The 461,373-nt window shown below is 67.7% G+C and carries 400 protein-coding genes, 1 tRNA gene and 4 pseudogenes (2 of these 405 only partly in view); 164 read left to right on the plus strand and 241 right to left on the minus strand.

Features of this window, described 5'->3' with window-relative positions; genetic code table 11:
• From F1C10_RS09495 to F1C10_RS09525, 8 genes are all read left to right on the plus strand, one after another.
• Positions 1–756, plus strand: partial view of an acyl-CoA dehydrogenase gene (locus F1C10_RS09495; RefSeq protein ID WP_185205710.1) — the 3' portion only. It extends 234 nt beyond the left edge of the window; the window shows 756 of its 990 coding nt (coding positions 235–990); the start codon falls outside the window, past its left edge; the stop codon is at positions 754–756.
• Entirely contained in the window at positions 753–1,400 is a 648-nt protein-coding gene (locus F1C10_RS09500; RefSeq protein WP_185205711.1) for a PIG-L deacetylase family protein, read from the plus strand. The genes F1C10_RS09495 and F1C10_RS09500 overlap by 4 nt, the downstream gene beginning before the upstream one ends.
• The gene (locus F1C10_RS09505; protein ID WP_185205713.1) at positions 1,397–1,969 is read left to right on the plus strand and encodes a methyltransferase; all 573 of its coding nucleotides are present in this window, start codon (positions 1,397–1,399) and stop codon (positions 1,967–1,969) included. Before F1C10_RS09500 ends, F1C10_RS09505 begins: the two co-directional genes overlap by 4 nt.
• A gap of 79 nt (positions 1,970–2,048) precedes the next feature.
• Positions 2,049–3,017 carry a cytochrome c oxidase subunit II gene (gene coxB / locus F1C10_RS09510; RefSeq protein ID WP_258042820.1) on the plus strand — a complete coding sequence of 323 codons (969 nt, stop codon included), beginning with the start codon at positions 2,049–2,051 and terminating at the stop codon, positions 3,015–3,017.
• Positions 3,014–5,524, plus strand: a complete 2,511-nt coding sequence (gene ctaD, locus F1C10_RS09515) for a cytochrome c oxidase subunit I (RefSeq protein WP_185205714.1) — start codon at positions 3,014–3,016, stop codon at positions 5,522–5,524. Before coxB ends, ctaD begins: the two co-directional genes overlap by 4 nt.
• Positions 5,521–5,898: a hypothetical protein gene (locus tag F1C10_RS16700; RefSeq protein ID WP_256926587.1), complete on the plus strand. Its 378-nt coding sequence runs from the start codon at positions 5,521–5,523 to the stop codon at positions 5,896–5,898. The genes ctaD and F1C10_RS16700 overlap by 4 nt, the downstream gene beginning before the upstream one ends.
• Positions 5,895–6,488, plus strand: a complete 594-nt coding sequence (locus F1C10_RS09520; RefSeq protein ID WP_258042821.1) for a cytochrome c oxidase assembly protein — start codon at positions 5,895–5,897, stop codon at positions 6,486–6,488. Before F1C10_RS16700 ends, F1C10_RS09520 begins: the two co-directional genes overlap by 4 nt.
• Positions 6,485–7,531, plus strand: a complete 1,047-nt coding sequence (locus F1C10_RS09525) for a c-type cytochrome (RefSeq protein WP_185205716.1) — start codon at positions 6,485–6,487, stop codon at positions 7,529–7,531. Before F1C10_RS09520 ends, F1C10_RS09525 begins: the two co-directional genes overlap by 4 nt.
• An 86-nt stretch (positions 7,532–7,617) precedes the next feature.
• On the opposite strand, the gene F1C10_RS09530 is transcribed toward F1C10_RS09525, so the two are convergent.
• The gene (locus tag F1C10_RS09530; protein ID WP_258042822.1) at positions 7,618–10,134 is read right to left on the minus strand and encodes a TonB-dependent receptor; all 2,517 of its coding nucleotides are present in this window, start codon (positions 10,132–10,134) and stop codon (positions 7,618–7,620) included.
• A gap of 172 nt (positions 10,135–10,306) precedes the next feature.
• Here F1C10_RS09530 and F1C10_RS09535 point away from each other — a divergent pair, with 172 nt between their 5' ends.
• Complete coding sequence (locus F1C10_RS09535; protein ID WP_185205717.1) at positions 10,307–12,088, plus strand: ABC-F family ATP-binding cassette domain-containing protein; 1,782 nt, start codon at positions 10,307–10,309, stop codon at positions 12,086–12,088.
• Positions 12,089–12,092: 4 nt separating this feature from the next.
• Here the strand turns inward: F1C10_RS09535 and F1C10_RS09540 are convergent, their stop codons facing one another.
• From F1C10_RS09540 to F1C10_RS09560, 5 genes are read right to left on the minus strand one after another with little or no spacing between them, the layout of a single operon-like run.
• The gene (locus tag F1C10_RS09540; RefSeq protein WP_185205718.1) at positions 12,093–12,899 is read right to left on the minus strand and encodes an ATP-binding protein; all 807 of its coding nucleotides are present in this window, start codon (positions 12,897–12,899) and stop codon (positions 12,093–12,095) included.
• A gap of 43 nt (positions 12,900–12,942) precedes the next feature.
• Positions 12,943–15,051, minus strand: coding sequence for a tetratricopeptide repeat protein (locus tag F1C10_RS09545; RefSeq protein WP_185205719.1), 2,109 nt, complete (start codon positions 15,049–15,051; stop codon positions 12,943–12,945).
• Complete coding sequence (gene prsR / locus F1C10_RS09550; protein WP_185205720.1) at positions 15,044–16,390, minus strand: PEP-CTERM-box response regulator transcription factor; 1,347 nt, start codon at positions 16,388–16,390, stop codon at positions 15,044–15,046. The genes F1C10_RS09545 and prsR overlap by 8 nt, the downstream gene beginning before the upstream one ends.
• A complete protein-coding gene (gene prsK, locus F1C10_RS09555; RefSeq protein WP_185205721.1) occupies positions 16,387–18,456 on the minus strand; it encodes an XrtA/PEP-CTERM system histidine kinase PrsK in 2,070 nt (689 codons plus the stop codon). The genes prsR and prsK overlap by 4 nt, the downstream gene beginning before the upstream one ends.
• A gap of 1 nt (position 18,457) precedes the next feature.
• The gene (locus F1C10_RS09560; protein ID WP_185205723.1) at positions 18,458–19,846 is read right to left on the minus strand and encodes a TIGR03013 family XrtA/PEP-CTERM system glycosyltransferase; all 1,389 of its coding nucleotides are present in this window, start codon (positions 19,844–19,846) and stop codon (positions 18,458–18,460) included.
• Positions 19,847–20,115: 269 nt separating this feature from the next.
• Here F1C10_RS09560 and F1C10_RS09565 point away from each other — a divergent pair, with 269 nt between their 5' ends.
• The 3 genes from F1C10_RS09565 to F1C10_RS09575 all read left to right on the plus strand — a co-directional run bounded on the left by F1C10_RS09565 (position 20,116) and on the right by F1C10_RS09575 (position 22,223).
• Positions 20,116–21,102 carry a mannose-1-phosphate guanylyltransferase gene (locus F1C10_RS09565; protein ID WP_258043152.1) on the plus strand — a complete coding sequence of 329 codons (987 nt, stop codon included), beginning with the start codon at positions 20,116–20,118 and terminating at the stop codon, positions 21,100–21,102.
• A 101-nt stretch (positions 21,103–21,203) separates the two neighbouring features.
• A complete protein-coding gene (locus F1C10_RS09570; protein WP_085808865.1) occupies positions 21,204–21,500 on the plus strand; it encodes a hypothetical protein in 297 nt (98 codons plus the stop codon).
• Positions 21,501–21,560: 60 nt separating this feature from the next.
• Positions 21,561–22,223, plus strand: a complete 663-nt coding sequence (locus tag F1C10_RS09575) for a response regulator transcription factor (RefSeq protein ID WP_085808866.1) — start codon at positions 21,561–21,563, stop codon at positions 22,221–22,223.
• Here the strand turns inward: F1C10_RS09575 and F1C10_RS09580 are convergent.
• Positions 22,199–22,444, minus strand: coding sequence for a hypothetical protein (locus F1C10_RS09580; protein ID WP_185205727.1), 246 nt, complete (start codon positions 22,442–22,444; stop codon positions 22,199–22,201). The two genes, F1C10_RS09575 and F1C10_RS09580, sit on opposite strands and share 25 nt — an antisense overlap.
• 111 nt (positions 22,445–22,555) lie before the next feature.
• On the opposite strand from F1C10_RS09580, the gene F1C10_RS09585 reads away from it, so the two are divergent.
• Positions 22,556–23,863 carry an ATP-binding protein gene (locus tag F1C10_RS09585; protein ID WP_185210169.1) on the plus strand — a complete coding sequence of 436 codons (1,308 nt, stop codon included), beginning with the start codon at positions 22,556–22,558 and terminating at the stop codon, positions 23,861–23,863.
• Positions 23,864–23,885: 22 nt separating this feature from the next.
• Here the strand turns inward: F1C10_RS09585 and F1C10_RS09590 are convergent, their stop codons facing one another.
• Positions 23,886–24,881 carry an LLM class flavin-dependent oxidoreductase gene (locus F1C10_RS09590; protein ID WP_185205729.1) on the minus strand — a complete coding sequence of 332 codons (996 nt, stop codon included), beginning with the start codon at positions 24,879–24,881 and terminating at the stop codon, positions 23,886–23,888.
• A 171-nt stretch (positions 24,882–25,052) separates the two neighbouring features.
• Between F1C10_RS09590 and F1C10_RS09595 the strand changes: the two genes are divergently transcribed.
• From F1C10_RS09595 to F1C10_RS09620, 6 genes are all read left to right on the plus strand, one after another.
• Positions 25,053–25,718: a pyrimidine 5'-nucleotidase gene (locus tag F1C10_RS09595; protein ID WP_185205730.1), complete on the plus strand. Its 666-nt coding sequence runs from the start codon at positions 25,053–25,055 to the stop codon at positions 25,716–25,718.
• Complete coding sequence (gene dapD / locus F1C10_RS09600) at positions 25,715–26,530, plus strand: 2,3,4,5-tetrahydropyridine-2,6-dicarboxylate N-succinyltransferase (RefSeq protein ID WP_185205732.1); 816 nt, start codon at positions 25,715–25,717, stop codon at positions 26,528–26,530. Before F1C10_RS09595 ends, dapD begins: the two co-directional genes overlap by 4 nt.
• 153 nt (positions 26,531–26,683) lie before the next feature.
• Complete coding sequence (locus tag F1C10_RS09605; protein ID WP_144037112.1) at positions 26,684–26,992, plus strand: glycine zipper 2TM domain-containing protein; 309 nt, start codon at positions 26,684–26,686, stop codon at positions 26,990–26,992.
• A gap of 78 nt (positions 26,993–27,070) precedes the next feature.
• Positions 27,071–27,499, plus strand: coding sequence for an OsmC family protein (locus tag F1C10_RS09610; RefSeq protein ID WP_185205734.1), 429 nt, complete (start codon positions 27,071–27,073; stop codon positions 27,497–27,499).
• Between the two features lie 93 nt (positions 27,500–27,592).
• Positions 27,593–28,138 carry a glycine zipper 2TM domain-containing protein gene (locus F1C10_RS09615; protein WP_185205736.1) on the plus strand — a complete coding sequence of 182 codons (546 nt, stop codon included), beginning with the start codon at positions 27,593–27,595 and terminating at the stop codon, positions 28,136–28,138.
• Positions 28,139–28,389: 251 nt separating this feature from the next.
• Complete coding sequence (locus F1C10_RS09620) at positions 28,390–28,929, plus strand: molybdenum cofactor guanylyltransferase (RefSeq protein ID WP_185205737.1); 540 nt, start codon at positions 28,390–28,392, stop codon at positions 28,927–28,929.
• Positions 28,930–28,936: 7 nt separating this feature from the next.
• Here the strand turns inward: F1C10_RS09620 and F1C10_RS09625 are convergent, their stop codons facing one another.
• From F1C10_RS09625 to galE, 5 genes are all read right to left on the minus strand, one after another.
• Positions 28,937–29,617 carry an NnrU family protein gene (locus tag F1C10_RS09625; protein WP_185205739.1) on the minus strand — a complete coding sequence of 227 codons (681 nt, stop codon included), beginning with the start codon at positions 29,615–29,617 and terminating at the stop codon, positions 28,937–28,939.
• Positions 29,618–29,662: 45 nt separating this feature from the next.
• Complete coding sequence (locus F1C10_RS09630; RefSeq protein WP_185205741.1) at positions 29,663–31,291, minus strand: long-chain-fatty-acid--CoA ligase; 1,629 nt, start codon at positions 31,289–31,291, stop codon at positions 29,663–29,665.
• 118 nt (positions 31,292–31,409) lie between these two features.
• Positions 31,410–32,594 carry an acyl-CoA dehydrogenase family protein gene (locus F1C10_RS09635; protein ID WP_219729731.1) on the minus strand — a complete coding sequence of 395 codons (1,185 nt, stop codon included), beginning with the start codon at positions 32,592–32,594 and terminating at the stop codon, positions 31,410–31,412.
• Between the two features lie 88 nt (positions 32,595–32,682).
• On the minus strand, positions 32,683–33,522 hold the full coding sequence (locus tag F1C10_RS09640) for a CoA ester lyase (RefSeq protein ID WP_185205745.1): 840 nt from the start codon (positions 33,520–33,522) through the stop codon (positions 32,683–32,685).
• Positions 33,519–34,517, minus strand: a complete 999-nt coding sequence (gene galE, locus F1C10_RS09645; RefSeq protein ID WP_185205747.1) for a UDP-glucose 4-epimerase GalE — start codon at positions 34,515–34,517, stop codon at positions 33,519–33,521. Before galE ends, F1C10_RS09640 begins: the two co-directional genes overlap by 4 nt.
• 64 nt (positions 34,518–34,581) lie before the next feature.
• On the opposite strand from galE, the gene msrA reads away from it, so the two are divergent.
• The gene (gene msrA, locus F1C10_RS09650; protein WP_185205748.1) at positions 34,582–35,127 is read left to right on the plus strand and encodes a peptide-methionine (S)-S-oxide reductase MsrA; all 546 of its coding nucleotides are present in this window, start codon (positions 34,582–34,584) and stop codon (positions 35,125–35,127) included.
• A gap of 66 nt (positions 35,128–35,193) precedes the next feature.
• Here msrA and F1C10_RS09655 read toward each other — a convergent pair whose 3' ends face one another.
• On the minus strand, positions 35,194–36,123 hold the full coding sequence (locus F1C10_RS09655) for an L-threonylcarbamoyladenylate synthase (RefSeq protein WP_185205750.1): 930 nt from the start codon (positions 36,121–36,123) through the stop codon (positions 35,194–35,196).
• Between the two features lie 37 nt (positions 36,124–36,160).
• Here F1C10_RS09655 and F1C10_RS09660 point away from each other — a divergent pair, with 37 nt between their 5' ends.
• Both F1C10_RS09660 and F1C10_RS09665 read left to right on the plus strand, forming a co-directional pair.
• A complete protein-coding gene (locus F1C10_RS09660) occupies positions 36,161–37,843 on the plus strand; it encodes an acyl-CoA dehydrogenase (protein ID WP_185205752.1) in 1,683 nt (560 codons plus the stop codon).
• Positions 37,840–38,667, plus strand: coding sequence for an arylamine N-acetyltransferase (locus F1C10_RS09665; protein WP_258042825.1), 828 nt, complete (start codon positions 37,840–37,842; stop codon positions 38,665–38,667). The genes F1C10_RS09660 and F1C10_RS09665 overlap by 4 nt, the downstream gene beginning before the upstream one ends.
• Before the next feature lie 10 nt (positions 38,668–38,677).
• Here F1C10_RS09665 and F1C10_RS09670 read toward each other — a convergent pair whose 3' ends face one another.
• Positions 38,678–39,034, minus strand: a complete 357-nt coding sequence (locus tag F1C10_RS09670) for a GntR family transcriptional regulator (RefSeq protein WP_185205754.1) — start codon at positions 39,032–39,034, stop codon at positions 38,678–38,680.
• A gap of 37 nt (positions 39,035–39,071) precedes the next feature.
• Positions 39,072–39,650 carry a nitroreductase gene (locus F1C10_RS09675; protein ID WP_185205755.1) on the minus strand — a complete coding sequence of 193 codons (579 nt, stop codon included), beginning with the start codon at positions 39,648–39,650 and terminating at the stop codon, positions 39,072–39,074.
• A 285-nt stretch (positions 39,651–39,935) separates the two neighbouring features.
• Between F1C10_RS09675 and F1C10_RS09680 the strand changes: the two genes are divergently transcribed.
• Genes F1C10_RS09680 through F1C10_RS09690 form a run of 3 tightly spaced genes read left to right on the plus strand, consistent with a single transcriptional unit; the run spans position 39,936 to position 42,396 of the window.
• Entirely contained in the window at positions 39,936–41,450 is a 1,515-nt protein-coding gene (locus F1C10_RS09680; RefSeq protein WP_185210171.1) for a peptide MFS transporter, read from the plus strand.
• Positions 41,451–41,500: 50 nt separating this feature from the next.
• Positions 41,501–42,034, plus strand: coding sequence for a pseudouridine synthase (locus F1C10_RS09685; RefSeq protein ID WP_258042826.1), 534 nt, complete (start codon positions 41,501–41,503; stop codon positions 42,032–42,034).
• The gene (locus F1C10_RS09690; protein ID WP_308458054.1) at positions 42,031–42,396 is read left to right on the plus strand and encodes a hypothetical protein; all 366 of its coding nucleotides are present in this window, start codon (positions 42,031–42,033) and stop codon (positions 42,394–42,396) included. Before F1C10_RS09685 ends, F1C10_RS09690 begins: the two co-directional genes overlap by 4 nt.
• Before the next feature lie 9 nt (positions 42,397–42,405).
• Here the strand turns inward: F1C10_RS09690 and F1C10_RS09695 are convergent, their stop codons facing one another.
• Positions 42,406–42,759, minus strand: coding sequence for a hypothetical protein (locus F1C10_RS09695; protein WP_185205759.1), 354 nt, complete (start codon positions 42,757–42,759; stop codon positions 42,406–42,408).
• 118 nt (positions 42,760–42,877) lie between these two features.
• Between F1C10_RS09695 and F1C10_RS09700 the strand changes: the two genes are divergently transcribed.
• Positions 42,878–43,057 (plus strand): hypothetical protein, encoded by a 180-nt coding sequence (locus F1C10_RS09700; RefSeq protein WP_185205761.1) that lies wholly within the window; start codon positions 42,878–42,880, stop codon positions 43,055–43,057.
• A gap of 3 nt (positions 43,058–43,060) precedes the next feature.
• Here F1C10_RS09700 and F1C10_RS09705 read toward each other — a convergent pair whose 3' ends face one another.
• The 7 genes from F1C10_RS09705 to F1C10_RS09730 form a co-directional block, all read right to left on the minus strand.
• Positions 43,061–43,708, minus strand: coding sequence for a RadC family protein (locus F1C10_RS09705; RefSeq protein ID WP_258043153.1), 648 nt, complete (start codon positions 43,706–43,708; stop codon positions 43,061–43,063).
• The gene (locus F1C10_RS16705; RefSeq protein WP_258042828.1) at positions 43,624–44,052 is read right to left on the minus strand and encodes a hypothetical protein; all 429 of its coding nucleotides are present in this window, start codon (positions 44,050–44,052) and stop codon (positions 43,624–43,626) included. The genes F1C10_RS09705 and F1C10_RS16705 overlap by 85 nt, the downstream gene beginning before the upstream one ends.
• 36 nt (positions 44,053–44,088) lie before the next feature.
• A complete protein-coding gene (locus tag F1C10_RS09710; RefSeq protein ID WP_185205764.1) occupies positions 44,089–44,457 on the minus strand; it encodes a hypothetical protein in 369 nt (122 codons plus the stop codon).
• A 39-nt stretch (positions 44,458–44,496) separates the two neighbouring features.
• A complete protein-coding gene (locus F1C10_RS09715) occupies positions 44,497–45,072 on the minus strand; it encodes a helix-turn-helix transcriptional regulator (protein WP_185205766.1) in 576 nt (191 codons plus the stop codon).
• A gap of 62 nt (positions 45,073–45,134) precedes the next feature.
• Positions 45,135–45,602, minus strand: coding sequence for a YaiI/YqxD family protein (locus F1C10_RS09720; protein WP_185205768.1), 468 nt, complete (start codon positions 45,600–45,602; stop codon positions 45,135–45,137).
• Between the two features lie 58 nt (positions 45,603–45,660).
• Complete coding sequence (locus tag F1C10_RS09725; protein ID WP_185205770.1) at positions 45,661–48,441, minus strand: TonB-dependent siderophore receptor; 2,781 nt, start codon at positions 48,439–48,441, stop codon at positions 45,661–45,663.
• A 147-nt stretch (positions 48,442–48,588) separates the two neighbouring features.
• The gene (locus F1C10_RS09730) at positions 48,589–49,707 is read right to left on the minus strand and encodes an AI-2E family transporter (RefSeq protein ID WP_185205772.1); all 1,119 of its coding nucleotides are present in this window, start codon (positions 49,705–49,707) and stop codon (positions 48,589–48,591) included.
• A gap of 118 nt (positions 49,708–49,825) precedes the next feature.
• Between F1C10_RS09730 and F1C10_RS09735 the strand changes: the two genes are divergently transcribed.
• Positions 49,826–51,289: a YdiU family protein gene (locus tag F1C10_RS09735; RefSeq protein ID WP_185205773.1), complete on the plus strand. Its 1,464-nt coding sequence runs from the start codon at positions 49,826–49,828 to the stop codon at positions 51,287–51,289.
• 4 nt (positions 51,290–51,293) lie between these two features.
• Here the strand turns inward: F1C10_RS09735 and F1C10_RS09740 are convergent, their stop codons facing one another.
• A complete protein-coding gene (locus F1C10_RS09740) occupies positions 51,294–52,589 on the minus strand; it encodes an Hsp70 family protein (RefSeq protein ID WP_185205775.1) in 1,296 nt (431 codons plus the stop codon).
• Positions 52,590–52,719: 130 nt separating this feature from the next.
• Here F1C10_RS09740 and F1C10_RS09745 point away from each other — a divergent pair, with 130 nt between their 5' ends.
• The 5 genes from F1C10_RS09745 (at position 52,720) to F1C10_RS09765 (ending at position 56,865) form a co-directional block, all read left to right on the plus strand.
• Positions 52,720–53,142, plus strand: a complete 423-nt coding sequence (locus tag F1C10_RS09745; protein ID WP_185205777.1) for an organic hydroperoxide resistance protein — start codon at positions 52,720–52,722, stop codon at positions 53,140–53,142.
• 35 nt (positions 53,143–53,177) lie between these two features.
• Complete coding sequence (locus F1C10_RS09750; RefSeq protein ID WP_185205779.1) at positions 53,178–53,627, plus strand: MarR family winged helix-turn-helix transcriptional regulator; 450 nt, start codon at positions 53,178–53,180, stop codon at positions 53,625–53,627.
• Positions 53,628–54,177: 550 nt separating this feature from the next.
• A complete protein-coding gene (locus tag F1C10_RS09755) occupies positions 54,178–54,702 on the plus strand; it encodes a TspO/MBR family protein (RefSeq protein WP_185205781.1) in 525 nt (174 codons plus the stop codon).
• A 90-nt stretch (positions 54,703–54,792) separates the two neighbouring features.
• Positions 54,793–55,896, plus strand: a complete 1,104-nt coding sequence (locus F1C10_RS09760) for a YfiM family protein (RefSeq protein WP_258042829.1) — start codon at positions 54,793–54,795, stop codon at positions 55,894–55,896.
• Positions 55,897–55,917: 21 nt separating this feature from the next.
• Positions 55,918–56,865: an alpha/beta hydrolase gene (locus tag F1C10_RS09765; protein WP_185205782.1), complete on the plus strand. Its 948-nt coding sequence runs from the start codon at positions 55,918–55,920 to the stop codon at positions 56,863–56,865.
• A gap of 423 nt (positions 56,866–57,288) precedes the next feature.
• On the opposite strand, the gene F1C10_RS09770 is transcribed toward F1C10_RS09765, so the two are convergent.
• The 7 genes from F1C10_RS09770 to F1C10_RS09800 all read right to left on the minus strand — a co-directional run bounded on the left by F1C10_RS09770 (position 57,289) and on the right by F1C10_RS09800 (position 66,960).
• Positions 57,289–57,798 (minus strand): uracil-DNA glycosylase, encoded by a 510-nt coding sequence (locus F1C10_RS09770; protein WP_258042830.1) that lies wholly within the window; start codon positions 57,796–57,798, stop codon positions 57,289–57,291.
• A 74-nt stretch (positions 57,799–57,872) separates the two neighbouring features.
• The gene (locus F1C10_RS09775; RefSeq protein WP_185205784.1) at positions 57,873–59,693 is read right to left on the minus strand and encodes a DUF885 family protein; all 1,821 of its coding nucleotides are present in this window, start codon (positions 59,691–59,693) and stop codon (positions 57,873–57,875) included.
• 89 nt (positions 59,694–59,782) lie between these two features.
• Positions 59,783–61,438, minus strand: a complete 1,656-nt coding sequence (locus tag F1C10_RS09780) for a PAS domain-containing protein (protein ID WP_185210175.1) — start codon at positions 61,436–61,438, stop codon at positions 59,783–59,785.
• A 200-nt stretch (positions 61,439–61,638) separates the two neighbouring features.
• A complete protein-coding gene (locus tag F1C10_RS09785) occupies positions 61,639–62,352 on the minus strand; it encodes a tetratricopeptide repeat protein (protein WP_374939347.1) in 714 nt (237 codons plus the stop codon).
• 7 nt (positions 62,353–62,359) lie between these two features.
• Positions 62,360–64,825, minus strand: coding sequence for a TonB-dependent siderophore receptor (locus F1C10_RS09790; RefSeq protein ID WP_185205786.1), 2,466 nt, complete (start codon positions 64,823–64,825; stop codon positions 62,360–62,362).
• A gap of 91 nt (positions 64,826–64,916) precedes the next feature.
• Entirely contained in the window at positions 64,917–66,161 is a 1,245-nt protein-coding gene (locus tag F1C10_RS09795) for a multidrug effflux MFS transporter (protein ID WP_185205788.1), read from the minus strand.
• Positions 66,162–66,228: 67 nt separating this feature from the next.
• On the minus strand, positions 66,229–66,960 hold the full coding sequence (locus F1C10_RS09800) for an SDR family oxidoreductase (RefSeq protein WP_185205789.1): 732 nt from the start codon (positions 66,958–66,960) through the stop codon (positions 66,229–66,231).
• A gap of 129 nt (positions 66,961–67,089) precedes the next feature.
• Here F1C10_RS09800 and F1C10_RS09805 point away from each other — a divergent pair, with 129 nt between their 5' ends.
• Positions 67,090–69,513, plus strand: a complete 2,424-nt coding sequence (locus F1C10_RS09805) for a TonB-dependent siderophore receptor (RefSeq protein WP_185205791.1) — start codon at positions 67,090–67,092, stop codon at positions 69,511–69,513.
• A 12-nt stretch (positions 69,514–69,525) separates the two neighbouring features.
• Here the strand turns inward: F1C10_RS09805 and F1C10_RS09810 are convergent, their stop codons facing one another.
• On the minus strand, positions 69,526–70,812 hold the full coding sequence (locus F1C10_RS09810; protein ID WP_185205793.1) for a glycoside hydrolase family 130 protein: 1,287 nt from the start codon (positions 70,810–70,812) through the stop codon (positions 69,526–69,528).
• A 188-nt stretch (positions 70,813–71,000) separates the two neighbouring features.
• Here F1C10_RS09810 and F1C10_RS09815 point away from each other — a divergent pair, with 188 nt between their 5' ends.
• The 5 genes from F1C10_RS09815 to paoC all read left to right on the plus strand — a co-directional run bounded on the left by F1C10_RS09815 (position 71,001) and on the right by paoC (position 78,505).
• Complete coding sequence (locus F1C10_RS09815) at positions 71,001–72,485, plus strand: ATPase domain-containing protein (protein WP_185205795.1); 1,485 nt, start codon at positions 71,001–71,003, stop codon at positions 72,483–72,485.
• Positions 72,482–74,512 carry an ATP-binding protein gene (locus tag F1C10_RS09820; RefSeq protein ID WP_185205797.1) on the plus strand — a complete coding sequence of 677 codons (2,031 nt, stop codon included), beginning with the start codon at positions 72,482–72,484 and terminating at the stop codon, positions 74,510–74,512. Before F1C10_RS09815 ends, F1C10_RS09820 begins: the two co-directional genes overlap by 4 nt.
• Before the next feature lie 182 nt (positions 74,513–74,694).
• The gene (gene paoA / locus F1C10_RS09825; protein ID WP_185205799.1) at positions 74,695–75,330 is read left to right on the plus strand and encodes an aldehyde dehydrogenase iron-sulfur subunit PaoA; all 636 of its coding nucleotides are present in this window, start codon (positions 74,695–74,697) and stop codon (positions 75,328–75,330) included.
• A complete protein-coding gene (locus F1C10_RS09830) occupies positions 75,327–76,286 on the plus strand; it encodes a xanthine dehydrogenase family protein subunit M (protein ID WP_185205801.1) in 960 nt (319 codons plus the stop codon). The genes paoA and F1C10_RS09830 overlap by 4 nt, the downstream gene beginning before the upstream one ends.
• On the plus strand, positions 76,283–78,505 hold the full coding sequence (gene paoC / locus F1C10_RS09835; RefSeq protein WP_185205803.1) for an aldehyde oxidoreductase molybdenum-binding subunit PaoC: 2,223 nt from the start codon (positions 76,283–76,285) through the stop codon (positions 78,503–78,505). Before F1C10_RS09830 ends, paoC begins: the two co-directional genes overlap by 4 nt.
• A gap of 270 nt (positions 78,506–78,775) precedes the next feature.
• Here paoC and F1C10_RS09840 read toward each other — a convergent pair whose 3' ends face one another.
• The 3 genes from F1C10_RS09840 to F1C10_RS09850 all read right to left on the minus strand — a co-directional run bounded on the left by F1C10_RS09840 (position 78,776) and on the right by F1C10_RS09850 (position 84,009).
• Positions 78,776–81,568: a M14 metallopeptidase family protein gene (locus F1C10_RS09840; protein WP_185205805.1), complete on the minus strand. Its 2,793-nt coding sequence runs from the start codon at positions 81,566–81,568 to the stop codon at positions 78,776–78,778.
• A 13-nt stretch (positions 81,569–81,581) separates the two neighbouring features.
• Positions 81,582–82,859, minus strand: coding sequence for a M20/M25/M40 family metallo-hydrolase (locus F1C10_RS09845; protein ID WP_185205807.1), 1,278 nt, complete (start codon positions 82,857–82,859; stop codon positions 81,582–81,584).
• Between the two features lie 214 nt (positions 82,860–83,073).
• Positions 83,074–84,009 (minus strand): LysR family transcriptional regulator, encoded by a 936-nt coding sequence (locus tag F1C10_RS09850; protein ID WP_185205808.1) that lies wholly within the window; start codon positions 84,007–84,009, stop codon positions 83,074–83,076.
• A 326-nt stretch (positions 84,010–84,335) separates the two neighbouring features.
• Between F1C10_RS09850 and F1C10_RS09855 the strand changes: the two genes are divergently transcribed.
• Complete coding sequence (locus F1C10_RS09855) at positions 84,336–85,445, plus strand: efflux RND transporter periplasmic adaptor subunit (RefSeq protein WP_185205809.1); 1,110 nt, start codon at positions 84,336–84,338, stop codon at positions 85,443–85,445.
• Positions 85,442–88,543: an efflux RND transporter permease subunit gene (locus tag F1C10_RS09860; protein WP_185205810.1), complete on the plus strand. Its 3,102-nt coding sequence runs from the start codon at positions 85,442–85,444 to the stop codon at positions 88,541–88,543. Before F1C10_RS09855 ends, F1C10_RS09860 begins: the two co-directional genes overlap by 4 nt.
• 36 nt (positions 88,544–88,579) lie before the next feature.
• On the opposite strand, the gene F1C10_RS09865 is transcribed toward F1C10_RS09860, so the two are convergent.
• Positions 88,580–89,887 carry a lipopolysaccharide biosynthesis protein gene (locus F1C10_RS09865; RefSeq protein WP_185205811.1) on the minus strand — a complete coding sequence of 436 codons (1,308 nt, stop codon included), beginning with the start codon at positions 89,885–89,887 and terminating at the stop codon, positions 88,580–88,582.
• Between the two features lie 41 nt (positions 89,888–89,928).
• Here F1C10_RS09865 and F1C10_RS09870 point away from each other — a divergent pair, with 41 nt between their 5' ends.
• Together F1C10_RS09870 and F1C10_RS09875 are read left to right on the plus strand one after the other, a co-directional pair.
• The gene (locus F1C10_RS09870; RefSeq protein ID WP_185205812.1) at positions 89,929–91,056 is read left to right on the plus strand and encodes a hypothetical protein; all 1,128 of its coding nucleotides are present in this window, start codon (positions 89,929–89,931) and stop codon (positions 91,054–91,056) included.
• Complete coding sequence (locus F1C10_RS09875) at positions 91,053–92,195, plus strand: hypothetical protein (RefSeq protein ID WP_185205813.1); 1,143 nt, start codon at positions 91,053–91,055, stop codon at positions 92,193–92,195. The genes F1C10_RS09870 and F1C10_RS09875 overlap by 4 nt, the downstream gene beginning before the upstream one ends.
• Here F1C10_RS09875 and F1C10_RS09880 read toward each other — a convergent pair.
• The 5 genes from F1C10_RS09880 to F1C10_RS09900 all read right to left on the minus strand — a co-directional run bounded on the left by F1C10_RS09880 (position 92,192) and on the right by F1C10_RS09900 (position 96,421).
• Complete coding sequence (locus tag F1C10_RS09880; RefSeq protein WP_185205814.1) at positions 92,192–92,878, minus strand: HAD family phosphatase; 687 nt, start codon at positions 92,876–92,878, stop codon at positions 92,192–92,194. The genes F1C10_RS09875 and F1C10_RS09880 overlap by 4 nt on opposite strands.
• Positions 92,875–93,618, minus strand: a complete 744-nt coding sequence (locus tag F1C10_RS09885; protein ID WP_185205815.1) for an NTP transferase domain-containing protein — start codon at positions 93,616–93,618, stop codon at positions 92,875–92,877. The genes F1C10_RS09880 and F1C10_RS09885 overlap by 4 nt, the downstream gene beginning before the upstream one ends.
• The gene (locus tag F1C10_RS09890) at positions 93,615–94,529 is read right to left on the minus strand and encodes a hypothetical protein (RefSeq protein ID WP_185205817.1); all 915 of its coding nucleotides are present in this window, start codon (positions 94,527–94,529) and stop codon (positions 93,615–93,617) included. Before F1C10_RS09890 ends, F1C10_RS09885 begins: the two co-directional genes overlap by 4 nt.
• Positions 94,530–94,536: 7 nt before the next feature.
• Positions 94,537–95,577: a diacylglycerol kinase family protein gene (locus F1C10_RS09895; RefSeq protein WP_185205818.1), complete on the minus strand. Its 1,041-nt coding sequence runs from the start codon at positions 95,575–95,577 to the stop codon at positions 94,537–94,539.
• A gap of 142 nt (positions 95,578–95,719) precedes the next feature.
• A complete protein-coding gene (locus tag F1C10_RS09900) occupies positions 95,720–96,421 on the minus strand; it encodes a DUF2490 domain-containing protein (RefSeq protein ID WP_185205820.1) in 702 nt (233 codons plus the stop codon).
• A gap of 131 nt (positions 96,422–96,552) precedes the next feature.
• On the opposite strand from F1C10_RS09900, the gene F1C10_RS09905 reads away from it, so the two are divergent.
• On the plus strand, positions 96,553–96,747 hold the full coding sequence (locus F1C10_RS09905; protein WP_185205821.1) for a hypothetical protein: 195 nt from the start codon (positions 96,553–96,555) through the stop codon (positions 96,745–96,747).
• 22 nt (positions 96,748–96,769) lie between these two features.
• Here the strand turns inward: F1C10_RS09905 and F1C10_RS09910 are convergent, their stop codons facing one another.
• From F1C10_RS09910 to hisG, 6 genes are all read right to left on the minus strand, one after another.
• Positions 96,770–97,174, minus strand: a complete 405-nt coding sequence (locus F1C10_RS09910; protein WP_185205823.1) for a lipocalin-like domain-containing protein — start codon at positions 97,172–97,174, stop codon at positions 96,770–96,772.
• 66 nt (positions 97,175–97,240) lie between these two features.
• Complete coding sequence (locus F1C10_RS09915) at positions 97,241–98,677, minus strand: aldehyde dehydrogenase family protein (RefSeq protein ID WP_185205825.1); 1,437 nt, start codon at positions 98,675–98,677, stop codon at positions 97,241–97,243.
• Positions 98,678–98,734: 57 nt separating this feature from the next.
• On the minus strand, positions 98,735–98,923 hold the full coding sequence (locus tag F1C10_RS09920) for a DUF4169 family protein (RefSeq protein ID WP_185205827.1): 189 nt from the start codon (positions 98,921–98,923) through the stop codon (positions 98,735–98,737).
• Between the two features lie 17 nt (positions 98,924–98,940).
• Positions 98,941–99,396 carry a transcription antitermination factor NusB gene (gene nusB, locus F1C10_RS09925; protein ID WP_185205828.1) on the minus strand — a complete coding sequence of 152 codons (456 nt, stop codon included), beginning with the start codon at positions 99,394–99,396 and terminating at the stop codon, positions 98,941–98,943.
• Positions 99,397–99,451: 55 nt separating this feature from the next.
• Positions 99,452–100,747, minus strand: coding sequence for a histidinol dehydrogenase (gene hisD / locus F1C10_RS09930; RefSeq protein ID WP_185205830.1), 1,296 nt, complete (start codon positions 100,745–100,747; stop codon positions 99,452–99,454).
• Complete coding sequence (hisG, locus tag F1C10_RS09935) at positions 100,744–101,409, minus strand: ATP phosphoribosyltransferase (RefSeq protein WP_185205832.1); 666 nt, start codon at positions 101,407–101,409, stop codon at positions 100,744–100,746. The genes hisD and hisG overlap by 4 nt, the downstream gene beginning before the upstream one ends.
• A 60-nt stretch (positions 101,410–101,469) precedes the next feature.
• Here hisG and F1C10_RS09940 point away from each other — a divergent pair, with 60 nt between their 5' ends.
• On the plus strand, positions 101,470–102,603 hold the full coding sequence (locus F1C10_RS09940; protein ID WP_185205833.1) for a DUF2332 domain-containing protein: 1,134 nt from the start codon (positions 101,470–101,472) through the stop codon (positions 102,601–102,603).
• 30 nt (positions 102,604–102,633) lie between these two features.
• On the opposite strand, the gene F1C10_RS09945 is transcribed toward F1C10_RS09940, so the two are convergent.
• The 4 genes from F1C10_RS09945 to F1C10_RS09960 are packed head-to-tail and all read right to left on the minus strand — an operon-like array spanning position 102,634 to position 104,992.
• A complete protein-coding gene (locus tag F1C10_RS09945; protein WP_185205835.1) occupies positions 102,634–103,536 on the minus strand; it encodes a pirin family protein in 903 nt (300 codons plus the stop codon).
• Positions 103,526–104,002, minus strand: coding sequence for an NUDIX hydrolase (locus F1C10_RS09950; protein WP_185205837.1), 477 nt, complete (start codon positions 104,000–104,002; stop codon positions 103,526–103,528). Before F1C10_RS09950 ends, F1C10_RS09945 begins: the two co-directional genes overlap by 11 nt.
• Entirely contained in the window at positions 103,992–104,702 is a 711-nt protein-coding gene (locus tag F1C10_RS09955) for a glutathione S-transferase (RefSeq protein ID WP_185205838.1), read from the minus strand. Before F1C10_RS09955 ends, F1C10_RS09950 begins: the two co-directional genes overlap by 11 nt.
• A complete protein-coding gene (locus F1C10_RS09960; protein WP_185205840.1) occupies positions 104,699–104,992 on the minus strand; it encodes a BolA family transcriptional regulator in 294 nt (97 codons plus the stop codon). Before F1C10_RS09960 ends, F1C10_RS09955 begins: the two co-directional genes overlap by 4 nt.
• A 12-nt stretch (positions 104,993–105,004) precedes the next feature.
• On the opposite strand from F1C10_RS09960, the gene F1C10_RS09965 reads away from it, so the two are divergent.
• A complete protein-coding gene (locus tag F1C10_RS09965; RefSeq protein WP_185205842.1) occupies positions 105,005–105,619 on the plus strand; it encodes a J domain-containing protein in 615 nt (204 codons plus the stop codon).
• A gap of 329 nt (positions 105,620–105,948) precedes the next feature.
• Here F1C10_RS09965 and pnp read toward each other — a convergent pair whose 3' ends face one another.
• The 14 genes from pnp to F1C10_RS10035 form a co-directional block, all read right to left on the minus strand.
• Positions 105,949–108,300, minus strand: a complete 2,352-nt coding sequence (pnp, locus tag F1C10_RS09970; RefSeq protein ID WP_185205844.1) for a polyribonucleotide nucleotidyltransferase — start codon at positions 108,298–108,300, stop codon at positions 105,949–105,951.
• A gap of 156 nt (positions 108,301–108,456) precedes the next feature.
• On the minus strand, positions 108,457–108,726 hold the full coding sequence (gene rpsO / locus F1C10_RS09975) for a 30S ribosomal protein S15 (protein WP_185205846.1): 270 nt from the start codon (positions 108,724–108,726) through the stop codon (positions 108,457–108,459).
• Positions 108,727–108,746: 20 nt separating this feature from the next.
• Positions 108,747–109,649: a tRNA pseudouridine(55) synthase TruB gene (gene truB, locus F1C10_RS09980; RefSeq protein ID WP_219729732.1), complete on the minus strand. Its 903-nt coding sequence runs from the start codon at positions 109,647–109,649 to the stop codon at positions 108,747–108,749.
• 10 nt (positions 109,650–109,659) lie between these two features.
• Complete coding sequence (locus F1C10_RS09985; protein WP_185205848.1) at positions 109,660–110,346, minus strand: site-2 protease family protein; 687 nt, start codon at positions 110,344–110,346, stop codon at positions 109,660–109,662.
• A gap of 136 nt (positions 110,347–110,482) precedes the next feature.
• Positions 110,483–111,070, minus strand: coding sequence for a thymidine kinase (locus F1C10_RS09990; RefSeq protein WP_185205850.1), 588 nt, complete (start codon positions 111,068–111,070; stop codon positions 110,483–110,485).
• A 151-nt stretch (positions 111,071–111,221) separates the two neighbouring features.
• Positions 111,222–111,611, minus strand: a complete 390-nt coding sequence (gene rbfA / locus F1C10_RS09995) for a 30S ribosome-binding factor RbfA (protein WP_185205852.1) — start codon at positions 111,609–111,611, stop codon at positions 111,222–111,224.
• A 47-nt stretch (positions 111,612–111,658) separates the two neighbouring features.
• Entirely contained in the window at positions 111,659–114,427 is a 2,769-nt protein-coding gene (infB, locus tag F1C10_RS10000) for a translation initiation factor IF-2 (RefSeq protein WP_185205854.1), read from the minus strand.
• Positions 114,424–115,170 carry a DUF448 domain-containing protein gene (locus F1C10_RS10005; RefSeq protein ID WP_185205856.1) on the minus strand — a complete coding sequence of 249 codons (747 nt, stop codon included), beginning with the start codon at positions 115,168–115,170 and terminating at the stop codon, positions 114,424–114,426. Before F1C10_RS10005 ends, infB begins: the two co-directional genes overlap by 4 nt.
• A 102-nt stretch (positions 115,171–115,272) precedes the next feature.
• Complete coding sequence (locus F1C10_RS10010) at positions 115,273–115,512, minus strand: 4-oxalocrotonate tautomerase family protein (protein WP_185205858.1); 240 nt, start codon at positions 115,510–115,512, stop codon at positions 115,273–115,275.
• Positions 115,512–117,116 (minus strand): transcription termination factor NusA, encoded by a 1,605-nt coding sequence (gene nusA, locus F1C10_RS10015; RefSeq protein WP_185205860.1) that lies wholly within the window; start codon positions 117,114–117,116, stop codon positions 115,512–115,514. The genes F1C10_RS10010 and nusA overlap by 1 nt, the downstream gene beginning before the upstream one ends.
• 3 nt (positions 117,117–117,119) lie before the next feature.
• Entirely contained in the window at positions 117,120–117,668 is a 549-nt protein-coding gene (gene rimP / locus F1C10_RS10020; protein ID WP_185205862.1) for a ribosome maturation protein RimP, read from the minus strand.
• Between the two features lie 140 nt (positions 117,669–117,808).
• Positions 117,809–119,131: a dihydrolipoamide acetyltransferase family protein gene (locus F1C10_RS10025; RefSeq protein ID WP_185205864.1), complete on the minus strand. Its 1,323-nt coding sequence runs from the start codon at positions 119,129–119,131 to the stop codon at positions 117,809–117,811.
• Positions 119,132–119,138: 7 nt separating this feature from the next.
• The gene (locus tag F1C10_RS10030) at positions 119,139–120,143 is read right to left on the minus strand and encodes an alpha-ketoacid dehydrogenase subunit beta (protein WP_185210178.1); all 1,005 of its coding nucleotides are present in this window, start codon (positions 120,141–120,143) and stop codon (positions 119,139–119,141) included.
• A gap of 74 nt (positions 120,144–120,217) precedes the next feature.
• Positions 120,218–121,501: a 3-methyl-2-oxobutanoate dehydrogenase (2-methylpropanoyl-transferring) subunit alpha gene (locus tag F1C10_RS10035; protein ID WP_185205866.1), complete on the minus strand. Its 1,284-nt coding sequence runs from the start codon at positions 121,499–121,501 to the stop codon at positions 120,218–120,220.
• A 209-nt stretch (positions 121,502–121,710) separates the two neighbouring features.
• Between F1C10_RS10035 and F1C10_RS10040 the strand changes: the two genes are divergently transcribed.
• The 5 genes from F1C10_RS10040 (at position 121,711) to F1C10_RS10060 (ending at position 130,347) form a co-directional block, all read left to right on the plus strand.
• Complete coding sequence (locus tag F1C10_RS10040) at positions 121,711–122,463, plus strand: ImuA family protein (RefSeq protein WP_258042834.1); 753 nt, start codon at positions 121,711–121,713, stop codon at positions 122,461–122,463.
• Positions 122,375–124,759, plus strand: coding sequence for a DNA polymerase Y family protein (locus F1C10_RS10045; protein ID WP_258042835.1), 2,385 nt, complete (start codon positions 122,375–122,377; stop codon positions 124,757–124,759). The genes F1C10_RS10040 and F1C10_RS10045 overlap by 89 nt, the downstream gene beginning before the upstream one ends.
• A 33-nt stretch (positions 124,760–124,792) precedes the next feature.
• Complete coding sequence (locus F1C10_RS10050) at positions 124,793–128,092, plus strand: error-prone DNA polymerase (protein WP_185205868.1); 3,300 nt, start codon at positions 124,793–124,795, stop codon at positions 128,090–128,092.
• Between the two features lie 63 nt (positions 128,093–128,155).
• Positions 128,156–129,481, plus strand: a complete 1,326-nt coding sequence (locus F1C10_RS10055; protein ID WP_185205870.1) for a cytochrome P450 — start codon at positions 128,156–128,158, stop codon at positions 129,479–129,481.
• Complete coding sequence (locus tag F1C10_RS10060) at positions 129,478–130,347, plus strand: PaaI family thioesterase (protein WP_185205872.1); 870 nt, start codon at positions 129,478–129,480, stop codon at positions 130,345–130,347. The genes F1C10_RS10055 and F1C10_RS10060 overlap by 4 nt, the downstream gene beginning before the upstream one ends.
• A 35-nt stretch (positions 130,348–130,382) precedes the next feature.
• Here F1C10_RS10060 and F1C10_RS10065 read toward each other — a convergent pair whose 3' ends face one another.
• Positions 130,383–131,387, minus strand: coding sequence for a fumarylacetoacetate hydrolase family protein (locus F1C10_RS10065; protein WP_185205873.1), 1,005 nt, complete (start codon positions 131,385–131,387; stop codon positions 130,383–130,385).
• A 196-nt stretch (positions 131,388–131,583) separates the two neighbouring features.
• Here F1C10_RS10065 and F1C10_RS10070 point away from each other — a divergent pair, with 196 nt between their 5' ends.
• Positions 131,584–132,738, plus strand: coding sequence for an acyl-CoA dehydrogenase family protein (locus tag F1C10_RS10070; RefSeq protein WP_185205875.1), 1,155 nt, complete (start codon positions 131,584–131,586; stop codon positions 132,736–132,738).
• 312 nt (positions 132,739–133,050) lie between these two features.
• Positions 133,051–133,266: a YdeI/OmpD-associated family protein gene (locus F1C10_RS10075; RefSeq protein WP_185205877.1), complete on the plus strand. Its 216-nt coding sequence runs from the start codon at positions 133,051–133,053 to the stop codon at positions 133,264–133,266.
• On the opposite strand, the gene F1C10_RS10080 is transcribed toward F1C10_RS10075, so the two are convergent.
• Together F1C10_RS10080 and F1C10_RS16710 are read right to left on the minus strand one after the other, a co-directional pair.
• A complete protein-coding gene (locus tag F1C10_RS10080) occupies positions 133,236–134,771 on the minus strand; it encodes a methyl-accepting chemotaxis protein (RefSeq protein WP_185205879.1) in 1,536 nt (511 codons plus the stop codon). The two genes, F1C10_RS10075 and F1C10_RS10080, sit on opposite strands and share 31 nt — an antisense overlap.
• Positions 134,771–135,175 (minus strand): hypothetical protein, encoded by a 405-nt coding sequence (locus tag F1C10_RS16710; protein ID WP_258042836.1) that lies wholly within the window; start codon positions 135,173–135,175, stop codon positions 134,771–134,773. The genes F1C10_RS10080 and F1C10_RS16710 overlap by 1 nt, the downstream gene beginning before the upstream one ends.
• Before the next feature lie 162 nt (positions 135,176–135,337).
• Here F1C10_RS16710 and F1C10_RS10090 point away from each other — a divergent pair, with 162 nt between their 5' ends.
• Positions 135,338–136,711, plus strand: coding sequence for a DEAD/DEAH box helicase (locus tag F1C10_RS10090; protein WP_185205881.1), 1,374 nt, complete (start codon positions 135,338–135,340; stop codon positions 136,709–136,711).
• A 104-nt stretch (positions 136,712–136,815) separates the two neighbouring features.
• Positions 136,816–137,076: a hypothetical protein gene (locus F1C10_RS10095; RefSeq protein ID WP_085808958.1), complete on the plus strand. Its 261-nt coding sequence runs from the start codon at positions 136,816–136,818 to the stop codon at positions 137,074–137,076.
• Between the two features lie 46 nt (positions 137,077–137,122).
• Here F1C10_RS10095 and F1C10_RS10100 read toward each other — a convergent pair whose 3' ends face one another.
• A complete protein-coding gene (locus F1C10_RS10100; RefSeq protein WP_185205883.1) occupies positions 137,123–137,788 on the minus strand; it encodes a nitroreductase in 666 nt (221 codons plus the stop codon).
• 81 nt (positions 137,789–137,869) lie between these two features.
• Between F1C10_RS10100 and F1C10_RS10105 the strand changes: the two genes are divergently transcribed.
• The 3 genes from F1C10_RS10105 (at position 137,870) to F1C10_RS10115 (ending at position 140,687) form a co-directional block, all read left to right on the plus strand.
• The gene (locus tag F1C10_RS10105; protein ID WP_185205885.1) at positions 137,870–139,075 is read left to right on the plus strand and encodes an acetyl-CoA C-acetyltransferase; all 1,206 of its coding nucleotides are present in this window, start codon (positions 137,870–137,872) and stop codon (positions 139,073–139,075) included.
• Positions 139,076–139,226: 151 nt separating this feature from the next.
• Positions 139,227–140,009 carry an SDR family NAD(P)-dependent oxidoreductase gene (locus F1C10_RS10110; protein WP_085808960.1) on the plus strand — a complete coding sequence of 261 codons (783 nt, stop codon included), beginning with the start codon at positions 139,227–139,229 and terminating at the stop codon, positions 140,007–140,009.
• Between the two features lie 234 nt (positions 140,010–140,243).
• Complete coding sequence (locus F1C10_RS10115; RefSeq protein ID WP_185205887.1) at positions 140,244–140,687, plus strand: thioesterase family protein; 444 nt, start codon at positions 140,244–140,246, stop codon at positions 140,685–140,687.
• A gap of 40 nt (positions 140,688–140,727) precedes the next feature.
• Here the strand turns inward: F1C10_RS10115 and F1C10_RS10120 are convergent, their stop codons facing one another.
• Positions 140,728–141,000: a CsbD family protein gene (locus F1C10_RS10120; protein ID WP_185205889.1), complete on the minus strand. Its 273-nt coding sequence runs from the start codon at positions 140,998–141,000 to the stop codon at positions 140,728–140,730.
• A 69-nt stretch (positions 141,001–141,069) separates the two neighbouring features.
• Positions 141,070–141,852, minus strand: a complete 783-nt coding sequence (locus F1C10_RS10125) for a crotonase/enoyl-CoA hydratase family protein (RefSeq protein ID WP_185205891.1) — start codon at positions 141,850–141,852, stop codon at positions 141,070–141,072.
• A 114-nt stretch (positions 141,853–141,966) separates the two neighbouring features.
• On the opposite strand from F1C10_RS10125, the gene F1C10_RS10130 reads away from it, so the two are divergent.
• Both F1C10_RS10130 and F1C10_RS10135 read left to right on the plus strand, forming a co-directional pair.
• Positions 141,967–142,419 (plus strand): PaaI family thioesterase, encoded by a 453-nt coding sequence (locus F1C10_RS10130; RefSeq protein ID WP_185205893.1) that lies wholly within the window; start codon positions 141,967–141,969, stop codon positions 142,417–142,419.
• A complete protein-coding gene (locus tag F1C10_RS10135; protein WP_185205895.1) occupies positions 142,416–142,796 on the plus strand; it encodes a PaaI family thioesterase in 381 nt (126 codons plus the stop codon). Before F1C10_RS10130 ends, F1C10_RS10135 begins: the two co-directional genes overlap by 4 nt.
• On the opposite strand, the gene F1C10_RS10140 is transcribed toward F1C10_RS10135, so the two are convergent.
• The 15 genes and pseudogenes from F1C10_RS10140 to lpdA all read right to left on the minus strand — a co-directional run bounded on the left by F1C10_RS10140 (position 142,780) and on the right by lpdA (position 155,980).
• Positions 142,780–143,877 (minus strand): PQQ-dependent sugar dehydrogenase, encoded by a 1,098-nt coding sequence (locus F1C10_RS10140; RefSeq protein ID WP_219729811.1) that lies wholly within the window; start codon positions 143,875–143,877, stop codon positions 142,780–142,782. The two genes, F1C10_RS10135 and F1C10_RS10140, sit on opposite strands and share 17 nt — an antisense overlap.
• A gap of 338 nt (positions 143,878–144,215) precedes the next feature.
• Complete coding sequence (locus F1C10_RS10145) at positions 144,216–145,334, minus strand: OmpA family protein (RefSeq protein ID WP_185205899.1); 1,119 nt, start codon at positions 145,332–145,334, stop codon at positions 144,216–144,218.
• A 109-nt stretch (positions 145,335–145,443) separates the two neighbouring features.
• The gene (locus tag F1C10_RS10150; protein WP_185205901.1) at positions 145,444–145,944 is read right to left on the minus strand and encodes a DUF2793 domain-containing protein; all 501 of its coding nucleotides are present in this window, start codon (positions 145,942–145,944) and stop codon (positions 145,444–145,446) included.
• Positions 145,937–148,072 (minus strand): phage tail protein, encoded by a 2,136-nt coding sequence (locus F1C10_RS10155; protein ID WP_185205903.1) that lies wholly within the window; start codon positions 148,070–148,072, stop codon positions 145,937–145,939. The genes F1C10_RS10150 and F1C10_RS10155 overlap by 8 nt, the downstream gene beginning before the upstream one ends.
• A gap of 4 nt (positions 148,073–148,076) precedes the next feature.
• Positions 148,077–148,484, minus strand: coding sequence for a peptidoglycan endopeptidase (locus F1C10_RS10160; RefSeq protein WP_185205905.1), 408 nt, complete (start codon positions 148,482–148,484; stop codon positions 148,077–148,079).
• Positions 148,481–149,224, minus strand: a complete 744-nt coding sequence (locus F1C10_RS10165; RefSeq protein ID WP_258042837.1) for a DUF2163 domain-containing protein — start codon at positions 149,222–149,224, stop codon at positions 148,481–148,483. The genes F1C10_RS10160 and F1C10_RS10165 overlap by 4 nt, the downstream gene beginning before the upstream one ends.
• Before the next feature lie 52 nt (positions 149,225–149,276).
• Positions 149,277–151,543 (minus strand): annotated as a pseudogene (locus tag F1C10_RS10170) (TIGR02217 family protein).
• On the minus strand, positions 151,543–152,124 hold the full coding sequence (locus tag F1C10_RS10175) for a tail tape measure protein (RefSeq protein ID WP_185205906.1): 582 nt from the start codon (positions 152,122–152,124) through the stop codon (positions 151,543–151,545). Before F1C10_RS10175 ends, F1C10_RS10170 begins: the two are co-directional and overlap by 1 nt.
• A complete protein-coding gene (locus F1C10_RS10180; protein ID WP_185205908.1) occupies positions 152,114–152,341 on the minus strand; it encodes a phage tail assembly chaperone in 228 nt (75 codons plus the stop codon). Before F1C10_RS10180 ends, F1C10_RS10175 begins: the two co-directional genes overlap by 11 nt.
• The gene (locus F1C10_RS10185) at positions 152,338–152,664 is read right to left on the minus strand and encodes a gene transfer agent family protein (protein ID WP_185205910.1); all 327 of its coding nucleotides are present in this window, start codon (positions 152,662–152,664) and stop codon (positions 152,338–152,340) included. The genes F1C10_RS10180 and F1C10_RS10185 overlap by 4 nt, the downstream gene beginning before the upstream one ends.
• On the minus strand, positions 152,661–153,068 hold the full coding sequence (locus F1C10_RS10190; protein ID WP_185205912.1) for a phage major tail protein, TP901-1 family: 408 nt from the start codon (positions 153,066–153,068) through the stop codon (positions 152,661–152,663). The genes F1C10_RS10185 and F1C10_RS10190 overlap by 4 nt, the downstream gene beginning before the upstream one ends.
• Positions 153,069–153,070: 2 nt before the next feature.
• Complete coding sequence (locus F1C10_RS10195; RefSeq protein ID WP_185205913.1) at positions 153,071–153,448, minus strand: DUF3168 domain-containing protein; 378 nt, start codon at positions 153,446–153,448, stop codon at positions 153,071–153,073.
• A 16-nt stretch (positions 153,449–153,464) separates the two neighbouring features.
• Positions 153,465–153,794 (minus strand): hypothetical protein, encoded by a 330-nt coding sequence (locus F1C10_RS16915; protein ID WP_374939348.1) that lies wholly within the window; start codon positions 153,792–153,794, stop codon positions 153,465–153,467.
• Positions 153,791–154,294: a hypothetical protein gene (locus F1C10_RS10205; RefSeq protein ID WP_185205915.1), complete on the minus strand. Its 504-nt coding sequence runs from the start codon at positions 154,292–154,294 to the stop codon at positions 153,791–153,793. The genes F1C10_RS16915 and F1C10_RS10205 overlap by 4 nt, the downstream gene beginning before the upstream one ends.
• A 291-nt stretch (positions 154,295–154,585) precedes the next feature.
• Positions 154,586–155,980: a dihydrolipoyl dehydrogenase gene (gene lpdA / locus F1C10_RS10210; RefSeq protein ID WP_185205917.1), complete on the minus strand. Its 1,395-nt coding sequence runs from the start codon at positions 155,978–155,980 to the stop codon at positions 154,586–154,588.
• 91 nt (positions 155,981–156,071) lie between these two features.
• On the opposite strand from lpdA, the gene F1C10_RS10215 reads away from it, so the two are divergent.
• Together F1C10_RS10215 and F1C10_RS10220 are read left to right on the plus strand one after the other, a co-directional pair.
• Positions 156,072–157,304 carry an acyl-CoA dehydrogenase family protein gene (locus F1C10_RS10215; RefSeq protein ID WP_185205919.1) on the plus strand — a complete coding sequence of 411 codons (1,233 nt, stop codon included), beginning with the start codon at positions 156,072–156,074 and terminating at the stop codon, positions 157,302–157,304.
• Between the two features lie 255 nt (positions 157,305–157,559).
• Positions 157,560–158,111, plus strand: coding sequence for a hypothetical protein (locus F1C10_RS10220; protein ID WP_185205921.1), 552 nt, complete (start codon positions 157,560–157,562; stop codon positions 158,109–158,111).
• A 58-nt stretch (positions 158,112–158,169) separates the two neighbouring features.
• Here F1C10_RS10220 and F1C10_RS10225 read toward each other — a convergent pair whose 3' ends face one another.
• Positions 158,170–158,541, minus strand: a complete 372-nt coding sequence (locus F1C10_RS10225; protein WP_185205923.1) for a tRNA-binding protein — start codon at positions 158,539–158,541, stop codon at positions 158,170–158,172.
• A gap of 3 nt (positions 158,542–158,544) precedes the next feature.
• On the minus strand, positions 158,545–159,216 hold the full coding sequence (locus F1C10_RS10230; protein WP_185205925.1) for a glutathione S-transferase family protein: 672 nt from the start codon (positions 159,214–159,216) through the stop codon (positions 158,545–158,547).
• 138 nt (positions 159,217–159,354) lie between these two features.
• Here F1C10_RS10230 and F1C10_RS10235 point away from each other — a divergent pair, with 138 nt between their 5' ends.
• Positions 159,355–160,197, plus strand: a complete 843-nt coding sequence (locus F1C10_RS10235; protein WP_185205926.1) for an enoyl-CoA hydratase-related protein — start codon at positions 159,355–159,357, stop codon at positions 160,195–160,197.
• Between the two features lie 130 nt (positions 160,198–160,327).
• Positions 160,328–161,329, plus strand: coding sequence for a sensor histidine kinase (locus F1C10_RS10240; RefSeq protein WP_185205928.1), 1,002 nt, complete (start codon positions 160,328–160,330; stop codon positions 161,327–161,329).
• Positions 161,330–161,331: 2 nt separating this feature from the next.
• On the opposite strand, the gene F1C10_RS10245 is transcribed toward F1C10_RS10240, so the two are convergent.
• The 4 genes from F1C10_RS10245 to F1C10_RS10260 form a co-directional block, all read right to left on the minus strand.
• Complete coding sequence (locus F1C10_RS10245; RefSeq protein ID WP_185210183.1) at positions 161,332–161,907, minus strand: septal ring lytic transglycosylase RlpA family protein; 576 nt, start codon at positions 161,905–161,907, stop codon at positions 161,332–161,334.
• 60 nt (positions 161,908–161,967) lie between these two features.
• Complete coding sequence (locus F1C10_RS10250; RefSeq protein ID WP_185205930.1) at positions 161,968–162,741, minus strand: class II aldolase/adducin family protein; 774 nt, start codon at positions 162,739–162,741, stop codon at positions 161,968–161,970.
• A 69-nt stretch (positions 162,742–162,810) separates the two neighbouring features.
• Positions 162,811–163,608 carry an energy transducer TonB gene (locus tag F1C10_RS10255; protein ID WP_185205932.1) on the minus strand — a complete coding sequence of 266 codons (798 nt, stop codon included), beginning with the start codon at positions 163,606–163,608 and terminating at the stop codon, positions 162,811–162,813.
• 30 nt (positions 163,609–163,638) lie between these two features.
• Entirely contained in the window at positions 163,639–164,673 is a 1,035-nt protein-coding gene (locus F1C10_RS10260) for an alcohol dehydrogenase family protein (protein WP_185205934.1), read from the minus strand.
• A gap of 156 nt (positions 164,674–164,829) precedes the next feature.
• On the opposite strand from F1C10_RS10260, the gene clpB reads away from it, so the two are divergent.
• Positions 164,830–167,409 carry an ATP-dependent chaperone ClpB gene (gene clpB / locus F1C10_RS10265; protein ID WP_185205936.1) on the plus strand — a complete coding sequence of 860 codons (2,580 nt, stop codon included), beginning with the start codon at positions 164,830–164,832 and terminating at the stop codon, positions 167,407–167,409.
• A 31-nt stretch (positions 167,410–167,440) separates the two neighbouring features.
• Here the strand turns inward: clpB and F1C10_RS10270 are convergent, their stop codons facing one another.
• Positions 167,441–168,160 (minus strand): 2OG-Fe(II) oxygenase family protein, encoded by a 720-nt coding sequence (locus tag F1C10_RS10270; RefSeq protein ID WP_185205938.1) that lies wholly within the window; start codon positions 168,158–168,160, stop codon positions 167,441–167,443.
• A 61-nt stretch (positions 168,161–168,221) separates the two neighbouring features.
• Between F1C10_RS10270 and F1C10_RS10275 the strand changes: the two genes are divergently transcribed.
• Positions 168,222–168,953 carry a 2OG-Fe(II) oxygenase family protein gene (locus tag F1C10_RS10275; RefSeq protein WP_258042839.1) on the plus strand — a complete coding sequence of 244 codons (732 nt, stop codon included), beginning with the start codon at positions 168,222–168,224 and terminating at the stop codon, positions 168,951–168,953.
• Between the two features lie 2 nt (positions 168,954–168,955).
• The gene (locus tag F1C10_RS10280; protein ID WP_185205942.1) at positions 168,956–170,734 is read left to right on the plus strand and encodes a tetratricopeptide repeat protein; all 1,779 of its coding nucleotides are present in this window, start codon (positions 168,956–168,958) and stop codon (positions 170,732–170,734) included.
• Between the two features lie 171 nt (positions 170,735–170,905).
• Here the strand turns inward: F1C10_RS10280 and F1C10_RS10285 are convergent, their stop codons facing one another.
• Positions 170,906–173,860, minus strand: a complete 2,955-nt coding sequence (locus tag F1C10_RS10285) for a TonB-dependent receptor domain-containing protein (RefSeq protein WP_185205943.1) — start codon at positions 173,858–173,860, stop codon at positions 170,906–170,908.
• 109 nt (positions 173,861–173,969) lie between these two features.
• Here F1C10_RS10285 and F1C10_RS10290 point away from each other — a divergent pair, with 109 nt between their 5' ends.
• Positions 173,970–174,551: a hypothetical protein gene (locus F1C10_RS10290; protein ID WP_185205945.1), complete on the plus strand. Its 582-nt coding sequence runs from the start codon at positions 173,970–173,972 to the stop codon at positions 174,549–174,551.
• A gap of 156 nt (positions 174,552–174,707) precedes the next feature.
• On the opposite strand, the gene F1C10_RS10295 is transcribed toward F1C10_RS10290, so the two are convergent.
• The 3 genes from F1C10_RS10295 to xseA form a co-directional block, all read right to left on the minus strand.
• Positions 174,708–175,559: a M23 family metallopeptidase gene (locus F1C10_RS10295; protein WP_185205947.1), complete on the minus strand. Its 852-nt coding sequence runs from the start codon at positions 175,557–175,559 to the stop codon at positions 174,708–174,710.
• Positions 175,556–175,756: a DUF2093 domain-containing protein gene (locus F1C10_RS10300; RefSeq protein WP_185205949.1), complete on the minus strand. Its 201-nt coding sequence runs from the start codon at positions 175,754–175,756 to the stop codon at positions 175,556–175,558. Before F1C10_RS10300 ends, F1C10_RS10295 begins: the two co-directional genes overlap by 4 nt.
• A gap of 64 nt (positions 175,757–175,820) precedes the next feature.
• Positions 175,821–177,212: an exodeoxyribonuclease VII large subunit gene (gene xseA, locus F1C10_RS10305; RefSeq protein ID WP_185205951.1), complete on the minus strand. Its 1,392-nt coding sequence runs from the start codon at positions 177,210–177,212 to the stop codon at positions 175,821–175,823.
• On the opposite strand from xseA, the gene purD reads away from it, so the two are divergent.
• From purD to F1C10_RS10325, 4 genes are all read left to right on the plus strand, one after another.
• Positions 177,211–178,476 (plus strand): phosphoribosylamine--glycine ligase, encoded by a 1,266-nt coding sequence (gene purD, locus F1C10_RS10310; protein WP_185205953.1) that lies wholly within the window; start codon positions 177,211–177,213, stop codon positions 178,474–178,476. The genes xseA and purD overlap by 2 nt on opposite strands.
• An 82-nt stretch (positions 178,477–178,558) precedes the next feature.
• Positions 178,559–179,320 carry a hypothetical protein gene (locus F1C10_RS16565; protein ID WP_219729733.1) on the plus strand — a complete coding sequence of 254 codons (762 nt, stop codon included), beginning with the start codon at positions 178,559–178,561 and terminating at the stop codon, positions 179,318–179,320.
• A 96-nt stretch (positions 179,321–179,416) separates the two neighbouring features.
• On the plus strand, positions 179,417–180,421 hold the full coding sequence (locus F1C10_RS10320; RefSeq protein ID WP_185205955.1) for a low specificity L-threonine aldolase: 1,005 nt from the start codon (positions 179,417–179,419) through the stop codon (positions 180,419–180,421).
• A 64-nt stretch (positions 180,422–180,485) separates the two neighbouring features.
• Complete coding sequence (locus F1C10_RS10325) at positions 180,486–181,403, plus strand: DMT family transporter (RefSeq protein WP_185205957.1); 918 nt, start codon at positions 180,486–180,488, stop codon at positions 181,401–181,403.
• Here the strand turns inward: F1C10_RS10325 and F1C10_RS10330 are convergent.
• Both F1C10_RS10330 and F1C10_RS10335 read right to left on the minus strand, forming a co-directional pair.
• Positions 181,313–182,134 (minus strand): NAD(P)-dependent oxidoreductase, encoded by an 822-nt coding sequence (locus F1C10_RS10330; protein ID WP_185205959.1) that lies wholly within the window; start codon positions 182,132–182,134, stop codon positions 181,313–181,315. The genes F1C10_RS10325 and F1C10_RS10330 overlap by 91 nt on opposite strands.
• A 117-nt stretch (positions 182,135–182,251) precedes the next feature.
• Positions 182,252–183,775, minus strand: a complete 1,524-nt coding sequence (locus F1C10_RS10335) for a M28 family metallopeptidase (RefSeq protein ID WP_258042842.1) — start codon at positions 183,773–183,775, stop codon at positions 182,252–182,254.
• A gap of 305 nt (positions 183,776–184,080) precedes the next feature.
• Between F1C10_RS10335 and pepN the strand changes: the two genes are divergently transcribed.
• Entirely contained in the window at positions 184,081–186,675 is a 2,595-nt protein-coding gene (gene pepN, locus F1C10_RS10340) for an aminopeptidase N (RefSeq protein ID WP_185205963.1), read from the plus strand.
• Positions 186,676–186,904: 229 nt separating this feature from the next.
• On the opposite strand, the gene F1C10_RS10345 is transcribed toward pepN, so the two are convergent.
• Both F1C10_RS10345 and F1C10_RS10350 read right to left on the minus strand, forming a co-directional pair.
• Complete coding sequence (locus tag F1C10_RS10345; RefSeq protein ID WP_185205964.1) at positions 186,905–187,204, minus strand: hypothetical protein; 300 nt, start codon at positions 187,202–187,204, stop codon at positions 186,905–186,907.
• Positions 187,204–190,059: a pitrilysin family protein gene (locus F1C10_RS10350; RefSeq protein ID WP_185205966.1), complete on the minus strand. Its 2,856-nt coding sequence runs from the start codon at positions 190,057–190,059 to the stop codon at positions 187,204–187,206. Before F1C10_RS10350 ends, F1C10_RS10345 begins: the two co-directional genes overlap by 1 nt.
• 114 nt (positions 190,060–190,173) lie before the next feature.
• Here F1C10_RS10350 and F1C10_RS10355 point away from each other — a divergent pair, with 114 nt between their 5' ends.
• From F1C10_RS10355 to F1C10_RS10375, 5 genes are all read left to right on the plus strand, one after another.
• On the plus strand, positions 190,174–190,635 hold the full coding sequence (locus tag F1C10_RS10355; RefSeq protein WP_185205968.1) for a MarR family winged helix-turn-helix transcriptional regulator: 462 nt from the start codon (positions 190,174–190,176) through the stop codon (positions 190,633–190,635).
• Positions 190,623–192,146 carry an efflux transporter outer membrane subunit gene (locus F1C10_RS10360; RefSeq protein WP_258042843.1) on the plus strand — a complete coding sequence of 508 codons (1,524 nt, stop codon included), beginning with the start codon at positions 190,623–190,625 and terminating at the stop codon, positions 192,144–192,146. The genes F1C10_RS10355 and F1C10_RS10360 overlap by 13 nt, the downstream gene beginning before the upstream one ends.
• Positions 192,143–193,303, plus strand: coding sequence for an efflux RND transporter periplasmic adaptor subunit (locus F1C10_RS10365; protein WP_185205970.1), 1,161 nt, complete (start codon positions 192,143–192,145; stop codon positions 193,301–193,303). Before F1C10_RS10360 ends, F1C10_RS10365 begins: the two co-directional genes overlap by 4 nt.
• A 101-nt stretch (positions 193,304–193,404) precedes the next feature.
• A complete protein-coding gene (locus F1C10_RS10370) occupies positions 193,405–194,949 on the plus strand; it encodes a DHA2 family efflux MFS transporter permease subunit (RefSeq protein WP_185205972.1) in 1,545 nt (514 codons plus the stop codon).
• Positions 194,950–195,007: 58 nt separating this feature from the next.
• Positions 195,008–196,138, plus strand: coding sequence for an acyl-CoA dehydrogenase family protein (locus tag F1C10_RS10375; RefSeq protein ID WP_185205974.1), 1,131 nt, complete (start codon positions 195,008–195,010; stop codon positions 196,136–196,138).
• Here the strand turns inward: F1C10_RS10375 and F1C10_RS10380 are convergent.
• The 3 genes from F1C10_RS10380 to F1C10_RS10390 form a co-directional block, all read right to left on the minus strand.
• A complete protein-coding gene (locus F1C10_RS10380; RefSeq protein ID WP_185205976.1) occupies positions 196,135–197,202 on the minus strand; it encodes a 5-(carboxyamino)imidazole ribonucleotide synthase in 1,068 nt (355 codons plus the stop codon). The genes F1C10_RS10375 and F1C10_RS10380 overlap by 4 nt on opposite strands.
• Complete coding sequence (gene purE / locus F1C10_RS10385) at positions 197,199–197,675, minus strand: 5-(carboxyamino)imidazole ribonucleotide mutase (protein WP_185205978.1); 477 nt, start codon at positions 197,673–197,675, stop codon at positions 197,199–197,201. The genes F1C10_RS10380 and purE overlap by 4 nt, the downstream gene beginning before the upstream one ends.
• Positions 197,676–197,762: 87 nt before the next feature.
• Positions 197,763–198,338, minus strand: a complete 576-nt coding sequence (locus tag F1C10_RS10390; RefSeq protein WP_185205980.1) for an alpha/beta hydrolase — start codon at positions 198,336–198,338, stop codon at positions 197,763–197,765.
• A 133-nt stretch (positions 198,339–198,471) separates the two neighbouring features.
• On the opposite strand from F1C10_RS10390, the gene F1C10_RS10395 reads away from it, so the two are divergent.
• Positions 198,472–199,881, plus strand: a complete 1,410-nt coding sequence (locus tag F1C10_RS10395; protein ID WP_185205982.1) for an amino acid permease — start codon at positions 198,472–198,474, stop codon at positions 199,879–199,881.
• On the opposite strand, the gene F1C10_RS10400 is transcribed toward F1C10_RS10395, so the two are convergent.
• The 9 genes from F1C10_RS10400 to F1C10_RS10440 all read right to left on the minus strand — a co-directional run bounded on the left by F1C10_RS10400 (position 199,878) and on the right by F1C10_RS10440 (position 207,732).
• The gene (locus tag F1C10_RS10400; RefSeq protein ID WP_308458056.1) at positions 199,878–200,627 is read right to left on the minus strand and encodes an NRDE family protein; all 750 of its coding nucleotides are present in this window, start codon (positions 200,625–200,627) and stop codon (positions 199,878–199,880) included. The two genes, F1C10_RS10395 and F1C10_RS10400, sit on opposite strands and share 4 nt — an antisense overlap.
• A complete protein-coding gene (gene folP / locus F1C10_RS10405) occupies positions 200,620–201,666 on the minus strand; it encodes a dihydropteroate synthase (protein WP_185205984.1) in 1,047 nt (348 codons plus the stop codon). Before folP ends, F1C10_RS10400 begins: the two co-directional genes overlap by 8 nt.
• Positions 201,667–201,762: 96 nt before the next feature.
• A complete protein-coding gene (locus tag F1C10_RS10410) occupies positions 201,763–202,914 on the minus strand; it encodes a site-specific DNA-methyltransferase (RefSeq protein WP_185205986.1) in 1,152 nt (383 codons plus the stop codon).
• 177 nt (positions 202,915–203,091) lie between these two features.
• Entirely contained in the window at positions 203,092–203,700 is a 609-nt protein-coding gene (locus F1C10_RS10415; protein WP_185205987.1) for a ribonuclease HII, read from the minus strand.
• A complete protein-coding gene (gene thiD, locus F1C10_RS10420; RefSeq protein ID WP_185205989.1) occupies positions 203,688–204,830 on the minus strand; it encodes a bifunctional hydroxymethylpyrimidine kinase/phosphomethylpyrimidine kinase in 1,143 nt (380 codons plus the stop codon). Before thiD ends, F1C10_RS10415 begins: the two co-directional genes overlap by 13 nt.
• A gap of 58 nt (positions 204,831–204,888) precedes the next feature.
• Positions 204,889–205,113, minus strand: coding sequence for a DUF1272 domain-containing protein (locus F1C10_RS10425; protein ID WP_185205991.1), 225 nt, complete (start codon positions 205,111–205,113; stop codon positions 204,889–204,891).
• 10 nt (positions 205,114–205,123) lie between these two features.
• On the minus strand, positions 205,124–205,567 hold the full coding sequence (locus F1C10_RS10430) for a thioesterase family protein (RefSeq protein WP_185205992.1): 444 nt from the start codon (positions 205,565–205,567) through the stop codon (positions 205,124–205,126).
• 79 nt (positions 205,568–205,646) lie between these two features.
• Positions 205,647–206,444, minus strand: coding sequence for a sulfite exporter TauE/SafE family protein (locus F1C10_RS10435; RefSeq protein ID WP_185205994.1), 798 nt, complete (start codon positions 206,442–206,444; stop codon positions 205,647–205,649).
• 79 nt (positions 206,445–206,523) lie between these two features.
• Complete coding sequence (locus tag F1C10_RS10440; protein ID WP_185205996.1) at positions 206,524–207,732, minus strand: LL-diaminopimelate aminotransferase; 1,209 nt, start codon at positions 207,730–207,732, stop codon at positions 206,524–206,526.
• Between the two features lie 115 nt (positions 207,733–207,847).
• On the opposite strand from F1C10_RS10440, the gene F1C10_RS10445 reads away from it, so the two are divergent.
• The 4 genes from F1C10_RS10445 to F1C10_RS10460 all read left to right on the plus strand — a co-directional run bounded on the left by F1C10_RS10445 (position 207,848) and on the right by F1C10_RS10460 (position 211,194).
• Positions 207,848–209,611, plus strand: coding sequence for an alpha/beta hydrolase (locus tag F1C10_RS10445; RefSeq protein ID WP_185205998.1), 1,764 nt, complete (start codon positions 207,848–207,850; stop codon positions 209,609–209,611).
• A 95-nt stretch (positions 209,612–209,706) separates the two neighbouring features.
• Positions 209,707–210,378, plus strand: a complete 672-nt coding sequence (phaP, locus tag F1C10_RS10450; RefSeq protein ID WP_258042847.1) for a phasin family protein — start codon at positions 209,707–209,709, stop codon at positions 210,376–210,378.
• A gap of 158 nt (positions 210,379–210,536) precedes the next feature.
• Entirely contained in the window at positions 210,537–210,863 is a 327-nt protein-coding gene (gene clpS / locus F1C10_RS10455) for an ATP-dependent Clp protease adapter ClpS (RefSeq protein WP_085809018.1), read from the plus strand.
• Between the two features lie 34 nt (positions 210,864–210,897).
• Positions 210,898–211,194: a hypothetical protein gene (locus F1C10_RS10460; RefSeq protein ID WP_185206002.1), complete on the plus strand. Its 297-nt coding sequence runs from the start codon at positions 210,898–210,900 to the stop codon at positions 211,192–211,194.
• A 23-nt stretch (positions 211,195–211,217) separates the two neighbouring features.
• On the opposite strand, the gene F1C10_RS10465 is transcribed toward F1C10_RS10460, so the two are convergent.
• Entirely contained in the window at positions 211,218–211,952 is a 735-nt protein-coding gene (locus F1C10_RS10465; RefSeq protein WP_185206004.1) for a Crp/Fnr family transcriptional regulator, read from the minus strand.
• A 125-nt stretch (positions 211,953–212,077) separates the two neighbouring features.
• Here F1C10_RS10465 and murA point away from each other — a divergent pair, with 125 nt between their 5' ends.
• Positions 212,078–213,361 (plus strand): UDP-N-acetylglucosamine 1-carboxyvinyltransferase, encoded by a 1,284-nt coding sequence (gene murA, locus F1C10_RS10470; protein WP_185206006.1) that lies wholly within the window; start codon positions 212,078–212,080, stop codon positions 213,359–213,361.
• A 79-nt stretch (positions 213,362–213,440) separates the two neighbouring features.
• Here murA and F1C10_RS10475 read toward each other — a convergent pair whose 3' ends face one another.
• The 4 genes from F1C10_RS10475 to F1C10_RS10490 form a co-directional block, all read right to left on the minus strand.
• Positions 213,441–214,901 carry an NAD(P)/FAD-dependent oxidoreductase gene (locus tag F1C10_RS10475; protein ID WP_308458057.1) on the minus strand — a complete coding sequence of 487 codons (1,461 nt, stop codon included), beginning with the start codon at positions 214,899–214,901 and terminating at the stop codon, positions 213,441–213,443.
• A 137-nt stretch (positions 214,902–215,038) separates the two neighbouring features.
• Positions 215,039–215,452 (minus strand): glycine zipper 2TM domain-containing protein, encoded by a 414-nt coding sequence (locus F1C10_RS10480; protein WP_185206009.1) that lies wholly within the window; start codon positions 215,450–215,452, stop codon positions 215,039–215,041.
• Between the two features lie 107 nt (positions 215,453–215,559).
• The gene (locus F1C10_RS10485) at positions 215,560–217,824 is read right to left on the minus strand and encodes an NADP-dependent malic enzyme (RefSeq protein ID WP_185206011.1); all 2,265 of its coding nucleotides are present in this window, start codon (positions 217,822–217,824) and stop codon (positions 215,560–215,562) included.
• A gap of 48 nt (positions 217,825–217,872) precedes the next feature.
• Positions 217,873–218,409 (minus strand): methylated-DNA--[protein]-cysteine S-methyltransferase, encoded by a 537-nt coding sequence (locus tag F1C10_RS10490; protein ID WP_185206013.1) that lies wholly within the window; start codon positions 218,407–218,409, stop codon positions 217,873–217,875.
• 160 nt (positions 218,410–218,569) lie between these two features.
• On the opposite strand from F1C10_RS10490, the gene mutS reads away from it, so the two are divergent.
• Positions 218,570–221,164 (plus strand): DNA mismatch repair protein MutS, encoded by a 2,595-nt coding sequence (gene mutS / locus F1C10_RS10495; RefSeq protein ID WP_185210187.1) that lies wholly within the window; start codon positions 218,570–218,572, stop codon positions 221,162–221,164.
• Positions 221,165–221,241: 77 nt separating this feature from the next.
• Positions 221,242–222,537 (plus strand): ATP-dependent protease ATPase subunit HslU, encoded by a 1,296-nt coding sequence (gene hslU, locus F1C10_RS10500; protein ID WP_085809025.1) that lies wholly within the window; start codon positions 221,242–221,244, stop codon positions 222,535–222,537.
• A 64-nt stretch (positions 222,538–222,601) separates the two neighbouring features.
• Here the strand turns inward: hslU and F1C10_RS10505 are convergent.
• Positions 222,602–222,676 (minus strand) — tRNA-Thr (locus F1C10_RS10505).
• Between the two features lie 94 nt (positions 222,677–222,770).
• On the opposite strand from F1C10_RS10505, the gene F1C10_RS10510 reads away from it, so the two are divergent.
• Positions 222,771–222,950 carry a hypothetical protein gene (locus tag F1C10_RS10510; protein ID WP_185206015.1) on the plus strand — a complete coding sequence of 60 codons (180 nt, stop codon included), beginning with the start codon at positions 222,771–222,773 and terminating at the stop codon, positions 222,948–222,950.
• Between the two features lie 33 nt (positions 222,951–222,983).
• On the opposite strand, the gene F1C10_RS10515 is transcribed toward F1C10_RS10510, so the two are convergent.
• Positions 222,984–224,786 carry an aminopeptidase P family protein gene (locus F1C10_RS10515; RefSeq protein ID WP_185206017.1) on the minus strand — a complete coding sequence of 601 codons (1,803 nt, stop codon included), beginning with the start codon at positions 224,784–224,786 and terminating at the stop codon, positions 222,984–222,986.
• 131 nt (positions 224,787–224,917) lie between these two features.
• On the opposite strand from F1C10_RS10515, the gene nadB reads away from it, so the two are divergent.
• The 5 genes from nadB to F1C10_RS10540 all read left to right on the plus strand — a co-directional run bounded on the left by nadB (position 224,918) and on the right by F1C10_RS10540 (position 232,669).
• Complete coding sequence (nadB, locus tag F1C10_RS10520; RefSeq protein WP_185206019.1) at positions 224,918–226,495, plus strand: L-aspartate oxidase; 1,578 nt, start codon at positions 224,918–224,920, stop codon at positions 226,493–226,495.
• 121 nt (positions 226,496–226,616) lie between these two features.
• Entirely contained in the window at positions 226,617–227,756 is a 1,140-nt protein-coding gene (locus F1C10_RS10525; RefSeq protein WP_258042849.1) for a class A beta-lactamase-related serine hydrolase, read from the plus strand.
• A gap of 67 nt (positions 227,757–227,823) precedes the next feature.
• The gene (polA, locus tag F1C10_RS10530) at positions 227,824–230,604 is read left to right on the plus strand and encodes a DNA polymerase I (RefSeq protein WP_185206021.1); all 2,781 of its coding nucleotides are present in this window, start codon (positions 227,824–227,826) and stop codon (positions 230,602–230,604) included.
• Positions 230,605–230,659: 55 nt separating this feature from the next.
• On the plus strand, positions 230,660–232,177 hold the full coding sequence (locus F1C10_RS10535; RefSeq protein ID WP_185206023.1) for a lipopolysaccharide biosynthesis protein: 1,518 nt from the start codon (positions 230,660–230,662) through the stop codon (positions 232,175–232,177).
• A gap of 21 nt (positions 232,178–232,198) precedes the next feature.
• Positions 232,199–232,669 (plus strand): PaaI family thioesterase, encoded by a 471-nt coding sequence (locus F1C10_RS10540; RefSeq protein ID WP_185206025.1) that lies wholly within the window; start codon positions 232,199–232,201, stop codon positions 232,667–232,669.
• Positions 232,670–232,698: 29 nt separating this feature from the next.
• On the opposite strand, the gene F1C10_RS10545 is transcribed toward F1C10_RS10540, so the two are convergent.
• Positions 232,699–233,586, minus strand: coding sequence for a fatty acid desaturase family protein (locus F1C10_RS10545; protein WP_185206027.1), 888 nt, complete (start codon positions 233,584–233,586; stop codon positions 232,699–232,701).
• A 78-nt stretch (positions 233,587–233,664) separates the two neighbouring features.
• Between F1C10_RS10545 and F1C10_RS10550 the strand changes: the two genes are divergently transcribed.
• On the plus strand, positions 233,665–234,435 hold the full coding sequence (locus F1C10_RS10550; RefSeq protein ID WP_185206029.1) for a hypothetical protein: 771 nt from the start codon (positions 233,665–233,667) through the stop codon (positions 234,433–234,435).
• A 4-nt stretch (positions 234,436–234,439) separates the two neighbouring features.
• Here F1C10_RS10550 and F1C10_RS10555 read toward each other — a convergent pair whose 3' ends face one another.
• Complete coding sequence (locus F1C10_RS10555) at positions 234,440–234,760, minus strand: multidrug efflux SMR transporter (RefSeq protein ID WP_085809035.1); 321 nt, start codon at positions 234,758–234,760, stop codon at positions 234,440–234,442.
• A 139-nt stretch (positions 234,761–234,899) separates the two neighbouring features.
• Entirely contained in the window at positions 234,900–235,427 is a 528-nt protein-coding gene (locus F1C10_RS10560; protein WP_185206030.1) for a VOC family protein, read from the minus strand.
• Positions 235,428–235,520: 93 nt separating this feature from the next.
• Between F1C10_RS10560 and F1C10_RS16570 the strand changes: the two genes are divergently transcribed.
• Positions 235,521–235,688: a hypothetical protein gene (locus tag F1C10_RS16570; RefSeq protein ID WP_219729734.1), complete on the plus strand. Its 168-nt coding sequence runs from the start codon at positions 235,521–235,523 to the stop codon at positions 235,686–235,688.
• A gap of 116 nt (positions 235,689–235,804) precedes the next feature.
• Here the strand turns inward: F1C10_RS16570 and F1C10_RS10565 are convergent, their stop codons facing one another.
• Positions 235,805–236,065 carry a hypothetical protein gene (locus F1C10_RS10565; protein WP_185206032.1) on the minus strand — a complete coding sequence of 87 codons (261 nt, stop codon included), beginning with the start codon at positions 236,063–236,065 and terminating at the stop codon, positions 235,805–235,807.
• Positions 236,066–236,106: 41 nt separating this feature from the next.
• Between F1C10_RS10565 and F1C10_RS10570 the strand changes: the two genes are divergently transcribed.
• From F1C10_RS10570 to F1C10_RS10590, 5 genes are all read left to right on the plus strand, one after another.
• Complete coding sequence (locus tag F1C10_RS10570) at positions 236,107–236,994, plus strand: DMT family transporter (protein WP_185206034.1); 888 nt, start codon at positions 236,107–236,109, stop codon at positions 236,992–236,994.
• Positions 236,995–237,096: 102 nt separating this feature from the next.
• Positions 237,097–239,520 carry a zinc-dependent metalloprotease gene (locus F1C10_RS10575; RefSeq protein ID WP_185210189.1) on the plus strand — a complete coding sequence of 808 codons (2,424 nt, stop codon included), beginning with the start codon at positions 237,097–237,099 and terminating at the stop codon, positions 239,518–239,520.
• A gap of 379 nt (positions 239,521–239,899) precedes the next feature.
• A complete protein-coding gene (locus F1C10_RS10580) occupies positions 239,900–242,884 on the plus strand; it encodes a TonB-dependent receptor (RefSeq protein WP_185206036.1) in 2,985 nt (994 codons plus the stop codon).
• Positions 242,885–243,112: 228 nt separating this feature from the next.
• On the plus strand, positions 243,113–243,865 hold the full coding sequence (locus F1C10_RS10585; protein ID WP_185206038.1) for a TetR/AcrR family transcriptional regulator: 753 nt from the start codon (positions 243,113–243,115) through the stop codon (positions 243,863–243,865).
• A 62-nt stretch (positions 243,866–243,927) separates the two neighbouring features.
• Positions 243,928–244,539 carry a TetR/AcrR family transcriptional regulator gene (locus F1C10_RS10590; RefSeq protein WP_185206040.1) on the plus strand — a complete coding sequence of 204 codons (612 nt, stop codon included), beginning with the start codon at positions 243,928–243,930 and terminating at the stop codon, positions 244,537–244,539.
• A gap of 156 nt (positions 244,540–244,695) precedes the next feature.
• On the opposite strand, the gene F1C10_RS10595 is transcribed toward F1C10_RS10590, so the two are convergent.
• Entirely contained in the window at positions 244,696–244,872 is a 177-nt protein-coding gene (locus tag F1C10_RS10595) for a hypothetical protein (protein WP_185210302.1), read from the minus strand.
• A 24-nt stretch (positions 244,873–244,896) separates the two neighbouring features.
• Here F1C10_RS10595 and F1C10_RS10600 point away from each other — a divergent pair, with 24 nt between their 5' ends.
• Positions 244,897–245,229 carry a hypothetical protein gene (locus F1C10_RS10600; protein ID WP_258042851.1) on the plus strand — a complete coding sequence of 111 codons (333 nt, stop codon included), beginning with the start codon at positions 244,897–244,899 and terminating at the stop codon, positions 245,227–245,229.
• A 42-nt stretch (positions 245,230–245,271) separates the two neighbouring features.
• Here F1C10_RS10600 and F1C10_RS10605 read toward each other — a convergent pair whose 3' ends face one another.
• The 3 genes from F1C10_RS10605 to F1C10_RS10615 are packed head-to-tail and all read right to left on the minus strand — an operon-like array spanning position 245,272 to position 249,085.
• Complete coding sequence (locus tag F1C10_RS10605) at positions 245,272–246,399, minus strand: DSD1 family PLP-dependent enzyme (RefSeq protein ID WP_185206044.1); 1,128 nt, start codon at positions 246,397–246,399, stop codon at positions 245,272–245,274.
• Positions 246,400–246,401: 2 nt separating this feature from the next.
• Positions 246,402–247,664, minus strand: coding sequence for a D-arabinono-1,4-lactone oxidase (locus F1C10_RS10610; protein WP_185206045.1), 1,263 nt, complete (start codon positions 247,662–247,664; stop codon positions 246,402–246,404).
• Positions 247,661–249,085 carry an amidase gene (locus F1C10_RS10615; RefSeq protein WP_185206047.1) on the minus strand — a complete coding sequence of 475 codons (1,425 nt, stop codon included), beginning with the start codon at positions 249,083–249,085 and terminating at the stop codon, positions 247,661–247,663. Before F1C10_RS10615 ends, F1C10_RS10610 begins: the two co-directional genes overlap by 4 nt.
• Before the next feature lie 109 nt (positions 249,086–249,194).
• Between F1C10_RS10615 and F1C10_RS10620 the strand changes: the two genes are divergently transcribed.
• The 4 genes from F1C10_RS10620 to F1C10_RS10635 all read left to right on the plus strand — a co-directional run bounded on the left by F1C10_RS10620 (position 249,195) and on the right by F1C10_RS10635 (position 253,603).
• Entirely contained in the window at positions 249,195–249,404 is a 210-nt protein-coding gene (locus tag F1C10_RS10620) for a hypothetical protein (protein ID WP_185206049.1), read from the plus strand.
• Positions 249,405–249,436: 32 nt separating this feature from the next.
• Positions 249,437–249,739, plus strand: coding sequence for a YciI-like protein (locus F1C10_RS10625; protein WP_185206051.1), 303 nt, complete (start codon positions 249,437–249,439; stop codon positions 249,737–249,739).
• Positions 249,740–249,815: 76 nt separating this feature from the next.
• Positions 249,816–252,470 (plus strand): M1 family metallopeptidase, encoded by a 2,655-nt coding sequence (locus F1C10_RS10630; RefSeq protein ID WP_185206053.1) that lies wholly within the window; start codon positions 249,816–249,818, stop codon positions 252,468–252,470.
• Between the two features lie 44 nt (positions 252,471–252,514).
• Positions 252,515–253,603, plus strand: coding sequence for an NADH:flavin oxidoreductase (locus F1C10_RS10635; RefSeq protein WP_185206055.1), 1,089 nt, complete (start codon positions 252,515–252,517; stop codon positions 253,601–253,603).
• 7 nt (positions 253,604–253,610) lie between these two features.
• Here F1C10_RS10635 and F1C10_RS10640 read toward each other — a convergent pair whose 3' ends face one another.
• Positions 253,611–255,113: a GGDEF domain-containing protein gene (locus F1C10_RS10640; protein WP_185206062.1), complete on the minus strand. Its 1,503-nt coding sequence runs from the start codon at positions 255,111–255,113 to the stop codon at positions 253,611–253,613.
• 200 nt (positions 255,114–255,313) lie between these two features.
• Between F1C10_RS10640 and F1C10_RS10645 the strand changes: the two genes are divergently transcribed.
• The 6 genes from F1C10_RS10645 to F1C10_RS10670 all read left to right on the plus strand — a co-directional run bounded on the left by F1C10_RS10645 (position 255,314) and on the right by F1C10_RS10670 (position 260,892).
• Entirely contained in the window at positions 255,314–256,780 is a 1,467-nt protein-coding gene (locus F1C10_RS10645) for an MFS transporter (RefSeq protein ID WP_258042853.1), read from the plus strand.
• Between the two features lie 72 nt (positions 256,781–256,852).
• The gene (locus F1C10_RS10650; RefSeq protein ID WP_219729735.1) at positions 256,853–258,052 is read left to right on the plus strand and encodes an acyl-CoA dehydrogenase family protein; all 1,200 of its coding nucleotides are present in this window, start codon (positions 256,853–256,855) and stop codon (positions 258,050–258,052) included.
• Positions 258,053–258,074: 22 nt separating this feature from the next.
• Positions 258,075–258,443 carry an EthD domain-containing protein gene (locus F1C10_RS10655; protein ID WP_185206066.1) on the plus strand — a complete coding sequence of 123 codons (369 nt, stop codon included), beginning with the start codon at positions 258,075–258,077 and terminating at the stop codon, positions 258,441–258,443.
• Positions 258,444–258,499: 56 nt separating this feature from the next.
• Complete coding sequence (locus F1C10_RS10660) at positions 258,500–259,600, plus strand: acyl-CoA dehydrogenase family protein (protein WP_185206068.1); 1,101 nt, start codon at positions 258,500–258,502, stop codon at positions 259,598–259,600.
• Between the two features lie 17 nt (positions 259,601–259,617).
• A complete protein-coding gene (locus F1C10_RS10665) occupies positions 259,618–260,433 on the plus strand; it encodes a transporter (RefSeq protein ID WP_258042854.1) in 816 nt (271 codons plus the stop codon).
• 51 nt (positions 260,434–260,484) lie between these two features.
• Positions 260,485–260,892, plus strand: a complete 408-nt coding sequence (locus tag F1C10_RS10670) for a PilZ domain-containing protein (protein WP_185206070.1) — start codon at positions 260,485–260,487, stop codon at positions 260,890–260,892.
• Positions 260,893–260,996: 104 nt separating this feature from the next.
• Here F1C10_RS10670 and F1C10_RS10675 read toward each other — a convergent pair whose 3' ends face one another.
• Together F1C10_RS10675 and F1C10_RS10680 are read right to left on the minus strand one after the other, a co-directional pair.
• Positions 260,997–262,352 (minus strand): O-antigen ligase, encoded by a 1,356-nt coding sequence (locus F1C10_RS10675; protein WP_185206072.1) that lies wholly within the window; start codon positions 262,350–262,352, stop codon positions 260,997–260,999.
• 207 nt (positions 262,353–262,559) lie between these two features.
• Entirely contained in the window at positions 262,560–263,951 is a 1,392-nt protein-coding gene (locus F1C10_RS10680; RefSeq protein ID WP_185206074.1) for an RNB domain-containing ribonuclease, read from the minus strand.
• Between the two features lie 111 nt (positions 263,952–264,062).
• On the opposite strand from F1C10_RS10680, the gene F1C10_RS10685 reads away from it, so the two are divergent.
• The 3 genes from F1C10_RS10685 to F1C10_RS10695 all read left to right on the plus strand — a co-directional run bounded on the left by F1C10_RS10685 (position 264,063) and on the right by F1C10_RS10695 (position 267,219).
• Positions 264,063–264,401: a hypothetical protein gene (locus F1C10_RS10685; protein WP_308458058.1), complete on the plus strand. Its 339-nt coding sequence runs from the start codon at positions 264,063–264,065 to the stop codon at positions 264,399–264,401.
• Between the two features lie 105 nt (positions 264,402–264,506).
• Positions 264,507–266,099 carry an amidohydrolase gene (locus tag F1C10_RS10690; protein ID WP_185206076.1) on the plus strand — a complete coding sequence of 531 codons (1,593 nt, stop codon included), beginning with the start codon at positions 264,507–264,509 and terminating at the stop codon, positions 266,097–266,099.
• A gap of 7 nt (positions 266,100–266,106) precedes the next feature.
• Positions 266,107–267,219 (plus strand): glycosyltransferase, encoded by a 1,113-nt coding sequence (locus tag F1C10_RS10695; protein ID WP_258042855.1) that lies wholly within the window; start codon positions 266,107–266,109, stop codon positions 267,217–267,219.
• On the opposite strand, the gene F1C10_RS10700 is transcribed toward F1C10_RS10695, so the two are convergent.
• From F1C10_RS10700 to F1C10_RS10730, 7 genes are all read right to left on the minus strand, one after another.
• Positions 267,162–268,061 carry a galactosyltransferase-related protein gene (locus tag F1C10_RS10700; protein WP_185206078.1) on the minus strand — a complete coding sequence of 300 codons (900 nt, stop codon included), beginning with the start codon at positions 268,059–268,061 and terminating at the stop codon, positions 267,162–267,164. The two genes, F1C10_RS10695 and F1C10_RS10700, sit on opposite strands and share 58 nt — an antisense overlap.
• Positions 268,058–269,206 (minus strand): glycosyltransferase, encoded by a 1,149-nt coding sequence (locus tag F1C10_RS10705; RefSeq protein ID WP_185206080.1) that lies wholly within the window; start codon positions 269,204–269,206, stop codon positions 268,058–268,060. The genes F1C10_RS10700 and F1C10_RS10705 overlap by 4 nt, the downstream gene beginning before the upstream one ends.
• The gene (locus F1C10_RS10710) at positions 269,203–271,245 is read right to left on the minus strand and encodes an HAD-IIB family hydrolase (RefSeq protein ID WP_185206082.1); all 2,043 of its coding nucleotides are present in this window, start codon (positions 271,243–271,245) and stop codon (positions 269,203–269,205) included. Before F1C10_RS10710 ends, F1C10_RS10705 begins: the two co-directional genes overlap by 4 nt.
• 112 nt (positions 271,246–271,357) lie before the next feature.
• A complete protein-coding gene (locus tag F1C10_RS10715) occupies positions 271,358–272,287 on the minus strand; it encodes a hypothetical protein (protein ID WP_185206083.1) in 930 nt (309 codons plus the stop codon).
• 25 nt (positions 272,288–272,312) lie between these two features.
• Positions 272,313–272,900 (minus strand): TetR/AcrR family transcriptional regulator, encoded by a 588-nt coding sequence (locus F1C10_RS10720; RefSeq protein WP_185206085.1) that lies wholly within the window; start codon positions 272,898–272,900, stop codon positions 272,313–272,315.
• A 79-nt stretch (positions 272,901–272,979) separates the two neighbouring features.
• Positions 272,980–273,429: a DUF5991 domain-containing protein gene (locus F1C10_RS10725; protein WP_185206087.1), complete on the minus strand. Its 450-nt coding sequence runs from the start codon at positions 273,427–273,429 to the stop codon at positions 272,980–272,982.
• A 52-nt stretch (positions 273,430–273,481) separates the two neighbouring features.
• A complete protein-coding gene (locus tag F1C10_RS10730) occupies positions 273,482–273,847 on the minus strand; it encodes a hypothetical protein (RefSeq protein WP_185206088.1) in 366 nt (121 codons plus the stop codon).
• A 204-nt stretch (positions 273,848–274,051) separates the two neighbouring features.
• On the opposite strand from F1C10_RS10730, the gene F1C10_RS10735 reads away from it, so the two are divergent.
• Positions 274,052–274,828, plus strand: a complete 777-nt coding sequence (locus F1C10_RS10735; protein WP_185206090.1) for a zinc-ribbon domain-containing protein — start codon at positions 274,052–274,054, stop codon at positions 274,826–274,828.
• 3 nt (positions 274,829–274,831) lie between these two features.
• Here the strand turns inward: F1C10_RS10735 and F1C10_RS10740 are convergent, their stop codons facing one another.
• A complete protein-coding gene (locus tag F1C10_RS10740) occupies positions 274,832–275,113 on the minus strand; it encodes a hypothetical protein (protein ID WP_185206092.1) in 282 nt (93 codons plus the stop codon).
• Positions 275,114–275,185: 72 nt separating this feature from the next.
• Between F1C10_RS10740 and F1C10_RS10745 the strand changes: the two genes are divergently transcribed.
• The 3 genes from F1C10_RS10745 to F1C10_RS10755 are packed head-to-tail and all read left to right on the plus strand — an operon-like array spanning position 275,186 to position 276,955.
• The gene (locus tag F1C10_RS10745; protein ID WP_185206094.1) at positions 275,186–275,599 is read left to right on the plus strand and encodes a DUF4383 domain-containing protein; all 414 of its coding nucleotides are present in this window, start codon (positions 275,186–275,188) and stop codon (positions 275,597–275,599) included.
• On the plus strand, positions 275,596–276,660 hold the full coding sequence (locus F1C10_RS10750; protein WP_185206095.1) for a hypothetical protein: 1,065 nt from the start codon (positions 275,596–275,598) through the stop codon (positions 276,658–276,660). Before F1C10_RS10745 ends, F1C10_RS10750 begins: the two co-directional genes overlap by 4 nt.
• On the plus strand, positions 276,650–276,955 hold the full coding sequence (locus F1C10_RS10755) for a hypothetical protein (RefSeq protein WP_185206097.1): 306 nt from the start codon (positions 276,650–276,652) through the stop codon (positions 276,953–276,955). Before F1C10_RS10750 ends, F1C10_RS10755 begins: the two co-directional genes overlap by 11 nt.
• On the opposite strand, the gene F1C10_RS10760 is transcribed toward F1C10_RS10755, so the two are convergent.
• The 5 genes from F1C10_RS10760 to crtY all read right to left on the minus strand — a co-directional run bounded on the left by F1C10_RS10760 (position 276,883) and on the right by crtY (position 282,928).
• Positions 276,883–278,514 carry an FAD-binding oxidoreductase gene (locus tag F1C10_RS10760; RefSeq protein WP_185206099.1) on the minus strand — a complete coding sequence of 544 codons (1,632 nt, stop codon included), beginning with the start codon at positions 278,512–278,514 and terminating at the stop codon, positions 276,883–276,885. The two genes, F1C10_RS10755 and F1C10_RS10760, sit on opposite strands and share 73 nt — an antisense overlap.
• Before the next feature lie 78 nt (positions 278,515–278,592).
• Entirely contained in the window at positions 278,593–279,537 is a 945-nt protein-coding gene (locus F1C10_RS10765; RefSeq protein WP_258042859.1) for a phytoene/squalene synthase family protein, read from the minus strand.
• A 165-nt stretch (positions 279,538–279,702) separates the two neighbouring features.
• A complete protein-coding gene (locus F1C10_RS10770; RefSeq protein WP_185206103.1) occupies positions 279,703–280,284 on the minus strand; it encodes a TIGR00730 family Rossman fold protein in 582 nt (193 codons plus the stop codon).
• Positions 280,281–281,762: a phytoene desaturase gene (locus tag F1C10_RS10775; RefSeq protein ID WP_185206105.1), complete on the minus strand. Its 1,482-nt coding sequence runs from the start codon at positions 281,760–281,762 to the stop codon at positions 280,281–280,283. The genes F1C10_RS10770 and F1C10_RS10775 overlap by 4 nt, the downstream gene beginning before the upstream one ends.
• Positions 281,759–282,928 carry a lycopene beta-cyclase CrtY gene (gene crtY / locus F1C10_RS10780; RefSeq protein WP_185206106.1) on the minus strand — a complete coding sequence of 390 codons (1,170 nt, stop codon included), beginning with the start codon at positions 282,926–282,928 and terminating at the stop codon, positions 281,759–281,761. Before crtY ends, F1C10_RS10775 begins: the two co-directional genes overlap by 4 nt.
• A gap of 200 nt (positions 282,929–283,128) precedes the next feature.
• On the opposite strand from crtY, the gene F1C10_RS10785 reads away from it, so the two are divergent.
• From F1C10_RS10785 to F1C10_RS10795, 3 genes are all read left to right on the plus strand, one after another.
• Positions 283,129–283,902 carry a sterol desaturase family protein gene (locus F1C10_RS10785; protein ID WP_185210193.1) on the plus strand — a complete coding sequence of 258 codons (774 nt, stop codon included), beginning with the start codon at positions 283,129–283,131 and terminating at the stop codon, positions 283,900–283,902.
• Positions 283,871–284,257, plus strand: a complete 387-nt coding sequence (locus tag F1C10_RS10790) for a DUF2141 domain-containing protein (protein WP_185210194.1) — start codon at positions 283,871–283,873, stop codon at positions 284,255–284,257. The genes F1C10_RS10785 and F1C10_RS10790 overlap by 32 nt, the downstream gene beginning before the upstream one ends.
• Before the next feature lie 68 nt (positions 284,258–284,325).
• Positions 284,326–285,222 carry a MipA/OmpV family protein gene (locus F1C10_RS10795; RefSeq protein WP_258042862.1) on the plus strand — a complete coding sequence of 299 codons (897 nt, stop codon included), beginning with the start codon at positions 284,326–284,328 and terminating at the stop codon, positions 285,220–285,222.
• A gap of 45 nt (positions 285,223–285,267) precedes the next feature.
• Here F1C10_RS10795 and F1C10_RS10800 read toward each other — a convergent pair whose 3' ends face one another.
• The 7 genes from F1C10_RS10800 to F1C10_RS10830 all read right to left on the minus strand — a co-directional run bounded on the left by F1C10_RS10800 (position 285,268) and on the right by F1C10_RS10830 (position 294,693).
• Positions 285,268–285,849, minus strand: a complete 582-nt coding sequence (locus F1C10_RS10800; protein WP_085810915.1) for an ABC-type transport auxiliary lipoprotein family protein — start codon at positions 285,847–285,849, stop codon at positions 285,268–285,270.
• Position 285,850: 1 nt separating this feature from the next.
• Complete coding sequence (locus F1C10_RS10805; protein WP_185206107.1) at positions 285,851–286,813, minus strand: MlaD family protein; 963 nt, start codon at positions 286,811–286,813, stop codon at positions 285,851–285,853.
• A complete protein-coding gene (locus F1C10_RS10810; protein ID WP_185210196.1) occupies positions 286,813–287,703 on the minus strand; it encodes an ABC transporter ATP-binding protein in 891 nt (296 codons plus the stop codon). Before F1C10_RS10810 ends, F1C10_RS10805 begins: the two co-directional genes overlap by 1 nt.
• Positions 287,703–288,800: an ABC transporter permease gene (locus F1C10_RS10815; protein WP_185206108.1), complete on the minus strand. Its 1,098-nt coding sequence runs from the start codon at positions 288,798–288,800 to the stop codon at positions 287,703–287,705. The genes F1C10_RS10810 and F1C10_RS10815 overlap by 1 nt, the downstream gene beginning before the upstream one ends.
• A 99-nt stretch (positions 288,801–288,899) precedes the next feature.
• Complete coding sequence (locus tag F1C10_RS10820) at positions 288,900–290,105, minus strand: DUF445 domain-containing protein (protein ID WP_185206109.1); 1,206 nt, start codon at positions 290,103–290,105, stop codon at positions 288,900–288,902.
• A gap of 117 nt (positions 290,106–290,222) precedes the next feature.
• Positions 290,223–293,492, minus strand: a complete 3,270-nt coding sequence (locus tag F1C10_RS10825) for an efflux RND transporter permease subunit (RefSeq protein ID WP_185206110.1) — start codon at positions 293,490–293,492, stop codon at positions 290,223–290,225.
• 4 nt (positions 293,493–293,496) lie between these two features.
• Entirely contained in the window at positions 293,497–294,693 is a 1,197-nt protein-coding gene (locus F1C10_RS10830; RefSeq protein WP_185206111.1) for an efflux RND transporter periplasmic adaptor subunit, read from the minus strand.
• A 230-nt stretch (positions 294,694–294,923) separates the two neighbouring features.
• Between F1C10_RS10830 and F1C10_RS10835 the strand changes: the two genes are divergently transcribed.
• Entirely contained in the window at positions 294,924–295,655 is a 732-nt protein-coding gene (locus tag F1C10_RS10835) for an SIMPL domain-containing protein (protein WP_185206112.1), read from the plus strand.
• 62 nt (positions 295,656–295,717) lie between these two features.
• Here the strand turns inward: F1C10_RS10835 and F1C10_RS10840 are convergent, their stop codons facing one another.
• From F1C10_RS10840 to F1C10_RS10850, 3 genes are all read right to left on the minus strand, one after another.
• Positions 295,718–295,975 carry a GlsB/YeaQ/YmgE family stress response membrane protein gene (locus F1C10_RS10840; protein WP_185206114.1) on the minus strand — a complete coding sequence of 86 codons (258 nt, stop codon included), beginning with the start codon at positions 295,973–295,975 and terminating at the stop codon, positions 295,718–295,720.
• Between the two features lie 90 nt (positions 295,976–296,065).
• Entirely contained in the window at positions 296,066–296,365 is a 300-nt protein-coding gene (locus F1C10_RS10845; RefSeq protein WP_085810907.1) for a DUF1153 domain-containing protein, read from the minus strand.
• Positions 296,366–296,467: 102 nt separating this feature from the next.
• Entirely contained in the window at positions 296,468–296,695 is a 228-nt protein-coding gene (locus tag F1C10_RS10850; protein ID WP_085810906.1) for a hypothetical protein, read from the minus strand.
• A gap of 167 nt (positions 296,696–296,862) precedes the next feature.
• On the opposite strand from F1C10_RS10850, the gene mnmA reads away from it, so the two are divergent.
• Positions 296,863–297,966, plus strand: coding sequence for a tRNA 2-thiouridine(34) synthase MnmA (gene mnmA / locus F1C10_RS10855; RefSeq protein ID WP_374939381.1), 1,104 nt, complete (start codon positions 296,863–296,865; stop codon positions 297,964–297,966).
• Positions 297,963–298,226, plus strand: coding sequence for a UvrB/UvrC motif-containing protein (locus F1C10_RS10860; RefSeq protein WP_185206115.1), 264 nt, complete (start codon positions 297,963–297,965; stop codon positions 298,224–298,226). Before mnmA ends, F1C10_RS10860 begins: the two co-directional genes overlap by 4 nt.
• A gap of 37 nt (positions 298,227–298,263) precedes the next feature.
• On the opposite strand, the gene F1C10_RS10865 is transcribed toward F1C10_RS10860, so the two are convergent.
• The 3 genes from F1C10_RS10865 to pdxH all read right to left on the minus strand — a co-directional run bounded on the left by F1C10_RS10865 (position 298,264) and on the right by pdxH (position 300,703).
• Entirely contained in the window at positions 298,264–299,058 is a 795-nt protein-coding gene (locus tag F1C10_RS10865; protein ID WP_185206117.1) for a PhzF family phenazine biosynthesis protein, read from the minus strand.
• A gap of 113 nt (positions 299,059–299,171) precedes the next feature.
• Positions 299,172–300,119, minus strand: a complete 948-nt coding sequence (locus F1C10_RS10870; RefSeq protein ID WP_185206119.1) for a cation diffusion facilitator family transporter — start codon at positions 300,117–300,119, stop codon at positions 299,172–299,174.
• Positions 300,116–300,703 carry a pyridoxamine 5'-phosphate oxidase gene (gene pdxH, locus F1C10_RS10875; RefSeq protein WP_185206120.1) on the minus strand — a complete coding sequence of 196 codons (588 nt, stop codon included), beginning with the start codon at positions 300,701–300,703 and terminating at the stop codon, positions 300,116–300,118. The genes F1C10_RS10870 and pdxH overlap by 4 nt, the downstream gene beginning before the upstream one ends.
• An 86-nt stretch (positions 300,704–300,789) precedes the next feature.
• On the opposite strand from pdxH, the gene F1C10_RS10880 reads away from it, so the two are divergent.
• The 3 genes from F1C10_RS10880 (at position 300,790) to F1C10_RS10890 (ending at position 305,034) form a co-directional block, all read left to right on the plus strand.
• Positions 300,790–301,710, plus strand: coding sequence for a Ku protein (locus F1C10_RS10880; RefSeq protein WP_185206122.1), 921 nt, complete (start codon positions 300,790–300,792; stop codon positions 301,708–301,710).
• Between the two features lie 12 nt (positions 301,711–301,722).
• Positions 301,723–304,227 carry a DNA ligase D gene (ligD, locus tag F1C10_RS10885; RefSeq protein ID WP_185206124.1) on the plus strand — a complete coding sequence of 835 codons (2,505 nt, stop codon included), beginning with the start codon at positions 301,723–301,725 and terminating at the stop codon, positions 304,225–304,227.
• Between the two features lie 114 nt (positions 304,228–304,341).
• Complete coding sequence (locus tag F1C10_RS10890) at positions 304,342–305,034, plus strand: DUF4197 domain-containing protein (RefSeq protein WP_185206126.1); 693 nt, start codon at positions 304,342–304,344, stop codon at positions 305,032–305,034.
• Positions 305,035–305,055: 21 nt separating this feature from the next.
• Here F1C10_RS10890 and F1C10_RS10895 read toward each other — a convergent pair whose 3' ends face one another.
• Entirely contained in the window at positions 305,056–306,159 is a 1,104-nt protein-coding gene (locus F1C10_RS10895) for an NAD(P)-dependent alcohol dehydrogenase (protein WP_185206128.1), read from the minus strand.
• 140 nt (positions 306,160–306,299) lie between these two features.
• On the opposite strand from F1C10_RS10895, the gene F1C10_RS10900 reads away from it, so the two are divergent.
• A complete protein-coding gene (locus tag F1C10_RS10900; protein ID WP_179187229.1) occupies positions 306,300–306,443 on the plus strand; it encodes a hypothetical protein in 144 nt (47 codons plus the stop codon).
• Positions 306,444–306,462: 19 nt separating this feature from the next.
• Here F1C10_RS10900 and F1C10_RS10905 read toward each other — a convergent pair whose 3' ends face one another.
• Both F1C10_RS10905 and F1C10_RS10910 read right to left on the minus strand, forming a co-directional pair.
• On the minus strand, positions 306,463–307,650 hold the full coding sequence (locus F1C10_RS10905; protein WP_185206129.1) for a DUF1624 domain-containing protein: 1,188 nt from the start codon (positions 307,648–307,650) through the stop codon (positions 306,463–306,465).
• Positions 307,650–309,710 carry a TonB-dependent siderophore receptor gene (locus tag F1C10_RS10910; protein WP_258042865.1) on the minus strand — a complete coding sequence of 687 codons (2,061 nt, stop codon included), beginning with the start codon at positions 309,708–309,710 and terminating at the stop codon, positions 307,650–307,652. The genes F1C10_RS10905 and F1C10_RS10910 overlap by 1 nt, the downstream gene beginning before the upstream one ends.
• 209 nt (positions 309,711–309,919) lie before the next feature.
• Between F1C10_RS10910 and F1C10_RS10915 the strand changes: the two genes are divergently transcribed.
• Complete coding sequence (locus F1C10_RS10915) at positions 309,920–311,809, plus strand: DUF885 family protein (protein WP_185206133.1); 1,890 nt, start codon at positions 309,920–309,922, stop codon at positions 311,807–311,809.
• A gap of 73 nt (positions 311,810–311,882) precedes the next feature.
• Here F1C10_RS10915 and F1C10_RS10920 read toward each other — a convergent pair whose 3' ends face one another.
• From F1C10_RS10920 to F1C10_RS10935, 4 genes are all read right to left on the minus strand, one after another.
• Complete coding sequence (locus F1C10_RS10920; protein WP_185206134.1) at positions 311,883–314,708, minus strand: MHYT domain-containing protein; 2,826 nt, start codon at positions 314,706–314,708, stop codon at positions 311,883–311,885.
• 689 nt (positions 314,709–315,397) lie between these two features.
• Positions 315,398–315,715 (minus strand): hypothetical protein, encoded by a 318-nt coding sequence (locus tag F1C10_RS10925; protein ID WP_219729736.1) that lies wholly within the window; start codon positions 315,713–315,715, stop codon positions 315,398–315,400.
• 95 nt (positions 315,716–315,810) lie between these two features.
• Complete coding sequence (locus F1C10_RS10930; protein WP_185206136.1) at positions 315,811–317,253, minus strand: M48 family metalloprotease; 1,443 nt, start codon at positions 317,251–317,253, stop codon at positions 315,811–315,813.
• 312 nt (positions 317,254–317,565) lie between these two features.
• Positions 317,566–317,706 carry a hypothetical protein gene (locus tag F1C10_RS10935; RefSeq protein ID WP_185206138.1) on the minus strand — a complete coding sequence of 47 codons (141 nt, stop codon included), beginning with the start codon at positions 317,704–317,706 and terminating at the stop codon, positions 317,566–317,568.
• A gap of 102 nt (positions 317,707–317,808) precedes the next feature.
• Between F1C10_RS10935 and F1C10_RS10940 the strand changes: the two genes are divergently transcribed.
• Both F1C10_RS10940 and F1C10_RS16575 read left to right on the plus strand, forming a co-directional pair.
• Positions 317,809–318,621: a formate/nitrite transporter family protein gene (locus tag F1C10_RS10940; RefSeq protein ID WP_185206139.1), complete on the plus strand. Its 813-nt coding sequence runs from the start codon at positions 317,809–317,811 to the stop codon at positions 318,619–318,621.
• 81 nt (positions 318,622–318,702) lie between these two features.
• Positions 318,703–319,230 (plus strand): hypothetical protein, encoded by a 528-nt coding sequence (locus F1C10_RS16575; protein ID WP_219729737.1) that lies wholly within the window; start codon positions 318,703–318,705, stop codon positions 319,228–319,230.
• Between the two features lie 299 nt (positions 319,231–319,529).
• Here the strand turns inward: F1C10_RS16575 and F1C10_RS10950 are convergent, their stop codons facing one another.
• Positions 319,530–320,543 (minus strand): helix-turn-helix domain-containing protein, encoded by a 1,014-nt coding sequence (locus F1C10_RS10950; RefSeq protein ID WP_185206141.1) that lies wholly within the window; start codon positions 320,541–320,543, stop codon positions 319,530–319,532.
• Positions 320,544–320,708: 165 nt separating this feature from the next.
• Between F1C10_RS10950 and F1C10_RS16715 the strand changes: the two are divergent.
• A pseudogene (locus F1C10_RS16715) lies at positions 320,709–321,374 on the plus strand (nitroreductase).
• 66 nt (positions 321,375–321,440) lie between these two features.
• Here the strand turns inward: F1C10_RS16715 and F1C10_RS10965 are convergent.
• Positions 321,441–322,685, minus strand: coding sequence for a tetratricopeptide repeat protein (locus F1C10_RS10965; RefSeq protein WP_185206147.1), 1,245 nt, complete (start codon positions 322,683–322,685; stop codon positions 321,441–321,443).
• Positions 322,686–323,320: 635 nt separating this feature from the next.
• Here F1C10_RS10965 and F1C10_RS10970 point away from each other — a divergent pair.
• From F1C10_RS10970 to F1C10_RS10980, 3 genes are all read left to right on the plus strand, one after another.
• Positions 323,321–324,409, plus strand: coding sequence for a helix-turn-helix transcriptional regulator (locus tag F1C10_RS10970; RefSeq protein WP_185206149.1), 1,089 nt, complete (start codon positions 323,321–323,323; stop codon positions 324,407–324,409).
• A 235-nt stretch (positions 324,410–324,644) separates the two neighbouring features.
• Entirely contained in the window at positions 324,645–325,811 is a 1,167-nt protein-coding gene (locus F1C10_RS10975) for a nucleotide sugar dehydrogenase (protein ID WP_185206150.1), read from the plus strand.
• 259 nt (positions 325,812–326,070) lie between these two features.
• Positions 326,071–326,625, plus strand: coding sequence for a DUF1993 domain-containing protein (locus F1C10_RS10980; RefSeq protein WP_185206152.1), 555 nt, complete (start codon positions 326,071–326,073; stop codon positions 326,623–326,625).
• A gap of 156 nt (positions 326,626–326,781) precedes the next feature.
• Here the strand turns inward: F1C10_RS10980 and F1C10_RS10985 are convergent, their stop codons facing one another.
• Complete coding sequence (locus F1C10_RS10985) at positions 326,782–328,185, minus strand: HAMP domain-containing sensor histidine kinase (protein WP_185206154.1); 1,404 nt, start codon at positions 328,183–328,185, stop codon at positions 326,782–326,784.
• Complete coding sequence (locus F1C10_RS10990; protein WP_185206156.1) at positions 328,182–328,850, minus strand: response regulator transcription factor; 669 nt, start codon at positions 328,848–328,850, stop codon at positions 328,182–328,184. The genes F1C10_RS10985 and F1C10_RS10990 overlap by 4 nt, the downstream gene beginning before the upstream one ends.
• A 108-nt stretch (positions 328,851–328,958) precedes the next feature.
• Here F1C10_RS10990 and F1C10_RS10995 point away from each other — a divergent pair, with 108 nt between their 5' ends.
• Entirely contained in the window at positions 328,959–329,612 is a 654-nt protein-coding gene (locus F1C10_RS10995) for a hypothetical protein (RefSeq protein WP_185206158.1), read from the plus strand.
• Positions 329,613–329,757: 145 nt separating this feature from the next.
• Here the strand turns inward: F1C10_RS10995 and F1C10_RS11000 are convergent, their stop codons facing one another.
• The gene (locus F1C10_RS11000) at positions 329,758–330,471 is read right to left on the minus strand and encodes a Crp/Fnr family transcriptional regulator (RefSeq protein WP_185206160.1); all 714 of its coding nucleotides are present in this window, start codon (positions 330,469–330,471) and stop codon (positions 329,758–329,760) included.
• Positions 330,472–330,819: 348 nt separating this feature from the next.
• On the opposite strand from F1C10_RS11000, the gene F1C10_RS11005 reads away from it, so the two are divergent.
• Positions 330,820–332,898 (plus strand): PAS domain-containing sensor histidine kinase, encoded by a 2,079-nt coding sequence (locus tag F1C10_RS11005; protein WP_219729738.1) that lies wholly within the window; start codon positions 330,820–330,822, stop codon positions 332,896–332,898.
• Between the two features lie 91 nt (positions 332,899–332,989).
• Here F1C10_RS11005 and F1C10_RS11010 read toward each other — a convergent pair whose 3' ends face one another.
• The 3 genes from F1C10_RS11010 to F1C10_RS11020 all read right to left on the minus strand — a co-directional run bounded on the left by F1C10_RS11010 (position 332,990) and on the right by F1C10_RS11020 (position 333,931).
• Complete coding sequence (locus F1C10_RS11010; protein WP_185206162.1) at positions 332,990–333,196, minus strand: hypothetical protein; 207 nt, start codon at positions 333,194–333,196, stop codon at positions 332,990–332,992.
• Positions 333,197–333,262: 66 nt separating this feature from the next.
• Positions 333,263–333,442 (minus strand): cold-shock protein, encoded by a 180-nt coding sequence (locus F1C10_RS16720; protein ID WP_258043156.1) that lies wholly within the window; start codon positions 333,440–333,442, stop codon positions 333,263–333,265.
• A 240-nt stretch (positions 333,443–333,682) separates the two neighbouring features.
• Entirely contained in the window at positions 333,683–333,931 is a 249-nt protein-coding gene (locus F1C10_RS11020) for a hypothetical protein (RefSeq protein WP_185206166.1), read from the minus strand.
• A gap of 25 nt (positions 333,932–333,956) precedes the next feature.
• Between F1C10_RS11020 and F1C10_RS11025 the strand changes: the two genes are divergently transcribed.
• The 4 genes from F1C10_RS11025 to F1C10_RS11040 all read left to right on the plus strand — a co-directional run bounded on the left by F1C10_RS11025 (position 333,957) and on the right by F1C10_RS11040 (position 337,653).
• Positions 333,957–334,271 (plus strand): PadR family transcriptional regulator, encoded by a 315-nt coding sequence (locus tag F1C10_RS11025; protein WP_185206168.1) that lies wholly within the window; start codon positions 333,957–333,959, stop codon positions 334,269–334,271.
• Positions 334,268–335,461 (plus strand): hypothetical protein, encoded by a 1,194-nt coding sequence (locus tag F1C10_RS11030; protein ID WP_185206170.1) that lies wholly within the window; start codon positions 334,268–334,270, stop codon positions 335,459–335,461. Before F1C10_RS11025 ends, F1C10_RS11030 begins: the two co-directional genes overlap by 4 nt.
• 219 nt (positions 335,462–335,680) lie before the next feature.
• On the plus strand, positions 335,681–336,505 hold the full coding sequence (locus tag F1C10_RS11035) for a hypothetical protein (RefSeq protein WP_185206172.1): 825 nt from the start codon (positions 335,681–335,683) through the stop codon (positions 336,503–336,505).
• A gap of 50 nt (positions 336,506–336,555) precedes the next feature.
• Positions 336,556–337,653: an acyltransferase gene (locus F1C10_RS11040; protein ID WP_185206174.1), complete on the plus strand. Its 1,098-nt coding sequence runs from the start codon at positions 336,556–336,558 to the stop codon at positions 337,651–337,653.
• A gap of 132 nt (positions 337,654–337,785) precedes the next feature.
• Here the strand turns inward: F1C10_RS11040 and F1C10_RS11045 are convergent, their stop codons facing one another.
• The 7 genes from F1C10_RS11045 to F1C10_RS11075 all read right to left on the minus strand — a co-directional run bounded on the left by F1C10_RS11045 (position 337,786) and on the right by F1C10_RS11075 (position 346,632).
• Positions 337,786–338,472 carry a response regulator transcription factor gene (locus tag F1C10_RS11045; protein ID WP_185206176.1) on the minus strand — a complete coding sequence of 229 codons (687 nt, stop codon included), beginning with the start codon at positions 338,470–338,472 and terminating at the stop codon, positions 337,786–337,788.
• Between the two features lies 1 nt (position 338,473).
• Complete coding sequence (locus F1C10_RS11050) at positions 338,474–341,161, minus strand: sensor histidine kinase KdpD (protein WP_185206178.1); 2,688 nt, start codon at positions 341,159–341,161, stop codon at positions 338,474–338,476.
• Positions 341,161–341,760 carry a potassium-transporting ATPase subunit KdpC gene (kdpC, locus tag F1C10_RS11055; RefSeq protein ID WP_185206180.1) on the minus strand — a complete coding sequence of 200 codons (600 nt, stop codon included), beginning with the start codon at positions 341,758–341,760 and terminating at the stop codon, positions 341,161–341,163. The genes F1C10_RS11050 and kdpC overlap by 1 nt, the downstream gene beginning before the upstream one ends.
• A 12-nt stretch (positions 341,761–341,772) precedes the next feature.
• Entirely contained in the window at positions 341,773–343,806 is a 2,034-nt protein-coding gene (gene kdpB / locus F1C10_RS11060; protein WP_185206182.1) for a potassium-transporting ATPase subunit KdpB, read from the minus strand.
• Positions 343,807–343,818: 12 nt separating this feature from the next.
• Entirely contained in the window at positions 343,819–345,537 is a 1,719-nt protein-coding gene (gene kdpA, locus F1C10_RS11065) for a potassium-transporting ATPase subunit KdpA (protein ID WP_185206183.1), read from the minus strand.
• A 13-nt stretch (positions 345,538–345,550) separates the two neighbouring features.
• Complete coding sequence (gene kdpF / locus F1C10_RS11070; RefSeq protein WP_037488267.1) at positions 345,551–345,640, minus strand: K(+)-transporting ATPase subunit F; 90 nt, start codon at positions 345,638–345,640, stop codon at positions 345,551–345,553.
• Between the two features lie 113 nt (positions 345,641–345,753).
• Positions 345,754–346,632: a TorF family putative porin gene (locus tag F1C10_RS11075; protein WP_185206185.1), complete on the minus strand. Its 879-nt coding sequence runs from the start codon at positions 346,630–346,632 to the stop codon at positions 345,754–345,756.
• Between the two features lie 633 nt (positions 346,633–347,265).
• On the opposite strand from F1C10_RS11075, the gene F1C10_RS11080 reads away from it, so the two are divergent.
• Positions 347,266–348,609 carry a M24 family metallopeptidase gene (locus F1C10_RS11080; protein WP_185206187.1) on the plus strand — a complete coding sequence of 448 codons (1,344 nt, stop codon included), beginning with the start codon at positions 347,266–347,268 and terminating at the stop codon, positions 348,607–348,609.
• A 108-nt stretch (positions 348,610–348,717) separates the two neighbouring features.
• Here the strand turns inward: F1C10_RS11080 and F1C10_RS11085 are convergent, their stop codons facing one another.
• From F1C10_RS11085 to F1C10_RS11105, 5 genes are all read right to left on the minus strand, one after another.
• On the minus strand, positions 348,718–350,070 hold the full coding sequence (locus F1C10_RS11085) for an aminopeptidase P family protein (protein WP_258042869.1): 1,353 nt from the start codon (positions 350,068–350,070) through the stop codon (positions 348,718–348,720).
• Between the two features lie 15 nt (positions 350,071–350,085).
• Complete coding sequence (locus tag F1C10_RS11090; protein WP_258042870.1) at positions 350,086–351,333, minus strand: Xaa-Pro peptidase family protein; 1,248 nt, start codon at positions 351,331–351,333, stop codon at positions 350,086–350,088.
• Complete coding sequence (locus tag F1C10_RS11095) at positions 351,330–352,739, minus strand: M20/M25/M40 family metallo-hydrolase (protein WP_185206189.1); 1,410 nt, start codon at positions 352,737–352,739, stop codon at positions 351,330–351,332. The genes F1C10_RS11090 and F1C10_RS11095 overlap by 4 nt, the downstream gene beginning before the upstream one ends.
• Before the next feature lie 71 nt (positions 352,740–352,810).
• Entirely contained in the window at positions 352,811–355,810 is a 3,000-nt protein-coding gene (locus F1C10_RS11100; protein WP_219729739.1) for a TonB-dependent receptor domain-containing protein, read from the minus strand.
• 126 nt (positions 355,811–355,936) lie between these two features.
• Positions 355,937–357,664: a hypothetical protein gene (locus F1C10_RS11105; RefSeq protein ID WP_185206192.1), complete on the minus strand. Its 1,728-nt coding sequence runs from the start codon at positions 357,662–357,664 to the stop codon at positions 355,937–355,939.
• Between the two features lie 240 nt (positions 357,665–357,904).
• Here F1C10_RS11105 and F1C10_RS11110 point away from each other — a divergent pair, with 240 nt between their 5' ends.
• Positions 357,905–358,732, plus strand: coding sequence for an IclR family transcriptional regulator C-terminal domain-containing protein (locus F1C10_RS11110; protein ID WP_219729740.1), 828 nt, complete (start codon positions 357,905–357,907; stop codon positions 358,730–358,732).
• 427 nt (positions 358,733–359,159) lie between these two features.
• Here F1C10_RS11110 and F1C10_RS11120 read toward each other — a convergent pair whose 3' ends face one another.
• The 5 genes from F1C10_RS11120 to F1C10_RS11140 form a co-directional block, all read right to left on the minus strand.
• Positions 359,160–360,284, minus strand: a complete 1,125-nt coding sequence (locus F1C10_RS11120) for a PepSY domain-containing protein (RefSeq protein WP_185206196.1) — start codon at positions 360,282–360,284, stop codon at positions 359,160–359,162.
• The gene (locus F1C10_RS11125; protein ID WP_185206198.1) at positions 360,284–362,497 is read right to left on the minus strand and encodes a TonB-dependent siderophore receptor; all 2,214 of its coding nucleotides are present in this window, start codon (positions 362,495–362,497) and stop codon (positions 360,284–360,286) included. Before F1C10_RS11125 ends, F1C10_RS11120 begins: the two co-directional genes overlap by 1 nt.
• Positions 362,498–362,580: 83 nt before the next feature.
• Positions 362,581–363,039 (minus strand): hypothetical protein, encoded by a 459-nt coding sequence (locus tag F1C10_RS11130; RefSeq protein ID WP_185206200.1) that lies wholly within the window; start codon positions 363,037–363,039, stop codon positions 362,581–362,583.
• Positions 363,040–363,456: 417 nt separating this feature from the next.
• On the minus strand, positions 363,457–364,272 hold the full coding sequence (locus F1C10_RS11135; protein ID WP_219729741.1) for a hypothetical protein: 816 nt from the start codon (positions 364,270–364,272) through the stop codon (positions 363,457–363,459).
• 164 nt (positions 364,273–364,436) lie between these two features.
• A complete protein-coding gene (locus F1C10_RS11140) occupies positions 364,437–365,531 on the minus strand; it encodes an acyltransferase (RefSeq protein WP_185206204.1) in 1,095 nt (364 codons plus the stop codon).
• A gap of 545 nt (positions 365,532–366,076) precedes the next feature.
• Here F1C10_RS11140 and F1C10_RS11145 point away from each other — a divergent pair.
• The 8 genes from F1C10_RS11145 (at position 366,077) to F1C10_RS11180 (ending at position 374,753) form a co-directional block, all read left to right on the plus strand.
• A complete protein-coding gene (locus F1C10_RS11145; RefSeq protein ID WP_258042872.1) occupies positions 366,077–368,467 on the plus strand; it encodes a membrane-bound PQQ-dependent dehydrogenase, glucose/quinate/shikimate family in 2,391 nt (796 codons plus the stop codon).
• Between the two features lie 49 nt (positions 368,468–368,516).
• A complete protein-coding gene (locus tag F1C10_RS11150; protein WP_185206206.1) occupies positions 368,517–368,696 on the plus strand; it encodes a hypothetical protein in 180 nt (59 codons plus the stop codon).
• A 367-nt stretch (positions 368,697–369,063) separates the two neighbouring features.
• Positions 369,064–369,555 (plus strand): hypothetical protein, encoded by a 492-nt coding sequence (locus tag F1C10_RS11155; RefSeq protein ID WP_185206208.1) that lies wholly within the window; start codon positions 369,064–369,066, stop codon positions 369,553–369,555.
• A 78-nt stretch (positions 369,556–369,633) separates the two neighbouring features.
• Positions 369,634–370,119, plus strand: coding sequence for a hypothetical protein (locus F1C10_RS11160; RefSeq protein ID WP_185206209.1), 486 nt, complete (start codon positions 369,634–369,636; stop codon positions 370,117–370,119).
• A gap of 30 nt (positions 370,120–370,149) precedes the next feature.
• The gene (locus tag F1C10_RS11165) at positions 370,150–370,890 is read left to right on the plus strand and encodes a molecular chaperone (RefSeq protein WP_185206211.1); all 741 of its coding nucleotides are present in this window, start codon (positions 370,150–370,152) and stop codon (positions 370,888–370,890) included.
• A 27-nt stretch (positions 370,891–370,917) separates the two neighbouring features.
• Positions 370,918–373,371 (plus strand): fimbria/pilus outer membrane usher protein, encoded by a 2,454-nt coding sequence (locus F1C10_RS11170; protein WP_185206213.1) that lies wholly within the window; start codon positions 370,918–370,920, stop codon positions 373,369–373,371.
• Between the two features lie 4 nt (positions 373,372–373,375).
• Positions 373,376–374,269, plus strand: a complete 894-nt coding sequence (locus F1C10_RS11175) for a hypothetical protein (RefSeq protein WP_185206215.1) — start codon at positions 373,376–373,378, stop codon at positions 374,267–374,269.
• A 76-nt stretch (positions 374,270–374,345) separates the two neighbouring features.
• On the plus strand, positions 374,346–374,753 hold the full coding sequence (locus tag F1C10_RS11180) for a hypothetical protein (protein ID WP_185206217.1): 408 nt from the start codon (positions 374,346–374,348) through the stop codon (positions 374,751–374,753).
• A 251-nt stretch (positions 374,754–375,004) separates the two neighbouring features.
• On the opposite strand, the gene F1C10_RS11185 is transcribed toward F1C10_RS11180, so the two are convergent.
• From F1C10_RS11185 to F1C10_RS11230, 10 genes and pseudogenes are all read right to left on the minus strand, one after another.
• Complete coding sequence (locus F1C10_RS11185; protein WP_185206219.1) at positions 375,005–375,706, minus strand: hypothetical protein; 702 nt, start codon at positions 375,704–375,706, stop codon at positions 375,005–375,007.
• A gap of 104 nt (positions 375,707–375,810) precedes the next feature.
• Positions 375,811–376,026: a hypothetical protein gene (locus tag F1C10_RS11190; protein WP_185206220.1), complete on the minus strand. Its 216-nt coding sequence runs from the start codon at positions 376,024–376,026 to the stop codon at positions 375,811–375,813.
• A gap of 116 nt (positions 376,027–376,142) precedes the next feature.
• On the minus strand, positions 376,143–377,069 hold the full coding sequence (locus F1C10_RS11195; protein ID WP_185206222.1) for a hypothetical protein: 927 nt from the start codon (positions 377,067–377,069) through the stop codon (positions 376,143–376,145).
• 413 nt (positions 377,070–377,482) lie between these two features.
• Positions 377,483–379,165, minus strand: coding sequence for a recombinase family protein (locus F1C10_RS11200; RefSeq protein WP_185206224.1), 1,683 nt, complete (start codon positions 379,163–379,165; stop codon positions 377,483–377,485).
• A complete protein-coding gene (locus F1C10_RS11205; protein WP_185206226.1) occupies positions 379,162–379,572 on the minus strand; it encodes a DUF2924 domain-containing protein in 411 nt (136 codons plus the stop codon). Before F1C10_RS11205 ends, F1C10_RS11200 begins: the two co-directional genes overlap by 4 nt.
• Entirely contained in the window at positions 379,569–380,102 is a 534-nt protein-coding gene (locus tag F1C10_RS11210) for a DUF3489 domain-containing protein (protein ID WP_185206228.1), read from the minus strand. The genes F1C10_RS11205 and F1C10_RS11210 overlap by 4 nt, the downstream gene beginning before the upstream one ends.
• Before the next feature lie 179 nt (positions 380,103–380,281).
• On the minus strand, positions 380,282–381,427 hold the full coding sequence (locus F1C10_RS11215; protein WP_185206230.1) for a serine hydrolase: 1,146 nt from the start codon (positions 381,425–381,427) through the stop codon (positions 380,282–380,284).
• Positions 381,428–381,906: 479 nt separating this feature from the next.
• Positions 381,907–383,811, minus strand: coding sequence for a calcium-binding protein (locus F1C10_RS11220; protein ID WP_185206232.1), 1,905 nt, complete (start codon positions 383,809–383,811; stop codon positions 381,907–381,909).
• Positions 383,812–384,299: 488 nt separating this feature from the next.
• A complete protein-coding gene (locus tag F1C10_RS11225; protein ID WP_185206234.1) occupies positions 384,300–386,045 on the minus strand; it encodes a sulfotransferase in 1,746 nt (581 codons plus the stop codon).
• A gap of 194 nt (positions 386,046–386,239) precedes the next feature.
• Positions 386,240–387,403 (minus strand): annotated as a pseudogene (locus tag F1C10_RS11230) (IS3 family transposase).
• Positions 387,404–387,917: 514 nt separating this feature from the next.
• Here F1C10_RS11230 and F1C10_RS16725 point away from each other — a divergent pair.
• From F1C10_RS16725 to F1C10_RS11245, 3 genes are all read left to right on the plus strand, one after another.
• Positions 387,918–388,505, plus strand: coding sequence for a WecB/TagA/CpsF family glycosyltransferase (locus F1C10_RS16725; RefSeq protein ID WP_258043157.1), 588 nt, complete (start codon positions 387,918–387,920; stop codon positions 388,503–388,505).
• A gap of 62 nt (positions 388,506–388,567) precedes the next feature.
• Complete coding sequence (locus F1C10_RS11240; RefSeq protein ID WP_185206236.1) at positions 388,568–389,764, plus strand: glycosyltransferase; 1,197 nt, start codon at positions 388,568–388,570, stop codon at positions 389,762–389,764.
• Positions 389,745–390,914, plus strand: coding sequence for a glycosyltransferase family 4 protein (locus tag F1C10_RS11245; RefSeq protein ID WP_219729743.1), 1,170 nt, complete (start codon positions 389,745–389,747; stop codon positions 390,912–390,914). Before F1C10_RS11240 ends, F1C10_RS11245 begins: the two co-directional genes overlap by 20 nt.
• Here F1C10_RS11245 and F1C10_RS11250 read toward each other — a convergent pair.
• Positions 390,838–392,277: a hypothetical protein gene (locus tag F1C10_RS11250; RefSeq protein ID WP_219729744.1), complete on the minus strand. Its 1,440-nt coding sequence runs from the start codon at positions 392,275–392,277 to the stop codon at positions 390,838–390,840. The two genes, F1C10_RS11245 and F1C10_RS11250, sit on opposite strands and share 77 nt — an antisense overlap.
• Here F1C10_RS11250 and F1C10_RS11255 point away from each other — a divergent pair.
• The 3 genes from F1C10_RS11255 to F1C10_RS11265 all read left to right on the plus strand — a co-directional run bounded on the left by F1C10_RS11255 (position 392,252) and on the right by F1C10_RS11265 (position 395,032).
• The gene (locus F1C10_RS11255) at positions 392,252–393,244 is read left to right on the plus strand and encodes a glycosyltransferase family 2 protein (protein WP_185206242.1); all 993 of its coding nucleotides are present in this window, start codon (positions 392,252–392,254) and stop codon (positions 393,242–393,244) included. The two genes, F1C10_RS11250 and F1C10_RS11255, sit on opposite strands and share 26 nt — an antisense overlap.
• Before the next feature lie 109 nt (positions 393,245–393,353).
• Complete coding sequence (locus F1C10_RS11260; protein ID WP_185206244.1) at positions 393,354–393,863, plus strand: hypothetical protein; 510 nt, start codon at positions 393,354–393,356, stop codon at positions 393,861–393,863.
• A 14-nt stretch (positions 393,864–393,877) separates the two neighbouring features.
• Complete coding sequence (locus F1C10_RS11265; RefSeq protein ID WP_185206246.1) at positions 393,878–395,032, plus strand: glycosyltransferase family 4 protein; 1,155 nt, start codon at positions 393,878–393,880, stop codon at positions 395,030–395,032.
• Positions 395,033–395,034: 2 nt separating this feature from the next.
• Here the strand turns inward: F1C10_RS11265 and F1C10_RS11270 are convergent, their stop codons facing one another.
• From F1C10_RS11270 to gmd, 10 genes and pseudogenes are all read right to left on the minus strand, one after another.
• Positions 395,035–396,090 carry an alpha-1,2-fucosyltransferase gene (locus F1C10_RS11270; protein ID WP_185206248.1) on the minus strand — a complete coding sequence of 352 codons (1,056 nt, stop codon included), beginning with the start codon at positions 396,088–396,090 and terminating at the stop codon, positions 395,035–395,037.
• A gap of 28 nt (positions 396,091–396,118) precedes the next feature.
• A complete protein-coding gene (locus tag F1C10_RS11275) occupies positions 396,119–397,591 on the minus strand; it encodes an oligosaccharide flippase family protein (RefSeq protein ID WP_185206250.1) in 1,473 nt (490 codons plus the stop codon).
• Positions 397,592–397,852: 261 nt separating this feature from the next.
• Complete coding sequence (locus F1C10_RS11280; protein WP_185206252.1) at positions 397,853–399,061, minus strand: glycoside hydrolase family 5 protein; 1,209 nt, start codon at positions 399,059–399,061, stop codon at positions 397,853–397,855.
• 932 nt (positions 399,062–399,993) lie between these two features.
• Positions 399,994–401,217 carry a glycosyltransferase family 4 protein gene (locus F1C10_RS11285; RefSeq protein WP_185206254.1) on the minus strand — a complete coding sequence of 408 codons (1,224 nt, stop codon included), beginning with the start codon at positions 401,215–401,217 and terminating at the stop codon, positions 399,994–399,996.
• A gap of 31 nt (positions 401,218–401,248) precedes the next feature.
• Entirely contained in the window at positions 401,249–402,211 is a 963-nt protein-coding gene (locus F1C10_RS11290) for a GDP-L-fucose synthase (RefSeq protein WP_185206256.1), read from the minus strand.
• Between the two features lie 4 nt (positions 402,212–402,215).
• Complete coding sequence (locus tag F1C10_RS11295) at positions 402,216–403,166, minus strand: hypothetical protein (RefSeq protein WP_185206258.1); 951 nt, start codon at positions 403,164–403,166, stop codon at positions 402,216–402,218.
• Positions 403,166–404,167 carry an STELLO glycosyltransferase family protein gene (locus F1C10_RS11300; protein ID WP_185206259.1) on the minus strand — a complete coding sequence of 334 codons (1,002 nt, stop codon included), beginning with the start codon at positions 404,165–404,167 and terminating at the stop codon, positions 403,166–403,168. The genes F1C10_RS11295 and F1C10_RS11300 overlap by 1 nt, the downstream gene beginning before the upstream one ends.
• A 72-nt stretch (positions 404,168–404,239) precedes the next feature.
• Positions 404,240–405,223, minus strand: a complete 984-nt coding sequence (locus F1C10_RS11305) for a beta-1,6-N-acetylglucosaminyltransferase (protein WP_219729745.1) — start codon at positions 405,221–405,223, stop codon at positions 404,240–404,242.
• A 401-nt stretch (positions 405,224–405,624) separates the two neighbouring features.
• A pseudogene (locus tag F1C10_RS11310) lies at positions 405,625–406,621 on the minus strand (IS481 family transposase).
• A 119-nt stretch (positions 406,622–406,740) separates the two neighbouring features.
• Positions 406,741–407,862: a GDP-mannose 4,6-dehydratase gene (gene gmd, locus F1C10_RS11315; RefSeq protein WP_185206263.1), complete on the minus strand. Its 1,122-nt coding sequence runs from the start codon at positions 407,860–407,862 to the stop codon at positions 406,741–406,743.
• Positions 407,863–408,021: 159 nt separating this feature from the next.
• Here gmd and F1C10_RS11320 point away from each other — a divergent pair, with 159 nt between their 5' ends.
• On the plus strand, positions 408,022–408,171 hold the full coding sequence (locus tag F1C10_RS11320) for a hypothetical protein (protein ID WP_185206264.1): 150 nt from the start codon (positions 408,022–408,024) through the stop codon (positions 408,169–408,171).
• Positions 408,172–408,606: 435 nt separating this feature from the next.
• Here the strand turns inward: F1C10_RS11320 and F1C10_RS11325 are convergent, their stop codons facing one another.
• From F1C10_RS11325 to F1C10_RS11335, 3 genes are read right to left on the minus strand one after another with little or no spacing between them, the layout of a single operon-like run.
• A complete protein-coding gene (locus F1C10_RS11325; protein ID WP_258042874.1) occupies positions 408,607–409,227 on the minus strand; it encodes a S1/P1 nuclease in 621 nt (206 codons plus the stop codon).
• 38 nt (positions 409,228–409,265) lie between these two features.
• Positions 409,266–409,463, minus strand: a complete 198-nt coding sequence (locus F1C10_RS11330) for a hypothetical protein (protein ID WP_185206266.1) — start codon at positions 409,461–409,463, stop codon at positions 409,266–409,268.
• Between the two features lie 50 nt (positions 409,464–409,513).
• A complete protein-coding gene (locus tag F1C10_RS11335; RefSeq protein WP_185206268.1) occupies positions 409,514–409,717 on the minus strand; it encodes a helix-turn-helix domain-containing protein in 204 nt (67 codons plus the stop codon).
• A 123-nt stretch (positions 409,718–409,840) separates the two neighbouring features.
• Here F1C10_RS11335 and F1C10_RS11340 point away from each other — a divergent pair, with 123 nt between their 5' ends.
• Together F1C10_RS11340 and F1C10_RS11345 are read left to right on the plus strand one after the other, a co-directional pair.
• Positions 409,841–410,443, plus strand: a complete 603-nt coding sequence (locus F1C10_RS11340; protein ID WP_185206270.1) for a hypothetical protein — start codon at positions 409,841–409,843, stop codon at positions 410,441–410,443.
• Between the two features lie 182 nt (positions 410,444–410,625).
• Entirely contained in the window at positions 410,626–412,089 is a 1,464-nt protein-coding gene (locus tag F1C10_RS11345) for a DNA modification methylase (protein WP_185206272.1), read from the plus strand.
• 22 nt (positions 412,090–412,111) lie between these two features.
• Here the strand turns inward: F1C10_RS11345 and terL are convergent, their stop codons facing one another.
• Positions 412,112–413,578 carry a phage terminase large subunit gene (gene terL / locus F1C10_RS11350; protein WP_185206274.1) on the minus strand — a complete coding sequence of 489 codons (1,467 nt, stop codon included), beginning with the start codon at positions 413,576–413,578 and terminating at the stop codon, positions 412,112–412,114.
• A complete protein-coding gene (locus tag F1C10_RS11355) occupies positions 413,575–413,994 on the minus strand; it encodes a DUF5681 domain-containing protein (protein WP_185206276.1) in 420 nt (139 codons plus the stop codon). Before F1C10_RS11355 ends, terL begins: the two co-directional genes overlap by 4 nt.
• 760 nt (positions 413,995–414,754) lie before the next feature.
• On the opposite strand from F1C10_RS11355, the gene F1C10_RS11360 reads away from it, so the two are divergent.
• Positions 414,755–415,981, plus strand: coding sequence for an integrase arm-type DNA-binding domain-containing protein (locus F1C10_RS11360; protein WP_185206278.1), 1,227 nt, complete (start codon positions 414,755–414,757; stop codon positions 415,979–415,981).
• Between the two features lie 296 nt (positions 415,982–416,277).
• On the opposite strand, the gene F1C10_RS11365 is transcribed toward F1C10_RS11360, so the two are convergent.
• From F1C10_RS11365 to tssK, 7 genes are all read right to left on the minus strand, one after another.
• A complete protein-coding gene (locus F1C10_RS11365; RefSeq protein WP_185206280.1) occupies positions 416,278–417,117 on the minus strand; it encodes a hypothetical protein in 840 nt (279 codons plus the stop codon).
• A gap of 178 nt (positions 417,118–417,295) precedes the next feature.
• The gene (locus F1C10_RS11370; protein ID WP_185206282.1) at positions 417,296–419,122 is read right to left on the minus strand and encodes a serine/threonine-protein kinase; all 1,827 of its coding nucleotides are present in this window, start codon (positions 419,120–419,122) and stop codon (positions 417,296–417,298) included.
• Positions 419,116–419,871, minus strand: a complete 756-nt coding sequence (locus F1C10_RS11375) for a PP2C family serine/threonine-protein phosphatase (protein WP_185206284.1) — start codon at positions 419,869–419,871, stop codon at positions 419,116–419,118. Before F1C10_RS11375 ends, F1C10_RS11370 begins: the two co-directional genes overlap by 7 nt.
• Complete coding sequence (tagF, locus tag F1C10_RS11380; RefSeq protein WP_185206286.1) at positions 419,868–420,314, minus strand: type VI secretion system-associated protein TagF; 447 nt, start codon at positions 420,312–420,314, stop codon at positions 419,868–419,870. Before tagF ends, F1C10_RS11375 begins: the two co-directional genes overlap by 4 nt.
• On the minus strand, positions 420,311–423,841 hold the full coding sequence (gene tssM / locus F1C10_RS11385) for a type VI secretion system membrane subunit TssM (RefSeq protein WP_185206288.1): 3,531 nt from the start codon (positions 423,839–423,841) through the stop codon (positions 420,311–420,313). The genes tagF and tssM overlap by 4 nt, the downstream gene beginning before the upstream one ends.
• A complete protein-coding gene (gene icmH / locus F1C10_RS11390; RefSeq protein WP_185206290.1) occupies positions 423,841–425,229 on the minus strand; it encodes a type IVB secretion system protein IcmH/DotU in 1,389 nt (462 codons plus the stop codon). Before icmH ends, tssM begins: the two co-directional genes overlap by 1 nt.
• Positions 425,226–426,563 carry a type VI secretion system baseplate subunit TssK gene (gene tssK, locus F1C10_RS11395; protein ID WP_258042875.1) on the minus strand — a complete coding sequence of 446 codons (1,338 nt, stop codon included), beginning with the start codon at positions 426,561–426,563 and terminating at the stop codon, positions 425,226–425,228. Before tssK ends, icmH begins: the two co-directional genes overlap by 4 nt.
• Positions 426,564–426,704: 141 nt before the next feature.
• On the opposite strand from tssK, the gene F1C10_RS11400 reads away from it, so the two are divergent.
• Complete coding sequence (locus F1C10_RS11400; RefSeq protein WP_185206292.1) at positions 426,705–428,042, plus strand: M23 family metallopeptidase; 1,338 nt, start codon at positions 426,705–426,707, stop codon at positions 428,040–428,042.
• A gap of 22 nt (positions 428,043–428,064) precedes the next feature.
• Here the strand turns inward: F1C10_RS11400 and F1C10_RS11405 are convergent, their stop codons facing one another.
• The 18 genes from F1C10_RS11405 to F1C10_RS11490 form a co-directional block, all read right to left on the minus strand.
• The gene (locus F1C10_RS11405) at positions 428,065–428,904 is read right to left on the minus strand and encodes a type II CAAX prenyl endopeptidase Rce1 family protein (RefSeq protein ID WP_185206293.1); all 840 of its coding nucleotides are present in this window, start codon (positions 428,902–428,904) and stop codon (positions 428,065–428,067) included.
• 2 nt (positions 428,905–428,906) lie between these two features.
• On the minus strand, positions 428,907–432,002 hold the full coding sequence (locus F1C10_RS11410; RefSeq protein ID WP_185206295.1) for a CHAT domain-containing protein: 3,096 nt from the start codon (positions 432,000–432,002) through the stop codon (positions 428,907–428,909).
• Positions 431,999–440,377, minus strand: coding sequence for a filamentous hemagglutinin N-terminal domain-containing protein (locus F1C10_RS11415; protein ID WP_185206297.1), 8,379 nt, complete (start codon positions 440,375–440,377; stop codon positions 431,999–432,001). Before F1C10_RS11415 ends, F1C10_RS11410 begins: the two co-directional genes overlap by 4 nt.
• Positions 440,378–440,386: 9 nt before the next feature.
• Complete coding sequence (locus F1C10_RS11420; protein ID WP_185206299.1) at positions 440,387–442,123, minus strand: ShlB/FhaC/HecB family hemolysin secretion/activation protein; 1,737 nt, start codon at positions 442,121–442,123, stop codon at positions 440,387–440,389.
• Positions 442,124–442,175: 52 nt separating this feature from the next.
• A complete protein-coding gene (locus F1C10_RS11425; RefSeq protein ID WP_185206301.1) occupies positions 442,176–442,652 on the minus strand; it encodes a hypothetical protein in 477 nt (158 codons plus the stop codon).
• Entirely contained in the window at positions 442,640–443,509 is an 870-nt protein-coding gene (locus F1C10_RS11430) for a TIGR02594 family protein (RefSeq protein ID WP_185206302.1), read from the minus strand. Before F1C10_RS11430 ends, F1C10_RS11425 begins: the two co-directional genes overlap by 13 nt.
• Positions 443,510–443,620: 111 nt before the next feature.
• Positions 443,621–446,260 (minus strand): type VI secretion system ATPase TssH, encoded by a 2,640-nt coding sequence (gene tssH / locus F1C10_RS11435; RefSeq protein WP_185206304.1) that lies wholly within the window; start codon positions 446,258–446,260, stop codon positions 443,621–443,623.
• A gap of 37 nt (positions 446,261–446,297) precedes the next feature.
• Positions 446,298–446,777: a hypothetical protein gene (locus F1C10_RS11440; protein ID WP_185206305.1), complete on the minus strand. Its 480-nt coding sequence runs from the start codon at positions 446,775–446,777 to the stop codon at positions 446,298–446,300.
• A gap of 175 nt (positions 446,778–446,952) precedes the next feature.
• Complete coding sequence (locus F1C10_RS11445) at positions 446,953–447,891, minus strand: N-acetylmuramidase family protein (protein ID WP_185206307.1); 939 nt, start codon at positions 447,889–447,891, stop codon at positions 446,953–446,955.
• A 1-nt stretch (position 447,892) separates the two neighbouring features.
• Positions 447,893–448,930, minus strand: a complete 1,038-nt coding sequence (gene tssG / locus F1C10_RS11450) for a type VI secretion system baseplate subunit TssG (protein WP_185206309.1) — start codon at positions 448,928–448,930, stop codon at positions 447,893–447,895.
• Positions 448,894–450,771 carry a type VI secretion system baseplate subunit TssF gene (tssF, locus tag F1C10_RS11455; protein WP_258042876.1) on the minus strand — a complete coding sequence of 626 codons (1,878 nt, stop codon included), beginning with the start codon at positions 450,769–450,771 and terminating at the stop codon, positions 448,894–448,896. The genes tssG and tssF overlap by 37 nt, the downstream gene beginning before the upstream one ends.
• A gap of 5 nt (positions 450,772–450,776) precedes the next feature.
• Positions 450,777–451,310, minus strand: a complete 534-nt coding sequence (tssE, locus tag F1C10_RS11460) for a type VI secretion system baseplate subunit TssE (protein WP_185206311.1) — start codon at positions 451,308–451,310, stop codon at positions 450,777–450,779.
• 4 nt (positions 451,311–451,314) lie between these two features.
• The gene (locus F1C10_RS11465) at positions 451,315–452,085 is read right to left on the minus strand and encodes a type VI secretion system accessory protein TagJ (protein ID WP_185206313.1); all 771 of its coding nucleotides are present in this window, start codon (positions 452,083–452,085) and stop codon (positions 451,315–451,317) included.
• A gap of 32 nt (positions 452,086–452,117) precedes the next feature.
• The gene (locus tag F1C10_RS11470; protein WP_185206315.1) at positions 452,118–452,612 is read right to left on the minus strand and encodes a type VI secretion system tube protein Hcp; all 495 of its coding nucleotides are present in this window, start codon (positions 452,610–452,612) and stop codon (positions 452,118–452,120) included.
• Positions 452,613–452,659: 47 nt separating this feature from the next.
• The gene (gene tssC / locus F1C10_RS11475) at positions 452,660–454,153 is read right to left on the minus strand and encodes a type VI secretion system contractile sheath large subunit (protein ID WP_185206317.1); all 1,494 of its coding nucleotides are present in this window, start codon (positions 454,151–454,153) and stop codon (positions 452,660–452,662) included.
• A 25-nt stretch (positions 454,154–454,178) separates the two neighbouring features.
• Positions 454,179–454,718, minus strand: coding sequence for a type VI secretion system contractile sheath small subunit (gene tssB / locus F1C10_RS11480; RefSeq protein WP_185206319.1), 540 nt, complete (start codon positions 454,716–454,718; stop codon positions 454,179–454,181).
• 70 nt (positions 454,719–454,788) lie between these two features.
• Entirely contained in the window at positions 454,789–455,799 is a 1,011-nt protein-coding gene (locus F1C10_RS11485; RefSeq protein ID WP_185206321.1) for an ImpA family type VI secretion system protein, read from the minus strand.
• A 16-nt stretch (positions 455,800–455,815) separates the two neighbouring features.
• Positions 455,816–456,550 (minus strand): OmpA family protein, encoded by a 735-nt coding sequence (locus tag F1C10_RS11490; protein ID WP_185206323.1) that lies wholly within the window; start codon positions 456,548–456,550, stop codon positions 455,816–455,818.
• A 247-nt stretch (positions 456,551–456,797) separates the two neighbouring features.
• Here F1C10_RS11490 and F1C10_RS11495 point away from each other — a divergent pair, with 247 nt between their 5' ends.
• The 4 genes in view from F1C10_RS11495 to F1C10_RS11510 are tightly spaced (at most 36 nt apart) and all read left to right on the plus strand, a layout consistent with a single transcriptional unit that may run on beyond the window.
• Positions 456,798–458,804, plus strand: a complete 2,007-nt coding sequence (locus F1C10_RS11495) for a type VI secretion system Vgr family protein (RefSeq protein ID WP_185206325.1) — start codon at positions 456,798–456,800, stop codon at positions 458,802–458,804.
• A 21-nt stretch (positions 458,805–458,825) separates the two neighbouring features.
• Positions 458,826–460,340 (plus strand): type VI secretion system-associated FHA domain protein TagH, encoded by a 1,515-nt coding sequence (gene tagH, locus F1C10_RS11500; protein WP_185206327.1) that lies wholly within the window; start codon positions 458,826–458,828, stop codon positions 460,338–460,340.
• Positions 460,341–460,376: 36 nt separating this feature from the next.
• Entirely contained in the window at positions 460,377–460,712 is a 336-nt protein-coding gene (locus F1C10_RS11505; protein WP_185206329.1) for a PAAR domain-containing protein, read from the plus strand.
• Positions 460,684–461,373: the start of a DUF4123 domain-containing protein gene (locus tag F1C10_RS11510; protein WP_185206331.1), read on the plus strand. 2,838 nt of this gene lie beyond the right edge of the window; the window shows 690 of its 3,528 coding nt (coding positions 1–690); its start codon is at positions 460,684–460,686; its stop codon lies beyond the right edge, outside the window. The genes F1C10_RS11505 and F1C10_RS11510 overlap by 29 nt, the downstream gene beginning before the upstream one ends.

Below are 461,373 nucleotides of genomic sequence, written 5' to 3' on the forward strand. Positions count from 1 at the left end.
GCCGGCGGCGCGATGCTCGGCGTGTGGAATGCGGCGCTGCCGGGCGTGCCGCTGATGCTCGACGGCGGACGGCTGGAGGGCGGCAAGAGCTATGCCTCGGGCGCGGGCGTGCTGAGCCACGCGCTGGTTACCGCCGACACGCCAGCGGGCCAGCAACTGCTGCTGCTCGATCTCGCCAGCGTCGTACCGGCGATCGAGCGCGACTGGTGGCGCGTCACGGGGATGCAGCGATCGGAAACGCATCAGGCGCGGTGGCGCGGCGCGGCGGTGCCGGACGATGCGTTGATCGGCGCGCCGGGCTGCTACGCGACCGAGCCGCATTTCAGCGGCGGCGCGCTGCGCTTCGTCGCGGTGCATGCCGGCGGGATCGCCGCGCTTTTCGACCACACGCGCGACCATCTCGTCGCCGCGGCGCGCGCCGACGATCCGTTTCAGGCGGCGCGGCTCGCCGAGCTGTTCGCGCTCGCGGCGGGCGCGGCGGCGACGGTCCGCGATACCGCGTGCGGCTGGTTCGAGGATGAGGGCGAGGCGCGGCTCGCGCGCGTCGCCGCCGCCCGGCTGGCGGTCACCGAGGCAGCCGAGCGCGCGATCATCCTTGCGCAGCAGGCGGTGGGGCTGCTGGGGCAGTTTCTCGCGCATCCGCTCGCCGCGACGCTCGCCGACCTCTCGGTCTACGTGCGTCAGCCAGCGCCCGATGCGCAGCGGCTGCGCGTCGGGCGCGCAGTGCGCGACGGTCTGCTGTCACCCGACCTGTGAGGCTGGCGCTGGGCGGCATCCGATCGGCGCTGATCGTCGCGCCGCATCCGGACGACGAGATCATCGGCGGCGCGGGGTTGATCGCGGCGCTGCGCCTGCGCGGTGCAACGGTGCGCGTCGTGATCGTGTCCGATGGGGGCGCTTCGCATCCCGGCAGCACCGCCTGGCCGCGCGCGCGGCTCGTCGCCGAGCGCCGGCGCGAGAGCCGCCGCGCGCTGCTCCGTCTGGCAGTGCCGGCGGATGCGGTGACCTTTGTCGGCCTGCCGGACGGTGCGCTCGCCGCGCAGGGGGAGGCGTGCCGCCGGACGCTTCGCCGCCTCGTCGCGCAGACCGAACCGACGCTGATCGTCGCGCCCGCGGCGAGCGACGCGCACCCCGATCACCGTGCGGTGGCCGCCGCGCTGCGGGAGATCCGCACGCCGGCGCGGCGGCTCGACTATCAGGTGTGGCCGCCGCGCGGGCGGCATCCGCGCGCGATCACGCTCGTCGTCGCGCGGGGCGCGGCGGCGAAGCGTTCGCTGATCCGCGCGCACCGCACACAGCTGGGCGCGATCCGCGACGATCCCGCGGGCTTCGCGATCGCGCGGCACGAGCTCGCCGCCTTCGCGCATCCGCTCGAACGCTTCGTGGCGCAGCAACGGTGAGCGCGATCGGGCTGGACGGTTTCGCGGCCAAATTCGCCGGCGACGCCGATCCGTGGCGTACCTTTACCGACCGTGACGAGGCGGTGAAGCGCACCGCGATCCTCCACGCGCTGGGGCCGGGCCCGATCGGCCGCGTGCTCGAACTTGCCAGCGGCAACGGATCGAACAGCGTAGGCATCGCAACGCGCGCGCTGCGGCTCGACGCGACCGAGGGCACGGCGGAGGGCACGGCGCTGACGGCACGCGCCATCGCCTGCTATCCCCGCGCCGAAGCGACGCAGTTGCCGCTGCCTGGCGCGTTCCCGCATCTGCGCTACGACGCGATCGTCGTCGCAGAGCTACTTTATTACCTGTCCGTGCGTGAGATGGCGGCGGTGGCGCGCGACGCGCGTGCGGCCTTGCGTCCAGGCGGCAGGCTGGTTCTCGCGCACCACCGCATCGACTTCTACGATTTCGCGCAGCGTGCCGGCGCGATCAACGCGCGATTTCTGCGTGCGGCGGGCGGGCGGTGGCGTGTGCAGGCGGTACGCGCGACGCGGCGTTGGGAAGTCGTCGTCGCCAATCAGTGACTTGGCAGAAAAGTCGGTTGCGGACACGAAATGATACGCGTGCGGTAGAACCGTTTCGGCCGCGAAGCGTTTGTGTCCGGTGCGGGGGAAATTTCTACTGATCGCCGGGGCTGCCGGCGTGCTGTCGGCGTGCAATCGCCACCAGTCGACGCTGGCGCCGTTCGGTGCCGACGCCGCCGATATCCGGCATCTTTTCATCGTAATGCTGATCGGCGCCGTCGTGATCGCGATCGGCGTCGCGCTGCTGATGCGGCACGCGGTACGCGCGCCCGAAGGCGAACTGACCCACAAGGGCGGCATGCGGCTGGTGCTGTGGCTCGGCGGGATCATCCCGACCGTCGTCCTGCTCGGCCTCCTCGCCTATTCGCTGCCGTTCATGAAGCCGCGGCCGACCGCGCCCGCCGACCTCAGGATCGGCGTGGAGGGCGAACAATTCTGGTGGCGGGTGATCTATCGGCCCGCCGGCGCCCCGGCAGTGACGAGCGCCAACGAGGTGCGCATCCCCGTCGGGCGCACGGTCGCATTTGAGCTGGCGGCGGGCGATGTCGTCCACAGTTTCTGGATTCCCGGGCTCGCCGGCAAGATGGACATGATCCCCGGCCGCACCAACCGGCTGGTGGTGCGTGCCGACGCGCCCGGCCGGTACCGCGGGCAGTGCACCGAATTCTGCGGGCTGAGCCACGCGCTGATGGCGTTCGACGTCGTCGCGATGCCTGCGCCGGCATTCGACGCCTGGCTGGCGCGCGAGCGGCAGCCGGCGACCGCCGTGGCCGACGCGGCCGGCGCTCGCGCCTTCGCTGCCAACGGCTGCGCCGCATGTCACAGTGTCCGCGGCGCTGGCGCGACGTCTGCGATCGGGCCGGATCTGACGCACTTCGGCACGCGGCGTACGTTGGCGGCGGGGATCCTGCCGATGACGACCGCCAACGTCGCCGCGTTCATCCGCCATCCCGAGGCGGCCAAGCCCGGCGTGCGCATGCCCGCCTTTCCCCATATCTCGCAAGCGGAGGCGACTGAGATCGCGCGCTATTTGCAGGGCCTGAAATGAGCCTCTACGCCCAGGACGATACCGCGCTGCGCGCCGCGCAGGAAGAGCGGCTGCGCGCCGTGTGGAAGCCGCCGTCGGGCTGGTTCTTCCGCTGGACCGACGTCAACAACAACCGCGTCGGCGTGTGGTACACGCTGACGGCGTTCGGCTTCATGCTGTTCGCGGGCGTGCTGGCGCTGATCATGCGCACGCAGCTGGCGGTGCCCGAGAACAATCTCGTCTCGGCGAACACCTTTAACCAGTTGTTCACGCTGCACGGCTCGATGATGATGTTTCTGTTCGCCGTGCCGATGTTTGAGGCCGTGTCGATCATCCTCCTGCCGCAGCTCTTGGGCGCGCGCGACCTGCCCTTCCCGCGCCTTTCCGCCTTCGGTTACTGGAGCTTCCTGCTGGGCGGCGTGTTCGTCGGCGGATCGATCTTCTTCAACGCCGCGCCCGACGGCGGGTGGTTCATGTATCCGCCGTTGACGACGCGCACCGACCTCTCCGGCATCGGCGCCGATATCTGGATGCTCGGCCTCAGCTTCATCGAGGTATCGTCGGTCGCAGCGGCGGTGGAGCTGATCGTCGGCGTGCTGAAATGCCGCCCGCCGGGCATGCGGCTCAACCTGATGCCGCTCTACGCCTGGTACATCCTGGTCGTGGCGGTAATGATCCTGTTCGCCTTCCCGCCGCTGATCGCGGGCGACCTGCTGTTCGAAATGGAGCGGCTGCTCGGCTGGCCGTTCTTCGATGCGGCGAAGGGCGGCGATCCCTTGCTGTGGCAGCACCTGTTCTGGATCTTCGGCCATCCCGAAGTCTACATCGTCTTCCTGCCGTCGATCGCTTTGTTCGCGATGATGATCCCGACCTTCGCGCAGCGTCACCTGCTCGGCTATCCATGGATCGTGCTCGCCGCGGTCGGCACCGCCTTCCTGTCGTTCGGCCTGTGGGTGCACCACATGTTCGCGACCGGCCTGCCCAAGATCAGCCTCGCCTTCTTCTCCGCCGCGTCCGAAGCGGTGGCGATCCCCACGGGCGTGCAGATCTTCGCGTTCATCGCGACGCTGTGGGCGGGCAAGGTCAAATGGTCGACGCCGCTGCTTTACGCCAGCGGCAGCCTGGCGGTATTCGTGATCGGCGGGCTGACGGGGGTGATGGTGGCGATCGCGCCGTTCGACTGGCAGGCGCACGACACCTATTTCGTCGTCGCGCACCTCCATTACGTGCTGATCGGCGGGACGTTGCTGCCGCTGTTCGGCGGGCTCTATTATTACTGGCCGCTGATCACCGGAAAGAAGCTGAGCGACCGGCTGGGCCGCACCGCCTTCTGGATCATGTTCGTCGGCATCAACCTCACCTTCTTCCCGATGCATTTGTCGGGGCTGGAAGGGATGCCGCGGCGCGTCTTCACCTATCCCGCCGAGCTCAACATCGGCTGGCTCAACCTCGCCTCGACCGCGGGATCGTATCTCTTTGCGTCGGGCGTGCTGGTGCTGGTGATCGATCTGGCGCTGTCGCCGAGCCGCAAGAAGGCGCCGCGCAATCCGTGGAACGCGGGCACGCTCGAGTGGCTGGCGCATCCCGACGACGAGGATTGGGGCATACGATCGGTGCCGCTGATCGAGAGCCGCTATCCGATCTGGGACCAGAAGAACTTCGTCGCCAAGGTGGACGAGGGGCGCTTCTTCCTGCCCGATGCCGAGGAAGGCCGGCGTGAGACGATCATCACGTCGGTACTCGATGCGAAGCCGGTATCGGTGATCCGGCTGGGCACACCGAGCGTCAAGCCGATGATCACCGCGGTGGCGCTGGGATCGGTGTTCATCCTGACGACCTATCACCTGTACCTGGCGGCGGCGCTGTTCGGCGTCGTCACGCTCGGCTGCGTGCTGTGGTGGCTGTGGGATACCGCCGAGATCCCCGAGAAGCCGGAGAAGCCGATCGGCCACGGGATGACGATGCCGCTCTACCTGTCCGGCCCGGCGGCGCCCGGCTGGTGGGCGATGTTCATCACGATGATGGCGGATGCCACCGCCTTCTCCGGCCTCGTCTTCGGTTATTATTTCTACTGGACGATCCATCCCGATTTCGGTGCCGGGTTCGACGGGCCGGGAAGCGCCGGGCCGCTGCTCGCGCTGGCCTGCTCGCTCGGCAGCTGGGCGGCGACCGTGGCTGCGCGCGAGATGCACCGCCGCGGCGGCGTGACGGCGGCGCGCGGGCTGCTGATCGCGGGCGCAGGCGCGGCGGCGGCGAGCATCGCGGCGGGGCTCGGCAGCCTTGACGGGCTCGATCCGAAGGCGAACGTCTATCCGGCGATCGTCTGGGTGCTGGTGATCTGGACGGTGGCGCACGCCGCGGTCGGCATCGTGATGCAGCTCTACACGCTGGCGCGCAGCATCGCCGGCAAGATGGACCCGGCGCATGACGCCGATCTTCGCAACATCACCGTCTATCAGCACTTCTTCGCGCTGACCGCGATCGTCGCCTATCTCACCGTCGGGCTGTTCCCGGAGGCGGGGCTGTGAGGCGCTGGCTGAAACGCGCGCAGCGGCTGCGCGTCACCTTGTGGACGCTGATCGTGCCGCCGACGACGTGGGCGGTACATTTCCTGTTTTCGTACCTGTGGGCGGCGGTATCGTGTGCGAAGCTGGGCGAATGGGCGCGCTTTCCCACCGCCTTCGCGATCGGCACGGTTGCGGCGCTCGCCGTCATCGTCGTGTCCGGCATCATCGCGCTGCAACAGTCGCGCACCCCCGGCGACGTCGCGCCGCACGACGAGGGTACCGACGTCGATCGGCTGCGCTTCCTCGCCTATTCGACGCTGCTGCTCGCCGGATTGAGCTTCATCGGCGTGGTGTTCACCGCGCTTCCCGTCCTCGTGCTGAGCGATTGCCGGTGAGGCGCGGCGCTCTGGCGGCGGGGCTAGCGCTGTTCCCGCTCGGCTGGGCGGCGAGCAGCGTCACGGTCGGCGCGTGGGCGATGACCGGGCATATGGTGGCGCACATGATCGCGGTCGCGGTCGCGGCGCCGCTTGTCGCGTTCGGCGTGCAAGGCACGCGGGCCGATCCGGCAGGGCGCTGGCCGCGGGCAGCGACGCCGAGCGCCGCGGCGCTGATCGAGGCGATCGTCGTGTGGGGCTGGCACGTGCCCGCGCTGCGCCGGCTGGTTCACGATCACCCCGGCTGGCTGGTCGTCGAGCAGGCGAGCTTCCTTGCCGCGGGGCTGCTGCTGTGGGCCGCCGTGCTCGCGCCGCGGCATCGCATGGCTGGCGTCGGCGCGCTGCTTGTCACGTCGATGCACATGACGCTGCTCGGCGCGTTGATCGGCCTCGCACCGCGGCCGCTGTACGGCCATGGCGGCGTGGCGGCGCTGGCGGACCAGCAGGTCGCCGGCGTGGTGATGCTGCTGATCGGCGGGATCGCGTACCTCGTCGGCGGGCTGGTGATGCTAGGCCGGCTCCTCCAACACCGTGGCGAGGCGCCCGCATGACGATCCGCATCACTTGGGCGCGCGCGATCGCGACGCTCGTCGGCCTCGCGCTCGCCGGCCTGCTGTTCGCTTGGTCGGGCGTGTTCAACATCGCCGCATCGAGCGGGCATTGGGCGATTACCGACTGGTTCTTGCACTGGACGATGCGCAATTCGGTGCGCACGCACGCCGCCTTTTCCTCGCCCGACGATCCGATCGATCGCAGCGGGATGGTGAGCGCGGCGGGGCATTTCGCCAACGCCTGCTCGGTCTGCCACGGCGCGCCGGGCGTGAAGCCGGCGCCGGTGATGCAGGCGGCGACCCCGCCCGCGCCCAACCTCGCGATCAACGCGCGCGAGTGGACCGACAAGCAGCTGTTCTGGATCCTGCAGCACGGCGTCAAATACACCGGCATGCCCGCCTGGGCGGTGCAGGATCGTCCCGACGAGGTGCGCCGCATGGTCGCCTTCGTCCGCCAACTGCCCGAGATGCGTGCCGAGGAGTACAAGCAGCTCGTCGGCGAGGCGCAGCCGGGGCGCGACCTCGCCGCCTGCACCGGCTGCCACGGCGACGACGGGCGGGGGCGCGGCGCGGGAGACATTCCGATCCTCGGCGGGCAGCGGCCGGAGTATCTGCATGCCGCGCTGCGCGCCTATGCCGGCGGCCGCCGCTCGAGCGCGGTGATGCAGCAGGTGGCGATGCGGATGGAGCCCGCCGCGATGGCGAGCACCGCGCGGCAGTTCGCGGCGATGCCGGGGATCGGCGGCACGCTGCCCGCCCTGCCTGAGCAGTCCGCCGGCACCGCGCTGGCCGCGCGGATCGTCGCGCAGGGGCTGCCCGTCAAGCAGCTACCCGCCTGCGCTAGCTGCCACGCCGACGGTAAGCCCTATCCCGTCATAGCGGGGCAGCGTGCGGCTTATATCGCCGGGCGACTGCGTCAGTGGCGCGGCGACAAGAACGTCGTCGACGCGCGCAAGAGTCACGCGACGATGCCCGTCATCGCGCGCCGTATCCCTGAGGAGATGATCGACCCGCTCGCGCGCTACCTTGCCGCTGCGCGATAGGGCGGGCGTCGGTCGGTCCAGGGTGCGGCGGGGCAGCTTGCCGCCTAGCAAGAGTTCGCGGCGGGGCGGTCGCAACGGGGCGGCGCCTAGAAGGTCAGCCGCACCGTGCCGCCCCAGGTGCGCGGGTCGCCGAGTTGCGCCGAGATGAGGCCGGTGTTGCCCGGCGTGACGGCGAGCGATTCGAAGTAGTTGCGGTCGAACGCGTTGCGCACCCAGGCGAAGACGTCGAAGCGATCGTTGCGGATGCCGACGCGGAAGTTGTGGATCGAATAGCCATCGATATCGGTGTAGATCGAGCGCGACGCGTTGGACGAGAATTTCGAGCGGTAATTGGCGTCATAGCCGACATAGCCCTGCGCTTCCTGCCCGAAGACGATGCCCGGCACGTTATACTCGCCGCCCCATGAAAAGGCCCATTTCGACAGGCCCGGCAGCCACTGGCCCGAGACGTTGCAATTCGCCGGGCTGTTCGCCCCCGGGGTCGCTGCCGGACCCGGCGGGGTGCCGGTGCCGCCGCCGGCGAGCTCGGGCGGGCACGGCGCATCGACGAAGCGGACGAACTTGCCATCGGTGTACGCACCGCTGACATAGCCGCTGAACCGGTCGGTCGGGCGGACCGAGAAATCTGCCTCGACGCCGCGCACGCGCACCTTGTCGGCATTGGCAAGATAGCCGCGCAGGACGTTGCTGCCGCTGACGTTGCTGATCACGCTCGCCTGGAAATCCTTGATGTCGGTCCAGAAGCCGGTGACGTTGAGCGTCGCGCGGCGATCCCAGAACTGCGATTTGACGCCGACCTCGAAGTGGTCGACCTTCTCCGGATCGATCTGCGCGACGTCGAGCGCGGGAAGGCCGCTCGGCAGGCTGGGCACACCGTTGAGGTTGATCCCGCCGGTCTTGAACGATCGCGCATAGGTGGCGTAGCCGAGCACGTCGGGCGCGACCTTGTACGACAGGTTCAGATCGTAGGACAGATTCCAGTCGCTGAACTTGGGCTCGAAGAATTGCGAGGCCTGCGTGCCGCGCTGCGCCGCGATCCAGGGATCGTTGTAATAGGCGCTCGCCGGGTCGTTCGAGACAACGCGCCGCGTGCCGTCCGACGCGGTGCCGGTGACGATCGAGTTATACAGCCCGTCCTTCTTGTCGTAGTTGAGGCGGATGCCGGGAGAGATCGTCAGCGCCTCGGTCGGATGCCAGTTGAGCTTGCCGAACGCCGCGACGCTGAGATTGTCGAGCCGGATGTCGTTTTCCGCGAGCAGTCCGTTCAGCACCGCCGGGTTGCGCGACAGCGCGCTGCCGGGCGCGAGCAGCCACGCGCTGCCCGCCGGGCCCGTTTCCTGCACCCCGCTGGTGCGAATTTCCTGATAGAAGCCGAACGCGCCGACGACGAAATCGACCTTGCCCGCGTCGTAGGCGTAGCGCAGTTCCTGCGTATACTGGTTTTGCTTGGTCGGGTTGTTGACGCGCGTGTAGACCGGCAGGCCGGTGAAATCGCGGTCGTTCTTGGGTCCCCAATCCCAGTAGCGCCACGCGGTGACCGACGTCAGCGTGCCGTCGCCGACGTCCGCCTCGGCACGCAGCGACAGCCCGCCCATCTCGTTGCGCGCGGCCAGCGCCGCGTCGAGATCGGTCCGGCGATCGAACGGATCGGTGCTCGGCACGCGATAGCCGGGGAACAGCGCGGTCAGCGCGGCATATTGCCGGTTGGCGGCGCGCTGCGTCGTGCCGACGCGAGCGTAGATCTGGCCGCAGCAGATCGGATCCTGCAGGTTGTAATCGCCCGACAGCGTCAGCCGCAGCCCGTTCATCGGCTTCCACAGCAGCGATCCGCGCACCCCCAGATTATCCTGCGAGTTGATCCACTGGTTGCTGGTGACGTTGTAGATCGTACCGCGGCGATCGGTGGTGGACACGCTGATCCGCGCGGCTAGATCGTCGGTGATCGGGCCGGAGACCGACGCCTCGCCCTGTTTGAAGCTGTAGTTGCCGAGCGACACCTCGGCCTTGCCCTCGTAGTCGAAGCTCGGCGCGCGAGTGGTGATGTTGATCGCGCCGGCGGTGGTGTTCTTGCCGTAGAGCGTGCCCTGCGGCCCGCGCAGCACCTCGATCTGCTCGACGTCGACGAAGTCGAGCGTCGCGGCGGCGATGCGGTTGTAATACACCTGATCGATGTAGATTCCAACACCCTGTTCGAAGCCGTCGTTGGTAAGGCCGAACGGCGCGCCGATGCCGCGGATGTTGATGAACGTGTTGCGCGGATTGGTGGAGAAGAACTGCAGCGACGGCTGCAGCTGAGTCAGGCGGTTGACGTTGTAGGTGCCCTGCGATTCGAGCGTCCCGGCGTCGATCACGCTGATCGCGATCGGAACGTCCTGCACGTTCTCCGCCTTGCGCCGCGCGGTAACGAGGATGTCGCCGCCGTTGGTAGCGGCGGGCAGGGTCGTGGCGGTGGTCGCCACCTGAGGCTCCGCCGTCACCGTCGCGGGTGCCGTGACCGCTGCCAGCGTCACGGGCGCGTCGCTGGCTTGCGCCGCCGCATTGCCGGCGACGACCGATCCGAGCGCACTGCCTACTAATAGCACCGCGATCCGGTTGCGCACCATCGAGCATCTCCTTCGTCTTATTCCTATTCAATGGATAGGAATACACAACTGAGGGTCGGCGCCAATATTAGAAGCGCTTTGCCGCGTCCGAAGCGCAGCTTCTTTAGGCAGCGAACGGCGATCGTTGGCGGCGGCTTGGCGCATCGCGCGCGCGCGCCTATCTGCCGCCGCCATGGCTGCCCCAATTCTCGCGTACGAAGACCTCGGCCTCATCCAAGGCGCTGGCTGGCTGTTCCGCCACCTCAATTTCTACGTCGGGCCGCGCGACCGTCTGGCGCTGATCGGGCGCAACGGCGCGGGCAAGACGACGCTGCTGAAGCTGATCGCCGGCACCGTGGAGGGCGACGAGGGCCGCCGCACGATCGTGCCGGGCACGCGCGTCGTGCTGCTGGAGCAGGACCCGAACCTCGCCGGCTTCGCGACGCTCGCCGACTATGTCCTGTCGGGGAGCGATGCGCCCGAGCATTTCGAGGCGGCCGCGATCGCCGACCAGCTCGGCATCGATCTCGGCCGCGAGGCGGCGACCGCATCGGGCGGCGAGCGGCGCCGCGCCGCGATCGTCCGCGCGCTGGCGCAGGATCCCGACGTGCTGCTGCTCGACGAGCCGACCAACCACCTCGACATCGGCGCGATCGAGTGGCTCGAGGAATGGCTCGGCCGGTTTCGCGGCGCGTTCGTCGTCATCAGCCACGACCGCACGTTCCTGACGCGGCTGACCAAGCAGACGCTGTGGCTCGATCGCGGCAACCTGCGGCGCGCCGAAGTCGGCTTCGGCGGGTTCGACGCCTGGACCGACCAGGTCTATGCCGAGGAGCAGCGCGCGGCAGAGAAGCTCGACGCCAAGCTCAAGCTCGAGGAGCATTGGCTGCAGCGCGGGGTGACGGGACGACGGCGGCGCAACCAGGGCCGGCTGACCAAACTGAAGGAGATGCGTGCCGAGCGCGCGGCGATGATCGGGCCCCAGGGTGCGGCGGCGCTGTCGGTGGGCAGCGACGACAACAAGACCAAGATCGTGATCGACGCCGCGCATGTTTCCAAGGAATATGACGGCCGCACGATCATCCGCGACCTGACGTTCCGCGTCGCGCGCGGCGACCGCATCGGCATCGTCGGGCGCAACGGCGCGGGCAAGACGACGCTGCTGAAGCTGCTGACCGGCGAGATCGAGCCCGACAGCGGCGAGGTGAAGCTCGCCAAGACGCTCGACGGGATCGTGATCGACCAGCAGCGGCGACTGATGGCGCCCGACAAGACGGTGCGCGAGGTGCTGGCCGACGGCGGTGACTGGATCGAGGTGATGGGCGTCAAAAAGCACATCCACGGTTATCTCAAGGAATTCCTGTTCGATCCCAACCTGACCGAGGCGAAGATCGCGTCGCTATCGGGCGGCGAGCGGTCGCGCCTGCTGCTGGCGCGCGAGTTCGCGCGGCCGTCGAACCTCCTCGTCCTTGACGAGCCGACCAACGACCTTGATCTCGAGACGCTCGACCTGTTGCAGGAAGTGATCGGCGACTATGGCGGCACCGTGCTGATCGTCAGCCACGACCGCGACTTCCTCGACCGCACCGTCACCGTGACGCTCGGGCTCGACGGATCGGGCAAGGTCGACGTGGTGGCGGGCGGCTACGAGGATTGGGAACGGCAGCGCGCGCCGAGGATCGAGGCGAAGAAGGCCGCCGCCAAGCCGGCGGCCGCCGCGCCCGCCGCGGCACAGGCGAAGACCAAGTTCAGCTACAAGGACCAGCGGGACTATGATCAGCTTCCCAAGCGGATCGAGGCGCTCGACGCCGCTATCGCGCGCGACGAGGCGCTGCTCGCCGATCCCACGCTCTACGTCCGCGATCCGGCGGGGTTCGATCGGCTGATGAAGGCGATCGCCGTGGCGCGCGACGAGAAGGACGCGGCGGAGATGCGCTGGCTGAAGCTTGCCGAGCAGGCCGAAGCGCTCGGCTGAGCGGCTATAGCGCGGTGCCCGACCGTCCGGCGAGGTCGACGACGTACTGCCACGCCACGCGTCCCGAGCGGCTGCCGCGCCGCGTCGCCCACAGCAGCGCGTCGGCAGCATCGAACGTCAGCCCGTAACGCTCGGCATAGCCGCGCACGATCGCGAGATAGAGCGGCTGGTCGACGACATGGAAGCCGAGGCTGAGGCCAAAGCGATCGGCGAGCGCGAGCTGATCGTCGACTGCATCGCGCGCATTGATCGCGCTTTCCTGTTCGTGGATGTCGCGTGGAATCAGATGGCGGCGGTTCGACGTCACCACCAGCCGGGCGTTCGCCGGCCGCGCCTCCGCGCCGCCTTCAAGCAGCGAACGCAGCGTGCGCGCGTCGGACGCAGCGTCGAACCCGAGATCGTCGAGGAAGAGGACGAAGGCGCGCGGCGCGGCGGCGATCGTATCGAACAGGGCGGGCAGCCCATCGAGCTGGTCCGCCGCCACCTCGACCAGCGCAAGATCGCCGCCTTCGCGCTGCACCGCGCCGACGCACGCCTTGACCAGCGCCGACTTGCCCGTGCCGCGCGCACCCCACAGCAGCGCGTCCTGCGCCGCGTGCCCCGCCGCCAGCCGCTCGAGGTTGGCGAGCAGCGCGGCGCGCTGCGCCTCCACCCCGTGGAGCAGATCGAGCGGCAGCGGCGCGAAGGCGCGCGCGGGCGCGAGCGTGTTAGCGCGCCAGACATAGGCGGGATGCGCGCGCGGGTCGGCGGGCGGCGGCGGGGGCGGCGCGAGCCGTTCGAGCGCGGCGGCGATACGGGCGAGATCGTCCATGGTCGCGCGTGCTAGGATGCCGCCCCGCCCCGCGCAACGCCTGCTACAGCGCGGCGAGCAGCGCCAGCGCGGGCTTGCGATCGAGGAATGCGGGGTCGGCGAGCGCGCGCGATATCGCCTGCCGCGCCTCCGCCCCCCGGCCGAGTTCCGCGAGCGCCTGCGCGAAGTGCCAGCGGATGCCGGCGTGCTGCGGCGCGAGCGTCGCGGCCTTGGCGAGCAGCGGCAGCGCGGCGCGCGCGTCGCCCCCTTCGTACAACGCCCAGCCATAGGCATCGCACGCCGCCGGGTTCATCGGCACCAGCCGATGCGCCGCGCGGGCGTAGACCAGCCCGGTATCGGCGTCGCCCGCCCCGACATAGGCGTAGCCGAGTTGCGCTAGCACGACCGCGTCGCGCGTGCCGACGTCGGCGCGCAGCCCTTCCAGCGTGTCGATCGCGGCGTCCCAGTCGCGCACGCCGAGTTGCAGATTGGCGAGCGCGCGGCGGGCGACGATGCTCTGCGGGTTCTGCGAAAGGTACAGCGCGAGCGCCTCCACGCCGAGCCGCCGTTGCCCGGCCCGGTCCGCCGCGTCGGCGAGCCGCAGCAGCGTCGGCGCGTCGAAGCGCAGGTCCGCCGCGCGACGATAGGCGGCGAGCGCGGGCGCGAACTGCCCCTGCGTCGCATAGACGTCGCCGGCGAGCAGCTGCGCGTCGGGCACGCCGGGCGAGACGGCGGCGATGCCCTGCGCCTCGCGCAGCGCGGCCGCGCCGTCGCCGGCATCGAGCAGGCCGCGGATGAAGGCGACGGCCGCGCCGGGATCGCCCGGGGCCGCGGCGACGGCGTTGGCGAGCACTGCGACGCCATTGTCGCTGCCGAACGATGTCGGCCCGGCGAGCGCCGGCCGCGCGGCACGATCGAGGAAGCGCGCCGCCCAGTCGCGCGCGCCCTTCGCCTCGAACGCGCGCGCGACCAAGCCGAGCGTGTAGCTGTCCGCGTCGCGGCGGGTGGCGACCGGTTCGAGCACGTCGAGCGTGCCCTGCGCATCGCCCGAACGAAGCAGCGCGGCGCCGAGCAGCCGCCGCGCGACGAGGTTCATTGGCTGCCGCGCGACGACCTCGCGAAAGCTCGCCACCGCCTGTTCGTAGCCGCCGTCGGCATAGGCGAGCAGGCCGGTGAGCAGGACGGCACCCGTGTTCCCGCTCGCGCCGTTCATCCGGCCGAGCATCGCGCGGGCGAGATCGCGCTTGCCGGCGCGCGCCGCCATCACCGCCTGGAGATACAGCGCCTGCGGATCGCCGGGTCGCGCGGCGAGCGCGCGCCTAGTCGCGCCGAGCATGTCTGCGTAGCGCCCGGCGTCGCCCGCGGTCGCGGCATATTCGATCAGCGCTGGCTGATAGTAAGCATCCCGCGTCAGCGCCCGCTCGAACCACGGCAGCGCGGCGACGAGGCCGAAGCGGCTGCGCACCAACTGCCCGACGAGCACCGTCGCCGCGAGGTTCGCCGGATCGAGCGCGAGCGCGCGCTGCGCCGCGGCGCCGCCGGCGCGCACGTCGCCGGCGTCGAAGCGAATGCGGCCGAGATCGGCGAACGCCGCGGCGTCGCGCGGGTTGGCGGCGACGATCGCCTGCAGCGCCCGCGTTGCGCCCGGCACGTCGCCCTTCGCGGCGAGCGCGCGTGCGGTCACGCGTCGGGCGTAGCCGGCGTAGCGCGGCGCGGCGCGCGCGGCTTCGGCAATGGCACGATCGGGATCGTCCTGCGCTAAGAAGGAATCGGCGAACAATTGGTGCAGCCGTGCGGGCGCGACGCCGCCCTGCACCGCGCGATTGAGCGCGCCCTCGGCGGCGACACCCTCGCCGAGCAGGAGGTAGACGCGGCCGAGCACCGCGCTGGCGATCGCGCCATCGAGACCCTTGCTGGCGACCAGCGCGTGATTGCGTGCCGCGCTGTAGTTGCCGCGGTCGAGTGCGGCGAGGCTGGCCGATAGCGCGCCGCGCGGATCGGGCGCGGCGGCGCGGCGCGCGAGCAGCACGATCCCGCCGAGCAGCAGGCCGGCGAGCGCGAGCCCGGCAAGGAGTCGCAGCGCCGCCGCGGAAAGCCATGCCGGGCGCGCTAGGCGGCGCGGCGCACGGCGCCGGCCGCGCAGCATCGGGTAGCGGCGCGGTTCCTCAAGCATGAAGGTCGTAGCTCTTGAGCAGGTCGTACAGCGTCGGGCGGCTGACACCGAGCAGCCGCGCGGTCTGCGAGATATTGCCGTCCGCGCGCGACAGCGCGTGGCGGATCGCCTGGCGATCGGCGCGCTCGCGGATGGCGCGCAGGTTGATCGGCGTGTCGGCGACATCGTCGAGGTCGAGATCGGCCGCGGTCACGAGCTTGCCGTCGGCCATGATAACCGCGCGCTTCACGCGATTTTCAAGCTCACGCACATTGCCCGGCCAGCGGTGCGAATCGATTGCGGCGCGCGCATCGGGCGCGAGGCCAGCGACCGCGGGGTTCATCGCCTTGGCGTAGCGCCGCACGAAATGCTTCGCGAGCAGCGCGGCGTCCCCGGGTCGCTCGGCCAGCGTCGGAATACGCACGACGATCTCGGCAAGGCGATAATAGAGATCCTCCCGGAAGCTGCCATCGGCGACCATCGCGTCGATATCGCGGTGCGTCGCGCAAACGATACGCGTGTCGACCGCGATCGGCTTGCGCCCGCCGATCCGCTCGATCACGCGCTCCTGCAGGAAACGCAGCAGCTTTACCTGGAGCGGCAGCGGCACGTCGCCGATCTCGTCGAGGAACAGCGTGCCGCCGGCGGCCTGCTCGATCTTACCCTCGACGGTCTTCACCGCGCCGGTGAAGGCGCCCTTTTCGTGCCCGAACAGCTCGCTCTCGAGCAGCGTTTCGGGAATGGCAGCGCAGTTGATCGCGACGAACGCGCCGCCCGAACGGCGCGACGCGTCGTGCAGCCCGCGCGCTAGCAGTTCCTTGCCCGTGCCGCTCGCGCCGAGCAGCATCACCGACACGTCGGCCGGCGCGACGCGCTCGATCGTGCGCATCACCTTGGCCATCTCGGGCGCGGCGGTGACGAGGCCGCCGAGCGCGGGCGCGGCGCCGCTCGCCGCCAGCCGCCGGTTCTCCTGCTCGAGATCGCGGACGTGAAAGGCACGCGCGACGATCAACCCCAATGCATCGATATCGATCGGCTTCTGGTAGAAATCCCACGCGCCGTCGGCGATCGCGCGCAAGGCGCTCTCACGCGTGCCGTGTCCCGAGGCGACGATCACCTTGATATCGGGCTTGAGCGCAAGGATCTCGGCGAGCACCGCGAACCCCTCGCTGGTGCCATCGGGATCGGGCGGGAGGCCGAGATCGAGCGTCACAACCCCCGGCTCCTCCGCGCGCAACGCCTCAATCGCGCTGGTGCGATCGCCCGCGACGATCACCTCATAGCCCTCGTAGGCCCAGCGCAGCTGGCGCTGCAGTCCCAGATCGTCCTCGACGATCAACAGCTTGCGCGAACCCGTCATGCCGCCATTCCCATCATCGCACCGGCCGGCGGCGCGAGCGGCAAGGTGATGCAGAAACGCGTCCCCTCCCCCTCGCGGCTTGCCACGCCGATCGTGCCCCCCATCGCCTCCGCCAGCTGCCGCGCCTCGAACGCCCCCAATCCGAACCCGCCGGGCTTGCCGGAGACGAACGGGCGGAACAGCTCGTCGCGCACGAACGCCGGCGTCATGCCGCAGCCGCGATCGGCGACGGTGATCGTCGCCGCCCCATTTGCCGCCGCGATCGCGAGCGCGACGGGTGCGTCGGGCGCGCTCGCCTCGATCGCGTTCTGCACCAAGTGCGTCACCAGCGTCTCGAGCGCGACGGGATCGGCGATCGCCGCCACGCCGGCGTCGCCGCTCACCAACACCGGATGCTGCGCGCGGCGGCCGTCGGCGATGCGCTGCGCGATCCCCAGCAGCGGCACCGCGCGCGCCGGCTCGCCGCGGCTGCCGTGATGCTGCGACAGCTTGGCGAGCAGCGCGTTCATCCGCTGCGAGGAATCGGTGAGCGTCGCGACCATGTCGGCGCGGAACGCCGGATTGTCGGCGTGCCGCTCGGCATTGCGCGCGACCAGCGTCAGCTGGCTGACGAGATTCTTCAGGTCGTGCATGATGAAGGCAAAGCGGCGGTTGAATTCGTCGAAGCGCTGCGCGTCGGCGAGCGCGGCGTGGGCGCGCGCCTCGGCAAGATAGCTCGCCGCCTGCCGCCCGGCGACGCCGAACAGGTCGAAATCCTCCCAATCGAGCGCGCGATCGATCAGCGGGCGGTGCAGCACCACCGCGCCGGCGAGGCGGTCGAAATGCAGCAGCGGCACCACAGCCCATGCCGTCGTACTGTCGCGCAGCCAATTGCCCACCGCTGCCGCATCGGCGGGATCGGCGGTGCCGGCGCGTACCGCATCGATATCGATGATCCGCGCAGTCGCGGCGAGATGCGAGAACAGCGCGGCGTCCGGCTCGGGCGGCAGCGGGGCGTCGGGCCAAGCCCAGTCGGCGCCCGCGCCGAGTGCCGCGCCGTCAGGCGCCAGCAGCGCGCCGCCGGGCGACCCGGTGAGGTCGGCGATCGCCTTGATGATGCGCCGATCGAGCGAGGCGAGTTCGGTGCCGGGCGCTCCCAGCGTCTCGGTGAAGCGCAGCCATTCGCTGCGGTAATCGTAGCGGTGGCTGAACAGGTGCTTCGCCACCTGCACCTTGACCCAGGCGCGCACCCACGGCGTCGACACGATCGTCATCAGCGCCGCCGCGGTGCCGAGCACGAAGGCGGTCTGCACGACCCGCGCGTGATCGCCGCCGAACGCCGCGATCACCGCCATCGCGAGCCCGGTGACGACGACGTAGAGCCCCGCCGTCACGATCGACAGCGATTGCAGCGCGACGGTGCGCGACACCTGCAGCGTCCATTCGCCGTCGCGCTGCACGGCAAGACCGAACAGCGGGGCGAGCGCCACCATCACCGCGCCGCGCGCATCGACCAGACCGGCAGGCCATCGATCGGTGAGCCAGGCGCCGGCATAGACCGCAAGATCGACGCCCCACATCAGCGTCAGCGCGATGCCGACGATCCGCATGCCGCCGCGCGCGCGCCACGACGGCCCGGCGCGCAGCTGATGGACAAGGACGAGCGCCGCCGCCGCGACAAGCATCCGCAGCGCGACGCGAGTATAGCTGAGCGCGGACAGCGCCGCCCGGTCGGCAACGGTGGCCGAGGCGAGCGCCAGGATCGCGCAGAAGACCACGACGATCGCGACGGCAGCGTAGACGCCACTCACCCAGCGCAGCGGCGCGTGTCCGCCGCCGCGCCGCGCCAGCGCGTACATGAACGCCAGCCACGCGAGGTTGCGCACCGATTCAGCGACGCGGGCCGCGACGTCGCGGCTGTCGATCCCGGCGACGGCGAGCGCCCACAGGCCGGTCGCAATCAGCGCGGCGATGAAGGTCGCGCGCGGCAGCCCCCCGCCAACCGTACGAATCTGCGCCAGCGCGAGCATGCCGAACAGCAGCGCGGCAAGCGCGTGCGTCCACAAGGTCAGCGGCGCGGTGGTCACCTCAGCGCGCGCCCGCCGGCCACAGCACGACGCGCAGCGTCTGCAGCAGGATCAGCATATCGAGGAAGGGCGAGTAGTTCTTGGCGTAATAGAGGTCGTATTCGAGCTTGTGACGCGCATCCTCGATCGACGCGCCATAGGGATAGTTGATCTGCGCCCAGCCGGTGATGCCCGGCTTCACCATGTGGCGTTCGGCGTAATAGGGCAGCTGATCCTCGAGCTCGTGCACGAATTGCGGGCGTTCGGGGCGCGGACCGACGAAGCTCATCTCACCCTTCAACACGCTCCAGCACTGGGGCAGTTCGTCGATCCGCACCTTGCGGATGAAGCGGCCGATGCGGGTGACGCGCGGATCGTCCTGCGCCGCCCAGACGGCGCGGCCGGCGACTTCGGCATCCTGCCGCATCGAGCGCAGCTTCAGGATGTCGAACGCCTCGTTGTAGAGCCCGACACGGCGCTGGCGGTAGAAGGCGGGGCCGCGGCTTTCGAGCTTGATGGCGATCGCCGTCACGAGGATGACGGGCAGCGCGAGCGCGAGCAGCAGCGCGCTCGCCACGACGTCGAACGCGCGCTTCGCCATGCCGGATAGGACGCGCCCCGACGCGAACCCGTCGGAGAAGATCAGCCACGAGGGATTGACGCTGGCGAGATCGATCCGCCCCGTCTCGCGTTCGAGAAAGGTCGAGATCTCGTTGACATGGACGCCCGTCGTCTTGACGCGCAGCAGGTCCTTCAGCGGCAGCGCATTGCGGCGTTCCTCGATCGCCAGGACGACCTCGGTCGCGCCGCGCTCGACGACGAAGGCGGCAAGATTGGGGATGTCGGCGCGCGGCACGGCATCCTCGATCGCGAGCGCCGGCTCCCCCATCGCGACAAAGGCGGCGACGACGAAGCTCGATCCGGGCATCGGCTCCAGCGCCTTCAGCCGCGCCGCGCGGTTGCCTGCGCCCAGCACGACGATACGCCGCTTGAAACGCTCGCCGCCCAGCATCCGCCCGAACAGGATGCGCGCAGCGGCGAGCCCGCCGATCGCGAACAGCATCGCGTAGAACAGGCTCGATCGCCACAGCGTGACGGTCGGCAGGAAGAAGTAGAGCAGGCTGAGGAAGATGATGCCGAGCGATACCGCGACGATCAGCCGCATCACCGCCTGGCGCGTCGAAACCAGCACGTCGGCCTGATAGGCCCCCACCGCCACCATCGCGACGAACAGCGGGGCAGCGAATCCGAGCAGTTGCGGCGTGCGCGTCCATACTGGCTCGGGGATCATGTCGATCTGCCAGGCACGCAGCAGCCATCCGAGCTCGGCCGCCAGCAGCAGCAGCAGGACATCGATCAACCCCAGCAGCGCGACCGCGTTCGGGACATAGTGTTTGAAGATCCTGATCATTCGCGCAACGCCCGTCCGTCCGTTCGCCCGATCTGTAAGACAATCCGACAGGCACGGTGTCGCAGCAAATGGCAAAGAAAGGCTGAACGTCGATACGAACGGATCGAAATCCGCGGTCGCGTGTTAGGCGCTCGGGGCGCTTTTAGGATCACAAAGGCGAGTTACGCTGGTTCTAGCCGGAGCAGCGACCATTAAACGTGGGGAATATACCAATGTCGTTGATCGTTCCCGTCATCCTTTCCGGCGGGTCGGGAACCCGGCTGTGGCCGATGTCGACGCCCGAGCGGCCGAAGCAGATGCTCGCGCTTACGGCGGATCAGACGATGCTCCAGCTTACTGCCACGCGCGCCGCCGGCGAGCGGTATGACGCGCCGATCGTCGTCGCCAATGCGCGGCACACCGAATTGATCGAGGATCAGTTGGCGGCGATCGGCGTGCGGCCGCAGGTGCTGATCCTCGAGCCCGTCGGGCGCAATACCGCGCCCGCGATCGCGCTCGCAGCACTGGCAGCGCCCGATCCGGCGGCGCCGCTGCTCGTCATGCCGTCCGACCACGTCATCGGCGATGTCACCGCTTTCCAGCAGGCGATCGAGGCGGCGCTGCCGCTGGTCGAGGACGGCTGGCTCGTCACCTTCGGAATCACCCCCGACGCGCCCGAGACTGGCTACGGTTATATCAAGATCGGCGCGCCGATCGCGTCCGGTGTGCACCGCGTCGATCGCTTCGTCGAGAAGCCGCCGCGCGACGTCGCCGAGGCAATGCTGGCGAGCGGCGATCACGCGTGGAACGGCGGCATCTTCCTGTTCCGCGCCGACGCCTTCCTCAACGCGCTGGCGCAGCACGAGCCGACGATGCTCGACGCGGTACGCCGCTCGCTCGCGCAAGGCGATCGCTCGGGCGCGCGGCTGCACCCCGCCGCCGCCGCCTTTGCCGAGGCGCCGAGCGAATCGATCGACTATGCCGTGATGGAGAAGGCCGATCGCGTCGCGGTGGTGCCGGTGGCGATGGGCTGGAACGACGTCGGCAGCTGGGACGCGCTGCACGCGATCAGCCAGGCAGATGATGCCGGCAATGCGTTCGGCGGCGAGGTGATCGCGGTCGACACCGCCAACTGCCTCGCGCGCAGCGACGGCGCGCGGATCGCGATGGTCGGCGTCAGCGACCTGATCGTCGTCGCCTCGGGCAATGACATTTTGATCCTGCCGCGCGGCCGCAGCCAGGAGGTGAAGAAGCTGCTCGAGGCGATGAAGGGCTGATCGACGCGCGACGCGGGCTGTGACATTCCCGCCACGGCACGATGCGGCGCGGTGACGGCTATTCACAGGCTGTTCAATCGCTTGGGGCTATGCGAGCGGTGATGAGGATGTGGTTCGCCCTGCCCCTGTTGCTCGCCGTGTCACCGGCCGCCGCCCAGCCGGGCGACGGGCAGCGCGACGGCGTGGCGGCTTGGCGCGCGCTCCGCGAGGGCCGTATCCTCTCGATCCGCGAGATCGAGAAGCGCGTCGTACCGACGATGAAGGACGCGCAGTATATCGGCTTCGATTTCGAGATGCCGAGCGCGGTCTACACGCTGAAGTTCCTGCGCGACGGCACCGTCATCTGGGTCGATGTCGACGGCCGTTCGGGCCAGGTGATCGGTCGTACCGGCAAATGAACGTGACTGTCGCGGCGCGGCGGGGGATGCTAGTCCGCGCCATCGAACAAGGGAGTGAGCATGCGCGTCCTGATCGTCGAGGATGAGCCCAATCTGGGCCAGCAGTTGAAGAATACGCTCGAAGGCGCGGGCTATGCGATCGACCTCGCCACTGATGGCGAGGAAGGCCATTTCCTTGGATCGACCGAGAATTACGATGCGATCGTGCTCGACCTGGGGTTGCCCGAGATCGACGGGCTGACCGTGCTCGATCGCTGGCGCAAGGAGGGCAAGGTGACCCCCGTCCTCGTCCTCACCGCGCGTGACAGCTGGTCGGACAAGGTCGCCGGACTCGATGCCGGTGCCGACGATTACGTTGCCAAGCCGTTCCAGACCGAGGAACTGATCGCGCGGCTGCGCGCGCTGATCCGCCGCGCGTCGGGCAACGCCTCGTCGGAACTCACCGCGGGCGACATCCGTCTCGATACGCGCTCGGGCAAGGTCACGCGCGCCGGCGAGCCGGTGAAGCTCACCGCGCAGGAATACAAGCTGCTGTCATACTTGCTGCATCACAAGGGTAAGGTCGTCAGCCGTACCGAGCTGATCGAGCATATCTACGACCAGGACTTCGATCGCGATTCGAATACGATCGAGGTGTTCGTTACGCGCATTCGCAAGAAACTGGGGCAGGACGTGATCACCACGATCCGCGGGCTGGGTTACAGCCTCGAAGAGCCCGCGTAGAGATCCTCGGCTCGCGGTTCTTCCCACAGGCCGATGCGCTCATACCCCGCTCCGCGCCAGCCATCGTCGACGCCGGGTGCGGCCTGCACCAGCGATGGCGGCGCGGCATAAGCGGGGATGATGCCGGCGACGGTCCACGAGGCGAGCAGGAAGCCGCCGAGCAGGCTGACGAACAGGCCGCCGAGGAACAGGACGGCGAACAACGGAAAGGTACGCGACACGACTGGTCTCCCTTCGGTTGCGTCAAACAACAGTAAATCATGATGGTTCCGAAGGAAGACGAGAGCGCCGTGCGCGCGCCGATCACGCATTCAGGCTCGCTGACGCGGCGGATGATCGTCGTCGCCGCGCTGTGGATTTCGCTGCTGCTGGCCGGCGGCGGCTTCGCACTCGACCGCGTACTTACCTCCGCCGTCACGCAGAACTTCGACGACCAGCTCGAATACGTCCTGCGCTCCCTGCTCGTCTCGGCAGAGATCGGCCCGGAGGGCGAGGTGGTGTTCAACCGCGAGCCGGCCGACCAACGCTTCCTCGAGCCCTATTCGGGGCTCTACTGGCAGGTGTCGGCCAAGGGCCGCGAGGCGTTTCCGTCACGCTCACTGTGGGATCGCCAGCTCGCCTACGGCTTGGTTCACGACGATCGCGCGGTGCACACCTATGACAGCCGCCAGTTCGGCGCGGAGAAGCTGCGCGTCGTCGAACGCGACGTGAAGCTGCCGGGTTCGAACGTGCGCTGGCGGTTCCAGGTGGCGCAGAGCCGTGACGGGCTCGACGCGCAGATCGGCGCGCTGCGGCGGACGCTGGTGCGCAGCTTCCTGCTGCTCGGGCTCGGGCTGATGGTGCTCGCCGCGTTGCAGACCTTCTACGGCCTGCTGCCGCTGCGCCGCCTGCGGCTCGAGATCGCGCGGATGCGCGGCGGGCGGATCAACCGCGTCGCCGGCCCGCTGCCGCTCGAGGTCGCGCCGATGGTGGAGGAGCTCAACGCGCTCGTCGCGCACAACGAAACGCAGGCGGAGGAGGCGCGCCGCCACGCCGGTAACCTCGCGCACGCGCTGAAGACGCCGCTGACGGTCATCATGAACGCCGCCACCGCGCAGTCGGACGATCTGGCAGATACCGTGGTGCGCGAGGCGCGCACGATGCGCCGCCAAGTCGACCACCACCTCGCCCGTGCCCGCGCGGTCGGTCGCCGCGGATCGGCGCATAGCCGGGCGGAAGTGTGGCCAAGCGTCGAATCGGTCGAGCGCGCAGTGCAGCGGCTCTACCCGCACGTGCGCATCGACATGGACGGGCCGAAGGACCTCGTCGCACATATCGAGCGGCAGGATCTCGACGAGATCATGGGCAATCTGGTCGAGAATGCCGCGAAATATGGCGGCGGCAGCGTCTTCGTCACCGTCGGCGCCCAGGCCGGCTTCGTCGAGATCATGGTGGAGGATGACGGCATGGGCATCCCGGAAGAAGACCGCATCCGCATCTTCGATCGCGGCGTGCGTCTCGATACCGGCAAACCCGGTACCGGCCTCGGCCTCGCCATCGTGCGCGATGTCGCGGAAATCTACGAGGGCACCGTCAGCCTCGAGGAGAGCGAGGATCTGGGCGGGCTGCTCGTCCGGCTGCGGCTGCCGATGGCGGGCTGACGCGGCAGGGTTTGGGGCGCGCTCAGGCGAATTCGGGAACGCGCATCGCCTCGGCCGCAATCGCGATCGAGTGCTTGCGCGCATCATGGTCGTAGATGCTGCTCGTCAGCATTACCTCGTCGACCCCGGTGCGCTTGACGAACGCCGCGATCCCCGCCGCGATCTCGTCGCGCGTGCCGACCGCGCTGCACGACAGCACATGGTCGAGAATTGCTGAATGCGCGCGCGGCAGGCTCTCGCGATAGCCCTCGACCGGCGGCTTCATCTTGCCCGGGTTGCCGGTACGCAGCGCGACGAACGCCTGCTGCTGCGAGCTGGCGAGATATTCCGCCTCAGCATGCGTGTCGGCGGCGAAGACGTTGAACCCTGCCATCGCATAGGGTTTCTCGAGTTGCGCAGAGGGGCGGAAATCGCGGCGGTAGATCGCCATCGCCTGATCGAGCGCATCGGGCGCGAAGTGCGACGCGAAGGCATAAGGGAGGCCAAGGATCGCCGCGAGCTGCGCGCCATAGGTCGACGAGCCGAGGATCCATAGCTGCGGCGCCGCGCCCGCGCCGGGGGTCGCCTGAATGCCGGTGCGACCGTCATCGGCGAAATAGCTTTGCAGCTCGACGACGTCGTTGGGGAAGGCGTTGGGATCGGTATCGAGATTGCGCCGCATCGCGTGCGCAACGCGCTGGTCGCTGCCGGGCGCACGCCCCAGACCAAGGTCGATCCGGCCGGGAAACAGCGCGTCGAGCGTGCCGAACTGCTCGGCGATCTGCAGCGGTGCGTGGTTGGGCAGCATGATCCCGCCCGCGCCCACCCGGATCGTCTTCGTCGCCTGCGCGACGTGCGCGATCACCACCGACGTCGCCGCCGATGCGATCCCGGCCATGCCGTGATGCTCCGCTACCCAGTAGCGGTTGAACCCCACCGCCTCGGCATGCCGCGCGAGATCGGCGGCGTTGTGGAGCGCGTCGGCGACCGTGCGGCCTTCGACGACAGGGACGAGATCGAGCAGCGAATATCGGGTCATGGATTGAATGTGGGCCGAAGGGTTGCGGATCGCAACCATCCCCCGCTTCGCCTGGCCAAAGCTTCGCTATGCGGCTTCGGGAAGGCGCCTGGCACCGTGGCCGCGGCCGGCATGCGCGCAAAACAGTCGGGGTTGCCCGCGCGGGCGCGCGTCGCGTAGAGCCCGCAGCCGATGCCACCGGCCCTCGATCACGTCAGCGCCTGGATCTTCGATCTGGACAATACGCTCTATCCGTCGAGCGCCGATCTGTTCGCGCGCATCGACGCCAAGATGACCGACTATATCGCGCGGTTGCTCGATCTTGACCCGGTCGAGGCGCGGCGAATCCAGAAGGCGTATTTCCTCGGCCACGGCACGACGCTCGCCGGTCTGATGGCGGAGCATGACGTCGATCCGCACGATTTCCTCGACTACGTCCATGACATCGAGATGGATGTGCTCGAACGCAATTTGCCGCTCGTCGCCGCGGTCGCCAAGCTGCCCGGCCGCAAGGTCGTCTTCACCAATGGTGACGCGCCCTATGCGCGGCGTGTGCTCGATCGCCTCGGCCTCGGCGAGAGTTTCGAAGCGGTGCACGACATTCACGCGATGGAGCTCGCGCCCAAGCCCGCGCCGTCGGCCTATGCCGGGCTGTGCAAGGCGTTGGCGATCGATCCGGCGCGCGCGCTGTTCGCCGACGACATGGCGCGCAACCTCGCGCCCGCCAAGGCGATCGGCATGACGACGGTGTGGGTCGACAACGGATCTGAGCAGGCCGCCGACGCCGATCGCAGCTTCATCGATTACACCACGCCCGATCTGACGGCGTGGCTTCAGGGGATATTGGAACCGGCATGAGCGAACTCGCAACCACCATCGACGCCGCCTGGGAGAACCGCGCCGAGATCGGCCTTTCCACCAGCGGCGAGGTGCGTATCGCGGTCGACCGCGCGCTGGCGCTGCTCGACAGCGGCGCCGCGCGCGTCGCCGAGCCCGACGGCGCCGGCGGCTGGCGCGTCAATCAGTGGCTCAAGAAGGCGGTGCTGCTGTCGTTCCGCCTCAACGACAATGCGCTGATCGACAACGGGCCCGGCGCCGGTCACTGGTTCGACAAGGTGCCGTCGAAATTCTCCGGCTGGAGCGAAGGCGAGTTCCGCGCCGCCGGCTTCCGCGCGGTGCCCGGCAGTGTGGTGCGGCGCGGCGCCTTCGTCGGCAAGGGCGCGATCCTGATGCCGAGCTTCGTCAATATCGGCGCGCATGTCGGCGAAGGAACGATGGTCGATACCTGGGCGACAGTGGGCAGCTGCGCGCAGATCGGCAAGAACGTCCACCTGTCGGGCGGCGCTGGCATCGGCGGCGTGCTCGAGCCGTTACAGGCCGATCCCGTCATCATCGGCGATGGCGCGTTCATCGGCGCGCGCTCCGAAGTCGCCGAAGGCGTGCGCGTCGGCGAGGGCGCGGTGCTCTCGATGGGCGTGTATCTCGGCGCCTCGACCAAGATCATCGATCGTGCGACCGGCGAGACCTTCATCGGCGAAGTGCCGCCCTATGCCGTGGTGGTGCCGGGCACGACCGGCGGTAATCTGGGCCTTTACTGTGCGGTGATCGTCAAGCGCGTCGACGAGCGGACGCGGTCGAAGACGAGCATCAACGAGCTGCTGCGCGACTGACGCCGGACGCCTACTCTCCCCCGCGGTCGGCGAGCGGGGTAGTTTCGCACTATCTGAACGGGTCGTTGTTTCAGGTTCATGCAACCCGAGCCACAAGTGCACGTTACGATCGCGTCACTGCTTTTTTAGACCCGATCCGAAAGGGAGAGTATCATGCGTAAGATGTTGCTGGCGCTGGGCGCCTCCGCGATGGTTCTGCCAACGCTCGTCGCCACCACGACCGAGGCGGATGCCCAGCGCCGCTACAAGTATCGCGAATGGCGCGGCAATGACGGCCGCCTGCGCTGCCGCAAGCCGAACGGCACGACCGGCCTCGTCGTCGGCGGTGTCGCTGGCGCGCTGCTCGGCCGCACGATCGACACGCGCGGCGACCGGACGCTGGGCACGCTCGGCGGCGCCGCGGTCGGCGCGCTGGCCGGTCGCGAAGTGGAGCGCGGGACGAGCAGCCGTCGCTGCCGCTGAGCGATCTTCCTCTGTGAAGCCTTTCGGGGGCGCGATCGTTACGGTCGCGCCCCTTTTGGTTTGCAGGAGACGTTTTCCATGCCCGTTCACAGTGGTTCCGCCCGATACGAAGGCCTCGGCAAAGACGGCAAGGGCTGGGTATCGACCCAGTCGGGCGCGCTGGCCGACCAGTCCTACGGCTTTGCCACGCGCTTCGAAGACACGTCCGGAACCAACCCCGAGGAACTGATCGCCGTGGCACATGCCAGCTGCTTCACGATGGCACTGAGCTTCGCGCTCGCGCGTGCCGGGCACACCAAGGGCACGCTGGAAACGCACGCCAAGGTCAGCCTGGAAAAGGACGGTGACGGCTTCACCATCACCAAGTCCGAACTCGATCTGCGCGCGAGCGTGTCGGGGATCGCTGCCGACGACTTCGATCGCATCGCGGCGGAGGCAAAGGCCAATTGCCCGGTATCCAAGGTACTTAACGCGGAAATTACGTTGAAGCATTCGCTTGCCGAGTAACTGACGGTCGCATGAACGCGACGTAGTTTCTGGTTCACGCAACTACGTCGCCTTTTCGTTGTTCTACCCGCATCGTCATCAAGGAGTAACGTGATGCGTATCGTTCTTGCCGCGGCGCTCGCCGCGACCACTGTTGCCGCGATGCCCGCCACCGCCCAATCGGGTGCTGCGCGCGAGTATCGCCAGGATGTTCGTGAGGCACAGCGCGACTACCGTCGCGATCTGCACAACGCCGACTCACAGCGCGACGTGCGCCGCGCTAACCGTGAGTATCGCCGCGAAGTACGCGACGCCCGCCAAGATTATCGCCGCGACTATCGCCAGTGGCGCCAGTTCGACTATAATCGTCTGCCGCCGGGCCAGCGCTATTACTACGCCGACAGTTTCTATCGTGACGGCCGCTACTACCAGCCGCGTCGGCTGTCGCGCGCGGACCGCATCTATCGCGGCAATAACGGCCGCTACTATTGCCGCCGTGGCGACGGTACGACCGGGCTGATCATTGGCGGTCTGGGCGGCGGCGTGCTCGGCAGCCTGATCGCGAACGGCCGGTCGAACACGCTCGGCGCGCTGCTCGGCGCGGGCGCGGGGGCGGCGCTCGGCGCGTCGATCGATCGCGGCAACGTGGTCTGCCGTTGATTTAAAAGCTTTCTGCCGGAAGTAACGGCGCGTACCCGGGGGCTCGGCGAGTGATCGCCGGGCCCTTTCCGTTTTCGATCGGCCGACGGCGCTTCGGAAGCGATAGATCTATCGGCTGACCGGCGTTTGCTCGTTTCGTGTAGGACGCTGCTCGATCGATGAAGGGATCGCAGCTGCGCAGCAGGAGTCGGCGCCGTTGGGCGGACGATCGAACCTCGCCGCCGCAGGGCGCGTCTGCTAGCGCCCGATCGATGACCGGCCCCTCCCCCCGCATCCTCGGCGCGATTCTGGCAGGTGGGCAGTCTTCGCGCTTCGGCGCGGACAAGGCGCTGGCACTGCTTGGCGGCAAGACGCTGCTCGATCACGTCGCCGCGTCGCTCGCGCCGCAGGTCGACGCGCTTGCCGTCGTCGGGCGCGCGTACGCCGATATCAACAGCATCGCCGACGTGCCGCGACCGGGACTCGGCCCGCTCGGCGCACTCGCTGGCGCATTGCGCTACGCCGTGGAGGGTGGCTTCGGCGCGGTGCTCAGCGTGCCGTGCGATGCGCCCGTGCTACCCGGCGATCTGCGCCGGATCCTTTCAGGCGACGGCGCGGCGTATCTTCGCGACCTGCCGGTGATCGGCTGGTGGCCGGCGATGCTGGCGAGGCCGCTCGCGCGCTGGCTCGACGACGACAATCCGCGCAGCGTGCGGCGTTGGGCCGACACTGTCGGCGCGCGCGCGATCGCCGTCGATCGGCTGCCCCCCAACATCAACACGCCCGCCGATCTCGCGGCGCTCGGCGGCTGAGCGCGGCTTAGCCGATCCAGCGCCAGATGCCCGCGCGCCACCCGGCGAGCGGGATGTGCGCCCAGGTGGCAACCAGCCAGACGAGCAGCCCGCCGGCGAGCGCGTGCATCCCGATTTTCCCGATGCGTGCGCGCCCGGCAGCAATCGCAGCGAACGGCCAGTAGCTCGTCCGCGCCTGCCACGCGGCCCAGAAATCGGGCTGCAGCCGCGCCTTTTTACGATCCTGCAGGTGCGCGCCGACGAGCGCGAGGATAACGATCGCGAGCGAGAGGACGATGTTCGACGGATCGGGATAGACGAGGATGTGGACGATGCCCCATACGGCGAAGCCCCACATCATCGGGTGGCGCGTAATCGCGAAGACGCCGCGCGCCTCCGGCACCGTGTCGGTTCGCGCCTCGGGCAGCGCAGGATTGCGCACCAGCGACCCCATGAAGAGGATCGCGCCCGCCGCCATCGCCACGGTGCCGATCGCCCATAATGCGTCGCCGACAGGCCACAGCGGCGCGGCGGGCGGCGCGGCGCGATACGCCAGCGCGAGCCAGATCAGCGTAGCGAACGCGACGAGGCTGTAGGTCCCTAGGAACCCGCGCTCCCCCGCCGCGCGCACGATCGGCGCGCGCAGCGGATGCGACAGGAGAAAATGCGTCCCCACGAACGCGATCACCGCCAGCACCACGTTACCCATTACCGCCTCCTATAAGTAAGCGGCGTCAACATGGCGCAAGCCGCGCTATCCCGCAAACGGCAATTGATAGTCCGTCATACGCTGGCGGATCAGCTTCTTGTCGATCTTGCCCGTTGCGCCGAGCGGAATCTCGTCGACGAAAACGACGTCGTCGGGCATCCACCATTTGGCGATCTTGCCGTCGAGGAAGCCGGTCAGATCCTCCTTCGCCGCCGCTTCGCCGGGCTTGAGCTGACACAGCAGGATCGGCCGCTCGTCCCATTTGGGATGCGCGACGCCGATCACCGCGGCGAGCGCCACTGCCGGATGGCCGGCGGCGATATTCTCGATCTCGATCGAGCTGATCCACTCGCCGCCCGATTTCACCACGTCCTTGGCGCGATCGGTGATCGTCATGTAGCCGCGTCGATCGATTGTCGCGACGTCGCCGGTATCGAAATAGCCGTCCGCGTCGAGGATCTCACCGCCCTCGCCGCCGAAATAGGATTCGACGATCGTCGGCCCCTTGATCTTGAGCCGACCGAACGTCTCGCCATCGTGCGGCAGCGGCGTTCCCGCGTCGTCGGTCAGCTTGAACTTCAGCCCGCACATCAGCCGGCCCTGCTTGATCTTGTGCGCGACCTGCGCGTCCGCATCCATCGCCGCAACTTCGGCGTTCGGCGAGGAGAGTGTGGCCAGCGGCGACGTCTCGGTCATCCCCCAGCCCTGCACCACCTCGACGCCGAATTCGTCGCGGAAGGCGCGCACCAGCATCTCGGGCACCGCCGAACCGCCGATGGTCACGCGCTGCAGCGTCTCGAGCTTGCGGCCGGAACTGCGCAGATATTGCAGCAGCCCCTGCCACACCGTCGGCACCGCGGCGGAATAGGTGACGCCCTCCTGCTCGATCAGGTCGCAGATCGATTGGCCGTCCATCTGCGGCCCCGGCAGCACCAGCTTGGCGCCGACCGCGGGCGCGGAATAGACAACGCCCCACGCGTTGGCGTGGTACATCGGCACCACGAGCAGCACCGTGTCGCGCGCCGACAGCGCGAGTGCGTCGGCCTGCAGCGTCAGCATCGTGTGGAGGTAGTTCGAGCGGTGCGAGTAGAGCACACCCTTGGGATTGCCCGTCGTGCCGCTGGTGTAGCACAGCCCGCAGGCGAGGTTCTCGTCGAACCCGCCCCAGGCATATTCCGCCGGCTCGCCCGCGATCCAATCATCGAACGCGGTCGCGGCATAGTCGGTCTGCGGCATCGACGCGGCGTCGCACAGGAAAATCACGCGCTCGATCCCCGGCGCCTGCGGCAGCAGCTGCGCGATCGTTTCGGCGCAATTGGGATCGGCGAGCAGGATGCGATCGCCGGCGTGGTTGGCGATATAGGCGATCTGTTCGAGGAACAGCCGCGGGTTGAGCGTGTGGAGCACCGCGCCCATGTTCGTCGCGCCGTACCAGGCGGCGAGGTGGCGATGCGTGTTCCATCCCATCGTCGCGACGCGATCGCCCTGCCCGATGCCGGCACGCGCGAGCGCAGACGACACGCGCTTCGCCATTGCATGCACCGCCACGTAATCGCTGCGGGTGACAATGCCGGCGGCGTCGCGCGACACGATCTCGCGCGTGCCCGACCAGGTCGCGGCGTGATCGAGGAACGTGTCGACCGTCAATTGCCCCGACTGCATCAGGCCCAGCATTGATCTTCTCTCCGTCGTGAACGTGCAGGGTCCATCCCCGCACGCATCGTTATCGTGTTTTCCGACCCGACTGTGCTGCACGCGCCGTGCCTGCACAAGTCCGGCCACGGCGTACGCGTCACGCCGCCTGCGCCGCCTTCCAGTCGCGCTTCACCTTCTTCGCAAGGCTCCATTTGTGCACTTCCGTGGGACCGTCGTAGATGCGGAAAGCGCGGATCTCGCGGAACACCTGCTCGACGATCGTGTCGCCGCTGACGCCCGTCGCACCCATCACCTGGACGCAGCGATCGGCGATGCGCATCAGCGCCTCCGACACCGCAACCTTCGCCATCGAGCTTTCCACCGTGCCGAGCACGCCGGTGTCGAGCACGTCGGCGCACCAATCGATCATCAGCTCGGCCTGTTTCAGGTCAATCAGATTCTCCGCCAGCATGAAACCGACGCCCTCGTGATCGACCAGCGGCTTGCCGAAGGCGTGGCGGCGGTTGGCGTAATCGGTCGCGATCTCGTGCGCGCGGGCGCACGCGCCGTGCCAGCGCATGCAGTGCGTGAGACGCGCCGGCGCAAGGCGGACCTGCGCGAGCTTGAAGCCGTCGCCCGGATCGCCGAGCATCTGGTCCGCCGGCACGCGCAGATTGTCGATCGTGACCACCGAATGGCCGCCGGGCATCGAACTGTCGATCGTGTCGAGCACGCGCTCGATGCGGATTGCAGGATCGGGCAGGTCGACGAGGAACATCGACGCGCCTTCATCGGCCTTGGCCATGACGATGCCGACTTTCGCGCCGTCCGCGCCGGTGATGAAGGTCTTGCGGCCGTTGATCACCCAGTGATTGCCGTCGCGCACCGCGGTGGTGCGCATCATCGACGGGTCGGATCCGGCGCCGCCGCCGCCCCCGCCTTCACCCCCGCCGTCCATCGCCGGCTCGGTCATGAAGAAGGCGCTGCGCGCCTCGCCGCTGACGAGCGGCTTGAGGAAGCGTTCCTTCAGCTCAGGGCTCGCCTTCTTGCCGAGCAGGTACATGTTGCCCTCGTCGGGCGCCATCACGTTGACCGCCAGTGGCCCGAGTGGTGACAGGCCCGACGCGCGCAGCACGTCCGCCGTCTCGCGATGCGTCAGGTGGTCGCCATCGGGCAGGATGTGCGGCGTCAGCACGCCGGCGGCGCGCGCCAGCCCGCGCATTTCCTGCACCAACGCGTCCGACGGCCCGTGATCGCCGCAGCGCGGATCGCGTTCGTACGGCACGATCTGTTCGCGCACGAACGCTTCGACTTTGGCGGCGATCTCCTGGCCTCTCGTCATCGTCATTCCCGCATCATTGTTGCCCGAGCCTTAGGCTCTTGTCGTGTTTCATTTCGTGTCGCCAGCGTTATCGGCGCGGCGTCGTTGGTCAGTCGAGCAGCGCGAGCAGGCGCCGCGCGCTCTTGAGGTGCGGGGCGTCGATCATGCTGCCGTCGAGTTGCAGGGCGCCCGCGTGCGGGTTCGCATCGAATGCTGCGACGACGGCGCGGGCGTGCGCGATCTCGGCGTCGCTGGGGGTGAAGGTCTGGTTGATCACCGCGACCTGCGTCGGGTGGATCGCCATCATCCCGGTGAACCCGTCGCGCCGGCCGCGCGCGGCGTAGCCGGCGAGGCCATCGAGATTGCGGAAGTCGGGGAACACCGTCTCGATCGCGGGCACGGCGGCGGCGTGTGCGCCGAACAGCGTGAGCGCGCGGACGACGCGATAAGGATCGGTGTAGCTGCCGTCGTCCTCGCGCGCGGTCATCGCGCCGATCGCGGCGGGCAGATCCTCCGCCCCCCAGGTGACCCCGGCGAGGCGCCCTGCCACCTCGGCGAAGGTCCCGAGGCGGAACACCGCCGCGGGCGTCTCGCTCGCGACAGGCAGCACCAGGTAATCGCCCGGCAGCCGATCGACCAGCATCGCGACCGACTCGGCGCCCTCGGCCTTGGGCAGCACGATGCCGTCGAGCGCCAGGCCCGCCAGCGCGTCGAGATCGGCCGCAGCCTCGTCGCTGTCGATCGGATTGATCCGCACGAAGATCGCCGGGCCGTCTTCCTCACGCGGCGCGGCGATCCAGTCGCGCACCGCAGTGCGCGCTTCGGGCTTGCGATCGGGCACCACCGAATCCTCGAGATCGAGGATCAGCGCGTCGGCGCCGGTGGCGACCGCCTTGGGGAAACGCTCGGGCCGGTCGCCGGGCACGAACAGCAGCGAGCGCAGCCTCACTTGCCCATCTCCGCCAGCTTGCGTTCCCAGGCGAGCGCGTCGCGCACGATCCCGTCGAGATCGGCGCGCTTCGGTCGCCAGTCGAGCGCGGCGAGGATCGCGCTGTTGTCCGCCACCAGTTCCGCCGGATCGCCCGCGCGGCGGCCCTCGATGCGGCGCTCGATCGTCATGTTGGTGACCCGATCGACCGCGTCGAGCACCTCGAGCACCGAGAAGCCGCGGCCGTAGCCGCAGTTGAAGGTGAAGCTCCCGGTCGGTGCGGCGATGAGCTGCTCGAGTGCCGCGACATGCGCGTCGGCGAGGTCGGACACGTGGATGTAATCACGCACGCCGGTGCCGTCGCGGGTCGGGAAGTCGGTACCGAAAACGCCGACGGCGGCGCGCGCGCCCGTCGCCGCCTCGACCGCGATCTTGATGAGGTGAGTCGCACCCACTGTCGATTGCCCGCTGCGCGCCTGCGGATCGGCTCCGGCGACGTTGAAATAGCGAAGCGCGCCGTAGTTGATCGGGTGCGCCGCCGCGACATCGCGCAGCATCGCCTCGGTCATCAGCTTCGACATTCCATAGGGATTGATCGGCGCCTGCGGATCGCCCTCGGTGATCGGCGACTTGGCGGGATTGCCGTAGGTCGCGGCGGTCGAGGAAAAGATGAAGTGGGGGACGCCCTCCGCCACCGCGCTCTCGATCAGGCTGCGCGTCGCGGCGGTGTTGTTACGATAATATTTGAGCGGGTTCTCGACCGATTCGGGCACCACCACCGAACCGGCAAAATGCATGATCGCGCGGACGTTGTGATCGCGGATCACCTCGCGCACGCCCGGATCCTCGACCGCGATCTCGACAAAGGCGGCGCGGCGGTCGACCGCCCAGTCGAACCCGGTAACGAGATTGTCGATCACCACCACATCGTGGCCGGCATCGAGCAGCGCAAGCACCGCGTGGCTGCCGATATAGCCGGCCCCGCCCGTCACCATCACCTTGCCGCCCAGCTCCATCCCGATCTCCTCTTTGCGCGGGCCCTAGCGGCTTCCTACATTGGCGGCAAAGGAGACTGCATCCATGACCGAATATGCGACGCTGGCCGGCGGCTGCTTCTGGTGTACCGAGGCCGTGTTCAAGGACGTGATCGGCGTCGAGAGCGTCGAGAGCGGCTATATCGGCGGCACCGTCGACGATCCGACGTACAGGCAGGTGTGCAACGGCGATACCGGCCATGCCGAGGCGATCCGCGTCGGCTTCGATCCCGAAAAGGTGAGCTACGGCGACCTGCTCGACATCTTCTTCGCGACGCACGATCCGACGCAGCTCAACCGCCAGGGCAACGACGTCGGCACGCAATATCGCTCGGCGATCTTCCCGATGACGGTGATGCAGGAGGAGCAGGCCAATCAGGCTATCAAGCGCGCGCAGGAGGATCAGTCGAAGCCGATCGTCACGACGATCGAGCAGGCGGACAACTGGTTCCCGGCGGAGGATTATCACCAGGACTATTGGGATACCGAGGGCAAGCGGAACCCCTATTGCATGGCGGTGATCCCGCCCAAGCTGCAGAAGCTGCGCAAGAGCTTCGCCGCGCGCTCCAAGGCGGCGACGGTCGCGGCCTGACGCGATGGTGTTCGATCTCCGCTCAGCGCTGCTGCGCGGGGCGGAGATCGAGACGACGTCGCCGCGTCAGCGATGCGCGGCGCGGCGTAGACGGTCGTTGATCGCAGCGCCGATCCCGGTCGCCGGCACGGGTGCCATAGCGATCCGTTCGGCGGGCGCGGCATCGGCGCGGTGCAGCGCGTCGAACAGGCGCGCCGCCGCTTCGACAAGGTCGCCACTGGCCGACAGCGTGTCGTCACCAGTGACCGCGCCGAAGCCGATCAGCCATTCGCCCGCCTCGCGCGTGGTCGCATCGAGCCGCAGCGGCTTGCGCGGCGCGTAATGCGTTGCAAGCTGCCCCGGCGCGCTGATCCGCGCCCCGCTGGGCGCGAGCGGCAGGCCGAGATCCTCCGCGGTGATCGGCCCCGGCCGCAGGATCGCAGCCCCCGCCGCGCCCCAGCCGACGATCGTCGATTCGACGCCCGCGCTGGTCGGCCCGTCGTCGAGGATCAGCGGCACGCGCGCGCCGAGGCTGGCGGCGACGTGCGCCGCCCGCGTCGGGCTGATCGCGTTGCTCGCATTGGCCGAAGGCGCGGCAAGTGGCCCGCCGAAGCTGCGCAGCACCGCCTGCATCGCACGATGCGCCGGTACGCGGATCGCGATTGTCTCGAGCCCCGCGGTGACGAGCCCGGCGATCCCCGCTTCGGCGCGCAGCGGCAGCACCAGCGTCAGCGGACCCGGCCACCAGCGCACGGCCAGCGCACGCGCGTTCGCGTCGAACACCGCGATCCGCTCCGCCGCGGCGAGATCGGCGACGTGGATGATCAGCGGGTTGAAGCTCGGCCGGCCCTTGGCGCCATAGATGCTCGCCACCGCCGCACCGTGCGTCGCGTCCGCCGCGAGGCCGTAGACCGTCTCCGTCGGCAGTGCGACGATCGCGCCGACGCGCAGCACCGCCACCGCCGCGGCGACGGCATCGTCGCCGAACGGCACGATACGGGGGAGTTGAGCCGTCATCGCCGCACGGTATAGCGGACCCAGCCCGGAGAAGAACATGCCCTACGCCGCCCCCATCGCCGAACAGCGTTTCGTCCTCGACCAGATCGTCGCCATCGACGCGCTCGCCGGCACCGAACGCTTCGCCGCTGCCACCCCCGACGTGATCGACGCGGTGCTCGAGGGGATTGCGCAGCTCGCGGAGGGCGAGTGGGCGCCGCTCGCCCGCGCCGGCGACACCGTGGGCGCGAAGTGGACGCCCGACGGCGTCGTGATGCCCGATGGCTACAAGGCCGCCTATCGCGCCTATGTCGAGGGCGGCTGGGGGACGATCGGCGTGCCCGAGGCGTTCGGCGGCCAGGGCTTGCCCTTCGCGGTGCAGTGCGCGGTGCTCGAGACACTCGGCAGCGCCAACATGGGCTTCGCGCTCGCCCCGATCCTCTCGGTCGGCGCGATCGAGGCGCTGCAGCACCACGGCACGCCCGAGCAGCAGGCGACGTGGTTGCCCAAGCTCGCGACCGGCGAGTGGACCGGCACGATGAACCTCACCGAGCCGCAGGCGGGCAGCGACGTCGGCGCACTGCGCACGATGGCGACGCCGCGCGGCGACGGCACGTTCGCGATCAAGGGCACCAAGATCTACATCTCGTTCGGCGACCACGATCTGGCCGAGAATATCGTCCACCTCGTCCTCGCGCGCACCCCCGATGCGCCCACCGGCACGCGCGGCATCTCGCTGTTCCTCGTTCCCAAGGTGCGCAGCGACGGCACGCCGAACGACGTGCGCGTCGTCTCGATCGAGCACAAGATGGGGCTGCACGCCTCGCCCACCTGCGTGCTGGCGTTCGGCGATCACGACGATTGCGTCGGCGAGCTGATCGGCCCCGAATATGGCGGGATGCGCGCGATGTTCACGATGATGAACAACGCGCGGCTTAACGTCGGCCTGCAGGGCGTGCAGGTGGCCGAGGCGGCGACGCAGAAGGCGGTCGAATACGCCCGCGAGCGCGTTCAGGGCGCGCGCGAGGGCAAGCAGACCGCGATCATCGAGCATCCCGACGTGCGCCGCATGCTGATGCGGATGAAGGCGCAGACGCAGGCCGCGCGCGCGCTCGTCTATTACGCCGCAGGGCAGGTCGACCGCGCCGGGCTCGGCGATGCCGCCGCGCGCGACCGGCTGGAGATTGCGACCCCGCTCGCCAAGGCGCACGGCACCGATCTGGGCAATGAGGTCGCCAGCCTCGGTGTGCAGGTCCACGGCGGCATGGGCTATGTCGAGGAGACCGGCGCGGCGCAGTTCTTCCGCGATGCGCGCATCACCCCGATCTATGAAGGCACCAACGGCATCCAGGCCGCCGACCTCGTCGGGCGCAAGCTGTCGCTGTCGAACGGCGCGGCCTTTGCGACGCTGATCGACGATCTGCGCGGCGCGAAGCACGAGGGGCTGGGCGCGCTGGTCGCGGCGTGCGACGCGGTCGGCCGCCGTTTGCAGACGGCCGACGCCGACGATCGCAACGCGGCGAGCTACCCGTTCCTCACCATGCTGTCGGTCGCGACGTGCGGCTGGCTGCTTGAGCGCGAGGCGGCGGCCGCGAGCGACGACGCGTTCGGCCGCGCCAAGAAGGCGGTGGTCGCCTTCTACCTCGACCAGATCGTGCCCGAGGCGATGGGGCTGCGCGCCGCCGCCGAGGCACCCGCCGCGCCGCTCTACGCGCTGTCGGCGGAGGCGTTCGCCGCGTGAGCCTGCCGTTCAATCTGCCCGCCTATATCGATCGCATCCGCCTCCCCGCCCGCCCGACGCTCGATCATTTCGGGCTGGCGGCGGTGCAGCGCGCGCATCGTCTCGCGATCCCGTTCGAAAACCTAGACGTCGCATTTGGCCGCCCGATCGCGATCGATTCGCCCGCGGTCTTCTCGAAGCTCGTCGTCGCGCGCCGCGGCGGCTATTGCTTCGAGCAGAACCGGCTGTTCCTCGACGCGCTGGGCGCGATGGGGTTCGACGCGCGCGCGCTGCTCGCGCGCGTCTGGCTCAACGGCGACGGCGTGCCGCCCAAGACGCACACGCTCAGCCTCGTCACTGTCGATGGGCAACCGTGGATCGCCGATGCCGGATTCGGCGGCAGCTACGCCCCGCCGATGCCGCTCGTCGATGGGGCGGAGGCCGAGGCGCCGGACGGCTCGCGCTTCCGCCTGACGCAGGATGCGACGCACGGTTGGCTGCTCGCGCGCGGCGGCCACGCGGCGAACACCGACGGGCGCGGCACGGGCAACGGCTTCCAGCCGCAGTACAGCTTCACCACCGACACCGTCTGGCCGGCGGACCTCGCGCTGTCGAACCACTGGACGTCGACCGCGCCGGGCACGCGTTTCACGACACTCAAGATCGCCAGCATCGTGCTGCCGCATGGCTTCGCCAGCCTTACCGATCGCGCGTATCGCCGCCGCGCGGGTGAGGAGGAGAATGAGGCGACGATCGGCGATCCGCGCGTCTATCGCATGCGGCTGAGCATGATGTTCGGGATCGATCTCACCGCCGAGGAGGTCGCGGCCCTCGGGCTATTCTGATCGCCGCGGCTCAGGCGCGTTCGCGCGCGAGCAGGTCGGCAGCGTCGAGCCCGAGCAGATCGATGTAGCCGTGGATGCGCGGCCAGTGCTGCGTCACGAACGTCTCGCGCTCGGCAGTGCGCAGCCGCTCCGACGCGCCGGGAAGGACGAACATGCCGACCCCGCGCCGCACCTCGACATAGCCCTCGTCCTGGAACGACTGATACGCCTTGGCCACCGTCAGCGGATTGGCGCCGTGTTCGGCGGCGAGCGCGCGGACCGAGGGAAGCTGATCCCCGGCGCGATAGTCGCCGCGCAGGATCCCGGCCGCAATCGTTCCGCGCAGCCGGATATAGACCGGGCTGTCCTCGCTGCTCAGCGCTGTCATGCTGCCTTAATACAGCAATGGACGCGCACGTCGAGTCCTAGACTGTCCATTTCCGGACAGTCGTCGCGAGATCGGGCCGCGGCCGCTCCTCCAGCGTACGCGACGGGGTGCCGATGAACATGAAGCCGGCGATCCGCTCGGGCGCGGCACCGAACGCGTCGCGCACCGGCTCGGCGAACGCCGCCCAGGTCGTCAGCCACCCGGCGGCGAAGCCCATCGCGTGCGCCGCATGGAGCAGGTTCATGCAGGCGGCACCGGCCGACAGTTCCTGCTCCCACACCGGGATCGGGCTCTCGAGCCGCGGCGACGACAGCACCACGACCAATGCCGGCGCCTGCCGCGCGAACTGCACCTGCGCGTCGAACTCGTGCGGCTTCGCGTCGGGCTTCTCTGCGCGATAGGCATCGACCAGCAGCGCGGCGAGCGCGTCGCGCTGCTCGTCGCCGACGATCACGAAGCGCCACGGCGCGAGCTTGCCGTGATCGGGGGTGCGGCTGGCAATCGCGCACATTTCGGCAAGCTGCGCCTCGCTCGGCCCCGGTGCGACCAGATCGCGCGGCTTGCCCGAGCGGCGCGAGGCGAGCAGCGCGAGCGGGGTTGATGTGTCGTTGAACATATTTGCCCTCTTATCGCGAATCGTTCGCACGTCGAGCGCAATCGCGGGAACACAGCGTTGCGGCGTGCTCGGCAGCGATCGTCTCACCTGCAACAACCCGCTTGGCATCCGCGCGCGATGCGTTAGGTTCGCCGCCTTTGGGGGAGGCCTCTCCCGATCCGTAATTTGGCCCGGCTGTATCTTGGGAGCGTATCCTTGCCCATCATTCCATCGATCGCGCTCGGCTTCCTTGCGATCCTGATCGGCGGCGGTGCCGTCGCGGCGACCACCAAGGGCCCCGAGTTCATGGGTCATCCCAAGGGCCTGTACGTCCTGTTCTTCGCCGAGATGTGGGAGCGCTTCTCCTATTACGGCATGCGCGCGCTGCTGATCTTCTACCTCACCAAGCACTGGCTGTTCGACGACGGCAAGTCGAACCTGATCTACGGCGCCTATACCAGCCTCGTCTACATCACCCCCGTGCTCGGCGGCTATCTCGCCGATCGCTATCTCGGGCAGCGCAAGGCGGTGGTGTTCGGCGCGGTGCTGCTGACGCTCGGCCACCTGCTGATGGCGGTCGAGGGCGACGGCGGGCAGGGATCGGCGGCGATCAACGTCTTCTGGATGGCGCTCGCCTTCATCATCGTCGGCTCGGGCTTTCTGAAGGCGAACATTTCGGTGATCGTCGGCCAGCTCTATCCGCTGACCGACGTCCGCCGGGACGGCGCCTACACGATCTTTTACATCGGGATTAACACTGGCGCCGCGCTCGGCACGATCATGGCCGGCTGGCTCGGCGAGACCTATGGCTGGGCCTATGGCTTCGGCGCGGCAGGGATCGGCATGCTGCTCGGCCTCGTCGTGTTCGTCCTCGGCAAGCCGCTGCTGCTCGGCAAGGGCGAGGCGCCGCGCCCGCTCAGCAAAAAGCTCGAATGGTCGCTCTACGGCATCGGCCTCGCCGCGATCGTGGTGATCTGGGCGCTGGTCCAGTATCAGAGCGTCATCCAGACGCTGCTGATCATCTCGGGCGTCGCGCTGCTCGGCTACGTCCTGTTCGAGAGCTTCAAGCTCGAGCCGCATGCGCGTGACCGCATGTTCGCCGTCTTGTTCCTAATTGCGCTCAACCCCGTTTTCTGGGGCCTGTTCGAACAGGCGGGCGGCAGCCTCAACCTCTATACCGATCGCTACGTCGATCGTGGCGGGGTGCCTGCCTCGCTGTTCCAGTCGATCAACCCGATCTACATCGTGCTGCTCGGCCCGATCTTCGCTGGTCTATGGGTGTGGCTCGGCAAGCGCGGGCTCGAGCCCTCGGCCCCTGCCAAGTTCGGCCTCGCACTGGCGCAGGTCGGTCTGTCGTTCTTGGTGTTCGTGTGGGGCGCGCATACCGTCGGCGTCGAGGTCGCGACGCCGGTGTTCTTCGTCTTCGCCATCTACTTCCTGCAGACCACCGGCGAATTGTGCCTCAGCCCCGTTGGATTGAGCGCGATGAACCGGCTCGCGCCCAAGCACCTCGCAAGCCTCATCATGGGCGCGTGGTTCTACATGACGGCAGTGGGCAATTTCGTCGCCGGCAAGATCGGCGAGGCGACGGGCGGCGAGAGCGGCGAGATGACCAAGGAGGCGACGCTCGCGGTCTATTCGACGATCGGCTGGTGGACGATCGGCATCGCCGCGGTCGTGCTCGCGCTGAGCCCGTTCGTCCGTCGCCTGATGCACCTCGATACGCTGCGCAACGACGGCGACCATGCGATGGCGGGCGAGGCGGAACTCGCCGAGCCGCAGGCGGCGGGTGTCAACCCCGCCGCAGCGACGCGCCACTGACGCGCCGGCCTGCTGCAGGCAAGCCGGCGCGACCAGCGGGCGCGCGCCGGTTGGTCCTGTTCAACAAGCCGTTCGACGTCCTAAGCCAGTTCACCGATCGCGGCAGCCCGACGCCGCGGCGGACGCTGTCGGACTATATCGACCTGCCCGGCGTCTACCCCGCCGGCCGGCTCGATCGCGACAGCGAGGGGCTGCTGCTGCTGACCGATGACGGCCGACTTCAGGCACGGATCGCCGATCCCCGCTTCAAACTGCCCAAGACGTATCTCGTGCAGGTCGAGGGACTGCCCGACGACGCTGCGCTCGATCGGCTGCGCACGGGCATCACGCTGGCGGACGGCCCCACCCGCCCCGCCGCCGTTGAGGCGATCGAACCGCCGGCTTTGTGGCCGCGCGATCCGCCGATCCGCTATCGCGCGGCAATCCCCGACAGCTGGCTGCGGCTGACGATCCGCGAGGGACGCAATCGCCAGGTGCGCCGAATGACGGCGGCGGTCGGGCATCCGACACTGCGCCTGGTGCGCTGGCGGATCGGCGACTGGTCGCTCGACGATCTGGCACCGGGCGCGTGGCAGCTCGCGTGAAGATCTTCTTCGACGGCGGCTGTCGCCCGCTGCCTGCCGGGATGGAATATGCCCTGGTCGCGGCGGGCAAGCCGACGATCTGCCGCGATCTGGGTGCCGGCACCAGCATGGAGGCGGAGTGGCTCGCGCTCATCGCCGCGGCGCGGCTCGCGATCGCGCTGGAGCTGCGCGAGCCGACCCTGCTGGGCGATGCGGCCGCGGTGATCGCGCAGGCGAACGGCGCGGTGCGCTGCCCGCCGCGCCACGCCACGCAGCTCGCGACGCTGCGCGCGCTGCCGCTCCCGCCGCGTACGCGGATACGCTATCTGCGGCGCGCGCAGAATCTCGCCGGCATCGCGCTGGCGCGGCTCCACGATCGCTAGGCTGCCCGCTCAGTGCGCGCTGGTCGATGCACCGTATGCCGCAGCATCGCCGAGTAGCTGTTCCAGCTTGCGCCGCGCCGTATCGGTGATCGAGATGCGCCCCGTCGGCCCCGGCTCCGCGACCAGCAAGTCGCACGGCCCGAGCACCGCGATCCAGCGGTCGAGCAGCGATGCCGGGGCCTGGCACAGCCGCCCCGCCGCGCGCCGATCGACCGGGGCGCCCTTCTCCTCCTCGGCGATGAAGATCGCGAGCAGAAGGTCCCATGGCCCTTCGGTCGCGAGATCACTCCCCTGTAGCATCGCCCGCCGGCCGCGCCGGATTGCATGATGCCGCCGTGCCATTTCGAGTATCATCTTTTCCACTGTGGGACCTCGGACCTGAAAAGGAGGGTGCCGCCCGCGCCGGGGCGGGCTAAGAGCGCCGCCGGGCCACGGCGCGCGTTTCCGCGCGGATGCGCCTGGCTTGGCGTAAGGTGTGTGAATGAGCGTTGCGGGGAATGATCGGGAAGAGTTGCTCCGCGATCTCGAACACCTGCTGACATCCGCGCTCGACACGGCAGAGGCGGCGGGCGAACTGGTCGTTGCGCTGCATGTCGCGCACGCGCTGGAAACGCTGCGGCCGGGCGGGCTCGACGCTTATGATGCGGAGCGCCTGCACTGACGCTCACGCCAGATCGCCGCGCGCACGAAGGCTGACGTGCCCGGCGGCGGCGATGATCAGGTGGTCGTGCACCACGATGCCGATCTGCCGGCATACCGCCGCCAGCGCGTGGGTGATGGCGATGTCGGCCTTGCTCGGCTGCGGATCGCCCGATGGGTGATTGTGGACGAGGATCAGCGCCGCAGAGCCGAGTTCGAGACAGCTTGCCACCACCTCGCGCACCGGCACGGGCGCGCCGTCGACGGTGCCCTCGCTCAAGAGCTCGTCGCGGATCAGCCGGTTGCCGGCGTCGAGATGCAGCAGGCGTACCTGTTCGATCCGGCGGTGCGCCAGGTCGGCGCGGAGGTAATCGAGCAGTGCCACCCAGTCGCCGAGCAGCGGGCGTTCGGCGATCCGTTCGTGCAATATCTCGTGCACCGCCTGGCCCAGTGCATCGACCAGCGGCGCGACCCCGCTGCCGGCCAGCCGCTCGATCCGATTGCTGGACCCCGCCAGCAGCCCGCCGAGCGAGCCGAATTCCCCGATCAGCGCCGCCGCCGTGCGACGCGGCTCGTCGACAACCCCCGTCAGGATCCGGGCGAGGATCGCTGCGGCCGGCGCGGGTGCCGCCAGATCGCCGCCGCCAGCAGCACCAGCTGCGGAATGCTCGATGCGCTTTCCATGATGGCGTAGACGTCGAGGTCCATCGCCGGATCGATCACCCGCCCGAAATGCGCGAGCGTCGACACGATCTGAAACGCGGCTGCGATAATACACCATCGGCGCCCATATCGGATCGCCAGCACCACCAGTCCGGCCAGCACCGCAAGGTCGATCAGCAGCAGCCGGATCAGGACCTGCGGCGCATCCGCGCGGACGGTGGGCAGCGATAGGTATGACAGGAGCGCGGCTGCGGCGAACAACGCCACCGCCAGACGCTCCGGCACGGCCGCGCGCCACAGGGCAAGCGCGGCGAGCACGGCGAAGGCGAGATAGAAGGCGATGACGAAAGCCATCGCGCTATCCTGCCGATGCCGCGCGGCGGCATCAACTCACTGCATCTCGCACGGGCACCACGGCCCCCAGGCGGTGACGCCGATCTGCGGCGGCAGGCGATAGAGCTCGAGTTCGAGGCGTGCGACGTCGCGCCGCGCCTTGATCGAACTCGCCAGCGCTTCCGCCGCGACGTCGAGCGCGTCGAAGCCGAGCGCCAGCGGCATGCGACGGTTGCGCCGCTCCTCGACAAAGGTGGCAATGGTACGTGCGGTCGACGCGACCGTATTGTCCGCAGCGGTCATCGCGCTGACGATGTCGCTGCCGACCTGGTCGACGAAATGCTTGGCATCGTCGGCCGCGACCGGCGCGGCGCGGACGGAACGGGCGAGCAGCTTGCGCTCGAGGGCTTCGGCAGTGACGGCCATCGGTGCTCCCCGCCCGCGCGGAGGGTGCACCGCGCGAGGCTAGTAAAAGGTTCGGATGATCCACGCGGTGAAAGCCCGGAAGCTTTCGACGAGCATCGGCGTGGCGGCAAAGATCACGATGATCCCGATGGTCGTCGCGACGATCATCGCGACGGTCGAGATCCGGCCATCGAGCGATGCTGGCTGCTCGCGGACCGGTCGCGCCACCAGTGGTTCGGGAAGGAAGATCGCTCGCTCTTCCTGAACCATCGCCGGGCGACGGATCGTGTCATCACCGTTCCGGATGGTTTCGGGGATAGCGAATGGCTTGTTAGTGGGTGAACCACTAGCCGAATGCACGGGGTCCGACGGGCCAACACGCCGCGGTGCATCGTCGGTCAGTCCAGCATCATCAGCTGCGTCGAGCATTCGCGCCGCCTGCCGCCGCGTCACGCCACCCAGCTTGCGACGCGCGCTGGCGACCTGATTCTCGATCGTATTGGGCGAGCGGCCGAGCGCGCGCGCGATCTCATCGGTCTGGTAGCCGCCGTGCACCATGCGCAGCACGGTGCGTTCCCGCTCGCTCAGCGATGCGACGGCATCGAGCCCGCGCACGTCAGTCTCCATCATGCTCATGGCTGATCAGCCATAGATCAGCGCAACGCGCGATGGCGAGCGGATTTCCGAGGGGTCTTCGCTTACGCCGGATAGCGGCGGCGCAGCTGGACGAGCGCGGTGTCCAGCGCCGAAAGGAAGCGCGAACGATCTTCCTTGCCGAACGGCTTGGGTCCGCCGATTTGCTCGCCGCCCGCGCGAAGATCGCTCATGATCGCGCGCACCGCCACCGCATTGCCGATCGACGCGGCGGTGAACGGCTTGCCATTGGGGGCGAGCACGCTCGCACCTGCCTTGATGCAGCGGTCGGCAAGCAGAATGTCCGCCGTCACCACGACCGCGGCGGCGTCGGCATGGTCGGCGATCCAGTCGTCGGCGGCGTCAAACCCGTCGGACACGACGACGCGGCGGACCAGCGGGTGCGCGGGCACGCGCAGGTGCGCGTTACTGACGATGGTGACGGGCACCGCGAGGCGATAGGCGACGCGGTAGATCTCCTCCTTCACCGGGCAGGCATCGGCGTCAACGAGGATGGCAGGGCGCAGGCTCACGCCCGCGTCCCTGCCATCGATGCCGTCGTCCGGCTAGCCGCGGCAGGCGCGGCGCCGATCAGAAGCCGATCGCGAGCTTCGCGTACAGGAAGCGTCCGTTGAAACCGAACGGCGAGAAATTGCTGTACGGCAGGAACTGGTAGGTCGCCGGATAACTGCCGCCGACTGCCGCCGGACGCGGTCCGAACGGGCGGCGATCGGGGTAGACGTCGAACACATTGTCCGCCCCCACCGTCAGCTGCGCGCCGCGCACGTCGACGCTGAGCGACAGGTCGGTCACCCACTTGGGGCTCAGCCGCTGATCGTCGGGGCCGAGCGCGGTAAGGCTGAGCGCATCCGCGCCGAGCGGCGCGGTCGTCTCTGGCGAGATCACCGAGCCGTAGCGCGTGGTGCGCGCCGACAGGCCGATCCCGGCGATCTTGCCGTCGGTCGCCAACACCAGCTTGTCGCGCGGCTGGCCGCGTTCGAAGCGGATGCCCTCGACGCGCCCGAACAGGACGAGGCCGGGGATCTGCGACAGGCCGCTGAGGTTGTTCAGCCGCTCGTCGATCTTGTTCTGCGTGTAGTTATACGCCGCCGAGAAGTTCCACGCGCCGAGCCCGCGGAGGTTGGCGCGATAGGTCGCCACCGCGTCAACACCCTGCGTCGTCGTGTCGAGCCCGTTGAGGAAGAAGCGCGCCGCGCCGACGCTGGCGAAGCCGTTCGCATCGAGGATCGCCTTCACCGCGGCATTCTGCGCCGCGGTGCCGACGCCGGCCGCGCCGAGGTTCTCCGACAGCACGATGCGGTCTTTGATCTTGATATGGAAATAGTCGACCGTGAGGTTGAAGCCGGGGAACGGGTTGGCGGTGAAGCCCGCTGACAGGTTGAGCGACTTCTCGGGATCGAGCGGCTGCGAGCCGAGCGCGCGCGCCACCGGGCTGTTCACCGGCACCGTCGACACGTCCACCGGCACGCCGGCGAGGAAGTTGGTCGAGGTGGTGGTGAAGAACTGCTGGTGCAGCGACGGCGCGCGGAAGCCGTTCGACACCGAGCCGCGCACCGCAAAGCCCTGCGTGAACTCGTAACGCAGCGCGAGCTTGCCGTTCAGCGTATCGCCGAAATCGCTGAAATGCTCGTAGCGGCCCGCCGCCGTCGCGGTCAGCCCGTCGAACAAGTCGGCGTCGAACTCAAGGTAGCCGGCGAAGCTGTCACGGTCGACGTTGGTGCGCGCCGAGGCGGGCAACCCGCCGAAGCCCTGCGCGCCCGCCGCCGCGGTGCGGCCCGGGAAGGTGCACACGCCGGTCGCGGCGGTGAAGTTGCCGCCCTGCGCGTCGCAGTTCGCCCGCGTCGTCGTCTGCGTCGGCACGAAGAACGGGCCGGTGCGATAGGATTGCGGATCGCCCGGGCGAATCTCGAAGATCTCGTGGCGATATTCGCCGCCGAACGCGAAGGTCAGCGGGCCGGCGAGGCCGATGTCGAACTGGCGCGACAGATCGGCGTTGGCGAGGATCTGCGAGAAACGCAGCCCGCCGGCGTCAAAATTGCGCTGGCTGTCCGGCCCGAACGACACGTTGACGCTGTTGGTGGTGCGGTAGCTCAGCTCGTTGCGCCCGAAGCCGACCGAGAAGTCGCTCTTGAACCCGGCGATTTCGGTGCGAATGCCGCCGGTACCGGCGAGATCGTCGATGCGCGACTGGATGAAGGGCAGATAGCCGTCCGGCGTCAGCCCAACGAAATTGGCGTTGCTCAGCGTCGCGCCTGGCAGCACTGCGGAAAAGTCGCGGTTGGTCGCCGCCGACTGCTGGCGGAAGTTCGCCGCCGACTGGCCGTCGCGATGGCCATAGGTGAAGAAGGCGTAGAAATCGGCCGCGCCCAGCGGGACTTCCGAGTTGATCAGGAAGTTGAAGTCCTGCGTCTTCGCATCGCCGTAGCGGAAGTTGAGTCGATTGAACGATGCCTCGCGCGTGTCGAACGTCGTCGTCGAGGGGCGGATATAGTTCGGCCGCAGGTCATAGCCCTGGCGGTTGGTGAAGCCGCGGTCGCGATACTCGCCGGTGAAGTTGAAGAACCCGCCGTCACCCACCGGCAGGCCGACGTTGACGCCGTAGGTCAGCAGCTCGCCGTCGCGCGCCTTGCGCTGGCCGTCGCTGTTCGCCTGAAGGTAGCGCGTGTCGGCGGGATCGAGCACCGGCTGTCCGCCGTTCAGCACCAGCCCGCCGAAATTCGACACGTCATTGAGCGTGGTGACGTACTTGCCGAAGCTCACCTGCGCGCGGCCGCCGTCGCTCGCGCTCTTGAGCTGGACGTTGATCACGCCCGCGATCGCGTCCGAGCCATATTGCGACGAGGCGCCGTCGCGCAGCACTTCGATCCGCCCGATCGCCAGCGCCGGAATCTGGTTCATGTCGACCGCCGCCGAGCCGCGCCCGACGGTGCCGTTGATGTTGAGCAGCGCGGAGACGTGCCGGCGCTTGCCGTTGACCAGCACCAGCGTCTGATCGGGGCTGAGGCCGCGCAGCGTCGCGGGGCGCGTCACGTCAGACCCGTCGGCGATCGACGGCTGCGGGAAGTTGAACGAGGGCACCACTTGGTTGAGGATCTTGTTGACCTCTCCCAGCCCCGACGATTGCAGCGCGCTGTCGGAGATGACGTCGATCGGCACCGGGCTGTCGGCGACGGTACGATTGGCGACGCGGCTGCCGACGACGACGATCGTGTTCTCGGGCGTCGCATCGGTCTCACCGGCGGGTTCGGTCGAGATTTCCTGGCTCGGTGCGGTCTGCGCGGTCTGCGCCGCAGCCGGCATGGCCACGGCGGCGAAGGACACGCCGGCCAGAAGACGAACGTACTGACGCATGAAGAAAAGCCCCCTGTTAATACCGGGTGGCTTCCCCTCCACCCGTTTATGCGCAGACGCTGCGTCGTTCGGGGGCGGCGCGCAAGCGCGTCTTGATCGATCGGTTGCTTTGCGACAACAATGTTGCAGCGTGGCAACATTGTCGCGCTAGCCGGTCGTACCCGGCACCCCGTCCGTTGCTATGCCTTTCGCCGATTCAGTCGGCTCCGCGCGGGCTTCGCGCTGCTCGCGCAGGATTTGCCAGCCGGTCAGGAACAGCGCGCCGACGAGCGGGCCGACGACGATCCCGCTCAGGCCGACGAGGTCGATCCCGCCCAGCGTCGTCACCAGCACCAGCCAGTCCGGAATGCCCGTATCGCGGCCGACCAGGATCGGGCGCAGGATATTGTCCGCCAGCCCGATCACGACGACGCCCGACACGATCACGACCGCCGCCTGCCAGATCGCGCCCGTCGCGAGCAGGTAGATCGCGACCGGCCCCCAGATGATCGCCGGACCGATCGCCGGCAGCAGCGCGGCGATCGCCATCAGCACGCCCCACAACAGCGCGGCGGGCAATCCGACAATCCAGAAGGTGATCGCGCCCAGCGCGCCCTGCACCAGTGCGACGACGCCCGAGCCCTTGATCGTCGCGCGCACCACTGCGACGAACTTGTCGCTGAGCCGCTGCGCCACGTTCCGCTCGAGCGGCAGTGCGCGCACGACCGCCGGCCCGATCCGCTCGCCGTCGCGCAGCAGGAAGTAGGTGACGTAGAGGCCGACGCCGAACGCGAGCAGGAACGCCGCGGCATTCGCGCCGATCGACAGCGCGCGCTGCGCCAGCATGCTCGCGCTGCTGCCCACCGCCTGCGTGATCTGCGCCTGTGCGCGATCGAAGCTGCCGAATCCGGCATTGTCGAGCATACGTTGCAGCCGCGTCGGCAGCGCATCGTGGATCTGGTCGAAATAGGTCGCGAAATTGATCTGCCCGCTGCGCATCTGCGCGTAGACGCCGGCGGCCTGGTCGACGACCAGGCTGGCGACGATCAGCGCCGGGATGACGACCGCGACGGTGATGATCAGCAGCGTCAGCGCGGCCGCGCGATTGCGCTTGTCGGGCGCGCGGGCGAGCATGCGCTGGAACAGCGGCTGGAACAGCAGCGCTGCGAGCGCGGCCCACAGCAAGGCGCCGGCGAAGCTCGACACGATCAGCATCAGCGCGATCGTGATCAGCACCAGAAACGTGATCAACCCGCCGTTCTCGACGCGATGTCGCCGGATAGCCATGACCCTGCCGAAGCCCCCTTTTGGTATATCGAGCACGCTAAACGCAGTTTAGCGCAAAAAGTATGGGCTGCACGTCATCGCCGCTGAACGTGACCCGCGCACGGCGCGTTGGCATTGCATGACCTTCCGTTTCGACAACAGCTACGCCCGCCTGCCGGCCCACTTCCACGCCCCCGCCACCGCGGCGCCGGCGCGGGCACCGCGACTGATCCGCGTCAACCATCCGCTCGCGCGTGAGCTCGGGCTTGAGCCGGCAATGCTGGAAAGTGCCGACGGCGTCGCGATCCTTTCCGGCCAGACGGTGGCAGAAGGGTCGCAGCCGATCGCGCTCGCCTATGCCGGGCATCAGTTCGGCAATTTCGTGCCGCAGCTTGGCGACGGGCGCGCGATCCTGCTCGGCGAGGTGATCGACACGAAGGGGCGCCGGCGCGACATTCAGCTGAAGGGCGCCGGCCGCACCTTCTATTCGCGCAGCGGCGACGGCAACGCCGCGCTCGGCCCCGTGCTGCGCGAATATCTGGTCAGCGAAACGATGGTCGCGCTCGGCATTCCCACCACCCGCGCGCTCGCCGCGGTGCTGACGGGCGAGACGATCGTGCGCGACGCCGAGTTGCCCGGTGCGATCATCACGCGCGTCGCGGCGAGCCATATCCGCGTCGGGACCTTCCAGTTCTTCGCTGCGCGCGAGGACGTCGACGCGCTGCGCCTGGTCGCCGACCATGTCATCGAACGGCACTATCCCGATGCCGCATCGGCGGAGCGGCCGTATCGCGCGCTGCTCGACGCGGTGATCGCCGCGCAGGCGCGGCTTGTCGCGCAGTGGCTGCTGATCGGCTTCATTCACGGCGTGATGAACACCGACAACGTCTCCGTCGCGGGCGAGACGATCGACTACGGTCCGTGCGCCTTCATGGACGAGTACGACCCCGCCACCGTGTTCAGCTCGATCGACCGCGCAGGCCGATATGCCTATGGCAACCAGCCGCGTATCGCACACTGGAATCTGACGCGGCTGGCCGAGGCGATGCTGCCGCTCCTTGCCGAAGACAGCGACGCTGCGATCGTCGATGCGCAGGACGCGCTCGCCGCCTTCGGCCCCGCGTTCGAGCGCGCCTATCACGGCGGGCTGCGCCGCAAGCTCGGCCTCGCCGGTGAGGAAGCGGGCGACATCGATCTCATCAGCGAGCTGCTGACCAAGATGCAGCAGAACCAGGTCGACTTCACCTTGTTCTTCCGTGCGCTCGGCGATGCGGTTGCGGGCGACGAAGAGCCGGCGCGCGCATTGTTCGTCGATCCCACCGCTTATGACGAATGGGCGGCACGGTGGCGCGCGCGGCTGTCGGACACGGTGGGCGGCGAGGATCGCCGCGCGGCGATGAACGCGGTCAACCCAGCCTTTATCCCGCGCAACCACCATGTCGAAGCGATGATCGCCGCGGCGGTCGAGCGCGACGATTTCGGACCGTTCGAGGAGATGCTTGCCGTTCTGTCGCGCCCGTACGACGACCAGCCCGACTATGCGCGCTACGCGCAGCCGCCGCTGGCGCATGAGCGCGTCGCCGCCACCTTCTGCGGCACTTGATCGGTCAGGCGGTCCACTCCGCCAGATCGTCCTGCTCGCCGATCAGCGCGAGGCCGTGCGCGATCGACGTCAGCTCGCCTCCGGTCGCGATCCGCTCCGCGCCGAAGCGCCGGTCGAAGATCGCACGGATCGCCGGGATCAGCGACGATCCGCCGGTCAGGAACACGCGATCGATCGCGCCCGCCTCGGTCGCCGCCCGCGCCAGCGCGACGTCCATCGCCGCCTCGATCCGCGCGAGGTCGCCCGCGATCCACGTCTCGAATTCAGCCCTGCGCACTGGCGCGCTGATTGCCACCCCGCCGCCCTCGAAAGCGAAGCGCGCCTCCTCATCCACTGACAGGGCACGCTTCACCCGCCCGACCGCATCATAGAGCGGGAAGCCCTGCTCGTTCTCGATCAGCGCGATCATCCGCCCGATCGCCGCGGGATCGGCGGCGTCACGCTGCAGCTTGCGCAGTTCCTCCAGCGTGCGGCGGTTGCGCATCATCGCGAGCCGCGACCAATCGGCGAAATCGCTGAAATAGCCGCCGGGTATCTCGAGCAGCTTGCCGAACGAACGGTAGCTGCCGCCCTTGCCGAGCAACGGCAGCACCAGCTGGTTCATGATCCGCTGATCGAAGCGATCGCCCGCGATACCGACGCCGGCGGATGCGAGCGCCACGCAGCGGCGCGGCGCGCCCGGCGCGGCGACGCGCACGATCGAGAAGTCGGTCGTGCCGCCGCCGAAATCCGCCACCAGGATCGTCGCCGGCTCGGTCAACCGCGCGGCATAGCTGTAGGCCGCGCCAAGCGGCTCGTAGACATAGTGGATCTCGGTGCCGAACCCCTCGAGCATCAGGTCGTAGCGCGCCCGCGCCAGCGCCGGATCGGGCCGCGCCCCGGCATATTCGACCGGGCGGCCGACCACCACACGCCGTGGCCGATCGGCGAGCGCGCCACCGGTGTGCGCCACCAGCCGCTGCAGGAAGCGCCGCCCCAGATCCTCGAACCGGAACGGCTTGCCGAAAATCAGCGCCCGCTCGAACGACGCGCTCGCCGCGACGGTCTTGAACGATTGCACGAAGCGGCTGTCGAGCGGCGCGTCTAGATACTCGGCGATCGCCCACGGTCCCGCCTCGTGCGCGATCCCGTCCCAACCGCGATCGTCCTCCCAGAAGCACAACGCTGACCGGAACACCGCCCCCGTCGCCTCGTCGCCGGCAAGCTCGACCAGGCGCGACGTGCCACCGCCGTCGGCGAGCGCCGCGACGGTATTGGTCGTGCCGAAATCGAGGCCGAGCGCAGTCGCGGCGTGATCCATGGCGCTGCTCCTCAGGGCAATGCGGGGCGGCGCCTATTGCACGACGATCCAAGCGCCACAACCATACCAATATTGCTTGCAATTGTATTGCATACAATACATATTGGTGCAGCAATCAAGGAGATGCAGCATGAGCCATCTGTACACCACCAAGGTTACTGCGGTCGGCGGCCGTAGCGGCACGATCAAGAGCGAGGACGGCATCCTCGATCTGCCGCTCGCCATGCCCAAGGAACTCGGCGGCAAGGGCGGCGCGACCAATCCGGAGCAGTTGTTCGCGGCGGGCTATGCCGCGTGCTTCGAGAATGCCGTGATCCACGTCACACGCGCGCAGGCGGACAAGGTGCGCGACGACCAGATCGAGGTCGTCGGCGAGGTCGGGCTCGTCCCCGTGGGCGCCGGCTTCGGCCTCACCGTTACGCTCGATGTCGCGATCAGCGGCGTCGATCAGGCGAAGGCGGAGGAAATCGTTCAGGCTGCGCACGCCGTGTGCCCCTATTCCAACGCCATCAAGGGCAATGTAGACGTGCAACTCAACGTCACCGCGCGCTGAGCTACGCGCGCGGCCGAGTGTGAAGGCGGCGTGCGATGACGGATGACGATCCCCTGCTGCTTGATCGGCAGGTGTGCTTCCCGCTCTACGCCGCCTCCAACCTGCTGAACCGGCTGTACGGGCCGGTGCTCGGCGCGCTCGGCCTTACCTATCCGCAATATCTCGTGCTGCTCGTGCTGTGGGAAAAGGACGCGCAGACGGTGGGCGCGCTCGGCGCGCGGCTGCATCTCGACAGCGGGACGCTTACCCCGCTGCTCAAGCGGATGGAGCGCGCCGGGCTGGTCACGCGCGACCGCGATCCCGCCGACGAGCGCCGCGTCATCATCCGCCTCACCCCCGACGGCCGCGCGATGCGCTCACGCGCGCTGCACGTGCCCGAGACGATGGCGGGCGGGTACGATCCCAAAGGGGTAGAGGAACTCCGCGAGCGGGTGCGCGACCTTGTCAACGTTCTCGCGCGCCACGATGCGAAACGCGGGACCTGACGACGGCTAGGTCGCGTTATTCCGTCTCGTGCTGGGGTGCCGACTTCGCCATCAGGTGGCGACGGGCACCGCGTAGCTTCATGCGCCGATTAAGGTCGGCCAGACTGGCGGTGCGCCTGCGCAGGATCACGGGGACAGCCAACGGGATCACGAAGCCGAGTGGCACGCCGCTCACTAGGTAAGCACCACCCTACTCGCATCGCATCCGCCGCAGGAGCCACAGGCCGAACAGCAGGCTTGCCGTCAACAACACCGCCAACGCGATCGCGAACCGCAGCAAGGCGAGTTCGGCCGATCACGCGGTATCGCGCGCGGCGATCTGCCCGGCGGGGGCCACGCAATCGTAAGTCCCAGCGTGAATACCGTCGGCAGTCCGCCGCAACGAACGCGCGCAGGATGCAGTTACAGCGCCCGCGACCTGTCGTTGCAACGCCGGCCGATAAGCGCATCTCGCGGTGGTGGGCGGCAGCATCCGTAGCTTTAAACCAAGGCAGGACATCGACCGAGCACCGGCTCGGCAACCCAGCGCGGCATCGGCCGTTACCGGATCATGGCAACACTCACCATTCCGCGCTCCTCCCCACTCGTCGCCGGCACCATCGTCGCCGGGGTTCTCGGCGCCAGCGCGCTGCTCGGCCGGCGCAACGCCCCCGACGCATCGCACCCCGGCGTCGCGCGCTGGTATCGCCGGCTCAGCAAGCCGCCCTTCACCCCGCCCAAGCCGGTATTCGGCGCCGTGTGGCCGGTGCTCGAAGGTGCGATGGCGGTCGGCGGCTATCGCGTGCTGCGCGCCGCGCCATCGCCGCAGCGCACCACGGCGCTCGGCCTGTGGCTCGGCACCACCGCGATGATCGGCGGCTGGACCGAATTGTTCTTCCGCCGCCACGCGCTCGGCGCCAGCACCGCCGCTTCGGCTGCGATGACGGTGGCGAGCGCGGGCTACGTCGCCGCCGCCGCGCGCGTCGACCGGCCCGCCGCGCTCGCCGGCGCCCCACTGACCGGCTGGCTCGTCTTCGCCACCATCCTCGCCGACAGCGTACGCCGCCGCAACCATGGGTCCGCATCTACCACGTGACAGGTTGGTAAATCGCGCGGCAAGCAGTCGCTTGCGCAGGGACGATAAAGGGCGCAGCGCTACCATCCGGACAGGGGGGAGAAGCGCCGCGTGAACAATCGTCGATCCACGCGCCACCGGTACATGGCGAGCGTCGCGGCGTTGCTCGCGATCGGGCTCGCATCCAGCGCCAGCGCCGCCGCGGTTGATGCCCCCGCCCCACTTCCGGTCGTAAAGCCGGCGTTCGATACGTCGATCAGCGATCCCGGCCTGATCGAAACCGACTGGCAGCTTGGCCCGAAGGCCGTGGACACGGCTGACGATGTGCTCGCTTCATTCGACGCCGGGCGCGCAATGGAACCCTCGCTTACCGCCGCCTTGACTGCTCAAGCGACGCAATCACCGGCCCCGGGTACCAGCGCCGATACGCGCTATCACACGTTCGGCGCACGCGTCGGCGCGGTGAAATGGGAGACCTTAGGCATTTTCGCGTTGCTGACGGCCGGCAACATCGGAAAGGTCATCGACGAGCCGCAGTCGTTCCGCTTCCAGGACGAAGGACTGTTCGGGAAGAACACCGGCAGTCTCGGCATCGACAAGCTGGCGCATTCCTACAACACCTATCTAATCTCGGAAATCCTGTACCGCCGCATGGAGCGCAAGACCGGGGGCGGCGCGGCGAGCGCCGTCACCGCCGCCGTGCTCGGCTCCGGCCTTCAGATCTACGGCGAGATCTACGACGGCGTTCACGCGGGCAGCGGCTTCTCCGTTGCCGATGTCGGCTTCAACCTTGCCGGCGCGGCCTTTTCCGTGGCGCGCAATACGGTTCCCGGGCTGAAGGCGAAGCTCGACTTCCGGATCATGATCGTGCCGAACGACGATTTCTACACGCGATCGGGTAAGAAGCATTTCGAGCAGCAGCATTTCCTCCTCGCTCTGAAGCTCGCGGGGTTCGACGCGCTCCGGGCGACGCCACTGCGCTTCTTCGAACTTCACGCCGGCTACCACGCCAAGGATTTCACCATCCCCGATCGCCTCGCCGGCGTCACACCGAAACGACTGCCGTTCGTCGGCGTCGGCTTCAACTTCGCCGAACTGCTGTTCAAGGGCCGCGAAGGCTGGCTGTCGAAAGCGGCGCGCACCGGCCTGCAATATTATCAGATCCCCTATACGGCAGTTCATGTCGATCTGCCGACGGGTCGCCTGTCCCCCTGATTTTCGGAGAATGCAGCGATCATGGCCACGCTTGACACCCGCCATTTAGTCGATCCGGAACTCGCGCCGCTGCTCGATGCCTGGCCGGCGTTCGAGCTTTCGGCCGAAACGCTGCCCGCGGTTCGCGCACGGCAATTGCCGCGGCCGCCGATGCCGCCTGTCGACGTCGCGTACGATCGCGTCGAGGCACCGGGGCGCGACGGCGCGCCTGCCGTTCCGCTGCACGTCTATCGCGCGCGCAATGCGGACGGCGCGCTGCCGTGCATCCTGCACCTGCACGGTGGGGGCTACGTCGCGGGCAGCGCGGGCGAACTGGCCGATTTCCATCGGGTGCTGGCGGACGATCTGCGCTGCGCCATTGTTTCGGTCGACTATCGCCTTGCGCCGGAGACGAGCTTCCCCGGCAACGTCGAGGATTGTTACGCGGGGCTCGACTACGTGATGCGCGAAGCGGGTGCGCTGGGGCTCGACGCCGCGCGCGTCGGTGTGATGGGCGAGAGCGCGGGCGGCGGGCTCGCGGCGGCGCTGGCACTGCTCGCGCGCGACCGCGGCGAGCATCACTTGGCGTTCCAGCACCTCATCTATCCGATGCTCGACGATCGCACCTGCACCGCCGATCCGCACCCGACCGCCGGCGAGTTCATCTGGAACCGCGCCAAGAACGTCTTCGGGTGGACCGCGCTGCTCGGGCACGAACCGGGGCGCGATGACGTATCGCCGCACGCCGCCCCGGCGCGCGCGACCGATCTCGCCGGCCTGCCGCCCACGTTCATCTCCACCGGCGCACTCGATCTCTTCGTCGACGAGGACATCGATTATGCCCGCCGCCTGATCGCCGCCGGCGTGCCGACCGAGCTGCACGTCTATCCGGGTGCGTTCCACGCCTTCACCATCGTCCCCGGCGCGCGCGTGGCGCAGGCCGCGCAGCGCGACAGCCGCGAGGCGCTACGCCGCGCGTTGCACGGCTGAGGCGCTCCGGCTCCCTGCGATGGCGTGGCGGTAACGGCCTGCCGTCCGATCAAGTACCGTCGCAACGAAGGCGATACCCCCCGGCAGGATAGTGAGGTGATGAACCGCGTCACACGGCGCTTCGTAGCGGCGACGCATGATGCCCGCCGTGGAACGTCGACGCGTGAGGGCAGGAAGCCGTGCCGAAGAGCGCGAAGCATGGGCTTTGAGCTCGAGCGGTTGGCGCGTCCAGCGACGAAGCAGCGGCAGCTGCGACGAAGCAGCGGCAGCACCAAACTAGGGCGGCATCGAGCTTCCAAGGGCAAACTCATCCGGCGTCAGGGCTGGCGCGATGCGGCAGGTCCCCCACGCCACGACGGTTGCCGGCTGCTCGACCTAGTTACCGTTCATTACGGTACAGCCGCAGCATGCCGCGCTTCGCATTTATTCGTCGTCGAGCAGCCGCGCCGTGTCGGTGAGGACGCTGGTGATCCGCGCCGGCACGTTTGGACTGGTGCAAACATGGGTCGGCGAAGGATGCGGCATCGCCAGCACCATCACGTGAGGTCGCGTTTCGGCAACCAGGTCACGCGCCTCTCCCGCGACACGCCCCGCGAGAACGACGACGCGAAGTCGTGGCAGCAGGGCGAGAAACGGCGGCAGCAGCGCCTGCCCAGCGACGATCTCGCCACGCCGCAGTGCACGATTGCGTGCGCCGGGGGCGTGGACGATCCACGGCACGGCGTTCCACAGCAGCGTGTCGGCGCGCGCGATCCCAGCCGCGCCGAGGAAGCGGGCGAGATTGCGCGCGGTGCCCGTGGCGTTGTCACGCGAGACGATGCGCGGCGCACCGTCTCTCGGCGCACGGCCAGGACGCGGGTCCGGGCCGGGCGTCTCGAGCAACAACAGGACGCGCGCTGCGGCGCCGCCGTCCGCCGGGTCGAAGCCCGGCACGCGGCGGCCGTCAACGGCGAGCGATGCGCGCCACGCCTCCAGCCGGCGCTGCGCCCCCTCGGGTATCGCCGCCCCTATCCCTTCTTCGCCGCTATGTAGCGGTTGACCTGCTCTTCGAGCACGTCGAGCGGCAGTGCGCCCTGACTCAGCACCGCCTCGTGGAAATCGCGAATGTCGAAGCGCGGCCCCAACTGCTGCTCGGCGCGCTTGCGCAATTCGGCGATCTTGAGCTGGCCGACCATGTAGCTGGTCGCCTGCCCCGGCCAGTTGAAGTAGCGATCGACCTCGCGCGCGATATCGGTGTCCGAGACCGAGCTGTTCGCCTTGAAATACGCGATCGCCTGCTCGCGCGTCCACCGCTTGGAATGGATGCCGGTATCGAGCACGAGCCGGATCGCGCGCCATACCTGCAGCGAGAGCATGCCGAAGCGATCGTAGGGCGTCTTGTACACGCCCATCTCATTGGCCAGCCGCTCCGAGTAGAGCCCCCAGCCCTCCATGTACGCGCCGTAGCCGCCGAACCGGCGGAACTTGGGAATACCTTCCAACTCCTGCTGGCGGGCGATCTGGAAATGGTGCCCCGGCGCGCCCTCGTGCGCCGCGATCCCTGCCACCTGCACCTTCTGCGTCTGGTTCATGTCGACGAGGTTGACGTAGTAGATCCCCGGCCGCTTCCCGTCGGCGGACGGCGAATTGTAGAAGGCGGTCGACGCCGTCCCCTCGCGCCATTTCTCCACCGCGCGCACCTCGAGCGGCGCCTTGGGCAGCACACGGAAATAGCGCGGCGCGGCGGTCATCACCGAGGCGATCACCGCGCGCGCATCGGCAAGATATTGTTCGCGACCGGCCTCGGTATTGGGGTATTTGAACTGCGGATCGGTGCGGATCTTGTCGAAGAACTGCTCCAGCGTCCCGGTGAAGCCGACCTCCTTCTTGATTGCCTCCATTTCCTGCCGGATCGCGGCGACCTGCTGCAGCCCGGTCTGGTGGATCTGATCGGCGGTGAGCTTGGTCGTCGTCGAGCCTTCGAGCCGGTCGTTGTAGTAAGCCGCGCCGTCGGGCAGGCTCCACGCGCCGAAATTGCCCTTCGACTTGGGCTCGATCTCGTCGAGCGCGGCAAACAGCATGTCGTAGCCGCGCTTGAACGGGCCGGTCAGTGCGGCCTGCGCATCGGCGATCAGCTTCGCCTTGGTTGCCGCCGGCGCGTCGAGCGCGGTCACCTTCTTGCGGAAATCGGCAAGCACCGTCGAATCCGCGCCGCCGTCGAACGGCGCGCCCGTCACCACCTTTTTCGCGTCCGCGCGCGCCGGCGCGAAGTTGACCTTGTTAGGGATGATACCGGCGGCGGCCTGCTCGCGCATCGTCGCGGTCACTTCACGCATCACGCGCTCGGTCTCGCGCAGCCGCGCGATATACGCCTCGGCATCGGCGACAGTGTCGATCTTGTGCGTGTTGATCAGCAGCACGGGGATCTCGCCCGCCGGGCTGCCGTTGGTCGACACGGGGAAGCGCAGCTTGCGGAAGCGGAACGACGCACGGCCGCGCTCCACCTCATATTCGAACAATCGATAGCTGACGCGCGCGCTCTCCCCCAGTTTCGCCGGATCGAACTGCGCGCGCATCGCCTTCAGCTGCCGCTCGGCCAGATCGCGCGATCGCACCGCGGCGGCATCGGTATAATCGTCGAGCTTGTTGTAATCGGTCTTGAAGCCGAGCTGCGTCTGCGTCTCCGGGCTGAGCGCCACCTGCTCGTCATACGCCTTGTCGAGGAAGGCGAGCAGCGCGGCGTCCTGCGCGCCCGGCTGTGCCGCCGCGGGCGTGGGTGCCGGTGCGCTCGCCGTCGCCAGTGGCACGGCGGTCAGCAACAGCAGGGCAAGGGTCGCACGCATAATCATTCTCTCCTGATCGGTAGCGCGCGTTCTTGCCGCGAAAGCCGCGCGACGCAATCGCCGCGCGGCTACGTTAGTTGTGGAAAAGCCGCGCCTTATTCCTCGGCCGAGCCGAAATCGGACGGCCGCCGCCGCGGGGTGCGCGGCCCGCGCCGGTTGAGCGCCTGCGCCACGCGGTCGAGAAGGTCCGATCGGCGATACGGCTTGCCCAGCACGTCGAGCCCCGACTTTCGCGGCCCCTCGATCACCAGCTCCTCGTTATAACCCGTCGTCATCAGCACCGGCAGTTCAGGCGCGAGCGCGCCGATCCGATCGGCGAGCACGATGCCGTTGATCGAACCGGGCATGACGAGATCGGTGAAGAGGAGATCGAACGTGTCGGCTTCGGTCGCCTCGAACAGCTTCAGCGCGGCATCGCCCGTCTCGGCCGACGTCACGCGATAGCCCACCTCCTCCAGGATCTCGCGCGAAAGCGCGAGGACTTCGGGGCTGTCCTCCACCACAAGGATATGTGCCGAGCCGCGCCCGCGCGATCCCGCGTCCTGCGCGAGCTGCGGTACGTCCGGCGGCTCGGTGACGGGTTCGCGTGCGATCGGAAACAGCATCCGCACCTGCGTGCCCTGTCCGACGACGCTCTCGATCTCCAGCCGGCCGCGTGATTGCTGGACGAAGCCCGACGCCATCGCCAGCCCGAGCCCCGTTCCCTTGCCCGTCCCCTTGGTGGTGAAGAACGGCTCGGTCGCGCGGTCGATCACGTGCGGCGGCATGCCCTCGCCCTCGTCCTTCACCTCGACCGCGACATAGTCGCCCGGCGTCAGCCCGCGTGCCGCCGCGTCGCCGTTGAGGTGGATCTTGCGCGTCGATATCTCGACCAGCCCGCCGTCGGGCATCGCGTCGCGCGCGTTGATCGCGATGTTGAGCACCGCCATCTCGAACTGCTCGGGATCGATCACCGCCTTGGGCAGCCCACGCCGCAGGCTGAGGTGGACTTCGACGCGCTTGCCGAGCGAGCTTTCCATCACGTCGATGAAGCTCGTCAGGCACGCACTGACGTCGGTTGGTCGCGGATCGAGCCGGGTCTTGCGCGCGAAGGCGAGGAGCTGCCCCGTCAGCTTCGCGCCGCGCTCCGCCGCACCGCGCGCGGCGTGGAGGTAGCGCAGCACGCGTTCATCCTCGACCCGCCCGGTGGCGAGCTCGAGATTGCCGTTCACCACCTGCAGCAGGTTGTTGAAATCGTGTGCCAGCCCCGCGGTGAGCTGCCCCACCGCCTCCATCTTCTGCGCCTGAAGGAACGATTTCTCGCTCTCTCGCCGCCGCGTCACATCGAGCTGGCTAGCGAAGAAGTACAGAAGCTTGCCCGACGTGTCGTAAACCGGGCCGATGAACACCGCGTTCCAGAACGGCGAGCCGTCGCGGCGGTAGTTTAGGAGTTCAAGCGCGATCGAATCACGCTTCTCGACCGCGGTGCGTAACTCGTCGACCGCCGCGCGATCGGTCTGCGCGCCCTGCAGAAAGCGGCAGTTGCGCCCGAGCACCTCATCTTCCTCATATTGTGTGAGGTCGAGGAAGGCCTTGTTGGCGAAGACGATCGGATTGTCGTCCTGATGCGGATCGGTGAGGATCATCGGCATCCGCGTCATCTCAATCGCGGCGAAGAACACGTTGCCGCGATCTTGGAGGCCGGGTTCGGTGATCGTGGCCTCGCGCCAATGGTGCAGCCCTGGTCGACCGAGCGGCTCGAGCGCGCCCATGTCCGCCACACCCTCGGCCGGCACGCCGCTGCTCTGCCCGCCGCCCTCGACGTCGCTATGCTGGGACTGACGGCCCTCTAACTCTTCGTCACCACTCACACGCTGTCCCCCGCCGGATCGGGCCGCACCGGATTACGGCACGCCGATTTGCGTTGAACAGCCATAAGACGATTCCGCTCCGCCGCGAAAGCGCGCTGTTCTCAACGATCGAGCGCGTCGGCTAGCGTGCGCAGCTCGCCACCGTCGGCGGCGCGCAGCCAGTCGATCATTTTCGCGCGGAACGCCGGCGTTCCTTCCGCCGCTGCGCGCGCGAACCAGTCGCGCGCCGCCTTGGCGTCGCCTGCGGCGTGGAGCATTCGCGCATGGTTGAACGCACCGCGAAAGTCGCCGCCCGCCGCCGCCCGGGCGTAGCAATCCGCCGCGCGCGCCATGTCGCGCGGGCCCGCCCAGCCGTCTTCGGCGAAGCTACCGACGTAGTTGATGGCCTTGGCGTAGCCCATATCCGCCGCACGATCGAACCACGCGAGCGCCGCCGCACGGTCCTGCACCACGCCCTCGCCCAGCGTCAGACGGGTGGCGTAATTATACATGCCTTCCGCCAGCCCGCGCTCGGCGGCGAGGCGGAAGCACGTCGCCGCGCGGCCCATGTCGACCGCGACGCCCCACCCAAGTTCGTAGCAGCGTCCGACCATGTTGAGCGCCATCAGATGATGCTGCGCCGCCGCGCGCCGGAACCAGCCGAACGCAGCCGCCGGATCGGCCGCGACGCCCACGCCGTCGAGCAGCATCTGAGCGTAGACCGCCTGCGCCTCGGCATGCCCCTCCTCCGCCGCGGCGCGCAGAAACGCCGCGCGCGCGGCGGGCGGCCCCGCCAGCCGGGCGGCAATTTCCTCCGCGGTCAGCGTGTCGAGCAAGCGCAGCTCAATATTTCACCGTCACCGTGCCGAAGATCGTCCGGCCCGGCGCGATGCCGGCATAGTGGGTGGGGAACACCTGGTTGAAGTACGTCTCGTTCGTCAAATTCTGTGCGTTGACCGCGAGATCGAGGTGCTCGTTCAGCCTGATCGCGGCGCGCGCGTCGAACCGCCAATAGCCCGGCACGCTACGCTCGATGCTTCGCGTCGCCGGGTTCACCGTCACCACGCCAGCGGCAGTCTGCGTCGCCGAGCGATTGTCCTGGAACCCGCCGTAGACGCGGCTCTGGTAGAAGGCGCCGCCGCCGATCTCGACGCGGTCGAACAGCGTCGCGTTGGTCCAGATCGACAGATTGTGCTTCGCCGTTTGCGGTGCCGGCCGCCCCGTGCTCGCCGCCGGCACCAGCACAACTTGAGTCGGCCGGGCGCCTACGGCGGGCGCGGTCAGCGCGGTGAAGCCGCCGTCGACGATCTCGGCGTCGAGATAGGTATAGCCGCCGAAGATCGTCCAACCGGGCAGGATCGTCCCGCTCGCGGTGAATTCGCCGCCCTGGATGCGGCGCTTGCCGACGAATTCGATTATATTGCCCGGCCCGGTGACGCGGGCGTTCGCGGTCTCCGTGCGGAAGCCGGCGAGCCCGAGCGACAGCCGCCCGCCCATCAGATCGGCCTTGGCGCCGATCTCGTACGACTTCGACTTCTCGACCTTGAGCGAATCGAGCAGCAGCAGCGCGGCAGACGTGTTGGTGGTACCGAGCGAATTGCCCTCCTGCCCCTCGCCGACGAGGCTGTTCGGCGGCGTCGCCGACGTCGCGTACGAGGCGTAGATGCTGGTCGCCGGCGTTGGTTTGAAGACGAGTCCCGCCTGCCAGTTGAAGATATCGTCCTCGCGCGTCAGCTCGAACGTGCCCGTGCTGCTCGGCGGCGTAACGGTCGAACGGAAATTGTCGAGCCGCGCGCCGAGGTTGAGGATCAGCTGCGGCAGCAGCGTGATCGAATCGAATGCGTAAACGCCGCGCGTGCGCGATTCATTCTGTGTCTCGCCGGTGATCGGCGGGCGCGTGATCGGCGTCGCCACGGTCGAGCTGTCGGACGCGTAATTGACCCACGGATCGTTCGGGTTGGGTGCGAACAGACTGGTGCAGTTGAACCGCGCGATGCCCTCGGGCGTGCAACGCGGGCTGGTGGTGACGACATAGGTGCCGCGCCGTGCCTTCTCCCACAAAAGCTCCGCGCCGATCGCGATCGAGTGTTCGATCCCGCCGGTCATCACCTTGCCGAACAGGTCGGTCTGGTTCGCCAGCGTCTCGACATAGCCGTAGCGCGTGTTGGCGCGCCGCCACACCAGCCCCCCGCCCGGGGCGGGCGCAGTGGTTCCGACGCCGAAGACGTTGCCCTGGCTGTCGTCGGGCTGGGTAAAGATATATTGCTGGCTGTTGTGGCTGTAGCGCGACGAGTTGCGCACCGTCAGCGCGCCGAAATCATGCTCCACCCGCATCATCGCCTGATCGGTCTTCGTGTCGCGGAAATCGCGATTTCGCAGGCCGTAGAAGGTCGACCGGTCGACCCGCCCGACGGTGCCGTTCGCGGTCGTCACGCGGCCCACCGCGGGCTCGTTGCGCGTCGTGCCGAGTGGCGCGTTGGCGAGCGTGTAGAGATAGGGGATGCCGCTGTCGGGCAGCTCCTCCGTCGTCAGGTGATAATAGTTGATGCTGAGCCGCGTCGGCGTGCCGAGCCCGATCGCGATCGATGGCGCGATTCCCCAGCGCTTCTGCCAGATCGCGTCACGCCCGGCGACGTCCTGATCGTGCCATGCGCCCGCGACGCGCAGCGCCGCCATGTCGCCGAGCTGCACGTTCACGTCGGCGGTGAGGCGCTTGTAGTCCGCCTCGCCGTAGCTGCCGCTCGCCTGCGCGAACGTGTCGAGCTTGGGCATCTTGGTGATGATGTTGATCGATCCGCCCGCACTGCCGCGCCCGCCCAGCGTGCCGTCCGATCCGCGCACCACCTGGATCTGTTCCACCGCGAACACCTCGCGGCTCTGCGCGGCGGTGTCGCGCACGCCGTCGACGAAGGTCGATCCTTGGCTGTCGAAGCCGCGGATGAACGGGCGATCGCCGACTGGATTGCCGCCTTCGGCCGCGCCGAAGGTGATCCCCGGCACGGTGCGTAGCGCGTCGGTCAGCGTCGCTGATCCGGTCTGCTCGATCACGGCGGCGGGCAGCACCACGATCGAGCGCGGCGTATCAACCAGCGGCGCGACTGCCTTCGGATCGGCGCTGCGCCGCTCGCGCTCACCGTTGACGACGATATCGTCGGGGTTGCGATTGGCCTGCGCGTCGGCGTCGGTCGTCGCGGTTTCCGCCGCGACCGGCTCGCCCGCCGCGGGTGCGGCCAGCGCGGGCGACGTGGAGAGAACGCCTGCGAATGACAGCGCGAGGAAAGCGCCCGACTGCGGCACGGTGATGATCATGGAACCCCCTTTTCTTGAGGGTTCCCTATTGCGAATCATTCTCGCGAGTCAACGCTATTGCGAGGCGATCGCAATTTTGTCGCGAGAGCTGTCAGCTCGCGCGCATCCGGGCGTGGAACAGCTTGCCCTCTTCGACCACGAAGACGATCCCCAGCACGGCGACGCCGATGCACAGGTACCCCACCGCCAGCGGCAGCGTGGTGCCGGTGTAGGACTGACCGATCGCCGATCCCACGAACACCGCGCCGACGCTGGTGATGAAGCCCTGCACCGACGATGCCGTGCCCGCGATATGCCCCACCGGCTCCATCGCCATCGCGCCGAAGTTCGATCCGCACAGCCCGATGCATGTCATGCTGAGCGCCTGGAACACGATGTAGCTCGTCAGGCTCTCCTGCCCCGCGAGGATCAGCGCGACATGGGCGATCGACAGCACGATCAGCGCCAGTACCGCCGCCTGCGAGATCAGCCGCGTGCCGAGCCGCTCGACCAGCCGACTGTTGGCGAACGACGCGACACCCATCGCCGTCGCACAGACGCCGAACAGCAGGGTGAAGCGATCGCCCGCACCGAAGCCGTCGACGAAGATCTGCTGCGACAGCGAGACGAAGGCGATGATCCCGCCGAAGGTGAGCGCCGCGGCGAGTGCGTAGCCGATCGAGTAGCGGTTGGTGAGCGTCAGCGCGTAGCTCTCTCGCAGCCGCGTCAGCGAGATCGGTACGCGCCGCTTGACCGGCAGCGTCTCGACGAGGCGAAACGCGACCCAGGCGAGCACGAACGCCGCGAACCCGCCGAGCGCGTAGAAGATGAAGCGCCACGGCCCGATCAGCAGCAGTCCCTGCCCCAGGGTCGGCGCCATGATCGGAACGATGAAGAAGATCATCTGCGCGACCGACATGGTGCGCGCCATCTGCCGCCCGGACGACCCGTCGCGCACGATCGCCACCGCAAGCACGCGCGTCGACGCGGACATCAGCCCCTGGAGGACGCGCGCGCCGAGCAGCGCCGCGAACGTCGCCGAGCTCGCCGCGAAGACGCTCGCGCCGACGAACCCGGCGAGCGTCGCGATCAGCACCGGGCGTCGCCCGAAGCGGTCGGCTAGCGGGCCGTAGACGAGCTGCCCCATGCCGAAGCCGAGCATATAGGCGGTAATCACCCACTGCCGGTGATTGGCGGCGGCGATGGCGAGGTCATGGCCGATATCGGCGAGCGCGGGCAGCATCAGGTCGACGCCGAGCGCGTTGACCGCCATCACGGCGGCGATGAAGCACACGAATTCGCGCGGGTGCATGCCGGCGCTGGCCGGGCGGGTCTCGATCGGGGAGGCGGAAGTCATCGCGCGCCCTATCGGCGCGGGCGCCCGCCGCGACAAGCAAGCGATGCTTTAGCGCGCCGATCGCGCGTCAGAAATGCGCCAGATACCCGCCGTCGACCGCGAGCACCTGTCCGGTGACGTAGGACGCCGCCGGCGAGGCGAGGAACAGCACCGGCCCGACGATCTCCGCCGGCCGCCCCCATCGCCCGAGGCTGGTGCGGCGCGCGAGATGCGCGGCGACATCGGGATCGGCGACCATCGCATCGTTGGCGTCGGTCGCGAAATAGCCCGGCGCGACGGCGTTGACGGTGATGCCGCGCGGGCCGAGCTCGGCCGCCAGCGCGCGCGTCAGCGCGTCGAGCGCGCCCTTTGACGCCGTATAGGCCGCGTCGCCGCCGCGCGCGATCTGTCCCGCGATCGAGCTGACGTTGATGATCCGCCCGCCGGCCGGCATCCGCGCCGCGACCAGCCGGGCGAGATCGAACGGCGCGACGAGGTTCACCTCGAGCATCGCGCGCACCGCGTCGCGGTCGAGCGCGTCGATCGTGCGCCGATCGCGGCGCCCGGCGTTGTTGACGAGGATGTCGACCGGCGGGAGTCGCGCGACCAGTGCCGCCACGGCGGCGGCGTCATTCAGGTCGATCGCTGCCGCCTCTGCCCGCCCGCCCGCCGCGCGGATATGCGCCGCCACGTCCTCCAGCACCGCTGCGCGCCGACCGACCAGCACAACGTGCGCCCCCGCCCCGGCCAGCCCCTGCGCAATCTCGCGGCCGAGCCCGCCGCCCGCACCCGTCACGATCGCCCATTTGCCGTCCAGCATCGTTCTGTCTCCGAAGATCGCCGGACCTAGTCGGCTAGCTGCGTCATCGGCAACGGCAGCATGCCCGCGCTTCGAAGCTGAACGCTGCGTTCGCGCCCGGTTCATCGCGACAGACGTTATGACCGCCCGATGACACAGATCTGGCCGTTTCTCCTCCTCGCCGCCCCCACCGCACAGCAGGCGCCCCCCGCCATGCCGCCCAGCGAAACGCCCGCGGCGCCCGCCGAAAGCGCGTTGGACGAGATCGCGGACGAGGAAACCGACGGCGAGGATATCGTCGTCACCGGCAGCCGCACGCCGCGCGGCTCGGTAATCGGCGACATCAAGCCCGAGGTGACGCTCAACGCGCGCGATATCCGCGCCTATGGCGCGAGCAACATCGGCGAGCTGCTGCAGGAATTGAGCCCGCTGACCGGCAGCATCCAGGGCCGCGGCGAGGGCCAGCCCGTCGTGCTGCTCTCCGGCCGGCGGATCAGCGGCTTTCGCGAGGTGCGCGACCTGCCGCCCGAGGCGATCGCCCGCGTCGAGATCCTGCCAGAGGAGGTTGCGCTCAAATACGGCTACCGCCCCGATCAGAAGGTGGTGAACATCGTCCTGCGTCGCCGCTTCAACGCGATCACCGCGGAGGCCGAAACGACGCTTGCCACCGACGGCGGGCGGCAGGTGTACGAGGCCGACGTCAACTACCTGCGGCTCGCCGACAACAGCCGCTTCAGCATCGACGGCGAATATACCCGCAGCAATCCCTTGTTCGAGACGCAGCGCGCCTTTCCCGGCGCCGATCCCGATCGTACCCTGCTCGCCGCAAGCGACGCGGCGAAACTCGACGCGACGTACAACCGGACGATCTTGGGCAACATCTCCGCGACGCTTAGCGGCGGGCTGGAGGGACAGAACAGCCTCGCCGCACTCGGCCGGTCGAGCGACGGCACGCACCGGCTGCTGCGCGACGCTCGTACGCGCACCGGCACGCTCAATTACGCGCTGAACGGCGATCTCGCGCAGTGGCGCTGGACACTGAACGGCGGCTACACCCGCGACTGGTCGACAACGCTGACCGATCGCGACGCGGCGGCGGGTACCACGCGCGATCGCGCCCGATCGGTCGCCGAGACGATCACCAGCGAGGCAACGATCAACGGCCGCCTGTTCGATCTTCCCGCCGGCGCGGTGACGACGACGCTGAAGGCCGGCGTCACGCTGCGCGACATCACGGGCGAATCGGTTCGCGCAGGCGTGCTTCGCCCCGTCGACCTGTCGCGTGATCAGGGCAGCGGGCAGGCGAATATCGACGTGCCGATTTTGCGCAACAGCCCGGTCGGGGCGCTGTCGGCGACGATCAACGGCGGGATCGATCAGCTGTCGGATTTCGGCACGCTCGGCACCTTCGGCTACGGTTTCAACTGGCGCCCAAGCGGCGCGATCCGCCTGATCGGCTCCGTCACGCACGAGCAGGGCGCGCCCTCGATCCAGCAGCTCGGCAACCCGCAGATCGCGACGCCCAACGTGCGCGTGCTCGATCTCACGACCGGCCAGACGGTCGACGTGACGGTGGTGGAGGGCGGCAACGCCGGCTTGCGCGCCGATCGCCGCCGCGTTCTGAAGCTCGGCCTCACCGCCAAGCCGATCGCCGACACCAACCTGACGCTGATCGCGAACTATACCGACAGCCGGATCACTGATCCGATCGCAAGCTTCCCCACCGCTTCTCCCGAGATCGAGGCAGCGTTCCGCAACCGCTTCATCCGCGACGACGCGGGCACGCTGATTCAGATCGACAATCGCGCGGTCAATTTCACCAGCAGCCGCCAGCGCCAGATCCGCTGGGGCGTCAACTGGTCCGAGACGCTCGAAGCGCCACCGCCAACCGGCCCCGACGGCCAGCCGCTCACGCCCGAGCAGATCGAGGAGCGCCGCGCCGCCTTCCGCGAGGCACGCCGCGCCGGCAACGCGCCCGGCGCGAGCGCCAGCGGCGTCCGCGAGCCAGGCGCCGGCCGCGGCTTCGGGCGGGGCGGCTTCGGTGGCGGCGGGGGCGGCTTTGGCGGACGCGGCGCGCGACAGGGCCGCATCCAGCTCAGCGCGTTTCATACGTGGCGGCTGGAGGACACGATCCTCGTCCGCCCCGGCGTGCCCGAACTCGATCTGCTCGGCGGCTCGGCGATCGGCTCGCGCGGCGGGCGGCCGCGGCACGAGATCGAATTCAACGCCGGCTACAACCGCAACGGCCTCGGCGTGCGCCTCAGCGGCAATTGGGTCAGCGGCACGACGCTCAACGCCGATCCGTCGGGCGCGCCCTCCCCGCAGGATCTGGCGTTCGGCTCGCTGTTCACCAGCAACCTGCGCGTCTTCGCCGATCTCGGCCAGCAGCGCGCGTTGGTGCGCAAGGCACCGTTCTTTCGGGGTGCGCGCGTCACGCTGTCGGTCAACAATCTGTTCAATCAGCGGCTCGACGTGCGCGATACGCTCGGCATCACCCCGATCGGCTACAACCCCTCGCTGCTCGATCCGCTCGGGCGCTCGGTTCGGCTCAGCTTCCGCAAATTGTTCTTCTAAGGCGCGCCGGCATCACGCTGGCACCATGACGCTCAGGATATCGTCGACGTTCGCCACCGCGAACGCGCTATATTCGTCGCCGATCGCATAGGGCAGCAGGATGCGCCGCCCGTGCAGCAGCCCGCCGCAGCTGTAGGTGACATTTGGTACGTAGCCGCCGCGCTCTTCGGCGCTGGGGAACAGCAGCGGTGAGGGCGTCCGCATCAGCACCTGCGCCGGATCATCCTTGTCGAGCAGGCACGCGCCGATGCAATAGCCGCGCACCATGCCGACGCCGTGGGTAAACACCAGCCAGCCCTCATCTATCTCGATCGGCGAGCCGCAATTGCCGAGCTGGACGAACTCCCACGGATATTTGGGCGCCATGATCCGCTCGCCCGCGTCCCATTCGTGCAGCGAATCCGAGCGCAGCAGCCAGATATGCTCATTGTCCTGCCGGCCGAGCATCACGAACTTGCCGTCGATCCGCCGCGGGAACAGCGCCATGCCCTTGTAGCCCGTCATCGTGCCGCCGAGCTTGCGCATCTCGAAGGTGCGCAGGTCCACCCCGCGCAGCATTTCCTGGCGCGCACTTCGCCCGTCGAACGCGGTATAGGTGCCGATCACGCTCTCGGTCCCGTCGTCATCGGTGAAGTTGACCATGCGCAGATCCTCCACCCCCGACCGCTGGCTCGGCAGGACCGGAAAGATCACTGTCTCCGACACCTCGCTGCTGTCGTCGCACAGCAGCCGTACCCAGCCGTCGTCTTCCTTTACGATCCGCGGCGGCACGCCATGCTCGCTCGCCGGATCGATGACGACCCCCGTATCGCCGTCCCACATGCCGGTACGAAACGTCACCGAAGATACGTGCCCCTCGCCGATGCCGCGGAGCGACAGCAGGAACGGCATCTTGCCGTCCTCAAGATCGCTGTCGGGCATCCGCACCATGCTGGGGTTGAACAGGGCCGCCGATTCGAACGCATATTCCTGGCTGTAATAAGCGCCGATCAGATAGCGGTCGCACTCGTCGAGATCGTCCGCGATGCCGAGTTCGCCCTTCAGCCCATCGAACCGAGCGAGGAAGGTCGCCGCGGCATTGGGGTGGCGTTCGTCCATCGGCGCGGCGATCAGATCGCGCATCCGCCTTCGCATATCGGGCGCGAGCGCCAGCACACGCTCGGCCACCTGCTTCATGCGCGTCGGCTGCCCGTCGGCGAAGGCGGCGGGATATTCGAAGCTGAACGGCCGGATCACGGTGCGCGACGGATCGGGTTTGAGCTCGATCGGCAATTTGGTGAAGACTTCGGCAGCGTTCATCGACAGGCGTCCTACCCGATATTGGTCGCAACGGTCGCAGAACGACCCGAAGCGCCGGTGGGTCCGCCGGGCAACGAAGCCTTACAACGCGGCGCCGTTGCACCGGTGCGTAACACCGTTAGCTGCCTGTAGAGCACCGTGCTACGGATCGCACACGGGTCCGCCAGCACGGTGGACGGGGGTGATCGATGACGAGCCTTTCTGATCAGGCGATGACGCGGATCGCCGGGCTGGACGACGTTCTGGCCGGCGGGTTCGAGCGCGGCCGCGTCTTCCTGCTCGAAGGAACGCCGGGCACGGGAAAGACGACGGTCGCGCTGCAATTCTTGCTCGCCGGCGCCGCGGCAGAGGAGCGCTGCCTTTACATCACCCTGTCGGAGACGACCGACGAACTGCACGCCACCGCGCGCGCCCACGGCTGGTCGCTGGACGGCGTCGAAGTGTACGAACTGGTGCCGCCGGAAAGCCTGCTCGACGACGATCAGCAGCAGAGCCTGCTCTATTCTTCCGATCTCGAGCTCGGCGAGACGACGCGCCGCATCTTCGAGGCGTATGAGCGGGTGAAGCCCGATCGGGTGGTGATCGACAGCCTGTCGGAAATCCGGCTGCTCGCGCAGAGCTCGCTGCGTTATCGACGTCAGATCCTGGCGATGAAGCATTATTTCGCGCGCCAGCGCGCGACCGTCCTGATGCTCGACGACCTGACGAGCGACACCAACGACAAGACGGTCCACTCGGTCGCGCACGGCGTCGTCCGGCTGGAGGAAATGACGCCCGAATACGGCGCCGCGCGCCGCCGGATGCGCGTCGTCAAGTATCGCGGCCGGCGCTACCGCGGCGGATATCATGATTTCGCGATCCTGACGGGGGGCATCCGCGTCTTCCCGCGGCTCGTTTCGGCCGAGCACAAGGGCGAGGTCTCGCGCGCGATCGTGTCCACCGGATCACGCGAGTTCGACGGCCTGCTCGGCGGCGGGATCGATCGCGGCTCGGGCGTTTTGCTGCTCGGCCCGGCGGGATCGGGCAAGACGATTATCGCGCTGTCGATCGTCGCGCAGGCGGTGGCGCGCGGTGAGCGCGCGGCGATGTTCGTGTTCGACGAGGAAATCGGGCTGATGATCGCGCGCGCGCGCACGCTCGGTATCGATCTGCAGGCGATGATCGATGCGGGCGCGCTGCTGCTCGAACAGGTCGACGCGGCCGAACTGACGCCGGGAGAATTCAGCGACCGCGTACGCGAGAGCGTCCAGACGCTGAAGGCGCAGACGGTGGTGGTCGACAGCCTCAACGGCTACCGCGCGGCGATGCCGGGCGAGGAAGCGCTGGTGCTGCACATCCACGAATTGCTGCAATATCTCAATCGGCAAGGTGCGACGACCTTCCTTACCGTCGCGCAGCACGGACTGGTCGGCGACATGAATACGCCCGTCGACGTGACGTATCTTGCCGATACCGTGATCCTGCTGCGCTATTTCGAGGCGATGGGCCGCGTGCGCCGCGCGGTTTCGGTCCTGAAGAAGCGAATGGGCGCGCACGAGAATACGATCCGCGAGTATCAGATCGGCAGCCGCGGCGTGACGTTCGGCGATCCGCTTGATCGCTTCCAGGGCGTGCTGCGCGGTATTCCGACGCCGGTCGGCGATCAGGTGCTGATGGATCCGGCAAAGGCATGAAGCGCACCACCCTCTCCGAACGCGCGCTGGTGCTGGCACCGCGCGGGCGGGACGCGGCCGTGGCGACCGCCATGCTGCGAGAGGGACAGATCACCGCGACCGAATGTCACAACCTTCCCGCGCTGATCGCGGCGTTGAACGCTGGCGCCGCACTCGTCGTCGTGACGGAGGAAGCGATCGCCGATGCGGATCTTACGCCGCTCGCGGCCTGGCTTGGCGATCAGGAGGGGTGGTCCGACCTGCCGTTCGTCCTGCTGACGCGCCGTGGCGGCGGGCTAGAGCGCAACCCCGCCGCCACGCGCTATCTCGAACTGCTCGGCAACGTCACGTTCCTGGAAAGGCCGTTCCATCCCACGACGCTGATCAGTCTCGCGCGCGCCGCGCTGCGCGGGCGACGCCGGCAGTATGAGGCGCGCGCGCAACTCATCGCGCTTCGACAGAGCGAGACACGCTTTCGCACGTTGTTCGATACGATGGACGAAGGGTTCTGCGTCATCGAATTCATTCCGGGCCCGGGCGGCCCGCTTGACGATTACGTCCACGTCCAGGCCAATCCCGCCTATGAACGCCATGCCGGCATCCCGAACGTCGTCGGGCAAAAGGTACGCAGCATGGTGCCCGACGAGGCCGACGCGTGGGTCGAACTCTACCGCCGGGTGCTGTTGACCGGCGAACCGGTACGCTTCGAGCGCGAGCTCGTCGCGACGGGCCGCCACCTCGAACTCGCGGCGTTTCGCGTCGAGCCGGTCGCGCGCCGCGAAGTGGCGGTCATCTTCCAGGACATCACCGAGCGGCGCCGTGCCGAAATCGCGCTGCGCGATCTGAACGAGACGCTTGAGGGACGCGTCGAGGATGCCGTGGCGCAGCGTGAACAGGCGCAGGCGCAGCTGCACGAGGCGCAGAAACTCGAGACGCTCGGCCAGTTGACCGGCGGGGTCGCGCACGACATCAACAACCTGCTGACACCGATTACCGGCGCGCTCGACCTCCTCAATCGCCGCTACGCCGACAGCGATCCACGCGCTGCGCGGCTGCTCGACGGCGCGCTGCAATCGGCCGAACGCGCGAAGATCCTGGTCAGCCGCCTGCTCGGTTTCGCGCGGCGCCAGGCGCTGGAAACCCGCCCCGTCGACGTCGCCGCGCTGCTCGATGGGATGAGGGATCTGATTGCGAGCTCGGTCGGCGCCGGGGTCGAGATCAGCATGGCGCCGCCCGCCGATCTGCCCGCCGCGCTGGCCGATCCCAACCAGCTCGAACTCGCGTTGCTCAACCTGTGCGTCAATGCACGCGATGCGATGGAGGGCGGCGGGAAGCTGACGATCACGGCGGAGGCGACCACCGTGCGGCGCAAGGCCGCCGGCGCGCTCAAGCCCGGGGCCTATGTCAAGCTGTCGGTGATCGATACCGGCGCCGGCATGGATGCGGCGACGCTCGCGAAGGCGGTGGAGCCGTTCTTCTCCACCAAGGGCATCGGCCGCGGCACCGGGCTCGGCCTGTCGATGGTTCATGGTCTCGCCGCGCAGCTCGGTGGCGGCTTCACCCTCACCAGTGCGCCCGGTGTCGGCACGCAGGCCGACCTCTATCTTCCGGCCGCTGCGGCGCCGGCGCAAACGATCGAGCGCAGTGCCGCGACGATCGATCCCGCCGGGCGGCGGCTGTCGATCCTGCTCGTCGACGACGAGGATCTGGTGCGTGCCGGCACCGCGGAGATGCTCCGCTCGCTCGGTCATGAGGTGCACGAAGCGTCGGGCGGGGCGAAGGCGCTGGCGCTGGTCAATCGCGGGCTCGCGATCGACGCGGTGGTGACCGACTATCTCATGCCGCGCATGAACGGCGCGCAGCTAGCGGCACAGCTGCGCCAGAGGATCGCGGCGCTCCCCGTCCTCGTCGTCACCGGCTACGCCGGCGGCGATCTCGAATTGGGCTATCCCCATCTTGCCAAGCCCTTTCGTCAGGCGGAGCTCGACGAGGCGTTACAACGGCTGGTCGAACACGCACTATCGGAAGCCATGGCGGCTGCCAGCTGAACCGCACGTCGCGCGCCGGTACGCTGGCGTACCGCGGTTCGCCTTGGCGCCCGAAATCGACGGTCAGCCGGGAACCGCAGGCCCGATGCCGCGCTATCCACCGTATCGCGTATAGTACACCCACATCATCGATGCATGAAGCAGCCGGCCGCGACAGCGCGACCGCCACGGAAGGAAGACGGATGCCCCGATCCGAGGAACTCGAATTGTCGCGCCGCGGCGTGCTGGTCGGCGGGGCCGCATCCGCCGCGGCCGCCGCCGTGCCCACCGGTGCCGCCGCGCAGGCGCCCAAGGCTGCCGTACCGGCAATCGCCAAGGTGGGGATGACGGTGAACGGCAAACGCCACGATCTGTCGCTCGATGCGCGTACGACGCTGCTCGACATGCTGCGCGAGCATCTGCAGCTCACCGGCACCAAGAAGGGCTGCGACCATGGCCAGTGCGGCGCGTGCACGGTGCTGGTCAATGGCGAGCGGATCAATTCCTGCCTCAGCCTCGCGGTGATGCACGAGGGTGACAAGGTGACGACGATCGAGGGGCTCGGCACGCCCGACAAGCTGCATCCGATGCAGGCCGCGTTCATCCGCCACGACGGCTATCAGTGCGGCTATTGCACGCCGGGGCAGATCTGCTCGGCGGTCGGCGTGCTAGACGAGATCAAGCGCGGCGTGCCGAGCCACGCGCAAGGCGACGTTGCCACCGCACCGGCGCTGTCGAACGGCGAGATCCGCGAGCGGATGAGCGGCAACATCTGCCGCTGCGGCGCCTATTCCAACATCCTCGAGGCGATCGAGGACGTCGCAGGGGTGCGCGCATGAAACCCTTCTCCTATCAGCGCGCCAAGACACCGGCGGAGGCCGCGCGCGCCGTCGCGTCCAACCCCGGCGCGAAGTTCATCGCCGGCGGCACCAACCTCCTCGATCTGATGAAGCTGCAGATCGAGACGCCGACCCATCTCGTCGACGTGCAGGATCTGAAGCTCGACCGGATCGACACGACCGACGAGGGCGGGCTGCGGATCGGTGCGCTCGTCTCCAACACCGCGCTTGCGAGCGACGCGCGCGTGCGGCGCGACTATGGCGTACTGACGCGGGCGATCGTCGCGGGCGCGTCGGGCCAGTTACGCAACAAGGCAACCACCGCGGGCAACATCCTGCAGCGCACACGCTGCCCCTATTTCTACGACACCGATCAGCCGTGCAACAAGCGCAAGCCGGGCTCCGGCTGCGCGGCGATCGGCGGCTATTCGCGCCAGCTTGGCGTGATCGGCACGTCGGACGCGTGTATCGCGACCTTCCCCGGCGACATGGCGGTAGCACTGCGCGTGCTCGATGCGACCGTGGAAACGGTGAAGCCTGACGGCGCGACGCGCGCGATCCCCTTCGCCGATTTCCATCGCCTGTGGGGTGACACGCCACACATCGAAACCGCGCTCGAGCGCGGCGAGCTCATCACCTCGGTCACACTGCCGAAGCCGATCGGCGGGCAGCATTTCTACCAGAAAGTGCGTGATCGCGCGTCCTACGCCTATGCGCTCGTCTCGGTCGCCGCGGTGATCCAGGCCGACGGCACCGGCCGCGTCGCGTTCGGCGGGGTCGCGCCCAAACCCTGGCGCGTCGAGGCTGCGGAGGCGGCGATGCGGCAAGGCGCGCGCGCCGTGACGACACAGGCTTTCGCAGGCGCAAGGCCGACCGAGGACAATCGCTTCAAGCTGCCGCTGGCCGAGCGCACGCTCGCGTCGGTCATGGCCCAGGCAAAGGCGCAGGACGCATGAAATTCGAAACGCCCGCGGGGCAGAACCCGATCGATCAGCTGAAGGTCGTCGGCAAGCCAACCGATCGGATCGACGGCAAGTACAAGACCACCGGCACTGCGCCCTACGCCTATGAACGGCATGGCGTCGCGCCCAACCAGGCCTATGGCTACGTTGTCGGCGCGGCGATCGCGAAGGGCAGCATCACGCGGATGGATACCGCGGTGGCGAAGGCCGCGCCCGGCGTGCTGGCGGTGATCTCGACGCTCGATTACCCCAAGCCGCTGCCGCTCAGCCAGTCGAACACCGCGCACCTGTTCGGCGGCGCGGGGGTCGAGCATTATCACCAGGCGATCGCGCTGGTCGTCGCCGAGACGTTCGAACAGGCGCGTGCCGCCGCTGCGCTGATCCGCACCGATTACGCGCGCACCGCCGGCAAGTTCGATCTTGCCAAGGAAGCGCCCAACGCGCCGCTGAAGGGCGGCAGCAGCGACGAGGGATCGGCCGCACCGCCGATCGATCGTGTCGGCGATTTCGCCAAGGCGTTCGCCGCGGCGCCGGTGAAGATCGACCAGACCTATACGACGTCGGACGAGAGCCACGCGATGATGGAGCCGCACGCCTCGATCGCGGCGTGGAACGGCGACAAGCTCACCGTCTGGACGTCGAACCAGATGATCGCCTGGGGCAAGCGCGATCTCGCCAAGACGCTGTCGCTGCCCGAGGCCAACGTCCGGCTCGATTCGCCGTACGTTGGCGGCGGGTTCGGCGGCAAGCTGTTCATCCGCGCCGACGCCGTGCTGGCCGCGCTTGGCGCCAAGGCCGCCGGCCGGCCGGTCAAGGTCGCGCTCACCCGGCCGATGATGGCCAACAACACGACCCACCGACCGGCGACGATCCAGCACGTCCGGCTCGGCGCGACGAAGGACGGCAAGCTCACCGCGATCGCGCACAATTCGATCAGCGGCAACCTGCCCAAGGGCGATCCCGAGACCGCGGTGTCGCAGACCAAGCTGCTCTACGCCGCGCCGAACCGCGAGACCTATCTGAAGCTCGCTGTGCTCGACCTGCCCGAGGGCAATGCGATGCGCGCACCGGGCGAGGCACCGGGGCTGATGGTGCTCGAGATGGCGATGGACGAGCTTGCCGAGAAGCTCGGCATGGATCCCGTCCAGCTGCGCATCGTCAACGACACGATGGTCGATCCCGAGAAGCCCGAGCGGCCGTTCTCGCAGCGGCATCTCATCGAATGTCTGCGTACCGGTGCGGACCGCTTCGGCTGGTCGCGACGCAATGCCAAGCCGGCGCAGGTGCGCGACGGCCGCTGGCTCGTCGGCATGGGCATGGCGGTCGGCTTCCGCAATTCGATGGTGATGAAGTCGGCGGCGCGCATCCGGCTCGAACGTGACGGGCGCCTCACGGTCGAGACCGACATGACCGATATCGGTACCGGCACCTACACGATCCTGGCGCAGACCGCCGCCGAGATGATGGGCGTCGGCCTGGATCAGGTGACGGTAAAGCTGGGCGATTCGGACTTCCCCGCCTCGGCCGGCTCGGGCGGCCAGTGGGGCGCGAACAACTCGACCGCCGGGCTCTATGCCGCCTGCACCAAGCTTCGCGAGACGGTGGCGCAGAAGCTCGGCTTCAACGCCGCCGACGTCACCTTCGCCGACGGCAAGGTCAGCGCCGGCAACCGCTCGGTCGCGCTGCGCGACGCGGCGCGCGACGGCGCGGTCGTCGCGGAGGAGGCGATCGAGTTCGGCGATCTCGACAAGAAGTATCAGCAGTCGACCTTCGCCGCGCACTTCGTCGAGGCCGCGGTCGACGCCTATACGGGCGAGGCGCGCATCCGCCGCATGCTCGCGGTGTGCGATGCCGGCCGCATCCTCAATCCCAAGGCGGCGCGCAGCCAGGTGATCGGCGCGATGACGATGGGCGTCGGCTCCGCGCTGATCGAGGAGCTCGCGGTCGACAAGCGCTTCGGCTTTTTCGTCAACCATGATCTGGCGGGATACGAGGTGCCCGTTCACGCCGACATCCCGCACCAGGACGTGATCTTCCTCGACTATCCCGACGATAAATCCTCGCCGATGAAGGCCAAGGGCGTCGGCGAGCTCGGCTTGTGCGGGGTCGGCGCAGCGATCGCCAACGCGATCTACAACGCGACCGGCGTGCGCGTGCGCGACTATCCGATCACGCTCGACAAGCATCTCGCGGGCCTGCCGCAGGTAGCGTGACGCCGCGCGGCCGCTGGCGCCAACACGCCGGCGGCCTCCTAAGAAGATCGGCAGTCAGTGGCGTCCGCTGCCCGACATGATTCCTCGGCTTTCGGATCACGCGGGCAGGATGTCACGTCCTGTAAGCCACGCTCGACGCTCGTCAGGCAGTTGGAGCTACCAGTATCGGCGCGCTGCTGACGAAGCCGTCCGCGCCCGATCCCAGCGATCTGAAACCGTGCGCCGCCCGCGCCGCGGCGATGACCCCATGCCATCGCCGCGGTCGTCGGATCAGTCGGTGCTCGTGCCGACGCCCACCTGCGCCGGCCCGAACAGCGCGGCGTTGAACAGGAACTTGAACGAGGCGTAGGATTGGCCGCGCTGCGTCACCTCCGGCGCGAGCAGGTAGACGTGACCGCGCCCGAGCGTTCCGTCGATAACGGTCGCCGTATCGTTGAGCGCCTTCTGCCCCCACGCCCAGCCGGAGCGCAGCGGATCCTCGCTCGCGAACCACGAGACGCGGCGGACGCCCGGCTGGCCCGGCGTCAGCGCATAAGTCGGGTTGTTGTTGTAGAAGACGTCGAGCGTCTCGGGCACGCCATAGGCGAGCGGGTCGGTCGGATCGACCTTCGCCTGGAGCACCGATCCGGGCACGTAGAACTTGGTGCCCGGCAGCGGCGTGCGCTTGCCCGCCGCGTCGACGCTGCTCAGCGCATTGTACACCGGCAGCCCCATTTCAGGCCCGAGCCGCGTCGCATTGCCGACCGCGATCACCGTGCCCCCCGCCCGCGCGAACGAGGCGAGCTGCGGCACCGTCTTCTCCGACGTCACACTGCCGAGCGCAGTGCGCCATTCGGCCGGCAGATCAGCGGGATCGGGCTGCTTCTGCGGCGGCCGCCCCTCACGCCCGAGCACGTCGGACTGGACGACGATCACGTCGTACTTCCGCTCGAGCCCGCCCTTGTCGAGCTCCTGCGGAAACACCTTGGTGTAGGGGAATTCGTACTTCTCGAAGATCCAGCGGTTCCAGCCCGACGCCATCGACCCGCCATAGGTATCGACGAGCGCGATCCGCACCGGCTTCAGCTTAATCGTGTCGCCCGCGGGCTGCGCCGCGACGGCGTGCGCGTCGATGCCGAGCGACTGAACGGCGGTATCGACGATCCCCTTCGCCGCGCCGCCCGCCGGGATCCACAGCGCGCCAGGCGCGAGCGCATCGCCATCGACCGTTACGCCCTGCTTCAGCCAGTAGACCGGCGCGCCCGCCTTGAGCAGGCGATTGGTGAGGATGAAGCTGTTGTTGGTCGCATGGTCGACGACATAGCCAGCCGCACCGTTGCCGATCACCCGGCCGGCGGGCGGCGTGGTGATGACGTCGGGTACGACCGGGAAGTGCGCCGGTGCCCCATCGAGCAGCCGGTCGAACGTGACGTTCATCTGATAGGCGAGCGTGTAGCCGGTGACGTCGTACGGGCGGATCGGCGGGCCGCCGGGATAGGCGAAGTCCTGCGGGTGATCCTGCGGCTCGAACATGTCGAGCACGTGCGGGCGGAATGCCTGGTCCGAGCGCACGACGTACGACCCTGCGGCATAGCGCTTGCCGCCGTAGCTGAACGCCTGCGGCGCGCGTTCCACCTCGACGCCATTCTTGATCAGCGAATTGAGGAAGGCGACCGTCGTCGGCATGTCCGCCTGGCGATCCGCCGGGATGACGAAGGCGCGCGGTGCGCGATACTTCGGATCCTGCAGTACCGTCCTGTAGAGCGAGGAGGGCGCGATATCGCGGCTGTTGTAGCCGGTGAGATCGTCGAGCGGGCTGCCGCCGCCGTCCTTCTTCATGCTGTCGGCGGCGGCCTTGGCGGCGTCGATCCGCTTGGGCGTCACGATCCAGCTGTCCGCACTGCCCTTCTGGATCTGGTTGCGCCCCATGACGTAGCGGTTGAACAGCACGGTTTCGCGGTTGCGCGACGCATAATCGAGGATCGCGCGCGACATTTCCTTCACGTAATCGATCGACTGCTGGAAGTGCCACTGCTGCGGCGCGATCGGCATGTACGCGTCCTGCCCGGCGAGCTGCTTCGCGGGCACCAGCGGGATTTCCATCGGCGTCGGATTGCCGATGATCTCGGTCAGGATGCCGATCTGGTTGTGGAAATAGCCGACGGTGCGGATGCCGCCGTTGAACCACGTCGAATAAGGCGCGCCCGAGCGCGACACCGATCCGGCCTTGTTCTGCGACAGGAGCCGCTCGTGCATCGCGGTGCCCACGGCGTCGGTACCGGCGATCACGAGCGGTTCGTTGTTGAAATTGTACGGATCGCGAAACGGCGGAATGAAGACGACGGTGCCGACCGGCCCGGTCTGATGCTGGTTGTAGAGGATCTGCGGAAACCACTCGCGATAGGCGAGCCGGTTCATGTTGGTCGTCTCGGGCTGGTTCGAGGCGAAGCTGTCGCGGTTGTTATCGTGCCCAATATATTTCTGGTACAGGACCGGGATCGTGTTGCTGTTGCGCTTGGTCTTGTCGGCGGGGCGCATGTACCAGTCGGCGACGAGATCGAGCCCGTCGGGATTGGCGAAGACGTAGAGCGCGATCGTATCGTCGAGGATCCGCGTCGTCTCCGCATCGGTGCGCGTCAGCATTTCGTTGATCAGCTGGACGTGGCTCTGCGCGTTGACCACCTCGGTGGCGTGCAGCCCGGCGTCGATCAGCACCACCGCCTTGCCCTGCGCCGCCAGCGCCTTCGCCTGCCCGTCGCTCAAGCCCTTCGCCAGCGCGAGCTGCTGCGAGATGCCGCGGTACTTGTCGAGGTTGCGGATGTTCTCGGGCGAGGAGACGATCGCCATATATTGCTCGCGCCCCTCGGCGGTCTTGCCGATGCTGACGAGCTTCATCCGGTCGCTCTGCTGCGCCACCTGTTGCAGCCAGGCGGTGACCTGCTTGTAGTTGGCGAGGAAATAGTCGGAGCCGGGCTTCGCCTTGAACACCGTCGCCGGATCGGTGACGGTTCGGCTCTGCGCGACGCCGGTCGCCGCGCTCATCACCAGCGACAATCCGGTCGCCGTCAGCATCAATGCACGCATCGGATCTTCTCCCTTATTTCGCGTCGGCGAGCATCAGCACGGTGGCGAGGCCGACCGCCATGCTGGCCACGTCCTTGTCCTTGTCGATCACCATCGCCTCTTCCAGCGAGTGTGCCCGCATCGTCTCGAACCCCGATCTCAGCGTCACCGCCGGGATGCCGAGGCTCATCGGGATGTTCGAATCGCTCGATCCGGCGCCGTAGCTCGGCGTGAAGCCGCTCGCCTTGGTGACGGCGGTGGCGATCTGCATGATATCGACGCTGTGGGCGGTCGATCCGACCGGCCGGTCGCCGACCTTCTTCGCCTCGTAAGCGATCTTGCCCTTGGCCGTGGAGCGCGCCGCATTCTCAGCCGCGACCGCCGGCGGCAGCAGCGCGAGGAAGGCCTGCTCCTCGGCATCGAGCTCGGCCTTGCCGGGCGAGCGCATGTCGATCGTCATTGCGGTGGAGAAGGGGATCGAATTGACCGACGTGCCGCCCTCTAGCAGCCCGATATTGTACACTGTGCGCGGCTCGGCCGGCACCTTCATCTGGCCGAAGGCGACCATTGCATTGGCCATTGCATAGGCCGGGTTGACGATCCCGAAATCGCCGTTCGAATGGCCGCCCGGGCCGGTGAACGTCACCTTGTAGCGCTTCGATCCGATCCCGGCGTCGGTGATGTCACCCGCCCGGCCCGGCTCGAACGAGATGAAATACTTGATCCGGTCTTTGAGCGGGCTCTTGGTGAAGAGGTAGCGGACGCCGCGCAGGTCGCCCGGCCCCTCTTCTCCGACGTTGCCCATGAAAATGATGTCGGCCTTGGTGGTGTAGTTCGCCGCCTTCATCGCGCGAATGAAGGCAAGCAGCACCGGCAGGCTGCACGTATCATCGCCGACACCTGGCGCGTAGAGCATGTTACCCTCGCGCCGCACCTTCACGTTGGTGCCCGCGGGAAACACGGTGTCGAGGTGCGCGGTGACGACGATCAGCGGGCCGCCGCCGCTACCCTTGCGAATGCCGTAGACGTTGCCCTCGGCGTCGGTGGTAAGATCGCTCAGCCCCTCGGCGCGCAGCATCTCGAGGAACGCCGCGCCGCGCGCGGTTTCCTTGAACGGCGGGGCCTCGATCTCGGTCAGCTTGATGACGTCCGCCACGATCCGCTCGTGATCCGCGGCGAGCGACGCCTTGGCCGTTGCGAACTTTGGGCTGGCGAGCAGTGCCTTTGCCGCCGCGTCGCGGTTCTGTGCCGCGGCGATCGCCGGCATTCCCAGCGCTGCCAGCAGCGCCATCGTCATTCCCGTCTTCAACATCGCGACCCCCCTGATGTTCGTTTTTGGTTCGGCGCGTACGGCTCTCTCGACGGAGCACGATCCGCGGCCACCTCGGTGCCGCCCCTCCCCAGCCATGCTATCGCACCGCAGCGATTGCGCGAGTCCTTAAGTTGCCCTGAAGCCTGTTCAAATGTTCAGCGGGACATAACAATCGGTTATGCTCGTAACTTTCTTGCGCGGACTGGCGTCGGACTCAGTGCTGTTGCGACGCGATCATTCCGCCGCATTTGATAGGCTCGGCCCCAGCGCCTGCGCTTTCGAGCAGATCGCGCTTGAGCTCGATGAAGCTGCGCGCCAGGCGCGAGAGCGGGTGGGCGGCGAGGTGATGGACCGACAGGTCGAATGTCACAGCCGGGCTGATCGGACGGAAGTGGAGATCGTCGTCGACGAACGCCTGCGCAGTGAACTCGTCGACGATCGCGATGCCGGCGCAGCTGCGCGCTAGCGCCGCCGCGATATATACCGAGCGGACCGAGATGGCCGGGCGGCCGCCGGTTGCCGCCGACACGATCGGGCCGACGAGCTCGGCGATCGCGACGCTCGGCGCCAATCCGATTACCTCGTGTCGGCGGAGCTGATCAAGCGTGATCGCCGCCTGGTCGCTGGGCATCATGCCGTCGCAGAACAGCGCGCCGACACGGCCCGAGCCAAGCGGCACCGACGCGATCTCGGGATCCGCGGACGTGTGATGGCCGATCACGAAATCGCACTCCCGCCGCATCAGCGCCTCGCGCGCCGCGTCGTTGTGCACCGCCGCGACTTCGAAGGTAACGAGCGGCCACTGTCGCCGGAACCGGGCAATCGCCATCGGCGTCGTGCGCAGGGCGAGCGAAGGCAAAACGCCGAGGCGGATATGGCCTTCGGAGGTCGAGCGCAGATTGCGCGCCGCGCGTTGGAACGTGTCGATCCGGCTGTGCAGATCGTCGACCTCGCGAAACAGGATATGCGCCTCGTCGGTCGGTGTCAGCCGCCCGCGCACCAGCGTGAACAGCGAGAAGCCCAGCCGCGTCTCGGCATGTTTCACGATCTTGCTTACCGATGGCTGCGACACATTTAGCAGGCGCGAAGCGCCGCTGATCGAGCCGACCGAATAGACGGCGTGGAACACCTCGATATGGCGCAGATTCATTGGCGACCCCCCGGTTCTTGTCCCGTCCCTCCCCCAAGGGCGAATCTTTTTATGACGGAACGATAACACGCCAGCACGGTCTGCCAAGCGGCTTTGCGCCGCCCCTCGCGTGCGCGCGAGCGCGCGTATTTTCATTCTACGCGGGCGTGCGCCTGTTCTTTCCTAGCACCATCCCGTACCCCGCTTTCATTTACATGAGTTGCGCCAAAACTTTTTGCTGCGAAGGCGAAATCGTTCGAAAAATCGAGTTGCAGCCCGCGCGTCACCTGTGTTTACTTGGTGCCGCGGCCTGTGGTCGCCGAGCTTCCCCAGCGTTGGACAAGGCAATGGCCGCCCAATCCGTCACCTCGCGGCAGCGCGCTTCCCGGCGGCTGATTACTCTTTGCCTACCGGCGATCGCGCTCGCCGGCTGTGAGGGCGCGGCGCCGCCGAAGGCGAAGTCGCTGCCGCTGGTAACGGTGGCGCGCCCCGCGACGCGCCACTTCGTAGACCAGGTCGAGGCGGTGGGTACGGCGCGAGCCAACGAGCAGGTGACGCTGTCTTCCCCGGTGACCGAGCGGATCGAGCGCGTGAGCTTCACCGACGGCGGCTTCGTCCGCCGCGGCCAGGTGATCGCGGTCCTGGCGCAGGCGCAGGAACGCGCGGCACTTGCCGGGGCGCTCGCCGCCGAGCGGCAGGCGTCGGCGCAGTTCGGCCGCATGAGCGCGTTGAACGATCGCGGCTTCGTCACACCCGCGACGCTCGACCAGCAGCGCGCGCTGGCGCAGCGCGCACGCGCCGACGCCGATACGGCCCGCGCGCAGATCACCGATCGCATTGTTCGCGCGCCCTTTTCCGGCTTCGCCTCGCAACGGCTGATGTCGCAGGGGACGATCATTTCCGCCGGTGCGCCGATCGCGACGATCAGCGACGTGTCGCGGATCAAGCTCGATTTCACCGTGCCCGAGACGGCGATCGCCGCGCTGCGCATCGGCGAGCGCGTCACCGCGCGCGCTGCGGCCTATCCTGACGCCGACTTCACCGGCACGATTAGCTCGATCGATCCCGTGATCGATCCGACGACGCGCGCCGCCAGCGTCCGCGCGATCCTGCCCAATCCCGGCAACCGGCTGAAGCCCGGCATGCTGCTCACCGTCCGCGTCGTGACGGGGGAACGCGACGCGGCGGCGGTGCCAGAGCTCGCCGTGCTCGGCGATGGGGCGGACCGCTACGTCTTCACCATCGGCGCCGACAACGTGGCGAAGCGTACAAAGGTGACCACCGGGATGCGCGACGGTGGCTATATCGAGGTGACGGGCATCGCGATGAGCGCGCGCGTCATCACCGAGGGTGTCGTAAAGGTGAGTGACGGCGTCAAAGTCAAAATCGGCAGCGGTAAAGATAAGACCGAAGCGACAGCAAGTATTTCCGCTGCAGCACGCGTGCCGCGCGCATGATGCTGTCGGATCTGTCGGTCCGCCGGCCGGTGGTGGCGGCGGTCGGCGCGATCCTGATCGTCATCGTCGGCATCGTCGCCTTTCTCAACCTGTCGGTGCGCGAGTTTCCCGAAATCGATCCGCCCGTCGTGTCAGTGTCGACCAACTATATCGGCGCCGCCGCCGCGGTGGTGGAGAGCCGCGTCACCCAACCGCTCGAGGAGCGACTCGCCGGGGTCGAGGGGATCGAGACGATCTCGTCACGCTCGACCGACGGCCGCTCCGAGATCACGATCGAATTCCGCCCGACGCGCGACGTCGACGCCGCGGCGAACGACGTGCGCGATCGCGTGTCGGGCGCGCTCGCCGATCTGCCCGACGAGGCGCTGCCGCCCGAGGTGCGCAAGGTCGATGCCGACGCACAGGCGATCATGTACGTCGTGGTGCAAGCGCCGACGTGGAACAAGATCGACCTGTCCGACTATGTCGAGCGCTTCCTGGTCGATCGTTTTTCGACGATCGACGGCGTCGCGCAGGTGCAGTTCACCGGCCAGGCGCGCCCGTCGATGCGCGTGTGGCTCGATCTCGGGCGGCTCGCCGCCTATCGGCTGACACCGCGCGACGTGGAGGATGCACTGCGGCGGCAGAACGTCGAGCTGCCGGCGGGGCGGATCGAATCGCCGGCGCAGAACGTGTCGCTGCGCGTCGATCGCGCCTTCGCCAGCCCGGACGCGTTCCGCAGCCTGGTGATCGGCCGCGGCGGCGACGGCTATCTCGTCCGACTGGGGGATATCGCCAAGGTCGAGCGCGGGCCGGAAAACCCCTATACCGCCTTCCGTTTCCGCCAGCAGACCGCCTTGGGGCTCGGTATCGTCCGCCAGTCGGGCGCGAACACGCTGGAGGTCGCCAACAACGTCAAGGCGCTGGTCGCGGCGCTTCAGCCCGATCTGCCGGCGGGCGTGTCGCTGACGCTCGGCTCGGACAATTCATTGTTCATCGATCGCGCGATCAGCGAGGTGTGGCGCACGCCGGGCGAGGCGGTGATCCTCGTCGTCCTCGTGATCTTCCTGTTCCTGGGCAGCTGGCGCGCGACACTGATCCCGACGATCACCGTGCCGATCTGCCTGCTGGGCACGTTCGCGGTACTTTGGGGCTTCGGCTATTCGATCAACCTGCTGACTTTGCTCGCGCTGGTGCTGGCGATCGGCCTCGTCGTCGATGACGCGATCGTCGTGTTGGAGAACATCCATCACCGCATCGTCGGCGGGGAAAGCCCGCTCGTCGCCGCCTATCGCGGCACGCGCGAGGTCGGGTTCGCGGTGGTCGCGACGACCGCCGTCGTCTGCGCGGTGTTCGTGCCGGTCATGTTCATCACCGGCCAGACCGGGCTTCTGTTTCGCGAGCTGGCGGTGGCGATGATCGCGGCGATCGCGATCTCGGGCGTCCTCGCGCTCAGCCTGGTGCCGATGCTGTCGTCGAAGCTGCTGCGGCACGGCGAAAGCGGGCGGCTCGCCCGCACGATCGAGCGCGGCTTCGGTCGTCTCGAACGTGGCTATGGCGGCGCATTGGACCGTGCGCTGGCGCATCCCCTGCCGGTGCTCGGCGGCGTGGCGCTATTCCTCGTCGGCTGTGGCTTTCTCTTCACGCAATTGTCGGCCGAGCTGGTTCCGCCCGAGGACACTGGCGTGGTCGAGGTGCGCGTCAATGCGCCGGAGGGCACGAGCTTCGCCGAGCTCGACCGCTACGCCCTTCAGGTCGAGCAGAAGGTCGCCGTGCTGATGACCGACGACGGACCGATCCGCGGGTTCAACTCGCGCCTGCCGCTCGTCAACGGCCTGTCGGAGGATTTCAACGCGTCGAGCATGAGCGTCTTCCTCAAGCCATGGGAGCAGCGCGAGGCGACGTCGCAGGAGGTCGCGCGCAAGGTGACAGCAGCGCTGCAGGACGTGCCCGGCATCCGCGGCAACGCCAACGTCCGCTCGTCGCTGGGGCGTGGGCGCGGGCAGCCGGTGGCGTTCGTCATTGCCGGGGCGACCTACGCCGATCTCGCCCGCGCGCGCGACCGCATCCTCGCCGCCGCGCGCGACAATCCCGGCCTCGTCAACCTCGACGCCGACTATGTCGAATCGAAGCCGCAGCTGCTGATCGACGTCGAGGCCAATCGCGCCGGCGACCTTGGCGTCTCGGTCGACGACGTCAGCCAGGCGTTGCAGACGGTGATGGGATCGCGCCGCGTGTCGACCTACGTCGATCGCGGCGAGGAATATCGCGTCATGGTGCAGGCCGGTGTCGGCGATCGTGACAGCGAGGCGCGGCTGGCGAGCGTCTACGTCCGCTCGCGCTCCGGCGATCTCGTGCCCCTTTCGAACCTCGTCAACATGCGCGAGGCGGCGTCGGCGCGCGAGCTGGGCCGCTTCAACAAGATGCGCGCGATCACGCTGCAAGGCGGGCTCGCGCCCGGCTACTCACTCGGCGAAGCGCTCACCTTCCTTGAGGATCAGGCACGCCGATCGCCGGAGGTGCAGGCGATCGGCTATCGCGGCGAGAGCCAGTCGCTGAAGCAGACGGGTAACGCGATCTGGTTGGTGTTCGGGCTGACCGTGGTCATCATCTACCTCCTGCTCGCCGCGCAGTTCGAGAGCTTCGTCCATCCCGCGGTGATCATCGCCACCGTGCCACTGGCGGCAGGCGGCGGCGTAATCGGGCTGTGGCTCGCGGGCATGACGCTCAACCTGTTCAGCCAGATCGGCATCGTCATGCTCGTCGGGCTCGCGGCGAAGAACGGTATCCTGATCGTCGAATATGCCAATCAACTACGCGACGACGGGCAGGCGCTTGCCTCCGCGATCCGCGAGGCGGCGATCCGCCGGCTGCGCCCGATCTTGATGACGTCGATCGCCACCGTGTTCGGCGCGGTGCCGCTCGCGCTGAGCCATGGCGCGGGCGCCGGCGCGCGCGGGGCGATCGGAGTGGTGATCGTCGCCGGCGTGTCGATCGCCACCGCGATCACGCTGTTCCTGATCCCAGTACTCTATCGCCTGCTCGCGCGCCGCGCCGCCTCGCCGCACATCATCGCGCGCCGCCTCGCCGCGGAGATGACGCCGGTACCGTCGGCCTGATACCGGCGACGGGCGCTTCCCCGACCGCTTCCGCACTCAGCCCGCGCGATCGCGCCGCACCAGCCGCATCGCCGCGCGCGCGAGCAGGCCGAGGCTGAGCGCCGAACCGGCCAGCGAGGCGAGCCCGGCGCCGATCACCTCGAACGTCGGCATCAGCAGCACGACGCCCAGGAAAAGAACCACCACGCTCGCGGCGCGGATGCGCAGCGCCTGCGCCGCGTGCCCGGTACCGAGCAGCACCGGCTCGAACCCGACCGCCATGATATCGAGCCCCGCCGCGATGCCGAGCAGGACCAGGACGGGATAGGCGCCGAGATAGCTCTTGCCCGCGATCAGCAGCAGCGCCGGCTGGCCGAGCAACGGCACGAGCAGGCACGTGGCGAGGCCGACCGCCACCGCGAGCCGCGACGACTGGCGCACCAGCAATGCCAGCCCGCCGTCGGTCCTGCTCGTTCCCGCGCGCGTCATCTCGGGAAAGACGCCGCGCGCGAACATGTCGGACAGGCGCACCAGCGCCTGGCTCAACTGGTACGCCAGCCGATAATTGCCCGCCGCCGCGGCGCCGGTGAACAGCCCGACGAGTACCACCACGAACTGCCGGCTGGCAGCGTTCAGCGTCGAATTGAGATTGGTGACGAGCGCGAAATTCCACAGCCCCGCGTTCTCGCGGCCGGCATCGAGGGTGTCGCGCCAGCGCCGCAGCACGCCGGGGGCGGCGCGCGTCGCGCTGATCCAATAGGCCAGCGTCGTCAGCACCTCCGCCGCCGCCCAGGCGAGCAGGAAGCCGAGCAGATCCGCCCCCTGCCACGCCGCGATCGAGGCACCCAGGAAGCGCGCGATTGGCGTCACGGCATCCGCCCCCGCGCCGATCGCGAAACGATCGAACAGCCGCAGGATGCCGACCGCGGTCGATCGTACGGCGATCAGCAGGATGATCGAGAAGGCGAACGCCTCGTTTGTCAGCGTGTCCGACCATCCGAAATGGCGCTGCATCAGGACCAGCGCGACGAACGCGATGCCAATCCCGATCGCCGCTCCCGCAAGATCGAGCGCGAGGCAGAAGCGGATCAGCCGGGCGAGCGCGTCGGGCCGTTCCGCCTCGCGATGTGCCATGCCGTACCGGACGACGATCTGCCACGTCTGGAAGCCGACGAACGCCACTACCGCCTGCGCGGTGCTGAGGATCAGCGTGAACTGGCCGAAGCCCTCGACGCCGAGCGATCGCGTCGCCAGCGCAAGGTAGACGATGCTCAGCACCGCGCCCACGCCCTTGCCCGTCAGCAGCCAGCCGACGTTGCGCAGCGCGCGCCCAAACGGGGTCGTGGCCGCCGTCGGGGCCTTCAACGTCTTTCTTCCACCGGTAAGCGCCTTAGAGGGGGAGCCGTATGCGCATCGCCTTTCTCTATATCGCAGAAGCCTATCAGTGCTACCACGGCGCTGCGATCGCGCTGGAAATCACGCGGCGTACGGGCTGGCCCGTGGTCAGCTATCATAACGATCCCGAGACGCCGCATCACCTCGATCGCATCGCCGCTGCGTGGGGCGCGCCGCCGGGCGAGCAGCGCCGCCTGCGCCGCACGCCGCTGACGCGCGGGCTTCAGCGCTTGAAGCGGCTTGGCATGTTCAAGGATCTGGTGATGCGCGACAATCTCGCCGAGCTGGACGGGTATGACGCGATCTTCGCGGTCGAGAATACCGTCGCGGCGCTGCGCCGGCTCGGCGCGCATCGGCCCAAGCTGATCTACAGCCCGCACGGCTTCGGCGATCGGGCGCGCGGCTTCATCCCGCGGATCGCGACGTTCGACTATGTGCTGCTGGCGGGCGAGAAGACGGCGGCGCGGATGCTGTCGCTGGGGCTAATCCGAGAGGGGGACTATGCGCTGACCGGCTCGGTCAAGCTCGATACGGCCGAGCGAATCGCCGGGGCCACCACGCTGCCGTTCGACGCGCCCCGCCCCGTCGTGCTGTACAATGCGCACAAGGAACCCCGGCTGACGTCGTGGCATCGCTTCGTCGAGCCGATGCTCGCCGGCTTCGCAGCCGATCGATCGATGAACCTGCTTGTCGCTCCGCACGTCAAGCTGCTGCGGCGGCGCTCCGCCGCGTTCCGTGCGGCATGGGCGGCGCGTAGCACCGGCAACGTCTTGGTCGATCCCGGCTCCGATCGTTCGGTCGACATGAGCTACGCGGCGGCGGCCGACATCTACGTCGGCGACGTGAGCAGCCAGGTGTACGAATTCCTCGCCCGCCCGCGCCCGTGTGTCTTCCTCAACGCGCACGGCATCGACTGGCGAGACGATCCCAGCTTCTCGCACTGGCACCTCGGCGACGTCGTCGACAATCCGGCCGATCTGATGCGCGCGATCCACGCCGCGCCCGCACGCCACGCGCAGTATCGCGCGCGGCAGAAGGCGATGGTGGCGGCGAGCCTGGGCGATACCAGCCCCGGCGCCGCGGTGCGTGCGGCCGACGCGATCGTCGCGTTTCTCCGGCGTGATGGGCGCGCGGCATGAAGGTCGGATTCCTGTTCAATCACGACGCGCTGCACCAGATCCGCCACACCGCGCCGATCATCGCCGAGATCGTCCGTTACCCGCAGGTCGAGGCGGTCGTCCTCGCCTCGTCGCAGGTGCAGGAGGACCATGTCCGCGCGTTGATCGGCGATGCGGCGCGATCTGTCACGTTCGTCAGCCTTGTCGTCACGCCGCTGGTCGCCGCGCTCGATCGCGCACTGCGCTTCGTGGCGCCGTTCCGCCGCGTCGCGACGCTGCGCCAGAATGCCGCCGCCTTCGCTGACCTGGACGTGCTCGTCGTGCCCGAGACGACCTCGCTGCTGCTGCGCGAGCGGTACGGCGTGACGCGGCCGAAGTTGGTCTGGATCCCGCACGGCGCCGGCGACCGTTCGGTCGGCTTTCGCGACGTCGCGCGCGGCTTCGATCTCGTGCTGCTCTCTGGCGAGAAGGTGCGCGACCGCATGCTCGCGGCCGGCATCATTGCTCCGGACAATCACGCGATCGTCGGCTATCCCAAATTCGACACGATCGACGCCGCCGCGCCGCCGCGCCTCTTCGCCGACGCGCGGCCTACCGTGCTGTACAACCCGCACTTCGATCCGAAGCTCTCGTCGTGGTACACGATGGGGCGGCCGGTGCTCGACTGGTTCGCGGGGCAGGATCGCTTCAACCTCATCGTCGCGCCGCACGTCATGCTGGCGCAGCGCCGGCTGCACGCCTCGGTCGAGCATCGGCTGCTCCGCTGGCGGCGCGCGTTCGAAGTTCGCTATCGCGACCTGCCGCACATGCTGGTCGACATGGGCAGCGAGCGCTCGATCGACATGACCTACACGCGCGCGGCCGACATCTACCTCGGCGATGCGAGCAGCCAGATCTACGAGTGGATCGCCCGGCCGCGCCCGGCGGTGTTCCTCAACGCGAGCGGAGCCGACTGGCGCGGCGATGCGAACTTTGCCCACTGGCAATTGGGTGAGGTGATCGATGACGCGTCCGAGCTTGCCGGCACTCTCGACCGCGCATTGCACCGGCCAGACGCCTATCGTGCGGCGCAGGAGGCGGCGTTCGCGGCGACCTTCTCGCGCACCGACGAGCCGGCGTCACGGCGTGCAGCGGCGGCGATCGTCGCGCGGTTCGGCTAGCGCCAGTCGGAGATCTGCCACCCGCGTGCGTGCGCCAGCGTGCGGAGCGCGGGGTGCGGATTGACCGCCACCGCCTCGTCGATCCAGTCGAACGTCGCCGCGTCGATTACATGGTCCGAATAGAAGCGGATATGGGTCGTCTGCCGTTCGAAGCCATTTCGGTCGAGCCAGGCCGCGAGCATCGCCTGCTTCGCCGGCCCGTAGCAGTTCGGCCCGGCGAGCCATGGCTGAATGTTGCCGCTGTCATCGCGCCGTGCCTCGGTGGCAACAAGATCGCTGACGCCGAGCCGCCGGGCAATCGCCGCCGCGTAGAAGCGGTGCGCCGCCGTCGCGATGACGATCCGTTGCCCCTCTGCGCGGTCGGCGGCAAGCTGCGCCAATGCTCCCGGCCGAACATGCCGCGGAATGAGCCATGCCGCGAAGGCGTCTGCCAACGCTTCGGCGTCCCGCGGGGAGAGTGACGAGCCGAGCAGCAGGCGATGCATCGCCTCCTTCAACCGATCACGATCGATCGCGCCCAGCGCGCGCAGCAGGGCAGCGACGCTGACCGCCGGCAACAGCGCCAGCCGCCAGCGCGCCGATCGCCACGCGGCGAAAAGCAGGAACGGCGTCCACGTCGGCAGTGCGGTGATGGTCCGGTCGAGATCGTAGATCGCCAGCCGGACGGGAGCGGCGGCGCTCACCGGACGAGCGTGCGGACCAGGTCGAGGTCGGCAGGCTTGTCGACGTCGACCGCCGCCAGACCATAGGGCGATTCGACGATCGCCGCCTTGATCCCCGCCCGCGCCCCGATCCGCGCCACTGCCTCGGCCAGCGTCAGCCGCCGCAGCAGGTAGCGCAGCAGCATGCCGGGCCCGAGCCGGATGACGATCCGCCATGGCCGCTTGCGATCGCGCTCCACCTCCTGCCACAACGCGAGCGCCGCCGCGGCACGAGGGCTCGCCAGCAGGAACAGATTGCATCCCGACCAGTCGCCATCGGCGAAGCGCAGCCACGTCCGCTTGGTCGCGGGCGCATCGCGTTCGACGGCCTCGCGCCGTGCGAGCAGGATGCTGACGTCCGCGTCGCGCGGCGCGCGATCGAGGAATGCGGCGATCCATTCGGGCCGCAGCAGTGCGTGGTCGGCGGTGGTAACCAGCATCGGCGCGCCGCCTGCCGCAAAACCTGCTGCTGCGCTCGCGCTCGGTCCCGCCGCGGGCGCGAGTCGTTCGAGCCCGAGTTTATCCGCCTCGTCGGCTACCGCGCCCGCATCGGCGCTCGCCAACACGCGCTGCACCCCCGCCCCACGCAGCGCGGCTGCGACGCGTGCTAGCAGCGTTTCTCCTTCAAGGACGATCAGCGCCTTGTGTGGCACGCCGGCATAGGCGGCGACGGGATCGACCCCGCCGCGCGAACCCGCGAGGATCAGTGCCGACAGCGTCATCGCGAGGTTCGGCGAAACACGGTCCACAGCACGCCGGGGCCGGCCAACACCGGATGCTTCTCGCGCCACGGCGTCAACGCGACGCGTACGCCCGTGTGGCGCTCGATCTTCCACACGCCGTAGCGCGCCGCGCCGTCGAAGGTGAACGCCGCCTTCGCCAGTCGCGCGACGTTGAGCGGCCGCCCCCAGCGTGCGCGCGCGCGCCATGCCGCCAGCCACCGGCGGCGCTGCGCGTTCGCGATCGAGAGCGCCAACACGTCACCCTCGCGATCGAACGCGATACCGTCCGCGGCCCAGGCGAGCGGCAGCAGCGCGCGATACCGATCGGGCGCGTGGGCGATGATCTGCGTTTCACGGCCGGGCGCTTCCACCCGCAGTTCAGCACGATAGGTTTGCCGGAAGAGCGCTGTCCAGAAGTCGAGCGCTGCGCCGCGCCGGGGCCCGAGCGCCGCGGCGAACCGAGCGGCCGTCCGGATCGCAGCTGCGACCGATCGCTCGACGCGCCCCCTTATCGCCGTATCGGTCGCCCATAAGAGCGCACTAGGCTGTGCGAACCGGCCCCAAACGGTCGTGTCGATCAGGCCACCGCCCGCGGCACGTTCGAACGTATCGAGCGGCATTGTCGCGACCTTCGCGCGGATCGTCGCGCCATCGACGACGATTTCATGGTAGCTCACGTCGGGCCACAGGTACCGCATGCCCAATTGGCGCAGGACCGAGCCGCGCGGCGAACCGGTCAGCACGTAGAAATCGAGAATGTCGCCCAGCGCCTGCGTGCGGAGCACCGATCCGTAGAACAGCACCGCGACGCCATCGAGACGCGCGGCCAGCGTGCGCGCCACCTCGCACACCTGTGGCGGCACGTCGCGCGCAAGATCGCGGGCGACGAACGCAATCAGATCATCGGCCATCGATCGCTCAGGGAACGATAAAATCGATTGCCCGGCCGCGCGCGAGCGTCAGCCGTGAGCCGGGATATTGCTCGCCGTCGAGGATGAAGCCCGCTGACAGCGACAGCGTGAGCCGCGCGAAATCGCGTCGGTGGTAGCCGAGCCGCTCGAGCCACGCCGCCTCCGATCCGGCAAGCACCGCCGGAAAACTCGTCAGCAGCTGCCGCGGCGGTGCATCGACGCCAAGCACCTTCAGCCCGTCGCGCACCGCGCCGAACGGCTTGATGCCGAGCGGCAGCCGCTCGAGCGTCGAGGCGAGCAGCAGGTACAGGTCCTGCTCGAGCGTACGCCCGTCCTCGAGCTCGATGCCGACGGGCACGCCGCGGCGCCACGCATTGTCGCGTCCGGCGAACAGCGTCTGCGCGATCGCGCCGAGCAGCGACATGCCCACCGCCAGCCCCTTGAACGCACCGAGGCGATGCGTCTGCTGCGCCAGGGCGGTCGCCTTGACGAAGGCCCCTGCGCCGAAGATGAACCCGCTGAGCGAGGGCGCATCCTCACCTTCGCGGGTGATTTCGATCGGCGTTCGCCGCACGATCCGGCCCGTGTTCGCCGCGGCGATCGCATCGTGCACCGTCCAGTCGGACGGTACGCCGACATCGAGCGCAAGCGCGTTGGTCTTGCCCGATGGAACCAGCGCGATCGGCGGCAGTCCGGCGGGGAAATAGGCGTGCGCCGCGCTCAGCGTATCGCGGATCGTGCCGTCGCCGCCGTCGATCACCAGCAGGTCGATCCCATTGGTCGCGAAGCGGGCGAGCGCGCGCGAAAGGTCTCCCATCGTGTTAGGCGCGGCCCAGTCGAGCTGCGGCGACACCGCGGGCAGCATCCGCTCGCTCGCAAGGTTGCGGTGCGCGCGCTGATTGAGGATCACGCCGACCCGCAGGCTGTGCGGCGCAGCGAATCGCGTCCGCCGCTCCACCGCCTCGTCACGTACGCGCGATGACAGGGTGCCTGCATCGAAGCGCAGCGCACCCGCCAACGGCGATTCAACGAGGCTCGATGGCTTCAACGACGCGACCTTTCAGCAGCCGGCAACACCGGCATAATACACTTGTTCTCGCCACATGGGTGCTGATTGAGGCAAAATTGGGGGAGCGCGGCGATGGATGCGACGGATGCCCTGTTTCGGCGCACCCTGACGAGTGCTGCGATCAGTCGTCGAGCTTCGCGCCCGCCCAACCTGGCAGGCTGATCGTCAGTTGCAGTGTCAGCGCATGATCCATCTGCGCGCGCGACCTGCCGGCGGCGAACCGATATTGGTTGAGGTAGCCGATATCGGCGCTGACCCGCTTCCCGAACGGCACGACGACACCGACGATGTTACGCATCCGCTCGTATCCGCGGCGCTGCCCCCAGGCGGTCGAATTGGGCAGGATGAAACTCTCGTGGCTGACGAATATCGCCAGCCCCTTCCGGCCGAACCGGTGATTGTAGCGCACCAGCGGACGGATACGGAACCCGATCTCGCCGCCGCGCGGGTGGAAGCGCTCGTCGATGCGGAAGCGCGTGGTGAACGGGCCAAAGGTGCCGACAACGTGCTGGCGCAGGCGGTCCTCGTCGTCGGCAGTGTTGCCGTTGTGCGCACCGACCTTACGAAAACCGATGCCGAGCTCGATCTGATCGCTTGCGCGGTAGCCCACGATCCCGCCGAACTCGGTCTGGAACAGGCCGCCGGCGCGATCGCCGAAGCGCCCGATTTGCTCCAGCGTCACGCGCACGCGATCGGCGACGGGGACGTGGGTGTTGATCTGCAGCCATAATTGCTCGTCCTGCTGCTGCGCGGCGGCGGCGCCCGGAAGCAAAATAGCGAGCGCGAGAATCGGCAGCACGATCGATGGCGGGCGGGCGGACATCGCGTTCGCATAGGATGCCGTAAGTCAGCTGTCATGAACGGCGCGCGCGGATCGGTGGCCCTGCCCCGCCGGCGTTTTGATGCGCATTCGCAACAATGGGACACAATCGACGTCCGCCTTGTTCATGACGCATGTCGAGGAAACGAGAAGCTGGCGACCGCATCGTCGCCGTTGGGTTGCTGACCCAGGCGGACGTCGATTCGCTTGGCGGCCGGCTGTCGCGATTATATCCGGTATCCGACGACGACAGTTTCGACGATCTGCTGCGTGCGCTGGATCAGATCCCGCATCACGTGAAGGATACGCCCGCCGGCCGCGACCGGTGAGGGTGCGCGGGTAGCGCGTTGCTCAGCTGCTCGCGACGCGCTGCCACTTGAGGATCGTGACGTAGGTGCGGCCCGATCCTGACACTTCGGGCTCGGTTTCGAGAACGATCCGATCGGCGTCGACAACCTTCACGATTCGGGTGAAGCTGGTGCCGACGCGTGTGGGGATCGAGCTGAACGCGATGGCGTGATGGACGCGATCCCCCTCGCGTCGCCATGTGCCGGCGTAGGCGAAGAAGTCGGTGAAGCTGTCCGCGGCTGGATCGCCGCGAGCGGCCCAGGCGGGATCCATCAGAAACGCGGACATGCGGCCGTCGGCGGTATATTGTAGCTGGCCCGACGGCGGATCGCCGAAGGTGCGCGTTTCCTCGCCATCGCGCATGTTGACGCACGAAAGCAGCGACCAGGCGCCGATCAGATCGACCATCGATCGTCCTCCATACGATCGGGGCGGCGCCTGGCGCCGCCCCGGGGTTCGAAAATGCCCTCGCGATCAGGCGGGAACGGCTTCCTTGCGCTTCTTGCGCACGATCGTCTGCGCGTTGGTATATTCGAGCAGGCCCTCGATCCCGCCTTCGACGCCGACGCCCGACTGCTTCATGCCGCCGAACGCCGCCATCGGCGACAGGTGCTGCGTTTCGTTGACCCACACCGTGCCGCTGGCAATGCGCTGCGCAATCTCGAACGCCTTGTCCTCGTCATTGCCCCACACAGAACCGCCGAGGCCGTAATCGGTCGCATTGGCACGCGCGACGACGTCGTCCACGTCGTCGAACTTCAAGAGTGGCAGCACCGGGCCGAACTGCTCTTCCTGCACGATCCGCGCGTCCTCCGGCGGATTGTCGAGGATCGTCACCGGCACGAAATACCCGGGTACGTCGGCCTTCTCGCCGCCGACGAGGAACTTGTAGCCCTTGTCCTTGGCATCCTGGATCAGCTCGAGCACCCGGGCATATTGCTGCTTGTTGTTGATCGGGCCGATCTGCGTGCCCTGCTCCGACCCGTCGCCGACCTTCACCGTCTTGGCGTAAGCGACCAGCGCGTCGCGCAGCTGATCGTAGATGTCCTTGTGAACGTACATCCGCTTGGTCGCGATGCAGATCTGGCCGTTGTTGCGGAACGCCGCCCAGAACAGCTCCTCGGCGACCTTCTCCACGTCGACGTCGGGCATCACGATCGCGGCGTCGTTGCCGCCGAGCTCCAGTGTCACGCGCTTCAGCGTCGGCGCGGCGGACTGCATCACGCGTTTGCCGGTGGCGGTGGAACCGGTGAAGCTGATCTTGTCGAAGCCGGGGTGGCTCGTCATCCATGGCCCCAGATCGTCGCCGCCGGTGATGATGTTGAGCACGCCGGGCGGCAGTAGCTCGGCGGCCAGCTCGCCGAATTTTAGCGTCGACAGCGGCGTGAACGGCGACGGCTTCAGCACCATCGTATTGCCCGCCAGCAGCGCCGGACCGACCTTGAACATCGCCAGGATCATCGGGAAATTCCACGGCGCGATCGCGCCTACGACGCCCAGCGGCACATGGCGCGTCTCGCTGTAGCGATCGTCCGAATCCTCGTTCACCGTCACCGGCAGGTCGAGCTGCGACGCGGCCATCAGCCAGTAACCAGCGCCCATCACTTCGCCCTGCGACTCGGCGTGCGGCTTGCCCTGCTCGGTGGTCAACAGACGCATCAGCGGATCGGCATTGGCCATGATCGCCTGGCCGAGCGCCGCGAGCTTCGCCTTGCGCTCCGCGATCGGCGTCGCCGACCAGGCGGGGAACGCCTTGCGCGCCGCGTCGATCGCCTTGTCGAGATCGTCGCGCGTCGCGTCGGGGACGCGGGCGATCACTTCCTCGTTGGCGGGGTTGACGACGTCGAGCGTCGCCGAGCCGGCCACCAGCTCGCCGCCGATCAGCATCCGGTAATCGTTCTGAAAGTCCATCGGTCGCTCTCCAGGTCTGTTATCGCAGCCACCATAACAGCTGTTACGCGATCCGCGCTACTGGTCCGATGGCTCTTCGCGCTTCGCGCCGTCGAGCATGCGTGCCTGCCGCTCGGCGTCCTTCGTCGCAGCCTCGCGCTCGGCTTTGGTACGGCCGAAAGCGACGCGATTGACCGCCGCGGTCTCCGCCGCCGCCTGGCGCGTGCGGGCCTTGCGCGCGCGGCGCAGGTTGATCACCTCACCCATGCGCGCCGCGCTTCATGTCACGGGCGCACTTCGCGCGCGATGCCGTCGAGCAGGCCATTGACGAAGCCCGCCTCGCGCCGCTCGTAGAAGGCGTGCGCCACGTCGACATACTCGCTGATCACCGCGCCCTTGGGTACGTCGATTCGCGAGAGAAGCTCATAGGTGCCGGCGCGCAGGATCGCCTTCATCGGCTTGTCGAGCCGCTCGAGCGTCCAGCCGCTGGCGAGCCGGCCTTCGATCAATTTGTCGATCTCGCCCGCGCGGGCATGCGCGCCGGTGACGAGATCGTCGAAGAAGGCGACGTCCGCTTCGGCATATTCGACGTCTTCGATCGTCGCACCGATGCGATGGTGATGGAATTCGTGGAGCAGCGCGGTGATCGGCGTCCCCTCCATCTCATATTGGTAGAGTGCCTGGGTGGCGGCGAGACGCGCGGCGGCGCGCGCCTTGGTACGGGCAGCGGTACGGGACATGGGCGCGGGCTTTACGCCGCCGGCGCGGGTTGGGCCAGTCCCTGCGCGCGTCGTTTCAGCGGCGCCCCTGCAGACGCAGCGCGACCGACTGGGCGTGTGCGGGCAGGCCCTCCGCCGTCGCCAGCGCCACGGTGGCGGAGCCAAGCTTGTCGAGCGCGGCGGCATCGAGCTGGAGGAAGCTGGTGCGCTTCATGAAATCGGTGACGCCGAGCCCGCTGGCGAAGCGCGCGCGCCGCCCGGTCGGCAGCACATGGTTCGGCCCGGCAACGTAATCGCCGATCGCCTCGGGCGTATGGCGGCCGAGGAAGGCGGAGCCGGCGTGGCGCAGGCGGTCGAACAGCGGCTGCGGATCATCGACCGCAATCTCGACATGCTCGGGCGCCAGCGCATCGACCAGCGGCATCGCCTCGCCGAGGTCGCGCACCAGAATGATCGCCCCGCTGCGCTCCCACGCGATCCGCGCCGTTTCGCCCGTCGCCAGCGTATCGAGCTGCCGCTCGACCGCGGCGGCGACGGCGTCGGCGAAGCGAGCGTCGTCCGTGAACAGGATCGACTGCGTCGTTACGTCGTGCTCGGCTTGGCTGAGCAGATCGGCGGCGATCCATTCGGGATCGTTCGCGCCGTCCGCGACGACGACGATCTCGCTCGGCCCCGCAACCATGTCGATCCCGACGACGCCGTAGACCTGCCGCTTGGCTTCGGCGACCCAGGCGTTGCCCGGCCCCGTCACGACATCGACGCGCGCGATCCGATCTGTGCCCCAGGCAAGCGCACCGATCGCCTGCGCGCCGCCGATCCGCCACACCTCGTCCGCGCCGGCGAGATGCGCTGCGGCGAGGACGAGCGGATTGATGAAGCCCTTCGGCGTCGGCGTCACGACGACGAGCCGCTCGACCCCCGCCACCTTGGCGGGGATCGCGTTCATCAGCAGCGTCGATGGGTAAGCCGCACGCCCGCCGGGAACGTAGATGCCCGCGGCATCCACCGCGCGCCACCGCGCGCCCAGGCGCACACCGGCATCGTCGGTGAACGCCGTATCGTCCGGACGCTGCTTCTCGTGATAGGCGCGAATCCGCGACGCCGCGAGTTCGAGTGCGGAACGCAGCTCGGGATCCAGGCGATCGAACGCCGCGGCGCAATCGCTGAGCGGGACCGACCAACCACCGGCATCGAGGTCGTGGCCATCGAACCGCTGCGTATAGTCGCGCAGCGCCGCATCGCCCTCCGCGCGGACGCGGTCGAGGATCGCCGACACGTCGCGCGTCACGTCGCCGTCCGATTCGCGGCGCGCGTCGACCAGCGCGACAAAGTCAGTGGCGAAAGTCGCGTCGGTGGTGGATAGACGGATCATGCGGCGGCAGCCTCGGTCACCGCGCGGCGGAACGCCTCCACCAGCGGCACCACGCGGCCCGCGCGCATCTTCATCGCCGCGCGGTTGACGATCAGGCGTGAGGATACTTCGAGGATCCGTTCGACCTCGACCAGCCCGTTCTCCTTCAGCGTGCGGCCAGAGGAAACGAGATCGACGATCCGCGGTGCGAGGCCGAGCATCGGGGCGAGCTCCATCGCGCCGTTGAGCTTGATGCATTCCGCCTGGACGCCGCGCCGCGCGAAATGCTGCGCCGTCAGATGCGGATATTTGGTCGCCACGCGCACGTGGCTCCAGCCGCGCGGATCGTCCTGTGCGGCGAGATCGGCGGGCTCGGCGACGGACAGGCGGCAATGGCCGATGCCGAGATCGACCGGGGCGTAGAGTTCGGGATAGGCGAACTCGCCGAGCACGTCCGATCCGACGATGCCGAGTTGCGCCGCCCCATGCGCGACGAAGGTCGCCACGTCGAACGCGCGCACGCGGATCAGCGCGATGCCCGCGTCCTGCGTCGCGAAGCGCAGTGCCCGGCTGTCTTCGTCGAAGAAGGCCGGCTCGGGCACCACGCCGGCGGCGGCGAGCAGCGGCTGCACCTCAGCGAGAATGCGCCCCTTGGGGACGGCGATGACGAGCGGTTCGGCCATGGCGCGGGCTTTACGGGGCGGGGGATGGAGGCGCAACAAGGGGCAGGAACGGAGGTGCAGATGGCAGACGAGGCGACCAATCGCGGGGCGTTCATGATCCAGCACCATTATTGCACGGTGATGGCCGCACCGATTACCGCGCGCGTCTGTCAGGCGCTGTCGACGGCGGTGTCGCGCGACAGCCGGACGGGCGCACGCGTCCTCGACTGGCCGGGAGAGCCGACCGCGGACGCGCTGCCGCTGCGACTGGTCGGCGGGCTGCACGCACTGCATCGCGACGGCACTGCGCCGGACTTGAGCCAGGTGTTCCGCGGCGAGATCACCGATGAGGCGGCGGTCGCGCGGATCGTCGGCGAGACCCTGGTGGCGCATGACGACGCGCTGTTCGGCTGGCTCGATTCGCCGCCGCAGACGAACGAGCCGGGGCGATCGGCGGCGCTGATGGCGGGCCTGATCGATGTCGTGCGCCGCTTCGACCAGCCGATCGCGCTGCTCGAGATCGGATCGAGCGCGGGGCTTAACCTGATGATCGATCGGTTCGGCTTCGATCTCGGCGGCACGCGCTACGGCCCCGCGGATGCGGCGCTAACGATCCGTCCCGAGTGGCGCGGCGACGCGCCGCCGGCTGCGGACGTGCGCTTCGCCTCGATCCGCGGCGTCGACATCCAGCCAATCGACGCGCGCGATCCGGCGAACGCGCGACGGCTGGCCGCTTATGCCTGGATCGACACGCCAGAGCGGATCGCGCGGATCGAGCAGGTCATCGCGCTGATCAATACCGATCCGCCGCAGCTCGACGCGGGCGACGCCGCGCAATGGGTGGCGGAGCGACTGGCCGAGCCACAGCCGGCGGGCGAGACCCGGGTGCTCGTCCACTCGGTCGTGTGGCAGTATCTGGGCGAAGCGCGACAGGCGGCGATCCGCGCGGCGATGGCGGCGGCAGCAGCGCGCGCGACGTCCGAGCGGCCGCTTGCCTGGGTCCGGATGGAACCCAACAAGCAGAGCGCGGTGCAGGAAGTGTGGGTACAGGCATGGCCCGGCGCCGCCGCGCCGCGTCGCGTGGCGCAGAGCCACGCGCACGGGACGTGGGTTGCGCCGACCGATCCCGCGGATACGCCACCCGACGGCGATTTCGTCATCGGCGGCGCTGGCTATTGGGAGAATGCGGCGACACGCAAGCTTGCCGGCGCCTAGCGCGGTCCGGAACCGCTCAGGCAGGCAGGCTCAGGGATAACTGACCGTGTTGGGCTGGCCCGGGATCGGGATCCATTCGATCTCGTCACCCGGCACAACGGGGAACTCGCGCGCCATCCAAGCGCGCTTCGCCTCCTGGATGCGCTCGCGAGACGAACTAACAAAATTCCACCACACGTGGCGCGGCGTCTTGAACGCCTCGCCCCCCGCCAACATCGCGCGTGCACCGCTTGCGCTGCGCAGCGTCGCGGCGATCCCCGGCCGCACGACGTAGAGCCGCTGCGGTTCGAGCGGCAGCCCTTCGAGCGTCGCATCGCCTTCGACGAGGTAGATCGCGCGCTCGTCCGCCTCGGCATCGATCGGCACGCTGGCGCCTGCGGCAAGGCGGATGTCGGCGTAGATCGTGCCGGCATAGGTCGTCGTCGGCGCTGACTTGCCCCATAGATCGCCCATGATGATGCGCGCGGTGACCCCGGCGCCCTCGATTACGGGCAGATCGTCGGCAACGACGTGCTCGAAGGCGGGCGCGATCTCCTCGCGCCCGTCGGGCAGCGCAAGCCACGTCTGGATCCCCGACAGCGCGGGGCCGCCGGAGCGGACATCCTCGGGCGAGCGCTCCGAGTGGACGATGCCGCTGCCCGCCGTCATCAGGTTCACCGCGCCCGGCCGGATCGTGATGGCGGTGCCGAGCGAATCGCGGTGCCCCATCGCGCCGTCGAACAGATAAGTGACGGTCGACAGGTTGATGTGCGGATGCGGACGCACGTCGATCCCCTGCCCCGGTGGCAGCTGTGCCGGCCCCATCTGGTCGAAGAACAGGAACGGGCCGACCATCGTGCGCTCGCGGTGGGGCAGCGTGCGATGCACCTTGAATCCACCGATATCGTGGGTGGCGGGCAGCAGGGTCTGTTCGATCAGGTCTTCACGCGTCATCGGTCGCCTCCAGCATCGCCGGCAGATCGGCGGGGTAGATCGTCTCTGGCCAGTCAGCGAGTTCGTCGCGCGCGAACCAGCGCCAGGTCGTCATCACGCGCCGCTCGAGATCGGTGTGCCCGGCGGGATCGATCACCGGGGCATCGACGTCGACGCGGAACCAGCGTTCGTCCGCGGTGACGGCGACGCGCTCTAGGGTCAGGAACTCGACGTGGCGCTGCGCCACCTCAGGACCCGGATCGGCGACGATTCCGGTCTCTTCGTACAATTCCCGGCGCGCCGCGGCGGCATAGCTCTCGCCGGGATCGAGCGCGCCGCCCGGCGTGCACCAGAACGGCGGGCGATCGTCGGGCGTAAAGCGGAACAGCAGCGCACGGCCGGCGCGATCAACGAGCATGATCCGCGCCGCGGGCCGCTTCGCGCGCGCGACCGGCCGATCGCCGGGCGCCGCCGCGTCACGCGTCATCGTCGAGCTCGGGATAATGGCGGAAGATGCCGTCCTCGTTGAAGGCGATGCGGCGATCGCTGGCGAGATAGGCGGCGATCCCCGGCAGCGCCGCGACGCGATCGTGAAGCGCGATCAGCCGCGGATAATCCTGCTCGATCGCCGCCATCCGCCGCGGGAACATGTAGCGCAGCCCGGCGACGACCTGGAACAGCGAGGTATCGGCGTAGCTCCACCGATCGCCGGCCAGCCAGTCGCCCGTATTGGCGCCGGCCGCGGCCTCGAAATGCGCGAGGAATTTGGGCAGCCGCTCGGCACGAAACTGCGCCGCGGCGCGCGCCGCCTCGCTCGCCTGCTCGTCATAATAAGCCATCATGTCGACCGGATGGTGCACGTTGTGCACCTCAGCGACGAGATCGGCGATCGTCAGCTGAAGCTGGTTGATCCACAGGCGATCGGCAAGCGCGGACGGGGCGAGACCGTGCCGCTCGCCCAGATACAGGAGGATATTGGCGACCTGCGCGATAATGATGCCGTCCGCCTCCAGATAGGGCGGCGCGAACGGCACGCGGCCGGTGCGCGCCTCCATGTCCTCGACGAGCGCCTCCGCGCCCGCATCGCGCGCGCAATCCTCGTAAGCGATGCCGGCGGCCTCGAGCGGCAGACGGATGAACTCGCCGCGCCCCTGCAAATCGGGCCAGTACCACAAGCGATAGGTCACGCGGCCGCCTCCCCCGGCGCGAGCGTCTTCATCGCCAGCGCGTGGATCGAATCGCGCATGAGATCGCCGAGTGCCCGGTTGACGAGCCGCTGGCGCGCGACGCGCGTGAGCCCGACGAAGGCGGCGCTCTCGACAACGACGCGAAAGTGCGATTCGCCCGATCCGTCGTCGCCTGCATGGCCGCGATGCTGCGCGCTCTCGTTGATCACGGCGAGCCGCGTCGGGGCGAGCGCCTGGGTGAGACGGGCGGTGATCGCCTGTTCGATCGGGCCGGTGGAAGCGTCGGTCATGCTGCCTACATAATGCGTTTTGACGGGGATTGTCGGGTTTTGGCGAAGGAAAGGGCGAACACACGGTTTCACGGAAGGATCGAAGGCGATCGGCCCTGTGCCGTGCCCGGTTGCCCCGAACCGGGGGAGTTTCGGGCGCCGCCGCTCGAAGGGGCGAGCAGCGACGGACCGCCGGCGTTCCGCTGGTTCTGCCTGGAGCACGTCCGCGCGTTCAACGCCGGCTACAATTACTTCGACGGCATGACCGCGGAGGAGATCCACCATGCGCAGCGTCCACTGGCGGGGTGGGAGCGCGAGACGCGGGCGTTCGCGCGCGCGGGCGGCGGCGATCCCGGGCCGCGCTGGCACGATTTCGCCGACCCGCTCGACGCGATCAGCGCCCGCTTCCGCCGCGAGACCGCGCCCGAGCGCTCCGACGGCAAGCCGCTGTCGGGGCAGGACCGTGCTAGCCTCAAGGTGCTGGGCCTGGCGGCGGACGCCGACCGATCGGCGCTGCGCAAGCGCTACAGCGAATTGGTGCGGCGCTATCACCCCGATCGCAACGGCGGCGATCGCAGCCACGAGGCGCTGCTGCAAAAGGTGATCGCGGCGTATCAGCAGCTGCGCCAGGCGCCCGCGTTTGCGTGAAGGGCGGCGGGTTGCTGGCGCTAGCCCAGCGATGGCGACACCGCGTCCGACGCTCGCAGGGCACGACCGGTGACCTCGCACCTGTTTGACTCTGACCTTGCATGAAGCGGCCGTGCCGTCTGCTCGCCGCCCAACCTCGGTGGGTTTGCTCGCACCAACACGGCCGCTCCAGAGACAGACCACGGATAGGGGCCGTTAGACGGTCTGCCTTCAACCTATCTGAACGCTTGCGACACAGCGGCGCGGGCAGGCCACGGGTAGCGTGAAAACAAGAAGGGCCCCGGCATCGCTGCCGGGGCCCTCTTCCTGTTCGCGTCTGGCGCGATCGCTCAGTCGCGATTGCCCGTCAGGAACGCCGGGGCGAACTCGGGCGCACTGCCCTCGTCGCTGCCGCCTTCACGGCCACCCTCGGGGCGCGGGCCACGGTCGCGGCGCGGGCCGCGGTCACCGCCACGGTCGCCACCACCACGCGGGCCACGATCACCACCACGGCCGCCGCGATCGCCGCCGCCGTCACGGCGCGGACCACGGTCGCCGCGCGGCTCGCGCGGTTCACGTGCGGGACGCGTGTCCTCCAGCTCGGCGCCGGTCTCCTGGTCGACGACGCGCATCGACAGGCGAACCTTGCCGCGCGGATCGATCTCGAGGACCTTGACCTTCACTTCCTGGCCTTCGGACACGACGTCGCCCGGCTTCTCGACGCGCTCGTTCTTCATCTCGGAAACGTGGACGAGACCGTCCTTGCCGCCCATGAAATTCACGAACGCGCCGAAATCGACGATGTTGACGACCTTGCCGGTGTAGATCTTGCCGACCTCGGCCTCTTCCACGATGCCCTTGATCCAGGCGACCGCCGCCTCGATCTGGCTGTGGTCGGACGAGCTGATCTTGACCACACCCTCGTCGTCGATGTCGACCTTCGCGCCGGTGGTCGCGACGATCTCGCGGATCACCTTGCCGCCGGTGCCGATGATGTCGCGGATCTTCGACTTGTCGACCGTCAGCGTCTCGATGCGCGGCGCGTGCGCGCTGAGCTCGGTACGCGTCTCGCCGAGCGCCTTGTTCATCTCTTCCAGGATGTGCGCGCGGCCGTCATGCGCCTGCGCCAGCGCGACGCGCATGATCTCCTCGGTGATGCCAGCGATCTTGATGTCCATCTGAAGGCTGGTGATGCCTTCCGAGGTGCCGGCCACCTTGAAGTCCATGTCGCCGAGGTGATCCTCGTCGCCCAGGATGTCGGACAGGACGGCGAAGTCCTTGCCTTCGAGGATCAGGCCCATCGCGATGCCCGAGACGGGGCGCTTGATCGGCACGCCGGCGTCCATCAGGCTGAGCGAGCCGCCGCACACCGTCGCCATCGACGACGAGCCGTTCGACTCGGTGATGTCGCTGGTGACGCGGATCGTGTAAGGGAACTCCTCCTTCGACGGCAGCACGGCGTGCAGCGCGCGCCAGGCGAGCTTGCCGTGGCCGATGTCGCGGCGCGACGGCGCACCGAAGCGGCCGACTTCACCGACCGAATAGGGCGGGAAGTTATAGTGCAGCATGAAGTTCTGATAGCTGAGCCCGTTCAGCCCATCGATCATCTGCTCCGCGTCGCGCGTGCCAAGCGTCGTCGTCGCGATCGTCTGCGTCTCGCCGCGGGTGAACAGCGCCGAGCCGTGCGCGCGCGGCAGGAAGTGCACTTCGGCCGAGATCGGACGCACCGTCTTGGTGTCGCGACCGTCGATGCGGCGGCCGGTCTTGAGGATCGCGCCCCGGACGATTTCCGCCTCGACCTTCTTCACCAGCTTTAGCGTGCCGAGATATTCCGCCGGGTTCGCTTCCTTGAGGTCGGCGAACGCGTCGCGCGCCTTGGTGCGGGCCTCGTTGATCGCGGTCTGGCGGGCCTGCTTGTCGGTCAGCTTGTAGGCCGCCTCCATGTCCTTGCCGATCAGCTTCTTGAGCTTGGCCTTGTTGGCGGACAGGTCGGCGCTCTGCTTGAGCTCCCACGGATCCTTGGCGGCCTGTTCGGCGAGGTCGATGATCGCGTCGATCACCTGCTGCGAGGCCTTGTGCGCGAACATCACCGCGCCGAGCATCACGTCTTCCGACAGCTCCTTGGCCTCGGATTCGACCATCATCACCGCGTCGTGCGTCGCGGCGACCATCAGGTCGAGCTCGCCGGTCGCGACGTCGGCGTCCGACGGGTTGAGGACGTATTCACCGTCCTTGTAACCGACGCGCGCCGCGCCGATCGGGCCCATGAACGGCACGCCCGACAGCGTCATCGCGGCCGATGCGGCGATCATCGCCAGCAGATCGGGCTCGTTCTCGCCGTCATAGCTCATCACCTGCGCGATGCAGTTGATCTCGTTGTAGAAGCCTTCGGGGAACAGCGGGCGCAGCGGGCGATCGATCAGCCGGCTGACCAGCGTCTCGCGCTCGGTCGCGCCGCGCTCACGCTTGAAGAAGCCGCCGGGGATACGCCCCGCCGACGAGAATTTTTCCTGGTAGTGAACGGTCAGCGGGAAGAAATCCTGCCCCTCCTTCACCGACTTGGCGGCGGTCACGGCACACAGCACCACCGTCTCGCCGAGCGTCGCGAGCACCGCGCCGTCCGCCTGGCGTGCAACGCGGCCGGTCTCGAGCGTCAGCGTCTTGCCGCCCCACTCGATGCTTACCTTCTTGGTATCGAACATTTGATTTCCTTCACTCCGGCCGCCCTATGCAGCCGGGGCCTGCTTGAGCCAGTCTTGGCCCGTGCCGGCGGCGCCTTATTGCCCGCCGGCGGTGCGCATCGCATCAGCCGCGAAGCGCATATGCGAGAAGGGCGCCGCGAGGGCGCCCTTCGGTGATTACTTGCGAAGGCCGAGCTTCGCGATGAGGGCGAGGTAGCGATCCCCGTCCTTCTTGCGCAGATAGTCGAGCAGCGAGCGGCGCTTGTTGACCATCATCAGCAGGCCGCGGCGCGAATGGTTGTCCTTCGCGTGGCCCTTGAAATGCTCGGTCAGGTTGCGGATCCGCTCGGTCAGGATCGCGACCTGCACTTCGGGCGAACCGGTGTCGCCTTCGGCGCGCGAATGATCCTTGATGACTTCCTGGCGGCGTTCTGCGGTGATCGTCACGTATTTTCCTACGACATCTTCTAAAGGTTGAAGCCGCGGACGACACGACCCTCGCGGGCCTGGACCTCGATCAGCGCGACCGGCACGTCGTGCAGGCAGGCGAAATACTGGCCATCGTCGGCAGCGATCCCGCCCAGAACACGCCCCTGGCGGAGCGCCCCTGCCTGGTCGGGAGTGAGGGGAAGAGCCGGGATGTCGTCCAGCCCTGCCCTCAGCGGCAGAAGAACCTGTTCAAGGCTGCGCGCCTTAGCAACTTCGCCCAATTTGTCCAGCGATATCGCGTGGGCAAGATCGAACGGACCCGCCTTCGTGCGCCGCAGATAGGTGACATGGCCGACCGTGCCGAGCGCGAGCGCGATATCGCGCGCAAGGCTGCGGATATAGGTGCCCTTGGACACGTGCGCAGTGAACGTCGCCGTCACCGCCGCCGTTTCCCCCGCCGGCGGCGCCGCATCGACGAGTGACAGCGCGTAAATCGTCACGCGGCGGCTGGCGAGCACCACCGCTTCGCCGGCGCGCGCGAGATCATAGGCGCGGCGCCCGTCCACCTTGAGCGCGGAATAGGCGGGCGGCATCTGGTCTATCGCGCCGGTGAAGCGCGGAAGGATCGCGGATATGGCGGCGCGCGACGGGCGAACCTCGCTTGTCGCGATCACCGCGCCCTCCGTATCGAGCGTGTCGGTCTGCGTTCCGAACGACACGGTGAAGTCGTACACCTTGTCGCTGTCGAGCATCCGGCCGGCGAGCTTGGTCGCCTCGCCGAGCGCGATCGGCAGCACGCCCGATGCGAGCGGATCGAGCGTGCCGCCGTGACCGATCTTGGCGTTGGCATAGCCGCCGTCGCGCAGCGCGCGCTTGACCGCGCTGACGCCCTGCGTCGAGCCGAGCCCGAGCGGCTTGTCGAGGATCAGCCAGCCGTTCACGATCGCGCCATTACGAAAACGCCTGCGCGAACCCGAGATACTGGCGCACGAGCCAGTCCGCGGGCGGGCCGACGAGCTTGGCGACGATGCTCGCGCCCGGCCAGATCATCGGCACGACGACGAGCAGGATGATGACGAGCGGAAAACCGAACCGCGCAAGCTTCGCCCACTCCACCGCAAGGCGCCGCGGCAGGACGCCCTGCACCACATGCCCGCCGTCGAACGGCGGCAGCGGCAGCAGGTTGAACACCGCGAGGAAGATGTTGATCAGCAGGAAGTTGACGAGGTTGGCGAGGACGAAGCCCGCCAGTCCCTGCGGCGGCGCCTCCGCCCCGCCGAAGAGCACGCCGAGCGCCACCGCCGCCACCGCCGCCAGCGCGAAATTCATCCCCGGCCCGGCGAGCGCGACCGCGACCATCCCCCAGCGCGGATTGCGCAGCCGCGTGCCATCGACCGGCACCGGCTTCGCCCAGCCGAATACCGGCGCCTTGGCGAGCGCGAGCGCGAGCGGCAGGATCACCGTGCCGACCGGATCGACGTGGCGCAGCGGATTGAACGACAGGCGATTGAGCCGGGCGGCGGTGGGATCGCCCAACGCGCGCGCCATCAGCCCGTGCGCCACCTCGTGGAAGACGATCGCGATCACCAGCGGGATGATCCATACCGCGGCGGCGTAGACGACATTGTCGGGTGTCATGCAGCGCGAGATAGGCGCGGCGCGCGGGTTGCGCCAGCGGCGTGCCACCGTTGGCGTAGCGGCGCTATCGGCGGTAATGATCGCCGCTCACGCTGTCGGCGACTTGCAACGGACGGAAAAGTTGCCCGATCTCGCGTCAGCCGCCCTCGCCCGTCAAAGCAGCAGTGAAATGGCGGCGGCACAGCGCGACGTAGCGATCGTTGCCGCCGATTTCGGTCTGCGCGCCTGCCGCGACCGGCTTGCCGGCTGCATCGACGCGCAGGTTCATCGTCGCCTTGCGGCCACACGCGCAGACCGACTTGATCTCGACCAAAGCATCCGCGAGCGCGAGCAGCCGCGCCGATCCCTCGAACAGCGCGCCCTGAAAATCGGTGCGCAGCCCGTAGGCGAGCACGGGAATACGGTCGATGTCGGCGAGCCGCGCGAGCTGGTCGACCTGCGCGGCGGTGAGGAACTGCGCCTCGTCGACGAGCACGCAGGCGATACTCTCCTCGGCGTGGCGATCGAGCACGCAGGCGGCGATGTTGGTATCAGCTTCGAACATCGTCGCGGCGGCGGACAGGCCGATCCGCGAGGTGATCGTACCCGCGGCGAAGCGATCGTCGATCGCGGCGGTGAACAGCATCGTCGCCATGCCGCGCTCGCGATAGTTGAAATCGGCCTGGAGCAGGTTGGTGGATTTGCCCGCGTTCATGCTGGCATAGTAGAAATAGAGCTTGGCCATGCGTCGATCTTGCTGATCCGGCTACGTCGCGCCACCGTTTTCGCGTCGAAGACAGGCGCCCTTCGGCAAGGGGCTACCCGCATCGACGGGAAGCGCCGTAGCATTATTGCGCGAGATCACCGCGCAGTTGAATTGCAGTCGAGTGCTCCGCTCAGCCGCGGTCGCCGTCCAGATCGCGCGCCACCTTGGGATCGCGCAGGAGTTGGTCGATATGCGTGCCCTCGTCGAAGCTCTCGTCGGGCAGAAACTTGAGCCGCGCGGCATATTTCATCTTAACGCGGTGCGCGACTTCGCGCTGCAAATAGGCGGTGTTGGTGCGCAGCGCCTTCAGCACCTTCTCCTCGTCGCGGCCGAGCAGCGGCTTCACGAACACGGTCGCATGCCGCAGGTCTGGCGACATGCGCACTTCGGTGACGCTGACGAGATGGCTGACGAGCACGTCGTCGTGCACGTCGCCGCGCTGCAGGATCTCGGAAAGGATGTGGCGCACCTGCTCGCCGACGCGCAGCGTGCGGACGGATTTCTCTGGCTGTTCGGTCATTGTCCAAAACCTCCCCTCCGCCGCGCAGCGACGGAGGGGATCGTCCCTTAGAGCGTGCGCTCGCGCATCTCGACTTCGTACGTCTCGAGGAAGTCGCCCGACTTGATATCGGTGAAGTTCTGCGTGAACGTCACACCGCACTCGAGCCCGGCGCGAACCTCGGGCACGTCGTCCTTGAAACGGCGCAGCGACGCGATCTCACCCTGGTAGATGATGACGTCGTTGCGCGTGATGCGCGCTTTGAGCGCCTTGCGGATGACGCCTTCGACCACCAGCAGACCGGCGGCGCGGCCATGTTTGCCGGCCGAGAACACCTCGCGGATCTCCGCGCGGCCGACGACCGTCTCGAACGCTTCCGGCCCAAGCTGGCCGGCCATGCCCGCGCGAATCTCGTCGATCAGATCGTAGATGACGTCGTAATATTTCAGCGCCACCTTGTGCCGATCGGCGATCTCGCGCGCCTTGGCATTGGCACGGACATGGAAGCCGATGATCGGTGCACCCGATGCCGCCGCGGCGTTGACGTCGCTCTCGGTGATGCCGCCGACTGCCGAGTGCAGGATGCGCACGCGGATGTCGTCGGTCGACAGCTTGTTGAGCGACGCGACGATTGCCTCGACGGTGCCCTGCGTGTCCGCCTTCACGACGATCGGATATTCGATCGCCTTGTTCGCCGCGAGCGCGGAGAACATGCTCTCGAGGCTGGCCGGCGCCGACGTGGTGCGCTTCTGCGTCAGCACGCCCTGGCGATATTCGGCGACCTCGCGCGCACGCGCCTCACTCTCCACCACCTGCAGGCGATCGCCTGCCGACGGCGTGCCCGAGATGCCGAGCACCTCGACCGGCATCGACGGCTCGGCCTGCTTGAGCTGGCGTCCCTTGTCGTCGACCAGCGCGCGCACCTTGCCGCTCTCCGCCCCGACGACGAAGATGTCGCCGACCTTGAGCGTGCCGCGCGTGACGAGCATCGTCGCGACCGGACCGCGCCCCTTGTCGAGCTTCGCCTCGATCACGCTGCCCTCGGCATCGCGATTGGGGTTGGCCTTAAGCTCCATCAGTTCGGCCTGCAGCTGGATCTTCTCGATCAACTCGTCGAGGCCGGTCTTCTTGAGTGCCGACACTTCGACGTCCTGCGTCTCGCCGCCCATCGCCTCGACCTGCACGTCATGCTCAAGCAGCCGCTCGCGCACGCGCTGGGCATTGGCATCGTGCTTGTCGATCTTGTTGATCGCCACGATCATCGGCTTGCCCGCCGCCTTGGTGTGGTTGATCGCCTCGATCGTCTGCGGCATCAGCCCGTCGTCGGCGGCGACGACCAGCACCACGATGTCGGTGACGTCCGCGCCGCGCGCGCGCATCGCGGTAAACGCTTCGTGGCCCGGCGTGTCGAGGAAGGTGATCTTCGACTTGTCCTTCAGCGTTACCTGATAGGCGCCGATATGCTGCGTAATGCCGCCCGCCTCCCCGCGCACCACGTCGGTGCCGCGCAGCGCGTCAAGCAGGCTGGTCTTGCCGTGATCGACGTGGCCCATGATCGTAACGACCGGGGGACGCGGCAGCAGCTGCTCCTCGGTGTCCTCGGTGGTGTCGAGCACCAGATCGATGTCGCTGTCGCTGACGCGCACGACGTTGTGACCGAATTCGGTGACGAGCAGCTCGGCCGTATCCTGGTCGATCGTCTGCGTCATGGTGACGGGCGAACCCATCTTGAACAGCGCCTTGACGAGGTCAGCGCCACGCTCGGCCATGCGATTGGCGAGTTCCTGGACGGTGATCGCCTCGGGCACCTGCACGTCGCGCACCTGCTTCGCCTGCGGCTCGCGCGGGCCGGTCCAGCCGCGCTTCTCCTTCTCGCGCGCACGCTTCAGCGCGGCGAGCGAGCGGGCACGCGCGCCATCCTCGTTCAGGGCTCGGTTGACGGTCAGCTTGCCGCCGCGACGCTCGTCGCCCTTGCGATCACGCTGCTGCGGGCGCGCCGGCGGCGCGCTGCGCGGCGTGGCCTGCCCCGACGGGAGGCTGCGCGTGGGCTGGTTGCCGCTCGCGGTCGACGCCGCGGCGGGTGCCGGCTCGGGCTTGGGCTCGGGCTTCGGCTGCGGTTTGGGAATCTCGGGACGCGCCACCGGCGAGAAGCGGCGCGGCGCCGGCATCGCCGGATCGCGCGCCAGCTCAAGGATCGGCGGCGGCGCGGGCGGTGCGACCGGCGCAACAGGCGCAGCCGGTGCCGCTGGAGCAGTCGAGTCGGCTGGCTGCGGCGTAGCGGCAGAGACGGGCTCCGGCGTGGGCGCAACGGGCGCTTCGGTCGCCGGCGTCTCAGCTACCGGGGCAGGAGCAGGCGCGGGTGCCGGCTCGGGCGCAGCAGTCGGCTCAGGCGCCGGCGTAGCGGCGACCTTCGCCTGCGCGGCGTCCGCTGCCGCCTTTTCCTCGGCCCGGCGGCGCTCGTCTTCGGCCGCGCGCGCGCGCTCGGCTTCCTCGCGGTGACGCAGCTCCTCGAGCGTGCGCATCCGCTGGTCCTCGGCCTCGCGCAGCATGCGGGCCTGACGCTCCTGCGGCGTCTCGTTCGACGGCGGGCGCGGCGGCGTCGGCGCAGGGGCTGGTGCGGCCGGCGCTGCAACCGGTGCCGGCGCAGCAGGCGCTTCGGCAACCGGCGCGGGATCGCCCGGGCGGCGGATCGTGCGCGCCTTCTTCGTTTCCACGATCACCGTGTTCGAGCGGCCGTGGCTGAAGCTCTGCTTCACCTTGCCGGTCTCGACCGTGCGCCGGACGCCTAGCGGCGCGCGCATGCCAAGTTTCGGCTTTTCGTTGTCGGTCTCGCTCACTCAAAATCCTCGTGTGTCGTCACGGCCGGTTCATGCCCGGAAAGTCCGGGCGCCGATGCGCCTTGCGCGGCCGTTGCGCAAGGTGCGGCAATCGGGTTCGCCGTCGAGGCATCGCCTTGACGGAAACCCACAGGGTCGGGGCCGATGAAATGCCGCCAGCGATCGAGCGCCTCGCCCAACCTGCCGGCCGCCAAGCGGTCGGTGACGCCGATATGTACCACGTTTTCGCGGCCCAGCGCCATCGACAATATGGGGCGCGCAACCGGAAGAACCAAGCCCCGAAGATCGGAGCCCTCGCGATCCGATCCGACCCGCCATGCCTGCGCCAGCCGGCGACAGCCGTCATCGCTCGCATCGGCGGCGTGATAGAGCGCATGAAGACGTCCGGCCCGCGCCGCCTCCGCGATCCGTTCCGATCCGGTGAACAGCATGCCAGCGCGCGATTCGAGCCCCAGCCTGTCGAGCGCATTGCGTTCGAGCGCGTCGGCGATAAGCGCCGCAAGGTCGTCGGGGATGACGATCTCGCCCGTCTTGAACGCCCGCGCCAGCGCGCCGCGCAACTTGCCCTTGGCCTGCGCCGTCTCGAGCGCCGCGCGCGTCACGCCGATCCAGGCCCCGCGCCCCGGCGCTTTGGCGCGAACGTCGGGCAGGACGCGGCCGTCCGGCGCACGGACGAGCCGGACGAGGCCGTCACGGGGGGCCTCGTCACGCGAGAGAATGCAGGTCCGGATAGGATCACTCATGCGCCGCCTCCATCGCGGCGGCGGCGGGACAGGCGCATGACGCCACCGCCCGCCAAGGTGCGGGACGGTTGAAGCCGAGCCTGCCGGAGTGTCGCTAGCCGATCATTGCGAGGAACCCGCATGCGCGTCTCCCTCACTCGTCGCCACTTTGGGCGCGTCCCGATCGGCGATCAGCACGCCCCCGGCGCCATAATTTTCGGTCGACACCTCTTCGATCACGATCTGCACCGCGGCCGGGTTCTTGCCCAGCCGGGTAACGAGCGAGGACGTGACGTCAGCCACGATCCCGGCCTTCTGCTCCTTCGATGCGGAGCCCGATATCCTGATCGAGACGAACGGCATCAGGCCTCCGACCCCTCCGTCTGCGCCGCCGGTTCGTCCTCGAACCAGTGCGCGCGCGCGGCCATGATGATCTCGTTGCCCTGCTCCTCGTTGAGGCCGTACTGACCGAGCACCCCGCCCTTGTGCTCGGGACGCTTTGGCGCGTCCTCGTTGCGGCGGCGCGGCTCGGCCCGCTTCTTCTCGATCAGCTCGTCGGTGGCGAGATCGGCGACGTCATCGAGCGTTTTGATTCCGGCCTTGCCCAGCGTCACCAGCATCGCTTCGGTCAGATGCGGCAGCTCGGCCACCGCATCCTCGACGCCGAGCGCGCGGCGCTCGTCGCGGTTGGCCTGCTCGCGGCGCTCGATCGCCTCGGCAGCGCGGCTCTGCAACTCCTGCGCGAGATCCTCGTCGAAGCCTTCGATCGCGGCGAGCTCGTCGAGTTCGACGTAGGCGACCTCCTCCATCTCGGTGAAGCCTTCCGCCACCAGCAACTGCGCCAGCGTCTCGTCGACGTCGAGCTCGTTCTGGAACATCTCGGTCCGCGTGACGAAGTCCTGCTGGCGCTTCTCCGACGAATCGGTCTCGGTCATGATGTCGATCGCCTTGGCCGTCAGCTGGCTGGCGAGACGCACGTTCTGCCCGCGGCGGCCGATCGCGAGGCTCAGCATGTCGTCAGGCACGACGACCTCGATCCGCTCCTCTTCCTCGTCGATGATCACGCGGCTGACGTTGGCTGGCTGCAGCGCGTTGACGACGAAGGTCGCGATGTCGGGCGACCAAGGGATGATGTCGATCTTCTCGCCCTGCATTTCCTGCACGACGGCCTGGACGCGGCTGCCCTTCATGCCGACGCACGCGCCGACCGGATCGATCGAGCTGTCATGCGAGATGACGCCGATTTTGGCGCGCGAACCCGGATCGCGCGCAGCGGCCTTGATCTCGATAATGCCGTCGTAGATCTCGGGCACTTCCTGCGCGAACAGCTTCTTCATGAAGTCGGGATGCGCGCGGCTGAGGAAGATCTGCGGCCCGCGATTCTCGCGCACCACCTTCAGGATCAGCGACCGGATGCGGTCGTTGACGCGCACCACTTCACGCGGAATCTGCTGGTCGCGGCGGATAACGCCCTCGGCACGACCCAGATCGACGACGATGTGGCCGAACTCGACCCGCTTGACGACGCCAGTGATGATCTCGCCCGCGCGATCCTTGAATTCCTCATACTGGCGCTCGCGCTCTGCATCGCGAACCTTCTGGAAGATCGTCTGCTTGGCGGCCTGCGCTTGGATTCGCCCGAATTCGATCGGGGGCAGCGGATCGACCAGATAGTCGCCGACCTTGGCACCGGTCTGCAGCTTCTGCGCGCCGGCGACGTCAACCTGCTTGTAGAGATCGTCGACCTCCTCGACGACCTCGACGACGCGCCACAGCCGCAGATCCCCGTTGTTCGCGTCGAGCTTCGCGCGAATGTCCATCTCCTGGCCGTAGCGGGTACGCGCTGCGCGCTGGATCGCATCCTCCATCGCTTCGATGACGATCGCCTTGTCGATCATCTTCTCGCTGGCGACGCTGTTGGCGATCGCGATCAGTTCCGCGCGGTTCGCGGTGACGCCGGTGGCCATTGCTTAGGATTCCTCTGCTTCGATTTCTTCTTCGTCCGCGCCTTCGATCGAGAGCGGGACGGTTGCTGCAATCAACTTGTCGGTGAGCACCAGCTTGGCATCGACAATCCGGCCGAAGGGCACGCTCGCGACGCTGCCGGTGCGGTTGCGGATCGAGATGTCCTCGCCGTCCACTGCTGCAATCTCGCCGCGGAACTGCTTCTGCCCGTCGAGCGGCGCGTTGAGCGTCAGCTTCGCCTCATGCCCCTGCCAGTCGGCATAGTCGGCGAGGCGAGTCAGCGGACGATCGATCCCGGGGCTGGACACTTCGAGGCGGTACGCCCCGTCGATCGGATCACGCCCCGCCTCTTCCAGCGCGTCGAACACGTCGGAGATGCGGCGCGACAGATCGGCGCAGTCGTCGATCGTCAGCTGCCGCGTGTCGGGCCGCTCGGCCATCACCTGCAACGTGCGCTCGTCGCCCTTGCCGAACAACGCCACGCGCACGAGATCGAAGCCGAGCGCGGTCGCTTCGGGTTCGATCAATCGAATCAGCGCGGTAATGTCCGTCATCGAGGCTCCAAGCACGGGTCGTTGCCGCCGCGGAGCGAACCCCGCGACCCCTTGCATCTAACGATGTAAGAGAAAGCACGCGCGATATAGCGCAGGCGCCCGCCCGCGACAATCCCCGTACGCAATGATCAGTGGGCCGGTCAGTCGGCGAACAGCAGCACGGGCGTCTCGAGCAGCTTCTTCACCGCTTGGACGTAGCTCGCCGCGTCCCAGCCATCGACCACGCGGTGGTCGCAGCTGATCGACAGGTTCATCAGCTTGGCGCGAACGATGTCGTCGCCTCTAAAGACCGGGCGCTCGACGATCTTGTTCGGCCCGATGATCGCGACCTCGGGTCGATTGATGACCGGCGTCGTCGCGATGCCGCCGAGCGGCCCGAGCGAGGTGACGGTGATCGTCCCGCCGCCGAGTTCGTCGGGCTTTAGCTTCTGCGTGCGCGCGGCTTCCGCCAGCCGGCCGATCTCGCCCGCGAGTTGCCACACGTTCTTGTCCTGCGCGTCGCGGATCACCGGCACCGTCAGCCCGGCGTCGGTCTGCGCCGCGATCCCCATATGCACCCGCCCCGACCGCGTCACCACGCCCGCCTCGTCGTCGTAACGCGCGTTGAGCATCGGGAAGTCGGGCAACGTGCGACAGATCGCGACGATCAGGAACGGCAGCATGGTGAGCTTTGGCCGGCCACCGCGATTATCGTTAAGGTCTGCCCGCATCTCTTCCAGCGCGGTCACGTCGATCTCGTCGACATAGGTGAAGTGCGGAATGTGGCGCTTCGACGCTGCCATGTTCTCGGCAATGCGGCGACGCATCCCGATCACCTTGACCTGCTCGTCCGCCCGCGCGCGGCTGGCATGCGGCGCGTGATAGCCCTGCCCGCCGGCGTAGCGCAGATAGGCGTCGAGGTCGGCGTGGCGAATGCGGTCGCCCTCGGATACCTTCACCTGGGCGAGATCGACGCCGAGATCCTTCGCGCGCGCGCGCACCGTCGGGGAGGCGAGAACGGGCGCGGCCGGCGACGCGGCCGGCGCGCTCGGCGCGATATCCGCGGGCGATGCCTGCGGCGCAGATGGCGCGGGGGCAGCTGGTGCGGGAGCGACGGCGGGCGCGGTTTGCGCGACTTCTTCGACGCCCGGGTTCTCCGCCTCGAACGCCTCGGCCTCATCAGCACCGCCGAGCTTCTGCTCCACCGTCGCGGCAGGCGCGTCAGCGTCGTCGGCTGCGTCTGCCTCGGTCTCGATCACCACCAGCATGGCGCCGATCGCGACCTGGTCACCAACCTCGCCGGCAACCTCGACGACCGTCCCCGATACCGGCGATTCCATCTCGACGGTCGCCTTGTCGGTCATCATGTCGGCGATATTCTGGTCTTCCTCGACCCGGTCGCCGACCTTGACGTGCCAGCCGACGATCTCCGCCTCGGCGATGCCTTCGCCGATGTCGGGCAGCTTGAACGTGAAACGCGCCATGTGCCGATCAGTCCTTCAGAATCTTCTTGAGTGCCATGCCGATGCGCACGGGGCCCGGGAAATATGCCCATTCCAGGCTGTGTGGATACGGCGTGTCGAAACCCGTCACGCGTTCCACCGGCGCCTCGAGGTGGAAGAAGCAGCGTTCCTGCACCAGCGCCGACAGCTCCGCGCCGAACCCGCCGGTGCGCGTCGCCTCGTGCACGATCAGGCAGCGCCCGGTCTTCTTCACGCTTTCCTCGATCGTCTCGATGTCGAGCGGGACCAGCGTCCTGAGGTCGATGATCTCGGCGTCGACGCCCGTATCCTCGACGACCTGCGCGCAGACGTGCACCATCGTACCATAGGCGAGCATCGTCACCGCCTCGCCCTCGCGCACCACCGCCGCCTTGCCGAGCGGGATCTTGTAGTAACCGGTCGGTACCTCGCCGCCGGGATGCTTCGACCAGTTCGCCGCCGGGCGATCCCAATGGCCGTTGAACGGGCCGTTGTAGATGCGCTTGGGCTCGAAGAAGATCGTCGGATCATTGTCCTCGATCGCCGCGATCAATAGCCCCTTGGCATCATAGGGCGTCGATGGGATCACCGTTTTCAGCCCGGAAACGTGCGTGAAGATGCCCTCGGGGCTTTGCGAGTGCGTCTGCCCGCCGAAGATGCCGCCGCCGAACGGCGAGCGCACCGTGATGGGCGCAGTGAACTCGCCGTCCGAGCGGTAGCGCAGCCGCGCCGCCTCGCTGACGAGCTGGTCGAGCGCAGGATAGATATAATCGGCGAACTGGATCTCGGGCACCGGGCGAAGGCCGTAGGCGCCCATGCCGATCGACACGCCGATGATGCCGATCTCGGTGATCGGCGTGTCGAACACGCGCGTCTTGCCGTATTTCGCCTGCAGCCCCGCGGTGGCGCGGAACACGCCGCCGAAATAGCCCACATCCTCGCCCATCACCACGACGCCCGCGTCGCGTTCCATCATCACGTCCATAGCGGAATTGATCGCCTGGATCATGTTCATGCGGGTGGTGGCGTCCGTGGCGGCATCCGCCACAGCCGGCGTTGCCGGCGCATTGTTCGTATCAGCCACGTCGCTCACTTTCGATCCCACGGTCGGCCGCTCTCGGTCTCTTCGTCGATCATCTGCTGGCGCTGCTCGCACAGGTGCCAGGGCATTTCCTCGAACACGCCGTCGAACAGCGTATCGAGCGGCTGGTGCAGGCCGTGGCCGAGGATGCCGTTCTTCTCGGCTTCCTTCTGTGCCGCCTTCACCTCGTCGGCGACCTCGCGGTCCATCGCCGCGTGTCGCTCGTCGTCCCACTCGCCGATCGTGACGAGATGATCCTTGAGGCGTCGGATCGGGTCGCCGAGCGGCCATGCGGTCGGCTCACCGGCGGAACGATATTGCGTCGGATCGTCGGAAGTCGAATGGCCTTCGGCGCGATAGGTGAAATGCTCGATCAGCGTCGGTCCCTGGTTGGTCCGTGCGCGCTCCGCCGCCCATTGCGTCGCCGCATAGACCGCCAGCGCGTCGTTGCCGTCGACGCGCAGCCCGGCAATGCCGTAGCCGACCGCGCGCGCCGCGAACGTCGTCGCCTCCGCCCCGGCGAAGCCAGAGAAGCTCGAGATCGCCCACTGGTTGTTGACGACGTTGAAGATCACCGGCGCGCGGTAGACCGTCGCAAAGGTCAGCGCGGAGTGGAAGTCGCCTTCCGCGGTCGATCCTTCGCCGCACCAAGTCGCCGCGATCCGCGTATCGCCCTTCGACGCCGAGGCCATCGCCCAGCCCACCGCCTGCGGATATTGCGTCGTCAGATTGCCGGAGATCGAGAAGAAGCCGAAGCGCTTCTCCGAATACATGATCGGCAGCTGCTTGCCCTGCAGCTTGTCGCCGCGATTCGAGTAGATCTGGTTCATCATGTCGACCAGCGGGCAGCCACGCGCGATCAGCAGGCCTTGTTGGCGATACGAGGGGAAGCACATGTCCTCGGCATCGAGCGCATAGGCCTGCGGCACCGCCACCGCCTCCTCGCCAAGCGACTTCATGTAGAAGCTCGTCTTGCCCTGCCGCTGTGCGCGGAACATGCGCTCGTCGAATGCACGCACCATCGCCATGTGGCGCAGCATGCGGCGCAGCGTGTCGGCCGACAGCTTGGGATCCCACGGGCCGACCGCGCGGTTCTCTTCGTCCAGCACGCGCACCATCGTGTAGACGAGATCGGTGAAACCGCGCGCATCCTCGGCGGTGTCGGGCCGCCGGGCGGATCCCGCCGGTGGTACGTCGACGTCGGCGAAATCGACCGTGTCGCCGGGGCGGAACTTGGGCTCGGGCACGTGCAGCGCGAGCGGGGGCAGGTTGCTGCGGGCGGCGTCCGCCATGGTCTCTCCGGTTTCAAACGCGTCGGGCAAAACGCACCAACGCTTCGCTCGGCGCCTTGTTATAAAATTTCACCCGCTCGCGAAAGAGGTCGTTTCAGCTGAAACGATGTGGCTGGCTTTCTCGCCGGCCAGGCAAGCCGTGATGAACGATTGACTCTCAGCAGCATTGGAACAAAATAGGAACATTCGTAGCGAGCGAGTCGAGAAACGTGTCGTCCCCAGCCGTCATTGCCGAGCTTCGCGAGACGCTACGCGCGATCGAGGGCGATGGCTACCGGCGGCGGGAGACGCTGCCGTTCGGCATCCCCCCGATCGATACCAAACTGGCCGACGGCGGCCTCCGGCTCGATGCGCTGCACGAGGTGGCGGCGGACACCGCGGCGCTGGGCGACGATGCGGCGGCGACGCTATTCCTCGCCGGGATCGCGGCGCGTGCCTGGGGACCGGTATTGTGGGTGGTGCGGCGGCGCGACCTGTTCGCGCCGGGGCTCTACCAGGCGGGGCTCGCCCCCGAACGCGTCCTCTATGCCGAAGCGCGCGACGATGCCGAACTGCTCGCGCTGATGGAGGAAGGGCTCCGCCACCGCGGGCTTGGCGCGGTGATCGGCGAGGTGAAGCGTGCTGGGCTGGCGGCGACGCGTCGGCTGCAGCTCGCGGCCGAGGGCGGGCGGACGATCGCGCTGCTGATGCGCCGCCATGCGCGCGAGGGCGTCGACCCGCTCGGCATGCCGTCCGCCGCGCTCACCCGCTGGCGGATCGCCTCGGCCCCGTCGGTGCCCGATCGGTCGGGCAGCCTCGGCCGGGCGCGCTGGAACGTGGCGCTCGATCGCCAGCGCGGCGGCGAACCTTTCAACATGCTGATGGAGGCTTGCGATGACACGGGTCGTCTCGCTCTACCTGCCGCACTGGGCGATCGATCGCGTGCGTCGGGCCGAGCGTCGCCGCGCGCCGCCGCGGCCTGATGCCGTTCGCGATTCGGGCGTCCCGCTCGATCTCGCGCCGCTCGCCGCCGCCGTAGCGGAGGAGCAGGTGATGCAATGCGACGCGCCCAAGAACACCGGCTGGCGCCCTGGCGCGCGCTGGGCGCGATCGGACGCGGCGGCGCCGGCCGACAGGCTCCACGACAATCCCCAAGAGAAATCGTGGTCACAGTCGACGCGCGCGGATGTCGCGCGGCGTATCGAGGCGATGCCCGAACATCAGCGCCCGCCGATGCGCGAGATGGGTCGCCGCAGCGAGGCCGCCGATAATCCATTCAAGGCCATGCCGCCCGACGAGGGCGTACGCCCGGTGCGATCGACGCTGCCCGTGCGCCCCGATGCGGAGGATGTGCCGAGCCAGCGCTGGCGCGGTTTCGACGGGCTCGATCCCAATGCCGACGATCGCGCCGCCGCTGCCCTCGCGCGCTGGAACGCCCCGCCGGCCGGCGGCCGGCCGCAGCCGCTCAGGACGGGCGTGCCGGCGGTCCGCTACCCCGGCGAGGGTCCGCATCCCGACAAATACGCGCGTACCGGCTCGAACGACGCCGGCGCGCATGTCCCGGGCGTCGCTCCCTTCTTCGATACCGGCCGCAGCCTCGGCGGCATGGTGGCAAGGGTATGCGACGCCGCCGCTCCCGGTCCCGAGCGGGCCGAAAGGGACGGCTCCGATGCGCCGCCAACGCGCACTGCCGCGAGCCGAGCGCGCGTGCGCCAGCAGGACCGCGCGCGCCCTGCCCGGCCCCGCTACAAGGCCGCGGACGAAGTCTCCGGGCAGGACAGGCCCCGGCCGCTCGTTACCGTGCACAAGATAGGCAGCCGCATCGAGATCGCCGCCGCCTCGCGTGAGGCGCAGGCGCTCGGCCTCGTGCCCGGCACGGCGTTGACGCAGGCGCGCGCCGCCGTGCCCGATCTCGACGTGCGCGATGCCGATCCCGACGGCGATCGCGCCGATCTGCTGCGTCTCGCCATCGCGCTCGCCCGCCGCTGGTGCCCGGTCGTCGCGGTTTCGGGCAGCGACGGCCTGTTCCTCGACATCACCGGCACCGCGCATCTCCACGGCGGCGAGGCGGCACTGGCGCGGCGCCTGCTGCGTCTGCTCGCGCGGCTCGGCGTCGCCGCGCAGCTGGCGATCGCCGATACCGCCGGCGCGGCGTGGGGGCTGGCGCGGCAGAAGGCGACGGCGGCGATCGTTCCGCCCCGCGCGCACGGCGAGGCGATGACGACGCTGCACGTTGCGGCATTGCGTCTCGACGATGCCGCGCGCGAGCTGCTCGCCCGGCTCGGCGTCGACACGGTGGGCGAGCTCATGGCGATGCCGCGCGCGCCGCTGGTCCGCCGCTTCGGACGCGCGATCGCGCAGCGCCTCGACCAGGCGACCGGCGCCGCGCCTGAGCCGCTCGATCCCGTCGTCCCAGTGCAGCCGATCGCGGTCACCCGCCGCTTCGCCGAGCCGATCGCCACCGCCGAGGCGATCGGCCACTGGCTGGTGGGGCTGGTCGACGATCTGGCGGTTGAGCTCGCCGAGGCGGGCGTCGGCGCGCGCGCGCTCGCGTTCGTCGCGGCGCGCGTCGATTCGACCGATCAGGTGATCCGCGTCGGCTTGGCGCGCGCCAGCCGCGATCCCGCGCATCTGCTGCGGCTGATCGCGCGCCGGATCGAGGAGATCGATGTCGGCTACGGCCTCGACGCCCTGACGCTGCATCTCGTCCGCGCCGATCCGCTCGGGCCCGAAGCGCTTGGCGCGGCGCTGGCGGAGCAGCAGGTGCCCGATCTGGCGCCGCTGGTTGATACGCTCGCCAATCGTATCGGACCGGCGCGCTTGTGGCGTCAGCAGCCGGTCGAGAGCGACGTGCCCGAGCGCTCGGTGACGCCGCTCGACCCGCTCGGGCCGGCCGCTGCCGAAGGACTGCGGCTGAAATTGCACGACGTGCGCCAGCTCGACCGCCGCACGCCCGATCACCCCTGGCATCCGCGCTGGCCGCGCCCGGCGCGCCTGCTGCATCGCCCCGAACCGCTCGACAACGTTTTGGCCGAACTGCCCGATCGCGCGCCCTATCGCTTCACCTGGCGCGGCCGACAGCATCTGGTGCACCAGTCCGACGGGCCCGAGCGTATCACCGGCGAATGGTGGCGCCGGTCTGGCGAGCGCGACGCCGTGCGCGACTATTTCCGCGTCGAGGACAGCGATGGCCACCGCTTCTGGCTGTTCCGCCGCGGCGACGGTGAGCGCGCCGAGACGGGCGACCGCAGCTGGTACATCCATGGCACCTTTGCCTGATCGGTGGGGGCCTAACCGGCGCGGGAGCACGCCGTGACGTACAGCGAGCTTCAGGTCACCACGCATTTCTCCTTCCTGCGCGGTGCGTCGTCGTGCGAGGAACTGTTCTCCACCGCCGCGGTGATGGGGATGCCCGCGCTGGGCATCGTCGATCGCAACTCGGTCGCCGGCGTGGTGCGTGCGCTGTTCGCCTGCGAGCAGCTGGAAAAGAAGCACGGCCTCCATATCCGCTCGATCCCCGGCTGCCGGCTCGATCTCGTCACTGGCGACTCGCTGCTCGTCTGGCCCGAGGATCGCGCGGCTTGGAGCCGGCTGACGCGGCTGCTGACGCGCGGCAAGGCGCGGGCGGACGCGCAGCGCGGCGAGAAGGGCCAGTGCTTCCTGCACTGGGAGGATGTCGCCGCGCTGGCCGACGGCCTCGTCGCGGCGCTGGTGCCCGGGCGCGGCGGCGTGGCGCCGACCGCACTCGCCGCGACCGCCGACATCTTCGGCGCGCGCGGCCACGTCTGCCTCACCCCCTGGCGCCGGCCGGGCGAGCGCCGCCGCTGGCATGAAACCGCGCAGGCCGCCCATGCCCACGGCCTACGTCCGCTCGCCACCGGCGACGTGCTGTACCATGCGCCCGACCGGCGGATGCTGCACGACGTCGTCACCGCGATCCGCGAGAAGTGCACGATCGACGAGCTCGGCCACCGCCGCGAGCGCCACGCCGATCGCCACCTGCAGCCGCCCTCGGCGATGGCGCGGCGCTTCGCCGACCACCCCGATGCGCTCGCCGCGGTCGAGGCGATCGTCGAACGCTGCACCTTCTCGCTGAAGGACCTGGATTACCAATATCCCGACGAGATCATCATGACCGGCCGCAGCGCGCAGGAAGGGCTGGAGCGTCTGTCTCGCAACGCGCTGGCGCAGCGGTTCGGCGGCGCGCCACCGGCCGAGTACAGCGCCAAGCTCGAGCATGAGCTGACGCTGGTCGGCAAGATGGGGTATGCGCCCTATTTCCTGACGGTGAATTCGATCGTCAGCTACGCGCGGTCGATCGACATCCTGTGCCAGGGGCGCGGGAGCGCAGCGAATTCGGTGATCTGCTTCGTCCTCGGCATCACCTCGATCGACCCGGTCAAGCACCAGCTGCTGTTCGAGCGCTTCGTCTCGGAGGAACGCCGCGAGCCGCCCGATATCGACATCGATTTCGAGCATGAGCGGCGCGAGGAGGTGATCCAGTGGATCTACCGCACCTACGGGCGCGACCATGCCGCGCTGACCGCGGTGGTCAGCCGCTTCCGCACGCGCGGTGCGATCCGCGAAGTGGGCAAGGTGCTCGGGCTTCCCGAGGACATGACGGGGGCCTTGGCGGGGCAGGTGGGGGGCTGGTCGAACGAGGGCGTGCCCGACGCGCACGTCCAAGCGCTCAATCTCGACGCCGGCGAACCGCGCCTGGCGCTCGCGCTCGAACTCGCCAAGGAACTGATCGGCACGCCGCGCCACCTCTCGCAGCATCCCGGCGGTTTCGTGCTGACGCGCGATCCGCTGCACGATCTGGTGCCGATCGAGCCCGCCGCGATGGAAGCTCGCCACGTCATCGAATGGGAAAAGGAGGATATCGAGCATCTCGGCTTCATGAAGGTCGATATCCTCGGGCTCGGCATGCTCGGCTGCATGCGCCGCGCGTTCGACCTCCTGTCCGAGCACAAGCAGGTCGCGATGACGATGGCGAGCGAGCCCTTGCAAGACGACGATCCGGCGACCTTCAAGATGATCCGCCGCGCCGATACGCTGGGCGTGTTCCAGATCGAGAGCCGCGCGCAGATGAGCATGCTGCCGCGGATGAAACCGACCAATTTCTACGACATCGCGATCCAGGTTGCGATCGTCCGCCCCGGCCCGATCCAGGGCGACATGGTGCATCCATACCTGAAACGTCGGGCGCTATCCAAGGAGGAGCAAGCAAAGATCGAATATCCCAGCCCGCTACTCAAGGACGTGCTGAAAAAGACGCTGGGCGTGCCGCTGTTCCAGGAACAGGCGATGCAGGTCGCGATCCTCGGCGCCGGCTTCACCCCGGGAGAGGCGGACCTGCTGCGCCGCGCGATGGCGACGTTCAAGATGACCGGCGGCGTCGGCGAGTTCCGCGACAAGCTGATCGGCGGCATGCTGGCCAACGGCATCGCGCGCGAGTTCGCCGAGCGGCTGGTGAAGCAGATCGAGGGGTTCGGCAGCTACGGCTTTCCCGAGAGCCACGCAGCGAGCTTCGCCAAGATCGCCTATGCCTCGTCGTGGATGAAATGCCACCATCCCGATGTCTTCTGCGCCGCGCTGCTCAACGCGCAGCCGATGGGCTTCTACGCGCCCGCGCAGATCGTGCGCGACGCGCGCGAACATGGGGTGGAGGTCCTGCCGGTATGCGTGCTGGCGAGCGAGTGGGATACGTCGCTGCTGGCGCCGCGTGGCGGATTGCACCCACTGCGGCTCGGCCTGCGCATCGTCCACGGCCTGTCGGCGGTGGACGGCGGCAAGATCCTGGCGGCGCGCGGAGAGCGGCCATTCCGATCGGTCGAGGACGTGTGGCGGCGATCGGGCGTGCCGCTCGCCGCGCTGGAGAAGCTCGCCAAGGCGGATGCGTTCGCCGGCATGGGGCTCGACCGGCGGCAGGCCTTGTGGGCGATCCGTGGGCTGGGCGATACGCCGCTGCCGCTGCTCGCGGCGATCGAGACGCGTGAGGAGCCCGTCCACCTGCGCGCGCTGACCGCCGGCCGCGAGGTGGTGGAGGATTACCGCGCGACGCAGCTGACGTTGCGCCAGCATCCGCTGACCTTCCTGCGCGAGCGGCTGAAGCGCCAGCGCATGGTGTGCTGCGGCGACTTGAAGACGATCAAGGAGGGCAAGGCGATCGAGGTCGCCGGCATCATCCTCGTCCGCCAGCGGCCGGGCAGCGCCAAGGGCGTGCTGTTCATCACGATCGAGGACGAGACTGGGATCGCTAACGGCATCCTGTGGCCCGACCGGTTCGAGGCGCAGCGCCGCACGGTGATGTCCTCCGCGATGGTCAGCATCAAGGGCCGCGTGCAGAAGGAAGGAATCGTGATCCACGTCGTCGCGGATCTCATCACCGACCTCACCTGGATGCTGCGCGAGGTGGGCGAGATCGATCTGCCGCACCTGAAGCTGCCCAGCATGGTGTCGCGCGGCGACGGGGCGACGCACCCCGGCGCGCCCGATCGCGGCGATCCGGGCTGGAAGCACAAGGGGCGCACCGATTACCATTATCGCGAACGGCCGCACGAGGGCCCGCCGGGCGATCTGATCCCGATCCGCAGCCACGACTTCCATTGATAAAGCGAGCGGCTTAACAAGCCTGTCGAACCGGCACCGACCGGCGCATCGGAGAGATCGACCATGGCCACCGCCGCCCTCGCCCCCCAGCCCGCCCCGGAGCCGCGTATCGGCCTCACCCCGAACGTGCCCTCCCCCGCCGACAAGGCCGCGTTCGACGCCGCGATCGTCGATCCCGACAGCTACGCCAACGAGGATCGCTACCACGCGATCTTTAAGCATCTGCGCGAGGAAGCACCGGTCTACTGGTGTGAGCCCGAAGGCTATCGCCCGTTCTGGACGGTTGCGCGCCACGCCGACATCAAGCGCGTCGAGCTCGATACCGACACCTTTCTCAACGACCCGCGGCTGACGTTGTCGCCGATCGCCGACGAGGAGCGCGTAAAGGCGCTGACGGGGGGCAGTGACAAGCTGACGCGCAACCTCGTCAGCATGGACAATCCCGATCACCGCCACTTCCGCGCGATGACGCAAGGCTATTTCTCCGCCAAGCACATGCGCCAGCTGGAAGCCGACATCCGCGCGCTGGCGAAGGAGAGCGTCGAGCATATGGCGTCGCTCGGCGGGCGGTGCGATTTCGCGACCGAAGTCGCGATCTGGTTCCCATTGCGCGTCATCATGCTGACGCTGGGCGCGCCGCGCGAGGACGAGGCGTTCCTGATGAAGATCACGCAGGAAGTGTTCGGCGCGCAGGATTTCGACCACATGCGCTCCGAGGAGATGGGCGGACTGTTCGCCACCATCGCCGAGTTTAACGCCTGGTGCGATCGCATCACTGCCGATCGCAAGGCCAACCCGCGTGAGGACGTGTCGACGATCATCGCCAACGCGACGCTCACCGACGGGTCGCCGATGGGCAACATGGAGGCGATGAGCTACTACCTCATCATCGCCGCCGCGGGGCACGATACGACAAGTTCCTCCTCCTCCGCCGGCCTGCTCGAACTGATCCGCAACCCGGCCGAGATGAAGAAGCTGCGCGACGATCCGTCGCTTTTGCCCAATGCGATCGACGAGATGATCCGCTGGTCGAGCCCGGTGAAGCATTTCTTCCGCACCGCCGCGGTCGACGCCGAAGTAGCCGGGATGCCGATCAAGGCCGGCGACGGCCTCGTCATGGCCTATCCGTCCGCCAATCGCGACGCCGCGGTGTTCGACGATCCGTTCGCGTTCCGCGTCGATCGCGCCAATGCAAAGCAGCATCTCGCCTTCGGCTACGGCCCGCATCTGTGCCTGGGGCAGCATCTGGCGAAGATGGAGATGCGCATCCTGTTCGAGGAATTGCTTGCCCGCTTCGACGATTTCGCGCTCGACGGCGATCCGGCGTGGACGCGCGCCAGCTTCGTCAGCGGGATCAAGCGCCTGCCGATCCGGTATCGCGCCAAGTGAGCCTCAGCGATCCCGAGCGCCTCTATCCCGGCTTTCCGGGGCGCGACGCCAATCAGCATCTGCGCACCATCCCTGCCTGCGCCGCACTCGGCATGCAGCAGCGCGCCGCGCACGGCGGGCCGGTCGTCACCTCGCTCGACATCTCGCTGCCGTCGACGCGCGACGCCGAAGGCCGCGTTGCACGCGGCGCGGCACTGGTGCTCGCCGACCAGGCGACCGCGGGCGGCGTGTTCGCAACGCTGGCGCAGCCGACGCCGATGATGACGCTCGACCTGCGCGTCGACTGGTTCGCGCCGCTGCCCATGGGGCGGCTCGACTGCGTGATCGAGAATGTCGTGCGCGATGGCGACCTCGCACTCGCACGTGGGCTGCTGCTGGCGGACGGCGCGCCGGTCGGCGCTGCGACCGGGCGCTACCTGATCGGATCGATGCCGGGTGGCGGCGGCGGACGGATCGAGGACCGCACCGCGATTTTGCCCCCCTCGACCGACACCGATTTCGCGACTTATCTTGCCGCAACGAAGGAGAGCGATGGCTTGTCGGTCACGCCGCGGCCGGAGCACGTCGGCGCGCCGCTGCCGGCGTTCCACGGCGGGGTGATCGCGGCATTGCTCGAGGCCTCTGCCGTCGCGACGATCGATCCCGGCTTCCGCCCGCTCGACATCGAGATCCGCTATCTTGCCCCGGCGCGTGCCGACCGCCTGCTCGTCACCAGCGTCGTGCCGCGGCGGACCGGCCGGCGCGCGATCACGATCGACGTCGACGCGCATCAGGGCGATCCGGCCAAGCCCGTCGCGATCGCGCGCCTGCTGGCGATGACCGATGCGCCGGGCGAGGTGCGGCTGGTGACGCTACCGCGCGACTAGCCGCCTCGGGTCGGCTTGGCCGCGTGCGTCGGCGGTCAACCGCCGACGGTCTGCTCGATCACACCGAAGATCGGGTGGTGGCGATCGTCCTCGGCCCAGATGCGCACGGTGTCGCCGGCCTTGAGGAACGGCGTCACCGGCTGGCCGCCGGCAATCGCCTCGATCATGCGTACCTCGGCGATGCACGAATAGCCCACCCCGCCCTCGCCGATCGGCTTGCCCGGCCCGCCGTCCGCGTCGCGGTTCGACACGGTGCCGGAGCCGACGATCGTGCCTGCGCCGAGCGCGCGCGTCCTGGCGGCGTGGGCGACGAGCGTGCCGAAGTCGAACGTCATGTCCTCCCCCGCCTCGGCGCGGCCGAACGGCTGGCCGTTGAGATCGACCATTAGCTTGCGGTGCAGCTTGCCGTCCTGCCACCAGTCGCCCAGCGCGTCGGGGGTGACGAACACGGGTGAGAAGGCCGACGCCGGTTTCGACTGGAAGAAGCCGAACCCCTTGCCGAGCTCGCCGGGGATGAGATTGCGCAGCGACACGTCGTTGGTCAGCCCGACGAGGCGGATCGCCGCGAGGGCGTCCTCGCGGCTCGCCCCCATCGGAACGTCGCCGGTGACGACGACGACTTCGGCCTCGAGATCGCAGCCCCAGCTTTCGTCGGCAAGCGGGATCGGATCGCGCGGCGCGAGGAACCCGTCCGAGCCGCCCTGGTACATCAGCGGATCGTGCCAGAAGCTGTCGGGCATCTCCGCACCGCGCGCCTGCCGCACCAGCGCGACGTGATTGACGTAGGCCGAGCCGTCCGCCCACTGATAGGCGCGCGGCAGCGGCGAGGCGGCGTCATGCTCGTGGAAGCGATCGCGCGGGATCACCTCGTGCGCAAGATCGGTGGCGAGATTGCGCAGATCGGGCAGCAGCCGATCCCAATCGTCGAGCGCCGCCTGTAGCGTGGGCGCGATATGCGTCGCATCGGCGCACCAGGCGAGATCGTTCGATACGACGACGAGCTTGCCGTCCCGTCCGTGCTTCAGGCTCGCAAGTTTCATCGGTTACCTCTCCTTCACCCCCCGGCATAGGCGCGCGCGCCGGGCGAAGTCGAGAGCGGCGGCATAAGGCGCTTGACGGTTCGCGCGGCGCTTGCCGCCGTCGACAGGAGTGACGTACCGGCCATAACAAAAGTTACTTGACCGGTCGCAGCGTGCCCGCGACAATTGCGCATCAGCTTTCCGGAGGGGTTTTTCCATGTCGCTCGACCAGGTCGCGGGCCGTTTTGCGTATAACGAGGATCACGAGGCGTTCCGCCAGACGGTGCGCAGCTTCCTGGCCAAGGACGGCGTGCCGAACGCCGATCAGTGGGAGAAGGATCGGCTGGTGCCCAAGTCCTTCTGGCAGAAGGCCGGCGAGGTGGGCATGCTGTGCCCGACCGTGCCGGAGGAGTACGGCGGGCTCGGCCTCGATTTCGGCTACAATGCGATCGTCGACGAGGAAATGGCCTATTCGGGCGTGCCCGCGGGCTTCTCGCTTCAGTCGGACATCGTCGCCGGGTACATGGAAACCTACGGCTCCGAGGAGCAGAAGAAGGAGTGGCTGCCCAAGATGGTGTCGGGCGACGTGATCACCGCGATCGCGATGACCGAGCCGGGCACCGGCAGCGATCTCCAATCGATCCGCACCACCGCCAAGAAGGACGGCAACCACTACGTCATCAACGGATCGAAGACGTATATCACCAACGGCCAGAACACCGATCTGACGCTAGTCGTCGCCAAAACCGATCCCAATGCCTCGCCCGCCTACAAGGGCATGTCGATCATCCTGGTCGAAAGCGACCGCGAGGGGTTCAGCAAGGGGCGCAAGCTCGACAAGATCGGGCAGGATGCGGCGGACACGTCCGAATTGTTCTTTGAGGACGTGCGCGTGCCGATCACCAACTGCCTTGGTGAGGAAGGTATGGGCTTCATCTACCTGATGAGCCAGTTGCCGCAGGAGCGGCTGTCGATCGCGGTGTCGACGCATGCCTCGGCACAAAAGGCGTTCGACGATACCGTCGCGTTCGTGAAGGACCGCAAGGCGTTCAAGGGCACGGTGTTCGATTTCCAGAACACCAAGTTCGTCCTCGCCGACCTCAAGGCGAAGCTGCAGGTGGGCTGGGCGCACCTCGACTGGGCGATCGCGCGCCACCTGAAGGGCGAACTGACCAACGAGGAAGGCGCGGCAGCCAAGCTGTGGCACACCGACCTTCAGTGGGAAGTGATGGACAAGTGCCTCCAGCTGCACGGCGGCGCAGGCTATATGAACGAATATCCGATCGCCAAGATGTGGCGCGGCGCACGCGTCAGCCGGATCTATGGCGGCACGAATGAGATCATGAAGGAAGTGATCGGGCGCAAGCTGTAAGCACGCGCCGATCGCGCAACGATACGGCCGGCAGCTATGCTGTCGGCCGTTGTCGTTCCAGCGTGCGGCGATGTGTGACGTGCCGACGTAGCTTCACTACGCCGCTACGGCTGGACGGGGCGATGGCGGCCATTCCGATCGACGCCGATCCACGCGCCGTCTTCGGCCGCGCCAACCCGCCCACGTCGTTACGATCAACGGCTATTGCTATCGATCGACAATCGCGATCCGGGCGGGGTGCGCGTTCGTGCCGCTGCGACGCGCGCATCGCATCGCATCGCGGCCGGCCTTGTCGCTGGCAAATCCTATGCGGTGACGCTGGCGCTCGACACCGAGCCTCGCACCGTGGCGATCCCGGACGATCTTGCGCTCGAGCGCGGCGCGGCGATGAATGCCTGGTCGCGGCTGAGCGTGACCGTGCGGCGCGAGCGTGTCGACGCCACCCTCGCCGCCAAACGCAACGAGACACGCGCGCGGCGCATTGGCACCGCGGTATATCAGGCGGCGCGTTCGCCCGAGCGCAGCTGATCGACGAAGCCGTCGGCGGTCTGCCGCAGCTGCCGCGCCTGATCAGACAAAGCGACGGCCGCCTCGCGCACACCGCGCGACAAGGCATCGGCCTCGTTGACGGCGCTCGCCACGCGCTCGATCCGCTGCTCGATCATGTCGACGCCGCGTGCCGCATCCTGCGCGGTCCGTTCGATCTCCGCCGCCATGCCACGCTGATCCGACACCGCGCCGCGGATGTCGCCAGCCGCCGTGGCAACGCGGCTCACGGCGTCGGTCGCGCCGAGCATGTTCGCCTCGGCGACGTGGATCCCGTGCCGAACGCTCTCGATCAACGCGACGATTTTGTCGGTCGCCTGGGCGGTACCGCCGGCGAGCTGCTTCACCTCGCCCGCGACGACGGCGAAGCCGCGCCCCGCATCGCCCGCGCGTGCCGCCTCGATCGTCGCGTTCAACGCCAGCAGGTTGGTGCGCGCGGCGATCTCATGGATCTCCCCCACAAGGCCGCCGATGTCGCCGGTACGACGCGCGAGGTCTAGGACGGCACGATTGCCCTCCTCGGCATTGCGCTCCACCGTCGTCGTCAGCGCGGCCTGCGCGGCGGCGCTGCCCGCGATATCGCCGATCGACCCGGTCAAGCGATGAACGGCATCCGCCACGTCCTGCGTCGCGCCGGCCGCCTGGCACGCGCCGGCGGCAACCTCGCTCGCCTGCCGCCCCGCGTCCGCCGCGATCCGGGTGAGCGTGGTGGCCGAATCCTCCAGCGTCGCGGCGGCCTGCTCGATCGCGACGGCGACGCCGGACACCGAATGCTCGAACTCGTCGGCCAGCTGGTCAAACGCCTGCCGGCGTTCGCGCTCGAGCCGCGCTTCGGCATCCTCGCGCCGCATCCGCTCGTGACGCGAGCGCTCCTCGGCCGCCTCCGCCGCGGCGAGTGCCTCGCACGCACGGCCGCGTTCGGCCTCCGCCGTCGCTGCGAGCGCCTCGGCTTCACCCTGCGCGAAATCCTGCGCCAGGATCAGCGCGCGCAGCCGCGTCGTCAGATAGGTCAGCGCGGCGAACTGCAGGATCACCGCCAGCGCATGGAACAGCACACGCCCGAGCGTGCCGTCGGTCTCGAACACCCATTGCGGCAGGATGTACGACAGCAGCAGGTGATGGATCGCGATCAGCGCCGACGCGAGCGCCAGCGGCCGCCAGTCGCACAAGACCGCCAGCATCGACAGCGCGACGAAGAAATACATGTGCGCGTCCATCTGCCACGCATTGCCCGCCAACAGATAGACGTAGACCGCCGGCAGCAGCGCGGCGAGAATCGCGAAGCTCATGCGCGCGGATAGATCGTGCCGCCCGCGCACCGCCATCGTCGTCGGCACGATGTTGCCCAGCGACGCGACGAATACCGCCAGCGATGTATTGGGCGATTCCATCGCGAAGCCCCAGACGGCGATCAGCGGCAGGCACAGCCAGCCGATCACCGCCAGCGTACGGATCACGCGTACGCGCAGCGCATCGAGCGACGACATCACAGGCCCTTTCCGCAATAACTGGCGGGTGCGGCGATCGGCAGCACGCCGGCGCGCAGCATCCGCCAGAAGAGCAAGCCGCGTTCGCCGCGAACCACGACGCTGCCCGCCGGTCCGCTGCCCATCAGCAATGCGCCGCCGGCCCGTGCAATCCGCACCGTCGCCGGATCGCCGACCAGCGGCACAAGCAGCATGGCGCCGCTGACAGGTGGCGCCAGCGCCATCGCCGCGAGCCCCGAAAGGCAGATCCCGGCGTGAACCAGAACCATTGCGGCGGACTGTGGCAAACTGAAACGCATACGGGCGCTTTGCAGGCGATTGGTTATCGAGCGATGAAGGTTAACGCCGGCGTACGCCAGCGTACGTAAAACACGTAGCTTGACTTTTGCGCCCGTCGCGCGCATCTGGCGCGGTATCGAGGCGTATGCAGCGTGATCGGGCCATCGGCCCCGGCTCCGCCTCGGTTGATCTAACCGGCTTCCCAAGTCACGCGGGGTGTCATCTCTCCCCCGCTACCCGTGCGCCCGTATGGCGTGCGGGCCGCGACCATTTAGGTACGATTTTCCATGTCATTCGCCACTCTCGGCCTTGCCGAGCCGCTCGTCCGCGCGCTCGACACCAAGGGCTATACCACCCCGACCCCGATCCAGCGCGACGCGATCCCGATCGTGCTCACCGGGCGCGATCTGCTCGGCATCGCGCAGACCGGCACCGGCAAGACGGCCGCATTCGTCCTGCCGTCGATCCAGCGCCTGCTGGAAGGGCAGAAGCGCGTTCTGCCGACGCATGTGCGCATGCTGGTTCTCGCGCCGACGCGCGAGCTTGCGAGCCAGATCGCCGACAATGCGCGCGCCTATGCCGGTAATTCGCGGCTCAGCGTCGCGACCGTGTTCGGCGGCACGAGCATCAACAAGAACCGCCAGGATCTGTCGCGCGGCGTCGACATTCTCGTCGCGACGCCGGGCCGCTTGCTCGATCTCGTCGAGCAGGGCTTCTGCAACCTGACGATGGTCGAGATCCTGGTGCTCGACGAGGCCGACCAGATGATGGACCTCGGCTTCATTCATGCGCTCAAGAAGATCGTGCGCATCGTTCCGCGCCGCCGCCAGACGCTGTTCTTCTCGGCGACGATGCCGACGTCGATCCGCGATCTCGCCAGCCAGTTCCTTACCGATCCGCAGACCGTGTCGGTCGTGCCGGCGGCGACCACTGCGGAGCGCGTCGCGCAGCAGGTGATATTCGTCAATCAGGCGGAGAAGCAGGCGCTGCTGACGATGCTGATCCAGGAGGAGAAGATCGAGCGCGCGCTGGTGTTTACCCGCACCAAGCATGGCGCCGACCGCGTCGTGAAGCTCCTGGCCGGCAACGGGATCGGGTCCAACGCGATCCACGGTAACAAGAGCCAGCCGCAGCGCGAGCGTGCGCTCGCCGCGTTCAAGTCGGGCGAGACGCCGATCCTGGTCGCGACCGACATCGCGGCGCGCGGGATCGACGTTTCGGGCGTCAGCCACGTCTTCAATTTCGAGCTGCCCAACGTTCCCGAACAATACGTTCACCGCATCGGGCGCACGGCGCGTGCCGGGGCGAGCGGCGTCGCGATCGCCTTCTGCGCCGACGACGAGCGGCCGTATCTGAAGGACATCGAGAAGGTGACGCGGCAGAAGGTGCCGCAGCGTGCGCTGCCCGACGATTTCATGAAGCGCGCCGAGGCGCTCAAGGCTGCTCGCGTCAAGGCGATCGGCGCCGATCCCGCCCCGCGCGAAGATCGCCCGCGCGCTCAGCGTGGCCCGGCGCGGCCGCGCGCGACGCATGCGCCGACGGCGACGCGTGATTACGCGAACGCCAGCCGCCGCGGAATCGGGAGTGGCGGCGGCGGGGGCGGCGGTCGCGGTCGCGGCGGTCGTGGCCGGGGCGGATCGCGCCCGGCAGCGCAGGCCTGATCGGGTCACCTTCGGACCAAGCTGCTTGACCTCGATCAGCGCGGTGCCGTGAAACCCGGCATCGCGCTCATCGGTTCACTCTGTGGCCGAGGAGAAGCAGCACGATGGATACAGCAACGGGATCGGTGGTGGAGCGTATCGCACGCGTCCTCGCCGGACAGCGCATCAGCGCCAACGCCGATGGCGATCAGGAATCGGCCAGCGGCGCGATCGACGCGACGTGGCGGGATTATCGCAACGATGCGCTCGCCGTGCTCCACACCTTGCGCGCGCCGAGCGAGGCGATGGCGAGCGTCGGCGATACCGCCGCGTGGGAGCGCATGATCCTCGCCGCGATCGACGAGGGGCGGCCGGAAAACAATTGAGGCGCCGCGGCCCGGTTGGTCCCGGGCCGCGCGCCCCCCGATTGCGTCAGGCGAGAACGGTAAGCCATTCCTCTTCCGGCGCGCGCGGGCTGCGCGTGCGGTTGGCAGGCTCGGCGGCATCCTCATAGCCGATCGCGACGCCGCAGAAGAGCATGCGCTCCGACGGGGTGCCAAGGAACGCCTCGACCGTGTTGGGATAGACCGCCCAGCATTCCTGCGGGCAGGTCGCCAGCCCTTCCTCGACGGCGAGCAGCATTAGGGTCTGCAGGTACATGCCCAGATCGGACCATTGCGGCGGCCCCATCCGCCGGTCGACCGTGACGAAAAAGGCCGACGGAGCGCCGAAGAACTGGAAATTGCGCGCGAACCACTGCGCCCGCGCGCGCTTGTCGTCGCGCGGGATGCCGAGATGGCCGTACATGATCTCGCCGATCTGCTGCGTTCGCGCCTTGGTCGCGTCGGTCATTTCGCGTGGATAGATGTCGTAGCCGGGCGTTTCGGTCTCGCGCCGCTCGATCTTGCCGCGCATGATCTCCTTCAGCTCGTCCATCTTGGCACCAGTGACGATGTCGATATGCCACGGCTGGATATTGCCCCCGGTCGCCGCCCGCGCCGACTTGAGCGCCAGCGCCTTCAGCACGTCGAGCGGCACCTCCTTGTCGAGAAAACCGCGCACCGAGCGCCGTTCGGCCACTGCTTCGGAAACGTTCATTCGCCTCTCCACCCCTTGCCGTGCGCGTCAAATCGCGCCACATGAGCCGCTGGGATAACATCTGTTATGGAGAGTCGGAAGATGCCTGAGGCGTATATCGTCGAAGCGGTTCGGACGGCCGGGGGACGGCGCGGCGGCAAGCTCGCGGGCGTTCATCCGGTCGATCTGGCGGCCAGCGTGCTGGATGCCGTCATCGAGCGGTCGGGGCTGCCCGGCGATGCGGTCGACGACGTCGTGATGGGCTGCGTCAGCCAGGGCGGCGAGCAGGCCGGCCAGGTCGGGCGCAACGCCGTTCTCGCGTCGAAGAAACTCGCGCAGTCGACCCCGGCGGTGACGATCGATCGTCAGTGCGGTTCGTCGCAGCAGGCGATCCAGTTCGCGGCGCAGGCAGTGATGTCGGGCACGCAGGACGTGGTGATCGCGGCCGGCGTGGAAAGCATGACACGCGTGCCGATGGGCTCGACCTACAAGCTGTTCTACGACGCGGGTCTCGGCAAGAACAAGTCGCCGGGGCTCGAGGATAAGTTCCCGGGGATCAACTTCAACCAGTTCGCCGGCGCCGAGATGATCGCCAAGAAATACGGCTACACGCGCGAGCAGCTCGACGAATATTCGCTGAATTCGCACCGCAAGGCGGTTGCGGCCACGCAGGGCGGCAAGTTTAAGGACGAGATCGTCCCCGTCGACGTCGAGACGACCGAGGGCAAGGACCAGCATACCAGCGACGAGGGCATCCGCTACGATGCGTCGGCCGAGGGCATGGCGGGCGTCAAGAAGCTGTCGGAAGAGGGCGTGCTGACCGCGGCCTCGTCGAGCCAGATCTGCGACGGCGCGAGCGCGGTGCTGATCGTCAGCGAGGAAGCGCTGAAGAAGTACAACCTTAAGCCGCTGGCGAAGATCGTCAACCTCACCGTCACCGCGGGTGATCCGGTGATCATGCTCGAGGAGCCGCTGTTCGCGACCGACAAGGCACTGAAGAAGGCCGGCCTCTCGATCGACGATATCGACCTCTACGAGGTGAACGAGGCGTTCGCGTCGGTGCCGGTCGCGTGGCTGCAGCACACCAAGGCCGATCCCAACAAGCTCAACGTCAACGGCGGCGCGATCGCACTCGGCCACCCGCTCGGCGCGTCGGGAACGAAGCTGATGGCGACGCTGGTGCACGAACTGAAGCGTCGCGGCGGCCGCTACGGCCTGCAGACGATGTGCGAGGGCGGCGGCGTCGCCAATGTCACGATCATCGAGAATTGCGACTGGCAGGGCGACGTCGCGCAAGCGGCAGAATAAGCGCCCCGCTACCGTTCGCCGTCATCCCGCGATCTGGCCGGATGACGGCGGGCGGCTGCTCCACTCTTTCATTTTGGGCGCCGCGTCGCGCCGAACATCATCCGTGAACGCCGGACGAAGCTGGCGTTCCTATCGGGAGGGGATTTACCGCATGAAGCTCGACAATAATATTTCCGCCGTCGTCACTGGTGGCGCATCCGGCCTCGGTGCCGCCACCGCACGCCTGCTCGCCTCGAAGGGCGTCAAGGTCGCGATCTTTGACCTTCAGGAGGAGAAGGGCGAGGCGATGGCCAAGGAACTCGGCGGCGTGTTCTGCAAGGTCAACGTGACCGATGAGGCGTCGGTCGACGCCGGCTTCGCCAAGGCGCGCGAGGCGATCGGGCAGGAGCGTATTCTGGTCAATTGCGCGGGCACCGGCAATGCGGTGAAGACCGCCAGCCGCAGCAAGGAAGACGGCTCGATCAAGCACTTCCCGCTCGACGCGTTCAACTGGATCATCCAGATCAACCTCGTCGGCACGTTCCGCTGCATCGCCAAGTCGGCGGCGGGCATGATGACGCTCGATCCTCTCGAGGACGGTGATCGCGGCGCGATCGTCAACACTGCGAGCGTCGCGGCCGAGGACGGCCAGATCGGCCAGGCGGCCTATTCCGCGTCGAAGGGCGGTGTCGTCGGCATGACGCTGCCGATCGCGCGCGACCTGATGAGCGAGGGCATCCGCGTCAACACGATCCTGCCCGGCATCTTCAACACGCCGCTGCTCGCCGCCGCGCCGCAGAACGTGAAGGACGCGCTATCCGCGTCGGTGCCGTTCCCCAAGCGCCTCGGCAACCCGGAAGAATATGCCGCACTCGCCACGCTGATGATCGAGAATGGCTATTTCAACGGCGAGGACGTCCGCCTCGACGGTGCGATCCGCATGGCGCCGCGGTGAGCCGCTGGGCGGCAGCGCGCATGTTGCGCGCTGGCTCGCCCAAGGCCGGCCAGCGCGGCGCCAAGCGCCGCGTCTGACGTCACGGGACTCGCTCCCGTGACGGCCACGCCGCCGACACGTCGAATTACGTCACGCCGGGCTCGTCCCGGCGTCGACATTTCAGCGGTAATATATTCGCAGATACTATCGCCAGCGATCCCGTTCGGGGGTCCGGCCTAGCCAGGATGACAGCCGATGCCTCGCCCCGCGCCGTGGCGCCTCGATCCCGCGTCCTATCCGAAGCACGAAACGAAGCAGACGCGCTTCCAAGATCTCGACACGATGGGGCATCTCAACAACGTCGCCTACGCGTCGTTGTTCGAAGATGCGCGCGTTAGGATGAACCAGGCGCTCGGTCGCGTCTCGCGCGGCAAGATGGCGGAAGGATCATTCCGCGCGGTCGTCGCGCGTAACGAGATCAATTATCTTGCCGAGGGCAACTTTCCCGAAGACGTCGAGATCGCGCTGGGGATCGGGAAGATCGGCAACCGCAGCTTCGAGATGCTGTCGGCCGCGTTCCAGTCTGGAGCATGCATCGCCACATGCGACACCACGATCGTGATGACCGATCCGAAGGGTATCGGGCTTCCGGACGATTTCGTGACGCGCCTGAAAGCCGTTCAGGTCCGCGGCGTGTAGCCCCCGCGCCGGGCGCTTGCCCGGCGCAGAGTTCTATCGATCAACGCTGGCCGCGCAGCGTGCCGAGCGTGGCGAGGCCGAGTACGCCGACCAGCGCCGCCGTGGCCCACGGGCGCTCCTTGGCAAACGCCTTCGCCTTGCCGACGACCTGCGGCTGGCCGTCGACGCCCGGTGCGGTCGCCTTCTGGAACGCCCCCTTCACCTGATCCACGATCCCACTCGCCTGCAGCGAACGATCGCCGGTCGCCGCGCCCGCGGTCTCCTTCACCTTGCCGCTGACGTTGTTAAGATCACCGATTACCGCGTCGACCATGGTTCGAACTCCTAGTTGTTGAGACAGGTGCGCAAACCAATGACCGACGAAATAGTGCCGTATCGTGCCTCAATCGGCGAATACGGCCGCGCGCTTCTCCATGTTGGCGCGCACCGCCTCGACCTGATTGGGGGAACGCATCAGCTTGATCTGCTCGTCGCTCTCCGCCTGCAGCATCGTCGCGGTATCGCCATCCGCCATCAGGTTGATCAGCCGCTTCGACGCCTTGACCGCGTCGGGGTTACGCCCGGCGATCTCGCGCGCCAGCTCGAACGCCGCGGCACGCGGATCCTCCGCCAGCCGCGTGACGAAGCCGTAACGCTCGGCATCGACCGCGGTGAACTCGCGCGCGCTGTAGGTCAGGTCGCGCAGCACGTCGTCGCGCACCAGCGTCCGCCACAACGCCAGCCCGGCCATGTCGGGCACCAACCCCCAATAGGTCTCGCGGATCGACATCCGCGTCGCGGGATGGGCGATGCGCACACATGCGCCCGACATGATCTGGAAACCACCGCCAAGCGCTACGCCGTGGACCGCGGCGATCACCGGCATCGGCAGCGCGCGCCACCCCCACGCGACGTTCTGCGCAGTATTGGCGACACCGTGGCTGCGCGCGCCCAGATCGTTGCCCGAACCACCGCCCGCCATCGACGCCATGTCGAGCCCCGCGCAGAACGCGCGCCCGTCGCCTGAAAGGACGGCGACGCGCACGTCCTTCATGCCGGCCAGCTTCTCGATCGCGCCGTTGATCCCGGCGAACATCGCGGGATCCAAGGCATTCATCTTGTCGGTCCGGATCAGTCGCACATCGGCGATGCCGTTCTCCACCGTGATCGTAACGCGCTCGTCCATGTCCGCCTCTCGCTCGAAAGTGATACGATCGACTTAGATCAGGCAACGACAGGCATCAATGCCGCTGATGCTGCGGCGTTGCGCTGGCACGGGGCTGGTGTAGATCGCTCTGCCATGAATATCGACGCAGCATTGGCGGGGTTGCCGGGGCTCAAGGACGTGCGCTTCGGCGGCCACGGCTCGCGGCTCGGCATCGGCTACCATGCGCATGGTGACGATTGGGTCGAGCTCGCTTTGCCCTACGCCGCCGACATGATCGGGGACGAAGACAGCGGCGTCATCGCCTCGGGGCCGATCTTCGCCCTGATGGATATCGCCACCAGTTTGGCGACGATGCGCAAGCTCGGCGGCTTCGTGCCGCACGCCACGCTCGATCTGCGGCTCGACTATCTGCGCCCAGCGCGACCGGGCCACACCGTCATCGGTCACGGCGAAAGCTTCGCGATCAAGCGCTCGATCGCCTTCGTCCGCGGCTACGCACACGATGGCGATCCTGCCGACCCGATCGCGCACGTCAGCGGGACGTTCATGTTCCTCGATGGCGCCGGCGCGGGAGCGGGCGCATGAAGCTGCCGCCCTATGCCGAGCTCCTCGGCGCGACGCTCGAATGGGAGAACGGGCTGCCGGTTCTCGCCATGCCGTTCAGCCATGCCGTGCTCGGCCGCCCAGGCTTCGTCCAAGGCGGGGCGATCACCGGGCTGATCGAGGTCGCCGCGATCGCCGCATTGCGCCACCAGCTAGCCGGAGAGGGGGGTGGGCGCATCAAGCCGATCAACGTCACCGTCGACTTCATGCGCGGCGGTCGCGAGCGCGTCACACGCGCGGCCGGCACGGTGACGCGGCTCGGTACGCGGATCGCCAATGTCGAGGCGATCGCGTGGCAGGACGATCGCACCAAGCCGATCGCCGCTGCCCGCATGAACTACCTCATCGTGCGGGGGTAAGCTTGATCAGCCGCCCCTGCGATCCCTGCGCGCCGTCCTCGAGCACGTAGATCGCGCCCTCCGGCCCCTGCTCCACCTCGCGGATGCGCGCGCCCATGTCCCACTGATCGCCCTTGGTCGCCTGCGTGCCGTTCAAGTCCACGCGCACCAGCGCCTTGGACGACAGGCCACCGATGAACGCGTCGCCCTTCCACTGCGGGAACAGATTGCCCGAATAGATCATCAGCCCACCGGGCGAGATCACCGGGTTCCACGATACCTTCGGCGCTTCGAACCCGTCCCCCGGCGCGTGATCAGGGATCGGCCGGCCGTCATAGTGATCGCCGTTCGACACCTTGGGATAGCCGTAGTTTCTACCGGGCTGGATGAGGTTGACCTCGTCGCCGCCCTTTGGCCCCATCTCCTGCTCCCACAGATTGCCCGACGCGTCGAACGCGATTCCCAGCAGGTTACGATGCCCGTAGCTCCAGACTGCCGGGTGGAACCCCTGCGCGGCGAGCGGATTGCCCGGCGCCGGTTTGCCGTCAAGCGTCAGCCGTAGCACCTTGCCAAGCGTCGCTTTGGGATTCTGCGCGGGATCGAACTTCTGCCGCTCGCCATTGGTGAAGAACAGATATCTGCCGTCGGGCGAGAAGGCGATGCGGCCCGAGTAATGCCCGTTCCCCTCGACGAACGGCGTCGCCCGGAACAGCACCTCGATCTGCCGTAGTTTCTCGGCGCCGGCCGACGTGTCGAGAACACCGCGCGCCAGCACCACGCCTTTGCCGCCTTCGCCCGCGCTCGACCAGCTGAGGTAAACGTGCCTCGTCGTCGCAAAATCGGGCGCGAGCATGACGTCCATCAGTCCGCCCTGCCCCGCGCTGTCGACCGGTAGCGTCGCGACGGTCGTACGGCTTTTGCCGTCGACGCTCACCAGCAGCAGGCGACCGTCCTTTTCCGTTACCAACATCCGCTGATCGGGGAGGAAGGTCATCGCCCACGGCGAATCGAAGTCGGCGACCGGGGTGATTGTGAACGGCACGCCGGCGCTCGACTGAGGAGGCGATTGCGGCGCTGCGGAGCACGCCGTGGCGACGACCATGCTGGCGATGAAAATAGAACGGATCACGGTAGCTCCTGCAACGATCATGCAGGCTATACCGGCGGACTGTGAAGCGGTTCCGCTTCGCGGGGCGACACGGCAGTCAGCGACAATATGTAACAGTGTCAGTCGAGGTCTCTGGCGGCGTGCGGTTCTTCCGCCTCTCGCCCGATCAATGTCGCGCGCAATGACGACGCGACTACCCTGGCTACCTACCGCAACTTCCCAGCCTGAGCCCGCTCAGTAAGGCCAATCTCAAACACAAACGACAGCGCCCAAAAGAAAAGGGAGGCCGGCGAACCGACCTCCCCAATCCTTCAGCCGAAAGGCCGTCGACCTTACTGGCCCGAACCCGGACCGTAGGTGACTTCCACGCGACGGTTCTGCACTTCGCGCACACCGTCGGCCGTGTCGACACGCGGGCGGCTTTCGCCGAACGCCTCGGTCGAGATGACCCCGTCCGGGATCGCCTTCGACGTGAGGTAGCCCTTCACCGCGTCTGCACGACGCTGCGAGAGACCGACGTTGTACGAAGCGGCACCCGAACGGTCGGCGTGACCGGCCAGCATGACCTGCGCGTTGCCGCACGACTGGTACTGCGTGACGGCGTTGTCGAGGATCGACGCTGCTTCCGGCGTGATGTCCGACTTGTCCCACTCGAAGAACACGATGAACGGACCCGGCGAGCAGACCACTTCCGGCGCCGGCGGCGGCGGCGGGGGGGGAGGCGGCGGCGGCGGCGGCGGCGGCGGCGGCGGTGCAGCCGGCTCGCCGAAGTTGTAGGTCAGACCGCCCAGGATGCTGTGCGACCGGAAACGACCCTCGAACTGACGGTTCAGGAAGTCGACCGTCTTGACGTTGTCCGCGTTGAAGAAGCGATACTTCAGCGTCACGTCGACGTTGTCGGTCAACGGCGCACGGATGCCCGCAAGGCCCTGCCAAGCGAACACGGTGTCCGAATCGTCGAGGAAGCTGCCACGCTGGTTCAGCGCGATGCGCGTCTTGACGCGAGCGACACCGGCACCACCGCCGACGAAGCCCTGCAGGCCGTCGTCGTCACCGAAGTCGAGCAGGCCGTTGACCATGAAGCTGAGCGCGGTCGAGCGACCACCCGCCAGCGGATAGGTGCCGGCTGCGACGTTGCGCGTGCCGGTGGCGAAGTTCGCCGGGGTCACCAGGTTCGACGTGTAGCTGTCGACGTCGGCCGACTTGTAGGCAACTTCGGCCTCGAGGCGGAAGCCGCCGAAGTCGTAGCCCACGATGCCGTCGGCATCCCAGCCATAGTCGTGATCGACGGTCGCAGCACCGCCTGCAGCGCCATTGGCGATGTCATAATCGATGTCTTCGACGATCATGCCACCGAACTCGGCGCCAACATACCACGCGTTGTCGCGGGCGAGTGCTGGCGAGGCGAGTGCGGTGGAGGCGAGTGCCATAATTACGGCAAGCTTCCGCATCTTATTCCCCTTTCAAAAGTGTCACTACGGACAGTGCAAACCCACTATCGAAAGGGAGGTTTCCACGCAAGTTGACAAAAGCCGGAACTGTTGCCGAACTGACACAGTATCACGGGGCGACCAGCCCGTGACTGCGCAGCGCGGAAAGGATCGCGAGAACTGCCGCCCGCGCCTCGCGATCCACCGTTCCACCACCGGACGGATCGACAATCGCCGACCCCCGTGGACCGACAACCTGATGATTTCCGACGAAGAACGCCTCTGCGCAGATCCGTCCGATCTGCCAGACACCGGCGACGCGAGTGGCTGTCATCCCGTCCAGCTGTCGCACCGTCATGCCGTCGCATGCCGCCATGAAGCGCCAGCCGCCCGCCGTCCAAACGGCCAGGGCGTCTGGATGGCCGGACCATTCGCCGACGGGATCCATACCCGTTACCCAGCTGTCGCCCGCCGCCGACTCGCTTGGTGGGACATCCACGCCGATCCCGCGAACTACCGGCTGCGCGAGGATCTCGAGCAACGTGATCGCCTCATTGTGGTCGAGTTCCTTCTGCGCCTGGCTGGCGTGGAGCAACGGCAGGCCGAACCTTGCGGTGCGCTCTTCACTCATGTGTTTCTCCCTGAACGATGATCGTCGCGGCGGCCGACACGCCGTACGTTCCGATCTGGCTGACGTGGACCGGCGTGGCGCCGCTTACGAAGGCGGCGTTCGGCAGGTCGCACCACGGAACCGCCGTCTCGATCGCAGCGTCACTGTCGCCGATAATGATGCGATAGGCCTCGCGTTCTTCGCCGAGCGCCGCCTCCACGCCGTCACGCCAGCGCCAATCGGTTCGGCTGCGACGGCGCCATGTCAGCCGCACCGTTCCATTGTCGTGCCGCCCCGCCCTCAGGTGGACCGGCGGCAGCGGCAGCATCGCCGCACCGGCGATCACCAGATCGCGCTCGACGGCTATCACGTCGCCCACCCCACGCGCCGCGACGCGCAGCTGTGTCTCAGGCGCCGCATCGAGCGGCACGCGCAGCAGCCCGTCGCCGTCGACCGTGACGAAGCGCGCGCCGCTCGCCGCACCCGCGGCACGCGTGCCGCCGCGCCCGCGCCACAGCTCGTGTAGGCGCCACGTCCGCGCATCGATCTGCCGGGCCGCGCCGAATTGCAGCAGCTCGTCGCCGATCAGCGCGAGATTCGCGCCCTGGTCGAGCGCAGTCGCGTCGGCATTCAGCAGCGCCATGCCATCGTGCGCCAGCACGACGTCGATCACCGACGCGCGATCGACCAGAAGCGACGAGCCCGCGCTGAGCGGTGTCAGCAGCGATCCCATCGCCGCCCCACCGAACGCGGTGCCCGCCGCGATCCACGTTGCTCCCGTATCGCGGCTGTACTCGATCGCCGCCCGCCGCCACCCCGCCGCGCTGCCGCCCGCGACGATCGTCACGCTCGGCTGCGACGTGACCGTTCCATCGCCGACGCCGATCGTCTCGAACGCGTGGAGGATCGTCGTGCCGGCGGGATCGTCGGGCGCACGAACGATCCGTCCGCTGCTCGCCGGTATCGCGATCGGTGCGGGTTCGAGCGGGACGAACGACAGCGCCACCTCGTGCCGCTCGAGCGTTGCTGAAACGATCCGCCACGTTCCGCTCTCACCCGCGATCGTCACGATCCGGCCAGGCCCGAGGTGCAACGCCGACAGATCGGTACGCACCTCGCGCACCGTTCGCGTCGTCAGCGCCCGCGCCAGAATCCCCTCCGCCACCGCCCGCGCCGCACCGGCATCGAGCGCGAGCGGCGCCTCGACGCTCGACGTCGCGCCCCCGGCGCCGGATCGCACGGCATGCTGTACCCCGGTCTGCCAGTCGCGCGCCGGATCGTAATGCGCCACCGATACCGTTCGGGGAACCTGCCCGATCGGTACGATCCGCCGCTGCCCGCCCTCGGCGTCGATGACGTGATCCGCCGCCCCCGACGCGCGCATTTCCACACCATCTGCACGCGGCACGAACCAGCCGCCCGCCACATGGGCCAGCAGTTCGGCCACGCCGCGCGCGTCGTCGCCGTAGGCGGAAAAGCCGTCCACCGGCATCGTCGGTCCGGTTCCTACGATCGTATCGCCGCCGATCGCCCGCGCAATCGCGCCGATCGTCGGCGCGGAAGGATCGGCGACGACTTCGAACGTCAGCGACGGGATGCGATTACCGAAACTCTCGAGCGGCAAATCCTCGAACACGGCATAGGCGACGCCGCGATGCGCCGGCGTCGCCCCGATCCCTTCGGCGCTCGCGACCAGCGGATCGACCGGCTGATCCTCTCCGCCCTGGTGGAGGCGAAAGATCACCGGCACCTTCCAGTCCCCGGCTGCGCCGCGCAGCAGGTTGCCGTCGGCCCAGATCCGCCCGACCGCCGCGATCGGACGCGACGCTAGGGCAACGGCGAAGGACGCGGAATAGCTGTACGTCGTCGTGCTCGGCCGCCCTTTCCCGCCTCCCTGCCGCGTGCGATGCTCGACGAGGTCGGTCGACCAGATCACCTGCCCCGCAACACGCAGCCGGCCGAACAGCTGCGGGATCGGCCGGCCGTAGCTCGACGTCTGCACCGCGAGCTCGGTCAGCCGCGGCCCCTCTCGTCCCTTCGGCTTGAACAGCAGCGTTCGATCGAGAGACTGCCCGATCGCGCCACCCAGCGCCGCGCCGATGGGTCCGCCGACGATCCCGCCGACGGTCGTCAGTACAAGAGTCGCCATCGCTTCAGCCTCCCAACCCGTCCCCGCGCAGCCGCCACGCCGCGATCACCGGCCACGGCGGCGAGCCCGGCCGCTCCACCACGCGGTGCAGGGCGATGTCGGCGTGGACGAACCCCGCTGCGGTGCGCACCGCCAGATGCACTTGTCCCGCCGCCGTCCGCATCACGATCACGTCGCCCGGCACGGCGCCGTCCGCCGCTGCCAGTCCGTCCCAGCTCGCGGCGTACCGCGCCACGTCGCCCGTCCGCAGCGGATATCCCTCGGGCGACGGCCCGGCATGGCCCCCCGCACGCAGCGCCAGCAGCGCGACGCCGACGCAGTCGAGCCCGGTCGCCGGATCGCGCCCGTGCAACCGGAAGCGCGCGCCGATTGCCCTGCACGCCGCCGCCGCTGCGCGCTCGCCGGGCGTCATGCGCCGGGGTATCGCGTCAGCAGGTCGATCCCCGGCAGATACGGCTCGCCGCGGAAGTTCGCCGCATTGGCGAAACGCGCCGCGCACGTCGCGATCGTCTTGTCACACCCCTCGCGCAACTCGATCGGCGTACCGGCGGCGGCCGCGACGTGCGGCGGCAGGCGCAGCGCCAGCGTGCGGCCGCTCGACTGCGCGATGCCATCCTCCAATCCGCAGCCGGCACCGCCCAGCCAGCGCAGCGATCCGCCGCCATAGGCATCGGGCGACGGCTCGTCGCGATCGACCGTCACGGTGCGTCCCTCGACCGATACGACGCGCGCGTAGCGCCGGCGCCCCGCCATCGGCACGCGGCAGCGCGCGTCGCCAAGGCTTGCACGGCACCCTGCGCTCGTCGCCTCGCTCACCGGCCTATCGAGCGCCTCCGCCATGCCCAGCAACTCGGCGCCGAACCCCGCCTCGCCGATCTCGACCGCGCCGATGGTGCCGCTGCTGATCCACGTCAGCGCATCCTGCGCGTCCCAGTCGACCGCAGACACGGTCACCCGCGCGCCGTCCCACCGCCCGGCAAGAAGATCGCGCGCCGTCAGCCCGTCCGCGGTCAGCGCGCCGCGCGCCTCCATCGTCACCGCGTCGAGCCCGTCGCCGCGCTCGATCGCCGACGGTGTCATCCCCGGCGCCGCGCGATAGGTCTGCCCGGCGATGACGAGGTCGCGGTCGTGGTCGGTTACCCCGATCGTCACCCCGTCGCGCCGCGCGATCAGCCAAGCAGCGCGATCGTGCTCAGCCGGTCGCTCATGCCTCGCGCACCTCGATCAGCGGAACCGACGCCGCGCTCCCCGCCCGGAACGTCGCGCGCGCGACGGTCAGTCGATCCTCGGCGAAGCGCACCGGTACGTCGAACGCGAACGACGCCGCGATCGCCGCCCCGGCTGCCGGCGCAGCATCGAACACGATCATGCCGAGCGGCTGGAGCGTGAAGGCCTGAACCTCGACGCCATCGACGTACACGCGCACGCTGCCCGCCACCGGGCGCGTGATCCGCCGCGTCGCGGCGCCGTAATGTTTCACCAGCGCGAAGCTGCGCGTCACGCCGTCCCCGACGCCGATCGCCTGGTCCTCGCCCGCGGCGTCGAACGGATCGCGCAGACGAAACCCGCGCGCCGGCCCCATGCGCGCGCGAAAGAAAGCGAGCAGCGCCGCCACGTCGGTCTCGCTGCGCACGCCGGGCCCCGCATCGTAATGCGTGCGCGCGCCGGCCCAGCCCGCGTTGCGGCTCTCCCGTCCGCCAGCGCTCGTAACGATCGCGGTCGAAAATTCAGGTGCCACCTCGGCCTCGCGACCCAGGTCGAGCGGAAACAGCACGTCGTCGAAAGCGTCCACCTCATCCTCCCCGTCGGCGTCCCAGTGGACGAAGCCATCGCGCATCACCTGCGGCAGCGCCCATACATGCACGTGCCGCACCCCACGCGCGCGCGCCGTCATCGCCGCAGCGTCGATCGGCGCCCATTGCGCTTTCTCTTCGGGCCGCAGCACGAAGCCCGAGAAATAGTCCTGCCGCTCGGGCGGATAGCCGAGCCGCGCCTGCGCCAGCGCCACCCCGGTCACGGTCGACGCCGTGTCGCCTGCCGTCACCCAGTCGTAATCCTCGAGCTGGAGGATATCGAACGCCGGGCTCGCCCAGCCGAGCGGCATGTTCATCCGTTTCGCCTCGGGCGCCCGCGCATCGAGGATTGTCGGCAAATACGCGAGCAGCAACGTCTCGCACGCCGGATGGTCAATGCGCACCGCCGCACACAGCGCCGCCGTCGACGCCGCTAACATCGCGCCCGCGGCGTCCAGCGTGGCGCGCTGCGCCGCGGTCAGCGAACCGTGCACGCTCGGCAACGCCACCGGCGCGAAGGCGGCGCGCGCCGCCGCATCGTACACCACGGCCGCCCATCCGCTTTCACCCACCACCACGGCTCGCCGACCTGGAACCTCGGCGCGAGCCCCGCCGCCGCGCCGATGCCCACGAACGCGCGCGCCACGTCCTGGAGATACGCCATTGCCACACCGTTGGCGGGCGACAGCAGCGTCGACGGCGGCACCCAGCCGGTCAGCGCCGGCGCGCCATCGGCATCGCGCTGCTTCCAGTCTTCGGGGCAGTGCGCGTCGAACAGCTCGTACGACAGTGACCAGACGATCTCGTAGCCGACACTCCGCGCCTCGGCCGCGAAGCTGCGATGCCACGCCGCGCAGGCAACGTTGAGCGGATCGGCCCCCACCGTCACCAGCAGGTCGGTACCGAGCCGAAAATAGTGGCTCATCCCGACATAGTGGGCGATCGCCCCGCGATAGCCGAGGTGGAGCACATTGCGCATCAGGCGCGCCGGCGTCAGGTGATAGCTATCGTCATAACCGCCGGCGATCTTCAGCCCGTGCTCGGGCAGCATCGCGTCGCCGATCGCGATCACCGCGCCCGATCCCTCGCAGCGGATCACGCTCATCTCCGCCCAGCCCTCCGCCGGCGCGTCGAGCGGCGCGTCGCTCTCGTCGTAGCCGGTCGCGACGAGCGAGACGAACATCCGGTCGACATCGCCCGCCCACACCGGATCGGCCTCGCCCGGCAGCAGGAACCCGCCGGTCACGTCCGCAAAGTCGATCGTGACGACCGCGTCCTCGGGCGATCCCGCGGCGTAGTTCCACAACCGCACGTACCACGCGCGGGCCGCGCCGCTCGCGTCACGCCCCTCTATCGTCAGCACCGGGCCGTGGATCGCGTCGAGCGCGCGCACCCCCGCCGATCGCCAGCGGAACGACAGGCGGCAGCGGCGGAAATCGCGCGCCGTCGCGTAGGCGAGCAGTGGATGATCGTGGCGATCCTCCGCCTCCCAGATCAGGCCAGCGAGATCGTCGCGGCGATAGAAGACGCAGTCGACCCGCAGCGCGTCGGGCGCCGTCGTCGTGACTGCCGCCATCATCGGCCGCGGGAAGTTGACCGTCCAGAACCGCGGGTCGAACCGCTGGATGACGTCCGCCTGGTGATGCGGCTGGCGCTCGGCAACGAGGCAGTGGCCCATCACTCGATCCCCGCCAGCGCGGCCTTCACCGCGCGCGCCACCTGCCGGCTCGATCGCGCGAGCGCGGCCGGCGCGGCGTCGCTCGCCGCGTTGACGGTGATGCTCACGCGCACGTCGCGCCCGCCGCTTCCGCCCGCCGTGGTAGGCACGACCGTCCCGCTTGCCGTCGGCACGAACAACTCGGGGCCGCGCTCGCCGACCCAGAACGGCCGCCCCGGCGATACCGGCCCGCCCGTCGCCCGCCCCGGCGATCCCAGCATGCCGATCAGCGCGCCGAGCAATCCGCCCCCACCCGCCGACGCACCGGTGCGCGCGCCGCCCAGAAAGCTGTCGATCCCCGACCGCAGCGCGCTGGCGGCGATCTCGTTCATCGCAGCGAGCGCTACGCCCTTGAGATCGTCGAACCCCAGCTTGCCGGTGCGCACCGCGCGCGCCAGCGCCGTCTCGATCGCACGGCCGGCGCGGTCCGCCCCCGCCTCCAGCGGGCCTTCGAGCGCCGCGCGCATCGCGCCCACCTCGCGCGCGAAGCCCGTCGTATCGGCGCGCACGCGCACCAGCATCGCGTTCACCTCATCCTCCATCGGGATATGCCTCCTTCAGCCGCGCGATCGTCGCCGCATCGGGCGGCACGTGATCGTCGCTTCCTGAGCCGGTGATCGCTGTCACCACCGCGGCGAACTCCGCCGGCGTCGCCTGCCAGAAGGTGTCGGGCGACCAGCCGAACACTGCGCCTGCCGCCCCCGCCAGTCGCCCGGCGCGCGCCGCGAAGGTCGCGGGCGCCGTGCTCGCGATGCTCATCGCCCCGCCAATATCTGCCCCAGCAGCATCCGCAGCGCGGGCATCCCCGCCGTCAGCCCGCCGGTCGTCACCGCCTCGCCCAGCATCTCGCGCGTCAGCGCCGCCGGCCGCTCGCGCAGGCAGTGCCAGAACAGCGCCACCAGCTCGCTCAGCGCCAGCCGTCCCTCCGCCACGCGCTCGACCAGCGCGAACAGCGGCCCGAGCTCGCGCTCGGCCGCCACCAGCGCGGCGAAGCTCGGCCGCAGCACCAGCGTCTCGCCTGCGACGCGGATCGACGCCTCGCCCCGCACGGCGTTGGCGATCGCCTCGCTCGGCGCGCTCATGCCGCCACCACCGCGCCGGAACTCTCCAGGCTTACCGTGTAGTTGCGTTCGCCGTTGAAATCGCCGGCATAGTCGAGCCGCGTCACCAGGAAGCGCCCCGTCAGCATCTCGCCGCCCTCGAACGTCAGTCGGTAATCGTCGATCGTGCCGGCCAGCGCGTTGCTCTTCACCCGCGTCTCGGCGACCGATCCGGTGAAAACGCCCGCCGCCGATACGCTGACGCTGCGCACGCCGGCGCCCGACAACAGGTCGCGCCACCCGCCCGATCCCTTGTGGGTGACGACCACCGCCTCGCCGTTGATGCTGAGCTGCGTCGTGCGCATCCCCGCCACCGTCGCGAACGCCGGCGGGCTTGCGCCGTCGCCGATCTTGAGCAGGAACGCCGATCCCTTCTCCACCGCCATGCCTATTCCTCTCTGTAAATTTTCACCGCAAACTCGCGCGTCGCGGTCCAGCGCTCGCCGCCGCCGCTCTTCACCGTGCGTCCGCCGACGAAGCGCAGCGCAACGATCCGCCAGCCATCGGCGATCGGCCCGTCGAGCGCGCTCACCCCCGCCACCGCGGCATCGGCCAGCGCGCGCAGCCGCACCGGCCGCTCGCCCGCATCGTGCAGCACGATCCGCACCCGCCCCTCGCGACCGTCGATCCCCGCCCCGCCCCATCGGCCGAGCACCGGTTCCTCGACCACCGCATGCGGCACAGCGGCGCGCACCGGCGGCGCGTCGAACGTCGTCACGATCGGCTGAACCGCCGCGACGATCGCCGCCTGCAGCGCCGCGCTCATTGGCGCGCCTCCATCGTCAGCCGCATCCGCCGATAGGGCCGCCACAGCGCCGCCACCGCCGCGGGCGGCTGGCCTCGTCGGCGGTGGCGCCGACCAGCGCGATCCGCGCGCCCGGCACCGTCCGCGCAACGTGGTTGACCCATTCCGATCCCGCGCGCGTCTTGCCGAAGCCGCGCCCCGCGCGGATCAACCAGATGCGCCACGCCGCGTCGCTCCAATGCTGGCCGCGATGCGCATATTCGTCCCATCGCGTCAGCAGCTCGGCCGCCGTCCCGGCAGGCAGCGCCTCGATGATCGCGTCGCGCCGGCCGTGCGGCAGCGACGCGAGCTCCTGCAACGGCGTCACGCCGGCTTTACCCGCCGCGCCAGCCCGTCGAGCGCCCGGCGCAGCGCCGCATCGGCCTCGGCGCGTGTCACCACCCCCTTGCCCTTCGCCCCCGCCTTGCGCCCCTCGCCCGCCGCGCGATGCCGCGTCAGCATGCCCACCGCGAATTGCAGATCGGCATGACTGACGCAGCGCTGCGCCACCGCGAAGGCAATGCTGCCCTTCACCTCGTCGGGGCTGATCGCGGCGGGATCGCCCGCGCCATGGCCGATCCGCTCCAGCGCATAGTCGAGCAGCGCCGCCTCCAGCCGATCGTAGCCGATCCCCAACGCCGCATCCCACGACGCGGCGAAGCCGGCATCCTGCGCGCGCCAGCGGTAGCAGGTCGATGCCGCGACCCCCGCCGCCCGTGCCGCCGCGGATACGTTGCACGTCTCTGCCAGGATCGCCGCGAACTTCGCCTGCCGCGTGCCCGTACGCGCGAACACGCCCACCTCGGCCCCCGCCGCCGCCTTCCGCATCGCGCCCCCCCCTGCCATCGATCGCGGCCGCCCCAACGCAAAGCGGGCCGGGAGCAGCAGGGTCACCCCCGCGCTCACCAGCCCGCCACCGCAGCTACGATTTCTCTATGTTCCTGTTTTGTACTCAAACAGCGTCGCGCTGTCAAGCGCTTTGTGCTGCGTCCCCGCCGCACGCTTTTGAAAGTAACGGCGATACGTTCCGGAGCTCGCCAAACGACGAAGCCGGCCCCCCGGCCTCCGTAACCGAAGGCAGGGCGAGCCGGCTCGCCGTCGCATCAAACATGCGCGCGGTCAGACGTGGATCGGCTTGCCCCGCACCGCCATCGCCGCTTCCTTGATCGCTTCCGAATGCGTCGGGTGCGCGTGGCAGGTATAGGCGATATCCTCGCTCGTCGCGCCGAACTCCATCGCCTGCGCCGCCTGCGCGATCATCGTCCCCGCCGGCACCGCGATCGCCCACACGCCGACGACGCGGTCGGTCTTCGCGTCGGCGATGATCTTCACGAAGCCGTCGGGCTCGTGATTGGTCTTGGCGCGGCTGTTGCCCAGCATCGGGAACTTGCCGACCTTGACCTCGCCCTTCTCCTTCGCCGCCTCCTCGGTCAGCCCGACGCCCGCGATCTCCGGCCAGGTGTAGACGACCGACGGGATGATATCGTGGTTCACGATGCCGTGCTGCCCGGCGATGTTCTCCGCCACCGCGATGCCCTCGTCCTCGGCCTTGTGCGCCAGCATCGGGCCGGGGATGACGTCACCGATCGCCCACACGCCGGCAACCGACGTACGGAAATCGTGGTCGGTCTCGATCTGCCCGCGGTTGTTCGGCGCAAGACCGATCTTATCCAGCCCCAGCCCGTCGATATTGGGCCGCCGCCCGATCGACACCAGCACGCAGTCCGCCTCGATCGTCGCCGCTTCGCCGCCCGTCGCCGGCTCGACCGTCAGCGTCGCCTTGTCGCCGTTCACCGCGACATTGGTCACCTTGGTCGACAGCTTGAACTCGATCCCCTGCTTCTTGAAAATCTTGTTGGCTTCCTTGCGGATATCACCGTCGAAGCCCGGCAGGATCTGATCGAGGAACTCGACGCACGTCACCTTGGCGCCCAGCCGCCGCCACACCGAGCCGAGCTCGAGCCCGATCACGCCGCCGCCGATCACCACCATATGCTCGGGCACCTTGGCGAGCTCGAGCGCGCCGGTCGAATCGACCACCACCTGCTGGTCGATCGTCACGCCGGGCAGCGGCGTCACGCTCGAGCCCGTCGCGATGACGATGTTCTTGGCACGCACCGTTTCGCCGCCGACCGTCACGGTATTCGCGCTCTCGAACGCGGCCTTCCCCTTCAGCCACGTCACCTTGTTCTTCTTGAACAGATATTCGATTCCCCCGGTCAGCCCCTTCACCGCCTCGCGGCGCTGGCCGTGCATCGCGTCGAGATCGAGCTCCGGGGTAACCTTGATCCCCATCTTCGCCATCGCGCCGTTCGCCGCCGCGTCGAAATATTCGCTCGCGTGCAGCATCGCCTTCGACGGGATGCAGCCGACGTTGAGGCACGTGCCGCCCAGCGTCTCGCGGCTCTCCGCGCACGCCGTCTTCAGCCCCAGCTGCGCCGCCCGGATCGCCGCGACATAGCCGCCCGGACCGGCACCGATCACGAGAACGTCATAGTCGAATTCGTCAGCCATCGGGTACACTCGCCTCTGGATATAGGGAACCGGCTGCGACATAGACCCTCATGACGGGGGTGCAACCCCGCGAGGCATGAGGAGAGCGGCGATGGACCTGAACTGGAGCCCCGAGGAGCAAGCGTTCGAAACCGAGGTCCGCGATTTCCTCGCCACCAGCCTCACGCCCGATCTGAAGCGTGCGGGCCAGCTCTCGACCAGCGTCTACGCCGATCACCACGCCAGCATGAAATGGCAGGAAATCCTCGTCGCCAAGGGCTGGGCCGCGCCGCACTGGGCGCCCGAGCACGGCGGCACCGACTGGACCGTCGCGCAGCATTACATCTGGAACCGCGAGCGCATCGCCGCCGGCGCCCCCGGCCTCTCCCCGATGGGCATTTCGATGGTGGCGTACGTCATCATGAAATACGGCACGGTCGAACAGCAGCGCTTCTTCCTCCCGCTCATCCTCTCGGGCGAAATCTTCTTCTGCCAAGGCTATTCCGAGCCCGGCTCGGGCAGCGACCTCGCGAGCCTGCAAACCAGCGCGGTCGAGGACGGCGACGACCTCATCGTCAACGGCCAGAAGGTGTGGACCACCCACGCCAACGAGGCGAACTGGATCTTCGCGCTGGTGCGAACCTCGAAGGAAGGCCGCCCGCAGCAGGGCATCACCTTCCTTCTCATCGACATGACGACGCCCGGCGTCGAGGTCCGCCCCTTCACCATGTCGTCGGGCGAGCAGATCCAGAACGCCGTCTTCTTCACCGACGTGCGCGTGCCCAAGGCGAACGTGATGGGCGAGATCGACCGCGGCTGGAGCGTCGCCAAATATCTCCTCGAATTCGAACGCGGCGGTAACGCCTATGCCCCGGCACTGAAGGCACGCGCCGACGCCATCGCGCGTCATGCCGCCGAGACGATCGGCAGCGATGGCGAGCCGCTGCTCGACGATCCCGTCTTCGCCGCCAAGCTCGCCCGCGCGCGCATCCGCGCCGACGTGCTCGAGATCATGGAGCTTCGCCTGCTCTCCGCCGCTGACGGCGACGGCAGCGTCGGCGCACTGTCGTCGATGATGAAGATCATGGGCACCGAACTCGCCGGCACGCTCACTGAATTGTCGATGGAGGCCGCCGGCGACCGCGGCCTCGTCTATCAGCCGCACGCCACCATGCCCGGCGGCCCCGTCCCGCGCCACACGCCGCCCGCCGACGGCTACGTCTCGGGCGAAACCTGGCACGCGCTCGCCCCCCTGCGCTACATGAACGAGCGCGCCGGCCCGATCTACGCCGGCTCGAACGAGATCCAGCGCAACATCATCGCGAAACAGGTGCTGGGGCTGTAAGCCATACGCAAGGCTCGCTTACGCCACAGTGCCGACCCTTGGGCGGCGGCCAAGTATTTCGCCCCCCGGGAACGCAGGTTTGGCCTACGCTAGGGCGGGCGCGGCTGATGCCCGCCCGATCTCAAGCTCGACTACGTCTGTCACTTTGACGATCCGAATATCGGCTGACGACCGATCAGGAACAAAGAATAGATCTCGGATAGGCATCGGGCGGCGTATGCAACGCGTGCTACCCCAACCCAACAAGAGGGACGAATGACCGCCTTCGAAGCGCTGTTCGCTTTCTATGGATTGCTGCTCGGCTTGGCGATCGCGGCCGTAGTATCTGGTTTCGGCGAACAGTGGCGACGGCGGCACTTGCGACCGATCGGATGGCTCGCCCCATTACTTGGCGCGTACGTTTTATTGGCCGCAACGCGCCAGTGGCAGAATTTCTATGCCGCGCGCGACGCTCTTACCATGACGCCGGCGACGTTGTTCACATGCCTTGCGATGGCCTTGCCGTACACCTTCGTCGCACAGGTCATGTTTCCCGCGGCCGATGATGCAGTCGTCGATGGAGATACCCACTATCTGGCGGATCGCCGCATCCTTCTCGGCGTGCTGATGGTTCCGCCGGCGGTCAGCCTTGCTTTCAACCTGGTCACCAATCCATCGTTTCTCGCCAAGGATGCCGTGAGTGACATTCTCGCGCAGCCCGCACCCTTGATTATCCTCGCGGCCCTTATTCCATGGCGTCAGCGCGCGTGGCAGATCGCGGGTTTGCTAGCGCTTATCGTGAACCGCCTCGTGGTGATCATCATCTGAACGCGATCTGCTTCGCGACGAATGGCGTCTGACCTGCCGATCCCGGCCGAACCCTCCGCTAGAACAACCGCCCCCCATCCGGCACGCCCTTCATCGGCGCCGCCAGCAGCACCTTTCCCGCCGCGTCGGGAAAGCCGAGCGTCAGCACCTCGCTCATCACCGGGCCGATCTGCCGCGGCGGAAAGTTCACCACCGCCATCACCTGCTGCCCGACGAGATCCTCGCCCGCATGATTCTCGGTGATCTGCGCCGAGGACTTCTTGCGCCCGATCACCGGGCCGAAATCGATCAGCAGCTTGAGCGCCGGCTTGCGCGCCTCGGGAAAGGGCTCGGCCGACACGATCGTGCCGACGCGGATGTCGATCTTCAGGAAATCGTCGAAGCCGATCGTCTCGGCCGCCGCCGCACCGGCCTCATGGTTGACGTGCATCGCTCAGAAATCCGGGTTCTCGTAATAGGCCGGCGGCTCGATCCCGCTCATCCGCTCGCCGAGCAGCGGGCGGAAGCTGCGCCGGCTCTTGAACGCCGAATACCACGCCTTGGCATGGCCGTGCCCGGTCCAGTCGATCCCGCCGAGATAGTCCGCCACCGAGATGTGCGCCGCCGCGGCGAGATCGGCGAGGCTGATCGTCGCCCCGGCCATCCATTTGCGATGGTCGAGCAGGAAATCGATGTAATCGAGGTGGCCGATCGCCGATTTCATCGCCTCGCGCAGCCGCGCGGCGTTGGGCGACTGGCGGTGGATCAGCCGCTTCACCATCCGCTCCTCGAGCAGCGGGCCGCTCACATCGCGGTAGAATTGCGTGTCGAACCAGGTGACGAGCCGGCGGATCTCGGCACGATTCGCCGCCGATCCGTTGATCATCGCGTTACGGTCGACCGTCTCCTCGAAATACTCGCAGATCGCCATCGAATCGATCAGCGTCGTGCCGCGCTCGGCATCGACCATCACCGGCGTCTGCCCCGCCGGATTGAGGTCGACGAACTCGTCGCGCCGCGCCCAGGGCACCTCGCGGATCAGCTCGTAGCCGATGTCCTTCTCGCCCAGCAGGATGCGCACCTTGCGGGTGAACGGGCATAGCGGGAAGTGATAGAGCTGCCACATGGCGTCATCGTTAGGCGCGCGCGCGCCATCGCGAAAGCCGCTTTGGCGACTGCCGGGCTCGCCGTGGCGCTCACGCCCGGAATCGCGCTATGTCGCTGATCGAACAGGCGGACGCAGCGATCCGCCGCAGGAGAGCCGATGACCTACGAACAGATCCGCTACGAAACCGACGGCCCCGTCGCCACCATCACCCTGGCGCGGCCCGAGAAGCTCAACGCCTATACCGCGGTGATGGGGATCGAACTCGCCGCCGCGATCCGTGCCGCCGGCGCCGACGATGCGGTCCGCGCGATCGTCCTCACTGGCGAGGGTCGCGGCTTTTGCGCCGGCGCTGACATTTCGGGCGGCGCCGACAGCTTCGGCGGCAGCGGGCCGAACTTCGCTGCCGCCAATCGCCCGCGCGAGGAAGGCGGCGGCTTCGTCGGCGCTCTGTTCGACAGCATCAAGCCGACGATCGCCGCGATCAACGGCGCCGCGGTCGGCGTCGGCGCGACGCTGACGCTGCCGTGCGACATTCGCATCGCCGCCGACACCGCGCGCTTCGGCTTCGTCTTCGCGCGCCGCGGGCTGGTGCCAGAGGCAGGCAGCGCCTGGTTCCTGCCGCAGGTCGTCGGCCTCCCGCAAGCGCTGCGCTGGTGCCTGTCGGGCAGCGTGTTCGATGCGGCCGAGGCCCTGCGCGGCGGGCTCGTCAGCGAAGTCGTCGCGCCCGATGCGCTGCTCGCCCGTGCGCAGGCGATCGCGCGCGAGATCGCCGAGAACACCGCCCCCGTCTCGGTCGCGCTCACCCGCCAGATGCTGTGGCGCTTCGCCGGTGAGGCATCGCCCGCCGCAGCACTCAGGGTCGACGGCGGCTTCGCCATGGCGCTCGGCGCGGGCCCTGACGTCCGCGAAGGGGTCGCCGCCTTCCTTGAGAAGCGCACGCCCGCCTTCCCGGGCCGGATCGCATCGGACATGCCGCCGGGCTATCCATGGTGGGGATGATGCATCGGGCGTCGCCCGCTGCAGTCGGCAGCGGTCCTAGACGCCGAGTCGCATCCCTGCGTCAGTGTGATATGGAAGCAACGCCGCGCCTCTAGCGTCCGGCAGCGAAATCCGCTCCAGTGATCTCCGCATGAAGGCGTCCCTGCTTCTGATCGAGCGGCTTCCGCTCGTCGTCCGGCCGTCGGTCGCGGCGGCGGCGACGCTCGCGGCGGTCGGGGCGGCGCTGTGGCTGCGCTATCTGTTCGACGGCGCGCTGCCGTCGGGCTTCCCCTTCGTCAGCTTCTTCCCTGCCGTCATCCTGGTGTCTGTAGTGTTCGGCGCGCGCTATGGCACCGTCGCAGCGGTGCTCAGCGGGCTCGCCGCCTGGTATTTCTTCATCCCGCCGGCCCAGGCGTTCGACATCAGCCACGGCTCGCTGACCGCGATGACCTTTTACACCTTCGTCGTCGCGACCGACATCGCGATCATCCATTGGATGCAGCGCGCCAACGGCCATCTCGCGCTAGAGCGTGCGCGTAGCGCCGCGCTCGCCGATACGCGCGCGCTGCTGTTCGACGAATTGCAGCATCGCATCTCGAACAATCTGCAGGCGGTCGCGGGGCTGCTCGCGCTCCAGCGCCGGCGCCTTGCCGATCCGCAGGCCGCCGCCGCCCTATCCGAAGCCTCGCAGCGCGTCGCGCTGGTCGGCCGGATCAGCCGTCGCCTCTACGACGCCGACGAGACGGGCAAGGGGCTCGCCGCCTTCCTCACCGCGCTGCTCGACGACGTGGCGGAGGCCAACGGACGCACCGATGTCGTCCGCACCGTCACCTGCCCGGCGAACGTCCGCCTGTCGACCGAGCAGCTGCTGCCCGTCGCGCTGATCGTTGCCGAATCGATCGCCAACGCGATCGAGCACGGGCTGGCCGATCATCGCGCGCCGCAGATCGCGATCGAGGTGACGCAGGCGGACGGCGAACTGACGATCGCCATCGCCGACAACGGCGGTCGCCTTCCCGCAGATTTCTCGCTCGACGATACCGACAGCCTCGGCCTGTCGATCGCGACGATGCTCGCGCGCCAGGCCGGCGGCCGATACGACCTAACCGGCGGCGAGACGACCGTCGCCTGCCTCCGCCTGCCGCACGGCTGAGGCTAGCGCGGCGGCCGTGCCACGGTCCCCGCCGCAATGCCTGCTGCCAATTGTGCACGCAAGTTGGCGAGTACCGTGTCGCTTGCATTGAGCCGGCGCGCCGCCGGCTTGCCCTGTCGCAGCCGCGCGCGATCGGCCTCGGGCGGATCGACGCGCCGCACCCGCACCGGCGCTGTCCCCTGTGCGCGCATGCCCAGCGCATCGGCGGCGCCGCGCGACAGGTCGAGGATCCGGCCGCGCGCGAACGGCCCACGATCGTTGACGCGCACCAGGATCGTCCGCCCACTCTCCAGCGACGTCACCTCGACGTAGCTCGGCAGCGGCAGCGTGGTGTGCGCCGCGGTCAGCCACTTGGCGCGAAACCGCTCGCCCAGCGCGACCCGGTTGCCGCTCTCACTGCCGTACCAGCTCGCATAGCCGAGAACGTCGAACGATGCGTCGTCCGCAGGCACGTAGGTCGTCCCGCGCACGCTGTACGGCTTGCCGATCTTGACCGGCCAGTCGCTCACCGGGCGATAGTCGCGCGTACCGCAAGCGCCCAGCGTCAGCACCGCGGCCGAGCCGGCGAGCAGACCCATCGAACGGCCGATGCGCCGTCCACGGCCCGCCGCGCCGCGCTGCACTGCCACGATCGCCGCCTAGTTGCGGTAGCTCGGATCGATCCGGTCGAGCTTGCGCAGCAGCGCGGGCCAGGCGAGCTTCGCGGCGAGCTTGCTCATGCCCTCGGCCGGCGTCTGTCCGGCGACCTTCTCCTCCACGCCTTGCGGCGGGTTGTTGAGGTTCTCGCGTCCGGCGGACAGCATCAGCACCTGCGCCTCGCACGCCCGCTCGAGATAGTAGAGCCGCAGGAAGCAATCGCCGACGCTGCTGCCCACCGCGAGCGTGCCGTGGTTGCGCAGGATCATCGCATGCTTGTCGCCGATGTCCGCCACCAGCCGCTCGCGCTCGTCGAGGTCGGTCGCGACGCCCTCGTAATCGTGATAGGCGACGTTGTGCTTGGCGATCATCGCCGTCTGCGTGTGCGGCAGCAGCCCGAACTCCATCGCGCTCACCGCCTGGCCGTGCGGCGTGTGGAGGTGCATCACCGCGGCGGCATCCTCGCGCGCCATGTGGATCGCCGAGTGGATGGTGAAGCCCGCCGGGTTCACCGGATGGTCGCTGTGCCCCACCGGGTTACCCTCGACGTCGATCTTGACGAGGCTCGACGCGGTGATCTCTTCGAACATCATGTCGTACGGGTTGATCAGGAAGTGATGCTCGGCCCCCGGCACGCGCGCCGACAGGTGCGTGAAGATCAGATCGTCCCAGCCGTACAGCGCAACCAGGCGATAGGCGGCGGCGAGATCGACCCGTGCCTCCCACTCGCCGGGGGCATATTGGGCGGTGTCGTCGACCGATGCCAGCGTGGCCATGGCGTGCTCTCCTGATAGCGATTTGCGGCCGACAATACGGCCTCGACGACCGCGGGGCAATCGAGGGTCTTACCGCAGCGCCCATTTGATCCGCGCGGTGCGCCACGATCGCACCGGTCGCCCGTCGGCATCCTTCGCCGGCTCATAGCGCGCGTGCTGCGCGACGCCGGCGCAGGTCGCACGATCGAGTGCGGGGAAGCCGGCGCTGCGTACCACGCGGCAGTCGCTCACCGTCCCATCGGCGCCGATGGTCCACAACACGCGCGCCTCGCCCGTCGCGCTCGCGTCGAGCGCATCCCGCGGATAGTCGCGCGGCGGGACGAAGTCGGGCTTCATCAGCTCCTTCGCCGGCGTCGCGACCTTCGCCATTGCCGCCGGATCGATGCCCAGCCCCGCCGCGATCGATGTCTCGCAGTCACGCAGCGCGCGCAACGCGCGGTCGAGCCAGGTAACGCGCAGGCGCGGCACCGACGCTCCGCCGCCATCGACCCACAGCGCATCGGCCTTCTCGGCCGCCGCAAGCGTCGAGTCGCTGACGCGGAACCACAGCACCGCGCTGCGATTGCCCTTCATCGTGTTGCCGCGATAGCGCGCTGCCGCGCTTACCTGCGCCCCGCCGAAATAGACGTTCGTGTCGCCGAACCGCTCGCGCGTCACGTCACTGCCGACGAACGCCATCTCGACGTCACCTGCGACGGGCATCGACGACATCGCGAAACTCACCCCGTCATAATCGCGCGACAGCGTGCACATCGTCGGCTCGGACAGCACGTTCCACGGCCCGGTCGGCGCACGCACCGCTGCCGCGGGTGCCGCGCCGCCCGCCTGCACTGCCACGGCGAGCGCCAACGCCAAATTGATCGTCATCGTCCCCTCCCCCTTTTGTCCCCGGCACGTTCAATCCGGCGTCATCACCACCTTCAGCGCCTCGCGCCGATCGAGCACGGCATAGGCCTCTGCGCCCTGCGACAGCGGCAGGCGGTGCGAGATGTAGCGTTCCGGTCGCAGCCGCCCTTGCTGCACCATCGGCACCAGTTCGGGCCACCAATGCGGTACCGAACAGGTGCCGGTGCGGAACGTCAGGCCGCTCGCGAACGCGCGCTCCATCGGGAAGGGGAAGCGCCGCGTCTGATTGACGCCGAGGCACGAGACGGTGCCCCATTTCCCCACCAGCCGCAGCGCGAGATCGATCGTCGCATCGGCGCCCACCGCCTCGACGACGCTGCTGCACAGCCGCCCGCCGGTCTCCTCGCGGATCGTGTCGACCGCTGCCGACGGATCGACGCCGATCGCGCCCAGCCCCGCGGCGATCGCGCGCCGCTCGGGCACCAGATCGATCGCGTAGACGCGCCCCGCCCCCATCGCGAAACAGCCTTCCACCGCCATCAACCCGATCGGCCCGAGCCCGATCACCGCCACGGTGGCGCCGGGCTTGATGTCGGCGTTGCGCACCGCCATCCAGCTCGTCGGCAGCGCGTCGGTCAGCATCAGCGCCTGCTCGTCGCTGATCCCGTCGGGGATGCGCCGCGCGTTGACGTCGCCCGCCGGCACCCGCACCGCCTCTGCCTGGCTGCCCTGCAGCGCGGCGGAGAGGCCGTAGCAGCCGGCGCCGTTGTTCTCGCATTCGTGCACCCGCCCGGCGAGGCATCCCGGGCACGCGCCGCACCCGACTGCGGCCGAGATCATCACCCGGTCGCCCGAACGCAGCGTGCGCACCGCCCGCCCCGTTTCGATCACCTCACCGACCGCCTCGTGCCCGACGCAGAAGCCGGTGTCCTGCGAGAAGCCGTGGCCGTGATAGATGTGCAGGTCGCTGCCGCAGATCGCACAATGCTTGACGCGAACGAGGACGTCGCGGTCGTCGGTCAGCGCGGCGTCGTCGGTCGATCCGTACTGGATGTCGCGCTCCCCGAAATAGCGCAGTGCCTTCATGATCCGCTCCTAAGTGCTTTGGCTTAGCGGAGCCGAACGCGCGGCATGCGTCAAGGTCTGGACGGCGTCGAGGGGCATCGCCATCTTTCCTTCGACCATCCTCTTGTGTTGTATATCCGCAACACCACCTGATGCTCGAAGGAAACAGGGACACCCATGAACCTCGAGAAATTCACCGACCGCGCCAAGGGCTTCCTCCAATCGGCGCAAACCGTCGCGATCCGCATGAGCCACCAGCAGATCGCGCCCGAGCATCTGTTGAAGGCGCTGCTGGAGGACGAGCAGGGCATGGCCACGGGCCTCATCCAAGCCGCCGGTGGCGACGCCCGCCGCGCGGTGACCGAGACCGACGCCGCCCTCGCCCGCGTCCCCGCCGTCAGCGGCTCGGGCGCGCAGTCGACGCCCGGGCTCAACAACGACGCCGTCCGCGTGCTCGACCAGGCGGAGCAAATCGCGCAGAAGGCCGGCGACAGCTACGTCACCGTCGAACGCCTGCTGGTCGCGCTCGCGCTGTCGCTCAACACCCCTGCGGGCAAGGCGCTTCAGGCGGCTGGCGTGCGCGCCGACGCGCTCAACAGCGCGATCAACGACCTGCGCGGCGGCCGCACCGCCGATACCGCGACGGCCGAGGATCGCTACGACGCGCTGAAGAAGTTTGCCCGCGACCTCACCGAAGCGGCGCGCGCCGGCAAGCTCGACCCGGTGATCGGCCGCGACGAGGAAATCCGCCGCACGATCCAGGTGCTCGCGCGCCGCACCAAGAACAATCCCGTTCTGATCGGCGAACCCGGCGTCGGCAAGACCGCGATCGCCGAGGGCCTGGCGCTGCGCATCGCCAATGGCGACGTGCCCGACACGCTCAAGAACAAGACGCTGATGGCGCTCGACATGGGCGCGCTGATCGCGGGCGCGAAATATCGCGGCGAGTTCGAGGAGCGGCTGAAGGGCGTGATCGACGAGGTGAAGGCCGCCGAAGGCGACATCATCCTCTTCATCGACGAGATGCACCAGCTGATCGGCGCCGGCAAATCCGAAGGCGCGATGGACGCGGGCAACCTCTTGAAGCCGGCGCTCGCCCGCGGCGAGCTGCACTGCGTCGGCGCGACCACGCTCGACGAATATCGCAAGTACGTCGAGAAGGATCCCGCGCTCCAGCGGCGCTTCCAGCCCGTCTTCGTCGGCGAGCCGACGGTCGAGGATACGATCTCGATCCTGCGCGGGCTGAAGGAGAAGTACGAGCTTCACCACGGCGTGCGCATCACCGATGGCGCGCTGGTTTCCGCCGCGACGCTGTCGAACCGCTACATCACCGATCGCTTCCTGCCCGACAAGGCGATCGACCTGATGGACGAGGCCGCGAGCCGCATCCGCATGGAGGTGGAATCGAAGCCCGAGGAGATCGAGACGCTCGACCGCCGCATCCTTCGCCTCAAGATCGAGCGCGAGGGGCTGCGCCGCGAAACCGACGAAGCCTCACAGGACCGGCTCGACAAGATCGAGGAGGAACTCGCCAATCTCGAGCAGCAGTCCGCCGAGCTGACGCAGCGCTGGCAGTCCGAGAAGGACAAGCTGGCGGGCGAGGCGAAGCTCAAGGAACAGCTCGACGCCGCGCGGCTGGAGCTGGAGCAGGCGCAGCGCCAGGGCGATCTCGCCAAGGCGGGCGAACTTTCCTACGGCCGCATCCCCGCGCTCGAGAAGCAGCTCGCCGAGGCGGAAGGCGCCGCGGCGAACGCCATGCTGCGCGAGGAAGTTACCGCGGAAGATATCGCCGGCGTCGTCGCCCGCTGGACCGGCATCCCGGTCGAGCGGATGATGGAGGGCGAGCGCGACAAGCTCCTCAAGATGGAGGAAGTGATCGGCAAGCGCGTGATCGGCCAGGCCGATGCCGTGCGCGCCGTCTCCACCGCCGTCCGCCGCGCGCGTGCCGGGCTACAGGATCCGAACCGCCCGCTGGGCTCGTTCCTGTTCCTCGGCCCGACGGGTGTCGGTAAGACCGAGCTGACCAAGGCGCTCGCCGAATTCCTGTTCGACGATCCCAACGCGATGGTGCGCATCGACATGAGCGAGTTCATGGAGAAGCACGCGGTCGCGCGGCTGATCGGCGCCCCGCCCGGCTATGTCGGCTATGAGGAAGGCGGCGTGCTGACCGAGGCGGTGCGGCGCCGGCCCTATCAGGTCGTGCTGTTCGACGAGGTGGAGAAGGCGCATGGCGACGTGTTCAACGTCCTCCTCCAGGTGCTCGACGACGGCCGTCTCACCGACGGCCAGGGCCGCACAGTCGACTTCTCGAACACGCTGATCATCCTGACCAGCAATCTCGGCAGCCAGTATCTCGCCAATCTCGGCGAGGGCGAGGATGTCGAGACGGTCGAGCCGCAGGTGATGGAGATCGTCCGCGCACACTTCCGCCCGGAATTCCTCAACCGGCTGGACGAGATCATCCTCTTCCACCGTCTCGGCCAGGCGCACATGGGGCCGATCGTCGACATCCAGGTGGCGCGCGTCGGCAAGCTGCTCGCCGATCGCAAGGTGACGCTCGACCTCACCGACGCCGCGCGTGCGTGGCTCGGCCGTGTCGGCTACGATCCGGTGTACGGCGCCCGCCCGCTCAAGCGCGCGGTGCAGCGCTACCTGCAGGATCCGCTCGCCGATCTCATCCTGCGCGGCGAGGTGAAGGACGGCAGCACGATCGCGGTCGACGAGGGCGACGGCAAGCTCGCGCTCGCGGTGGCGTGAACGCCGCCGCGGCGACGCTGACCCTAAACGCTCAGCGTGACCGCAGCCAGCCGGTGACGGAATAGCGCCGATACGCAGCCGCACGCGTGACTTCGCTCACGCTGTGCGGCTGCGGCACGCGGAACAGGTTCAGCGTGTTGAGCGCGGGCACATAGCCGTCGCTCACCCGTGCATCGTCGTGGAACAGCAGCAGCCCGCCCCATTCCGCGCGCCATTTCGGCGTGAAGCCCAGTACGTAAGCGGCATGGCGCCGCTTGCCCGCCACCGCATCGTCGTGCCCGGTGAGGAAATCGCCCGGCGCAAAGGCGGTGGCCTGCGCGTCGGCGAAGTCGATCGCCGCCCCCGTCACCGTGCGCAGCAGGTCGCGCGCCGGGCCGGTGGATAGGAACGTCGCCAGCGTCGCCAGCGGATCGTCGCTCGCCGCGCGCGCCGCCTGCTCGTCCGGCACCCGTATGGCCTCGTAACGGAACTGGAATCCGTCGCGCGCGCCGGCATAGACGGCCTGCTCCAGCGCCTCGCGCTGCGCCGCGTCCATTTCCGCGCGGACCGGGCGCGACAGCTCGAACAGCTTGTCGCCCGAATTGATCATCTGCAACCAGTCCTGCCGCCCGCGCAGCATCGCATGCCACGCCTCGGCGACGCCCGCCGCCAGGAAATCGGCGATCTGCACGCGCCCGTTCACGGCGAAGCGGCGCGCCAGCTCGGTTGCATCGAGGGCGGGGTTGAGGGAAAGAGGCGGAAGCGTCGACATGGCCATCCTTTGCCACGCCGGATCGCCGCGAACCAGCCGCCGCCCGGCGAGGAAGGCCTCTGTGACGATCTCCCTGTTCGAACTCAATCCCGCGATCGATCGTGCGGCAATCGCTCGCCGCTTCGCCGCCGACGGCCGCGCGCAAATCCGCGACGTGCTGACCCCCGCCGCCGCCCGCGCGCTGCACGAGGTGATCGCGCGGCAGACACCATGGGGCCACGGTTGGCGCTCGGGCGAGGACGGGCCGAAGGCGCTTACCGCGCGCGAACTGGCCGCGCTCCCCCCGGCCGAGCGGCAGGAGATCAGCCATGGTATCTTCTCTGCCATGCAGGGGCAGGATTACGCCTTCTCCTACGCGCGCTACCCGATCCTCGACGCCTATCTCGCCAAGTGGAACCCGGACGGGCCGCACGACATCCTGCTGGAACATATCAACGACCGGCCCTTTCTCGATCTGATGCGCGACGTCACCGGCATCCGCGAGCTGTGCAAAGCGGATGCGCAGGCCACGTTGTTCGGCCCCGGCCAGTTCCTGGCGCTGCACAACGACAGCCACGTCGGCGAAGGCTGGCGCATCGCCTATGTGCTCAGCCTGTGTGCGGTGGAATGGCGCCCCGATTGGGGCGGGTATCTTCATTTCTTCGACGAGGAGGGTGACGTGATCGCCGGCTACCGCCCGCGCTTCAACACGCTCAGCTTCTTCGCCGTGCCGACCCCGCATGCGGTCAGCTTCGTGCCACCCTTCGCCCCGCCGCAGCGCTTCGCGATCACGGGCTGGCTGCGCGACCGGTAATCGTGGCGAGCGATCCCAACGCGCTGTTCCGCACCGCAGAGGCGCAGTTTGCCGCCGGCAATCACCCCGCGGCACTCGACGCGCTCGACCGCATCACCCGCGGTTTCGGGGCCCACGCGCCCGTGCTGCACCTCACTGCGCTGGTCCATCGGCGCATGGGCAATAACGACCGCGCCCGCACCGCCTTCGAGGCGACCCTGCGGCTGGCGCCCGGCAACGTCCAAGCGCGCAGCAATTATGCGAACCTGCTCGACGACATGGGCGATGCCGAGGGCGCCTTGGCGCAGCTCGACGCATCCATCGCCGCACGCCCCGATTTTGCCGACGCCCATATCAACAAGGCGCTGATCCTTCAGCGTATCGCCCGCCCCGCAGCGGCGCTCGCGGCGCTGGATCGGCTTCCTGCCAATCTCCAGGCAAGCCCGCGCGTCCTGACGATTCGCGCATCGCTCCTGCGCGACCTCAACCGGCTGGACGAGGCCGCTGCCACTTTCGACGCCGTCCTTGCGCAGGAGCCCGCTCGCGCCACCGCCCTTGTCGGCCGCGCGCGGGTGGCCCTCGAACGCGGCGAACCCGACGCCGCCGACCGCTATCGCCGCGGTCTTGCCGGCAATCCGGACAATCTGGAACTCCAGCTCGGCCTCGCCCAGGCGCTGGAGGCGGATGGCGACGAAGAGGCGATCGATCTGCTGGCGGGCGCGCTGGCGCAACGCCCGGCATGGATCGAGGGGCATGAGCAGCTCGCCCGTATGCAGTCCGAAGCGGGCCGGCCCGCGGCAATTGTCACCGCCTATCAGGCGGCGCTGCATCAGCTGCCGGACCATCTGCCGCTTCACCTGTCTTACTGGCACACGCTGATGCGCGCTCAGCGCTTCACCGAGGCGGCCGCCGCAATCGCCGCCGCACCGCCATCGGTGATGCAAACGCCCCACGCCGGCTTGATCCGCGCCATGTGCACCAGCGAGGCAGGCGATGTCTCCACCGCCGATCGGCTTTTCGCCGGCCTCACCGCCGATGACGAGGTCCGCATCGCTCGCGGTCGCCATGCCCTGCGCGCCGGGCGACCCGCGGAAGCTGCGCAACTGCTGGAGACCGTTACCGCGGTGCAGCCCGACAACGTCACCGCCTGGGCGCATTTGTCGCTCGCCTGGCGCTTGCTCGATCATCCGCGCACCGGATGGCTGTGCGGCCAAGCGGGATTGTGGGGCACCGCCGATCTGCCACTGTCATCCGCAGAGCTCGACGATCTTGCCGTATTGCTCCGCGCGCTGCACCGGACGCGCGCGCATCCGATCGGCCAGTCGCTACGTGGCGGCACGCAGACGCGCGGGCGTCTGCTGGCCCGCCAGGAGCCGCCGCTGCGCCATTTGCGCGATCTACTGCACGCGGCGGTGACGGCACATATGGATGCGCTGCCGCCCGCCGATCCGACACATCCGCTACTGCGTCATCGCGATAACGCCGTCGCACTTGCGGGCAGCTGGTCGGTGCGGCTCGCCGACAGCGGCTTCCACGTCAGTCACATTCACCCGCACGGCGTGCTGAGCTCCGCATGCTACATCGCCCTGCCCGACGGCGTTGCGAACTCCGCGACGCACGATGGCTGGCTGGAACTCGGCGCGCCGCCCGCGGAGCTTGGGCTCGATCTTCCGCCACTGGCGGTGGTCAAGCCGCAGCCGGGCCGGCTAGCCCTGTTCCCCAGCTACTTCTTTCACGGCACCCGCCCGTTCGCCGCCGGCGAGCGGCTGACCGTCGCCTTTGACGTCACCGTCGGCACGTAACGCCGCGCCGCCGCCGCCGCGGCGGCGATACCCCATCTTTCGTTCACGGCGCGACCACTCGCCGGCGACCGGTCGCGCGAGCCTTTGGCCGCATCGTCGCACGCCGCTTTGGCAGACGAAAAGGGGCAGCGGATCGCTCCGCTGCCCCCCTTGGTTACCCGTGATCGTCGATCAGAACGCGAAGCGCACTGCCACGAAGTAGTCACGGCCGAGCGGATCATAAACGCCCGGATAGGTGTTCGCCTGCTCCTGGTTGTCGCCGATCAGCTGCGGCTGGATGTCGAACAGGTTGTTGACGCCTGCGCTCAGCGTGAACTGATCCGTGACGTTCAGCGCGAAGGACAGGTCGATATAGTCCTTCGTGCCCAGACGCTCGACAATGTAATCCGTCGAGTCGTCGTCGTCACGCACCTTGCCCAGGTGACGCCAGCGGACGCTGGTGGTCATCGGGCCGTCGATGAACGACAGGCGGCTGGTCCACTTGTACTTCGGCTGCGGGTTGCCGCAGACCGACTGGCCGAAGCGACCGGCGCAATCGGTCCGGATATCCGGCTGATCGACCACCGGGGTGAACGTGTTCTCCTCCGTCCAGGTACCCAGGAAGAAGAAGTTCAGGTTCGACGTCTCATTGAGGAAGCCGAAGCCGAGCGGCACACCATAGTCGACCTGAACGTCGATACCCGAGGTCTTGATCGACGCGACGTTGGCGTTGAGGATCAGCGGCAGGAACTCGCCACCGATCTGACCCGTCGAAGGATCACGCACCACCGCCTGGCAATAGACCGAGTTGATGTTCTGGATCTGGTTGTAGCACAGGTTCAGCGTGTTGTTCAGGCCACCACCGAAGGTCGAGATGTAGTCGTCAACCTTGATCTTGAAATAGTCGACGGTGACATTCAGGCGCGGGATGAACGACGGCTGGATCACAGCGCCGACCGTCCACGAGTCCGACTTCTCTTCCTGCAGCGCAGGGTTGCCGCCGAACTGACCCTCGATCTGCGCGTTCGGCTGGATGCCGGTCGTGAAGACCAGGGCAGCCGGAACGCCCGTCTGCTCGCAGAGCGTGCGAACGGTAGCGGTCTGGTTGGTGGTGTTGCGCGACGAGCACGGATCGGTTGCACCCGGGAAGCCGTTCGACGCACCGCCGAAGAGCTCGCCCACGTTGGGTGCGCGGATCGCGCGCTGGTAGCTGCCGCGGATCGTCAGGTCGCGGACCGGAGCCCACTCGCCGCCCGCCTTCCAGGTGAACGCACCGCCGACCGCGCCGAGCGAATAGTCGGAGTAGCGCGCCGCGCCGTTGATGTTCAGGCGGTAGAAGAACGGCTGATCGGCAATGATCGGCAGGTCGAGCTCGCCGAACACTTCCTTCACGTTGTACGAACCCGACGTCGGCAGACCGCCGTTGAAGCCGATCACGTCGCCCGACGAGAGCGCCGTATCCGGGATGAACTGGCTGCTCACCTTGCGGTATTCGACACCGAGCGCAAGGCCGAGGTCACCCGCGCCCATGCCCAGGTTGCCGAGCGTGCCGGCTGCCGAGGCCACCTGCAGTACCGAAACGTCGCCGTTCTGCGCCAGGATCGAGATCTGGTCGACCATCGCCGGGGTCAGCGTGCCCGGGCCGAACACGTTGATCGCGGCATCCGTGCCGTCCAGCCCACGCTGGAAGGCCGAGCGCGAGATGTTGCCGGCCTGGACGTTGGCGTTCCGCGTACGGGCGTACGAATAGTAAGCGTCGTACGTGAAATCGCCGAACAGCGGGCCCTTGATGCCGGTCAGCAGGCGGAAGGCGCTACGCTCGTCGAGCGCGTTGCGCGAACCGGTCTCGTTGACGCGGCGGTTGATGCTGAGGTTGACGACGCCCGCGGCGTTCGACGCCGCGTTGGCGCCCGTGAACAGCGGGCCGAGGCCGCGTGCCGTGCGCGCTGCGTTGATCGCCGTCTCGTTGATGTCGATCTGCTGCAGAGCGGCAAAGTCGGCCGCCGACAGGAACTGCTGCTGCTGCGCGACATTGACGTTGAACGAGCCGGTAACCGGGGTCGGCGCCAGTTCGTTGGCGACGCGGTTGTTGGTGAAGGTCACCTCAGCATAGGCCGTAACCGCCGGGCTGATCTCGTACGAGCCATAACCACCCAGCAGGTAACGCTCCTGCGGCACCATCAGATAGTTGTCGACGGCGTAGTTATAGGCGTCGGTCGTGCTGTTGTACGCGGTCGACACGCCCGGGTTACCGAAGTTCGCACCCAGCGCCGTGCCGAAGTTGCCCGCGCCGCGCGGCAGCGTGATCTGGGCAAGGCCGTTGCCTGCCGGAATGACCTGCGAGCCGGCAGCCGCGATGCGGCCGCGATTGGTGGTCGCCGAACCGAGCGGGATCAGGCCGGTAGCGCCATCGCCCAGCGCCTGGTTCGAGAAGCCGCGTGCGCCCTGCAGAAGCGAATCGCGCTTGTAGTATTCGCCGAACACGGTGACGTGACCGCGGTTGTCGGCGAACTGCGTGCCGATCGCGACGTTCGCGCCATAACGGCGGCCGTCGCCACGCTCGGTGATGTTGTAGTTCGCGCCGGCGGTGATGCCGTTCAGATCGTCACGCAGACGGAAGTTGACGACGCCTGCAAGCGCGTCCGAACCGTACACGGCCGAGGCGCCGCCGGTGATCACGTCAACGCCCGACAGCAGGAACGTCGGGATGGTGTTGATGTCGACGACCTGGCTGGTGTCGTACGAAACGTAACGACGGCCGTTGACCAGCACCAGCGTGCGGGTCGCGCCGATGCCGCGCAGGTTGAGCGTCGAGACGCCGCCGCCCGGGTTGTTCGAGAACGCGGTGGAACCCGGCACGACCTGCGGCAGGGTGTTGATCACCTGCTCGGCGTTGACCGAACCCGAAAGCTGGAATTCCTCGTCGTCGACGACCGCGAGCGGGCTGGTGGACACCAGATCCGGACGGCGGATGCGGGTGCCGGTCACGACGATCGATTCGGTACCCTCCCCGGCGGTGGGATCTTGGACCGAGCTGACCGAGTTGGACTGCGGATCATCGTTCGTCTGGGCGAACGCCGGAGCCGCGACCGTCATGCCCGCGATCAGCGTCGATGCGAGCAGACGCATGCGCACGTTGGATTTCATTACAGGTGTCCCCTATTCGTATCGGACCCACCGCAGCCTATTGTGCTGTCAGGCGGGCATGACCGTCATTAAAATGTAGTTCGAACAAATCACAATCACGGAGAGTAGCTTGAGCAACGATCTTGCGCGGGGCGTGTCAAAAGAGCCACACATCGATCCCGCCGCTGTCCGGAACCGCGCACTGGGTTTCGTCGCCGCCGGAATGCTGACGATCGCGCTCGCGCCCTCGGCGAACGGCCAGACCGTGCCCGCGCCGCTCGCCGAGCTTGCGCGCTGCCGCGCGATCTCCGATGCCGGCGCGCGCCTCGCCTGCTTCGACAAGGCCGCCGACGCGATCGACGCCGCACAGACCGCCGGTACGCTGCTGCCGCGCACGGAACCGGAACGGCCGCGCCGACTCGGGCTCGGCGATCCGGTGCAGACCGGTCCGCTCCCGACCCGCGCCGAACGCGCCGATCAGGAACGCGACACGGTGCGCGAGATCAACGACACCGTCGCCTCCTATCGTCCGGCCAGCGGACGCGGGATGTGGTACATTCGCCTCGCGAACGGCCAGCTGTGGCGCACACTGGGCGGCTTGCAGGTAGAGCCGCGTGTCGGCGGCACGGTGCGCATCCGCACCACCGCTACCGGCGGCTTCCGCCTGTCGATCAACAACGGCACCCCGAGCTACGTGGAACGCGTGCTCTGACGTCGGATCGTTTCCCTCGGGACCGGTAGAGCCTTGCTAGCCGGGTAGGCGACGGGGAAGGCGGGAGCGACGCAATCACGGACCTTTCTGCTCCGGCGCTCCTTCGGCACTGACGCCCCCGCCGTGCGATCGGTGCCGAGCGATCGGCGCGTTCCGTCAGCCGGGGGGAATCGGCCCCGCGACCAGCAGCGGATCGATCCGCGCGTCCCGCCACTTCATCGCCCAGTGGAGGTGCGGGCCGGATGCGCGGCCCGTCGCGCCCACCGCGCCGATCTGTTCGCCCTGCCGCACGCGCGCACCGACGCGCACGTCGATCCGTGACAGGTGGAGGAAGGCGCTGTTCAGCCCCATGCCGTGATCGATCATCAGAAGGTTGCCCTCCAGCGTGAATGGCGCCGCCGCGGCGAGCACGACCACGCCGTCCGCCGGCGCGACGACAGGGGTGCCGGTGGGGCGCGCCACGTCGACGCCCGAATGATACGATCCGGGCTCGCCGCGATAGATGCGCTGCGCTCCGAAAAGCCCGGAGATGCGCCCCGTCGCGGGCCAGACGAAGCGCTGCCGCCACCCCGCGACGTCCGCGGTACCGGCACGCGCGGCGTTGATCTGCGCCAGCTCGCCCGGTCGGCGCGCCAGGAAGTCGGCCGACGGCACCGGCACCTTTGCCACCCGGTCGAGCCGCTCGATCCGCCACGCGCGCGGCGCGACGGCGATCTCCTGCGTCACCACCCGCCGGTCGGCGAGCGTCGCGGTGAGCGTGGCGCAGCTCGCCGCATCGCGGTCGAAGGCGATGACGAAGCGGCCGTCGGGGGCGACCGCCACCGGCTTGCCGTCGAGCGCCAGCGCGATCGTGCCGCGCGGCGCGGTGCCGACCAGCAACCCACCCTGGCTGGCACTGCCGGCGATCGCGATCCGTGCATCTGCCGCCGCCATCGGCTGCGCGACCGTCGCGGTCGCGGCGGCGATGCCCGCCGATGCGATCGCGACCACGGCCAGCGATCGCCTCATCGCGGCGCCATCGCCTCCGCCGCCAGCGTCGCGCTGGCGAACGCGCGCTGCGAGGCGACGTCCCAGTAGCGCAGGTCCTCGATCGCGATCCGCGCGCCGCTAATCGCGCACGCCACGTGATCGCCGGGGGTCAGCACGCGAAACCCGTTCGCCATATAGTGCAGCCGCGCGGGCCGGTCCGAATTTGACATCAACATCCCTGAATGCCTCTCACTCATCCTGTAACGCGCCGGGCCTCTGGCCCGCCCGCGCAATCCACCTTCAAAACAACGTCGGCTGGTCCATCTTCGCCGCCGCCTTGCGCGGCGTGGCCTCGGCCCTAGCCCGCTCGGCCCGTCCACCGTCGATCACCGCATCGACGGTCGCGTCGCGGAAGTGCAGCGTCACCGCACCCGCCGCACGCGCCGCCGCGGCGGTCGCCAGCGTCGTCCCGTCCGGCCCCGTCACCCGGGCATAACCGCGCGCGAGCGGCGCGTCGGGATCGACCGAGGCAAGCAGCCGACCAAGATCGGCCAGCCGCTGCCGCGCGCTCTCCACCCGCCGGTCGAGCAGCGCCGGACGCAGCACCGCCCCCGTCCGATCGAGCGTGCCCCGCGCGCGCACCACGTGCCGCTCGAGCCCGCGGTCGAGCCGCCCGCCCAGGTCGTCGATCCGCTGGCGCTGCGGCCCGAGCAACCGGTCACGCGTCGGCAGCAGCCGGGCGAGCGCACCCAGCCGCTCGCGCCCGCGCTCGACATGCCGGCGCGCGCAGCGCTCGATCCGCTTGCCGTGCGCGCCCACCGTCAGCCGGACGTCGGCGAGCACCGGCACCGCCAGCTCGGCGGCGGCGGTCGGCGTCGGCGCGCGCAGGTCGGCGGCATAGTCGCACAAGGTGGTGTCGGTCTCGTGCCCGACGGCGGAGATGATCGGGATGCGGCACTCTGCGACCGCACGCACCACCGCCTCCTCGTTGAACGCCCACAGATCCTCGATCGAGCCGCCGCCGCGCGCGACGATGACGAGATCGGGGCGCAGGTCGGCGGGCAGCGCGTCGAACCCACGCACCGCAGCGGCAACCTCGGCCGCCGCGCCGTCGCCCTGCACCTTGACCGGCCAGACGAGGAGGTGGCTTGGGCAGCGATCCTCCAGCCGGTGGATGATGTCGCGGATCACCGCGCCGGTCGGTGAGGTGACGACGCCGATCCGCCGCGGCAGGAACGGCAGCACGCGCCGCGCCTTCGACTTGGCGAACAGCCCCTCCGCCTCGAACCGCGCCTTGTTGCGCTCGAGCAGCGCCATCAGCGCGCCCGCGCCGGCAAGTTCCATCCGCTCGATGATCACCTGATATTTGGAGCGGCCGGGATAGGTCGTCAGCCGTCCGGTTGCGATCACCTCGATCCCGTCCTCGGGCCGGAAGGCGAGGCTCGCCGCCTGCCCCTTCCAGATCACGCCGTCGATCACCGCGGCATCGTCCTTCAGGCACAGATAGCAGTGGCCCGATGCGACGCGCTTGTAGCCCGAGATCTCGCCGCGCAGCCGCACGTGGCCGAACTCGCCCTCCACGACGCGCTTCAGCCGGCTCGACAGCTCGCCGACCGACATCGCCGCTGCGTTGTCCCCCGGGATCGGGTCCGCTACGAGCCGCGCGGGAAGATCGAGAAAGGGGTCTGGCATGAACGTCCTGCTGGTGGGCGCGGGGGGCCGCGAACACGCGCTCGCCTGGAAGCTCGCGCAGTCTGAGGGGTTAGATACGCTCTATGCCGCCCCCGGCAACCCCGGCATCGCGCGCCATGCGACGATCGCCGAGCTCAACGTGGCGGATCACCGCGCGGTGATCGATTTCATCCGCCGGCAGCAGATCGGCCTCGTCGTGATCGGCCCCGAAGCGCCGTTGGTCGATGGCCTCGCCGACAATATCCGCACGATCGGCGTGCCCGTGTTCGGCCCCGGCCGCGCGGCGGCGCAGCTCGAGGGATCGAAGGGGTTCACCAAGGATCTGTGCGCGCGCGTCGGCATCCCCACCGCGCGCTACTTCCGTGTCACCTCGCGCGACGGCGCGCTCGCGTGCCTCGACGATTTCGTCGCCGACGGGACGTGCCGTTGCGTGATCAAGGCGGACGGTCTCGCCGCCGGCAAGGGCGTCGTCGTCGCGATGAGCCGCGCCGAGGCCGAAGCGGCGATTGCCGCGCTGTTCGCCGACGGGCCGGCCGAAGCGGTGATCGAGGAATTCCTCGAGGGCGAGGAGGCGAGCCTGTTCGTCCTGTCCGACGGCACGACCACCGCGAGCTTCGGCAGCGCGCAGGATCACAAGCGCGTCGGCGACGGCGATACCGGGCCCAATACCGGCGGCATGGGCGCCTACTCCCCGGCCGCCGTCCTGACGCCCGCGCTCGAGGAGCGTGCGCTGGGCGAGATCGTCCGCCCGACGATCGACGCGCTGGCCGCCGCCGGCACGCCCTATGTCGGCGTGCTCTACGCCGGGCTGATGCTGACGGCGGACGGCCCCAAGCTGATCGAATATAACGTGCGTTTCGGCGATCCTGAATGCCAAGTGCTGATGGCGCGCTTCGACGGTGATCTGCTCCACACGCTACTTGCTGTTGCGCAGGGCCGTATCGCCGATCTGCCCGCCCCCGCCTTTACCCCCGACATTGCGCTGACGGTGGTGATGGCGGCGGAAGGCTATCCCGGCACGCCGCGCACCGGCGGAACGATCGGCGGGATCGATGCGGCCGAGGCGACCGGCGCGATCGTGTTCCAGGCCGGCACGCGCGCGCAGGATGACGCGATCGTCGCCGCCGGCGGGCGCGTGCTCGCGGTGACGGCAACGGGGGCCAGCGTCGCCGAGGCGCAGGCCACGGCATACCGTGCGGTCGACGCGCTCGATTTCCCGACCGGCTTCTGCCGCCGCGACATCGGCTGGCGCGCGATCGCCTGACGAGGCACGCGATCGTTCCGCTAACGTTGCGGGAACCGCGGCGCTTACCTAAGGCTTAGCGTTCGGCGTAGCGGAGCGTATCATGGACCAAGGCATATCCGATACCGGCACGTTGACCGGCATCCTACTGGCAGTGATCGCCGTTCTTGCCGTGCTGACGGTGATCGGCATCCTCGTCGGTGTGCGCAAGAAGCGCGCGCGGGTCGAGGCGCAGCGGCTCGAGGAGGAACGGCTCGCCGCCGAACGTCGCGAGGCGCGCCCGCGCCCGCAATCGGTGCGCCGCGCCGATCCGCAGCCCGTTGCCGACGCTGCACCCGCGCCATCCCCGTCAACGCCGGCCCCCGTCCCGACCAACGTCGCTGCGCCGCCCGTCGCGCCGCCCCCGCCGCCGCTCGCCGACCTGCCCGAGGTGACCGCCGCGCCCACCGCTGGTCCGAGCGATGGCGAGACCCGGCCGACGGCGCCGCTCGCCGACGAGCCGATCGCCGCCGCCGCGCCGCAGGACGCCTCCCCCGCCGCCGAGGCGCAGCCCGAGCCTGCCCCCGTCGCGCCGCAACCTGAGCCCGAGCACGCGCCATCCCCCGCGCAGCAAGCAAGTCCAGCCGGCGATGCGCCGGTGACGACGATCAAAGGCCTTGGCCCCAAGGTGGCGGCGATGCTTGCCGAGCACGGCATCGTCACCGTCGGCGATCTCGCCGCCCTCGATCAGCGCGCCGCGGAGGATCTCGACGCGCGGCTCGGCAATTTCACCGGCCGCATGGGTCGCGATCGCTGGCTCGAACAGGCGCAGCTGCTCAGCGCGGGCGACATCAGGACGTACGAGGACCGGTTCGGGAAGCTTTGATCGCTTCGTCCACTGCACGTCCATTCCCGTGACCAGTGGCGGCGGCGTAACCCACGTCGATTGACGGCGCCGATCCGCCGCGCGAAGGCGGCAGGCATGCGCTTCTTCTCGGACAATGCCGCCCCGGTCCATCCTGCCGTGCTCGCCGCGCTGGCAGAGGCCGACGTGCTCGACACCGCCTACGACGGCGATCGCTGGTCGAAGGCGCTCGACGCGCGGCTCTCCGACCTGTTCGAGACCGCGGTCGAGGCGCTGTGGGTGCCGAGCGGCACCGCCGCCAATTGCCTCGCGCTCGCCGCGCTCTGCCCGCCGCACGGCGCGGTGGTCTGCCATCATGACGCGCACATCCAGAACGACGAGTGCGGCGCGCCCGAATTCTACACCCATGGCGCGAAGCTCATGCTCGCGCAGGGCGACGGCGCGAAGCTGACGCCCGAGACGATCGCCGCGTTGCTCGCGACGATCCGCGACGACGTGCACCAAGTGCAGCCGCACGCGATTTCGATCACCAACGCCACCGAATACGGTCTCGTCTACCAGCCGCACGAGGTTGCCGCGATCGGCGCGCTTGCCGCCGAACGCGGCCTTACGCTGCACATGGACGGCGCGCGCTTCGCCAACGCGCTCGTCACCGCCGGCTGCTCGGCGGCGGACATGACGTGGCGCGCCGGAGTCACTGCGCTCAGCCTCGGCTTCGTCAAGAACGGGGGCATGAGCGCGGAGGCGCTGGTGTTCTTCAAGCCCGGCCTCGTCGATGCGACACGCTATCGCCGCAAGCGCGCCGGGTTGCTGCTGTCCAAGGGCCGCTATCTCGCGGCGCAGATCCTCGCGCTGCTCGACGAAGACCGCTGGCTGGCCAATGCGCGCGCGGCGAATGCGGGTGCCGCGCAGATCGCCGCCGCCGCGGGCGATCGCCTTGTCCATGCGGTCGAGGCGAACGAAGTGTTTCTGCGCGTTTCCGCAGAAGAGGCGGCGACGCTGCGCGCCAAGGGCTTCGACTTCTACGATTGGGGGCCCGGCGAGGCGCGGCTCGTCGTCTCCTGGAACCAGCGCGCCGAGGACATCCGCCCGCTGGCAGACGCGATCGCGGCGCTCGGCTGATCGCCGCCGGGCGGAGCTTTTCGAAACAGTGGCGCGGTTCCGCAAACGCATATAGCGCCCGCGCATGGCCACCGCCCCGCCCCCGCAGTCGACCCGCGCCCGCGTCCTCGTGCCCTTCGCGATCGTAACGCTGATTTGGGGCTCGACCTGGCTCGTCATCCGCGACCAGCTCGGCGTCGTGCCGCCGTCTTGGTCGGTCAGCTACCGTTTCCTCGTCGCCGGGATCGCGCTCTACGCCTGGTCGGCGATCCGTCGTGAGGGGGGGCGGATCGACGCGCGCGGGCTGCGCTTCGCCGCGGCGCTCGGGCTCGCGCAGTTCGTGCTCAACTTCAACTTCGTCTATCGCGCCGAACAATTCATCACCTCGGGGCTCGTCGCGGTGGTCTTCGCGCTGCTGCTCGTGCCCAATGCGCTGTTCGGCCGGATCTTCCTCGGTCAGCGGCTCGGGCGGCAGCTGATCGTCGGGTCCGCCATCGCGATGGCCGGCGTCGCACTGCTCTTCCTGCACGAGGTACGCAGCGATCCGAACGGGCCTGGCGCCTCGCTGACGGGCATCGCGCTCACGCTATGCGCGATCCTCTCGGCGTCGAGCGCCAACGTGATGCAGGGAACGGCCACCGCGCGCGCCTATCCGATGCTGCGCACGACGGCGATCGCGATGCTGCTGGGTGGCGCCTTCGATGCCGCCTGGGCCTATGCCACCGTCGGCCCCCCGGTGATCGAGTGGCGCGCCGGCTATATCGCCGGGATCCTCTATCTCGGGCTGGCCGCCTCGGCGCTCGCCTTTCCGCTCTATTTCGGCGTGATCCGCATCATCGGCCCCGCCAAATCGGCCTATTCGAGCGTCATCGTCCCCGTCATCGCGATGGCGCTGTCGACCGCGTTCGAAGGTTATCGCTGGACGCCGCTCGCCGCAGGCGGCGCGGCGCTCGCCGGGGTCGGGCTGATCGTCGCGCTCACCGCGCGCAGGCCCAACCGGTAATCGGGGTAGAGCGGGCGCCAACCGAGCACCCGCTTCGCCATGCCATTCGCAACCCGCCGGTTCTCGGCATAGAAGGCGCGCGCCATCGGCGACAGGCTGTCGAGCGGCACGATCGGCGGCGGCGCCATACCAATCAGCGCCGCGGCATACTCCACTACCGCGTCCTGGCTCGCCGGCAGATCGTCGGCGAGATTGTACGCCCCCGCCGGCCCGGCGAACCCGGCGACGACGCCGGCCGCGATATCGTCGACATGGACCCGGCTGAACACCTGATCGATCAGCCCGGTGCGATGCGCCTTGCCTTCGCGCAGCCGCTCGATCGGCGAGCGGCCCGGGCCGTAGATACCGGGCAGGCGGAACACCCGCGCCCCCAGCGCCAGCCACGCCGCATCCGCCGCATTGCGCCCCACCCGGCGCCCACGGATCGGGGCGCTCTCGTCGACCCACCCGCCGCCTGCATCACCATAAACCCCGGTCGACGAGAGGTAGCCGAGCCAACGGCTGCCAAGTGCGTCGCCGTAGCGCGCGAGCACCGGATCGCCGCTTTCCTCGTCGGCGGGCACGGAAGACAGGACGTGCGTCGCGCTCGCCAGCCCGGCGCGTACTGCCGCCGCGTCGTCGAAGCGGATCGTGCCGTCGCGCCCGTCGCGCGTCGTCGCCAGCACCGGCCAGCCGCTCGCCCGTGCGATCGCCCCGGCGGCATAGCCGAGCCCGAAGATGAACAGCCGCATCGAAATCCCTTTCGCTAGCCGCGCGTCGGCAATGCTCGACACCCGCGACCAGATAACGCAGCAATCGGCGCGCTGGCCCCCTTCAGGCGCCACATACTGGCAGCGCCCACCGACGTCTCACTCGGCTATCGGCCCCTTGAACAGCGTGCCGAAATAATCGCCCTTGTTCCACACCGGGCGTGTCGCGCTGTCGGCGATCTCGCGCGCGATGCGGTAATTGACGTCGACGAAGCGGACGCCCTGCTCCCACTCGATCGGCTGCGACAGATCGTCGCCCGGCTTGTGGTAGTTGGTCGACATGAATTGTTCGACCGCGGCCTTGCCCGGCCCCTTCTGCCCCGGCCACAGGAACACCGAAGGCACGCCCTTCTGCACGAAGCGGAAGTGATCCGAGCGGACGAAGATCCCCTCGTCGGGCATCGGATCGGGCGACAGCGCCAGCCCTGCCCCCTCCACCGCGCGGCGGATGATCGGACCGAGTGTCGAGCGGTCGCCGCCGAACGCCACCATGTCCTCGAACCGATAGGTCAGGATCGGCATGTCGAGGTTCACGTCCGCGACGATCGACTGCAGCGGCACGGTCGGGTGATTGGCGAAATAATCGCTGCCGATCAGCCCCTTCTCCTCCGCGGTCACCGCCAGGAACACGATCGTCCGCTTGGGCGCGCCTTCCTTCTGGAACCTTTTGGCCTCTTCGATCAGGCTCGCGATGCCGATCGCGTTGTCGAGCGCGCCGTTGTGGATCGTGTCCGGGCCCTCGCCGCTGACCCCGACGTGATCGAGGTGCGCGGACAGCACCACTACCTCCTTCGACAGGACCGGATCGCTGCCGGGCAGCACGCCGACGACGTTCGACGAGCGCGCCGGCGCGAAGCTCGTCTGCGTCGCGGCGGCAAGCGTCGCAGGCAACTGCTCGGCCACGAACACTGCGTCGGGCTTGTCGGCGGCGCGCGCGACCTTCGCCCACGGCGTCCGGGCGCCGGCGAACAGCTTCGTCGCGCCCGCCACGCTCAGCGTTGCGAGGGCTGGGATCGATCCCGCCTCGACGTTGCCGGTGCCGTCGGGGTTCGCCCACGTCATCCGCGTGTGCGTGCTCGCCTCGACCAGCCGCGCGAACGCGCGCTGCTTCTCCGCGCGCGGCGTCTGCAGCGTGATCGTCCCGATCGCGCCGCGCTCGGCGGCGAAGCGCGCCTTGGTCGTCGCCGACCCCAGCCACGCGCGCTCCTCGCCGGTCATCTTGGCTGGCGATCCGCTGACGAAGGCGACGATCTTGCCGCGCACATCGACGCCCCTGTAATCGTCGCGGCCATAGGCCGGCGCGACGATCCCGTAGCCGACGAACACTACCGGCGCGGTCACCGCCGTCTCCTTCGCGCGCGGATCGGCCGACGGCACGTAATCGACACCGTACATCAGCGACTGCGTGGCGCCGCCGGCGCGCGTGATGCTCACCGTCCCCTTACCCGCCGGCTTGTACGCGACAAGCGGCACCTGCTGCAGATAGCCCTGCGCGCCGGCCGCTGCGTCACCGCCCGGCTTCAGCCCCGCGGCGAAGAACTGCGACGCGACATATTGCGCGGCGATGTCATATTCCGCGCTGCCCGCCTCGCGTCCGCGCATCGCATCGGATGCCAGGAACATGACGTGTCCCTTGATTGCCGCCGCCCCCGCGGACAGCGGCGTCGCGCGAGGCATCGTAGCCGGGGGAGCGGTCGGCACGGGTGCGGCGTCCCGCGCGATGGCGGCTGAGGGCAGGGTGGCGACGCAGAGCGACAGGGCAAGGCGGCGCATCGTGGCTTCCAGCAGGGTTCCGCGCGCATGCCCGCGGCGGCGGCAGTGCGACCCGGGACGAGCGAAAGTATGGCTTGATACCACCGCCCTAGCACCCGCCCCGCCCGCCGCAAGGTTTCGATGGAACCACTGCGCGCGCCGTTTATAGTCTCTTCATGCTCGACGCCTTCACCGCGCCCGCCGTTCCCGCCGCCAAGCGCCGCGAGGATTATGCCCCGCCGGCGTGGCTGGTGCCGAGCGTCGCACTCGATTTCGCGCTCGATCCCGCCGCGACGCGCGTCCGTGCGCGGCTCGACGTTGCGCGCAATGCTGCGAACGGCGAGCCGCTGCGGCTCGACGGCGAGGGGCTGGTCCCGCTGTCGGTCAGCGTCGATGGGGTCGCGATCAACGATTGGCAGATGGACGGCGACACGCTCGTCGTGCCGCTCGCCGGCGAGGCGCACGTGATCGAGACCGAGGTGGAGATCGCGCCCGATCGCAACACGCAGCTGATGGGCCTCTACGCATCGGGCGGCAACCTGTGCACGCAGTGCGAAGCGGAGGGTTTCCGCCGCATCACCTTCTTCCCCGATCGCCCCGACGTACTCGCCACCTATCGCGTGCGAATGGCCGCGGACAAGGCGCGCTACCCCGTCCTGCTGGCGAACGGCGATCCGATCGCCTCCGGCGACAACGGCGACGGGACGCACTGGGCCGAGTGGCACGATCCATTCCCCAAGCCGTCGTATCTGTTCGCGCTCGTCGCCGGCGATCTCGCGTGCAATCGCGGCACCTTCGTCACCGCCTCGGGTCGCGAGGTCGAACTCGGCATCTGGGTGCGCGCGGGTGATTTGCCTAAAACGGACCATGCGCTCCACGCACTCAAGACCGCGATGGCGTGGGACGAACGCGTCTACGGCCGGGAATATGATCTCGACGTGTTCAACATCGTCGCGGTCGACGATTTCAACTTCGGCGCGATGGAAAACAAGGGGCTGAACATCTTCAACAGCCGCTACATCCTCGCCGATCCCGATACCGCGACGGATTACGATTACGACGCGATCGCCACCGTCGTCGCGCACGAATACTTCCACAATTGGTCGGGCAACCGCGTCACCTGCCGCGACTGGTTCCAGCTGAGCCTCAAGGAAGGCTTCACCGTCTTCCGCGACCAGGGCTTCTCCGCCAACCAGGGCTCGGCCGCGGTCAAGCGGATCGAGGACGTGCGCGGCCTGCGCGCCAGCCAGTTTCCCGAGGACTCGGGGCCGCTCGCGCATCCCGTCCGTCCCGAGAGCTACCTCGAGATATCCAATTTCTACACCTCGACGATCTACAACAAGGGCGCCGAGCTGATCCGCATGATGGCGACGATCCTCGGCCCGGCGCGCTTCCGCATGGGAAGCGACCTGTACTTCGATCGGTTCGACGGCACCGCGGCAACGTGCGAGGATTTCGTCGCGTGCATGGAGGAAGCGGGCGACATCGACCTCAAGCGCTTCCGCCTGTGGTACAGCCAGGCCGGCACCCCGCGCGTCTCCGCCAGCCTCGAACATAAGGGCGGTCGCGCGACGCTGCGCCTCGCGCAGCAGGTGCCGCCGACACCGGGCCAGCCGGTCAAGCAGCCCATGGTGCTACCGCTGCGCATCCGCCTGTTCGGCGCCAAGACTGGCCAACCGCTCGGCCCCGAACGGCTCGTCCTGTTCCAGGATGCGAGCGAGACGATCGTGTTCGAGACCGTGCCCGAGCGCCCCGTCCTGTCGATCAACCGCGGCTTCTCCGCCCCGGTCACGATCGAGAGCGATCGCACCGCCGCCGATCTCGCCTTCCTCGCGCGGCACGACGACGATCCATTTGCGCGCTACGAGGCGATGCAGCAGCTGATGCTCGACACGCTCGTCGCCGGCGCGGTGGAGGGCAGGGCCAGCCACCGCGCGGTGATCGACGCGGTCGCCGACACGCTCGACAATCCCGCGCTCGACGCAGCCTTCATCGCCGAGGCGGTGCTGCTACCGTCCGAAAGCTTCGTCGGCGACCAGCTCGCCACCGTCGATCCCGACGCGATCCATAGCGCACGCGAGGCGCTGCGCCGCGATCTCGGCCTCGAACTCGCCGATCGTTGGCGCGCGGTGTACGAGGCGAACAGCCACGACGCGCCGTTCGAATACACACCGGCCGCCAAAGCCGCGCGCCGCATCCGCAATGTCGCGCTCGGCTATATCGCCGCCTCCGGCGCGGCGGATGCCGACGCGATCGCCTTCCGCCAGTTCGAGCGCGCCGACAACATGACCGATCGGCACGGCGCGCTCGGCACGCTCGCCAACGGGACGAGCGATCTGCGCGAGGCGGCGCTCGACATCTTCTACAATCGCTACGCCGGCAATCCGCTCGTGCTCGACAAATGGTTCCAGACGCAGGCACTGTCGACGCGCGACGATACGCCCGCCGCGGTCGCCGCGCTCGCCGAACATCCCGATTTCGCGCTGTCGAACCCCAACCGCGCACGCAGCCTGATCGGTGCCTTCGCGGTCAACCAACGCGCGTTCAACACCGCCGACGGCGCGGGCTATCGCTTCCTCGCCGATCAGCTGATCGCGCTCGACCGGCTCAACCCGCAGACCGCGGCGAAGCTGCTCCCGCCGCTCGGCCGCTGGCGGCGCTTCGATCCCGCGCGCGCGGCGCTGATGCGCGCCGAACTCGAACGCATCGTCGCGACGCCCGGCCTGTCGAAGGACCTGTTCGAACAGGCCTCGAAGAGTTTGGAGGGCTAGTTTCCTCGCTCCATCGAACCCCTACCCCCTCAACCGTTCGCGCTGAGGAGGTGCTGAGCCGAAGGCGAAGCCTATCCTGAGCGCCTGCCTTCGCAGGTGGTCGAAGGGTACCGTCTCGAAGCACCGGGGTTGACGACACACCCTTCGAGACGCCGCTTCGCCTAAGGCTCAGCAGCTCCTCAGGGTGAACGGCGGGGGGTGGAAGTACGTCCCAACCCCCGCCACTAATTCAAGCGGCGCGCGTGCCCGTCAGCGGGAAGCTGCCGAACGCGCCGGCGCCGACGGTGCCGTTGACGGTATCGCCGTCGATCGTCACGCTCATGTCGAGCGTCATCGGCATCGGCACCGTCATCTGCTGCTTCCAGGTCAGCGTGTTGCCGTTCACCTCGCCCGACACGTCGTTCGCGCCCATCGCGCCCGCGTTGGTGCCGGTGAAGGTGTTGCCGTCGCTCTTCACCGTCAGCGTGGACTTCTGATCGCCCAGCGGCGACTTGACCACCACGTCGTACGTACCGTCGACACCAGCCATCACTTGCTCTCCTCAGACGCGCCCGTCACGGACGCAGCGCTCGTCACCTCGACCGGCAGTCCCAGCGTGTCAAGCTGCGGGCGGACGACCTTGGCGTCGCCGATCACCACCCATACGAAGCGGTTCGGATCGATGACGCTACGGATCGCGCGATCGAGCTCGTCGCGCGTCATCGCGCGGTAGCGCTGCGTGATCGTCGCATAATAATTGTCGGGCCGGCGATAGAGGTCGTTCGCCTGCATCGCGCCGAGTACGGCACCCGACGTCTCGAAATCGCCGGCGAGCGAGCGCGTCGCACCGGTGATCGTGCGGTCGAACTCGGCCTGCGTCAGCGGCTTCGCGCCGACGAAGGCGCCCAGTTCCTGCCGCAGCGACGCGATCGACGCGCCGGTCTTGTCCGCCTGCACCGGCGCCACGATCACATAGGGCGCGGCAAAGGCGTTGCGGTTGAAATTGCCGAACGCGCCGTACGACCAGTGCTTCGCCTCGCGAAGGTCCATGTTGATGCGGCCGAGGAAATCGCCGCCCAGCGCATCGTTCGCGGTGATCAGCGGCAACAGGTCGTCGGTGCCCTTCAGCGACGTGCGCAGCCCGCCGGTGATGCGCGACTGCGGCGAATTGGGGCGATCGACCAGCAGGATGCGCGGCGCGGGCAGCATGCGATCCTCGCGGAAGACCTTCGTGCCCGCCGCGCCGGTCGCGGTCCAGCCGGCGAGCGCGGTGTCGAGCGTCGCCTTGATCTCGGCGAGCGGACGGTCGCTGACGACGAAGATCTTCGCCTTGTCGGGCCGCATCCACGCCTGGTGGAAGCCGACGAGATCCTGGCGGGTCAGCGCCTTCACCGCCGCCGCGTCGCCGCTGCCGCGGCTCTTCGCATAGGGGCTGCCCGTGCCGTAGAGGATCGGCGGCACGATGCGCTGCGCGATGCCCTCGGGATCGGTCAGCTCCTGCGCGATCTGCGTCAGCATCTGCCCGCGTACGCGCGGCAGCTCGCTTTCGGGGAAGGACGGCGCGCGCAGCAGCTCGGCCCACAGCCCGGCCGCGGGCGCGAGGTTGGCGCTCGGCGCGCGGAAGCTCACGGTCGTGCGATCGGGCGACGAGCCGGTGTAGATGTCGAGCCCCAGCCGCTCCTTCGCCTCGGCGAGCTTGATCGAATCGAGCCGCTGCGTCCCCTCGTCGATCATCGCCAGCATCATCGCCTGCGTGCCGAGCTTGTCGGGCACGTCCGCCGCGACGCCCGCATCGAAGCTCGCCACCATCTGCGTCACCGGCACGGTGGTGCGGTTGGCGTAGATCAGCTCCACCCCGTTGGCGAGCCGCGCACGCTCGATCGCCGGGAAGGCGAGCGTGCCGACAGTGCCCACCGCGGGCATCGGCGCGCGCGTGCCCTTGGGCGGCGTCTCGGGCGCGGTGGTGGTCGCGACCGCCGGCGGCACTTCGGCTTCGGCATAGGCATCGCGGTCGCCCGGCACGACGGTCAGCGCGTAGGCCGGCCGCGTCAGCCACTGCTGCGCCGCCGCCTTGACGCTTGCCGGCGTCTGCGCCGCGAGCCGCGCCAGCTGCTTCTTATAGAAGCCCGGATCGTTCGAATAGAGCGCGCCCTCGGCGAGCGCGACCGCCTTGCCGCCGAACCCGCCGACCGCTTCGAGCCCGCCGATCCGCCGCGCGATCGTTGACGTCAGCGTGCGCTGTACCTCGTCTGCCGTCGGGCCAGTGCGGATGAAATCGGCAACCAGCGCATCGAGCCGCTTGGATACGGTGGCCGGATCGACGTCGGGGCGTACCACCGCGCTGATCGTGAAGGTGCCGACCTGTGCATAGTCCGAGTAGCTCGCGCTCACCTGCACCGCGGTCTTGTCGCCCTTCACCAGCGCATTGTCGAAGCGCGAGCTTGCCAGCCCGCCGAGCACGGCGGCCGCCACTTCCAGCGCGGGCGCGGCGGGATCGTTCAACCCGGGCACCGGCCAGCTCTTGATGATCAGCGGTGCGGCGACACGGTCCTTCATCACCTCGGCCTTGGGCGCGGCCAGTGTCGGCACCGCAGCGGCGGGCGCAACGCTCTTCGGTCCTGGCTTGATCGCGCCGAAGTATTTCGCCGTCAGCCGCTTCGCCGTCGCAACGTCGATGTCGCCTGCAAGCACCAGCACGGCATTGTTGGGGCCGTAATGATCGCGAAACCATGTCTTGACGTCGCCGAGGCTCGCCTTGTCGAGGTCCGCCATCGATCCGATCGTGCTGTGGCCATAGGGGTGCCCATCGGGGAAGACGCCCTCGATCAGCTTGTAGCTGACGAGCCCGTAAGGCTGGTTATCGCCCTCGCGCTTCTCGTTCTGGACGACGCCGCGCTGCTCGTCGAGCACCGCCTGCGAGATCGCGCCGGTGAGATAGCCCATGCGGTCGCTCTCTAGGTACAGCGCCTGCTCGAGCGCCGCGGTCGGCACCGTCTCGAAATAGTTGGTACGATCGAAATAGGTCGTGCCGTTGAGGTCGGTCGCGCCGACCTGCTTCAGCGGCTCGAAGAAGTCGCCCGGCGCATTCTCGCTGCCGTTGAACATCAGATGCTCGAAGAGGTGCGCGAAGCCGGTCTTGCCCGCCGGCTCGTGCTTCGATCCGACGTCGTACCACACCGATACCGCGACGACCGGTGCCTTGCGATCGGTGTGCACCACCACCCGCAGCCCGTTGGGCAGCGTGAACTGCTCGTACGGAATGTCGACCGCGCGGACGAGATCGGCGACCGGCGCCGGTTTCGCGGCGGCGGGCCCGGTCGGGACGTTGGTCTGGGCGGAGGCGGTGACGGGTGCAACGAGAGCGATTGCCGCAACGCCGGCGGCAAGCTTGTTCGACAGGCGCAAGATAGGGAACTCCTACAGGTGGCGCGAGCCTAACGCGCGATCGGCCCGCGCGGAAGCCGGCAACATTTCGTAACGCTTATTGACTGCCGCGGCAGTCATTGCCTAAGCAACGATATGCCGTTTACCGACTCGACCTTCTACCCCGACGTGTCGCCCGGCTATCTCGTTCGTCAGATCCACCAGATGAGCGTTGCCGCGATCGACCGGACGCTCGCTGACGACGCGATGAGCGCGACGCAGTGGATGACGCTGGTGTCGCTCTATTTCGACCATGCCGATACCTGTGCCGGGCTGGCGCGCACGCTGGGGCACGACAAGGGCGCGATGACGCGGCTGATCGACCAGATGGAACAGGCCGGGTGGGTGGTGCGCCAGCGCGACGACGCCGATCGCCGCATCGTGCGGCTGAGCCTTACAACCGCGGGGCGCGAGGCAGCGGTAGCGGCCAAGCGCAAGGTGATCGACTGCTGGAACGGCTTTCTCGCCGACTGGAGCGACGCGGAGGTCGCCGATCTGATCGCGACGCTGCAGCGCTTGCGCCGCACGATGGAGGAAAGCGCCGCATGCGCCGCCTGAACATGTCCCGCCCGGCGATCCGCACTGGCCGCGCCGCCGCCGGTCCTAAGGGCATCGGCGCGGGACGATTCAAGTTCGGCGTGCCCGCCAACATCGGCGCCGCGCTCCTCGCCCTTGCCGCGTGCTCGCCGCCCGACACGCGCCCGCAGCTCACTCCGAAGGCGCCGGTCGATCTCGGCCTCACTGGCGCGCCGATGCCGGTGCTCGATCCCCAATGGTGGACCGCCTATCGCGATCCGCAGCTCGACCGGATCGTCGCCGACGCCCTCGCCGGCAGCCCGACGCTCGATGCCGCGCTCGCCCGCGTGCGTCAGGCGGAGGCGGTGCTGGCACGCCGCGACGCCGATCTCGCCCCGTCGATCACCGCGGACGGCAACGCACAGGTCGCGCGACTATCCGGCCGCTACACGATCCCGCCGCCCTTCGCGGGCAGCGTGCGCTTCCTCGGCACGGCGCAGGCGAACTTGTCGTGGAACCTCGACCTGTTCGGCCGCCAGCGCGCCGCGATCGCCGGCGCGCGCGCGTCCGCCGGCGCTGCCACGCTCGACGTCGAGGCCGCGCGGCTGATGCTCGCCGGCGCGGTCGTTTCGACCTATGCCGAGGTCGCGCGCGCCGAGCGGATCGCGGGCATCGCCCGCGCCACGATCGCGACGCGCGAGCGCGCCGTCCGCCTCGTCAACGTCCGCGTCGAGAACCGCCTCGCGAGCAAGCTCGACGTGCAGGCCGCGACCACGCTGCTCGCGCAGGCGCGCGTCGCGCTGACTCGCGCGCAGGCCGCGCGCGTGCTGGCGGCGAACGCGCTCGCGCAGCTCGCCGGGCGCGGCGCCGACTATACGGCCGGCATCGGGCCGACGCGGCTGGCCGCGCCAACCGCGCTGCCGCTACCTGCCACGATCCCCGCGGACCTGCTCGCGCGCCGCGCCGACATCGCTGCCGCCACTGCGCGGGTCGAGGCCGCCGCCGCCGGCCGCCAGGTCGCTCGCCGCGCTTTCTATCCGGACGTCAACCTCATCGCGCTCGCCGGGCTCCAGGCGGTCGGCATCGGCAATTTCTTCAATCCCGAAGCCGCTACCGCTGGCGCGGGCGCGGCGCTGCACCTGCCGATCTTCGACGGCGGGCGGCTGCGCGCCGATCTCGCCGAGGCTACCGCCGCGGTCGATCTCGCGATCGCCGACTATAACGGCGTTGTGGTCGGCGCGGTACGTGACGCCGCCGACGCACTCGCGACGATCCAGGCGACCGAGCGCGAGGCCGCGGCGCAGGGCGCCGTCGTGCGCGGCTTTGCCGAAACCAACCGCCTCAACGCGGTGCGCATCGCCGCGGGGCTCGATTCGCGGCTGACCGGGATCGATACCGACATCCGCCTGCTCGACGCGCAGCTCGCGCAAGCGACGCTCGGCATCGACGCCCTCGCCGCTCACGCACGCCTCGTCCAGGCACTGGGCGGCGGCTTCGACCCCGCGCGCACCCCCGCCGCCACCACCCTTCCCGCCCGGACCGCCCAGCCATGACCGACACTGCCGCCACCTCGCCCGCGTCCCCGCCGAGCGGCAAGCCCGCGACGCGCAAGCGCCTGTTGCTGATCCTCGCCGTCGTCGTGCTCGTCGGCCTCGCGATCTGGGCGGTGTTTCATTTCCTGCTGGCGAAGCCCGAGGAGGAGACCGACGACGCCTATGTCGCCGGCGACGTCGTTGCGGTCACCGCGCGCGATCCCGGCACGATCGTCGCGCTGCACGCCGACAATACGCAGGCGGTTAAGGCGGGGCAGCCGCTGATCGACCTTGATCCACTGACGGCCGACGTGAACCTCGCCGCAGCGGAGGCAGAATTGGCGCGAGCGGTGCGCGGCACGCGTTCCGATTTCTCGCGCGTCAACGAAACGCAGGCCGCGGTCGTCCAGGCCGACGCGCAGCTCGCCGCCGCGCGCGCCGACTATCAGCGCCGCCGCGGTGCCGCCGCCGAGGGCGCGGTGTCGGGCGAGGAGCTCGGCCACGCCGCCGATCAGGTGAAGGTCGCGACCGCCGCGCTCAACCTCGCGCGCAGCCGCCGCGCGCAGGCGCAGACCACCGTCGCGGGCACCGCCGTCGGCACCAACCCGGCGGTGCTCGCCGCGATCGCGGGCTATCGCCGCGCCGCGATCGTGCGCAGCCACATGCATGTCGTCGCGCCGATCGACGGCGTCGTCGCGCAGCGCAACGCGCAGGTCGGCCAGCAGATCGCCGCCGGCACGCCGCTGATGGCGATCGTGCCGCTCAACCGCTTGTGGGTCGACGCCAATTTCCGCGAGACGCAGCTCAAGGACCTGCGCATCGGCCAGCGCGCGACGATCGTCGCGGACGCCTATGGCGACGACATCGTCTATCACGGCCGCGTCGTCGGACTGTCGGCGGGCAGCGGCAACGCCTTCGCGCTGCTGCCGCCGCAGAACGCGAGCGGCAATTGGATCAAGATCGTCCAGCGCGTGCCGGTGCGCATCATGCTCGATCCGCGCGAGCTGCGCGCCAACCCGCTGCGCGTCGGCCTGTCGGTGATGGCAACGGTCGACACCGCGGACGTGCGCGGCGCACGGCTCGCGCAGCCGGCGAGCCAGCCGTACCGCGGCGCGATCGCCGAGGCCGATCCCGCAGTGGAGGCGAAGATCGCGCAGATCATCGCCGCGAACCGCTAGGGCGATGACATTGCCCGTCACCGCGCCGCAGATGCGACGGGCCGACACGCGTACGCCGGCTCACGCGACGATTATGCCCCCGCGACGGGTAGCGACGCAACATGGCTAGCGCGCCGCCGCAACCCGCGCCGCTAACCGGGCCACGGCTCGGGCTAGTCGCCTTCGCGCTCGCGCTCGGTACGTTCATGATGGTGCTCGACACCACCATCGCCAACGTCTCGCTGCCGACGATCGCGGGCAATCTCGGCGTCAGTTCGGACAATTCGACTTGGATCGTCACCGCCTTCGCGGTGGCCAACGGCATCTCGGTGCCGCTGACCGGGTGGCTGATGCGCCGCTTCGGCGTCGTGCGCACCTTCTGCGTCTCGCTCACGCTCTTCACCATCGCGTCGTTCCTGTGCGGCGTCGCGTGGGATCTGCCGTCGCTGATCGCGTTCCGCGTCCTCCAGGGCGCGGTGTCCGGACCGATGATGCCGGGCAGCCAGGCGCTGCTCATCTCGGTCTTCCCGCCCGACAAGCGCTCGACCGCGCTCGGCATCTGGTCGATGACGACGCTGGTCGCGCCGATCATGGGGCCGATCCTCGGCGGGTATATCTCGGACAATTACCACTGGTCGTGGATCTTTCTGATCAACGTGCCCTTCGGCATCTTCACCGTCGCGATCTGCTGGACTAACCTCGCCAGCCGCGAGACGCCGACCGCCAAGGTGCCGATCGACACGATCGGGCTCGCGCTGCTGGTGCTGTGGGTCGGCTCGCTCCAGATCATGCTCGATCTCGGCAAGAACGCCGATTGGTTCAACGATCCGATGATCGTGGTGCTCACCGTCGTCGCCGCGGTCGGCTTCGTCGCATGGCTGATCTGGGAGCTGACCGACGCCAATCCGATCGTCGACCTGTCGCTGTTCGCCAACCGCAATTTCGCGATCGGCAACATCGCCTTCTGCCTCGGCTATGCGGTGTTCTTCGCCAACATCCTGCTGCTGCCGCTGTGGTTGCAGACGCAGCTTGGCTACACCGCGACCTGGGCGGGGCTCGTCGCCGCGCCCAGCGGCGTCGTCGCGGTGCTGCTGACGCCGCTCAGCGCGCGGCTGTCGGGCAAGATCGACGCGCGCATCCTCGCCAGCGTCGCGTTCGTCGCCTTTGCGATCAGTTACTGGCTGCGCTCGGGCTACACCACCAATGCCGGCTTCTGGGATTTCGTCTTCCCACTGCTCGTCCAGGGCGTCGCGATGTCGACCTTCTTCCTGTCGATGCTGACGATCTCGCTCGATCGCATCCCGCCCGAGCGGCTGCCCTCGGCGACGGGCCTGTCGAACTTCACGCGCATCGTCGCCGGCGCCTTCGCCGCGTCGATCATCACCACCGCATGGGATCGGCGCGAGGCGCTGCACCAGGGCCGGCTTTCCGACGCGGTCGGCAACGGCGTGCCGTATCGTATGGCGGTCGAGAACCTGACGCGCCTCGGGCTCGACGCGACGCAAGCGGCGGCGGCGGTCACGCGTCAGATGGTCGGCCAGGCGTATCTCCTCGCCTCGACCGATCTGTTCCGGCTGTCGGCCTATCTCAGCGGCTCGTTGCTGATCCTCGTCTGGCTGTGCCGCCGCCCTTCGGCGAACGGCGCAGGGCCCGTCGCCGCCGACTGATCTTGCGTCGGCGCGCCGGCCAATTCATTGCCCGTTCCAAATACGACGGGAGAGGGCCATGGATCTTTCGCTCAGCGACGAGCAGGCGATGCTCCGCGACACGCTGAAACGCTATCTGGCGCAGCATCACGCGTTCGATCCGCACCGCACGCGTGACACCGCGGCGCTGTGGCACGCGCTCGGCCGCGATCTCGGCGTGCTCGGCGCGACGCTGCCGACCGAGGCCGGCGGACTGGGCGGCGGCGCGGTCGAGGCGATGGTCGTCGCCGACGCGCTCGGCGAGGCGCTGGCGAGCGTCCCTTATATCGAGACCGCGGTGGTCGCCGCCGGCCTGCTCAAGCGCGCGGGCGGCGAACGCGCGGCGGCGCTGCTGCCGCTGATCGCCGAGGGTGAGACGCGCGCGGTGCTCGCCGCGGGCGAGGCGGACAGCCGCCAGGCGCTCGAGGCGGTCGCGACCAGCGCGCGGCGCAGTGGCAACGGCTGGACGCTCGACGGCGACAAAGTCGTCGTCGCCGGCGCGCCGGGCGCCGAGTGGCTGATCGTCACCGCGCGGACCGACGGTGCGCCGCGCGACGTGCGCGGCGTGTCGCTGTTCCTCGTGCCCGCCGACGCGCATGGCATCAGCCGCCACGATTACGCGCTGATCGACGGCCTGCCCGCCTCCGACCTGACGCTGCGCGACGTGACGCTGCCCGCAGACGCGCTGCTCGGCGAGGAAGGCGCCGCGCTGCCGCTGCTCGAACAGGCGCGCGACGAGGGCATCGCCGCACTCTGCGCCGAGGCCGCGGGGCTCACGCGCAAGCTGCTCGGCGATACCGTCGCCTACACCAAGGAACGCAAGCAATTCGGCCAGCCGCTCGCCAGCTTCCAGGCGCTGCAGCACCGCATGGTCGACATGTTCATCGCGGTCGAGCAGGCGACCTCCGCCGCCTATCTCGCCGCGCTCCATCTCGATGCGGATGCCGCGACGCGCGCGCGCTCGATCGCGGCGGCGAAGGCGACGGTGGCCGATGCCGTGCGCTTCGTCGGACAGAACGCCGTCCAGCTACACGGCGGGATGGGGATGACCGACGAGCTCGCGGTCGGCCACTATTTCCGCCGCGCGACCGCGATCGAGCAGCAGTTCGGCGCCGGCGATCACCATGCCAAGCGCTATGCCGCGCTGATGCGACAGGAGCTCGCGCTCTAGCGGCGAACGCGGGTGACGTGCCCCATCTTGCGGCCGGCGCGCTCCTCGCGTTTGCCGTAAAGGTGGAGGTGCGCGCCCGGCTCGGCGAGCAGCGCGCCCCAGCGCCCGGCCGCGTCGCCGATCAGATTCTCCATCGTCACTTCGCTGCCGGTCAGCCCGGTATCGCCGAGCGGCAGCCCGCAGATCGCGCGCACGTGGTTCTCGAATTGCGAGGTAACCGCGCCCTCGATCGTCCAATGCCCCGAATTGTGCACGCGCGGCGCCATCTCGTTGAACACCGGCCCCTCGGGCGTCGCGAAATACTCGCATGTCAGCACGCCGACATGCCCCAGCGCGTCGGCGATCCTGCCGGTCAGCGCCGCCGCCTCGGTCCAGTGCGCGGCGATCTGCGCTGGCGCCGGAACAGTCGAGCGCGCGAGGATCGCGTCGATATGTTCGTTCCACGGCGGGGGATAGCTCACCATGTTGCCCGCATGATCGCGCACCAGCACGATCGAGAATTCGTGCGTGAAGTCGACGAACGCCTCGAGCACCGCGGGCCCGTCGATCGCCGCCCAGGCCGCATCGGCATCGTCCGCCGAATGCAGCCGCACCTGGCCCTTGCCGTCGTACCCCATGCGCGTCGTCTTGAGCACCGACGGCGTGCCGATCTGCGCCAGCGCCGTGTCGAGCTCGGCGCGCGAGCCGACCGCGGCCCAGCGCGCCGGGGTGCCGCCCAGTGCCGCGACGAATTCCTTCTCTGCCACCCGTTCCTGCGCCACGCGCAGGCTGGCGGGCGAGGGATGCACCGGCACGCGCTCGGCGAGCCACTCGACCGGCCCCGCAGCGATGTTCTCGAATTCGTAGGTGACGACATCGCACTGCGCGGCGAAATCGGCGAGCACGATGCGGTTGTGGTAATCCGCGCGCGTCAGCGAGGAGGCGGTCTGCGCCGCGACGCTCTCGCGATCGGGCGCGAGGACGTGCGTGCGATAGCCGAGCTGCGCTGCAGCCGAAGCGATCATCCGCCCCAATTGACCGCCACCCAGGATGCCGATCGTCGATCCCGGCGGCAGCGGCGTCATGCCGGGCGCTCCGCCACCGCCTCGGTCTGCGCCACGCGCCACGCCTTCAGCCGCTCGGCGAGCGCCGCGTCGTTCGTCGCCAGGATCGCGGCGGCGAGCAGCCCGGCGTTGATCGCGCCCGCCTTGCCGATCGCCAGTGTGCCGACCGGGATGCCGCCCGGCATCTGCACGATCGACAACAGGCTATCCATGCCGTTGAGCGCCTTCGATTCGACCGGCACGCCGAGCACCGGCAGGTGCGTCATCGCCGCTGCCATCCCCGGCAGGTGCGCCGCGCCGCCCGCACCCGCGACGATCACCTTGATGCCGCGATCGGCGGCGCCGGTGGCGTAATCGTAGAGCCGCTGCGGCGTGCGATGCGCCGAGACGACGCGCGTCTCATGCGGAACGGCGAGCGCGTCGAGCGTCTCCGCGGCGTGCCGCATCGTCTCCCAATCGGACGTCGAGCCCATGATGATGCCGACCTGCGCCATGATCGGCGGTTAGCGAGCCGGGGAAACGAGGGCAACCGGAAGCTGCGCCGCGCGATCCGGCGGGTGAAAAGGGGCTTTCCGCCTCGATCAGCGGCGCGCGCGCGGATTGAGCGCGAACACCCGCTCGACGTCGCGCTCGATCACCTTGGCCGTCACGCGCTCCACCAGCCGCTGCGCGCTGCGCCACGGCCGCAGCTCGCCCTGCCGCTGGCGATGCCCATCGATCAGCCGGCTTCCCCAGCCTTCGATCGCGTCCGCCGGCGGCGCATCGCTCGTGTCGGTCAGCACCAGCGAGGGGAAGGGCAGCGCGATGGCGGGGGAGGCGTAAGCGTCCTTCGCCCCCGCGCCGTCGCGCGGCGGATCGAACAGCAGCGCGCCAGCGACCTTGCCGACATAGCCAGCCGGCGACAGCCGCGCCCACCACGACGCCGCATGGCAGCCGATACCCTCGGCGACGAGCACCACTGCGCGATCGGCGCGCATCACCGCCGCGTCGAGCTGCGCCGCCCAGATCCCGCGTCGCGCGCCGCTGTCGAGCGTCACATGCTCATCGCCGTGGCTGGGCCAGCGCAGCCGCGCGTGCCATGCCGGCGCCGTCACGTCGGGCGCGGCAATCGTGATGATCGAGAAACGGCTGGGCATCGGCAGTACGGCGGTCGACATCGCGCTGGTCCCCGAATGAAGGCACGCGGCATCATGCCACGCACGCCGGGGCTACCGCAATGCCATGCGCGGCGACGGTTGCCTGATAGCCGCTAACACGTCACGGTCGCCGGAAAGGTTCACGGGGGAATAGATGTTCGGTCCACGCAAGTCGCTGGAATCGGTGACGCAGCACGACGCACGCCACGCGCTCGCCAAGACATTGTCCTGGCCGCACCTCATCGCGCTCGGCGTCGGCGCGATCGTCGGCACTGGCATCTATACGCTGATCGGCGTCGGCGCTGAGCGCGCCGGCCCGGCGGTGATCCTCGCCTTCGTCATCGCCGGCGCGGTGTGTGCCTGCGCCGCGCTCGCCTATGCCGAACTCGCGACGATGATTCCCGCCGCGGGCAGCGCCTATACCTTCAGCTACGCCGCGCTGGGCGAGGCGCTGGCGTGGATCGTCGGGTGGAGCCTGATCCTCGAATATTCGCTCGCCTGCGCGACCGTCGCGGTCGGCTGGTCGGGCTATCTCGTCGGCTGGATCCAGGCGGCGGGCGTCACGCTGCCGCCACTGCTCCTGTCCGGCCCGCACGCCGGCGGGCTGATCAACCTGCCGGCCGTCGCGGTCGCGCTTGCCGTCATGGGTCTGCTGATCGCCGGCACGCGCGAGAGCGCGACGCTCAACATCGTCCTCGTCGTGGTGAAGCTCACCGCACTCGCGGTGTTCATCGCCTTCGCCCTGCCTGCGTTCGACGGCGGCAACCTGCAGCCGTTCATGCCCTACGGCTTCGGCTCGGTCGAAACCGGCGGCGAGAAGCGCGGCGTGATGGCGGCGGCGGCGATCGTCTTCTTCGCCTTCTACGGCTTCGATGCTGTGGCGACATCGGCGGAGGAGGCGAAGAACCCAGGCCGCGACCTGACGATCGGCATCGTCGGCTCGATGCTGGTCTGCACGCTCATCTACATGCTCGTCGCGGTCGCTGCGATCGGCGCGCTGCCGTTCACCAGCCTCGCCAACTCGACCGAGCCGCTCGCGCTCGTGCTACGCTCGCTCGATCACCCGCAGGCCGCCTATCTGATTGCGCTCGCCGCGGTCATCGCGCTGCCGTCGGTCATTCTCGTGATGATGTACGGCCAAAGCCGCGTGTTCTTTACCATGGCGCGCGACGGTCTGTTGCCGCGCCGCCTCGCCACGGTGAGCGAGCGGACCGGCGCGCCGACGCTGATCACGCTGGTCACCGGCGTATCGATCGCGATCGTCGCCGGCATCTTCCGCCTCGACGAGATCGCCGAGCTCGCCAATGCGGGCACGCTGCTTGCCTTTATCGCGGTCGGGGCGTGCCTGATGGTGCTGCGCCGCCGCGCACCCGACGCGCATCGCCTGTTCCGCTGCCCGCAACCCTATCTCGTCGGCACGCTGGCGATCGCCGGCTGCGTTTACCTGTTGTTCAGCCTGCCCTCCGCGACAATCGGCCGTTTCGTGATCTGGAACGTGATCGGGCTGGCAATCTATTTCCTCTACGGCCGCCGCAACAGCCTGGAGGGGAAGGCGCAGGCTTAACCTCGCGCGGCACCTTCGGGCCAGTCGAACGCCAGCCGGGTGTCGCCTTGCGCCGCGCCGCCGGGTCCGAAGCGCCGCTCGATCATGATCCCGCAACCGGCAGCATCGACCGCGACGATCGTGCTGCACCGCGTGCCGTAGACGGTGTCGCGGATGAACACCGGCCGCTCGCCGCCAACGGCGGGCGTCTCGTCCGCAAGCAGGTCGAGCAGCGTCTCGACCGGCCCCGCCGCCGCCAGCCAACCGCCGAGCGACGCCCGCAACAGCCGCGTGCGCGGTGAAGGTGGATCGAGCGGACCGTTGGCGATGCCGTGCAGGCCGGGCGCCAGCGGCTGAATCCGTGTCGCCGGCTGGTTGGTACGGAACGTCGCCGCCCCGCCAACGGTGATCAGGCTGAACCCACCGAACGCCGCCAGCGTCTCGTCGCGCGGCAGCGACCCGTCACGAAGATAATCCGCCACCAGCGCGCCGCGCGAGGGCGCATCGGCACCGCGCGGGTAACCTGCCACGTTGGTGACAACCGCGAACCGCCCGGCCGAGGAGACACCCATCCACGTGCCGCCCGATACCAGATCGCGGCCGGCGAGCATCCCAGGCGCATCGTCCCACCACGCCAGCGGCGCCGACGCCCGGCTGTGGAACTCGTCGCGGTTGCCGACGACGATCAGCGGCCAGCGCGGATCGGCGTCGATCGCCAGCGCGACGACGCACATCAGCAGCGCTCCGTCGTGCGACGTATCATCCAACGAACGCCCGGTCGCGCAGCCCGCGCCACACGCGCAGCGCCTGCACCGTCTCGGCCACATCGTGGACGCGCAGCAGCTGCACCCCCGCCGCCGCGCCGGTAAGCGCCAGCGCCACCGATCCGCCGAGCCGCTCACCGACCGGCGCCTCGTTCGACAGCGCGCCGATCAGCCGCTTGCGGCTCGCGCCCAGCATGAGGGGGCAACCGAGCCCGTGGAACATCGCCAGCGCATTGAGCAGCGCCAGATTGTCCTGCAGCGACTTGCCGAAGCCGATGCCGGGATCGACGATGACGCGCGATCGATCGATACCTGCCGCAACGATCGCCGCGACGCGCGCGTCGAGCCAATCGAACACCTCGGTCACGACATCGCGATAGCCGCTGCCGCCGTGCGGCCCCTTGGCGGGATCGGGCGAGTGCATAACGATCACCGGGCAGCCGGCGCGCGCGACGACCTCGGCCGCGCGCTTGTCCCACAGCAGCGCGGACACGTCGTTGACGATCGCCGCGCCGGCCGCGAGCGCGCGCTCCATCACCAGCGCCTTGCGCGTGTCGATCGAGACGAGCGCGCCTGCCGCAGCAAGCCGCTCGATTACCGGCACGACGCGCGCCGCCTCGTCCCCCTCCCACACCAGTGCCGCGCCGGGACGCGTCGATTCGCCGCCGAGATCGACAATCGCGGCGCCGCTGCCCGCCATCGCCATGCCCGCCGCGGTCGCGGCAGTGACATCGTCGCGGTGCACGCCGCCGTCGGAGAAACTGTCTGGCGTCAGGTTGAGGATGCCGGCGACGACCGGCTGGTCGAAGCGCAGTGTCCGTTCGCCGAGCGTCAGCTGGGGGCGCGGCGCGATGATGCGCGCGTGGAGCTCGGCCGCACGTGGCCCGAGCGTGCCGATATCGGCGACGGGCACGATGCGCTTCGCCCCCCGCTCGATCACCTCATAGGCGGCAAACCATTGCATGCCGCCCGCCAGCCGCACCGCCGCGCCATCGGGATAGGCGAACGGCGCATCGAGGAAGTGGACCGGGCGAAGGTGCATGACAGCCTTTCAGAATGCGCCGCGGCTCTGCGACGTGGAGCGGTGAGGGACAAGCCCGCCGCCGCCGTCCGCGCCCCGATCACCGCGGTCAGGCCGTCACACCTGCGTGGCGAGCAGATACGTCTGGCGCAGTGTGTCGATCGGCGCCAGCGTACCGCCCGCGTCGTAATGCCAGAAGGTCCAGCCGTTGCACGCCGGCGCGTTCTGCAGCGTCGCGCCGAGCTTATGGATCGATCCGATCGCGCCGCACTCGCTTGCCAGGCTCCCGTCGGCGCGCACCGTGGCACGCCAGCGGCGCTTGGCGTCGGTCACGATGCTGCCGGCGGGGAGGTACGCGTTTTCGACCAAAGCGCCGAACGCCACTTTGGGCTGCTGGCGCGGGCTCTGCATCGTCGTCAGCGCCGATTCGTCGAGCGGCAGCGCCGCGGCGATGCGCGCGCGCGCCGCCGCGATATAGTCGGTCTCGCGCTCGACGCCGATCCAGCGCCGCCCGAGCCGCTTGGCGACCGCCCCGGTCGTGCCGGTGCCGAAGAACGGATCGAGCACCACGTCGCCCGGCTTCGTGCAGGCGAGGAGGATGCGGTACAACAAAGCCTCGGGCTTCTGCGTCGGGTGCACCTTGTGCCCCTCGGCGTCCTTCAGCCGCTCCTGCCCGCCGCAGATCGGGAATTCCCAGTCGGAGCGCATCTGCAACTCGTCGTTGAGCGTCTTCATCGAGCGGTAGTTGAAGGTGTATTTCGCCTTTTCGCCCTTCGACGCCCAGATCAGCGTCTCGTGCGCGTTGGTGAAGCGCGTGCCGCGGAAATTGGGCATCGGGTTGTTCTTGCGCCAGACGATGTCGTTGAGGATCCAATAGCCCAGATCCTGCACCGCCACGCCGACGCGGAAGATGTTGTGATAGCTGCCGATCACCCAAATCGTGCCGTCGTCCTTCAGGATGCGGTGCGCCTCGGCCAGCCACGCGCGGGTGAAGGCGTCGTAATGCTTCAGGCTGTCGAACTTGTCCCAATCGTCGGTCACCGCATCGACGTGGCTGCCGTCGGGCCGGAACAGTTCGCCGCCGAGCTGCAGATTGTACGGCGGATCGGCGAAGATCATGTCGATCGACTTCGCCGGCAGCGCGCGCATGTGCGCGATGCAGTCGCCCATCAGGATCTCGTCCAGCGGGAGGACTGCCGGCGCGGCCGCGGCCGGCGCCGACGGCGCTGCCTTCACGCGGCGGACGCGCGTCTTCTCGATGACCCCCATTGATTCCCCCTGTTCGCACGCGATGGTCGCCGCGCGGTGGACTCGTCGTCAAGCGTACATTGGTTAACGATCGCGGTTGCGAATTCGTTAACACGGCGGAACATTGCGCGGCCCCTCCCAGATATTGAGTCCGCCGGCACGATTTGACTCAAGCTGTGGGGTGTGGCGCAAAAGACTCTAGAGCGGCAGAACCGTCTGGGCGACGGGCGCGAAGCTGCGCCGGTGCAGCGGGCACGGCCCGTGCTTGGCCAGCGCGCGGCGGTGCGCGGGCGCGCCATAGCCCTTGTTCGACGCCCAGTCGTAGTGCGGATATGATTCGTGATGCGTAAGCATGATCGTGTCGCGCGTATGCTTGGCGACGATCGAAGCGGCGGCGATCGAGCGGCTCAGCGCGTCGCCGCCGACGATCGGCGTCGCGGCATAGCCCCAGCGTGGCAGACGGTTGCCGTCGACCAGAACGTGCCCCGGCGCGCAGCCGAGCGTGGCGGCGAGCTGATCGACCGCCAGCGTCATCGCCTTCATCGTCGCCCAGTAGATGTTGAGCGTATCGATCTCGTCCGCTTCGACGATGCCGATGCCGACGATCGCGCAATCGGTGATCCGTGCACACAGCCGCGCCCGTTCTGCGGCGACGAGCTTTTTCGAATCGTCGATCCCGCGCGGCACGCCGCGCTCGGGCAGGATCACCGCGGCGGCGACGACCGGCCCCGCGAGCGGCCCCCTCCCCGCTTCGTCGACGCCGGCGACGGGGGCGAGATACAGGCGTTCGTGCTTCAATCCGGGCATGATGCGACCCGCCATGGCGGGAAGCGGCGGTTCTCGCCAGCGGTGTAGAGACGAAGCGGATTGCCCGCGGGATCGACGAGTGCCGCCTCGCGCCAACCCCACGGCTGATCGACCGGATCGCCGACCGCAATCCCGTGCGCGCGCGCCGCAGCGACGGCGGCATCGAGATCGCCGACTTCCAGAAAAACGACCGCCCGTCCGCCGACCTCCGCGGTCGCCTCGATCGATAGCGTGGTGCCGCCCGCGCTCTCGAAGCGCGCGTAGCGGCCGCCGCTGTCGACGATCGGGACGAGGCCGAGCGCGCGATAGAAGGCGAAGCTTGCTGCGTGGTCGGTCGCGGGAAGCGTCACCTGATTGATCGTCGCGCCCCCGAGATCGCAGTCGAGCCGCACCTTGTGATGCCCCATCGGGCCGTGCCCGCCGCCGAGCCCAGGCGCCTCCTTGAGCGCGATGCGCACGAAGCGTCGCGCGCGGTCGATCGCGACGGGCAGCGGCAGGCCGCGGCCCAATCCTTCCGCGATCGCGCTCGCCAGCGTGCAGCCGGTGCCGTGCGTGTGCGGCGTATTGATCCGCGGCGCGGACCAGCGCGCGACCTCACCGTCACGTGCGATCAACCGGTCGGTGATCACTTCCCCCTCGGCATGCCCACCCTTGGCGAGCAGCGCCGCGCCGGTCGCGAGTACCGCCGCCTCGCCGCCCAGCGCGGCGAGTTCGGGCAGGTTGGGGGTGACGAGCGTCGCGCCGTGCATCAGCCGATCGAACGCGGCAATCGTCGCGTCGTCGGCGAGCACCGATCCCGACGTCGCGATCATCACCGGATCGAACACGATCGGCACACCGCACAATCCTTCGAGCACGTCGGCGACGGCGTGCACCGTTTCGGCCGATCCGATCATGCCGATCTTCACCGCGTCGGCGCCGATATCGTCGAGGCAGGCGCGCATCTGCTGCACCACCATCGCGGGCGGGATCGGATGGACGCCGTGGACGCCCAGCGTGTTCTGCGCGGTGATCGCGGTCACCGCGGTCATCGCGTGGCCGCCGAGCATCGTGACGGTGCGGATATCGGCTTGGATGCCCGCCCCGCCCCCCGAATCGGAACCGGCGACGATGAGGATCCGCGCCGTCATCGACGACCTCGCGGCGCGCCTCTCGATCGGCAGACCGGCAGCGAGCAAACCGCCCGGCTCACCCCTTGTGGAACCGCGTCGTCGCGGCCGGATGCTTCTTCAGCGCCGCGCCGACGCGCGCCGGGCGGTCGAGCAGTTCGCCGCCGCAATTGGGGCAGCGTTCGTCCATCGCATCGGCACAGTCGGCGCAGAAGGTGCATTCAAACGAGCAGATGAAGGCGCCGCCCTCGTCGGCGGGCAGATCGGTTCCGCAGCGTTCGCAATCGGGGCGCATCTCGAGCATCGCGGCGCCCTTACGCCACCCGATCGGGCTGCGCTACCACCAGCGCGTCGATGAAGCGGCGCACGTCACCGTCGATCGCCACCGGGCGACCGGTGGGCAGGTGAACGTTGACGCTGACGATCTCGATCACGTTGCACAGATCGCCGTGCTGGTTGGCGAGTTCGAAGCGCTTGGTGATGCTCGACGTGCCGACGCGGTCGATCCGCACCGATACTTCGACGGTGTCGCCGAGCAACAGCGGCTTGAGATAATCGACGGTGGCGCGGCGGACGTGGAACTCCATCTCGCGCCACGTCTCGCCCAGCGCGTCGGCGATCCCGGTCCACGCCCAATATTCGGTGACCGCGACGTCGGCATATTCGAGGTAGCGCGAGTTGAAGACGACGCGCTGGCCGTCGATCTCGGCGTAGCGCACCTTGAGCGCGGTCGAGAAGGCGAAGCCGGGACGGGTCATGCGATGATCCTGATACCTGTGTCTGTGTGGGGCGTGGGCGCCGGCAGTGTCCCTGTCGCGTCGCTGCGTGAACGCGCTGCTACAGGATCAGCTTGAGCCCGACGACGGCGAGCGTCGTCGCAAGAATCGGCGTCAGCACGCGGTCGGTGACGCGCGTGGCGATCACGCTGCCCAGCACGATGCCCGGGATCGAACCCGCCAGCAGCGAGACGAGCAGCGCCGCGTCGACCGAGCCGAGCCACCAATGCCCGATCCCCGCGATCAGCGTGAGCGGCACGGCGTGCGCGATGTCCGAACCGACCAGCCGATTGATCGGCGTCGTCGGGTAGAGGATCAGCAGCGCCGTCATGCCGAGCGCGCCCGCCCCGACCGAGGTGAGCGAGACGAGCACGCCGAGCAGCGCGCCGAGCAGCATCGTTAGCGCGGCCAGCCGCCGCGCACTCATGCCGCGGAAGCGCGGCCCGATACGTGCGACGATCCGCGTGCGGAAGAACGTGGCCAGCGCGGTCAGGATCAGCGCGATCCCCAGCACCGCCGCGATCGTCGTGCCCGTCCCGCTGGTGTGCGCGTTCACTCGGCTAAGCACCAGCAGCGTCAGCGCCGCGGCGGGCACGCTGCCGATCGCCAGCCGGCGGACGATCACCCAGTCAACCGTGCCGCGCAGCCCGTGCACCGCGCCGCCGACGGTCTTGGTCGCCGAGGCGTAGAGCAGATCGGTGCCGACTGCGGTGGCCGGATGGAAGCCGAAGGCGAGCACGAGCAGCGGCGTCATCAGCGATCCGCCGCCGACGCCGGTCAGCCCGACAAGCATCCCCACGAGGACGCCGGCGAGCGAGTAGAGCGGGTTGTAGGCGGCAATCACGTAGCGACGCCCCATTCGAACGGCGATCCCCGAGCCTCGCCGCGACGAAACGCGATGCAGCGTTCGCGCCGCTGCCGCCGCACGAACGGGTGGCTCAACCCGCGTTCCGCGCAGGCGTGTTGACGCCCATGCTGGCGAGATACTTCTTCACGTTGCGCGCCGCCTGGCGCAGCCGCTGCTCGTTCTCGACCATCGCGATACGCACGAACCCCTCGCCGTTCTCGCCGTAGCCGACGCCCGGCGCGACCGCGACCTTGGCGTGGGTAAGCATCTGCTTGGAGAATTCGAGGCTGCCGAGGTGCGCGAGTGCCGGCGGCAGCGGCGCCCAGGCGAACATCGAGGCGCGCGGGCTCGGAATGTCCCAACCGGCGCGGCCGAAGCTCTCAACCATCACGTCGCGGCGCTTGTGGTAGAGGCGGCGGTTCTGCTCGACGATGTCCTGCGGGCCGTTCAATGCCGCGCAGGCCGCCGCCTGGATCGGCGTGAAGGCGCCGTAATCGAGATACGATTTGACGCGCGTCATCGCCGCGATCAGCGTCTTGTTGCCGACCGCGAAGCCGATCCGCCAGCCGGCCATCGAATAGGTCTTGCTGAGTGAGGTGAACTCGATCGCGACGTCCTTGGCGCCCTTCACCTGCATGATCGAGGGCGTCGGATTGCCGTCGTAATAAAGCTCCGAATAGGCGAGGTCCGAGATGATCCACACTTGGTTCTCGCGCGCCCAGGCGACCAGCCGCTCGTAGAAGGCGAGATCGACCGCCTCCGCCGTCGGGTTCGACGGGTAGTTGACGACGAGGATGCTCGGCCGCGGCACGGTAAAGGCCATCGCGCGCTCGAGGCTCTCGAAATAGCGCTCGTCGGGCGTCGTGGGCACCGCGCGGATCGTCGCGCCGGCGATGATGAATCCGAAGGTGTGGATCGGGTAGCTCGGATTGGGCGCGAGCACGACGTCGCCCGGCGCGGTGATCGCGGTGGCGAGGCTGGCGAGCCCCTCCTTCGATCCCATCGTCACCACGACCTCGGTCTCGGGATCGATGTCGACGCCGAAGCGGCGGCCGTAGTAATTGGCCTGCGCGCGGCGCAGCCCTGGGATGCCCTTCGACGCCGAATAGCCATGCGCGTCGGGCTTCTTCGCCACCTCGACGAGCTTGTCGATGACGTGCGGCGGCGGCGGCAGATCGGGGTTGCCCATGCCGAGATCGATGATGTCCTCGCCGCCCGCACGCGCCGCGGCCCGCATCGCATTCACTTCGGCGATGACATAGGGCGGCAAGCGCTTGATGCGGTAGAATTCGTCGGACATGGGCGTACCCTCGTTGCGGGAGCACCGGGCATAGCGGCTGCATCGGGCGAGCGGAAGGCAGCCGGGGTTTCGCCGTCGCGAAGCCGCGCTATGCTGATGGGTGGAAGAGGATTGCATGACCGATCGACCCCATTCCGCTACCGGCGCCGCTGCAGGCGGTGCGCCCGACGCGCCGCCGGAAGCCGTCGCCGCCGCTTCCGTCCCCAGCCTCGCCGATCTTCAGCATTGGACATGGGTGATGGGGCGGGCGCAGCAGATGATGCTCGAGCAGGGGCTAGCGACGCTCGACGCGACGCCCGCCGCCAACCCGCTCGCCGCGCAGGTGCGCGATTTCTGGGCCGACAGCCTGTCGCTGTGGCAGCGCTTCCTCGATCCCGCGCAGCCAAAGCCGGAAGAGCCCGCCGCGCAATCGCGCGACAAGCGCTTCAAGGCCGATGCGTGGCGCGACAATCCGATGTTCGACTGGATCCGCCAGTCGTACTTCTTGATCTCGGACCATATGCTGCGCGGGATCGACGCGCTCGATGGCGTCGACGAGCGGCAGAGGGAACAGCTGCGCTTCGCGACGCGCGGTTTCGTCGACGCGATGAGCCCGTCGAACTTCGCGCTGACCAATCCCGAGGTGATCGCCAAGACGATCGAGACGCGCGGCGAGAATTTGCTCAAGGGCCTGCAGCACATGCTCGCCGACATGGGCCGCGGGCAGCTGACGCATACGCCCGACGGTGCGTTCGAGATCGGCCGCAACCTGGCGGTCACCCCCGGCCAGGTAATCCACCGCACCCCGCTCTACGAACTCATCCAATATGCGCCGGCGACGCCCGACGTGCTCGCCACGCCGCTGGTCATCTTTCCGCCGTGGATCAACCGCTTCTACATTCTCGATCTCACGCCCGAAAAAAGCTTCATCCGCTGGTGCGTCGAGCGCGGGATCACCGTGTTCATGGTGTCGTGGAAGTCCGCCGACGCGACGATGAAGGACGTGGTGTGGGACGATTACGTCGCCGCGCAGATCGATGCGATCGACACGATCCGCGCGCTGCTCGACGTGCCGGCGGTGCACGCTATCGGCTATTGCGTCGCGGGGACGACGCTCGCCGCGACGCTCGCGCTGCTCGCCGCGCGCGGCGAGGCGGCCAAAGTGCACAGCGCCACCTTCTTCACCGCGCAGGTCGATTTCGCGCAAGCGGGCGAACTGCAGCATTTCGTCGACGACGAACAGCTGGCGATGGTGCGGTCGCTGTCGGGCGAGGGCTATCTCGACGGGCGCTACATGGCAGCAACGTTCAATCTGCTGCGCGGACGCGACCTGATCTGGAACTACGTCACCAACAATTACCTGCTCGGCAACGACTATGCGCCGTTCGATCTGCTGCACTGGAACGGCGACACCACCAATCTGCCGGCGAAGTGGCACCAGAGCTACCTGACCGATTTGTACCGCGACAATCTGCTGGTGAAGCCCGGCGCGCTGTCGATCGACGGCACGCCAATCGATCTGACGCGCGTCGCGACGCCGACCTTCGTCCAGGCGGGGCGCGAGGATCATATCGCGCCGGCGGAAAGCGTGTGGGAAATCACCCGTCATTTCCGTGGGCCCGTGCGCTTCCTGCTCGCCGGATCGGGGCATATCGCGGGCGTGGTCAACCCGCCGTCGGCACAGAAATACCAATATTGGATCAACGACGCGTCCGCCGACACGCTGGACGCATTCGTCGCCGGCGCCACCGAAACCAAGGGCAGCTGGTGGGCATACTGGTTCGACTGGCTGGCAGCGCATGACGCCACGCGCGTTCCCGCGGATGGGGCACGCCAACCCGGGCAGGGATCGTTGCCCGCGATCGAGCCCGCACCCGGGAGCTACGTCCGCACGCGCTGATCCCTGCCATCATTTGCTGCGCCGCACAAAATCGCGCTTGCATCGATGTAAGCAAGCCCCTATTTGTGCAGTGCAGCATGATGGAGCTTTCGCGCATGACCGATATCCCGACGCCGATCAGCCTCGATGAGATCGTCGTGCCGAATGCCGAAGACGGGCCCAGCCCGGTGCCGCCGGTGCTCAAGGCGCCGACCGCGAAGCCGGCCACCAAGAAGCCGGCCCTAGCCAAGACTGCCGCGCCCGCGCCCGAGATCGCCGCAGACGCGCAGCCCGTTGCCGAACCCAATCAGTCAGCCGCTCCGGCGGTCCGCAGGATGAAGGAATTCAAGATGGTCGAGACGATCGAGATGATGACCGACAAGACGAAGACCGCGTTCGCCGACGTGAACGAGCGCGCCAAGGCTTCGATGGAGAAGGGCGCGCGCGCGCTCGAGGACGTCGCCGCCTTCAACAAGGGCAACATCGAGGCGATCGTCGAATCGTCGAAGATCGCCGCCAAGGGCATGGAGCAGATGGGCCAGAACGCCGCCGCCTACGCCAAGACCTCGTTCGACCACGCATCGAGCGCGTTCAAGTCGATGACGACGGTGAAGTCGCCGACCGAATTGTTCAAGCTGCAGAGCGACTATGCGCGCAGCTCGTTCGACGCGTTCGTCGCCGAAGCCTCACGCTCGACCGAAGCGGCGCTGAAGCTCGCCGGCGAGATCGCCCAGCCGATCTCAAACCGAGTCGCGCTCGCTGCCGAGAAGATCAAGGTCGCCGCGTAACCCGCGTCGTCCTTCAGTACCCGCGTAACCGGGCGGTCGCTTCGCAGCGGCCGCCCGTTTTCGTTTCGATGTGCGGCGTCTTCGGCCGACGGGCCCTTGCCCTCGCCCGCCCGCTTGCCATATTTTGCGGCGTGACCATGACCAGCCTTCCGATCACCATGGCCGAGCGGCGCGACGATGGCGGTGAGGGAACCGGCGTCGGCATCGCGACGCGTACCCGCGCCAAGACGAAGCAGCCGACGCCATATCGCGTTCTGATGCTCAACGACGACTACACGCCGATGGAATTCGTCGTGCTGTGCCTGCAGCGCTTCTTCCGCATGACGTCCGAAGAGGCGACGCGCGTGATGCTGCACGTTCATCAGAAGGGTGTCGGCGTATGCGGCGTGTTCAGCTACGAAGTCGCCGAGACCAAGGTCAGCCAAGTGATGGATTTCGCGCGGCAGAACCAGCATCCGCTGCAATGCACGCTGGAAAAGGCCTGACCGCCGGATCATCGTGCTTTTGCTCGCGCCCCTGATGATCGCGCTCGCCGCGAATGCGGCGACTCCGAGCGCGCCGGCCGAGCCCGAGCGCGCGGCCTGGTATGCCTGCCTGGAGGATTACGCGCAGGTCGCGATGGCGAGCACCGGCACCACCGCGACGATCGCATTGCAGACCGAGCAGGCGTGCGGCGCCGAACGCAAGGCGTATCAGGTCGCCCTGTGGCGCTCGCGCACCGTAGGGGGCGATGCCGCTGCGCTGACGGCGCGCTTCGGCCACGAGGATCGCGCCGCCTACGAACATGTGATCGGTTTCGTCGAGCGGCTGCGCTGATCGGCACGTGCCGTCGGCAATCACTAGCTCGGTGAAGACAACCACGACAGATCGACGCCGGTCATCCGATCGACGTAATGCGCCGCGCGCACCAGCCGCGCCTCGTCGATCAGGGTAACGCAGCCCCCAGCCCGCGCGATCAGCCGCTCGTCCTCCAGCTGGCGCAGCATGCGATTGACGTGCACCGCCGTCAGCCCGGTCGCATCGCCGATCTCTTCCTGCGTCAGTCCCAGTGCGAAGCTGGTCGGAAACGCCGGGTCGAGCCGGCGCATCCGATCGCGGATCTCGAGCAGCACGGAGGCGACGCGCGCGCGCGCGGACGTACGGCCGAGGCTAGCGACGCGATCGCTCAGCGCCGCGCGCGTCACCTGATCGAGCGCCATCATCGCGGCATACAATCGCGGATGATCGCGCAAGACCCGCGCCATGGCGGACCGGTCGAACATGCCGACGACGCTGTCGGCGAGCGCCGATATCGTCTCCGTCGCGCGGGCATAGGCGAGGGTCGACAGGCTGACGATATCGCCCGGCAGGATGAAGCGCAGGATCTGACGACTGCCGTCGTTCAGAATGACGAAGCTCATCAGCATCCCGCGTTTCAGAATGAAGAAATCGGCTACCGCATCGTTTTCCCGGCACAGCGCACCGCCACGCCGCACCGCGCGTTCGCGATCGTCCAGCAGCTGCAGCGCCGTCCTTTCTCCCTCTGTTAGAACCACATGCTCGCCGAGCCGATCGGCGAAAGAGTTGCTTGGCACTCGGTGACGATCCCCTTTTCCACCCGGGAGCTAAGCGCACGACCACGCAGGCCGCATTAAAGTCGATCAACATCGTTACGCAGGCGTCGCTTGGCGAGCGCGCGGCAGGCAGGTAGATGCGGCCAATGGACCGTATTCTCATTCGCGGCGGCCGTCGGCTGTCGGGCAAGTTGCCGATTTCGGGCGCGAAGAATGCCGCGTTGACGCTGATGCCGTGCGCGCTGCTGACCGACCAGCCGCTGACGCTGCGCAACCTGCCGCGGTTGGCCGACGTCGACGGCTTCGGCCACCTGCTCAACCAGCTCGGCGCATCGACCGCGATTGAGGGCACGCGGCCGGACGAGTTCGGCCGCGTGATGACGATCCGCACCGGCCAGCTGACCTCGACCGAGGCGCCATACGACATCGTGCGCAAGATGCGCGCGTCGATCCTGGTGCTCGGCCCGATCCTTGCGCGCGCCGGCGAGGCGCGCGTCTCGCTGCCAGGCGGATGCGCGATCGGCAACCGCCCGATCGACCTGCATCTGAAGGCGCTGGAGGCGATCGGTGCCGAGCTTGAGATGAGCGCGGGCTACGTCACCGCGCGCGCGCCCGGCGGACGCCTGCCGGGCGGCCGGTATCGCTTCCCCGTCGTCTCAGTCGGTGCGACCGAGAATGTCGTGATGGCAGCGGTGACGGCGAGGGGATCGTCGCGGATCGAGAATGCCGCGCGCGAGCCCGAGATCGTCGACCTGTGCCGATGCCTCGTCGCGATGGGCGCGCAGATCGAGGGGATCGGCACCGAGACGCTCGAGATCGAGGGCGTCGACCGGCTGCACGGCGCGACCTATGCGGTGATGCCCGATCGGATCGAGGCGGGCAGCTACGCCTGCGCCGCGGCGATCACCGGGGGCCGCCTCGAGCTGGTCAATATCGACGCCGAGAGCATGGGGGCGACATTGTCGGCGCTTGCCGACGCGGGCGTGCTGATCGCGCAGAAGAAGAATTCGGTGACAGTGATGGCGCAGGGCCCACTGCAGCCGCTGACGCTGACCACCGCGCCCTTCCCCGGCTTCGCCACCGACATGCAGGCGCAGTTCATGGCGATGCTGTGCATGGCGAAAGGCGCGAGCGTGCTGACCGAGACGATCTTCGAGAACCGCTACATGCACGTGCCCGAGCTCGCGCGGATGGGCGCGGACATCACGGTGAGCGGACGCACCGCGGTGGTGCGCGGGGTCGAGCGGCTCGCCGGAGCACCGGTCATGGCGACCGATCTGCGCGCGTCGATGAGCCTCATTCTCGCCGGCCTCGCGGCGGAGGGCGAGACGTCGGTCGCGCGCGTCTATCACCTCGATCGCGGCTATGAGCGGCTTGAGGAGAAGCTGTCGGCGGTCGGCGCCGATATCGAGCGCGTCAGCGACGGATAAGCCGCGCTTCGCTCGCGAACCCGCCCGGCAGCCCCGCCAGCGCTTCCCCTGCCTGACGCGGGCTGCCTGACGCAGCCGCCTACCGCACCAGCACGGCCTCGCGATCGACCGTTGCCGTCATCTCGGCGTAGCTCGCGCAGTCGCCGGCCCAATTCTGGTACACGCGGCCATTCGCCGCTTTGTACCAGCTGCGACAGTGCGGATCGGCCCATACGGTGTTCGACAGCAATTGCTGGATCCGCTCGTTGAAGCGCCGTTGCCCGTCCTCGCTCACCGCCGCCGCCTTCGCCTGGCTGTCCTCGACCAGTTCCAGCGTCCTGAGCATGTAGCCGACCTGCTGCTCGATCATGAAGCTGATCGAATTGTGCCCGAGGTTGGTGTTCGGCCCGTAGAGGATGAACATGTTGGGGAAGCCCGCGACCATGATGCCGAGATACGCCTCCGGTCCCTCGCGCCACGTGTCCTTCAGCGTGCGCCCGCCCTCGCCGGTGACCGACATCGACCAGTCCCATTGCGTGGTTTCGAAGCCGGTGGCGAAGATCAGCACGTCGAGCTCGTGGAAGCCATCGGCGGAGCGCACGCCGTTCGCTTCGATGCCCGTGATCCCGGCGGTTTCGAGCGTGACGTTGTCGCGCATCAGCGCGGGGTAGAAATCGTCGGTGATGAGGATGCGCTTGCACCCGATCGGGTAATCGGGGGTCAGCTTCGCGCGCAGCTCGAGATCGGGCACCTGCGCCTCGAGATGGTCGAGCGCGGTGCGGGTGTAAGCGGCGCGGCCCTCGGGCGTCCATTTGAACGCTTGCCAGAAGAAATTATCGGCATTGTCGAAGATCATCGCGCGCTGCGCGGCGCCGAGCTTCATCGCGACGTCGACGTTGGTCGCCATCAGCGCCTTCGTCTCGTCGGTCACATGCTGGTCGTTGCGTGGCACGACCCAGTTGGGCGTACGCTGGAAGACGACGAGATGCCCCGCCTGCTTCGCGATCTCGGGAATGAACTGCACCGCACTGGCGGCCGATCCGATCACACCGACGCGCTTGCCAGTGAGATCGACGCTGTCGTCCCACGCCGCCGCATGCCATTTCGGCCCGGCAAAATTCTCGACGCCGGGGATGTCGGGAAAGCACGGACGGCTGAGCTGGCCGAGCGCGGGAACGATCGCGTCGAACCGCTCGCTTGTGCCGCGCTCGGTCTCGACGTTCCATTCGCCCGCCGCCTCGTCCCATGTCGCGCTCGTCACGCCTTCGTTGAGGCGCAACACTTCGCTCAGGCCGAATTGTTCGACGAGACCCTTGGTGTAGTCGTGGATCTGCGCCCCGCGCGCGTAATTGTGGCTCCAGTTCGGGTTGGGCGCGAAGCTGAACTGATAGAGGATCGCGGGTACGTCGCACGCGACGCCGGGATAGCGGTTCGCGCGCCAGGTGCCGCCGACGGAATCGGCGTGCTCGAAAACGGTGACGTCGTGGCCGGCCTCGCGCGCCTTGATCGCGGCGCACAGCCCGCCCATGCCCGCACCGATCACCGCAACCCGCTTGCTCATCACGCTCTCCATCGGCGGTTTTGCTCCGCTCGACGTGCAAGATGCCGTGTCCGGCGGAGCGATGGAAGAGGGTTTAAGTCGGTTGCGTTAGATCGTGCCGAAAACGGGTGCCGGCAGTGCCGACACCCGTCGTTCCGTCAGCGGCAGCGTACGTTGTTGCGGTCGACCGACTTGCCGAGCGCCGCGCCACCCGCGCCGCCGAGCAGCGCGCCGAGCAGGCCCGACCCGCCGGGCGAAATCGCCGAACCGAGCACGCCGCCCGCGATGCCGCCGACGATCAGACCGGTCGTGCCATCCGAACGGCGGCAGTAATAGCGCCCGTCCCGGCCCGCATAGACACGATCGTTGTCGGACAAGCGGCGCTCGCGATAGCGCGCATCGTCGCGATAATAGCGGTCGGCCTCGTAGCCGCCATAGGCCGGATCGGGGCTGTTGTAATCGTAGCGGCTGTAGCCGCTGTCGACATAGCCCGGGCCGCCGCCGTAGCGGTCACCGACGCAACCCGTCACCATCACCGCCGCACCGATCGCGGCCAACGCAACACTCCGCATCGTCTTCTCCTGTTGTCTGGGTGAAGACGTAATCGTCGATGCGGCACTTGGTTGCGCCGGATCAGCGTCACGGCGGTACTTTTGCCCGCCCGCGACGGTGCCGCGCGTCAGCGGGCGATCCCGCCCGCGGCGAGCACCGCCAGCGTCATCAGATCGCTCGCCGACGAGGTCATCGGCGCGATCTGTACGGGCTTCTCCATGCCCACCAGCATCGGCCCGATCACGCTGTCCCCGCCAAGTTCGCGCAGCAGCTTGGCCGAAATGTGCGCCGACTGGAGGCCAGGCATGATCAGGACGTTCGCCGGGCCGGACAGGCGCGCAAAGGGATAATTGGCGAGCTGCGCCGGGTTGAGCGCGACGTCGGGCGTCATCTCCCCCTCATATTCGAACCCGACGTTGCGCCCATCAAGCACGGTGATCGCCTCGCGCACGTTGTCGAGGAAGGTGCCCTTCGGATTGCCGAAGGTTGAGTAGCTGAGGAAGGCGACGCGCGGCTCGTGCCCCATGCGGCGCGCGACGGCGGCGGTCTGCTCGGCGATGTCGGCGAGCTGCTCGGGCGTCGGACGCTCGTTCACCGTCGTGTCGGCGATGAACACCGTGTGGCTCTGCCCGACCATCAGGTGAATGCCGAACGGCGTGCGGCCGGGCGCCGGATCGATCACGCGGCGTACCTCGCGCATCGATTGCGCCCAGGTCCGCGTGACACCGGTGATCATCGCGTCGGCATGCCCCATCTGCAGCAGCACCGCGCCGAACGTGTTGCGATCCTGATTGATCATCCGCTCGCAGTCGCGGCGCAGATAGCCGCGGCGCTGGAGCCGCTTGTACAGGAAGTCGACCATCTCGGGCACCAGCGGCGAGATGCGGCTGTTGTGCAGTTCATACTCCTCCGGGTTGCTGATGCCGAGCGCGCGGAGCCGATCGGGCACGTCGTCGCGGCCCACCAGCACCGGCACGCCGTAGCCCCCCTCCTTGAAGGCGACCGCCGCGCGCAGCACCACTTCTTCCTCGCCCTCGGCGAACAGCACGCGCTTGGGATGCGCACGCGCGCCCTCGTAGGCGAGGCTGAGCACCGACGTCGTCGGGTTGAGCCGCGCGCGCAGGCGCTGGCGATAGCCCTCCATGTCGAGGATCGGGCGCGTCGCAACGCCCGAATCCATCGCCGCCTTGGCGACGGCGGCGGGCACGATCTCCATCAGCCGCGGATCGAACGGCGCGGGAATGATATAGTCCGCGCCGAAGACGTGCTGCACGCCGTAGGCGGCGGCGACTTCCTCCGGCACGCGCTCACGCGCGAGCTCGGCGATCGCCTGCGCTGCGGCGATCTTCATCTCCTCGTTGATCCCCGTCGCACGCACGTCGAGGGCACCGCGGAAGATGAACGGGAAGCCGAGCACGTTGTTGACCTGATTAGGATAATCTGACCGGCCGGTGGCGATGATCGCATCGGGCCGCGCCGCCTTGGCGAGTTCGGGCCGGATCTCGGGCTCGGGATTGGCCATCGCGAAGATGATCGGGGCGGGCGCCATATCCTTGACCATCTCAGGCTTCAGCGCGCCGGCGGCGGAGAGGCCGAGGAACACGTCGGCGCCGACCAGCGCCTCGGTCAGCGTGCGCGCCTCGGTCGGCACGGCATGCGCCGACTGCCACTGATTAACGCTCTCGCGACCCTGATGTATCACGCCCTTGCGATCGCACAGGATGACGTTGTCGCCGCCGACGCCCATCGCCTTGATCAGTTCGGTGCAGGCGATCGCCGCCGCGCCCGCGCCGTTGACGACGACCTTGATGTCGCCCAGCCGCCGGCCGGTCAGCAGGCAGGCGTTGATCAGCCCCGCCGCGGTAATGATCGCGGTGCCGTGCTGGTCGTCGTGGAAGACGGGGATGTTCATCCGCTCGCGCAGCGTCTGCTCGATGATGAAGCACTCGGGCGCCTTGATGTCCTCAAGGTTGATCCCGCCGAACGACGGCTCGAGCAGCGCGACGCAGTTGATGAAGGCATCGACGTCCTCGGTCGCGACTTCGAGATCGATCGAATCGACGTCGGCGAAGCGCTTGAACAGCACCGCCTTGCCTTCCATCACCGGCTTGGAGGCAAGCGCGCCGAGATTGCCCATGCCGAGGATCGCGGTGCCATTCGAGATGACGGCGACGAGATTGCCCTTGGTGGTGTAATCGTAGGCGGTCGCAGGATCGTCGGCGATCGCCTGCACCGGCACGGCGACGCCGGGAGAATAGGCGAGCGCGAGATCGCGCTGCGTCGCCATCGGTTTCGAAGCGACGATCTCGATCTTGCCGGGCCGCCCTTCGGAATGGAACAGCAGCGCCTCGCGCTCGGAAAACTGGACGTTGGTCTTGGTCTGATCGGTCATGCGGGCACCCGGGGGAGAGGTTCGCCCGCGACCTTTACGGGCGCATGGTCACGATGCAACCGCGTGGGCGACAAAGAGATCGGGCTGATCGAGCGCGGCACCCGCGACGCGGCGCTCGAGCGCGAGCAGCAGCTGCTTGTTGGGCAAACCGCCGCCGAACCCGGTCAGCGCGCCGCCCGCGCCGATCACGCGGTGGCACGGCGTGACGATTGACAGCGGATTGCGCCCGTTCGCCGCCCCCACCGCGCGCGTCGCGGTCGGCCGGCCGACCGCCACCGCGATGTCGCGGTAGCTGCGCGTCTCGCCGTAGGGGATGGCGAGCAGCGCTGCCCACACCGCCAGCTGGAAATCGGTACCGATCGGATCGAGCGGCAGATCGAACGCGGTGCGCGTCCCTGCGAAATACTCCGCCAGCTGTCGCGTCGCGGCGACGAGCACCGGGTGATCGCGTCCAACGGTTCGCGGGGCGTAGCGCCGCTGCATGGAAGCATCGTCGTTCCACAGCACGGCCGCGAGCCCGCGGTCGCTGGCGACGAGCGTGAGGTCGCCGGTCGGCGAGGCGATGACGGTCGCGGCATAGGTCATGGACGTCTCCTAACGTGTGCTGTGCGCGCCGGCATCCCGTCGCTTGCGGTCAAACCCACGCTCGCCAAGCGGGCATGCGCTGGGTAAGCCGCGCCTTTCCGCAGTCCCGCGCCCGATCGATTTTATAAAAGCCATGACCGACGCCCCCGCCCCGACGCCGATGATGGCGCAATATCTCGCGCTCAAGGAAGAGGCGGGTGACTGCCTGCTGTTCTATCGCATGGGCGATTTCTTCGAGCTGTTCTTCGACGATGCGCGGATCGCCAGCGGGGTGCTCGACATCGCGCTGACGGCGCGCGGCGAGCATGAGGGCAGCAAGATTCCAATGTGCGGCGTCCCCGTTCACGCCGCGACGGCCTATCTCCAGCGGCTGATCAAGGCGGGGCACCGCGTCGCGATCGCCGAGCAGACTGAGAGTCCGGAGGCGGCGCGCAAGGCGCGCGGATCGAAGGCACTGGTCAATCGCGCGATCGTCCGCTTCGTCACCGCAGGTACGCTGACCGAGGAAGCGCTGCTCGATGCGCGCGCCGCGAACTGGTGCGTCGCGGTGGGCGAAGCGGCGGGCGGCGTCGGCGTCGCGGCGGCGGACATCTCTACCGGCCGGTTCGAGGTGATCGCGTGCAGCGCGCAGGCGCTGGGGGCTGAACTCGCGCGCCTCGGCGCGGCGGAGGTGATCGCCGCGGAGGGGAGCGACGCGCCCGCGACGGTGTGGCGGCCGCGCGGCGATTTCGACAGCGCGCGCGGCGAGGAGCGGCTCCGCCGGCTGCACGGCGTCGCGACGCTCGACGGCTTCGGCCAGTTCGACCGCGCGATGCTCGCCGCCGCGGGTGGGCTGGTCGCGTATCTGGAACATAACGGCAAAGGCACCCTGCCGCTGCTGCGCCCGCCGGTGATCCGCCGCAGCGCGGAGGCGATGGCGATCGACGCGGCGACGCGCGAGAGCCTGGAACTGACGTGCAGCGCAGGCGGCGTGCGCAAGGGCAGCTTGCTCGACGCGGTCGACCGCACGGTGACGGGCGCTGGCGCACGGCTGCTCGCCGCCGATATCGGCGCGCCGCTGATGGACAAGACCGCGATCGAGGCACGGCTGGCGCTGGTCGCCTTCTTCCACGACGACAGCGACGCGCGCGCGCGGCTGCGCGATCGGCTACGCGCGCTGCCCGACATCGGGCGCGCGCTCGGCCGGCTCGCCGCAGGGCGCGGCAGCCCGCGCGATCTCGGACAATTACGCGACGGGCTCGACGGCGCGTGGCTGCTCGGCGAGACGCTCGGCAGCTCGCTGCCCGGGCTGGTCGAGAACGGCGGCAGCGACCTTCTCGCGCAGCTCGCGCCGCGGCTGCGCGGACACGGCGAACTGATCGACCTGCTCAAGCGCGCGCTCGTCCCCGCCCCGCCGATCGACGCGGCGGCCGGTGGGTTCATCGCCGAGGGTTACGACGCCGCGCTCGACGATCTGCGCGATGCGGGCAGCGGCGGGCGCCGCGCGATCGCCGCTTTGGAGGCGCGCTACCGCGACGAGACGGGCATCGCCGCGCTCAAGATCCGGCACAACAACGTACTTGGCTATCACGTCGAGGTCGCCGCGCGCAGCGCCGACCCGCTGATGAAACCGGAGTCGGGATTCACGCACCGCCAGACGCTCGCCGGCGTCGTGCGCTTCAACGCCCCCGAGCTGCACGAGGTGGCGAGCCGCGTGACGCAGGCGGGGGCGCATGCGATCGCAGCGGAGGCGGCACATCTCGAGGATCTGATCGCCGCTGCGCTCGCCTGTGCCGAGCCGATCGCGGCGACCGCCGACGCGCTAGCCCGGCTCGATGTGGCGGCGGGGCTCGCCGAGCGCGCCGCCGAGGGCGGCTGGGCGCGGCCCGCATTGGTCGATCACGCCTGCTTCGACGTCGTCGGCGGGCGGCACCCGGTGGTCGAGGCGGCGGTGGCGAAATCGGGTGACCGCTTCGTCGCCAACGACTGCTCGCTGTCGGAAAGCTCACGCCTATGGCTGGTGACCGGCCCGAACATGGGCGGCAAGTCGACCTTCCTGCGGCAGAACGCGCTGATCGCCGTGCTCGCGCAAGCCGGAAGCTATGTGCCCGCGACCAGCGCGACATTGGGGCTGGTCGACCGGCTGTTCAGCCGCGTCGGCGCATCGGACAATCTCGCACGCGGACGCTCGACCTTCATGGTCGAGATGGTCGAGACCGCGGCGATCCTGGCGCAAGCGACGCCGGCAAGCTTCGTGATTCTCGACGAGGTGGGGCGTGGCACGTCGACCTATGACGGGCTTGCGATCGCCTGGGCGGTGGTTGAGGCGATCCACGAGGACAATCGCTGCCGCTGCCTGTTCGCAACGCATTACCACGAGCTAACGCGGCTCGCCGAGCGCTGCGACGCGCTGAGCCTCCACCACGTTCGCGCGCGCGAGTGGAAGGGCGAGCTGGTGCTGCTCCACGAACTCGCCGACGGGCCGGCGGATCGCAGCTACGGGCTCGCCGTCGCGCGGCTCGCCGGGATGCCGCCGGCAACGGTCGCGCGTGCCAAGGCGGTGCTGGCGAAGCTGGAGGCGGGCCGCGCCAAGACCGGCGGGCTCGCCGCGGGGCTCGACGATCTGCCGCTGTTCGCGGCCGCCGCGGCGGCGCAGAGCGAGGAGGCGCGCGATCCGCTGCGTGAAGCAGTGGAAGGGCTCGACGTCGATACGCTCTCCCCGCGCGAGGCGCTCGATCAATTGTACCGGCTGAAGGCGATCGTACGCGAGGACTGAAGGCGCAGCGTCCGGCACCCCGATCGGCGCCCCGCCCTGCTTGATCCCTCGTCGCCGCACCCCGATATGCCGCGGCGATGAAGGACAATCTTACGCCCAAGGCGATCGTCGCCGCTCTCGACGCACATATCATCGGACAACGGGACGCCAAGCGCGCGGTCGCGGTTGCGCTGCGCAACCGGTGGCGGCGGCAGCAACTGAGCCCTGATCTGCGCGATGAGGTGACGCCCAAGAACATTCTGATGATCGGGCCGACCGGCTGCGGCAAGACCGAGATCAGCCGCCGCCTCGCGAAGCTCGCCGATGCGCCGTTCGTGAAGGTGGAAGCGACCAAGTTCACCGAGGTCGGCTACGTCGGCCGCGACGTCGAGCAGATCGCGCGCGACCTCGTCGAGGAGGCGATCCGGCTGGAGAAGGAGCGCCGGCGCGCCGCGGTGAAGGACAAGGCGGAGGAAGCCGCGATGGCGCGGCTGCTCGATGCGCTGGTCGGCAAGGATTCGAGCCAGGCGACACGCGAGAGCTTCCGCCAGCGCTTCCGCGACGGGCATCTCGACCAGACCGAGATCGAGCTCGAGCTGCAGGCCGCGCCGCAGATGCCGTTCGAGCTGCCGGGCGGCGCGCAAATGGGGATGATCAACCTCGGCGAGATGTTCGGCAAGCTCGGCGGCGGGCAGACCAAGCGGCGCAAGCTCCTGGTGCCATCGGCGTGGGAAAAGCTGGTCGAGGAGGAGGCCGACAAGCGGCTGGACCAGGACGAGGTGAGCCGGATCGCACTCGCTGACGCGGAAGCGAACGGGATCGTCTTCCTCGACGAGATCGACAAGATCGCGGTGAGCGACGTGCGCGGCGGATCGGTGAGCCGCGAGGGCGTCCAGCGCGATCTGCTGCCGCTGATCGAGGGCACCACCGTGTCGACCAAATACGGCCCGATGAAAACCGATCACATCCTGTTCATCGCCAGCGGCGCGTTTCACGTCGCGAAGCCGAGCGACCTGCTGCCCGAGCTTCAGGGCCGCCTGCCGATCCGCGTCGAGCTGAAGGGGCTGACCGAGGACGATTTCGTCGCGATCCTGTCGGACACCAAGGCCTCGCTGCCGGCGCAGTACAAGGCGCTGATCGGCACCGAGGGCGTCGACGTGACCTTTACCGACGACGGCATCCGCGCCGTCGCGCGGATCGCGGCGGAGGTGAACGGTGAGATCGAGAATATCGGCGCGCGCCGGCTGCAGACGGTGATGGAGAAACTGCTCGAGGAAGTGAGCTTCGACGCGGAGGACCGCGGCGGCACCGCGCTGACGGTCGATGCCGCCTATGTCGACAAGCAGCTCGCCAGCGTCGCGCGCAACACCGACCTCAGCCGCTTCGTCCTGTGATGCCCGCCGCCCCGCCCGGCCGACAAGGCCAGGCGGGGCGATAGGCGCTAACAGCGGAAAGAAATGGTGCTGCCGGTGAGGATTGAACTCACGACCTCAGCCTTACCAAGGATGCGCTCTACCACTGAGCTACGGCAGCACTGCCCGCGCGCCGATCGGCTGCAAGCGAGGGCGCCCTAGAGACGAGCGGGACCCGATTGTCAAGGCGCTGACGGCGCGCAATAGCAACCGCGATGGACAGCAACGAGGATCGCGCGGCCCGCCGCGCCGCGGCGCTGCGCGCCAACCTGCGCCGCCGCAAGGAGCAGGCACGCGGCCTCGCCGGCACGACCGACGCACGCGAGCCGTCGGCGCCCGACGGCGATCCGGCGACGGCAGCGCCGGACCCCAACGAAGAAGCACCGGGCGCCTGAGCCGCCCAGCGCGCCTGCGGTGCCTTAGGGCGCTCAGCCGGCGACGATCGGCGCGCACTTCTCCTCGAGCCACGCCCGGTCCGCGCCATCGAGCACTCCGCCAAGTGCAGCTGCGACGCGCACGTGATAGGCGTTGAGCCACGCCAGCTCGTACGCCGTCAGCAATGACGGATCGATCAGGTCACGCTCGATCGGCACTAACGTCAGCGTGTCGAAGCCGAGCATCACGTCTTCGCCGCCGTCGATCCGACGCTCCTCCACTAGCAACAGATTCTCGATGCGGATGCCGTAATCCCCCGCCTTGTAATAGCCGGGCTCGTTGGAGAGGATCATGCCCGGCAGCAGCGGTTCGGACGGGCCGCCGCCGGGATAGCTCGGCTTGGCGATCCGCGCCGGCCCTTCGTGGACCGAGAGGTAGCTGCCTACGCCGTGCCCCGTGCCGTGCGCGAAATCGAGCCCCGCCTGCCACAGCGGGAGCCGGGCGAGGATATCGAGCTGCGAACCCACCGTGCCGCGCGGGAAGACCGCGGTGGCGAGCGCGATATGCCCCTTGAGCACGCGGGTGTAGCGGTCGCGCATCTCGGTGGTCGGCGCACCGATCGGGACGACGCGCGTCACGTCGGTCGTGCCGTCGTCATATTGGCCGCCCGAATCGATCAGGTAGAGCTGCCCCGGCTCGATCGGCAGGCTCGATTCCTCGGTGACGTGATAGTGCGGGATCGCGCCATTGGGGCCGGTCGCGGAGATTGCGTCGAACGACAGGTCGCGCAGCACGCCGGTTTCGCGCCGGAACGCCTCTAGCCGCGCCGCGGCGGATAGCTCCGTCTGCCCGCCCTTGGGGCCTTCGATCGAGATCCACCGCAGGAAGCGGGTCAGCGCCGCGCCGTCGCGGGTGCTGGCGGCGCGGTGCCCCGCCTGCTCGACCGGGTTCTTCACCGCACGCGGGATGACGGTGGGGTCGCGCAGCGCGAGAACGCGGCCGCCCGCCGCCTCGATCGCGAGCGGGATCGCGGCGACCGACAGCGCGGGATCAACCGCGACGCGTTTGCCCGAAAAACCGCCGAGCGCCCCGGCGAACGCCGCGCGATCGTGGACCCGCACCGCATTGCCGAGATGCTGCGCGACCGCCTCCGTCATCTTCTCGGGCGCGACGAAGAGGTCCGCTGTGCCGTCGGCGTTGACGATCGCGTAGGACAGCGCGACCGGGGTGCGGGAGACGTCGCCGCCGCGCACGTTGAACACCCAGGCAATCGATTCGAGTGCGGCGAGAACAACGGCGTCGGCCTTCTGCTCGCCGAGCCAATCGGCGACCGCAGCGCGCTTCTCGGCGGACGAGCGCCCGGCATGGCGATCATCGTGCACCGCCAACTTCGCGTCCGAACGCTGCGGCTGATCGGGCCAGATCGCGTCGACCGGATTGGTATCGACCGGGATGAGTGTCGCGCCGACGGCGGCGAGCGCCTTCGATGCCTCGTCGACCCAGGCGCTCGTGTGGAGCCATGGATCATAGCCGATCCGCGCGTCCTGCTTCACATGCCCGGCAAGCCACCCCGACACGCTCGTCTCCGGCACGCCGACAAACTGCCAGTCGTCCGCCGACACCTGCTGGCGCACCTGCAGCGTGTAGCGCCCGTCGATGAAAATCGCCGCTTCCGCGGGCAGCACCACCGCGGTGCCGGCCGACCCCTGGAAGCCGGTGAGCCAGGCGAGGCGCTGCGCATAGGCGCCGACATATTCGCTCATATGCTCGTCGGTCAGCGGCACGACGAAGCCGTCGAGCTGCTGGCGGGCGAGCTGGTCGCGCAGGGCGGCAAGGCGGTCGGTGTAGGTGGACATGGGGCTCCTCGATCGGCCACCCGCCCCTCTCGCCGGCGGCGGGCGGGGCAGGTTCGTTACCGCCCCGATATGGCAGATGCACGCGCTTCGTGCCATGCAGCGCGGATGCTCGCCTCTCCCCCGCCCCGCGCATGAACGCCGACGTCCTCATCATCGGATCGGGCGCCGCCGGGCTCACCGCCGCGCTCAACCTCGCCGATCGCTTCCAGGTCACCGTACTCGCCAAGGGCGCGCTCAACGAAGGGTCGACCGCCTGGGCGCAGGGCGGGATCGCCGCGGTGCTCGAACCGGGCGACACGTTCGAGAACCATGTCGAGGACACGATGGTCGCCGGCGCCGGGCTCAACGATCGCGAGATTGTCGAGTTCGTGGTGGAGAACGCACCGGCCGCGATCGAGCGGCTGCAGAAGCTCGGCGTGCCGTTCGCGCAGGACGGCAATGCTTTGCACCTGACGCGCGAGGGTGGGCATTCGCACCGCCGCATCGTCCACGTCGACGACGCCACCGGCTGGGCGGTGCAGGAGGCGCTGCAACGCGCGGCCGAGGCGCATCCCAACATCACCTTGGCGCCCGATCAGGTCGCGATCGATCTCGCCACCGGGCGGCACGAAGAGCGCTATTCGGGCTCGGGCAATGTTTGGGGTGTCTACGCGGTCGATCGCCAGACCGGACGGGTGAACCTCTACACCGCGCGCGCGACGATCCTCGCGACCGGCGGCGCGGGGCGGACGTACCTATTCTCCACTGCACCGCGCGGGGCGACCGGCGACGGGATCGCGATGGCGTGGCGCGCCGGCGCGCGCGTCTCCAACATGGAGATGATGCAGTTCCACCCGACCTGCCTCTACAATCTCGAGGTCAAGAATTTCCTCATCACCGAGGCGGTGCGCGGCGAGGGCGGACGGCTGATCAACCCGCAGACCGGCAAGCGCTTCATGACCTATTACGATCCGGAGCGGCTCGAGCTCGCCCCGCGCGACGTGGTGGCGCGCGCGATCGACGCCGAGATCAAGCGCTACGGGCTGGATTACGTCCACCTCGACATCAGTCACCAGCCCGCCGATTTCGTGCGCGGGCACTTCCCCAACATCTACGAGAAGCTGAAGGGGCTCGGCATCGACATGACGGTGCAGCCGATCCCCGTCGTGCCCGCGCAGCATTACACGTGCGGCGGGATCGTCGTCGATCGCGACGGGCGCACCGATCTGCCGCATTTGTACGCTGCGGGCGAATGTACCGAGAGCGGGTTGCACGGCGCGAACCGACTGGCGTCGAACTCGCTGCTTGAATGCTTCGTGTTCGGCGAGGCGGCGGCGAAGCACATCGCGGCCAATTGGGACGCTCTGCCCTCGGTGCCGGCGATCCGCCCGTGGGACGAGAGCCGCGTCACCGACTCCGACGAGGAAGTGGTGATCAAGCAGAACTGGACCGAGATCCGTCGCTTCATGTGGAATTACGTCGGCATCGTGCGCACGACCAAGCGGCTCCAGCGCGCGCAGCACCGCATCAAGCTGCTGACCAGCGAGGTCGAGGATTATTACGGCCATTTCCGCGTGACGCCCGACCTTATCGAGCTCAGAAACCTGCTACAGACCGCCGAGCTGATCGTACGATCGGCGCTGCACCGGCACGAGAGCCGCGGCCTGCATTTCACGCTCGACTGGCCCGAGACGCTGCCGCAGCCGGTGGATACGGTGCTCGTTCCGTGACACGGCGACGACCTGGCGTATGTCAGGCCCCGTTCATCGCAGATCGCGTAGCGCCTCATGTTCAATGAGCCATTTGCCGGTAGCGTGCATGCCTGGGTCAGGGCGGGGCAAGCACAAGAAGATGTTAGGACGTTTGGCCGCCGCGGCGGCGATCCTGTCGATGACGGCGACGCTGGCAGGATGTGTCGAGCCGCGGCCCGCGCAGTCTGCCAGAGCGCCCGCGCAGCCGGCGTATGACGCCCCCGCTTACGTCGTCGCTATCCCCGTCCCCACGCCGCGCCGGCTGCCGACCGACAATGCCCCGCGTCAGCTGACCGCGTCGATCCAGCAGCTGGTGCGCGAGTTTCCCGGCACCGCCGGCGTTGCCATCCGCGCGGTCGATGAGGGCTGGACGGTGCAGAGCAATGGACGGCTCAAGCTGCCGCAGCAGAGCGTCAGCAAATTGTGGGTCGCGATGACGTTGCTCGACCAGCGCGATCAGGGGCGGCTGCGGCTCGACGATCCGATCACACTGACGCCGGCGGATCTCACGCTGTTCCACCAGCCGATCGCCAATCTGGTGAAGGGCGGCAGCTACCAGACGACGGTGGGCAACCTCCTATTTCGCGCGCTGACGCAGAGTGACAATACCGCCAACGATCGGCTGCTGACGCTGGTCGGCGGGCCTTCGGCGGTGCGCGAGTTCATCGAGCGCAAGCAGCTCGGCGATATCCGCTTCGGCCCGGGCGAGCGGCTGCTGCAGGCAGGCACCGCCGGGCTGACGTGGAACCAGGCGATGAGCGTCGGCAACACGTTCGAGATCATGCGCGCGCGCCTGTCGCCCGAGACGCGGCAGGCGGCAATGCGGCGTTATATCGGCGATCCGCCCGACGGCGCGGCGCCGCTGGCGATCGCCGATGCGCTGGCGCGGCTGTTCCGCGGCGAACTGCTGTCGGAAACCTCAACGCGCCTGATCGTCAGCACGATGGAATCGAGCCGTACCGGGCGCGCGCGGCTCAAGGCCGGGATCGCGCCGGGCTGGACGCTCGCGCACAAGACCGGCACCGGCCAGGAGCTCGGCGGCCGCAATGCCGGGTTCAACGACGTCGGCGTCATCACCTCGCCCGACGGGCGGCGCTACGCGGTCGCGGTGATGATCGGCGACACGACGCAGCCGATGCGCGTGCGCCAGCAGCTGATCCAGGCGGTCGCGGCGACGGTAACGGGCTATCGCGGAGCGGCGACGATCGCGACACGTGAGGGCGACGACCCGGAAGGCTGAGCGGCCGCCCGCGATCCCCTGCCCTCACCGTTTGTTCCGCGCGCGCCGATCCGCTAAGCCGCGCGGCATGCCGCACCTCTACCTCGTCGACGGATCGAGCTTCATCTTCCGCGCCTATCACGTGCTGCCGAAGCTCACCAACAAGCACGGCGAGCCGGCGGGCGCGGTTTACGGCTATACGACGATGCTGTGGAAGCTCGCCAACGACCTCCACAAGGCGGAGGGGCCAAGCCACCTCGCGGTGATCCTCGACAAGTCGGAGAGCACGTTCCGCAACGAGATGTACGATCAGTACAAGGCGCATCGCCCGCCAGCGCCGGAGGATCTGAAACCGCAATTCCCGATGATCCGCGATGCGACGCGCGCCTTTTCGCTGCCGTGTATCGAGGAGCAGGGCTGGGAGGCGGACGACCTTATCGCCTCGTACAGCAAGGCCGCGCTGGCGCAGGGCTGGCAGGTGACCATCGTCAGTTCCGACAAGGATCTGATGCAGCTCCTGACCGAGCCCGGCATCGATATGCTCGATACGATGAAGGACAAGCGCTTCGGGCCGGCGGAGGTGGAGGAGAAGTTCGGCGTCCTCCCCGACAAGCTGGGCGAGGTGCTGGCGCTGATGGGCGACAGTGTCGACAACGTGCCCGGTGTGCCCGGCGTCGGCCCCAAGACCGCGGCGAAGTTGATCCTGGAACACGGCAGTGTCGAAGGCGTGCTGGCCGCGGCGCCCGAGATGAAAAAGGGCAAGCTGCGCGACAATCTGATCGAGCACGCCGAGATGGCGCGCCTGTCGCGCAAGCTGGTCGAGCTCGCGTGCGACGTGCCGCTACCGCAGCCGCTCGAGGAAATGGCGCTCGACGGTATTCCGGAGGCGCCGCTCCGCGCGTTCCTCGAGCATCACGGCTTCAAGTCGCTGCTTGCCAAGCTGCTGGCGGACCAGAACGAGGGCGTCGATCCGACGCCGCCAGAGCCGAGCGGCGTGCCGCACGAAGAAGAGCCGCCGTGCAACCACGACGGCTATGAAACCATCGTCGACGAGGCGGCGCTCGACGAATGGATCGCGGCAGCGCGCCACCAGGGGTGGCTGGCGATCGATACCGAGACGACGGCGAAGGACCCGATGCTCGCCGAACTGGTCGGCGTATCACTCGCGCTCGCCCCCAATCGGGCCTGCTACGTCCCGCTCGGCCACGAGAGCGAGGCGGGCGGCGCCGACATGTTCGCCGACCGGCCGGTGCAGCTCGATCGCGACGCGGCGCTGGCGAAGCTCAAGCCGCTGCTCGAGGATCCGGCGGTGCTCAAGATCGGGCACAATCTCAAATACGACATGATCGTGCTCGACCGGCTCGGCATCGCTGTCGCGCCGTACGACGACACGATCGTGATGAGCTTCGATCTCGACGCCGGGCTACACGGCCACGGGATGGACGAGCTCGCGGCGACGCACCTGTCGCACAGTTGCATCGCGTACAAGGACGTGACCGGTAGCGGCAAGAAGGCGATCGGCTTCCACCAGGTCGATCTGAAGGCGGCGACGCGCTACGCCGCGGAGGATGCCGACGTGACGCTGCGGCTGTGGCGGCGTTTTCGCGCCCGCCTGCCGATCGAGCGCGCGACGCGGGTGTACGAAATGGTCGACCGGCCGCTCGTCGCCGTCATCGCGCGGATGGAGCGGCACGGGATCAAGGTCGATCGCGCGCGGCTGGCGCAGCTGTCGGGCGAGTTCGCGACGCAGATGGCGCAGCTGGAAGGCGTGATTCACGGTATCGCCGGCGCGCCGTTCACGATCGGCAGCCCCAAGCAATTGGGCGACGTCCTGTTCGAGAAGATGGGCATCAAGGGCGGGCGCAAGGGCAAGAGCGGCGTCTATTCGACCGACGTCAACGAGCTCGAGCGGATCGCGGCGGACAAGGACGGCCCGGGCGCCGAGATCGCCGCCAAGGTGCTCGAATGGCGCCAGCTTTCGAAGCTGAAATCGACCTATACCGACAGCCTGCAGGAGCAGATCCACCCCACCACCGGCCGCGTCCACACCAGCTACTCGCTGACGGGCGCGCAGACCGGGCGGCTGTCGTCGACCGACCCCAACCTCCAGAACATTCCGATCCGCACCGAGACCGGGCGGCAGATCCGCGACGCCTTCGTTGCCGAACCGGGGCACGTCATCCTCGCGGCGGACTATTCGCAGATCGAGCTTCGACTGGCGGCGCACATGGCCGATGTGCCTGCGCTGAAGGAGGCCTTCGCGCGCGGCGACGACATTCACTCGCTCACTGCGCAGGAGCTTTTCGGGACGGTCGATCGCGACACGCGCGGGCGTGCCAAGACGATCAACTTCGCGATCCTCTACGGCATCAGCCGCTGGGGGCTGGCCGGGCGGCTGGATGTCAGCGCGGACGAGGCGCAGGCGATGATCGACCGCTATTTCGAGCGCTTCCCCGGCATCAACCGCTACATCGCCGAGACGCTGCAATCGGTGCGGGAACAGGGGTTCACCAAGACGCTGTTCGGCCGAAAGACGCATTTCTCGCGGATCAAGAGCAAGGTGCAGCACGAGCGGCAGGGCGCCGAGCGCGCCGCGATCAACGCGCCGATCCAGGGGACGAGCGCGGACATCATCAAGCGCGCGATGGCACGGATCGAGCCGGCTTTGGCGGAGGCCGGGCTCACCGGCACGCGGATGCTGCTGCAGGTGCACGACGAACTCGTCTTCGAGGTGCCCGACGCCGAGGTCGAAGCGGCGAAGCCGGTGATCGAGCGCGTGATGGCGACCGCGGCCGAACCCTATGTGACGCTCGACGTGCCACTCGCGGTCGAGATCGGCACGGGTGCGAGCTGGGGCGCGGCGCACTAGTGCGCGGGCGCACGCGGACGATACTCGTCACCGCCGTGGCCGGGGGGCCGCTTCGGTGACCGAGACGTCACAGGATATCGCGCAGCTCGCCAAGGGGGGGCGGACGAACGTTGCAGGCTTCATCCTGCGGCTGGCGGCGCGCATCCCGTTCCTGTTCATCGCCGGGCGGCTCTACGGCCCCGATCTCGTCGGACGGTTCGCGATCGCGGTGGTGGTGGTGGAGCTCGCCGCGCTGGTCGCGACGCTGGGGCTGAAGCGCGGGTTGGCGCAGGCGCTGAGCCGCACCGAGCGGCCGCACGCGCATGTCGTGTGCGACGCGCTGATGGTGGCGGCGATCCTGTCGCTGATCGCCAGCGCGGTGCTGTGGCTGTTCCCGCAGGTGATGTATCCTAACACGCCGACCGTCGGGCTCGACCGCTGGCTGCCGCTGATCATCCTCGCGGTTGCCTGGTCCGACGTCAGCCTCGCCGCGCTCGCCTATCGCCACAATGTGAAGGCGGCGGTGACGGCGCGCGCGGTGGTCGAGCCGTGGACGATCTCGATCGCGGCATGGATCTTCTCCTTCTTTACCACGCGCGACGGGCTGGTGCTGAGCTACGTCGTCTCGATGATCGCGGCGCTGATCGCGTCGATCGTGCCGCTGGTGCGCAGCTACGGCGTGCCGCGCGGCTGGCAGCCGCATTTCACCGAATTGCTGACGCTGATCCGCGACAACGTGCCGCTCGCCGGTGCCGATGCGCTCGAATGGGGGACGCGCAACGTCGACCGCTTCATCCTGGGCGTGATGTTCGAGCCCAAGGTGGTCGGTATCTATTACATGGCGCAGCAGGTCGCGAGCTTGCCGCAGAAATTGAAGACGTCGTTCGATCCGATCCTCGGCCCCGTCATCACGCAGAGCCTTGCCGCGAACGACCTGCCTGCGATCGCGCGGCAGGTGCGGCAGGTCGCCTTCTGGATCGTCGCCGCGCAGGGCTGCCTGACGCTTATGGGATCGATCCCGGGCGAGGCGGTGATGGGGATCGTCGGCCCGCAATTCGTCGCCGGTACCGCCGCGCTCGTCTTCCTGCTGACAGCTGAGGTGCTCGCGTCGACCGGCGCGGTGTGCGAGACCGCGCTGGTCTATACCGCGCGGCACCGCAACCTGATGATCTCGGCGGTGATGCTGGGTTTCCAGGTGGTGCTGAGCTTCGCGCTGATCGGCGCGATGCGCGGCCTCGGCTGGCCGCCCGCGTTCCAGGCAGCGGGGCCGGCCGTGGCGCTGATGGTAAGCGCCGGGCTGACGTCGATGATCAAGGTGTGGCTGCTGAAGCGAATTCTGGCCACCCCCGTCTCGCCGCTGCGCTGGCCGCTGCTGTGGGCAACGCTGGCGGCGCTAGCGGTCGGCGCGGCATTCACCGCCCTGCCCCGCAGCCTCGAATGGGCAGAGATCGTGATCGGCATTCCGGCGATCGCGGCCACGTACCTCTTCATCCTGTGGCGCTGGGCGTTCGGGCCGGAGGATCGCGCGCTGTTCGGCCGCATGCCGCGCGCCGACGAGGCGACGCTGCCGCATGTCGGCTCGCCCGCGCGCTAGACGGAAAAAGGGGGGAAGCTCTTGGATACGACGACGACGCCGGGCGTCCGGCTGGTGCCGGTGACGCAAGGACCGTGGCAAGGCTGGCTGCGCTGGCCGGGCACCGACCCGTTCGAGGATCATACCGGGCCGTTCTTCGCGCGTTACACGGCAGACGGGACGATCGAGTGCGGCTTTCGCCCGGAAGCGAAGAATCGCAACGGCGGCGGCAACGTCCACGGCGGCGCGCTGCTGACCTTTGCCGATTTCTCGCTGTTCATGATCGCATCTGCCGCGCTGCCCGAGTTTCACGGCGTGACGGCGACGCTGAATGCCGAATTCGTCGGCGCCGCCCGCCCCGACCAGCTGCTGACGGCGCGTGGCGAGGTGACCAAAGCGGGGCGCAGCCTGATCTTCGTACGTGGCACGATCGATGACGCGGGCGAAGCGGTGATGAGCTTCTCTGGCGTGATCAAGAAGATCACGCGGCGGCCGGGCGGGCGCGCCGACTAGGCCCCTCTCAAGTCAGGCGCACCCTCCCGTCAGGCGCGCACCGCGCGGCGCAGCACGTCGCCATAGCCCCGCCGCACGCAATCGTGCCCGTCGTAGAAGCCGCGCGCCTTTAGCAGGCGGTGCATCGCGGCGAGGCGGTAAGGCGGTACCGTCGCCGCCATGTGATGCTCGAGATGGTAGTGGACGTGGTTGGGCGCGACGAACAGCCGCTCCCACCAGCGCGCCAGCGTCGTCGAGGTGTTGCGCCGCGGGTCGAGCTCGCCGCGGTCCGCCGCGACACCGTGCTCGCCGATCTGCCGCAGCCGGACGATCGCGGGATAGACGAACAGATAGGCGACCCACCACAAGGCATAGGTCCACGTCGCGCCTGCGGCGGCGAGCGCGCCGAACAGCGCGAGGTGAAAGACGACCCACGGCCCCTGCTCACCCCAGCTGAACCGCGCGAGCAACTGGCGCAGGTCGCGGATGCCGGTACGCCCCGTCAGGTCACGGACGAACTTGCGCCGCAGCGACAGTCGCTCGACGGGATAGCTCTTGACGAAGCCGATGTCGGGATCGCGCGGCGTCCCGGCATATTGATGGTGCTTGAGGTGGTAGCTGCGATACTTCGCGAGCGAGGTGTTCATCGGCACCCCCGCAAGCCACTGGCCGACACGCTCGTTGAGACGGCGCGAGCGGAACAGCGCGTGGTGCGCGCAATCGTGGACGATGATGCCGAGCCCGAGTTGCCGCCCCGCCAGCACCAGGATCGCAAGGACGATCGTCAGCGGGTTGGGCCACGCCGCCGCGAGCGCGAAGGCGCCCGCGATCAGCGCCCAGTTGACCGCTACCGTCCAAGCGCCGCGCCAGTCAGACATACGCGTCAGCGCGGCGATCTCGTCGCGCGACAAGACATCGGTGAAGCGTGCGGCTGTCATGCTATAGGCCCTCGGTTCGAACGATATGTAACAGTGAGCGCCACCCTGAGTCAATTTGAGTTACAAGATTGGCATGAGTTGCCGACCGCGCGCGCGCTGGTTCTTGCCTTTCTGTCTACCAGCGGCGGGGCGACGATGCGCGTCGGCGCGCTGGTGCGGCGCGCGGGGATCGTCGGCGCGGACGCCGCGGCGGTGCGCATGGCGCTGGCCCGGCTGGTGCGCGAGGGGCGCGTCCGGCAGATCGAGCGCGGCGTCTACGCGATCGGTACGGCGGGCGTCGCACTCAACGATCTCGCGCGCGGCTGGCGCACGGCGGAGAGCCGGGTGCGCGACTGGCACGGCAACTGGCTGGTGGTGGCGACCGATCATCTCGGGCGTACCGACAAGCGCCGACTGCGACAGCGCGAGCGCGCGCTTGCGTTGCTGGGGCTGGCGCGGACCGACTGGGGCGCGTGGGTGCGGCCCGACAATCTCGCCGCATCGGGCGACGAGACCGCTGCGCGGCTGGTGGCGCTTGGGCTCGACGACGGGGCGACAATCCTCGGCAACGCGAGGGCCGCGGCGGCGGACGATGCGGCGTGGCGCGGCCTGTGGCCGGCCGCCGCGATCGAGCGCAGCTATCACCACTGGGTCGCCGAGATGGCGGTGAGCGAGGCGCGGCTTCCTGCAATGTCGTTGGAGGCGGCGGCGCGCGAGACGCTGCTGCTCGGCCAGGCGGTGATCCGCGCGATCAACCGCGATCCGCTGCTGCCCACCGCGATGATCGACACCGATCGGCGCGCGGCGATGATTGAAGCGATGCGGCGCTACGACGCGATCGGCAAGGCCGCCTGGGCGAGGATCGACTGAGCGGTCAGGCGGGCGCGAAGAACTTGGTGCCGACGACGCCGACGATGATCAGCGCTATGAAGCCGATCTGGATCGGCGCCAGCCGCTCGCCGAAGATCACCGCGCCGAAGATGGTGACGCCGACCGCGCCGAGCCCGGTCCACACCGCATAAGCGGTGCCGGCCGACAGCCCGCGCATCGCGAGCGCGAGCAGCCCCATGTTGACGAAGCTGAGCGTGATCGGCACCGCCGAGGCGAGCAACGTCCCTTGCATCGCGGCCCATTTGAGGCTCAGCGCCCAGATGATTTCGGTGACGACGGCAACGCCGAGGATGACCCATGCCATATGGCCTGGCTCCTGATCTTGCGGGCTCTAGCGGAAATGCGGCGGCCGGAAACCCGTAAGAGGCGCACGCGACGCCGCGCCCGATAGAGCGCGTCGCCCGGCCTGTCCACCCGCCGCCATTCAGCGCCGTACCGGCCTGTCAGACGCCCGCGGGCATCCAGCGCGGACCCGTGCGTTCGGGATCGTCGAGCGCGATCGGGGCGGGCAGATGAACGAATTCGACGTGCAGCCCCCACGGCGTGTTGCCGAACCAGCATTGATTGCCAGGTCCCTTCTCCTTGCCGCCGAGATCGATCGGCCCGTCGAGCATCGTGCCGCCCGCCTGGCGAAAACGGTCTGCCGCCGCGTCGAGATCGTCGACGTAGAGGGCGAAATGGTGCAGCCCCATGCGCGTCGGCCCGTCAGGGGTGGAACCGTGGACACCGTCGACCTCGAACAGCTCGACGTTCGCGCCGTCGGCGATGCGCATCATTCGCATCGCGATGATCCGCGCGCCGGGCTCGAGCCCGTTCTTTCCGTGCATCTCCTCGCCGACCTGCGGCTTGCCGCCCTTCTCGATCAGCGCGTACAGCGTCTCGGCGCCGAACGCCGCCTTGAAGAATTCCTCCGCCTGTTCGATCTGCGGCACGGTGATGCCGATATGTTCGATGCCCTTGATGTTGCCCACGTGCGTCTCCCGATACGCAGGCGAGAACAGCGGGGGGCGGCGGACGGTTGCATGACCACGCCACCTTCTCTCGTTGCGGCGCGCGCCTAGGCGATGCGCAGCAAGCTGAGCACGTGCCGGCGCAAGGCGCGCTACCCGAGTGTTGACGCCGCGCTGGCGGCGGCGACGTGGGACGGCAGCTTGCGAACCTATCGCTGCGATCGGTGTGGACACTTTCACCTCACCAGCCGGCGCAAGGGCAAGTTCGTCGCTGCGGGCTGATCAGCGTCCTGATCGTCAGCCGCCACGCTCGCCCATCACGTAGCCGACCAGCCACCACAGCGCGAACAGCAAGACCCACGCGTAATAACCGATCGGGACGGGATCGCGGCCGCGGCTCATGCCGCAGTCTCGACCAGCGGCGCGATCTCGAACGCGTAGCGCGTCCAGCCGCGCTGGCGGGCGGCGTCGCGTGTCGCCGCGTCCTTCGCCTGCGCGTCCTTCAGCGATTTCTCATGCCCCCAGAACACCTCCGTCCGCCCGTTCGCCAACTCGGCGACGATCCGCCAGTAATGCGTCAGCGGCGCCGCGGTCGGCCCGATCGTCTTGGTATAGCCGTCGGGCATCGTCGCCGTCAGATACCGCTTCTTTCTGGCCATGGGTGGCGTCCCGCGCTCGTCTCTGCCACGGCGCCCCCACGATGAAGCTCCGCGATTTCCTGCTCTTGGTGCTGGTGTGCCTCGTATGGGGCTATAGCAACGTGCTGAGCAAGATCGTCGTCGGCCAGTGGGCCGTGCCGCCGCTGTTCTTCGCCGCGATCCGCTTCGCGATCGTCATCGCGGCGACGCTGCCGTGGCTGCTGCCGATGCCGCGCCCGCGCTGGCGCATCGTCGCAATCGGCATCCTGATGGGCGCGGGAAACTTCGCACTGCTGTTCATCGGATTGCAGAGCGCCAGCCCGTCGGCGGCGGCGGTGGTGATTCAGATCGGCGTGCCGTTTACGACCCTGCTGTCGATCGTGGTGCTGGGCGAGCGAATCCACTGGCGCCGCGCGCTTGGCATCGCGCTGACGCTGGCGGGCGTGCTGCTGGTGGTGTGGAACCCCGACGGCATCGCGCTGTCGACCGGGCTGTGGTTCGTCGTCGGTGCGGCGTTCACCGGATCGCTCGGCGCCGTGCTGATGAAGCAGGTGGAGGACGTGAAGCCGCTGCGTTTCCAGGCGTGGGTCGGGCTGGTCTCGTTCGTGCCGCTCGCGCTGGCTTCCGCCGCGTTCGAACATAACCAGTGGGGAAGCGCGGCGGCGGTCGGCTGGCCATTCGTCGGCGCGGTGCTGTTCGCCGCGCTCGTCGTCTCGGTGCTGGGGCACACGAGCTACTACGGGCTGATCCAGCGCTACGAGGCCAATCTGCTCGCGCCGCTGACGCTGATGACGCCGATCTTCACCATCGCGTTCGGCGTGATGCTGACGGGCGATCGGCTCGACGCGCGGATGGTGGCGGGCGCGGTACTCGCGCTCGCCGGCGTTCTGGTAGTGGCGCTGCGCCAGCGCCCGGCGAGCGCACTGCTGGCGGAGCGCGAACAGGCCTAGCCCCCCTCCGCCGCAGCCCCCCGCCGCCTCATGCAAAGGCCATTTGCAAGCGCGGCACACGTTTCTACGGTCGCCCGCACTTCTTGGGGGAACGACGCCATGATGATCCGATCGACGCTGCTGCTCGGGGTGGCGCTGGCCATCGCGCCGGTCGCGACCGCGCAAGCGACGAAGGATCCGCTCGCGGGAACTGAGCGGCTCGACGGGCTGGTGCCGGTACACGTCGATCGCGCCGACGGGCGCATCCTCCTGTCGCTGCCGCCAGCGGGCAAGGACGGCGTGGTGACGCGGATGCTCTACACCACCGCGCTGCGCACCGGGCTCGGCTCGGCACCGATCGGGCTCGATCGCGCGCAGCCAGGGCCGGCGCAGATGCTGCTGGTCCGCCGACTGGGCAAGAAGGTCGCGTTCGAGCTGGAGAACCCGCGCTTCCGCGCGACGGGCGCGTCGGCCGCCGAGGCCGCGGCGGCGAGCGACGCCTTCGCCACCTCGACGCTGTGGCTGGGCGATGCGATTCCCGCCGCGGACGGCCGCCTGCTGGTCGACATCGCACCCTTCCTCGCGCGCGATACCAAAGGCATCGCCGATCAGCTCAAGGCCGGCGGCGAGAAGGGATGGAAACTCGTCGGCGAGCTGAGCGCGGCGGACGTCAACGCGGTGAAGGCGTTTCCGCTCAACCTCGAGTTCGAGGCGCGGCAGACCTTTGCCAGCGACACGCCCGGCGCGGAGGTGCGCAACATCGCGCCCGATCCGCGTCAGTTCACGCTGGTGGTGCGGCACAGCTTCGTCGCCCTTCCCGCCGCCGGCTACGTGCCGCGCACGTTCGATCCGCGCGGGGGCAGCTTCTCGACGCAGATCCTCGATTTCGGCGCGCCGCTCGGGCGGCAGATCGTCCGCAACCTCGCCAACCGCTTCCGGCTGGAGAAAACCGATCCCGCGGCCGAGCGATCGCGCGTAAAGAACCCGATCGTCTTCTATATCGACAATGCCGCGCCCGAGCCGATCCGTACCGCGCTGCGCGAAGGCGCGTCATGGTGGAAGCAGGCGTTCGACGCCGCAGGCTATATCGATGCCTATCGCGTCGAGATCCTGCCCGACGGCGCCGACCCGCTCGACCTGCGCTACAACGTCGTCAACTGGGTCAATCGCGCGACGCGCGGCTGGTCGTACGGTTATGCCGTCACCGATCCGCGCACCGGCGAGACCCTGAAGGGCGCGGTGCTGCTCGGCTCGCTGCGCGTGCGGCAGGACATGCTGATCTACGAGGGACTGGTCGGCGCGGCGAAGACCGGTAGCGGCGGGCCGAACGATCCCGCGCAGGTCGCGCTGGCGCGCATCCGCCAGCTCGCCGCGCATGAAGTGGGCCACGCGCTCGGCCTCCTCCACAATTTTGCAGGCAGCACGCAGGATCGCGCGTCGGTGATGGATTATCCCGCCCCGCGCATCGGGCTGGTCGACGGCGCGCCCGACCTGTCGGACGCGTACGGCGCAGGGCTCGGCGCGTGGGACGATTATGCGATCGACTGGCTGTACGGCGATCCGGCGGGCGCTGATTCCGACGCTGCGGCGCGCACCAAGGCCGCCGCCGCGCAGGCTCGCGGGCTGCGTTTCGTCGCGGACGAGAACGCGCGCGCCGCATCGAGCGCACAGCCATGGGGCAGCCTGTGGGACGACGGCGCCGACCCGGTCGCCGAACTCACGCGGATGATGGAGGTGCGCCGCGCCGCGGTCGCGCGGTTCGGGCCGGGTGCGCTCGCCGCGGACGAGCCGGCGGCGAACCTCCGGCGCAAGTTCGTGCCGATATGGCTGCTGCATCGCTATCAGGTGGAGGCGGCGGCGAAGCTCGTCGGCGGGGTGCAGTCCGAATATGCGATGGCCGGCGACGGGCACGGAGTGGCGGCGGCGGTGCCTGGACTGGCGCAGGCCGCGGCGCTCGACGCGCTGCTCGCGACGCTCGATCCTGCCACGCTTGACGTGCCCGAGGTGCTGATCCCCGCATTGTCAGCGGGCTGGTCGGGCGACAGCGATCGCCAGTTCGATATCGAGGTGATGCGCACCGCGGGGGGCACGGTGTTCGCCCCACTCGTCGCCGCCGATGTCGCCGCGCAGGTGACGCTGGAGGCGCTCCTCGCTCCCGCGCGGCTCGCCCGCATCGCCGATCAGCACCGGCGCGATTCGCGCGTGCCCGGCCCCGCCGAGCTTGCCGCACGACTGATCGCCATCGCGTCGAATCGCGCCGCGACACCGCGCACCGATGCGGTACGGCAGGTGGTCGGCAGACGTATCCTGATAAGCCTCGCAAGGAGCGCGCGCGATGCGGCGACGGGGCCGCTCGCCGCAGGAATGATCGACGCAGCGGTCACCGATTGGGCGCAGGCGCAGGTGCGGCGCAGCAAGGACGATGCGTGGGCCGCCGCGACGGCGCGGCTGCTGCTCGATCAGGACGCCCTGCGCGCCGAACTCGCGCGTGACGATGCCACGCCCGATATCCCGCCCGGCATGCCGATCGGCAGCGACGATCGGTAAAAAGCCGTCGTGCGCGCGGGACGATCCGACAGCCACGATGCTTTACTTGGCCAGAACGCGCGCGAGCCGGGCTCGATACGGCTCGGATCGACGCGCTCGTGGGTCAACGTTGCTGTCGTAACAATCTTTGATGGGTGATCACGCTTGAGGGGGAATGTTCGCTCACATATTCACTTATTTTCAATTGCCAATTTAATTTCATTTCTACCGCAGCGCACAAGACCATGCCGATCAACTATCGTTTGGGAAACGCGTCGTTTTCCAGTTGAAACATCGTTGCGTGGACAACTTGACGCACGAAATTTTCAGGCGCAGCTTTAATTGGCATAACGAACCGTAGACCGGCTCAAGCCGGCGCGGGCCTTGAGGGAGGATGTCGATGCGTAAGATCGAATTGTTCGGCGCGACCGCCATGGCGTTGGTCGCGCTGCTGCCGGGGGCGGCGCTGGCACAGAACGCGCCGGCCGACGCAGCGGTGACACAGGGTGCGGCGCCCGCGCAGGGCACGGGTGCGAAGGGAGGGACGGGCAGCGACGCGTCGAGCACCGGCTACGGCGCAGACATCGTCGTCACCGCGCAGCGCCAGGCGCAGACGCTGCAGGAAGTGCCCATCGCGGTCAGCGCCTTCTCCGCCGCCGCACTCGAGGCGCAGCAGATCGACAACGCGTCCGACCTGCAGCTGACGCTGCCCAACGTCACCTTCTCCAAAGGCAATTTCTCGGGCGCGAGCTTCACCATCCGCGGCATCGGCGACCTGTGCGTCGGTATCTCGTGCGACGCCGCGACCGCGATCCACCTCAACGGCTCGCCGCTGCTCGCCACCCGCATCTTCGAGACCGAATATTTCGATCTCGAGCGCGTCGAGGTGCTGCGCGGCCCGCAGGGCACGCTGTTCGGCCGATCGGCATCGTCGGGCGTCGTCAACTTCATCAGCGCGAAGCCGCGCACCGACAAGTTCGCGGCGTCCGGCGAGGCGGAGTACGGCAACTTCGATTCGATCCGTGCCAAGGCGATGATCAACGTGCCGCTGGGCGAAACGCTCGCGGTGCGCGTCGCGGGCTTCTACCTCAATCGCAACGGCTACACGCTCAACACCTTCAACGACACGCGCATCGACGGCCGCGACATGTATTCGGTGCGCGGATCGATCCGCTGGGAACCGTCGGTCGACACGACGGTCGACGTGCTCGTGTCGTACTTCAAGGAAGACGACGACCGCCTGCGTATCCAGAAGCAGCTGTGCCAGACCGATCCGACCGGCGTCCTCGGCTGCCTCAACAATCGCCGCGACGGCGGGCGTACCAATACCAACTCGACCTTCACCGGCACGCTGGGCAGCCGCGAGTTCCTGTCGATCGCCTTCGGCAGCCCCGCGCTGGGCAATGCGCTCGGGCTGGGCAGCCTGTACGGCCAGGACGGCTACGCCGGGAACCCGATCCTCAACGATCCGCGCGAGGTGTTCACCGCATTCAACCCGACATACGAGACCGACGAGCTCACCGTTCAGGGCCGGCTCGAGCATAATTTCGGGCCGATCAAGGCGCAGCTAACCGGCTTCTACCACGAAACCACGGTCGACTCGTCGCAGGACTACAACCTCGGCGTCAGCAACCGGTCGCTGATCCAGCCGACGCTCAACACGCTGGCGGCAGCCGCGGCGGGCGCAGTGCCCGGACTGCCGGCGGCGTATTTCCAGCCGATCGCACGCGCGCTGATCCCCAACGGGCCGCAGGGCGATCTGTGCACGTCGCTGCCGGAGAAGTCGGGCCTTGGCGTCTACGGCGGGTTCAGCCGCTGCGGCCCGATCCCCAACGCCTATGACCGGTCTGTGCAACGGACGCGTGACTGGTCGGCCGAAGCGATCGTCTCGTCGGATTTCGACGGCCTGTTCAACTTCCTGCTCGGCGGCATCTACGTCGATGCCAAGGTTCGCGACGGCGACTATTACGTCAACGCCTTCGCGATCGACTATGTCGCCGGCATCCTCGGCTCGGTCGGGGCGCTGGGTGCCGGCCGCGCGCCGGAATTCTCCGCAACACCGTTCTTCCGCAGCAACACCGATCTGTTCCGCCTAAAATCCTACGGCATCTTCGGCGAGGCCTATTTCGACTTCACCGACACGCTCAAGCTGACGCTCGGCGCGCGTTACAACAACGACAAGAAGTTCGTCCGCTCGCGCTCGACGCTGGCGAGCTTCGCCGTGCCGTACACGCAGACGGGCAGCGCGTTCGACGCGCCGCGCGCCGCGCTGTACGATGCCGACCCCGTCATTGCCGGTATCCAGCCCTACGCCGTGCGCAACAAGACGTTCGACGAGATCACTGGCCGCGCGGTGCTCGACTTCAAGATCACCGACGACAATCTGCTCTACGCGTCCTACTCGCGCGGCTACAAGTCGGGCGGCTTCAACCCGCCGGTGCAAGTGCCCGGATTGACGGTGCCCGACGCGTTCCAGCCGGAAATCATCAACGCCTTCGAAATCGGATCGAAAAATACCTTCGCCGACGGCAAGCTGACGCTCAATCTCACCGGCTTCTACTACAAGTACAAGGGGCTGCAGCTCAGCCGCATCGTCGCACGCACATCGATCAACGACAACATCGATGCCAACATCTGGGGCGTCGAGCTCGAATCGGTCGTGCGGCCGGGTCCGGGCTGGGTCGTCAACTTCGGCGCGAGCTACCTCAACACCGAAGTCAGCTCCGACGCCCCGTTCATCAACCAGCGTGACGTGTCGGGTGGCAACCCCAACACCGTCATCATCAAGGATATCGGCAACGGTTCGAACTGCGTCGTTCGCGCCAACACCGGCGGCGCGGCGACGGCGCAGGCGTTCGTCGCCGGCGTCAACGCGGCGCTCGGGCTGCGCGGGCCGGCAGCCTTCCCGGTGGACTCGAACACCGGCGCCGCGACGGGCGCGTTCGGCCTCTGCTCGGTGCTGACCGGCGCGTCGGCCGGCACCGCGGGCGCGATCAGCGTGCTCGAGGGCATCGGTGTCAGCCTGAAGGGCAACGAACTGCCGCAAGCACCGGTGGTGAAATTCTCCGCCGGCGTGCAGAAGACGTTCGACTTCGCCAACGGGATGAGCCTCGTCCCCCGTGCCGACCTGACCTACACCGGCGAGAGCTTCGGCAACATCTTCAACGGCCGGATCAACCGCATCCAGGGCTACGAGCAGGTCAACGCGCAGATCCAGCTCAATGGCATGGACGAGCGCTGGTTCGTCCGCGGCTTCATCCAGAACGTGTTCGACAACAACGCCACGACCGGCCTGTACCTCACCGACCAGTCGTCCGGCCTGTTCACCAACATCTTCACGCTGGAGCCGCGCCGCTACGGCATCGCCGCCGGCTTCAAGTTCTGATCGCTTGCCGGCCGGCCCGTTTCGACGGACCGGCCGGCAGCCTTCAGCAGGAGGACTGTTCGGGCCTCCGACAGGTACGTGGCACCCTGTGTCCGATCGCGGCGCGGGGATCGCCCGAACCATGCCGGCGACCTGGCGCCGCACCATCGATCCGCCCGCGACGCGCATCCCGACGCCCTTCTGGCATGTCAACGACAGCTATCCTTCTCCAGCGTGAGCGGGGCCGACATGACCAAGACCGAACACAAAGCCTTGCCGCACGATCCCAAGGCGAAGCATCACACCGCGACGATGGACCGCATCCTCGATGCGGCGGAGGAGCTCTTCTCGCAGCGCGGGATCGAGCACGTCATGCTTAAGGACGTCGCCGAGCACGTCGGCGTGCACAATTCGCTGATGCGCTATTACTTCCGCGACAAGCAGGACCTGTTCGACGCCGTCATCGCGCAGCGCACGCCGATGACCAGCGAACGGCGGATGGACGCGCTTCTCGCCTATGAACGTGACCATGCGGGCGACGTCACGCTCGAGGGCATTCTCCACGCCTATCTCGATACCGACGCCGACCGCTCGCCGTGCAGTGACCGCGGCTGGCGCCACTTCGGGGCGCTGGGCGCGCGGATGAGCGAGCCGCGGTCGCCCGGCGAGGCGCTGATCGACACGCACTTCGATCCCGTCATGCTGCGCCTGATGCGGTTGCTGAAGAAGGCGCTGCCCGGCTGTCACAATGAGGACATTCTGTGGGGCTGCCACTTCCTGTCGGGCGCGCTGATGATCACGCTGTGCGGCACCCGGCGGGCGGTGCCGGTGGCGGGCGGGGATTGCGCCGCCTACGACATGGCGGACGCGAAGGAGCGGCTGATCGCGTTCGTCGCGGGCGGCCTGCGTGAGACGTGCGACGCGCGCGGTGCGACGCGACGCCGCACGCGGCCGCGCCGCCCCGCCGCCAACGCCGAACCTGCCGCGCTGCCGTCGCGCTGATGCCGTGCGCCGCATGTCCACGGGTTGGATAACGGCGACAGCAGATATATATACCGTTCGTTATGGAAACTGCCGTCCTGTCCGCGCCCAAGGGCCGTCCGCGTGAATTCTGCACGCAGATGGCGCTCGCCGCTGCGCTGCGCGTCTTCTGGAGCAAGGGATATGAGGGGACGTCGCTCGCCGATCTGACGGAAGCGATGGGCATTACCAAGCCGAGCCTGTACGCCGCATTCGGCAACAAAGAAGCGTTGTTTCACAAGGCGTTGGACCTCTACGAGGCGGAGAAGCTCGATTATACGCGCGAGGCACTGCTGCAGCCGACGGCGCGCGCGGTGGCGGAATATTACATGCGCGGCGCGCTCGAGGCGCAGACCAGCACGTGCGATCCGAAGGGCTGCATGGGGATCATTAATTCGGTGGCGTGCGGCGCCGAGGCCGAGTCGATTCGCGCTGACGTGATCGCGCGGCGCGCCTCGTCGCAGGCGCTGTTGGTCGAGCGCTTCGAACAGGCGCGCCGCGACGGCGATCTGCCCGCGCACGTCGATCCGGCGGGGCTGACGAGCTATCTCTATGCGCTGCTGCAGGGCATGGCGATCCAGGCGGGATCGGGCGCCTCGCGCGCGGATCTTGAGCGGCTGATCGACACCAGCATGGCAGTCTGGCCGAGCCGCTGAGGTGATGGGCCAGCCGCAGTGAAATAAATACCGCTTGGTACAAATAGCGATTGACCGTCTCGGCAGCCGCTTCTATACCGCTTGGTATAGAAGATGGCCGGACAGGAAGTCGGCATCTTCGTTTCGTCACCTGTCGCCCGGTAACGCGCGGCAAGCTCAACGCAGCGTCGCGCGAGACGCCGCGCCGACCGCTGCTTTGGCGGGCGATGCGGGCGTGGTCGCGTACGCCGCCACCCCGGTCGAATGCCGCTGCGCGGCGCGATGGCCGCCGAATGAAAGGGTATCCGCATGGCCTATCTCGCCTTTGCCGAAGGGGACGCCGTCGGCGGCCAAGTCGCTCTTACGATCGCGCCGGCCGTGCCAACCGTCCCGGCCACGCTGACTTCGCTCGAATGGCTGGTGGTGGCGCTGGCGAAGCACGACCGGCTGTCCTCGCTGCGTACGCCCGGCCGACTCTCGACCGCGCTCGGCACCGTCTTTGGCATGCGCCCCAACCCGTGGCTCGCGGACGAGCGGCTCGAGGCGCTACGTCGGATCGCGGTGCTGAGCTGGCATCACGGCTATGTCGTCGAGGGCCGCGAAGTGGAGCGCTTCCGCGCCGCCGGCTTCACCGACGCGCAGTACGAGCAGGTCGTCGACAGCATCGGTGCGGACCAGATGGCGCAGCGCAAGGAGCGCTTCCGCCACTGATCGCCCGCCGCCTTACGCCGAGCCGACCTACGTCGACCGGACCTACGCCGAGCGCCCCCGCGCCGTCACCGACCAGATCGCGACAAGCGTGTCTCTGCTGACCACGTGATAGGCGTCGTAGAGGTTGACGGTGGGATCGCAGTGCGGCGTCGCCAACGTCACGCGGCCACCCAGCTCTGGCAATTCAGTGCCGATCAGCGCGCCCTGCTCGTCGCCCATGAAGCGGTAGCGCGCCTCCGCCCCGGCGATCACCGGCGGGGCGCCCGCCTCGGTTGCGAACGCTTTCAGTCCGGCATCGATCGTCACCATTCCGGCCGCGTTGGCGCTGATGACGCGCGCGTCGACCATCAGCGCGGTCTCGAACGGCGGCGTGCCGCTGCCGTCGAGGTCGCAGTCGGCATATTCGCGATCCATGAAGATGTACGAGCCGACCTGGAGTTCGGTGAGCACGCCGAGTTCGGCGTCGATCGCATGGCTCCCCGTGCCCCCGCCCGTCACTACCGGCGGCGACAGGCCGGCCGCCGCCAGCGCGTCAAGGCAGGTGGTGAGATAGGCGGTACGCTCGGCGATTGCGGCGCGTCGGTCGGCGAAGCCCACTACATGCTGTTGCGCGCCGCAGTAGAATTGCACGCCGCCGTAGCGCAGCGACGGCCGGTCGACGATCCGCTGCGCCAGCGCGACCGCCGCCTCGGGCGAGGCGACGCCGGTGCGGTGGATGCCCGGATCGATATCGACAAGCACGGTGACCGGCGCTCCGCCCGCCGCGGCGACCGCCAGCGCGTCGACCGGATCGGGATGATCCGCCACGACGCTGAGCGACGCAGTGCGCCGGGCCAGTGCCGCGAGCCGTGCGATCGCCGGCGCGGTGACGACGGGCGAGGTCAGATGGAGGCCGTCGATCCTCTCGTCGGCGAGTGCCTCTGCCTCGCCCAGCTTGGCGCAGCACAGCCCCACCGCCCCCGCCGCGAGCTGCGCGCGCGCGATGTCGGCGCTCTTGTGCGACTTGGCGTGCGGCCGCAGCGCTAGTCCGTGCGTCCGCGCGAACCGCGCCATGCGATCGACGTTGCGGTCGAACGCGTCGCGATCGAGGATCAGCGCCGGCGTGTTGAGCCGGTCGCGCGATCCCGGCTGGCCGATCAGCGCGCCGTGCAGACCCTCGCTGTACGTCATCGTCACAGCGAGAAATCGAACAGCTGACGCAGGTGATCGTTCATGAACTTCGCCTCCGGATCGGCCTGTTTGCGCACCGCCCCGAAGGCCTCTGCCTTGGGATACAGCCGGCGCACGTCGGCGCTCGTCAGCGTGTGGCGTTTCGCCCAGTGCGGCCGCCCGCCGTGCGCGCGGAACACCGCCTCGAGCTCGGCGAAATGCGGCCGCCATTCCATCGGCGCATATTGGTGGACCGAGATTGATGCGCACGGGCCGGCGTGGAACGGCGACAGCCAGATGTCGTCGCCCGCGACCATGCGGAATTCGAAGGGGAAGATCAGCGGCATCCGGCGGCGGCGAAGCAGCGCCAGCGCCTCGCGCAGCGCAGCGACCGCGTTGGCGACGGGCAGCTCATATTCCATCTCCTCGAACCGCACGTTGCGATCCGAGGGAAAGATGCACCACGCCGGGCCGACGCGCTGCGTCGGGCCGCCGATGCGCGATATCACGCGCTGGATCATCGGCACGGTGCGCGGCGCGGCGGCGGCGAGATCGCAGCACGCCTGGAACACGCGATCGCTGCCCTCCTCCTGCGACAGATCGGCGGGGGTGGTGGGATGCAGCGTCTTGAAGGTGACGCTGTCGGCATAGGGAAAGAGGAAGAATTCCATGTGCCGCGTCGCCAGCGCGAGATCGGCGATCCGATCGAGCACCTCGGCGAGCGGGCGACGCTCGATCCGCTCCTCGAGGTGCAGCGCGGGCAGCACCGCCATCCGCACACGCGTCGCGATGCCGAGCAGCCCTAGCGACAGGCGCTGCGCCTGGAACAGATCGGGCGCGCTCGCCGCGTCGCAATCGACGATGCTGCCGTCCGCCAGCACGAGGCGAAACGCCTGCGCCAGCGTCGCGAGCGAACCGAGATCGCGCCCCGTGCCGTGCGTGCCGGTGGCCAGTGCGCCGCCGAGCGACTGCGGATTGACGTCCCCCTGATTAGGCAACGACAGGCCTTGCTCCCACAGCGCCTCGGTCAGCCGCTTGAGGCTCCAGCCCGCCGGCGCGTCGACCGTCCGGCGATCGGGCGCGACGATCAGCTCGCCGTCCATGTCGTCGAGCGACACCAACGTGCCGCTCGTCTCGCACAGCGGCATGAACGAATGCCCCGCCCCTGTCACGCGCACCTGGCGCGCGTCACGCACGATCGCCGACAGCTCGGCCTCGTCGCGCGGGCGAACGATCGCAGCGGGATGCGCGACGACGCTGCCCGACCAGTTGCGCCATTCGCTCATGCCCACACCTTGGGCCGGCGCTGCGCCCAGGGCATTTCCTTCTCGAGCTGCCCGGCGAGGCGGTACAGCGTTCCCTCGTCGGCGTAGCGCGCAGTGAACATCATGCCGATCGGCAACCCGCCCGCACTCATCCCCAACGGCAGCGAGAGCGACGGCTGACCGGTGAAATTGAACAGGGCGGCGAAGGGATAGAGCGCGATCTGCCGCTTGCCGATCTCGCGCGGGCTAACCGTCGCGGGATCGCTGAAGCCGATCGGCGGCGGCGGCATGCTCATCACCGGCGTCAGATACACGTCATAGGGCGCGAAGCGCTGCAGCACCCCGCGCGTCAGCTTGCGCAGTTCCTGATAGCCCCAGAACGCCTGCTCGCCCGTCACCTGGCGTGCGCCCTGCAGCGCGGCCCAGGTCATCGGCTCGAGTTCGTCCTCGCGCGGCTCGCGGCCGACGCGATCGATCACGCGCCGCATGCCGGCGGCGAAGTTCGCGGCGGAAACGGGCGCCCGCGCCCGCGCGATCGCGCGGTGATCGACGCCCAGGCTCTCCTCGCGCACGTCGTGGCCAAGCGCAGCGAGTGTCTCGGCGGTATGCGCGAGCACCGCGGCGACCTCCGGGTCGATCGGATTGCCGGTGGGCGTTTCGGGCGACCAGCCGATCCGCAGCCGCCCCGGGCTGCGTGCGACGTCGTCGAGATAGCTGCCGTCCTTCGCCGGGAGGGCATAGGGCGATCCGGGCTCGGGGATGCCGGTCGCGTCGAGCATCGCCGCGCTGTCGCGCACGCTGCGCGTCACCACGTGGTCGACGCAGAAGCCCATCGCATAATCGAACCCGTCGGGCAGGTTGGGCACGCGGTCGCGCGTTGGCTTCATGCCGACGAGGCCGCAGCATGCGGCGGGGATGCGGATCGAGCCGAGCCCGTCCGAGGCGTGCGCCATCGGCACGATCCCCGCCGCGACCGCCGCCGCCGACCCGCCCGACGAGCCGCCCGCGATATGCCCTGGATCCCACGGATTGCGCGTCGGCCCGAACAGCGACGTCTCGACGTTGCCGATGATGCCATATTCAGACGACGCGCCGCGGCCAAGCAGGACGACGCCCGTGTCGCGGTAGCGCCGCGTGAGGCCGCTATCCTCGGCATCGATCATGTCGGCGCAGAAGCGGCTACCGCTGGTGTTGCGCCAGCCTGCAACGCCGATGCCGAAGTCCTTGACCAGGAACGGTACGCCCGCGAACGGCCCGTCGGGCAGCGGCCCCGCAGCAGCCGCTCGCGCGCCGTCGAAATCGCGATGAACGACCGCGTTGATCGTACCGTCGACCGCCTCGATCCGTGCGATCGCCGCCTCGACCAATTCGGCGGGTGAGACGGCGCGAGTCCGCACCAGCTGCGCGAGCCCGAGCGCGTCGTGCGACGAATAATCCTGCATTGCCGCTCCTACCGTCTCTTTTCGCGCCATGCTGGGCGCAAATGCCGAACGGGGCAACCATCGCCTGCAGCGTTGACCGCCCCGGCTTCCCGGCGCACGAGGACGCGCGATGAGCAAGAGCAAGGGCCGCACCGGCGCACATGCGCGCGCCAACATCCAGCCGCCACCGACCCCGGCCGAACTCGACGCCGCGCGGCGCGAGATCGCCCAGATCGAGAGCAAGCTGGCCGACATCGCGGCGGGCCACCCCTCCGTGAAGACGTGGAAGGCGCGGCTGCGCACCGCGCAGGCAGTGGTTGCCCGCGCGCCCAAGGCATGAGGCCCGGCGGCATGGCCAGGGAATAGCGCGGTATGGCCCACTTCCTGCTCCACTACGATCTAGCGCCCGACTATCTCGCGCGGCGCGGCGCCTTTCGCGACGCGCATCTCGCGCTCGCATGGGAGGCGGCCGTGGCGGGGCGGCTGATCCTGGGCGGCGCGGTCGGCGATCCGGTGTCGCACGCGCTGCTATTGTTCGACGATGCGGCGAGCGCCGCAGCGTTCGCGGCGGCCGATCCCTATGTCACCAGCGGCATCGTCACCGGTTGGCGCGTCATGCCCTGGGCGACGGTGGTCGGCGACGGGGCGGCGACGCCGCTGCGGCCGGCGGGATAACGGCAGGCCACGCGCGACGCTTGTCGCTGCGCGCGCGCAGGCCTAACCCCTGCGACCGTACGATCACGGAGCTTCCATGCGCGCCTTCCTGCTTGCGACCGCCCTTTCCTTCGTCGGCACCGCCGCCGGCGCGCAGAATGCCCCCGCCCCGCGCAAGATCGCCGTCGTCGCTGACCCCGCTGCGCCCAAGGGCCGGCTGTCAGACGCCGCGATGCCCGAGGCGTATCGGCTCGACTTCACGATCCAACCGGCGAAGACCGGCTTTTCCGGCCATGGCGAGATCGACGTCGCGCTGAAGGCCGCGACGCGCCGGCTGTACCTCCACGGCCGCGATCTGGCGGTGAAGGCGTCGGCGCGCGTCGGCGGCCGGACGATCCCGGCCACCTTCACGCAGGTCGACAAGACGGGCACCGCGCGGCTCGATTTCGCGCAGGAGCTGCCCGCCGGTGCGGTGACGCTGGTATTCGACTGGACCGGCAGCTTCGGCGACAGCGCGTCGGGGCTCTACCGCGTCAAAGTGGGCGAGCAATGGTATAGCTGGACGCAGTTCGAATCGATCGACGCGCGTGCCGCCTTCCCGAGCTTCGACGAGCCTGGCTTCAAGACGCCGTTCACCGTCTCGATCACCACCGATCGCGGTAGCAAGGCGGTGAGCAATGCGCCCGAAACCGGCGTGACGCGCGCCGGCGCGCTCGAGAAGCACCAGTTCGCCGCCACCCGCCCGCTGCCGACGTATCTCGTCGCGCTGGTGACGGGACCGTTCGTCCACGCGACCGGCACCGTCCCGCCGACGCCCGAGCGCGCCCAGCCGCTGCCGCTTGGCGCGGTGCTGACACAGGCGCAGAAGGACAAGACCGGTTATGTGATGGCGGAGACGCCGCACATCGTCAGCCTGCTGGAAAAGTATTTCGGCGCGCCCTTCCCCTTCCCGAAGCTTGATCAGATCGGCTCGCCGATCATGCCCGGCGCGATGGAGAATGCCGGCGCCGACATCTACGGCGACGGGATCATCGCGCTCGCGCCCGATGCGCCGGTGTCGCAGAAGAAGCTGTTCGGCATGGTCGTCGCGCATGAGCTCGCGCACCAGTGGTTCGGCGATCTCGTCTCGCCCGTGTGGTGGGACGATCTGTGGCTGAACGAGAGTTTCGCCAACTGGATGGGCTTTCGCATCGGCGGCGAGTGGCGGCCCGAGCTCAACATCGGCGTCGGCGGGCTCGAAGAGGGCTTCTCGGCGATGAACACCGATTCGCTCACCGTCGGGCGGCCGATCCACGAGCCGATCCGCGAGAATGCGAAGATCGATTCGGCGTTCGACGGTATCACCTACGGCAAGGGCGGGCATGTCATTGCGATGATCGCGGCGTATCTTGGCGACGAGAAGTTCCGCGACGGCGTGCGCCTGCACCTCAAGCGCCACGCCTATGGCAGCGCGGCGACGGCGGACTTCTTCAAGAGCCTCGCCGATGCAGCGCAGGACCCGCGCGTGGTGACGGCGATGCAGAGCTTCGTCGACCAGCAGGGCGTGCCGCTGATCTCGCTCACCCGGCAGGGCGGCAGGATGGTCGCGACGCAATCACGCTACACCTTTATCGGCCAGGCGCCGCAGCCGACGCGCTGGACGGTGCCGTTCTGCTACCGCGTCGGCGAGGCGCGCAGCTGCCAGCTGATCGACGGCGCATCGGCGACGATCGACGTGCCGACAGGCAATGCCGCGCTGATGCCCAATGCGGGCGGCAACGGTTATTACCGGTTCGACATGCCGGCAGCGGACTGGGACCGGCTGATCGCCGGCTTCGCGCAGCTGCCGGGGGCAGAGGCAATCGCAGCGAGCGACAGCCTGTGGGCCTCGTTCCGCGCCGGTCGCACCGATGCCGCGCGCGTACTCGCGGGCACGGTGGCGATGGCGGGCAACGCCGATTCGAACGCCGCGCTCGACGGCGGGCAGCGGCTCGCCGGGATGCACAGCCGCGGGCTGATCCCCGCTGCCGCGCTGCCGTCGTATCGCGCCTTCCTCGATCGCACCTACGCGCCGCGGCTCGCCGCGCTCGGCTTCGATCCGGCGGCGGGCGCCCATGCCGGCGACGATCCTGACCGGCAGAAGCTGCGCGCCGACACCGTCGCGCTGCTGGCGAGCGAGGCGGAGGACAAGGCGCTGCTGGCGAAGCTCGCCGCGGCGGCGGAACGCTACCTCGGCGGCGACAAGGCCGCACTGGATGCAACCTATCTCGGCGACGGCTTCGGCGCGGTGGTGCAACAGGGCGGCCTGCCCGCGGCGAAGCGGATCATGGAGGCTGGGCTCGCCAGCGAGGAGCCGGTGGTGCGCGACGCCGCCTTCGCCGCGGTGGCGGACAGCGGCCAGCCGGCGATCGCAACCTGGGCGCTCGCGCTCAACGATGCGCGACTGCGTACGCTCGATCGCGCGAACCTCATCCAGCGGCTCGCGGTGACGCCGGGCACGGCAACGATGACGGGCGATTGGTTCATCGCCAATATCGACAAGGTGCTGGGCAGCGCGAACGGGATCTTCGCCGGGCGCGTCGCCCGCACCTTCGCGACGCAGTGCGGCGTCGACCGCGCGGCGCAGATCGACGCGGCGATCGGCGCGCGCATCCGCGCCGACGGCAACGGCGTGCTCGATTACGAGCGGACGCTGGAGAATATCCGGCTGTGCGGCGCGCTGCGCGACGCCAAATCGGCCGAACTCGGCACGGCGCTGCGGCAGGCGAAGTAACCGCCGCAGCGCTGCCTTTCTTCAACGACGATCCGGAGACACTCATGCCCGTCGACACGCTGTTCCAGCCGCTCGCGCTGAAGCGCGGCCCCGCGATGAAGAACCGCTTCATGCTGGCGCCGCTGACCAACCAGCAGAGCCACCCCGACGGGCGGCTGTCGGACGAGGAGCATCGCTGGCTGACGATGCGCGCGACCGGCGGCTTCGCGGTGACGATGACCGCCGCGGCGCACGTGCAGGCGGTGGGACAGGGCTTCGCCGGGCAGATCGGCGCGTTCGGCGACGAGCATCTCGCCGGGCTGACGCGGCTCGCCGACACGATCCGCGCCGAAGGATCGATCTCGTCGTTGCAACTGCACCACGCCGGCAATCGCTCGCCCGCCGAGCTGGTCGGCACGCCGGTCTGCCCGTCGGACGATCCCGAAACGGGTGCGCGCGGGCTGACGCTCGCCGAAGTCGAGCAGGTGCGCGACGATTTCGTCGCCGCGGCGCAGCGCGCGGACCGGGCCGGGTTCGACGGCGTCGAGGTGCACGGCGCGCACGGCTATATCCTCGCGCAATTCCTCTCGCCCGAGATTAATCGGCGCGACGATCGCTATGGCGGCAGCCTGGAGAACCGCGCGCGGATTGTGTTCGAGATCGTCGACGGCATCCGCGCGACGTGCCGCCCCGATTTCCAGATCGGCGTGCGCCTGTCGCCCGAGCGCTTCGGGTTGAAGCTGCTCGAGATCCGCGACGTCGCCGGGCGGCTGCTGTCGGATGGCAAGATCGACTTCCTAGACATGTCGCTGTGGGACGCGGCGAAGGAACCGCACGAGGACGAGCACAAGGGCCGGTCGCTGATGAGCTTCTTCACCGATCTGCCGCGCGGCGACGTGCGGCTCGGCGCGGCCGGCAAGATCATGAGCGCGGCGGACGCGGCGGCGGCGATCGACGCCGGCTGCGACTTCGTCGTCATCGGCCGTGCCGCGATCCTGCGCCACGATTTTCCCAAGCGTGTCGCCGCCGATCCGGCCTACACCTCGCCACCGACGCCCGTCAGCGCGCAGCATCTGCTCGACGAGGGGCTGAGCCCGCTGTTCGTCGATTACATGCGCAACTGGGCGGGCTTCGTCGAACCGAAGGCGGCCTGATCGCGCGTCACGCGGCGAGCGCCCGCCGCCCGGCCGGTGGAGCGCCCGCGGCCGCGCCGGGACGATCGCTGGCGATGCACCATTCGATCCGGTCGCGCCCCTGATCCTTTGCCCGGTACAGCGCCTGATCGAGCCGGTGCAGCAGATCGGCCGCGACGCGGCGGCCGGCGGGTAGATAACAGGCGCCGATGCTCGCCGTTGCAGAGATCGGCGCCCCGCCCCATATCGCAGGACGATCGGCAATCGCGCCGCGCAATCGCTCCGCCGCGTCCTCCGCGGCGCGGGAATCCGCGACGTCGATCACCAGACCGAATTCCTCGCCGCCCAGCCGGCCGATTACCGCGTCCAGCGGAAAGCAGCTACGCAGCGTCGTCGCGAAACCGCGCAGCACCGCGTCTCCCGCGAGATGCCCGAAACGATCGTTGATCGCCTTGAACCGATCGACGTCGAGCCACAGGATCGCGAGCCCCGTGCCACCTTCGCGCGCCACGGCGAGCCGCGCCTGCAGGTCAATCTCGAACGCGCGCCGGTTGAGCAGCCCCGTCAGCCCGTCGTGATCGGCGGCATGGCGCAGCTGGCGCATCAGATCGTCGCGCACCGCCACCGCACTACTGATCGTCAGCGGTATCAGCACCAGGAACGCAACCGTGACGCGCACCGACACCACCATGTGCGGCACCGCCATGTCCTGCCCGATGTTGAGCAGCCCCAGCCCGATCACCGTCAGGTAGAAGGTGCCGAACGCCATCGTCATCACCGCGGTGACGGGCACCGAATAGGTCAGCGCGCACCACAGCAGCGCGGGAACGGGGAAGACGATACTGCCCGGCCCGTCGAATAGCACGGCGGCGACGCATGAGGCGGCGAGCAGCAACGCGGGGCATAGGTCACGGGCCCGCGACAGACGCGCACGGGCGATCCAACCGGGCCGAACGGTCAACAGTGCCGGCAGGACGACCATGTAATTGACGAGTTCGCTCGCCGGCCATGTCTGCAGCGCCTGGATCGCCGAACCGCCGAACTCGATCGTGACGAGCAGCGCACCGCACAGGCCGGCGGCGATGCTGCCCGGCAGCAGGCAGGCGAGGATCCGCAGCACGGCGTGCGAGCGGCGGAGGCTGAGATCGCCGGCCGGGAGGCGTGCGAGCAGCAAGGTGACGACAAACGCGCTGACGACGTTGGTCGCAGCGAAGAAGGCGGCGAGCGACAGTGGCCGGCCGAAGATGAGGTCCGCCGCAATGAAACCCGCTGCGGCCGCCGCATAACCCGGCAGACGGAACAGCCGGCGGTCGCGCAGCGCCAACCCGACGAGCACGGCATTGGCTGGCCAGAACGAGACGGAAAAGGCATGCCGCGACGCAAGCCCGAGCATGCTCGCGGCGAATACGGCAAGGCCGAGCAGCGCAAACGCGAGCGGACGGCCGGCGGGGCGGCGGGCGGAAGCGGCGACAGACGGATCGGGACGCTCGTCGGCGTCCGGCCTGGCCCAATCTTGTGTCGCGCGAAACATGACGAGCTGCGTAGAAGATACCGCGTAAACAAGGGGTAACCATGCTGTCGCTTTCCCGGAAGTGCGGTTTGCGCCGCCTTTCCATGCCGCGCGATTGCCGGCGCGACATTCATGTGCTGGCGCTCGCCCGCGGACTGCGCCACGATGGCGCCGCGACGCGGCCCGGCAGGAGGCCGCGCGTGCACGAGAGGATCACGCGCTTGACCGTACCGACACCCGTCGACGTCCTCGGCCCCGCTTCCGTCGTTGCGCCGCCGATTGCGGCGACCGAAGCGGGCGACGCGCGGCTTAATCGCGGCGGCGTCGCCTGGTCGATCTTCGAGGGCGGGCGCGATCCCTATGTGATCCTGATCACAATCTACATCTTCATGCCCTACATCTCGGCGACGATGGTCGGCGATCCGGTGCGCGGGCAGGAACTGATCTCGCGCTTTCAGCAATATGCCGGCTGGATCGTCATGGCGACGGCGCCGATCCTGGGCGCGTCGATCGACAAGATCGGTCCGCGCAAACCGTGGCTGGCGGCAAGCGTGGTGCTGATGGTCCCGCTGATCGCCGCCTTGTGGTTCGCCGCGCCGGGCAGCGTCGGGCTGACGGTCGCGGCGACGATGACGATCGCACTCGCCGTCAACGTGCTGTTCGCCTGGTCCGAGGTGCTGCACAATTCGATGCTGATCCGTGCCGCGGGGCTGCGTAGCGCGCACGCCGCCTCTGGCCTCGCGCTGTCGCTGGGCAATGCGGCATCAGTGCTCGCATTAGGCTTCACCGCCTGGGCGTTCGCGCTGCCGGGCAAGGTCGACTGGTGGTGGGTGCCGGCGACGCCACTGCTCGGCATGGACCCGGCGCTGCACGAGCCCGAGCGGGTCGTCGCGCTGCTCGCCGCGGCGCTGCTGGCGGTCGGCGCACTGCCGCTGTTCCTCCTCACCCCCGATGCGCCACGCACGGGTGTGCCGGTGCTGCGTGCATTGCGTGAGGGCGTGCGCGATCTCGTCGCGATGGTGCGCACGGTGGGCAATTACCGCGACGCCGCGATCTTCCTCGGCGCGCGGATGTTCTTCTTCGACGGGATGAACGGCGTGCTGTTCTTCTTCGGCGTGCTCGCCGCGGGCGTGATGGGCTGGGGCGCGCTCGACCTGCTCATCACCGGCATCATCCTCAGCATCGTCGCGGTGGCGGGCGGATTCGTCGGGCGGATCCTCGACGAACGGATGGGGCCGCGCAACGCGCTGCGCGTGGAGATCGCGATGACGATCGTCGGCCTCGTCGCGCTGCTCGGCATGGCGCCCGATCGCATTCTCTATTTCTGGGCATACGACGCCGCGGCACATCCGCCACTGTGGGACGGGCCGGTCTATCGCACTTGGCCGTCGCTCATCTACCTGCTGATCGGGTTCAACAACGCGATCTTCATCACCGCGCAATATGCCTCCAGCCGCACCGCGCTGACGCGGCTCGCCCCGCCGAGCCAGACGGGCGCGTTCTTCGGCGTCTACGCCTTGTCGGGCGTCGCCACCGCGTGGCTCGCGCCGGCGCTGGTCAACATCGGCACCCGCGTGACGCAGAGCCAGCAGGGCGGGTTCGCCAGCATCATCCTGCTGCTGGTGATCGGGCAGATCGGGCTGATCTTCGTCCGCGGTGCCGGCCGCGATTCGATCCCCGGCGGTTAGGGCCGGCATGGTGACGGTATCGGATGTGACGGTTGACGTAGCGGCAGGCGCGGGGGACGAACGATCATGGACATGACGCTATCCCCCGAAGAACAGGCGTTCGCCGCCGAAGTCCGCCGCTTCTTCGCCGAGGAATATCCGCAGGACATCCTGGCGCTGCTGCGCGACGGGCGGAAGCTGTCGCGTGCAGACCACGTCCGTTCGCAGCAGGCATTGAACGCCAAGGGCTGGCTTGGGGTCGGCTGGCCGGCCGAACATGGCGGGCCGGGGTGGACGCCGGTGCAGCGCTACCTGTTCGAGCAGGAGCTGGAGCTCGCCGGCGCACCGTCGATCATTCCGATGGCTGTCGTATACATCGGCCCGATCATCTGCGCGTTCGGCACACCCGAGCAGCAGGCGCACTGGCTGCCCGACATCCTCGAATCGCGCGCGATGTGGGCACAGGGCTATTCGGAACCCGAGTCCGGCTCCGACCTCGCTTCGTTGCGGATGAGCGCGGTGCGCGATGGCGACGATTACATCCTCGACGGCACTAAGATCTGGACGTCGGGCGCGCATTGGGCGGACTGGATCTTCTGCCTGGTGCGCACCGAGAAATGCCCGCGCAAGCAGGACGGCATCTCGATGATCTGCGCCGACATGCGCACGCCCGGGATCACCGTCCATCCGATCATCACCATCGACGGCTCGCACGAGCTAAACCGCGTCGAGTTCGATCAGGTGCGCGTGCCGGCGAAGAACATGATCGGCGAGCCGGGCAAGGGCTGGCACTATGCCAACGTTCTGCTGTCCGCCGAGCGCGTGTCCTACGCACATGTCGGCCGCAAGCGCGCGGACTTGGCCGAGCTGCGCCGCGTCGCCGCGACGCTGCCCGGCGCGTTTGCCGGTACGATGGCGGACGAGCCGCTGTTCGCGCGCCGCGTCGCGCTGGCGGAACTGCGGCTCGACGCGGTCGAGCTGTCGGTGCTGCGCGTGCTGTGCGGTGAGGCGGCGCCCGCTGCGGTCTCTGCGCTCAAGATCGCGTGTACCGAGCTTGCGCAGGAGATTACTGAATTGTGGGTCGAGCTCGCCGGCGGCGATCGCATCGCGGTGGCGGACCGATCGCAGCCGGGCTGGCGCGACACCGTTCCCGAGGCGGCGCCGTTCGCCGTGCCACGCACAGCCTCCTACCTCTTCGAGCGCGCGCAGACGATCTACGGCGGCGCGACCGAGATCCAGAAGACGATCGTATGGCGCGCGCTCGATCGCGCCAATGCCGCGCTGTCGCAATGAACGGCATCCGAGGGGGAATGCGATGATCAAGCTGATCTTCTGCCTGCGCCGGCGCGAGGGCATGCCCCGCGCCGAGTTCCAGGCCTATTGGCGCGACCATCACGCGCCGCTCGTCGCATCCTTTGCCGAGGTGCTGCGGATCCGCGGCTATGTGCAGAGCCACAGTTTCGAAGATGCACGCCTCGCCGCCACCGCAGATGCCCGCGCGTGCGTCGTGCCGCCGTACGACGGCGTCGCCGAACTGCATTTCGACAGCGTCGAGGATATCGTCGCGACCGGCGCGAGCGCCGAGGCGCGTGAGGCGGGGCGGCGGCTGCTCGAGGACGAGGCGCGTTTCATCGATCTCGCCAATTCACCGCTCTTCTGGGTGAACGAGCACCGTATCGTCTGATCCGTTCCGCTCGACTCAGCCAACTACATCACACGCGACAAGGGGGGCGCGGCGCCATGGATTTCACCTTCACCGCCGAGCAGGAGCAGCTGCGCGCCTCGCTCGGCAGCTATCTGCGCGATCGACATGGTTTCGCCGCGCGGCAGGCGGCGGTCGCGAGCGAGGCGGGACGTGATCTCGCGCTGTGGCGCGATCTGGCCGAGCGGCTCGGCGTGCTCAGCCTCGGTGGGCGCGACGCGCCCGACCCCTTCGACGTGTTCGTCGTGATGCACGAACTGGGCGTGGCGCTGGTCGGTGAGCCGTTCGCCGAGACGGCGGTGACCGCCGCCTCGCTGCTTCGCGCGGCCGGCGGTGAACGCGCGCACGAGCTGCTCGACGGGATCGCCGACGGCACGCGGATCGTCGTCTTTGCGGGCCACGAGGCCGGCATGCGGCTGGCCAGCGCGCCGCGTGCGACGACCGCCACGCGCGACGGCGACGGCTGGCGGCTCACCGGCGCGAAGGCGGCGATCGTCGCCGCGCCCTGGGCCACCACGTTGCTGGTCAGCGCGTCGACCCCCGCCGGGCCGTCGCTGTTCGCGATCGACCCCGATGCCGCCGGGCTGTCGATCCACGCCTATCGCACGATCGACGGACGCCGCGCCGCCGATCTGCGGTTCGACGGCGTGCGCGTACCTGGCGGCGCGCTGCTCGGCGACGAGGGCGGCGCGCTTCCCGCCATCGAGGTCGCCGCCGACGCGACGATCGCCGCAGCGTGCGCCGAGGCGCTCGGCGTGATGCGCCGTATCCTCGACGATACGATCGCCTATACGCGTGAGCGGCGGCAGTTCGGCCAGCCGATCGGCGACTTCCAAGCGGTGCAGCACCGTATGGTCGACATGTTCATGAAGATCGAGATGGCGACGTCCGCCACCTACCGCGCGACGATGCTGCTCGACGCGCCTGCGGCCGAGCGCGCGCGCGCGGTGTCCGGCGCCAAGGTACTGGTAGGCGACGCCTGCCGCTTCGTCGGCCAGAACGGGGTGCAGCTGCACGGCGGCATGGGGATGACCGAGGAACTCGCCGTCGGGCATTACTTCAAGCGCGCGACGGTGATCGAGGGGATGCTCGGAACGAGCGACGATCATCTCGCACGCGCGATGGCGCTCGCCGGCTGACGCCGGAGCTATACGCCGTGACGAACCGACGGTCGATCGCAGGCGGCGCGCTCGCGATGCTGCTGGCGTGGTGCGCCGCGGCGCCGGCACGCGCGCAGGAGCGCGATTATTGCGCGGCGCGCCCGGGCCTCGGCACGCCGGCGTGCACCATGGCGCCCGGCCGTGTCTCGGTCGAGATCGCCATCGCCGACTGGCAGCGCGACGATAGCGGCGATGTGCGCGACGATCTCGTCACCCTCGCCGAGACGCAGCTTCGCATCGGGCTGACCGAGACGAGCGAGGCGGTGATCGGCTGGGCGCCGTTCGGCCGCCAGCGCACGCGGAATGCCGCATCGGGGGGCGTGACGCGCGAAAGCGGCGTCGGCGATGTCTATCTCGGCCTCCAGGCCAATCTCGCCAACCCGGACGGCAGCGGCTTCTCGATCGCGGTGCAGCCGTTCGTTACCGTGCCGATCGGAGGCGCGCCGCTCGGCGTCGGCGACTGGGGCGCCGGCATCCTCGTGCCCGTCAGCTACGACGTCAGCGATGCGCTGAAGCTCGAGTTCACCGGCGAGGCGAACGTCGTGCCCGACGCCGACGGGCACGGCCGGCACGCCGCCTACAGCGGCACGGTCGGGCTCGACGTCGTGTTGGGCGAAGCGGTCGAAACGACGATCGAGGTTCAGGGCCTGCGTGACCGCGATCCGACACAGCGCGCGACACAGTGGCTCGGCGCCCTGTCGTTCGACTGGAAACCCACCGACGATCTGCAGCTCGATGTTGGCGCAAATGTCGCGCTCGACGCCGACGCGCCGGACGCGGAGATCTACGTCGGCATCGCGCGCCGCTTCTGACCGGTCGGCCACCCTTGCCCGCCTTTCGCCGGCCACCCAGATACGATCCCGATGATCGACCGCGACGATCCTGTTCCGCCTGCCGATGCCGGCCGCATGCCGCGCGCACCGCGCCAGCGCGTGATGCTGAACGCGGTGATCGAGCGGTTCGGCGGCGGGCCGGCGACGCAGCATCGCATCCGCGATTTGTCGAGCGGTGGTGCGCGGATCGATCAGGCGGAGGATCTTAGCCCCGGCGCGACGGTGCTCGTCTCGGTCGGCGCACTCGCCGCGGTCGGCGCCACGGTGAGCTGGGTTCGCGACGGCACCGCCGGACTCCAGTTCGCCGAACAGATCGATCTCGAAGCGGCGCGTGCAAAGGCGGCGATCGCACCGCGGACGCGGCGGAACATGCCAGTGCGAGAGGGGCCGAAGGTCGGGTGGATTCCTAATCTTGATGATCCCTATACACGGCGCTGAGAGGGGCGCGGCGCTTTGGTCGCGTCGAGACCGATGTTCCCGCCCTCCGTACGTCAATATCGGGTAAGGCAATCAACGCCGCGGCGGGGGCGGGCTTCAGGATATTAGGCCGGGCGCCGCGATCCTTCGACAGTGGCGACTGCCGCCGTCGTCTTCCACAGCAGCGCAATGGCGATCATCAGGAACACCTGCCCCTGTCCATCGCGATCGAACAGCGAGGATTCGGTGAAATTATGGCCGAGGCTGAAGAACAGCATCGCCGCACCGAGCACACGAGCGGGATGGTCGCCACCACGCAGCAGGCGCTGCAGCGGCCAGACGAGCACCGCGAACAGGATCAGCAGCAGGCCGATCGCGCCGACCTGGACAAGCATGTCGAGATAGCCGTTATGCCCCTGCGACACCCGGCTCGCCCAATTCTTCGCGTAAAGCGTCATGGGGCCGTCGGGGCCGACATCCCAAAGCGATCCGTAGCCGACGCCAAGCAGCGGTTGTTCGACATAGGCCTTGATCAGCCCCGTCCAGATCTGCGTGCGCCCGGTGAAGGCGGCGGGATCGCTGATCATGTCGAGATACGGCGTCGCGTCGATCGCCATGCCGACGCAGACGATCGCGAAGGGGACAATCGCGATCCACGCCCATCCCGGCGCGGCAAGCCGCCGCTGCCCCTTCACCGTCGCCAGGTAGGTGAAGAGCGCGCCGATCAGGATCGCGAACACGCCGATCCCTATCGATGTCTTCGATTCGCTCTGTAGCAGGAAGATCACTGCCGCAACGACGACGAACACGCGGACGATCAGCAGCCGGCGCCCTGCGGACGAATTCCACGCGGGAAAGCCGGCACCAAGGCTGAACATGATCGCCGTGATCGCACAGGCGAAACCGACGAAGTTCTTCTGCCCCATCACCCCGCGCCACAAATTCGTAACGCCGTCATAATTGTTCGGATCGAGCCCGATCGCTGGAAACAGGAATACCGCAAGGTAGTTGGTTGCAAGCAGCGCCGCGAGTAGAACGTGGAGGATGTTGATCATCCGATTGACCGCGATCTCGCGCACCAGCGCAAGCAACGACCAGGCAACGATCGTCGTAAGCACGAGCCGCCGCAGACCGGCGGCCGGATAGAGCGCCCAGGTAAGACTGAACCAGCACCAGCCGAGCGCGAGCAACAGCGGCCACGGCACGACAAGCAACGCCTGCGGATTGCGCCACGGTCGAAGTGATACGATCGCAGTTAGGAGAACCGTCAGATAGCCGATCTGCCGGAACTGTTTGAGCGCGGAATCCACCTCGTCCGTTACCCACGGAGCGGACATGCACAGGATCATCAGCACCACGAACGCCGCCTGCGACGCGAGCTCAGCCCAGCGCGGGCGCTTGTCGCGGTGAACGGTGCGCGCGCGCGACACGCGCGCCAGACGAAAGGCTTCGGGCGCCGCGGGCGTATCCATATCGGTCATCTATCCACCGGGATCGTCGATCGCGCGTGACCGAGGCGGCAATGCGCGCCTGCCCGCCCGCGCCGCGTGCGCTACCGCACTTGGCCCAAGGCGCGATCCCCGCACCGCCGGCCATTCGCCGCGCTTGCCGGCGGGGATAATGGTTGGCGCGGCGCAGTGTCAAAACTTATCCGCGCAGGGCGGCGTCGGAATGAATGACATGCCCTGTCAAGCATGCGGCGCCCGTTCGAAATCGATCCGGCGCGTCTCGGGATCGGCCTGCGTAAGGCGAACCATGATCCGATCACCCGCGGCAGCGCCGTCGGCGGCAACGCGGGCGAGCACCGGGAGATCGCATAGCTGGATGCGCGCGCGGCCGCGATCGGCGTCGATGACGGCCGCGCGGAACGTCTCGCCGATCCGGCTGCGCAGCATCGCCGCTTCGGCGAGATCGAGCACCGCGCGGTCGATCTGCCCCTGCCGCGCACCCGCACGCGCCATGACGGGCGGCAGCGTCTCGAACGCCGCCGCGATCGGCTCGGGCACAGGCCGGCCGTTGGCGAGCGCGAGCGCGGCCATCACCACGTAGCGATCGGCAAGCCGTCGCAGTGGCGCCGTCGCATGCGCGTACGTCGCGCCCATCGCCGCGTGCCACGGCGTCTCGCCGGTACGGAACGGCGTGTAGCTCGCGCCCGACCCCGCACGGCGGATCGCGGTCATCATCGCCGCGTCGGGCGCATTGGCGGGCGAGAGCCTACGCTCGAACGCGCGCAGCGGCAGATCGGCGGGCCAGTCGACCCCGGTCGCCGCCGCGATCGCGCGCAGCCTGATGACGGCGCCCGCATCGGGCTCGGGCATCGTGCGGAACAGCCCGGTGCGGTGCGCGAGCAGCAAGTCTGCTACGGCGAGATTGGTCGCGAGCGACAGCGCGGCGTTGCGATCCTCGGACTCAAGCCGCGGGCGGAACGACAGCGTGAACCCGCCGTCCGCATCCGCCGCGACCTGTTGCTCGGGCGGATCGACGCGCGAGGCGCCGCGCCGCGCCTCGGCCGCCGCGATACGGCGCGCAAGTTCCTCGAACGCCGGCGGCAGATCGCCCGGCTGCACCGTCGCATAGGCGAGCTTGGCACGGCTGCGGATGATCGCACGCTCGACACCGTCGAGGGCCGCCGCGCCGTCGGGCGCGACGCGGACCACGAACACCACCGCGGGTCGCGGATCGCCCGGCAACAGGCTTGCGGCACGCTCGCCGATGATCGGCGGGTAGAGCCCGGCCTTGCCGTCCGGCAGATACATCGTCTCGCCGCGCTGCCACGCTTCGGCGTCGATCGCATCGCCCGGCGTTACGAACCACGCGACATCTGCGATGGCGTAGCGCAGCAGCAGATCGCCGCCTCTCGGCTCGATCCAGAACGCCTGGTCGAGATCGGTCGACGTCGCGGGATCGAGCGTGACGAACGGCACGTCGAGCCGATCGACGTGTTCGATCGGCGGGCGGCGTACCGCAACCTCGGCGGCGGCGAGCACGGTTGGCGGAAACGACGCCGGCACCTGGAATTCGCGGCGGATCGCCGCCAGCCCGTTGACGAGCGCACGGTCGGGATCGACTAAGGTCTTCATCGCGCCCACCTATACGCCGCCGGCGACTATCGGGAAACGGGCGGACGGCGGGCGGCGGCGGGAGCGCAGGGAAATGACGACGAAGACGGCATCCGCGAACGCCCCCGCGCCGTGGGATGCGGCCGCGGTGCGGCATGGCTCGACCGACGCATCGTCGCGGCGCGTGCCGAGCAGGCGGTCGCCGCGCGTGGCGGGCGGCGCGAGGCGGACGACAGCGACAAGGCATCGGCGGAAGAAATGATCGCAACGCTGCTGACCGCGACCGACACCACCCGCGATCAGGCGACGTTCGCCGCCGCAGTGCGCGCGCTGCTCGACCGCGACGACTATCACTGGCGCGGCGTGCACGACGACGATCGCTTCGATCGCCACGTCCGCGCCTTTCTGCGCAAGCTTGCCAAGATGACTAAGGCAAACGAGGGATTCGACCGGCTGTCGCGCTATCAGTGAGCCACGCGGCGGCGCGGTTCACGAAAACGCATGATCGCCCGTGGTTGCGGCTATCCCGATCGGCGCGGTGCCGCCATGGTGCGCGAAACACGAAGGGGGTTAGCGATGAGCCGAATGGCGTGGATGACGACGGGCGGCGCCGCTGCCCTGCTGCTGGCCGCGCCCGCCCCCGCGCAGGTCGCGCCGCAGCGGCTCGACGCGCTAAAGACCGAGGCCGCCGCCGGGGTCGAGAAGCGCGCCAAGCTGGTGCAGGAGATGATCGATTCGATCTTCAGCTTCGGCGAGCTCGGGATGCAGGAGATCGAGACCTCGCGCTACATCACCGAGATCCTCGAGAAGAACGGTTTCACCGTCACGCGCGGCATCGCCGGCATCCCCACCGCGTGGTCGGCGACATGGACGCAAGGGTCCGGCGGGCCGACGATGGCGGTCGGCTCCGATCTCGACGGCATTCCCAAGGCGAGCCAGAAGCCCGGCGTCGCGTGGCGCGAACCGATGATCGCCGGCGCGCCCGGCCATGGCGAGGGGCACAACAGCGGCCAAGCGGTGAATATCGCCGCGGCGCTGGCGGTGAAGGACATCATGATCCGCGAGAAGATCCCCGGCACGCTGCTGCTGTGGCCCGGCGTCGCTGAGGAACCGGTCGCGGCAAAGGCGTTCTTCGTGCGCGACGGCCTGTTCAAGGATGTCGACGCGGTGCTGTTCACCCACGTCAGCTCGAACCTGCAGACCAATTGGGGGCAGCCCTCGGGCACCGGCGGCGTGTCGGTGCTCTACACGTTCAATGGCGAGAGCGCGCATTCGGCCGGCGCGCCGTGGCGCGGGCGCAGCGCGCTCGACGCGGTCGAGCTGATGGACGCGGGCTGGAACTTCCGCCGCGAGCATCTGCGCCCCGAGCAGCGCTCGCACTATGTCATCAAGGACGGCGGCGACTTTCCCAACGTCGTGCCCTCGACCGCCACCGTCTGGTATTATTTCCGCGAACAGTCGTTCGACGCGATCCGCAAGAATTACGAGATCGGTAGCAAGATCGCGACCGCCGCGGCGATGATGACCGATACGACCGTTTCCCACCGCATCATCGGCACCGCCGCCCCGCAGCACATGAACCGCCCGATGGCGGAGGCGGCGTACGAGAATATCAAGAAGGTCGGCCTGCCGATCTGGACCGCGGAGGAACAGCAGTTCGCCAAGGCGGTGCAGAAGCTGGTCGGCGGCGAGCAGAAGGGGCTCGACACCGCGCTCGAGCCGATGAAGCCCCCCGAGGCCGAGCCCAAGAGCGGCGGATCGGACGATATCGGTGACGTGTCGTGGACCAAGCCGACGATCACCATCCGCTACCCCTCGAACATCCCGGAGCTGCCGGGGCACAATTGGTCGAACGCGATCGCGATGGCGACGCCGATCGCGCACAAGGGCGCGGTCGCCGGCGGCAAGGTGATGGCGATGACGCTGCTCGATCTGCTGACCCGCCCGGAACTCGTCACCGCGGCAAAGAGCTATTTCACCGACGTGCAGACCAAGACGGTGAAATACCAGCCGATTTTGACCAACGAGAAGCCCTATATCGAGATGAACGCCGACATCATGGCGCAATTCCGCGATCGCATGCGCCCGACCTATTACAACCCCAAGAAGTACAGCAGCTATCTCGAGCAGCTCGGCGTCAAGTGGCCGAGCATCACCAAGCCCGAGTGACGCCACGATGATCGATCTGCCCGAAGATGACCGGCCGCTGCGCATCGCGGTGGTGGCGCATTTGCGCCATCCCATCGCGCCGCCCTTCATGGGCGGGATGGAGGCGCATTGCCACCAGCTCGCCGATGCGCTCGTCGCGCGCGGGCACGACGTGACGCTGTTCGCCAGCGCGGACAGCGACGCTGCGCTGCCGCTGCACGGCGTCACCCCGCAGCATTACGAGGCGGTGCTGCCGTGGGCGTTGTGGCACGGCACCGACGAGCTCACCGCGTTCCAAGACGCGGCGTTCGGGCGCGCCTGGGCGGCGATCGCGCACGGCGGCTTCGACGTGGTGCATAACAATGCGATGCACCCCGCGCTGCACCGCTGGGCGCTGCGCGATCACCAGCCGATGGTCACGTCGCTCCACGTCCCGCCGTTTGCAGGGCTGGCAAAGACGATCGCGGAGTGCGCCGCACCGTGGCTGCGACAGACGGTGACGTCACGGAGTCACGCGCGCAGCTGGTGGGCGGAGGTGCCTGCCACCGCCTCTGTTGTCCACAACGGGATCGACACCGCGCGCTGGCGCTTCTCGGCGCACGGCAACGGCCGCGCGATCTGGTGCGGACGGATCACGCCGAACAAGGGAACCGCGGTGGCGGCGGCGGCGGCGGCGATCGCGCAGATACCGATCGACCTCTACGGCCCGATCGACTGCATGGATTACTTCGGTGATCACGTCGCGCCGCTACTTGGCGAGACCTGCGTCTACCACGGCCATCTCGGCGGCAACGCGCTGGTCGACGCGATCGGCGCCGCCTCGGTGCTCGTCTCGACGCCGATGTGGGACGAGCCGTTCGGGCTGGTCGCCGCCGAGGCGCTGGCGTGCGGCGTGCCCGTCGCGGCGATCGATCGCGGCGCGATGCGCGAAGTGGTGGGCGCAGCGGGTGCCTTCGCCTCGGACGATCCGGCCGATCTCGCCCGCGCGATCCGCGCCGCGATGGCGGTGCCGCGGCCCGATTGCCGCGCCTGGATCGAGCGCGCTTTCTCGGTCGCCGCGATGATCGACGGCTACGAGGCGGCTTATGCCGCTGCCATCCGCGCCTCGAGCAGCGCGAGGACGGTCGCCGTGCTGGCATAGGGCTGGTCCGCCTGCTGCCGCGTCAACGCCAGATCCGCCTCGTTGACGTCGCGTAGCCGGACGTGCTCACCCTTCTCCAGGCGCACCAGGCCCATCAGCGTGAACGCGCGCAGCCAGTGCTCCATCGTGAAATGCCCCCATTTGTCGCGGAAGCGCGCGGCATTGGCGATCACGCTGTCGACATGGTGGACCGGCGGCATGTGGTGTGTATGGTGCTGGTGATAGACGCGCGCGCCGCGGCACCAGTGGATCGGAATGCCTGCCTCCACCACCATCCGCCCGAAGTCGGTATCCTCGCCGCCGTAGCCGACGTAGCGCTCGTCGAACCCGCCGAGTGCGAGGAACGTCGCGCGGCGCATCGCGAAGTTGAGCGACCAGAAGCAGCGATAGTCGCTGCACGCGCCGGTCGCCTCGACCGGCGGCCCCGCGCGTTCCGAATGCTTGACGCCGATCCGCGCGAACCGATCGATGTCGATCCCGGTGTCGGTCGCGCCGGCGGGCAAGTACAGCACCTCGCCCATCAGCACCGCGTCCATCTCGCCAAGCAGCCGGGCATAGTCGCCGACGAACGCCGGATCGGGAATGCAATCGACGTCGAGGAAGATCAGCGTCTCGCCCTCGGCCGCGCGCGCGGCGGCGTTGCGCGCTGCGGCGAGCGGGATGCCGCCGCCGCCGATCATCAGCTGGCGTACCGGAAAGCGCGTTTCGGGCAGCACATAAGGTTCGTCCTGCATCACCGCGATGACGAGTTCGTCGGGCGGCACCAGCTGCGCATCGAGCCCCAAGACGATGTTGTGCAGGTGCCCGGCGCGGCCACCGGCAAGCGTGCAAACGGAAATCATGCGTGTTGTTCCGGCAGGAGGGAGAGGATTTCGACGTCGGGCGCGGCCCAGGCGGCATCGGCCAGCGTGCACAGCCAGGAAGCAGCGTCGGTCGCGGCATCGCGGTTCACCAGCGCGCGCTGGCGCGTCAGATCGAGCGCGTCGGCGCGTGCCCACGCCGCGGCCCACGCACCGCCATGCGCCGGCCAGTGATCGAGCATCACCGCCGCGCCCGCGGCGTCGAGCATCCGCGCCTTCCACAATTGTTCGTCGAAATAGCGCCATTCCGGCACTACGATCCACGGCCGCCCGGCGGCCGCGATCATGTGCACCGTCGTGTTGCCGGCGGACGAGACGATCCGGTCCGCCGCCGCGATATAGGTCGCCGGGCAATCGACCCAGCCGAGATGATGGAGGTTTCCCGGCATCGTCTCGTGCCATTCGCGCTCGACCGCGCCGATCGTCAGCCACATCGCGTCGGGCATCGCGCGCGCGCCAAGCGTCAGCGGCGTCGCGGGGGTGCCGCTGCCGCCGCCGCCCGCGATCACCAGGACGATTTCGCCCGAAGCCGGCAGGCCGAGCGCCGCGCGCGCCGCCGCCTTCTCGATCGGCGCGCCGATCGTGGCGGCATCGATGCCAACGCCCGCCGCATAATGCGTCTTCGCCAGCATCCAGGCGGGCCTGCCGGGCTGCTCCAGCGTGGGTGCATAGGGCGCAAGGATGCCGAGCGCCGCCTCATATGCCGCCATATGCCCCGCGTCGTCGCGGTCGCCGTGCTGCAGCACACTAACGCATGGGATTGACGCGATCCGTGCGAGCTGCGCGAGTTCGGCGGACACGTCGGTGACGAACAGCGCCGGGCGTGCGGTGTCGAACCACTGCGTGATCGTCGCAATCGCGCGCGTGATGCTGCCCCAGCCAAGCGGCGCGCAGTGCAGCGTTGTCGGCGTGCGTACGTTGGCGAGCGCGGGCGCGGCATCGGCGGGCGCCTCGAACAGCGATGGAATCGTTTGAACGCGGACATGCGTGCCGAGCGGCGGAAAGATGTCGTCGCGCGCACAGAACAGCGTCACCGGCCGCTGCGGCATCGCATTGACGATCGCCGCCGCGCGCTCGGCGTGGCCGCGCCCCTGATGGTGGACGAAATAGCCGATCGGGCGCGTCATGCCGCAGCCTGACCGGCGAACGCACGCATTCCCTCGACGACGCCGCCGGCATGCGGCCGGCGCGAGACGTAGATCGTCGGACGGCCGATCAGCGGCTTCAGCTCGGCGCTGTGATTGGCGACGAGGATACCGTTACGCACCTGGCTCAGCATGTCGAGATCGTTGCCGCTGTCACCGGCGGCATAGACGTGCTCCGCCGCGATGCCGAGCGCCTTGGCCACCCATTTCATCGCCGCGCCCTTGCCCGCCCGCGCCGGCAGGATATCGAGCAGACGCCCGTGGCTGTGGATCACGCGCACCGGCAGGTGGGCAACGGCATCGCGCACCGCCGCGATCGCGCCGCGCGCCTCGACGAAATAGCTGCGCTTGTAGCGGCGCTGCTCTACCGCCGGCTGGCGCTCGACCCCGGCAAGCGCGCCGACCGCCGCGTCGAATGCGTCCGGGTTCCAGCCCTCGTCGATCCACTCGGCATAGGCCGTGTCGGGCCGCAGCCGCGCGCCGTCGCGCCAGTAGATCTCGCTGCCGACCGAGGTGATCAGCACGCGCGGCGTCGGCTGGCGCCATTCGCGCAGCAGCCGCTCCGCCTCCTGCAGCGAGCGCCCCGTCGCGACCCCGAACGCGAGCGTCGGCTGCGAAGCGAGGAACGGCGCGACGTCCGCCGCCCCGGCGGTGCACCCCGTCAGCGTGTTGTCGATATCGCACAACAGCAGCCTTGTCGGCGCGGTCACTGCCGCCGGCACCGAGCGAAGCGACCGTACGACCTCGACGAAGCGCGCGGCATAGCCGTGCCAATCGAGCGTCTTGCTGCGGATCGCCCCTTCCGCCGAGCAGCGTGCCCATTCGATCTCGTCGTCGAGCAGCGCGCGGATCGCATTGGCAAAGGCCTGCGGGTCGCGCGGGTCGGCGATCCGGCCGTGATGCAGCGTCGCGACGATATCGGCCGGCCCGCCGTGGCAGGTTGCGACCACCGGCACGCCGTGCAACGCCGCCTCGGTCAGCGTCAGCCCATAGGGCTCGACCAGCGCGGGATTGACGAACACCCCGCCTGAAGCGCGCGCCAGTGCGTAGAGCGCGGCGATATCCGCGCGGCTGTGCCGCTTGGGCAGTGCCATGCTGCCGTAGAGGTCGTGCGTGTCCATCCGCGCGAGCAGCGAGGAGATCACCGCGCGCTGTTCGGGCTCGCCGCTGTCGGGCCCGTCGCGCAAGCCCGCAACGATCACCAGGTTCGCACGTGCGCGCAGATCGGTGTCGGCGCCGTACAGGTCGACCAGCCCGGCGAGGTTCTTCTTCGCCACCGCGCGCGCGATCGCGAGGATCATCGGCTTTTCCGGATCGCGCAGGAACGGCGCGATGAGGCGACGCGTCCCGTCGAGATCGGTTGGCGAGGTCTCCGCGATCCCGGCCCCCGGCGGCAGGCAGTGGATCCGCGTCGGACACGCCGTCGGATAGAGCATCAGCTGCCGCTCCGCCTCGTCGCGCGATGATGCGACGATCAGGTCCGCCGCGCCGATTGCGTCGGCTTCCTCAGCCAGGCGGCACGTCATACCCGGATCGTCGATCCCGCTGTGCAGCTTGTCGATACCGAGCGAGTGCGCGGTGTAGACGAAGGGGATGCCGAAGCGGTCACGCACCTTGCGCGCGACCTCCGCCGCGTCGGCGAAATGCGCGTGGATCACGTCGGGCAGACGCGGCACGCTCGCAAGATGCGCGATCAGCGCCTCGGCGAATGCGCCGCGGTCGGCGGCATTGGCTTCCTTCGACAGGTAGGCGCGATTGGCGGTCGCGATGCGCCGCACCGCCAGCTTGGCGTCGATCGGTTCGTACGGCACCGCATAGGCCGCCCCCAGGGCCGGATCGTCGATCAGCCGCGTGATGATCTCGACCCCGGTGACGTCGTCACGCAAGGCGAGCGCCTGCGCCGCGCCGAGCGCGTAGGTGATGTGGCCGCCGGTATCGGCCGTCAGTCCGAACTCGACCGGCGGCCCCTTCAGGCAGCCACCGAGCGCGATGGAGAGGATAAGCAGCGGCGCGGCCCCCAAGACGTCGAAATGCCAGCCACTTCGATTCGCTTCCTCAACGAAGATCCCTTGCGCGTGGTTTCTCCGCGCCGGTAAAATATGATGCTGATCTGAATCAGTTATTGTGCCGGCTTCACCAGCCCGGCGGTATCCAGTCGAACGCGTGGATCGCCGACGACCCTGTCCAGCGCTTGCACAGCTTTTCCAGCGGCCAGAACAGCAGCAGGCCGAGCGCGAGGCCGGGAAAGAAGCCGAACATGAAGATGCCGAAGCTCAGTCCCTCACCCGATTGGCCGAAGATTGCCTGGGCAACGCCGACGCCGATCACGACACCGAGCGCCAGGAACGCGAGCTCGAGCCCGACGAACACGAGAAGCAGCAGCCCTTGCCACAGCGACGCGCCCTTCGTCGCTCTGGCGCGCTCCGCGGCGCGCGCGGCGCGCGCGGCGCGCGCCTGCTGCTGCAGCCGTTCGCGCTGCGGCGCCGTCAGCGACCCGTCGAAGCGCAGCCGGCGGACGAAGAGGATGAGCCCGAACATCACCGACACGCTGGCGAAGGTGACGTAGAAGCCGGGCGGCTGGCGCGTGCCGACCGCGGCGAGGAACAGCAGCACCAGCGTCACGCCGACGATCGTGCCGTAGCTCGGCTGCATCGACGCGTCAGGATCGCGCGCCGGCCGTTCCGGCGGGCGATGCGCCAGCAACCGCGCCGGCGCATCGGCATAGTGGCGAAGCGATCCGAACAGCGCGAGTGCGATCAGCGACAGCACGACACCGAAGAGCGCCGCCCGCCCCGTGCCGCCGATGTCGGGCAGCACCCGCGCCAACAGCAGCCAGCCGAGCGTGGCGAAGATCGGCAGCGCGACGACGTGCAGCATTACCGCGCGCAGCCCGGTACGCATGAAGCCCGCGTACTCGTCGTCGGACACGCGGATCGCGGGGCCATGGCCGCGGCGCCGGAAGAACCAGGTGTCGCCGACGCGTTCGAACTGCGGCGGCAGCGCCGCGACGCGGTCGATACCGGCACGGCGGTGGAGGCGATGGGATCGGGATGCGGTCGTCATGATGCTCTCCCCTGTCGGAACGGCTCTAGCGCGCGGCGGCGAGGCTCTCGCGCACGCGGGCGAGCGCGACCGCTTCGGGATCGTGCTGCCCCATCGCCGCCCACGATCCGGTGATCGCGAAGCTGCAATGACCGTGCACCGTCGCGACGAGTGAGCGCGCAAAGGTGCCGAGTGCCTCGTCGACGGGACGGTCGAGCGCGGTGGCGACCTCGGCGGCGACGATGCGCATCAGCCGCCCGCGCATCTCCTGCTGCTCGGGCGACAGCGTCTCGCGCGCCGGGCGGTGATCGTAGATCGCGGCCCAGCGATGCGGATTGTCGCGCGCAAAGGCGAAATAACCCGCCACCAGCGCCGCGATCCGATCCTCGCCCGCGGCGTCGAGGTAGTCCACCAGCGTCCGCGACCATTCGACGAAGCTGGCGGTGTTCACCGCCGTCACCAACCCGTCGACGTTGCCAAAGACGTTGTGGATCGTGCCGATCGTATAGCCGACACGCTTGGTGACCTCGCGCGCGGAAAAGGCCGCGAAGCCCTTCTCCGCCATCACGGCGGTGCCCGCATCGACCAACAACTTGGTCAGTTCGTCACGGCTGTGGTCGGATCGTCGGCCCATCTGGCGGCGTGGCTTTCGTTGAAGGAATCAGCCGGTCGGCCGCCGCGGGGGGCGGCGGCCGCTTCGGCACGATGGCAGGTCAGCCGACGCGGCGGAACAGCCGCCCGCTGCGCGGTGTCGCATCGCTCGTCGCATCATACGATTCGAGCCGCGTCATCAGCCCGTTCTCGGTCCGCACGATCCGGAACAGGCGCGTGCCCGATGGGCCGCGGCCGGCATCGGTCGGGCGGAACTTGTACAGTTTGATGATGACCGATTCCATCTCGGGCGTCGCGGTGCACTTCAGCTCCTCGAACGTCTGATAGCCCTCGGCGCTCAGCCGGCATCCGGTCGAGCCCGCGCTCGGCCCCAGCGTCAGCGTGCGGGTGACGAAGATCGCGACGCCGTCTCGCCCCTCCCCGCCGACGCGGCCGAGCGATTCCTCCCACACATAGGTGCCGTACCAGGTGGGCAGCGGCGCGGCTGAGGCGGGAAGCGCGGCCAGCGCGCCGGTGATGCCGAGCATCGCGGTGGTGAACCAGTTTGCCATGGGGAATCTCCTCTCGCGTGTGTGTCTGAAACGTGGTTGGTGGAAATCGGCCTCACATCGCGTGCAGCGGCAGGCGACCGGTGAGCGGCTGGACGGCGAAGTCGCTGCCGCCGCGCGGCGACGGCCACATCGTCACCCGGAAACGCTGCTTCGCGGCGCACGCGTTGAGCGTCCAGATCTCGGCATGCCCGCCCCGCGCAGTGGCGCTGCCAGGAACGACGCGCATGTCGGCCGAGTAGATGAAGCGGCAGCCGCCCGTTGCCTTCGAATAGTTTCCGATCGTGGTCAGCACGTCCGCGGCGAGGCGCGGGCTGGCGAGCGTTCGGCCGGTGGTGGCGATCTGATAGGCGGCGGCGGGCTGGCTGGCGACACCGGCCGCTGCGACGATCGCGGCGGCGATCAGGGTCATGCGCTTCATGGTCGTTCTCCTTCGTAGCGATCCCGGAAAGGATCGTCTCGCAGCCATCCCCGGCCGCAACTCAGTAATTAATCACCGCTCAATTAATGGTAAATGAACGCTGTTCATTTTATCTGTGCTTCGGTTTGCCGTGGTAGTTCGATACGCAGCGGGAACGATGCCGCCGGTCGGACGTCGTCACGGCAAGCTATTGGGAGAGCCGGCATGTCATTCTGCCACCAGTGCGGCACGAAGCTTTCGGACGGGGCGAAATTCTGCACCAACTGCGGCGCGCCAGTGGCCGGCACTGCAACCGCCCCCGACGGTGCAGCGCCGATCGCAAGCCACGATCGTCCCGCGCCGACCGTTGCGGCAGAGCCCGCGTCCTACGCTCCGCCGCCCTATGCTCCGTCGTCTAGTACGCCACCGATCGGACACGCGGCGACGCACCACCGCGCCGTCGTCGCGCCGGCCAGCGGCGGCATCGGCTGGATCCTGCCCGCGCTGGCCGCACTCGCCGCGATCGTCATCGCCTATCTGATCTGGGCGCCCGCCAACCCCAGGGCAGCGGATGATCGCGGTGCGGCAACCGTCGCCGGGGCGCAGGATGGGCGTACGGGCGGATCGGCCACCAACGATGCGGAACCGGTCGAGACCGGCACGAGCGAAGGCGTCGCTGCCGGCAGTGCGGCGCGCGGCGGCGAAACGGTATCGGCGGCCGTGCTCGATTCGGCCTTCAACAGCAATCCTGCCGGCGCCGCGGCCCGCTACGCTGGGCCGATTCGCGTGTCGGGCACGATCGCCTCGATGGTGCAGCCGGGCGCGACGCCGTCGCTGTCGATGGAAGGCCGCACCCGCTTCAACTTCATGGTCGTCAATTTCCCCGCCGGCTATCGTGAGCGTCTGGCGCCCTTGTCCAAAGGCCAGTTCATCACGGTCAATTGTGATACGACGCGCTCGCTCGGCGGCACGACGATCCTGTCGGGCTGCCTGCTCGACTAAGGGCTAGCGACGGCGCCACAGCCGTCGCGCCCAGCGATGCAGCCAAAGCGTCGGGTAGATCGCCATTACGCAACCAAGCCCAGCGGCGATCAGGAAGCCAGCGCCGATATCGGTGTTGTAGCCGCGTGCGCGCAGCCCCGGCGCGACTTGCTCCGCCACCAACGCAGCAATCACGATGAAGACGATCAGCTCGATCTGCAGGAACACGAACTGCCAGATGCAGCCGATCGCCGTCGCCCCCGCCGGCCGATCCGGCGATCCGCCACTGCCTTCGCCGTTCCCCATGCCGCTCTCCTTCCGCGCGCCCGTTGTCACGTCCGGCCTGCGGTGGCACGTTCCCCGGCCAGGGAGAAGACGATGGATCGCGTGCGCAGGTTCGGCTGGATCTATTTCCTCGGCTTCATGGCCGTCGTCGCGATCGGCTATGTTCCAGCGTTCCACGATGCCGACGGCAATCTGTTCGGGCTGTTCAAGCTCGACCTGTACGATGACAGCCTGCACTTCCTGTCCGGCGTCTGGGCAGGCGTTGCCGCCTGGTGGTCGTACGGCGCGGCACGTACCTATTTCCGCCTGTTCGGACCGCTCTACTTCGCCGATGGCGTGATGGGGCTGTTCCTCGGCAGCGGCTATCTCGACGGCGGGATCTTCCTCTATGGTCCGGTCCGGCTGTCGGTCTACGCGCACGTCTTCGCCAATCTGCCGCACCTCCTGATCGGCGGCATCGCGATCTGGGTGGGATATCGCCTCGCCCGCCGCGCGCCCGCGACGTGAGGCGACGCTGGCGGGTCGCGCTCGCGGCGGCGGGTGCGGTAACGGCGCTGATCGCCGTGCCGATCGCCGGGGTCGAGCTCGGCTGCCGCGCGCCGATCGCCGGCTTCGCGCCGCACGCACCGTACCGCGCGATCCTCGCCGAGCGCCGGCCGGAAGCGCGCACGTGGCTCACCTATCCCGAATGGCACATCGTTTATTCGGCGGAGAGCCTTGGCCGCTGGCTCACCGCCGGCCGCCCGCCCAGCGGCTATCCCTATGGCAGCGACATCGCCGGTTTCTGGCACGGCCTGTGCCGGATCAACAGCGTCGCGCGCGGCCAGCCCGGCGCGGGCGAAGCGAAGGTGATGATCTACACGATCGGCATCAGCTTCACGCTCGAGATGGCAATCAAGGCCGCGTACGAGCGCACGATCGGCCGCTTCACCGAATGGGTCGGCGGCTGGCGCAGCAGCGACGATCGTTACGCCGCCGCGGTGCAGACGCGCTACGGCGCCTTCATGCACGAGGTGCCGTGGTATCGCTTTCCGTTCGGCGCGGCACTGCGCGGCGCGTGGCAGACGCGCCGTGACGACGGATCGATCGTCCGCCACGTCGAGCGGCGCGCCGCGCTCACCGCGGAATATGGCGTCAAGGCCGGCTATGCTCGCGCGATCGGCGGCGCCAATGCATCGGTCAACACGCCCGACGCGCTGACGCTGCGCTTCGTCGCCGCGGCTCAGCCGAAGGTAATCGCCGCGGTCGACCCGCGGCTTCGCCCGGTCCGCCAGGTCGGCGCGCTGACAGTGGTCGAAGCGCCGCGCTACGCGCAGTTCACCGATCTCGTCGGCAAGCTCGCCACCGCCGGGATCGGGCTGGTCGAGATCGCCGGCAACGACGACATCTTCGTCACCGTCCTCGCGCGCAACGGCGCGCGCGTCCCCGGCACGATCCTGCTCGGCCAGCCGATCGAGCGCGACGGGTGGCGCCGCGTCGGCACGTCGGTGAAGGTCCCGGCACTGGGCGCGCTCGCCGCGGCGGTGCGCGCGGGCGGCGGCGCGATCGAGCACGTCTATGACTATTAGGGGGGCGACCAAGCTGATCGCACAAGCGGCGCTCGCGCTCGGGCTGTGGGCGCTGGCGATGGCCGCGCTGCCGTTCGTCGGCCCTGCCGGGCGGCAGGTCGCGGTCGTCGGCGCGGCGCCGCGAGCAATCCGCGCGATCACGGCGGCGGGCGGGCGCGTCGTCGAGGTGCGACGCGGCGCGACGATCGCGCGATCCGCCTCCCTCGGCTTCGTCCGTGCGCTCTACGCCGCGGGCGCGCCGCTGGTGATCGAGGGCCGCATCGCCGCGGGTTGCTTCGCGAAGGCGGGTGCATAGCGCGCATACCAGGTGTTGCTGAACACCCCGTCCGGATCCCACTGCCGCTTGGCGGCGAAGAACGCGCCGATCTCTGGATAGGACCGCGCGAGCTGCTCGGAAGAATAATGCAGCTGATACGGCAGGAAGAAGCGCCCGCGGTGCGCCAGCGTCAGGTCGATGAGGTCCTGAGTCAGTCGACGCATCGCCGCCGTGCCCGCCGCGTCGGTCGGCTGGTTGAGGTACAGCACCACCGAGAAGGCCGGCGCGGGCGCGTAGCTCAGCGCATTGTCCTCCTGCCCCACCGCGCGGATCGACGCGTTGACGAGGTTCGCGTGCTGATCCTCGAAGATCGCGCGCATCCCGTCGATGAACGGCACGATGCGATCACGCGGCACGAAATACTCATGCAGGATGTCGGTCTCGGCGGGCAGATCGTTGAACAGATAGGCGACCGAATCGTGCATCGGATCGTTGCGCGCGACGAGGCACGCCTCACCCGATCCCTGCGCCTGCGCACGCGTGATCGTGCACGCCTCCAGCCGATGCTCGAGGTTCTTCTCGCTCCACCATTTCAGTGATTTGAATGCGTCGTTCTTCTTCGCAAGGTTGACGGTGAGGCGACGCAGCTTGGTCGACGGCACCTCGCCCAAAGGCGCGCGCGTCAGCGCCTGATCCTCGGGGAACTGGCGATATTGATAGACCAGCGCCTCGCGCAGCAGCGTGCCCGGCGCGGTTGACAGGTGGACGTAGGCGAGCCCGACGCTCGGATCGGCAGCGATACGCGCGAAGGTGGCCGGGAATTGGCGATAGTCGATCATCGCGCGTTCGGAGCGGTAGATCGCGTTGGGTACCACGTCGAGCGTCGCCGACAGGATCACGCCGAACAAACCGTATCCGCCGACGACGTGGCGGAACAGATCGGCATTCTCGGTGCGCGAGGCAGTGACGATCCGCCCGTCGGCGAGCATCAACCGCACGCTGCGCAGCGACCCCATCACCGCGCCCGCCTGATGATCCATGCCGTGCGCGTTGACCGAGATCGATCCGCCGACCGAGAAAATGTCGGTCGACTGCATCGCCTTTACCGCGAAATCGGGGTGGATCGCCTGCTGGATCGCGTGCCACGTCGCCCCCGCGCCGACCGTCACCGTCCGCGTCGCGCGGTCGAGCCGGATCGCGTTCATTCCGCGCATGTCGAGGACGACGCCGCCGGCGCGGAACGCATGCCCGCCCATCGAATGCTTCACGCCCGCCGCCGATACCGGCAGGCCGTGCGCGCGCGCATAGCCGAGCGCGGCGGCGACCTCGCGCTCATCGCGCGGCCGCACAACGCCCGCCACCGCCGTGCGGCTGAGGCAGCTCGCGTCGTTCACCGTCCCGCCGCGCTGCGCCCAGCGCGGCTCGGCGACCGGCGCGGCGCGGTCGCGCACCGGCGGCAGCGGCGGGAGGACGGTGGCGCAATCCTTTGGGCCGATCGGATCGGCCATCAGCGGCGCGACGTACAGCCCCGCCCCCGCCGCGACGAGCGCGATCGTCGATGCACCGATCAGCAGGTTCCGGCTTCGTGATCCCGTCATCCGCATCGCCTTCGCAACCATCGATGACCTGCCTCTAGCAGATCGGCGCGCCGCGCTCGACCGGTCCGCGGCCTGCCGTCAGCGCGGGCGTGTCCACAGCCTTGAGTCGCGCGGCGTCGCCGACACCGGTCGAAGCGCCGCCACCCCCGCCTTCGCCACCCAGCCCAGCTTCGCCGACTTGGATGTCGTCACACGATGGTCCCACGCATGCGCGCCGCGCGCCGCCACCTCGCGCGCGATGTCGCCATAGATACCCGCCGCCGCCAGCACCGCCCAGCGCGCCCGGCCGGGCAGCCGCGCCGCGCCGACGCGCGCGCTCGCCTCGTGCCGCGCCGCGCTCGCCGCCATCCGCCGCGCGAGCACCACCAGCCGGTCGCGGAACGGCGGCTTCATGTGCTGGCCCGGCGGGATGTCCATCTCGACCAGCCATTCCTCGGGGACGTAGCAGCGCCCGACGCGGTCATCCTCCTCGATGTCGCGCGCGATATTGGCGAGCTGGAACGCGATGCCGAGATCGCACGCACGGTCGAGCGTGTCGTCGTCGGCAGGATCGACGCCCATGATCACCGCCATCATGCATCCCACCGCGCCGGCGACATGGTAGCAATAGCGGTAGAGGTCGTTCGCGCTCCGCGGCCGCCACTCGGCCGCATCGAGCTCAAACCCGTCGATCAGATCGTGCGCGAAACGCGGCGGCAGGCGCGTCTCCGCCGCGACGACGCGCAGGGCGTCGAACGGCATGTCGCCGACGACGCGCCCCGCCAGCGCCGCCGCGGTTCTCTCGCGGATGATCGCGACGCGCGTCTCGGCGTCGGCGACGTGGCTCGCGCCGTGGCCGTGGTCCTGCCCATCGACGATGTCGTCGCACGCCCGGCACCAGGCGTAGAGCAGCCAGGCGCGCTCGCGCGTCGCCGCGTCGAACAGCTTGCTCGCCGTGGCGAAACTACGCGATCCGCGAACGATTGAGTCGCGCGCGGCGATGACCAGCGCGGCGCGTTCGCTTGGGTCAGACTGGTGTTGCACCATCACTGCGTCACGTTCTCCAAAGCCTCCGTTCGTGCTGAGGAGGTACTGAGCCGTTGGCGAAGCGCCGTCTCGAAGCAACGTTGCGGCCCATGCCCTTCGAGACGGCCCCTCGCTTACGCTCGGCACCTCCTCAGGACAAACGGGAGGTGAGCCTTTGCTCGATCAAAGATCGGCCGCGCTCATCCGCACGATCGGCTGCGTCGGCACATGCGCGGCCATCCGGTCGAGCAGCGTATCGAGCGTGTCGGCGACGATCAGCAGATCGCGGTGCTGCGGGCGCAGGAAGCCGACCTCACCCATCTTCTCCCAGAAGGCGACGAGGTGATCGTAATAACCTGCGGTGTTGAGAAGCCCGACGGGATCGGCGTGATAGCCGAGCTGCGCCCAGCTCAACGCCTCCCACAATTCGTCCATCGTGCCCGTCCCGCCGGGGATGGTGACGAAGCCGTCGGCAAGATCGGTGAAGCGCCGTTTGCGATCGTGCATGCCCTCGACGACGTGAAGCTCGGTGAGGCCACGATGCGCCACCTCTGCGTCGACCAGCGCCTGCGGGATGACGCCGATCACTTCGCCGCCCGCCGCCAGCGCGCTGTCGGCGATCGCGCCCATCAGCCCCAGCCGCCCGCCGCCGTAGACGAGCCCGATGCCGCGTTCGGCCAGCGTCCGGCCGACGGTATGCGCCAATTCCATATACACCGGATCGCGCGGCGTCGCCGACCCACAATAGACCGCCAGTCGCTTCACCGCCGCGCATCCTCCAGCATCAGCGCCGCGGTCGCCTTCGCGCTGCCGACGACGCCGGGGATGCCCGCGCCCGGATGCGTGCCCGCGCCGACGAAATAGAGGTTGGGGATCGCGTCGTCGCGATTGTGCACGCGGAACCACGCGCTCTGCGTCAACACCGGCTCGAGGCTGAACGCGCTGCCGAGATGCGCGTTGAGATCACGCGAGAAATCGGCCGGCGAGTAGCTGAACTTGGTGACGATGCGGTCGTGGATGTCGGGGATCAGCCGCCGTCCTACCTCGTCGAGGATGCGCTTCTCCAGGATCGGCTTCACCCGCTCCCAATCCTCGGGGAACTTGCCCTGGTGCGGCACCGGCGCCAGCGCGTAGAAGGTCGAGCACCCCTCAGGCGCGAGGCTCGGATCGGTGACGGTCGGGTGATGGAGATAGAGCGAGAAGTCCTCGCTCACCACGCCATTGTCGTAAATGTCGGCGAGCAGCCCCTTATAGCGCGGCCCGAACAGGATCATGTGGTGCGGGATGCCCGGCCAGGTACCCTTGATGCCGAAATGGACGACGAACAGCGACGGCGAGAATTTCTTGCGCTCGAGCTTTGCCGCGCTGCGCCGCGCGCTGTTCGATCCCGACAGAAGGTCGCGATAGGTGTGGACGATGTCGCCGTTCGCCGCGACGGTGTCGCACTCCTGCCGCCAGCCGCTGGCGGTGCGCACCGCCGTCACGCGGTCGCCCAGCGTCTCGATCTGCGTCACCGCGTCGCCCAGCCGGATCGTGCCGCCGAGCCGCTCGAACAGCTTCACCATCCCCGCCACCAGCCGGTTGGTACCGCCGCGCGCGAACCACACGCCGCCGTCGCGTTCCAGCTTGTGGATCAGCGCGTAGATCGCGCTCGTCGTCATCGGGTTGCCGCCCACCAGCAGCGTGTGGAACGACAGCGCCTCGCGCAGCTTCTCGCTCTTCACGAACGAGGACACCATCGAATAGACCGATCGCCACGCCTGATATTTGGCCAGCGCGGGCGCGGCCTTGATCATCGACGCGAAGTCGAGGAACGCGACATGGCCGAGCTTCTCATAGCCCTCGTGATAGACGCCGGCCGAATAGTCGAGGAAGCGCTTGTACCCCGCGACGTCGGCGGGATCGAGCTTGGCGATTTCCGCCATCAGCACGCTGTCGTCGTTGGTATAGTCGAAATTGGTGCCGTCGGGCCAGTTGAGCCGGTAGAAAGGCTGCACCGGTTCGAGCAGGACGTCGGCCGCCATGTCGCTGCCCGACAAGGCCCACAATTCCTGCAGGCAGGCGGGATCGGTGATGACGGTCGGACCGGCATCGAAGGTGAAACCGTCGCGCTCCCAATAATAAGCGCGCCCGCCCGGCTTGTCGCGCGCCTCGAGAATCGTCGTGTCGATCCCGGCGGATTGCAGCCGGATCGCGAGCGCCAGCCCGCCGAACCCCGATCCGATGACGATCGCGCGGCTCACTTGATGCCCCGCAGCGCGCGCACCGCGCGCGTCACCGGCACCGGCGGGCGCCCCGCCAGCACGCGCAGCTTGTCCGCCCGCGTCGACCGCGCGGCATAGAAGCGCCCGATCAGCCCGGAGCGCAGGCGATAGAAGCGTTCCAATACGCGATAGCGCGCATCGGGGTCGGCAGCACGGAACAACATGGCGTCAAGCATCCGGTAGAAGCGGCGCTCGTCCCAGCGCGCGCGGGCATAATCGTGGGTCAATGTAAGCAATGCGTCGCCGCTCAAATCCTTGGCGTCGGCAATCAGTACCGCAAGCCGCACCGCATCGGGCAGTGAATAGCCCGTCGTCGGGTGGAACAGCCCGGCACGCGCGCCCGCCTTCGCGACCTTCGCCCCGCCCCACCGCCAATAGCCCTCGAAATCGCCGTTGATCACCACCGGCAGCGCGCCCTTCTCCTCGCGCGCGTCGTTCGCGCCGGCGGCGACTTCCCAGCCGCGCGCGGCGGCATAGACGTCGATCCGCCGGTTGAGCGCGCCGACGTTGAGCGAGGGCGTGTCGCTGTAATAGGTGTCCTCGACGAACAACCGCGTCGGCGAGAAGGGGAGAAGGTAGACGAAGCGATAGCCGTCGTGCTGCGTCACCGTCGCGTCCATCACCGTCGGGCGCGTAATGCCGTGGCCGGCAGGAATGTCGAGCGTGCGACCGACGAACTTCTGCCAGCCCACCTCCAGCGTCGACAAGTCGCCCGCGCCGCGCGCGTCGATCACGCCCTTCGCCTCGATCCGGTCGCCGTCCGCCAGCACCACCGCGGTCGGACTGCACGCCAGCACCTTGCGCCCCGGCATGATCGCCTCGGCCGGCAGCGCCTTGCGCACCACTGCGTCGAACCGCTCCGATTCGATCGAATAATAGGGCTGGTTGATCGTTCGCGCGTGCGCCGGAAAGCGCACGTCATACGCCGGCCATGCGTGGCAGACGAGCGGCGTCAGCAGCCAGCGATCCTCCTTCGCCACATCGGCATCGAAGAACGACCAGACGTGGTTGCCGCCCAGGCTCTCCCCCGCATCGACGATGCGCACGATCAGCTCGGGGCGGCGCTGCGCCACCGCCAGCGCGATCAGCCCGCCCGCCAGCCCGCCGCCGACGATCGCCAGGTCGCAATGGTGGGTTTCCGGCATCCGTCACGCCTAGCGGATCGGTCGAGACGGCGAAAGCGGCGATTGGCGGACATATTGTCCCACCCCCGGGCATGTCCGCCGTCCGCCATTCACGGGCGCCGAGCCGGGCCGTTTCGCTCCCGCGCCTTTTCTGCCGGCGTTACAGCGCGTAAGGCAGGGGCGTGACCGTCGTCCTGGCCATCATCCTGTCCGCCGCCGCGATGACCGCGATCGTCGGCGTGCGCTATCTCGCCGCGAGCGGCGGGTTCGCGCTCGCTACGCGGCTCCGGCATCCCGGCCTCTACACCGGGCTCGATCCGCAGATCCGGCGCGAGATCGGCTGGAGCCTCGTTTCCGCCGCGATCTACGGCATCCCCGCCGGCGTCATCGCCTGGGGATGGGAGAACCGCGGCTGGACGCGGGTCTATCGCGACGTGGATGCCTTTCCGCTGTGGTATTTGCCGCTGTCGGTGCTGCTGTACCTCACGGCGCACGATACGTGGTTCTATTGGACGCATCGCTGGATGCACCGGCCGCGGCCCTTCCGCCTCGCGCATGCCGTCCACCACGCCAGCCGCCCGCCCACCGCCTGGGCGGCGATGGCGTTCCACCCGATCGAGGCGCTGACCGGTGCTGTGGTAATTCCGCTACTGGTGTTCATCATTCCCATCCACGTCGCTGCGCTCGGATTGGTGCTGACGATCATGACGGTTATGGGCGTCACCAATCACATGGGTTGGGAGGTTTTCCCCCGGTTCATGTGGCGCGGGCCATTGGGGGCATGGCTCATAACGGCGAGCCATCATCAGCGTCATCACGAGCGGTACGGGTGCAATTATGGGCTATATTTCCGGTTCTGGGATCGCCTGTGCGGCACCGACGACGGGCTCGGCGATTTCACGCGTGATCGCGCCCGCGCGCAGGCCCGCGCAGGCACTGCTGCTGGCGCTCGCGGCGAGCACGCTGATCGGCGCGGCGCCGGTCGCCCGGCTTGACGTCGCGTTCGATGCGGTGCGCTCAGCCAAGGGTGTGCTGCGCGTCTGCCTGACCGCCGATCCCGAAAACTTCCCGACCTGCGTCGACGATCACAATGCCACGCGCCGCTCCGTTCCGGCGGGCAGCGACGCGCTGCGCTTCGACGGGCTGCCGCGCGGTACCTACGCGATCGCGGTGATCCACGATGAGAACGGCAACAAGAAGCTCGATACCTTTGCCGGTATCCCGCGCGAAGGCTTCGGCTTCTCGCGCAATCCGCCGATCCGCTTCGGCCCGCCGCGATTCGCCGCCGCGCGCTTCGCGGTCGAAGGTGATGCCGAAAGGCAACAGATCAAAATGCGCTACATGCTGTGAGCGGCACTGGTCGGAGCTAAAGCAGATCAGGCGGGTTTGCGTCCCTTGTAAGAAGGGGACAATTTCTCGTGATCGCCAGGAACCTGCTCATCGGCGCGGCCGTCGCCGCCGCGCTGCCGACCGCCGCCGTCGCTCAGGACGCGCCACCCGCCGAGGCCGTATCGGCGCCCGCACCCAGTGATGCGCCCAACGCGATGGCAGATTTCGGCCGTGATACGATCACGCTCGGGCTCGGCCTTGCCTATCTGCCCGATTACGAAGGCTCGAACGACTATCGCTTCGCGCCCGGGCCGGCGGCGATCGGCACGATCGGCGGGATCAGCTTCTCGGTGCTCGGCAGCCGCGCCAGTGCCGATCTCATTCCTAGCCCCGGCGGCCCGTCGTGGGATATCCAGCTCGGCCCCGTTGCCGCGATCAATTTCATGCGCAGCAACCGCCAGAGCATCGAGGACGCGCGTGTCCGCCGGCTGGGCGAGCGCGATACCTCGATCGAGCTCGGCGGCTATGCCGGCATCGGCAAGACCGGCGTCATCACCAGCCAGTATGACAAATTGTCGGTCTCGGTCAGCTATCGCCACGACGTCAGCGGCGTGCATCGCAGCGGCATCTGGCAGCCGACAATCAATTACTTCACGCCATTGAGCGAGAAGTCGGCACTCGCGCTGTTCGCCTCGGCTGAGCGGGTGGAGACCAAGTACGTCCAGACCTATTTCTACGTCCCCGCCGGCCAGTCGGCGATCAGCGGGCTGCCGACCTACACGACCGGCCGCGGCGGGTGGAAGAACTGGACGGTCGGCGCGCTCGGCACCTACTCGCTGACCGGCAACCTGCTGCGCGGCTTCAAGCTGGTGGCCGGCGGAACCTATCGCCGCATGATCAACGACGTCGCCGACAGTCCGCTCGTCCGCATCGCCGGATCGCGCACGCAGTGGCTCGGCGCGGTCGGCGTCGCCTATACCTTCTGATTGGGTGCGCGCGTCGGGCGGGGCCCGGCGCGCGCCGTCACTGCCTCAACGGCCGACCCAGTCGGCGACCTCGCCGGCTACTTGGTTCGCCGCCTGATTGAGCGCGACGCCGACCGGCCCCGCCTCGATCGCGGACACCGGCACACGCGCTTCGAAGCGGCGCTTCTCCAACGCGCCACCCTCGTCGCGCACCAGCGCGGCGTCGTAGGTCACCACCGCGCTCGACGCCGCGGCATCGACGCCGAACATGCGCAATTCGCCCGCCAACCGCGCGCCCGGATCGGCGAGCGATTGCGCGCCCGACAGCACCACCCGCCCGGTCCGCGCCGCCACCGTGTCCGACAGGACGCGCGCGAACTGCCGTGCGGGCGGCTCGATCCACTGGGCATCCTTGACGTAGGCGATGTCGGTCGCCGTCGCCTGCACCGGCACGCGGTTGTTGGCGAGCGCCTGCGGCACGCTGGGCACCTGAACGGTGATCGTGCGCGCACCGGCCGAGGACTGCGCCTGGCCGACGGGCACCTGCTGCGCTGCCGTCAAGCTCAGCAGCGTGTCGGGCGTCTTCCCGCCAAAGCTCAGGCAGCCGGCGAGCGGCAGAGCGGCAAGGCCGATCAGAAGCTTCTTCATATCACTTGCCCTTATAGTCCGGCAGCTTCTGCTGGCCGATCAGCGAACTCGCCCCCTGACGGTCGACCTTCTCCGCGACCGACGCGAGCGATTGCGACATCTGACGCAGGTCGAGCACCAGCTGGTTGATTTCGGGTACGGTGCGCTTGGAGAAGGTCTGCAAGCCCGGCCGTGCGTCCGCGATCGCGCCGTTCAGCGTGTCGGCGCTCTGCTTGGCCGAGCGGATCGTCTCGTTGAGGTTGGCCATCGCCGGCTTCACGTCTTCGGCGAGGACGCCGTTGGTCGTCGCCGCCAGCGCGCCGATCTGCTCCGCCGCGGTGCCCGCCTGCTGGATCGCGACCCGAGTCTGCGCCAGCGTCGCGGCGATCTCCGGCCCGCGATCGGCCAGCGCGTTGGTCAGCCGGTCGGTGTTCTCCAGGATCCCGGCGATCGACGCCTGGTTACGGTCGGTCAGCAGCCCGGTCAGCCGTTCGGTCAGCGTCGACAGCCGCTCGAGCAGCTGCGGCGCGGAATTGAGGATCGCACCGATGCCGCCCGTCTTGGTCGGGATTACCGGCACGCCGTACGGGCACTGGCTCGCCATGTCGTTTTCCGGGCACACGATCGGCGGCGCGCCCTTGCGCGCACCGTCAAGGCTGATCGTGCTCGTGCCGGTGAAGCTGCCCTGCACCGTCGCCGCCGTTCCCTGCAGGATCGGCGTCTCATTGTTGACGCTGATGCGCACGCGCACGAACTGCGGATCGTTGCGCCACAGCTGAATCGATTTGACCTGGCCTGAAGGCACGCCCGAATAGGTCACCGACGAACCCTTCGCCAAACCGTCGACCGACTGTTTGAAGAAGATGTCATATTCCTTCTCGGTCGTCCCGCCGAGCCGCGCGATCCACACCGTGAACAGCGCCAGCACAGCCAGCAGGATCAGCACGACGGCCCCGACAAGGACGTGGTTGGAACGGGTTTCCATCAATCTGCCCCTGAGATCTGGCGAGTGTCGTCGGTGCGCGCGCCCGGCACACCGGCCTGCGTGGTCTGTTGTGCGGACGCGTGCTCGTGTGCGTGCGCCTGCTCCTGCGCTTCCTGCGTCGCCACCGCGGCGCGCCCGCGCGGGCCGCGGAAATATTCCTGGATCCAGGGATGGTCGAGCGCAAGCAGCTCGTCGATCGTGCCCACCGCGATCACGCGCTTGTCGGCCAGCACCGCCACCCGGTCGCAGATCGCGTACAGCGTGTCGAGATCGTGCGTGATCAGGAACACCGTGAGCCCCAGCGTCTTCTGCAGCGACTTGGTGAGATCGTCGAACGCCGCCGCGCCGATCGGATCAAGTCCGGCGGTCGGCTCGTCGAGGAACAGTAGTTCGGGATCGAGCGCGAGTGCGCGCGCGAGACCGGCGCGCTTCTTCATCCCGCCCGACAGCTCGGCAGGGTATTTCGGCCCCGCGTCCGCCGGCAGGCCGGTCATCGTCACCTTGTACGACGCGATCTCGTCGAGCAACGCGAGATCGAGCTGCGGATAGAATTCGCGCAGCGGCACCTGCACGTTCTCCGCCACTGTCAGCGTCGAGAACAAGGCACCGCCCTGGAACAGCACGCCCCAGCGCTTGCGGATCTCGACCGCGTCGGTCTCCTCGCGGCCCAGCGTCGGCTCGCCGAACACTGTCACCTCGCCGGCGACGGGGCTCTGCAACCCGATGATCGAGCGCATCAGCACCGACTTGCCCGTGCCCGAGCCGCCGACGACGCCCAAGATCTCGCCGCGCCGCACGTCGAGGTCGAGATTCTCGTGCACCACCTGGTCGCCGAACGCGTTCTTGAGCCCGCGCACTTCGATGATGTTGTCGCGTGTCGCCGCCGGCATCAGATCCACCCGATCCGCTCGAAGAATACGGCGAAGATCGCGTCGAGGACGATGACGAGGAAGATCGCCTGCACCACGGCCGACGTCGTCCGCGTGCCGACCTGTTCGGCATCGCCCTCCACCTGCATCCCCTGGAAGCAGCCGGCGACCGCGATGATCGCGCCGAACACCGGCGCCTTGATCAGCCCGACATAGAGATCGGTGATCGGCACCACCTCCCGCAGCCGCGCGATATAGGTGACGGGCGGGATCTCGAGCTGCCACCAGCACAACAGCCCGCCGCCGATAATCGCGATCAGCGAAGAATAGAAGCCTAGCAGCGGCATCAGCACGACGGCGGCGATCGTGCGCGGCAGCACCAGCGCCTCCATCGGAGAGACGCCGATCGTGCGCATCGCATCGATCTCCTCGGTCAGCTTCATCGTGCCGAGCTGCGCCGCGAACGACGATCCCGATCGGCCGGCGACCATGATCGCGGTCATCAGCACGCCTAGTTCGCGCAGCGTGATCCGCCCGATGAGGTTGATCGTGAACACCTCCGCGCCGAACTGGCGCAGCTGTACCGCGCCCTGCTGCGCGATGACGATGCCGATCAGGAAGCTCATCAACCCGACGATGCCGAGCGCCGAGACGCCGACGACCTCGAACCGCTGCACCGTCGCGTTGAAGCGGAAGCGGTGCGGGTGGCGGATGACGTTGAAGAACGCGATCACCGTCGCGCCGAGGAAACCGAGCAGCCCGAGCAGCGTCCGCCCGGCGATCGCCACCGCCTCGCCGATCTCGCCCAGCACGCGCGTGAACGGGCTGATCGGGGCTTTGCGCATCGGCGCGGCCTGATCGGCGCGCTGCACCTGTTCCAGCAGATGCTGCTGCTCGGGCTTCAGCCCCTCGATCGCGGCGTTGGTACGCTTGGCGAAGCGATGCACGATCCACGCACCGATCGTGTCGATCCGGTCGATCCCCGACAGGTCGATCGCCGATACGCTGCCACCATGCGCGTCGAGCCGATTGGGCAAATCGCCGATCTGCGCCAACGACAGGTCGCCGGTAAAGCGCAACCGTCCCCCGTCATCGCTGAAGTCGGCCAATGCGCCCATTCCCCCGCCTCTAGCGGGAAGTACCGCCAGCCGACAAGATGAACGTGCGGTGCGACGGGTTGTTGCACGCCCGTCCGGCGATCGTACGCCAGCGTGCCGTTACAGGACGACGTCGACGCTATGGATGCCAAGCCCGACGAGGCCGCCGACGAGCGTGCCGTTGATGCGGATGAACTGCAGGTCCTTGCCCACCGCGTGTTCCAGCCGCTGCGTAATCGTCTGCGCGTCCCACCCGCGCACCGTCTCGGAGACAAGGCCGACGATCACATCACCGTAATCCGCCGCCGCGCCCACCGCGACGCGGCGTGCGAAGCGGTTGATCGTGGTGCGCAGCCGCGCGTCGCGCTCCAGCGTCTGGCCCAGCTGGCGCAGCATCTCGCCGAGCTTCCCCGCGAGCAGCCGTTCGGGATCGCGCGCGGCACGCAGCATCGCGTGGCGCGCCTGTTCCCACAGCCCGTTGATCCACTGCTGCATCGCCGGGTTCTCGAGCAGCGACAGCTTCAGCGTCTCGACGCGCGCGCGCATCTCGGGGTTGTGCTGCAGATCGTGCGCCAGGGTCGCCAGCGCCTCCTCCACTTTGGCGCGCATCGGATGTGCCGGCTGCTCGGCAACCTCGGCGAGCATCTTGTCGAGCCCGTCGATGATCTTGTTGGCCAGCGTCTCGTCGAGCCCGGTCCAGCGCAGGATCGCACCGGCGCGATCGTGCACCATCGCGCGCACGATCGAATCGTTCGATTCAAGCACGGTGCGCGCCCAGCGCAGTGCACCGCCGATCACCGGCTGGTGGCGGTTCTCCGTCATCGCCGCCTCGAGCGCGCGTCCGAGCAGCGGCGACAGTTCGATCGTCCGCACCTGCGTCACCATCGCGCCGCGCACCATGCCGCCCAGCCGCTCCTGGTCGAGCGCCTGGAGCACCTCGACCGACAGGCGCGACGCGCCACGCGTTACGCGCTTGCTGCCTGCGGTGGGGTTGGCGAGCCAGCGGCCGACGGCGCTGGCAAGATCCATCCGCCGCATGCGCCGCGCGACGACGACGGGGATCAGAAAATAGTCACGCAGGAATTGCGCCAGCTGGTCGCCGATCCGGTCCTTGTTGCGCGGGATGATCGCGGTGTGCGGGATCGGCAGTCCCATCGGATGGCGGAATAGCGCGGTCACCGCGAACCAGTCCGCCAGCCCGCCCACCATCGCCGCCTCGGCGAAGGCGCGCACGAAGCCCCATGCCGGATGCAGCGGCTGGAGACCGCGCGCGACGAGGAACGTCACCGCCATCGCGACAAGCATGCCGGTCGCGACGAGCCGCATGCGCACCAGCCCGGCGGGCGGACGTGTCGACGAAGGGCGCCGTAGCGCGGGCGGCATCATGCGCGCATCAATCCGCGACGCGCGCGATGGTTCACCTGCCGGCAGGGAGGCGCTGGCTCACTCCGCCGGCGCCTCGCCCTCGTGATAGCCGATCCGGCCGTGCGGCGCGGGCAGCGGCCCGCCGCCCGGCTTGTGATCGATCACCGGTTTCCCGTCGTCGCCGGGGCGATAGGTCAGCAGCTTGCGGCCGAGCCACGGGCCGATCCGCCGCTCGGTGCCGATCGCGAGGCTGAACGATGCGGGGACGATGACGAGCGTCAGCACCGTCGACACGATCAGCCCGCCGATCACCACGATACCCATCGGCGCGCGCCATGCGCCGTCGCCGGTCAGCGCCAGCGCGGTCGGCACCATCCCCGCGACCATCGCCACCGTCGTCATCACGATCGGCTGCGCGCGCTTGTGCCCGGCGTCGACGATCGCCTCGTAGATCGGCACGCCGCTGTTGATCTCCTCCAGCGCGAAGTCGATCAGCAGGATCGAGTTCTTGGCGACGATACCGAGCAGCATCAGCAGTCCGATGAACACTGGCATCGACAGCGGATTGCCGGTGATCATCAGCGCAATCACGCCGCCCAGCGGCGCCAGCAGCAGCGAGCCCATGTTGACGAGCGGCGGCAGCAGCCGGCGATACAGCAGCACCAGCACCGAGAAGACGAGAAACACGCCCGCGATCACCGCGAAGACGAAGTTGATCAGCATCTCCATCTGCCACTTCGCCTGACCGACGCTCATCTTCTGCACGCCGATCGGCAGGTCCTTCATGATCGGCAGCGCGTTCACCTGCTGCATCGCATTCGACAGGACGAGGCCGGGCGCGAGATCCGCACCGATCGTCAGCTGGCGCTGCTGATTGAGCCGGTTGATCTTGGTCGGGCCCGAGCCGAAGCCGATGTCGGCGACGACCGACAGCGGTACCGATCCGCCGTTCTGCGTCTGCACCGGCAGGTTGCGGATCGTCGCCATGCGCGATCGCGATGCCTGTTCGAGCGCCACGCGGATCGGGATCTGGCGATCGTTGAGCGAGAAGCGCGCACTGTTCTGGTCGATATCGCCCAGCGTCGCGATGCGGATCGCGCTCGACAGCGCGCTCGTCGTCACGCCGAGGTCGGCGGCAAGGTCGAGCCGCGGCTTGATGACGATCTCGGGCCGGTTGAGGTCGCCCGCGATGCGCGGCGCGAGGAAGCCGGGGATCTTTGCCATGTCGGCGACGATCTTGTCGGCGGTCTGGCGCAGCAGCACGGGATCGTCGCCGCCCAGCGTCACCGACACGTCGCGGTTGTTGTCGCCCCAGCCGAACTGCGACTGGAAGTTGACGCGCGCGTCGGGAATCTTGGCGAGCTCGGGCGCCAGCGCACGCTCGAACTCGGTCGACGTCTTGGCACGCGCACTGCCCTCGCCGTCGCCACTGAAGAACGCGGCGATGCGGCTGCCGAACGACGGCTTGTCCTTGAACTGCACCGTGACGCGCCCGTTGCCGACGCCGGCGCGGGTATAGACCGTTTCCGATTCGGGCTGCTTGCGCAGCAGCTCGTACACGCGATCCACCGTCGCCTGCGTTTGCGCCAGCGTCGTCCCCGGCGCCATCGTGATCGTGACGGTGGAGCGTTCCTGGTCGGTTGACGGCTGGAACTGCATCGGCAGGCTCGCGAAGCCGAGCACCGTCAGCACGAAGGCGATGCCGCCGATCCCCATCGTCCAGATGCGGTGATCGCGCAGATAGCCCGTCAGGCGATGGATGCCGCCCTTGGCACGGATCGCCATCGACCGGCCGGGCTCGAGCGTCCAGCGCAGCACCGCCATGTAGATGTCCATCAGCCGCCCCTCGCCATGCGATTCGGGACCCGCGGATTTCAGGAAATAGGCCGCGATCATCGGCGTGATGAGACGCGCGACGGCAAGGCTCATGAGCACCGCGACGACGACGGTCAGGCCGAAGTTCTTGAAGAACTGCCCCGACACGCCCGGCATCAGGCCGACCGGCAGGAACACCGCGACGATCGCCATCGTCGTCGCAAGCACCGCTAGGCCGATCTCGTCGGCGGCGTCGATCGATGCCTGATAGGCCGATTTGCCCATCCGCATGTGGCGCACGATATTCTCGATCTCGACGATCGCGTCGTCGACCAGCACGCCCGCGACGAGGCTGAGCGCCAGCAGCGTCATGCTGTTGAGCGAGAAGCCCATCATGTCCATGAAGAAGAATGCCGGGATCGCCGACAGCGGGATCGCGAGCGCGGAGATGATCGTCGCGCGCCAGTCGCGCAGGAACAGGAACACGATGAACACGGCGAGCACCGCGCCCTCGATCATCGCGTGGATCGCGCTCTTATACTGCTCCATCGCATATTCGGAGCCGTTGATGCGCAGCTGGAAGCGCACCTTGGGGTTGCGCTTCTCGAGCTCCTCGAGCTTCTTCGCCGCTTCCTTGAAGACGGTGACTTCGGAATAGCCCTTGGCGCGCTTGAAGTCGAAGCTCAGCACCGGCAGCCCGTTGACGCCCGCCGCCGTGCGCTGCTCGGCGTAGAGATCGCGCACCGTCGCAACGTCGCTCAGCTTCACCGTGCGTCCGTTTCCGATCGCGATCTGCGTCTGCCCTAGATCGTACGCGTTGCGCGCATTGCCCAGCACGCGGACCGACTGTTCGGCGCCCGCGATCTCCGCGCGCCCGCCCGCCGCGTTGAGGTTTACCTGGCGCAGCTGCGTGTTGATCTGCGTCGCGGTGAGGCCGTACGCGGCAAGCTTCGCCGGATCGAGGATCACGCGGATCTCGCGATCGACCCCGCCGTTGCGCTCCACCGAGCCCATGCCCTCGACCGACAGCAGCTCTTTGGTCACCGTATTGTCGATGTACCAGCTCAGCTGCTCGATCGTCATGTCGGTGCCGATCACAGAATAGCTGCCGAGATCGCCGTCGTTGATCTTCACGCGGCTGATCTGCGGCTCGAGAATGCCCTCGGGCAGGTTCGAGCGGATCTGCGTCACCGCGTCGCGCACCTCGTTCACCGCGCGGTCGACCGGCGTGCCGATGTCGAGCTGGATCAGCGTCTCGGAACTGCCCTCGCTGACGAACGACTGGATCTCGTCGACGCCCTCGATCGTGCGCACCGCCGCCTCGACGCGCTGCGTCACCTGTGTCTCGAGCTCGCTCGGCGCGGCGCCCGGCTGCGAGATCTCGACCGCGACCGCCGGGAAATCGATGTCCGGCTCGCGGTTGATGTCCATGCGGACGAAGCTGATGATCCCCGCAACCGTCAGGATGACGAACAGGACGATCGACGGCACCGGATTGCGGATCGACCAGGCCGAGATGTTGCGGAAATCCATCGCGTCACACTCCGCTGTTGGTCATCGGCTGGCGCTTGACCAGCACCGGCGCGATCTTCTGCCCGGGGTTGAGGAACGCGCCGGCCGAAACGACCACGCGCTCGCTGCCGTCCAGCCCGTCGGCGATCGCCACCGACGTGTCGTTCACCGTGCCAAGCCGCACTCCGCGCCGCCGCACGACATTGTCCTGGTCGGCGACATAGACGAAATTGCCCTTGTCGTCGCTCATGATCGCCGACTGCGGCAGTTCGGGGACGTTGGCCGTCCCGCCGACGATCACCGCCGAGGCGAAGCCGCCCGGCCGCAGCGCGGGATCGTAGCCGAGCGCGATGCGCGCGATGCCCTGGCGCGTCGCGGGATCGATCACCGGCGACACCTGCCACACCTGGCCGTCGAACGATCGCGTATCGCCGACCGGCGTCACCTTGGCGCGCACGCCGGGCCGCAGCGTCACCAGATCGCTCTCGGCGAGCTGCGCGCGCAGCTCCATCTCGCCGCCCTTGGCCATGCGGAACAGCGTGCCCGATGCCGAGCTGATGATCTGTCCCGGCTCCACCTGCCGCGTCAGCACCAGCCCCGCGGCCGGCGCACGAATGTCGAGCCGGCCGTTGCGCGCGCGCTGCTCGGACGCTGTCGCCGTGGCCACCTTGACGCGCGCCGCCGCCGCATCCCGTGTCGCGATACGCCGCTGCACGTCGGCCTGGCTGATGAAGCCGCGCCCGACGAGCTGCTGCGCGCGATCGAGCTCGGACTGCGCCAGCGTCAGATCGGCGCGCGCGACGTTGACCTGCGCGGCGAGGCTCGCCGCAGTCTGCGTCTGCACCGACCGATCGACCGTGGCGAGCACCTGGCCCGCGCCGACCCACTGGCCCGGCTCGACCAGCACGCGCGTCACCATGCCGCCCTCGCCCGCGACGCCGACCGGCATTTCGCGGCGCGCGGCGAGCGTGCCGTTGGCGCTGATTGCCCGGTCCACCGCGGCGCGACCCGGCACAACCACGGTAACGCTCGGCGCCTGATCCGCTGCCGATCCCTTGGGCGCCGGCGCGTCCCCGCGCGAGAAGAACCACGCCGTCGCCGCGACGACGAGCACGGCCACCAGCGCGCCGATCAGCCACCGCCGGCGCCGCCGCGCGGCGCTCGACTCCGGCCCCTCGAGCATCAGTGTCTCGCCCTCAAGGTTGCCGGCTTCGTAATTCATGCCCCTCACATCCCGTTTCGATCCGCCATCGCGGATCGTCCGCCAGTCACGCCGGCTAAAGTAGCCACGCCAGCTGTATTATCGAAATATATCACCCGGCTCAAGCACCGGATTTTGCTCGCGGCGCGATGACAGAAAAAACGGTTCGCCTCAATATTCCTTCCGTTCAGCTTGCGTTCGACGCCATGCCGCCACAGCGGGCGTACCGACCAAAACGGGAGATTGATTGCATGCGTTACCAATTCGCCACAGCCGCCCTGCTTGCGCTGGCTTCGGCTGCGGTCCCGGCCGCGGCGCAGTCGCTCGACACGACGCCGATTCTGCCCGACGCGACGGTGCTCGACGTCGTGGCGACGGGTCGGACGATGCGCACGCCCGACATCGCGACGCTGCGCGCCGGCGTGGTGACGCAGTCGCCGACCGCCGCCGCCGCGCTGGCGGAGAACGCGCAGCGCATGGACCGGGTAATCGCGGCGCTGCGCGCGGCCGGAATCGCCGCGCGCGACATCGCCACCGCCAACGTCGGGCTGCAGCCACAATATCGCTATACCGACAATCAGCCGCCGGTGATCACCGGCTATCAGGCGACCAACACCGTGGCGGTCAAGTTTCGTGACGTAGCTAAGAGCGGCGCGGCGCTCGACGCACTGGTCAAGGCGGGGGCGAACCAGATCGACGGGCCGCAGATGGCAGTCGACCAGCCTGAGGCGGCGCTCGACGCGGCACGCGCTGATGCGGTGAAGCGCGCCCGCGCCCGCGCCGAACTCTACGCCCAGGCCGCCGGGCTGCGCGTCGACCGGATCGCTGCGATCGACGAGGCGGGCGAGAACCGTGGTGACAGTCCGCGCCCGCCGGTGCTGCAATTTGCACGTGCGGAAATGGCGAGCGACGCGGCGACGCGGGTGATGCCGGGCGAGACGGAGATCAGCGCCACCGTTCGCATGCGCTTCATCCTGCGCTAGAATCGAGAACGGCCGCCCGATCGCTCGGGCGGCCGTTCATCAAGCCGAAATGGCGGTGCGCTTTAGCGCACGCTGCCACGACGGAACAGGTTGACGATCCCGAGCAGGACGACCGCGCCGAGCAGCGAGACGAGGAACGAGGTCAGCGTCAGCGGCGCGTTGTTGATCGAACCACCCGACATGACCAGGCCACCGATGAAGGCGCCGATCACGCCGACGACGATGTTCAGGAAGATGCCCTGCTGCGCGTCGGTGCGCATGATGATGCTCGCCAGCCAGCCGATCACACCGCCGACAATCAACCAGAGAATGATACCCATAACTAATTCCCCTACGTTAACCGCCCGCACGGTGGGGCGCTGGGGAGAAGACTCATGGACGCCAAAGTTGTTCCGCTCGCGTAATGCGGATCAGAACTTCTGCTGTCGCTCGTACAAGGACTTATAGTGCTGGATGCGTGTCACGCGCAGCCCCGGCATGCCCGATCGATCGATCGCGCGCTGCCACCCGGCGAACTCCTCGACGGTCAGTCCGTAGCGCTGGCACACCTCGTCCACCGTCAAGAGCCCGCCGTTCACCGCGGCGACCACCTCGGCCTTGCGCCGCACCACCCAGCGCGTCGTCGACGGCGGCGGCAGGCTATCCAGCGTCAACGGCTCGCCGAGCGGGCCGATGACACGTGCCGGACGGATTTTCTGGTTCTCGATCATTCCTAAACCTCGGTTCGGGGCGGGGGCCCCTTCGCCAACACGTGAGCCTTCTGTAATCCGGGCGCTTGAAGGCTCGCTAAAGGGTATGGGTAAACAGCGCGTTCATTCGTCCTTCCATCGTACCATCGCCGCCGCCACCGGACCGTTGAACGCCCCGTCGACGGGCGCGAAAAGCGCCGAATCGAGCCGCACGCGCGCCGACCGGGCGTAGATCGTCGCGGTCGGCGATGCCGCCTGCCGCGCCGTCATCTCCACCATCAGCACCGCAAGGTCCGTCGGCAGCGTGACGAGCGGCGTCGTGCGGTCGAAACGAAAAAAGCTCAGATCCACGCGACGCTGATTTCCTGTGCAATTCCACGGCGATCTCCCGTCTAGGGCGGGCGAGGTGAACGCGCGGTAAAGCCGGGGCTCGCGCTTGCTTGATGAAGATCACACGCCGCACGGCGCCGTTCCCTCACTAGCCCCGAGGGATAGCCCGCCCTAGATAAACGCCCGTGATCGAACCGGGTGATTTCCAGCTTGCGGGCGGCCAGCGCCCGCGCCGCATCGTCGTCGCCATGTCGGGCGGGGTCGACAGTTCGGTCGTCGCCGCGCTCGCCGCGGCGAGCGGCGCGGAAACGATCGGCGTCACGCTCCAGCTCTATGATCACGGCGAGGCGACGGCGCGGCCGGGCGCATGCTGTGCCGGGCGCGACATCCGGGACGCGCGCGCGGTGTGCGACCGGCTCGGCATCGCGCACTATGTGTTCGATCACGAATCGAGCTTCCGCACCCAGGTGGTCGATCGCTTCGCCGACGAATATCTCGCCGGGCGCACGCCGATTCCCTGTGTCCAGTGCAACATGGGGCCCAAGTTCACCGATCTTTTCGCGCTCGCGCGCGATCTCGGCGCCGATTGCCTCGCCACCGGCCATTATGTCCGCCGCCTTGTCGGCGCCGCCGGTCCCGAGCTGCACCGCGCGATCGATCCCGCGCGCGACCAGAGCTACTTCCTCTTTGCCACTACCGCCGCGCAGCTCGATTTCCTGCGCTTTCCGCTCGGTGCGCTGCCCAAGGCGCGCGTGCGCGAGCTCGCGGCGGAGGCAGGGCTCGGCATCGCCGCCAAGCCCGACAGCCAGGACATCTGCTTCGTCCCCAACGGCGACTATGCCGGGCTGGTCAAGAAGCTGCGGCCCGAGGCGGGGGCGGGCGGCGACATCGTCGATCTCGCGGGCCGAACGCTCGGGCAGCACGCCGGGATCATCCACTACACCGTCGGCCAGCGCCGCGGGCTCGAGATCGGCGGCCAGCCCGAGCCGCTCTATGTCGTCCGGCTCGAGCCCGAAGCACGCCGCGTCGTCGTCGGCCCGCGCGCCGCGCTCGCGGTCGGCGCCGCGACGCTCTCTGACATGAACGTGCTTGGTCCGCTCGATCGCCCGCTCAGCGCCAAGGTGCGCTCGATGGCGAAGCCCGTCCCTGCGCGCTTCGACGGCGATCGGCTGGTCTTCGATGCGCCCGAATATGGCGTGTCACCGGGGCAGGCGGCGGTGCTCTACGACGGCGATCGCGTGCTCGGTGGTGGCTGGATCGCCGCGACCGAGCCCGCGCTGGCTGCGGCATGACCGCCGAGGAACTGCAGGCCGCGATGGACGCCGCCGCCGCGGCGCTCGACTTCGAGGCGGCGGGGAAGCTGCGCGATCGGCTCGCGATCCTGCGCCAGACCGGCGAGGATCCGGGCGACGTCGCCGGCCTGTCGCGCCAGCAGCCCGGCGCGATGGGGCTCGGCACCAGCCAGGCGCGCGTCACTCCGCCCGATGGCTGGATCAAGCCGCGCAAGCCCGATCCGATGACACGCGGCCGCAACAACCGCCCCGGCGACTAGACTGCACACCGCGCCGCGCCGTCCGGCCAGCGCCGCCTCACGGCAGTAGGAACGTCCCCTCGATCACCGTCACGCACGATCCCGTCAGCATCACCCGCTCGCCGTCGAGCCGGCAGCCGACACGGCCGCCGCGCGCGCTCGCCTGATAGGCGGAGAATTTGTCGCGCCCCAGCACTTCAGCCCAATAGGGCACCATCACCGCGTGCGCCGAGCCCGTCACCGGATCCTCGGGAATGTCGAAATAGTCGGTGAAGACGCGGCTGACGATGTCCGCCGTCTCGCCACGCGCCGCGACGATCAGCACGTACGGCCCCAGTGCCTTTACCGCGCGGCCGTCGGGCACCGCCGCCCGCACCGCCGCCTCGTCGTCGACGATCACTAGCGCATAGCCCTTGTCGTGCCACAGGGTCTGGCGCGCCTCGACACCCAGCGCCGCGACGATCGCGCCGAGCGGCTTGGGATGGGGCCGCCACGCCGGCAGTGCCATCTCGTACCCCGCGCCGTGCCGTGCGACCTCTAGCACCCCCGCCTGCCGCGTCGCGAAGCGCACCATCTCGCGCGTCGTGTCCGACGACAACACGAAATGTCCGCTCGCCAGCGTCGCATGCCCGCACAGCGCCACCTCCGCCGCCGGGGTGAACCAGCGCAGGTCGAAATCCGCCGTGCCGCCCGTCGCGGGCACGATGAACGCGGTTTCCGACAGGTTGTTCTCCTGCGCGATCTTCTGCAGCGTCGCATCGTCGAGCCACTGCGACAGCGGCATCACCGCTGCCGGATTGCCGGTAAAGGCGGCGTCGGCGAACGCATCGATCTGCGCGAACGGTATTCTCATGGTCGCTGCTCTTGCCCCTTTTCGCGTCACACGCGCTTCCCGACCCCCGGGGCGTTACACGCGCTTGCCGAACCCCCGGGGCGTTACACGCGCTTGCCGAACCCCCAGGCGCGTTACACGCGCTTACCAAACCAATGCGGCGTCACGTCGGCTTCCACCAGCGGGTTGTCGGTATCGACGTGCCCTTCGGGATCGAGGTGGATCAGCACCTCGACGCGCGGGAACACGTCGCGCAGCCGCCGCTCAACGCTCTCGACGATGTCGTGCGCCGCGCCCACCGTCAGCTGACGGTCGACCTCCATGTGGAATTGCGCGAACTCGTGACTCCCTGCGCGCCGCGTACGGAAATCGTGGATGCCGCGGATGCCCGGCTGGCGCGCGGCGATCTCGATGAAGGCGGCGCGCTGATCTTCGGGCCACTCCTTGTCCATCAGCATGTCGATCGCCTGGCTCGACGCGCTGAACGCGCCCCACGCGAGCCACAGTGCGATGGCGATGCCGAACACCGGATCGGCGCCCGACAGCCCCGCCATCTGGTCGAGTACCAGCGCCGCGATCACCGCGCAGTTGAGCAAGACGTCGGACTGGTAATGGACGTTGTCGGCAAGGATTGCGACCGATCCCGTCTGGCGGATGATACTGCGTTGATAGGCGAGCAGGCCGAAGGTTGCGACGATCGCCACCAGCGACACGCCGATGCCGAGCGACGCATCCTCGTTGACCTGCGGGCTCGAGAACCGCTCCACCGCGCGCCACGCGATGCCGATCGCCGACGCGGTGATCAGCACCACCTGGAACAGCGCCGCCAGCGCCTCCGCCTTGCCGTGGCCGAAGCGATGATCGTGGTCCGCCGGCTCGGCGGCGAGCTTGACGCCGTAGAGCGTGACGAGGCTGGCGAGCAGGTCGAGCCCGGTATCGGCGAGCGATCCAAGCATCGCGACCGATCCGGTGTGCCACGCGGCAAAGCCCTTCAGCCCCAGCAGAAAGGTCGCCATCGCAACGCTGGCGAGCGCCGCGCGCATCGCAAGCGGGATGATCCGGCGGTGTTCCTCGCGCGTCATGGGTACAACAATTCCTCGGTCCAGCCACCGTCCACCGCGTCTGCGCGAACGAACAGGCGCCGCTCATGTAGGCGATGCGCGCGATCCTGCCAAAACTCGATCTGCCGCGGCGTCACGCGATAGCCGCCCCAGTGCGGCGGGCGCGGCACGTCGCCGCCCTCGAAACGGAATTTCATCGCCTCGAACCGCCCCTCAAAGATCGATCGCGCGGCGAGCGGTCGCGATTGTTCGGACGCCCAGGCGCCCAGCTGCGAGTCGCGCCCGCGGGTCGCGAAATAGGCGTCGCTCTCCGCATCGCTGACCCGCGACACTGCCCCTTCGATGCGGATCTGCCGGCGCTGCGATTTCCAGTGAAAGAGAAGCGCGACGTTGGCGTTGGCGCGCAGGTCCTGCGCCTTGCGGCTCTCGCGGTTGGTGTAGAACACGAAGCCGTCGGGCCCGTGCCCCTTCAGCAGCACCATGCGCACCGACGGACGTCCATCGCCGTCGACGGTCGCCAGCGCCATCGCATTGGGATCGTTGGGCTCGCACTCGCGCGCCTCGGCGAACCAGGTGTCGAACAGGGAAAAGGGATCGTCGGCCATCGCATCGCCTTAGCAGGGGTTAAGCCGCGGAACGACTCCCGCGGCGAGGTATTGAATCGGCTCCGCAACGACGAAGGTCCCCGCCCATGCCCGCGCGCGCTTATTGGCAAGGCCAGATCCGGCTGGCGCTGGTATCAATCCCGGTGGAAATCTACTCGGCGACCAAATCGGGCGCTGCGGTCTCGTTCCGCCAGATCCACGAGCCGACCGGCCAGCCGATCCACTACGAGAAGGTCGCCGACGGTGTCGGCCCGGTCGATCCCGAGGATATCATGAAGGGCTTCCAGATCGAGAAGGGCGAATATGTCCTCCTCGAACAGGACGAGATCGATTCGGTGAAGCTCGAATCGAAGAAGACACTCGAACTCACCCAGTTCGTCGACGCGCACGAGATCGACGTGCTCTACTACGAGAAGCCCTATTTCGTCGTGCCGGCGGACGATCTCGCGGAAGAAGCGTTCATCGTCCTGCGCGAGGCATTGCGGCGCACCAAGAAGGTCGGGCTCGGCCAGCTCGCGATGCGCGGGCGCGAATATGTCGTCAGCCTGAAGCCGTGCGGGCGCGGCATGGTGCTCGAGACGCTGCGCTACGCCGACGAGGTCAACCGCGCGCAGAGCTATTTCCGCGAGATCCCCGATGCGAAGCCCGACGACGATCTGCTCGAGCTTGCCGAGGCGCTAATCGAGAAGAAGAGCGCGGCGTTCGATCCGCAGGAATTCCACGATCGCTACGTCGACGCGCTGAAGGATCTGATCGAGCGCAAGCGCAAGCAAAAGTCGAACCGCAAGATCATCGACGAGAAAGACGACGGCGGCGGCCGTTCGGGATCGAACGTCGTCGATCTGATGGCCGCACTCAAGAAATCGATGGAGAAGAGCGGCGGCAGCGCGCCGGCCAAGGCCGCCCCGGCGAAGAAGCCCGCGGCGAAGAAAGCTGCCGCCGCAAAGCCGCGCGCGGCGAGTGCGAAAAAACCCGCGGCGAAGCCCGCCGCGCGCAAACGCGCCTGATCGCACACCGGCATGTCCACCGATCCGCTCGCCCCGTACAACGCCAAGCGCGATTTCACCAAGACGGCGGAGCCCGCCGGCACGCTCGCGCCGGGCCACGGCAACAGCTTCATCGTCCAGAAGCACGACGCGACGCGCCTACACTGGGATTTCCGATTGGAGCTCGACGGCGTCCTGAAGAGCTGGGCCGTCACGCGCGGGCCGAGCCTCGATCCCAACGAGAAGCGCCTTGCGGTGCGGACGGAAGATCACCCGCTGAGCTATGCCAGCTTCGAGGGCACGATTCCGGCGGGTGAGTATGGCGGCGGCACGGTGATGCTGTGGGATCGCGGTACCTGGTCCGTCATCAAGGGCAAGTCGCCGAAGGATCTGGAAAAGGGCCATCTCCACTTCGTCCTCGATGGCGAGCGGATGAAGGGCGAATGGCTGCTGATCCGTCTGAAGCCACGCGGCAAGGAGAAGCGCGAGAACTGGCTGCTGCGCAAGATCGACGACGCGTACGCAGGGGGTACCGACACGTTGGTCGAGACCGCGCTTACCAGTGTCGATACCGGGCGCACGATGCTGGAGATCGCGGAGGGCAAGACGCCCGCGGCCAAGCCCAAGCGCGCAGCCGGGAAGGCGCGCGCGCCTGCCGCGAAGCCGAGCGCCGCGAAGCACAAATCGGCGAGAGCCGCGGGCAAGCGCGCCGCGCCCCGCCCGCCCGCCTTCACCGAACCGCAATTGTGCACGCTGGTCGATGCCGTTCCTACCGGCAGCGCGTGGCTGCACGAGGTGAAGTACGACGGCTATCGCGCGCTGATCGCGATCGGCGGCGGCACGGCAAAGGTCTACACCCGCAGCGGGCTCGACTGGACCGACAAGTTCGCAGCGATCGCCGAGGCTGCCGCCGCGCTCGACGTCGACAGCGCGCTGATCGACGGCGAGATCGTCGCCTTCAAGGACGGCCGCCCCGATTTCTCGACGCTGAAGGATGCGATCTCGGCCGGCGGCGACATGACCTTCTTCGCCTTCGACCTTCTCGATCTGAACGGCGAGGATCTGCGCGCACTGCCCAACCTCACGCGCAAGGAGCGGCTGCGCGCGATCGTCCCCGGCGGGGACCGCATCCAGTTCAGCGAGCATGTCGTCGGATCGGGCGAGCAGCTGTTCGGGCAGATGTGCGACGGGGGGCTGGAGGGTATCGTCTCCAAGCTCGCCGAGGCGCCGTATCGCGGCGCGCGGACCAGGGCGTGGCTCAAGGTAAAGTGCACGCGCCGGCAGGAATTCGTCGTCATCGGCTGGACCGCGTCGGACAAGGCGCGTGGCTTTCGCTCGTTGCTGCTCGGCGCGCACGACGGCGGCAGCCTGCGCTACGCCGGCAAGGTCGGCACCGGCTTCTCGGCCGAGACGATGGCCGATCTCGAGCGCCGCCTCGCCAGGCTCGAACGCAAGACGCCCACCGTCGACGTGCCGAAGAACCTGCGCAGCGCGGTGCGCGGCGCGCACTGGGTTTCGCCCAAGCTCGTTGCCGAGATCGCCTTTGCCGAAACGACGCCCGACGGCGTCCTGCGCCATTCGAGCTTCCTTGGGCTGCGCGGCGACAAGGCGGCGAAGGACGTCGTCCTCGAAACGCCCCAGCCGCTCGCCGCGACACCCGCAGCCGCTGCGCCGACCAGCCGCGTCAAGGTCAGCAGCCGCGATCGCCTGATTTTCCCCGATTCGACCGTCACCAAGGGCGATCTCGCCGACTATTACGCCGCCGTCGCCGCGATCATGCTGCCGTGGTCGGCGCGCCGCCCGATCAGCCTCGTGCGCTGCCCGCAGGGGCGCGGCAAGAAATGCTTCTTCCAGAAGCACGACGCGGGCTCGTTCGGCGATCACGTCCATCAGGTGCCGATCCTGGAGAAGGACGGTTCGACCGAGAACTACCTCTATGTCGACGATGCCGACGGACTTGTCGCGTGCGTGCAGATGGGCACGATCGAATTCCACGGCTGGGGATCGCGCATCGACGCGCTGGAGAAGCCCGATCGCCTGATCTTCGATCTCGATCCCGACGAGGGGCTCGATTTCGGCGACACCAAAAAGGCCGCCGAGCACCTCAAGAACCAGCTTGCCGAACTCGGCCTCACAAGTTTCCCTTTGCTGTCGGGCGGCAAGGGCATCCACGTCGTCGTACCCCTGACGCCGCAGGCCGAATGGCCGGCGGTGAAGAGCTTCGCCGATCGCTTCGCGCGCGCGCTGGCGCAGGCCGAGCCCGATCGGTTCGTGGCGACGATGTCCAAGGCCAAGCGCACCGGGCGGATCTTCATCGACTGGCTGCGCAACCAGCGCGGCGCCACCGCGATCATGCCCTATGCCGCGCGCGCCCGCGCCGGGGCGCCGGTCGCGACGCCTGTCTCGTGGAGCGAGCTGCGCGATCTCGATACCGCCGCGCGCTGGCACGTCACCGACGCGGACGAGCTAATCGGCCGCGCCACCAGCCGCGCGCTCGCGGGCTGGGGCGTCGCGGATCAGGTGCTGCCCGATTTCTGACCGCCGCGGGTACCGGCCCGCGGCGGGCGAGAAGCAAGCGCCCTGCCTCACCCTCGTTCAGCCGCGGTTACGCCGGCGGCTGCCAGCGGCAGCGCGCAACGGAGGCGATGAACGATGAACCACCCCAGTCGTAGAGCGATCCTGGCCGGCGCGGGGCTCGCGCTGCCACTGGTGCTGCTGCCCGGCTGTGCCACCACGCTCGGTGGGGATCCGATCGTCGATGGGCTGCGGCGGCTGCTCACGCTGTCGAGCCAGCGCGCGCTGACGCGCCTCGTCGCCGACAACGGCTATTTCAATGATCCCGACGCGCGCATCACGCTGCCGGGCATGCAGGAAGGACGCTCGGGCGCGATGCTCGGCGCGCTGCTGCGTTCCGCCCCCGTCCAGCGCCAGCTGATGCTCACGATCAACCGCGCGGCGGGCGACGCGGCCGATCGTGCCGCGCCGCTGATCCTCGATTCGATCCGCTCGCTCACCTTCACCGATGCGCTCGGCCTCGTCCGCGGCGGGCCGACCGCGGCGACGACCTATCTCGAACGCGCGATCGGCGATCGCATCATCGACGCGATGTTCCCCGAGATCGGCGGCGCGCTGCGCCAGTTCGACGGCAATTCGATCCTCGGCCCGGTGCTCGGCGCCGCGACGGGGATCGACGTACCCGGCATCCAGCGCGTTGTGACGCGACAGGCCGCACGCGGGCTGTGGCGCGCGATCGGGCGCGAGGAAGCCGCGATCCGCGCCGCGCCGTCGACTGCGGGCGATCCGCTGATCGCCTCGATCCTGTCGGGCAGCGGCCTGCTGCGCTGATCGCGCGCGCCCGCGTCGCGGCTACGGCAGCAGCACCGCCTTCACGAACTCGCCGCGCGCCTGCGCTGCGATCGCGGCGTTGATCTCCGCCAGCGGGAACGTCTCGATCAGCGTGTCGAACGGAAAGCGGCCGGCGGCGTGATGCCGCAGCAGTTCGGGGATGAACGTCTGCGGATCGCTGTCCCCTTCGATGATGCCGATGATGCGGTGCCCCGGCGTCATCAGCGCCGAGATGTTGACGCTGATCGCCGCGTCTGCACGCTTGGGCACGCCGACCAGCCCGATCGCCCCGTGGCTGCCGAGCGATGCCAGCCCGGCCTCGATCGCGCCGACGTTGCCGCTGGTGTCGAACACATAGTCGAGCCCATCGGGCGCGATCGCGCGCAGCGCTTCGGCCAGCGCGCCGTCATTAGGATCGACGACGTGCGTCGCGCCCAGCCGCTGTGCGATCTCACGCCGCGCTGCGATCGGCTCGACCAGCACGATCGTCGCGCATTGCTGGATCACCGCGCCCATCACCGCGGCGAGCCCGACCGGCCCGCCGCCGATGATTGCGATCGACGATCCTGCGGCCGCGGCGAGTGAGCGCATCACCCCGCCTGCGCCGGTCTGGAAGCCGCAGCCCAGCGGCCCAAGCAGCTCGACCGGCGCGTCGGTCTCCACCTTCACAACGTTGCGCGCACGCGTGATCGTGTGGCCCGCGAACGAGGATTGTCCGAAAAAGTGCGACGATATGTCCTCGCCGTCCTTCGCGAATGCCTTCGATCCATCCTCCAGCCGCATCCCGGCATAGTTGAGCGGCGGAAAGGTGCGGCAGTAGCTCGGCAGCCCCTCGTCGCAGCGCGGGCAGTGGCCGCAGCTCGAGAAGCCGAGCACCACTTTGTCGCCGACCGCGAGGCCCTCGACCCCTTCGCCGATGGCGGCGATCGTCCCCGCGCCCTCGTGTCCGAGCACGGCGGGCAGCGGATAGGGCGCGAACTGGTCGCGGAAGATGAGGTCGGTGTGGCATACGCCGACGCCGGCGATCCGCACCAGCACCTCGCCCGCGCGCGGCGTGCCGACCTCGATCTCCTCGACCGAGAAATCGCCTTCGGGAACGCGCGCAACCGCGGCCATCGTCTGCATGTCTCTCTCCCTGCTCGCGCCCGCGCGCCGGTGGCGCGACCGATCGCGCGGCGGTCTGCCCGCCACCGCCTGAAAAGGCACGCGCAAAATGGAACTTCGCCCCGCCCGATCGACTTCCTTTACCAGCAAGGAGGCCGATCATGACCGAAGAGACGAAGCGCCCCAACCTCTCGACCGAGCATCAGAAGGAAGGCGACGCGCTGCGCCCGTCCGATACGCTCGACAAGGGCCAGACATCGACCGAGAAGGAACCACGCAAGACGTCGCTGACGAAGAACGAATAGCCGTCCCGGCGCGACGGGCTCAGAAGAACCGCAGCCAGCCGATGTCCCGCCGCCGCTGCTTGAGCCGCGCGAACCACGCGGTCGGCAGATAGAGCGGCACGATCAGCGCAGCATACCACAGCAGTACCGTCCCGTAATCGTCGACGACGAACAATGTGCCGTCGTTCGGGCCGAACAGTGCGAGCGCGCCGTGGTAGAGCAGCCGCAGCACGGTGAGGTGCAGGAAATAGAAGAACATCGGCGCGCCGCCGAACACCGCGAGCGCAGCGACGATCGGCGACCGATCGCGTCGCTCGAACGCGGCGAGCAGCAGCGCGCCCGCCCCCAGCGTCGGCAGCAGGAACAGCAGCGATGGCGGGTATTTCGTCATCGACACGAAGCTCAGCACCGTCCGCGTCGCGCTTCCTTCAACGACGTACCATGGCGCATCGCCATAGCCGTTGACGAGGCGCAGCAGCACGAACGCCGAAATCATCGCCGCGCCCAGCCCGATCAGCCGCCGCGCGCGCGTCGCCCGCTCGATCCCAGCGCCGAACCACGGACCGATGCCGTAGCCGAGCAGCATCACCCCCAGCCACGGCAGCACGGGGTAGGTCGTCTTGGCGAGGAACCCGAACGGCAAGGCGATCACGTCGCGCTGATGCAGCAGCGCCCATAGCGGGAACAGCGTGTCGCCCGGCGGCAGGCGGATCGGATCGAGCAGATTGTGCCCCGCGACGATGATCGCGCCGATCGCGATCAGCGCCGTGTGCGGCAGCCGGATCAGCGCGGCGAGCGCGATCATGCACACGCCCAGGCACCAGATCACTTGCAGCCAGAAGGTCGGCTGTGGCGCGACGCCCCAGTAGAGCGGCGAGAGATAGACGAGCTCGATCGCGATCAGCAGCAGCCCGCGCTTGACGAGAAAGTCCGCAGTCTCGCGCGGCGTATGGCTGGCGCCGTAGAGATAGGCCGCAAGCCCCGTCAGCGCGACGAAGATCGGTGCGCAGAAGCTCGCGGCGAACCGCGCGAAGCCGAGCGCGGGCAGCACGGTGCGCGCATCGACCGGATCGGGCATCGCAACGTGAAGGAACCACGTCTCGCGCAGGTGGTCGAGCAGCATCAGCACCATGACGAGCCCGCGCAGTGCGTCGATGCTCGCCAACCGGACCCGCTTCGCGCCAGCGACGCCGACTGCGACGGGGTGATGGTCGAGACGCGGCGCCATCAGAATGCTCCCCGCAGCGTGGCGCGCAGCGTGCGCGGCGCGCCGGGATAGATCCAGAACGAATTGTACGAGCTCTGTGCGTAGCGCTTGTCGAACAGGTTATCGACTTCGCCGCGCAGCGTCAGCGTGGTCGACAGCGGCACCTCCACCGCCGCCTTCGCCTTGACGTAGGCGGGGAGGATCAGCCCGCTGGCGTCGGTCGCGCCCGATCGCTTGCCGACATAGGCGACGCCGCCGCTCAACAGCCAGTCCCCGCCGGTACCGCCGTCGAACCGATGCACCACAAGCGCCGTTCCCGAATGATCGGGCACGTTGAGTGCGAGCGGCGTCGCGAACGATCGGTCGTCGTTGCGCGCACGCGTCCAGGCGTAGTTGACCACCGCCTGCCAGCGCCGCGCGACGCGCAGCGACGCATCGAACTCCACCCCCCGGCTGGTCAGCGATCCGACGGGCGCAAGAAAATTGGCGTCGGCGGGATCGGTGGTCAGCACGTTGTTCTTGCGGATGTCGAAATAGGTGATGCCGACATCGAACCCGCGCCACCGCCCCGCCGCGCCCACTTCAAAGCCGCGCCCACGCTCGGGCGCGAACGCCGCGCCGCCCGCCCCGCTGCCCGAATTGAGCTGAAACGATTCGCCCCAATTGGCGTGGAACGAGATCGCGTCGTCGAGCGCGTAGCGCGCCCCCAACCGGAAGTTGACGGGCTGCGCGCGCGACACGGTCGCCGCGTCGACCAGGTTGCGATCTAGCCGCTGGCGATAGGCGTCGAGGCGGATCCCACCGACGACATCGAGCCTGTCGGTGACCGACCAGGCGTCCTGCGCGTAGAATGACAGCACGTGCCGCGTCTCGCGCTGGTCGATGCTCGGCAGCAGCGGCAGCGCCTGCGCGACGCCGTAGACGGGTTGGAAGATATCGATCGCATAAGGCGCCGCCGCGCTCGGATTGCGGCGGTCGAGGAGTTCGAGATAGTCGAGCCGGTACGCCTTCACGCCGATGCTTGCGCGATGCGTGCCGAGTGCCGCGATCTCGCCGCGCAGTTCGAACCGCGCCGACAGATCCTCGACCTCGTAACCGCGCGCGCGCCGCTGCCGCCACAGCGTCCGACCGTCGACCAGGCGCGATTGATCCGCCGAGAAGCCGCGCAGCGTTCCTTCTCGATAGGCGATGCCGCCGACGACCGACCAGCGATCGGTCAGCCGCGCCTCGCCGGTGAGCTGATGCCGCGTATCGCGCGCACGCGTGTCGCCGTTCGACGGCTCCCCCAGGAAGCGCGACGGCGGCAGGGCGAGCGGATCGCCGCCGATCGCCACCACGCCGCGGTCGAACGGCGCATCATAGGCGATATGCTGCGCCAGATAGGTCAGCCGCACCGTGTCCGATGGCCGCCAGGTGAGCGACGGCGAGACGACGCGCCTTCGAAGCCCGACGAAATCGCGATAGCCGTCGCTGTCCTCCGCCGCGACGACGATCCGCGCGGCTAGCGTGCCACTCAGCGGCCCCGTCGCGTCGAGCTCGATCCGCCGCGTGTCGAACGAGCCGTATTGCACGCTCGCCGACGCCGCGGGGGCGAAGCGCGGCGTCTTGCTCACCATGTTGACGCGGCCGGCGGGGTCGATGTCGCCGAACACGGCGCCTGCCGGACCCTTCAGGATTTCGATCCGCTCGATCGTCGCGGGATCACGTGCCGGCGCGCTGCCGCGGTTGGAGATGAACCCATCGACGTAATATTCGCCGCCGCCGTCCGCCGTGCTGAGAAAGCCGCGGATCGCGAAATTGTCGGCAAAGCCGCCACGGTTGTTCTGCTGGCTGCTCGCACTGACCAGTTCGAGCGCGTCGCTGAGGCGATAGGTGCCCGCGGCGCGCAATATATCCTGCTCGAGCGACCGGCTCGATTGCGACATCAATTCGGTTGCACGATCCGACGACAGCGTCGCGTCACGCGTGCTGCGCGTACCGAGCACGACGATATCGTCGCGCGGCGCCGCCGCGTCGGCCGCGTCCTGCGCCGTCGCGGGCACGGCGCCGAATAGTCCGAGTGCCGCCGCAAGCCGGCGCATTCCCATCGATCCGCCACCGGCAGACCCGTACAACCACGACCGCAACAACCCCGCCCCTCATCGATATATGATATGTTGTTACATACCAAGGGAGCGCTGTTTGGGCAACCGGTGCCACCAAATTGGCCACCAGCGCGGCGTGACGTTTGCAGCTTCACCGCCGCCCGCCGGCTGACTAAGGCGGGGAAAATATGAGGGAGTTGAACACGATGAGCACTGCAACCTGGCCGCGACTGGCGTGCGCGCTCCTCCTCTCCGCATCGTTCCCGGCCACGGCGCAGGTACAGGGACCGGCCCCGGCCCAATCGCCCGCCCCGGCCCCATCGCCCGTCCAGCCGCGTCCCGACCGGGCGACCCCCGCGGTACCGGCTGAGGACGCCCGCCTCTACGCCTTCCTCGACCAGCAGTTCGCCGAACAGCTGCGCCAGCAGCCGCAACTCGCGACGCGGCTCGGCATGAAGGAGGGGCAGGACCGGCTCGACGACATCAGCGATGCCGCCGCGCTCCAGCAACTCGAATGGCGCCGCCGCAGCGTCGCGGCGATGAAGGCACAGTTCGATCGCGCGAAACTCTCCCCCGCCGCGCAGACCAATTACGACATCTGGGCGCTCGAACTCGACCGCGCGGAGCTCGGCTATCGTTTCCGCCAGTACACGCCCCCCTTCTACTCCTTCCTCTACTCGGCGCACGCGCGGCTGCCCGATTTCATGATCAACACGCACACCGTGCAGGATGTCGCCGACATGCGTGCCTACGTCGCGCGGCTGCGCGGCATCCCCGCGGTGCTCGACGAGGCAATCGCGCAGACGCGGCGCTCGGACGCCGCCGGCGTCCGCGCGCCCAAGTTCCAGGTCGAACGGATCATCACGGGCAGCCGTGCGATCACCAGCGGCGCGCCGTTCGACGGCGCGGCCCCCTCGCCGCTGCTTGCCGACGCGCAGGCGAAGGTCGCCAAGCTGCGCGCCGCGAACAAGGTGACGCCGGCCGAGGCCGATGCGCTGCTCGCCGACACTCGCACCGCGCTGCTCGCGCTGAAGCCAGCCTACGGCCGTGTGATCGCCTGGGCACAGGCGGCGCTCCCGACCGCGCCGAGCGGCACGGTCGGCGCAGGCTCGCTGCCGGGCGGCGCAGCGTGGTACGCCGCCGCGTTGCAGCTCAACACGACGACCGATCTCACCGCCGAGCAGATCCACCAGCTCGGCCTGAAGGAAGTGACGCGGATCGAGGCGGAGCAGGACGCGCTCGCCAAGCAGGCGGGGTTCGCCGATCGCGTCGCCTATTATGCCGACCGCGAGCGCCGCAACCCGCCAGTGCCGTGGACCGACGCGCTGCGCGCCGATTACCTGCGCGATGCCAATGCCGCGATCGCACGCAACCGCACGCTGCTGCCCAAATTCTTCGGGCTGCTGCCGGAGCATCGCATGGAAGTGGTGCGCGAGCCGTCGTTCAGCGAAGTGGCGGGCGGCGCCGCGCACGCCGCGGGGCCGAGCCCCGACGGCGCGCGGCCCGGGCGCGTCTACGTCCACCTGCTCGGCAATACGAGCGATCCGTCGCCCGACGCGATCGTCGACCTGATGTGCCACGAGGGCGTCCCCGGCCACGTGATGCAGGGCGATATCCAGGTGCGCCAGAAGGCCGGCCCGCGCTTCCGCCAGACCGCGCGCTACGTCGCGTTCGGCGAGGGCTGGGCGCTCTATGCCGAGGCGTTGTGCAAGGAAATGGGCGCCTTCCCCGATCTCGCGAGCGACTTCATGCGATTGGAGGCGGAGTTGTTCCGCGCCGCCCGTCTGGTGGCCGATACCGGCATCCACGCCAAGGGCTGGAGCGAGGACAAGGCGGTCGATTATATGGTCACCACCGGCCGCGCCTCGCCCGATCAGGCCCGCTCCGAGGTGCGCCGCTACATCACGCTGCCGGGCCAGGCGACGGGCTACAAGATCGGCATGCTCAAGATCGTCGAGCTGCGCCGCAAGGCGGAACGGGCGCTCGGCCCCAAGTTCGACATCAAGTCGTTCCACGATCTGCTGATCGGCTCGGGCTCGCTCCCGCTGTCGATCCTCGAGCGCCAGGTCGACGCCTGGATCGCCGCCCGCGCGTAAACGATCGCCGCGTCGCGCTCCGGCGCGCGGCGCGGTTTCCGGCGCGGTCGAGCGAACCGCCGCGGCCGATCGCCTACAATCGGCGCAGCGCGGCGGCGAGATCGGCCTGCACGAACGGCTTCGTCAGGCGGGAAAGCGTCGCCGGGATCCCCCCCTCCTCGGCATAGCCCGAAATGATGAGCACCTTGGTCGCGGTGGTTCGGTCGCGCACCGCCGCGGCGAGCTCGCCCCCCGTCATTCCCGGCATGACATGGTCGGTCACCAGCAGGTCGGGCGCGAACCCGCGTTCGATCAGCCCCCAGGCTTCCTCCGCAGACGCGGCGCTTGTCACCGCGAAGCCCAGATCGGCCAGCATCTGCGCAGCGGATTCGCGCACTGCATCCTCGTCGTCGACCAGCAGCGCGCTGCCGCCGCGCTCGGGGGCGGTGACATCGTACAATGGCGGCGCTGCGATCGCGACCTGCGCACTCTGCGGTAGCCACAAGGCGATCGTCGTGCCCTGGTTCGGCCGGCTTTCGATCGTCAGTGCGCCGCCCAGCTGCGCGGCCAGACCATGCGCCATCGATAGGCCGAGCCCGGTCCCGCGCCCGACGCCCTTGGTCGAGAAAAAGGGTTCGATCGCGCGCAGGCGCGTTTCATCGTCCATCCCCACCCCGGTATCGGTAACGGTGAGGCACACATATTGGCCCGCCGGCGGCCCACCCGGGTCAGCACGATCGCCGCTGTCCGGCGTGACCGCCACCTGATCGACCGCGATGCGCAGCGTCCCGCCGTCCGGCATCGCATCGCGCGCATTCACGCTGAGGTTGAGCAACGCCATCTCCAGCTGGTTCGCATCCGCCAGCGCGGCGGGCAGCCCGTCCGGCGCCGCCACCTCGATCCGCACCGTCGGCCCGATCGCGCTCGCGACGAGCTCGACGATGCCGGTGACGAGCGCCGCGACGTCGACCGGTACCGGCTGCAACGGCTGGCGCCGCGCGAACGACAACAGCCGCTGGACGAGAACGCGCGCGCGCTCCGCCGATTGCAGCGCGCCGCCAATCAGGCGCCGGTCACGCTCGTCACCCATGCCCTTGCGATGCAGCCGGTCGAGCACACCCATGATCGGCGTCAGCAGATTGTTGAAATCGTGCGCCACGCCGCCGGTCAGCTGCCCCATCGCTTCCATCTTCTGCGACTGGCGCAGCGCATCTTCCGCCGAAACCTGCGCGGTGATGTCACGGCTTGATCCGATTACCTTGACGATCGCGCCATCCGGGCCTTGCAGCGGCACCAGCGTCGTATCCCAATGCTGCGGCACACCGCCCAGCGTCACGACTTCGCGATAACGATGGATCGCGCGCGTCGCGACGACGTGATGATAGGTGCCGATGACGCGTTCGGCCGCTCGGCGGGGCAGGATGTCGTCGATTCGCTTGCCACGTATCTGCTCGAGCGGATAGCCGACGCCCCGCTCGTGCGCCGGGTTCACCTGTTCGACGACGAAGCCGCCGTCTGCCGCCACACCGATGACGAACAACGGATCGGGGGCGTTCTCGAAATAGGCGCGGTACAGCTCGTCGGTCTCGCGCCGTGCCTGTTCCGCGAGCCGCAGCTCGCGCGTCCGCGCGTCCACCCGCGCCTCCAGCGTGGCGTTGAGCTCGCGCAGCTGCGCCTCTGCGCGCACGCGTTCGATGACCAGACGAATGCGGTCGGCGATCTCCTCCATGAAGGTCACCTCGTCCGACCGCCAGGCGCGCGGCTGACGGCTGTTGAGGTACACGATCGTTCGCAGCCGTCCGTCGCGCACGAACGGCACGACCAGGATCGCGCGAGTATCGCCCAGCCGCGCGGTATCGTGCGCACCCTGCTCGTCGCTCAAGGCGGCGCTGAAGATATCGTCGATGACAACGGTCTCGCCGTTGCCCAGCGCCTGCGCGATCCGGCGGCCGAAGGCTGCGGCCGGGAACCGCCCGGTTAATCGCGGCACCGATCCGTCGGTCCAGCACAGGCGATAATCGAATACGTCGGCTTCCGGATCGAGGTCCCCGAAACCGGCGCGCGCCACGCGGAAATGCGTACCCAGCAGCTCCGCGACCCGCGACAGCGCCACCTCAGCATCGTCGCCGCGCAGAATATCGGCGACTTCGAGGCGAAGGGCGCTACGTGCCTCGCGCCGCCGAGCGCCCTGGAATGCCCGCTCCACGCGCGCCGCGCCGAGCGACAACAGCAGGATCAGTATCGTGACGATGCTGATCGCGACGGCGAGATAGGCTTGGCCGACACTCGCGACGCCTGTCGCCGCGTCGATTTGCGCCGACGCCGTGAAGGTCGCGGCGTACATGCCGGCGTAATGCATCCCCGCGATCGCCGCGCCCATCACGCCGGCGGCAAGTACCCGCCCGCGCAAGCCCTGCTCGCGCGACGCGAGCCAAACGGCGGCGGTCGCCGCGACCACCGCGATCGCAACCGAGAGCGTGACCCAGCGCGGGTCGTAGCGCACCGTCGCGGGCATCCGCATCGCCGCCATGCCGACATAGTGCATCGCGACGACACCCGTGGCGATCAGCAGACCGGCGGCGCCGGTCCGTCGCGAGGCCGCGTGCTGCCAGTCGATCGTCGCCAGCCCGGCGGCGGTGAAGCCGATCGCCAGAGCGAGCGAACCGACCGTCAGCCCCGGGTCGTAGCTCATCGTCATGCCCGGCATCGAGAAAGCAAGCATCGCCACGAAGTGCATCGACCAGATGCCGCCGCCCAGCGTGACCGCCGCAGCGGCCAGCCACACCCGCCGCCACTGCCCCTGCGATGCCCGGATCCGACCAGCGAGACTGAGCGCGGTGAACGACGCAAAGGCTGCAACCGCGAGGGAAAGGATCACCAGGTAACTGTCGTGCGTACCGTTCATGATCATCGGCGGCATGGTTCCTTCAACGCTCGCCCGCAAGCGTCCCGATACGCAGCTGCACTCGCCCGCCTCTCGCCGAAATCGCATCGGCGGTAAAGCAATCTGCGCGCATCGAAGCCCACCCCTTGTGCCGGGGGGAGAAAATGCCACCGCCACCGCAGACCCCCGATCACGGCCCGGCCCTCAGCGCGAGCATCGACGCGAGACACCGTGACACGCTCCCCGGCACGTCGACCGGGGGTTTGCTTGCAACATTCGACGGTTGGCCGGTGTATCGAGGCGGTCACATGGGCTTGCACCAGGCCTGGCGCCGGCAATTGTCCTGCGCCGCGGCTGCGCGATCCGGCACGCCGATCGTAAAAAAAGGCCACACGCGCTTCCCCCGAAGCCCGTGTGGCCAGTCGTCGCATTCAACGAGTTTCCTCGTTGCGCGCTCAAATAGCGCCCCCGACACGCGCCGTCGTTGGATAGGCGTCCCAAATTTAGGTGCGTAGTGGATCAGATCGTCAACCCCAGGGCCTCCCGGGCACGATCCGTCCAAAGGCACGGCATGCGAATGGTTGTCTCTAACCCGCCGCCGCGAAGCCGAATGGCCACGCGTTCAGCTTACCGCCCAGGCCACCGCCATATGTGCTGCTTCGGATCGCGCCTCACGACGAACGCGCCGTCATCGGCATGGCAAGCGGCAATCAATGGAAAGCCGATCAGCGCCCCGCTCGTGCCGGTGGCGCGCGCCAACCCGAAGCCTCGTCGACGTAGGCGGTGCGGGTACGCTTGTTATAAAGGCACAGCATTGCCGGTTTACGCCCCTGGCCGTTCACCAGCATCGCCACCATGCCGACGCGATCGTCGAAGCCGACGATCGATGAAACGCGCGCGCCGCGCATGCCGCTCGCCGCGATGCAAGCTTTAGTCACGCGGGTGTTGAACTGCGCCCATGCGGCATCGCTCGATGCGAGCGCGCGGCCCGCCGTCGCCACGCCGGCAATCGACATGACCATTGCCATAATTGCTTTGCGCATCGGTATTCCTCCTCAATTTCGCGATCACCAAGCACGGCCGGGCCGAACCGGCGATGAATGCCGGCAGGGGGGACATCGCCGATCGATCGTTCGGCTCAGCCTGTGACGACCAGCTTCACCAGCGTGCCGGGCACCAACCGCGCGTCGGGGGCAAGGCCGTTGATCGTCAGGAAGCGATCGCGCTGCAGATCGGCATAGGCCATCTGCCGGGCAAGCGTGTCGATCGTGTCGCCCGCGCGGACGGTGTGGATGCGGATGCGCTTACCGCGCACCGCCTCGGCCTCGCGGGTGGTCAGCGTCGTGAAGCTCGCCAGCAGCGGCTCGAACGCGGCAGCGCCGCTCCCTGCCGGCGTCACGATCGTCCACAGATATGTCGCGCCGTTCAGCGGCATCGCCACCACCGTCGCATCGATGCGCTGGTTGTTGGCGGTTGCGGAGACGGTAGCGCTCGACGCGGGGCGGCCGTCGATCGTTACAGGCTGGACCTGCTCGCTCGACACGCGCGCGCCGAGCTTCTGGAATTGCTGGACGACGGCGGCGGCGGGATCGCGCGCGCCGGCGGGCGCTGCACTCAGCTGCGCCTGTCCGCGCGGCCCCTGCACCGTCACCGCCTGCGTCGAATTGGCGATTTTGTAACCCGGCGGCGCGATGAACTTGATGCGCATCGCCGGATGGCGGAACGTCTGCCCGTCGATCACGCCCTGCGCCGGATCGTCGTCGTACCGCAGCCCATCGAGCATCCGCAGGAACGCCGTGTCCTGCGCCGCCCCCGCCCCGCCGCGCCCCGCCTGCTGCGCAAGCGCGCGGGCCCGCGCGACGCGATCGTTGCTGGAGGGATGCGTGCTCAGCCACGTTGGAACGGCATTGGCATCGCCCCCCGACGCGCGCGCGGTCAGCGACGTGCTCGCGCCCAGCTGCCCGAGGATCAGCGGCGCCGCGGCGGGATCATAGCCCGCGCCGGCGACATAGCGCACGCCGAGACCATCGGCCTGATATTCCTGGTCGCGCCCGTATTTCAGTCCGTAGAGCTGCGAGGCGCGCTGCGCACCGCCCGCCACCAGTTGTCCCAGCGCCGAATTGCCCACCGCCGCGCCGACGATCCCGGCGAGCACCCCGCCGATCGTCGAGGTGCGCTGGCGCCCGGCCGAGTGACGCGCCGCGACATGCCCCACTTCGTGCCCCATGACGAACGCCAGTTCGTCCTCGCTGTTCATCAGCGCCAGCAGCTGCCGCGTCACATAGATATACCCGCCGGGGATCGCGAAGGCGTTCTCGACCGGCGAGTTGAGCAGCTGGACGGTGAAGTCGCCCTGCGCGTTCGACAGGCCCGATTGCAGCGCGACGCGCTTGCCGACGCGTTCGACGAACGCCGCCTGCGGGCCATCGTAGCGCCCGCCATATTCGGCAACGAGCTGCGGACTGGCCTGTGCGCCCTGTGCCCGATCGATCTGCGATATCGAGCGTGTCGTCTGCGCGGAAGCCGCGGCGGGCGAGAGAAACAGCGCCGCAGCCGCGGGGATCAGGACAAAGGTGCGCAAGCGTTCACTCCATATTTCACCGCCGATCAGGGACCACGTCTGGCCGGTGATCGACGCCAATCCATATGCGGGACGTTACGCAGGCAGACGGTGAATTGTTGCATCGGCGAAAGCCACCGTCGCATGTTCTTCGTGCGAAACGACGCGCTGCCCAGTTAGTCAGGCGCCGTTATCTTCTCATAGAGGTACGCAGACTACATCGCTTATGGCGCGCCCGTTCGCACTTTGCGCCGTTCGTCCATATCGATCCGCCACGCCCGGGCGATCTGACTGTTTCACACGTCGAACGGTGCGGCCGTCACCGCCACCCCGTCAGGCAAAATCACCGATCCGGTCCGCCTCGTCGTCGGGCAGGCCATGATCGCCGGGCACGTCACTCGGCAGTGGCATGGCGGGATCGTGCGCCATATCGCCAGGATCGGGCTCGTTCCCTGGACGGTGCAGCGGGTCCATCATCGTCTCCTCTTGTCGCGGCGAAATAAACGCGTCGGTTGCGATAAGGTCGCGTCACTTCCCGTCGTTTGTGCGTTCCCGTCGATCACGGGAGCCCAAGGCATGAACGACACGCACGCGGATGCCGCCTACGAGCAACGTGAGGCGGAGGAGCGCAGCGCGCCGCCAGCGCGCGTCGTCCATGCCGCCGTGACGGAACAGGGCACGGACGAACTCGCCCGCCCCGCCGCTTCCTTGTTCTGGTCGGCCTTTGCCGCTGGCATCGCCATCATGGCTTCGCTCTGGGTCAGCGGTGCACTGCATGTGATGCTGCCCCGCGCGCGCTGGACCGATGCCGTCGTCGCGCTCGGCTATCCCTTCGGCTTCCTGATCGTTATCCTGGGCCGGCTGCAATTGTTTACCGAACATACCGCGGTCGCCGCGCTGCCCGTGATCCGCGCGCCTGGCGTGGCCGCTCTCGCGCGCCTGATGCGGCTGTGGGGCATCGTGCTCGGCGCTAATATAATCGGTGCGGCGGCGGTCAGCGCGGCAGCGGCACTCGTCGCGGTCCAATCCCCCGATATTCTGCGCGGCATGCTCGACGTCTCGCTCAAGCTGCTCGACCGGTCGGCGGGAGAGACGTTGCTTCAAGGAATACCGGCAGGCTTCCTGATCGCCTCGATCGCCTGGATCCGCTCCGCGACGGAGGGAAGCGGCTTCTGGGTCGTCTTTGCGGTCACCTATGCCATCGCGCTGGGCGGCTTCGCGCACGTCATCGCCGGCGCGACCGAAGCGTTCCTCCTCGCGTGGCACGGCGATGCGACGATAGGCTGGGCGCTGGGCGGATTTATCCTCCCCGCACTGCTCGGCAACATCATCGGCGGAACCGGCCTTTTTGCCCTGCTTGCCCACGCGCAGGTACGAAACGAACGCTAATCTGAACCTAGGATAGCGGCGTCGGGCGGGTCTGTCCGGTTACGACGTACGGAGCGGGCCTTATCTGCCTCGGGTCGTACTTTGCGCGAGATGCAGCCGGCATCACCGCCGGTGCAAATACGCGGATTCGATCTTGGCGTCAGCAAGTTTGAAAGTATTCGCGAGCAAACGCAGCGATCTGTAGTCGCCAATACCGACATGTCGGATCAAGCGTATCAAGCCGCGGCGGTCTGGCCGTCAGGCGGTGCCTTGCCGCCGAGCGCCCTCGATTATCCGGCGGGCGATCGCGCGAACCGCTTCATCGTCCTTGGTGCCGTCGCTCGCGGGATCGCCCAGATGGTCGAGACTGCCTTCAAGAAAGTCCAACGCGCCGGGGTGCTGCGCCTCGACATATTCGATCAGCTTGAACAGCAAATGTTCGGTCGCGATCTCGCGCCGCCACGTTTGCATTCCGTCGGTGTCTGTCACAAACGCCTCGCTTCAAACCTAAGAAAGTCTGGCTGCACCAAACATACTGTTCGTGCGTCCGCCGCCTTTACACAAACGCGCTGGCGATGCCTGCCCACGCCATCAGCAATCCGCCGACCACGATTGCCAAGCCCGGTTTGACGTGCCGCTGCGCCGTGATTGCATCCGCGGGTCGCATGGGCCGTGCGGCTACATGCATCGCAAGTCGCGAACCGACACGGGGGAACTGATGCAACGCTCGACCCTCTCGATATTTATCGTTGCGTGACCAACAAACGATCAGCCGTTTTGGATCCACGTCCAAACGATACGCCTAGCGGCATCGGATGGAGGATGGCCACGTCGTGGGTCCCGATTGTCGACGCCGTCGACCACCAGCGAGCCGAGTTCCGGTCGGCAACCAAAGCGTGATCGCTCGCGATACGCCTGTGCGCAGCTTACTATCGCGCCTGCCGGCGGTAATCGCTCGGGCTTATGCCGTAGCGCTGCCGGAAGATGCGGCTGAGATAGGCCGGGTCGTCGAAACCCCAGCGTGCGGCGATATCGGCGATGCGTTCGCGCGGATGGGCCGCCACCAGTTCGCCGCGTACGCGCGCGAGGCGCTGCTGGCGAATATGCGCCTGTACCCCACCGTCCTCTTCGAACAGCCGGTAGAGCGCGGTACGCGACATGCCGATCGCGCTCATGATCTTGGCGACGCCGAGATCGGGCGAGGCGAGGTCGCGTGCGATCAGATCGCGCACGGCTAGCTTCTGTGCCGTCTCGATCGATCGCGGCGTCAGCGCGCAGCCGGTACCATGCATCGCCAGCGCCACGGCGAGGAGATCGATCGTCGCCGTCTCCAGCGTCTCGGCCTGTGCCCGCGTCAAATGTGGGGCAAGCCGACATATCTCGACAAGATGTCGGCGAAACATCCGCGTCGCCGGCGCCGGGACACTAACGCCGTGCAGCGCGCGAACATCGATCCCGGCGCGTTCGGCCTGCGCGCGCGGCACGGCCAGCAGGATGGTATGGCTCGCCGTCGATTCGTGCGCCTCTGGAAGCGACAGATCGATCAGCGACATCTCGCCCCGTCTGGTCACGATCGGGCGCTTGGGCGTATCGCCGCTCTGCATGCCGGCCAGCGTCACCGGGATCAGCAACCCGTCGCAATCGTCGCGCCGGATGTCGATCGCGCGCCGGGTATAGCGCTGCGCCGCCATATACGAGCGCGTGATCGCGAGCGCGCCCAGACGAAACGTCATCGCATGATTGAAAAACGCCGCCGTCGGCCGGGATTGGAACAGCATGCCGATCGCCGGCCAGTGCCGATTGGCCCACGCCTCGTGCCGTTCAGACGGTTTGTACGCGTCGGTATCGAAACGGTTTACCGCGAGCGAATGATCCCGTGCGCGGTCCGCCGCGTCCTCGCCCCCCTGCTCCATGCCGATCGGCTTATCGCGCGATCGCGGCATGTAAATGATGCTAAAGCACTAGTATAAATCGGCGGGTCGAGCCGGACGGCCGCGTTGCCCGCAGCGACGGCGCCATAATCGCCGGCCAGAAAGGCGCTATCCCGCCGCTGATCGTCACGCTACGGCCGCCTGCCCGCCTGGCGTCGCATCCCGGAAGGAACACGCATGGAGTTCGAGGAAGCCGTCCGCTCGCGCCGCTCGGTGCGCGCCTTTCGTCCCGATCCGGTGTCGCAAGAGACGATCCGAGCGCTCATCGACACCGCGCGCTGCGCACCGTCGGGCACCAACATCCAGCCGTGGAAGGTGCACGTCGTGTCGGGCGCGACACGCGAGCGGCTAGAACGCGAAGTGCTCGCCCACCGCGAGACACGCCCGGCGGACGGCGTCGCCGAGTTTCCGCGCATGGGCAAGCGCAAGTAGCCGTACCTTTCGCGTATGCGCGCGCTCGGCAAGGATATGTACGGCCGCATCGGCATCCCGCGCGGTGACGAGGCGGCGAGCTGGCGCCAATGGGGTCGCAACTACAGCTTCTTCGATGCGCCGGTCGGGCTGATCTTCACGATCGACAAGGATCTCGACGTCATGTCCTATGCCGATGTCGGCATGTTCATGCAGACGTTCATGCTCGCCGCGCGTGATCGCGGGCTCGATACCTGCGCGCAGGGCGCGTGGAACCTGTTCTGGACGGCGACGCGCCGCGTGCTCGGCGTGCCGGAGGACGAATATATCATCGCGGGGATCGCACTCGGCTATGCCGACACCGATCATCCGGTCAACGGCGTCGTGGCCCCGCGCGAGCCGGTCGACACATTCGTCACCTTTCACGACTGAGGTTCGCGGCAACGACGGCTCGAGGCGCTCGTCGACGTTCACGCTGACACCCGGTATTCTCGGCAATCAGCGTTCGATCTTGGGCTGTTTGAGCGCCTTCAGAAGAGTGGTGATCGTCGAATCACCCGCCCAGCGGGTCTCGATCCGGCGGACATATCCCGCCGCGCCCCATTTCTCGCCGTCCGCGCCGGCGCGCCTTAGCAATTCCTCCAGCCGTCCGCGATCGTCGAACGTGCTGGCAATGAACGCCGGCCAGGAATGATCGGAGCTCGGCGTCATCTCCGCCTGTGCCGCTGCGCGTGCCGCCATTACCGCGTGAACGGCACGTGGGTCACTCGTACCTGCCTGATCGATCAAGGCGGCATAATTGATGAGTTCGGGCGCCCGCCGGATCGCTGCGCGCAATCTCAGGTGATCGGCATAACCTTTCAGGTTGCCGCGCGCGAAAGCGATAACGCTCAGGCAGTCGTGGACGCTGGCAAGCATCGGCGATCGGCGCGCGATGTCGTTCAGCAGTTGCTCCGCCTGTGCCGCGCGGCCGGCGCTCCACAAGGCCCAGGCATAATCTGCCAGTAGATGCGGGGCACCGGGGCTCAACTGCCGCGCCAAGGCAAATTCCCGAAAAGCCGCCGGAAATTCGCCGTTGTCGGCAAGGATATTGGCATACCAATGATGCGCCAGTGCGTCTTGCGGATCGGCGGCGATCGCACGGCGAAATGCCTCGCCGGCCGGATCCGGTTGATGATCGTTCCAGTACCGGATCACACCGACGACGCGCAGCGCCACGGCAGAATCGGCATTCCGCGCCAATGCCAGATCGGCCTCGTCGCGGGCGCGCTTCAGGGCGAGGGCATCGGGCAGCGTGCCGAATTCCCGCGCGAGAAGATAACCTTCGGCAAGCGCGGCATGGGCCCCGGCGTGATGCGGCGCTTCGCCCGTCAGGCGACGCAGTTCGGCGATCGCGTGATCGAGCCGCACCGCCGAGCGCGAGGCGATATCGTCGCGCGCGTCGAGCAGTCGCGCCTCGAGCGGGGCCGGGAGCGCCGGATCGCTCTTTGACCCGCCCCGCTCGAACATCATGATCAGCAGGGCCGCTGCGATGATGAAGATGCATAACACCCCCGCCGCCGCGGCGCCGAACCGGCGATAACTTCGCCGCCACCCTCCCTGCGCCGTAGCATCGCGATCGATTGGCGCGGGCGCTTCTGCCGCATCGATGCGCGGGCTGGCCTGCCTATCCCCTGCCGCTTCCGATACAGGCAGCGGCGCTGTCGGCGGGTCGGCGATGATGCTCTCGGCCTTTCCGCGCATCCACGCGTCGAGTTCCGATTGTAACGCGTAAACCGTCCGGCTCTTGCCACCGGGCAGCGAATGTACCGGTAATGCACGGTCGTTTGTCCACCGGATAACCGTTGAACGATCACGGCCGAGGTAGCGCGCGATGGACTTCCATCCGTCCAACCGCCCATCCGTACTTTGCGTCATTCTCGGTCAGCTTCCCCCCAAAGCGATCTAACCGAATTAACGACGACCAACGCAACAAAACAATGCTTTGCCCGCCACGATCACCGTCCGAATATTGTGTGCCGCGGCCCAAAGCCATTGGTGCGTTCGGAATTGGGACGGTTGATCGGCGGCTGCCGCGAATACAGGGGGCGGGGGAAGATAGCACCGCGCGGTTCGCCATTTTTCGAATGTCTTACGTTGCGGGCCCGGCACGATCGCCAAAGCGATAATCGCGACGCGCCGCGGCACGCAGAGGAGCTCCGATCGGTAGAGTCCACGCCGCGATACCACGCCGAAAAAGCCCGTTGCGACGATTTGCGACGCATCGCGACCATTACCGATGCGGCCGAATCGCTGCTGCGGGTCCAGCGTTGCGATGGGGCGCGACTCCAGACGGCGATGCCTCGATCGACCGGATGGGCGGCGCGGGCGGGATGACGATGAACGACGACGACTGGGGGATGTTCGAAGATGCGGCGCTTGGGACCGGCTCGTGGGATACGGCGCTCGGTCACCTCGCGACGGTGACCGGGTCCAAGCGGTGCCAGCTCATAGCCTTCGGCAGTGACCAGTGGCTGCCGTTCAACTGGGTAACGAACCTCAGCGACGCCGACATGGCGTTGTTCGACAGTATCGACGGGCATAATCCCGCGACCAACTTCCGGCTGCGTGCCGAGCAAGCGACGAACGATCAGATCAGCTTTGAGCGCCATTACGATCATGCCCGCCTGGCCACCGGCCCGACGGATTATATCGAATGCTGCGAGCAGACGGCGATGCCCTATGGCTGTCAGACGATGCTCGAGAACGATGCACGCGGCGCGCTCGGGCTCGCGCTGCTGCGCAGTCGCAAGGACGGCCGCACCACCGATGCGCACCGCGAGACCTTTCGCCGCGCGGCACGCCACGTCCGTTCTGCCGCCCGATTGCAGATCGCGCTCGAGCAGCAGGGCAGCTCGCTGATCCACGGCGCGGTCGAACGCCTGTCCGCCGCGTGCATCGTGTTTGACGGCGCCGGCCTGGTGCGTGCGATCACGCCCGCGGCCGAGGCGGCGATTGCCTCGTTCGATCACGTGTCGATCGTGGACCGTCGGCTGACCGTGCGCGATCCGCAAAGCGTTGCACAGCTCGACAGCGCGCGGGCAATCATGAAGGACCCGGCGGCGCAAGCGCAGATAAGCGTGAACCTGCGTGTCGGTGCAGGCGCAGCCGACATCATCCGCGTCGATCTCCACCGGCTGAAGCGACGCGACTGGTCGTTCGGATTCGAGCCCGCCTTCATGCTGGTGATCGATGCCGCAAGCCGCGCAGCCTATCAGCGGCAAAAGCAGCTTGATCGCTTCTCCTTCACCCCCGCCGAGACGGCGATCGCGCAGCTGCTCGCGGAGGGTCGCAACCGAAACGACATTGCACGCCACCGTAGCGTCACGGTCGAGACGCTGCGCGGTCAGTTGAAGATCATGTACGCCAAGGCTGGCTGCCGTCGCGAAGCGGAACTCGTTGCCACGCTTCACCGCATCGCGGTTTAAGCGTCGGGCGATAACGGGTGCGACGCTCGCCTTCGTCACCGCCGCGTCGATAAGGTAGCGTCGCGCCCCTGATCGAGTGCGGCGTCACGGGCGAGTGAGTGTTGCTGGCGAAAGCCTGCTATTGACCGGCCGCTAACCATTGCGGATTAGCGCGCTCGCACAGGGGAAGCGAGCTCCGGCGCCGCATCATCGCGCCGCGCGCGGGGCAGCGATCGGACAGGGCGGGCGACGGACGATGAAGATAGCGGTTTTCGGGCTTGGCTATGTCGGCCTGTCGAATGCGGTGCTGCTGGCGCAGCATAACGAGGTCGCCGCGGTGGACATCACGCCCGAACGCGTCGAGATGCTCAACGCGCGCCGCTCGCCGATCGTCGATCACGAGCTCGCGGCGTTCCTCGCGGAGAAGCCGCTCAATCTCACCGCGACGCTCGATCCCGTCGAAGCGCTCGCCGGCGCCGACTATGTCATCGTTGCGACGCCGACCAACTACGACGTCGACACCAACAAGTTCGACACCTCGTCGGTCGAGGCGGTGATCGCCACCGCGATCGCACACAACCGGACCGCGACGATCGTCGTCAAGTCGACCATCCCCGTCGGCTTCGTCGACGACGTGCGCGCGCGGCTCGGCACCGATCAGGTGATCTTCAGCCCCGAGTTCCTGCGCGAGGGCCGCGCGCTGCACGACAACCTCCATCCCTCGCGCATCATCGTCGGCGAGCGGTCCGAACGCGCGCGCGTCTTTGCCGACCTGCTGCTCGGCGGCGCGGTGAAGAAGGACGTCGAGATCCTGTTCACCGACGCGCGCGAGGCCGAGGCGATCAAGCTGTTCGCCAACACCTACCTCGCGATGCGCGTCGCCTTCTTCAACGAACTCGACAGCTACGCGATCGCCGGCGGCATGGATTCGCGCCAGATCATCGACGGCATCGGCCTCGATCCGCGGATCGGCACGCACTACAACAATCCCAGCTTCGGCTACGGCGGCTACTGCCTGCCCAAGGACACCAAGCAGCTGCTCGCCAATTATTCCGAGGTGCCGCAGAATTTGATCCGCGCGATCGTCGACGCCAATCGCACGCGCAAGGATTTCCTCGCCGATCGCATCATCGCGCTGCACCCGCGCACGGTTGGCGTGTTCCGCCTCGTGATGAAGGCAGGATCGGACAATTTCCGCCAATCGTCGATCCAGGGCATCATGAAGCGGATCAAGGCGAAGGGGATCCAGGTGGTGATCTTCGAGCCCGCAATGGCCGACGACGAGTTCTTCGGCTCGCGCGTCATCCGCGACCTCGACGCGTTCAAGCGCGAAGCCGACGTCATCATCGCCAACCGCAACACCGACGAACTCGCCGACGTCGCCGACAAGGTCTTCACCCGCGACCTCTTCGGGTCGGACTGAACGAACTGCCGCGCCGAACGACGTGGTAGCGCCGGCACAACTGCCGATGCGGTGAACGAAGCCTGCCGGATCGCATGGCCGCGAACGTCGCGCCTCGTCGCTTCCGCGAGCGCGATGCGTTGAGGCTGATCGCTCCGGAACGAGCGGTCTCGAGGCCGTTGGCGATTGCCCCGCACCTCCCACAACAAGATCGCCGTTTGCAACACGGCCAGGGCGCGTTCGACTTGACGGATGTGGCGGGAGCGGAAAGACGGACCGCGTGATGCTGCCCGATATGCTCCTGCCCACCTACACCCAGATGCTCGGCACGATGTCGTCGTGGCTCGACAAGGCCAGGGCGCAACGGCCGGACACGGCGGACGCGTTGCTCGCCGCTCGTCTCGCAGCCGACATGTTCCCGCTTGCCACGCAGGTCCGCTTCGCCTGCCGTCAGGCACAGGAAGGCGTGTTCCGGCTGCAACGCCGCGACTTTCCGCCTGCGCTCGACGCGCTGCTGGACGAAGGCCGCAACGGCGCCGAGGCACCGGGCACGATCGCCGATGCGCAGGCGCGGATCGCGGAGACGCTAGCCGTGATCGATACGGCCGCCCGGAAAGGCATCGCGATCGATCCGGCAAGCCGTATCGAGCACGCGCTGCCGATCGGCATGGTGCTGGACGTTACGGCACAGGGCTACGCGCGCGACTGGGCGCTGCCGCAATTCTACTTCCACGTCGTAACGGCCTATGCGATCCTGCGCGCCGAAGGGATCGAACTCGGCAAGGCGGATTACGCCGCGCACATGCTCGGCTATCTTCGTCCGCCGACAGCCTGATCCGATGGGCAAATAGCGGTCGGGCAACATTTCGCGGAACACCATTCCCAGCCGCCCCTATTGGGCGCGCTAAAGCAACTGAGCAGGAAATAGCGACGCCCCCTCACCAGCGCGGCCCGACGCAGCCGACACGATGATCGATCGTAGCGCGTTCGACTACGCCGGGCGGGCCAACGGCAGCGTCACCGTCGCGAGCAGCCCGCCGCCGTCGGCAACACCAAGCGTCAGGGCGCCACCGTAAAGCTCCGCCAGCTCGCGCACGATCGACAGGCCGAATCCATGGCCATCGGTCCGCTCGTCGAGCCGAACGCCCGGCGCCGTCGCGCGGTCGCGATCGGCCGGCGCTATTCCTGCGCCGTCGTCTGCGACGGCGAGCACGAGCGACCGGCCCGCGGTCGATACCGCGATCGTCACTGCCCCGGCGGCGTGGCGGGCGGCATTGTCGATCAGATTGCCGGCGATCTCATCGAAATCCTGTGGATCGACGGCAGCGGAAATTCCATCTGCGGCGTCGACGTCCAGCCGGACCCGCCCCCGATGGATGGTCCCGACGGCGGTCACGATGCCCGCCAGCGCCGGCGCGATCGCGGTCACCGAACGTCGGTCGACGGCCCCGGCCCGCGCGCGGCCGAGGTGATGGCGCAACGTTGCGTCGATCCGATCGATCTGCGACCGTGCGATCGGATCGGCGCCGAAATGCAGGGCCAGCGTCGCTACCGGCGTCTTGAGCGCGTGCGCAAGATTGGCCGCCGCCGCCCGCGCGTTGCCGAGCGCTGCCGCATTGTCGGCAGCGAGCGCGTTCAATTCGTGCGCGAGGGGCGCGAGTTCGTCGGGCATGTCGTCGGCCACGCGCGTCGTTTCGCCGCGCCTGATCGCCTCCACCGCGGCGCGCAGCGCGGTCAGCGGACGCAGCCCGATCCGCAGCTGCAGCAATGCCGCGCTGCCGAGCGCCAATCCGAGCACCGCCAGCGACACGGCAAGCGGCACGAGCGCGGCGCGCACCGGCCGATCGATCTGGTCGCGGGGAACGGCGACGGCGATGCGCACCTCGTCCCGCGCGGTCGCGATGCTGGCGACCAGGCCATGCACCTGCATCCCGTCGCGCAGGACGCCATCGAACGGTGTACCGCCGCCATCCGGAAATGGTGAGGCGGCGGGGCCAAGCGGCGGCGGGCGCCCGTTCGGTGGCGACACGTCGGGTCGCGGCGCATTCGGGGGGCGCGCGTTCGGGGGCGGCAGCGGACGTCGCGGCTGACGGTCGATCGGCACCAGATCGCCGTTGCCGCCCAGCACTTCGCGCGCCGTCTCGATCCGCCACGGCTCGCCCACCGGTAGCCGCGCCACCAATCGCGACAGTCTTGCCCGGTCGAGCGTTCCGTCGGCGCGCACCGCGCTTTCCAGCGCGATCAGCCGATCACCCAGCCGCGCGTCGATCCCGCCCGTCACGAAGCGTTCGAGCACGCCGCCGATCACGACCCCCGCTACCGCCAGCGCCGCCAGCGTCGCGAGCAGCGACAGCGCGAACATGCGGCCGAACAGCGACCGGGGCAGCAGCCTCATCGCAGCGCGCTGGCGGTCAGGCGATAGCCGCGCCCGCGCACGGTCTCGATCAGCGCCGCGCCGATCTTCTTGCGCAGCCGCCCGACGATTACCTCCAGGCTGTTCGAATCGACGTCGGCATCCCCTTCGTACACCCGTTCGAGCAGCGTCAGCCGCTCGATCACCACTTCCTTGTGCAGCATCAGCGCGGATAGGACGCGCCATTCCAGCGCGGTCAGCCGCAGCGGCAGGCCGTCGAGCTCGAACTGGCCGGTCTGGCTCTCGAAGCCGAGCGGGCCGCAGTCGATCCGCGTCGCGGCATGGCCGGCGGCGCGGCGCACCAGCGCGCGCAGCCGCATCACGAGCTCCTCGATGCGGAACGGCTTTACCAGATAATCATCCGCCCCCGCCTTGAAGCCTGCCACTTTGTCCGACCACGCCTCGCGCGCGGTGAGCACGAGCACCGGCGCCGTCCGCCTCGCCGCGCGCCATTCCCGCAATACCGAATTGCCGTCCTGCCCCGGCAGCCCGAGATCGAGCACCGCGGCGTCATACGCCTCGGTCGCGCCGGCGTGCGCGCCGTCGATGCCGTTGGCAAACAGGTCGACCGCGCACTGCTCGGCGCGTAGCGCGCGCGCGATCGTCGGGCCCAAATCGGGGTCGTCCTCGACCAGCAGGATGCGCATTCGGTCAGCTACCTTTCGCAGCGTAAACCGAAAATGAACCGCAAGGTTCAGCGGGCCGGCGGCAGCGGTGGCCTACACCGGATCCATCGACAAGCAAGGAACGGATCGATGATCAGAGACGGCAAGTGGAAAAGCAGCCGCGGCAAGACCGCGATCGGGGCAGCGCTGCTGCTGATAGTGGGCGCGGCAGGCGGTGCCGGCGCGGTGCAGGCGGCACGTCCGACGGTCGAGATGGCGCCGACCGTGCGCACGCCGATCGCTCGGCTCGCGGCGACAAGCGGCATCGTCACGGTCAAGGGGCGGGTCGCGGAAGTCTACGGCGATCGCTTCGTGGTTCAGGATGGATCGGGCCGCGCGATGGTCGCCGCCGGCCGCGACGCGCAGGGTTCGGTAAAGGCCGGTCAGGCGATCACCGTCCAGGGCCGGTTCGACGAGGGACAGCTCCGGGCGAGCTATCTGGTAGATCCCGATGGCGGTGTCGCCGCAGTCGGCCCGGCGGGGCCGCGCCCCGGCCGTCCAGGCGGCCCCGGACCACACGAAGTCGGCCCACGCACGCCGGGCCACGACGGGCCGCCGCCGCCGCCGCCGGGCGGGCTTGTGCCCCCGCCGCCGGGTGCCGACGCCCCCCCGCCGCCGCCGCCTGGTTGCGCGCCAGCGCCGGATGCACCGCGCGGTCCCGGCGCGGTTCCGCCGCCCCGCCCCGGCGATGCGCCGGCACCGGGTGCTGGCGTAGCCCCGCCGCCGCCGCCGCTCGATCGCTAGACGCGGCTGACGCAACCTGCCTTTGCAACGGCCGCGGGCACATCGCTGTCCGCGGCCTTGCTTGGTGCGTGAAACACCGGGGGATCAGCCCAGGCCTAACAGCCGGTTTGATCGTCCCCTTCCGCGTCGCAAAAACGTCCGCGGGTCACTCGAAACTCCCCACCAGGCCTACCTGCTTCGCCATCTCCACGCCGAACAATCGCGCATAGTCGCGTTCGGGCTGGCCGTACGTATTACCGGCGAGCGCCATCAATCCGGCGCGATCGACAACCAAGACCTTTCCACGGATCGATCGGATCGCGCGCTCTTCCTCAAGCCGGTGAAGCGCATCGGTAACGCTGCTGCGCCGCACGCCGAGCATCAGCCGGAACTCCTCGTGCGTCATGCAGATTTCATCCTCACGCACGCGATCGTGATACAGCAGGATCCACCGCGCCATGCGACAGGCGACCGAATGCGCCAGCGACGAGACGATCGTACGCCCCATCTGCCGCATGAAGACGTGGACGAACCGCAGCAGGGAAAGATGCAGCGTCGGGCTACGATCGATCGCCGCGCGCATTGCGTCGGCGGAGATGCGCAGCGCCCTACCCTCCTCCGCGCGAATCCTGACGTCATACGGCGATCGATCGTCGCCCAACAGGATCGGCCATCCGATAAATCCTTCGGCACCCACCAATCCGACGGCATAACGCCGGTCGTCGTCGAGTGAATCGAGCACGCCGGCGATGCCCTGCTCCAGGAAATACACCCCGTCGATCGCAGCCCCTGCCAGCGCGACGGCGTCGCCCACCGCAAACGATACCGGTTCGAGATGCGGTTCCAGCAACGCCAGGTCCTGCGCCGTCAAAGTGGCCAAGAGGCGGTTGCGCCATGGCCTGCTACCGACATTCGCCGCCCCAACCGTTGCATCCCCGACGACTGACGACATCCGTGGCTCCTCGCATGCCGTTCAGGTATCGAACGACTCGCTATTCGCAACGTCGCCAGCTTGCCGTTTGTTCAGCGAGGTCGGACGTAACGAACGGCCGCCACCGATTATATGATTGGCTGCTCGACGATCCTTATAGCTGCCCGATGGGCAGGTGATCGGATGCGAAAGCGTCGCAGTGCGCATCGAACAATCACCATTGGGCGGGGTTCGCGATGGGTCCGAACGCGATCCCGATCGTTACCCTGCGCTCATCGCATAAATTACCGGCAGCCAATGATTTCCGACCTCTACCGCGATCCCGCCACCCTGCCCGAGGGGCTTCGGTTCCTCGCGGGCGGTGGCGAGGCGACCCGCCTCATCCTTGCGCGCGACTGGTCCAGCCATTCGCTCGGCCCGCCCGAAAATTGGCCCGATACCCTGAAGTCCAATCTCAGCACCGTGCTCAATTCGCCGGAATCGATGATTCTCGCGTGGGGCCATCAGCAGCTGACCTTTTTCTTCAACGAGACCTATTTTCCGCTGCTCGGCCCACGGCTGTCCTGGGCGATGGGATCGCCGTTCGAGGCTGTTTGGGCCGATGCCTGGGCGCAGGCGAAGCCGATCATCGACGACGCGTTCGCCGGGCATAGCCAGCGCTTCACCGATCTTCCGTGGAAACTCGCTACCGATCGCGGTGCGGCGGACACCTGGTTCACCTTTTCCTATTCGCGTATTCTTGATTCGCGCGGCGCGGTCGCCGGCCTGTTCATCTTCACCAACGAGACGACGGGCCGCGTTCTTGCCGATGCGGCCCTTGCACGCAGCCAGGAAGAGCTACGGGCGGCCAATCGGCTCCTTGAGCAGCGTGTCGAGCAACGGACGGTTGAGCGCGACCGGGTGTGGCAGCTGACCAACGATTTGATGGCGACAGCGCGGCTCGACGGCTTCCTCATCCAGGTCAATCCGGCATGGGAGTGTTTGCTTGGCTGGAGCGAAGAGGAACTGTTGACCCGGCCCTTTATCGATATCGTCGCCGCAGAGGATCACGCCGCAATCGCGGACGTGGTCGCGAGGCTTTCCGCCGGCGAGCTGGTGACGGGCTTCGTCGATCGCGTGCTGGCGAAGGACGGCACCACGCGAACGATCATGTGGACGGCGGTTCCCGAAGCCGGATCGAACCTGTTCTACATCATCGGCCGTGACCTGACCGAGCAGCACGCCGTCGAGGAAGCGCTGCGGCAAGCGCAAAAGATGCAGGCGGTGGGGCAGCTGACCGGCGGGCTGGCGCACGATTTCAACAACCTCCTGACCGGGATCATGGGTAATCTGGAACTGCTGCAGCATCGTATCGCCGGCGGGCGGCTGGAGGATCTCGATCGCTTCGTCCTCGCCGCGCAGGGTGCCGGTCGCCGCGCCGCGGCGCTGACGCAGCGCCTGCTGGCCTTCTCGCGCCGCCAGACGCTCGATCCCCGGCCGGCGGACATCAACCGCCTGATCGCCGGCATGGAGGATCTCATCCGTCGTTCGATCGGCCCGGCCAACGCGCTCGAGGTGGTCGGCGCCGGCGGGCTATGGACCGCCAACGTCGATGCAGGGCAGCTCGAGAATGCGATCTTGAACCTGTGCATCAACGCGCGCGACGCGATGCCCGACGGCGGGCGCATCACGATCGAAACGGCGAACCGCTGGCTCGACGAACGAACCGCCCACGCGCGCGAACTTGCCCCCGGACAATATCTCTCGATCTGCGTCACGGACACGGGAATGGGCATGGATGTCGAGACGGCGCGTCGTGCGTTCGAGCCGTTCTTCACCACCAAGCCGCTGGGCCAGGGCACCGGGCTCGGCCTGTCGATGATTTACGGTTTCGCGCGTCAATCAGGCGGGCAAGCGCGCATCTATTCCGAACCCGGCATGGGCACCACCGTGTGTGTCTACCTTCCCCGCCACCTCGGTACGCCGATCGAGGAGACGGCGCAGCACGGCGTCGCGACGATGGGCGGCGGCAGCGGCACCGTACTCGTCATCGATGACGAGGCGACGATCCGCCACCTGATCGCCGAAGTGCTCGACGAGGCGGGGTACACCATCATCAACGCGGCAGACGGTGTCGCTGGACTGAAGGTGCTCCAGTCGGGCGGCCACATCGATCTGCTCATCACCGACGTCGGCCTGCCCGGTGGCATGAACGGCCGTCAGGTCGCCGATGCGGCGCGCGAGCTCCAGCCCGGACTGAAGGTGCTGTTCATCACCGGCTATGCCGAGAATGCCGCCGTCGGCAACGGCCACCTCGAACACGGCATGGCATTGCTCACCAAGCCGTTCTCGATCGATGCGCTGGTCGGCAAGATCGACGACATGATGCGACACTGAACCATCCCCGCGACGATCGCCGGAACCCCGCCGCGATTCGACGCTCGAGATGCTTCGCGATCTACCGAGCGTCGACTGATCGCACCCCGTTCTAGCTCGACGAGCCGTTGACGCGCTGCGCGGTGATCGCTTCGCGTTCAAGCCGCTGCGTGGTCACACGCTCGGCGCGATCGGCCATCAGATCCCATGCGACCGCGGATCGCTCGCAGCGGTCGCGAACGTTCGCCAGCGAGGACGCAGCAGCATTTGCCCGCTCGTTCGTGGCGCGCGCGCGATAGGTCGATACATCATCCGCCATCGAAGATTTCCCTCAAGCTTGGGCCGGCGACACATCCGCCGGCCCGTAATGTCATGCAATCGGCCGTTATTCCGCCGCCTCCAGGGAGACGGCGCTGGTACGTCCGCGCTTGTCGTTCTCCAGCTCGTAACTGACGCGCTGGTTCTGCTGCAGCGTCGCGAAGCCAGCGCGCTCGACCGCGGAGATATGGACAAACGCATCCGGCCCGCCGTTATCGGGCGCGATGAAGCCGAAGCCCTTGTCCATGTTGAAGAATTTTACGGTACCGATCTGAGCCAAGACTATTTCCTTCTGATAAGGCCGGGGCGCGCCGACAATCGGGCGCCCAGTGCCGCGGCGGCAGGGAAAGAAGGAAAAAGGTGCGCAGTGCGCCAATACCATCAATTTGCGACTGTAGCGCCTCCTTTATAAGCGCCCGGCGCGAAATTGCGAGCCTTCTCTGCCGCGCGTCCCGCAAAAGGAAGGCTCACTCACCAGGCAATCGGATCACGGCATGATCTGATGGATGTCGATGCGAATGTTATCGATTTGGCCGATCGTGCTGCTCTGTACGGCAGAACTTACACGTTTCTGTTCCGGCACATTCGGGGGAAATAGGGCCTCGCGATGCGCGCAATCACAGGGCGACGTGCAGCAACGGCTACTGCGATGAAACCGGTCATCGTCGACCGTTGGATCGCTGCCGTCGCCATCGTCACGCCAATCCGTCGTAAAGAAGAAGAGAGCGGTTGACATGATATCTACCTAAGTAGATTTGTGAATGGTGACTCGTACCCGCGCCTTGTCTGGCCACGCCCGGAACGTTCTTTCGGCCCTGCTCGACGCAGGCGGCCGATGGTCGCACGGTTACGAACTGGCGAAATCGGCAAACGTGAAATCCGGCACGCTCTACCCGCTGCTCATTCGCCTCGAGGCGCAAGGCTATCTCGCGGCGGAATGGCAAACGGCGAACGAAGGCGGGCGCCCGCCGCGTCACGCCTATCGGCTGACCCCCAGCGGCATCGCGCTGGCGCGTGCCAATCCGCCCGGCCAAGTCCTGACCGACGCCGCCCGGCGTCGCCCGGCAACGACGTGAAAAACGGGCCAGCGCGGGCCGGCCTGCGCCGTCGCGTTGCGGACATCGCCTGCCGCGCGCTGCTCGCGGCCCTGCCGCCCGCCCAGCGCGGGTGGGGACAGGCGATCCGCTGTGAAACCTCCGCCATCACCGACGATAGCGGGGCGCTGCTTTTCGCGCTCGACAATTTGCGCGGGCTCCTGCCCCGCGCGATCGCAACGCGGCTTCGCCAAACCCTCGCCTCGCTGATCGGCGATCGCGCTTTCCTGTTCGGAGATACCACCAACATGACGATATTCGATGCCGCCTTCGATCGGCCACGCGTAGTCGGCATCGCCTGCGCCATCGGTGCCGTCATGCTCGGCCTCCTCTATATGACGATGGCGGGCGCTCCGCCGCGCTATCTCGCCATCAACGCCGGCGCGCTCGTGATCGGGCTGACGGTGCTGACGCTGCTGGGACGCACGACGCACACGCCGCGGCGGGCAGGCGACGCCATGATCGTTGCGATCGGCGCCGCACTGCTGGCGACGGCACTTCTGGGTGCGCGCGCGGACGGCGCCGCGCGCTGGATCAACGTGGGCGGACTGGTGATTCAGCCGACCTCGATCCTCGCGCCGGTGATGCTCGTCGTCTTTGCGCGCATCCGCACCGTGCCGGCGACCGCGGGCGTCGCACTCGCGGCGCTTGCCATCGCCCTGCAACCGGATCGGGCGATGGCCGGCATCCTCTTCTGCGGGCTTGCGACGCTCGCGATCGCGCGGCGCGACCGTCTCGTCGTCGCGGCGCTGATCGCCGCCGCCAGCGCGTTCGCCGCCACGCTCGCGCAGGCCGATACGCTGATCGCCGTCCCCTATGTCGACCAGATCCTCTTTTCTTCGTTCGACGTACACGCCGGCGCCGGGCTGGCGATCTGGGCCGGGCTCGCGCTGCTGCTGCTGCCGTCGATACTGGGCTGGTACCGGAACGACGGCGATCGCAGCTTCTACGCGATGTTCGGCGCAATCTGGCTGGCGACCATCCTGGCCGCTGCGCTCGGCAACTATCCCACGCCGGTGGTCGGTTACGGGGGCAGCGCGATCATCGGTTATGCGCTCAGCCTCATCGGCTTGCCGAAGAGCGCCGTCATGCAGGCAAGCGCCGCCACGCAGCGGCGCGGACGCGGGCAGGAAACGCTGCGCGACCGGCATTTGCGTGTCGGGATCGCCTGACCCGCTGGCGATATCCGCTCGAGCCTTGGCGCGCTAAGTCTATCAAGGCTGATTGGACCGAGTCCGCGGGCCGGCCGAGACGATCGGTCAGGATGTTGCCGATTGTCGACACCCGTATGAGGTGGACCGCGGCAGCGATAGCGCTATCATCGGGCAGATCGCCATCTTTCCTGTCGAGCTGACGCGCTATCGAAGCGGCGGCTGTTTTAGGAGCAAGTCTTGCCCGCCCGTCGACGTTTGATCCTGATCGCGCTGCTGATGTTGGCGTTACTGGTGGTTGTTGTCGTTGCCACGCCCTTCGTGTCCCGCATGGGTGACAAAGGCGATCGCATCACGGTCAAGACAGGGACAACGTATACGGCCGGTCAATATTACGGCGTCATCGCGCCCTGGGCGGTGATCGACCGACCCGTCATGCGGCAGTGGGCGAAATTGTCGGAGTCGATGTGGATCGACCTGCGTGCCTTTCCGGCGAACACGCGATTCAATTGGGCGTGGCCGCCGTACGCGCCGAGCTACGGCCCGGGGGTCTGGGGGTATCATCACCTCGGCTATGGCAATTACGACGGCGGCGCGCCGGAAAAACCGGTAACCCCGCGGCGGGTGCGTGACATTCGCATCCTGAAGACGGCGTTCGACTGGACCGGCGATTTCCGTTTCGGCGAGGCCACCGTGCTGAGCGAATTCTATCTGCGCCGCGATCCCGGCGACAGTGAATCGAAACAGATCGAAATCGGCTGGTTCTTTCACGTCTCCGCCGCGACGCGCAGGTTCGTCGCCGCCGGACGGTCGCTTGGTACCTACATCGATCCGACCGGCCGGCAATGGCGCGCCACATTGCAGGATCGGTTCCTGACCTTCTGGCCGAGCGATGGCCGTGACGTAGCGACCGGCGTCCTCGACATGCGCCACGCGCTTGGCTGGTTGACCGCGAAGGGATTGGCCAACCCCGGCGATTGGTTGACCGGCGTCGCAATTGGTGCCGAACCGATCAAGGGGTTCGGCAGCGTCGATATCAAACGGTGGCAGGTTCAGTTTCAGTGATACCGGCGCGCGATCGCGCTGACGCCGCTTCGCACGACCCGCTGGATGCCTTGCCAGCACCGCGTACGCGCGCGCAGGACGGGAGCACGCCGGGCGGGAGCACGCCGTTCTTCGCGACACTCGACGGACTACGCGGCATCGCAGCACTCGCCGTCGTCACCACGCACTACAAATCGATGCTCGCCGGCTGGTCGTTTGCGAGCGCGTATCTTGCGGTCGATCTGTTCTTCATCGTCAGCGGGATCGTGATCGAATATGCATATGGCAACCGGCTGGCACACGGGTTGCAACCGGGCCGCTTCATGGCGGTGCGCCTGCTGCGCCTGATGCCGCTCTATGTTATCGGACAGGCGATCGGCGTCACCGTCGTTTTGCTCGCGCTGATTGCCGGCCAGTCGAACTGGACGCTTGGGGGGCTGCTGCCGGTTGCCCTCCTTGGCGTGCTGATGATCCCCAATTTCCTGCCGGCGCCGCGCAGCGATCTGTTTCCGCTCGATGTCCCCTGCTGGTCGCTGTTCTGGGAATTGTTCATCAACCTCGCCTACGCCGCGTTGCTGCGCGGCCTGTCGAACCGGACGCTAGTGATCGTGTTTGTCGTTGCGCAGGCGCTGCTGGCGTTCGCCGCCACCCATCTCGGCAGCATCGATTTCGGCAGCGAGTGGTACCACGCCGAAATCGGCGCGCTTCGCGTGACGGCAGGGTTCACCCTCGGCGTGCTGATCGCCCGCCTCCATCGCCGGCGGCAGCCGCTGCGCGCCTGGCTGCCCGCCCCGCTCGTCCTCGCGCTCGCCGCGATGGTACTCGCCCTGCCGGTGTCGTACGGATGGGCGAAGGACCTGCTGGCAACCACGCTGGCCTTCCCGCTGCTGTGCCTCGCCGCGCTGGCCCATCAACCGCGCGCGATCAGGGTCTATGCGCTGCTCGGAACGCTATCCTATCCCTTGTACATCGTGCATGCCACGCTGCCGATCGAGCGCGTGACAATGTTGCTTACTGGCCGCGATGCCGCTGCGTTCGCGCCGGCGCTCGGCATCGTTGCAATGATCTCAGCCTGCGTGCTCGCACTGCTGCTCGCCCGATTCTATGATCAGCCGCTCCGCCGCCGTCTCGGCAGCACGCTTCGACGCGATCGGATCGCCGCACTGTAGCGAGCACGGCGAATGCGACGAAACGCGGTAGGCGCTAAATCCGCTCCGCGGCACGGAAATGCCGATAGCATCGCGCCAGCGCAGATTGCTATCTGCATAAGCCTGCCCCCCACTGCAGGCGCCTCCTATCCCTCAAGGCTCGGCCCGCAAGCGATAGCCGACGCCCAGTTCGTTGGCGATGACGCTGCCGACCGGCCCCGGCATTTCGAGCTTCTGACGCAGGTTGCGGATGACGATACGCAGATATTCGACGCGCGGTTCTTCGTTGGCGCCCCAGCAGGCCGCCATCACCCGTTCATGCGTGACGACACGCCCCAGGTGACGCGCGAGGAGGCTCAGCACGTCATACTCCTTGCGCGTAAGGTGAATCTCGTCGGTCGCGCGCCGAACGATCCGCCGATCGAGATCGATGGTAAGATCGCCGCGCCGGACGATCGTCGGCGTTTTCTCCGCCATGCCTTGATGACGCAGCGCGACGCGCAGTCGCGCAAGAAGCTCTTCGGTGTCGAACGGTTTGGTCACGAAATCGTCCGCGCCAAGATCAAGCGCTGCGACCTTTTCGTCCACGGCATCGCGCGCGGATATGATCAGGATCACCGCATCGCCCTTTGCACGAAGCAACGGAATGATGCTGAGACCGTCGCGATCGGGAAGGCCGAGGTCGAGAAGGATCGCACCGGGGTTTTCGGCGGCCGCCTGCCGAAGCGCGTCCTTCGCGTCCCCTGCCTCGACCACGGTGTAATCCGCCCGGATCAGCGTGCTACGCAGCAGACGACGGATCGCGGCGTCGTCATCGACCACGAGAACTTTGGCGGGCATGTCAGGTGGCACCTTCGATCATGATATCGCGGACGATCAAGGCCGGTGGAAAAACCAGGGCAAAGGCGGCACCCTTGCTGTCCGGCCGATTGGTTGCCTCGACGATCATTCCCATCGCTTCCGCGAAGGCTTTTACGATGGCGAGCCCCAGTCCGGTGCCGCCGATCGCGCGATCAGACCCTTCCAGTCGCCTGAAAGTCTCGAAAACCTCACTTTCGCGACCTGGCGGAAGACCGGGGCCGTGATCGAGAACGGCAAGCCGCAACTCGCCGAAGCGGTTACGACCTTCGATAACGACCTCCGTTCCCGGTTCGCCGTAGCGACCGGCATTGTCGAGCAGGTTGAGCAGGCAATGATGCAGCAATTGCGGGTCGGCACGTACCAACGGCAGATCGGGCGGGACGTCGAGGCGGACGGCATGTCCTTCCAGCGCCCGCCGCGCGTCGTGCGCCGCACTCGTGACCGCGTCGCTCAGATCGATCGCCTCGACCTTCAGCTTCAGCGCGCCGGCTTCGACACGTGCCATGTCGAGCAGGTTGGCGACGAAGCGGTTCAGCCGCTGTGCCTCGCTTTCAATCGTGCCGATCAACTGGGGGGTTGCCCCCTGATGCAGTTGCGCCGCGGCCGCGATCACGGCGGTCAGCGGCGTGCGCAGATCGTGGCTGACCGAAGAGAGCAGCGCTGCCCGCAGCCGGTCCCGCGTGCGAACCACGTCGACATCGCGCATCTCGGTCTGCAGGCGCAGGCGCTCGAGCACCAGCGCCGCCTGATCGATCAGACTGCTGAGCAGCGGTAACTGGTCGGCGCGGATCGGACTTCCGGGCCGGTCGCTCGCCACACCCAGCACACCCAACACCCGGTCACTCGCCTTCATCGGCTGGAACAGCCATTCCGACGCGGCGAGCGTACCCGACCCTTTTCCTGCGGTGCTGCCGGTGTCGAACGCCCAGCTCGCTGCGGCATTGTCCATCGTCTCGAGCCGATAGCTTGGGTCACTCGCGGCCAATATAGTAAGCTCGGCGCCATCAGTCCGCCCGAGCAGCACGACCTGCACGTCGAGCAGACGACTGACATCGTCACAGATCATCTGCGCCGCGAGATCAAAATCGTTGACGCTCGCGATCTGGCGCAGAAAGCCTGCCAGCGTCGCGTTGGTACGCGCGCTGGCGCTGGCAAGATCGGCTTGCGCTCTCACCCGCGCGGTCAATTGGCTGGTGGCGATCGCGATGCCCAGCAGGACGATCACCGATATCAGATTTTCCGGATTGCTGATCGTCAGCGTGCCGGTCGGCGGCAGGAAGAAGAAATTGTACGCAAGGCTCGAAGCGATTCCGGCGTACAGGCCGGTGCGCAAGCCGAAGAAGCTGGCCGCGGCCATGACCGGCAGCAGGTAAAGCAATGCGACGTTGCCCAGGTTCAGGATCTGGAACAGCGCAGATGCGAGGGCGGTGACGGCCGCGACCATCGCGGTCGTGAATGCATAGCCGGTCGGGGTACCCCATTGTCTCCGGCCGCGCCTAACGCGCTGCCTCGCGGGCGAGGAGGCCGGCATCGGGAGGACGTGAACTGTCACATCGGGGGTGTCGCGGACCAGCTTGTCGACCACGGACCCATGAAGGAGTTCGAACCAGCGGGAGCGGTTGGATTTTCCGAGCACCAATTGCGTAGCGCGCAAGTCGACCAGCACGGACTGGATACCGGTTACGACATTTTCTGCCGGTACGGTCGCGACCGCCCCGCCAAGCTGGGTCGCCAGCGTCATCGTCGCGGCAATTCGGACGTGCTGTTCGTCGGTGAAGTGCGCAGCACGCGGCGTTTCGATGAACACCGCGGTCCAAGGACCACGCAGACCATCGGCGACGCGCTTGGCGGCGCGTACCAGCGCATCGCAGCCCGGCAATTCGCTGATCGCCACGACGATCCGGTCGCTGCCGGCCCACGTGCCGCCCAGCCCCAGCGCGCGAACGTCGTCGAGCATGCGGGCATCGACCGCCTGGGCCGCCCGGCGCAGTGCCAGTTCACGCAACGCGGACAAGTTCGATTTCGAGAAGAAATGGCCGAGCGCGCGGGTCGCCTCGGCGGGCAGATAGACCTTACCCGCCTTCAGCCGTTCGATCAGCTCGTCTGGCGGGATATCGACGACCTCGATCTCCGCCATCTCGAGGATGCTGTCGGGAACCGTTTCGCGCACGCGCACGCGGGTGAAACTGGCGACGACGTCGTTCAGGCTCTCCACGTGCTGGATGTTGACGGTCGAGTAGACGTCGATCCCCGCCGCCAGCAGCTCCTCGACGTCCTGATAGCGTTTCGGGTGGCGGCTGCCCGGCGCGTTGGTGTGCGCCAGTTCGTCGACCAGCACGAGCCGCGGCGCCCGCGCGAGGATCGCGTCGAGATCCATCTCGCGCAGCGTGCGCCCCTCGTAGGCAACGTCGCGTCGCGTGATGATCTCGTGACCGCGGGTCAGCGCCTCCGTCTCGATGCGGCCGTGCGTCTCGACGATGCCGACCACCACGTCCACGCCATCGCGCCGCCGCGCGATCCCTTCCGACAGCATCTCGTACGTCTTGCCGACGCCCGGCGCCGCGCCGAGAAAGATCTTCAAACGTCCGCGGCCCTCCTGTGCGACAGCGCGCAGCAGGGCATCCGGATCGGGCCGCCCCCCCTCCTGTCCCGCGCCGGCGATTGCCATCAGCGCACAGGCGCCGCTGGCCTGCCGTCACGCGCCTGCGCATCGAGCGCCTGGTTGAGCGCCAGCACATTGACGTGCGGGTCGCCGAGGATCGAACGCTCGGTCCGTTCACGCACCAGCGCGTGGACCCGATCGAGCGTGATCCCACGGACACGTGCGACGCGCGGCGCCTGTGCCAGTGCGGCGGCGGGCGACAGGTCAGGGTCGAGACCCGACCCGCTCGCGGTGACGAGGTCGCCCGGGATCGGCCCGGCCATGCCCTCGGCCCGCCGCTTGGCGACATCGGGGGTCACGCGATCGACCAGCGCCTGCGCCGTCGGCCCGAGGTTCGAGCCGGAGGACGCAAGCCCGTCATAGCCCTTGCCCGCCGCGGACGGCCGCGTCTGGAAGTAGCGATCGGCGGTGAACGCCTGTCCGACCACTGCCGAGCCGATCACCGTGCCATCGGCGCCGCGCACTAGGCTGCCGTTGGCCTGGCGTGGAAAGATCGCCTGCCCGATGCCGGTCATCGCCAGCGGATAGGCGAGCCCGAGAAGCGCGGCAAACAGGATCGTCATGACGATCGCCGGACGCAGCGCGGAGGAGAAGTCCTTACCCATCACTCTATTCCCTTACGCTAGGCCGAGGCCGCCGACCACGAGGTCGATGATCTTGATGCCGACGAACGGCGCGACGAGACCGCCGAGGCCGTAGACGGCGAGATTGCGCGCGAGCAGCGGGCCTGCCGCCATCGGCTTGTAGGCGACGCCTTTCAACGCCAGCGGCACCAGCAGCGGGATGATCAGCGCGTTGAAGATGATCGCCGACAGGATCGCGCTTTCCGGCGTGGCGAGCCCCATGACGTTGAGCACGCCAAGGCCGGGATAGAGCGCGACGAACATCGCCGGGATGATCGCGAAATATTTCGCGACGTCGTTCGCGACGGAGAAGGTGGTCAGCGCGCCACGCGTCATCAGCAGCTGCTTGCCGAGCCCGACGACCTCGATCAGCTTGGTCGGATCGCTGTCGAGATCGACCATGTTGCCCGCCTCGCGCGCGGCCTGCGTGCCGGTGTTCATCGCGACGCCGACGTCGGCCTGCGCCAGCGCGGGCGCGTCGTTGGTGCCGTCACCGCACATCGCGACGAGCTTGCCACCGGTCTGCTCCTTGCGGATCAGCGCCAACTTGCCCTCGGGCGTCGCCTGCGCGAGGAAATCGTCGACGCCGGCCTCGGCCGCGATCGCCGCGGCGGTCAGCGGGTTGTCGCCGGTGATCATCACCGTGCGGATGCCCATCGTGCGCAGTTCGCCGAAACGCTCGCGGATGCCCGCCTTGACGACATCCTTGAGGAAGATCGCGCCGAGCAGGCGGCCGTCCTTCGCCACCGCCAGCGGCGTGCCGCCGGCGCGCGCGATCTCGTCGGTGATGCGCCGCAGTTCCGTCGCCGCGGCGGTCTCGCCTGATCCGGCATTGGCGCGCAGGATCGAATCGACCGCGCCCTTCTGAATCAGCGTGTCACCTGCCTTGATCCCCGACACGCGCGTCTGCGCGGTGAAGGCGATGACCTCAGCGCCCTCGGGCATCGGCCGCTGCAGGTTGAACCTGTCGCGCGCGAGGAGGACGATCGAGCGCCCCTCGGGTGTCTCGTCGGCGAGGCTGGCGAGCAGCGCCGCTTCGGCGAGCTCGGCATCGCTCGTCCCGCCGACTGCGCGGAACTCGCTCGCCTGGCGATCGCCGATCGTGATCGTGCCCGTCTTGTCGAGCAGCAGCACGTCGATGTCGCCCGCCGCCTCCACCGCGCGGCCCGACTTGGCGAGCACGTTGAAGCGCACCAGCCGGTCCATCCCCGCGATACCGATCGCCGAGAGCAGCGCCGCGATCGTTGTCGGAATGAGCGTGATAAGCAGTGCCGCTAGGACCGCGACGGGGATGCTGCCCCCCGCGTAGGACGCGAAGCCCGGGATCGTGCCGACCGCGATCAGGAAGATGATCGTCAGGCCGACGAGCAGGATCGTGAGCGCCACTTCGTTGGGCGTTTTCTGCCGCTCGGCCCCCTCGACCAGCGCGATCATACGGTCGAGGAAGCCCTTGCCGGGCTCCACCGTTACCTTGACGCGGATCTCGTCGGAGATGACACGCGTGCCCGCCGTCACCGCCGATCGGTCGCCGCCCGCCTCGCGGATCACCGGCGCGCTCTCGCCGGTGATCGCCGCCTCGTTGACACTCGCGACACCCGAGACGACTTCACCGTCGGAGGGGATCAGGTCGTTGGTCTCGACCAGCACGATGTCGCCGACCTTCAGCTGGCTGGCGGGCACGTCGTCATATTGCCGCCCGTCACCCTTCAGCCGCTTGGCCACGAGTTCGGCCTTTGTCGCGCGCAAGCTCGCCGCCTGCGCCTTGCCGCGCCCCTCAGCCAGCGCTTCGGCGAACGTGCCGAACAGCACCGTCAGCCACAGCCACACAGCAAGCTGCGCCTTGAACGCGACGCTGAGAGTATCCTGCCCGACGACGAGCAGGACCGTCATCAGCGCCGCCACCGCGGCAGTGACGAGCATGACGGGGTTGCGGACGAGCTCCTTTGGGTTGAGCTTCAGGAACGATGCCTTGATCGCCGGCACGACGAGATCGGCCGTGAACAGGCTTTTGGTTTCGGACTTTGCCATCGTGGCCTCTCGTCAGAACAGCTGGCCGCGGATCATCGCGAGATGATCGGCGATGGGACCGAGCGCGAGGCTCGGGAGGAAGGTGAGGCCACCCAGGATCAGGATGATCCCGACGAGCAGGCCGACCCACAGGCCGCCGGTGGTCGGGAACGAGCCCGCGCTTTCCGGCGTGTACTTCTTCGCCGAAAGGCTGCCGGCAATCGCCAGCATCGGCACGATCACGAAGAAGCGGCCGAACCACATCGCGAGCCCGAGCAGGCCGTTGTAGTAGGGCGTGTTGGCGGTCAGCCCGGCGAAGGCCGATCCGTTGTTCCCCACCGCGCTGGTGAAGGCGTAGAGGATCTCCGAGAAGCCGCGCGGCCCCTTGTTGAGCGGCCCGGCGAGCCCCTGCTGCAGCACGCTCGACAGCGCGGTGAAGCCCAGGATGACGAGCGGCAGCACCGCGATCGCCAGCACGGCGAGCTTGACCTCGCGGCTCTCGATCTTCTTGCCGACATATTCGGGCGTGCGCCCCACCATCAGCCCGGCGACGAACACCGCCAGGATCGCGAAGAGCAGGAAGCCGTAGATCCCGGCGCCAACGCCGCCGATCACGACTTCGCCCAATTGCATGTTGAACAGCGGGATCATGCCGCCGAGCGCGGTGAAGCTGTCGTGCATGCTGTTGACCGCGCCGCACGACGCCGCGGTGGTGACGACGGAGAACAGCGCGCTGGCGGCGATGCCGAAGCGCACTTCCTTCCCCTCCATATTGCCGCCCGCGACGCCGAGCTTGTGCAGGATCGGATTGCCCGCCGCCTCTTGCGCGTAAGTGACCGCGACGCCGGCGAGGAAGAGGATCAGCATCGCCGAGAGGATCGCCCAGCCCTGGCGCGTGTTGCCCACCGCCTTGCCGAACGTCCACGTCAGCCCGAAGCCGATGAGGAAGATCGACAGCATCTGGACAAGATTGGTGAGCGCGGTCGGATTCTCGAACGGGTGCGCCGAATTGGCGTTGAAGAAGCCGCCACCATTGGTGCCGAGCATCTTGATCGCTTCCTGGCTCGCGACCGGGCCAGTCACCAGCGTCTGCGCGGCGCCTTCCAGCGTCCGGATCGCGATCGTGCCGTCCATCGTCTGCGGCACGCCGCTGCCGATCAGGAACAGCGTGTAGACGATGCAGATCGGCAGCAGCAGGTAGAGCGTGACGCGCGTCACGTCCGCCCAGAAATTGCCGATCGCCCCCCCTTTTCCATTTGGCCCCTCGCGGCGCGCGAAGCCGCGAAACAGCGCGAAGGCGAGTGCGATGCCCGTCGCCGCCGACAGGAAGTTGTGGATCGTCAGCCCCAGCATCTGGCTGAGGTTCGACATGGTGCTCTCGCCGCCATAGCTCTGCCAGTTGGTGTTGGTGGTGAAGCTGATCGCGGTGTTGAACGCGAGATGCGGCGACAGCCCCGCCAGCCCCTGCGGATTGCCCGGTAGCACACCCTGCAGCCGCAGGACCGCGTAGGTCAGGATCAGCAACGACACGTTGAACAGCAACATGTGCACCGCGTAGCGGCGCCACCCCTGCTCCTGCGCGGGGTCGATGCCGGCGAGCGTGTAGAAGCCGCGCTCGACGGGGCCGAGCACGACGTGCAGCGGCGTGCGCCGCCCTTCGTACAGCGCGTGGAGCCACAGGCCCGCGGGCTTGGTCAACGCCAGCAGGATGCCGACGAAGAGGAGGATCAGGAACCAGCCCTGAAATGTCATCGCACCGCTCCCTTCAGAAGCGTTCAGGGCGGATCAGCACCGCCACCAGGTAGATGAGGAGGCCGGCAGCGGTGAGCGCCGCGAGCCAGAGGTCGAGTGTCATTGCCGGGCTCCCCTCAAGCGCTGTCGCACAGGCGGGCATAGGCGAGCGTCAGCGCGAACAGCCCGATGATGATGCCGATCCACAGTAGGTCCTGCATTGCTATCCTCCGGTGATCAGAAGGCGGCGGTCAGCGAGACGACGAGCGTGCCGCCGGCGATGGTGCCGGTGCCGTCCTGGCCCTTGCTGAAGCTGGGGCGAAGGAAGGTCGCCTCTCGGTTGGAGATGTCGGTGTCGACGTAGCTGACGTTGAAGGTCAGGTTCTTGTACGTGGCATCGGCGCCGAGCGACCAATCCCAGTATTCGCCGGTCGGCGACACCGCGGTCGCGTTGGGGCCGAGCCCGTTCTGTCCCCAGCTGTGGCCGACGTGCGCTTTGGCGGTGAATGGCGTACCCGCCAGCGCCAGCGCGCCGTCGCCCCACAGATAGAGGTTGTCGTCCTTGTCGCCGGGGTTGGTGTAGACGCCGGCCGCCGCATCGGCGCCGGTGTTGTACCATTTGCCGATCGCCTGCTGCTCGGGCGCATAGGCGACGCCCGCGGTCAGCGTCGCCGGGCCGGCGGTGCCGGTCAGCTTGACATAGGATTCGGCGAAATCGGTCTTATCGGCGCCGCCCGGATACATGTACCACGTCAGCCCGACGTCCAGCGTCGCATTGTCGGCGAGCTGCGCCTTGTAGCCGCCGATCAGGTCGAGCTCCATGTTGGCGCCGCCGAACGTGCCCCAGCCGGCAAGATTCGATGCCCAGACGCCGGCGTAGAGGCCGCTGTCGTGCGACACGGTGATGCCGCCTTGTACCGCCATTTCCTTGTCGGACTGCGACACGCCGCGGAAGCGATAGTCGGACGCGATCGCTGCCGAGCCGCTGATCGCGACGGCGGGCGGCGGCGCCGTTTCTGCCACCGCTTCGGCCCCGGCCTCAGCCGTCGACTGCGCCTGCGCGGCGACCGGCACCGACAGGCTGGCGATGACAGCCGCCGCGAAATGAAACCTCATTCTACACCCCTTCGACCGGCACGTCGGCGACCGACGTGCCTTCAGGGCCGTGCGATTAGGCGCATCCAGCGTAGCAATTCGAGATCGATTCCGGGAAAAGGCATAGTGCGCGCATATAGCTGATGCGTTTTTCCGACGCCGTTCGCGCCTGACATGCGCCGGCCGTGACGATCGCGCGGAACGGTGACGGCACCGACCCGTACGACGCTGATGCTGGTGTTGCGCGCGATCGCTGTCGAACCCAGCGTACGCCGCCGCACGGCTGGTCGGGCAAATGAGGTTTGCTGCGGTTCGCGATAGAACGATCGCCGATCGTCATCGGCCGTAGTGTCCGGCGGTCGATCAGGCCCGATGGGGAAGAAGCAGAACGGAGGAGTGATGCACTTCCCCGTCCTGCTTCCCCAACGCACGGCCATGATACGCAAGCCGCAATGCGCGCTCTACGGCTATCGTGCTTAATGCTCCGTGTTGGCTTCGTTGTCCGGCGTGCAGCTTCGCGGACACGGCCGGGCCTCCAGGATCCGCCGGTCGCGTGGCCCGACCCCGTAAGACGCGCTTCACAACACGCTCCAATCAAACTACCACATGCATAGCGAACAAAAGTTCGACAAGCGAACACACAGGAGTTTGACGATGGGGGCGTTCACCTTGGCCTTGGCGCTTGCGGCGGGATCGGCGCCCGCTGCGGCGGATTTCCACGCGCACGCCATGCCGGCCATCCTCCCGCTCGAGCGCCGCGCCGAGACCGAGGATCGCTGGCTCAAGCTGCGGCTCGAGCGCGTCCTGCCGACGCTGATGCGCCGCGACAAGGTACAGATGTGGGTGCTCGTCGCAGGCGAGTATAACGAGGATCCCGTCGTCGAGACGATGCTGCCGGCAACCTGGCTTCACGCCCGGCGCCGCACCATCCTCGTCTTCTTCGACCCCGGCGACGGCAAGCCGATCGAGAAGCTCGCGCTCGCGCGCTATCCGGTCGGCGACTTCAAGCCCGCGTGGAATCCCGACGAGCAGCCCGATCAATGGGCCGAGCTCGCCAGGATCATCGCCGCGCGCAACCCCGCGACGATCGCGCTCAACCGGTCGGAGGAGTTTCCGCTCGCCGACGGCCTCAGCGCGACGCATTACGAGGCGATCGTGCGCGCGATCGGCCCCGATTTCGCCAAGCGCCTCGTCAGCCCGGAGCGCCTGCCGCTCGGCTGGCTCGAAACGCGCATTCCCGAAGAGATGGCGAGCTATCCCACCATCTCGCGGATCTCGCACGCGATCATCGAAGAAGGGTTCTCGGAGCGCGTCATCACGCCTGGCGTCACCACGTCGGACGACGTCGTGTGGTGGTTCCGCAACCGCATCAACCAGCTGGGGCTCGACACCTGGTTCCAGCCGAGCGTCGCGATCCAGCGTGCCGATGGCGGCGCGTTCAGCGTGCAGGAGATGGGCCATCGCGGCGCGACGATCATCATGCCCGGCGACATGCTGCACGTCGATTTCGGCATCACCTACCTCGGGCTCAACACCGATATCCAGCGCCTCGCCTATGTCCTGAAACCCGGCGAGACGCAGGCGCCAAAGGGCCTGCGCGACGGTATGGCGGCGATGAACCGCGTGCGCGCGGCGACGATCGCGGCGCTGAAGCCGGGGCGCACCGGCAACGAGGTGCTCGCCGCCGCGCGGCGGCAGGTGGAGGCGGAGAAGATCGACGGCACGATCTACTCGCACCCGATCGGCTTCCACGGCCACGCCGCCGGCGCGCCGATCGGCGCGTGGGAGAGCCAGGCGCCGGCGCCGCACCGCGGCGAGTATCGCATCGATCCCAACACCGCCTGGTCGATCGAACTCAATGCGCAGGCCAACGTGCCCGAATGGGGCGGGCAGAAAGTGCGCTTCATGCACGAGGAGAACGGCTTCCTGTCGCCCGACGGCAGCTTCCGCTTCCTCGATGGCGGGCAGGAGGATTTCATCCTGGTGCCCCGGCCCTGAGCCGAAAGGCCGGCGAAAAGAACGGGGCTCATCCCGGCAAGGGATGAGCCCCAGTGTACGGCCCGCGCCGCGGCCCGCGGCGCATTGCGCCGGCCGCGAAAGGGAACTTCAGCGCGATCCGATCAGGTGGAACTTGGTCTGACGCCCGTCGATGTAGCGAACGGTCCTGCCGTCGAAGAAGGCGTCTTCCTCGCTCTTGAAATCGACCATCTGGCCGCCCCATTCGGGCACCGCTTTGGTCGCCATCAGCTCGATCGACCAGGCGATGTTCGGCCGCAGCTTGTATTCGCCGGTCGGCACGAACTTCTGCTCTTCCGACAGGCCGATCGAGCTGCCCGCACCGTGGCCGTGATAGCCGATCGGGTGCGAGTAGATCGTCGGCTTGAGCCCCGCGCCGATCGCCTTGGCGCGCGCGCGGTTGAGCACCTCGTTGCCGGTCGCCCCGACGCGAAACTCGCTCGTCACCGCATCCTGCACCAGATTGTTGTCGCGCAAGCCAGCCTTCAGCCCCGCGGGCGCATCGGTCTCGCCGTCGCGCAGCACATAGGCGACATGCTGCGTATCGGTCATGAAGTTTAGATAGTTGATGCCGAAATCGACGCGCAGCATGTCGCCCTTCTGGATCACGCTCGCCTGCTCGCGCAGCACGCCGGGCGTACCCTTGCGCGTCACCTCGACCGAGGGATGGAACCATGAGCCGAGGCCGAAATCCGCGACGCGTTGGCGGTACCACCAGACGAGATCCTCGTTGGTCGTCATGCCCGGCTTCACCACCGCGGACGAGAAGCCCTCGCCGATGATCGCATGCGCGACGCGCGCGATCTCGGGATAGACCTTCATCTCCTCCGGCGTGCGTGTCTCGAGCCAGCCGATCGCCAGCGGATAGCCCGAGACGATGCGGCCCTGCTGCTCGGGCGTCAGCGCCTTCATCAAATCGGAATACTGGCTGTGCGTCAGCCCGTCGCCGAACGCCGTCAGCGAGGAGATGTTGAGCGCGATCTTCTTCGGGTTGCGCTCGGCGATCAGCTCGCGAACGCGCGCGAACTGGTCGGGCTGCTTCTCCATGTCCCACACGGGCTGGTAGAGATTGCCCATGCCGTGCTTGCTGACGACCAGCCGTTCGATCGGCTTGCCCTCACCCGGATCGAAATAGATCAGGATCGTCCGCCGCCGCGCGCGCAGGTTGGTCGCGTTCAGCATCGTCGAGACAACCGGGTCTTCGAGATATTCGCGCGCGATCAGCACCCACATGTCGATGCCGTTCTCACGCATCAGCTGCGGCAGCACGGTTTCGAACCGGCGCTCCAGCCACGCGTTGCGCAGCTGTGCCTGATCGCGCAGGCTCATGATCTTGGGCAGTGCCGGTGACATCGTCTGTTCTTCCTGCGCCATCGCCGCGGGCGCGAGCGCCAGCAGAGCGATCGCCGCGGCGCTGCCCAACCAGCTCTTCGATCGTGGCATTTCAGCCCCCTTTTCTTATCCGAACGGTTTGTCGAGCGACGCGGGCGGCTGCGTGAAGAAGCGCGGGCCCTCGTCGGTGATGTGGAAGCAATCTTCGATGCGGATGCCGAACTTGCCCGGCAGATAGAGGCCCGGCTCGTTCGAGAAGCACATGCCCGGCGCCAGCGGCGTCGTTTCGCCGTGCACCAGATTGACCGGCTCGTGCACGTCGAGGCCGATGCCGTGGCCGGTACGGTGCGACAGGCCTGGCAGCGCGTAGCGTGGGCCGTAGCCCAGCTTCTCGTAATAGGCGCGCACCGCATCATCGACGCTTCCGGCCGGCGCGCCGACCTTCGCGGCATCCATCGCCACCGCCATGCCCTGGCGCATCTGCGCGAACACGCGGCGCTGCTCCGCCGTCGGCTCGCCGAACACGAAGGTGCGCGACACGTCGGCGACGTAGCCGTGCATGCTGCACGTGCAGTCCATCAGCACGACCGCGCCCTCGGCGAGCTTCAGCCGCTCCTTCGACCCGTGCGGCAGCGCGCTGCCCGGCCCGATCTGCGCGCTGCTCGATCCGCGCTGCCCGCCATGACGCGCGATCTGCGCCGTCATGATCGCGTTGATGTCGTCGCCCGTCATGCCAGCGCGCACCTCGGCATGCGTCGCGCGATAGGCGGCGATCATGATGTCGTTGGCGCGTTGCAGCAACGCGATCTCGGCCGGGCTCTTGATCATGCGCAGCGCATTGACGGGCGCTGCGCCCGACACGGTCCGCAATCCGGGCAGCAACCGGCGGATGCCGTCGACGATGAAGAAGCGCGCGGTCTCCTCCACCGCCAGCGTGCCGGTGCCAAGCCTCTTCTCCGTCAGCCAGTTGGCGATCAGCGCGAAGGGGCTTTCGTCCTCCTGCCACACGCGCACCTCACCCGGCACGTCGAGCATTTCGCGGATCGACGGTTCCTCGAAGAACGGCGTCACGATCAGCACCGGGCCGTCGGCCGGAATCACCGCCGCCGTCGTCCGCTCGCTGCGCCACCAGTCGATGCCGGTGAAATAAACGAGGCTCGATCCCGCCTCGACCAGCAGCGCGGACAGGTTGCGGCGGCGCAGTTCGGCCTGGAGCCGCGCGAGCCGCCTCACGCGCTCGGCGCGGCCGATCGGCGCGACGGGCGTCATCGCCGCCGGGCTCGGCGCTGCGCCGCTTGCGGCTGGCGCAGCCGCGACGACGATGCCTGCCATAGCGCCGCCGCGCAGTAGATCGCGCCGCGCGAGTGACGTCACTTGGCGCTGCCCAGGTCGCGCAGCAGGAAATCCCAGTAATCGAATTGCTTCAGATACGCCGCGATCGGCACCCGCTCGTCGGTGCCATGCGCGCGGCTGTCGTCCGCGCCAAGCGCCAGCGCACCCGCGCCGTACGTCGGGATACCGGCGCTGCGGAACTCGCGCCCGTCGGTGCCGCCCGACGACATGCTCGGCTTCAGCGTCACGCCCGGATAGGTCGCGTCCATTGCCTTCTGCAGCCGCGCGAACAGCGCGGGATTGACTGGGGAGACGGGGCTCGCGACGCCCTCGCCAACCAGCGACACCGCGAGCTTGTCAATGCCGATCGTCTCGGCTATCTTGCCGCGTACCGCCTCGACGGTCGTACCCGGAAAGATGCGGCAATTGACGTTCGCCGTGGCGTTCTGCGGCAGCGCGTTGGGCGCGTTGCCCGCCTGCAGCATCGTCGCGACGCACGTCGTCCACAGAATGTTGGCGTCGTGCGGATATTTCTCGGCAACGGCGCGCGCCACAGCGTCGGTCGGATCGGCCGCGAGCGTCGTCAGCGCCCGGCCAAGCTCGCCGCCCTTCTCCTTCGCCATGTCGGCGACCATGATCCGCGTGATCTCGTTGAACTCGACCGGGAAGCGCAGGCTCTCCAGCTTCACCAGCGCGCGCGCGAGATCGTAGATCGCATTGTCGGCCCGCGGCGCGGAACTATGCCCACCGGGGTTCTTCGCCGCGATCGCGAAATTGGCGTAGGTCTTCTCCGCCGCCTGGATGTTGAAGCGATATTTGCCGTCGGCACCGATCTGCCCCGACCCCGCATCCGAGTTGAGCGCATATTCGGCACGCGCGACCAGCGGATGCTTGGTCAGCGCACGGGTCGTCATCATCCCGCTCTCCTCGTCGCCCGAAAAAGCGAGCAGCAGATCGCGCTCGGGCACGAAGCCCGCCTTCTTGAGCCGGACGAAGCTGGCGACCAGCGCGGTGACGCCCGCCTTGTTGTCGGTCGATCCGCGCCCGTAGATGTAGCCGTCCTTCTCGGTCGGCACATAGGGGTCGGTCGACCAGTTCTCCTTGAGCGCGTCGACGACATCCATATGCCCGAGAAACGCGATCGGCTTCGCGCGCGGATTGCGCCCGGCGTAGCGCACGACGAGCCCCGCCGTCTTCTCGCCGTCGATCTCGACCGGCACGGTCTGAATGTCTTCGGCCGCGAACCCGGCAGCGCGCAGCCGCGCGGCATATTTCTCGATCAGCGCCGGCACCTGCCCGCGCCCCTTGGCGGTCGGCGTCGCGATCGCCTCTTCGAGCATCTGCCGCGCCATTGCGCGATCGGCGTCGGTTGCCGGCGCAGCCGTAACGGGTCCCGTCGCGGACACAATCATCGCCAGGGCGGCCCCGGCATACCAACGCGCGTTCATCACTCAGTCCCCATCTGATCCCTGATACCGGGGGCGTACCAGCGCACGCCCCCGGTTCAATTGTCACCGCATCAGAAGCCGACGTTGGCGCTGAGGAACAGGTAACGGCCCGTCGCATCGTAGAATTGCGGGTAGGTATTGCCGTTGCCGCCGTCCTCGATCGCCGCGGTGGTCGTAAGCGGCGGATCCTTGTCGAAGACGTTGTTGACGCCGGCGCGGAAGACCAGATCCTTGCGCACCTCGAACGACGCGGCGAGATCGAAGTAGCTGCGCGATCCGAGCCGCTCGTTGACGCCCGAGAAGCTGCCGGTCAGCGCCGGCTGGTCGCTCGTCTGCGCGATCTTGACCGCCGAGACGTAGCGCCACGTGCCCGTCAGGCTGAAGCGATCCGCCGGCGTCCACGTCGTCATGAACTTGTGCCGCCACTCCGGGCGCGGACGGCCGCAGAGCCCGGCGTACAGCCCCTTGCACTCGTAGATATCGGCCTGCGGTGAATTGGGCAGCGGCACCGTCTTGTACGAGTCGAGGTACGTGCCGACGAGATTAAACGCGAGCCGCCCGGCATTGAGGCCGAGATCGGCGAGGTTCATGCGATAATCGACCGCGACGTCGACGCCCTTGGTCTGCAACGAACCGGTGTTGACGTTGAAGCGGCGGAAGTAGCCGTTCTCGCCCTGCCACAGCGAGCCGCTGTCGGGGCTGCGCTGGATCAGGCTGCAGAAATACGGGTCGCCGTTCGCGAGGCAATTGGCGATCGACAGGTTCGGGTTGACGCTGCCGACGAGGTTCTCGACCTTGATATCGAAATAGTCGACCGAGATCGTCAGCCCGCGCACGAAGCGCGGCTCGAACACTGCACCCAGCGACAGCGTCTTGGCGGTTTCGGGATCGAGATCGGGGTTGCCGCCGATCAGCGAGTTGAACTGCCCGGCCGGATTGTCGACGATGTTGCCGTATTGCGCGGCCGTCACGCCGGTGCGCGCGCATTGCGCGAACGACGCGATCGGCGCTGCGCCCGAACATGGATCGTACGACCCGTTGGCGTTCTCGGTCAGCTCGACCTCGAACAGCTGCTGGCTGGAGAACAGCTCGATCACGTTGGGCGCACGCACGGCGCGCTGATATGAACCGCGCAGGCGAAAATCGCGTACCGGCGTCCAGTTCAGCCCCAGCTTGTACGTGTCGGTCTTGAACCCGCTGTCGTAATCCGAATAGCGGTACGCGCCCTCGAACGACAGCGTCTGCATGAACGGCACGTTCTCGACCAGCGGTACGATCAGCTCGCCGAAGAACTCCTTCGCCGCGACCGATCCGGTGATCGGCAGCTCCGGGCTTGCCGCTGCCTGATAGATTTCGTCGGGCTGATAATCGACCGAGTTCTTGCGGAATTCGTATCCGAAGGCGACCGCGACGCCGTTCTCCGCGAATGGCGAGGTCAAGCCCCATTCGCCGAGGTTGCCGTCGATCGCCGCGACGATGTTGACGAGGTTGGTGTCGCCCGTGATCGACTTCGTCTCGGCAACATATTGGACGGCCTGGGCACTCGCCTCCGGCCCGAAATAGTCGAGCGGCGAGCAATTGGCGTCGTTGTTGTTCGGATTGGCGTCGGCATTGATCGCGCAGACGATCTGGCCGGCCGAATTGCGCACCGCGTTGAACGCATTCGCCGTCCGCTGGCGGTTGGCGTCGCCGAGGAAGCGGCTGCGGTAATTCACCTTCGAATAGAGGCCGTAGACGTCATATTTGAACGGCCCGGCGATCTCGCCGCGCGCGCCGAGCACGATGCGGTAGCTCTGGTGCTGGATGTCGTCCTGCCGGTTGCCACCCTCGACGTTGCGCCGCGCGACGAGCACGCCCTGCGCGATCGAGGCGGGGCGGACGTAATTGCCCGCGCCGTCATAGACGCTCGCCGTGGACAGGCCGCGGCTGGTGCACAGGAAGTTCGCCTGCTGCGCGCTCAGATACGGGTTGTCGCAATTGATCCCGCTGATGCTGCCGGCGCCGACGGTAATGCCCGCGCTGTTGGTGCCCGGTGCGATCTGCGCGACCGAGCGGTCCTCCATGAACGACGCCTCGAGATAGGGCGTGAAATTCTCGTTCACTTCGTAATGCGCCGTCGCGCCCAGCGCGTAGCGCTCGTCGGGGCGCTGATAGTAATTGTACGGCGCGAAATTGTACGTCTGCGTACCCGCGACGAACTGGCGGTCGCCGGTGGCGCGGAACGACGTCGGCAGGCCCGGAATGCCGCCGGCGTTGGTGAAGTTCGCCGGCGCGTTGGTGGCGGAACCGCTGCACGAGAATTCGTTGCCGCCCGCACCCGTCGCGCCCAGTGCGCAGGCAGAGTAATCGTAATCGCCCTGCAGGATCGGATTGACCTTGCGATAGGTCGCATAAGCGGTGACGTTGCCGCGACCGTCATCCATGTTGCCGCCGACCACCGCCGACAATTCGGTGGTGAAGCCGTTCCAGATCGTCTTCTCCGGCTTCAGATACGCGCCCGGCACGCGCGCGTTGTTGCGATCGAGCAGATCGCGCAGCTCGTCGCGGTCGTTGGTATGCTGGAAACCGGCGATGCTTCCGGTGAAGCGGATGCCGCTGAAATTCTCCATCAGCTTGAAGTTGACGACGCCGGCGATCGCGTCCGAACCGTAGACCGCCGATGCGCCGCCCGTCAGCACCTCGACCGACTGGATCAGCGGCGTCGGCACCTGGTTCAAATCCGACGGGATGTTCTTTGGCGAGCCGTACGGCAGGCGACGTCCGTTGATCAGCACCAGCGTGCGCGACGGGCTGAGGCCGCGAAGGTCGACCTGCGCGGTGCCCGTCGCCTCGTTCGAATTCGCCGCGCCCTGCGCTGCGAACACCTGCGGCAGCTGGTTGACGAGATCTTCGGTGCGCACCGTGCCGCGCACCGCGAACTCCTCGGCCGCGACGGTGGTGACCGGGCTGACGCTCTCGAGGTTGGGCGAGCGGATGCGCGATCCGGTGACGACGATCTCGCCGTCCTCGCTTGATCCGGCGGCGATATCGGCTGCTGCGTCCTGCGCGTGCGCCGGCAGCGCGACGGTCATGAATGCGGCGGCGGTGCATAAAAGGAACGTGCGTGATGGTGCCCTGGTGGACATGATCGAACTCCCTGATGATGGTTGATTGAGGCTATCCGCGCCGGCGTCCCCTCGCCGTGCGCGCTTGCCCGGTTACTTGTATCGCCAGCTGGTAAGGTCAGCCCCCTTGGGGGCCGCCGCTTCGATCCGCTGCAGGATCTTCGGCACGTACATCCAATTGTAGCGCAGCCGCCCGACCGAATTGGGCTGGGTCTTGTCGCCGTTCCAGCAATGCTCGTCGCGATCGCCGTACAGGATCTCGCCGCCATACGCCGGCTTCGCCGTCTTGAGGAAATCCTCCATCAGATAGACGGCGTTGTTGAGATAGAAATTGTCCATGTCGCCGACATAGATGTTGATCTTGCCCTGCAGCTTGGGCGCGAGCTTCTGCCAGTCGCGCTGCAGGATGTGGCGCAGGTCGTAATTTTCACGCCAGTGAGCGGCGACCTTGGGATCGATCTCGCCGGTCGCCTTGTTCCAGATGCGTTGCGGGTATCCGTCCGCACCCATCGGCGAGTAGACCGCTTCCCAGATATCCCACTGCCCGCCCGAACGCGTCTTGTCGCCGAGCACCAGCTCTAGCCGGTTCTCGTCCTCGATCGTGTTCGACAGGTGGCCTAGGTAATCGCGCTTCGCCGGCTTCGCGACCTTGCCGAACGGCCCTGTCCAGAAATAGGCGTTCTTGTCCTTGTAGATATCCGTCACCATCGTCTGACGGAAATCGATCGGATCGGGGCAGGCGGCGAACGCGCCATTATACTCGTCGGGATAGAAGACTTGCACAGCCAGCGCTTCCCACCCGCCGGTCGATCCGCCGTACAGGAAGCGCGACCAGCCCGCGCCGATACCGCGGAACTTCTTCTCCAGCGCCGGGATGAAATCGTAGGTGATCGCATCGCCGTACGGGCCGATGTTGGCCGAATTCACCGCATAGCTGTCGTCGTAATAGGGGTTCGAATGATCGATCTCGACGATCAGCATCCGCGGAAAATCGGGCGACGTCCACTTCTGGTAGAAATCATACGCCTCGCGCTGCTCGGTGCGCTCGTAGCAGGTCTCGTTGATGAAACGCTTGTTCGGCGTGCACTTGATGTTCGCGTCCGGCGGCGTGGTGCGGAAGCCGCCGAAATCTTCCGGAAAATGCCCGTGGAAGATCGCCAGCGGATAGCGCGCTTCGGGATGCTTGTCGAAATCCTTGGGCACCAGCACGTGGCCGCGCATGTAGACGTCGCGTCCCCAGAACTTCGACAGCCGGTCGGACTTGAACTTGAAGTGCCGGACGTACTCGGTGTCCTTCGGTTCCTCGATCGGCGGCAGCACCTCGTTCAGCGCCAGCTTGATCTCACCGGGACGCTTGGGATCGAAATTGACCTTGAACGGCTTGCTGATGAGGTTGCCCGGCTCCTTGCGCCAGTTCTGCCCCGCGCCGCGCGCCGCGGGCAGCTTCACGACCTTGCCGTTCGCGAGCTTGAACGTATCGTACTTATGCAGCACCGCCTGAACGGTATAGGTGCCGGCGGGAACGTCGGCGAGGCTGCGACCGGGATAGCCGAGCACGTCCTTGCCGATCACGCGCGCCTGGCCGTTGCGGAAATTCTCGACGTCGATGCCGAAGACCTGCGCGCCTTCGTAGCTTGCGTCGACTTGAAAACGCGGCTCCGTCTTGTCGTCGGCAGCAATCACCAGGATCAGCCGACCCTCATACGCGTTCTGCCCCGCCGCCGGCGTGGAAAGTTCAACCCGGAAGTCTTCCGCATGCAATGCATGCGTCCCCGACATCAGCGCCGCAATTGCAGCGCCGACCGCGAACGTCTTTCGCATGTCTTATCCCCTACCCGCGACAAGCTCCCCGCTTGGCCGCAACTCAAACTTGCCGCATCGCGGCATATTGTCAACGCATTTTTGATCGCATACCGAACGCATGTTGCGATAGCGCACGTTTAGTCCGCGGTTGGTACAATCGAGTGCGATTGCGGGGCAGAATAAGCGCTTGATCGGGTTGCGATTTGGTAACCCGCGCGTTTACCAAGATTGCGGCGGTTCGGGGGAGACAGAGGCGCAGTGTCCGATCAATCGAACAGCACTATCGGCGTAGATGACAGCGACGCGGCAGCTAGCGACCAAGACGATACCGATCGCGATTATGTTGCGTCGCTTGCGCGCGGGCTGGAAGTCATTTGTGCCTTCACGCGAGACAAGCCGACGATGACGTTGAGCGACGTCGCCAAGGCGACCGGCATGTCGCGCGCGACGGCGCGCCGCCTGCTGCTGACGCTGGTGCGCGAAGGCTATGCCGAGAAGCGCGACCGCGATTTCTCGCTGCGGCCCAAGGTCCTCCAGCTCGGCTACTCGGCGCTCGCCTCCGTCGGCATCCTCGACGTCGTCCAGCCGGTGATGAACGCGCTGTCGCAGCGCACGCAGGAATCGATCTACACCGCGGTGCTGACCGGCGACGACGTCACCTATCTCGCTCGCTCGACGCCCGACCGCGTCATCTCGGTCAGCATCAACATCGGCAATCGCCTGCCTGCGTACGCCGTGTCGACCGGCCGCGTGCTGCTCGCCGGCGAGAGCGACGCCGCGCTCGAGCGCTATTTCGCGCGGCTGACGCTGGAGAAGCACACCACCAATACCGTCCGCTCGATCAAGCAGCTTCGTGCGGTGATCGAGGAGACGCGCGAATGCGGCTACTCGCTCGTCGACGAGGAACTGGAGGTCGGCGTCCGCTCGCTGTCGGTGCCGATCTATGACGCGGCGGGCCACGTCATCGCCGCGCTCAACGCCTGCTGCCCGTCGATGCGCTTCCCGGTCGAGGACATGCGCGAGAAGCTGGTACCAGAGCTGCGCGCCGCCGCGCAAAGCATCAACGAGCGTTTCCAGCAGGGCTGAACCGACGGGTGCGGCGCGGATATGCGACCGTCGCTCCGGCGGCAGCGCGCGCGTTCTTGTGCCGCATCGCGCTTCGGCTTTACCGGCCGCGCTAGAAAATTGCCGGTGCTCGGACGCCGACGCGGCCGATCATGCGCCGCACGTCGTTCTCGCTCCGGCGCAATTCCCCTGCGATCGCGCCTGGCTCCAGCCCCTTCTGAATAGCCGCGCGCAAATCGTTGATCGCCGCCTGTGTCCACCGCGCCTCTGCTGGCACTGCCATTCCCCTTTCAGGCGTGTCCGCCACTGGGCGGCGGCGTTAGCGACGCCTATCTCACCATCCGGTTAAGCCGTGGCCGGTCGCAGATGCTGCACGTAACCCGCATCGCCCGCGCAACGGGGGGCGTAAGGCGCCCGATCATCTCCACGCACTATGTACCGCAGCTACTCAGGCGGCGCCGGCCCCCCGGCGCCTGCGCCAATGAGAAAGGCCTGTCACGAATAGAATGGTGGGAACGAGCCCGGCGGCCACGGCGAGGACACGCGTTGCCAACCCACCGATCGTTCCGTCGTGCAGCGCGCGTATCCAGCTGGTCACGGCAACGCCATTGCCGTTCCGCCGCACGTCGTGAACCGCCAGCACGCGGCCCGATGCTGCGTCGATGAACACGTAGCTTCCTGGAAAGCGCCCGTGCGGATCGCCCGGCACCTGGAAGCGCACGCGGATCGCCGCCCCCGGCGCGGCGGACACATCGACGAAGACGATGCGGCCATCAGGCAGTGCGCGCTGCGCTACCGTCAGGGCGCGCGCGATGCCGATGCTGCTTCCTGCCGGCTTACTTGCAAGCGGGGCCAGGACCGTTGCGGGTCGCAGGATTACCTGCATCACCGGCGGAAGCGCCAGCAGCACACCGGTCGCGACCAGCACGAACAGCGGTGGCGCAGCCCACAGGCCGGTCAACTTGTGCAGGTCGCGCAGCCGCCGGATCGGCGCAGCGTCGCGCTTGAAGGCAAGCGCCTTGTGCAAGCTGCCGCGCGGCCACCAAACCAGCATCCCGCTCGCCAGCAGCAGCAGCATCGCGACGCCCGACCAGCCCACCACTTGGCCGCCGAGATCGCCGGCAAGCAGCGCCATATGCAGCTGGTAGAGCCAGCTCATCAGATAGCCGCCCCACGGCTCGGCGCGGACGATCCGCCCGCCGTCGGGGGAGAACCAAACCATCATGCGATCGGCGTGGTGCCCATGCCCCGACGACGGATAAAAGCGCGCAGGGATCGCGTCGCCCTCGCCCGTCACCTCGATCGACCACTTGCCAGCAGGGTCGTGCCAGCGCGCGCGCCCCGTCGCGAGCGCGCGATCCCACACCGGCGAGGCCAGCCCCGGCGCGGGATCGTTGCGCGCGACCTCAATCGCCGGGTGGAGCGCCGCGTCGATGCCGGTGTAGAACACCAGCGCCGATCCTGTGAGGCCGATCAGCGCGAACAGCAGCCCGATGCCAAGACCCAGCCAGAGATGGACGCGGCGCACGACGATGCGCGCGCGCGATGCTCCCGATCGGCGTTGCCCCGCCATCAGAACCGGCTCGCCAGCGAAACCTCGAACGATCGCGGCGCACCGATGTGGACGTTGGTCGTCGGATAGCCGGAATATTCGCCATAGAAGGCATTGCCGAGGTTGCGGCCGCGCAGCGTCAGCGTCGCTTGGCGCCCTACCGGCAGCGATACGCTGGCATCCAGTATTTCGTGTCCGGCGACGCGGATGGTGTTGGCGGTGTCGGTGTAGAAAGCGCCGGCATGCCGCAGGAAGCCGCCAATCGTTACCGTTTCAGCGATGGTGTAGAGCGCCGCGGCGTTGAGCGTCGTCGCAGGCACGTTGATCGGGCGGTTGCCGGTTCGATCAAACCGCACGCCGCCGATCAGCTCGGACAGCGCGTCATAGCGCGCCTTGGTATAGGAGACGCCGCCCGACAGACGTAGTGCCTTCAGCGGCGCGACGATCGCGGACAGCTCGACACCCTGCGACGATTGCCGCCCGCCCTGCACCGTCAGCGCCGGATCGGCGGGATCGCGGGTCAGGATATCGCGCTGCTCGATGCGGTAGGCGGCACCGGTGACGCTCGCCCGCCCGCCCCAGCCACTCACCTTGAATCCAGCCTCGTAGGCACGCCCCTTGGTCAACCGGAAGCGGCTGTTGGCGATCGAGGCGAGCAGGATCGACGACACCGGCGATACCGCCGTCGTATATTGCGCGTAGAGCGTCAGGCCGGCGCCGACGTCCCACGTCGTGCCCGCCCGCCACGATACCGGATCGAAGCTTGGGCGATTACGATCGATGGCCCCGGTCACATTCTGGATAGTCGCGCGATCGAGCGCGATATGATCCCAGCGCACGCCGCCCACCAGCAGCCATCGCGGCGTCAGGTTCAGCGCGTCCTCCGCGAAGACCGACAATTGCTTCAACCTGGAATCGAAGGTGACGTTGCCGGCGGTGAAGATCGCGGGCCCAACGGGCAGCGGCGCGGGCGCCGGGTCACGCACGTCCACCGCCGGCAGGGCGGAGACGGCAGCAGTCTGGCGCAGGCTGACGAAATCGGTGTCGTTATGCTCGAGCCCCAGGCTGAAGCGGTTGCGCAGCCCCGCGATCCGGCTGTCGTTGCCGATCACCCCGCGCGCGTTCCAGAAGCGGTGATCGTGCCGGAAATCCTGGTAGGTCTGACGGAAGCTGCCGTTGGGGAACGCCGCGGACGGCGCGACGAACGTCTGGCTGTCCGCCAGCAGGAACGCGCGGTCGGCGGTATAGCCCGTCAGGTCGAGCGCCGCCGTCCACCCGCTCCCGATCGCCCAGTCGAGCCGCGTGCGCACCGTCGTCTCGTCGGCGCCCGAATAGGCACCCTGCGGATTGTAGTTGCGCCGGCGCAGGCTGCGATCGGCGACCAGACCATTGGCGCTCTTCACGGCATCGGTCGGGCGCCGCGCATATTGGCCGGGGATCAGCGGCAGCCCCTGGTAGGTGGCGTCGTAGCGATCCTCGAAATGGTCGACCGCGATGAGTAGCGAGAGGCGATCGCTCGGCTTCCACAGCGCGCTCGCGGTCAGCCCGGCGGAGAAGGTGTCGTTATTGTCGACGTCGTACAGGCTGTCCGAGTGCTGGTAGCTCGCGTCCGCCCGTACCGCGAGGGTGGCCGATACCGGCAAATTGACCCCGCCGGCGGCGTACAGTGTGTCGAAGCTTCCGATCGACAACAGCGTGTCGAGCCGACGTTCGCCCGGCACCGGCTTGCGCGTCACCTTGTTGATGACGCCCGCCAGCGCGCCCTCGCCGTAGAGCACCGACGCCGGCCCCTTCAGCACCTCGATCCGGTCGTAATGCCAGTTGTTGCCGTCGCGCTGGACGACTGTCGAGGTGGAGATGCGCACCCCGTCCTGAAGGATCGACACGGTGTTGCCTGCGAAGCCGCGCAAGCTGACGACGGCGGGGTTGCCCGGCACGTTGCCGGCGATCGCGCCGACGACGTCGTTGAACGTCTCGCGCGCGGTGCGCAGCCCGCGGGTCTGCAGATCGTCCTGCGTCAACAATTCGACGCTCGCCGGCGTCTCGCGGATCGTCAGGCCAAGGCGGCTGCTCGCCTGCGTCCGGTCGTCGAGCTTCAGCGGATCGCGCTGCCCGGTGACGACGATCGTCGCATCGCGGCGCGCGTTGGTCACATCGGGTGTCTGCGCGGCGGCGGGAACGGCCAGCAGTAGGGAGGGCGCAGCCGCGCCCGCCAGGAGGGGTGTTCGGAACATGGCAATACCTTTGATCGGCCCCGCGCCGAGGGCTTGGGCCACGAATCATGAACGCGCGCGATGGCGCATCACGGGATGACGGATCAGAGGTAGGCCGGTGGTCCGCGCAGCGGTGGGCGTAGATAGGCGGATCGGGACGGCGGCGGCGGAATCGCGGCGCTGAAGCCGGTCGCCAGGACGAACGCGATCAGCGCGGCGAGCAGGAGCGGGTCGATCGCGCCCAGCAGCGCGGCCGACAGGCTCGCGAAAGCGCACGGCATCTCCGCGCTTCCATGGTCCTTCGCTTTGCCGTGATCCCCGGCGCCGCCGTGTCCGGACATGCTTTGATGGGGCATGCCGTGATCGGGCATGTCGCCGTGCATGCCCGGCATCGCCATCGCTTCCGCGCGCGGCGCGGCGCCTGGGCAGACGACGATGGCGATGCGCCCGTGATTGGCAGCGACCATGTAACCGGTCGGGATCAGCAGCTTCAGCAGCAGCGTCGCCGCGCAGATCAGCAGCGCGAGGCGACGCTGCGCGAGAAGATGCCGGACGGCGTGCACCCCCGCCGCCTAAAGCCGAGAAGCACCTGTGTCACTTGGACAATCCGTCCCAGCATGATTCGCCGAGCGCCTTGCTTGCGACAGTCCGCTGAGAGGATCTTGCTTTATCCTGACAGTAGCACGCGGCCGTATGACGAAACAGACAACTGCGCTCCAGCAATCGCTCGGACGCGATCTTTGCCGGCCGATGCGATCAATGACCTACCGGTTGCCTCGCAGCCGGACACACGAACGATTGCTCTTGCCCAGCAACGAGAGACGGATCGGGCGCCGGCATCGGCGATCAAGCTGGCGAATGAGCCGAGAAGAGGGGTAATATTCGTCGGCTCCGGCCGGCCGCAAACGCATCGCCAGCAGTCTCACCGATTGGATAATCGAGCGTGCTACCGCGCCGACCGTATCACCGATAACGACGCGTTACTGAGGCTCTGCAGGGACGGGCTCAGCGGCATCGACCGACGCCGGAGTTACTGGCGCCGCAGTCACTGGCACTGCAATCGCAGGCGCTTCGCTGACGACCGTCGCCGGAGCGGCGCCATTCGGTGTCGCGACCATGGCGGGCGGCGTCACCGCCATCGGCGGCTCGATCGTGCGCACCACGGCCGGCGGCTCGACCGGCGGCGGGGCGGGCTGATAATAGTCACGCCACGCGTCATAGGCGGCATAGAAATCGACGAACGGCCGGTCGAGCCGTAGCAGCGCGGCTCGCGCGAAGGCCGGCAGGTCATCCTCCGCTACCTGAGCGACCTGGACCACCTCCACGCGCGCTGCCGCGCAGAATGCCGCGCGCATCGCCGGCTGCGCGTAGAAATTGTAGATGCGCGTCTGATTGTCGTCGTACACGCGCTGCCAGTCCCACCAGCCCGGCGCCTGCCATTCGCGGATATACGCCTGGTAATAGCGATCGATCGCCGCCGCACGCGTTCGCAGCCATGCGTTGTATTGGTCAAGGACACCGCCACCCGCCTGGTCGCAGCCGAGCGCCGCGACGTTCAGCGCGTTGCGCAAATGCCAGACGGCGGCCTGATCGGTATTGTCGAGATTGGGGGTAAAATACCGGCCATCTGGGCGCTTTGTCGGGCTTTTCATGCCGATATAGCCCCCCGCCGGCATCTTCGGTGGCGGCGGCGGCAGCGTCGCGACCACGGGTGGCGGCTGCACGGGCGGCGTCGCGCAGCTCGACACCGCAAGCGCCAGAATGCCCGACAGGCTCCAGTAAAGGTTCGCACGCACCATCATCGTCTAACCCAGATACTCCGTTGCGGCGCGCTTATCACCCGCCGAATGAACAGCGGCGGAATGGTCAATCGGCAGGCTGCGCTGCCGCTACACAGGCCGACCGCCACCGATCAATCTGCCTGCGATCGCACCCCCGGTGTTAGTCCAAAACCCGTCCGTCAGGATCGGGCGAATTCGACCGAAGCCGGCGGTCTCTTCCCGCGGCGCACAAAATTGTTCGCGAGCGCAAGCAATGGCTTCTCGAGCCACAGATGCACGACGATGCCACCGATGACGGCCGCGATGATTGTCACTACGACGAAGATGCTGCCGCCGCCGATCGCCACGTCCACGCCGATCAGGCGCATCGCCGAACGCATCGCGGCGACCGTGAAGATATGGCTAAGGTAAATGCTGTAGGATGCATTCCCCAGCAAGGCGAGGAACGCGCTGCGTCGCAGCCCCCCCGCCCGCTCGACCTGTACCGCGCAAAGCACGATCAGCAGCGCGGGGACGCCCAGATGAATGCTTTGCGGGACCGGCGGATGCAAACCATCCATCACCAGCATCGCCGGCAGTGCCAACGCAAACACGAAAGCCCATGCCAGCGGCCTTGTCCGGGGAAGGTGGCCGATCAGGCGGGCAAGCAGCAGCCCCGCGGCGAATTCTGCCAGCAGATCGGTGCCGTAGAAGCGAAACGGGGTCGACGAGAAGATCGTGCGACCGGCGACGTAAAGCGTCGCGAGCAGGAATAGGATGATCCAGGGGCGCTGCCTTTCGGAAAAGCGCAGGGCGAGCGCGAACAACAAGTAGAACGCGACTTCCACGTTCAGCGTCCAGCCGGGCACGATGACAGGAACGAGAGCGCCCTGCGTCCCCGCCGGAAGCAGCGGATGCCAGGCCGGCAGAAAGAGTAAGGACATGGCGATATGCCAGCCGTCGAACTGCGTGGATTGCAGCAAGCGTGGAATCGCCAGCGACAGCGCGGCGACGCAAAGGGTCAGGATCCAATACAAAGGCGCCACCCTGACGATACGTTTCAGGATGAAGTCTCGCGGCGACGTATCGCGCCCGCTGGTCGTCCACCACATCACAAAGCCGCTGAGGACGAAGAAGATATCGACCCCCGACGCGCCGACCGGCGGCAACGACGATGAACCGGTCAGCCGGATCACCTGATCGACGGCATGGAAGTATACGACCAGCAGCGCCGCTATGGCGCGGAGATATTGCAACGAATGAAGATGCGTCGCACCTCCCGATTGTTGATCCATTGCCTGCCCTACGATCGGATCGCTCGCTGACCGGCTTAACCGCTAACGTGCGCGAGGCATAGCTGGGGGGAGCGGCCGACCCTTACCACGCCGCGCAGCCGGCAACGCTTTTGGCCGTCATGACCCGCAGACGGTGGCCATATCGCTGCCGCCTCGATTCCTTGGCGCGAAGCATGAGGGAAAGGCTGTCGGCATGGCGGCAGCAAAGGCCATCGCTGACGCATCTGCCACCGCAACAAACACCTGTCGCCACCGGATCGCGATACTGGCCCCGGCCGATAGGGGCCCTGCGATGTGCCGAACCACTTAGGGCGAACCGTCACTTCAGCGAAAGCAGTGCAGATTCAAGCACTAATCAAATCGTGCGATCCGCCGTATTGCTCCCGACAGTCCCGAAACAGACTATTTGCTCGTCAAGAGCGGTCCGATGCTATCAGCCGAAGCGTAGTTTTTTGAGGCGCGCCTTCGTCTGCCGTTCAACGTTGGGAGTGACAAACCGCTGCACTTGTCGATGATGCAGACTTCCAAAAGCTGTCGAATCGGTAATGATGTCGGCGATAATAGGCAGAGTATATCCGATCGTTCTCCTGTTGATCGCCCTATGCCTAATCGTTGGCGGCGTATGGCTGATCGCCTTGAGTGGTTCTTTTTACTATCTTTTTTCCGGTGCGGCGCTGCTGTGGTGCGCATGGCTTCTGTGGTTCGGCCCGCGAGAGAGGCGTTGGGTTTACGCTGGTATCATTATCATCACCTGGACGTGGGCGATCTGGGAAAGCGGGTTTTCGGGCTGGGCGTTGATGCCGCGGGTGATCGCGTGGCTGGTCGTCGGCGCGTGGCTCGTGACGCCGTGGTTCGATCGCACACTGCCCCCTGCCGCCGGCGTGGAACCGCGATGGCACAGGCATGCGAACTGGAAGACGTTCGCCGCAGCGTTGCTGGCTGCGACCGGCGTTGGTGCGATCGCGCACGCTAGCGATCCCGATGGCGCCAATCCACTCTATCAAGCAGGCGTCGCCGCATCTTATCCGCGTTCGCTCGCGAAGGCGGCCGATGCGGGCTCGAGCGACTGGCGTGACTATGGCAATGACAAGGCCGGGACGCGCTTCAGCCCGCTTCGCCAGATCACGCCGGCAAATGTCGAACGGCTGACCGTTGCGTGGAAGGCGCCGGTCTCGACTAGCGATCTGAGCCTCGAGCAGGGGCTCGAGATGACACCGATCATGGTCGGCGATACTCTATATGGCTGCAACGGCACCAACGACGTTTTCGCGATCGATGCCGAAACGGGCCGCGAACGCTGGCGGTTCGCCGCGGCGCAATCGAAAGGGCGCACCTGTCGCGGCGTAGCGTTCTTCGAGGTGCCCGGTCGGCCGGGCCTTTGCGCTACCCGGATCATCACGACGACGGCCGACGCAGTGCTGATGGCACTGGACGCGGCGACGGGCGCGTTGTGCCCGAACTTCGGCAACGGCGGACGCGTCGATCTGCTGAAGGGCATGACCAAAGCGCCCGCCCATTATTACTATGTCACCTCCGCACCGGCGATCGTGCGCGGAAAGATCGTATTCGGCGGCATGGTCCTCGACGGCCAATATTGGGGCGAGCCGTCCGGCGTCATCCGTGCCTTCGATGCGACTACCGGCAAGTTTGCCTGGGCGTGGGATATGGGGAGACCCGATCGCAGCGGTGAGCCGCGCGGCGATGAGACGTACACCCACTCGACGCCCAACAGCTGGGGCCCAATCAGCGCGGACGAGCAACTTGGCCTCGTCTATTTGCCGACAGGCAATGCAACGCCCGATTTCTTCGGCGGACGCCGTCGCCCGTTCGACGAGAAATATTCGAGTTCGGTCGTTGCATTGGATGCGCGCACCGGGCGGCTACGCTGGTCATTCCAGACCGTCCGGCACGATCTTTGGGATTACGACGTCGCCGCGCAGCCCACGCTGATCGATCTGCCGCGCTCGGATGGCCGGATCGTCCCCGCGCTCGTTCAAGCGACGAAAACGGGCGACGTCTATTTGCTCGACCGGCGCACGGGACGGCCGCTTCGCGCCGTCACCGAACGAAAGGTGCCGCAGGCCGGCGCCGTTCCCGAAGAACGACTTGCCGCAAGCCAGCCATTTTCAATCGGCCTTCCATCGTTCCGCGGACCGACCCTACGCGAACGCGACATGTGGGGCATCACGCCGATCGACCAGCTGTATTGCCGCATCCGTTTCAAACAGGCGCGGTACGAAGGCATCATGACCCCGCCCGGCATGAAGCCGTGGATCTCGTTGCCGGGTTTCGTCGGCGGAATGGATTGGGGCGGTGTGTCGATCGACGTCGACCACAACGTCATGATCGTCAACTCGAGTAACATCGCCAATATCAGCCGTTTATACACGCGGGCACAGGCCGATGCCGCGAACATTCGACCAGCCGGCGAGGATGCGGCCGGCGGCGACCTATGGGGGCCGGCGGCGCAGGCCGGCACACCCTACGGATCCTTTACCGAAACCTTCAAGTCCCCGCTCGGCATGCCCTGCCAGGAGCCGCCGTTCGGCCGCATCAGCGCCGTTGACCTGACGAGCGGCCGGCTGATCTGGAGCCGGCCGTTGGGCATGGCCGGCAAGAGTGCCTACGGCGTCCCCGTCCTGTTACCCATCACCATGGGAACGCCGACAACCGGCGGCTCGGTAACCACGCGCGGCGGCCTTACCTTCATCGCCGCAACGCAAGACAAGTTCTTCCGCGCCTTTGATACCAAGACCGGCGCCCTGCTGTGGAGTTCACGGCTGGCGCACGGCGGGTTCGCCGCCCCGATGACCTACGTATCCCCACGCTCACGGCGGCAATTCGTCGTCATCGCCGCCGGAGGATCGCACGGCTTGGGCGAGGCCGGGGGCGCCAATCTGGTCGCCTATGCGCTACCGAAAAATGGACCACGGTGATGATGTCACCGTCGCGTCTGAAGGGCGCCGATCTCCCTCGCCGCGAGGCATGACGCCGATGTTCAATGTGAATACGTTCGGGGTGGCCGGCGCGCCTGTAGACGCAACATCCATACAACAGGCCTTCGCCGTTCCGCTGTTGGCAAGCGAGGTCGGTATGCGAGGCGCGGGCAGTCCTTTGGCCCATGTCACGCCAAAGCGCCCCTTCCATCGTCTTTATATCCGCTGACCGGATAGCAGGCGAAACGAAAAGCTAATTGGTGAACAGCCTGCGCCACGGCGAAGTTAGGCAGCGCGGACGCCTTGATCTAGAATCTGAGATCCAGCGGTCCGCGGGATAGAGATCGGCAACGGTACGCCCCCCGCCAATATCCCTATTCCTGTTTTCCTAAAGCATGAACGCCCGTTCTGATCAACGTGATGCCCCCTCACGGCATGATCATAATCTTCCGTCTCCCCTTTTTGGGGGATGCGAATCGCATAAATGGAAGATTAATAAACCGTTAACCCGGCGGCCGGCGATCGTTGCTGGACGGTCTTTCGGGGGGGCGTCTCACTTAGTTGTGAAGACGAGGAACGTTCATCAGGAGAGTATAATGAAGAAGATTGTTATCGCTGCTCTGGCAGCCACCACGGCATTCGCGTCGCCTGCTCTTGCTCAGTCGGGCAGCTTTGGCTCGTCGGGCACCGACAGCACCCCGCTGCGCGCCACGATCGCTGCAGTCTGCACGATTGATGCACCTGCTGGCGGTTCGCTCACGGTTGGCACGGCTGACCAGGCGATCGGCAACACCGCTGCCCAGTGCAACGACCCGGATGGTTTCACGGCCACCATTGCGTCCGCGAACGGCGGCGTGCTGAAGGGCACCGGGAACAACACCCAGACGATCGCCTACACGATGACGATCGCCAACGTACCGAGCGCGACGAACCTTTCGCTCGCGAACCAGTACACGTTCACCCAGGGTGGCGAAGCCAACGCCGTGGCCGGCTACACCCTGCCAACGACGGTCACCGTGGAAAACCCGGCGATCGCGTTCGCCGATGATTATTCCGACACGATCACGTTCAGCATCGTCGCGCAGTAAAACGGCTGGAGGGGCTGTGGTAATCCACAGCCCCTTTTGCTTTTGCACATGTGGCTCCTTCATCTCTTACAAGCCGTCGTGGCGACGATGCCGGCCAACATTGTGGTTGGGACGTTCGCGGATAATGTCGGTAGCCAGTTCGGTGCTCAGCGCAGCACAGATACGACCGTCATATTCACACAGATACAGCCGGTTTGTACGATCGAGACGCGCGCTGGCGAGATATTGGTCAGCGTCACCGATCAGGGGGCCCAATCGCTCGCCGATGTGAATTACCGGTGCAACTCGCCAAACGGCTTCACACGACGCATCTCGTCGGAAAATGGCGGCGAATTGCGACGCGGCAATCAGGGTATTCCTTATTTCCTGTCGCAAAGTGGCGATGCAACCCTGGCGTTCGCACCTGTGCAATTAACCACGCCGGTAACAGACGGGGTCACGTCTTCGGCTGCTCTATCGGTAGGCAGTTCGGGGTTTCTAAAGGTAGAAGTTCCACAAGTGCCGCAGGGCTTGATCGCGGGCGAGTACCGTGACCTGATCAGCATTGAGATTACGCCGAACTGATGATTTAGTTCGGCGCCCGGGGGGGGTGCCATGTTCTACGTAGGTCGCGGACTGCGGTCCGTGTTCGTTATCGCGTCTGCCGTGCTGCTGGCGCCGCCCCTTACGGCCGGCGTGCGTGTGCAGCCGATGTCATATGACCTTTCCACTGCTGGGAACGGCGCCCGTAAGGATCTTCGGGTAGAAAATACGTCCGCGACCCCTGCAGCCGTTGAAATCCGTGTCGAGCGCCGCGAGGTCCAGCCTGACGGTTCAGATAAGCGCACGCCGGCGGATGACGATTTTCTGATCTTCCCACCGCAAGGGACCGTGCCGGGCAACGGTTTTCAAACCTTTCGCATCCAATATGTCGGTGATCCGCTGCTCAAGCAGAGCCGCCTTTATCTCGTCACCATCGCTCAATTGCCCGTGAGCGCGACCGGCCAAGCAGGAACCGGCATTCAGATCGTATATAATATCGGCACGCTCGCAGCAGTCAGCCCTGCAGGGGCTGTAGCCAGGATGGAAGTCATCGCCGTCAGGCCGGCTGTCGATCCCGGCTTCATCGAGGTGACCGTGCACAATGCTGGCAACCGCTACGCCCGCCTTCGTAACGGAAGCTGGTTGTTGACGTCGGGCGACGGCAAAACGGAGACGCTGGAAGGCGAGCCGCTGCGTAAGGCGATCGACAATTCGTTGATCGAAGCAGATGGCACGCGGATCGTCCGGCTGCCGGTCAGCGCTAATTTTCGCCGCGAGGGGGCGAAGGCATCTTTCAAGCTCGCCTTGAGCTGAGCTGGCAGGCAGCGCTGAAGAACCGATATGGCGATCGCGGCGACGGGACTTGCCTATCTATCGATAGTGGCGCTGACGCAGGCGGTTGCAGCCCCGCCCGCTGCGCAGGGTCAGTCTGCGCGCGCACCGCGCCTGACCCGGTTGGAAGTGACGCTGCTGTTGAACGATGCGCCGGCGGGCGATGTTACCGTACAAACCGGCGGCGAAACCTCGACCACCGTGGATGTCACACAACTGGTGGCGAGATTAAAGCCTGTTGTAGCACCGGCGATACTGGATGCCCTGATGCAGCGGGCGGGCGCTCGAACATTTGTTTCATTGGACGAATTGCGCAGCGAACAATTTCCTATCCGCTTCGATTCCGCCGCACTGCAATTGCGTGTCGAACTTCCCGTTGAGGCACGCAGCATCAGCGATGTGTCGGTTAGCGGCGGCCCGCCGGATCTTCAGGCCAATTACGTCGCCCCCAGCGATCTATCTTTCGGCGCCAGCTTTACTCTCGCCGATCGCCTCCAGCAGGAAGGGGTACTGAAACGTTTCAGCCGCGCGCCATTTACGCTGTCCAGCCAGGGCTTTGCGAATGTCGGCGGCAAGGATGGCGTGTACCTCACGTATCTCGCCGGTCTGCAAGAGGGCGGTAGGCCAATTCGTCAACGTACAACGCTGTTCCGCGATGATGAGGCTCGCGCCGTACGCTATTCGTTGGGTGACATTACGCCGCTGACGTCGGGCTCTTTCAGTAATCCGCTTGATGTCTTTGGGATCGGTGTCGAGCGATTGTACCAAACGATCCAGCCGTATCGTAATCTACGTCCCGCCGGACGCAGCGGGCTGGTACTTGAACGGCCCTCGCGCGTTGAAGTCTATGTCAACGGTGCTGTTTATCGCACCTTATCGCTCGCGCCTGGCCGCTATAATCTTCGAGATTTTCCTTTTCTCGACGGACTGAACGACGTGCGCTTGGCGGTTCAGGACGATACCGGGCGCAACGAGAGCGTCGCTCTGTCCTTCTTCTCCGATACCGATCTGTTATCCGAAGATGTCTCGATATTCTCCGCCATAATCGGCCTTCGGCGCGATGGCTTTGGTCAATTCACGCGGGCGCGTTACGCTGGCCGACCCACGTTCAGCGGCGTTTACCAAAGGGGCTTTTCCGACCGGATCACGCTCGGCGGCACTGTCCAGGCGGATTCGAACAACGCATTCCTTACCGGCATTGCCGTGCTGGGCACCCCGATCGGCATCTTCAGTGGGGAGGCGGCATTGGATGCGCGCGCCTCCGAGCGGTTGAACGGTGCGGTGACCTTCAATTATCGGCTCGCCCGTGTCGGATCCGCCGGGCGACAGACGCGCTTGGATCTTGATTTTCAGCTTCGCACGCGCGGCTTTTCGCCGCTGGAGCGCGCGCGAGACGTTCGCAACCTGTATCGCTATGATGTCGCGGCGCGGTTCCAGCAGGCATTCGGCACGTTTCTATTCGGTACCGCGACTGCAGGCTTCAGCCGAGGATATGGCGGACAGCCCGACCTCAAAACAGGTTCATTCGGTCTCTCGCGGTCGTTTCAGCGGCTGAACCTGACCGCCTCTTACAGTTACCGCGACGACGGGATCCGCCGCGAGCATCGCGGTTCGCTCTCACTCAGCGTGCCGCTGTCCAATCGGCAATACATGCGGGCCAGCTACGATACCAACCGTAACCGCGCGGCACTGGACTATACGTTGCAGGGCTATGAGGGCCTCGGCCAGACATCGGCGCAGCTTTCCGTTGCGCGCGAAGACGATGTGCGAAGTGCCAACGTACAACTCGAGCACTTCGCCAATCGCTTCCGCGGATTTTTCCAGCATGACTATCAGCGCCGTAATGGCAATACGGTAGCCACGACCGACATCGCGCTGACCAGCGGCGTTGGTTATGCCGACGGGCAATGGGCGATCGGGCGCGATCCTGGTCGAGGGTTCGTGATGGTCAGCCCGCAGGGGGCGTTGCGCGGGCGCGAGCTGGTGGTTTCGGATCAATATACGCTCGGTCCGGCGGCACGCGCGGCGGCGCTGGGACCTGCGCTGATCCCAATACAACGGCAGTATCAGCAGAACTCCCTCACCGTGGCCGCGCCGGATGCGCCGATCGGCTACGATCTGGGATCTGGCCGCCTGGATATCAGGCCTGGTGCCGCCAGCGGATATCGCTGGGTGGTCGGCTCGGCTGCTTCGCTGACGCTGATCGGGCGCATAACCGATGCCACCGGCCAACCGATGCCATATCTCGCCGGCTTGCTGAAACCGGTCGGCGGCCGCGCTTCGGCGAACGATGCTGCCGTTCCGTTCTTCACGAACCGCAACGGTAGACTGGTCGCGCAGAACGTCGCTCCAGGCCGTTACGACCTCGTATCCAGCGAGAACGCTGCACCTTTCGCGCAGATCAATCTCGCTGCCGATGCCGCGACACCGATCGATATCGGAACAGTCGTATTCAAGGAATGATACCATGCCACTGATCTTGCGTGTCGGTTCGTTGATGCTGTTCCTGTTCGGCGCTGCGCAAGCTGCAGCCGCGCCGGCCTGTTCTCTCGTCGTGCGTGCGACACCTAGCCAGCAAGTCTACGACCCCTTTTCAGCGGGCAACGTTATCGTTGATCTGCCCGTTCTGGTGCGAAACAGCGGCTCTGAAGGCTGCGAGGCACGCTTTTTCCTCGCCCCGGTAAACGGCTTGCTCAGCCTCGCGAACGGCGGCGATCGGCTGCTGTTCAGGATCGATGCACCGCAAGGGTCAGTGCAGCGCGCGAATGCCTTCGGTCCCTTTGCCGTGAATGTGTCGCCAGGCGGAAGCCAGAGCTTCGTCATGCGGATCGTCATTCCGGCACAGCAAATCGTGCCGCGCGGCGATTATCTCGCCGATTTTGTTTTGCATGGCTTGGACCGCGATGGGGTGCCGCTCGCTACCCCATCCCCTCCATTCACGGTGAATGTCAGGGTGCCCGGCCGGGTCGAAATGAGCATCACGGGCAGCAGCAACGCGGCCTTCGGCGGGCCGAGCGGCGCGGGGTTGAACTTTGGCGAAGCGAAAACGGGCAAGACGGAACGCGTTTTCGTACACGTCTGGTCCAATGGCAGCGTGAACGTATCCCTCGCATCGGCAAATGGCGGAAAGCTTCTCCTCGCCGGTTCGCACGGCGGTGATATGAGATTGTCATCTATCGGATACACCGCCCGCTTCGATGGCGAGGACGCCGCGTTACGAACGTCGTTCATCACCAGCCGCTCACCTTCGACGGCGCGAGCCGGCAGCAGCTACGAGTTATCGGTGACGTTGGGCGACGCAAACGGCAAATTTGCGGGGGTCTATAAAGACGTGATCACTATCAACGTCGATCAGAACTAGGCCACAAAAACCATATTAACCATTGACGCGAACCAAACCGTCAGACGTTTCATCGTATCGCGGTGTCGGAGGCATCATGACGCGACAGAAACTGATGGCGGCAGCAGTGCTTGGCCTGGCGGTGCCGTCACCCGCCCTGGCTTCGGAAACGTCGGTCCGGCTGGTGGCCAGGATACCGGTGTCTTGCGCTCTCGATATCCTGGGCGTCCGCTTGGTCGACCGGTCGGTTATCGTGACCGTGTACCGGCAGTGCAACACCGCTCATGATTTGAAGGTTTCAGCGGCATACCAGCCAGAGCTTGGCGCCGTCACTGTTCGGTTCGGCGGGCAATCGCGTGTGGCGTTCGGAATTGACGCAAGCATTCCTCAGTCAGAGGGATATTACAGCCGCACAGAGGAGCTGACCGTTACGGCGGACAAAGGGTCCGCGGAAGAACTACACCGTTATGCATCGAGTTTAAGTATCGGCGTTGAGCCGAATTAGACATACGCCGTAACACAAACTAGGTATCAGCCACGTTCTGCGCACCGCCTTCTTTGTAGCGCCCACTAGTGCTCTCCATAGAATTTACTGACACCAATCCTTCAGCACCTCGATCCATCCTGGTATCCGCCATTGCAGTCACGCGGCGCGATGGATACGATTGATATTCACGCGCCATCCTTCTGGATCAACGCGGTATCAACCGCGATACACCGTGTGTATCCTCGGAAAGCGTATCCTGCATAAAGCGGTCATCCAGTCGGGCGGACGGTGCGCTGCACTTTGCCATCCGCCCCTACGAATTCGATCGATGCGGCGCCATCTTCGGCAACTCGCAGCACCAGGCGTTTGCGCCCTGCCCCGTCGCGCAGCACCAGCTGCGACGACTTGTCGCTCGCGCGCCCTGCAAACAGGCGCTGCGTGCCGCCTACGTTCGCAGCGCTATAGGCCGCATCCTGCTCGTTGTCGGGCAACGTGCGCACACGATCGACCGCGGCGAAATCGAGCCGGCCCTCGGGCTGATCGTTCACCTTGATGCCGGCCGACCGTTCCTGCCCGTCCTCGAAGCCGAACAGCTGCACCACCTGATCCTGATTGTAGCGATCGAACGTCAGGCTGCCGCCGCTGACCGCTTTGCCGTCATGATCCTTTCCCGCGAAGATCAGGCCGCCGTTTTCCGTGCCCTCGTCGTTGAAGAAGAGCATGCCCGCCATTCGTCGATCGGGGCGCGGATATTCCTCGCCGCCGCCGATAAATCCGGGTGCCTGCGCGGCGCTCGCGATCGTCATGCGCAACGTCCCGTCAGGCTCGCGCACATTGATCCGTCCGACGTCGATCGTAGCGAACCGGGCATTTCGGTGCGCCGGTGCCGATGCGCCGAGCCCCACCCAGATTACCGCCGCGGTCAACGCACCCGCGTAGATCACCAGCGCGCGACCTGCATCAAATCTCATACCAATATCCTCGTGTAGCGCGACGATCGGCGCACAATGTTCAAAGCGGGCCTTCTTGCCGGGCGTTTGCCCGACCGCTCCCATTCCAATTCTTCAGACCAACCTCAACGGCTGCCAAGCAGCGTCGAGGGCGTAAGCTCGGGTGCGACGACGACCATGTCATATTGCAGCGCCATCTTGCGCCACGCGTCGGGCGTGTCCGCCGGCATTCGGTTGCGCATCGATCGCAGATCGACGAGCATCCAGTCCTGCGGCTTCGCACGCCGCGCGTGTAGCGCCAGCGCGTCCTTCAGCCATGCATAGTCCGGGTCGTCGCTCATCACGAACGGCGCCATGCCCAGCGGCCGCCCAACGCCGCCATAGGTCGCCCGCTGCCCCTTTGCGCCATATACGGCGATATGCAGCGAGGAGACGCCCTCGCCGTCGGCGCGCTCGGCTACGAAATTGCCGAGGTCACGCTGCGCAGATCGTTGACGCCCTTCGCCATATGCACATCGCCGAATTTGAAGAGCACGCGCGCCGCGGCGGGCGCGTCGGCAAGATAGTGGAGCAGTGTCCGCTTCATCAGCCGCGCGCGCTGGCCGTTCGACGCATAGCCATCGATCTGCTGCCTGCGATAGATGTCGCGCGTCTCGGCAAGCGCGGCGAACAGCGCATTGGCCCGCGCGCCGCCATCGATTGCGATCGCGCGCCGCGTCGCGTGCATCTCAGCGTCGCTGAGCTTGTAGATGGCGAGGTCGCTCGCCGACGCGGTGCTGATCGCCTTCGCGGTGAAATCGCGGTCGCGCGCCGCTAGCCCGGCGATCGCAGCGCGCGCGATCGGGCCAGGATAGGCGGCAAGCATCTGTTCGAGAAGAAACCCTGTTACGCCGAGAAACTCCTGGTCGAGCCCCCACAGCTGAAAGCGCGGTCCTGCCGCGTTGGCGCATGCCGCGGCCATGTCGCTTTCGTCACGCCCGTTCTGAAAGGCCATCACGTCGGGATAAGCCCGCGCGAATGCCGCGATGCGATCAGGCCGACGCAGGTTGGCATTCACCACCCGCGTGGCTTCTGGACCCGTCTCGATCGCAAAGGCGTGCAAGCCGCCCGGCGCCATGATGCGGCAGATCGCGGTCGCGAACTGCGGGATCTCACGCGACAGATGATCTTCCCCGATCAGCACGTAGCGCGCTTCTCGGACTACCGCTGCGATGATCGTTGCACCTGCACGGTGCAGCGTACCATCGGCGCCGACCTGCAACGGCGCGTGCGCCTGTTCGAGCCGCGCGGCGAACGGCGCCGCTGCCTTCTGCGCCGATACTGTACGCGCAAACGCCGCCGCGGCGGCGACGATGCTCGCCAGCCGGATCAAATGACCGTGCATCGTGCTCGGCCGCCATCTCATGGCGAAGGGTCGGCACGGCATTGTCCATCTGCGGCGGTCTACCTTTCGGCTTAACGAACGCGATGGGGGGCTGATGGCTGCGTAGTGGCGGAGCTTGGCGAAGATCGACGTCGGCGTAAGCCTTCGAAGGTGAAGGAGAGCGGATGATCGACGGCTAAGCTGAAAGCAGCCCACTGCCACGCGGAGGGGTAGTGCTTTAGTAACGGAGTCCGTTCTCCCGACTGGCCTAGGGTCAGGACTTGGCGATGTGACGCGCGCGATCTGATTTTGGCCCGGTCAGAAGACCGAGACGAGCGACCTCTTTCGGCCGCCCGATCGCCTTCTCAGCAATCGTCCTCGCTGCCACCGTCATCTTCCGGAAGTGATCAACGAACCCTGACCCTAAGAATGGTTTACGTCGCCAAGCACTCCGCGATCAACGTCGCTTCTTGAGCGCGCCAGCACGCTGCCGGCGGATCGACGACGGTTAGATTTTTGCCGGAAACATCCGTACGCTGCTTCCCCGCCAAGATGGCTTCAGCCACCGCAGGCGAGAGGAAGGCCATCCGAACGACACGCGTTACGTAGGTGGCACTCACCTTCTCGCGCTGCGCCAAACGCGTGATGTCGAGTTCGCCTTGCCGCAGCTCGCCCCACCAGCGGCGGGCGCGCATCAACAGGCGGACAAGAGCGGGATCAGGAATGGCGACCGGCCGCGCGATGTCATCGATCAATCGTATCGAGCCGCCCAAGCGCGTCAGGCGAACAGATCGATTGATTTTGACCATGCGGCGGGAAGAAAGAGGGTGTCCCACATTAAGCAACAAAGCGATCTTTTCGGCGCAGCAGATGATCGTAACGCTCCCTTCGGCAACGCGAACCTCTTGGACGACAGCGAGCGCGTCTTGACGACGTTGACGTTGCCGAGCCGCAAGCTCGGCACACCGGTGGCGAAGATCATCGTAGCGATTGAGCGACACCGATAGCCGCGTCTCGCCGAGCAGCTTTACGGGATCATCGAACAGGCGTGCGACCTCCTCAACAACGAGCCGCTCGATTTCACGCGCTGGAAGTCGAACGCCTGTATCGCTGCGCTTCAGATGCAGCTTGCGGCTCACATAATAATAATAGCGCGTCACCTTGGTACCGGACGAGGTAGACCGCGTCTTCGTCGTATGCGTTGGTATCAACGGCTCGCCGACACTACCGAAAATTTTGCCTGCTAAAAGCGCCACGCGCGGTTCGCGTTTGCGTGTGGCTCCCTGTTTGTTGGTCTCAAGCAATGTCTGCGCACGCTCGAAGGCTGCGAGATCGATGATCGCCGGATGGTTACCTGGGTAACGCTTGTCGCGGTGCGCAATGTATCCCGCATAGGTGACGCGCTTAAGCATCAGATAAAGGGTACTGCGCGCGAAGGGCACGTTGCCGATCGCGCGCCCGGTCGCCGTCACCCGGCCTGGCACGGTGATGCTTTGCGCGAGCAGTTCAGCTTCGAGCTGTCGAACGCTGCCAAGCGCCAGATACCGATCGAAGACATGCCGCACCAACGCCGCATGCTCCTCGACGATAGCGAGCGTGCGGCCGTCGGGTTTATAGCCGAGCGGCGCGACACCGCCCATCCACATCCCTCTGGCCTTTGAGGCAGCAAGCTTGTCCCGAATTCGTTCGGCGGTAACCTCGCGCTCGAATTGCGCAAACGACAGCAGCATGTTGAGCGTGAGCCGCCCCATGCTGCTGGTTGTGTTGAGCGCCTGCGTGATGCTGACGAAGCTCGCGTTCGCCTGCTCGAACGCCTCGACCAGCTTGGCGAAATCGAACAGCGAGCGACTGAGGCGATCGACCTTATAAACGACGATTGTATCGACGTGTCCGGCGGCGACATCGACAAGCAGACGCCGCAGTGCTGGTCGCTCGAGCGTACCGCCCGAGACGCCACCGTCGTCGTACGGCTCGGCGATCTCCAGCCAGCCTTGCGATGCCTGACTGCGGATATAGGCCGCGCATGCTTCGCGCTGCGCATCGAGGCTGTTGAAATCCTGCTCGAGCCCCTCGTCACTCGATTTGCGCGTGTAGATCGCGCAGCGCACCGGCGTCATGCCGCCACCTTATTCTTAAGGCCGAAGAACGCCGGCCCCGACCATCGCGTGCCGGTGATCTCCCGCGCAACCTCGCTCAGCGATCGCCAGGATCGGCCATCCCAATGCACGGTCTGATCTTCACCGATGGTGACGATATGCGTACGCCCACGCCATGTTCGCGCAAGCCGACGCACCCCCGGCGCTACCGATCGTCCATCCGCGCATGCAATCTGATCAAGCATGCGCCCCGTGTTGTCGCTCACGACACCTGCTGCTTTGGCCTGGATCTCCCAGGCAAGCGCAAGCCGCAGCAGCTTTGGGCTGATGCGCGGGACGATACTGCCGGTCACCTCGATCCAGCGGGCATGCAGCGCCAGCCCGTTCATTGCCTCGAGCGCTGCGAGCTCCTCCTCGAGCGGCGTCATTGCGCGATGATCCGGTAGAAGGTTGGACCGCCCGGCTGCTTCGCCTTGGCAAGATGATGGCCTTTCTTGCGCAAGCTGGTGAGCGCGGCTCGCGTTGTGTGCGGCAACCAACCGGTTGCTTGCGCCAAGTCGGTGAGTGTCGCGCCTTCCTCGCGCAGCAGCAGCGCAATAACCTGCGCCGCCTTCGTTGCCGGCTGCGCTACACGCGCGGTATGCTCGACCTCCACCTCATGCGCCTTTACGTTGATCGCGGCGCATCCTTCTGGCGTGATGAAGACACCATAGCGCTCGTTGTTCTCGCTATGCGCGACCGCGCTTTGATCAGCAGTCGGCCGCGCCTTGAGCCAACCGCGTCCAAGCATCGCAGCCACGGATCGGCGGATCGTTGGCGGGTGGGTCAGATCTTCAGGTAGCGGAAACAAGCTGCCGTTCTCGCGGCGCGCTGCATGATGGAGCAGTAGCGACTGCGTCTTCGTGACGGTGGACATAAGCGCCTCCCAGTTCGGAAGCGGCACCAGCGCCGCTCCCACTGAGCAGAGCCCCATTGATCGGGTTGATCGGGGCGTCCCGGAGGCGATATCTGTCTCCCGAGTCGAACGACGGTGTCGCTCTACCCGGGCGTGAAGTCGAGTTCGTTCATCGACGATTGCGGCGCGGGGGACGTGCGCTTCAAAACGATGCCGAACGCACTTATGACGTCTGCCCGCCGCTAAGCCGCTTGGTAAACCGCCCGCTCAACCGCGCTCACCAGCGCCAGCGCCGCGGGATCGGCGAAGGGCGCAAATTGCATCATCACGACCCCGGCGCGATCGCGCGCGGGATCGATCCAGAAATAGGTGTTGGCAACGCCATCCCACATCAGGCTTCCCGCGCCGCGGCCGTCGGGTCCAGGCTCAGGGTTGAGCAGGAACCCGAGGCCAAAGCCGCTGTGCATGTCGGGATAGGCATCATAGTCGAGCGCGAACTGCGGCATGATGCTGCGCAGCGCGCCCGCGCGAAGCGGCGCGATCTGGTCGCGGGTCATTTCGGCGACCGTCCCGGGCTTCAGGATCCGTACGCCATCGAGCTCTCCGGCGTTGAGCAGCATACGGGCGAAGCGCAGGTAATCCGCCGCGGTGCCAAGCAGCCCGCCACCGCCCGACTGATACTCGGCCGCCTCACCACCGCCGATCTCGATCGGGAATGGCGACAGGGTACCATCGGTACCGCGGGCGAGCAGCGCGACGCGGCGCGCCGTCTGCGCCGCATCCATCGTGAAGCCTGTGTCGGTCATGCCGAGCGGCACGAAGATCTCCTCCGCCAGCACCTCGCCCAGCCGCCGCCCCGTCGCCGCCTCGACTGCGAGGCCGACCCAATCGGTGCTGATGCCGTATTCCCACCGCTCGCCGGGATCGAACAGCAAAGGCAAGTGCAGGCTCGCCAACGAACCCGGCGCGACCGCCCCCTGCGCGCGCGCCATGTCGGCGTTCATAAAGGCGTAGCCCAGGCCTGATGTGTGCGTCAGCAGATGCCGCAACGTGATCGGCGCCTTTGCAGGCCGAAGGCGCACGACGCCGTCATCGCCGAAACCATCGATAACCTGCGGGTCGGCTAGCCCTGGAAGAACCGATCCGATCGGCGCTTCGAGCGACAGCGCGCCACGCTCGACCAATTGCATCGCCGCCACGGAGACGATCGCTTTGGTCATCGAGGCCAGCTGGAAGATCGCATCCGGTGTCATCGCGGCCCCGCTCGCCGGATCACGCAGACCGCTTGCCGCTGCATCGAGCGTTCCGGCCCGGTTGCCGACCATCGCCACGGCACCCGCGATCTTGCCGGACGCGACGGCGGCATCGAGCGCCTGCTGGATCGTCATTGTCACCCTCCCCTATCTTCTTCTGCAAATTTGGCCTGCGTCGCATGATCGACGCAAGATTGTACGCGCTTACCGGCAGCCCGCTTTTAAATACCACCGCTCCGCTAGCGAATGGCCAGGTTTGGAAGGAAAGCGGACTTTCGCGGGAGCGCATGATCAAGAAGCCAAACTCATCATCTGCTCTAGTACCGCGCCATCTTACGCACCGAGCAACGTCGATCACCCCGCAATGCGCAGTGTTATTCTATGCAACGCTGGCCGGGTTGCAGCGCTTAGGCCGCCATCGCAGTGTCAACCTTGGCTTGACCAGCGGCGTTATGACAAACTTACGGACACGGCCTACTACCGTGCCAGGGTAGAACGAGCATGTGTGATACGCCGCGTTGAAAACACGCGGTTTCCCCTCAATTGCTAATCGAGAGTTGAGCGCAGAGCTGAGTTGGAAATTTCTCTTCTGCGCTCAAAGGCGGACTCAAAATCTAAAAAATGAAATCGCTCTCTGACAAATTCGGGGATCCAGTCAGTTCAACATATTGGCTCGTGAAGACGTCCGGACTGTCAGAGATAACCACAAAGTAAGACTGGCTTCCTGTGTAGATGAAGACGTTATCCATAGTGATATTCAGCGCGCTAAAATCAATTTTATCGACCCCGCCTTCAAAGTCGTCAATGATACCGTTCCTGGGAAGGTTTTCAGCGTCGAAAACGAAGGTATCGACGCCCTTATCACCAGTGAAACGGCCGAACCCATAGATCGTGTCGTTCCCCTCACCACCGCGCAAAATGCCGCCGTCGGTGCTGCCGAAGAGTTGATCGTCTCCCTGACCGCCATTTAGATACCAGACCCCGGCGTTGCCGGTGTGACTTAAGGTGTCGTTCCCGGATGTTCCCAACTCGAAGCCGTCGTAACGCTTTTCGTAGGTGCCGTCGTACGAAAAAATATCGCCTCGTTCGGACGAGAACATGATGCCTTCATCGTCAAAATAGCTGTTCCCGTAAGACTCAGCATTGCTGCGATCATAGGTCGATAGGCGCATTGCTAGCTGCTGAGGATTCCGGGTCAGGTTAGCATTACCATTACCGACTTCTGAAGCGTTGAAGTAGAGCTCATAAGCGGCGGTCATGCCCATCAACTCGACGCGGTCATATCCTGCACCAAGGTTCACCGTATCTGGACCGATGTCGGAAAACGGCGGGGCGTCCGTGATGCCGTTGAAGATAACCAGATCGTCGCCCAACCCGCCACTTATGTTATCGGCACCAGCGCCGCCGTAGAACGTGTCCATCCCGGCGCCACCGATCAGACGATCGTTCCCTGCGCCGCCGACCAAGGTGTCGTCACCGGACCCACCAATCAGGCGGTCGTTGCCCTGCCCACCATTCATGTAATAGCTGATCGTCTCGCCGGTGTGATCGAACACGTCGGCGCGCGACGTCCCAAGCTGGACAGCCTGGCTCCGGAATAGGGTTTCCTCACCGGTGACCAGATCGACAACGTCAAAGAACGTTTTTGGGGTAGCCGTAGTAAAGGTCACGCCTTCGTCGTCGAAACGGCTGACCGGCCCCGTCGGAACGTCCATTCCTGCTTCAGCCTGCAGCCGCACGGCAAGGTTGCCGTCCTGATTAGCGAGTTGCCCGCTGTCGGTGGCGACGCCATTCCCGACTTCACTGCCGGTGAAGGTGAGCCGGATCCTCCTCGTGTCGATAGCGGAGACTACAACAATATCGTTGCCGGCTCCCAGATTGACGATGTCTGAGCCATCCGTGTCGACATTGAAGATCGCAACGTCATCACCGGCGCCACCGCTGAGGAAGTCGTTCCCAGCGCCTCCAATAAGGCTGTCATTCCCGGCGCCGCCGATCAGCCGATCATTTCCTACACCGCCGACCAGGAAGTCGTTTCCAGCGCCGCCGGTGATATTGTCGTTACCGCGACCACCGTTGATGTAGACGTTCCGCGCTTCGGTACCCTCGTTGTAGACGTCGGCGGCCGACGTGCCGAGCCGTACGATCGAGAACTGATCACCACGCTGAGTACCGTTCAGATCGCGAACGTCGAAGGTGAATGTGCCATCCGAGACGAAGCTGATGCCTTCGTCGTCAAAACGCGCTGTCTGGCCGGTAACCTGACCATCGGCACCTTCGGCCTGCACGCGGACCGCCAGCAAGCCGTCCTGGCCTGGCAAGGTCTTGGAGTCGTTCGCGCTGCCGTTGCCGACTTCAGCGCTCGTGAACGTCAGTCGGACCTGGCTGTAAGTCGTCGTCTGGTTGCGAAAACGCACCACGTCGTAGCCCGCGCCGAGATCGCGCATGATCCCGCTTGCGAAGGCAAGATCATATTCGACCTGCTCATCATCAGACACCTTGATAGCAAAACCCGCCACTTAATTTCCCCCACCGGCAACATGCCCCGGCGCCCGGTATCAGACATAGATCACCGCGTCCTTGGACATACGTCCCAGTTGTTGAGGCAGATCGTCCCACTTCTTTCGACAGGAGAACGCAAGCCGAGAGCGCCAACCGCCTCAAGAAGACGGCAACGCAGCGAACCAGGCCGCAGCAGAGCAGTTAAGCGTGAAATGGCGGTGATCGGATAACTAATACCCCGCCAGCTCCCTGCGAACGTCCGCTTTTGGGCGTAAGCGGAACGTCCGCTTCGCCGTCCAGCGAGGTTTATGGAAGCCCCGGAATGGGTGGCTAGCTCACACACCTGCGCACCGAGCCTTGGCACGACCTGTCCCGGGTTAACGACATACTCTAGCGGGGCGCCTGACCTAACGGAGGTGCAGCGGGACAGTAGCTCGATCCGCCGCGCAAGACACAGCGGGCTTCTACCCGGCGGCCTAGGATCGCCGGGTGTGGCGTGATCCGATCACCATCCAGGAGGCGTCGCTGGATAATAGTGCAAGACAGGCCCGAGTGATTGCTTGAGGGGATCCAGCCAATCTTCGTACGCCTGCCAGCGGCTGAGACCGCTCCGATCAATCGGGCGGCGGACCTGCGTGGTACTAGGAGTATGCACGGCGCGCTCGGTTTCGAAGTATCGCAAGCAAGCGGCATCGAACGGCAACTTGAGATAGTCCAGCAACCGTCGCACTTCGCCGTCCAAGTCTTCGACAATAGCTTCGTGGTGCACGCGATGGATTCGACCCGGTACCACCCTGTCGAAATGGGCCATCATACGCACATAATCCGCGTAGAAAGTACCGATCCCGGCCAAGTCATACGCGAAGCTGTTCCCCAAATTGTAATGTTGTGCGTAGTTGGCAAAGCCGCAGGCCATAGGATGTCGGCGCACATCAACGATCCTGGCGTTCGGCAGCGCTAGAAGGATCAGTCCCGTATAGATCCAATTGATTGGCATCTTGTCCGTAAAGAATGGCCGGTCTGTGCGACGGCGCCTCGACGTTGACGTAAGGTACCGCTCGCCGAGGGCCCGCCAAGCGTCTGCGGAGAGAGATGGTAGCACATCAAGAAAGCTGTCGGCGTCACGCCCGACCATGATCGACTGTACCACTCCGGTCAGATCCTGAAGCTCTTCAGTACCCTCGACGGACGGATGACTGGCGAGAATTTGCTCGATCAATGTCGATCCAGACCGGGGCATGCCGAGGATAAATATTGGATCAGGAGCACGCGCGCCGACCTGCGCCCGCGCCTCGAGGAACGCAGCTGTGAAGAGATCCTCCGAACGTCGAACAAGCGTGCTGAACCGTTCAGCATCGTGCGGCGCCAGCGAATGGCGAAGTGCGTTCCCGGCGCGCAGCTGCTCGAACGCCGTCGCATGCTCGCCAAGCGCATCCAATCCATTGCCCAGCGCGAAGTGCAGATGCACCCGCTCGGCAGCGTCTTTACTCGCGTCTAGCGCGGCGTTGATCTTGGGCACGTCAGTCGCATCGATCGGAACTGGCTTCAGATTTGCGAGCGCCCACCACAGGATACCGCGCTCCGGTGCAATTGCGATCGCCCGACGGTAAGCGGCAACAACCTCGTCGATGCGTCCGGATGCTTTCAGAAAGTGGCCATAGTTCATCCATGCGCGCCAGTCTTGCGGATGGTGATGTAGCAAGTCGCAAAACGCAGTGTCCGCTGCTTCGGCCCGTCGGTTTCGCGACAACAGTGCGGCCTTCAGCGACAGCGCGGCAAGATGTGCGGGTTCGCGCACCAAGACTGCGTCGACTTCGCTTAAAGCGACGTCGAGCTGCCCGGCCTCATTGAGTACGTTGGCAAGGCCAAGTCGCGCGTCGTGATACATAGGGGCGAGCGCTAATGCTCGGCGGAACAGAGCTTGCGCGTCGCGTAAAGCTTTGGAGCGACCGGCTAATGTAGCTAGAAGATGCAGCGCACCGGGGTTCTCGGGATCTGACCGTAACAGCGATCCGAGCTCTCTCGCCGCCGCTTCGTTACGGCCGGAGGCAAACGCGCGCTGAGCGCGCACTACAGCTGGATTGCGAAGTCCGATATCGACCGCCCGCATCTCCTGTTGCTCAGCCTCGGAGATATTCCCTACGGCGCGCAACGCTGAAGCAAGCAGGCGATAAGCGCGGGGCGCATCTGGTAAGTCGCGGACTGCCACTCTGGCTTCGATCACTGCCGCAGCAGGGTCGTAAGCGATCATGGCGGCAATTTTCGATAGCTGAGCGAGAGAGCTCGGCTCCGCGTCAGATCGTGAGGCTGTCACAGGAGGCCCGTAGCAGGATTGCCCTGTGAAATCTAACTAAGCTGCAATGCCAAACGGCAGTCGTGCAGGCACTGGAAGGTATGCAGGTTGGCGTTGTCGACCAGCGCGCGCCCTGACGTGACCCCCGCCTTTCATCCAGCGGCAACCAGAGACTGACCGGTGTTGTCGCGCACGAGCGCAGGTGAAGCAACGGGCGGGGTTAACCCCGCCCGTTGCTGTTCGAGTTCGGCGGCGAACGCCACCGGGGTGGCGTAGCCGAGCGAGGAGTGCGGGCGCTCGTTGTTGTAGTCGTCGACCCAGCGGGCCAGGATCGAGCGGGCCTGGCCGATGGTGAAGAACAGCGTTTCGTTGAGCAGCTCGTCGCGCATGCGACCATTGAAGCTCTCGACGAAGCCGTTCTGGGTCGGCTTGCCCGGCGCGATGTAGTGCCACTCGATGCCGGCGTCGCCGGACCAGGCGAGCACCGCGTTCGAGGTGAGCTCGGTGCCGTTGTCGCTGACGATCATCTTCGGCCTGCCACGCTCGGTGATCAGATCGGCCAGCTCGCGCACGACCCGCCGCCCCGAGATCGACGTGTCGACCACCGCCCGGATGCACTCGCGCGTCACGTCGTCGACGATGTTAAGCACGCGGAACCGCCGTCCGGTAACGAGCTGGTCGTGGACGAAGTCCAGGCTCCAGCGCTGGTTGGGGAGCGCCAGCACCGGCGCAGGCGCCCGCGCGCCAACGGCGCGCCTTCGTCCCTTCCTGCGCCTGACCGTCAGACCTTCCTCGCGGTACAGCCGCTGCGTCTTCTTGCGGTTGATCGTGATACCGTCGCGGCGGAGCAGGATGTGCAGCCGCCGATAGCCGAACCGCCGGCGCTGCTGCGCCAGTTCGCATAGCCGCGACCGCAGGTCGCCATCATCCGACCGGCACGAACGATACCGCATGCTCGTGCGGTCAGCCCCGACGACAGCACACGCCCGCCGCTCGCTCATCCCCAACGTCGCCTGGAGATGCGCGACCGCTTGCCGCTTCGCGGCGGGCGCTACCATTTTTTTGACAGCAGATCCTTCAGACCCGCGTTGTCGAGCATCGTGTCCGCGAGCAGCCGCTTGAGCCGTGCGTTCTCCTCCTCGAGCGACCGCAGACGCTTCGCGTCGGACACCTCCAGCCCGCCGAACTTCGCCTTCCAAGCGTAATAGGTCGCTCGACATCCCGTGCTTCCGGCACAGTTCGGTCACCACCGCACCCGCCTCGGCCTCCTTCAAGATGCCGATGATCTGCTCTTCCGAAAACTGCTTCCGCTTCATTCCGTCCGTCCCTTCGAGGGCCGGTCTCTAGTTCCAGATGGATGAAGAAACGGGGGTCACGTCAGCACATCTGTCGAATTTTGAGAAATTAAAAGCGTTTTCTATAAAGAAAACCATCTTAATACTGTAGTATGACGTCCTATTCTATGTGTCAGCTCAGTTATCTGTGACGCGTAGTTTTGGTTGACGCGACCAATTGGCCGCCTTACTTGGCAAAACAGCTTCGCAAGTTTTGCCCTTGCGTAAGGTAGCTCGGCTGCTGGTGAGTTGTCTTTCATGGGGCCGAAGAAATATTGGAAAGCTGGAACACTTAGGGTTGGATATGGTCGACGCGAGCATAGTCGAAACTGCTTCCGGCGTTCTTGCGACCCGAATCCTAGGCGTTCCAGTAAGCTTAATCAACATGCGAAAAGCAGTTGATAAGATCCTTTCCTGGACGTTGACTGGCAAAAGTTGGTTTGTCTGCGTACGGGACGTACATGGGATTATGCGCGCGCAGGACGACCCTGAGCTTATGGCATTGCATTATCGCGCTGGACTTGTAACGCCTGATGGCATGCCGCTGGTATGGCTTGCGCAGAGTCGTGGACATCTTGAAGTTGGACGCACAAGCGGTGCGGATCTTGTGACTGAGCTTTGCCGCGAATCGCCGGAGCGGCGCCTACGACATTATTTTTATGGAGGTAAGCCGGGTGTGGCTGATAGGATGGCAGCCGCGCTGCAGGCGCGCTTCCCCGGCCTTCAGGTTGCCGGCACCTACACCCCGCCTTTCCGCGCCCTTACCCTGGAGGAGGATGCGGAGGTCACCGCTAAGATTGTCGCCACCCGCCCGCACATCGTATGGGTCGGACTCAGCACGCCAACACAGGAATTCTGGATGCGCGACCATGTCGATCGCATCCCCGGCGCGACGCTGATAGGCGTAGGTGCCGCCTTCGACTTCCACACCGGCGACGTACAGCGCGCACCGCGTTGGATGCAGCGGATTGGGCTAGAATGGCTCCATCGGCTCGCGAGCGAACCGCGGCGCCTCTGGAGGCGCTATCTGGTGCTGGCGCCGAAGTTCGTGACGAAGGTCGCACGCGAAAAGCTTGGACGGTGAGGCTGATCGCCGCATGGCGTGCGGCAGACGGGGACGGCTGAGCTGTGACCAAAGCATCAGCTATGCGCGTTTTGGTCGTTCATAACCGCTACTTGCAAGCAGGTGGCGAGGACAGCGTCTTCGCCAATGAGGTCGCGTTGCTGCGCAGCGGCGGCTGCACTGTCGAAACGCTAGAAGTGTCGAACGAGGCAATCCATGGCCGAGTCGCCCAGCTCTCGACCGCTTTTCGCGCGGTCTACAATCCGATCGGCCGGCGTCTTATGGCGGACGCGATCAAGAGCGCTCGTCCGGACATCGTGCACGTGCACAACTTCTTCCCGCAGCTTAGCCCCGCGCTGTTCGACGCGTGCCGGGACGCAGACATGCCGGCGATTTGGACGTTACACAATTATCGAATTACTTGCGCCAACGGGCTGCTTTTTCGTGACGGGCGTCCGTGTGAGGATTGCGTCGGGCGCTCTCCTTTGCCGGCCGTCCTGCACCGCTGCTACCGCGGGTCGGCGGCCGGCTCTGCCGCCGTCGCGGCGATGATCGGCTATCACCGCGCGCGCGGCACCTGGCATCACAAGGTGGCCCGCTTCATCGCCCTCAGCGGCTTCGCGCGCGACCTTTTCGCCCGCGCTGGCATCCCGGCCGAGCGGCTGGCGGTAAAGCCGAACTTCGTCACTGATCCACGGCTCGAACTACCTCTCGGAGTGGGGGTGGACCGTGCGGGCGCCGTCTTCGTCGGCCGATTGAGCTCGGAAAAAGGGGTCGCGACGATGATCGATGCCTGGTGCGATCTTCCGCACGTCCCGCTGACCATCGTCGGTGACGGGCCGGAAAGGGCAAGCCTGCAGGCGTCGGCCCCCGGCCATGTTCGCTTCGTCGGGTTCCAGGACCGGAGCTCCGTCATGCGCATCGTGGCGGCGGCTCGGGCGCTAATCGTGCCCTCGATCTGGTATGAGCCCTTCGGTCTCGTTACCGCAGAAGCGATGGCGCTTGGGACGCCGGTGATCGCGGCCCGGATCGGCGCGCTCGCCACGATCGTGCGGGATGGCATCAACGGTCTTCACTTCACCGCAGGGGACGCCGCCGACCTTGGCCAACTCGTCCGGAAGTCCTTTGCCGCGCCTGATCTGCTGCCGCGGCTCGGCGCCGGTGCGCGCGCAACGTGGAAGAGCAGCATGTCCCCGGATCAAAACCTCGCTCTGCTGTTGTCGATCTACCGCGAGGCGATCGCGTCACGTGGCTCGCAGGATGGCGACCGTGACGTCTAAGCGGCGATTAATCGCGACGTTCGTCACGCGCATCCTGACCCACTATCGCATTCCGTTTCACGAACAGGTGCGCGAGGCACTCGATGCAAACGGGATAGACTACCGACTGATTCACGGCCAGCCCGACAGCTCCGAAGCAGCGAAGGGCGATCTCGCGACGCTGCCCTGGGCGCAGTCGGTCGAAAACCGCCCGATCATGGATCGCGGCAAGCTGGTGTGGCAGCCGGTATGGCACGAAGCGATGGCCAGCAACCTCGTCGTGCTCGGCCAGGAGAACCAGCTGCTAGTCAATTATCCGCTGCAACTATTTCCCCCCCGCATGCGGCCACGGCTGGCGCTATGGGGCCACGGGCGCAACTTCCAGGCGCGCAATCCGAAGTCGCGGGCGGAACAATGGAAGCGTTTCTGGGCAACTCGGTGCGACTGGTGGTTCGCCTACACCGACGAGAGTCGCCGCCACGTCGAGTCGCTGGGCTTCCCGCCGGAGCGCATTACCGTCTTCAACAACGCGGTGGACACGGGCGGATTGCAGCGGCTCGCGGCGGTGGTCCACAAGGCGGAGATCGCCGAGCTGCGCGCGCGCCTGGGGATACACGGCGACACCGTCGCTATCTTCGTCGGCGGGCTCTATCCGGAGAAGCGCCTCGACTTCCTCGTCGCCGCGGCGGATTTGGTGCGGGGACAGATACCCAATTTTACGCTAGTCGTCGTCGGCGGGGGCGTGGATAATGCGAAGCTCGAGGCGCTCGCGACCACCCGGCCGTGGCTGATCGTTGCCGGTCCGCGTTTCGGCCGCGAGAAAGCCGCGCTGATGCAGATGGCCAAGCTGTTCCTGATGCCCGGCCTGCTAGGCCTCGCCGTGCTCGATGCGGGGGTGATGGGCTTGCCGGTCGTCACCACCAGCTACCCTTGGCACAGCCCGGAGATCGCCTATCTGCGCGACGGCGAGACGGGGGTGATTGTCGAACCTTGGGAAGATGCGGAGGCCTATGCGACGGCTGTCGTGGCGCTGCTGACCAACGAGGCGGCCCGCTCCGCGATGTCGTCCAGCGCCCGCCGGTACGCGGGCGCCTTCACGATTGAGGCGATGGCGGAGCGGTTCGCCGCCGGGATAGCGGCTGCTCTGGCGGCGCCGAAGCGGCGCGACTGACCGGCGACGATGTCGTCGAAGCCTCGCTGGCTGCGTGTGGTGGGCGGACGCGCCGCGCGGACGAGCGGGCTTCGCGAAACCACCAGATGGCGATGAACAACCCCATCATGGAGGCTAATCGAATCTCGTAAGTATAGGAAAGGAGCGCCGTGCCGACGCACATCGCCAGCGGATAGGCCGGAGGCGAACCGCGGCCGCGTCCTGGAAGTACGCTTAGCAATGAGCCGGCGGATAGCGTGAAAAGCAGCGTTATAAATGCGGATAAGCCGACATACCCCATTACCGGCAGCGATCCGTAGTACATGCTGTGGATCGCCAGCCGCCACTCGCCCAGTTGATTGGACAGGTAGACGATCATCGGTGGCAATTGTCCCGCCGGCATGCCGAACAGTTGATCGAACAAAGATTGCTGCGAGAAGCCGACCTTCAGGGCGGCCCAGATCGTCGACCTCGTGTCGAGGTTGTCGACACGGTGCGCGATCTCGAAGGTGCCGCCCTGCGCCGACCGCAGCTGATCGGGGTCGAAGGCAAGCAGCCCCAGCAGGGGCAACATCAAGAGCAAGCCGATCCCAAGCGCCGCGCGCGCTCCACGCAGCGATCCACGTTCGGTGACAAGCACGACGCCGAGCATGGCTGCCAGCGCCACGGTCGCAGTTCCCTGGCGCGACGCGACCTCCATCGCCACGTACGCCATCAGCAGTGCCGCCTTACCCGTTGCCCGGGTAACGCCGGTTCGGAGCACGTCCGAAAGGAGCAACACCGCGGCGAGGCTAATCAGGAAGGCGCCGGACGAACTCAGCGCGCGGCCGCCGTCGTTGATCATGTCAGCGTCCGCGGGGTTAAGCATGAACAGCCCCGGACCTAAGATGAGCCGCAGCAGGGTGAGCACTGCCACCGCGCCGCCGCTGACGATCAGGGCACGGCAGAAACTTCCCTGCACTCTGTTCGACAAGTTGCATGTGGTCGCCAGCAGCAGAAGCGCCGCATTGGCTAGGTTCGCGCGCGCCCACAGCAGAGCGGGCGCCGCGTCGCTTATCATGCCCCGAACAAAGTTCATCAGCACGAGCGCCGCGATGACGAGCGCAAGCACCGCCACCAGGCCGCCCCGCGGCGCCCGCTCGATCTGGCAGAAAGCCCAGGCGAAGAAGGCGAGCAGCACGGGCGGGTCGACGATGTGCAGGGTGTAGAAGCCGAAGCCGAATAGCTGAGTCTGGCCCAACGCTTCGGCGACCGCGCTGGCCAACAGCAGCATCCAGATCGCCCAAACCGTCAGCGTCTCGCCCGAGCGGTTAAGTGCCTGCTGCGCGCGTCCCTCCTGCGCCCGCACCCGCGCCACAATGCCCGCCGGCTGCGGGGGTCTCACCAGGCTCTCGAAGCTGTGCACATGCTTGCGATCCCTACCCCGCCGGTCTACGAACCTGAAGGGTTTTTTGCGGAGCCGCTTCTTGTCTAAATTGCCGGCGGTTGCGATCCTGCTTGTCTGTCGCAATCGTCGTGACACGACGGTCGCCGCGGTCCGCCGGCTGCGGGAACAGACGCTCGCCCTGCTCTACCGCGTCGTCCTGTTCGACGATGCGTCGACCGACGGCACGGCGGCGGCGGTACTGGCCGAGGTGCCGGACGCGGTCGTCGTGGCCGGCGATGGATCGGCTTTCTGGAACGGCGGCCTGCATCGTGCCTGGCAGCGCGCGCTTGATCTGACCTGCGACGCCTTCCTGTGGCTGAACGACGATGTCGAGCTCGATCCCGATGCGTTCGGCCGCCTGGCCGAAGCCTGGATGGCGATGCGTGCCGAGACGGGCGGAGAAGCCTTCATCCTCGCCGGCGCGACCCGCGGCAGCGGCGGCGACATCACTTACGGGGGCCTTCGCCACGTCCCCACACCGTTCGCCTTCCGGCTGGCGGCCACCCCGCCGACCGCCGAGCTCCAACCAATTGACACGTTCAACGGCAACATTGTGCTAGTGCCGCGCGCCGTTGTCGAGCGGATCGGGATCAACGATCCGGCGTTCCATCACAATCTCGGCGACATGGATTACGGGCTCCGCGCGAGCCGGGCCGGGATCCCGGTGCGGTTGCTGCCCGGCACGCTTGGCCGCTGCGACGCAAACCGGGCCAAAAGAGAGCGCGGTTTTGGATCGCGTTCGCTCACCTTACGCGATCAGTGGCGCAAGGTGAACTCGCATCACGGCCTGCCTTTCCGCAGCTGGCTGCACTTCACGCGCAAGCACTCCGGCAGCTGGTGGCCGCTTCATTTCCTGCTGCCCTATCGCCGGCTGGTGGTGCCGCGGTTCGGCACGGCACGAACACGCGGACACATGGCGAACTGATCATGAGGACGCTCAGCGACAAGGCGATGGAGCTTCACTGGCGGTTGTCCAGCGCATTGGGGAAGCCGCGGCTGCCTCGGGGGCGAGCGCCGGTCCGAAGCCGCGCTGCATGGGCTTGCCGGCCATCCAGCTCGCCCCCGACACGCGGCTCGACATCGGCCCTAGCGTGGCGCTGGTGAGCCGTAGCGTCGGAACCGCATTGGGAGTCGCGCACCGGGTCGTGCTGCGCTGTCTCACGCTGGCCGCGCGCCGCGTCATCGGCGACCATTGCGGGCTGAGCGGCGCCTCCATCTGTACCGCAATCAGCATCACGGTCGAAAAACGCTGCCTCTTCGGCGCAGACGTGCTCGTGTTCAACACGGACTTTCACAATCACGCCCCCGAGAACCGCCGCCACGTTAAGCCCGATGATTCGGCGATTAGCCGACCGGTGACGACCGGAGCCGACGTGTTCATCGGCACCCGCGCGATCGTCGGCAAGGGGGATCACAATCGGCGACGGAGCGACCGTCGCGGCGGGCAGCGTCAATGTCTAGGACGTTCCCGCCCGCGCCGTTATGGGCGGCGGCACAGCTTGGCTGCTGCATACGTTCGAACTTCCCCTACGGGGCAAGCGTAAGTAGAGGCAATCGCATGAAGGTACTTCTGGCAGGTCCGCTGGAGACTAAAGCGCTTGGCCAATCTACGGGGATTGACCTGTCGGACCTGCCCAGCGCAACCACTCAGACTCCGCTTGGTCCGCTCGCCGGCGGTCTTCTCGCGGCCGGCCACCAGGTTCATGTCCTCACCATGGATCCGCGTATCGAGGAGCCGGAGGAGCATGTCCGCGGCCCGCTCACGCTAAGCTTTGTGCCGATCCGGGGGGCGCCGCGCTACCGCGCGCGCGTCCGGTCACGCGATCTGTTCGCCGTCGAGATCGCGCATCTCGAAGCTGTCATGCGCGGCTCGGACTCGGACATCATCCATGCCAACTGGACCTACGAGTATGCTGAGGCGGCGATACGCAGCCGTCGGCCGATGGTCGCGACGATGCACGATCTCGGCTGGGACATTCTGTTCAACTTTCGCGACATGTATCGCACCCTGCGGCTATTGATGAAGTACCGCGCGATGCTGCGGGTTAAGGCGCTGACCGCGGTGGCACCGTTCATGGCGCGCAAGGCGTGGAACTACGGCTATTTCGGCCAGGTCGACGTGATCCCAAACCCGATTGAGCCGGTGCCGCCGCGACCCAAGGCGCTCGATCGTCCTATCATAGCCACCATCGGGAATGCTGGCCGCTTGAAGAACGTCGTCGCGAGTGTCGCTGCCTTTGCGCGCATCCGCGCGGCGCTGCCGTCGGCCGAGCTGCACCTGTTTGGCCCCGGTCTCGATCCGGAGGGCCAGTTTCGGGATGCCGGGCCCGGTGTAGTCTGCCACGGCAACGTTCCCCACGGCACGCTGATGGCTTTCCTGGAGGAGGAGGCGCGCCTGATCGTCCATCCTTCCCGGATCGAGGGTTGCCCCGTCATCCTCGGCGAGGCCAAGATGCGCGGCGTGCCGGTCGTCGCGGGCGCGCGCTCCGGCGGCGTCGAATATGTTGTTGGTAATTGCGGCGGGGTCCTCGTGGATATCGAAAAGCCAGACGAGATCGCCGACGCGGCGTTGCGAATTCTCTCCAATCCTGCTGCCTATCCGGCACTGCAGCAAGTCGCACACGAGGATGTGATGGCGCGTTTCGCAACGGCGCAGGTCACTTCCCGGTACGTGAAGGTGTACGAGAGGGTGCTGCGGGCAACGCCGCGCTGAGTTCAGGCGGTGGCGTCCGGGAGCGGCGCCACGCCGTAGCGCAATAGGTCAGTCGCCGGCCGTTTGAACGCCGCGCGACGCTCTAGGTCCGCGATCAGTTCGTCCGGGATCGCACCATCCTCGCCAATCGCGACCCCGCGCGCGCCATGCGGATCGAGGTCGGCGGCGACCGTATCCAGCGCCTGCCGCGTCGGCGAACCCGGCGCCTGCTGCTCGGCCTCATGCCCCCAGATCGATCCCAGGTGGCCATGGGGCGTCAGGTTCGGCGCGTACCAACCATAGCGTGCGTCCGACAGGAACGCCGCCCACAGGCTGTAGCTGGAGATCGAACAGACGAGGAAGTCGCAGCTTGCCATCGCAAGCAAATCGGAGACATCGCGATGCTGCTGCCTGCTCGTCAGGTGGCATGGCACCGCCTGGGTCAGCGGCGCTAGCTCCTCCTCGGTCGCATCGGAAATGGCGATGAAGCTGACGCAGTTGCCCAACGCGCGGGCGAGATTGACTGCCAACTGCACATACCAATCGAGCGGGATCTGGACGTTAAAGCGCCCGCGATAGCTTTCCTGCGCTCCCAGCCCGCCGAAATCACCGCGCCGGACGTGAAAACCGATCCTTAGCCTGTCGGAGCCCACGCGCCGGTCGAGCTCGAACAGATTGGCGAGCGTCCCCCGGGCGCCGAGTAGAGTCGCCCGCAGAAAGTCCCGCGCTGGCGTAAGTTGGTCGTAGCCGCCCCCCATGCCGTGCAGCCCGAGCACAAAAGGCCCCCGCCGCGGTAGGCCATGCTCCGCCGCGAAGCCGCGCAGCGCCGGCTCCAGGTCCCCGCCGTGGCGCACACGCTGTGCATCGTCGAAGCGGAAGAAGGGCAAGGCGGTGCGCAGCGCGCGGTGGGTCAGCCAGTCACTGCGCGGCGTACCGAAATATCGGCTATAACCGCGCTTATTCAAACCCCAGGCGGGATGCAGCACGCGTGCACCCAGCATCTGCCCGGCAACAAAGGCTTTTGCCCAGACGATCATCTCGTTGCCGAGCCCGGCGCCGCGCCCGTCGACGAGCGGCATGGCGATTTGGAGCGACCGTGCTGCACCGTCAGCCACGGCTGAGCCTCTGCCTGATCCACGCATCGCCGCGCTTCGGCAGCAGCAGACTCGAGATGTGGAAAAGGAGATCCCGATCGAGCACGAACAGCGCCAGGAAGGCGGCGGTGCCACAGGCGAGCATCTGGGCGACCAGCATGGCTATCGGCGGCACGGTCCCGCCGCTCCACTGCACTGCGCGCGCCGCCAGAAAGCAGCTCGCACCCGCGCACCAGCCGGGCGACGACCAGCGCACGATCGTGCCGACCGACTCGTTCAGCATGCCCGCGGTCAGCCGCATGTTCAGTCCCGCATAGAGCAAGCAGGACAGCATCGTTCCGATGGCGACTCCTTCGAGTCCCCAGAAGCTGCCCAGCGGCAGTGCCACGACCAGGCTACCCGTCGTCGCGGCCTGTATCCGCGCACGCGCGCCGAAGCGGCCAATCGACTCGGCAGACTGCCCGAGCACGCCGCCGAACATCGTGCCCCAGACGGCGACGGCTAGGAACGGGATGATCGGCGCCGCGCTCATCCACTTCGGCCCCAGCACGACGGCGACGAAGGTCAGGTTCGAACCGGCGAGACCCAGCGCGAGCGGCGTGATCAGGCCTGATGCAGCGCGGACCATCAGGTGGACGGCCCCGCGAAACAGCACCGGGTCGCTCGCCACCGACACGAGCGACGACAGCAGCACCCGGTTCACCGAACCCACCAACAGTTGTACCGGAAAGGTGACGATGTTGTAGACCCGGTTGTAGAGGCCGAGCGGCGCTGGGCCGAGCACCGAACTCACGACCAAGGGTGCCACCTGCCCGTTCAGCGCTTCTAGGACGGTCGGCTTGGCGACATCCTTCATCAGGCGCGGCAGGGTGCCGAGCCGGCGGAAGCGGGGCCGATACACCCCCTCCGGCGCCATCATTAGGATCCACGTGCCACTGATTAGGAAGCTGACGCTCTGCGCTGTCGCCAGTGCGAAGCCGCCAAAGCCAAGCCAACCCAAAGCCGAAGCCGTTAGCAGGTTGCCGCAGATTAGCGCGGTCAGCTCGCTGCCGATCAGAGGACCGAAGCGCAGCTGGCGACGAAGCAAAGCACGGGATGGCGTGGCCAGGCCGGAGAGCGACTGCCCGGCGAGCACGATGGCCAGCAGCCACAGATCTACCTGCCAGCCGAGCGACCATCGTACCAAAGCGGTGAAGGCAAAGACCAGGAGCGCGACAGCTGTCAACCCGCCCGCGACCATCAACCCGCGACCGTGCAGTAAGGTCGCGTCCTGCTCGACCACCATCGCGCGTTCGATCGCGCTAGACAGGAATTGGACGGACAAGGCGTTGATCGACAAGGCAACGACGAAGAAGCCGTAATCCGCCGGCACCAGCAAACGGGCCAGCACCACCATCGTGATTAGCTGGATCGCGCCGCCGAGCAGCGTGCCAATCATAGTCGTCCGAACGCCGGTGCGAACACGCGATTGCAGCTGTTCAGTCATGACGCCCGTGCCGCGCGGCTGTCCGTTGCTTCATCTCCGTCCCGCCATGTCCGCCGCGTCTCCAGATGCGAGGAAGAAGCGCCCGCGAGCCGGCGAAACCGGCACTCGCGGGTAGAAGCCATCGTCGCCGCTGTCTAGCCGAACCGCCCTCTTTCAGGCCCGCGCATGCGTGCCTTCCTGTAGAAGATCTAATCGACACCCGCTTGCTCGAGCGGATCGCGTCCCAACAATTCGAGTGCCGTGCAGTAGTGCGTCCGCGTCTCACTTGATGTCGGCTGAACGACTCACGAGGCCTAGCGCCTTTATCGCGTCGGCTCGGATGAAGCGAGTGGCCGGATCGAAGTTGATGTTGTTCTTGCCAATCCCAAAATTGCACCACGTTAAGCCACGCCGCTCCGCCTCCTGGCGCACCGCCAAGAGCCAGCGAAGCTGATCCGTGTGGATCGCCTCCGTATCCGGGCTTCGCTCGATGAGGTTGCCCCACTCGCCCATCCAGATCCGCGACAACGGAACGCCGTTTCGCCGCGCCCAAGGGAGAAGCTTATCTAGATCCGCCGCGACCGACGCGCGCCCCTTCCCGTTGAGCAAATATTCGCGAAGCTCCACCACGGCGCGTGGGTTCGAAACAGCGGTGCTGGCCGGAGCCATCTTGTGCATCGCCAATAGCGATCTTGCCAGCGCGGGGTTCGGCGGGAACGGCACGTTGTGAAGTTTCTTCTGCGACTGTTCCACGAACGGCGACGGTTGATAGTAGTGGAAGGACCAGTAGATATTCGGGTCTGGAGCGTAGCTTCTCGCGTCAAGCGCGACCAGCGAGTCGATCCGGTCGCGGCAGCCCTTAAGAACGAGCGGCAGGGTCGGTGCGACTCGCCGGATGCGAGTCACCATCTCGCGCTGCGCGCCCGCCCAATCGAACGGTGTCTTGTTGACGAAGCAGGGCGGCTCATTGAGCACCTCCAGTGCCACGCCCTCCTTCTTGGCGGCGAGGTGGCGCGCCAGCACCACCAGCGCCCGCATCAGCGCCTCGCGCCTGCCCGGGTCGGCCATGATCCCATCCTGGTTAAACGGGGAATCCCCCGAAACCCACGGATGCACGTCCAGCACGACGCCCAAGCCTTTGGCCTTCGTCCGATCGACTTGCTTGCTCAGCCACGCGGCCGCTCGCTCCAACGCCGCCGCGTCGTCGGTCAACAGTGGTTCCGCCGTGGCCATTAGGCGGATGTGCCCGAAGCCGGCAGCCCTGATCTGGTCGAGCACGGCCGAGGAAAAGCGCTCCGGCAGCGGCTCGTAAGCGGCCGGCGCGTCAGGTCCTCCGACTCGTTTAAACGCGACAGCGCCAGAATTCGCAACGCCCTTGCCGTTGCCGAACACCGACGCCGCCGCTCCGGACATCCCGATGGCCGACCAGAGCGCCAGGGCACCCGCCAGCCAAGCCAAAATTCGACCCTGACGGGGTGGACTGGTTGCCATGCGACTTGTCCCTTGCGCAGTCCGACGATCAGGTGCCTTTACCCCACTGGTTAAAGGCTGGCGAGAGATCAGGTCGCTATGTCCCGGATCAGATCGCCGGCAGGTTGGCTGGCAGTCAAGCGCCCTTGAGCGAGGTCGAGCGAAACAAATAAAGGCGTACCGCAAAGTTCGAAGCCACGATCAGGTCGGTCACGGCCATCCGCACGGGGGTATATCAATCAGCTCGCAGCGTCTGGCTGAACGACACCAGCAGTACCAGGAACGTGACGGCAGACGCCAACCAATAGCCGGTAATGGCCAGCAACGCGATGCCGAGGAACAGCAAGGATCACCGCGCGGAGGCAAAGCCCATCATCAGAAGCGAGAAGGTCAGCCAATACCAGAACTCGTTCGCGAGCGTCCCCAGCGGCCAGTTCAAACCCACCGGTTGCGGCAGGAAGTCCTGGAGAAGCAGGATGCTACCTAAGATTCTGCTACCCGGGTATTCTCATAGGACACGAGGCTGAACCAATGGCCCCACGCGTCGAGCACCAGGTCATCAGCAACACCGAGATTATTACCGTGTGGATTGGCGAAACGCGAGCGATCAGATAGGCGCGAACGTCAAAGCGCCGCGCTTCCGTCTGCGTCAGTACCTGATCCCCAACCAGGAATCCGCTCAGCGCGGGGAAGATGATCACGGCATGGTGAGCGAAGCCGGTGATCAGTGTTCAGCCAAGTTGCACCAGATGAGCGCCGGACGCCTATTTGCGTGGGGGGACCAGGGCGCGATTGTTGACGTGCGTGACGAGGACCAGCGACGCCTAAATACATTTGGCCGGATTGAAATAGTCCGAGGGAGTCGCTGCGATCCGCACCTTCGTCGTTGCGTCTGCTCCAGCGTCCATGTGCCCCCAAAGCTGCTTGGAGATCGCATAGCCGAGCCCTGCTAGTCAGACTAATTTAATGTCGCTGATGGTCATTCCGGTTGATCTTGGTCCGTCCAGTTCAGACAGCAATACGGCGGCGGCAACCGCTTTTGAAAAATGAGCCTCGAAGCGCGTGCGCGCCGCACGTTCCATCCCTGTCAACAGCTCCCGGTTCTCCAGCAGGGCGATAACCTTGTCGGCGGAAGCCGCGGCATCATCCGGACTTAGGAACATGCCCTCCACCCCGTCGCGAACGATCTCCGGCATACCGCCCAAGGCGAAGCAAAAGACCGGCCGCCCGTGCGCCAGCGTTTCGATCAGAGTCAACGGCATATTTTCGAGCAAGGCAGCGTGGATCAACGCGCGGTGACGGCCGATCTCGTCCTGTGCACCGTTCACGCGGCCGCGAAAGTCGATCAGGTCCGCTATGCCGAGCGTCTCGGCTTCCGCTTCCAGCGCGGCGCGGTCAGGGCCATCGCCGATCAGGGTCAACGTATAGCGATAGCCGTGCTCGACGCAGGCGCTGAGCACCTCCAGCAGGAAACGCTGGTTCTTGCGCGGCTCGAGCGTGCCGATGGCGATCAGGTCGCGCTGTGCCTCTTCTCGTGACGAGGGTGCGATCTCGTCCTCGGGCCACAGGCCGAGCATGCTCGACCGGGCGGCGACGTCCGGCCCGTAGCGGCCAAGCACCTCGTGCCGCATGAAGTCCGATACGAACAGGATGCGGTCGGCTGCCACCATCGAGCGCCGCTCCCAGGCCTGCGCCGAGCGGTAGAGCGGCCCGCCCACCTGGGTCAGCCCCTTGACCGCTAGTTCCTCCGCCTCAGAGCGGTTGAAGTGCACGACCGTCACGACGCGGGTCGCGGCACCCTGCCGCTGCTGCCCGGCTGTCGCGCTGCTGATCGAGTCCTGCGCGTAGATCGTCACGGGGCGCCCGCTTGCGGCCCTCAGCCTGCGCCGCAGCTTTACCCGCAGCGCCCGCGCATAAGCGAGGCGAGCGAGTCGCGTCCGAGTCTCCTTCGTCGCAAGCTTGCCGGCGATGCGCTGCGCCACCTTGATCAGCAGCAGCTCCGGCGTTCGTACGCCGTGAGGATGGACGATCTCCACCTCACGTCCCGCTTCCTCGAGGATCCGAACCGCGGCGCGGATGTGGGTATCGACCCCGGTCGGCCCCAACCCATCGACGCAGGATAGGATCAGGACGCGGCGCGCGATCGCCGCGGTGGCGCTTTCCGGCGCGCCCCTCATAGCCTCGTTGCCGCTTCTCACCTGCCAGCCCTCATGCGACTGCCACGCCGCGCGCTTCCTCGCCCAACTCGAGGAAGAAGCGATAGGCCCCGGCGATGCCCTCGTGCAGGTCAATCTTCGGCGACCAGCCAAGCGCGCGCAGCTTGCTCGCGTCCATCAGCTTGCGCGGCGTGCCGTCCGGCTTGGTCGTGTCACACCGCACTTCGCCGTCCAGACCGACCGCCTCCATCACCATCCCCGCGACCTCCCGGATGGTAACGTCTTCGCCATAGCCGATATTAACATGCTCATCCTCGGAATAGACCTTCATCAGGAACACGCACGCATCGGCCAGGTCGTCGACATGGAGAAACTCGCGCATGGGAGTGCCCGTGCCCCAGATCTCCAGGTTGCGTTCGCCGCGGAGCTTCGCCTCATGGGCCTTGCGGATCAGCGCTGGCAGCACATGGCTGCCCTTCAGGTCAAAATTGTCGCCCGGCCCATAAAGGTTCGTCGGCATCGCAGAGATGTAGTCGCGGCCGTGCTGCCGGCGATACGCCTGGGCGAGCTTGATGCCAGCGATCTTCGCGATCGCGTACCATTCGTTGGTCGGCTCGAGCGGCCCGGTCAGCAGCGAATCCTCCGTGATCGGCTGCGGGGCGAACTTTGGATAGATGCAGGAGGAGCCGAGGAACATCAGCTTCTCGACATCGAAGCGGTGTGACGCCTCGATGATGTTCGCCTCAATCATGAGGTTGTCGTAGAGGAAGTCGGCCGGATAGGTGTCGTTGGCGAGGATGCCACCCACCTTCGCCGCGGCCAGGAACACTACGTCCGGCTTCTCCCGCGCGTACCAGGCGCGGACCGCCGCCTGATCCTTCAGGTCGAGCTCGTCGCGCGAGGCGGTCAGCACCTTGCAGTCCTCCGACTCGAGCCGCCGCACAAGGGCGGACCCCACCATGCCGCGATGGCCCGCGACGTAGACGCGCTTGCCGGAAAGGTCGTACGTCCACATGCCGCTAGTTGAACTGGCTGAGCTTGACGGGGTGGACATAAAGCAGCTCCTTGGGGAAATCGTGCAGCAACCTGTCGAGGCTGCGATCGAACGGCTGAACAAAGCCGTTGATTGCCGTCGCGCCCCAGAGTTCGCGTCCCTGGAGGGACGGCCCAGGCTGACGGGGCCTAGATCGGATAAAATGTTCGTTGATCGGAAGTTCGGTCACGACTTTGTCGGCTGCAAGAGAAAGCGCGGTCGGAACGGCGACTTCCGCAAAGCAGTTCAATGCGGCGAAGACGCCGCAATAATGGAGAAAGCGCTCCCAGGCCGCGGCCGGGACGATGAAGAAGTCAGCGTAGCCAAAGATCAGCGGATAGGATGTCCGATGCCGACGATAGCGGAGCATCGCGCTCCATCCGAAAGCGCCCGGAAAAACCCAGAGCGCGTTGCGCCAGTCGCGAATGCCCTTGGGTCGCGGCAGACGGAAGTCCACGCCGAGCTTTTCGAACCGCGACTGAGCCTCCTCGGCGGATGGCAGCTCCTGACGAAAATCGAAGCCCGAAGCCCGGCTGTCGAGGTTCAACGTCTCGCCGAAAGCACGCCACCATTTGTAGCGCAAGGTGTCGACGGAGGCGAGCGACTTGATGTACGCCGCATCCGCCGCCAGTCCGAGTTTGTCTAAGAGGTTATGCTCGTTCAATTGCGGGTTGAGGATCAGATCGTCGGCGATGACGACGTAATGGGTCGTGCCCGGAACCGTGATGCTCGGTCCAGCCTGCGCGATGTGCCCACTAAAGTTCCAACTAGTCTCGTACACCCGGGTAACTTGATTGTCGTTCCGCGAGGCGAACGGCATGATGTACTTGCGTGTGGAAAATCGATCCTTGTAGATGCGTTCCAGCTTGTCGATGTTCTTCTCGAAACGGTGATTGAACAGGAACACAGCGGTGAGTGAGCTTGGCGTTGTGTCCATTACAAGGTCTCGAGATCCGCCAGCCAAGCGTCGAGCAGGGGCAGCTCGTCGGCGCCGACATGGCCTTCTTCGACCAAGGCGCCGTAGCAGGTCCGCAAGTTGGCCGGTATGGCATCTTCGCCAGGGGCCAGATCGAGCGCCCCGAGACGCGCGGCGATCGCGCGGTTGCCGTTATAGCCGGAAACCTCGTCCGCGAAGTCCTTCATCAGGCTGTGATCGTTGCGATCCTGCACCACCGTCGCCTCGCGGAAGAGGATGCTCCATCCATTGGCCCAGGCGATCCGCTGCGCGACGAAGCTCCGCCAAATGTCGGTCATTCGGAAGCTGCAATAGGCCGGCAGGTACAGCAGTGGGAACGCTTCACGATAGAAGGCGGTATTCTGGCTGTTGAACGGACACCAGGAACCCTTGCCCAAAGCAACACGCTCGCGCCGCGCAAAGTCGAACGGCAGCGGCAGGACCAGCCGGTAGATTGCGTCCACGTCAGGGTTTGCGTCCGCCAAGCCTTGCTGGATCGGGATACGCACGCCGCGCGGGGCCGAGCGCTCAGGAAGTGCGTCGTGGATCGCGTCGAGCGGGAGACCCCGCGGCCAGATCAGGCGATCGTCGAAGTAGCGATAGACGTTCACCCAGCCGCCTTCATCGACTGCAGCGATCTCCGCTTCGACCGGCAACGGCCGATAGAATTCGGGCGACGGATGATTGTCGTCGTCGGTTTCGAGGATCAGTTCGGCACCATCGCGGATCGCCTCCAGGTAACCGATATTCTTGCGTGCATAATGGCGCGTCGGGCAGAGCGCAGGAAGGCGCAGGCCGAGGGCAAGCTGATCGCTCACGGACAGGAACTTGCACCCGTCCAGTTCGAACGTGTCCGGGCTCTTAGTATCGCCAATCACGTAGAAGCTGGTGCCGCTTTCCATGCAGTCGCTGGCGATTGCGCGCATGACTGCGTTCGGAGGTGCAATGGAGGTCAACACCACGGCTGTTTTCTGGGAGTTCATGGGAAAATTAACCTCGGCAGGATGGTGAAAGCTGATCGTGGTACCGGCTGAATGTGCGGCCTGCCGGCTGGACTAGTCGGCTGATTGTTCCGTTACATGTTCGCGAACGACGCGGTCGCTACTGGATGCATGCTGATCGAGCGCATCGAGCAACGCCGTCGAATGCGCGCTGTTGACCTTGCGCACGAAGAACCGGCCAGACGCCAGCACTTCGTCGAGATCGTCGATCGTGTACCACTTGCTCAGCGATTGGTGGATCAGGTGCAAGTTCGCGGTTTTCCACGTTCCCCGGCCAGTGAAGGGGATCTCGCCCGTCGCCGACGCTGCAAAAGGCGAATTGCCGATCACGGTCTGGAAGATCTGCTCGTCCGCAGCGAAGCTTGCGCGATACTTGGCGACTAGCGCGGGATCGCCATCGATGGCACGCACGGCATAGGTCGCCGCCTCCGGCGCAAGCGCCCACCACTGGCTGCCATGGTAAGGCGTCTGCGGCAGTGTCCAGCGGAAGGGCAGCTGTCCGATTGTCAGCTCGTGGACTTTGCGCAGGACCTTTTCGGCGAGAAGCGCCGGCTTGAACCGGCTCGTCAGGCGCCAGGGCAGGATCGCGTCGCGGCAATAGCGATGCGAGACAAGCGTCTGGTGATGATCCGACTGGCGCACGTCGATATAGGTGATGTAGTTCTGCCCGCTATCCGCGGCGAACAACCGCTCGAGCTCGGCAATTGGCCTGATCGGGTAGCACGAGCCCGACAGCAGGACGAGCTTGCGATAGATCTCACCGCTCGCGAGGGCCGCTCGCATCAGGGACAAAGTCGCTTCGATCTGAGTGTACCCGGCCCAGTAGACCGGAAACCGGGGCTCGACGAAGGTCGCCTGGATCGACTTCCACCTATCGTCGAGCGGCACCTTGGCATCCAAGTGGATAAAGACGCGATGCGGCTGCAGGCGCTCGACCAGCCGCTGGACGTGGGCGGGGTCCTGGTGCGCGATGACCAGAAAGGCAATTCGGTGATTAGTTTCGTATCGCGTGTCAGTAGCTTCGGCCTCAATGCCCATCATGATTCCCCGCGATCGCAACCGCTTCCTGCCGAAGTCGCGGTATGCCGCAAACGCACTTTCGCCTGTATCCTGATCCGGCTAGCACATCAACGGGCACGGAAGCACCTTATGGTCAAACCAGTCGGATGAGACTTAAATTGCTTAGATGGGACAAAGATCAAATAGTTTCAAAGCATCCTACAAAGTGGATATAGCAGGACATTCAGTGAGCCTATTTACCTTATCAATAAACATGCAACATTTTGTATCTCCAATTGAAATCAAAGTATTTAATTAGATACTTGATAAATATTATATATACATTGTTTTGCCAAGTATAATTCATGGCATATGTGCAACACTCCTAATAGCTATCGTATAACGACGAAACAAAATTCATATGTTTACTGTCGAGCGTTCTAGTTGTTTGGTCCCCGCGATTGGCAGTGTCGGTTGGCGGTAAACAGTTGAGACAGTGCAGCCCATGCTTTGCAGGTGAGCTCGTATGGTATGAGGCCCCGTGGCGCGTTGAGCCGACGGGCGTAGTCTTAGGCACCGATGAAGTTGGTAAGATACATCTCGAGCTGCCGGTGCGTGTTCTGATGGTAGCGCTTCACGGTGGCTTCCTTGATGGTCGGTTCATGCGTTCGACCTGCCCGTTAGTCCAAGGATGTTTGATCTTGGTGCGGCAGTGCTCGATGTCGTTTTCCTCGCAAAGCAGGTCGAACATGCGCGTTACGTAACGGGCGGTACGGCCATCGGCGTAGCGGGCGGGAAGGTGAGCTGGATGCCGCTATCGGTCGGCACGGTGTGAATTTTGTAGGGCACCGCCCCGATTAACGCTTCGAGGAAGGCTGACGCTTTCACCCGATTGGCGGACTTTACGAGTTGCACGAATACGACCGTGCTCGTGCGATCGATGCCGACATCAAGTCAAAGCCTCCCCTCGGCGGTCCTAACCTTACCGATCTCGATATAGAAGTAGCCTATCGATAAGGGCTTGAACTTGCGCTTCGTTAGTTTATCGCCCTCAACGTTGGGCAACCTACTGATGCCGCTGCGCTGGAAAAACAATGCAGAGACGAGCGCGTCAGGTGCGGGATCGCTACCTAGAGCGCAGAGAGACAGTCGTCCAGTGGTAGCAGCGTGTGTCGCCGGAACGCAACCACCGCCGCTTCCTCCTCGACCGACAGCGAGGTTGATCTTGGGTCGTCCGGACCCCGAGGGCAGATCGGCGCATGAGGTGCGTTTCTTCCACTTGACGCCCGTTTCAAGGTTGACGCCCTCGCGGTTGGCCAACGCCCTCAGGATTTCGCCGTTATGCCATATTGTTCGACGGACGACCTCTGCCGTTCGGGCGATCCCATGTAGAACCTCCCCATCATGTCTCCTTCCACTTAGCTGTGGATGATGCACCACCAATCACCGGACGCAGCTCAGACGACATCAACGCCACGCTTAGTAATATCACCCCCTATCGCTCCGCCAAACCATCTCAAGTTGCCCTGCGACGGAGATCCGCACGACCATGACTTTCAATTCTCAACTGATACCGGCAGCTCGTAGCCGTGCAGCTTGAGGAGGGCGTAACGCTTTGCCGTCTTCAAATCTTCGAGCACCATCTCCTTGCACATATCCTGCACACTGATCTCCGGCATCCAGCCAAGCCTTTCCTTGGCGCGAATGGGATCGCCAAGCAGGGTATCAACCTCTGCGGGACGGAAGTAACGCGGGTCGATCCGCACGATCACGTCGCCGACATGTACCGAAGGTGCATCGTCACCTTCGACACTCACGACGACCCCGACCTCTTCCACACCACTACCTTCAAAGCGCAAAGCCACGCCAAGGTTCTTCGCGGACCAGGTGATGAACTCCCGTACGGAATATTGTACACCGGTGGCAATGACAAAGTCTTCGGCTTGATCCTGCTGAAGCATCATCCATTGCATACGGACATAGTCTTTCGCGTGCCCCCAGTCGCGCAAACTATCGATATTGCCCATGAACAAGCACGATTCGAGACCCTGGGCGATATTAGCCAGTCCACGAGTGATCTTGCGAGTCACGAAGGTTTCGCCACGACGCGGACTCTCGTGGTTGAACAATATTCCGTTGCACGCATACATACCGTATGATTCACGATAATTCACCGTAATCCAGTAGCCATAAAGTTTTGCAACCGCGTACGGGCTGCGAGGATAGAAGGGAGTCGTTTCTTTCTGCGGCGTCTCTTGAACAAGCCCGTAGAGCTCGGATGTAGACGCCTGATAGAACCTAGTCTTCTTCTCGAGCCCGAGGAATCGAATTGCTTCCAACAATCGGAGCGTACCGATGCCGTCGACATCGGCCGTATATTCAGGAGACTCAAAGCTTACAGCCACGTGGCTCTGAGCGCCGAGGTTATAAACCTCATCTGGCTGAACCTCTTGGATGATACGCGTAAGGTTCGATGTGTCTGAGAGATCTCCATAGTGCAGCTTAAGCTTCGGCTGATCAGAATGCGGGTCTTGGTAGATGTGGTCGATGCGCTGCGTGTTGAACAGCGAGGCACGGCGCTTGATGCCATGCACTTCATATCCTTTCTCGAGCAGGAACTCCGCGAGGTACGATCCATCCTGACCGGTGACGCCGGTAATAAGCGCTACTTTCCGCACGATTAAACTTCCCCCCGAAAGCACGCCGCCAGTCTACCAGGGGCGCGTTCAATGCCAGGGGACCCTCATAGAGCAAAAATGCTGCGATGCAGCCTATATTCGCTCCCAGAGTTCATTTCATAGATCGCTATTCTGGCGGGACGCCTGGAGAGGGTACGCATGGCGATGAGTAACCATGCGGTAGCGCTGTCGATGGTTGCCTCTAAGTCGCGTACCAGTCACCTGCATCGGGTGGTTCAGGCGAAGAAATCGTTCGATGCCCCATCTTATGGGCAGAAGGACGAAGTCTGTGACGCCGGCGATCGCTGAGCAATTTCGATGGCCGATGACTCAGAAGGTTCGATGGCTCGCATCATTTGTTGGCCGCGATAGACGCAATCAGCCAGGATGTAAGTCACAGGAGAGAAGCGCAGCAAAGCGATATGAACAAGAATGTTGGTTCGCTTCTCCGTACCATTTTTTTGCGGGCAAGTTGGTCTAGCGGCAGTAACGAGCGATCTATGTTCCGTCGATCCGCGATTCTACCGACTTGAGTGAATAGCGGTAGCCTACAGCTAGACGCCGCCACAAATACGAAATATTATTCATTTACCTAGCAAAGACCTAATTCAGATAAGCCGAAATACGGATGCCCGCCCGTTTTAGGCGCCCTTCGAGCGCGTCATGATACTGATAACCGTATCCCCAGCTCAGCTTTAGGTCTGCGGGGTAGATTGTCTCGCGAAATTCGATGCTCTCGGTCATTCAGGTGGTCGGACGTACGGCGCTCCACGCAACGATGTCGTGAGGCGTTATCGTACGCGAGAGAAAGCGGGCGTATTCGCTGTACGATAGCTTCTCGTTGTCAATCAGCCCTGAATCCCACAGCGCGTGTAAATTGGTGGGACGGTTGAAGAACGAGACTGGCGTCTCATTGCCACCCCGGTCGTTTCTGCGGCCGACGTGAAGCGGTTGGCGCAGGTCACCGTTGATGTGGACAATGAACCGCAAGGCAATTCGCCGGTCCTCGATAGGTGCCTTGGGATCCCGAAGTGTCGCGGTAAACTTCGTGAGCGCGGTTATCGCGTCACCCTCCGGCGGCGCCATGCTCGGCTTATACGCAGTGCCCGAGGCGACGGTAACGTAATGCCACGGGCTGGCTGCCTTCTGCCAGAACGGGTCCGGGTTCGACTTATGCTCGTCGGGGTAGGTCGAGGCTTCGGCAAGTGTCTCATTGCCGATGAGCAGCGCAATATTCGCCCGTGCAAGGCCACTGAGGTTCTCGTCGGCGATGGCGCCGGTGATGCGGTGGCCGTTTGGGCCCCAGGCGAGCGCGGGGGTTGCGGCAAAGATAGCGGCAACAGTTAGAAGTGAGCGGATCAGCATGCCGGGCCAGTAGCCCGGCAAAGCTGAACCGGAAGCAGCTATGTGACGCCAGGCTGCGATAACGTTGCGGCGGCCTCCGCTAACAGCCGCGCCTGATCAATCGCGGCGGCAACGCTAGTCACGCGCTGCGAAACAGAGGCTTGCTCCTGCAGTACCGCGACAGCGCTCGCGTCCTCGAGCAGCGCTCCGACCCGCGCCAGCAGCAGTTCGACCAGATCCTCGTCGTTGGTGTCCATAGTGACACGATGCCGAGATCAGCGCTGAAGTCGACCCGCAGCTTTCAGTGTCAGGCGAGAAGCTCGCTGGCAGTAACCTCGAGTGGAACAGCGAGCTTCTCGACCACCGTTATCGTCGGGTTGCGCTTTGCCCGTTCGATGTCGCTGACATAGGTGCGATGGATGCCGGCACGGTCGGCGTAATCCTCCTGGCTCCAGCCCTTGGCCTCGCGCAGGCGGCGGACGTTGAGGGCAAGGCGGCTGCGGATTTCCACAACCCGCCAAAGACGCCCCTGTATCTCATCGATCTACAGACGATCGGTGACATTCGAGTTGACTGTCAGCCGAAGCAGAGCATGTGTCGCCTCCTGAGACTCATCGTCGACAGGAGGGATGACATGGACGTGACGCAAGCAAAGCAACTGGTGGTACGCGCCTGGCCGCAGATCGTAGCGGAGACACGCGAACAGCTTGGTGGCGAGCTGCACTATCAGGCGGTTGCCTATCACTGCCTGCGCCAGGCGGGCGTTCCCGCCCGGCAAATGGGCATGAACGTCAAACAGTGGATCGATGCGCCAATATCCTCGCTGTTCCAGGCGTGGGACCAGAAGAAGAAAGAGGCATTTCGCGGTGGCTTCGAGCCGGTGCCCGATATCGTGCTCTTCAAGCCCGAGGTCGCGGGGAACTGGCAGCGCCGTAACGCGGAAGCGACCATCGCCAACATGCTGATGGCCATCGAGGTCAAAGCATCGGAACGCGCCAATGGTCGCTTGTCAGTTGCCGAAATCAACCGCGACATCGCCAAGCTCGCCGCTCACCGCCAGGAGATCGAGCATCGCGGCCATGCGATGACGCCGGTGATGATGGTCATCGATGTCGCGAGCGACGCACGTGAGCGAATGCGGGATCAGGATGTCGCCTATTGCGCTGCCCAAGCGGCCGAGCAGCAGGTTGGCTGGATGTATGTCTCGCCTGACGCGGATGCCTGCGTAATCAACTGACTACTATTGACACCCCAAACGGACGCTCCACGATAGGAGGCGTCTGTTGATCAGATCACCACGCCAAGGAGGGCAGGTGTTGCTCGGTTGTCGAGCAGCCTGTCCGCGTGCGTGGTCCGGCTGTTCGTCATTCTCACGGCAACACCTGCGCTGGCGTCGGTGTTCACTATGGGAGAATGACGATGACGGATCTGGAGAATGCGACGCCGGCAAAGCGCGGCGGCAAGCGGCAGACAGGCATGCTCGGGGACACGTTGAAGGAGGCGTTCGCCGACACGTCGCGTGCCCGCGCGGCGCGTGAGAAGCGGGTCGGCACCCACGAGCGGCGGGCCGAGATTGTGACACGCCGCAACGACCTCGTGCCCGAGCTCGTCATCGTCATGCGTCCGGTCACCGAGCTCATCGCGCCGACCCGTCGCACGCGCAAATACGATCCGGGCGACGTGATGGAGATGGGTAATCATCTCTCGGCGTTCGGCTTCGTCCAGCCCATCATCATCGGGCGCGATGGCCGCACCATCGTCGATGGTGAGCTGAGGCTCGAGGGCGCGCGCTGGCTCGGGCTCGAGCAGGTGCCGTGTATCCTCCTTGCCAACCACAGCCGCAGCGAAGAGCGTGCGCTGCGGCTCGCGCTCAACCGGCTTGGGCAGCGCCGCAGCTGGGACATGGATGCGCTGCGTCTCGAAATCGAAGAGCTGCTGATCGAGGAGCAGCCCATCGAGCTGCTCGGCTTCGATGCGGTCGAGCTCGACCAGATCATGGTCGAGGAGAAAGCGGACGATGAGGAGACCGTCGATATCGCCGAGGGGCCAGCTGTCGCTCGTGCAGGTGACCTGTGGATCCTGGGCGACCACCGCCTCCTGTGCGGCGACGCGCGTGAAGCGGCGAATTACGAGATGCTGATGCCGGGGGAGCAAGCCCAGCTCATCCTCACCGATCCGCCGTACAATATCGCCGTCAGCGACATCGTCTCGACGCAGCACGCCGAATTCGCCTTTGCCTCGGGCGAGATGAGCGATGATGAGTTCGCAGCCTTTCTCACCGGCTTTATCACCGCAGCGCAGCCGGTGGTGGTCAAGGGTGCGGTGGTCTTCGCGTTCATGGACTGGCGGCAGATCGAGCTCCTGCTGCGGGCCGGCCGCGGCGCAGGGCTCGAGCTCCTCAACATCATCACCTGGGTCAAGGCCAATGCCGGCCGCGGCAGCCTCTACCGCTCGCAGCACGAGCTCGTCGCGATGTTCAAGACGCACGGCGAGCACAAGAACCGAATCCAGCTCGGCAAGCGCGGTCGCAACCGCTCCAACGTCTGGTTCGCGCCGGGTGCTGGTACCGCGGGCAGCGATGCGCGTGCGTTCCTGAAAGAGCATCCGACCTCGAAGCCGGTGCAGCTGCTGGTCGACGCAATGCTCGACGTGACCGACCCGGGCGACATCGTCATCGACGCCTTCGGCGGATCCGGGAGCACGCTCATCGCCGCCGAGCGCACCAAGCGGCGCGCGCGCGTCATCGAATATGAGCCGCGCTATTGCGACCTCATCGTTCGGCGCTGGGAAGCAGCGAGCGGGGGGACGGCGCTGCTCGCTACTACCAGCAACAGCTTCGCCGACACCGCGCGCGAGCGCGAGCCTGTGCCGGGCAAGCGGTGAGCGTTAAACAGCAGAAGCAGGGCTAATAGCCCTGCTTCTCCCGCTCTTCCTTCCAGTAGCTGAGTTCGCGAAAGGTATGGTGGTTACGTCCCACATCGAACGCGTGCAGGAACTGCGTCATCGAATCGACCTGGTCATTGCGGCCCATCGGGAACGCTGCGATCTCGCTGAAGAAGGTAGCCTCCCACGGCTGGTCAGCGAGATAGCAGACGCGTCCAGCTTCGATCTTGGGTGCCTGGTGCATGGCACGCTCGATCTTCGAGCTTTTCGGCGTGATCCATTCCAGCCAGGTAGCGCCTTCCTGCCTTAGCTGCTGAACAAGCGCGATGCCGCTCGACGCCTTCTCGATGATGACCAATTTGGGCTTGTGCTTGGCATATTGCGCTCGCACCGCCTGAAGGAGCTGGGGATAGCTCAGCCGCTCGCGAAAGACGTCGAGCAGCACGAAGCTCTTCCCGCGGACGCCCCAGGTCGTGCAGACCGACCAGGCGGCCGTCGCTTCCTCGCTGATGGCCGTATCCCAGCTCTGATATTTGGCTTCGAAATAATCGTAGGGGAGCTTCACCTCGGGGATGGAGCGGAAGTCTTTCAGCTTGAAGATATTGCCGCCGAGCGCCTTGGGGTCCTGGAGGATCTGCGCGGCATAGGCCGCCTCGCCGAGGTCGAGCTTGAGCTGCTCGAGCGCTGCATGATCGAACCGCTCGGGGTAGAGGAGGTCACCGGGCTGAAGCTGCCAGCGCTCTTTCTCGCCGATGTCGAAGCTCATTGGCTTTAGCGCCTCGGCCGGGACCGACAGCATCTTCCATCCACCGTCGTCGCGCAGCTTGCCGATGAGGTCCTCGGTGTGCAGCCGCTGCGAGATGACGATCATCCGGCCGTCGGCGGGCTTGTCGAACCGCGACATTAGCGTGTTGGTGATCCAGCCATGCGCCTCGTTGCGCGCAGCTTCCGAGACCACCGCGTCCTTTGCCTTCAGCGGGTCATCGACGATAATAATGTCGGCGCCCTTGCCGGTGACCGAACCATCGACCGATGTCGCACGGCGATAGCCACCCGCCGTCGTCTCGAGCCGATGCAGCGCGCCGCCATCGGCGGCGATCAGCGTCTTGGGGAACAGCGCACGGTAGAGCGGCGATTGCATGATTTTGCGGCTCTGCACTGCAAAGTCGCGCGACAGTTCGTCGCCATAGGAGGCGCAGATGATCTTGAGCGAGGGGTCACGGCCAAGAAGCCATGTCGGCAGTGCCACGGAGCCCGCGAACGATTTGCCGAAGCGCGGCGGGATGGCGACGAGCAGCCGCTTGATCTCGCCCGAGGCAACTCGCTCGAACGTACGCGCGAGGAGCTTGGTGTGGTTGGCGGGCAGGAACTCACCCGACGGCACCGCCTCGCTGAAGATGAGCTCCATATAGTCGATGAGGCTCTTGCGGGCGTACTCGTACACCCGGCCGCGCATCGCTGCGCGGGCGCTGTTGGGATCTTCGGTCACGACCGGCGCCTCAGGATGGCGAGTTCGGCCGCGCTCAGCGGTTCGACCACTACCGCTGCGCGATCTTCGTCGTTCAGCAGGCGGTCGCGCAGCGCCTCGGCTATCACCAGCGCTTTGAGATCGCCGCTCGCGACCTTGGTGGCGAGCTGGTGATAGCCAATCTCGGTCGGCGTTTTGCGGTACTTGCGACCGCCGAGCGTCACCGGCCGCGGCGTATCGAGCGCTTCGCGCAGCAGCGTCTTGCGATTTTTCGCGCCCTTGGGCCGCCCCGGTCCGCCGCGACCGCCCGGTTTGAAGCGGCTGTGCACCGGCGGCTTGTTCTTGCCGACCTCATAGCCGAGCGTTTCGAGCGGCACGTCCGTTGATGCCTCGGGCGCCGTGCTGCGGCTGCCCTCGCTGTTGAACCTAACCGGCATGGGACGCGACTCCCATGCTCGTAGCTGTCATTACGTGCCGGCTTCGCCGGCTGCCCTTGCTGGACATACGTCCCCCTTGTACAGTTACCGTCAACAATGTGGGTACCTGCATTCCAAGGAGGCAAAGCCTCGCCCGTCACACGAAAGGTCACGGGTCTTGAAAGCCATGTGCTACAAACAACCGCCCGCACGTAAGGTCAAGAGCGCCGGGAATAATTCCTGACTGCTTTCCCGTTTCTTTGCAGCTTTTCCCGTTTAGATCCGCCGGGAAAGTCGCAATGCGAGGAGCTAGCAGCGAGGTTAGACACCCTCCGCGAAGCGCGTTCGCAAACGACCAAACAAGGCTTTTCCCGTTATCCGGCGTTTTAATCCGGGAAAGATGCTCGCGACCGTCGGAAGTGAAAACGGCAGCATTTCACAACCGTACCACCGGCACTTTCTCCGGAGAAACGGCTCACGTTTCTTGTTGTTTCAGGGGTGAAGTGGGTTCTCTGCGGTACTGCATGGCGACAAAAAAACGCGCAGAAGTGCGCGTTTTCAGCTGCAGAGAACGATGAATAGCAGATGTTCTCAGACTAATTGGCGGAGACGGAGTCCGACGAACTCTCGCGTTCGTGGTTAATCACGAACGACCGCTGTTGCGCGAAAAGCATGGCGTTTCGAGAGCATTAGCTGTCGCAGATGTCCCTTGGTTCGTTCGCCGACGTTCGTACTGAACCGCATAAAGCCAAGTTGAAAGTGGGCATGAAAGTGGGCATGAATGAACGGCAGTTCACTCGTGGAAGGATCTGCCGTGGCTCGTGCCCTAAATCTGCTGACAGCTCGCCAAGTCGCGACCTTGAAGGAGCCTGGTCGCCACGCCGATGGTGGCGGCCTCTATCTGCGGATCACGTCTGCGGGAGCGAGGTCGTGGGTGTTCATGGCCACGCGCAACGGAAAGCGAGCAGAAATCGGTCTCGGTGCGGCCAGCACAGTTTCTTTAGCCGCTGCGCGTAGCCTTGCGACGAAGATGCGTCAGATGGCCGCTACTGGGGATGATCCACGCCAAGTACTTGCACCGAAGGTCGTTGCGGCCCCGGTCGTCAGAACGTTCGGCGATTTTGCGGATGAGTACATCGCCAGCGTCGAGGCGGGTTGGAAGAACGAGGTTCATCGGCAACAGTGGCGACAGAGCCTGCGCGATCACGCCGCCCTGCTGCGCGATATTCCTGTCGCAGAGGTGAGCACCGACGACGTGCTGGTGGTGCTTAGCCCTATTTGGACGACGAAGGCCGAAACCGCAAAGCGCGTTCGTGGTCGGATCGAACGCATACTTGATGCTGCGAAGGCTCGTGGGCTCAGGCCGCGTGATGCGATGAATCCTGCGAGTTATCGAGGCCATTTGTCGCACCTTCTTCCTGCTCAATCCAAGCTAGCGCGTGGTCATCACGCGGCGCTAGCCTGGCAAAAGCTGCCCGAGTTCATGACAAAATTGCGGGCGCGTCCCGCACTCGCTGCGCGTTGTTTAGAGTTCGTGATACTCACTGCGGCTCGAAGCGGAGAGGCGCTCGGGGCAACATGGGGCGAGATCGACTTCGGCCGGCAGCTTTGGACGGTGCCGAAGGAGCGGATGAAGGCCGGGGTTGCGCATGACGTTCCGCTGTCATTTGAAGCAGTAGCCGTGCTGGAGACGTTACGCCCAAAGGAATCCTCGGCCGCATCGCCAGTCTTTGCCGTCGGAGGTGCTCAACGATCGAATATGGCGATGGCCATGCTGCTGCGGCGGATGGGGCGTTCAGACATTACCACGCATGGTTTTCGATCGACTTTCCGAGACTGGGCTGGAGACGCGACTAGCTTTCCCCGCGAGCTTATCGAACAAGCCCTCGCGCACACCATACAGAGCAAGGCTGAACGAGCATATCGCCGCGGAACTGCAATCGAGAAGCGCAGGCAGCTTATGGAAGATTGGGCGAGCTTCGTAGTTGGCAGGCACCGGGGCGCTTAATGTTAGCGCTAGGTGCAATCTGATCGATGCAGTGGCGCGATGACCCGCTAATGGTCGCTCAACTCGCGTCGGGACGAGGAGAGGTGTGCCAACGGCACCGGATTCGACACCGTGCGCTAGGCTAGCGCGCAGAAGAAGTTGGTAGTCAAGATGGCTATGAACGCCATGGCCGCCACCGCGCAGTCCGGTCATCCGCTCGGCGGACTATTGGTAAGGCGATGCCGGCAGACCCTTTGAAAAAGATGCCGCTACCGGAATAAGGAAACATTCCGCAAAGCCTGTACGACCGGGCGTCGCTAGCGCCTGACGTCGAAGCTCCGCCAATCCGCTGTTTCGATCAAGTGTGGCCGACTCATCGCGCGGCGCGCAAGAATCGTACAGGTCGTCGGCTGCCCGCCCTTCAACAATTCGCGCAGCCGCCGCTCGGGCGGGGCGCCCTTGATGATCTTGCTCACCGATGTCTTGACGCCGCCCGGCACCTGCACCGCCTGAAATCGCATGCTGTTAGGCACGCGCCTGAAATCATACTGCCAGTGCACGCTCCAGTAGAAGCAGTCGAGGAAGTGCGGCACGCCGCCAGGATCGCGCGCGATCAGCGCGGTGCAGAAACCGATCTCGACCTGCGCCGCCTGCAGATAGTTCATCGCCTTGGTCCTGCCGTTGACGACGAAGACCTGAACGCCCCCAGAAGGGTTGTCCTGAAAATAGACCTCGGACGATGGATAGCCCCCTGGAATGTCGGGAAGATCGACCACGAAGCGCTTGTAGACGTCGTTCGGCCGGCTCTGTAGCCAGCACATCTTGTATTGGTCGAAATACCAGATCGCGCCGGGCCTGTCGCCGTCAAAGCACGCCTGCTGGGTGCGCGCCGGCGGCCGCGCATTCTGCTCGAACACGCTGCCGTCGCCCGGCGTCTCGCCGCGATACACCGTCCAGCGGGTATCGTAGCGCTGTACCTGCGCGAAGCCGATCGTCCAGCCGTGCAGCGACTTCGATCCGCGGCTCGCGAACAGGATCTCGCCCTTCGCCTCGATTGCGTGCGTCAGCCCGAACTTGATCAGCCCGCCCATTGGCTCGACCGGCGCGATCCGCGGGCGCTGCAGAATTTGGAGCTTGGACGACGCTATTCGTTCCATCGATGTCCCTACTGTATCACCGCGCCGACCCACCGCCACGTCAATTGTCGACCCAGCACTGCGAGGCGCGCATCACGCGCGATGAGCGACTTGCGCGATGAAAGGTTGCGTCCGCAGCTGGATCGATACTTGCTGAAGGCAGCGATTGCCCGCGTCGCATTATCCGCAGCGCCCGGCGTTACTGCCCCAGCGCCGAGCGCGCCGAAGCGACAGATTCGAACCACACCATCTCCGCGCGCCACCCGCGCTCGCCCGCCAGCGTCGCGAGGCGGTTCTGCCACTCGCTGCCGCGGCTGCCGAGCGGCGGGGCGAGCACGGCCTCATCGAACGGCCCCTTACCCGTTACCAGCAGCAGCCCTGACCAGCCCGCGTGATCGAGATCGATCTGCATCCGGTAGCGGTCACCGCCCAGATCAGTGATCGGCACGCCGTTCTTCGATTGCCGCACCGTTTCGGCGAAGGCGCGGCGGCTAGGGATCACCGGATCGATCCGCCCCGATGGCTCAACGCCGAGCAGCGCGAAATCAAGGCTCGGATCAGCAACCGCGACCGATACGATTGCGTTGGCGGCGATCTTGCCGGCATAGGCAGACTCGGGCGGCTGCGGGCGCATCTCGAACCGCCGCTGCGGCACCGACAGCCGGTTCGCGCCCGTCGCGCGAATCTGGCGGAACGCGTCGAGCGCGGCGCAGCCCGCCGGGGTAATCAGCGACACGTCAGCGAAGTCGATGGCGCGCGCCGCAGTGCCCTGCTGGCGCAGCGTGTCGGCAATCTCGTCCTGCGCCTGCGCCGGATCGCCCGCCACGCCGGTCAGCGCTATATCGACGCCGCGCTGCCGCTCGGTGATGTTGGTGATGCTGAGCCACGTGCAGCTTACCGAGGGCAGCGCCGCCTCGATCACCGCGCGCGATCGCTGCACGACGTCGCCCGTTGCCGGCCCCGTCTGCACCGCGGCCGTCTCCGCTTCCTCGCCACCGCGCAGCAGGAACAGCGCGGCGGCGATCACGAGCAGCACGGCCGCCACAATGCCTGCGATCAGCGGCATCGACAGGTTACGCCTGGTCGCGCCCGGCACCTCGGCGGCGTCGAGTGTCGCGAGCACCTCATCCATGTCGCGCAGCCGATCGGCGGGGTTGGGGTGCACCATCTGCTCGACAACGCTGCGCAGCGGCAGCGGGATGGCCGACAGGTCAAGCCCTGCGCGCCGCTTGTCGACCGCATCGACCAGCGTGCCGCCGATCCCGAGATCGGCGCTGCGCGCTACCGCGAGGATGACCAGGCCGAGGCTGTACACGTCGGTCCACGGTCCCAGCCGCCGGTCGAAATCGCCTAGCTGCTCGGGCGCGACATAGCCTAGCTTGCCGGCAAAGCCGTCGCCGACGATCGTCGCCGTGCCGGGGTCGAGATCCTTGGCGATACCGAAGTCGATAATCTTGGCGCGCGCGAGATCGCCGCCGCTGAGCAGCACGTTGTCAGGCGACACGTCGCGGTGGATCGCACCGAGCCGATGCGCGGCGGCAAGCCCCGAGGCGAGCCGACGCAGCAGCCCGCCAAGTGCCGCCGGATCGGGTCGCAGAGATCCAAGCTCGTCGGACAGCGCGGTGCCGTCGATATATTCGGTGACGATGTAGAGGACGCCGAGATCAGGCTCCATCGCGAGCACGCGATACTGCACCACCGCCTCGTGATGCAGCCGCGTCAGCGTCTGCGCCTCGCGCTTGAACAGCGCGATGACATTGGGGTCCGCCGCAAGCGCGGGCAGCATCACCTTGATCGCGACGCGCTCGTCAGTGGCGAGGTTGGTACCCTCAAACACCTCGCCCATGCCGCCGCGTGCCAGGAAGCGGCGCACGCCGAACATGTGGTTGAGCACGTCGCCAGGCTTGATCGCCCCGCCCTGCGCCGGTGCCGCGGGCGCCGTCACTTCGAAACGCGTGCGATCGTAATCATCGCCGCCGCCGCTGGGCTGGAAAACGGTGCGATCGTCGTCGTCGCCGTTCACCATTGCGCGCCGCCGACGTTGAGCTGCGTCGTTTCTTGCACGCCGACGAGCACGGCGGTGACGTTGTCGGGCGCGCCCGCCTCGAGCGCGCCGGCGATCAGCGCGTCGAGCGCCGCCTGCCGATCCGCACCTGCCATGATCCGCGCAATCCCCGCCTCATCGACCGTTCCGGTGAGGCCGTCGCTGCACAGGAGGAAGAGGTCGCCGGGCAGCGCTTCGTCGGTCACTACGTCCACCGCGAGCCGCGCGCCGACGCCGACCGCGCGCGCCAGCACGTGTCCGCGCGGATGATGGCGCGCCTCGTCCGCGGTGATGAGGCCGCGATCGACCATCTCCTGCACCTGGCTATGGTCGCGCGTCAGCGGGTGGAGCGTGCCCTCACGCAGCACGTAGATGCGGCTGTCGCCCACCCACAGCGCCGCGAAGCAGCCGGTGCGGACGATCAGCGCGACAACGGTCGACCCCATCTGCTGCGTGCGGCGCTGCGCCTCGTTCCAGATGCGGCGGTTGGCGCTGTGGATCGCATCGGCGACAGTCTGCGTCGCCGCCTGAAAGTCGGCGGGCAAGTCGATGCTTTCCAATGCCTGCACGACGGCGTTCGACGCCCAGTCGCCGTGCGCGTGGCCGCCCATGCCGTCGGCGACCGCCCACAGGCCGAGCTCTTCGCGCGTGCAATAGCGATCCTCGTTGATGCGTCGCTTCAGGCCGGGATGCGTCGCCGCTACCGCGCGGATGCGAAGGCCGCCGCTCACGCCAGCATGCTCGCGAGCAGGTCGGGCGGCCGCGCGCCGACCAGTTCGGTTGCACCGGCATACCAACGTGCGGGCGCGCCGCCGGGCGCAGCGCCCGCCGCCTCCGCCAAATCATCCACCGACCAGTACTGCGTGATCGCGTCGTACAGCAGCGCTTCGCAGTGCGACGCGTCGCGATCACTCGCCTTGTACAGGAGCAACACCGGATAGCGCCGTCCCGCGGCATCTTGTGAGGCCGCAATCGCGCCCGCCACACCGTCGCCGTCGGCGCGCCACGGCTGCGCGGCGTCGAAGCGCGCGTCGAACGCATCGCCGTAGTGCGCACGCGCCGCCATCAGCGATGCCGACAGCCACGCGTCGAGCGCCTCGCGCTCCGCCGCCGGCATCCCGCGCGCGACGAAATCGCCGTGCGCCGGCAGCTTGCCGAACACCCACGCGCTCATAGGCTCGCCGGGCAGCGGAACGACCATATGCCGGCGCGGCTGAACGGATTGCGCTTGGTCGGCAGTGCGATCGCCAGCGTCGTGCGTTCTGAACCGGCACCGAATGCGGCCTGAATCATGCGCTCGCCCGCGTTGCGCTTGTCCGCCTTGTCGAGCAGGCGGAACAGCGCCCACGGGCCCTCCGCCTCAACCCGGTCGATTTCGGGGCCGGGCGGGCCGTCACCCCCCTTCGCCTCCGCGCCGCCGTCGCCGTAGAGCACGATCGACGCCTCCGGCAGCCCGCCGTTCGCCGACCAGAGCAGCGGCCGTGGCTGGTTGTTGCCCGCGGTGAAGCGATAGCGGGTACCGCCGCTCGACAATTCCACGGTCGCCACACCCCGGCCGAATGCCGCCACCTGCACTTTGATCGGCAGGCCGCCGGCGAGCAGATCGCGCAGCTCCACCGTCTGCGCGAACGCCTCGGGCGAGGATGGGTTGAGCGCGCCCGCCACCGGGTCGCCCTCGCGCCAGCGCCAGACGGGCCCGCCGGTGTCGATCATCGCGGCGAGCCGCTGCTGCACGAACTGGTCGATCACCCCGCCCATGCCGAACACGCGCAGCGTCTCAGCCATCGGCGCATCCGGCGCCGTCCCCGCGAAGAAAGGGTAATGCTCTTGGGCCACCTCCTTGCACGCTGGCAGGACGACCTTGGCATAGGCATCGGCGACCGCGCCGCTTGCCGCGCCGATCTGCGCCGCCGCGCCGCCGCCGGCGGCCGAGGTAACGAAGTCCTGCAGCTGCGGCGGGGCGCCGGCGGCGGACGCCTTCACCGTCGCCAGCGCTGCCGCCATCGACGCCTGCGTTGCGTCCGATCCACCGCCGCCGCCAACCGACTGCGCGGCGATCACCGCCTGCCCCGCCGCCTTGATGCCCGCGACGAACTCGTCGATCGGCGCGGAGTCACGGCCATCGCCGACATATTCGTGCAGATTGGCGAAGTAGAGGCTGATCTCGTCGCCCGCATCCAGCCCGCGCGCGCGATCGCGCCCGACTTCGTTGACGACGCGGCCGATCCGCGACCGGTTGAGGCCGTAGCGACCGACGCGCGCCAGTCCGGCCTGTGCGCCGCCGGTGAAGATCGTGTTCTTGCGCAGTTCGAGCAGCACGCGCTTTAGCGGCGACGGGCTCTTGGTCAGCGCGCCGAACGCGGCCGGATCGCGGAAATAGGCACCCGGCTTCATCGCCGCGATCAGCCCGTCCCACGCGGCGATATAGTCCTTCGCGTAGAGGCCCGCGACGCCCGGTCGCACGTTCGACAATTCCTCGCCGACACCCGCCTCCTCCGCGCCGCCCAGCACCCACAGATCGCGCTTCAAATCCTGCTGCACCGTGGCGAGACCCGGCAGGTAGGTCTTTTCATACCCTGCACGCGTAAAGAAATAGGGGATGCGGTAGTCGGCGACCGCGTCGGGCGCGGCGAAGGCGAGCACGTCCCCCTGCGACAGCACGTTCGCCGCCTCCCACGCCGGGCCGGCCGACGCCGCCTTCTGCCGCATCACCGCATAGGCGCGATCGGCGAGGCTCAGCGTCTGCACCGCCGCGCGCGCCGAGGCGACGAGTTGCGCATCCAGCGGCGGCTTGCGATTGGGCCACACCGCGGCGAGATCGCGATCCTCGAGCAGCGCGTCGAGGTGCCGCGTCAGCGCGGTGCGCTCGGCCTGGCTGTCCGCGCCGGGGTACAGCTCGCCCGCCCAATCGCCGGTCACCCACGCCTTCACCGTTCTGGCATCCATCGGCCCCTGCTGGCCCAGCATCAGATAGACCTTGAGCGGCTCGTACAGCGCCATCGGATCGCTGCCATTGGCCTTCATCACCGCTTCCAGCCGCAGCAGCAGGCGCGGCAGCATGATTCGGCGCAGCGCAGCGCGGTACGTCTCCTCCGCCTGATTACTGAGGCTGCGCTGATAGAGGCCGAAGGTCATCAGCAGCGGCGGGCCGCCTGCGCGGCGCTCGGCATAGCCGCGCGGCAGGTTGCGCAGCGTATCGAGGCCGGGCAACGCCGCGCGCAGATCGGCATCGTCCTCGCGCACCTGCACCAGATCGACGCCCGCCTCGCGCAGCTGGCGCTCTGCCGTGGCGGCGCGCGCCGCGAGATCGTTCTGGAAGCTGCGATTGCGCGCGTAGCTGACGCCCCATGCGCCGAGCACCAGCGCGGCCGCGACGCCGATGCCGATCAGCGCCGCGACCAGCTGCGCCCGGCGACGCGCCTTGGCGCGCGTGTCGATCGAGACTAGCCCCGCCTCGGGGAACATCACCTCGGTCAGCAGGCGGTTGAGGAAGTACGCGCGGCTGCGCGTCTCGATCGCCCCGCCCCCACTCGTACCCGGCGCGGGGGCCTCGTACACGTCGCCCATCGCAGCGAGAATGCGATCAAGCGGCGCGCCTTCCTGCACGCCGCTGGTGAGGTAGAAGCCGCGTAGCTGCGCGGGTGCCTCGTCCCCGGCGACGAACGCGCCTTCGGCGAAGCGCATCAGTCGCGCGCGCAGCGATCGCAGCTGTGCCGGGAAGCCGAGCATCATGCCGCGGCGACGCTGGTCGACCTCCTCGAACAACCGGCGCGCCTGACGGTCGGCGATCGCCTGCGCCGCGGTGTCGAAGGCATGGGCCAGCGCCTCGCCGGTCGGCCGGCCATCGGCGTAGGGCAGCGTCGCGCCGAGCACCGCGCGGCGGCCTTCGACGTCGAGATCGTCGAAATAGGCGTCGAACCCGGCGAGCAGATCGGCCTTGGTGACGATCAGGTAGACGGGAACAGCGGTCTCGAGCGTACGGCGCAGCTCCACCAGCCGCCGGCGCACCGCACTGGCATGCGCGTCGATCGCCGCACAGTCGCTGCCGACAAGCAGATCGACGCCGACCGCGACGATGATCCCGTTGATCGGCTGCGCCGGGCGGTTCTTCCTGAGGAGGTTGAGGAACGCCGCCCAGCCCGCGGCGTCGACCGTCGCGTCCGAATCCTGCGTGGTGTAGCGGCCCGCGGTGTCGACCAGCACTGCCTCGTCGGCGAACCAGAAATCGAGATTGCGCGTGCCGCCGACGCCCTTCACCGCCTGTTCGACGAATGGGAAGCGCAGGCCCGAGTGAAGCAATGCGGTGGTCTTGCCCGCGCCGGGTGGGCCGATGATGACGTACCACGGGCGGGTGTAAAGATAGTCGCGCTTGCCGCCCGATGCGGCGCGCAGCTTAGTGAGCGCATCGCTCATGCGCGAGCCGAGCGCGCGGCCTTCCTCCTCCGCCGCGTCAGGGCCGGCAAGCTCCCTGGCGATCGCGTCGGCGCGCTTTTTCGCGCGCCAGCGGCGGATGCCCCACCATATGCCCCACAGCAGGACGATGACGACGACGCCGGTGATGCGCACGCTCCACGGCCGCCAGAATGCGAACAGCCACGGCAGCGCCAGCAGCACGATCAGCACCAGCAACACCGCCGCCGTCAGCGTCACGGTGTACCAGTTGGACAGGAAGCGCCCGAGCGCGGAGAAGAAGCGCCGCATCAGTAGCGCCTCGGCACGGTGATCTCGACGCGGCGGTTGAGCGACTTGCCTTCCGCATTGTCGTTGGATGCGATCGGCACGCTTTCCCCCAGCCCCTTGGTCGAGACGCGCGACGGATCGGACAGATCGTCGCGGATCAGCCTGCCCACCGCCTCGGCGCGCGCCTCGGACAGCGCCATATTGTCCGGGAAGCGCACCGTCGCGACGCGATCATTGTCGGCATGCCCCTCGATCAGCACCGAGCCGCGCTCGGCCTCGATTGCGCGCCCGATGCGATGGAACAGCGTCTCGCGGCCCTGCTCCAGCTCGTCCGATCCCGATTCGAACAGCTGGCCCACGGTGGTGCGCACGCGCACCGTCTGCGCATCCTCCTCCACCTTGACGAGCCCTTCTCGGATCTCAGGTTCGAGGAAGCGGGCGATACGCGACGCCTGCGCACTCTGCTGCGGCGCCATCTCCGCGGCTGGCCGCGACAGCGTGACGCGCGTGTCGGGGTTGAGCGCGCCGAGCCGATTGGTCGGCAAGTCGCCGCTCGACGCGAGGATCAGCCGCAGAATGGCATAGACGAGCACCAGCAGCGCCAGCGCGCCGGCAGCGGCGAGCGCGAGGACGTTGAGCCCGATCCGCGTACGCGGCGCCTTCTCGCCGCGCCAATTGGGCACCAATTCAACCTGCGACAGCGAGCGCACGTGCGGAAGCGCGCCGTGCAGCCGCGTCATGATCTCCTGCAGCCGCCGCCGTCCGTCCGGCATGACGCGGAAGCGGCCTTCGAACCCGGCGGCGAGGCAGGCGTGGAACAGCTCGATCAGGTCGGCATTGTCGCTCGGCACGCGCAGCATGTCGTCGACCAGCTGCCAGAAGCGGTCGCCGCCGATATTCTCGTGAAAGAATTGCACCACCATCGAGCGGCGCGCCCATTCTGCGCCGTCCGTGCCGATGCCCGGAAGATTTTGCGCGACGTCGTCGGCGGTCGCGCACACTGCGTATTTCGCGCGCTGGCGCTTCTCTTCGGGATAATGCGGGGCGATGGCGCGCTCGAACGTCGCGATCGCCTTGGCGCATTCGCGATGGATCTCGGGCATCGGCATGCGTACGCGGCCGGCGCGGACGGCGGCGAGCAGCGCCAGCACCGGCTCCGCCTCTGCCAGCATGACGTTGCGGATGCGCGGCGGCGTCGCGGGCAGCGGCACGTCGTCGTCGGCGAGCCGTGACGGCGCGAGCGTGCCGCCGGCGGGCGCGTGGCCGGTGCGCGACAGCGGAGGCGGCGCGCCGTAGCCGCTCGAACCGTAGGCGGCGGCATCGGGCGTGCCCGTGCCGCGCTTCAATCCCTGGAGCGGTGACGGCCGGAAGACCGTCTTGTCGCCGTCCTCGCCGTCGCTTCCGTTCACCGCGTGCTCCGCTTCACGCACCACAGTTCGAGCTTCAAGCCCGGCCAGTCACCCGCGACGTGCAGCCCGAGCGCGGTGGCGGTGGCAAACTCGGCCCAGTCGGGTACGCCGCGATCAAGTTCGAAATAGACGAAGCCGGGTAGCACGCGCAGCTGCGGCGGCGGCGTCGGCGTATGCCGCAGGGGCACGCCCGGCAGCGCGGAATCGACGATCTGCCGCATGCGCTGTACTGATCCGATCTTGGCCACTGAGGGGAACAGCCCGCGGATCTCCTCCACCGGCGCGGCGGCGGAAACGGCGAGATAGAAATAGCCCGTCTGGTACAGCCCGTGATCGGTGATGCGCGAGACGTACGCGCCCGGGCCCGCCTGATCGAGCGGCAGCTGCACCGCGGAACGCTCGAACACCGCCGACAGCATCGACTGCAGCAGGTCGAACACGGGATCGAAGCACAGCTGCGGATCGACGTGATCGTAGCGCGGCAGCGGCGGCGCACGGCGCTCGGGCCGGATCAGCGTCGCGAGCTCCCCCGCCATCGACACCAGCGTCTCGTACAAGCGCTCAGGGTGTACGGTCGGCAGATACTGCAGATGCTCGAGCACCGGCATCCAGCGGTTGAGCGCCTGCAGCAGTAGGAAGCTGGCGAACGTGTCTGATCCGCCGTCTGTCGCTTCCACCGCGCGCAGCGCGAGTTCGCCGGCGCGCTGTCCCGCGCGCCCGACGATGTCCGCCAGCCCGCCACGCAGCCGCGTCGCGGCGACGATGTCGAGCGTCGCGGGAATGTAGCGATCGTCGAACATCAGCCGCTTGTTCGACACCTCCCGCACGCGTGCGAGGCCGAGCGTGACGCGGCCGTAGGTCTGGTCGCGCGTCACGCCGAAGCGCAGGTTCGGGCGCGCCAGCCCGACCGGCTCGCTGGTCCGGTCCGACGAGTAGGAATCGGTGATCTCGGCGTCGTCGACGAGGTAGCGCGCATCGAGACTGCCGCTCTCCGCATCGCGAAACTGCACCGCACCCGGCTGTCCCGCGGGAAGCGTCAGCGACACCAGCGCGTCGCGCGCATCGTCGGGCACGTCGAGCGGCGGCGGCGGCGGCATGTCTTCGGGTATCGCGAACGGCGTGCCGTCGGGCATGACGCCGACCGCGCGGGTGATCGCGAACTTGCCCAGCGCGGCGAGATCGTCGTCCACCACCAGTTCGGTCAGCCCCCACGGCCACGGCCGGACGGCGGCGATACGGGCATCGAGCTGCGCCTCGGCGTGACGATCCTGCGCTTGGAAGTGCTGCGGGCGAAGGAACATGCCTTCGGACCATGCGACTCGGTTCTTGCCCACGAATCGCTACCTCGACCCCGATTGTCTCGTCGGCACCGGACGGCGCCGCGCGCGGGTTATTGCCAAATCGCCCCACCGCGGCAATACCTTTGCGGCCGGCGGCAACGGCCTCGGCGCGGAAATAATGGCTCGGGGACAGGCGTGTACAATCGCGACGATCCGGAGCCTTCGTTCGATCCGCGGTCCTGGGCGGCCCCCGCCCCCGCCCCGGTCGCATCGGCGGCGCCGGCACGCGCCACTGCAACAGATGCGTCCCCGCGGGCAGGATCGCGCCGCCCTACGATCCTCGCCCTTGCCATTGCCGCTGCGGGCGCGATCGCCGCCCTTGCCGCACGGCCCGACGCGCCAAGCACGCCAGCGCAGCCAACCGCGATCGAGGCCCCGCCCCGCGGCACGGCGACGTTCGACGAGCGCGTGCTCAACCTGCCCGCGCCCGGACAGATCGCCGCCAGTCTCCGAGCATTCGGCATCGCCGAGGGCGACGCATCGGCCGCCGCCGGAATGGCGTCCCAAGCGCTCGGCGACGCTCCGGGCCCGCTGCGGCTCGCCGTCACCATGGCGGGCCCGCGCCTTCACGCGCTCACCGCGACGCATCCCAATGGCGGCGGCGTGGTAATCGAGCGCGATGCGGGCGGCGCGCTCGTCGCCAAGTCGATCGCCGCGAAGCTGGTGCGCCGGCTGACATTCGTGCGCGGCGAGCTCGACGGCGAGAGCTTCTACAGTTCCGCGGTCGCGGCGGGGGTTCGCGACGTGCTGGTCGGCGCTTTCGCCAACGCCTTCCGCTATGATTTCGACATGCAACGCGAGGTAAGCGCGGGCGACGTGTTCGAGGCCGGCTTCGAGGAGCGCGTCAACGCCGATGGTGAGCCGGTCGGCCCCGCGACGCTCGTCTACGCCTTTCTGTCGACGCCGGCGAAGACGCGCGCGCTATACCGCTACCAGCTGCCCGGCACAGATGAGGCGGAATGGTTCGACAGCGGCGGGCGCAGCAGCCGGCGCTCGCTGATGCGCACACCGGTTGAGGCGGCGCGGATCAGCTCGGGCTTCGGGATGCGCGGCCACCCGATCCTCGGTTTCCGCAAGATGCACCGTGGCACCGATTTCGCCGCGCCTACGGGCACGCCGATCTTCGCCGCGGGCGACGCGACGGTGACCTTTGCCGGGATGAAGGGCGCGAACGGCAATTTCGTGCGGCTACATCACGATAACGGCTGGGACACGCTGTACCTGCACATGAACGCGATCGCCGGCGGCATCGCGCCCGGCGCACGCGTGATGCAGGGGATGCAGATCGGCGAAGTCGGCACCACCGGTCGATCGACCGGGCCGCATCTCCACTATGAAGTGCATATCGACGGTGCACCGGTCGATCCGCAGTCGATCGAGACGGGTGGCGGACGCACGATCTCGAGCAACGCGATGGCCGCGTTCCGCAAGGCGCGCGATGCGATCGACGCGGAGCGCGCGGCGAACTCCTGATAGGGTGAAAGCCGGTCGGCGATCAGCCGCCAGCCCTCGCCGGCGGGGCCGGCATCGACGGTGCGATCCGCGGGTTGCCCCATCGCAAGATGAGCGCCACCGCCGCGGCAAGCGCAAAGGTCATCGCCAAACTCGCATTGAGCCCCGCGTCCGATCCGCCCCAGCGGACCGAGCCGGCGAGATCGAGGTCGAGCAGCGCGCCGAACGCGCCCGTGCCGGGATTGGGATCGAGCCCGACGCCGATCTGCTCGATCGCATTCCACGCGAGATGCGCGCCGAACGCAGCCGCGATGCCGCCGCCGCGCAGGGCGAGAGCGCCGAACACCACGCCGCCCAACAGCATGTTCACGATCGTCACTCCGTCGATGCCGGGCGCGCCCCCGTGCAGCAGCGCAAAGGCGAACGCGGTCGCGGCGACGCCGGCGAGCCGCCCGAGGCCATTCACCAGCAGCGGCTGGATTGTCCCGCGGAACATCGCCTCCTCGGCCAGCACCTGAAGCGTGATCGTTGCCAGCCCGACCGCGAACGCGCTTGCCGCAAATGCCGAAGTGCCGCGAAAAAGCGTGCCGGCAACCCCGCAATAGCCGATTGCGAGCGCGAGCGCAGCCGACCCTATCACCGCGCCGCCACCGAAGCGGCGCGTGGCGGCGCGGTCCGGCCGTCCGATCGGTACCTCGGCGAGCCGGCCGAGCAGCAGTGCGGCGAGCAGGATCGGCGCGTAGACCGCGAGCGTGAACAGCGCCTCCGCCGCAACGTTACCTAGCCCCTCGCCAATTGCTCCTAGCAGCGGCACGCCGAACCACAGCCACGCCCACACCAGCGCCACGCCGACCAGTGCGAAGGCAACCGGCCGCAGCCGCACGGTCAGCGCGCCGCCACCTGCTGCGGTGCGGCCGCCCCCGTCAGCATCGGCTTCGCGCTGTCGCCGACAAGGAAATAGGGCGCCCAGTAAAAGGGATGCGAGTAGCGCGGCGTCGCGATCAGCGTCTGCTGCGCAGTCTGCAGCGCCTCGCCGATCGTGCCGTTCCGGCCGCGCGTGTAGAAGGCGCGCATGAACTCATCGCTTTCCTGCTCGGCCGATACCTGCCAGTAGGTCGCCAGCACCGATCGCGCATTGGCGGTAAGGAAGGCGCGTACCAGCCCCTCGAGCGTCGAGCCCGGCTGCTCCTGCCCCGACGCGCGACGCAGTGCCTCGCCGCGCACGCCCGCCGCGGTGTCGCACGCGGAAAGCACGACGAGATTGGCGTCGAGCCTGAGCTTCGCGATTTCGGCGAAGTCGAGCAGTCCGTCCGATCCCGGCGCGCCGAACGAGGTAACAAGCGCCGGCGGCGACTTGGAACAGCCCCACATCCCCTCTTCCAGCCCATGCGTGGCGAAGTGCAGCACCTCATATTGGGCAAGGTCGCCGCGCGCCGCGACGTCGCTGTCGCTGAACCCGGCGCCGGTGATGAACTGCGCATTGGTGACGCCGAGCGCACCGGCGGCGATCTGCAATTCCTGCCCGTCGATCGGCTTGAGCGTCCGCGCGATCGCGCCGAGGCGGTCGGCGCCGATCGAGCAGCCGAAGCCGACGCGGATCGTCCCCGCCGCCGGTACCGACGGCTGGTGCTGGCCGAAGCCGAGGAATGCCCTTTGCGCGCGCGACGCGGGCAGCGAGCGCGCGACGAGGAAGGAGCGCGGCGACAGGGCGGTCGAGATCGCGGCGTTCGCCGCGAGGAAGGCGGTGTTCGAAAAGTCGAACGGATCGGCCTTTACCTGATCCTGCGCGTAGCGGGTGACGAGCACGCCCACCGGCAATTGCTGCAGCGGCCCGGAGGGATCGACAACGATCGCGCGTGACTGCGCGAGCGCGTCGGCCGCCGGCCCGGCGACGAGGCGGAACAGCGTATAGGCACGCGCCTCGTCGAACGGCACCAGCTTGCCGATTGCGAGGTCCCCGTCGATCGAGCCGCGCAGCTGCTCGGCCAGCGCCATCACCGCCTGCTTCGCCGCGTCGCTCTCCGCCACCGTGTAGATGTAGGTGCGGTCGGCGGTGACGACCATGCCGTAAACGCGGCGGTTGAGCGTCGTCAGCTTCAGGAACGTCTCGCCGGGGCGCAGCGCGGCGCGCAGTTCGGCGAGCGTCGCGGGGCTTTCGTCGAGCGTGCGGTATCGCGGATCGGCGGCGAGCTTCGCGTCGACCGCGAGCAGCCGCTGCTCTGCCGCGGCGCGTGTGCGGTTCAGGTCGGCGGTCGACGCGTCTGGCGCTCCCTCCGCGGTGCCGGCGAGGGCGAAGCGCAGCCGCGTCAGCTCGCGCTCGAGATCGGCACGCTCGCGCACTGCGCTGCCCACCGCGGGATCGGCGGTGACAACGTTGCGCAGCTCGCTGATCTGGCGCGCCACGTTGGGCGCGCCATTGGCCTGCACCGCGCGGAAGAACAGGTCGAACGTGTCCGCCTGCGGCCGCGCCGCCTCGGCGACGAGCAGGTCGAGATAATCCTCCATCGCGATCGATCCGCCCGCCGATGTCGCGCCCGACGCGATCAGCGAATCGACGGCCGCCCGGAACGCGTCGCGTGCTTCCGCGCGCGACGCGCCGGCGCGTGCGAACACCGCCGCGCGCTCGAGCTCGGCTTCGGCGATCGCCGGCTCCGCGCCCGTGCCGGCATTGGCGATCGAGCCGCGCCGCAGCAGCTCGACGTTGGTATGGAAATAGCCCAGCGCCGCCTTGTAGTCACCCGCACGCGCCGCGAGCCGCCCTTGCTGCCGCGCGATCCGCGCGCCCAGCCAGTACAATTGCCCCTGGTCGAGCCGCGCGTTGGTCAGCGGGCGAAAGATCGTCGCGGCGGCGGTGATCTGCGTCGTGGCGCCCGCCGCGTCGCCGCGCGCGAGCAGCGCCACGCTGCGCGCATAGTGCGACTGCGCGTCGAGCACGAGCCGCGACAGCTGCGCCACGTCGGCGAGCGCGGGCATGCCGCGCGCGCCCGCCACGGGCTGATTGAGCGCGACGAGCGTGGCGGGATCCTGCAGCGGCTGCGTATCCGCGACAGGCGCCGCGGTGATCCGCTCGAGGATCGTCAGCGCCTCGGTGAAGTCGCTGCGGTTGATCGCGTCGAGCGCGCGGTATGTATCGTATTTTCGCACGATGAAGGGCGTGCGTGCAGTCGGATTGCCGGCCAGCACCTCGTTCGCCGCGGCGAAATGCCCGCGCGCCGCGTCGGGAAAGCGGATGTTAGAATCGGCGAGCCCCGCCTCTAGCAGCAGCTCCGCCTTCAGCGCCGCGGGCGTATCAGGCGTAAGACGAGTGATCGCATCGTTGAGCACGCGTGAGGCATCGACGTGCAGCCCCTTGTGGTTGAGCGCGATACCCTGCGCGAGCGCGCTGGCGCCGCTCGCGGTCGGCGCGGTCACGTCGGCCGCGACCAGCGCCGCGCCGTCACGCACCGGCAGCGCGGCAAGATCGACCGTCGCGACCGGCGTGTACGTCCCGCCGACCTGCGGCTTGCGCAGCCCGGCGGCGATCGCGACCGCTTCCTCGACCTGCGGCAGCAGCGCAGGCGTGGCCGATGCGACGTAGCGCCGGTTCCCGCGCGCCAGATCGACTCGCACCGATTCGAGCCCGGTCTGGCGATCGAGGCAGCGCGCCGCGGCGGCGGGCTGCCCCTCGATCGTCACCGCGCGGCTGGCGCCGCAATCGAACTGCGCCTCGAGCGACTTTACCGCCGCCTCGGTCGGCTGGATCGCGCGGATGCTGCCGAGTGGCCGGCTGGCGGTGATACTCGAGCAGGTGATCGCATAGGCGCGCGCGAATGGATCGGGAGTGGCGGGATCGTTCCAGCTGCGCGCGGCGGTGCACCGATCGCCCGCGGCGTTGCTGCCCAGGCTGAAGCCGTCGAGCCGCGCCGGGGGCGGATTGGCAACGCACCCGGCGAGGACGGCGGCGGCGCCCGCGAGCAGCGCGGCAAAGCGGGTGTGGATCACGGCTGTTGCTCCTGCGGCGCGTCGGTCGGTCGCGGGCCCGCCCCGGCCGGCTGCTCGGGCGCCAGCGCGGGCAGGCCGCTCAGCAGCTCCTCGTTGTTGCCGCTGATGATGGGGGTGAACGGCAGCGCGACGTCCTGCTGGATGCCGAACACCGCGCTCGTGTTCCAGTCGAACACCTGCAGCGTCGGCTGGATGACGATGGTGGTAAGGCACCCCGCGCCCGATCGGGCGAGGCAGCCGTTGATCCGGCTGTTGGGCAGCAGCAGCGCGTCGATATCGATCACCGGATTGGCGAGCAGCGCGGTGCTCGCGCCCGATATGCCGTTGATCGTGCCGAAGAAGGCGAAGCTCGCCGACTGCGGCGGGCCGAAGGTCGAGACACGCAGCGCGGTCTGCACCGCGCCCGTGCCCGCACCGCCGCCGGCACCAACGCTACCGATCGTCGCGCCCGATGCCTGGCCGGGGATCGCGGTATTCTGGAAGAGTGCGTAATCGCCGAACCGCACCGTCAGCGACTGCGCGCCGACCGTGGTGGTCGCGTCCGGATTGTAGAAGCCGCCGCCGAGCTGTGGATTGTACAGCGCCGAATTGGCGTTGCCGATTAGCGCCTGCGCCTGCGCGCGTCCCGGCTCGCCCGGCTGCAACGTATCGATGAAGCCCGGCGCGAGGCCCACCGCGATGCGATTGCCCCGCAGTTCGAGATCGGCGTTGTCGACCAGCAGGCGCCCGCCGGCATCGCTCGTCGCGACCACGTGAATCGTCTGCGCCGCGCCATCCGCGCCGTCGCCGCCGAGCCGGATCGCCTGCGCGCCCCCGCTCGAGGACAGCTGCCCGGTCACGCGGACGTCGCCGGTCGACAGCATCGCCACCGATCGCGCGATGCCCGGCGTCAGCGCCAGCGTGCCGAGCTGCAGCGCGCCGGATCCCGCATCGAACGCGAGCGTCTCGGCGCCGATCTGCCCGACCTCCGCGGCGGATAGGCGGAAGCCGTCCGCGGCGGTGCCGTCGCCGATCCGCAGCGCGGTGCTCGCCGGGTCGCGTGTTGCGAAGCGCACCGACGTGGCGCGCACCGCTCCGGTCAGTTCGGCGTCGGGCGCGCGAACGGTGACGGACGGACCGCCGCTCAGCGCGCCGAGCCGCGCCAGCCCGTTGGCATCGAGCGCAATCCCGGCGCCCGCCGTCCCGCTGCCCAGCGTCAGCGCGCCGCCGCTGGTGACGCGCAGCGCACCGCCTGACCGCGCCGTGTTGATCGCTGCGTCCGCGCCGCTGTCGATCGCGAGCACGCCGGCAGCGTCGACAGCACTGGCCGTCACCCCCGCCGCCGATTTCAGCGTCAGGTCGGCGCCCGCGCTGGCGTCGCCGAGCGTCAGCGCGGCGCGTGCGTCGGCCAGCAGCTGCCGTGCCGCCGCCAGCCGCCCTGCGACGTCGATCGTGCCGCCGCGCAGCGTCGCCGCGCCGCCCGACGACACGTCGCCCAACCGCGCCGCCGCCGCATCGACCGTCAGGTCGCCGCCGGTGGTGCGCAGCGCAGCTCGGCCGTCGCCGGCGCCGGTGAGCGCACCCGCGGTGCGGACCGCGAGCGATTGCGCGGTGACCGTCGGCAGCGCGATCGATCCACCCTCCAGCGTCGCCGCGCCAGCCACGGTCGCCGCGCCGAGCGTCAGCGCCGTTGCCGCCTTGGCATCGAGGCTTCCCGCCCTGATCTCGCCGAGCCGGATCGCCCCGGCCGATGTCGTGAGCGAGACCGCGCCGGTGCTGGTCAGCGCGCCGGTCGTCAGATCGCCGTTGGTCAGGGTCAGCGCGACGCGGCCAGCCGTGATCGTGCCTGCCTCGACCGTGCCGTCATGCGTCAGCCGGTCGGTTGGCGCTTGGCCATCGAAGCCGCCGATCGAACCCGCCTCGATCGCGCCGAGCCGGATCGACTGCCCACTGCCCGCGCGCAGCGCAAGCGCGCCGGTCGGCACCTGCACGCTCGTGCCCGCGAACTCGATCGAGGTGTTCGAATCGAGCACGATCGGGCCGCTGCCAGCGCTCAGCCGAAGGCCCGTGACCCCGCGCAGCGCGTCACCGGTGGTCGTCAGCCGCACATCGCCGCGCGCCTGCTGGACGATGCCGTTGCCGCCGAGCGTGGTCGTGCCCGCCGTCACGCGATAGTTGCCGCCCGCGGTGACGGAGCCGGCGATCGTGGCCGCACCAGCGGCGCGCACCGTCACGTCGCCGCCCGCCGTGATCGTACCGATCGATATCGCGCCGCGCGTTGCCTCGGCGAGCAGCGTGCCCGTCGCCTGCGCCGCCGCCAGATCGACCGTCGCGCCGCGAAGTGTCGCCGCGCCGCCCGATCGCACGCTCGCCCCGCGCACGACGCCGTTCGCCGCGCTCGCATTGATCGATCCGGCGCTCAGCTGGTCGAACGACAGATCGCCGACGCTGTCGATCGCGAGTGCACCCGCTGCCGATACCGTCCCGAGCGTCGCCGCGCCGCTGCTCAGCGTCGCGCCGCTACCGCTGGTGATCACGTCAACGAATAGTGCGCCTGTCGTCCTGGCGCTCAGCGCCCCACGGGTCTCGATGGTATCAAGCGTCAGCGAGGCTGCTCGCAGGTCCGCCGCGCCGGCCGCGCGCAGCGACCCGCCATCGACCACTCCGCCAGTAAGCGTCACCGCACCACCGGCGATTTCGCCGAACGATAGTGCCCCGGCGACGTCGAGCGTCAACGCCGCGTCACCCGTGATCGTGCCGAGCGTCGCGGTGCCGCCGCTGACGAGCGTCCCCACGCCCGCCGCCTCTACGGTGCCGATCACGAGCGCGTCCGCGGCAGTCGCTGCGAGCGGGCCGCCGGTCTCGATCCGGTTGAGCGTGATCGTCGTCGCACGCAGATCGGCGGCCCCCGGGGTTCGCAGCGCGGTGCCAGTGATTGCGCCACCGGTCGCGGTGATCGACGCGCCTGACAGCGTGTCGAACGACAGGCTGCGCCCGCCGCCGACGATCAGCGTACCCGACGCATCGACCGTGCGAAGCGTCGTATCGATGACCGACGTCAGCGTGACGTCGCCGCCCACCACCGGGCCGTTGACGCGCAGATCGCCCGCGGTGGCGATCAGCGATACCGACTGCGTGCCACCCGCGACGCTGTTGGCGGTGATCGACGTAGCGGTGATCGCGATATTGCCGCCGCTCACGTCGCCGAGCAGCGCATCGGTGCCGACGGTGAGCGAGAAAGCGCCGCCGGGGCCGGCGGCAAGGTCGATGCCGCTGCCCGGCGCGAAGCCCGAGACGCGGCCATTGGGCGCCGCCACCGTCAGGTCGCTCGTGCGACTGCGGATGAACGGCGTGCGGATGTCGCGGCCAGAGCGCACCGTCGCTGCGCCCTCCGCCACGACGCCCTCTGCGATCGCGACGTCGGAGTCCCTCGCGGTCCCCGTGATTACTACGCTGCCACCCGCATCTACCGCCGTCGCAAATAGTGCACCGCCGGCCGTCACCGCGACATTGCCGCCGGTGGACGTGACCCGCCCGAGCGTGACGGCGCCGGCGTCCGCCTTCAATGACGCGGCGTTGCGCACGGTGACGTCGCCGCCCGTGATCGCGCCCATCCTGGCCGTCGCGCTCAGCGCCGCGGCATCGACGGTGCTGAAGGACACGGCGTTGCCCGTCAGCGTGACGCCGCGCGTCGTATCGATCGCCTGCGTCGACACGTCGCCCGCGCTGCTGCCGATCGACACCGAACCGTCGGCGATGCTGATCGCCCCCGTTTCGATCGTGCCCGCCGCCTCGAGCGTCAGATCGGTACCGAGCGTCAGCGCGCCGGTGCGGATCGAGGCACCGCTCGCGGTCGCGCCGCTCGCGGTCAGCTGCGCCGCGTCGACCGCGCCGACGCTGATGCCGGCGCCGTCGGTGCGCAGCACGACCGCGCCGCCCGCAAGCGGCACGCCCACGAGGTCGATCGCGCCACCGTTAGCGGTCAGCGTCAGTGCCTCGGCACCGGCCGCATCGCTGTCCGACCGAATCGACAGCGCGCCGCCGGTCTGGCTGACCCCGCCGGCCGATGCGGTTGCGGTATACGCCCCCTGCGCGCGCTGTTCGCCGCCCAGCGTCACCGAGGTGCCCGTGATCGTCGCGTCCCCCGCGGACGCCAGACTGCCGGCCGCGACGACGGCGCCGCCGTTCGAGCTCAGCGTCGCGCCCGCGCTGCCGGCGTTGATCGTACCCGCCACGCCGATCGCGTTCGATGCGCGTACGTCTACCGCGCCGCTGCTCGCCGTCAGCGCGCCGGCCGCATTGAGCAGCCCGCCAGCCGCCTGCAACGTTACCGCGCTGCCCGCGGCGCCGCCCAGCGTCAGGTCGCCGCCCGTCGTGACGAGCGTCGCCGCGCCCGTGCCGCCCTGCACGTTGCCGACGGCGAGCGACGCGCCGGTGGCATTGACGCCCGTCGCGCCCGTCAGGTCACCTGCGCGCACCGCGCCGGCACTGGTGATCGTCACATTGCCGGTGGTACTGCCCACGCCGCCCAGCGTCGCCGCGCTTCCCGATAGCGAAACGTCGCCGCTCGCAGCGCTGCCGCCGTTGACCGCCAGTGCGCCGCCGCTCTGCAGCCGCAGCGTACCGCCCGTCGCCGTCGCGCCGCCCACGCTCAGCGTACCCGCCGCCTCCCCGTCGATGGCACCCGCCGTGGCGACGAATGCGCCCGTTGCGGTGATCGCGCCGCCACCTGCGCGTAGTGTGAGCGATTGCCCACTGGCCCCGCCGCCGAGCGTCAGATCGCCGCCCGACGCGCTCAGCGTCACCGCGCCGCTGCCGCCCAACACCGCGCCGAGGTCCAGCGCGGACGCGCTGGTATCGATGCCGGCCGCAGCGGTCACCGCACCCGCCTGCACCGCACCTGCCGAACGAATCGAGATGTCGGCGGCGCGGCTCTCGACGCCGGCCAGCGTCGCGCTCGCGCCCGTCAGCGTGACGGCCTGGTCCGCAACGATCGCGCCCGTCACCGACAGCGCACCGTCGCGCGCGCGCAGGCGGACGCCGCCGCCCAATGCGGAGACCGCGTCCTCGGCCGTGATCGCCCCACCCGCCAGGACATCGACCGCGCCACCGTCGGCACGCACCACGCCGGTCGTACCAATCGCGCCGTTCACCGCTTGCAGCGTTACCGCCCGCCCGCTGACGGCGCCGAGCGACAGGTCGCCGGTATTCGCGGTCAGCTCGATCGCGCCCGTGCCGCCGCGCACCTCGCCCACCGCCATCGACGCGGCACTTGCGCCCACTCCGGCCGCGCCTGCCAGCGAGGTGGCAGTCAGGCGGCCCCCGGTCGTGATCGACACCGCGTCGTCGCGGCTCTCGACGGTGCCCAGCAGCAGCGCGGCCCCGCTTGCCAGCGTGATCCCGCCACTTGCGTTGAGATCCGCCTGAACCCCGAGCGTGCCCGCCGTCGCGCGCAGATCGATGCCCTCCCCGGCTCCCGTCACCGTGATCCGCTGCACCGACAGGTCGCCGCCGATGCTCTCGGCGGTGAACCCCTGGACAAGATTCAGGCGACCGAAGGCCAAAGATCCCTGTGAGCGGAACGCGCCCGCGGCGCCGAGCGGATCGCCGTCAAGCGTCGCCAGCGTGCCAAGCGATCGCGCGGTCACGTCGCCCAGCACGAGCGGCGCCTGCGCCGCAGCGAAGATCCGGACGCCGAGCGCGCGATTGGTGCCGCCGGTGATCGTCGCATCACGCGCGAGCACGATCCCCTCGGGGCCCGCCGCCTGCAGGCGAATGTAATCGCCGGCCTGCGTGCTCGACGACGTGATCGCCGCGCCACCGGCGATCCCGCCGCTGCGTGCCAGGATGTCGATGATGCGCGCGCTGCTTACCTCGGCCGTGCCGAGCGCCACCGAAGCGCCGCGCAGCGTGACGGCCTCGCCGCCCGATACGTCGCCGCCCAGCGTCAGCGCGTTGACCGCGTCGGCCAAGATCAGCCCGCCCGCGTCGAGACCGCCGCTGGAGACCGCCGCCGCGCCGGTCAGCGCGATGTCGTCATCGGCATCGATCGCCCCCGTCGCGAGGGCACCGACGGTAGCGACGACACGAACGTCGCCCGCGCTCGACGTCAGCCCGCCCGTGGTGACGTTGGCGCCCGTCAGCGACAGGTCGCCGCGCAGCGACACGTCGCCGGTCGTGATCGCCACGGTGCGGGTGATCCCGGTGGTGAAGTCCGCCGTGCCGATTGCGCCGAGCAGTCCGCGTGCGCGCACCTCGCCCAGTCGGACAATTCCTGTGGTATCGGCGGAGCGGACGCTGATGTCGGACTGCCGGTCGGTGCCGCCCAGCAGCACCGTGCCCGGCGCGAAGTCGATTGCGCCCCCCGCCCCTGCCGCGCGCGCCGCATCGATCGCCAGCGTCATGCCGGCATCGCCGCCCGCCGCATCAGCGCCCAGCGTCAGGCCGTCAAGCCCGGTGATGCCGCCGCGGCCGGCGGTCAGCCGCACCGCGCCGCCGGCGGACTGGGACACGTCTGTGCCGTTACCGAGGCTGATTGCGCCGGCATCAATCTGGTAGGTACGCCCAGCGGTGACAGCCCCGGCGACCGTCGCACGGCTCGCCGCCACCGCGTCGCCGATCACAATGTCGCGCGCGGCCGACAAGGCAGCGAGCGTCACGTCGCCCGGCGTCTCGATCCGAATGTCGGATCCCGATCCGGCAGCGCGCACCAAACCCGTCGCGGTGATCGCACCGGCAGCGCTCGCGGTCGCCGATCCGCCGCGCGCATTGAGCTCAGCGACGTCGATCGTACCCGTCGACTGCAGATCGACGCCGCGATCGGATGCTAGAACGCCCCCGGTGATCGTTGCGCCCTCGATCAGCAGCGCCTCGCGCAGGTTGACGCCGCCGGTCGTCACCGCCCCGGTTATGCGCAGCCCGTTGCCAACTGCGCCCGTACCGATCCCGCTACGCAGCGCGCGCGCCTCGACAGTGCCGATCAATACCTGGTTCGCCCCTGATCGCAGCCGCAGCGTCAGCCCGCCCGAACGCTGCTCGCCGGCGAACAGCGCGGCATCGCCGCCCAGAAGGATATCACCGAGGGCGGTGCCGAGCGTCTCTATCAGCAGTCCATCGTTCGCGCTCGACCCCGATCGCAGCGTGATCGTTCCGGTGCCGGTGATGTTGCCGTCGGTGGTGGAAAGCTGCAGTTGGTCCGACGCACCGATGGTGAGGCCCGTGCCGCCGCTTAGCGCGATCCCGGTGCCCGCCAGCCGCACGTCGTCGCCGGCGCCGATACCGCCGCTGATCGTCAGCAACCCACCGGCGCCGAGCAGCGCGTCGCTGCGCGTCTCGATTGTGGCGGCCGACTTAATCGCCCGGTTCGCGGCGATCACCACGTCGGAACTGCTGCCCTGCGTGCGTAGCAGGCCGCTGACCGATACGTCGGCGAGCCCGCCCGTCGCGGCTGCATCCGCCGCGATCGTCAGACCGTCGACCGCCGCCGTCGGGCGCCCGGCGGACAGCACGATCCCGCGCGATCCGGCGCTCGCGGTCGTGACCTCGGCCGAGACGCCGAGCAGCGAATCGGTCAGCGTTCCCTCGGAGGCGAGCGCGAACAGCGCGTTGTTCCCCGCCACCTTGCCCTGAACATACTGGCTGGTGCCCGATACCGCGGTGCCGCGGTTGATCGTCACCGACAGTGGGCTGCCTGCGCGATAATCGAGCGTGACGTCCGCCGCGCTGACGAAGGCGACGTCCTGCCCCTGTGCGATGAACTCGCCGCGCGCATCGATCTTGGGCGCGATCATCACCAGCCCGCGCGTGTCGCCGTTGATCGCGAACTTCGCGCCATCCTGAACGATGATCCCCGACGCTTCCTTGCCGGCGGGCGCACGCAGCCGGAAGCGATCGTTGGCGAGGACGAAGTCGGTGGACGATATATCCAGCGTCGTCAGCACGAGGGATCCGGTGGCGAACGATGCCTTGGAGCCGACGAGAATGCCGTTGGGATTGTGCACCCACACCGCCACGTCGCGCTCGCTCGTCAATCGGCCGAGCAGTTGCGACACGCTCGTCGCCGATACGTCGCGGTTTAGCACCGCGGCGCCGCCGGGCACCACACGCCCGTTGGTGAACGCGATCGTCTTGTCTTCCGGGATGTTGAAGCCGTCCCAGTTGATGACGGTGCTCGCAGCGCGCAGGTTGACGCGCAGCTGGTCGGCGGTGGGGTTGCTCAGTTGCGGATCGGAGCCGAGCGGGCTGGTGGTGACGCCGCGGATGTCGCCTTCGGTCGGCAGGCGCACCGCCTGCCCCTGTGCCGAGAGCGCACCGAATCCGCCCAGCGCCGTGGTGAGCGCGAGAACGCTGCGCCGCAGGTGGCGGGGGCGCGGGGCTTGGATCAGGAACGCGAACATCGGTGCTTCCTATCGTGCGCGGTCGCGCAGCTGCAGGGTCAGAGAAACGAGAACGCGACCAGGCGGCCGACGTTCGTCGAGCAGCAGCGCCTTGTCGAGGGGCTTGGCATAGGCGACGTCGAGCACGACGCTGCCCGGCAGCGAAAGGCGCAGGCCGCCGCCGACGCTGTCGAACGTGCGCGGCCCCTCCACCGTGGCACGATCGAGATTACGCAGGTGCAGCCGGTCGTAGAATCCGTAGACTTGCGTGCCAAGCCGCGATGAAATCGGCGGATCGGCACGCAGCTCGAAACGGCCGCCCACCGCCCGGTCGGCGCTGTTCGATCCTGGATCGTAGCCCCGACCGACCGTCAGGCTGCCGAGTGCGAACTCTTCGTAGTTAAGCAGCGGATCGTTCGCCCACTGCGCCTGGCCAAGTGCCGCGATGCTGAACACGGGGCCCAGCCGCAGGCTGGCATCGACCGTCCCGCGGAACACCACCGCGCGCGGGTTGCCGTCCAGACGCGAGGTCAGCTCGCCGCTCGCAAATCCGCGTTCGCTGGCGTTGAAGATGCTGAGCCCCTTGCGCAGCTCCGCGCTCGCCGCGATCGAGAAGAAGACGTTGCCGTTCGCATCGACTAGCTGGTGATCGGCGTCGAGGCCGACGAACGCCACGCGCAGCCGGTCGCGCGTCAGCGTGACGGCGGTGTCGCCGGTGCCGACGCGAGCGATCTGGTCGACGAAGTCGAACCCGCCGCGCACGCGCGCGTTCGACCGGATCGATCGCACCAGCGGGCGCGTTAAATCGAAACCGGCGATTAGCGTGTTGGTGCGCAGATCGAGCGGGCCGAGGTCGGGCCGCGACCAGGCGTAGGTGACGCGGCTGCCCAGCGTCGTGCCGTTGTTGTCGAGTTCGAAGATATGGCCGCCCTGCAGGATGATCTGTTCCTGAAAGTCGGCGGTTGTCGACACGCCCAGATAGGTGATGTCGGCCAGCCCGGTCAGCCCGTAGATCTCGCCGCGCGCGTACAGCGTCTCGCGCCCCAGCAGCCGCGAATTGTAGTTCTGCGCGTTGGCGAACAGCGCGAAGCGGCGCGAGCTGACGGTGAGGTCGCCGATCACGTCGCCCTGCGCACCGCCCGACGCGCGCAGCGACAGCGCGACGTCGAGCCCCGGCACGTCGCCGGCGAGCAGCAGCAGCCGCTCCGCTTCGCGCTCGTTCAGCGGGTCCATCGCCTGCAGCTTGGCGAGGCGCCGACGCAGCAGCGGTTCGTAGCGGCCGGCGTCGCCGCGCACCCGCACCTCGACGAGCCGCGCGGTGACTACCTCGAGCCGGAGCACGCCGTCGGCAATTTCCTGCGCGGGAATCTGAACCGAGGCGATCCACCCCTTGCGGCGCAGCGCGGCATTGGCCTGATCGCGGATCTCGCAGACCACGGCGACCGGCTGATCGCCGCTCGGCACCGCGAGATCGGCCAGCGCATCGGCGATCTGCGGCTGCAGTGCCGATCCATCGGGCCGGGTGAATGCCACGCGCGACACCGTCACACGAAGCGCAGAGGTCGCGAACGGGCAGTTGCCCTGCTGGAAGGCGTCGCGCGCGTCGATCTGCGCGCGCGCCTCACCCGCCGGCTCAGGCGCGGGCGGGGTAATCTCCTGCCGCGTCGGCAGATTGGGGGTGGCGACCTGCGCCTGCCCCGGCGACGCGCCGAACGCCAGCGCCGCCAGCCCGATTAACGAAACCTTCTTACCAATCGCCAATCGCAAGCCCTATCCCCCTCCGTGCCAAAGCGTCGGCGCCCCGCGCGCCCGGCCACCCTTATTCCTCGCGGTAGATCTCGGTCAGGTACCAGCGGCCCTTGCGCTGCTCGAAGACGAACGCGCCGACGCGGCGGTAGCCAAGCGGGTCGTTCGCCCCACGCTTGGGCACGGCGCTGCTCTCCAGCGCCTGGCGCAGCGTCCGCTGCCGGGCGTCGAACGTCGTATCGCTCGCCAGCGCCTGGCGCACGAGCGGTGGGACGGCGGCGCGCGCGACCGACGTCTGCTCGTCCGAATCGAGGGTCCCGTGCGTCTTGACCGTCGCGGCGCTGGCCGCAATCAGCCCGGCCGCGTCATCGGCGAGAGCCGCCTTGCGGAACCGCTGCCAGTAATCGGCGAACGCCTCGTTCGCCGGCTTTGCTGCCGCCGGTGCCGCCTGCGCACCCATGATCGCGGCGGCGTTCGCCGGGCCTGGCTCCGCGCTGCACCCCACCAGCGTGATCAGCAGCGCGGGGTGGCAGATTTTCAATATGGCCATCGGATTGCCTTTACGTCGTAGCTTGCCAGCGAGAAGTTCGATTCTTTTACAGAGTCGCTCTGGTTGCCGCCGAGCAATTTGATGTGCGTCGCCGTCTGGCTGATGAAAAAGGCAACATGATTACCGCTCGACGATCCTGTCGCGCGATCGTTGGTGCGGCGCTTTTGGCTGATCTGGATGATCGCGCCGTAGCGTGGCGTCTCGAGCTTCTGCCCCCATGTCGCGAAGCTCGCCGCAGCGGCGCTGCGGCTGCCGCGCAGGTTCGCCTGCGCGAGCACCCAGTTGACGAACGACGCGCACCACGGAACCGAATCGGGCTGGCTGCCGAGCGAGGTGGCAGCGTGATATTCCATGATCCGCTTGTTGTTCGCGCGCCCGCGCGCCTCGACCACGCCCGCTTCCGCGAGCGCGATGCGCATCCACGGCGCGCCGATCGCGGTGCCCGGCTGCTCAAGCGGCGGGCTGCGGCGCGGCGCCGGGCGGGCTGCGGCAGGCGTCGGCCGTTCGGCCGCAGGCGGCGGCGAGGCTTTGGGCGTTCGGCTCGCGGGGGCGGCACGCGCGCCGGTGCCGCCGCTGATCGGCAGCTGGCGGACCGACGGCGGCGTCACCGCTCGCGTAGGGGCGGACGGCAGCGCGCTGCCCGCCACGCCTAGGCTGCGCCACGTGCGCTGCCCGACGATCCCATCGACCGTCAGGCCCTGCCCCGCTTGGTACTCGCGCACCGCGCGATCGGTTGCCGGACCGAAGACGCCGTCCAGCTCGAGTGGCGGGCGCGGCCGCTGGGTCGTGTTGAGTGCGTGTTGGAGGAGCTGGACATCCTGTCCCCGCGCCCCGCGATCGATCTCGTTAAGTCGCACGATCTCGCCTCCTTCCCCATAAGGCGGAACGATCAACGTTCCGCTTCCACGATGGATGCACCTTGTCGTTACGCTTGCCGCGTCATCCTCTTGCCCTTAACGGCATCGTCGTCACGCCGCCTGCGATGGCTTATTATCCGCGACGATTGCAAGTGCTGGCGCCGCATTATCAAAGTGATAGGCGAGTGCGTCGCCCTCTACGGTCACGTCGATCCGCGCCACGTCCTCGCCGCGCATCCGCCGTTCGAGCAGCGCCACCGACATGTCGGGCAACATCGTATTGGTGAGGATCGCGTCGATCATCCGCCCGCCCGATGCCGCCTCGGTGCAGCGCGCGACGATATGGTCGATCACCGCGGAATCGATCGCCAGCACGATGTCGTGATTGTCGCGGATGCGCCGCTCGATCCGGCCGAGCTGCAGGCGGACGATACCGGCCAACATATCCTGGCTGAGCGGAAAATAGGGCAGCACCGACAGGCGGCCGAGCAGTGCGGGCGGGAACACCTTGAGCAGTTCGGGGCGCAGCGCCGTCGCCAGCCCCTCCGGCGTGGGCGCCATCTCCTCGTCCGCGGTCAGCGACGCGATCAGGTCGGTGCCGACGTTGGAGGTGAGCAGGATCACCGTGTTGCGAAAGTCGATGTGCCGCCCTTCCGCATCGTTCATGAAGCCCTTGTCGAACACCTGGAAGAACATCTCGTGGACGTCGGGATGCGCCTTCTCGATTTCGTCGAGCAGGACCACGCTGTACGGCCGGCGCCGCACCGCTTCGGTCAGCACGCCGCCCTGGCCGTAGCCGACATAACCCGCCGGCGCGCCTTTCAGCGTGGAGACGGTGTGAGCTTCCTGAAATTCGCTCATGTTGATGACGATCATCGAATCGTCGCCGGAGAACAGCAGCTCGGACAGCGCGTGCGCCGTCTCGGTCTTGCCGACCCCCGACGGCCCGCAGAGCATGAACACGCCGACGGGCTTGGCCGGATTGTCTAACTTCGCGCGGCTCGTCTGGATGCGCTTGGCAATCGCATTCATCGCGTGATCCTGACCCACGACGCGCTTCTTCAACGCGTCGCCGATCGTCAGCACGCTGGCGATCTCGTCCTTGACCATTCGCCCCACCGGGATGCCGGTCCAGTCGCCCACTACGGCCGCGATCGCGTCACCGTCGACCACGCCGAACACCATCGGATCGTCGCCCGCCGCCTCACGCGCTGCCGCCAACGCCGCATCGAGCGCCGCCGCGTTGCCGCCGTCGCGCGCCGTACGCACCGCGTCGAGCGCATCCTTCTCGCGCGCCCATTTCGCCTCAATCGCCTCCACCGCCGCGCGCGCCTCGGCGATCTCACCTTCAAGGTTGGGGAGCCGATCGTCGCGGCGATAGCGCCCCTGCGTCTCGCGCTCGACCACCGCGCGCTCCGCTTCGAGGAGCTCGAGCCGCCGGCGACGATCCTCCACCGCCGCGGGCGTCGCGTGCTGCGACACCGCGACGCGCGCCGCGGCGGTATCGAGCAGGCTCACCGCCTTGTCGGGCAGCTGGCGTGCGGGCACGTAGCGCTGCGACAGCGTCACCGCCGCGGTCACCGCCTCGTCGAGCATCACAACCTGATGGTGCGCCTCCATCATGGGCACCACCGATCGCAGCATGTCGATCGCGACGCCGGTTTCCGGCTCGGCGACGTCGACCGTCTGGAAGCGGCGGGTGAGCGCCGGGTCCTTCTCGAAATACTGGCGGTATTCGGCATAGGTAGTCGCCGCGATCGTGCGCAGCCGGCCGCGCGCCAGCGCCGGCTTCAAGAGGTTCGCGGCATCTCCCGTGCCCGCCTGTCCGCCCGCGCCCACCAGGGTGTGTGCCTCGTCGATGAACAGGATCACCGGGCTCGCCGCGCCTTCCACTTCGTCGATCACCTGGCGCAGCCGTTTCTCGAACTCGCCCTTCACTCCCGCGCCGGCCTGCATCAGCGTAACGTCGAGCGCTCGCAGCGTGACGTTGCGCAAGCTGGGCGGCACGTCGCCATCGGCGATGCGGCGCGCGAAGCCCTCAACCACCGCGGTCTTGCCGACGCCCGCTTCGCCGACCAGGATCGGATTATTCTGGCGCCGGCGCAGCAGCACATCGACGAGCTGCCGGATCTCCGCGTCGCGGCCGACCACCGCGTCGATCTCGCCCGCGCGCGCCTTGGCGGTAAGATCGACCGAGTAGCGCGCCAGCGCCTCGCCCGTGGGTGCAGTGCCTTGCGGGGCAGCCGCGCCCGCCGTGGCCTCGCCCACCGTCTGCTCGGCCGATGGCGCGACGATCGCGGCGAACTCAGCGCCGAGCCGGTCAACCGCCACCCGACGCCACTGGCTGCTGATTGCGAACAGCGCGTTGCGCAGCGTCTGCGTTTTCAGCATGCCGTAGATCAGATGCCCGGTGCGCACCTTGGCGGCACCGAACTGAAGCGAGGCGTAGAGCCAGCCCTTCTCGATCGTCTCCTCGATCTGCGGCGAGAAATCCGAGATGGCGGACGCCCCGCGCGGCAGGATGTCGAGCGCCCCCACGATGTCGCGCGCGAGCGCCGCATCGTCGACCCCGAACGCCGCGCGGATCGCCGCCACGTCGCCCGCCGGATCCTGCGCCAGCAGGTGGATCCAATGAACTAGCTCGACATAGGGGTTGCCGCGCATGCGCGCGAACCCGGTGGCGGATTCGATCGTCTGCAGCGCGGCATCATCGAGGCGGCCAAACAGCGCCGTCCGGCTTATCTCGGTCATTTGCATCCCCCTCCCGTTTGTGCCGCCGCCCCGTCGCTCAGCGTACTAGCGGCCGAAGGCCGGCAATCGTCGTGACGCCGCTGTCCTGCGCCTTGGACGACAACGCTTGGTCGATCAGCAGCGTGTTGTCGCTGCGATCCCATTCGATCACCATCGGCACGATCCCCGTCGCATTGGGCGACGAGCCGCGAAAGGTCACACCGATCCGCACCGGGCTTCCCGACGACAGGATCGCGATCGCGGTCGGCCCGCCGCAGCTCTGCGCTTCATACTCGCCGTAGCCGACGGTCGGGATCAGCATCGTCTCGTCGTTCTGTCGCGCGGCGATGAAGCAGCCCGCAACGGTCGCGTCGGGCATCGTGCCCTTGCCGGTCAGCAGCACCGCGCCGTTCGACACGCGGAACGATTGCGCCTGCGTCACCTCGACGTCGGTCATGCCCTGCCGTCTGGCCTCGGCAAGCGTCGCCGCGACGGCGGCGGGATCGGCGGCGCCCGCCAATTTTAGTGCGGCACCCACGCCAGGCGTTGTGGCGCCGGAAGCAGGCGATGCGGCACCCGGCGCGGGCGCCTCCGCGGTTGCAGCCTCGGCCACGGCCGCAGAGGTGACAGCGTTGGCGACCGGAGCGTCCGGCTGCGCGCTACACGCGGCAGCGGCGCACGCCATCAACAATAACGACATGACTCCCGCCCCCTTATTGCGCGAAACGCTGGTAATTGGCCCGCATTTTGCCATCATAATCATTGTCCTTGTACGCTGGCCCATTGTAGATGCGGGCAAAGGTCGCCCAATTGCGCTGTCGCAGCGCGGCCAGCAGCCGGCGATCATTCAGCACGAAGGATACGAACGCCTCCGCCTGCGGCAGGATGCCGCGACGCATCGCGGCGACGAATGAGTCGACGGTGGCATGGCCAGCCTGGACATGGTTTTCCCCCAGGATCTGGAAGGCGCCCCAACTGCACGATTTCAGTCCGGCGGCGTGATCAAGCTTCATCGCTTGCTCCAGCTTCTCGTACTGTGCGCTGAACTTGCCGTAGCCGCCCCAATTTGGATTGCTGATATCGGGGTGTGTGCGATCGTAGCGGCCGCCGGTGTGCCTGTGGAACTTGTGTCGCTCGAACAGGATCGTCGGGCGCCCCTGTTTGTCGAACGGGCCGCGGATCGCGACTTCGGTTTCGACGATGGCCTTAATCGCCGCGACTTCGCAGTCCAGCCGTGCGGCCATATCGATATAGGTTTCTTCGGTGAGCCCGCCCGGCCCGGCTACGCCCCCGGTACGCGTCGGGGCGGCAGGGGGCGCGGCGGGGTTTGTGCCGGGGGCGGACACGCTCGGGCGGGGCGGCGGGGCAGGCGTGCGGCGCGGGATCGGGCGGCTGCGCGTCGTGTTGCCACCGGGCTGCCGGCCGAGCATGCGCAGCGTCGGTCCGCCGGGATCCACTACGCCATCGGGTCGGCGGAAGCGCAACACATTGGCCTGATAGCGGCTGATCGCAGCGGCGGTACGCGGGCCGAACAGCCCGTCCACCTTCAGGCGGATTTGGTGGCCCCCCGCGCGATTAAGCAACTGCTGCACCGTTCGCACATCGGGCGCCCGGTTTGGCCGCGCAGGGCCGACGGCGGCGACGATCGGCATGTCAGTTCTCCTTCGTCGATTGCTGCTGAGGTGAAAATTGCTTGGTACGACGTAGATGCGCGTCGCGGCGTACGCCGGCCGCGCCGCCACCCAGCCAGCCGCTCCAACCAAGCCGGGTGCGCCCGTCAAGCCGCGCCGCAAGGGCGGTCGCACCGTCCGTCTCGAGCGCGATGTCCCATTCGAGGTGGCTGGGGGCAAAGGCGTCCAGCGCTTCGGCCAACACCTGGAAACGCTGCCCCGATGGCAGCAGCGCGGCGTAGGCGGCGGGCGTATCGGCGCGGATCACGACGCGAAACGCATCGGACGCGACACTCGCGCGCGCGCCCAGCATCGCCTCATCGCCCAGCCGCGCGAACTGTCGGCCAAGCCGCGTGCGATCCTCAGGTTGGATATCGCGCCAGCGCGGCTGGAATTCCTCGATCCGTACTTCCTGGCCGAGCAGATGGGTCAGCGCATCCTCGATCGCGCCGGCACTGCGCCGTCCGGCGAACAGCGCGGCATAATGGACGCGCCCGAGCGCAGGAAACGCGGCGTGCGGGCCGACGCCCTCGCTAGCCCCGGTCAGCTGCGAGAGGTGCTGCGCGAACTGATCGTCATCGGGTCGGTCAGCCTGTGCGGCAGGCTGCGAATCGCTCCACGCGCGAATGAAGAACTGCAGCATCCGGCCGGCGAGTAGATCCAGCCAGCGGCCGAACGGCCGCGTCCGCGCGTAGCGTCGCTCGAACGTGGCGAATTCGGTCATGTGCGACGGCAGCGGGCCCATCGGCCCGGTCAGCCCCAGCCAATAGCCGCCGACGCGCGCGCGCCCCTCGCGCACCTCAACCTCGGTCAGCGTCGCGTCCGGAAACGCGAGCGTCGGCACCTGAACGAAATCGGCAACGCTCTGCGCAGGACGGCGGGCGCGGCCGATGCGCGGCAGATGCGGCGCGCGCGCCTCCGCGCCCCGTGCGATCGGAAACAGGCCATACCGCTTCGCTTCCGCCGCGGCGTCGGCGAGGAAGCTTAGATGGTCGGTCGGCGACCGATTCTCAGCGGCCATCGCTGAAATTCCCCTTCGTTTCCGCTGCCGGTCCAGGTTTCGGTGAAGCTGTTGATGCTGGCGAACTCGGCCAGGAATCGCTCAAGCACCGCTGAGAAGAGGAACATCCGCCCCTTGTCGAACGCTGCATCATCAAGCGTCACGCGAATGCGGTGGCCGCGCGCGATCGACATCCGGTCCATGCCCGGCACGCGGCGCACGATCCGTTCGGATCGGATCGCGGTGACGCCGTCGACCTGCCGCCGCGACGCGGCGTCGTCGGGCCGCCCATACAGGGCGAGGTGATCGCGCAGCACGTGCGGGTCGCTGCCGTCCTCAGGCGCAAGCGTTGTGTAATTGGGTGTGAGATGGCCGATCACGCGCCACGCCGCCTCGCCCATGCCGATCGGCGGCTGCGGCTTGGTTGGCGCGCGCAGCACGCTCACCGCGCGCGCCGGCACGCCTGATACGGTGAAGTGATGCGTGCCGCGAAACGTCAGCAGTTCGGGCAGCTCGCGATTGGTGACCAGCGCGCGCACCGCGAGCTCGTCGATATTGTCGAGCCGCGCTGGCGATCCGGGTGACGTCAGCCCGATCCACGTCTCGGTACCGGTATATTCGCCGCGCCTCCGCAGGCGCTGCTCGCGGCTCGACAGCCGCCGCGGGCGAAGCTGCGTGGTGTAGAACAGCGCCTCGTTCCAGTCATACAGCAGCGCGCCAGGCGCGTAGAGCGGTGCGACGGTACGCGCGTCGACGCTGTTGGCGGCATAGGCCTTCACGTCGAGGATGCGAAACACTTCGTAGTCGAGCGGCCGGGCACGATCGGGCACAACGTGATGCTCGTGCTCGAAGCGCGAGACGCGGACGCGGCCGAGCTGCTTCTCGAAGAGGTTGATCGCCGGCGTCGCGAAGAGCCGGAAGTTCCCCGGGTCGATCGCATTGCGCAGCGGCGGTGCGGAACGGGTGAATAGCAGCACCACGTCACACGCCGTGGCGCTCGTCCGGAACGCGCGCTCGAGCTCGCGCAGGTCGACGAACAGGAAGCGTTCGGGGCAGGCGAAATATTCGGTCAGCAAGCGGTAGCCGCGAAACGAGCGCCGCTCCGCCGGCAGCAGCGCCTGATCGTCCTCGAACCCGACCTGTGCCGGCGGCGGCAGGCGTATCCATCCGTCGGGCCCCGCCGCCGCATCCGCCGAGCGCGCGATCACCGCCGCGGTCTCGCCAATGATCTGGCGATAAAGCTCGGCCGGCACCGCTTCTGATCCAGCGAGGTAAATTGGTAGCGATGGCGGCAGCACCTGCGGCAGGGCGGCACCACCCGTCGCCTCGAAGCGCAGCCGCAACCCCGCGTCGGCACGAACATCCGCCGCAGCGGCGAACGGCGCAACGGCAGCGCGACTCGGCAAGTATTCGGCCTGCGTGATCTTGAGCGGCCACAGCGTTACGTCGTGGGCGGTGCGAAACTCCACCGATGCACCGTTCTGCTCACTGGCGGTGGCCATCAGTGGGGTATCGCGCGGCACGCGGTAGCCCTTGGTCAGGACCGGATCGCCGTCCTTAGGCTCGAACCCGGCGATGCACATCGACGGCGTCGGCGCGAGATAGTGCGGCTGAATGGCGTGCAGCAGATGCTGCGTGAATTCGGGATATTGGTCCGCGATCTTGAGCTGCACGCGCGCGCCGAGATAAGCGACTCCTTCGAGTAACCGCTCGACATACGGATCGGGATCGGTCGGCGTCTTGAGGCCGAGCCGGCCGGCCACTGCCTCATGCTCCTCGCCAAAGGCGCGCGCTTCCTCGCGCAGATAGGCGAGCTCGTCGTTATAGTAACGCAGCAGGCGCGGATCGATGCCGGTGCTCACCATCGTCACCCGCGCACGTTGACCGACGCGGTTTCCGCCTCGATCTCGGTCCGGAACTTGACCGGCATCATCTGCGCTGCCGCGGTGATGTCGCCCTGAATCAAGTAGGTCAGCGCATGCGGATCGGACGGATCCTCGACCGGATCGACCGTCAGCCCCTCGCGCGACAGCCGCGGCTCGAACAAGCGGATCGCGCGGCGGATCTCCCGCGCGCGCGCCAGCACCGCGCGGCGATCGAGCGTGCGCCCGGCAAGGTCGCTCAGCCCGTAGTTGAGCACCGATTCGCGCACGTGCGGATAATGGTCGAGATCGACAAGTGACTCGAGGCTGGTGGTGTTGAACAGCCACGCGAGATCGCGGCGAATCGTAGCACGCAGCGCGGTCTCGTTGAACCGTTCGAGTTTGGGCACCGAATAATAACGGAACTTCTCGCGGCTCACGGCCGGCGCGCTCTCGTCAGTCTCTCGCATGCCCGAGATATCCAGGTCGGCAACCAGCTTGTCGTACAGCGTCGGCGTCAGTCGTTGCTGAACCGCCACGCCGTCACCGCAACTCTAGCGCGCGGATCGACAGCAGCCCGCGGTCCTCGCCGTCGGACGTCGCCCACAGTCGCTGGCCAACGCCGTGCCCGCGATCGTCCCAGCGCGTCGCGCGTGCGGCGCGTTCAGCAGCATCGTCCGACAATTGGGGATAGCGCACCGGCAGCAGCGCGGCGAGCCGGGGGCCAGCCCGCAGCGTCAGCTCGACCGGATACCAGACGAGATCGCGTAGATCCTTTGGCCCCTCAGACGAGAGTTTCTCTACCGCGTCGAACGGCAGCAGGCCGTATTGACCGCCGATGATCACTTCGATCGTCGGGCCGAAGCGCGGGTCGGCATCGGCAATCCAGTCGATCGCCGCATCGTCGAGGCTGCCCGGCGTATCAGGCGCCTGATCGAACGCCGCCTGGCGCAGTGCATCGGCCTGCACCGTATCGCCCGCCGCCTCGACCATCAGCGCCTCGGCAACGCCACCGGCCCAGGCGCTGCCACCGTGAATCACCGCACGCTCCCGCCCGGCAAGCACCGCCGCGCGTGTCGCTTCGGCGTCAAGCGCCTGTCCGTAGACTATCGACAGCATTTGAGCGTCTGGGGAAAGTTGCGCCAGCGTCGCGAGCTGCGATTTGGCCTTGGCCCATTCGCCCGCGACAGCGAGCAATTGCCACAGGAACAATCGCGTCGGCACGTCCGACGGATCGCGCCGCACGACCTCAACGAGTGCGCGTCGCGCCCCGTCGAGGTCGCCGGTGCGCAGCAGGTCGTCCGCTTCGGTCATCGTAGGCCTTTCGCGAACGACGCTGCCACAGTTCAGCCGGCCTCGTTCTGGCGGATGTCATAGTAAGCGGTGACGACGCCGCCGTCCTTGCCGCCCTGCGCGTTCTGCGCCTGATAGTCGAACGTCACCTTGGCGCAGTTGAAGGTCACCGACTCCATGATCGAGTCGCCGCCCGACGCGCCATTGTTGTGAATGTCGGAGACGATGATGTCCTCGAGCTTGATCTTGTAATAGGTCAGCGGGGTGTTCCCATCGCCGGCCTTCTGAGAATAGATGATTGCTTCCTTGATGTGCTTGCCCGAAGCGCAGGCCTTGAACAACAGCGGCGAAGACTTGTCGACTTCCTTCTGGATGCGGATGTCGGAGATCTCGGCCTTGCCCGAGCCGCCGCCGGTGCCGCCGGAATGGAACGAGCCGTGCTGCACGGCACCGAAGTCGAACGAGATGATATCGATCTCGCCCTGGTGGTTCTTCTTGGAAGACTCGCCGTTGATGCCTTCGATTTTCAAGAAAAGATCGACTGCCATTGCTTCACTCCTGGTTGATTGGTGTTACCGTAGCGTAGGAAACAGGCTTAGCCCGATGTCTTGGGCAGCCGCGAAACCATGCTGAGCGCCACGTCCATCCCTTCGAGCTGGTAATGCGGCACGAACATGAACTTCCCCTTGTAGTAACCCGGGTTCTCCTCATCAGGGATCACCTCGATCTTGGCCTGCTTCAGCGGCAGGCGGGCCTTAGTGTCCTCGTTCGACGATTCGGGCGAGCCGTCGACATATTGCAGGACCCAGTTGTTGAGATCGCGCTGAAGCTGATCGGCCTCGCGCGACCCACCCACCCAGTCACGCACCATGCACTTTAAGTAGTGCGCGAAGCGGCAGCTGGCGAAGATGTACGGCAGCCGCGCGGATAGGTTGGCGTTCGCGGTCGCCTCCTTCTTGTCGTACGCGGCAGGGCGATGCACCGTCTGCGCGCCGATGAAGGTCGCCTGATCAGTGTTCTTGCGGTGCACCAGCGCCATCAGCCCGGCGGCCGACAGCTCCGCCTCACGCCGGTCCGAAATGGCAATCTCGGTCGGACATTTCTGGTCAATGCCGCCCTCGTCGGTTGGGAAGGTCGCGGTCGGCAGTTCCTCCACCGTCCCGCCCGATTCGACGCCGCGAATGCGTGTGGTCCAGCCGTAGGTATTGAACGCCTCGGTGATCCGCGTGCCCATCGCGTAAGCGGCATTCAGCCACAGGTGGCTGTCGTGCTCGCCGCCGGCATCCTCCTCGAAGTCGAACTCGTCGACCGGCTCGGTCTTCGCGCCGTACAGCGGGCGCCCCAGGAACCGCGGCAGCGTCAGCGCGAGGTAGCGGCTGTCCTCCGACGCGCGGAACGAGCGCCAGGCACCGTAGTCGGTCGCATCGAACAGCTTGCCGAGATCGCGCGGATTGGACAATTCGGTCCAGCGGTCCATGCCCAGCAGCGAGGGCGCCGCTGCGGCGATGAACGGCGCGTGGCTCGCCGCGCCGATCCGCGACAGGCCGCGCATCACTTCGAGATCAGGCCCTGAATGGTCGAAGCTGTAGTCGCACACGAATGCGCCGTACGGTTGCCCGCCGAGCTGGCCGAACTCGCTCTCGTAGATCTTTTTGAACAGCGGGCTCTGGTCCCACGCCGCGTCGCGATATTGGCGGAACATCCGCCGGCATTCTTCCTTCGACATGTTCATGACCCGGATCTTGAGATCCTTGCCCGTCGACGTGTTCATGACGAGGTAGTTCAGCCCGCGCCACGCCGATTCCAGCGCTTGGAATTCGGGATTATGGATGATGAGGTTGATCTGTTCGGTCAGCTTGCGGTCGATCGCCGCCCGCATCGCATCCACCGTCGCGAACACGTCGCCGCCGACCACCTGCGCATTCGACAGCGCCTGTTCGGCGAGCGTCTGCACCGCCTGCTCGATCCGCGAGCGCCGCTCGTCGGTGGTTGGCTTAAATTCCTTCTGTAGCAGCGCCTGGAAGTCGCTGACCTCCGTCGTGGTCATCTGCTGCGCACTGCCGGCCTGCCCAAGCGCTTCTTGCGCCATATTCCGCTCCGATCGTCTTACGAGGTTAGGCTTGGGTGGTCGGCGTTGGCTGGTCCGCATCCGCCGCGCGTGCCGAGGCGCGTTCGGCGAGGATCGCCTTCAGCAGCGCCGGATCGTTCAGTACCTTGTCCAGCAGATCCTGGGCACCATGCTTACCATCCATATATGACAGAAGATCTTCGAGCTGCGTGCGCGCCTCGAGTAGCTTGGCAAGCGGCTCAATCCGCTTGGCGATCTGCCCCGGCATGAAGTCGTTCATCGAATTGAAGGTGAGGTCGACCGCTAGCTTGCCCTCGCCGGTCAGCGTGTTGTCGACGTGGAAGGCCGCGCGCGGCGCGATCGCCTCCATCCGCTGGTCGAAATTGTCCATGTCGAAATCAACAAAGTCGCGCGCCTCGGCGGCCTTTTTGTCCTTTAGGCTCTTTCCCGACAGGTCGGACATCACGCCCATAACGAACGGCAGTTCGACCTTCTGGCGCGCGCCATAGGTCTCCACCTCATATTCGATATGCACGCGCGGCTTTCGGTTCTCGCGGATGAAACGCTGACCGCTCTTGATCGCCATGTCTCTGCACCCCTCTTCTTGCGTCGCGTGCATTCCGGCCCATCGGAACCGGCCATGCAGCGCTTAGCCGTTACATAAGGTCTGTATCGCCGCTCTCGTCCGCCCGTGCCTGCAATACGCTCAATGCCTCGCTTCGGCTCCCGGGCGAAATGTCGTTTAACAGCGAAATGAAATCCATTGTTATCCAGCCCTTGATGCGGCCGAGCGCGACCGGGATGGGACTGGATGGTTCGGCGCGGGTATAATATTCGATAACGGCGTCGAGCGCGCGCGCGACGTCGGCGCGAGACTCGATCCGGCCGCTCGATCCGGCCGGTGCAACGGACGTTTTGCCACCCGCGAAATTGCCGCTGCTTTCACCTGTATTGCTGGCTGGATCGGCGGCGTCGTTCTGCAAAGCAAACGGCCGCACCGCCGACACGATCGCATCGATCGCGTCGTAGGTGCTCGAGAAGTTGGTCCCGGTCTGCCCGACCTGCTCGGCCTCGGCCGAGAGGATCGCGTCGGCGCGCTTGAGCGATTCGCGTATCCCGCCTAGCCGGCCCAGTTCCTCGGTGATCCGCTCGATCGGCGTATCCGCCAGCGCAGCGCGAAATTGGCCATAGCCCTCGGCCCCCGCCCCCTCGGCGGCAAACCGTTCGAAATCCGCGCCCGAGAAGCGGCCAAGCCGTGGATGCTCGATCAGCGGCACGCGGCGGAAATGCGCAAGAAACTCACCGATCCGTGCGAGCGACTCGCACGCGCCCTTGCGCCCCTCGATCCCATATTCCTCGGTCGTCGGGTGCACGCTGTTCCAGAAATGCTCGAAATAGCCCGCGAGCAGCGCGAAACCGTCGTCGACCACCTCCATGCGGCCAAGCCGCGCCCCGGCGCGCGCAAGGTAGACCGCCAGCCACAGGTCGCGCGTGCGCGCCGCCTGCGCCGCGATCAGTCTGACGGTCGCATCCCAGTCGACGTCGTCGCTCGACGCGGCGAATGCCTGTTCGATCTCCTCCCGAACGGGATCGTACGAGAGGTCGGGGCCCGCCGGTGCCTCCTCCGACACAGGCAGCAACAGGGCCTCGTGATCGATACGGGTCACGGCGCGCCCCGATCGGTCAGGAAATCAGCTCGGCTTCGACGCGCCGGTTGGCGGGATCGGTGGACTGCTGGCCGGGAAGCGGTGCCGACGATCCCAGGCCACGCGTCTGTAGGCGATCGCGCGCGACGCCTTGCGCGACAAGGAAGTCGGCGACCCGTTGTGCCCGGCGCGCCGACAGCGGCACGTTGACCCCGCTGCCGCCGCGCTCGTCGGTGTGCCCCTCGATCAGGAAGCGCTTGTCGCGCAGTTCCGGCATCAGCAGCGACTGCGCGAAGACGCGCGCCGACTGGCGCCCGACCGCAGTGAGCCGGTCGGAATTGAGCTCGAACCCGATCATCAGATCGGCGCGGCGTCCGCCCGACACCGCCGCCAGGCGCGGCGCGACCAGGGCGGCGGACGATCCCATGTTGGCGCGCCGCGTCTCGCCCGCCGAATAGGCAGGGCGCGCCGGCGCGGCGCGGTTCCTCGGCGGCGCGATCGTCGCAATGCGGGAGGAACGGCGCGTCGTCGTCGGCCTGGCTGAAGCAACTGGCGTATCGCCGCCGCCCGAGCGCGCGAGCCGGAAGCCCTTGGTCTCCGGCGCGTCGCGCGTCGCCTGCTCGACGGCGGCGCCGTCCGCTGCATCGTCGCACTTGCCCGCAAAGGTGCACAGATAGCCGGCAACACTGGGCGTCGACGCGGGCGCCCGCTGCGCGGTTGCGGGAACGGCTGCCAACATGGCCAGCGAGACTGTCAGCATACGCATCGTCATAAGCATGTCCGCTTCGGTTCCGATCGGATAGTCCCCACGGGAGGCTCTAAGTGACTGGCGCTGCCTAAGCAACCGCAATTCCGCCACATTTCGGCGCGGCGGGATCATTGCGCAATGGTTGTGCATTGTCGCTGCGCGCTCGGGACGATAGGAGGGCGCCAATAGACAGCTCAGCGTAGCCGTTGATTAACGCTGTCGCGGGACGCGGGAGTAGTCGGTGGCGGATCCAGGGCAACGGCTTACCCAGATGTCGATCGACGTGGGCGACGAACAGGTCGTCCTGCAACGGATCGAGAGCGAGGAACGCCTCGGCCGACCATTTACCGTCCATGCCACGATCATCTCGCCGCTCGAAGTCGATCTCTTTCCGCACCTCGGCAAGCCTGCGGCGCTTGCCGTGCTAGAGGATGGCGAACTACTGCGCCGGTTCCATGGGCTGGTGACGGCGGGGGAATATCAGAAGGAAACGCCCGCGGGGCACCATTACCGGCTGACGATCGAACCGTGGACCTATTATCTGGCGCAGAACCGCCAGATGGCGATCTTCCAAGACAGGAATGCGGTCGAGATCATCAAGGAGGTGATTGAGGGCGCCGGCATCCAGGACGTCGATTACACCCGGCTGTCAAAGCCGCGCATCACGCGCGGCTACACCGTCCAGTATCGCGAGAGCGACTTCGCCTTCGTCTCGCGCCTGATGGAGGAGGAAGGCATCTATTACTTCTTCCGTCACGATGCCGATCGCCACGTCATGGTGCTGTGCGAAGGCGCCGGATCGCACCAGCCCGGCTCCCCGTCGAGCCTGCGTTTCAACGCCAACGCGCTGTCGGTGTTCACCGCCAATTCAAAGAGCCGCTTCGATCAGCACCGCGATATCCTGCAGACCTGGGTCGAGCGGGTCGCCTCCACCGGGCAGGCGCGGGTAACCGTTCGTGATTTCGATTTCGAGTCGCCCGATCAACCGCTGGCGAGCGAGAGCACCGGCGAGGGCGGCCACCCCCGCGACGATCGCGAGATCTTCATCTATCCGGGCCGGCACGTGCGCGAAAAGACCGGACGCGGCGACCAGGAGCAGGTCGGGCGCGAACGCGGGCAGACGCTGCTCGATGCGCAGCGTGCACGTCGGCGGACCTTCACCGGCACGAGCCAGGCGTCGGGCATCGTCACCGGGCAGCGGCTCGACGTAGTGGATCACCCGGCGGTCCGGCTTAACGGCTCCTTTACCGTGATCTCGGCGGTGCACTCGATCGCCGCGGAAGCCTATCGCTCCGGCGAGCAGGACGACGAGGAGCCTTACAACGTCAGGTTCGAGGCGATCCCCGCCGACACGAACTACCAGTCGCCGCCCGAAACGCCGCGCCCCGTCGTCCAGGGGCTAGAGACCGCCACCGTGACGGGCCCCGCCGGCGAAACGATTTTCACCGATGAGTACGGCCGCGTGAAGGTGCGTTTCCCGTGGGATCGCGCCGATACACCGGGGGAACGTTCGACCTGCTGGATCCGCGTGTCGCAGACTGGAGGGCTGGGCAACGTCATTCTGCCGCGCGTCGGCCACGAGGTGCTGATCGATTTCCTTCACGGCGATCCCGATCGCCCGATGGTGATGGGCCGAGTGTTCAACAAGGCGAACATGCCGGTATACGATCTGCCGGCGAACAAGACGCGCGCGGTATGGCGTACGCTGACCTACGGCGATTCGGGCACCTATCCCGAGACCGAGGCGCTCGACAGCGGGCAGGATCGCACGTCGAACGAGATTCGTTTCGAGGATCGCGGCGGAGCGGAGGAACTGTTCATTCATGCCGAGCGCGACATGAATAGCCGCGTTCGGTTCGACGAGTCGCGCCACGTCGGGCACAACCAGAACCGCCGCGTCGGGCTGGATCGCACGACGCGGGTTGGCCGCAACGATTCCAAACTGATCGTCGGCAAACGAAGCACGCACGTTCAACAGACCGACTCGCTGCTCGTCGACGACACCCTGTCGATCGAATCGAAAACTGCGGTCACCATCCGCGTCAAGAATTCCAAGATCACGATCGGCCCCGATCGCATCACGATTCAGTCACCAACCGTCGAGATTCAGGCAAACGAGACCGCGGTCGTCAACGGCGGCAAGACAACGCGCGTCAACGGCGGCAGCACGTTGGTGCTTAACGGCGGGCTGACCGACATCAATCCCGACGGCGTCTCGGCCAACTCGTTCGGCGCACCCGCCGATCTTGGCCCGGCGGCGGGCGAGGGCGGCGCGTGACCGCTCTGTGCTGATCGCGCGATGACGCTTACCCTCAGGATTCAGGGCGGCCCGCTGGCCGACAGCGGCGTTCCGGCCGAGCTGCTGCTCGACCGCCGCGGTGCGTTCGTCGGGCGGGCGGCGGGATGTGACTGGGTGCTGCCCGATCCGACGCGACACCTGTCGTCTCGCCACTTCGAAATCCACTTCGACGGCCAAAACTATCAGCTGATCGATCATAGCACCAATGGCACGTGCCTCGCGCGCACGGGCAAGCGGCTTGACGGGCCGCACCTGCTACGCGACGGCGACCTCATCACCGCGGGGCCGTTCACGATCGCCGCGCATCTTGGCCCGGCGCAGGCCGCGCCGGGATGGGGCGGATGGCACGACGAGACACTGTCTGCGCCCGCGAACGACGGCTGGGCCGCCCCGCCTGCGCCGGCCGGAGACGGTTGGGCCGCCGCGCCCGAGCCGACGAGCGACACCGGCTGGGGTGCGCCGCCCGCGGCTTCGCCAAACAACGGTGACTGGCTGCCGCAGACCGGGCCGCAGCTCGCCCGGCCAGACGCGCACCGCGCCGCAGCCGGCTGGGATGCGCCAAGCCGCACGCCCGCGCTACCGCCAGCACCCGGCGGCTGGGCGACACATGCCGCAGCGATGCCGCCGGTGCGCTCGGCGTGGGACACCGCCGCCCCGCCGCCCGATCCCGCCTCCGCCTGGTCGAGCGCCGCGCCCGACCGCCCCCCGGCCCCGTCGCCGGACGATCTGTGGGGCCGGATCGCGGAGGGCAATGTCGTCGATTGGGCGCGCGGCGGCTTCGGCCAGCCAGTCGAGCCGGTGCGCGATCCACTCGGCCTCTCGCCACCCGCGCCGCCGGCGGCGCCAGCGCCACGCATGCCTGCGGCGTCACCGGGCTGGTCCGCGCTGCCAGGCCATGCCGCCACGGCTCCCGCATCGACGCCACCGCCAATGCCGCCGCGATCCGAGCCGGCCGACGACGGCTTCCTCGCCGCGCTCGGCATCGATCCCGCGCGGCTCGACGCGGCGGCGGCAACCCGCGCTGCGCTGCTGTTCCGCCGGCTCGTCGCCGGGATGGTGGTGATGCTGGAGGCACGCGCACGCGCCAAGGCGCAGCTCGGCGCCGAGGCGACCGCGTTCAGCCCCGACGGGCACAATCCATTAAAATTTGCACGCACCCCAGACGAGGCGCTGCTGATGATGCTCGGCCAGCCGCAGCCGGGCTTCATGCCGCCCGAGCGCGCGGTTGAGGACGCGTTCGAGGACCTGCAATCGCACCAGATGGCGACGCTGCGAGCGATGAAGGGCGCGCTACGCACCACGCTCGAGCGCTTCTCCCCCTCGGCGATCCGCACGCGCGCCAAGGCGAGCGGGATGCTCGAGCGCATCCTGCCCGCGGCGCGCGACGCCGCCTTGTGGCAAGCCTATGAGCGCGAATTCGGCGGCGTGGCTCAGGGGTCCGACGAGGCGTTCCTCGACATGTTCGCCAAAGAATTCCGTGAGGCGTACAACCAGCAGGCGCGGTCACGGCAATGACCGACCGCGCCAAAGCAATCAGAGGGTAGACCGCCGATGCCGCCCGCCGCCCGCGTCACCGACATCGAGACGTGCCCGCACAGCCGCGCCGCGCCGATTGCCACTGGCTCGCCAAGCGTCGCGATCGAGGGCTTCCCGGCTGCGCGCGTCGGCGACAAGCTCGAATGCCCCGGCGGCCCGACACAGATTGAATCGGGTGCGTCCACCGTTAAGATCAATGGGCACAAGGCCGCGCGGATGGGCGATACCACTTGCCACAAGGGCAAGATCGTCAAGGGCGCAGCGACCGTCCGCATCGGCAACGGCGGCGGCGTCCGCTCGACCACGCTCGATCAGGCACATCGTGACGGCACGCCGTTCGTTCGCGGCTGATCGCGGCGCGCCGGAGACGCGCGCGGCGGCGGGCGATCCGCGCCGCTCGCCGCTCATCATCGGCCCGGTCGAGCCCGCCTGGCTACGCGAAGCGGCGGCGCGCGGGCATCTCTACGCCGTAGTCGATCCTTGCGTCGACGACGATGCGCATCGCTGGCTCGCGACGCTGGGCGAGGATTGCGTGTCGAGCCTCTACCTCGGCGAGGCACAGGCCAATTACGGCGACAAGGCGCCGCATATTGTGCGCGTCGATCCCGCGCTGCTCGATGCGCTGCCGCCGCGGTTCGGCAATGCGGCGTGGGGCTGCCTCATCGTCAGCCAGGCGCCGCCGGGGCGCGTGCGCCGACACCTTCGCGGCTGGTTGTCGGTGCGATCGCCCGAGGGCGAGGCGTGGCTGTTCCGTTTCTGGGATCCGCGTCGCCTGCCGACCTATCTGCGCGCCTCGACCGTGGCCGAGCTCGACGCCTTCTTCGGGCCGATTACCGCCTTTGCGACGCTCAACGCCGCGGGTGAGGCGTTCGTCGCGCAGCGCGCTGCGGCGGCCCCCGCGCCGCGCCGATCGGTCGGCGAGCGGCCCACGATCAGCCCGGCGCAGGTCGCGGCGCTGCGCGGCGAGGGCATGGCCAGCCGCCTAATCGCCTCGTTCGACAGCACGCCGCTG

It is taken from the genome of Sphingomonas sp. NBWT7, assembly GCF_014217605.1.
Taxonomy (GTDB): Bacteria; Pseudomonadota; Alphaproteobacteria; order Sphingomonadales; family Sphingomonadaceae; genus Sphingomonas.

What these genes read in the sequence shown, in the direction of transcription:
- F1C10_RS09735 (WP_185205773.1), top strand. Translation starts at nt 49,826, where the DNA reads ATGACCTTCCGTTTCGACAACAGCTACGCCCGCCTGCCGGCCCACTTC.
- F1C10_RS09780 (WP_185210175.1), bottom strand. Translation starts at nt 61,438, where the DNA reads ATGGGCGCGCTCGAGCCGCTCGGTCGACCAGGGCTGCACCATTGGCGC.
- F1C10_RS11120 (WP_185206196.1), bottom strand. Translation starts at nt 360,284, where the DNA reads ATGGCGGGGCAACGCCGATCGGGAGCATCGCGCGCGCGCATCGTCGTG.
- F1C10_RS09715 (WP_185205766.1), bottom strand. Translation starts at nt 45,072, where the DNA reads ATGAGCATGATGGAGACTGACGTGCGCGGGCTCGATGCCGTCGCATCG.
- F1C10_RS09820 (WP_185205797.1), top strand. Translation starts at nt 72,482, where the DNA reads ATGAAGCGCACCACCCTCTCCGAACGCGCGCTGGTGCTGGCACCGCGC.
- F1C10_RS10900 (WP_179187229.1), top strand. Translation starts at nt 306,300, where the DNA reads ATGACCGAAGAGACGAAGCGCCCCAACCTCTCGACCGAGCATCAGAAG.
- F1C10_RS10580 (WP_185206036.1), top strand. Translation starts at nt 239,900, where the DNA reads ATGCGTAAGATCGAATTGTTCGGCGCGACCGCCATGGCGTTGGTCGCG.
- tssM (WP_185206288.1), bottom strand. Translation starts at nt 423,841, where the DNA reads ATGCGGCGCTTCTTCTCCGCGCTCGGGCGCTTCCTGTCCAACTGGTAC.
- F1C10_RS11370 (WP_185206282.1), bottom strand. Translation starts at nt 419,122, where the DNA reads ATGGTGAACGGCGACGACGACGATCGCACCGTTTTCCAGCCCAGCGGC.
- F1C10_RS10995 (WP_185206158.1), top strand. Translation starts at nt 328,959, where the DNA reads ATGATCAGAGACGGCAAGTGGAAAAGCAGCCGCGGCAAGACCGCGATC.
- xseA (WP_185205951.1), bottom strand. Translation starts at nt 177,212, where the DNA reads ATGCCAGACCCCTTTCTCGATCTTCCCGCGCGGCTCGTAGCGGACCCG.
- F1C10_RS10760 (WP_185206099.1), bottom strand. Translation starts at nt 278,514, where the DNA reads ATGACGGGATCACGAAGCCGGAACCTGCTGATCGGTGCATCGACGATC.
- F1C10_RS10925 (WP_219729736.1), bottom strand. Translation starts at nt 315,715, where the DNA reads ATGCGCAAAGCAATTATGGCAATGGTCATGTCGATTGCCGGCGTGGCG.
- hisG (WP_185205832.1), bottom strand. Translation starts at nt 101,409, where the DNA reads ATGGCCGAACCGCTCGTCATCGCCGTCCCCAAGGGGCGCATTCTCGCT.
- F1C10_RS10150 (WP_185205901.1), bottom strand. Translation starts at nt 145,944, where the DNA reads ATGAGTGAAGAGCGCACCGCAAGGTTCGGCCTGCCGTTGCTCCACGCC.
- F1C10_RS10345 (WP_185205964.1), bottom strand. Translation starts at nt 187,204, where the DNA reads ATGGCTGGTGTCGACGGTACGTACGACGTGGTGGTCAAGTCGCCGCTG.
- F1C10_RS09990 (WP_185205850.1), bottom strand. Translation starts at nt 111,070, where the DNA reads ATGGCCAAGCTCTATTTCTACTATGCCAGCATGAACGCGGGCAAATCC.
- F1C10_RS10735 (WP_185206090.1), top strand. Translation starts at nt 274,052, where the DNA reads ATGTCATTCTGCCACCAGTGCGGCACGAAGCTTTCGGACGGGGCGAAA.
- F1C10_RS11075 (WP_185206185.1), bottom strand. Translation starts at nt 346,632, where the DNA reads ATGAGGTTTCATTTCGCGGCGGCTGTCATCGCCAGCCTGTCGGTGCCG.
- lpdA (WP_185205917.1), bottom strand. Translation starts at nt 155,980, where the DNA reads ATGGCTGACGAATTCGACTATGACGTTCTCGTGATCGGTGCCGGTCCG.
- F1C10_RS10935 (WP_185206138.1), bottom strand. Translation starts at nt 317,706, where the DNA reads ATGGACCCGCTGCACCGTCCAGGGAACGAGCCCGATCCTGGCGATATG.
- F1C10_RS10890 (WP_185206126.1), top strand. Translation starts at nt 304,342, where the DNA reads ATGAACCACCCCAGTCGTAGAGCGATCCTGGCCGGCGCGGGGCTCGCG.
- F1C10_RS10425 (WP_185205991.1), bottom strand. Translation starts at nt 205,113, where the DNA reads ATGCTCGAGATGCGCCCCGATTGCGAACGCTGCGGAACCGATCTGCCC.
- F1C10_RS09700 (WP_185205761.1), top strand. Translation starts at nt 42,878, where the DNA reads ATGAGCGTTGCGGGGAATGATCGGGAAGAGTTGCTCCGCGATCTCGAA.
- F1C10_RS11080 (WP_185206187.1), top strand. Translation starts at nt 347,266, where the DNA reads ATGGGGGCGTTCACCTTGGCCTTGGCGCTTGCGGCGGGATCGGCGCCC.
- F1C10_RS09635 (WP_219729731.1), bottom strand. Translation starts at nt 32,594, where the DNA reads ATGACGAGAGGCCAGGAGATCGCCGCCAAAGTCGAAGCGTTCGTGCGC.
- crtY (WP_185206106.1), bottom strand. Translation starts at nt 282,928, where the DNA reads ATGCCGGAAACCCACCATTGCGACCTGGCGATCGTCGGCGGCGGGCTG.
- F1C10_RS09570 (WP_085808865.1), top strand. Translation starts at nt 21,204, where the DNA reads ATGAGGATGTGGTTCGCCCTGCCCCTGTTGCTCGCCGTGTCACCGGCC.
- F1C10_RS09910 (WP_185205823.1), bottom strand. Translation starts at nt 97,174, where the DNA reads ATGGTCGATCTGATCGGCGCCTGGTCGCTGCTTTCGTGCGTCAACATG.
- F1C10_RS09575 (WP_085808866.1), top strand. Translation starts at nt 21,561, where the DNA reads ATGCGCGTCCTGATCGTCGAGGATGAGCCCAATCTGGGCCAGCAGTTG.
- folP (WP_185205984.1), bottom strand. Translation starts at nt 201,666, where the DNA reads ATGCACCTTCGCCCGGTCCACTTCCTCGATGCGCCGTTCGCCTATCCC.
- F1C10_RS09535 (WP_185205717.1), top strand. Translation starts at nt 10,307, where the DNA reads ATGGCTGCCCCAATTCTCGCGTACGAAGACCTCGGCCTCATCCAAGGC.
- tssC (WP_185206317.1), bottom strand. Translation starts at nt 454,153, where the DNA reads ATGGCGCAAGAAGCGCTTGGGCAGGCCGGCAGTGCGCAGCAGATGACC.
- F1C10_RS10055 (WP_185205870.1), top strand. Translation starts at nt 128,156, where the DNA reads ATGGCCACCGCCGCCCTCGCCCCCCAGCCCGCCCCGGAGCCGCGTATC.
- F1C10_RS09920 (WP_185205827.1), bottom strand. Translation starts at nt 98,923, where the DNA reads ATGGGTGAGGTGATCAACCTGCGCCGCGCGCGCAAGGCCCGCACGCGC.
- F1C10_RS10475 (WP_308458057.1), bottom strand. Translation starts at nt 214,901, where the DNA reads ATGAGCAAGCGGGTTGCGGTGATCGGTGCGGGCATGGGCGGGCTGTGC.
- F1C10_RS10985 (WP_185206154.1), bottom strand. Translation starts at nt 328,185, where the DNA reads ATGAGGCTGCTGCCCCGGTCGCTGTTCGGCCGCATGTTCGCGCTGTCG.
- F1C10_RS10865 (WP_185206117.1), bottom strand. Translation starts at nt 299,058, where the DNA reads ATGAGAATACCGTTCGCGCAGATCGATGCGTTCGCCGACGCCGCCTTT.
- F1C10_RS11255 (WP_185206242.1), top strand. Translation starts at nt 392,252, where the DNA reads ATGCCCGCCGGCTGCGGGGGTCTCACCAGGCTCTCGAAGCTGTGCACA.
- F1C10_RS11365 (WP_185206280.1), bottom strand. Translation starts at nt 417,117, where the DNA reads ATGGAACGAATAGCGTCGTCCAAGCTCCAAATTCTGCAGCGCCCGCGG.
- F1C10_RS10740 (WP_185206092.1), bottom strand. Translation starts at nt 275,113, where the DNA reads ATGGGGAACGGCGAAGGCAGTGGCGGATCGCCGGATCGGCCGGCGGGG.
- F1C10_RS09960 (WP_185205840.1), bottom strand. Translation starts at nt 104,992, where the DNA reads ATGACCGACGCTTCCACCGGCCCGATCGAACAGGCGATCACCGCCCGT.
- F1C10_RS11345 (WP_185206272.1), top strand. Translation starts at nt 410,626, where the DNA reads ATGACGGATCTGGAGAATGCGACGCCGGCAAAGCGCGGCGGCAAGCGG.
- F1C10_RS11010 (WP_185206162.1), bottom strand. Translation starts at nt 333,196, where the DNA reads ATGGCGGATGATGTATCGACCTATCGCGCGCGCGCCACGAACGAGCGG.
- nusB (WP_185205828.1), bottom strand. Translation starts at nt 99,396, where the DNA reads ATGTCCCGTACCGCTGCCCGTACCAAGGCGCGCGCCGCCGCGCGTCTC.
- F1C10_RS09845 (WP_185205807.1), bottom strand. Translation starts at nt 82,859, where the DNA reads ATGTTGAAGACGGGAATGACGATGGCGCTGCTGGCAGCGCTGGGAATG.
- F1C10_RS09630 (WP_185205741.1), bottom strand. Translation starts at nt 31,291, where the DNA reads ATGCTGGGCCTGATGCAGTCGGGGCAATTGACGGTCGACACGTTCCTC.
- F1C10_RS09615 (WP_185205736.1), top strand. Translation starts at nt 27,593, where the DNA reads ATGCGTATCGTTCTTGCCGCGGCGCTCGCCGCGACCACTGTTGCCGCG.
- F1C10_RS10575 (WP_185210189.1), top strand. Translation starts at nt 237,097, where the DNA reads ATGATCCGATCGACGCTGCTGCTCGGGGTGGCGCTGGCCATCGCGCCG.
- F1C10_RS11175 (WP_185206215.1), top strand. Translation starts at nt 373,376, where the DNA reads ATGCCACTGATCTTGCGTGTCGGTTCGTTGATGCTGTTCCTGTTCGGC.
- F1C10_RS09890 (WP_185205817.1), bottom strand. Translation starts at nt 94,529, where the DNA reads ATGGCCGATGATCTGATTGCGTTCGTCGCCCGCGATCTTGCGCGCGAC.
- F1C10_RS11280 (WP_185206252.1), bottom strand. Translation starts at nt 399,061, where the DNA reads ATGGCAACCAGTCCACCCCGTCAGGGTCGAATTTTGGCTTGGCTGGCG.
- F1C10_RS11005 (WP_219729738.1), top strand. Translation starts at nt 330,820, where the DNA reads ATGATTTCCGACCTCTACCGCGATCCCGCCACCCTGCCCGAGGGGCTT.
- F1C10_RS09915 (WP_185205825.1), bottom strand. Translation starts at nt 98,677, where the DNA reads ATGGACTTTCAGAACGATTACCGGATGCTGATCGGCGGCGAGCTGGTG.
- F1C10_RS09670 (WP_185205754.1), bottom strand. Translation starts at nt 39,034, where the DNA reads ATGACAGCGCTGAGCAGCGAGGACAGCCCGGTCTATATCCGGCTGCGC.
- F1C10_RS11140 (WP_185206204.1), bottom strand. Translation starts at nt 365,531, where the DNA reads ATGGATCAACAATCGGGAGGTGCGACGCATCTTCATTCGTTGCAATAT.
- F1C10_RS10260 (WP_185205934.1), bottom strand. Translation starts at nt 164,673, where the DNA reads ATGAAGGCACTGCGCTATTTCGGGGAGCGCGACATCCAGTACGGATCG.
- F1C10_RS10435 (WP_185205994.1), bottom strand. Translation starts at nt 206,444, where the DNA reads ATGGGGCGTCGCTACGTGATTGCCGCCTACAACCCGCTCTACTCGCTC.
- F1C10_RS09750 (WP_185205779.1), top strand. Translation starts at nt 53,178, where the DNA reads ATGACGGATGACGATCCCCTGCTGCTTGATCGGCAGGTGTGCTTCCCG.
- F1C10_RS10145 (WP_185205899.1), bottom strand. Translation starts at nt 145,334, where the DNA reads ATGCGGAAGCTTGCCGTAATTATGGCACTCGCCTCCACCGCACTCGCC.
- F1C10_RS10570 (WP_185206034.1), top strand. Translation starts at nt 236,107, where the DNA reads ATGAAGCTCCGCGATTTCCTGCTCTTGGTGCTGGTGTGCCTCGTATGG.
- F1C10_RS11290 (WP_185206256.1), bottom strand. Translation starts at nt 402,211, where the DNA reads ATGTGGACGTACGACCTTTCCGGCAAGCGCGTCTACGTCGCGGGCCAT.
- tagF (WP_185206286.1), bottom strand. Translation starts at nt 420,314, where the DNA reads ATGAGCGCGTGGGTGTTCGGCAAGCTGCCGGCGCACGGCGATTTCGTC.
- F1C10_RS10920 (WP_185206134.1), bottom strand. Translation starts at nt 314,708, where the DNA reads ATGCCGCCGATGATCATGAACGGTACGCACGACAGTTACCTGGTGATC.
- F1C10_RS11245 (WP_219729743.1), top strand. Translation starts at nt 389,745, where the DNA reads ATGGCGACCGTGACGTCTAAGCGGCGATTAATCGCGACGTTCGTCACG.
- F1C10_RS10915 (WP_185206133.1), top strand. Translation starts at nt 309,920, where the DNA reads ATGAGCACTGCAACCTGGCCGCGACTGGCGTGCGCGCTCCTCCTCTCC.
- F1C10_RS10390 (WP_185205980.1), bottom strand. Translation starts at nt 198,338, where the DNA reads ATGTCGACCGCCGTACTGCCGATGCCCAGCCGTTTCTCGATCATCACG.
- F1C10_RS10335 (WP_258042842.1), bottom strand. Translation starts at nt 183,775, where the DNA reads ATGTTCCTGGCATCCGATGCGATGCGCGGACGCGAGGCGGGCAGCGCG.
- F1C10_RS10045 (WP_258042835.1), top strand. Translation starts at nt 122,375, where the DNA reads ATGACACGGGTCGTCTCGCTCTACCTGCCGCACTGGGCGATCGATCGC.
- F1C10_RS10255 (WP_185205932.1), bottom strand. Translation starts at nt 163,608, where the DNA reads ATGACGATCAATTTGGCGTTGGCGCTCGCCGTGGCAGTGCAGGCGGGC.
- F1C10_RS11340 (WP_185206270.1), top strand. Translation starts at nt 409,841, where the DNA reads ATGGACGTGACGCAAGCAAAGCAACTGGTGGTACGCGCCTGGCCGCAG.
- mutS (WP_185210187.1), top strand. Translation starts at nt 218,570, where the DNA reads ATGATGGCGCAATATCTCGCGCTCAAGGAAGAGGCGGGTGACTGCCTG.
- F1C10_RS10415 (WP_185205987.1), bottom strand. Translation starts at nt 203,700, where the DNA reads ATGCCCGGATTGAAGCACGAACGCCTGTATCTCGCCCCCGTCGCCGGC.
- F1C10_RS11165 (WP_185206211.1), top strand. Translation starts at nt 370,150, where the DNA reads ATGTTCTACGTAGGTCGCGGACTGCGGTCCGTGTTCGTTATCGCGTCT.
- F1C10_RS10655 (WP_185206066.1), top strand. Translation starts at nt 258,075, where the DNA reads ATGATCAAGCTGATCTTCTGCCTGCGCCGGCGCGAGGGCATGCCCCGC.
- F1C10_RS10480 (WP_185206009.1), bottom strand. Translation starts at nt 215,452, where the DNA reads ATGCGGAGTGTTGCGTTGGCCGCGATCGGTGCGGCGGTGATGGTGACG.
- F1C10_RS10785 (WP_185210193.1), top strand. Translation starts at nt 283,129, where the DNA reads ATGACCGCGATCGTCGGCGTGCGCTATCTCGCCGCGAGCGGCGGGTTC.
- F1C10_RS10525 (WP_258042849.1), top strand. Translation starts at nt 226,617, where the DNA reads ATGTTAGGACGTTTGGCCGCCGCGGCGGCGATCCTGTCGATGACGGCG.
- kdpB (WP_185206182.1), bottom strand. Translation starts at nt 343,806, where the DNA reads ATGGCAAAGTCCGAAACCAAAAGCCTGTTCACGGCCGATCTCGTCGTG.
- F1C10_RS10755 (WP_185206097.1), top strand. Translation starts at nt 276,650, where the DNA reads ATGACTATTAGGGGGGCGACCAAGCTGATCGCACAAGCGGCGCTCGCG.
- F1C10_RS10870 (WP_185206119.1), bottom strand. Translation starts at nt 300,119, where the DNA reads ATGACGCGCGAGGAACACCGCCGGATCATCCCGCTTGCGATGCGCGCG.
- F1C10_RS11100 (WP_219729739.1), bottom strand. Translation starts at nt 355,810, where the DNA reads ATGACCGTCGCGCTGCCGGCGCACGCGCAGGACGCAGCAGCCGATATC.
- F1C10_RS11095 (WP_185206189.1), bottom strand. Translation starts at nt 352,739, where the DNA reads ATGAACGCGCGTTGGTATGCCGGGGCCGCCCTGGCGATGATTGTGTCC.
- F1C10_RS10160 (WP_185205905.1), bottom strand. Translation starts at nt 148,484, where the DNA reads ATGACGCCCGGCGAGCGCGCAGCGGCGGCGGCGTGCAGGGCAATCGGC.
- F1C10_RS10320 (WP_185205955.1), top strand. Translation starts at nt 179,417, where the DNA reads ATGCGCTTCTTCTCGGACAATGCCGCCCCGGTCCATCCTGCCGTGCTC.
- F1C10_RS11285 (WP_185206254.1), bottom strand. Translation starts at nt 401,217, where the DNA reads ATGAGGGGCGCGCCGGAAAGCGCCACCGCGGCGATCGCGCGCCGCGTC.
- F1C10_RS10140 (WP_219729811.1), bottom strand. Translation starts at nt 143,877, where the DNA reads ATGGTCGTCGCCACGGCGTGCTCCGCAGCGCCGCAATCGCCTCCTCAG.
- F1C10_RS10840 (WP_185206114.1), bottom strand. Translation starts at nt 295,975, where the DNA reads ATGGGTATCATTCTCTGGTTGATTGTCGGCGGTGTGATCGGCTGGCTG.
- F1C10_RS16570 (WP_219729734.1), top strand. Translation starts at nt 235,521, where the DNA reads ATGCGCAGCAAGCTGAGCACGTGCCGGCGCAAGGCGCGCTACCCGAGT.
- F1C10_RS10965 (WP_185206147.1), bottom strand. Translation starts at nt 322,685, where the DNA reads ATGCGCGGAAAGGCCGAGAGCATCATCGCCGACCCGCCGACAGCGCCG.
- F1C10_RS16565 (WP_219729733.1), top strand. Translation starts at nt 178,559, where the DNA reads ATGGACCAAGGCATATCCGATACCGGCACGTTGACCGGCATCCTACTG.
- rbfA (WP_185205852.1), bottom strand. Translation starts at nt 111,611, where the DNA reads ATGACCGAACAGCCAGAGAAATCCGTCCGCACGCTGCGCGTCGGCGAG.
- F1C10_RS10705 (WP_185206080.1), bottom strand. Translation starts at nt 269,206, where the DNA reads ATGACGCGCCCGATCGGCTATTTCGTCCACCATCAGGGGCGCGGCCAC.
- F1C10_RS10230 (WP_185205925.1), bottom strand. Translation starts at nt 159,216, where the DNA reads ATGTGGCAGCTCTATCACTTCCCGCTATGCCCGTTCACCCGCAAGGTG.
- F1C10_RS10485 (WP_185206011.1), bottom strand. Translation starts at nt 217,824, where the DNA reads ATGACCGATCAGACCAAGACCAACGTCCAGTTTTCCGAGCGCGAGGCG.
- F1C10_RS10880 (WP_185206122.1), top strand. Translation starts at nt 300,790, where the DNA reads ATGCCCGCGCGCGCTTATTGGCAAGGCCAGATCCGGCTGGCGCTGGTA.
- galE (WP_185205747.1), bottom strand. Translation starts at nt 34,517, where the DNA reads ATGGAGCTGGGCGGCAAGGTGATGGTGACGGGCGGGGCCGGCTATATC.
- tssB (WP_185206319.1), bottom strand. Translation starts at nt 454,718, where the DNA reads ATGGCGATCAAGAGCGGTCAGCGTTTCATCCGCGAGAACCGAAAGCCG.
- F1C10_RS09885 (WP_185205815.1), bottom strand. Translation starts at nt 93,618, where the DNA reads ATGACGCTGTCGGCACTGATCCTCGCGGGTTCGCGCGGCGGGGTCGAT.
- F1C10_RS10360 (WP_258042843.1), top strand. Translation starts at nt 190,623, where the DNA reads ATGCGCCGCCTGAACATGTCCCGCCCGGCGATCCGCACTGGCCGCGCC.
- F1C10_RS10745 (WP_185206094.1), top strand. Translation starts at nt 275,186, where the DNA reads ATGGATCGCGTGCGCAGGTTCGGCTGGATCTATTTCCTCGGCTTCATG.
- F1C10_RS10565 (WP_185206032.1), bottom strand. Translation starts at nt 236,065, where the DNA reads ATGGCCAGAAAGAAGCGGTATCTGACGGCGACGATGCCCGACGGCTAT.
- hslU (WP_085809025.1), top strand. Translation starts at nt 221,242, where the DNA reads ATGAAGGACAATCTTACGCCCAAGGCGATCGTCGCCGCTCTCGACGCA.
- F1C10_RS10895 (WP_185206128.1), bottom strand. Translation starts at nt 306,159, where the DNA reads ATGCAGACGATGGCCGCGGTTGCGCGCGTTCCCGAAGGCGATTTCTCG.
- F1C10_RS10175 (WP_185205906.1), bottom strand. Translation starts at nt 152,124, where the DNA reads ATGGAGGATGAGGTGAACGCGATGCTGGTGCGCGTGCGCGCCGATACG.
- F1C10_RS10240 (WP_185205928.1), top strand. Translation starts at nt 160,328, where the DNA reads ATGAAGGCGTCCCTGCTTCTGATCGAGCGGCTTCCGCTCGTCGTCCGG.
- F1C10_RS11305 (WP_219729745.1), bottom strand. Translation starts at nt 405,223, where the DNA reads ATGGGCATTGAGGCCGAAGCTACTGACACGCGATACGAAACTAATCAC.
- F1C10_RS10105 (WP_185205885.1), top strand. Translation starts at nt 137,870, where the DNA reads ATGCCTGAGGCGTATATCGTCGAAGCGGTTCGGACGGCCGGGGGACGG.
- F1C10_RS09900 (WP_185205820.1), bottom strand. Translation starts at nt 96,421, where the DNA reads ATGTCCGCCCGCCCGCCATCGATCGTGCTGCCGATTCTCGCGCTCGCT.
- F1C10_RS11265 (WP_185206246.1), top strand. Translation starts at nt 393,878, where the DNA reads ATGAAGGTACTTCTGGCAGGTCCGCTGGAGACTAAAGCGCTTGGCCAA.
- F1C10_RS09545 (WP_185205719.1), bottom strand. Translation starts at nt 15,051, where the DNA reads ATGCTTGAGGAACCGCGCCGCTACCCGATGCTGCGCGGCCGGCGCCGT.
- F1C10_RS10245 (WP_185210183.1), bottom strand. Translation starts at nt 161,907, where the DNA reads ATGGGTCTGCTCGCCGGCTCGGCCGCGGTGCTGACGCTGGGCGCTTGC.
- clpS (WP_085809018.1), top strand. Translation starts at nt 210,537, where the DNA reads ATGGCCGAGCGGCGCGACGATGGCGGTGAGGGAACCGGCGTCGGCATC.
- F1C10_RS11170 (WP_185206213.1), top strand. Translation starts at nt 370,918, where the DNA reads ATGGCGATCGCGGCGACGGGACTTGCCTATCTATCGATAGTGGCGCTG.
- F1C10_RS09565 (WP_258043152.1), top strand. Translation starts at nt 20,116, where the DNA reads ATGTCGACGCCCGAGCGGCCGAAGCAGATGCTCGCGCTTACGGCGGAT.
- F1C10_RS10545 (WP_185206027.1), bottom strand. Translation starts at nt 233,586, where the DNA reads ATGACAGCCGCACGCTTCACCGATGTCTTGTCGCGCGACGAGATCGCC.
- hisD (WP_185205830.1), bottom strand. Translation starts at nt 100,747, where the DNA reads ATGATCCGTCTATCCACCACCGACGCGACTTTCGCCACTGACTTTGTC.
- F1C10_RS09680 (WP_185210171.1), top strand. Translation starts at nt 39,936, where the DNA reads ATGGGTCATCCCAAGGGCCTGTACGTCCTGTTCTTCGCCGAGATGTGG.
- F1C10_RS10285 (WP_185205943.1), bottom strand. Translation starts at nt 173,860, where the DNA reads ATGAAATCCAACGTGCGCATGCGTCTGCTCGCATCGACGCTGATCGCG.
- F1C10_RS10650 (WP_219729735.1), top strand. Translation starts at nt 256,853, where the DNA reads ATGACGCTATCCCCCGAAGAACAGGCGTTCGCCGCCGAAGTCCGCCGC.
- F1C10_RS11275 (WP_185206250.1), bottom strand. Translation starts at nt 397,591, where the DNA reads ATGACTGAACAGCTGCAATCGCGTGTTCGCACCGGCGTTCGGACGACT.
- F1C10_RS11050 (WP_185206178.1), bottom strand. Translation starts at nt 341,161, where the DNA reads ATGGCAATCGCCGGCGCGGGACAGGAGGGGGGGCGGCCCGATCCGGAT.
- F1C10_RS10835 (WP_185206112.1), top strand. Translation starts at nt 294,924, where the DNA reads ATGCGTTACCAATTCGCCACAGCCGCCCTGCTTGCGCTGGCTTCGGCT.
- F1C10_RS10605 (WP_185206044.1), bottom strand. Translation starts at nt 246,399, where the DNA reads ATGACGTACAGCGAGGGTCTGCACGGCGCGCTGATCGGCCAGCCGGGA.
- F1C10_RS11270 (WP_185206248.1), bottom strand. Translation starts at nt 396,090, where the DNA reads ATGCCGCTCGTCGACGGGCGCGGCGCCGGGCTCGGCAACGAGATGATC.
- F1C10_RS10300 (WP_185205949.1), bottom strand. Translation starts at nt 175,756, where the DNA reads ATGTTGATGTCAAATTCGGACCGGCCCGCGCGGCTGCACTATATGGCG.
- F1C10_RS11205 (WP_185206226.1), bottom strand. Translation starts at nt 379,572, where the DNA reads ATGACGCCGCTCGAGGAGGAGCTCGCAGCGCTCGAGGCAATGAACGGG.
- F1C10_RS09745 (WP_185205777.1), top strand. Translation starts at nt 52,720, where the DNA reads ATGAGCCATCTGTACACCACCAAGGTTACTGCGGTCGGCGGCCGTAGC.
- F1C10_RS11045 (WP_185206176.1), bottom strand. Translation starts at nt 338,472, where the DNA reads ATGCCCGCCAAAGTTCTCGTGGTCGATGACGACGCCGCGATCCGTCGT.
- F1C10_RS11195 (WP_185206222.1), bottom strand. Translation starts at nt 377,069, where the DNA reads ATGCACGGTCATTTGATCCGGCTGGCGAGCATCGTCGCCGCCGCGGCG.
- F1C10_RS16720 (WP_258043156.1), bottom strand. Translation starts at nt 333,442, where the DNA reads ATGGACAAGGGCTTCGGCTTCATCGCGCCCGATAACGGCGGGCCGGAT.
- F1C10_RS11490 (WP_185206323.1), bottom strand. Translation starts at nt 456,550, where the DNA reads ATGACGATGCGTATGCTGACAGTCTCGCTGGCCATGTTGGCAGCCGTT.
- F1C10_RS10330 (WP_185205959.1), bottom strand. Translation starts at nt 182,134, where the DNA reads ATGCGGCTGTTCATCTTCGGGCTCGGCTATGCCGCCGGGGCGATCGCA.
- F1C10_RS09945 (WP_185205835.1), bottom strand. Translation starts at nt 103,536, where the DNA reads ATGACGCGTGAAGACCTGATCGAACAGACCCTGCTGCCCGCCACCCAC.
- F1C10_RS09855 (WP_185205809.1), top strand. Translation starts at nt 84,336, where the DNA reads ATGGCCGCCCAATCCGTCACCTCGCGGCAGCGCGCTTCCCGGCGGCTG.
- F1C10_RS09765 (WP_185205782.1), top strand. Translation starts at nt 55,918, where the DNA reads ATGGCCACGCTTGACACCCGCCATTTAGTCGATCCGGAACTCGCGCCG.
- F1C10_RS10610 (WP_185206045.1), bottom strand. Translation starts at nt 247,664, where the DNA reads ATGAGCGAATGGCGCAACTGGTCGGGCAGCGTCGTCGCGCATCCCGCT.
- F1C10_RS10125 (WP_185205891.1), bottom strand. Translation starts at nt 141,852, where the DNA reads ATGGACGAGCGCGTTACGATCACGGTGGAGAACGGCATCGCCGATGTG.
- kdpF (WP_037488267.1), bottom strand. Translation starts at nt 345,640, where the DNA reads ATGACACTCGACCTCTGGCTCGCGGCGCTCACCGCTGCCGGCCTCCTC.
- F1C10_RS10090 (WP_185205881.1), top strand. Translation starts at nt 135,338, where the DNA reads ATGTCATTCGCCACTCTCGGCCTTGCCGAGCCGCTCGTCCGCGCGCTC.
- F1C10_RS11085 (WP_258042869.1), bottom strand. Translation starts at nt 350,070, where the DNA reads ATGCCACGATCGAAGAGCTGGTTGGGCAGCGCCGCGGCGATCGCTCTG.
- F1C10_RS10940 (WP_185206139.1), top strand. Translation starts at nt 317,809, where the DNA reads ATGAACGACACGCACGCGGATGCCGCCTACGAGCAACGTGAGGCGGAG.
- F1C10_RS11505 (WP_185206329.1), top strand. Translation starts at nt 460,377, where the DNA reads ATGCCGCCCGCCGCCCGCGTCACCGACATCGAGACGTGCCCGCACAGC.
- F1C10_RS10295 (WP_185205947.1), bottom strand. Translation starts at nt 175,559, where the DNA reads ATGAGGCGATCGCTGGCCGTGGTCGCGATCGCATCGGCGGGCATCGCC.
- F1C10_RS09755 (WP_185205781.1), top strand. Translation starts at nt 54,178, where the DNA reads ATGGCAACACTCACCATTCCGCGCTCCTCCCCACTCGTCGCCGGCACC.
- F1C10_RS10515 (WP_185206017.1), bottom strand. Translation starts at nt 224,786, where the DNA reads ATGTCCACCTACACCGACCGCCTTGCCGCCCTGCGCGACCAGCTCGCC.
- F1C10_RS10830 (WP_185206111.1), bottom strand. Translation starts at nt 294,693, where the DNA reads ATGAATTACGAAGCCGGCAACCTTGAGGGCGAGACACTGATGCTCGAG.
- F1C10_RS09800 (WP_185205789.1), bottom strand. Translation starts at nt 66,960, where the DNA reads ATGCTGGACGGCAAATGGGCGATCGTGACGGGTGCGGGCGGCGGGCTC.
- F1C10_RS10010 (WP_185205858.1), bottom strand. Translation starts at nt 115,512, where the DNA reads ATGCCGTTCGTCTCGATCAGGATATCGGGCTCCGCATCGAAGGAGCAG.
- F1C10_RS10080 (WP_185205879.1), bottom strand. Translation starts at nt 134,771, where the DNA reads ATGTCGTCGCTCGATGCGCTGCGCGTACGCGTGATCCGTACGCTGGCG.
- F1C10_RS11150 (WP_185206206.1), top strand. Translation starts at nt 368,517, where the DNA reads ATGACGCCGATGTTCAATGTGAATACGTTCGGGGTGGCCGGCGCGCCT.
- F1C10_RS11330 (WP_185206266.1), bottom strand. Translation starts at nt 409,463, where the DNA reads ATGGACACCAACGACGAGGATCTGGTCGAACTGCTGCTGGCGCGGGTC.
- F1C10_RS10905 (WP_185206129.1), bottom strand. Translation starts at nt 307,650, where the DNA reads ATGGCGCCGCGTCTCGACCATCACCCCGTCGCAGTCGGCGTCGCTGGC.
- F1C10_RS10370 (WP_185205972.1), top strand. Translation starts at nt 193,405, where the DNA reads ATGGCTAGCGCGCCGCCGCAACCCGCGCCGCTAACCGGGCCACGGCTC.
- F1C10_RS10410 (WP_185205986.1), bottom strand. Translation starts at nt 202,914, where the DNA reads ATGGGGGTCATCGAGAAGACGCGCGTCCGCCGCGTGAAGGCAGCGCCG.
- F1C10_RS09675 (WP_185205755.1), bottom strand. Translation starts at nt 39,650, where the DNA reads ATGTTCAACGACACATCAACCCCGCTCGCGCTGCTCGCCTCGCGCCGC.
- F1C10_RS09870 (WP_185205812.1), top strand. Translation starts at nt 89,929, where the DNA reads ATGCGCATCGCCTTTCTCTATATCGCAGAAGCCTATCAGTGCTACCAC.
- F1C10_RS10675 (WP_185206072.1), bottom strand. Translation starts at nt 262,352, where the DNA reads ATGACCGATATGGATACGCCCGCGGCGCCCGAAGCCTTTCGTCTGGCG.
- F1C10_RS10030 (WP_185210178.1), bottom strand. Translation starts at nt 120,143, where the DNA reads ATGAACATGATCCAGGCGATCAATTCCGCTATGGACGTGATGATGGAA.
- nusA (WP_185205860.1), bottom strand. Translation starts at nt 117,116, where the DNA reads ATGGCCACCGGCGTCACCGCGAACCGCGCGGAACTGATCGCGATCGCC.
- F1C10_RS10355 (WP_185205968.1), top strand. Translation starts at nt 190,174, where the DNA reads ATGCCGTTTACCGACTCGACCTTCTACCCCGACGTGTCGCCCGGCTAT.
- prsR (WP_185205720.1), bottom strand. Translation starts at nt 16,390, where the DNA reads ATGACGGGTTCGCGCAAGCTGTTGATCGTCGAGGACGATCTGGGACTG.
- F1C10_RS10460 (WP_185206002.1), top strand. Translation starts at nt 210,898, where the DNA reads ATGATCGCGCTCGCCGCGAATGCGGCGACTCCGAGCGCGCCGGCCGAG.
- F1C10_RS10810 (WP_185210196.1), bottom strand. Translation starts at nt 287,703, where the DNA reads ATGCCGGCGGCGACACGCGACAACATCATCGAAGTGCGCGGGCTCAAG.
- F1C10_RS10095 (WP_085808958.1), top strand. Translation starts at nt 136,816, where the DNA reads ATGGATACAGCAACGGGATCGGTGGTGGAGCGTATCGCACGCGTCCTC.
- F1C10_RS10100 (WP_185205883.1), bottom strand. Translation starts at nt 137,788, where the DNA reads ATGAACGTTTCCGAAGCAGTGGCCGAACGGCGCTCGGTGCGCGGTTTT.
- F1C10_RS11295 (WP_185206258.1), bottom strand. Translation starts at nt 403,166, where the DNA reads ATGGACACAACGCCAAGCTCACTCACCGCTGTGTTCCTGTTCAATCAC.
- F1C10_RS11260 (WP_185206244.1), top strand. Translation starts at nt 393,354, where the DNA reads ATGGGCTTGCCGGCCATCCAGCTCGCCCCCGACACGCGGCTCGACATC.
- F1C10_RS11145 (WP_258042872.1), top strand. Translation starts at nt 366,077, where the DNA reads ATGATGTCGGCGATAATAGGCAGAGTATATCCGATCGTTCTCCTGTTG.
- F1C10_RS11415 (WP_185206297.1), bottom strand. Translation starts at nt 440,377, where the DNA reads ATGTTCGCGTTCCTGATCCAAGCCCCGCGCCCCCGCCACCTGCGGCGC.
- F1C10_RS11215 (WP_185206230.1), bottom strand. Translation starts at nt 381,427, where the DNA reads ATGACGATCCAGCAGGCGCTCGATGCCGCCGTCGCGTCCGGCAAGATC.
- F1C10_RS10115 (WP_185205887.1), top strand. Translation starts at nt 140,244, where the DNA reads ATGCCTCGCCCCGCGCCGTGGCGCCTCGATCCCGCGTCCTATCCGAAG.
- F1C10_RS10730 (WP_185206088.1), bottom strand. Translation starts at nt 273,847, where the DNA reads ATGAAGCGCATGACCCTGATCGCCGCCGCGATCGTCGCAGCGGCCGGT.
- F1C10_RS11020 (WP_185206166.1), bottom strand. Translation starts at nt 333,931, where the DNA reads ATGTCAACCGCTCTCTTCTTCTTTACGACGGATTGGCGTGACGATGGC.
- F1C10_RS10490 (WP_185206013.1), bottom strand. Translation starts at nt 218,409, where the DNA reads ATGACCTATGCCGCGACCGTCATCGCCTCGCCGACCGGCGACCTCACG.
- F1C10_RS10155 (WP_185205903.1), bottom strand. Translation starts at nt 148,072, where the DNA reads ATGGCGACTCTTGTACTGACGACCGTCGGCGGGATCGTCGGCGGACCC.
- F1C10_RS11155 (WP_185206208.1), top strand. Translation starts at nt 369,064, where the DNA reads ATGAAGAAGATTGTTATCGCTGCTCTGGCAGCCACCACGGCATTCGCG.
- F1C10_RS10180 (WP_185205908.1), bottom strand. Translation starts at nt 152,341, where the DNA reads ATGAGCATCGCGAGCACGGCGCCCGCGACCTTCGCGGCGCGCGCCGGG.
- F1C10_RS11125 (WP_185206198.1), bottom strand. Translation starts at nt 362,497, where the DNA reads ATGTTCCGAACACCCCTCCTGGCGGGCGCGGCTGCGCCCTCCCTACTG.
- F1C10_RS11320 (WP_185206264.1), top strand. Translation starts at nt 408,022, where the DNA reads ATGGCGATGAGTAACCATGCGGTAGCGCTGTCGATGGTTGCCTCTAAG.
- F1C10_RS10270 (WP_185205938.1), bottom strand. Translation starts at nt 168,160, where the DNA reads ATGTCGACGCTTCCGCCTCTTTCCCTCAACCCCGCCCTCGATGCAACC.
- F1C10_RS16710 (WP_258042836.1), bottom strand. Translation starts at nt 135,175, where the DNA reads ATGCGCGCGACGGGCGCAAAAGTCAAGCTACGTGTTTTACGTACGCTG.
- F1C10_RS10440 (WP_185205996.1), bottom strand. Translation starts at nt 207,732, where the DNA reads ATGTCCGACGAATTCTACCGCATCAAGCGCTTGCCGCCCTATGTCATC.
- F1C10_RS10950 (WP_185206141.1), bottom strand. Translation starts at nt 320,543, where the DNA reads ATGCCGCGATCGCGCGATAAGCCGATCGGCATGGAGCAGGGGGGCGAG.
- F1C10_RS10640 (WP_185206062.1), bottom strand. Translation starts at nt 255,113, where the DNA reads ATGTTTCGCGCGACACAAGATTGGGCCAGGCCGGACGCCGACGAGCGT.
- pnp (WP_185205844.1), bottom strand. Translation starts at nt 108,300, where the DNA reads ATGTTCGATACCAAGAAGGTAAGCATCGAGTGGGGCGGCAAGACGCTG.
- F1C10_RS10250 (WP_185205930.1), bottom strand. Translation starts at nt 162,741, where the DNA reads ATGGCCACGCTGGCATCGGTCGACGACACCGCCCAATATGCCCCCGGC.
- F1C10_RS11470 (WP_185206315.1), bottom strand. Translation starts at nt 452,612, where the DNA reads ATGGCAGTCGATCTTTTCTTGAAAATCGAAGGCATCAACGGCGAGTCT.
- clpB (WP_185205936.1), top strand. Translation starts at nt 164,830, where the DNA reads ATGAACCTCGAGAAATTCACCGACCGCGCCAAGGGCTTCCTCCAATCG.
- thiD (WP_185205989.1), bottom strand. Translation starts at nt 204,830, where the DNA reads ATGACGGCGCGGATCCTCATCGTCGCCGGTTCCGATTCGGGGGGCGGG.
- F1C10_RS11190 (WP_185206220.1), bottom strand. Translation starts at nt 376,026, where the DNA reads ATGAGCGACGACCCGGACTATGCATGGCTGAAGGACGCGCTGGCGCTA.
- F1C10_RS10110 (WP_085808960.1), top strand. Translation starts at nt 139,227, where the DNA reads ATGAAGCTCGACAATAATATTTCCGCCGTCGTCACTGGTGGCGCATCC.
- F1C10_RS10635 (WP_185206055.1), top strand. Translation starts at nt 252,515, where the DNA reads ATGCCCGTCGACACGCTGTTCCAGCCGCTCGCGCTGAAGCGCGGCCCC.
- F1C10_RS09590 (WP_185205729.1), bottom strand. Translation starts at nt 24,881, where the DNA reads ATGACCCGATATTCGCTGCTCGATCTCGTCCCTGTCGTCGAAGGCCGC.
- F1C10_RS10680 (WP_185206074.1), bottom strand. Translation starts at nt 263,951, where the DNA reads ATGAAGACCTTAGTCGATCCCGACCGTGCGCTCGTCAACGGGCTGGCG.
- tssH (WP_185206304.1), bottom strand. Translation starts at nt 446,260, where the DNA reads ATGACCGAGATAAGCCGGACGGCGCTGTTTGGCCGCCTCGATGATGCC.
- F1C10_RS10395 (WP_185205982.1), top strand. Translation starts at nt 198,472, where the DNA reads ATGTTCGGTCCACGCAAGTCGCTGGAATCGGTGACGCAGCACGACGCA.
- F1C10_RS11300 (WP_185206259.1), bottom strand. Translation starts at nt 404,167, where the DNA reads ATGAACTCCCAGAAAACAGCCGTGGTGTTGACCTCCATTGCACCTCCG.
- F1C10_RS10815 (WP_185206108.1), bottom strand. Translation starts at nt 288,800, where the DNA reads ATGGGCGCATTGGCCGACTTCAGCGATGACGGGGGACGGTTGCGCTTT.
- F1C10_RS10025 (WP_185205864.1), bottom strand. Translation starts at nt 119,131, where the DNA reads ATGGCGCGTTTCACGTTCAAGCTGCCCGACATCGGCGAAGGCATCGCC.
- F1C10_RS11425 (WP_185206301.1), bottom strand. Translation starts at nt 442,652, where the DNA reads ATGGCCATATTGAAAATCTGCCACCCCGCGCTGCTGATCACGCTGGTG.
- F1C10_RS10380 (WP_185205976.1), bottom strand. Translation starts at nt 197,202, where the DNA reads ATGACGCCGCTGCCGCCGGGATCGACGATCGGCATCCTGGGTGGCGGT.
- purD (WP_185205953.1), top strand. Translation starts at nt 177,211, where the DNA reads ATGAACGTCCTGCTGGTGGGCGCGGGGGGCCGCGAACACGCGCTCGCC.
- F1C10_RS10800 (WP_085810915.1), bottom strand. Translation starts at nt 285,849, where the DNA reads ATGAAGAAGCTTCTGATCGGCCTTGCCGCTCTGCCGCTCGCCGGCTGC.
- F1C10_RS09605 (WP_144037112.1), top strand. Translation starts at nt 26,684, where the DNA reads ATGCGTAAGATGTTGCTGGCGCTGGGCGCCTCCGCGATGGTTCTGCCA.
- msrA (WP_185205748.1), top strand. Translation starts at nt 34,582, where the DNA reads ATGACCGAATATGCGACGCTGGCCGGCGGCTGCTTCTGGTGTACCGAG.
- F1C10_RS11360 (WP_185206278.1), top strand. Translation starts at nt 414,755, where the DNA reads ATGAACGGCAGTTCACTCGTGGAAGGATCTGCCGTGGCTCGTGCCCTA.
- F1C10_RS10725 (WP_185206087.1), bottom strand. Translation starts at nt 273,429, where the DNA reads ATGGCAAACTGGTTCACCACCGCGATGCTCGGCATCACCGGCGCGCTG.
- F1C10_RS09805 (WP_185205791.1), top strand. Translation starts at nt 67,090, where the DNA reads ATGACACAGATCTGGCCGTTTCTCCTCCTCGCCGCCCCCACCGCACAG.
- F1C10_RS16705 (WP_258042828.1), bottom strand. Translation starts at nt 44,052, where the DNA reads ATGGCTTTCGTCATCGCCTTCTATCTCGCCTTCGCCGTGCTCGCCGCG.
- F1C10_RS10130 (WP_185205893.1), top strand. Translation starts at nt 141,967, where the DNA reads ATGAATATCGACGCAGCATTGGCGGGGTTGCCGGGGCTCAAGGACGTG.
- F1C10_RS10555 (WP_085809035.1), bottom strand. Translation starts at nt 234,760, where the DNA reads ATGGCATGGGTCATCCTCGGCGTTGCCGTCGTCACCGAAATCATCTGG.
- kdpA (WP_185206183.1), bottom strand. Translation starts at nt 345,537, where the DNA reads ATGACATTTCAGGGCTGGTTCCTGATCCTCCTCTTCGTCGGCATCCTG.
- phaP (WP_258042847.1), top strand. Translation starts at nt 209,707, where the DNA reads ATGACCGATATCCCGACGCCGATCAGCCTCGATGAGATCGTCGTGCCG.
- F1C10_RS09810 (WP_185205793.1), bottom strand. Translation starts at nt 70,812, where the DNA reads ATGAACGCTGCCGAAGTCTTCACCAAATTGCCGATCGAGCTCAAACCC.
- F1C10_RS09610 (WP_185205734.1), top strand. Translation starts at nt 27,071, where the DNA reads ATGCCCGTTCACAGTGGTTCCGCCCGATACGAAGGCCTCGGCAAAGAC.
- F1C10_RS10035 (WP_185205866.1), bottom strand. Translation starts at nt 121,501, where the DNA reads ATGGCGGACGCCGCCCGCAGCAACCTGCCCCCGCTCGCGCTGCACGTG.
- F1C10_RS09585 (WP_185210169.1), top strand. Translation starts at nt 22,556, where the DNA reads ATGATCGTCGTCGCCGCGCTGTGGATTTCGCTGCTGCTGGCCGGCGGC.
- F1C10_RS10700 (WP_185206078.1), bottom strand. Translation starts at nt 268,061, where the DNA reads ATGATTTCCGTTTGCACGCTTGCCGGTGGCCGCGCCGGGCACCTGCAC.
- F1C10_RS09790 (WP_185205786.1), bottom strand. Translation starts at nt 64,825, where the DNA reads ATGATCATCACCGTGCCGCAGTCGGGCGCTTTCCTCGCGCTGTCATTC.
- F1C10_RS10135 (WP_185205895.1), top strand. Translation starts at nt 142,416, where the DNA reads ATGAAGCTGCCGCCCTATGCCGAGCTCCTCGGCGCGACGCTCGAATGG.
- F1C10_RS10510 (WP_185206015.1), top strand. Translation starts at nt 222,771, where the DNA reads ATGGACAGCAACGAGGATCGCGCGGCCCGCCGCGCCGCGGCGCTGCGC.
- F1C10_RS11225 (WP_185206234.1), bottom strand. Translation starts at nt 386,045, where the DNA reads ATGATCGCTTACGACCCTGCTGCGGCAGTGATCGAAGCCAGAGTGGCA.
- F1C10_RS09985 (WP_185205848.1), bottom strand. Translation starts at nt 110,346, where the DNA reads ATGACACCCGACAATGTCGTCTACGCCGCCGCGGTATGGATCATCCCG.
- dapD (WP_185205732.1), top strand. Translation starts at nt 25,715, where the DNA reads ATGAGCGAACTCGCAACCACCATCGACGCCGCCTGGGAGAACCGCGCC.
- ligD (WP_185206124.1), top strand. Translation starts at nt 301,723, where the DNA reads ATGTCCACCGATCCGCTCGCCCCGTACAACGCCAAGCGCGATTTCACC.
- F1C10_RS10225 (WP_185205923.1), bottom strand. Translation starts at nt 158,541, where the DNA reads ATGCACGTCAACCATGAGGCCGGTGCGGCGGCGGCCGAGACGATCGGC.
- F1C10_RS09860 (WP_185205810.1), top strand. Translation starts at nt 85,442, where the DNA reads ATGATGCTGTCGGATCTGTCGGTCCGCCGGCCGGTGGTGGCGGCGGTC.
- F1C10_RS10585 (WP_185206038.1), top strand. Translation starts at nt 243,113, where the DNA reads ATGACCAAGACCGAACACAAAGCCTTGCCGCACGATCCCAAGGCGAAG.
- F1C10_RS10375 (WP_185205974.1), top strand. Translation starts at nt 195,008, where the DNA reads ATGGATCTTTCGCTCAGCGACGAGCAGGCGATGCTCCGCGACACGCTG.
- F1C10_RS10690 (WP_185206076.1), top strand. Translation starts at nt 264,507, where the DNA reads ATGAGCCGAATGGCGTGGATGACGACGGGCGGCGCCGCTGCCCTGCTG.
- F1C10_RS09595 (WP_185205730.1), top strand. Translation starts at nt 25,053, where the DNA reads ATGCCACCGGCCCTCGATCACGTCAGCGCCTGGATCTTCGATCTGGAC.
- F1C10_RS09840 (WP_185205805.1), bottom strand. Translation starts at nt 81,568, where the DNA reads ATGCGTGCATTGATGCTGACGGCGACCGGATTGTCGCTGGTGATGAGC.
- F1C10_RS10720 (WP_185206085.1), bottom strand. Translation starts at nt 272,900, where the DNA reads ATGGGCCGACGATCCGACCACAGCCGTGACGAACTGACCAAGTTGTTG.
- F1C10_RS10445 (WP_185205998.1), top strand. Translation starts at nt 207,848, where the DNA reads ATGACCGATCGACCCCATTCCGCTACCGGCGCCGCTGCAGGCGGTGCG.
- pepN (WP_185205963.1), top strand. Translation starts at nt 184,081, where the DNA reads ATGCTCGACGCCTTCACCGCGCCCGCCGTTCCCGCCGCCAAGCGCCGC.
- F1C10_RS09625 (WP_185205739.1), bottom strand. Translation starts at nt 29,617, where the DNA reads ATGGGTAACGTGGTGCTGGCGGTGATCGCGTTCGTGGGGACGCATTTT.
- F1C10_RS10325 (WP_185205957.1), top strand. Translation starts at nt 180,486, where the DNA reads ATGGCCACCGCCCCGCCCCCGCAGTCGACCCGCGCCCGCGTCCTCGTG.
- F1C10_RS10820 (WP_185206109.1), bottom strand. Translation starts at nt 290,105, where the DNA reads ATGCGGCTCGTCGCGACCGGCATGCTTGTCGCGATGGCGGTGACGTTC.
- F1C10_RS09730 (WP_185205772.1), bottom strand. Translation starts at nt 49,707, where the DNA reads ATGGCTATCCGGCGACATCGCGTCGAGAACGGCGGGTTGATCACGTTT.
- F1C10_RS10805 (WP_185206107.1), bottom strand. Translation starts at nt 286,813, where the DNA reads ATGGAAACCCGTTCCAACCACGTCCTTGTCGGGGCCGTCGTGCTGATC.
- F1C10_RS09740 (WP_185205775.1), bottom strand. Translation starts at nt 52,589, where the DNA reads ATGGATCACGCCGCGACTGCGCTCGGCCTCGATTTCGGCACGACCAAT.
- paoA (WP_185205799.1), top strand. Translation starts at nt 74,695, where the DNA reads ATGCCCCGATCCGAGGAACTCGAATTGTCGCGCCGCGGCGTGCTGGTC.
- F1C10_RS10590 (WP_185206040.1), top strand. Translation starts at nt 243,928, where the DNA reads ATGGAAACTGCCGTCCTGTCCGCGCCCAAGGGCCGTCCGCGTGAATTC.
- rimP (WP_185205862.1), bottom strand. Translation starts at nt 117,668, where the DNA reads ATGACGGACATTACCGCGCTGATTCGATTGATCGAACCCGAAGCGACC.
- F1C10_RS11465 (WP_185206313.1), bottom strand. Translation starts at nt 452,085, where the DNA reads ATGACCGAAGCGGACGACCTGCTGCGCACCGGCGACCTCGACGGGGCG.
- F1C10_RS09525 (WP_185205716.1), top strand. Translation starts at nt 6,485, where the DNA reads ATGACGATCCGCATCACTTGGGCGCGCGCGATCGCGACGCTCGTCGGC.
- F1C10_RS09875 (WP_185205813.1), top strand. Translation starts at nt 91,053, where the DNA reads ATGAAGGTCGGATTCCTGTTCAATCACGACGCGCTGCACCAGATCCGC.
- F1C10_RS10660 (WP_185206068.1), top strand. Translation starts at nt 258,500, where the DNA reads ATGGATTTCACCTTCACCGCCGAGCAGGAGCAGCTGCGCGCCTCGCTC.
- F1C10_RS09795 (WP_185205788.1), bottom strand. Translation starts at nt 66,161, where the DNA reads ATGACTTCCGCCTCCCCGATCGAGACCCGCCCGGCCAGCGCCGGCATG.
- F1C10_RS10695 (WP_258042855.1), top strand. Translation starts at nt 266,107, where the DNA reads ATGATCGATCTGCCCGAAGATGACCGGCCGCTGCGCATCGCGGTGGTG.
- F1C10_RS09965 (WP_185205842.1), top strand. Translation starts at nt 105,005, where the DNA reads ATGCGTTTTGACGGGGATTGTCGGGTTTTGGCGAAGGAAAGGGCGAAC.
- F1C10_RS10070 (WP_185205875.1), top strand. Translation starts at nt 131,584, where the DNA reads ATGTCGCTCGACCAGGTCGCGGGCCGTTTTGCGTATAACGAGGATCAC.
- F1C10_RS10825 (WP_185206110.1), bottom strand. Translation starts at nt 293,492, where the DNA reads ATGGATTTCCGCAACATCTCGGCCTGGTCGATCCGCAATCCGGTGCCG.
- F1C10_RS10975 (WP_185206150.1), top strand. Translation starts at nt 324,645, where the DNA reads ATGAAGATAGCGGTTTTCGGGCTTGGCTATGTCGGCCTGTCGAATGCG.
- F1C10_RS10205 (WP_185205915.1), bottom strand. Translation starts at nt 154,294, where the DNA reads ATGCGGAAGGCGGCGGCGGGGGCCGAGGTGGGCGTGTTCGCGCGTACG.
- F1C10_RS11240 (WP_185206236.1), top strand. Translation starts at nt 388,568, where the DNA reads ATGCGCGTTTTGGTCGTTCATAACCGCTACTTGCAAGCAGGTGGCGAG.
- F1C10_RS09560 (WP_185205723.1), bottom strand. Translation starts at nt 19,846, where the DNA reads ATGATCAGGATCTTCAAACACTATGTCCCGAACGCGGTCGCGCTGCTG.
- F1C10_RS10365 (WP_185205970.1), top strand. Translation starts at nt 192,143, where the DNA reads ATGACCGACACTGCCGCCACCTCGCCCGCGTCCCCGCCGAGCGGCAAG.
- F1C10_RS11185 (WP_185206219.1), bottom strand. Translation starts at nt 375,706, where the DNA reads ATGAGATTTGATGCAGGTCGCGCGCTGGTGATCTACGCGGGTGCGTTG.
- F1C10_RS09540 (WP_185205718.1), bottom strand. Translation starts at nt 12,899, where the DNA reads ATGGACGATCTCGCCCGTATCGCCGCCGCGCTCGAACGGCTCGCGCCG.
- F1C10_RS16725 (WP_258043157.1), top strand. Translation starts at nt 387,918, where the DNA reads ATGGCATTGCATTATCGCGCTGGACTTGTAACGCCTGATGGCATGCCG.
- F1C10_RS09620 (WP_185205737.1), top strand. Translation starts at nt 28,390, where the DNA reads ATGACCGGCCCCTCCCCCCGCATCCTCGGCGCGATTCTGGCAGGTGGG.
- F1C10_RS10910 (WP_258042865.1), bottom strand. Translation starts at nt 309,710, where the DNA reads ATGCGCCGGCTTGCGGCGGCACTCGGACTATTCGGCGCCGTGCCCGCG.
- F1C10_RS09710 (WP_185205764.1), bottom strand. Translation starts at nt 44,457, where the DNA reads ATGGCCGTCACTGCCGAAGCCCTCGAGCGCAAGCTGCTCGCCCGTTCC.
- polA (WP_185206021.1), top strand. Translation starts at nt 227,824, where the DNA reads ATGCCGCACCTCTACCTCGTCGACGGATCGAGCTTCATCTTCCGCGCC.
- pdxH (WP_185206120.1), bottom strand. Translation starts at nt 300,703, where the DNA reads ATGGCCGACGATCCCTTTTCCCTGTTCGACACCTGGTTCGCCGAGGCG.
- F1C10_RS10715 (WP_185206083.1), bottom strand. Translation starts at nt 272,287, where the DNA reads ATGACGACCGCATCCCGATCCCATCGCCTCCACCGCCGTGCCGGTATC.
- F1C10_RS09850 (WP_185205808.1), bottom strand. Translation starts at nt 84,009, where the DNA reads ATGAATCTGCGCCATATCGAGGTGTTCCACGCCGTCTATTCGGTCGGC.
- F1C10_RS11325 (WP_258042874.1), bottom strand. Translation starts at nt 409,227, where the DNA reads ATGCTGATCCGCTCACTTCTAACTGTTGCCGCTATCTTTGCCGCAACC.
- F1C10_RS09655 (WP_185205750.1), bottom strand. Translation starts at nt 36,123, where the DNA reads ATGACGGCTCAACTCCCCCGTATCGTGCCGTTCGGCGACGATGCCGTC.
- F1C10_RS10620 (WP_185206049.1), top strand. Translation starts at nt 249,195, where the DNA reads ATGAGCAAGAGCAAGGGCCGCACCGGCGCACATGCGCGCGCCAACATC.
- F1C10_RS09775 (WP_185205784.1), bottom strand. Translation starts at nt 59,693, where the DNA reads ATGATTATGCGTGCGACCCTTGCCCTGCTGTTGCTGACCGCCGTGCCA.
- F1C10_RS10215 (WP_185205919.1), top strand. Translation starts at nt 156,072, where the DNA reads ATGGACCTGAACTGGAGCCCCGAGGAGCAAGCGTTCGAAACCGAGGTC.
- F1C10_RS10615 (WP_185206047.1), bottom strand. Translation starts at nt 249,085, where the DNA reads ATGCAGGATTATTCGTCGCACGACGCGCTCGGGCTCGCGCAGCTGGTG.
- F1C10_RS10185 (WP_185205910.1), bottom strand. Translation starts at nt 152,664, where the DNA reads ATGAGCGCGCCGAGCGAGGCGATCGCCAACGCCGTGCGGGGCGAGGCG.
- F1C10_RS09725 (WP_185205770.1), bottom strand. Translation starts at nt 48,441, where the DNA reads ATGCGTCAGTACGTTCGTCTTCTGGCCGGCGTGTCCTTCGCCGCCGTG.
- ctaD (WP_185205714.1), top strand. Translation starts at nt 3,014, where the DNA reads ATGAGCCTCTACGCCCAGGACGATACCGCGCTGCGCGCCGCGCAGGAA.
- nadB (WP_185206019.1), top strand. Translation starts at nt 224,918, where the DNA reads ATGAACGCCGACGTCCTCATCATCGGATCGGGCGCCGCCGGGCTCACC.
- F1C10_RS10430 (WP_185205992.1), bottom strand. Translation starts at nt 205,567, where the DNA reads ATGACCCGTCCCGGCTTCGCCTTCTCGACCGCGCTCAAGGTGCGCTAC.
- kdpC (WP_185206180.1), bottom strand. Translation starts at nt 341,760, where the DNA reads ATGGGTAAGGACTTCTCCTCCGCGCTGCGTCCGGCGATCGTCATGACG.
- tssG (WP_185206309.1), bottom strand. Translation starts at nt 448,930, where the DNA reads ATGGCCGCTGAGAATCGGTCGCCGACCGACCATCTAAGCTTCCTCGCC.
- F1C10_RS10845 (WP_085810907.1), bottom strand. Translation starts at nt 296,365, where the DNA reads ATGATCGAGAACCAGAAAATCCGTCCGGCACGTGTCATCGGCCCGCTC.
- murA (WP_185206006.1), top strand. Translation starts at nt 212,078, where the DNA reads ATGGACCGTATTCTCATTCGCGGCGGCCGTCGGCTGTCGGGCAAGTTG.
- F1C10_RS09530 (WP_258042822.1), bottom strand. Translation starts at nt 10,134, where the DNA reads ATGGTGCGCAACCGGATCGCGGTGCTATTAGTAGGCAGTGCGCTCGGA.
- F1C10_RS09905 (WP_185205821.1), top strand. Translation starts at nt 96,553, where the DNA reads ATGTCGAGGAAACGAGAAGCTGGCGACCGCATCGTCGCCGTTGGGTTG.
- F1C10_RS10005 (WP_185205856.1), bottom strand. Translation starts at nt 115,170, where the DNA reads ATGAGTGATCCTATCCGGACCTGCATTCTCTCGCGTGACGAGGCCCCC.
- F1C10_RS09815 (WP_185205795.1), top strand. Translation starts at nt 71,001, where the DNA reads ATGACGAGCCTTTCTGATCAGGCGATGACGCGGATCGCCGGGCTGGAC.
- tagH (WP_185206327.1), top strand. Translation starts at nt 458,826, where the DNA reads ATGACGCTTACCCTCAGGATTCAGGGCGGCCCGCTGGCCGACAGCGGC.
- F1C10_RS09940 (WP_185205833.1), top strand. Translation starts at nt 101,470, where the DNA reads ATGGCAGACGAGGCGACCAATCGCGGGGCGTTCATGATCCAGCACCAT.
- F1C10_RS11105 (WP_185206192.1), bottom strand. Translation starts at nt 357,664, where the DNA reads ATGCGAAAGACGTTCGCGGTCGGCGCTGCAATTGCGGCGCTGATGTCG.
- F1C10_RS10625 (WP_185206051.1), top strand. Translation starts at nt 249,437, where the DNA reads ATGGCCCACTTCCTGCTCCACTACGATCTAGCGCCCGACTATCTCGCG.
- purE (WP_185205978.1), bottom strand. Translation starts at nt 197,675, where the DNA reads ATGGCGCAGGTCGGCATCATCATGGGCTCGACGTCCGATTGGGAGACG.
- F1C10_RS09950 (WP_185205837.1), bottom strand. Translation starts at nt 104,002, where the DNA reads ATGACGCGTGACGCGGCGGCGCCCGGCGATCGGCCGGTCGCGCGCGCG.
- F1C10_RS11180 (WP_185206217.1), top strand. Translation starts at nt 374,346, where the DNA reads ATGACGCGACAGAAACTGATGGCGGCAGCAGTGCTTGGCCTGGCGGTG.
- F1C10_RS11445 (WP_185206307.1), bottom strand. Translation starts at nt 447,891, where the DNA reads ATGCCGATCGTCGCCGCCGTCGGCCCTGCGCGGCCAAACCGGGCGCCC.
- F1C10_RS10860 (WP_185206115.1), top strand. Translation starts at nt 297,963, where the DNA reads ATGACCGCCGAGGAACTGCAGGCCGCGATGGACGCCGCCGCCGCGGCG.
- F1C10_RS10195 (WP_185205913.1), bottom strand. Translation starts at nt 153,448, where the DNA reads ATGAGCGCGGCGCTGCAGGCGGCGATCGTCGCGGCGGTTCAGCCGATC.
- F1C10_RS10630 (WP_185206053.1), top strand. Translation starts at nt 249,816, where the DNA reads ATGCGCGCCTTCCTGCTTGCGACCGCCCTTTCCTTCGTCGGCACCGCC.
- F1C10_RS10235 (WP_185205926.1), top strand. Translation starts at nt 159,355, where the DNA reads ATGACCTACGAACAGATCCGCTACGAAACCGACGGCCCCGTCGCCACC.
- F1C10_RS10990 (WP_185206156.1), bottom strand. Translation starts at nt 328,850, where the DNA reads ATGCGCATCCTGCTGGTCGAGGACGACCCCGATTTGGGCCCGACGATC.
- F1C10_RS11495 (WP_185206325.1), top strand. Translation starts at nt 456,798, where the DNA reads ATGTCGATCGACGTGGGCGACGAACAGGTCGTCCTGCAACGGATCGAG.
- F1C10_RS10670 (WP_185206070.1), top strand. Translation starts at nt 260,485, where the DNA reads ATGATCGACCGCGACGATCCTGTTCCGCCTGCCGATGCCGGCCGCATG.
- F1C10_RS10220 (WP_185205921.1), top strand. Translation starts at nt 157,560, where the DNA reads ATGACCGCCTTCGAAGCGCTGTTCGCTTTCTATGGATTGCTGCTCGGC.
- paoC (WP_185205803.1), top strand. Translation starts at nt 76,283, where the DNA reads ATGAAATTCGAAACGCCCGCGGGGCAGAACCCGATCGATCAGCTGAAG.
- F1C10_RS10065 (WP_185205873.1), bottom strand. Translation starts at nt 131,387, where the DNA reads ATGAAACTTGCGAGCCTGAAGCACGGACGGGACGGCAAGCTCGTCGTC.
- F1C10_RS11200 (WP_185206224.1), bottom strand. Translation starts at nt 379,165, where the DNA reads ATGACGCCGGTGCGCTGCGCGATCTACACGCGCAAATCGAGTGACGAG.
- F1C10_RS11025 (WP_185206168.1), top strand. Translation starts at nt 333,957, where the DNA reads ATGGTGACTCGTACCCGCGCCTTGTCTGGCCACGCCCGGAACGTTCTT.
- F1C10_RS10970 (WP_185206149.1), top strand. Translation starts at nt 323,321, where the DNA reads ATGAACGACGACGACTGGGGGATGTTCGAAGATGCGGCGCTTGGGACC.
- F1C10_RS09660 (WP_185205752.1), top strand. Translation starts at nt 36,161, where the DNA reads ATGCCCTACGCCGCCCCCATCGCCGAACAGCGTTTCGTCCTCGACCAG.
- F1C10_RS10120 (WP_185205889.1), bottom strand. Translation starts at nt 141,000, where the DNA reads ATGGTCGACGCGGTAATCGGTGATCTTAACAACGTCAGCGGCAAGGTG.
- F1C10_RS11355 (WP_185206276.1), bottom strand. Translation starts at nt 413,994, where the DNA reads ATGCCGGTTAGGTTCAACAGCGAGGGCAGCCGCAGCACGGCGCCCGAG.
- F1C10_RS10190 (WP_185205912.1), bottom strand. Translation starts at nt 153,068, where the DNA reads ATGGCGGTGGAGAAGGGATCGGCGTTCCTGCTCAAGATCGGCGACGGC.
- F1C10_RS09830 (WP_185205801.1), top strand. Translation starts at nt 75,327, where the DNA reads ATGAAACCCTTCTCCTATCAGCGCGCCAAGACACCGGCGGAGGCCGCG.